Source organism: Chryseobacterium sp. LJ668 (genome assembly GCF_019613955.1).
Taxonomy (GTDB): domain Bacteria; phylum Bacteroidota; class Bacteroidia; order Flavobacteriales; family Weeksellaceae; genus Chryseobacterium.
Map to the genome: position 1 here is coordinate 2,155,001 of NZ_CP080443.1, position 461,373 is coordinate 2,616,373.

The window sequence follows — 461,373 nt, forward strand, 5'->3', positions numbered from 1 at the left end:
GTACACTAATCTGTAGTAGATCCAAATCAGAAAAATACACAATAATGTACTGATTAAAATACCTATAATAAAACCTGTTTTGGCAGAAGCTGTGATTTGAATGTTCTGGTCGTTTAATACATAAAACACAAATACTGTAAAGGTTGCTGTAAAAAGTACAAACAAAACAATATTGGTAACGATAAAAGCATTGACGGTCTTTTTGAAATTGATAATCCTGGTAATAAATATCTTTAGATCTTCTTCTACTTTTATTTTTCGATAATTCTGGTAAAATTGAATAACAAAATATCCTGTAACCAATAAACTTACTATTTTTATAATGAGATAGATGCTGTCAAGATTGGTTTCCAGTTCATGGTTCTTTTCAACTCCCAACTTTTGTAATGAGGTCAGGAAAGTATTAGATTCTTTATTCTGTAAAATATAAAACAATCCGAATATAGTAAAAAAAGAAAATTCTGCGACACTGATCCAAAATATATATTTCATATAGTTTCGCGATTTCCTGTTGAGCATATTCAGGATTTCGTTATTATCATATTTCTGTTGAACAGGTTGTTCCTGCCAAGCTTTTTTAAAGCTGTCTAAATCAAATTCAGGCATATTTTTGCATCTGTTCTTTTAAGGTTTTCTTTAATCTATTCATTTTCACGCGTGCATTTACTTCTGTAATCCCAAGGTTAGCTGCAATATCTTTATAAGGAAGATCGTCGAGGTACATCATTACAATTGCTCTTTCGACATTAGGTAAAGTCTTAATAACAGTGTAAAGCAAAGATATTTGCTGTTGTTTGTCATCCTCCTCTTCAATAAAATCTTTGTGATTGATATCCAGTTCGTTGGTAGGTAAGCTTTTGCTTTTTTTTCTGAAAAGGGTAATTGCTGTGTTAAGAGCCACCCGGTACATCCAAGTAGATATTTTTGAATTTCCCTTAAATGAATCGTAGCTTCTCCACAACTGCAATACAATTTCCTGGAAGAGATCTTCTTCATCTTCAAGAGAATTAGTATACAGCCGCGACACTTTTATAATCAAACCTTGATTATTTTTTATTAGCTGGGCAAATTCTTTCTCTTTAGAAATCAAAATTTTGTATAATTGGCACGAAGATATGATATAATTTGAAAATTTGAAAATTTAATAATTTGAAAATGAATGATTAAATTTTTCCAGCATGCAAGCGTTCTTATTATCACGCTAATCAATAATTTTCAAATGAACTCATTACTACATTTTCAAATTATCATGTATCTTTGCAGCCACGAGAAAATCGGCTTGTTGATTCTTACTTCGGTAAGGGTAGGAAAGTCCGGACACCACAGAGCAGCAAAGCGGATAACATCCGTCATCCGTGAGGATAGGACAAGTGCAACAGAAAGCAGGTACAGTTCGGCTGTAGTGAAACCAGGTAAACTCTTTGCGGTGCAATGATAAGTATATCGGTTCTTTTCAGCAATGAAAATAGGGGCGGCTCGTCCTGAAAGCCGAGGGGTAATCAGCTCAAGTTTTGCAGCAATGTAAAGCGTAGATAAATAACAGGCATCCCGATTTTTCGGGATACAAAATCCGGCTTATAGATTTTCTCGTTTTTTTATTTTTATATTGAAACTTCGTATCGTTTTATTCACTTTTCAACTGGCTTTTAGCATCTTCGAGAACAGCTTTATCTTCTTTTGAAAGTTTCGGAAATTCTAAGTTCATTTTCTCTACCGTATCAATGATAATCTGAATAGCAGCTAATCTTGCGAACCACTTGTTATCTGCCGGAATAACGTACCATGGTGCTTCATCTTTTGATGTTTCATTAATCGCAGTCTCATAGCAATTCATATATTCATCAAACAATGCTCTTTCCGGCAGATCAGCTGCAGAGAATTTCCAGTTTTTTTCCTTTTCTTCGATACGGTCTAGCAATCTTTTCTTTTGTTCTTCTTTTGAAACATGAAGAAATATTTTCACAACCGTTGTTCCGTTCTGGGTAAGATGCTTTTCGAAATTTCTAATGCTTTCATAACGGTTTTTCCAAAATGTATCATCAAAATCTTTCACAGATTTCCATGTTTTTTCATTTAAATTGTACTCCGGATGTACCTTACATACCAAAACACTTTCATAATGAGATCGGTTGAAAATCCCGATTGTACCTTTCTGAGGAAGGGCCAGGTAATGTCTCCACAAGAAATCGTGGGCATAATCCTGAGAACTTGGTGTTTTAAAGCTTGTAACACTACAACCTTGAGGATTTACACCTCCAAATACATGTTCTATTAAGCTGTCTTTTCCGGCAGCATCCATCGCCTGAAGCACGACCAGGAGAGATTGGCTGCCATCCGCATATAGTTTTTCCTGTAATTCACGAAGTTTTTCTTTCTCCAAGGCAAGCATTTGTATACCTTCTTCTTTGGTGAGCTTTCCTGTGTATTCTGTAGCAGCTTTTTTAATTGAAAATTTATTTGTTATTCTGAAATTATCAGAGAAATCATTATTCATATATTTAAATAATTAAAGAAGTTAATTTGGTTATTATAGAACAGTTTAATAAATGTAATAAAAAAAACCGTCCTTTCGAGACGGTTGAGTATTATTATTTTAAAATAATATTATTTTCTTGCAGCTACTTTTTTAGCAGTCTTAGCCGCTTTTTTTTCAGCTTTTACAGCAGCTTTCTGTTCAGCAGGTGTCAAAACTTTAGGCTCAGGAGCATTTGCGTTTACATCACCTTTGATATAAATAACACTTCTGCTGTTTACCGGGTCATTAGAAAATACCTCGATCATTTTGTTGAATGCTCCAGGAGTAGCTGTGTTATATCCAACTTTGATTTTGGCAGATTTTCCCGGTAAAATAGGATCTTGGCTAAATTCTGGAGTCGTACATCCGCAAGATGGCTTTACATTAGAAATAATCAAAGGCTTATCACCAGTGTTTGTTACATTAAAGAATCTAGTACCATCAGCATTTGGCTTGATAGCACCATAATCGAAAGTAGTTTTGTCAAAAGTAATAGTCTGTGCAGATGCTAATGCAAATGTTCCGAATAACGCAATTCCTGCAAATAATGTTTTCATAAGTAGATATTTATTAAATTTTGAGGTCGTATGTTACCGCCTATCTTACTTGGTCTTTTGTTTCACAAGTCGGTCTTGGCGATTTCATATTCTTGAATGTTAATATGTTTGTTAGATAAATTTTGAGAAACAAAGTTAAAAATTATTTTAATTATTACTTAAAATTTTTTTACTTTAAACTATTTTTGCAAATTATAAGCCAAAGAATTAGAATTTATGCAGATTTCAGAGAAATATAATCCACAAGAAACAGAACAGAAATGGTATAATTACTGGCTGGAAAATAAATTTTTCCACTCAGAACCCAACGAAAAGCCTCCCTATACCGTTGTAATTCCGCCGCCAAATGTCACAGGGATTCTTCACATGGGCCATATGTTGAATAATACGATTCAGGATGTTTTGGTACGCCGTGCAAGAATGCAGGGCTTCAATGCTTGTTGGGTTCCGGGAACAGACCACGCTTCTATTGCTACTGAAGCGAAAGTTGTTGCTAAATTAAAATCTGAAGGAATTAATAAATCTGATATCACGCGTGAAGAATTTTTGAAACACGCATGGGACTGGACGGATAAATACGGGGGAACCATTCTTGAACAGTTAAAAAAACTAGGTTGTTCTTGCGATTGGGACAGAACCCGTTTTACTTTAGAAGATAAAATGTCTCAGCAGGTCATCAAAAGTTTTGTCGATCTTTATAATAAGGGCCTTATTTATAGAGGATACAGAATGGTAAACTGGGATCCGGAGGCTAAAACCAATATTTCTGATGAAGAAGTAATTTTCAAAGAACAAAATGGAAAATTATACTTTCTTAAATATAAAATTGAGGGGACAGAAGAATTTCTTTCTGTCGCTACAACACGTCCTGAAACTATTTTTGGTGACACTGCCGTTTGTATCAATCCGAATGACGAAAGATATGCTAATCTAAAAGGTAAAAATGTTATTGTACCAATTGTAAACCGAGTTATTCCGATTATTGAAGATGAATATGTTGATATTGAATTCGGAACGGGAGCATTGAAAATCACTCCGGCTCATGATATTAATGATTACGAAATCGGGCAAAAACATCAGTTACCAATGATTGATGCGTTAGATGATGACGGAAATCTGAACGATCATGGTTTACACTATGCCGGAAAAAACAGATTTGATGTAAGAAAACAAATCGCTAAAGAATTGGAAGAAAAAGATCTGTTGTTGAAAGCAGAAGATTACGTCAATAAAGTAGGAACTTCTGAAAGAACGGGTGCAGTTATCGAGCCTAAAGTTTCTGTTCAGTGGTTTTTAAAGATGTCTGAAATCGCGAAACCTGCATTGGATGTTGTGATGAATGACGAAGTAAAATTCTATCCAGAAAAATTTAAAAATACCTACAAACATTGGATGGACAACATCCGTGATTGGAATATTTCTCGTCAGCTATGGTGGGGACAGCAAATTCCTGCTTTTTATTATGGAGATGGAGAAAATGATTTTGTTGTTGCAGAAAAAATTGAAGAAGCTTTAATTTTAGCTCAAGAAAAAACAAATAACTCACAACTAACTACCAACGACCTAAAACAAGACGAAGATGCTCTTGATACTTGGTTCTCATCTTGGTTGTGGCCGATGTCGGTTTTTGATGGCCTGCTTGATCCGGATAATAAAGACATCAATTATTATTACCCTACAGTAGATTTGGTTACAGGTCCGGATATCATCTTTTTCTGGGTTGCCAGGATGATCATGGCCGGATTAGAATTTAAAGGTGAAGTACCTTTCAAAAACGTTTATTTTACAGGAATTGTAAGAGATAAGCAGAGAAGAAAAATGTCTAAGCAATTAGGCAACTCGCCGGATCCTTTAGATTTAATTTCTCAATACGGTGCAGATGGTGTGCGTGTAGGGAGTTTACTAAGTGCACCTGCCGGAAATGATTTGTTGTTTGACGAGGATTTGATGGTTCAGGGAAGAAATTTCATGACCAAAATCTGGAATGCCTTCCGTCTGACTCAAAATTGGAACAAAGAAGACAAGCCACTTATTCAATCAGATAATGAAGCTATAGAATGGTTTGAAAATCAATTAAATAAATCCATTGCTGAAATTAATGACCAATTTGATAAATTCAGGATTTCTGATGCATTGCATTTGATTCAAAAATTAGTGAAGGATGATTTCTGCGGATGGTATCTCGAGGCAATTAAACCAAATTACGGAGAAGGAATTTCTAAAGCAGTTTATGATCAGACGATTGTTTTCTTCGAAGAATTAATGAAGCTTCTACATCCATTTATGCCATTCTTGTCAGAAGAATTGTGGCAGTTGATCTCAGAAAGAAAACCTGAAGAAGCTTTGGTGATTGCTCAGCAGAAGAAAGCGGAAGAATTTAACCAAAGTATTATAGAAAAATTTGAAACTGCGGAAGAAATCATATCAGGAGTAAGAAATTACCGCCAGACAAAAGGAATTTCACCAAGAGAAGAGGTTGAAGTTTACACCAATGCATCAGTATTTGAAAATGAAGCGGTGGTTAAAAAGTTAGCCAGTATTTCTGAAATTCATTATGGTGAAAAAACAGACAGGCCAAGCTTTACTTTTCTTGTGGGATCTACGGAAGTTTCAATTCCTCTAAGCGAAAAATTAGATTTAGAAGAAGAAAAAAAGAAAACAGAAGAAGAAGTAAAATACCTGAAAGGATTTTTGATCTCTGTTGACAAAAAACTTTCTAATGAGAAGTTCGTTGCCAACGCAAAACCTGAAGTGGTAGAAGTTGAGCGCAAGAAACAAAAAGATGCGCAGGATAAGATTGCGATTTTAGAAGAGAAATTAAAGACATTGTAGATGCAGGAAGCTGGATGTAGAACGTATGTAAGTCTGCATCACGCATCCAGCGTCTATCATCAAACACCCATCAAAATAATGACACACCTAGAAAATATAAAAAAACTATTCTCAAAAAACTTTGTAGAAAGTCCGCTGCTTGAAAGTTTTGATGTGGGAAAAATATATCTGCCAACCGGAAAACTCGTTGCGTGCGACCCATTGATTACAAATGATATGCAGCCCTTTTCAGTTGTTTTACCTAAAGGTGATTTTTCTGTGCTGCTTCACAAAGAAAGAGAAAGCAACTGTGTTGCGTATGCCGAAATTGTTTTTACTGATGCTGAAATTACATCTTGGAAATTAGCTACAACTGAAAGTCAGAACATTAAAGATTTAGCAGACGGTGAAATTTTCGGGTATCCCGTAGAAAGCGGAATGGGCTGTTTTATGGATGTTGAAACACAGACAAGCCTTAATGATTTAGAACAGAAACTTTTTCAAAGAAAAGGAGATGATTTTATGGGAATTTACGAAGAATTTTTCCATGAGCATTTTTTTGACGAAAATGGTGCGATTGATCAATATGCTTTTTTAAAACCTTCAGAAGAATCTGCAGGAACAATTTTTGGCTTTGAAACAGGTTATGGTGAAGGTTTCTATGCGAGTTACATCGGTTATAATAAAGCAAATGCACCGGTAAAAATTATTACTGAATTTATTGAGATTTTAGTGAGCTAAAAAGAGTATCTTCACATATAGTTTTTTAATTTTATCACGATGAATTTTTCTTCAACACAGCCGAAAATAATAGTTGTAGGGAGTTGCTCACTAGACTTGGTTTTATACACCGACAGGGTGCCTTGTTCTAACGGGACTATTTTGGCGACCCACTCTGAAAGTTATTTTGGAGGAAAAGGCGCTAATCAGGCCGTTGGAACAGCAAGATTGGGAGCCAGCGTTTATTTTATAGGATGCGTTGGTATGGATCCTCTTGGCCAGCAGATTATGAGAAATCTGGTCAACGAGAATGTAAATGTAGGATTCGTATCCGAAACTGAAAAAGATGCCACAGGTACTGCCTATGTTACAAGTTCGTCCGGCAATGCCTCAATTGTAGTGGTTCCTGCCGCAAACAATTATCTTACCCCTCAAAATGTGGAAGAAGCAGACAAATACTTTCACTCTGCAAATCTTGTCCTTATACAGCTTGAAATTCCAGCGGATGTTGTTGAATCTACGGTGAAAAAAGCAAAGGAAAATGGTAAAATTGTTGGAATATATGCCTCGCCTGGTAGACCGCTGAGTAATGAAATAATTGACGGCGCAGATTTTATTATTGTTAAAAGCACAGAGTTGGCCGTCGTTTTTGGTGAAGATCAGAAGGAGATTGTTTTAGAAAAATATTTCAATAAAGTATTCATAAGAGATGAAACCAATTCTACCATTTATTATGACGGAACTGAAATGAAATACTTCAGGAATGAAAGTGAAAATATGGTTTACAGAATGGGGATGGGCGATGCTTTTACCTCAGGTTTTGCCATCGCATTATGCCATGGGAATGCCATCGAAGACTGTGTGAGATTCGGTAACGAGGTCTCTTCAAGAGTATCTTTGGGTAAAGGTGCACAAACCGGCCTTCCTATGCTTTCAGATTTCTTGACGTAAATTATTTGCTGCATATAGAAAATGTAAAAATCGAGACTGATTGATCATAAAAATATCCACTTTTGAAGGTGGATATTTATTTTAATTCCATGGAAAAACTGCTTCTTCAAACTTTTGACGAAAATCAGATCGTTGCTCATCTTTTTAAACCGGAAAAAAGCAATCATAAACTTCTTTTGATCAATTCTGCAACAGGTGTAAAGCAGCAGATTTATTTCTCATTTGCGCAGTTTCTAGCTTCAAAAGGTTTTACCGTTCTCACATATGATTACAGAGGAATCGGGCTTTCAAAACCTCAGAAAATGAGGAACTATAAAGCGTCTATGAGAATCTGGGGAACCAGAGATTATAAAGCTCTCACACTATATATTATTCAGAATTTTCCTGCTCATCAGAAATTCTGTCTCGGGCATTCGGTTGGAGCATTAATTTTGGGAATGAATAAAGACTCGTTCATTTTTAATGAATTTTTATTCGTTGGAACTCAAAATGCATTCATTGGAAACCTAAAATGGCGCACAAAAATAGAAGCTCTTTTAGGTTTCGGAATTGTTCAGCCATTATTCACCGAGCTGTTTGGTTATTTTCCGGCAAATTGGTTTAGTTTGGGAGAAAGTCTTCCAAAAAATTGTGCTTATGACTGGAGAACCTTAATTTTGAATCGAAAATCTACCAATAAATTATTGTTAAAAACAGATGATTTTTCTAAAGATCTGAATCAGAAAGTTTTTGTAATTCAGGCCGAAGACGATGTTTGGCTAACTGAAAAAGGAATAAAATCATTGTTAAATGAAACTTATCCGAATTTAAAACCCACTTACAGATTGATCAAAACTTCAGAATCTGCAAAAGGAGAAATAGGACATGTCAACTTTTTCAGAAGCTATAATAAAAATCTTTGGGAAATTATTGTAAACGAAATTGAATAACAAAGCAAAGCAAAAATTCCACTTTTTGGAGGGGTGGATCAATTTTCGAAGAAAATTGAGACTGGGTGGTTAAATAAGCAATATTAAAATCGAAAATCAACAATGAATAAAATTATACAAAATGCAGTGCAATTCGTTAAAGAAAAACTGGATGGCGCAGAAGCCGGTCACGACTGGTTTCACATCGAAAGGGTATGGAAGCTATCAAAAAAAATCGCTAAAACTGAAAACTGCAATATTGAAATTGTAGAACTTTCTGCATTACTTCATGATATTGCGGATCCTAAATTCCATAATGGTGATGAAACACTAGCTTTAAAAATTTCAAGAGCATTTTTAGAAAGTCAAAATATAGATGAAAAAATTATTCAGCAGGTTTTATTTGTTATTCAGAATATTTCATTTAAAAACAGGGGAGAGGCACCTGAAACTTTGCCTATAGAATTGAAAATTGTACAGGATGCCGATAGAATTGATGCCATTGGCGCTATCGGAATTGCAAGGACGTTCAATTTCGGAGGATATAAAAATAATCTGATGTATCATCCTGATCTTAAACCTCAGCTGAATATGTCAAAAGATGAATATAAAAAATCAAACGGAACGACCATCAATCATTTTTATGAAAAGCTCTTGTTGCTGAAAGATCTGATGAATACCGAAGAGGGAAAAAAAATAGCCGAAGAAAGACATGATTTTATGCTGAATTTCCTCAACCAGTTTTATAAAGAATGGAATGTAGATTAACATTCCCTCAAAAACATCTCTAATTATTATCTTTGCGGTATGGGATTTATCATTTCTATTATTTTTTTTTCACTGATTGTTTCGCTTTTTCTTTATAAAGTGAAATCCGGGAAGCTTGCAAAATGGGCAAAAATATTCAGGATTTTCACTTTGGTGTTTTCTATTTCGCTGTTTACGTTTTGGTTTATCAAAAAGAGTTCGGTTGGGATTGTGAAAGATTCTGTTTCACTGCAGGTTATTAATAAGCTTCCGCAGCCACTAGACTTCTATTTGATTAATGTCAATAATCTGGATAAGAGCGGAACTTTCGAAACCAAACACATCGGAAAAGTGCGTCCCGAATATTACCGAATAGAACATCTTAAACTCACAAAATCAAATCAATACTGGATTGTAGGTTATTTGGGAAAAAAAAATATGGTGTACTTTTCTCAACATGCCGTTCCTAATAAAAATATGGATCAGATCATTGAGGCTCAAAACTATATTATTCAAAGTGAAAAGCTTTCTGAGCAGGCTAAGAAGCATGTTGAAACGTACAATTTCGAAAATATTCAGACCGGTATTTGGGTTTCGCTATGCTTTCTTCTTATATTTTTGAATGTTTCATTAATGGTGAGAAAGAAATGATTTTGATTACTTATTGATAATTGATAGGTGCATCGGATTTTTATCGTTCTTATTATCATAAATAATGATTTCGTTTTCTTCTCTATCAATAAATTGCAAATTTGGGATCGAACGAGTTTCTTGTTGTTTTGGTGAAGTAAACGGTATCTTTAATTATTTTATATTCACCTTTTGATTTCTCAAATCCAAAACAGACACTTTCGAAAGTAAATTTTCCGCAGTCCTTCAATTTTAATCTTGAAGTACAGTTTGCGACTCCTTCTGCGTGTGCAATTATTCTGTCTTCCCCTTCAAGTTGATCAAAATTTATGAGTCCATTGGGTTTGATGATAATTAATATTAGGCAAAGAGACATATAAAGTAAGAGTATGTTTCTTGGTTTGTCGACAAATTTGTCTCTAAAAGAAATGTAAACCTGCCTGATAAATTCGATCGATAAAATAAAATAAATAATAAAAAGAATAAAAAAAGCAGGAAACGCCAATATACCCAAATCCCCTTCCCAGTAGAAAGAAGTATTAATTAAAAGTAATAATAAAAACGTAAGCGTTAACTGAAGTGAATATTTTTTCAAAATTAGATTTTGTTTAAAACAAACTCGGCATATTTTCCTGTCCCATTTTAGGCACAGTGAGATCAGTTTTCCATTCTTTATTCATTTCTTCAATCAAATGAGCTGAAAGCAAAGGCGATGCTTTTTCAAGATTTTGATGAACAAAAAAGTACAGATTTTGCAGACCTTCTTTCTTCCATTTCGTCAAATGTTTTAACCAATCTTCTAATCTGTCATAATCACTTTCATGATTAGCTCCTACATATCTAATGAAAGCAGTTGGAGTTGTGAGTCGCATGTGAAGCATATCGCGTCTTCCTGCTGTATCTACGATTATATTCGTGATATGATTGTCTTCAAAAAGCTGACAAGTTTTATCAAAAATATCTTCATCAGTAAACCATTCTGTATTTCTGAGTTCGATGGCTAAAGGAACTTCTTTGGGCCATTTATTGACAAATTGTTCTAATCTTTCGTAATCTTTAGGTTTAAAATTATCGTGAAGTTGCAAAAAAACCATTCCTAATTTTTCATCAAAATTCAAAACTGCTGTTGCAAATTGAGTCACGACATCGTCTATATTTAAAAGTCTTCTGAAATGCGAAACTGTATTGGTGATTTTCGGGAAAAACTTAAAATCTGAGGGAGTTTTTTCTTTCCATGTCAAAACCTGTTCGGAAGTCGGCATTCCGTAAAACGTTGCATTCAGCTCGATTGAATTGAATTGTGTCGCATAATACGTCAATTCGTCTTTTGTTCCTTTTGGATAAAATCCTTTTAAATCGGTCTTATTCCACTTTGCACAGCCGATGGATATATTCTCAAGCCCTTTTTTATTTTGCTTTAGAATTTCTTTGGTTCTGGAGTGGTCCTTTGGTAATGTGAAATCTATTGTTGAAGGATCTTCTACTTTTCCGAATTGCATATGATTTCAGGTTTAAGAAATTAAATTATAAGCTTTGGTTTTAACAAATATAAAATAAAAACCACAGAAAAAATTCTGTGGTTTCAAATAATTTTTAATAATTCTTAAGCCTCACAAGCCGAACAGCTTACAAAATTCACCATCATTTCCTTAGAAACAGACGAACTTCTTTGGTAGTATAAAGTTTTTACGCCTTTCTTCCAAGCTTCAATGTAAAGGTAATTTACATCTTTCACAGGCATTGTAGAAGGAATCTGTAAGTTCAGAGACTGCGCCTGATCAATATATTGCTGTCTTTGTGCAGCCTGAGAAATAATCTCCATAGGAGAAATTTCCTTGAAGGTTTTGAATACTGCTTTTTCTTCATCAGTCAGTTCATTTAGGTGCTGAACAGAACCGTGATTCAACATTATTGTTCTCCATGTTTCTTCATTATCAAGACCTTTATCTTCCAATAATTTAGCGAGATATTTATTCTTACGCATGAAGTTTCCTTTTGCCAAGCCAGCTTTGTAATAATTTGAAGCAAAAGGCTCAATTCCAGGAGAAGTCTGTCCCAAAATCGCAGAACTTGAAGTGGTAGGAGCAATCGCCATTACGGTTGTATTTCTCATTCCGTAACCTTTTAATAATTCAGGCTCGCCGTAGATGTTGGCTAATTCTTTTGACGCGATATCAGCTTGAGTTCTGATGTGTTTGAAAGCTCTTGCATTAAACTGCGTCGCTTCAAAACTCTCAAAAGGAATCATGTTCTTCTGAAGGTAAGAATGGTAGCCTAAAACGCCTAAACCAAGTGCCCTGTGACGCATTGCGAAGTCTCTTGCTCCCTGAAGGTAATAATTTCCTTCAGTTTTTTCAATAAATTCAGATAAAACAGCGTCAAGGAAATAAATCGCCAATTGCACAGCGTTAGTATCTTTCCACTCGTCATATAATTCTAAGTTCATAGAAGAAAGACAGCAGATGAAAGATTCCTGTCTTGTAGACGGAAGCATGATTTCCGAGCAAAGATTACTCGCATTGATCGTTAATCCAAGATCTTTATAAACTTGAGGTTTGTTTCTGTTTACGTTATCCGTAAAGAAAATATACGGAAGACCTTTTTGCTGACGGCTTTCCAAAACTCTTGCCCAGATTCTTCTTTTGTCTGCATCACCGTCGATCATATCCTGCATCCAGTAGTCAGGAACGCAAATTCCGGTAAACAGATTCTGGATCGGACTTCCGATATCTTTAATCGATAAAAATTCTTCAATATCGCCATGGTCAATATCCAAGTATGCTGCAAAAGCACCTCTTCTTACACCGCCCTGTGAAACGACATCCATAGAAGTATCGAATAATTTCATAAACGAAACAGCTCCTGAAGATTTTCCGTTGTCGGTTACGGCAGTTCCTCTGTTACGAAGTTCACCGAAATAGCCCGAAGTTCCGCCACCGATTTTCGTCTGCATGATCACTTCACCCATTTTGTGGGTAATTCCTTCAATGCTGTCCGGAATATGAACGTTGAAACAAGAGATTGGAAGACCCCTCTGTGTTCCCATATTCGCCCAGACCGGAGAAGAAAAGCTGATCCATCCTTTCATGATCATCTCCTTGAAAGCAGGCTGAAGTTCAGGTTTGTATAATTTTTTTGCTGCTGCAGTCGTGATTCTGTCGATTGCACCGTCTACGGTTTCTCCTTTCAAAAGGTAACCTCTATTCAGCATTTGCTCAGATTCTTCGTTGAGCCACCAGATATCGCTTTTTTGTTCTTCCATTTTTTATATTGTAAACTGTACCAAGTACATTGTTATGTTATTAATTTTTTAGGAGCAGAAAGTTTTGTATTTCTTCTCACTTGTGTGCCTGCTTTCCGCTATATCTTTTTTGTGATTGCGAACAATATTATTTCATCAATTTTACTTTTCTGTCATCGCAATCACAAAAAAGGATGCCGCTGCAATCAGGGCTAAGATGACGGTAGTTTTCTTCACAACTGGTTGTCTTAATTATCTTAATGTTTCTCAATTCAATCTTAATGTTTCAAATCTTAACCATTAAGGTTGATTTAAGTGTTAAAAATTAAGTTTTGAGAGTGGCGATTCGGAATGATATCTCTACTACTAACTGTTTTGCCGCTCGCTTCGCTCGCGCCCCGACGTGAGTGGAGCTCTTTTTATTATTGTGATTCATCAATAGTTCTACAGATTGCTTTACTTTGTTCGCAATGACAAAAAAGCGGGAACGGGAGGCGGAAAAGGCGCCCAAATAATATTTTTCAGTTAAAGTTTAGAAAAGATCATTCGCCGTAATACTCTTATCGTGCTTCGTATAATCCACCGGTCTTTTTGCAAAGAAATCATCCATAGAATTGGCGAAAACTTCTTCTTCAAACCATTTCATCGGGCTGTATTGCTCGGCAGTGGTATTGTATCGTTTTTCCATGTTGATTTTGATTAAACTTTCGTCAACACGGTATTTCATAAAGTTGATGAGGTCTTCTTTAGAGAACTTATCCAGTTCGCCCATTTCAAAGATCCAATCCAGAATTTCACCTTCCAGTTCGATAGATTGGTCGACTAAAGTGTAAATATCTTCAATATCAGAATCAGTCAAAAGATCCGGCTGCTCTTCACGGATTTTATTGATCAGATAAATTCCGCCATTGGCGTGAATCTGCTCATCAATAGACGTCCATGCAATAATATTAGAAACATTTTTCAGGAAACCTTTGAATCTAGTGAACGATAATATAATGGCAAACTGTGAAAACAAAGACACATTTTCGATCAGAATACTGAATAACAGCAGAGAGGAAACATACTCTTTCGGTGTTGCAGAATTGGCGTGTTTCAATACATTTGATAAAAACTGAATTCTTTTTTTCAGGGCAGGAACTTCCACTACATGCAGGAATTCTTCATTGTATCCCAAAACTTCAAGCAAACGCGAATATGCCTCCGAATGACGGAATTCACATTCGGCAAAGGTTGCACCCAATCCGTTAAGCTCAGGCTTTGGTAAATGGTTGTAGAGATTTCCCCAAAAAGACTTTACAGAAACTTCGATCTGGGCAATCGCCAAAAGTGCATTTTTTACCGCATTTTTTTCGTGCGGTTCCAACTGTGACTGAAAATCCTGAACATCTGCGGTAAAATCAACTTCTGAGTGTACCCAGAATGATTTATTGATGGCTTCTGTAAACTGAAGAACTTCAGGATACTCAAATGGTTTGTAGCTTACTCTTTTATCAAAAATTCCCATGTTTAGTTGTAATGTCTTAAAAAAATTAAAAAATAGATCACTGTAAATGTTCTTGAAGCTTTGTAACTTTCTGATTCGTCGTAAGTTGTTTGAAAAACTGATCAACGGAAATTGTTATTCTTCTCTTCTGTCGTACAAGCACAAAGTTAGACAACGCAGACCTATTTTAAAAGGGGTAATGGTTAAATGATTGACTTTTAGCCTTAAAAGTTTTCCACATTTACATGAAACTCGCTCTGATAATGCTTTACAGATAGTAAAATGATAAAAATAACAGCTCAGTAAGGATTATAGTTAAACACTTTTTTTTAATTATTTGATTTTTAATTATTTAAACATTAAACAGTTGATTTTTTAAAGATTTTTTTAATCCTGTAACAAAACGGAGAGATCTGCTACTTATTGAGAACAAAAACAGCAACCACTTAATGTTAGTAATTCAGGATCTACATAAATCATACGACACAGGTAAAAGTAAACTGCACGTTCTTAAGGGTATTAATCTCAATATTTCCGAGGGTGAATTTGTCTCTATTATGGGAAGTTCAGGCTCCGGAAAATCTACCTTGCTGAATATAATCGGGATATTGGATGAAAAAGACAGTGGTGTTTATGATCTCGACGGAATTCCTATTGAACATCTTAATGAGGTAAAAGCCGCAGAATACCGTTCAAAATTCCTGGGATTCGTCTTCCAATCGTTTAATCTGATAGGATACAAAACAGCTTTGGATAATGTTGCGCTTCCTTTATATTATCAAAACATTCCGAGAAAAGAGCGTAATCAAAAAGCAATGGAGTATTTGGAGAAAGTAGGTTTGGCACAATGGGCAACCCATCTTCCGAATGAGCTTTCAGGTGGACAAAAACAAAGAGTTGCTATTGCGAGAGCCCTCATTACCAATCCTAAAGTTGTTTTAGCAGATGAGCCTACCGGTGCACTGGATTCTAAAACCACTCACGATATTATGAAACTGCTTCAGGATATCAACAACGAAGGAAAAACCATTATCGTTGTAACCCACGAGCCGGACGTTGCAGCGCAAACTAAAAGAAATGTAATTCTCCGCGATGGAATTATTGAGAGCGATGAGTTTATCAACCAGATTGTCTTATAGCTGTAAGATAGATGCTAGAAGCTGGAAGTTTTAAGAGTGCTTAATAAAGTTTTGCTTTTATTAAGATATATTTAATTAAAAAAAATCAGCGGTAAGATTGGAAACTTCCATCATCCAGCTTCCCGCTTCAAACCAAAAAAACTATGTTTGACCTCGATCGTTGGCAGGAAATATTCAGCTCTATTCGCAGTAATGTATTGCGGACGGTACTTTCGGGCTTTACGGTAGCTTTGGGTCTGTTTATTTTTATTGTTCTTTTCGGAATCGGGACCGGATTGAAAAATGCTTTTACCCAGGGTTTTGCAAGAGACGCCCAAAATCTTATTTCGGTTTTCACTGGAAATACAACAGTAGCTTATAAAGGTTTGCAGTCAAACAGAACTGTTACGATGAATAATGACGATTATGACTTCCTGATTGACAGCGATAAAGAAAAAGTAGGTTATTCTACACCGAGATACACTGCCAATTTAATGGTGAAATACGGTAAAGAAAGCGGGAATTACCAGATCAACGGTGCTGATCCCGAAGAAAAATTTATCGAAAACAGAAAAATGCTCGAAGGACGTTACCTCACACCCGGAGATTTGCAGAGAAAGCAAAATGTTGCGGTTGTAGGAAGAATGGTGCAGCGAGATTTAATAAAAAATGGAAGTCCCGTCGGAAAAGATCTGGATATCAACGGAACGATGTTTAAAGTTGTCGGAGTTTTTTCAGATGACGGTGGCGATTGGGACGAAAGACATATCACGGTTCCGATTACAACTCTGCAGCAAATGAAAAAGGGTTCTGATACGGTGAGTGGTATTTACATTGCTTATAACGAAAATATGACGCCCGAACAAGCCATCAAATATGGAGATGAGCTGAAAAGCAGATTAAAATCCAGAAAAAATGTATCTCCAGATGATGAAAATGCGGTCCGTGTCTGGAATAACGCTCAAAATATGAATGAAACATTTATGTTTATGGCCGTTTTGACAGGAATTGTAACTTTTATCGGTTTAGGAACTTTACTCGCAGGAATTATTGGTATCAGCAATATTATGGTGTATATCGTAAAAGAGCGAACCAAAGAGATCGGTGTACGAAAAGCGATTGGTGCAAAACCCCGAAGCATTGTCGCACTGATTGTTCAGGAAAGTGTGGTAATTACCGTAGTTTCGGGATTTGTGGGTGTCGGTCTGGGAGTTTTAACACTTCATTTAATAGGAGACAGTCTTGAAGATTATTTTATTATGAGCCCGAGCGTAGGATGGGGAACTGTTTTTGCGGCATTCGTGGCGCTCGTTTTTTCCGGGCTGATTGCCGGATTTGTTCCTGCCTACAGAGCCTCAAGAATAAAACCGATCGAAGCTTTAAGAACAGAATAATTTAATTTAAAAATTTGTTAATAAGATCATTTGAAAATGAAATTCAACTTACACCCCTTAATTAATATCTTATAATTCATAAAAGTGAACATTATATTTAAAAAAGATACCTGGCAGGAAATTTATTATTCATTACGGAATAATAAGCTCCGCACATTTCTTACCATGATCGGTGTTGGCTGGGGTATGTTTCTGTATGTCGTTTTGCTGGGTTCTGCAAAAGGAATGGAAAACGGCTTTGATAAATTATTTTCAGGTTTTGCAACCAATTCGATTTTCCTTTGGGCACAAAATACCTCAATTCCTTATGAAGGTTTTCCCAAAGGAAGAGATGTCAATCTAAAACTCTCTGATGTAGACCTTTTAAAAAGAAAAATATCAGACATCGATTATATCTCACCGCAAAATTCACGAGGAAGCTTTACGGGAACGCCCGGAGAATCAATGTCAAGAAATGGAAAAAATGCTATCTATTCTTTAACGGGAGATTATCCGATAGGAAATAAAATTTCAGAAAAAAAACTGATCTTCGGACGATATATCAATGATGCAGATGTTTCCGGCAATAAAAATGTGGTGGTGATTGGTGAAGAGGTGTACAACAACTTTTTCAATTCAAAAAAGAAAGAAAATCCACTAGGAAAATCTATTAATGTGAAAGGGCTTTTCTTTAATGTAATAGGAGTTTTCAGGGTAAGAAAAGGCGGCGGTTTTGAAAATGACCGTACTGTTTTTATCCCGCTTTCTACTTACACAAAAATGTACAATGCAGGCGACCAGATCGATATGTTTGCTATCGTAAGCAAGCCTAATGTTGACGTAAATAGTGTTGAAAAAAGAGTAAAAACCGAGTTAAAAGCAAAAAACCAGGTCTCTCCTGAAGACACTAATGCTTTCGGAAGTTTTAATTTAGGAAAAGAGTTTAAAAAGCTCACAGGATTTTTGACCGGAATGCAGCTTCTTACGATTATTGTTGGTACTTTGACGATTTTGGCAGGAGTCATTGCGATTTCAAATATTCTACTGATTACCGTAAAAGAAAGAACCAAAGAAATAGGTATTCGCAGGGCTTTAGGTGCAAAACCTTCTGAAGTTAGAAATCAGATTTTGCTTGAAAGTGTGGTCATCACTCTCAGCTCGGGATTGCTCGGCTTTATTCTCGGTATTTTGGTGCTAATGATATTCAATATGCTGACTCAAAATCAGGATGAGTTCCCTTTCTATAATCCGACCGTCAACTACGGAAATGTTTTTGCCGCCATGTCGGTGATGGTGATTTTAGGTTTAATTATCGGGATGATTCCTGCGCAAAGAGCGGTGAAAATACGACCGATTGAAGCATTAAGAAGTGAATAACATTTGGAATACAGATTTAGAGATTAGTTTTTAATCTTAAACTAAATTAAATATTAAATAAAAAAAATAAACTATTATATGAAAAAGAAGTTCACCTGGAAAAAAGCCATTTATATCGTATTGGGACTCTTATTTGCGCTTGCATTATTTTCGGGAATCAGTTATTTGGTTACATCAAATTCTAAAGAAAGTGAAGCTTTTCTTACCAGAAAACCAACCGTTCAGAATATGGACGATAAAGTGATGGCTACGGGGAAAATTATTCCTAAAGAGGAAATTGAAATAAAACCAAATATCGCAGGAATTATCGATAAAATTTTAGTTGATGAAGGAGACAGGGTAGAAGCCGGACAGCTGATTGCGACAGTGAAAATTATTCCCAATATCGCTGAAGTAAACAATGCTCAGCAGGAAGTTCTTAATTCCCAGCTTCAGATCAGCAATGCCAGAATGAATGTTGATAACATGCAAAAGCAATTTGCGATGCAGCAGAAATTATATACTCAAGGTGTAATTTCAAAGCAGGAATATCTGAATTCTCAACAACAGTTATTTTCTACACAGCAAGGCCTGAAAAATGCCAATCAGCAGCTTCAGACCGCTCAGAAGAGATTACAGATTGTTAAAACCGGTGCTACTCCGGAACTACAGGGCTTGGCAACAACTCAGATTCGATCAAAAGCTGCAGGAACAGTACTTGAGGTTCCCGTGAAAGTAGGAAGTCAGGTAATTGAAGCCAATTCTTTTAATGCCGGAACGACCATCTGTTCTATTGCCAATTTAAATTCCTTAATTTTTCAAGGTGAAATTGATGAAGCGCAGGCTGGAAAGTTAAAACAAGGAATGGATATGAATATCGTAATTGGTGCTTTGCAAAATAAAACTTTCCCGGGAAGACTTACGATGATTGCACCAAAAGGGAAAGATACCAACGGAACCATTAAATTTCCTGTAGAAGCAGATGTCAATAATCCGAATAATGAATATATAAGAGCAGGATTTTCGGCAAACGGTGAAATTGTTTTAAGTTCACAGAAAAATGCCCTTCTGATCGACGAATCTTTGGTACAGTACGAAAAAAGCAACGGGAAAGACAAATCTTTTGTTGAAGTGAAGCAACCTGACGGAAAATTTAAAAAAGTATTTGTAAAACTAGGTGCAAGTGATGGAATAAAGGTGCAGATATTGTCCGGGATAAACAAAAATGCTGAGATCAAAGTCTGGAATCCATCAGACAAAGACAAAGAAGAGCTGAAAGAAAAATCTAAAAAATAATTTTCTTTTCACATAAAACAAAAAAGTCCCGAATTGCCGGGACTTTTTATATTTAAAACGAAGCTTTAATTAACTCAAAAACTTAATTTCCTTATCTTTAAATTTATTTTTTACTACCAGCTTGTTCATGGTTGACAGCATTTCCCTACGAAGTCTGGCCAGTCTTCTAACATTTTTATCTTCACTGTAATCAAAAATATTATCTTTGAAACTGAAGGTATCACCATCTTTAAAATCAATATTGTTTCTCTGTAATTCTCCCTGCAGCATAAGATTGGTCATGCTTGTAAGGATTAAATATTCAGATTCACCAAGAGATTTCAAAGATTTGAGCAGTTGTTTCTTGTATTTTTTCTTTCCCATAATTTCAAACGATTTTTTTTCTTTTAAAAGATAATGCAAATATATCTTTTTCACTAAAATTTCACCAATCTAAAGTTATAATCTTAAATTAAAATTTCTTTATTAGAATTTATTATCGTAATATTGCGATGTTAAAATACAATATGGGACTTACAAAAACCGAAATTTTTACCGACAAGCAAAACAGATTGGCAATAGTTTTCAAAGTTTTGGGACATCCTGCAAGAATCGCAATTCTGCAGCATATCATTAATCAAAAAGCATGCATCTGTAATGATCTTGTGGAAGAACTGGGTTTGGCACAGGCAACAATTTCCCAGCATTTAAAAGAACTGAAAAATATTGGAATCATCAAAGGTTCAATCGAAGGAAAATCAGTTTGCTACTGTATTGATGATAAAGTTTGGGGTACAATTCAGGATGAATTGATTTTGTTTTTTACTCATAATGCACCATCAAACTCCTGTTGCTAGAAGTTTTTTTTAATCACATCATCGTTATATAGCAATATTACAATTAATTAAAGACAATAAAATTCATACAATATGAAATTATCAGCCATCAAAGACATTCTGCCGACATTAGAAAATGTAGAATTTCAATTAGAAAATGGAATAATGGTTCCGGAGCATTTTCACGTGACAGAAGTAGGACAGATCACAAAAAACTTCATCGATTGTGGCGGTGTGATTCGCTTAGAAAAAGTGGTCAGCTTCCAATTATGGAATGCAGACGATTTTCAGCATCGTCTTAAACCGCAGAAGTTATTAAACATTATCCAACTTTCAGAAGAAAAATTAGAGATCGAAGATTCTGAAATTGAAGTAGAATATCAAAGCAGTACAATCGGAAAATACGATTTAGAGTTTAACGGAAAAAACTTTGTTTTAATTAACAAAACTACGGCTTGTCTGGCTCAAGATGCCTGCGGAATTCCACAGGAGAAACAAAAATTAAATCTCAGCAATATCAGGAGTCAGAATGCTGAATGTACCCCAAATTCAGGATGTTGCTCATGAAATCAGAAAAATTTCTTAAATATAAAAAACAGATCATCATCATATCTTCGGTAATTGTTCTTCAGCTTATTTTTGGTTTTGATCCTAAATTCTGCATCATTAATGTCATTTGGTTATTTGTTTAAGATGAAAAAGAAAATATTGGTACTTTGTACAGGAAACAGCTGTCGTAGCCAGATTGCTCATGGTTTTCTTAAAACTTTCGCAGAAAGCAAAGCAGAAGTCTACAGTGCCGGAATCGAGACTCACGGGGTCAATCCCAAAGCAATTGCAACAATGAAGGAAGCGGGAATTGATATTTCTGATCATACTTCAAATGCGATTGATGAATATAAAAATATAGATTTCGATTTTGTAATCACAGTATGTGATAATGCTAAAGAAAGCTGTCCGTATTTTCCTACCACTGCAAAAATGTTTCATTATAATTTTTCTGATCCTGCTAAAGCTTCAGGAACAACAGATGAAATAAAGGAACAATTCAGCATAGTAAGGGAAGAAATCAAAAAGTATTGTAAAGAATTTATTGATCAGAATTTATGATCAAAAGATTTAAACTAAAATACTTTCGAAATAAAAATCCTCAGAATGAATACGGTAATCTGTATGAAATTCCGTATTTTTGGGATTCAAAATTTAAAAATTTAAAAATAAATGGACATTATTTTTGACCTTATCGAAAAAGAGAGAGAAAGACAATCCCACGGATTAGAGCTTATTGCTTCAGAAAACTTTGTTTCTGAAAATGTAATGAAAGCGATGGGAAGTGTGCTGACCAACAAATATGCAGAAGGGTATCCGGGAAAGAGATATTATGGAGGTTGTGAAGTTGTAGATGAGGTTGAAACGTTGGCGATTGACAGAGCAAAGCAGCTTTTCGGAGTTGATTATGTAAATGTTCAGCCGCATTCCGGTTCTCAGGCAAATGCTGCAATTTATCTAGCAGTTTTGAAGCCGGGAGATAAAATCATGGGGATGGATCTTTCTATGGGAGGCCACCTTACCCACGGTTCTGCGGTGAATTTTTCAGGAATTCAGTACGATGTAGTTTCTTATGGCGTTCAGCAGGAAACAGGTCTGATCGATTATGACCAAATGAGGGAAGTGGCATTACGAGAAAAACCAAAAATGTTAATTGCAGGTTTCTCAGCGTATTCAAGAGATTTGGATTATGCAAAATTCAGAGAGGTTGCAGACGAAATAGGAGCAACACTTTGGGCAGATATTGCACACCCTGCAGGATTGGTTGCAAAAGGTTTATTACATAATCCATTCGAGCATTGCCATGTTGTAACAACAACTACTCATAAGACGCTAAGAGGTCCAAGAGGCGGAATGATCATGATGGGTAAAGATTTTGAAAACACATACGGTCACAAAACTCCGAAAGGAGAAATCAAACAGATGAGCCAGGTTCTAGACAGTGCTGTTTTCCCGGGAATCCAGGGTGGCCCTTTGGAGCATGTGATTGCTGGTAAAGCGGTTGCATTTGCTGAAGCGATTGATGACCAGTTCCTGACATATGCAAAACAGGTACAGGCCAATGCTCAAGCGTTATCAAAAGCAATGGTAGGGCTAGGTTTTGATATTGTAAGTGGCGGAACAGATAATCATCTGATGTTGGTAGACCTTAGAAATAAAGGCGTAAACGGAAAAGAAACCGAGAAAGCTTTGGTAAAAGCAGATATCACTTGCAATAAAAATATGGTTCCGTTTGATGATAAGTCTCCGTTCACCACTTCCGGGATCAGACTGGGAACTGCGGCGATTACAACAAGAGGTCTGAAAGAAAACGATATGAATACGATTGCGGAATTAATTTCCGAAGTGGTAGACAATATTAAAAACGAAGAAACAATCTCTGAAGTCAGAAAAAAGGTAAACGAATTAATGGAAGGAAAAGCCTTGTTCAATTATTAATATTTACCATACATATTAAAAGGCGCAAATTTTTTGCGCCTTTTTTGATTTAAGATTTTAAGAAACTGAAATGGAAAACGAAAAGAAACTTTTCACTTTTACCGAAATTAAACAAAAATTGGTCAATTACTGCGTATATCAGGATCGCTGTCATGCCGAGGTGGAGCAGAAGATGCGGGAATTTGTATTGATTCCTGAAGCGAAAGAGGAAATTCTTTTATATTTAATGAAAGAAAATTATCTGAATGAAGAAAGATTCACCAGAAGCTATATTCGCGGAAAATTTAATATTAAACATTGGGGAAAAACAAAAATTAAGATTCATTTAAAGCAAAAAGGCATCACGGAAAAGTTAATAACTAAGTGTTTTGACGAAATTGATGATGAGGATTACCTAAACATAATTAAAAAAATATACGAAAATTACTCCTCAAAATTAAATGGATTATCATTATATCAGAAAAAATCAAAGACCATTAAATATCTCCTAAGCCGTGGTTTTGAGTACGATATGATCCTGCAAGTAACTGATAATTAACATATATGTAATTTTAAGTTTGTTATTTTCTTTTCTAAATGACTAGTTTTGTCTGACGAAAAAAAAATAATTATATGAATTTAAAACTACAAAAATTATCGAAGATGTCTGCGGCATTTTTGATGACTTTATTCTCAGTCTGGAGTTGGGGACAAACTGCTTATTTAATGTCTTCAGGGGATAAAACGTGGGACTTGTCTGGAACTTGGACAGTAAGTGGAAATACTTATACCGGAACAGACGCAAATAACTGGCAAAGTGTTGGAATTAGTGGTACTGGTAACGAGGTGACATCAGGAACAAGAACTACAAAATCGTCTGCGACAATCACTACGACAACATCTGGAGGTCTTCAGAAACCTTCAGGTACAATACAGTTCCTCTCTACTGGGTCAAGTGCCACTCCAGAAGCTGTGGCAATAGATTTATTATTAAATTTTACAGGTAGAAAAGCAGAGACTTTAAGTTTCGATTGGGCAGCAATAGATAATAGTAATGGAACACGTCCTACTTCCCTTAGAGTTTTTTGGAGTACTAATGGTACTACATTTACTGAATTATCTGCGGCTCAGTTATTAGATAAGGTAAGTAACAACACAGGTTCTATAACATCTATTGCACTTCCACCGGAATTTAATAATACTTCTACGGCTAGAATACGTTTTTATAACCATGCAGGTACTACTGCTACGGGTTCAGGAAATAGAGATAAATTTCAAATTGATAATATTTCTGTTACAAGTTCCATTTTACCTCCAACATGGGATGGATCTCAATGGGTAGGCGGAACACCAACGGCAAGCACAGATGCTGTAATTGCCGGTAACTACAATGGAGCAGGATTTACAGCTCAATCTGTTACGGTAAATTCTACTTTCACTTTAACCATTAATTCCGGGCAAACCGTTACTACCGGTAATCTTACCAACAACGGTGCGGTTATCGTAAATGACGGTGGAAATTTAATCCAGACTGCAACAGGAACTTATTCGGGTGCAGGAACTTTCACAGTGAACAAAAGCGGAGCAAGTGCGCCAAGTAAATATGCATTCTGGTCTTCTCCTGTGGCATCTCAGAATTTAACATCGATTTATGGTGTAGGAAATACGCCTTCATTTATAACAGAATACGACACAACCACAGATTATTTTGTGAATGCTGCTTCTACAACATCAGTTGTTGGTAAAGGATACTCTATCAAAACTCCTGCGGTTGCTAATGTATCATTTGCAGGAACACCAAACAATGGTACACAGACTTATACTTTAGCTACAACAGGGAGCGGACATAATTTGGTTGGGAATCCTTATCCTTCTAATTTAAATCTGGATGCTTTCTATACTGCAAATACAGGAAGAATTACAAATACATTCTATTTCTGGGATAATACAAGCAATTCTGTTACTACTCAGGGCGGAACTACTTCTGTAAATATCGGCTATGCAACCTATAATGCTTTAACTCAGGCATGGGCTCCTGCACCAAATGTTGTCCCTGTTCCTACAGGAAACGTTGCGAACATAGGACAAGGATTCTTTGTTCAGACAGTGACTACACCTACAGACACTTCTTTAGGCTTTAACAATGATATGAGAGTGGCAACTACAGGAACATTCTTTAATAAAAACAATTCATCTACAGAGGGTAAGTTTTGGTTGAGAATCAATTCTTCATACAATACAAACAATACATTTGTTGTTGCTTACTTATCTCCGGCTTCTGATGCCTATGATAATTATGACTCCAAAGCAATTGCAACAGGATCTGATGCGTTCTATACCATGGCAGATGCGCAGAAATTACTGATCCAGGGTAAATCAGCTTTTGATACGGATGATGTAGTACCTGTGGGAGCTAAGCATTTTCAGACTGGTAATTTTGTAATTTCTTTAGTTCAGAAAGAAGGGGTTTTTAATAATGGACAGGCTGTTTATCTTCACGATAAGGTTGCCGGAACTTATACCAATCTTCAAAATGGAACGTATAGCTTTAGTGCAAATTCCGGTGAGATTACCAACAGATTCGAGATCGTTTATAAATTAGATGTTCTAGCAACATCAGAGGTTGAAAAAAATGCTTTTGAGGTATACAAAGATGGTGAAGATTTTGTGGTAAGAAATGATAAGAATATAGAAACAGTAATGGTATTTGATGCTGCAGGGAGAAAAATTACACAGATCAATGCCGCCAATTCAAAACTGGTACGTGTAAAACTGGATGCTAAAGGAATGTATATTTTGAAGGCAGTTTCTCAAGGTAAAGAATATTCTAAAAAATTAATTAAATAATCAAATGATGAAAAGAATAATAATAATTTGTACCATTATCATTTCAGGTTTTGCTAGTGCGCAGCAGCAAACCTCTGATAATAATTCATATGTATATGAGACAGAAGAGTTGCCTGAAGGAGATGTTTTTCCTGGTAATCCTGCAGATCCGGCTCCGGTTGATCAGTATATCCCAGTTCTCTTTCTTGTAGCTGCAGCAATGATATTTACTTATGCACAAAAGAAAAAGATTGCCAAATAATAAATCTTATATCTCTATAATCCCTCTGAATAATTAATTTCGAGGGATTTTTATTAATTATTCACCAGCATTTATATAATAACAGTGAAATAAATAAGAATGTATTGTTAATGTTTTATTGGTAAGAATATTCTATAAATTACAAATTATGATTATAAATTTATACCTTTGTATTTAATTTTGATTTATGATAGTTAATTTTTCATCTCATACATTACAAGAATGTTAAAATTGATGAAGAAACTCTTTCAGAGCCATTATATGTAATAAGTCATTTTTTAATCAGAATAATATGATTATATTTGCCAAAATAATAAAACACCAAAATGTTGAAAAAGCTTAACGACGCTTTTACTGCTTTGTACAATGGGGATAATATTGTGAAACTCACAGAGCTAAGGTATATGCCTAGGTGGACGGTCATACTTATTGATCTCTTTATTGTTTTAGTATCTATATTCCTCTCATACTTTTTTTTAGATAGGCTTCACGTTAAAATCAACTTTCCAAATTATATATTTGAGCAAAGACTTTTGCTGATTTTTGTAAATATAACATTTATGTTTGTCTTTAAAACCTATGCAGGTATTATCAGACATTCCACTTTTTTTGATTTTTTCAAAATAATATTATCTTCCGGTAGTACATTAATAACTATTTTATTTCTAAATTATTGTACAGAATTCTGGATGGGCGAATCTTTGTATCTGTATCCTAATCTTTTTTTATATTTTTTGATCTCTGTATCGATGATGTTCTTTTTCAGAATGATCACCAAACAGTTTTTTAATATTTTAATTGATTTTAAAGGCTCATCATCTAAAATTAGAATTGCAGTAGTTGGGGTAGGAGATGCATCAGTATCTTTAGCAAGAGCTATTTTACATAATCCTAATTATCCTTACCGTTTGGAGGGTTTTCTTACTAAAAGATCAGATTCTCATAAGGCTGTATTATTGGGACAAAAAATATATAACAGCGACCGTTTTTTCAGGAATAGAGATTTAATAAAACAATTTGATGCCGTTTTAATTATCAAAGAGATCATGACCAAACATGAGCTTGAAGAATGGATGACCTTGGCGCTAGATCATGGCTTAAAAGTCTTGAAGGCACCTACAGTAAGCAAAATGAGAGATTCAGATTTAGTAGGCGGTATCCGTCAGCTTCAGATTGAAGATTTACTAAACCGAAGACCCATTAAAATTGAAAATGGAGATGTCATCAAAAGACATGCTGAAAAGAATGTGTTGGTGACAGGTGGAGCGGGATCTATTGGCAGCGAAATTGTAAGACAGGTTGCGCAGTTCAGACCTTCTTTAATTGTAGTTCTGGATCAGGCAGAATCTCCGTTATACGAATTAGAATTAGAATTATTAGAAAAATTCCCGAGTCAGAATTTTAAATTTGTCCTGGCAGATATTTCCAATAGTTACCGTCTGGAAACATTGTTTGAAACCTACCAGTTTTCAATGGTTTACCATGCAGCAGCATATAAACATGTTCCTCTGATTGAAGAAAACCCGCACGAAGCGATCTTCGTTAATGTATTAGGAACAAAAAATGTGGCTTTGCTTTCAAAAAAATACAAAGTCAACCGTTTTGTAATGGTTTCTACCGATAAGGCAGTTAATCCCACCAATGTAATGGGGGCATCCAAAAGAACGGCAGAATTATTTGTGCAGTCTTTACAAAACTCAGAAGGTAATTCTACAAAATTCATCACTACCCGTTTTGGTAATGTATTGGGTTCAAATGGTTCTGTGATCCCACACTTTAAAAAGCAGATCGAAAAAGGGGGTCCTGTGACAATCACCCATCCCGATATTATCAGATATTTCATGACTATTCCTGAAGCTTGCGAATTGGTTTTACAAGCAGGAACTATGGGAAATGGAGGAGAAATTTACGTATTCGATATGGGTGAGCCGGTTAAGATACTAGATTTAGCCAAAAGAATGATAAAGCTATCGGGTTTCACCCCGGATGAAGAGATAAAAATTAAATTCATCGGGCTCAGACCGGGTGAGAAATTGTTTGAAGAGCTGTTAAGCAATGATGCTACCACAATTCCTACTCATCACGAAAAAATCATGATTTCTAAAGATCCAACTGTCAGATTTGATGATATTGAAATTTTATTCAAACAAATTATTAAATCTGCTGTAAAAAGAGATAAAGTACAGGTAGTGACTTTATTGAAAAAAATTGTCCCGGAGTTTATCAGTAACAATTCTGAATACGAAATTCTCGATCAAAAAAAATTAGAGAATACAGAAGATCTTGCTTTTGAGAACATAGAATAATGTGGATTCTTCTGATGAACGGATCTAAACAAAACCAACATAAAAAAACATATTTTGTTTAAAGAATAATAACCCTACTTTTGTGAAAAATATATTTAGAATGAATATTAAAAAATATTGCATATACGGAGCTTTAAGTTTAACAGTATTTTCTTGTACACCAAGGCAGGAAATTAATTATATGAAAGATATCGAGAGTATTGCTCTTGATAATTCGATTAAAAACAGCAGAAGTAATTTACAGCCGGGTGACCAACTGATCATCATGGTTTCAGCTAAAGATCTTGATGTAGTAAAGCCATTTAATCAAAATTATTCGTCAACATCTACAGTAACACAGTACTCCACACCAAATGGTAATTCCCAGCTTCAGCCAGCTCCTGATTCCGGACCTATGTATACAATAGATACGGATGGGAATATTGATTTTCCACAGATTGGCCAGGTAAATACCAAAGATGAAAATATTGAAACATTAAAAGAAAAGCTGGCAGGTTTAATTTCTACATATGTGAAAAGCCCCGTAGTTAATATCAAGTTGATTAACTTTAAAGTTTCAGTTCTGGGAGAGGTTGCAAAACCTGGAACCTATGTAATACCTGACGGAAATATTACTCTTTTACAGACTCTGGGTTTGGCGGGAGATTTAACACCTTATGGTGTTAGAAACAATATTTTGATTGTAAGAAATGTAGACGGGAAATTTACACAGCAGAGGATTGATATCACCAGTGCACAATTTATCAATTCTCCTTATTACTATATGAAGCAGAACGATATGATATATGTACAGCCCAATACAGTGAGAGAAAAGTCAGCAAGAGTTGACCCAAATACCGGCTTATATATTTCTGTAGCTTCAGTAATAGCTTCTCTAGTTATTGGAGTTTTAGCGCTTACAAAAAATTAATAATACGAATAATCATTCTTTATAGTGGATTATAATCAAACACAAGAAGAAACTCAGGAAGAGTCACTCAATATTAGAGAAATAATTAAACCATATATTTTTAAATGGTATTGGTTTATTCTAGGAGCAATGATGGCTATACTGGCTGCATGGTTTTTTTTAAGATATACCATCCCGGTATATAATATAGAATCTACTTTGCTTATTAAAGAAGTAAAAAAATCATCATCCGGACAGCCCGACATGTCTGTGATCTCTGAGATTGGCGGTGTAGGAGGAATGGGAACAAACTCTGTAGATAACGAAATTGAGATTTTTAAATCTAAAAAACTCATGGTCTCTGTTGTGAAAGAGTTGGGTCTAGAGACAGGTATCTTTTCAAAAGGTAAGCTGAAAGATACGGAATTGTATAAGGATACCGCACCATTTATTGTAAGGGTTATTAGTGAAAAGCATAAAGGCATTTATCCTACACAGCAAGTTTTTGCTACGGTACAGGGAGATAAAATCATTCTAGAATCAGAAAGCTTTAAAGCGCCTATAGAAGCTTTTTTCAATAAAGCGTGCTCAATGCCCTTTGGTGTTGTAATGTTTCAGAAAGATTCTAAGTCTATCGCCAATTCAGGGAAAGCGCTGCATTACCGACTTGAGTTTATGTCCTCTATGAACAGAGCTAGATTGTTACTATCTGACTTAAAAGTAAGTTTAGTAGAAAAAAATGCTACTGTAATAAAACTAAGCCTCAATCATCCTTCTTCTGAAAAAGCAGAAGATATTTTAGACAGGCTGGCTACCAATTATAATCGTGAAGCTATTTTAGATAAAAATTCGGAGGCACAAAAAACAGCCGCATTTATCGACGAAAGAATAACTTTGATTAGTAAGGAGCTAGGTCAGGTAGAGTCTCAGAAAGAAAATTTTAAAGTTCAGAATAATATCGCAGATATTCAATCTGAAGCCGAATTATCATTAGAGACAGCTGCCACCACTCGTCAGCAGCAAATAGCTAATGAATCTCAGCTTGAATTGGTTAACAGTTTGATAGGAAATTTAAACAGACATAGCAATTATGAAGTTTTACCATTAAATGTAGGTCTTACAGATGCAGATTCTAACACAAATATTGGAATGTACAACCAATTGGTAACAGAAAGAGCAAGACTGTTAGAAAATTCTACAAGCGCCAATATGATGGTACAGGATGTTACAAAGCAGATTAACAGTATCAGAAGTTCTGTGTTACAAAGTTTGCAAAAAAGCAGATCAGCACTTCAGATTGCAAAAAATAATATTCAGTCTGAACAAAATAGATTAGCAGGAAGGATTTCTAAGATTCCCGTTCAGGAAAAACTTTTCAGAAGTATAGAAAGACAACAGAATATCAAAGAACAATTATATCTTTTACTATTACAAAAGAGAGAAGAAGCTGCAATTTCTTTGGCAATTGCTGCACCAAAAGCTAGAGTAGTTGATGATGCATTAACTACAAGTGTTGTTTCACCGAAGACACAGATTACTTACTTAGGAGCAATAGTCGCCGGTTTACTTTTACCTTTTATTATTATATATCTGCTGGAATTATTTAATAATAAAATTAAATCTAAACAAGATTTAGAAAAACTGGCAGTAGGAGCAACTGTAATTGGAGAGTTACCATCATTAGAAAAAGGCGATCCGGAAATCGTTCAGCTAAATGATTTATCACCTTTGGCAGAAGCATTCAGAATCTTAATCACAAATATCAATTTTATGTTGCCTAAAAACAAAAAAGGGAATGTGATATTTGTGACCTCAACTGTAAAAGGTGAAGGAAAAACTTTTACCTCTGTTAATTTAGCACTTACTTTGGCTACCCCTCGTAAAAGAGTGGTAATCATAGGTTCAGATATTCGTAATCCTCAATTACAAAGATACAACGAGAGCAGAAGAGGCTTGGTAGGCTTATCAGAATTTATGTATGATGACCAAATGACAATAACTGAGATTATTCATCAGACTACCTTCAACCCATATTGTGATGTTATTTATTCTGGTGCAATTACTCCTAACCCGACAGAATTATTATCAAATGGGAGATACCAAGAACTGATTGATGGATTAAAACAGACCTACGATTATATAATCTTAGATACGGCACCGTTGATGCTGGTAACAGATTCATTCTTAATTTCGGACGTTGCAGATGCTACAGTATACGTTACAAGATCAGGATATACCGAAAAAGAATTGATTGGTTTTATCAATAAGCAGATTAAAGACAAGAAAATCAAAAATGTAGGTTTGGTCCTTAATGATGTTAGCAAAATGAATAGTGGTTATGGTTACGGATACAAATATGGCTATGGCTATGGTACTGATCAGAAGAAATCTTTCCTGGAAAAGATTTTTAAAAAATAATTACGAATTTCAGCATTGAAATAGTTGTAAATATAGATGAATAAAAAACATAGAATTGCAGTTATTGGGTTAGGATATGTAGGGTTGCCCCTGGCTCGTCTTTTTGCAACAAAATATCCGGTTGTAGGTTTTGATATCAATGCAGAGCGTATCAAGCAGCTCAATCAGGGTTTTGATTCTACTCAGGAAATCTCTGAAGAGGTATTGCAGTCAGCTTTAATAAAAAGTAATCCTTTGATTGCTGATTTGGGTGTTGATGTAAGTGATTCAGATTCACATGTTCAAGTACAAGAAACTACAGGATTATATTGTTCATCAGATATCAATGATATTGCAGGTGCAAATATTTATATTGTTACAGTTCCTACACCTATAGATAAACATAACAGACCAGATTTAACTCCTTTGTATAAATCTAGCGAGACGATCGGTAATGTATTGAAGAAAAATGACATTGTTATTTACGAATCAACCGTTTATCCGGGAGTAACAGAAGAAGAATGTGTGCCCGTATTAGAGAAGGTCTCAGGTTTGAAATTTAATCAGGATTTTTTTGTTGGATATTCACCCGAAAGAATTAATCCAGGAGATAAGGAGCACACAGTTGATAAAATTTTAAAAGTTACATCGGGTTCTACTATAGAAATCGGAAAAGTTGTAGATAATTTATATAAATCTGTTATTACTGCAGGCACACATTTAGCGCCAACAATTAAAGTGGCAGAGGCATCGAAAGTAATTGAAAACTCACAACGTGATCTCAATATTGCTTTTATGAATGAGCTGGCAAAGATTTTTTCTTTAATGGATATTGACACCCACGATGTTTTGGAAGCTGCAGGTACTAAATGGAACTTTCTGAAGTTTAAACCTGGGTTGGTTGGCGGACATTGCATAGGTGTAGATCCGTTCTACTTAGCACAAAAAGCGCAGGAAATTGGATATTATTCAGAATTGATTTTAGCTGCCAGAAGACTCAATGACTCTATGGGAGCATTTGTAGCTTCTCAGGTTGTAAAATTAATGATCAAAAGCGATATAAAAATAAAGGGAGCAAAAGTTTTGAATTTAGGAATCACCTTCAAAGAAAACTGCCCCGATATTAGAAATTCTAAAGCTGTTGATGTAATTACTAGTTTACAGGATTATGGTGTTGATGTGGTTACTTGTGACCCTTGGGCTGATCCTAAAGAAGTTCTTGATGAATATAAAATTATTTCTCATCAAAATCTGGATGATCTTCAGATAAATAAAGGGCTTACAGAAAAATTTGATGCAATAGTCCTTACAGTGGCACATGAGGAATTTCTTGACCTTGATTTTAGTGCTTCTCTGAAAGAAAACTCTATCATTTATGATGTAAAAGGAGTGCTAAACAAAAATAAAGTAAATAAAAGACTATAATTAACTACTAGTGATAACAAAACACCTTATTATATTTGGTACCAGACCAGAAGCTATAAAAATGGCTCCTTTGGTAAAAGAATTTAAAAAATATCCCCAATTTGATGTAAAGGTTTGTGTAACTGCACAACATAGAGAAATGTTGGATCAAGTTTTAGATTTTTTTGAAATCATACCTGATTACGATCTGAATTTGATGAAACCAAATCAAAACTTATTTACACTCACTGCAAATATCATTACAGAACTGAAGACGGTTTTGGATGATTTTAGTCCAGATTTTGTCTATGTTCATGGTGATACCACTACAACAATGGCTGGTGGACTAGCTGCCTTTTACTCAGGAACTAAATTATGTCATGTTGAAGCGGGGCTGAGAACTCATGATAAAAGGTCTCCTTTTCCAGAGGAAATAAACCGTCAGGTTACAGGTCGATTGGCAGATTATCATTTTGCTCCAACTTTAGAATCAAAAAATAACTTGTTAAAAGAAAATATTGATGTAAGTACTATTTTAGTTACTGGAAACACTGTTATTGACGCATTGTTAGAAAGTACTGACAAAGTAGATAAATTGGATAATTCAGAGATTAAGCTACTCAACAATATAGTTGATCCAAATAAAAGATTAATTCTTGTTACAGGTCATCGAAGAGAAAATCACGGTCAGGGTTTTATTGATATTTGTAAAGGTCTGAAGGAGATTGCAACTACTAATCCTGACGTTCAGATTATTTATCCTGTACATCTAAATCCAAATGTGAAAGGACCTGTTTATGAAATTTTATCAAATATTGAAAATATAAAATTAATTGATCCATTAGCTTATCCGGCTTTTGTTTGGCTAATGAATAAAGCATATATTATTATTACAGATTCAGGTGGTGTACAAGAGGAGGCTCCAAGTTTAGGAAAACCGGTCCTGGTGATGCGTGATACTACAGAACGTCCAGAAGCTGTTGATGCCGGAACAGTCATTTTAGTGGGTACAGATAAAAATAAAATTGTTTCTGAAACTCAAAGTTTATTAGATAATTTACAACGCTATGAAAGTATGAGTGCTTTACATAATCCTTATGGTGATGGCAAAGCTTCTCAGAGAATAGTAGACTTTATTAAAACAAAAATATGAAGAAAATCCAAGTGGTAACTATAGGATTAGGTTATATAGGTTTACCAACATCCGCTCTAATTGCCGATAATAATATTTCCGTTCATGGCGTTGATATTTCGCAAAGTGTCGTTGATACAATTAACGCCGGAAAAATACACATTGTAGAACCGGATTTAGAAACAATTGTGACAAAGGTTGTACAAACAGGGTATTTGGTTGCAAATACTACTCCAGTTGCTGCAGATACGTATTTGATTGTAGTGCCTACTCCTTTTAAAGGAAATCATGAACCGGATATTTCATATGTTCAGGCTGCTACAGAAGGTATTATACCATTACTTAAAGAAGGAGATTTATATATTATCGAATCGACCTCCCCAATTGGAACTACAGAAAAAATGATGGATCTGATCTTTACGAAAAGACCAGAACTTGTAGATAAAATTTTCTTAGCATATTGTCCTGAAAGAGTGTTGCCTGGAAATGTAATGTACGAGCTCGTGAATAATGACAGAGTAATTGGAGGTGTAAATACAGCATCTACTCAAAAAGCGATAGAGTTTTACAGTCAATTTGTAAAAGGTAATTTGCATGCAACGAATGCTCGTACCGCAGAGATGTGCAAACTTGTTGAGAACTCATCACGTGATGTACAAATTGCATTTGCCAATGAATTGTCGCTGATATGTGATAAAGCAGAAATTGATGTTTGGGAATTAATTGATCTTGCCAATAAGCATCCGCGAGTAAACATTTTACAGCCAGGATGTGGAGTAGGTGGTCATTGTATTGCTGTAGATCCATACTTCATAGTGTCAGATTATCCTTTAGAATCCAGAATTATTGGTAAAGCTAGAGAGGTAAACAATCATAAATCATTTTGGTGTGCCGAAAAGATAAAAGAAGCTAAAAAAGATTTTCAGCTAAAAAATAATAGAGAACCAAAAATTGCTTTGATGGGAATGGCATTTAAGCCAAATATTGATGATTTAAGAGAATCACCCGCAAAATATATCGTTCAGAGAGTTTTGCAGGATGCTAATGATGACGAGTATTTTATTGTAGAGCCCAACATTCATACTCACAATATTTTTAAGATTACAGATTATCGGGAAGCAGTAGAAAAAGCAGACATAGTTGCTCTGTTGGTAGCTCATAATGAGTTTAAAAATATTACTTTCAGAGAAGATCAGGTTATTTTGAATTTTTGCGGAATCTAATTCTATAGTTATGGAAAAACAGAAAATTAATCTTCCTAAAATTCTGGATAAACGAGGGAATTTATCTTTTTTCGAATACCCTAATCAGTTGCCCTTTGAAATCGCAAGAACGTATTGGATTTATGATGTACCCGGCGGTGAAGTAAGAGGTAGCCATGCATTCAGAGAACAGCAAGAATTTATTGTTGCTCTTTCAGGCAGTTTTGATGTAGTTTTAAATGATGGCGAAAATGAAGAAAGGTTTTCTCTGAACCGATCATATGACGGCTTGTATATTCCTAAAATGTATTGGCGGAAATTAGAAAATTTTTCAACCAATTCAGTTGCACTACTTGTCTCAGACAGATCTTATGACGAAGCAGATTATATCAGAGATTTTGAAGAATTTAAAATTTTAAAAAATGGATAAATTATCGGTATTTGATTGTTCGATAATTGATTTAGGTAAAATCAATTTTGAGGAAGGAAACCTGACGGTTGTAGAAAACAATTCGGGCTTTCCTTTCAGCGTTAAAAGAGTATTTTATCTATATGATATAGCCGGTGGCGAAAGTCGTGGGGCACATGCACACAAAGAATGTCATCAATTTCTTATTGCTGCAAGTGGTAGTTATGAAGTTAGTTTAGATGATGGTCAGTACAAAAGACAGGTATTTCTTAACAGACCCAATATAGGCCTGCATATACCTCCTGGAGTCTGGGCTTCAGAAATAAATTTTTCTTCCGGAGCGATCTGCCTGGTTTTGGCATCGCACACTTATAATGAAAATGATTATATCAGAGATTACAGTAATTTTTTAGAATTTGTAAAATAAATGAAGCAGCTAGTAAGAAACGTTAAGATTATAGGAACAGGTTCTTTTGTTCCGGAAACAATATATACCAACGAGTATTTAGAAACTATCCTGCCAACAAGTGCAGAGTGGATTTTTGAAAATTTAGGAATTAAAGAAAGAAGAATCGCTAGCGATGCCGAAGCTACAAGTGATCTGGCCTGGAAAGCTGGTGAAAGAGCAATCAGCAACGCTGGGCTTACAAAAGATGATATAGATTTAATTATTGTTGCAACAGCAACTCCCGATCGCTTAGCACCTTCTACCGCATGTATCGTTCAAGACAAGCTGCAGGCTTATAATGCTGCAGCATTTGATATATCTGCTGTTTGCAGCGGATTTTTATTTGGTATGTCTGTAGCATCGCAATATGTTGCAAGTGGAGTGTATGACAATGTACTTATTATCGGTGCCGATACATTCTCAAAAATTACAGATTGGTCAAGAAGAGATGCAGTGTTTTTTGGTGATGGAGCTGGTGCTGCAGTAATTTCACATTGTGAGGATGATGGCGGTTTTCTTGCTTACCGTCTTTACTCTGACGGTAGAGGAAAAGAAAATTTCACAATTCCGGGTGGCGGGTCTGAGTTTCCTGCAAATTCAAAGACCATAGAAGAAAAAAAGCACTTCTTTCAAATGAATGGTAGTGCAGTCTACGAAACAGCAACAAAAGTACTTCCAAAAGCAATAATGCAGGTTCTGGAAGATACCGGCTTGTCAATTGACGATGTAGATTTAATGGTCCCTCATCAACCTAGCATTAAAATATTACAAAAGACCGCTGAAATTATCGGACTGCCTTTTGAAAAAGTGATGACCAATATGGATAAGTATGCCAACACTTCAGGAGGTACATTGCCTATCTTACTGGATGAATTGCATAGAGCAGGAAAAATAAAAAAAGGAAATATTATTCTTTTTGTTGCAGTAGGAAGTGGATGGACATATGGAGCATCTATCATTAGATGGATGTAGATTAAGTAATAAATAAAAAGATTATGATTTTAGTAATTGGAGCTTCAAAAGGAATAGGTAATTTTCTATATGAGAAATACAAATCTCTGGATTATAAAGTTTTAGGTACTTATAACAGTACCGCTTCCTCAACTAACGAACTTTCAAAGATTGACGTTACAGATTATACACAAGTTTCAGAGTGGGTTGAAAAAAATATAGAATCTCTTGAAAATGTGACGCTTATAAATTGCGCAGGCATAACTTACAATTCTTTTGCCCACAAATCAGATCCTGAAGCCTGGAAAAAAGTTATTGATGTTAATCTTGTAGGTACTTTTAATTGTATCAGAGCTGTACTGCCCATTATGCGCGCTCAAAAATTTGGAAGAATCATCAATTTTTCTTCTGTAGTTGCAACTAAAGGCACACCGGGAATCAGCGCATATGCTGCATCTAAATCTGCATTATGGGGAATGTCAAAATCTTTAGCACAAGAAAATGCAGGGCTCAATATCACGATCAATAATATAAATTTGGGCTACAGTGAGTTGGGCATGATCAATCAAGTGCCACAAGAATTTCTTGAAGCCCTTGTAAAACAGATACCTGCGAAAAAATTATGCGAGCCTATCGATATATTCAGAACCGTTGATTATCTTATTAACTGTGAATATATAAACGGCTCATCAGTTGATTTAAACGGAGCATTGATATGAATACAGCATCAGTTGAAAACCAAATAGAATTCAGAAAAAACGAATTGATGCATTATGCACCGACAAGTTTTTTCAGAAATAGTGCTGAGAAATCATTTGAATATTTTGTTAAAAATGATATCCTTTCTCAGATTGGAGCGAATGATAAAATTTACAGTAAAAAAATCGGTGATTCTATTTATAATTTCTTTTACGAATTTTTAAAATGGGATAGTGATTTTTTTAAAATGCCTACTTATAAACTGAATTATATTCTGTTTGAAGAAAGTAATTATTCCAACTTACTTGAGGCAATATCAGCTTTTAAAGAAGATGTTGTCAAAGACAATTATATCTTTATTGAAATTCCTTCTGAAGATATTTTTGTTATTCAGGCATTAAATGAGAGCATGTTTCGGATGGTAGAAACAAGGATGACCTATTATCTTGATCTGAACTCTTTTGAAAATGAAAGATATCCTGTAAGACAAGCAGTCGAATCAGATATTCCTAATCTTAAAAAAGTGTCTTCAGAAATGGTAAATCCATTTGATAGATTTCATGCGGATATATCATACGATTCTGTGATTGCAGACAGTTTTCTTGGAGTATTTGCAGAAGAATCCGTTAAGGGATTTGCAGATTTTGTAATGGTTCCTGATGAAAACGGAGTTGCCGCAGATTCATTTTTAACAGTAAAATACAATAAAAGCTGGTGGGATGAGATTGAGACTAAAGTTTCAAAAATGGTTCTAAGTGCTGTATCGTCTAAAACAAACAAAGGATGGTACGTAAAATTGATCTCTGAGATGGCATATCATTTAAGAGAACAGGGAGCAGAATTTGCATTGATGCACCCTGCTTCCACCAATAAAGCAGTGATTCATTCTTACGAGAAATTAGGATGCAAATTGGGTAAAGTTTCACATATTTTAACTTATATCAAGAGATGATTAAATTTTTAGATCTACAGAAAATAAACCTTGCTTATCAGCAGGAAATTGAAGAAAGAATTCTTACAACTTTTCGTTCAGGATGGTATTTGTTGGGCAATGAAGTGAAAAATTTTGAAGAAAATCTAGTGAAATATATTGGAGCAAAACATGCAATTGGTGTAGCCAATGGTTTGGATGCCCTGAGATTGATTCTTCGTGCGTATATTGAATTGGGAATTATGCAGAAAGGGGATGAGGTGATCGTACCTGCTAATACTTATATCGCATCGGTTTTGGCCATATCAGACAATGGGTTGGTACCGGTTTTAGTAGAACCAGATCAGAAAAATTTCAATATTGATATTTCGAAAATCGAAGAGAAAATCACTTCCCGGACAAAAGCCATCATGATTGTGCATTTATATGGTCAGGTTGTTTATTCAGAAGAGCTTAAAAACTTAGCAGAAAAGCATAAGCTTAAAATTATAGAAGACAACGCACAGGCAATCGGCGGAGAATGGGAAGGCATAAAGGCCGGAAATTTGGGAGATGCTGCAGGTTTCAGTTTTTATCCCGGGAAAAACTTGGGAGCTTTAGGTGATGCAGGAGCCATTACTACAAATGACGATGATTTAGCAAAAGCAATGCGTGCATTGGCCAATTATGGTTCAAATCAAAAATATATCAACATTTATCAGGGGTTAAATTCTAGACTTGATGAGATACAGGCGGCAGTTTTAGATGTTAAGCTTAAATATATTGATACAGAAAATACCAGAAGACGCGAAATTGCAGAAAAATATATTTCAAAGATAAAAAATCCGAACATTATTCTTCCTCAATTACCGATAAACGGAAATGAGCACGTTTGGCATTTATTTGTGATCAGAATTCAAGACAGAGAAAAGCTTCAAAATTACCTTGCCGAAAATGGTGTTCAGACATTGATTCATTATCCGATTCCTCCGCATAAGCAAGAGGCGTATCAAGAAATGAATGATCTGATATTCCCGATTACAGAGAAGATTCACAATGAGGTGCTGAGTTTACCCATAAGCCCGGTGATGACTGATGAGGATGTGGAGATGGTAATTGGTTTTATTAATAATTATAATGAGTAAATCAACCGGTTATAGAACTGCTTTAAAATCAACAAGCATATTTGGTGGCGTACAGGTTATCAGGATAGTTATCAATTTGGTTAGATTTAAGCTTGTTGCAATTCTTTTGGGGCCATTTGGTTTTGGAATTATAAGCATGTATAATACGATAATAACTTTTGTACAGTCACTTTCAAGCTTAGGATTGGCTAATAGTGCTGTACGCGACATTTCCGTAATCGGTTCAGAAAAGCCAGATAAAAGAAATTTAGTCGTTAGTGCGATATACAAATGGTTTGTAGCGACAGGCGTAATTGGAATGGTAGTTATGATAGGGCTATCTTCAATTATATGTAAAATATCTTTTGATAATTATGAGTATACAGTTCCTATTATGTTACTTTCTGTTTGTGTTTTATTTCAAACGATAAATAATGGCGATCTTGCCGTTATACAGGGGTTCAGAGATTTGAAATCCTTGGCAAAAGTAAATATTGCAGGTTCTTTGATAGGGCTCATTGTATCAATTCCTTTTTTTTATTTTTTTGCTGAAAAAGGGATCATCCCATCATTAATATTATCATCATTAGTGATGGTAATCTTTTCAAATTTTTTTCTAAGAAAATTAGATTTTACTTTTGAAAAACAATCTCTGAGAGAGATTTATAAGTTAGGTAAAAGTACAGCGCGTCTGGGTATCATGTTGTCAATAAGTGCAATTGCTGTTTCTCTAGTAGAATTTATTGTAAAAGCTTTTATCACAAGATACAGTAGTACGGAGATTGTAGGTTTATATCAAGCCGGCTGGACGATTAATGCAAGTTATGTTGGTGTTGTTCTTACCGCAATGGGAACTGATTATTTTCCTCGTTTATCAGAAGCGTCGGGAAATGGTGATGAAACAAGATCAATTGTTACCGAGCAGACCGAAATAGCGTTGATTATTCTAGCACCGATTATTTGTATAATGATAACGTTTTTGCCATTCATTATTCAAATTTTATATACCAAAGATTTTTTAAGCATTGTTCCAATGACAAGAATTATGTTGTTGGGCTCATTCTTTAAGGCATCATCCTGGGCAATAAGCTACATGTTTTTAGCAAAAGGTGATGGAAAACGATTTTTAATGAATGAGTTAGTAATAAATTTAATATCATTATTATCAATGATTATTTTATTCTACTACTTTTCATTGGAAGGTATTGGCTTGGCTTTTACTTTAAATTATTTGATATATTTCATTATGGTTTATTTGGTAGCTAAAAAGAAATATAATTTTACTTATACTGTTAGTTTTTGGAAATTGTTGGGAAAGTACAGCGCTATTGCTATGATTATCTTCACTATTTTTGAGATATTTGATTATAATTTGTACACGTATATAGCAGGATGTTTTGTGTCAGTTTTTATGATGATTGTAGTATATCATGATCTGAATAGTAGAATGAATATATCATCGATCATACAAAAAATTCTAAAGAAATAGGGATGTTTAGAAAAGACATAAAATCTTATTGTATAATGACACAAAGTATTGGAGATCTAGGCGGATCTCAGCTTTATACGGTAAGAAGAATTAAACATCTATTAAAAAGGAATATAAAAGTTTGTGTTGTCGCAGGTTCTAACGATAATTTTACATTACAAAAAGAGTTTGAAGGAATTGATATACTTATTGTACCGGAAATAAATTTTCTGCCATCGATGTTTACAAAAGCAAGATGGAAGTCAGTTGTTCAAAAAATTGTTAGTTTTTTGCAAGTAAACAGATATGATGTCATAGAATCGCATTCTATATCTACAGGTGTTTATGCTGAATTGGTTTCTAAACAGACAAAGAGTAAAAATATTATCTACTTACTAAATGAGGATAAAGTTAAAAATGAAGATGGAATAAATTTTAATAATTTTTTTAATTTTAAACTAAAGAGAAATGAATTGTTTGGCGTTTCAAGCAAATCATTAGAAATTATCTTAAACAGAAGCTTATCAGAAAAAGAAAATAATTTTATCAATATACCTTTTGATCTTGAGGAAATTTCCGGCAATGAGAGTTTATCTATTATTGATGAAGTAACAGGTAATGATGCAGATTTAAAAATACTTTCCATAGCAAGATTAGACAAAACATATTTGGTCAATCTCATAGAAGAAATTATTGAGTTGGCAAAAGAACGCTACGATTTAGAATTTTTGCTTGTAATAATCGGAAACAGTAGTGATGCGAGAATACTGGAAAGTTTAAAATCCAGAGATCCTAATCTGAAAAATTTAGCAATTTTTTTCCCGGGTTATGTTCATCCGATACCGTCAATATTGTTTAAGAAAGTAGATATCTTTATAGGGCAGGGCACTGCAAGTGTTAATAGTATTTCACAAAGATGTGCTACAGCGATTATTGATCCGCGGGATAATAAATCACCGGGGTTTTTAGGGGTAGATACAAATAATTTTGGGTACCCTGAGAAAGATGTGCCCAATAGAAGTATTAAGGAGATATTACAACAAGTAATACTTGACAGAAATATCATTTCTATAGCCCAGGAATTTGGCGAAAAATTATTTTACAGTTCTTATCTTTCATCCAGCGTCATGAAAGATTTTGATGATAAAATTATAAAGTCTGATATGGAAATAAAATATTGGGATTTCATATTTATCAAAAGCAAAAGAAGAATAATCGAATTTTTATTAATATATATATTCGGGATAAAATCATTTGAAATTATTTTTAATAAAATCGTAAAATGGAAAAGTATTAAATAATGAAGTTCTCAAAATTTATATCTTTTTGTTCCAGTCTCAATCTTATTCTTACGATTGCGGGTTATTCGTTTATTACTACTTTTTTTCTACCGCTGAAAATTGTTTCGGCAAGTATGACGCAGATGGTAACGATTCCTTACAGAATTTTTGTGCTGGTACTTTCGTTAATCATTATTTTTTCATTAATAAATAGAAAATTGAATCTTAATAATTGGGTCAAGGTTTTAATTTTCTTTTGGATTCTTTATATTGCTAGAATTGTTTTTGATTTAAGTTTCAGATTTGATGATTATTTTACCAGAGAATCCAAATTTCTTTATTACTCTTATGTTTTCTTTATTTCATTTATGCCTTTTCTTTCTATAGTACTGAGCTATAAGTACATAGATTTCAACAAAGTTTTGAAATTCAGTGTGATATTTTTAGTGATAAGTATGATTGCATCACTTTTTGATACTTCCATGTTAGATGAAAATAGTCGTTTGACGGGGAATGTTGGTTTAAATCCTATCTCATATGGAGAAGTAGGTGCGAAATCAATTATTCTTGGAGGTTTTTTATTTGTAAGAAGTCGGAAACTATTTATGAAAATAATAGTTATTGCAGTTATTTTGTTAGGCTTTGCTACATTAGGAAGAGCGGCTAGTAGAGGTCCTCTCTTAAGTTTATTTATCGTTACCTTTTTTTACTTTATCGCAGCCCGGAAAAATCCTGTTGTAGCGATTTTAACATTCCTGTTCTCTTGTGTTTTTATTATAGTTTTTCAGCAATACATTATAGATCTTCTCGGTTTTCTCTCTCCAACTTTAAAATTGAGGGTAGAAGCTTCTCTGTATGAAAATGATTCCTCCGATAGAGGCGAACTTTTTATTGGTGGTATCAATCAGTTTTTAGATCATCCACTCTTTGGAAATTATTTTGTCTTATATCCCGAAAGTGGAAAAGGAATTAATACTCACAATATGATTATTGATGTATTTATGTCTTTAGGAATGATAGGCGGACTGCTGCTCATTGTATTAATGATTAAAGGAATTGCTAGTTCTTATAAAATAATTAAGATGCGCAGCTCAATCAATTGGATAGCATGCCTTTTTGTGTTCAGTGTTATCTCTTCAATGGTTTCAACATCTTTTTATATGGATCCATTTTTTTCTGTTATGTTGTTTTTAACAATTGCTGCAACGAGTAAATTAAATTTGAATTAATTATTATGTGTGGAATATTTGGCGTTTATAATTTTGACCGACAAAAAGTATCAAGAGATAGATCTCTGGCTGCTGTAAAAAAAATTAATCATCGAGGTCCCGATTTTCAAAAAGTTGTCTTCTATAACGACGAAGCTATTGCTCTGGGACATGCAAGACTTTCCATAATAGATTTGTCAGACGTGGCAAATCAGCCTATGGAAACAGATAAATACAGTGTTGTATTTAATGGTGAAATCTACAATTATATTGAAATTCGTGAAGAATTAAAAACTGCGGGTTACAGCTTCACTACAAACAGTGATACAGAGGTTCTCATACATGCTTATGATTATTGGAAAGATAAATGTGTTGAAAAATTTAATGGTATGTGGGCTTTTACCATTCTTTGTAAAAAAACAGGAAATTTATTTTGTTCCAGAGACCGTTTTGGAGTAAAACCATTTAATTATTATTACGACAAAAAGAAACTGATTTTTTGCTCCGAAATTAAATCTATTCTAGAATACGATCCTGCTCTCAAAGTACCAAATTATAATTCTATCGGCTTATTCTGCAGAGAAGGAATTTGCGGTGAGATTGAAGAGACTTGGTTCGAAGGTATTAAAAGATTGATGCCGGGACACAATATGTATATCGTTGATGGTGATGTTAAAATAAAAAAATACTATGATTTTCCTACAGATACCATAGACATTTCTTTTAATGATGCAAAGATTAAATTCAAAGAAATATTTGACGACGCCGTGAAGCTTAGAATGCGAAGTGATGTTCCTGTGGGAACAACTTTATCCGGTGGTTTAGATTCGTCAAGTATTGTCTCAAGCGTACGTACTTTTTTCAAAGGAGAACATGATACTTTTACTGCACATTTTCCAGATTTTAAAGATGATGAATATGCAAATGCAAAAAAAACGAATGAAGCATTAGATTTAACTGGAAATCCAATAATAATTAAATATGGCGAAAATTACCTCGAGGTTTTAGAAGAGATCATTTATCATCTAGAATCTGGTCACCTTTCACCATCTATTTTTCCACTGTGGAGAGTATACGAGCAATCCACAAAAAAAGTTACGGTATTACTGGAAGGGCAGGGAGCTGATGAATTGCTGGGAGGATATATTGCTAGTTTCGGAGGATCATTTTTAAAAGAGCAATTAGGAAAAGGAAATATTAAAAATTTCTTAAAGCAATTTTCACTTCTAAATAAAAATTACAATATAAAAAGTATTGCAACACTTTACTTAAGAGCCAATCTGCCAATTGCGGTTCGAACATTCATAAGGAGAAATGTTCTAAAGTATGAAAACATTTTTGATGGTCATATTAAGACGGTTTCTTATCCCGAAAAAACAAAAAACTCATCAAATTCACCTTTAAAAAATCAATTGCAAGAATCACATCAGACAACTTTGGTGAATCTTCTACATTATGGTGATGCTTTATCTATGGCATTCGGATTAGAATCCAGATTACCATTTATGGATTACAGACTTGTTAATTTCTGTTATACATTACCTGCAGAGTATTTAATTAATGATGGCAAAGGAAAATATATTCTTCGTGAAGCAATGAAGGATGATCTGCCTAAACATATTTATGAAGATGCAAAAAAACTGGGCTTTCCATCACCAGTTGATAAATTTTTTAGAGAAAATAAAGAATTATTAAAAAGCATCTTGCTAAGTGAAAAATCGAAGGCACGTAATATTTTTAATAGTACTGAATTAGAGTATTTTATTAATAATAGGATGGATAAGAATAGCGGTGAAAGGGTTATTTTCAGAGCTGTTTGTGTTGAATTGTGGTTTAAAACTTTTATTGATAAATAATTGGCGATGAAGGATAGAATAAAGCTACTCATGTTAGTGAATTACATACCGCATTATAGACTTCCGGTTATAGAAAAAATTGGTGAAATTTATGATTTAACGGTAGCACATTATGCTGAAGCCCCTTTAAAAGAGAATACTCTTTTTAAGCAGATAAAATTAACTCCCAAAAATCTATATAAATTTAAATTTTATAAAGAAGATATTTTTAAGCTATCATCAAACTATGATGTCGTATTAACTTTATCCGAGCTTTGGACCGTTCCTAATATGTTACTGGGTTTTAAAAAGAGAAGTTTCGGGTTGGTATATTGGGGAATTGGCGTTACAGCATCCTATGATAAGAGTTTTGATTCAGGTGGTTTTATTGATAAAATTAGAATGTATATATCAAATAAGGCCGATTCTCTGCTTTTTTACAGCGATTATCCGATAAAAAAGCATTTAGATTTTGGGATTAAACGCGAAAAACTATTTGTTGCGAATAACACGGTTCTTGTTGAGAAGAAAATCGAGATTAAAAAAGAAAAAAAGCATTTTATTTTTGTAGGATCATTATATAAGCAGAAAAAAATCTATGATCTGCTACATGCCTACAAAGAATACATTACTTTTGCGGAAAATATTCACCCGCTAATTATCATAGGTGATGGCGATGAAAAATCAAATATTCAAAAATGGATAAAAGATGAAAAATTTGAAGAGTATATATCTTTAAAAGGACATATTAGTGATCAGAATATTCTTGAGAAGTATTATGAAGATTCTCTAGCATGTATTTCACCGGGACAGGCTGGTCTCACTGTTCTAAATTGTATGGCATATGGGGTTCCCTTTGTTACAACTGAAAATGCCATAACGGGTGGTGAAATTCTTAATATTGATCATAATATTAATGGCATAAAATATAAAGGTGCTGAAGGTGAGTTAAGCCAAATACTCAGTAAATTGTCGAAGGATAATGCTTTTGTAAATTTTTTAAGCGTAAATGCGCAAAATCACTACTTTGAAAATAGAACAGTAGATAAAATGGTTAAAGGTTTTAAAGAGGCAATTGATTATGCTTACCTCACGATAAATCAAAATTAAAATAAAAATCTTATTAATTTATATAAATGAAAAATATCCCTTTCAATAAACCTTTTTTAACAGGTAATGAACTAAATTATATAAAAGATGCTGTAGAATCTGGTAAGATTTCCGGGAACGGTAAGTTTACAAAATTATGCCATGAATTATTTGAGAATACATTCAATGTCAACAAAACTTTGCTTACCTCTTCTTGTACCGATGCTTTAGAGATGTCTGCAATGTTAGCGAATATTGAAGAAAATGATGAAGTAATTATTCCATCATTCACTTTTGTTTCTACGGCACTTGCTTTTATAAGAGAAAAAGCAACCATAGTTTTTGCAGACAGTAATAAAAATAATCCGAATATTGATGCTGATCTTATTGAGGGATTGATTACCCCTAGAACAAAAGCAATTGTACCGGTACATTATGCAGGGATCGCATGCGATATGGATAAAATCATGAATTTAGCCGAAAAGCATAACTTGGTAGTAATCGAAGATGCTGCGCAGGCTATAGATTCATATTATAAAGGTAAAGCTTTAGGAACGATAGGTGATTTAGGATGCTTTTCTTTTCACGAAACAAAAAATATTATTTCAGGAGAAGGCGGCTTATTAGCGATAAATAATCAAAATTATACTAAAAGATCAGAAGTTCTTTGGGAAAAAGGAACAAACAGATCAGAGTTTTTCCGTGGCGAGGTAAATAAATATGGTTGGATTGATACCGGATCATCATTCTTACCTTCAGAAATTATTGCTGCCTTTTTATATGCTCAATTTGAGAATTTGCAGAGTATTCAAAATAAGCGAAAAAAATTATGGGACCAATATCATAACAATTTGAAAGAATTGCAAAATGAAGGTCATTTAGAATTGCCTTTTATTCCGGATTATGCTACTAATAATGCGCATATGTTCTACATAATTTGTAAAAATTTAGATGAACGTAGCGCTCTAATTTCTTATTTAAAAGAGAAAAATATTTTAAGTGTATTTCATTATTTAAGTTTACACAAAAGTGATTATTATGCGGATAAATACAAAGGGAATGAGTTAAATAATTCTGATCATTACACGGATTGTTTATTAAGACTGCCCTTATTTTATGAATTAACAGAAAGCGAAGTCGATTATATTACAGAAAGCATTTCGAAATTCTATAAAAAGTAATGTTAAAGAAAAAAGTTCTACATATAAACCATACAACTTTTGGAGGAACCGGCAGAGTCGTTAATACAATTATTGAGTCCTTGGAACTGTTGGATTACGACAATGTTTTTGTAACCGTAAGAGGAGATACAGATAAAAAAGCGATCTATCTGAATAAATTTTCATATTATTTTTCAAAAATCCTCTCAAAAATTTTTACAAAAACGTCAACGTCAAATAATAAGATAGAACCGGAAGTCTTTTGCAGTTCAAAATTTAATGTTATCAGAAATGGCATTAAAGATAGTAATGTAGAGATCATAATTTTATATTGGATTAACAATACCATCACTACAGATGACGTTAGAAAGCTTGCAAAAAGTACCAATGCCAAGATTTACATTTATCTTATGGATGAGGCATTTTTGACAGGGGGTTGTTTCTATTTTGATTCCTGTGAAAATTATATTAAAGGTTGTGGCAATTGCCCTGCGATACTGTGGGGAAAAATCCATAAGGATATTACTTACAATAATGCAAGAAAAGATAGAACCAATTTTAATGAAATTAATCCTACCATTCTATGCCCCTCTACTCAATCATTAATTGATTCAGAAAAAAGTTACATTTTGCAGGGCTTTAAAAAAGAAAAATTACTTATTCCATTAGGTGACGATTACGGTATAAGAAAAAATAAAATCGAAGTACGAGCTAATTTTAATATCGATCATAAGGGTACTCTACTTTTTTTTGGAGCAAGCAGTCTTTCCAATGAAAGAAAAGGGACCAAATATTTGTTGGAAGCTCTGGCTATTGTTTTTGAAGCTCTTGACGAAAGGGAAAGGGATAATGTGAAACTTGTGATAGCTGGTAATGCAGGTGAGATGAATTTAGATACGATTAAATTTGAATCATATGTATTGGGATATCTTTCTCATAATCAACTCGTAGATGCTTATAAAATGTCAGATATATTTGTTTCGTCATCAATTATTGATATGGGTCCAATGATGGTGAACGAATCAATAAAAAGCGGCTTACCAGTAGTTTGTTTTGATATCGGGATTAGTAAAGATTTAGTAATCAATGGTCAAACAGGTTTTCGTGTGGAAACAAAGAATGTACAATTGATGGCAGAATCAATTATTAAGATTCTCAGACAGACAGAGGTTGAAAAACAAAATATGATCCAAAATTGTTTGAAAGTCGGGGAAAACTTGCTAAGTTATAGAGTATTTAACGATAGCATAAAAGAAATATTTAACGCGTAATCACAAATTAATATGTTAAAAATTAACGACTTAAAATGGGATTCTTCTTTTTTCAATAAAAAGATTGGTAAAGTAGAAATTACCGATGAAGTTTTTAATATTGAAGAGCACTTATTAAAATCTTACGATCTTATTTATATATTCTCTTCACAAAAATTAAAAAATAATGAGACTTCAACTTTAGTGGATGAAAAAGTTACCTATTTTAAAAAAATAGAGAAGTCTGAAGATCATTCTGAAATTTTGTTTTACGATAACAATTGTCATGAACAGTTAATAAAATTAGGTCTACAAAGTGGAAAATATTCCAGATTCAATCTCGATCCCAATTTTGTTAATAATGAATATGAAAATTTATATACTCAATGGGTTAATAATTCTATTTCTAATGCAGATACAGAAATCATAATAGAAGAATTTGAAAATTTAGTTGTGGGTTTTGTAACAGTTGTAAAAAATAATGCGGCACAGGGGGAGATTGGTTTAGTTGCTGTTGATGAGGCACATCGCGGAAAAGGAATCGCAAAAAAATTAATGAAGCAAGCTTTAGCTTACTTTTATAAAAATAATATTAAAGAAGTTAGAGTTGTAACCCAGTTGTTTAATAAACCGGCATGTAAGCTTTATGAATCAGTAGGTTTTGAAATTGAAGATGTAAAGTATATATATCATCATTGGACAAATACAAATATTCTTAATAAATAGATCTATAAGAGAATCACAATGAAAATACAAGATAAAATTTTACTGATCACAGGCGGTACAGGCTCCTTCGGAACAGCTGTCCTAAACAGATTTTTACAGACAGATCACTTCAAGGAAATCCGTATTTTTTCTCGTGATGAGAAAAAGCAGGATGATATGCGAAACCTTTATAAAAATGATAAAATTAAATATTATATCGGTGATGTGAGAGATTTTTCAAGTGTTGAACCTGCTACAAGAGGGGTAGATTATATCTTCCATGCAGCCGCATTAAAGCAGGTGCCTTCATGCGAATTTTTTCCGATGCAGGCAGTGAAAACCAATGTTGAAGGTACCCAGAATGTAATTCGTGCTGCAACTGCCAATAAAGTGCAGAAAGTAATTTGCCTTTCAACCGACAAAGCGGCATATCCTATTAACGCAATGGGGATTTCCAAAGCTATGATGGAGAAAGTGGCTGTTGCCGAATCAAGAAACACTACCGAAACCGTCGTCTGTCTTACCCGATATGGCAATGTAATGGCATCAAGAGGCTCTGTTATTCCTTTATTTTTAAATCAGATTCAGAAAGGTGAACCTATCACCATCACAGATCCCAATATGTCACGGTTTTTTATGTCATTGGAAGATGCAGTAGATTTGGTATTATTTGCATTTGAACACGCCAATCCGGGAGATTTATTTGTCAATAAAGCTCCGGCGGGAAGTATTGGTGATCTGGCAAAAGCTTTAATTGAACTGACCGGTAAAGAAGTTCCTGTAAAAGTGATTGGAACTCGTCACGGTGAGAAATTATATGAAACACTGTGTACACGTGAAGAAATGGCAAAAGCTGAAGATATGGGAGATTTTTACCGCGTACCGGCAGATAACAGGGATCTGAATTATGCACAGTATTTTTCTGAAGGCGAAGAAGAAGTTGCTTTGATAGAAGATTATCATTCACATAATACAGAACAGCAGGGCGTTGAAGGTTTAAAAAAACTGATTTCTACATTGCCTTTGATCCGGAAAGAAGTTTTTGGGGAAGATGTTTTGCAGTATCCTTATTAAAAATAAAAGTAAATTGATGCTGCTAAAAGGGGAAAAAAATCAGGATGAAAGAGGAATCATTACCTACAATAATGATTTTGATGCTTCACAGATCAAAAGAATCTATACCATAGAAAATCATTCAACAGAATTTATTCGCGGTTGGCAGGGTCATAAAGTAGAACAAAGATGGTTTGCATGTATCAGAGGAAGTTTTAAAGTATCAGTAATTGTTATTGATCATTTCGAAAATCCGTCAAAAGAATTAACAATTCAGACATATGTTTTAAAAGATGATGTGCTAACTTACCTCCATATTCCTTCGGGCTGCATCACGGCGATTCAGTCGAAACAAAAGGGAAGTAAATTATTGGTTTTAGCTGATTATAAGTTGGGAGAAATCAGTGATGAATACAGATACAGTTTAGATTATTTTAATAATATATAAGCAGAATATTTTAACCGATTGGTGTTTTCCAATAGTTTAAGTTCGCTAAAAGCATTTTAAAAATGAAAAAAATCGGAATTACCGGTCAGAATGGTTTTGTCGGAAGACATTTATACAATACTTTAGGCTTGTTTCCTGAAGAGTTTGAAAGAGTTGATTTTAATAAAGACTTTTTTGAAGATCAGAATCAGCTTGATCAGTTTGTTGCAGAATGCGATGTGATAATACATCTTGCGGCACTGAACCGTCATGAAAGTGAGCAATTTATCTACGAAACCAATGTAGGTTTAGCTCAAAAGCTTGTAGATTCTTTAAAAAGAACCGGTTCAAAAGCCCATGTAATGATTTCTTCCTCTACTCAGGAAGAGCGTGACAATCTTTACGGAAGATCAAAGAAAGAAGGAAGAGAAGCTTTGGTAAATTGGGCTGAAGAAAACGATGGGAAAATTACAGGATTAATCATTCCAAATGTATTCGGTGCTTTCGGAAAACCTTTCTACAATTCTTTCGTGGCTACTTTCTGTCATCAGTTAACACACGGAGAAACTCCGACGATTGCTACGGACGGCGACGTGAAATTAATTTACGTTCAGGAACTGGTGGATACCATCATTTCTGAAATCAGAGAAGGTAATAGTAAACCAGAATTCTTTATTGATGCTACCTCAACTAAAAAAGTTTCAGAGGTTTTAGCGTTATTAAATGATTATAAAACAAAATATTTTGACGGCGGAGAAATTCCTGTGATCAATAATTCTTTTGAGCACAATTTATTCAACACATACCGCTCTTATATTGACCATAAAACCCATTACCCGGTAAAATTCACTCAGCATACAGATCCCCGAGGAGCTTTTGTTGAGGTAATCAGATTGGGAATTGGCGGACAGTGCTCTTTTTCAACTACAGTTCCCGATATCACCAGAGGAAATCACTATCACACCAGAAAAATTGAGCGTTTTGCAGTGATAAAAGGTAAGGCACTGATTCAATTAAGAAAAATAGATACTGATGAGGTTTTAGATTTTTATCTTGACGGAAACGAGCCTGCTTATGTAGATATGCCGATTTGGTACACTCACAACATCAAAAATATAGGAGAAGAAGAATTATACACGATTTTCTGGATCAATGAAGCATTCAACCCGGAAAATTCAGATACTTATTTTCTTGAGGTATAAATTGTAATTAAATTAACTAAATATGCTGAAAAGCGACGCTAAAAGCAAAGCCTGAAGCAAAAGCTATATCATGAAAAAACTAAAAGTAATGACGGTCGTTGGAACACGACCTGAAATCATTAGACTATCAAGAGTATTGGATGCTCTGGATGCTTCTGAAGCAGTAGAGCACATCATTGTACATACCGGACAAAACTATGATTACGAACTCAACCAGATTTTTTTTGAAGATTTAGGACTTCGTAAGCCGGATTATTTCTTAGAAGCTGCCGGAAAAACAGCCACAGAAACCGTTGGAAATATTTTAATAAAAATCGATCCTTTACTGGAAGAATTAAAGCCTGATGCATTCTTGGTCTTAGGAGATACCAATTCATGTCTGTGTGCAATTCCTGCAAAGAAAAGACATATTCCTATTTTCCATATGGAAGCGGGAAACAGATGTTTTGACCAAAGAGTTCCGGAAGAAACCAATCGTAAAATTGTAGACCATACTTCAGATATTAATCTCACTTATTCTGATATTGCAAGAGAATATCTTTTAAGAGAAGGTCTTCCTGCAGACAGAATCATCAAAACAGGTTCTCCAATGTTTGAGGTTCTCAATCATTATTTGCCTCAAATTGATGCTTCAAATGTTCTTGAAAAACTAAATTTAGAAGAAGGTAAATTCTTCGTAGTTTCTTCTCACCGTGAAGAAAATATCAATTCTGAGAGAAATTTTAAAGGTTTGATGGATTCTTTAAATGCGATTGCTGAAAAATATCAGTATCCGATCATTGTTTCTACACATCCGCGTACACAAAACATGATTGACAAAATGCAGATGGAAATGCGCCCCGAAATTCAGTTTTTAAAACCATTGGGTTTTCACGATTACAATGCTTTGCAGAAAAGAGCATATGCAGTATTATCAGATTCAGGAACAATTTCTGAAGAGTCATCGATCTTAAATTTTAGAGCATTAAATATTCGTCAGGCGCACGAAAGACCGGAAGCGATGGAAGAAGCGAGTGTGATGATGGTAGGTTTGTCTCCTGAACGTATTTTGCAGGGATTAACGCAGGTTTTACAGCAAAAAGTAGGTACAGAAAGAAATTTCAGACCTGTTTCAGATTACTCAATGCCTAATGTTTCTCAAAAAGTAGTAAGAATTATTATTTCTTATACAGATTATATTAAAAGAACGGTTTGGTCGGAAGAAATTTAAAGAATGAAATCACAAATGTGATTATAGGTGACTTTTAAAAACAATATAAATCTGCATATGAATATACTTTTCTTGACTTTAGTTGAAATCAACTCTGTAGAAGATCGGGGGATCTATCATGATTTGTTACGAAAATTCCGTAATGAAGGCCATGATGTTACCATTGTATCCCCGGTTGAAAGAAGAAAAGGGATTTCTACTAATTTCAGTAAAAAAGAAGGAGTTTCGATTCTGCAGGTAAAGACATTTAATATTCAGAAAACCAACATTATTGAGAAAGGAATTGGAACTCTTGCCATAGAATATCAATATCTTTCAGCAATCAAAAAACATCTTACAAATACAAAATTTGATCTGGTTTTATACTCTACACCGCCGATTACTTTTGCAAAGGTGATTGAATTTATAAAAAAAAGAGATCATGCAAAATCTTATTTACTTCTGAAAGATATTTTTCCACAGAACGCTGTAGATATGAGCATGCTTAAAAAAGGTGGTTTTGTACACAAACAGTTTTTAAAAAAGGAAAAGAAATTATATCAGATTTCAGATACCATTGGATGTATGTCGCGTGCCAATGTAGATTTTGTTTTAAGGCATAATCCGGAAATCGAAAAAACAAAAGTTGAGGTCAATCCAAATTCTATTGAAATAGTTAATTTTAAAGAATTCTCTGCCGAAGAAAAATTTTTAATAAAAAATAAATACGGTATTCCTGCAAATAAAAAAGTTTTTATATACGGGGGTAATTTAGGTAAACCTCAAGGAGTAGATTTTCTGATAGAAACATTGAATGCGAAAAAGAATGATGACAGAATGTTTTTCATTATTGCAGGATCGGGAACAGAATATGACAAAATAAAAAATTGGATCGATACAAACTCTCCGAATAATATTTTGTTTCTTTCAGCTTTACCTAAAAAAGAATATGACTTGCTTGTTCAAACATGTGATATAGGATTAATTTTTTTACATAGAGACTTCACAATACCCAATTATCCTTCGAGGCTTTTATCTTATTTAGAATTTAAAATGCCGGTATTGGCAGCTACGGATCCCAATACAGATATTGGTTTGGATTTATTGGAAAATAAGTGTGGATTGACTGTGATTTCTGACGATTTGCAGAATATGATAACAGCACTTGACCAATTCGTAGAGATGGATACAAAAGTATTTGAAGAAATGAGACAGAACAGTTTTAAATTTCTTCAAAATAATTTTCAGGTCAAAGATTCTTACAGTAAGATAATTAAGGCAATGCAGATTAATTGATTTGAAAGACAAATGCAAATAAACGAACTGGAATCAGTTTAAATAATAATCAATATAGTAATGTATAGAATACTTATAAAAAGATTTTTGGATATAATAATAGCTCTTTCTATCATTATATTCTTTTTTCCATTGTTTTTGCTTATTTTTATTTTCGTCAAAATAGATAGCCCCGGAAATTTTTTCTTCTTTCAGGAAAGACTTGGTTATCAAGGAAAAGTCTTTAAGATCTATAAAATTAGAACGATGTTCGATAAAGAAAGAGTTCCAGACCGTGAAATTTTAAAAAATGATATCGAGGTTACCAAGGTTGGATATTATTTAAGGCGCTTTAAGATTGATGAACTTCCACAAATTATCAATGTTTTTAAAGGAGATATGTCTTTGGTTGGGCCTCGTCCTTGTCTTCCAAAGCAGTTGGCAGAGTTCAACGAAGATGGAAAAAAACGTATAGAAGTTCTCCCAGGATTAACCGGATTATCTCAGGTAAATGGAAATATTCATTTGTCTTGGCAAGAAAGATGGAAGTATGACAGAGAATATGTAGAAAATATAAGTTTCTTATTAGATATGAAAATAGTATTTAAAACATTTCTTATACTTATTAACGGAGAAGACAAATATTTAAAAAGCCCGGATGTATAAAATATTAGTAATAGGAGCTGTAAACTCTACTGCACAGATTATCAGAAAGCTTGCTGAATATAATTTTGAAATTGTAGGAGTTATGGGTAATGAGCCAAAAGATATAAACAAGGTATCAGGTTGGGTAGATTTATCTGCATTATCTTTATCTCTTGCTATTGATTATAAAGGTTTTACCAAAATTAATGATCAGGAAAATCTTTTATGGGCCACAGATCGAAAACCGGATATTATTTTTGCCGTTGGGTTTTCACAGCTTTTACAAGAAGAATGGTTCTCTATTTCAAAATTAGGTTGCATAGGCTTTCATCCTACAAAACTTCCGCTTGGTAGAGGGAGAGCACCTTTAGCTTGGATTACTTTGGAACAGTCTTATGGCTCGGCAACTTTTTTTTTAATGGGAAAAGGTGCTGATGACGGACCCGTCTTTTCACAGTCGATCTTTAAAGTTGAAGAAAATGATGATGCAAGAGCTGTTGAAGAGAAAATTCTTACAAATATTGATTTAGCATTAGATCATTGGCTCCCAGAGTTGAAAAAAGGATTTTGGAACCCTATTCCTCAATGCGAACATTTAGCATCTTACTACGGAATAAGAAAACCAGAAGACGGACTGATTAATTGGAATGATGATGCTCATTATATTAACCGTTTAGTAAAAGCTGCATCAAGACCACATCCGGGAGCATACACTTATTTTAAAGACGAAAAACTATTTATCTGGTCTTGTCATTTAGAAAAAGATATCCAATTTAAAGGAGTTATTGGTAGGGTTTTGCTTAAAGCAGAAAATGGTGAACTTTTGATTCAGAGCGGAGAAGGGCTTCTGTGGATTGAAGAGTATATATTAGAAGACGACTCTAGTGCTAATATCAAGGTTGGAGATAAGTTGGGTTATAATATAGAGGATGAAATTTACAATATAAAAACAATCTTAAAACAATTACAAAGTGAATAAAGTAATAGTAGTTGCCCCTCATGCGGATGATGAGATTATTGGGTGTGGTGCAACAATTGCAAAGCATATTAGTGAAGGTGATGATGTATATGTGATTGTCGCAACAAATGCCGCAATTGGGGCACCAGAATTATTTTCGCAAGATATCATAGATTTGGTTAGAACTGAAGCGATTAATGCTCATCAATTTCTAGGAGTTAAAGAAACATTTTTTTTAGAATTTCCGGCTCCGGCACTAAATGCTTTTCCCGAATATAAAATTTCCCTTGAGATTTCAAAGATTTTTGAAAGAATAAAACCTACACACCTATATCTACCACATGCGGGTGATATTCATCAGGATCATAAAGCGATTTATAGAGCTAGTCTGGTTGCTGCACGACCCCAAGGTGAACATAAAATTTACAATATTTACTGTTATGAAACGCTATCTGAAACAGAATGGACACCAATGCAGGAGAAAGCTTTTGTACCTAATCATTTTGTAAATGTTTCTAATGTCTTTTCAAAAAAAATAGAGGCAATGAAATTTTTTGGTTCACAGATCAAAGAATTTCCTCATTCTAGGTCTATAGATGCATTTGAAGCGTTGGCGATGTATAGGGGTTCTACGATTGGTGTTGAAAGAGCAGAGGCATTTGTTGTTGAGCGTCAGATAGTTTTGTAATATTTAGAACTTTCAGTTCTTTATTTTGTGAGCATTTTATTTAACAATTTAACGTTAAATTATTTTCAACATTAATATTTATTTAAAAAAAATGGAAAGTAAAAACATATTCGTTACCGGAGCAGGGGCCTTGTTGGGGCAAGGAATTTTAAGAATGTTGCAATTGTGCGATTTTGAAAAAAAAATTTATACTGGAGATCCAGACGCGAGATCAACTGGACATTGGCTGGGAGATCACGCTTTATATGTTCCTAAAGCCTCTGATGATAACTATATATCAGCAGTAAAGAAAATTGTAGAAAAATATAACATCGATGCAATTCTGGTAGGAACAGATACAGAGTTAGTGAAACTAGCTGAAGTTCATGACGAATTTCTGGAAAATTACAATTGTAAAATTGTCGTAAGTAATTCTAATGTAATCAAAATATCAAATGACAAATTTTTGACAGCAGAGTTTCTTAAAGAAAACAACTTTCCTTACCCTGTTTCCAAAATGGCAAATTCGATGGAAGATTTGTTAGCACTTGAGAGAGAATTAGGACTTCCGTTATTTGCAAAACCTATTGATGGAGCAAGATCTTTAGGTTTGGTAAAAATAAATACTCATCAAGATTTGGTAGATATTTATGATGAAAAAAGTAATCTTGTTGTGCAGCAGTTTTTACCTGATACGGAAGGAGAATACACTTCAGGTTGTATCGTGCTGAACGGTAAATGCGTTTCAATCGTAAGCCTAAAACGAGATTTAAGAGATGGAAATACATACAGAACATATAGGGATGAAAGTACTTCTCAGTATGATCATATAATTTCTAAAATCGCAGAAGTTTTAAAACCTGATGGTCCTGTAAACTTCCAATTCAGAATTTTGAACGGTGAACCTGTTATTTTTGAAATCAATGGCAGATTCAGCGGGACAACACCGTTAAGATATTTCTACGGGATAAATGAAGTCGAAATTATATTAAATTATTATTTATATGGAAAAATTCCTGTCAACACGCAATTGAAATCAGGAGTTGTTATGAGAGCATGGTCAGATCTTTTTATTGAAAATGAAGAAATGGAAAAATTCAATCATGATAAAGAATTGGAATCTCCGAAAGCACACTTTTACAACTTTAATTTAAAATCTTAAATCGTATGGCTTCAAAATGTGCTGTTGTAGGAGCAAATGGTTTTTTAGGTGCAGTTTTGACCAAAAAACTTATTGAGAAAAATTACTCTGTAACCGCGGTTTATAATAACGGGTACTCCAATATAAATGCTGAAACAGAAAAACTCAATATTGTTGATTTTATAAAGAGTAAAGATCAATTTGATTTTATTTTTTTGTCACTGGGAAATTATAAATGCAATCATCAGGAATTAATAGAAATAAATAATATCATTCAGACCATTTTAGAAAACAATAATTCTGCTAAAATTATATTCATCTCGAGTACTAATGTTTATGGCATTCATAAAGAAGTCATTGATGCAAATTCTGCTTTTAATAATCCCACCCTTTATCCGTTATCAAAATTAGCGGGTGAATTTATTGTTTCAGCACATGAAAAATATGCCATATTGAGACTGACCTATCTTTATGGTAAAAATCTTAACAATGGTTCTTTTTTGCCGAATGTCATTAAAAAATCTATAGAAACAGGAGAAATTGTTTTATTTGGAGATGGCAGCCGCAAACAAGACTATCTGCACGTTGATGATGCAGGAGAATTATGTGTAAAAGCTATGGAAAGTAAAGAAAACGGAATATATATTGGCGCTTCAGGAATTTCGACATCCAATAGTAAAATTGCGGAAATTGTTTCAGCAAAACATACTTCAACAATAAAATATGTGGGCGAAGAATTAGGAAGTTCTTTTTATTTTGATATAAAAGAAACTCAGGAAAGACTTCAATGGAATCCTGAAATTGATATTGTTAAAGGAATTAACGAAATGATTTCATAATGAAAATTCTTGTTTTTGGTGATGTACACGGAAATTTAATTGCTTTAGAAGAGCTTTTTAGGCTTGAAAAAGGTAATTATGACAGGTTTGTGTGTCATGGTGATATCGTCAATTATGGTCCGTGGACGAACGAGTGTATAGAATTTTTATCATACCAAGAAAATGGAATTTTTTTAAAAGGTAATCATGAAGAATATTATCTTGAAAAATACTATCCTGGTTCCAATGAAGTGGCAAAATCTTTTTTTGAATTCTGCTATCCTCAGTTTAATAATAAACTTTTACCAGTTATTTCTAAATTTGAAGATAGTCTTTCGATTGGGGATTTTAATATAAAACATTCTATTGATGGTTTGTATATTTTTGAAGACACCAATATAGAATACTTAGATTTTGAGAATAATTCCATCGTTGGTCATTCTCATCAGCAATTTCACAGAATAATAGATGATAAAAACTTATATAATACGGGCAGTTTAGGACAAAACAGAGCACTTCTTGATGTGGCAAACTATCTTATTATTGATACTGACACAAATAATGTAGAATTGAAATCTTTCATTTTTGATATTCAAAAAGTTATTTCTAAAATGGAAGAATTGAAATACCCTTTTATTTGTTTAAATTATTATAAATCAAAAAATACAGTTAATAAATAACTATGCAAGATAAAATATGGCTCTCCTCACCTCACATGGGAGGAACCGAACTAAAATACGTACACGAAGCATTTGATGCCAATTGGGTAGCACCATTAGGTCCGAACGTAGACGGCTTCGAAAAAGATTTAGAAAACTTTTTAAAGAATACCGACGTAAAAGTTGCAGTACTCTCAGCAGGAACAGCAGCTTTACATTTAGCGTTAATTCAGTGTGGAGTACAATATGGTGATGAGGTAATCTGTCAGTCAATGACGTTTTCTGCTTCGGCAAATCCTATCGCGTATTGTGGTGCAACCCCTGTTTTTATAGATTCGGAAAAAGATACCTGGAATATGTGTCCGGTTGCGTTGGAAGAGGCAATACAGGACAGGATTTCGAAAGGTAAAAAACCTAAAGCAATCATTGTCGTTCATTTGTATGGAATGCCTGCTAAAATGGATGAAATACTGGCAGTTGCTGAAAAATTTGAGATTCCGGTGATTGAAGATGCGGCTGAAGCATTAGGTTCTACTTATAAAGGGAAAGCGTGCGGAACTTTCGGTCGTTTTGGTATTTTATCATTTAACGGGAATAAAATCATCACCACTTCAGGAGGCGGCGCGCTGGTTTGTCACAATCAGGAAGATAAAGATAAAGCGGTTTTCCTTTCTACTCAGGCTAGAGATAATGCTCCTCATTATCAGCATTCTCACATTGGGTACAACTACAGAATGAGCAATATCGTTGCAGGAATAGGGCGCGGACAAATGGAAGTTTTGAATGACAGAGTAGCAGCCCGCAGGAAAATGCACGACTTTTACGCAGATATTTTTAAAAATATTGATGGAGTTGAAGTGTTTTCAGAGCCTACAGATGATTATTTTTCTAACCATTGGCTTTCTGCAATTCTCGTAGACGTTGCTAAAACAGGCATTACCCGTGAAGATCTTCGTCTTGCATTTTTAGAAGATAATATAGAATCTCGACCTTTGTGGAAGCCGATGCACATGCAGCCGGTATTTGCCGATGCACCCTATTATGGTGTAAACATAGCAGAAAACTTATTTGAAAACGGCTTGTGTCTTCCGTCAGGTTCTAATCTTTCGGATAATGATAGAGAAAGAATTAATAAAATAATACAACAAATATTCTCTTAATAATATTTGGAAGTCAAATTTAAAAGATCTGTTTATCTCTGAGATAGGCAGATTTTTTATTATAATTTAAAGTGATCTAATTTTTCATTACAGAAATTTAAAATTGAAATCATCATAAGAATTATTAAAACCGACATCTTTCCTTATCTTTGCCGCTCAATTTAGCACAAGTGAAAAAATATCCTTGGTGGAAAGCTTTGATGGACTATGGAATAAGCTTCTTGGTAATAATTATTTTATTGCCGGTTTTCTTGATCATTACCATTTTGTCTTCATGGGACACCGGTTTTCCCGGTATTTTTAGTCAGAAAAGAATCGGCCTCCACGGAAAGATTTTTGTAATCTATAAGTTAAGAACACATCATCCTAAAACGTCTCAAAAATCAAGCATTGGAAAGTGGCTCAGAAAGACTAAACTGGATGAGCTTCCTCAATTTTTCAATATCTTAAAAGGCGATATGTCTCTGGTAGGCCCGAGACCGGATGTACCGGGATATTATGATGAATTAAAGGGAGAAGATCGTAAGGTGCTGTGTCTGAAGCCAGGTATTACCAGTGAAGCAGGAATTAAATTCCGAAATGAAGAAATCATTCTTAACCAACAAAAAAATCCGCTGAAATATAATGATGAAATACTTTTCCCAGAAAAAGTAAAGATGAATCTAAATTATTATCATCAGATGTCTTTTAAAAAAGATGCACAGATTTTGCTTAAGACTTTTTTTGTTTTAAGTAAATAAACGATCATACAATATAAAATATACAATGCAGTCCTTATCTAAAATTATTATTACCGTCTTCATTTTCTTTTTTCTGAATATCAGTGCCCAGACAGAAATAAAAGTAAATGCTCTTTTTGTACCTGTTGGAATGATCAACATTGCAGTGGAGAAATCTTTGAGTAAAAAAATTTCCCTGCAGGCAGAAGCTTTTGTTTCACCATGGAAATCATTTGGCGGAAAAAATCTGCAGATATATATGGGAACATTAGAAGGAAGGTATTATTTTAAAGAAATGATGAAAGGCTGGTATATTGGAGCGTACGGATCGGTCGCAGCTTACAATATTCAAAAGTGGAATTATTTTAAAGCAACTTCAGTTCCCAATGAAGACGGAAGCCCGCAGCTCCTTCCCGATGGAAGTGTACGTGTCACAGAGAGATATCAAAAAGGTTTAGCTTTGATAATAGGTGTAAGTGGTGGCTATCACTTCACTGTCAATGAGAATTTAGGAATTGACGTATACGCCGGAGTCGGAACAACCCAATCGATATATAGAGGTTATTTGAAGGACAATAATGAGCGATATGACGGTGCCGAAAATTGGAACAAAAGTGGAGAACTTATTCCTACAAGAGGAGGTGTGATGTTGACGTATAAATTTGATTAATAATTAATAACATGAGCTTTTTATAAAATATAGATATATTTGCAAAGTTTAGTGTAAAACAAAATATTTCCTCCGATAATAGTGATATGTTTAATGATCAATTGCTATGAAGGAATATTTCGTAACCAGTTACACTTTCTATACAATAATTATTGTATTCAGAAAATTTTTATTCAAGAAATCATATGAAAATTTTATTATTTGGAGAATATAGCAACGTTCACTGGACATTAGCTGAGGCTTACAGAAAACTAGGCCATGAAGTCTTGGTCGTTTCAGATGGAGATTGGTGGAAAAATTATCAAAGAGATATCAATATACCTTATCATAACAAATTTAAATTCGCTGTATTTTTGTTGAGGATTATTTTTGATAAAAGATTTAAAAATAATGATATTGTTCAATTAATTAGTTACAGATTCTTGTTTAAAAATAAGCTGGGCTCATTAAACAAGTTTTTCTTTAATTTTCTCAAAAAAAACAATAAAAAAATTATTATGTCTGCTTTTGGAGATGATTATTACTATGTACAGGCTTGCCTCCAAAAGAAATTAGAATATAATCCCATAAAAGAAATTGACAACAATCTTGACTATGTAAAAGATGTTTTTTCTGTGCATTATTCTGAAGTAGCAAAAAATCTAAATAAATATGTTGCGAGTCAGTCTGACGGAATTGTTGCCTGTATGTATGATTATTTTGTCAGTTACCAAGATGATTATAAAAACAAATTAGTTGCGATTCCCCTGCCTGTTGATATCGAAAAGATTCAATACAGAGATAACCTGTATGCAGAAAAATTAAAAATTTTTTTAGGTGTTCAAAAATTCAGGATAGAGTGGAAGGGGACCGATTATATTTTAAAATGTTTAGAAATTGTAAAAGAGAAGCATAAAGATTCTATAGATGTTCATATTGTTGAAAATGTTCCATACGATGAATATGTGAGTCTTTTTTCAGAGTCAAACTTATTTTTTGATCAAACGCATTCTTATGCTCAGGGAATGAATGGTCTTATTGCGATGGCCCAAGGGAAAATTCTCTTTGGTGGAGGCGAATATAAACATTACGAATTATTAGGGGAAAAAACTAATTTCCCTATTGTAAATATAACTTCTGACATTCAGGATATGTATAACAAAATAGAATATTTCATAGATAAAAAAAATCATGTTTTAGAATTGGGTAAACAATCTCGGCAATATATAGAAGATCATCATGACAGTTTGAAAATAGGGCAAGATTACATCAACTATTACGAGAGAATACTTAAGTCAAAATAGACTTTACATACCCAATACTATGTTTTTTTAAATAAAAATATCTATATTCGTCAACCAAAAAGAACTTTATAATAAGCAATGAAGAAAGATCAAGATTTTCTTAAAGAAGATTCACTAAAAGAAATTATACAACCTTATCTTAAGAAATGGTTTTGGTTTTTAATCAGTGTTTTTATCGCTGTAGCAATAGGTGTTTTGGTAATAAAAAAAACAGTTCCTGTCTATGAAATACTGACAAAAATATTAATTAAAGACGCGAAAAAATCTGGCAATGGTGCTGCAGATATAGCTGCTATGCAAGGTTTATCTGGCTTGTCTGGGATGTCTTCCAATACCGTTGAAAATGAGATGGAAGTTTTATCCTCCAAAAAAATTCTTGCGGAAGTAGTCGGTGATTTGCCTTTGCAATGTGCAATTTACAGTCCGGATAGATTTCATGATACAGAATTATATAGAGCTCAATCTCCGATTATCATTCAGGTAATTAATGAGAAACCGTATACTTCGTTGCCTAAAAAAAAGATCAATATTTTAATAAAAGGTCAGGAACTGGAAATCAGTTCTGATGAAATCAAAAAGCCAATTAAAACCCAATTTAATAAGACAATTAGCCTTCCGTATGCTAATTTGATGATTATCAAAAATCCTTTTTTTAATCCTAAACAGCTACAAAATATTGAAAACTATAATTCTTTATACTTCACATATAAAAGTAAAGAAGATCTTATTGATGATTTGCAAGAGTCTATCAGTGTAGATCTAAGTAACAAAGATGCAACTGTTATAAATTTGACGCTGAGGTATGAAAACAAAGAAAAGGCAAAAGATATTTTAAACACTTTGGTGAGAAAATATAATAATGAAGCAATAACAGAAAAAAATACCGAATCAGAAAAAACCAAAAAATTTATCGATGATAGGATAGTATTAATCTCGAGGGAACTTGGTGATGTAGAAATTAGCAAAGAAAACTTTAAAACAAGTAATGATATTGTTGATATTGCGTCACAAGCCGGAATCAATTTAGAATTAGGTACCGAAGCTGAAAAAAGAAAGCTAGAGCTACAAACCCAATTAGAGATTAATAATATGTATTTAAATTATTTGAGTACAAAATCTGGCGATGAAATTCTTCCCGGTAATATAGGCCTGGATAACGGAGCTGCAGTAAATACTATTGCTGCTTATAATAAAATTATTTCGGAGAGGAATAAATTACTAGAAAACGCCACCTCTGAGAATCCAATTGTTAAAGGTCTGAACGACGAGCTGAGAGTATTGAGGTCTGCAATTAAAGAAAGTTTAAATAAAAGCCGCTCTAATATCCTTTTGACAATTAATAAGATATCTTCTCAAGGACAAAAAAGCAGCAGCCAGCTACAGAAAATACCTACTCAGGAACGTTTATTCAGAAATATTGAAAGACAACAGCAAATCAAGGAGCAACTCTATTTATTGTTACTGCAAAAAAGAGAAGAAACTGCTATTACTTTGGCGATGTCGTCAGATAAAGCAAGGATCTTAGATTTTGCATATAGTAAAAGAAAACCTGTAGCTCCGCAAAAATTAGTGATATTGGGAGTTGCAATTTTGCTGGGTATGGGTATACCATTTTTAATTATTTTTCTAAAGCGATTTTTTAATACAAAAATATCAGACGCCAAAAGTATTAATAAACGCACTGACATACCGGTCATTGCAGAAATTCCACACCTGCAATCAAAAGAAAGCAATCTTATCCAGCATAATGACGTAACTAATCTTGCGGAAGCATTCAGAATTTTAGGAACCAATGTCAATCTAGTTCTGCCAATCTCTAAACAAAAAAATAAGGTTGTGCTGGTGACTTCTAGCGTCAAAGGTGAAGGCAAAACTTTTATATCGGTAAACTTTGCGTTAAGTATTGCAAAGCCAGGTAAAAAAGTGCTTGTCATAGGTTCAGACATAAGAAACCCTCAACTACAGAGGTATAGGCCAGAAATGAAAAATATTTCCGGGCTCACAGAGTTTTTACATGGAAGTATTACTGATGTAAACGAAATCATTCATCCTAGTGGTTTTAATATAGACTGTGATTTTATTTTTTCAGGAGCTATTCCTCCAAATCCTGTAGAGCTGTTCGAAAACGGAAACTACAAATCTTTACTTGATCAGCTTGAAGATAAGTATAATTATATTATCATAGATTCTGCGCCATTAATGCCTGTGACGGATACCCATATTATTGCAAAATACGCTGATGCAATTTTATATGTAGTACGGTCTGGAAAAACTGAAGAAACCTTTATTGATTATGCAGACTCTGTTTCACCGGAAAAATTAAAGAATGTAAGTTTTGTACTTAATGATTTGAAAGTGGAGAATTTCGGGTATGGAAATAAGCAGGGTTACGGTTACGGAAATAATACAGAAAGTAGTTTTTGGAAAAGAATAACATCTATCTTCGGGTAGACAGCTGAGAATATCTAAAAATATATATGAATCCGCTTGATATTTTTAATCTGAAATACTTTGTCATCTATTCTGTATTTGCCTTTGCAGCAGTTATTTTTGCGATGTATATAGATATTAAAAAAAAGCAATATAATAATATATCCATATTCCTCACATCACTATTCTTTTTATTAGTGATCTTCCATTTTGGTTTTAGAGATTTAGAAATAGGTTCAGATACGGAGATGTATAAATGGATGTTTTTAACTTATTCTAATACAGATTTCGGCATACAGCTCATTTTCAAATACTTGATTATCATAGTACATGTTTTTACAAACAATCACCAGTATTTTTTATTAATTATTAGTTTCTTATATATTTCTGTTATTTTTTGGAGTATCACTATTTATCTGCAAAGTTTTAAAAGTAATTTTCTGCTGATTGGTTTTGCTTTTATAAGTTTATTCTTTTTTAGACAGTTGGGAATAAATATTATAAGACAGGGTGTTTCTTTAGCATTTGTACTGTTAGCGGTCAACTATTATATTAAAAATAATAAAAATATAAAAAGCTGGGCTCTTCCGTTTATTATTGCAGTAGGCTTCCATTCTGCTACTGTTATTATTTTTCTAATATTTATTTTTATTGTTTTAGTAAAAAAAGCAACACTCAAATTCTATTATTGCTGGTATATTATTTTGTTAATCATCTCAGCTTTTGGAGGCAGCATCTTATCGCTGGGTCAGTTTTTAAATTATTTTCTAGTAGTTGACAGCAATAGGACAAATTATTATATCAAAGGTGAAGGAGCTGGAGAATATGTGGTAGGATTCAAAGCACAATTTGCTGCATTCAATACTATATTTCTGTTAATTTTCTCTTTTATTAATTACAGGGTTTTAAAAAATGAAGATGAGAATTATAAGATGCTTTTAAAGTACTACATGGCAATAAGCGGTTTGTTTTTTATGATGTTTCAGATTCCGTTTTCAGATAGATGGGGGGTAATGACTTGGGCTATAATACCATTTTTGGTAGCACCGCTTTTTACAGTGAGAAAGAATGATCGTTATGCACTATCAACGGTTTTATTTTTTATATTTATATTTGTCTTTTTTAATATTTACAACAATAGCTGATGCCGGAAGTTACTGTAGCGATACCTTTCTATAATGCTGAAGAATATTTGGAAATGGCAATAAAGTCTGTTTTGTGTCAAACATTCGACGATTTTGTGTTATTGCTAATAGATGATGGCTCTACTGATCAGTCTTTGAAAATAGCTCAGAGTTTTTTATCTGATAAAAGAGTAAAAGTTTTATCAGATGGTAAAAATATCAACTTAGGTAATCGCCTTAATCAGATACCGGGTCTTACAGAAACAAAGTTTTTGGCTAGAATGGATGCAGATGATATTATGCACCCGAAAAGAATTGAAAAACAACTGCAAATTTTAAAAGACAATCCAGATATAGATGTTCTAGGAACAAATGTTTATTCTATTGATGAAAATAATAATGTTGTGGGACAAAGAATGAATGTCTCAAATGATCCGCTTATTTCAGTAACTACATTTACACACCCTACAATTATTGCTAAAACTGAATGGTTTACACAAAATCCGTATGATGTTTTGGCGTTGAGAACTGAAGATTCGGAATTATGGATGAGAACAAAACACCGTTTCAATTTTAAAGCTACATCAGAACCACTCTTATTTTATAGAGAAATTGGAAACAACTATTACAAAAAATATTTTAAAGGTCTGCCAGGAGTTTATTATATGTTGAAAAAACATAAATTTTCTAAAATCTATTTGCTGTTTTTTTTGAAGTATATTATAGTAAGCCTTCTATATTTAATATTTAATTTTTTGGGACTAGAGCATATACTTGTCCAAAAAAGAAATAAGTTGAGATTGATGAAGAAAAATTATATCTCTTATATTCAATAGCAATGTCTTTCAACAATATTACAAATAGGCTTATCTTAGTATTCATAATAATATGGAGCAGTAATTTCAGCACGCAAATATTCTCACAGAAAAACGTTCCTCAGAAACTACTTTCACAATATTATCAACCAAATTTTACCAGCAATTATTACAATCTGAAAGATATCTTTCACATAAAGAAAAATATTTTAAATGGCCGTGATGAGACCGTCATTATACAAAAAATCATAGATAATAACAATATCGTTTTATTGCCGAATACAACTATATATATTAATAAAAATGGACTGAAGATAGGTTCAAATAAAAAGATATTATTCCAAAAAAATACTAAAATAAAATTTTTAGGTGGCACTCATGGAAAATTATCAGACGTTTTAAAAATTTATAATGCAAAGAACGTAGAAATTATAAATGCCGTAATCGTAGGAAGCAGAAACAATAATATTAATCAAAGCGGACAATGGAACGGAGCTATTTCTGTTCTCAATTCATCCAACGTCACGATAATTAATCCTAAAATTACAGAATCATATGGTGATGGAATTACAATTGGATCGGAAGATGGAGGTTTTTCAGAGAATGTTTTAGTATCTGGCGGATGGATTGATACATCGAGACGAAATGGAATTTCAATTACCTCAGGAAAAAAAATAACTGTACAAAATATTTTCGTTTCAAACACCTACGGACAAGAACCTGAATCAGGAATAGATATTGAAGCAAGCTGGAATAAAGATGTGCTCTTAGATATCAATTTAAAAAATGTTTGTACTTTTAACAACAGTTCTACAGGAATTTCAATTAACCTTAATGGTTTGGCAACTGACAAATCAAAAGATGTAAAATTTACAAGCATTATTATTGATGGTCATACTGATATAGAATCAAGACATGGCCTTTTAACTTCTCTCAATACAATCCCACATACTTTTGATACAAAAGGATCGATCCTCATCAAAAATGCAAACTGGAAATCAAGCAGAGAGATCTCATATTGGAAATCTTCAAAAGATCACAGCATCAACATCACCTTCTCAAATATAAAAATTGATGATATTCAAAAGAAAAATTATTTTGAAAACAGCATCAAAAATTTAAAAAATATAAAATTACAAGACTGATGAAGATCCTACATGTAATTACTCGTTCTGATTTGGGTGGTGCGCAATCAGTAGTTATTAATCTGGCAAACTCTATGTGCTCAGATCATCAGGTAACAGTGGTTGCCGGGGAAGACGGGCCAATGTGGGATGAATTAGACAAAAGGATAACAAAAATAAAAATAAAAGAAATTGTAAGAGAAATTTCTGTTTCTAAAGATACTGTTGCGTTCTTTAAGCTCAAAAAATTACATGCCGCCATCAAACCGGATGTTATTCATCTTCATTCATCAAAAATTGGTGTTCTGGGAAGATTGGCATTTCCTCCAAAGAAGATAGTGTACTCCGTGCATGGTTTTGATTCTATCAGACTTGCTCACAGAAAATTTCTGCCATTAGAAAAATTGCTTAAAAGCAGATGTAAAGCAATTGTTTTGGCCAGTGATTATGATAAACAGAATATCATAAATGAAGGAATTATAAAGAATTTACATGTAGTTTACAATGGTGTACAGCATCCTGAAGTCTCTTCAGATTTATATATTCAAGGGTTGGAGAATTATAAAAAAGTTGTCATGTGTATTGCCCGGATTTCTCCTCAGAAACGTTTCACTAGTTATTTAGAAATTGCAAAGCTGCTTCCGGAATATGCTTTCGTCTGGATCGGAGCAGATAAAACATATGATGATCTTCCCGGAAACGTAATTTGCTTAAAAGGAATTCCAAACGCAAAAAAGTATATTCAGTTGGCAGATATTTTTGTACTTCCAACCAATTATGAAGGTGTTCCGATCGTTGTTATTGATGCATTAAGTTATGGTAAACCTGTCATCTCTTCAGACGTTGGTGGAATATCTGAAATTGTATTGAATGATAAAAATGGGTACGTTTTAGAAAACAAAAATGAAATATTTGCAGAAAAGATTACTCACATTTTAGAGAATGATGATGTTCTCAAGGGATTTTCTGAAAAATCAATGCAAATATTCGAGAAAAATTTGACGATAAATGAAATGGTAAAGCAATATTTATATATATATAAAAAATGAAATGTCTTTTATTTACTAACACAATCTTATGTTTGAGGTTTTTCATTTTTTCATTTCTAGTATGATTTATTTTAGCTATCTTCATTTGTAATATAAAAGTGTAAATATTTAGCATAAAAAAGAATAAATTTACGACCGTTAAAAAAAGAATCGAAATCTTCAACAATGCTGGAATTCGAAATGCGGAAATGTTAATAAGGATTATAAAACTTTAGATTACTGCTTATAAAGGTCTAAGTAATAATGGTTAAGATTCAGTCGCTTAAAATTATGAGTGATGTATTAACAAAAGGAAATGAAAGTATAAAGACAAATTGATTATAAAGTGGAAAAAAGTTTGACAAAAGCCTTTACAACAATGAAAGAAAATAAACAGGTCTTTAGTATAGCCGGGCCTGTTAAGGTATGTCTCTTTATTAATGTAAGTGATATTTCGTTAAAACTTTTTAGTGATAAAAAATTTAGAAAAAAATATAAGGCTATTGTTTATGATTCGAGCCAATCAAGAATTACGGTAACAGAGTATCTTGAGAAATTTAACATAAAATGCATTGTATTAGAGACTTCAAATATCACTCATTTACATCAGGATATTGCCAATGAGATTGTGGCGGCAAGAAACAAAGGCGTTGCTGTATATGATGCTCATGAGTTTTATGAACACGTAAATAAAAGAATACCACTGATCAGATTAAAAAATAATGAATATCTGGTTGATGATATTTTTACAATCGGGCAAAAACAGGAAAAATTCAATATTAAGAGGTTTGTTGATATTTTTGTCAGTTTTCTACTGCTTCCATTTGTTATTCCACTTATTATTTTTGGGTTTATTTTGGTGAAGCTTACCTCCCACGGCAGTGTTCTGTTTTCTCAGGAGCGGGTAGGTAAAAACTCAAAAAACTTTACAATTTATAAAATCAGGACAATGGTTTCGAAGCATAGCGGAGATTTCACTACAAAAAATGATCTGCGTGTAAATGGAGTAGGGAAATTTCTTCGAATGACAAAAATTGATGAACTCCCCCAACTCTGGAATATTCTAAAAGGTGATATGAGTCTCATTGGGCCCCGACCTGAAAGACCTCATTATGTTGAAATTTCCAACGAAGAAAATGCAATGTTTGATTTGAGACATCTTGTAAAGCCGGGTGTTACAGGATGGGCTCAGGTAAATCTTCCAACTGCTACTCCTAAAGATAACCTTGAAAAATTAGAATATGATTTGTTCTATATAAAAAACTATTCTATGCTATTCGATATCATTATAGTTTTTAAAACCTTGAAAATCGTTTTTACACTCAACAGCAACTAAACAATCTAGAGCATCATCGGTTTAAAAAAAATATAAGTTGCATACATATATATGAAAATAATAGTAACTCCACTACAAGACTGCTACATCATAGAGCCCACAATTTTTGAAGACGAAAGAGGCTATTTTTTTGAAAAGTATAATGAAAAAAAATTTGAAGAACTTACAGGTATAAACTGTCATTTCGTGCAAGATAATATCTCAAAATCTTCCTTTGGCGTTGTAAGGGGTCTTCATTTACAGAAAGGAGAACATGCACAGGCAAAATTGGTTTCATGTTTAGAGGGTAACGTCTGGGATGTGGCGGTAGATTTACGTGAAGATTCACCTACATTCGGAAAATGGTTCGGAATAGAACTTACTGGTGAGAATAAACTACAATTATATATTCCTCGTGGTTTTGGGCACGGGTTTTCTGTAATTAGTGAAAATGCTGTTTTCGCTTATAAATGTGACAATTATTATAATAAAGAGTCTGAAGGTAGTATAAAATTCAACGATGAAGACCTGAATATAGATTGGAAATTGAAAGAAGGAGAGATGATTCTTTCAGAGAAAGATAAGCATTCACCCTCTTTTAAAGATAAAAATTATTAAAATTTACCTGATAACCACTTATTAATGAGTGGTTTTTTAATGCTTAAGATACAGATTTATATTTTGTATCTTTGCACACTCAAAATAGAAAGATGCGTACAAAATCTGTAGGAAAGAAGAAAATTAATATTGTAACGCTTGGTTGTTCCAAGAATGTTTACGATTCAGAAGTTCTGATGAGCCAGCTTAAAGCCAATGGCAAAGAAGTGGTGCATGAGGACAAAGGAGATATTATAGTCATTAATACCTGCGGATTTATTGATAACGCGAAAGAAGAATCTATCAATACTATTTTAGAGTACGTTGAAGCTAAAAATAGAGGTGAAGTAGAAAAGGTTTTTGTTACGGGTTGTCTTTCAGAAAGATATAAGCCAGATTTGATCAGAGAAATTCCTGATGTAGACCAGTATTTCGGAACGAGAGATTTGCCGATTTTGCTGAAACATTTAGGGGCAGATTACAAACATGAGTTGGTAGGAGAACGATTAACAACAACACCAAAACATTACGCTTACCTCAAAATTTCCGAGGGCTGCGACAGACCTTGTTCGTTTTGTGCAATTCCTTTGATGAGAGGAGGGCACACTTCAACACCGATTGAAAAACTCGTTAAAGAATCTCAGAAATTGGCAAAAGTAGGAGTGAAAGAATTGATCTTAATCGCTCAGGATTTGACGTATTACGGTTTAGACATATATAAAAAGAGAGCATTGGGCGAATTGCTAAAAGAATTGGTAAAAGTCGAAGGAATCGAATGGATTCGTCTGCATTATGCTTTTCCAAGCGGTTTCCCGGAAGATGTTTTAGATATCATCAGAGAAGAGCCGAAAGTGTGTAACTATATTGATATACCGCTTCAGCATATCAATTCAGATCTGTTAAAGTCGATGAAACGTGGGACAACGCACGAAAAAACAAATGCTCTATTAGATAAATTCAGAGAAAAAGTTCCAGATATGGCGATCAGAACGACTTTGATTGTTGGTTATCCGGGTGAAACACAAGAGAGATTTCAGGAACTGAAAGAATGGGTGCGAACGCAAAAATTCGACAGATTGGGATGCTTTACATATTCTCACGAAGAAAATACGGGAGCTTATGTTTTAGAAGATGATATCCCGCAAGAAGTAAAGGAAGCCAGGGTAGAAGAGATTATGGAATTGCAGTCACAGATTTCTTGGGAGAAAAATCAAACGAAAATAGGGGAAGTTTTCAAATGTGTTTTTGACAGGAAAGAAGGAAACTACTTTGTAGGCAGAACAGAATATGATTCGCCTGATGTTGACAATACGGTTTTAGTATCTGCAGAAAATACCTACATTTCTATTGGCGAGTTTGCCCAGGTCAGAATTACTTCCGCCGAGGAGTTTGACTTATATGGCGAATTAATTTAAATAAAATAAAAACCAGTGATTCATTCATTGGTTTTTTGTTTGTAATGAAGGGGTGAGTAATTTTTGAAGCCTCTTTATCAACAATTTTATTTTGCGAAATCTGCAGCTTCTTGATTTTTAATATTTCAGATCTAATTTTTATAGAATTTCAGCATAGTAGTATTTTTATTACAAATTTTTCTTTCCGTAGTATTTAACGAGAAGTTTTACTACGCGATTCAACATCTGCTGTTTTAAATTTGGCAAAAGATTTTTCAGATTATTTCTTGAAATTTGATTTATTACAGGTATAATTTAGCAAAATCACAATTTTTTAAATATTTGATATTTAGATAGTTAAGAAATAAATCAGTCTCTAAAGGGGCTTAAAGCAGTTAAATCTATTAACTTTTAAGTGTTTTTTTTAACGTATTTTAACATAGTCACTTAAAACCCCTGATAATAGGAAGTTACGATATCGTTTAAGAAATTTTTAACTTTTAATTAAGATTTGTTAACGTTTAAAATAGGTGAGTAAAAAGTTTCAGTTTACTTTTGCCCTGTCAAACAAATAAAAGTTCAAAATGATGAAAAGATTCATTCTCGTAATCATAATGATGATTTCAACACTAGGTATTTATTCTTTCAAGAACAATGCCGAAGATGCGAAGAAAACAAGTTATGCGTCGTATTACCACGACAAGTTTAATGGTAAAAAAACTGCAAGCGGAGAAGTTTTTAGTAATTCAAAATTAACCGCAGCGCACAGAACGCTTCCTTTTGGGACCGAGATTAAGGTAACCAATCTGAACAATGGAGAAGAGGTAATTGTAACGATTAATGATAGAGGCCCTTTCCATTCATCAAGAGCATTAGATATGTCTAAAGCTGCGTTCGATGAAATTGGGGGTACACGCAAAGGTATCATCCCCGTAGAGTACGAAATTGTCGATTAAATTTAATACGATTCTTAAAACTAAATAAAGCCAGCTGATTCAGCTGGCTTTATTTAGTTTTAGAGATCTACTTCTAGCATCGCAGGACAGTGGTCAGAATGCACTGCTTCTTTTAATATAACAGCTCGTGAAAGTTTGTCTTTTAGAGAATACGAAGCGAAGTTGTAATCTAGTCTCCATCCCTTATTATTGGCTCTCGAATTTTGTCGGTAACTCCACCAGGTATAGTTTCCGGGTTGATTATTAAAAAATCTGAAACTGTCTATTAGTTCACATTCTTCGATGAAATTGGTCATCCATTCTCTTTCCATTGGTAAAAAGCCTGAAGTATTTTTTAAACCAACCGGATTATGAATATCAATCGCTTCGTGACATATATTGAAATCTCCGGATATAATGAGATTCGGAATCTCTCTCTTCAGATTTTTAATGTATGCTAAAAAGTCATGACAGAACTGCATTTTAAATTCCAACCTGTCAATATTCGATGCAGACGGAACATACACTGAGATCACAGAATATCCTTCGAAGTCAGCTCGGATGATTCTTCCTTCGTTATCATAGCTCTCAATTCCGCAGCCGTATTCCACATGATGAGGTTTTATTTTGGAGGCAATTCCGACACCGCTATAGCCTTTTCGTATTGCCGAATGCCAATAACTGTAATATCCTATTTTTTCAAGACTTTCGATGTCGATCTGGTCGTTTCCGGCTTTGCTTTCCTGAATGCAGATCATGTCCGGATCAGCAGTTTTCAACCATCCGAGAAAATCTTTTGTAAAAGCAGCTCTTATCCCGTTGACGTTGTAGGTGATTAATTTCATGATTCAAAAATATAAAAAATCGGGCGGAAAAAATCGAAGATTTTTTCCGCCCGAGCCCAAAATAATAAACTATGAAAAAAACTATTTAGGTTCTAAAATACTGATTGGGATAATGCATTCCTCTAAAGAAATTCCACCGTGTTGATAGGTTTCTTTATAATAATTAACGAAATGATTATAATTTTTCGGATACGCTAAAAATATATTGTTTTTTGCAAAAATATATTTCGAACTTAAATTTCCTTTAGGTAAAAATATTTTCTCGGGATTGGTTACTGCCCAAACATCTTTATCATCGTACGTCAAACTTTTCCCTGTTTTGTAACGGATGTTTGTTGAGGTTTCTCTGTCTCCTACAACACGGCTTGGTTTTTTTACATAAACGGTTCCGTGGTCGGTCGTGATAACCAGTTTGTAACCGCTTTCAGCAGCAAGTTTGATAATTTTAAGTAAAGATGAATTTTCAAACCAGTTAGATGTCAGAGAACGGAACGTTTTGTCATCTCTGATCAGCTGGTCAACAATATGATTATCCGTTTTTGCATGCGAAAGAATATCAATAAAATTGTAAACAATCACCAGAAGATCATTGTTTTTATGCTGATTAAAATCTTCGTAAATCTTCTTCTCAAAATCGGCATTGAGAACTTTCAGATATTTCATCGATTTAGAATTTAAACCGATCCTTTTCATCTGATCTTCTAAAAAGTCACGCTCATATTCATTTTTATTTCCGTCTTCATTATCATTAAACCATTTGTCAGGAAAACGCTTTTCTATCTCTGATGGAAGCATACCTGCAAAAAACGAGTTTCTCGCATATTGCGTAGCGGTCGGAAGAATACTGTAATAATAATCTTCTGAGACTTTGTTGTAATATTTGGTAAATAAAGGTTCGATTACTTTCCACTGATCATATCTTAAATTGTCTACCATCAGCAAAAGAACTTTATCTTTTTCCACTTCAGGTTTCACTTTGTCTCGGAATAAAGTATGGCTCATCAACGGTTTGTCATTGCCATTCAGCCATTCCTCGTAATTGTTTTCAATAAATTTTGCAAACTGTATATTGGCTTCTTCTTTTTGAGACTGCAGCAAATCGGCAAATTCGTTATCTGCAACTTTATCAAATTTCAGCTCCCAGTTGACTATCTTTTTATAATATTCAGCCCAGTCCTGATACGTTTTCAAATAAGAAAGCTCCATAGAAAGATTTCTGAATTCCTGCTGATATTGAAGAATAGTCTTTTGCTCGACAAGGTTATCCTGCTGAAGATTCTTTTTTAATGATAATAAAATTTGATTCGGATTTACCGGTTTCAAAATATAATCTGCAATCTGAGAACCAATTGCCTCTTCCATGATATGTTCTTCTTCACTTTTTGTCACCATTACAATTTTCAGAGAGATGTCTTTCTCTTTAATCATAGGGATGGCCTCAAGACCGGAAATTCCTGGCATATTTTCATCGATAAGCGTCAATGCAAATTTTTCTGAATCGATCAGTTCTAAAGCCTCATTCACGTTATTTACGGGAGTTACATGGTATCCCTTTTTTTCTAAAAATACGATATGAGGTTTAAGCAAATCTATTTCATCATCGATCCATAATATTTTTTCTGACATAAAAGTATAATTTTTCTAGTATTATTGTATCAAAACTGTAACCAAAATACCTTTATAAAACCCAAATTGTAGCCTTCAAAAGTTAAATCTTAGTTAAAGGATTTTTTCTATTATATTTATAAAATGTGGTATGAAGATAGGCTAAAAACTTCAGTTCTGGAAGCGTTATTAATAAAAATTCATTCTATTAAATTTTGCAATTTTCGTCGGATTCACTTTAATACCTTAATTTTGCAATTTCACAGTGTATTTCTATGCAAAACAAGCTTAAAATTATCAACGATCCCGTTCACGGTTTTATAAAAATCCCTCACGAGATTTTATTTGATATTATAGAACATCCTTATTTTCAGAGATTAAGAAGGATTTCGCAAACCGGACTATTAAATTTAATTTTTCCAGGGGCCACGCATACAAGATTTCATCATGCTTTGGGTGCAATGCATCTGATGTTTACTGCCTTGGAAACTTTAAAGCAAAAAGGAATTCAGATTTCAGAAGAGGAGGAGAAAGGGGCGATGCTCGCAATTTTGATGCATGATATCGGTCACGGTCCATTTTCTCATGCATTGGAAAATATGTTGATGGACGATTGGCATCACGAAAATCTTTCATTATTATTAATGAACAGATTGAATGATGAGTTTAATGGCCAATTATCAACAGCGATAGAAATGTTTCAGGGAAAATACCAGAGGAAATTTTTCAATCAGTTGATCAGTTCACAATTAGATGTCGACCGGTTGGATTATCTAAAAAGGGACAGCTTTTTCACAGGGGTTTCGGAAGGAAATGTGAATACCGAAAGAATTATATCGATGATGAATGTCTGTGAAAATGAATTGGTTATTGATGCCAAAGGTGTTTATTCTATTGAAAATTTTCTCACAGCAAGAATGTTTATGTACTGGCAGGTATATTATCACAAAACATCAGCATTGGCAGAATTTATTTTGGTTAAAATTTTACAGAGAGCAAAATATCTGGCTTTACAGGGTGTAGATCTACCAGCAACCGACAATTTAAAATACTTTCTGAATCGTGAAAAAAGTAAAGAAACTCACGAAGATGTAGAGAGGTTTACTCAAATGGATGATAATGATATTATCCATGCTATGAAATTGTGGCAGACTTCAGATGATTTTATTCTGTCATACTGGTGTAAGTGTGTGATTCAGAGAAATCTTCCAAAAACCATTATTTCTTCCCAGCCATTCACCCGGGAATTTGTTGAGGAAAAAATCAAAAGCACCAATGAATTTTTAGGAATAAGCAATGCCCACGAGCTTGTATATGAAATCGAAAGAAGCCTGCTGCCTTATAATTCCGAAAAACAGCCTATTTATTTATTACAGAAAAGTGGTAAAGTTTTAAGACTTGAAGAATCTGAAGATCAGCTTTTATCGGGTCTTATAAGTAGCAAAACGACACGGTATATCCTTACTTTTCCAAGATTTTAATGACAGATAATCTTAAAGAATACTAAAATCTCTATTCCTCAAACTAAAAAATGTTGGTGAATAATAGAATTTGTTATCTTTGCAGAATATGGAATTCACAGCTTCGCAAATTGCGAGTTTTATTGACGGAAAAATTATAGGTGACGAAAATGCACTTATTACAGGAGTTTCACCTATAGAAAGTGGAGAAACAGGGCATCTTTCTTTTATTGCCCAAGAACGTTTTTCACACTATTTAGATACTTCAAACTGTTCTGTTCTTATAGTTTCAGAAGATATTTTAGCCAAAGACATTTACAACCAGACAATTATTGCCGTAAAAGATGCTTATCTTTCTTTTCAGGTTCTGATGAATTTGTATCAGGAAATGCAGGGAAGAAAAGAAGGTGTTGAAGATGGCGCTTCTATTCATGAAACTGCTGTTATAGGGGAAAAAGCTTATGTCGGAGCATTTACTTATATTTCTGAAAAAGCTAAAATTGGGGAGGGATCACAGATTTATCCTCAGGTTTACATAGGAAAAGGAGTTAAAATCGGTAAAAACTGTAAAATTGACAGTGGTGCAAGAATTTACGATTATTGTATCATTGGTGATAATTGTGTGATTCATTCCAACACTGTGATTGGTGGAGACGGTTTTGGTTTTCAGCCGACTGCCGAAGGTTTCAAAAAAATTCCTCAATTGGGGAACGTAATTATTGAAGATGACGTGGAAATTGGCTCAAACTGCAGTATAGACAGGGCCACCATCGGGTCAACCACCATCGGAAAAGGAACTAAAATTGATAATTTGATTCAGATTGCACATAATGTAAAAATCGGTCAGAATAATGTAATTGCCTCGCAGACAGGGATTGCAGGTTCTACAATCGTTGGTGACTGGAACCAGATTGGCGGTCAGGTCGGCATCGTAGGACATATCAAAATAGGAAGCCAAGTGAAGATTCAGGCCCAAAGTGGTGTCAATACTCATGTGAATGATAAAGAAACAATGTATGGTTCGCCGGCAATCAGCTATAATGACTACCTAAGAAGCTACGTACATTTCAGGAATCTTCCTGGAATTGTAAAAAGAATAAATAATCTTGAGAATAACTCAAAAGATCATACTAATGAGTGATATGCAAAAAACACTTCAGGAAGAGGTTACTCTATCCGGAATTGGCCTTCATACTGGTAAAGAAGTAAAATTGACCATCAAACCTGCCAAAGAAAATACAGGCTTTGTTTTTGTAAGAACAGATTTGGAGGGTCATCCTCAGGTCGAAGCTGATGTAAACTATGTTGTAGCAACTGAAAGAGGAACTACTTTAGAAAAATTAGGCGTAAAGATCAATACTTGTGAACACCTTTTAGCAGCTTTGGTAGGCTGCGATATTGATAACGCAATTTTGGAAATGGATGCTTCTGAAGCTCCAATTTTAGATGGTTCTTCTAAATTTTTCGTAGAAGCAATCGAAAGTGTAGGAATTGTAGAACAGAAAATTGCCAGAGAATATCTGGTGGTAAAAGAAGTTTTAAGCTACAGCGATCCTGCAACCGGTTCAGAAATCACGATTATCCCATCAGATAATTATGAAATTACTACGATGGTAGATTTCGGGACTAAAGTTTTAGGAACTCAAAATGCTACCTTAAGAAATATTTCAGAGTTTAAAGAAGAAATATCTTCTGCCAGAACTTTCAGCTTTTTGCATGAATTAGAAATGCTTCTGGATCACGGTTTGATTAAAGGAGGTGATATTTCTAATGCGATTGTGTATGTTGATAAAGATCTTACACCTGAAATTACCGAAAAATTAAAGAAAGCTTTTGGCAAAGATCATGTTTCTATAAGACCAAATGGTATTCTTGATAATTTGACTCTAAATTATCCAAACGAGGCTGCAAGACATAAATTATTAGATGTAATTGGTGATTTAGCATTGTGCGGAGTTAAAATAAAAGGTAAAATAATCGCCAATAAGCCGGGACATTTCGTAAATACACAGTTCGCTAAAAAGCTGAACCGTCAGTGGAAATTACAGAAAAAGAAAAACGTTCCCGATTTTGATTTAACAAAAGAACCTGTATTTGATATTAACGGAATTATGAGACTGATGCCTCACCGACCGCCGTTTTTATTAATAGATAAAATTCTTGAATTGTCTGATTCTCATGTGGTCGGTTTAAAGAATGTCACCATGAATGAGCCTTACTTTGTAGGTCACTTTCCAAAAGAACCGGTAATGCCTGGAGTTCTACAGGTTGAAGCCTTGGCACAGACAGGAGGTATTTTGGTTTTAGCCAGTGTTCCAGACCCTGAAAACTATTCCACTTATTTCATTAAAATGGATAAAGTGAAATTCAAGAGAAAAGTAGTTCCCGGTGATACTATGATTTTCAAAATTGAATTGATTGAGCCTATCAGAAGAGGTATCGTACATATGCAGGGTTACGGATATGTGGGTGATACAATCGCTGTTGAAGCTGAGCTAATGGCACAGGTTGCAAAAAATAAAGTTGAGTAAATGATTCATCAATTAGCTGCCGTTGATAAACGTGCAAAAATCAGTAAAAATGTAATTGTAGAACCCTTTACTACCATTGCAGGTGATGTGGAAATAGGTGAAGGTACCTGGATCGGCTCTAATGTAACCATTATGGATGGTGCAAGAATTGGAAAAAACTGCAGAATCTTCCCCGGAACCGTTATTTCTGCTATTCCTCAGGATCTGAAATTTGACGGAGAAGATACCCAGACGATCATCGGTGACGAAACCACAATCAGAGAATGTGTTACCGTCAACAGAGGAACAAAAGCTTTAGGTTATACTAAAATTGGTGACAACTGTCTGATTATGGCAACTTCGCACATTGCACATGACTGTATTATTGGTGATCATGTAATCATTGTAAATGGTTGCGGAATTGCCGGTCACGTAGAAATAGGTGACTTTACCGTTATGGGTGGCTTAAGTGCCGTTCACCAGTTTGGGAAAATCGGTAAGCATGTAATGATCTCCGGTGGTACTTTGGTAAGAAAAGACATTCCACCCTATGTAAAAGTTGCCCGTGAGCCAATGTCATATGCAGGAATCAATTCTGTGGGTTTAAGAAGAAGAGGGTTTACCAACGATAAGATTTTTGAAATTCAGAAAATTTACAGAGCGATCTTTCAAATGAAAATGAATGTCTCACAGGCAGTTTCTCACATCGAAAAAGAAATGCTACCTACCGCAGAAAGAGACGAAATTCTGCAGTTTATCCAAAATTCTCCGAGAGGTATCGTAAAAGGATACGGAACTGGAAAAGAATAACTTAATTTGAAATAATGAAAACTCTACTATTGATTTTCACGGCATTTTCAGTATTTGCTTTCGGGCAGAAAAGAAATTTAGATATTGAAACTAAAGATTCTGTAGCAGTAAAAAATGTAAATTCAATATTAGATTATTCCAAAAAGACATATTTCGCTTCTGATAAAGCTTTAAGCTTAAAATCAGAAATTGAGAATAATGTCAATCAATTATTAATCAATAAAAATAACTTTGACAACATAAATGGTGTTCGATATGGTGGTTATACCACACCTTGGTCTTTAGCAGACCTAAGATTAAACACTGCCGGTTCACAACACATCAGAACAATAACGACGATCCCGGTTTATAACTCAAATAAAAAATAACAAATTATAAATAATGGCAACAAGTAACGATATAAGAAAAGGTCTTTGCATAGAATTTAGCAATGATATCTTTAAAGTAATCGAATTTATGCACGTGAAACCAGGTAAAGGTCCTGCTTTCGTAAGAACAAAAATGAAGTCTGTAACCAACGGAAAAGTGCTTGATAATACTTTTTCTGCAGGACACAAAATTGACGAAGTAAAGGTAATCACCAGAAAATTCCAATATCTTTATGATGATGAGAATGGTTTCCACTTTATGAATAACGAGGATTTTTCTCAATTATATTTGGGTAAAGAAATGATTGAAAACTCTAATCTCATGAAAGCAGGTGAAGAAGTTACAATTATTTTAAAGGAAGCTGATGAGACTCCTTTATCTGCAGAACTTCCTCAGTCTGTGTACCTAGAAGTAATAGAAGCTGATCCGGGTGTAAAAGGTAATACTGCAACCAACGCTTTAAAAAACGCTATCGTTGAAACAGGAGCAAGAGTAATGGTTCCTTTATTTATTGAAGCGGGCGACAAAATCAAGGTAAGCACAGAAGACGGTTCTTACTTAGAAAGAGTAAAAGAATAAGTATTCAAAAATAATATGAAGCTGAAAGTATAATAACTTTCAGCTTTCATTTTTTTATGGCAGCTATTGTAGTTTATCCTGAGCTTGTCGAAGGATTCCCAAATCGGGCTGCGATTTAGACCGTAAACAAATCTTGTCTAAGCTCAAAACCTTAACAAGATTGATTAAACTAAAAACATCATTAGAAAATATGACGTTTCATCAGCCACAAAAACTGAAAACCATAGCAGATCTTATCGGGGCAAAATTTGTAGGTTCCGAAGACTTTCCTATTTTAGGAACAAACGAAATTCACAGAGTGAAATCCGGCGAAATTGTTTTCGTCAATCATCCGAAATATTACGACAAAGCTTTAAACTCTGCTGCTACTATTATCCTAATCGATAAAGAAGTAGAGTGTCCGGAAGGAAAAGCACTTTTAGTTTCGCAAGATCCGTTTAGGGATTTCAATAAAATTAATACTCACTTCACCAGAATCTATAATTTCACCGAAGAAAGGCACGATATCGAAATCGGTGAGGGTACAAAAATCCATCCTTCCGCAGTTCTTGGAAACAATATTACCATTGGAAAAAACACATTGATTTTTCCAAATGTTGTCATCGGAGACCGCACCGTAATCGGAGATAATGTAATTATACAATCTAACACTGTTTTAGGAGGCGATGCATTTTATTACAGAAAATTAGATGGAAATTTTGACCGTTTAATTTCGGTAGGAAACGTCATCATTGAAAACCATGTAGAAATCGGCAACAGCTGTACTATTGACAGAGGAGTTACAGATTCTACGGTCATTGGCGAAGGTTCGGTTTTAGATAATCAGATTCAAATCGGTCACGATACGGTGATTGGCAAAAAGTGCCTTATTGCTTCTCAAGTAGGTATTGCAGGCTGTTGTATAATAGGTGACGAAGTTACTTTATGGGGACAGGTCGGTATTGCTTCAGGTAACAGTATTGAAAGCGGTTCTGTAATTTTAGGAAAAACAGGAGTCAACAGAGATCTTAAAAAAGGTACCTATATCGGGATGTTTGCAGAAGATTTTAAAACATATCTCAAAAAAGAGGTGAAACTCAGAAATCTCGAATAACAATTGCTTGTTTTATCCAAAATCAAAGAAAAATAAGTAAATTTGTGAGCATTAATAAAAAGTCAAAAAATAAATTAAAACAACAATAAAATGTCAATTTTAGTAAACAAAGATTCTAAAGTAATTGTACAAGGTTTTACAGGTAACGAAGGTACTTTCCATGCAGGTCAGATGATTGAATACGGAACTAACGTAGTAGGCGGTGTTACTCCAGGAAAAGGGGGAAGCGAGCACTTAGGAAAGCCGGTATTTAATACGGTTGCCGATGCTGTTTCAAAAGCCGGGGCTAATGTAAGTATCATTTTTGTGCCGCCTGCATTTGCTGCAGATGCTATCATGGAAGCTGCTGAAGCAGGTATCAAAGTAATCGTTTGTATTACAGAAGGTATTCCGGTTGCAGATATGGTAAAAGTAAAATCTTATATCGCTGACAGAGAATGCAGATTGATCGGGCCAAACTGCCCGGGAATCATCACTTCTGATGAAGCTAAAATTGGTATTATGCCAGGTTTCGTTTTCAAAAAAGGAAAAGTGGGGATCGTTTCAAAATCAGGAACTCTTACTTACGAAGCTGCTGATCAGGTTGTAAAAGCTGGTTACGGTGTTTCTACAGCAATCGGAATTGGCGGTGACCCGATCATCGGGACTACGACAAGAGAAGCTTTAGAATTATTCATCAACGATCCGGAGACTGAAGCGGTTGTAATGATCGGTGAGATCGGTGGTGGTCTTGAAGCTGAGGCTGCAAGATGGTATAAAGCAAGTGGTTCTACAAAGCCGGTAGTTGGTTTTATCGCCGGACAAACTGCTCCTAAAGGCAGAACAATGGGTCACGCTGGTGCTATTGTTGGAGGTGATGAAGATACAGCTCAGGCTAAAATGGAAATCATGAGAGAAAACGGTATCAATGTAGTAGATTCCCCTGCTGACATTGGTGTTACTGTAGCTAAAGTTTTAGGATAATAACAAATTATATGAAATCGCCTTTACTGTTTGGTAATAAAATACTGATGGAGATAGGCGATAACATACTTTGTCCCGGTTATTCGGGATGACTTTAAAAATAATACAAATTACAATGAAAAAATTTTTATTACTATCAGCTTTAGCACTTTCTGCCACATCTTTCGCGCAGATCGATTTCAGCAGCACAAGATTTGGTGTTACTGCTGGTGGAAACTATTCCAGAGTTAAAAACGCACACAATCCTTCCGGAGCAAGATTTGCTTTTCAGGGTGGTGTTTTGGCATTAATCCCGATGGGTGGTGCTAATCAGTTTTATCTTCAACCTGAGGTTACCTACTACGGAGCGGGAGAATCCGGTAAAGATAAAAATGCTAAAAATGCCGATGGTTATGATGCAATGTATGCGAATAATTATCTGAGTGTGCCGATTTACTTCAAAGGATATTTTTCTGAAGCAGAATCAGAATTTTTTGGAATGATCGGTCCGAGATTTAATTTTTTATTAAGTCAGAATGTTAAGAACGTACCTGCAGGAAGACCTTATTATGACCCTGATGTGAGTGTTCCTGAGAATCCACAAATCAGCGGAAAAGCAAGCAGCTTTAATTTTGCAGTTGGTATAGGAGTAGGATATAGCTACAAAAGACAGCTCGAATTGGCTTTGAAATATGACTTGGGGGTTTCCAATACTTACCCGAATCTGATTGAAGATTTTACCAAAGACCCGAATACGGCAAAAAAGAAATCTGAGCAGGTTCTTAGCTTAAGTTTAAGTTATATTTTTGAATAAGAATTTTTAATTCAAGACATAAAGAATCCCGGGATGTTTATCTCGGGATTTTTGTTTTATATCAGAATTTTATGTAGTCTAACTTCTGATCCACTTCCAAATCTCCTTTAACGTAGCCTTATTTCCGTACATTAAAATTCCCACTCTATATATTTTACCGGCTAAGAAAATCATAAAAATTGTCGTTGCCAGTAATAAGAAAATTGATAAAGCAATTTCCCAGGCAGGAACACCATAAGGTATTCTGGCAATCATTGCAACAGGTGAAGTAAAAGGGATAATAGATAACCAAAACCCTAAAGGTCCGTCAGGATTATTCATCAAAGAAAAACTTCCGTACATCCCCAACGTTAAAGGTAAAATAGCAAATAAAGTAAACTGCTGTGTTTCTGTCTCATTATCAACTGCAGAGCCGATTGCTGCGTAGATTGAGCTGTAAAAGATATATCCTAAAAGAAAAAATACAATAAATACAAATATGATCAAAGGAAAATTTAAATCCAGTAAACTGTGGGAAACCTGTGTCGCAATCTGTGCAATGTCAAGTTTGTCGGATATTTCTGCATCGCCACCGGGTATATTCTTCTGAATTGATGAAAAACCGGTATTCAAAATTAAGGCTCCGACTACAGACATGCTAATCCAGATAATAAACTGAGTAAGAGCAACCATCGTTACGCCCAGTATTTTTCCCATCATTAGTTCAAAAGGCTTTACGGAAGAGATGATAATTTCTACTACTCTGTTGTTCTTTTCTTCCAAAACACTTCTCATAACCCGTACTCCGTAAATGATAATGAACATAAATGTAACATACATCAATCCTAGGCTCAACCCGGTCTTTACTCCGAAAGCAAGATCAGAATCTTCTTTATTATCTTCAGAAACATTAATGGTTTTCAGTTCAAAACTTTTGTCAAGATTATCAAGCTGCGATTCTGCTATTCCTAACTGTTTGATCTTCTCTTTCTTAATTACGTTACTGATATCGGAGATGATTCTTTGTTTGGTATCAAGACCGATTTTTGTGTTGACAATCAATCTTATATTTTTTTCTAAATCATCAAAATTCTGACTCATTATCTGGGGCAATATCAAAATTCCATCTAAAGACTCATTGCCTTTGAGGTTTTGGATTTTTGATTTTTCATCAGCGATAGGAATAAAAATATACTCCAATTTATCATTAGATTTAAGCTGATTTTTGAAAAGTCCACTGTTGTCAACTACTTCAATCACATTATGCGACTCGTTGGCTTTAAACATCAATCCGATTACAGCCCCGAAACCGATAATCATTAAAGGAGCCAGTAGAGTAAGTAAAATGAAAGATTTTTTCTTTACCTGTGTAAGAAATTCTCTTTTTGTAATTAAATATATATTGTTCATAAAATTTAAGAATGATTACCAACGGCATTTATAAACACTTCATTCATGCTCGGGATTTTCTCGTCAAATGATCTTACTTTCCCGGCTTGTACAAGATCAAGCAAGATATCATTCTGACTGACAGTATTTTTCAGATCAAAAGAAATAAGATTGTTTTTCTCTGAAAGATTGAAAACCTCATATTTATTCTGGAAATGCTGAAGCTTTTCATTATTCACATCAGAAAGTGTAATTCCAAAAATATTTTTTTTGAATTTTTCTCTTACGTCAAACACTCTTCCGTCAATTATTTTTTTTGAATTGTCAATCAAGGCAACATAATCACACATTTCTTCTACGCTTTCCATTCTGTGGGTAGAAAGAATAATGGTGGTTCCGTTATTTTTAAGTTCAATGATTTGATCTTTAATCAAATTTGCATTTACGGGGTCAAAACCTGAAAAGGGTTCGTCAAGAATCAATAAATGCGGTCTGTGAAGAACAGTGACCACAAACTGTATTTTCTGCGCCATTCCTTTTGAAAGTTCAGACAGTTTCTTCTTCCACCACTGGTCGATATGTAGTTTCTCAAACCATTTTTTGGCCTCGTTCAAAGCATCACTCTTTTTCATCCCTTTCAGTTCTCCAAAGTAGAGAATCTGATCTCCGACACTCATGTTTTTATATAAACCTCTTTCTTCAGGCATATATCCGATGTCTTTGATATGATTGGGATTCAGCTTTTCTCCATTGATGAAAACATCTCCGGAATCTGCCTGTGTAATTTGATTGATAATGCGGATGAAAGATGTTTTTCCCGCTCCGTTTGGTCCCAGAAGACCATAGATACTTCCTTTCGGCACATGAATGCTAAAATCTTCCAAAGCTGTTTTCTTTCCGGCGTTGTAAGTTTTAGTAATGTGATCAGCTTTTAGCATTAAATTTTTTTTTACAATGAGTATAAAAATAATCCGAAAGTTACGGAATTAAAAGAATTTTGCTAAAAGAAAAAATCCTGATGTTGATCAGGATTTAATATTATTGTTTTACTATTTGAGTAACCTTCTGCGTATTATCGCTGAGCATATAGCGGATCAGATACTTTCCGGGTTTTAATTTTTCAATATTGATCTCAGATCTGTTTGCATTTACATTGTAATTGGCAACCTGCGTTCCTAATATAGAATAGAATATTACTGATTTTATTTTTAGCGAAGAATCTTTAGCTTTAACCACCAAAAAGTCTTTTGCAGGATTCGGGTATGCAGTAAGAACTCCATCATCAGACTTTTGTGATGTAGAAGAAGGTTCTTTTATTTGTGCTTTTACATTGTCGGAAAAGCCAACAAATGCGCCCATAAATATAATTAAAAGTAAAAATTTTTTCATCAACGACTATTTTGCATAATTATTATCAACAAAACTAATAAATTCTACAATCATCTGCAATAGTTTTTCGCAGAACTTATATTAAATTTGCAATAAATTATTCAAAAAGTATTCCAAAATGATCTATTCAAGAAACCGAAGATTAAGAGTAAATGAATCTATGAGAGCGTTGGTGCAAGAATGCAGTCTTTCAACAAACGATTTTGTGATGCCGATCTTCGTAATGGAGGGTGAAAATAAAGAAGAAGCAATCTCATCAATGCCAGGAATTTTCAGACGAAGCGTAGATCTGACTGTTAAAGAATGTAAGGAGTTATTTTCTTTAGGCGTAAAGGCTGTCAATCTTTACATGAAAGTTTCCGAAAATCTGAAAGATAACACAGGAAAAGAAGCCTGGAATAAAGACGGATTGATGCAAAATACTATTAAAGCAATCAAAGATGCAGTTCCCGAAATGGTGATTATGACTGATGTTGCACTAGATCCTTATTCAATTTACGGTCACGACGGAATCATAGAAAACGGAAAAATTCTTAACGATGCAACAAACGAAGCTCTGGCAAGAATGTCAGTATCTCATGCAGAAGCGGGCGCAGACATTGTCGCACCAAGTGATATGATGGACGGCAGAGTTCTCGCGATTCGAGAAGCATTGGAACAAAGCGGTTTTCATGATGTCGGAATTTTAAGTTATGCTGCAAAATATGCTAGTTCATTCTATGGCCCGTTTCGAAGTGCTCTTGACAGCGCACCAAAAGATAATATGGAAATTCCGAAAGATAAAAAGACCTATCAGATGGATTTTCACAATTCTCGTGAAGCATTAAATGAAGTTTTTAAAGATGTTGAAGAAGGTGCAGATATCATCATGATCAAACCCGGTCTTCCTTATTTAGATATCGTTGCCAAAGTGCGTGAAGCGATTGATTTACCAATTGCAGTTTACAATGTAAGCGGTGAATATGCAATGCTGAAAGCCGCTGCACAAAACGGCTGGTTAGATAATGATAAAGCAATCATTGAAAGTTTAACTTGCTTTAAAAGAGCAGGCGCCGATATGATTTTCACTTACGCAGCAAAAGAAGCAGCAATTCTTTTAAACAGGTAAATAGTTTTTAAGTTAAAAGTTATGAATTTTGAGTTGAAATATTTTCTCGCAACTTATAATTCATAACTTTTAACTTATAATTATTTAAAGTCAAAGTCTTTTCCTTTGGTAAACTTTGCGGCGAAAGGAGCCTGATTCCCGGAATACTTTAAAACAAAATGTTTTTTAGTATCCGTATCGACTTTAGCTTCAACTTCTACATCCTCTGTCTGAAAACTGACATCCAAAGCAACACCGGATTCTTTTTCTAAAACGATTTCCACACTCTCGGCATAGAATAATGAAGTACTTAAATAATTAAATTTAATATTTTTACGATACGTTTTTGATTCGGAATCTGTAAATTCTGAATATTTCCTAAGAATTTCAATTCCCGGCGAATCTATATTGGTGATTCTTGATTTTGTAACTCCGTTGACGCGTACAGAAAGACTTTTGGCACTGTTGATATTCCCGTTAATTCCGATATTGAATAATGAAGGCAACGAAAGACCATATTCCACTATACTTTCTTTTGTAAATTCAAAATCAGGAATCAAAGCTGAATGTTTAGGAATATTAAAAAGCTGATCTTTAACTGTTTTCAACTGTTGTTCAGAAAATAAAAAACCAATTAGATTATTATTGGTTGTTCGCCAGTTTCTGCCATTCCATTCGTAGATTTCACAAAGCAAGGTGTCTGTAGAAGAGTGGGGCAAAAGATCAATATCCTGCCATTTAAAAACTTCTTTTGCATAAGGTCTTCGGTTGATCAGGTTAATGCCGAGATCCAATGCTAATAAATCAGTTAATTGCTGGTTATTTTCCATAAAATTTAAATTGAGATTGGTGATTTAAATGTAAGAAAAATATCAATTAATCAGATTCGTAAAAGGAAAATTTGTGTTAAAATTACAACCAGCCTTTTTTGTTGTGAACATATGTATTGTCAAATTGTTCATCGCTCATAAACAGATAAATGATTCCTTCGATAAATGGGATAATTGATGCTACCCCACAAGTAACAACATTTAGTACTAATTGAATAACTCCTTCTTTTGTATATCCCAAATAGAATTTATTTAAAGCTAACCAACCGACAAGAAGACCTAAAAGTGCAGCCGGAATTTTCTTTTCTGACTTATAAGGCATATTATTTTGTTGTTGAGTATTGCCGTCTTTTGTGTAACCGTAATTTTCCATGATAAATCTTGTTTGTTGTTTTTGATAAGTAGCATTAAAACCTTCATCGTTACAGAAGATTTTATAGATTACTGAAAAATTAATATTGATTTATACGATTGTCCGCAATTTATTGTCATCAATAATATATTGTATTTCATTGTTAAGTTTACGCCTTTGTATAACTTAACAACGGTCAAGATTTAAAATTCTTTGTTTGGCTTTGCGTCAAATTAAATGTTATGACACATTGCGGATGTTCAATTTGATTTATTAAAATATCATAAAACTGAAACAACCACTTTTAATCTCAAATTTAAATTCGAAAAAACTTTATCTTTGCCTTTATGATTTTACGAGGAGAAAATTTAATCAAAGAATACGGTCCCAAAAAAGTTGTAAAAGGTGTTTCTGTAGAAGTTCAGCAGGGAGAAATTGTAGGTTTGCTTGGTCCGAACGGAGCCGGTAAAACCACTTCATTTTACATGATCGTAGGTTTGGTAAAGCCCACATCAGGTAAAATTTTCCTCGACAAGCAGGAAATCACCACCGATGCGATGTACCGAAGAGCTCAGAAAGGAATTGGTTATCTCGCCCAGGAAGCTTCCGTTTTCAGAAAGCTTTCGGTAGAAGATAATATTATGGGCGTTCTGCAATTGACCAAGCTTTCTAAACGTGAGCAGCAGATCAAATGTGATGAGCTGATCGAAGAATTCTCATTACAACACGTCAGAAAAAACCGTGGAGATTTACTTTCCGGTGGAGAAAGACGTAGAACAGAGATCGCACGATGTTTGGCAACAAGTCCGAATTTTATACTTTTAGATGAGCCATTTGCTGGCGTAGACCCGATCGCCGTGGAAGACATTCAGAAAATTGTACGAAGCCTTACCGATAAAAATATTGGAATTCTGATTACCGATCACAATGTACAGCAGACTTTGGCTATTACCAACAAAACATACATCATGTTTGAAGGTAAGATTTTAAAGGAAGGTTTACCGGAAGAACTGGCCAATGATCCGCAGGTAAGAGAAGCGTATTTGGGCGAAAATTTTGTGTATCAGAGCATTTTTGATAAGCCGAGCATGAAAAAACACGCATACAACATCTGGGCAGGAAATTTTGATTCTAAATCTCAGTTTCAAAGTTTTGTGGATGAAAATTTTTCTCAGTTTGATGATTTGAGATTGATGCACGGATTTGAAGATATTAGTTTTGCCTCATTGGGTAATTCAGAAATTCAGCATATTTTCAATGATGTTGTTGATAAAAATGCTAATAATGCTTTCGTTTTTCAGAGAAAAGAAATCAATTCTCAATATCCTTTTGAACAGGCAGAAGCAGAATCGAAAGCAGCGAGTAAACCTGAACTGCATTATTTGACGACTTATCTATACGAAGGATAAAATTTAAAATTAAAGCAAATTATTTGCTGAAAAATATAATAAAACGTACCTTTTCTCTCAGAAACGGTACGTTTATTCTTAACACCCATTCATGGCAAAACCTTTTAATCGCACAGTGACTTTATTCGGAATTTACAAACAGTTGATTCCCTTTATCAAGCCATATCGCCTGATGATTTACGGAACTTTATTTTTAACTTTCCTGGGTGCCTTAGCTGCACAGGTCAATCCATTAGTTTTGAAATATACAGTAGATGAAGTGACAAAACTCACGCATCTGCCGAACCCGATGAATGAAGGAATACATATTCTAATCGTTATTTCTGTTATTTTATTAGGAAAAGAGCTCCTGAATATTTTTATCAATTTCGGACAGAAATTTTATGGCGAAAAAATCAGGATTAATGTGAGTTCGGTTTTGGCACAGTCGGCGATTGATAAAATTTTAACATACCGCGTTGCTTATTTTAATGATGAAAATCATGACTCCGGAAAGCTACAAATCAGAATAGACAGAGGCATTGAAAGCTTGACGAAATTGGTTCAAAACTTTTTTATCGATATTCTTCCGTTATTTTCAAATGCATTTATTGCCTTGATTATCATGTACATGCAGAATGTTTACGTAGGAATTGTTTCTACCATCATCGTCCCTATTTATTTTTATATCAGTTCGTTACAGGCGAAAAAACTGGGCGGAGTGAGAAGGACTTTAAGAAATCAGCGTGAGAAGAAAACGTCGGGGCTTTTAAATTTAATCAACTCAATTATGGTGATTAAAAGTTTTGTCCGCGAAAAATTTGAAGGAAAAAAACAGTATGATCTCCAAATGCAGTTGATGGATAGCCAGATGTTTACCAGGAAAACCAATTTTATTTATGACGGATTAAAAACCTTTATAGAGCAGTTCGGTGTAGTTCTCATTATTCTTTTAACGGTTTATCTGGTTTTGGACCAGCAAATGACCATCGGTGCGATCATGCTCCACATCATGCTTTTTAATAATGTTTCTTCACCTATTAGACAATTGCACAGAATTTATGATGATATGAATGATGCGATGATCTATGCAGAAGGATATTTTGATATTTTGGACGCCGAAAATGAAGAAGAACCCAATGGAACTTTTACAGAGAATAAAATCATAGGAAATTTTGAATTAAAAAATGTAAACTTTACCTATCCAAATGGTACAAAAGCGTTAAACGATGTTTCTATGTTAATAGAGAACGGTAAAACTACCGCTTTAGTCGGGTTGAGCGGCGCCGGAAAATCTACAGTGATCAATCTTTTATGTAAATTCTATCTTCCGGATTCGGGCGAAATTACGCTTGATAAAATCGATTTAAATGCATATGAAAATACCTTTCTGCGTAGCGATTTAGGATTGGTTTTGCAGAAAAACCATATTTTTCAGGGAAGTATTGAAGACAATATCCGTTACGGAAATATGAACGCAAGTTTTGAAGAGATTCAGGAGGCTGCCAAAAAAGCCTACCTGCATGAACAGATTATTGAGCTTCCCGAACAGTATAATCACGATGCAACCCAGCTTTCTGGCGGACAGCAGCAACGTATTGCAATCGCAAGATTATTTCTGAAAAATCCACCGATTATTTTCCTGGATGAACCCACTGCAAGTCTCGACGCTATCGCCACAGAACAGATTAAAAACTCACTGGATGCAATAAAATCGGGAAGAACAGTTGTCATTATCTCACATTCGCTTTCGCAGATTTTAGATTCAGATAAAATTTATGTAATGAAAAAAGGGCATGTCGTCGAGAGCGGAACGCATGACGAACTCTTCAAAAAAAACGGAACGTATAGAGAAATTTTTGATGCTTCAGCAAGAAGCTTAAATTTGGATCGTTTAATGAAAACGTATAAAGATGAAAACTAAACTTTTAATGATAATATTTTCATTTTTAAACTGTTGGGTTTTCTCTCAATATCGTTGTCCAATGAATAGTGGGACAATTATTTTATTTCAGCCAAAACCAGATTTTCATCCCTATGATCATCCAGATGAAACTAGAGACAGAATACAATCAAAAAATAATCAGGTTATAAGTGTTTCTAGTGGAAAAGTTATAAAAATTATTCAGTCAGATTCAGATTATTCAATAATTATAAAAAGCAGTAGCGATAACTTTTTTGTTTACTCAAATTTATCTAACACTTTATTTAAAGAGAATGATTCAGTAGAAAAAGATCAATTACTTGGATTGGCTATTTACGATAAATATTATGCTTCATATGTAATGGATTTTCAATTTTGGAAAAAAGATGAATCAGTTAAAGTTGATCTAAAATGTTCAAATCCTGATTAGATGAACGATCATTATCTGAAAAAACTAGACCGCGTTACAGCAATTCTCACCCAGCTGCAGTCGAAACCGATTGTCAGAGCACAGGATTTGGCTGAAAAATTTGAAGTAAGTGTCAGAACAATCTATCGTGATGTAAAGACATTGGAAAACGCAGGAATTCCCATTGTTGGTGAAGCGGGAAGTGGTTATTCTCTGATGGATGGCTACAAACTCCCCCCCGTGATGTTTACCAAAGAAGAGGTTTTAAGTTTTATTACAGCTGAAAAACTGATGCAGAAATTTTCACATCAAAGTCTGGGAAACCATTACCAGACCGCCATGGAAAAAGTACGTTCTGTGCTGAAATATTCTGACAGAAATTTAATTCAAAACATCGAAAAACAGATTGATATTTACAATTACTATCCTAAAACAGAGGATAAAATTAAAAATATCATTCCCACTATTTTAGAAAGTATTGCCGAAAAGCGTCAGTTGACTTTAGAATATGGAACTGCAGATTCTAAAATTTCAGAGCGAACCGTTGAAGTAGTCGGGGTCTTTTTTGAGTTCAATTTTTGGTACATTATGGCTTTTTGTACCTTGAGGAATGATTTCAGGCAATTCAGAGTCGACAGGATTTTAAAAATCATTAAAACTCAAAATCCTTTTTTACAGGAATACGGACAGATCAACGATTACCGCAGACATGGGAATGGTAATAAAACTAAAGTAAGGCTTTTAGTGGATAAGAAAATTATCTCACATCTCACCAATTCTAAAAAATATTACGGTTTAATCGAAGAAATTGATACAGAAAACGGCGTTGAAATGATTTTTGAAACCGATTGGATCATTGAAGGGTTTCCTAGATGGCTAATTACTTTTGCAGATTATGCCGAGATTCTCGAGCCAGAATCTTTAAAAATTACAATGAGAGATCTGCTCAATGATATATCAATCAATATCAATAAAGCCTGACAATTATCGTCAGGCTTTTATTTTATTCAAAAATTATCCGTTAGAATCTTTCCCAGAAAAATGGTGGATCAATTCCCAAAGCTCTCAGGTAAACAAATCCTTGTCCACGATGATGAATTTCATTATCAACGAAATAAAGAATATTTTGATATACAGGGAATTCATATTGCCCAAATAAATTAAAAGTCTCCTGAAATCTTTCCTCAGAAATTTTATTGAAATAATGGTTGATCACTTCCGTTTCTTCATCCCATTTTGCCAGAATATCTTCTTTTGTTTTCGGTTGGAAAGCTTCTTCAGAAAATGCTTCGACCTGCGCTTCTACAATCCCCTTCAAAGCCGGACCGCCGATGCTGATGAGCTCAACGGCTAATTTCGCAAAAGGTCTCATCTTGCCTATCGAAAACTCAAATAAATCTTTTTCCGGGAACATTTCAATCACTCTTCTGGTCAGATTTCTGTGTCCTTGCCAATGTTCTAACAATTGTGCTGCACTGATAAACTGTGTCGTTGCTGTCGTCGTTGTAGTTGTCATAATTTTGTTTTAAATTGTTAATCTTACAACAAAGATAATTTGGGCTTGTGACAACAGTTTGTCAGTAGGATTTAAGTATTTGAAAATTTATTTTAATCAATAAAATAATTATACATTCTTCACGTTAGATGGATATCTTGTATGCAATGTTTTAAATGCAACTATGTAGAGGTAGATAAATAATTTTGAAATTGGACCAATCCTAAAGGGTTGGTCTTTTTATTAGCCAGTTTTTTCAGAAGCTTTATCCGGCTATCCACTATATCTTTTTTGCAACGATCACATCCTTAAGTATCGGGATTCGGTGATTGCAAAAAAGGATGTCGCTTCTATCCGGGCTAGAAAGTCGGGTTTTTTCAGAATATTTAGGGTTTTCATTCTTTATTTTTGTAAAATAAACTAATTTAGTCATATCAAATCGCCATGATTGCATATGGCTTTAAGACAATGAAATTTACATATGAAAATTTATACCAAAACAGGAGATAAAGGGCAGACCGCTTTGTACGGTGGAACGCGTGTTTCAAAGGCCAGTGCAAGAGTAGAAAGTTACGGAAATATCGATGAGCTAAACTCGTTTATCGGAATCGCAAAAAGTCAAATTACAGATAATGAGGTTTTAAGGCAACTTAAAAAAATTCAGTTTGATTTGTTTACAGTCGGTTCAGAAGCCGCGACTCCCGTTGATAAACTGATGCTTGCCAACGGAAAATCACGACTTACACTGATCATTTCTGATCTTGAAATTGAAGAACTTGAAAACTGGATGGATGCTTTTGAAGAAACATTAGAGCCGTTACAATATTTCATCCTTCCCGGCGGCGGAAAGTCTGCAACATTTTTGCATGCAGCCAGAACGATTTGCAGAAGAGCAGAACGGTCGTTGGTTTTTTTAAACGAATCTGAAGAAGTACGCCCAGAATTGATAAAATATTTAAACAGACTTTCAGACTATCTTTTTGTTTTAGCAAGATATATTTCAAAAATTAACAACGAGCCGGAAGAATACTGGAATCCCAATGAGAGATAAAATGAAAAACATATTTCTACTCTTCCTACTTTTGTTGTCCCACTCAGCATTTTGTCAGGATATTACGGTTTATCTTGATGAGGGAAACGAATTGATATCAAAAAATAAATTTTCAAATGCTGAAAATACTTTCAGAAAAGGTCTGAAGGAAGATCCCGAAAATCCGATCTTGAAATCACAACTCGCTTTGACGTTGATCAATCAGAATAAAAATGATGAAGCAGAAAAAGTACTGGGTGAGATTTTAGTTAATCAGCCAGAATTCATAGCTGCACTTTGGTATGGCGGAATCAATAATTTCACCAAAAGCAAACCCGATTTAAGAAAAGCCATATACTATTTTGAGAAAGCTTATCATTTACTTGATCCGAATTCACCACAATATTTTGCAGTAAATTATTATATCGGGAGATCTTACAGAAAGCTTTTATATTTGGAAGGTCTTACGTATCAGGAAGTTGACCGTATGCTAGAAACGTATAAAAAATATGTAGAATTACAATCTAATGCGGAAGATAGTATAGACGCAAAAAGTTTTATAAAAAAAGTTGAAGAGAAAAGACCCGGCAAAAATGTTGGAAAATGGATCATTACTACGCAGCAGAATATTGAAGAGATAATTAATAAAACTACAAAATGAGCACAAAAGTTTTGTTATTTATCAACGGTGACGCTCCAAAATCTTTTCCTGATCCGGAAAATTATGATTTAATCGCCTGTACAGATGGTGCTTTCCATTATTTGAAACAGCTGAATTTTCCTTTAGAAAATCTTGATTTCATTTCAGGTGATTTCGATTCGCATTCAGGTTCGGATGAGAATGTTTACAAAGATAAATTTATTTATACACCTGATCAGGATAAGACAGATTTTCATAAAGCTCTGGAAATCATTTCAGAAAAAGGCTTTACTCATATTGACGTTCTGGGCGGAAGCGGAGGTGAGCAGGATCATTTTTTAGGGAATCTGACTGTTGCCTTTTCGTTCAAAGAAAAATTAAGCATAAAATTTTATGATGAATTTTCAGAATATTTTTTTATACCGAAAACTTTTGTTTTAAAAAACGTAAAAAATAAACTCGCTTCATTATATCCTTTTCCAACCGCTGTAAATGTAACTACACAAGGACTAAATTGGCCCTTAACCAATGAAAATCTGAGTATTACCTCAAGAATTGGAACGCGAAATTTTGCCATTGAAGATGATGTTTTTATAGAATATGAAGAAGGTGACCTGCTGATATTTATCGGATCAAAATATCTCTGAAAATTCCATAGATGACACCGATTGTAGTAATTTCTAATCTGTCGAAACTTTAAGGAAATTTAAAACTAAAAAATCAAAGTTTTTTAGCAATTTTGCATTCTTAATTCACTTGTCAGAAAATGAAAATAAAATACTCGGAACTTATTGATCAGACATTGTATTTCCCTACGGAAGAATTCAATGTTTCTGAGAACAATTTGTCTTTTCACGACATTCCTTTGATGGAAGTTATTGAAAAGTTTGGAACGCCTCTTAAGGTAAGTTACCTCCCGAAGATCTCTCAGAATATTCAGAAAGCAAAAAGCTGGTTCAAAGAAGCTTTTGAGAAAATCGATTACAAAAAAAACTACACATACTGTTACTGCACAAAATCAAGCCATTTTAAATTTGTTATTGAAGAGGCTTTGAGGAACGATATATCGATCGAAACGTCTTCAGCATATGATATGGATATCGTAAAATCACTTTACAATGAGGGTAAAGTAGATAAGAATATCGAAGTGATCTGCAATGGTTTCAAAACGGATGATTATCTGGCGAAAATTTCAGATATGATCAACAGCGGTTTTGAAAACATCACCCCAATTCTTGATAATTACCGCGAACTGGATAAATTAACGGAAAGCATCGACACCACTTTCGATATCGGAATCAGAATCGCTTCTGAGGAAGAGCCTAAATTTGAATTTTATACCTCAAGATTAGGAATCGGATATAAAGATATCATCCCATATTACAGTCAGAAAATCGCTGAGCATCCCAATGCAAGGTTAAAAATGCTTCACTTTTTCATCAATACCGGGATCAAAGACACTGCGTATTATTGGAATGAATTGTATAAATGTCTTCGCGTGTATGCACGTTTGAAGAAAATCGCCCCGGAAGTGAATTCACTGAATATCGGTGGTGGTTTCCCGATTAAAACTTCTTTGAATTTTGATTACGATTACCAATATATGGTTGAAGAAATCGTTTCTCAGATCAAAAAATTCTGTGAAGAAGAAGGAGTAGAAGAACCGAATATTTATACAGAATTCGGAAGCTTTACCGTAGGGGAAAGCGGTGCCAATTTATATAAAATCATTTCTCAGAAACGCCAGAATGACAGAGAAAAATGGAATATGATCGATTCATCTTTCATGACAACGCTTCCAGATACTTGGGCGATTTCAAGACACTTCATCATGCTTCCTTTAAACCGTTGGGAAGATTCTTACGAAAGAGTTTTCTTGGGCGGATTAACCTGTGATTCAGATGATTATTACAATTCTGAACAACATACCAACGCAATTTATTTACCTGTTTTCAGCGATACAAAACCTTTATACATTGGGTTTTTCCACACCGGAGCATATCAGGAAACAATTGGCGGTTATGGTGGAGTTCATCACTGTTTAATGCCGCAACCAAGGCATATTCTGATTCAGAAAGATGAAAATGGAGAGTTCCAATATGAAATTTTCAGAGAACGTCAAGGCCCGGATGATATTTTGAAAATTTTGGGTTATTAATCTATTGTTAACATCAAAAAAATTAAACTATTTACTGATTTTGATGAAATAAAAATATCTGTATGACATTTAAAAAAGTCCGTTTCATTATCGTTGAAACGGACTTTTTTTTAAAAATTTTTTATTAATGCATTAAAATTTATAATGATGTACATTTTGCCTTTTCAATAACATCATCAATTTCATTATTACCCAATTTTTTAACTTTTAAAAAACAATCACAGGCTTTTTCTCTTTTACCTGATGTTAATAAAACTTCACCTTTTTGGTACAATACAAGCACATCATCAGGATTATAAGTTAAAGCTCTGTCAAAATCATTTATTGCTAAATCATATTTTTTTGATAGTGCATATGCGGTTCCTCTGTTACCAAAACCTTTGTGGCTTGGTTTTATTTTTAGAGAGGCAGAAAGATCATTAATGGCTTTTTCATAATTTCCCATCCTAAGGTAGACATATCCTCTGTTCAGATACGCAGAATAATCATTAGGAAGATGTTTTAGGGAGAAATCAGCATCAGCAATGGCTTCATTGTACATTTCCATCACTGCTTTTATACCTGCCCTTTCATTGTACAATTGATAATCATCAGGTTTTTTTTCGATTGAACTGTTGTAAAATTCTAACGCTTTGGGAAATTGCCCTGTTGAGGCATAAAAACGTGCAAAACTAATGTGTATTTTATTATCAGAAGGATTTAAATTAAATGAAGATTCTAAATCTGCTTTTGCTTCCTGTATTTTTTCCAGATACAGATAAGAAAGACCTCGATAATTATATGCCGTTGATAATTCTTCTTTTTTATTAATAGACTCTGTATAATAAAAAATGGCTTTTTCATAATTGCCTTTATCAAATTCTTTATCCGCAAGTTTAAAACTTTGCTGAGCTTTTAAAAAAATTAGATTGCAAATCAAAATAATCATTGAAAACAATATCTTCTTCGTCATTTTTAATTAATTATACTATTTAAATTTACAATTAATAAACGAATTAAAATATCCCTAAACATATATTAAATCTAAAAATATTTCGAAATTTTATCAACTTCCAATTCAGTGTAATCTGAAACCACCATATTAGCCAAGCTGTAATCCTGATTGTGCGTATGAAAACTTTTATATGCGGCACAGAAAATATTCGCATGATGCGCTGCTAAAATTCCGTTGGTAGAATCTTCAATAACCATGCAGTTTTCAATCGGTTCGTTTGCCATTTTTGCTGCCAGCTGAAAAATTTCGGGATGAGGTTTTGATTCTTTTAAATCTGCACCGCTTATTTTTCCGCTAAAATATTTTTCCAGCCCGAATTTTTCAAAAACCATATTGATGGTCGTCATACTTGCGGAAGAAGCGACGATTAATTTTATCCCGTTTTCATAATAATGCTCGATTAATTTTCTCACGCCGGGGATTAGATCAAAATCTTCATCATTGTAAAAATAATCTTTGAAATGGGTTCTTTTAATATCCGTAATATCCTCGTGAGTGTGAGAAAGATTAAATTCACTGATTAAAGTTTCACAAACTCTCTTGGTAGAAGCTCCCGTAAAAGAAGTATAAAGTTCTTCAGAAACCTCGATTTCAAGTTGATTAAATGTTTTAAAATAAGCTTTCCTGTGCAGCGGTTCTGTATCAACAATGACCCCATCCATATCGAAAAGCACAGCTTGTAAAGACATACGTTTAATTTTGGTGCAAAGGTAATGATTTACCCCGGAAGCCTCAAAAAGTAAATATGGTCCTAAAAATTAGAATATTTAATTTTATTGTTATAAAACTTCCCGCTTCCGTCATACGACTTCCAGCTATCTCCTAACTTCTTCTTATCTTTGCCAAGGATATTTTATTCTTTAAATCATTTAATTTTTTAATCATAAACTATGAAAACATACGCAGGAATTCCTGAAGAAAATGCTTCGTTAGAAAATTCAAAAGTTGTTTTGGTAACGGTACCTTATGACGGAACATCAACCTGGGGAAAAGGAGCAGATAAAGGTCCGGAATTGTTCCTTGACGCTTCTGAAAACATGGAATTGTACGATATTGAAACAGGAACAGAACCTTATTTGGAAGGTGTTTATTTAGCAGGAGAAATTTCAGAGAATTCTACACCTGAAGCAATGACAGAATCGGTTTATCAGAAAACGAAAGAGCTTTTGGCAACAGATAAATTGTTCACGCTTTTTGGTGGAGAGCATTCAGTTTCTATAGGTTCAATCCGTGCAGTGGGAGAAAAGTTTGAAAATTTGACCGTTCTTCAGTTGGATGCACATACAGACCTTCGCCCGGAGTTTCATGGTTCCACTTCTAATCATGCGTGTGCGGTTTTTGAAGCTAATCAGAAGCATAATTTAGTGCAGGTGGGAATTCGTTCTATGGATGTTGAAGAGGTAGAATATTTACCGGAAGGAAGAGTGTTTTTTGCACATGAAATTGCCAATAATGAAAACTGGGTGAATGATGTCTTAGAAAAAGTTTCCGGGAATGTGTATATCACAATTGATTTGGATGCATTTGATCCATCAATTGCTCCATCAACCGGAACTCCGGAACCGGGTGGTTTGCAATGGTACCCGACTTTGGAATTGCTTAGAAAAGTTTTCGAAAAATGTAATGTTGTTGCTTTTGACATTGTGGAATTGATGGATTCTGCGAATTCAAAACCAAGCGCATTCTTAGCTGCCAAATTGTATTATAAAATGCTAGCTTATTATCACATCAACAGAAACTAAAATTCCGCAGGAAACGGATTTTTTCTTTCGGTTTTTCTTTGGAAATTTGTGATACAAAATAAATGAGAATGTCTACACAAGACGAAATAGATTATCACAGAATTGCCAAAGCGATTGATTTTATTCAAAGCAATTTTAAGCTTCAGCCCAATTTGGATGAGGTGGCAGAGAACGTCAGTCTGAGCCCGGCACATTTTCAGAAAATATTCACCGATTGGGCAGGAACAAGTCCGAAGAAATTTTTGCAGTTCATTAGTCTTGAGCATGCGAAAAGTTTATTAAAAGAAGAAAAAGCCACGCTGTTTGATGCAGCTTTAGAAACTGGACTTTCAAGTACAAGCAGATTGCACGATTTGTTCGTGAAAATTGAAGGAATGTCGCCTGCAGAATATAAAAACGGCGGTAAAAATTTACAGATCAATTACAGTTTTTCCGAAAGTCCGTTTGGGAATATTATTACCGCTTCCACAGAAAAGGGGATCTGTTACATGGCTTTCGAAGAGGCTAAAGAATATGCATTGAGAGATTTAATGAATAAATTTCCCAATGCATCTTTCTTTGAAAAACTGGATGAGTTTCAGCAAAATGCATTGTCGATTTTCACCAAAGACTGGTCAAAACTTAACACGATAAAACTGCATCTTAAAGGAACAGATTTTCAGCTCAAAGTATGGGAAAGCTTATTAACTATCCCTATGGGAAAATTATCCACATATGGTAATTTAGCCGGTAAAATAGGAAATTCGAAAGCTTCAAGAGCAGTAGGAACAGCAATTGGCAGTAATCCGGTTGCATTCCTGATTCCGTGTCATCGGGTGATACAGTCTTCAGGAAAAATTGGCGGCTATATGTGGGGAAGTGACAGGAAACAGATGATTATTGGCTGGGAAAGTTCTAGAGTTTATGGTGATTCTTTAAACACGAAGTAATGATGAGTTTATTCGAAGATATATCAGAATATCCTTTTAATATTCTTCCTAAAGATGGAATCGTTCATTATTACGGAAAGGTTTTTTCTAAGGAAAAATCAGATTTTTATTATGATTATTTATTCAATCAAATTCCCTGGGAAAATGATGAGGCTGTGATTTTTGGTAAATTAATTTTAACGAAAAGAAAAGTGGCATGGTTTGGAGAAAAGCCTTTTGAATATACCTACTCAAAACGAACAAAATATGCCAAACTTTGGACTCCGGAATTATTAGCATTAAAACAGAAATGCGAAGAAGTTACCGGAGAAATTTACAATTCCTGCCTGCTTAATTTATACCACGACGGAAGCGAAGGAATGGCGTATCACAGCGATGGTGAAAAAGATCTGAAAAAACATGGCGCAATCGCTTCATTAACTTTCGGGGCAGAAAGAAAATTCTTATTTAAACATAAAGCGACCAAAGAAAAAGTAGAATTACTTCTTGAAAACGGAAGTTTACTGGTCATGAAAGGCGAAACCCAAGATCATTGGATGCACCGGCTTCCGCCGACCACAAAAGTGAAAGCTCCACGAGTAAATTTGACGTTCCGAACGATTGAAGAATAAAAAAAACAGTGTAAATCACACTGCTATTCTTTTTCTTAATTTCGTTCTATCATCTACTTATTTCAAAACTTCAGCTTCGATAGAAGAATCTTCAAAAACTTTTATAAAAGCTTTCGTGTAATCTTCTTTCGTTGCAACATTCGGATTGTCTAAAAATTTCTGCGGATTTACCGAGAAAAGGGGAAACCAGGTCGAACTTATCTGAATTTGAATCCTATGTCCTTTTTTAAAGGTATGTACCACATCTTGCAATCTGAAATTCACTGCTGTTTTTTGATTCGGAACCAAGGCTTCTGCTCTCTCTCTTGAATTTCTGAATCTGGCAGGCATTATTTCACTTCTTACCATCTGATGGTAATTTCCGTAGACTACACCTTCTTTTTTCTCTGCAGGTTTAAAATCTTCAGGATATACATCGATTAATTTCAACGCAAAATCTGCATCTGTAGAAGTAGAGGCAATATTTAATTTTGCCATAATTTCTCCTGCGAAAGTCATGTCTTCCGTCAAAACATCTGTAGTAAAAGTAAGAACATCAGGTCGTCCTACTGCAAACCGCTGGTCTTCCGACATATAATTTCTTGGGGTGAAACCGTTAAAGTCTTTCAGGTTATCTGAACTTAGAACAGGATTGTCAGGATCACTATAATATTCTGTAGCGCTTTGTCCTGAATTATTTTTTAAGGTTCCGTTTACCAGGTAGAAATTAACTTTTTGTGTGTTTTTTGGGGGATATTGTGCAAATTCTTTCCATTTTTTTGCGCCGGTGTCGTACATCAAAGCTTCCGGTAAGCCTGCGTCTTGTTTTGTATCTCCTTTTAAATAATGATTGAAAAATTTAGTCTCAATACTTTTCTGATAATACGTTGCAATGCTATCTCCGAAATAAATCTGATTGTGAAAATGTTTCCCTTCCTCGCGTCCCCACCCTCCATGCGAAAAAGGTCCCATTACGATTGTGTTTTTAGCTTTTGGGCTTGTCTTTTCAATGGTTTTGTAGATATTAAGAGGTCCTGAAAGATCTTCAGCATCAAACCAGCCACCGACAGTAATTACCGCATGATTTATATTTTTCAGATGCGGGAGAAGACTCCTTTTCTGCCAATATTCATCGTAATTCGGATGATTCATAATTTCTGTCATGAAGAAGTTGTCCTTATAATATTTGTTATAGGCTTCTTTCAAAGTTCCCATGTCTCTGTAAAATTTCAAGCCGTCTTCTGAAGTGGTTTTAATCATAGAATCTGAGTACCACGCTTTGTTTTCGGCTTTTGTTTTCTGAACTCCAAAAACGGGAAACGTTTTGAAATAGCCTAGCATAAATTTTCCATTATGAAGAAAGTCATCATTCCAGAAATCTGAAATTGGAGCCTGCGGAGAAGAAGCGACTAAAGAAGGATGCTGCGCCAAAGTTCCTACCGCAGTATAAAATCCGGGATAAGAAGTTCCGTATTGACCGACTTTTCCGTTATTGTATTTGATGTTTTTGACCAGCCAATCAATGGTATCGTAGGTATCGGTACTTTCGTCAACATCTTTTTTTGTTTTACGTTCTACCTGCGGCGTCATGTTGGTAAAAGTTCCTTGGCTCATATATCTTCCACGCACATCCTGATATACAAAAATGTATTTGTCTTTCATCAAATATGGGTTTGGGCCAAGTTTGGTTTTAAATTCATTTTCACCATATGGAGCAATGCTGTAGCATGTTCTCTGCATTAAAAATGGATATTTCTGCTTTTTTGAGATATCTTTTGGGATGTAAATCGCTGTAAAAAGTTTAACCCCATCGCGCATGGTGATGTACATTTCCTTTTTGGTGAAATTATCTTTAACAAAGTTGTCTGTCGGAGTTGTACTTTGAGATTTTCCTAAGATAAAAAATAAAAGCAGCACTAAAGAAAACGGAATCTTCATAATTGAAATTTTGGCTAATTTATTAATAAAAATGCTATATACTGAATCCTTTTAAAAATAAAAAATCCCTGAGAAAATTCAGGGATAAAATTTTAATATGTGTTGACTTTAATTAAGCTTTCAAGTATCTTGAATATGCGTAACCTTCTTGTCCGTCAGAAGTTTTAACCTTCCACCAGTCGTCAGAAGTCTGCTCAATTAATGTAACAGAAGAACCTTTTGCAGCTTTTCCTACAACGGCAGCATCCGTTGAAGGTTCTTGTCTGATATTGAGGTTAGAATCTTCTGTAGCAATGGTAAGATTAGCACCTGCAGCCAAACCGGCAACCTGTACATCAACATTGATGTCTGAAGCAGAATATGTAGAATCAATAGCTCCTAAGGCATTCCATACAGCATCTTTTGCAGCAGTATTGGATGCATTTCCGGAAATATATAAAATTCCGTCCTGCTCCTGAACCTGTAGATTTGAAACTCCCGCAGACTGAGCTGCAGAAACCACACTTGAATATTTATCTTGTAATGTGCTCATCTGTTAGTTTTTTACTGTGTAGTTATAATTTACTTTTCCAACTTTCAAGGCATCAACAGATTCTTTGATTTTTCTTGCCTGTAATGAAGATACATTTCCTGTCAGCGTCAATTCACCGTTTACTACCTCAACTTTTACAGTTGGGAAATCTTTCACGGCATCCTGTACTTTTTGCTGAACCATAGGATCAACAGCCGTTGTAGTTTCTACCGGCATTGGATCAGGAGTTGCTTCAGCAATTGTCGCCATATCATGAACATCTTTTACCCCTTTGATTTCTTTCAGAGATTTGATAGCAGCATCTTTTTCTGCCTGTGAAGCGAATGTTCCGCCTAGATGGGCAACACCTTCTTTTACTTCTACAGTTGCAGACGGATTTGAGGTTACAATGGTAGTTGCCTGAGTCTGAAGATCAGCATCAGAAACTTTCTTTTTGCACGAAATAGATCCAAATGATACTGCCAAAGCTAAGGCAGACATTGTGATTGTTTTTTTCATAATTGTTTAATTTAATGTTTTAATTACACTCAAATGTAATAATAAAATGTATACCATTTCTCTAAAAAATAAATAAATATGTAAATTTTTTCTTTTAATGTTGTCATAATCTGCACGTTAATTTTCATAATAATAGTTTTGATGTAGTTTAACAAAATTTTAAGCTTCAAGAATAAAAACCTTTATATTTGCGATTATTGAACTATAGATATGAAAGGACAGAATAAATTATTTATTGCGATCATCATTGCTTTGATCGTGGGTGTTGCAATTGGAGGATTTGTACATATTCAGTATCCTGAAAGTGCAAAACCATTCTCACAAAACATCAAACTTTTAGGAACCGTTTTTATCAGATTGGTACAGATGATCATCGCACCGCTGGTTTTCACAACCTTGGTGGTAGGAATTGCAAAAATGAGCGACATCAAGATGATCGGAAGGGTAGGATCAAAAGCTATGCTGTGGTTTATTTCGGCATCTCTTATTTCTCTTTTTATCGGTCTGGTTTTGGTAAATTGGCTTGAGCCGGGTCACGTTACGAAGCTTCCGATTCAGGATGCGGCGTCTGCTGAAGAGCTCCTAAAATCAAGCAAAGGCTTCTCGATGGAAGATTTTGTCAAACATATTATCCCTAAAAGTATTTTTGAAGCTTTTGCAACCAATGAAGTTCTTCAGATTGTTGTTTTTTCAATCATGTTTGGGGTTGCTTTGGCAAATCTCGGTGATGAATACGCACAACCTGTCATCAAATTATTCGATGTTGTAGCGCATGCGATTCTGAAAATGGTAGGCTACATCATGTGGTTTGCACCGCTTGGAGTACTTGGAGCGATTGCAGCGGTGGTTGCCACCAACGGCTTTGAAATCTTTAAAGTATACGCCATTTACCTTCGAGACTTTTTCTTTGCTTTAGGAATTCTGTGGCTTGTATTGCTGTTAGTAGGATATTTAATTTTGGGTAACCGTCTTTTTGAACTGTTAAGAAGAATAAAATCTCCCTTATTAATTGCTTTTTCAACTACAAGTTCGGAAGCTGTTTTTCCTAAATTGGTAGAAGAATTAGAAAGATTCGGGTGTAATAACAGAGTAGTATCGTTTATATTACCGCTAGGATACTCATTCAATTTGGATGGAAGCATGATGTACATGACCTTTGCATCGATTTTTATCGCTCAAATTTATGGAATTGAAATGTCTGTCGGACAGCAAGTTACAATGCTTCTTGTTCTGATGCTGACTTCAAAAGGAATTGCAGGCGTTCCAAGAGCTTCTCTGGTGATTATTGTCGCCACATGTTCTATGTTTGGAATTCCACCGGAAGGGATCGCATTAATTTTGCCAATCGATCATTTCTGCGACATGGGAAGAAGCATGACCAACGTTCTGGGGAATGCTTTAGCAACATCCGCCGTTTCAAAATGGGAAGGACAGCTCGATAATCATGGAGGAGATATGTAAAATATTAATTTAACTTAAATAAACGGTCAATAGAGAATTTCTTCTCTGTTGGCCATTTTTTATGAAATTTGTATTACTTTGCTGAGTGAAACGCCTTTGCGAACGAAAAATATTTTCAATCATTTAAATAGAAACTTTGCGAACTTTGCGTTAAAAATAGATTGAAAACCTATCATTAAATGAATTTACAACAACATAAAAATAAAATTGCTGATAAAGGTTTTTCCGTTATCAGCAATGTTTTTTCTGAGGAAGAAATTGAAAAAATAAGTACAGTCATTCAGAATATAGATACTTCAAAGGAAACTTTCAGGAAATCGGAAGACCTTTTTGCAATCCGACAGTTTTTAAAGGAAGTCTCAGAGGTGAAAGATTTGATTTTTAATGAAAATTTAAAAACAATTATCAAAGAGATTTTTGGCGAAAATTATTTTGTTGTCAAAAGTATTTACTTCGATAAACCCGAAAAATCAAACTGGTATGTCGCCTATCATCAGGATTTAACGATTTCGGTTGATAAGAAAATTAACTTGGAAAACTTCGGGCCGTGGACCACAAAACAGAATCAATTCGCCGTTCAGCCGCCGATTCATATTCTGGAAAATATTTTTACAGTAAGAATTCATTTGGATGATACTGATGAAAATAACGGTGCCCTGAAAGTAGTTCCAAAATCTCATTCAAAAGGAATTTACAGACCCGAAACCATCGACTGGAACGTGGAAACAGAAAACATCTGCAATGTAGAAAAGGGTGGAATTATGATTATGAAACCGTTGTTACTGCATGGCTCAAACCGAACGACCAACGGAAAGAGAAGAAGGGTAATTCATATCGAGTTTTCTGATGTAGAATTACAAAAAGAATTACATTGGTCAGAAAGATTAAAATGATTTCTTTATACAATAATTGCACCTTAAACCTTTCTTAAATCTTTTTCTTTTTCATTTTAATTCTGATATGTAAAATAAAAATTCCTGCTGATTTACAGAAAAAATTACATATATATGTCTATTGTAATATATGTGAAATGATTTTTAGAAAACAAGTTATTTTAGTATCAATAGGCATCGTTTTTTTGTCATGCAATAAAGACAAGAAGTTACAGCCAGAAAGTGTAAAGAAACCTGAAGTTTCCACAATAACTTTCCCCGTGTGGGAGAAATCAATTCCCGATTCTGAACTTGTGACAGGTACAGAAACTTATAATGACGGGATGATTTCTAATGTGTCAAATCCTGCAATAACAATCTTCTCCCCTGCAAAAAACAATACCGGCGTTGCCATAATCGTATTTCCCGGCGGAGGATACAATAAACTGGCTATAGAACTTGAAGGTTCTGAAATTTGCAAGTGGCTTTCATCAATCGGAATTACAGGAGTGCTGCTGAAATATCGTGTACCAGCTTCCGGACCTCATTATGATAAGGATTGTAATTGCGAAAAAGATCCTATCAAACCATTGGCATTGCAGGATGCGCAACGAGCATTGGGCTTAATCCGTTATCAGGCAAAGGAATTAAAGATTAATCCGAATAAAATCGGAGTGATGGGATTTTCTGCCGGCGGACATCTGGTTGCTGATATCAGTAATCATTACAAAAAAAGAGCTTATACAATAGCGGATAATGCTGATAAAATAAGCTGCAGACCAGACTTTGCATTGGCCTTCTACCCCGGACACATGAGGTTTCATACAGATAAGCCGTACGAGTTAAACCGTACCATCTCTGTAGATAGCAAGACCCCGCCAACATTTATTTTGCATGCAGGCAACGACTCCATTAATTCTGTGGAAAATTCACTGGTCTATTATATGGCACTGCAGAAGGCTGGAGTTCCAGCTGAATTTCACATTTATGAAGAAGGAGGACATGCCTTTGGATTAAATCAATCAGCCCAAAAGATTCCTAATTGGTCTGAACTGCCGATTGCTGATTGGGAAAAATTGGTTGAAAGATGGCTGCGAACGATTAAAATGACATCTCACTAATAAAACTACCTTGAATATAAAACAAAACCTCTTACAAATCGAAAGAGGTTTATCATTTTTAATTTTCAAATTTCTATTTCAAAGAAATCTCATCCACAAAAATATAAGCATCACCACCCGCACCTTGATGCCATTCCGGAAGTTTTCCAAAATGATACGCTTTCACTTTTAGGTAACGTGCTTCGGTTGGAAGAATATCAGTGGCAAAATCTTTCACCTGAACTGTTTCATCTTTGGCATCAATGTTATTTTCCAAAGTTTTTAGAAGAATGAAAGTTTTACCATCCATTGAAGCGTAATATTCTACTTTATTAGGCATTAAAATCCATGCACGGCTGTCCTGCAGATAGGTTGATGAAATATATTTGATCTGTTGAGGCGATTTAAAATCAATAACAGCTTCAACGGTTTGTCCTTGATAACCCTGCCATTCTCCTTTTCTCCAATTGATGTCACCGTTGATTCCGTCAATCAAAGCAAACTTTCCGCCTGCCGTATATTGTGGATTAACATTAGCATTGATGGTTATATCCCAATGATTGGGTCTTCTGTTGAAATTGGCAGTTGTGATTCCGCTTTTTTCTCCATTTCTTTCAGCGTATGTAGAAACCTGAGTCGTTTTATTGATCATAAAAGGCTCTTTATAAACTTTAAAGGTTTTTCTAACGTTGGCGTCATCTTCGTCCAAAGTCATGTAATAAACTTTATCTTTCTCATTTAGCGGAGTGATTTTCACCTGAGTGGTAAAATCAAAAAGTCTGTCGGCCGCAATTACTGGTGAAGCTGTTTGTTCAGGATATTTTAAATCTTTAGCAACTTTTACATTTTCAAAACCTAGTTTTTTTAGCTCACTTTTTGGAGTGCTTTTCGTAATGATTCTCGTTGTTCCGTCTTCCAGATGTAGTTTAATTTCATCAAAATAAGGTGTCACGGTTTCCCATTCAGGTTTCCCAGGAGTTACGGCATAAATTCCCATTGAGCTTAAAATAAACCATGCACTCATTTGTCCGCAATCTTCATTTCCGATCAATCCATCCGGCGAATTTTTGTAGAAATTATCAAGAATATATTTAATTTTTGCTTCCGTTTTCTGTGGCTTATCAACGAAATTATAGAGATAAGCAATGTGATGACTCGGTTCGTTTCCTTGAGCGTATTGTCCCATCAATCCGGTAATATCCACCTGTTCTCTTCCTGTTGTTTTATCAGAAGCTGAGAAAATCGCATCAATAAATTGTTCGAATTTTTCTTTTCCACCATGTGCTTCAATCAATCCCGGAATATCCTGCGGAACCGAATATGAGTAATGCCACGAATTTCCTTCCGTATAATTGTTGTTGACTTCACTCGGATCAAACGGTTCGTACCAGTTTCCGTTTTTTCTAGCCTGCATAAAACCATTATTCGGATTGTAAAGGTTTTTCCAGTTTTGAGAACGTTTCATGAAGTATTCGTAGTCTTCTTTTTTGTTTAAAATTTTTGCCATCTGAGCGATGCACCAGTCGTCGTAAGCATATTCAAGGGTTTTTGAAACGCTTTCGTGCTCATCATCAATGCTGATATAGTTGTTTTGTTTGTAAGCATTTAAACCAAAAATATCCAGCATCGCCGAATTTTTTGAAGCTTCAAACGCTTTTTCATAATCAAAACCTGTTACTCCTTTCGTCATCGCATCTGCAATTACAGAAACTGAATGATAACCGATCATACATTCCGTTTCATTGGAAGCCAGTTCCCAAACGGGAAGTTTTCCGCCCTGTTCGTATTGTTTGATAAAAGTATTGACAAAATCTGCCGTTCTTTTTCGGTCAATCAATGACATCAAAGGGTGTGCTCCTCTGAATGTATCCCAAAGCGAGAAAACGGAATAGTATCCGAAATCTTTCGCCATGTAAAATTTGTTGTCCCTGCCACGGTATTTTCCGTCAACATCCATGTTGATATTGGGTTGCGTGAAAACGTGGTATAAAGCCGTGTAGAAAACGGTAAGTTTATCTTTGTCGGAAGATTTGACTTGAATTTTTGAAAGTTCTTTGTTCCAATCTGCTTCGGCTTGTTTTTTAATGATTTCAAAATCATTTGAATTTCCTTCAGCCAGCATGTTTTTTCCTGCACCTTCGTAATCTGTAGGAGAAATTGAAACTTTTACAAGGATTTTTTCTCCTTTTTTAACTTTGCTTGAAAATGCAATTTGAATTTTTGTTCCGTTATAATTTGTATCAGCAACACTAGGTCGTGATGGACTCTCAACCAGTGATTTTGTTTCAATCATCGGTTTTGAAAACTCAATTCTCGCATAAATGTATTGATTGGTTGCCCAAGCTTCACTTCTTCTGAAAACTTCGATGGTTTTGCTGTCAATAATTTTTACTTCACCTTCCAGCAATTTATCTCTGTGATTTAAGTCTAAAATAATATTGGCGTTTCCAGCTTTGTTGAAGGTGTATTCGTGATAACCGACTCTTTTTGTTGTTGTTAAACGAACATCAATGTTATGCTTATCCAATTTTACCGAATAAAATCCTGCCGTTGCTTTCTCATTTTTATGAGAAAATTTTGATGAATATTCTTTCGGTGTCAGTCCCGGATTTCCCATGGTCGGCATGAGCATAATATCGCCATAATCAGACACTCCGGTTCCGTTCAGATGCGTATGAGAGAAGCCATAAATCACTGAATCTGAGTAATGATAGCCACTGCAGCCATCCCAGCTTCCGTCAATTCGGGTGTCGGGAGAAAGCTGAACCATCCCAAAAGGTACAATTGCACCAGGAAATGTATGACCGTGGCCGCCCGTTCCGATGAAAGGATTGATGTATTGCGAATAATTTTGTGAAAATAAATTATGGGTAATAATTCCCAAAAGAATAATCAATATTTTTTTCATGAAGATTAAAATTAAAATCCCCCTAAAATACTATAATATTTCGTTCTGCAAAAGAATTTATCTATCACCCAGTTTGTTGATTTTAAATAGCTAAAATTTCCGTAAATTTGTAGACAATTTATATTTTTATGTTGACTAAAGAAAAGGTTCAGGATTTCCTTAAAGAAATAGAAGTAGATGATTTGGTGAGTAACTTTCAGGTAATGGGAAGCGATGTTTACATCGATATGACTGCACATTCACCGGCAATGCACGAAAAAAAGAAGCTTGAGGCAGCAATGAAGCAGGCATTTGCAAGCGAGTTTGGGGAAGAAATTAATTTAAAACTGAAAATAGTTTCTCCCGAGCCAAGCGAAGTACAGCTAAGTCAGATTAAAGGAAAACAAATCCCCGGAATTCAAAATATTATTGCCATCGCATCCGGAAAAGGTGGGGTAGGTAAGTCTACTGTTGCTGCGAATCTAGCAGTAACGTTAGCAAAAATGGGTTTTAAAGTTGGAATATTAGATGCCGATATTTACGGACCGTCTGTTCCTACGATGTTTGATACAGAAGGTCAGAAGCCAATTTCTGTTGATGTAAACGGGAAAAGCTTAATGAAACCGATCGAAAATTATGGTGTGAAAATGCTTTCTATAGGATATTTTTCTGGAGCCAATCAGGCTGTTGTCTGGAGAGGACCGATGGCATCAAAGGCATTGAACCAAATGATCAGAGATGCAGCTTGGGGAGAATTGGATTTCTTGTTGATCGACCTTCCTCCGGGAACGGGTGATATTCATTTGTCGATCATTCAGGAAGTTCCTGTAACGGGAGCGGTGATCGTAAGTACACCTCAACATGTTGCTTTGGCGGATGTTAGAAAGGGGATTGCGATGTTCCAGATGGAAAGCATCAATATTCCGGTACTAGGATTGATAGAAAATATGGCGTATTTTACACCGGAAGAATTACCTGACAATAAATATTATATCTTTGGAAACCAGGGAGCACAATATTTAGCAGATGATTTAAATATTCCTGTCTTGGGTGAAATACCATTGATTCAAAGCATCAGAGAAGCAGGAGATGTAGGAAGACCTGCAGTGCTTCAGGAAAATTCTAAAATTGCAGAAATCTATGTAGAAACTGCAAGAAAAATGGTAGAGAGTTTAATAGAACGAAATAAGTTTCTACCGCCTACAGAAGCTGTGAAAATCACCACGATGGCGGGTTGCTCACCAAAAAAATAATAATGATTTCAAATTAATTTTTGAAAAACCAAATTCAAATATGGAAACAAATATAGCACACGAACAAACCGTAACCAAGGTAATGGAAGCTCTAGAGAGCATTCGTCCGTTTCTGAACAAAGACGGTGGAGATATCGAGTTAATCGATGTGAAAGAAGATACGGTGTATGTAAAGCTTTTAGGAAACTGTTCTGGATGTTCTTTAAATTTTTCAACTCTGAAATTAGGGGTTGAAACGACCATTAAACAGCATGCTCCTGAGATTTCAAAAGTGGTGAATTTAGAATAAAAAATACGACGATATATTTTTTGAAGACAGGCTTTTGGGTCTGTCTTTTTTTGTTATTTACATTATGTCATTTGCTGCTTTTCTTTGCATACCTTGATAAATAATTCGCCAGATTTAGCTGATAAATATTTAGTTTCAGAACATACATCAACTTCAAGATTGAAACTTGAGTGACTTTCATAATCGTCTTGATCAATAGGGATATTTCTAATAGCTGGAAGTAATATTTAATTTATTATTACTCATTTGTGTCATTTATTTCGTATACTTTCAAAAATACAAAATTCTTTGTTTTTTTTTAAAACTAATTAAGGTATATGAAATTTAATTTAAACTAAAAAAGCCCCGGAAAAACCGAGGCTACATTAAAATCAAATATATAAAAGTTACTTTACAATGACTCTTTTCACTTCACCTTCAGAAGTTTTAATTAAATAAACTCCCGCAGACAATTTTGAAGTATCAATAGTTAAAGCATTTTTCTCTTTTCCAAGAAGTTTACCACTCATATCGTACAATTCGTAGCCTTGAGGTCTGTTGAAATACAATGTATTCCCTTTGTTTACAGGATTCGGGAAGATATTGAACGTAGCTTTTTCAGTTTTTACTTCTCCAGTAGATAAAGTTGGAGAAGGAGCTACTTCAAACATAGATAAAGTTCCGCTGATTTCATTAGCAACAATAACATAACCCTTCCCATTATTCATATTTGCAGGAGGAATGTAAGTAATTCCTTCCGGTCCGTTGTCACCACCAAATGCAGACGTTGATCTTGAATGTTTATAATCAACAAATGTAACATTGTTCGGATCAGTTACGTTATACACCATAACACCTCCTGTTCTTTCCAAAGTAATAAATGCGAAAGTCTGTCCGTTGATCGTTCCTAAAGTTACTCCTTCAGGTTCAGGGCCTTTTGCACGGCTTCTGTTTTTAGCGCCGTTTGCTTCGTTATCCGCATTGAAAATCAAAGGATGATTGGCTGCAGTATATCTTTCAAACTGATCACCGCTGTCATAAACAATTTGTTTGGTATCAGCATTAAAAATGGAGAACGAGCGGGCTCCCAAAGCGTGAATCTCTTCGTATTCTGCATCTGCATCGGTACTTCCGTTTACACTTGTCGTTCTGAATCTTCCTAAATTATGGGATGCTTTCAGCACAGAAGCATTCGGGAAAACGGTTGAGTCTAAACCATACGTTGCTGCCCCCACAGTAGTTCTCTCACTGAATCCTCCTAAATCTTTTTCGTCTCCTTCGTTGGCTGTCACAATGTAATTAGTGTTTCCAATTTTGTAAGAAGCCATTGCATCAGGATTGTAGTACGCTTTTACCGGCCAGTTTGCAATTAATACTTCTCCGTTGTTGTCAGAAGCATCAAAACCATTTCCCGGAAGACTCATGTCTTTTTTACCTAAGCCCCAAATGCTACCTAAAGTTTTTGTAGCTAAATCTATCTCAATGACTGCATTATTTTCCTGACAAGAAACCCATGCTTTCTGACTGTCTGGACTGATTGCAATATATTCAGGTTCAAGATCCTGCGCCAAAGTGCTTGTTGATTTTACTTTTCTTCCTCCGGTTGCAGATAGAGTAGCCTCCATTCCGTTGAATTGGGTAAAACCAAGCGTTGTCACACTCGCTTGTGTTAAGGCCTGAATTCCTGCTACCGTCAAAATAGGCACATCAATAATACTGACAGAACCTTCCGGATCTGTTGTGTAAGCATCATTGGGTTCGCCTTCATTAGCAGTCATTACTTTCGTTCCGTCCGGCGTGAAGGTAATCATGTCTGGTAAAACACCTACAGAAACCTGCTTTAGGAATGTTCCATTGATATCAAAGAAAACAACTGATCCGTTTCCTTGTGGATTTGTCGCGTTGGGAGAAGCTACTGCAATAATTCCGTTTTTTACGGCAATACTTGTGATTCCACCATATGGAAGCATGTTTACGGTGCTGATAACGGTGGGTGCAAGCGGGTTTGCGAAATTAATGATATCGAAAACGTCTGTCAAAGAGCTTATCGTGAAGAGTCTTTGTGTTGCAGCATCATGCACTACAATTTCTGTTGAGCTCGTGCTGTTTCCTGAAGGATCAAAACTTCCGATATAATTGAGCTGAACCTGGTTCGAAGGTACCGGTGCCGCTTTATCATTATCAACAATATAAACTGTGGATGAAGTCTCACCTGAAAGAGTAGCTCCGACAGGATTTTCAAGACTTAAAACAAAATATTCAGCCATCTGTTCCTCCAGAATATCATCAGTAATTGGAATATTTACGGTAACACTTGTTGTAGTTGGAGTTAGATTGATGGTTTGATTGGTTAAAATAAAATCACTGCTGTCTGCCGTACTGAACGGTGCAGGTTTTACAGCCAGATTTACCGTTGCATTTGAAGGATTGTTCACATTGATTTTAAATGCCAATGTTCCTGTATTTTCGTTAACCTTAATAAATGTTTTATCTAAAGAAATCGTTGTTCCTGCTGTGGTAAATATTGTAGAAGTCGAAGTTGCGACAGCGTTATCACTTGTATCTTCCACAAGATTTGGCTTTAAAGCCAAATAATATGCCTGATTCGGAACCAGACCTCCTGTAGGAATTACCGTAATTTTATTGTTGCTGAATGTCGTTGTAAAAGGAACAGCTGCTCCAGTTGCATTGTTTAGCCTTAATTCTACCAGATTCTGAGCATTTGTCGCCGTAATCGCAGAATTATCTAGTAATCTTACATTTTCGTTAAATGTAATGGTAGGATTTACAGTAGTGGAAGCATTATTTACGTTGTTTGCCGGTAAATAAGTTACTGTAGGTGGTGTAGTATCTAAACCTCCTGCCGGAGTTGCATCAACTGTAAAATTGTCAAAACGATTGTTTCCTACAACGCCTCCTGCGCCGGCTGCGAATTCTACTTTCAGTTTGAAATTCGGGTTATTAGAAACTCCTGAAATTGTAGAAAAATCGAATGTAATCAACTGCGGATTGGCATCCTGTGATGTTACCGTCTGATATTGCGTGTATGTGGTTCCGTCTAAAGAATAAGACCAGATCTGTATTCCTGCTCCAGATCCTGATCTTCTGGTTGTGAATTTTACTACCACGTTGTTATAACCTGTGGTAGGTAAAGAAAACTGTACATTTCCGTTGATTGGATAATTGTATCTCAAATGCGTACCTGAAGCGTCTCCGTTTCTGGCGTTCAAGTTATCAATATTAAAGTTTTGGTTCGTACCACCTGCAAAGTCAATAAAGGTGTCGGTACTTCCGGTTCCCGTGGAAACAGCAGTGATAGATCCGTTCAAAAGTGTTGAAGTAGGAGTCGTAATTGTTGCAACGGATGCATTGTTGTTAAAATTCCAGTAGTGTACCAAAGTCTGTCCCGAAACTGCACCATGAAATAAGGCTGCGATAGGCAATAAGCCTCGTAAAAGGTATTTGTTCTTCATTTTTACAATATTTAGATTGTTGCAAAAATGAACGTTATAGGTTGTGAGGGTTTTACGGGAAGATTATAAAATGGTTAAATATTTCTATTAAAATCGATTTAGTTTTAATTTATTGTTAAATTTTTTTATCAAATTAACAGCTTGAATTTTCTTTCGGGCGGGATTTTAGCACCACATTTATACGAAGTATTGAACTCCAACTGACTCAAAAACCGCGGTTAGGTACTGGCATTCTGTCTGTCGATGCTGTTTTGTCGATATTAATTATCTCTTCGTTTATGGATATAGAAAAGCTGATAGAAAGATTAATGATAACACTTCTATCAGCTATTTTACAAAAATGCGGGAAACTGTGTATTATCCTATGGAATGGAATCCTACCCTGTTTCCTTCGGTATCGATAAAAAGTGCAATAAAGCCCCTGTTTTCACCAATAGCGGTTTTTGGTAGAATAACTGTTCCTCCAGCACTTTCTACTCTGCCTAATGGAACTGAAAGGTCATTTCCGCCATCTAAGTAAACAGTTGTGCCGCTCATTGCAGGAACAAAGTTTTCACCGCTAGCAATTGCTCCTCCAAATCCGCCTTTTTGTGGATCAGACGGTAAATATGCATATTGCATATCAGGATTAGGGTCTTCATGAATTTGAACATCTAACACTGTAGTATAAAATGCTTTTGCTCTAATGAAATCTGTAGCTGGGATTTCAAACCAGTTTAGGGTATTTACCATATTTATTAAAGTTTATTTGTTTTTACTAATAAGTTATTAAGGGATTAACACAATTTTACCTGTTTTAACCTGTTTTCCATTTGTCTCTGTGTTTCGGCAGCGTTATTTAAGGGAGGTTACCCGCAAATGATAGGATTTCTTGGAGGGAGATACATTTTAGAATTTTAAACCATTAAGAAATCAAGCAAATACAGGTAAAAGCAACTGATCGATCTGAATCTTGGCATTGCGTGTTTTCTCCTCAGCGTTAAACAAAAGCCCAGAAGCATCAATTATCTCTACGTGTTGAATACCCAACGTCTGCCACAAATACGTTGCATACGGAGTCGCAAAATCCTTCTCGCTGCCTATGCCGGTGCCTCCGCTGGTAAAGAGGATATAAACACTGCGTGCGCGGAGTAAGCCTTGCGAAACGCCGTCGACATAAGCAAAGGTTTCGCCAAGACGACTTACATGGTCAACGTATGCCTTAAAAGTAGAGGGAACGGTCCAGTTGTAGATCGGCATGCCGAGTACCACTATGTCAGCGGTTAACAGTTCGCTCACCATTTCGTTGGAAAGTTGCACAGCTGCTTGCATGGTCGGGTTTGGATTTTGCAGGGAATACAAACTTCCATCAACGAACGCTTCTGTTGGGAGCGGTAGGTCTGCTGCTAAATCTCTTGTCGTGAAGTTAGCATCGGGATATTCTCGCAACATGCGAGCCACCAAGTGGTCAGTGAGGTGTCGGGACACTGAGTCGGCATAACGCGAGCTGCTGTCTATACGTAGAATTTCAAGGGAGCGGGTGTAAGAGTTTTTTGTCATAATAGAAAGATTAAAATGAAATGATTGATTTCTCTTATAGATTAATTTTATTTAATTTTGCAGTGCAAATATTCAGAGTTAAAATGAATAAAACAAGTAGGACATTTAAAATGTGTAAGTATGAAAAACAGTACTAATGATGATAATCAACACGTTATAGAAGAAAAAAAGATTGTTTTTGATGAAAAATCTTGCCCGGTAACTGCAACAATGCAAGTTTTAGGTGGAAAATGGAAAGCAATTTTAATTAATGCTATCTATCATACTTCTCCTGCAAGATTTGGAGAATTGAAGCGAAGTGTAAAGGGAATTACTCAATCAATGCTTACTCAGCAGTTGAGAGAATTAGAAGATGATGGGATCATAAACAGAAAAATTTATGCTGAGATCCCACCAAAAGTTGAATATACATTAACCGAGTTTGGGCTTACACTGTCACCAATAATGCAATCTATGGCTGATTGGGGGAAAGAATACAGAATAAAAAAACAAAAGCTGTAATTAAGATAAAATTTTGTTTCAATGCTGTTTAGAAAAAATTGGATTATGAAGTCCTTATTAAAAGTTTTCAGTGCGATTGGACAAGATTAAATGTGATGTTTATAGATCGGAGTTTGTGTTGGCAAAACACCTCTTTTGTTGGTATTTTTTTTTACTGTTTTTCTTTAGTCATGATGTCGGTTGTGTAATCCGCTGAGAATGCGCCTAACGATTTGGCTATTGCCGAAAGCGGGGATTTAGCACAAAGTTTAATCTAAGAACGAAAGTTGAACCTGCACAGATGTCCAATAGAAGCTGTTCAATCCTGCTTTGGCAATAACTTGGTAGTTGTAATTTGTATCATTGTTTTTTGTCCTAAAATGTATGTTTTAAAAGTTAAGTATAAACAAGTTCCAACTAAATATAATCTAATTGCGTTACCGATGAGCCAAATCACTGATAAATTGTAAATTTGTTCTTTGTATTTTTCAATATCTCCAAAAAAAAGCTTTAAGTTTAGCTGAGTTACAATTAAGGCTGTAATTAAAATTGAAAGCAATCCAAATATACTTGCTTTTTTTAGTAAACATTTTTCCTTTTTATTGCTTGATTTCACATAAAGAAAGCATACTACAAAAACTGCTATTTGTGTAAGCGGAACGTAATAATAAATCTGATTTGTAACTGTAAAGTATCCTTGCCAACTTTTGAGTGCTTCATAAGAGTTAGCTAGTTGATTTGGCGCTAAAACTATTTCTTCATAAAGGTTTCCAAAAAACCAGTGAGCTAAGAAAAATAACGAAAAGCCTAAAAGATGATTGAATGTTTTTGCTTGCATTAGTGTCCTTGTTTAAATTTAATGCAAAGGTCCATATTATTTAAGCTTTCAAAATTGCCAATTGGCAATTAATGACCTATTTGATGTTTTTTCTAAGTCTGCTTAGTGAGGTTTGAGTAATGCCTAGATACGATGCAAGTTGTTTTAGTGGTACTTTTTGTAGAAGGTCAGATTGTCTCATCATCTTCAAATATCGTTCTTCAGCTGTCATTGTTTGATAGCTTAATATACCATTGATGACTTTAAGAAATGCGTCTTCCCAAATTTGTCTACCAAATTGTTGCCAAAAAGGAAATTGCTTATACAGCATTTCCATTTTAGATTTATCAATCGTAAGTAATGTGCAGTTTTCAATTGCTTGAATATTGAATTGTGTTGGTTGTCCCGATTTTAAGCTATTCAGTTCAGTGAAAAATCATTTTGGAACGCCAACCAACCGGTTATCTCTCTGTCGTCTTTGTCAAAGTAAATGCGGAGTCCGCCAGATTTAATAAAATAATAAGATGTTACAATCTGCCCCTTTTTAATAACAAACTTATCTTTGTCGAAAGCCCGTTCTTGAAAATTTGAGAGGATTGTAAACAAATCGCTTTCCGAAATATTGATTTGTGATTTTATGAAATTGCTTAATTCTGTCATAAATTTACTATCTAAGCATGCATCTATACAATTACACTAACATCCAAATTAAGCACTGCGCAATCATATGTTATTGCCGTAAATCCAAATTGAAGATAGTGTTAATTATTTGATTTTGAATTGATCAATTTTAATTCGTTTTGATAATGTGCAACGAATATTAAATTAAGTAAAGTTATTTCTCCTCCGAAACCCTCTCATATATATTGTGAATCAAACCATCCGCAACAGAAATTTTCGGAACAAATATCTTGTTGATTTCTGCCCAGTGCATCACGAAATTGTAGATCTTCAAAGCGTGAACTAAAACATCAGCTCGATCTTCCCTGAATCCGTATTTTGTCATTCTTTCCTCTACAGTAAGGTCGTTGAATTCTTTGTAAGCTTTTTTGAGATAAGCAATTGACATGGGTTTGCCGTCTTTGGTTTTGCTCATGGAGAATACTTTATTGATATTTCCTCCCGAACCGATTGCAACGATTTGTTTTTTACTGCTGATATTGTCTTTGATCTCATCTTTCATTTCTTTCCAGTTGTCTTCTGTCACGAGATTGTTGAGGAGACGGATCGTCCCTATATTGAAAGATTTTTCGTAGATCATGGTGTCATTTTCATAGAACGTCAACTCAGTAGAACCTCCACCTACATCTACATAAAGGTATGCGAAATCTTTGTCTAGGCCTTCTGCGACGTGGTTTTCGTAAACTAAAGTCGCTTCTTCATCTCCTGAAATAATTTCAATATTGAGATCTGAAGAATTTCTTACCTTCTCAATAATATCCTTTCCGTTTTCGGCATCGCGCATCGCACTTGTGGCGCAGGCTCTGTAATGCTCGACTTTATAAACTTTCATCAGATCACTAAAAATTTTCATCGAATCTAAGACCATTTTTTCCCTTTCAGTACCGATTTTTCCAAGGGTAAAAACATCCATCCCCAATCGTAAAGGAATTCGCAAAAGGTTTAATTTAATAAATTCTGGTTTTCCGTTTTGAATCTTTACCTCGTTGATTAAAAGTCGGGCCGCATTACTTCCTATGTCTATCGCTGCAATGATCATCTGTTGACTGTTTATTTTGTTGGTTTCAATTATTAATTGAGAATAGTTGATGTTTAAAAATCGAATGTACAAAAATAATTTGTTTTTTTTGATCTAAACACATTTAAAAACGCTTTACAGAAGCTATCTTACGGTGGTTTTTGCTTTAAGATATCTGTAAGTTTCTATTTGGGAACGACATTCTTTTTCATCATTGCTGATGTATTCATTGCTCAGTTTTTTGTCTAAAATTCTCGCCTTTACATTATCTCTTAACTGAATAACAATAATGTCTTTGAGCTCTTTTTTTAGGGTTTTATCAGTGATTTTTGCTGCGGCTTCTATTCTGTAATCAAGGTTTCTGTTCATCCAGTCGGCAGATGAAATGTAGATATCCTCTGCACCTTTATTGTAAAAATACATTACTCTTGCATGTTCCAGGTATTCATCTACGATGCTGATGGCCTTTATTTTTTCTTTAAAATCTTTCTGATTAATAGCACAGTAGATTCCTCTCACAATGACTTTGATCACAACACCGGCTTCGGCTGCCTGATACATTTTTGTAATCAAACCGCGGTCGCTGACAGAGTTTGCTTTAATGATCATTTCTGCTTTTCGTCCTGCTTTTGCTTCTTCAATTTCTTTATCAATGTGGTGCACTATTTTTTCACGCATAAACTGTGGGCAAACAAGCAGGTTTTTACAGGTTTTTAAAACAGTAAGATAATCTTCTTTTGGCTTTTTGAGGACAGTGAAGACTTTGTTGATATCTGCCATAACTCCTCTGTCAGAAGTCATTATTAAATGGTCACCGTATATTTTTGCCGTTTTTTCGTTAAAGTTTCCGGTGCTGATGAATCCATATTGCAATGTTTTGTTATGTACCCTTTTTTTAATGACACATAATTTTGCGTGCACTTTTTTATCGGGAATTCCGATTAAGACGGTTATTCCTTCGGGTTCCAGCATTTCTTTCCACATCAGGTTAGATTCTTCGTCAAATCTTGCCTGAAGCTCAAGCATCACAGTCACGTCTTTTCCGTTTCTTGCAGCATAAATCAGGGCGTTAATGATTTTTGAGCTGCTCGCCAGACGGTATGCAGTGATTTGAATTGATTTTACATCAGGGTCCATCGCAGCTTCACGCAACAAATCAATCACCGGCGTATAAGTGTGGTATGGAAAGCTTAATAAAACATCCTGTTTCATAATAACATCGGTCACCCTTTCACCATGTTCAAAAGCGGGATGGGTAAATGAAGTTCTTTCAACAGGTTTTTTATAGTATTCAAATACATCCGGAAAATCCATAAAATGTTTAAAATTGTGAATTTTTCCACCTGGGATAATGCTGTCTTTTTTACTTAAATTTAATTTCCGGATAAGCAGTTCGAGCATCGCTTTGTCCATATCCTTATCAAAAACAAATCTTGTAGGTTTTCCTTTTCGTCTGTTTTTAAGCCCTTTTTCTATTTTTTCTGCAAAATTGGTTTTGATGTCGTTATCGATATCCATTTCTGCATCTTTGGTTACTTTGAATGCATTGGCAGAAAACTCATCATATCCGAAATAAGAAAATATATGCGGAAGATTAAAAGTAATAACGTCTTCCAGAAGCATCACATTCTTTTCTTCCGGATCTTCCGTCGGTAAAAGAACAAATCTTCCCACAAAACGCGACGGAATTTCAATAATCGCATAATTGCTGTGATATAGCCAGTCTTTTTTTCTCATTGCCACACCCAGATACAAGCTTTTGTCTCTGTAGTAGGGCATTGGCGTATTTTCGTGCAGAAGAATGGGGATGACATTCGATTCTACCACTTCATCAAAATATTTTCTTACAAATTCTTTTTGCTTAGCGGTCAGATTTTTTGAAGTTTTGATGAATACTTTCTGCTCTGCCATTTCAACCTGAATTTTTTTCCAGGTTTTATCAAAATCTGCCTGTTGTGTAATTACGATTTCGTTGATTCTTTGAAGAATTTTTGAGGGTGGCTGATAAAAAGATTCGGCAATTACTTTTTCCTTAAAATCCATTGCGCGCTTTAAGCCGGCAACACGCACTCTGAAAAATTCGTCTAAATTATTGGAAAAAATCCCAAGAAATCTGATTCTAAGATGGAGCGGCACATTTTCGTCCATTGCTTCTTGCAAAACCCTTTCATTGAAGGCTAACCAGGTAATATCTCTTGGATTAAAATGTAATGACATACGGATGAGTAAAATTTATCAAAAATAGTAATAATTAACATTCTTTTATTTAAGCTTACATTAATCTTTAATTAATTTTTTAGTCTGTTAACAAGTGTTTGTGACAGTTTTTAATACAGTATAAAAGAATTCAAATCACATGGGTGTGTCAATTTGTCATAAAAATTCTAATGGTACAGATATTGAGAATGTGAGAGTGTAATTAAATTTAAAATTAAAAAATATAAATATTATGAGTAAAATAATTGGAATTGACTTAGGTACTACCAACTCTTGCGTTGCAGTAATGGAAGGTAAAGATGCTGTAGTAATCCCTAATGCAGAAGGAAAAAGAACAACACCTTCTATTGTAGCATTTACAGAAGATGGTGAAAGAAAAGTGGGAGATCCTGCAAAAAGACAGGCAGTAACCAATCCTACAAAAACGGTATATTCTATCAAAAGATTTATCGGAACACACTTTAAAGATGATGCTTCTGAAGTTTCCAGAGTACCTTACGCGGTTGTGAGCGGACCAAACGATACCGTAAAAGTAAAAATAGACGACAGAGAATATACACCACAGGAAATTTCTGCAATGATTCTTCAGAAGATGAAGAAAACTGCTGAAGATTATCTTGGACAAGAAGTAACAAGAGCAGTAATCACTGTTCCTGCTTACTTTAATGATGCTCAGAGACAGGCAACAAAAGAAGCTGGTGAAATCGCAGGCCTTACAGTGGAAAGAATCATCAATGAACCTACAGCAGCAGCTTTGGCTTATGGAATGGATAAATCTCACAAAGATCAGAAAATTGCAGTTTACGATTTAGGTGGTGGTACTTTTGACGTTTCTATCCTTGATTTAGGAGACGGCGTTTTTGAAGTATTGTCTACAAATGGTGATACACACTTAGGAGGTGACGATTTTGATGATGTGATTATCAACTGGATGGCGGATGAATTTAAAGCTGAAGAAGGTGTTGACTTGAAATCTGATGCAATTGCATTACAAAGATTAAAGGAAGCTGCTGAAAAAGCAAAAATCGAATTATCTTCTTCTCCTCAGACTGAAATCAATCTTCCTTATATCACAGCTACAGCTACAGGTCCTAAACACATGGTGAAGACTTTGACTAAAGCTAAATTCGAGCAGTTATCTGCAGACTTAGTAAGACGTTCTATGGAGCCTTGTAAAAAAGCGCTTTCTGATGCAGGTCTTTCGATCTCTGATATTGACGAAGTGATTTTGGTGGGTGGATCTACAAGAATCCCGATCATTCAGGAAGAAGTTGAGAAATTCTTCGGTAAAAAACCATCAAAAGGTGTTAACCCGGATGAGGTTGTAGCCATTGGTGCAGCGATCCAGGGTGGAGTTCTTACAGGAGATGTAAAAGATGTTCTTTTGTTAGACGTTACACCACTTTCTTTAGGTATCGAAACAATGGGTTCTGTTTTCACGAAATTAATTGAAGCAAACACAACCATCCCGACTAAAAAATCTGAAGTTTTCTCTACAGCTTCTGACAACCAGCCGGCTGTAAGTATTAGAGTAGGGCAGGGTGAAAGACCGATGTTTAACGACAACAAAGAGATCGGTAGATTTGACTTGACAGATATTCCACCTGCACAAAGAGGAGTTCCTCAGATCGAAGTAACTTTCGACATTGATGCAAATGGTATATTGAGTGTTTCTGCTAAAGATAAAGGAACAGGAAAAGAGCAGTCAATCAAAATTCAGGCATCTTCAGGTCTTTCTGACGAAGAAATCGAAAGAATGAAAAGAGAAGCTCAGGAAAACTCTGCAGATGATGCGAAGAGAAAAGAAGAAGTTGAAGTTTTCAACAAAGCTGACGGATTGATCTTCCAGACTGAAAAGCAATTGAAAGAATTCGGTGATAAATTGTCTGCTGACAAAAAAGCAGCCATCGAAACAGCTCACACAGAATTGAAAACAGCTTTCGAAGCTAAAAACGGCGACGAAGTAAAAGCTAAAACCGAAGCTCTTGACGCAGCTTGGATGGCAGCTTCAGAGGAAATGTATGCAGCAGGACAGCAAGGTCAGGACGCAAATGCAGGAGCTCAGAATCAAGGAAATGCAAACGGAGCGGAAGATGTTCAGGATGCAGACTTTGAAGAAGTAAAATAAGCAGTTATAAACAACTGATTAAATATGAAATCCCCGAGCGAAAGCGAGGGGATTTTTTTTGTTTACTTTTGTTAATAAATATTCACGCAGATGAAAGTAATTTTGATGGTTTTTCTACTTTCTTTTTTTCAAAAAGACTGTGAGATAAAAATATTGGATAAAATACTCGTAAATGATGTAGTAACCTTTGAATTCACGAATACAGGAACACGAACATTATATCTTTTTTATGGAATAATATATTCTCATTATGAAATTGTAGATGATAATGGAACGGAAGTTCATACTGAGAATTACTCAACATGGGATACAGAAATTCCACAATATAATTTTTCTTATAATTTAATTAAAGAAACTGCTGATCTATACAATCTTGAATTAGAAGATGCGAAAAACTGGCTGACTATTAAAAATAATTATTATCTCTTAAAGCCTGGTGAAAAGAAATATTTGAAATTAAGTTTAGACGAATATAAATATGATAGCTATCGATATATTTTAAAAAACGGAAAAGATTATTATGCCAAAGGTGTCACATCATTTTCATCGTCAATCATTCCTGAAAAAGTTAAGGATTCTTTGAAGCAGCGTGATATAAATATCTATAACAATTTTAAAATAGATTTTAAGATTAAAGTCAATAAGCACAAGTTTTTTAAAAAAGAATGTCAAAAAAGTAAATGTTATTATATTGATTAACTTGTCAATATAAAACGACGGCGCCAAGCTAAAAGCTTGGGCGCTGTCTATTGCAAAATTTAATTCTTCTTAAACATGATCTCATCCAGTCTCGTCTGGTTGAGATAGATCTGCTGAAATTCTATCGGCATATATTCATACAGCGTATTCCATTGTTGAATGTCGGTGTGCTTTTTAAGGCTTCCGAATGATCTGATAAATAAGTTTTCGATAATGTGTTTTACATTGAAAGTTCCGTTTTTGTACAACCATTCCATCATTTTGATGTTTCTGTTAACGATGTTTATTTTAGATTCCTGTAAAAGAACTTTAAGATAATCTACGGTTGACTGAATAATGCCCGGAAAATTGTTTTGTGCAGAAAGCTGCGAAATTTCGTTCTGAATTGATGGATAAAATATTTTTAAATGCTCAATTGCCTGAGTTTCATTAATAGTATCCGCCTCAAAATTCTTCATTGTCAAAATATTTTTTTTAAAACATTCTAAAGTCTATTAAAAGTGTACCAAAATCATCTGAAAATTTTAAAATGATAGAGGTGTTTAATTTTAAAAATAATTTTATAAATTTCAAAAAATCCTTTGTTTATCGGTGGAATAAAGCTTTCGTTATAAAAAGGATTTTTGTAAGTGTTTGATTATTAAATCTATTTGTTTGCGTTAAATTTTAGAAATATGTAGTCAAACCTTTATAATCTGTAATGAAAAAAATGACGCAGCTTTTCAAATAAATAAGTCTTAGTGACGATACTTTTAGAAAATTATTTTTTATGGTTTTTAATCATCAGATTGAATATCTTTGCAGCCACAAAAAATCAAAGATGTTTTCAAAAATTGTAGTGCACAGAGTCGGAAATAAAATTAACGGAGAATCTCTTCTCCTTTCTCAGGAAGAGCTTGAACTGGATGAAGGAACGGTAGAAATGTTGGAGAATTATTTTCTAGGCTCTTTTAAAACCGAAGAAACCTATCAGTTTTATAGTGATTCTTATTTGGTCAACAATCCCGTATTTAGTTCTGTTTCTGAAATTTTTGAAGACAAAGGCAAATTTTTGTGGGAATCTGAAAATTTGGCGAAACATCTTTTTGAAGCAGCAGAAAATCCTCGTGTTCAAGGCGGCGAATTGTTTATTGTTTACTTTGAAGACGATAGGGAAGGTGATGAAAAAGTAGATAAAATAGGAATTTTTAAAACCGAAAAAAGAGAATCTTTCCTGAAGATTTTTCCTAAAAATGAATCATTTGAAATCGATAAGGATCAGGGGATCAGTCTTTCAAAAATAGACAAAGCTGCGCTGATCTACAATAGCAGCAAAGAAAGCGGATACGTACTTTCAGTCGTTGACAACAACAAAAATGGCGACATGTATTATTGGTTCGAAGATTTCCTAAAAGTAAAACAGCGCGATGACGAGTATTTTCATACGCAAGAAGCTTTGATGGTCTACAAAGACTATATTACAAAGCAGCTGCCTCAGGAATTTGAAGTTTCAAAGGCAGATCAGGCAGACTTTTTAAATCAGTCAATCAATTTTTTTAAAGAAAAAGAAGAATTTAAGCTGGATGAGTTTGCTGCCGAAGTTTTGAAAGACGAGCATGTTATCGAAAGTTTTAATAATTTTAAAACTGATTATGAGCAGGAAATGCAGATCAATATATCAGAAGAATTTCCTATTAGTGAAGCAGCGGTAAAGAAAACTCAGAGACATTTTAAGAGTATCATTAAGCTTGATAAGAATTTCCACATTTATATCCATGGAGATCGAAAAATGCTGGAACAGGGCCAGGATGAGAAAGGTAAATATTATATGCTGTATTTTGATAAAGAGGTTTAAAATTATATCTTTAATAATATATGATAATCTGAGAGATCATATCTAAATTATATTAATGTTTATTTTTTTATGAAACATTAATGATTATTATGACAGTTTCCGCATTACCTTGTTAAAATATTATTAACAAAATGTAATTTTTATTAATTATCATTACAAATAACTTATCAGATACCACAAAGTTACTTTTCGATACCAAAAATAGCTAACTTTGATTTCTTTAAGTGTTATTTATGAATTTTGTTGAATGTCATGATGAGCCCATCCACGTACCGGGCTATATACAAAGTTTTGGTTATCTGATTGGCATCAACGCAGTATCTCATTCCATCACTTTCTTCAGTGAGAATATCAAAGAGCTTTTTCAAATTGGAAATTCCGATATTTTATTCGGAAAGAAAATCAGTGATTTTCCGGAGCTTTTTCAAAATGTAATGACTTCAGATATTTTCGAATCTCTGGAAAATCTTACCCGTAGAGATAACGAGACGTATTTCGACAAGATTTCGATCAACGGAAAAATATATCACTTTTCTGTTTTCCGGAGTCAGGATCAGATTTTTCTTGAGTTTGAGGCACTTTTAGAAAATCCATATAAAAGAATCACCAACAAATACGATAACTTCTACATCAACGATAATGATCAGGAAATCTGGGATCAGCTTCTGGGTACACTCTTTAATATTATCAACTATGACCGTGTCATGGTGTACAAATTTATGGAGGACGGTTCCGGAAAGGTGATTGCAGAAAAAACAAATGACAGTTTAGAAAGTTATCTTGGGCTTCACTATCCCGAATCTGATATTCCGAGACAGGCACGCGAACTGTATAAAAAGAAAAGAAAAAGAATCTTCAGCAATGTTTTCTCAGAACCGGTTAAGCTTCTCAGCAAAACTTTTGATACCATTGATCTCACCTATTCATCGGTACGAGCAATGTCGCCAATTCACGGTCAGTATCTCAAAAATTCCGGAGCAGCTTCAAGTTTTAGTGTCTCTATTATTATAGATGACCAACTTTGGGGTCTGGTTACTTGTCAGAATTCTGTCCCCAAACATATTGATCTGGAAGATCGTGTACAGGCAGGTATTTTTACTGTTTTAGCATCTAATGCATATTCATCCTTCAAATCAAAAAGAGAGCTTGAATATCGTTTAGATTTAAATTCTAAAGCCTCACAGCTGAAATCAGAGTTTTTAAAACACAATACCTTATTTGAATCTCTGGTTGAAAACAAATCTGCAATCAAAAATCTGCCCGAAGCGGATGGTTTAGCCGTAATTTCAGAAAATTATGTGGTAACAGACGGTATTACTCCTCAACGTGATATTATTCATAGAATTGTAGATTGGGCTTATGAAAATACGGAAGAGACCCTTTTTATAAGCCGTAGCTTTCTTAAAGATTTCGGTGATGAATTGGGTCTTGACGAAACCGCTGGCGGAGTGGTTATTTACTTTGTTGAAAAAAGTAAAAACGAATTGCTGATCTGGTTCAGAAGAGAATTTGATGACCATATCAACTGGGCAGGAAAACCGGAAAAGAAGATTGGTATCTTTTCAAAAAATGGCGAAGAAAAAAATATCTTCTCACCACGAACTTCTTTTGAGGTATTTAAAGAAAATATTAAAGGGAATTCCAGAAGATGGAGCAGCAGAAACGAAATCGCCATACAGTCTATCCGCGATGTGATTTTGGAAACTTCTCACAGGCAATATGTGACTATTAAGAAACTGAATGAGCAACTAAAAAAAGTAAATGAAGAGCTAGACAGTTTTTCATATACCATTTCGCATGATTTGGGAACTCCATTAACGGTGATGAAACTGAATGCTCAGATGTTGCTGAAAAGCCTTTCTGATACTTCTGATAAAAACAAACATAAAATCAGCTCTATCATTAATGAGATCGACAATATGGCTGAAATGATGAATGATGTCCTACAGCTAAGCCGTGCAAAACACAGTGAAATTGAGCTTGAAAATTTAGAAACGCAACAAACGATTCAGAAAATTTCAGAAAATGCCAAACTGACTTTTGACAGTCCGAATAGTGAAGTGATAATTAAAAACTGCCCAACTGTATTGGCAGATAAGACCATGCTGCATCAGGTTTTTTTAAATATCATCAATAACGCTATAAAATATTCTTCTAAACAGGATCACCCAAAAGTTGAAATTGAAGGCAGAGAAGAAGAAGACCAGATTATCTATAGAATCACCGACAATGGTATCGGAATCCCGGAGGAGGAGAAGCATAGAATGTTTAAAATCTTTAACAGGATGAACAACGCAAGAAAATTTAAAGGAAACGGAATCGGTCTTTCCATCGTACACAGGATTATGAACAGAATTGGCGGAAATGTAGACTATGAAAGCACTGATGCAGGCACATGTTTTATTTTAACATTTCAAAAGCCTAAATTTGTGAAACCTTAAATCTAAAAATGGTATCCGATTATCTAAAACAAAATACAGCCGAATTTCATGATGCAGCTGAAAAGCTGTTGAGCGCTGACAAAATTTTTAATAAAACTTTTACTTTAGAAGATTACAAAAAAATCATCAATACCAATTATCTGATGCTGCTTCACAGTGAAGAAAAAATATTCAGGATGCTTTCTGAAAATTTTTCTGAGAAACTTTATTTAAACAAAAGAATAAAACTTCCGTTGATAGAAAAAGATCTCGTAAGCTTAGCATTAGAAAGTCAAATGGCAACTCGTAATCTTGAATTTGCAAATGAGTATGAAGCATTGGGGGCAATGTATGTAATCGAAGGTTCTACTTTAGGTGGAAATGTGATTGCCAAACAGCTTTCTAAAACCAAAGGTTTTGATGAGGTGACGTTCAACTTCTTCGGATGTTATCAGGAAAGTACAGGACCGATGTGGAAGAATTTTAAAGAAGTTTTAGATGCTGAAGTGGCTGAAGAAAACTACGAGGAAGCATTGTCCGGAGCTAAAAAATTATATATGTTTTTATTAAACGTTAATTAATTTCCTTAAATAATAATTAAAATTCCTGAAAGATTGCCCAATTTTTCGGGAATTTGTACATTTGGGAAGCAAAAATTTAAACTAAGAATAAAGAGTAAAATTATGAAACTATAAAGTTCCATAATACCAATAAAAAACAATAAATAAAAATATTATGAAAGTAACTGTAGTAGGTGCAGGCGCAGTAGGAGCAAGTTGTGCAGAATACATCGCCATGAAAGACTTCTGTTCAGAAGTAGTTTTAGTAGATATCAAAGAAGGTTTTGCTGAAGGAAAAGCGATGGATTTGATGCAGACTGCATCTTTGAACGGATTTGATACAAAAATTACCGGAACAACAGGAGATTATGGCAAAACAGCAGGTTCTCACGTAGCGGTTATCACTTCAGGTATCCCTAGAAAACCGGGAATGACAAGAGAAGAGCTAATCGGTATCAACGCAGGAATCGTAAAAGAAGTTACTGAAAACTTAGTAAAAAATTCTCCTGAAGTAATCATCATCGTGGTTGCTAACCCAATGGATACGATGACTTATCTTGTACACAAAACTTCAGGTCTTCCTAAGCACAAAATCATCGGTATGGGAGGTGCTTTAGACTCTGCAAGATTCAAATACAGATTGGCAGAAGCTTTAGAAGCTCCGATCTCAGACGTAGACGGAATGGTAATCGCAGCTCACAGTGATACCGGGATGCTTCCATTATTGAGCAAAGCAACAAGAAACGGAGTTCCTGTAACTGAGTTCCTTGATGATGCAAAACAAAAATATGTAATCGAAGAAACGAAAGTAGGTGGTGCTACTTTAACTAAATTGTTGGGTACTTCAGCTTGGTACGCGCCGGGTGCAGCTGTTTCTGTAATGGTTCAGGCAATTGCTTGCGACCAGAAGAAAATGATCCCTTGTTCATTAATGCTTGACGGAGAATATGGCGAAAGCGATATCTGCTTAGGTGTTCCTGCTATCATCGGTAAAAATGGTGTTGAAAGCATCGTCAATATTTCTTTAACTGAAGAAGAGAAAGCTAAATTTGCTGAAGCTGCACAGGCAGTAAGAGATGTGAATGGTGATTTAAAGTTTTAATTATTGAAATTATATAAATGAAAACCGCATCGTGAGATGCGGTTTTTTATGTTTAAAATCTTTATAAAATTACTTTACCACCGTTGCTTCCATTTCTACTTTTAATGTTTCAAACAATGTCTTCACTTCGATTACATTACTCGCCTGCTGAACACCCAGCTTCGTAAGCCAGTCTTTCCAAATGTCAAAATTTTCGAAAAATGCCGGATGGTCTGTTGTATAAACATTCAGACGAACAATATTTTTTACTTCAAAACCAGCCTGCAGAATAACCTTCTCCAGGTTTTCAAAAGTCTTGATGATCTGCGTTCTCATATCATCGTTGCTAGTAATTCCGTTATCGTCGATCGCGGTTTGTCCGGAAACATAAAGCGTGCTCTGCACATTTTTTACTTCGACAGCCTGCGCATAATTTCTGTCGTCCTGCCAAGTCCAGGGATTGATGATTCTTTTTTCCATGTTGAATATATTTTAAATTAATTAACGGAACAAAGTTCGGCAGACGAAAAGATTATAGCGTGTGATGTGTGTCACAACTTTATTTTGATTCAAGACGGCTTAGAGTTTCCCGGGAAACACCTAAATACAATGCTAAAACTGTTTTGGGAATCCGTTGAATTAAGGATGGATAGAATTTAATGAATTGTTCGTACCGTTCTTTTGCATTCATGGTCATCAGTGAAAGTATTCTTCTTTGGCTGGAAATATGTCCGCCCACTGCTTTTTTCAGGAAGAAATCAGTCATTTTCGGGACATCATTCAGAAGATGGTAATATCCCTCCAGTGAAAGTTTTAGAACTATTGTATCTTCAAGACATTGTAATGACTGAGTGGCTTTTGTCTGTGTATAAAATGCAGCATAATCACTTTCCCACCAATCTTCCATTGAGAATGAAATGATATGTTCTTTAGCTTCATTATCTGTATAAAAAAGCTTTAATAGCCCGGAAACGATAAAATAAACATGGTTGACCTGATCATTTTCATTGATGATCATTTCACGCTTTTTGAAATGTTCTTCTGAGAAAAAAGAATAGGCTTTCTCCATCTCGATTTCAGAAAGATCAATAGTTTTCTGAATATGGTTTTTAAGAATCTGATTCATATTTTAACCTTCAAAATCACCACAATCGTGCTCTTCAAATTTATTGATCAAATTTTCCGGAGTATAGAATTGTGAAATCCTTTTATTTTTAAAGTCAGGTTGCTTGCCTTCAATTTTTAACTGATAAACAGGCTCTTTTTCAACTTTTGTGAAGATAAATGTAGTTTCGGCGGTGGCTATTTTCAGAATATTTCCGGAATTTTCGTAATTAAACTTTTTAAATCTTTCAAAATCATTTTCATCACAGACATTGACAATATCAAAATTTTTCTCATTGATTTTAATAACCGCGAGGTCACAAGAGTAACAGTTTCCGCTGAATTCTATACCGTACTTTTTTAAAACATCCGTGCTCTTAGAATCTTTCAGTTCAACAGGTACAAGTCTACTGTATTGAGATAAATCAATATCCTGAGCTCGTTTTTCGGCCTTACCAGCTTTAGAAGAAGATGTTATTTCTGCAGCAGTTTGCTGTTTTCCGTTTTCTTTATTTTCAGGTTTGCATGATGAGATCCACAATGATAAAATAATCATATAAAAAAGTCGTGTAGTTTTCATATATATTTTAATTTAAATTAATCTCCACCACAACCTCCGCAGCTGCTGCAAGAGCTGCCTCCGCAAGATGAATCAGATGATGATGAGGTTCCGCAATTTCCACCGGAGCTGTCAGGTGTAGGTCTGTTCGTCAGTGAAACAAAAGAAGTTGTAAAAATTGCCGTGCCCAACAAAAAATAGTTCCATTGCCAATCATTTTCGGTATTTCTTTTTGATAAAATTTCTTTTGTGTAAGCACCAGGTAAAACTTTTGAGCTGAATACATTGGTAAGCCGAAACAGGTAGCCAATCATCAGAAATAGTAAGACGATCACTGCTAAAGTGATCTGCACAACAGGTTTTTCACGTAAAACTCCGGTTACAATTCTTAGCAATCCGAACATTATTAATATAAGAAAAAGTGTAAAATTTAAAACAAACAGATGAGAGAAAATCTTTGATCTGTTAAAATATTTTTTAACTTCATCCATCGATCTCACGATATTTGAAAATACGGGTTTTGGGATGAGTTGATTTAAAAAATTAGAATACGAACTTTTCCCAAGATCTTCTAAGGAAGCTATAATTTGTCTGTCTTCACGAGATTTAATAAAGGTTAGATCATTTACACTGATTGTTTTATCGGCATTTATTTTTATCGAACCATTGTCAATCAATTCATTTACGCTTCCGTTGATGACGGAAGAAATATTCATGTTTTTAAGATAAATCAATTCAAAAGGCTGAAGATCAAAAATGATACAATTTTTATCAAATAAATGTATGGTTTGTTCAAATTTTCTCCGGTTATACCATTCCAATCCTGCAAAAAGAATGACGATTAATCCTAAATAAAAGATCATAAAGTCCGGGTTTTTAGTATTCAAATATAAAGGTTTCAATAAAAAATAGAGCGGGATTGTGAGAACAATAAATGTTACCATCCCGATGATCAGTGTGGTTTGCAATTCAAAGTTTGATTTATCTAAATGAAGACTTTCGTAGGGATTTGAATAATTCCAGATAATATCATGCTGTTTTCCAAAGTGAGTTTCATACAATTTGACTGTACGTTCTTTGGCATCTTTAAATTTTGTAAAATCTTTTTTATTGTGTGTAGAAGGGATATGCTGAATTTGTTTTCCTAAGATCTGGCAAAATTCGTGATAAGATTTGGTGAAAATAAGATGCTGATGCCAAACCGTATCTACAATTTCTGACGGCGAAACCATCATATCTGAAACTGCAGCCAGATACATAAATTTTTTGTATTCTAAAACTGCCTGTTTTGTGAAATTTTGCGTCCAGTAGTTTTCGTGGGCCAACCTGAGGCTGAAATCATAATCGCTTGGAGGTTGATCGAGATCATACTCTTCAATTTTTTTCCATAGATTTTTATTCATCTTGAATTCGAATATTGAACTTAAAGATAACAAAATTTAGCCCTGTAATGTAAACAAATTAAAAACAATCTGTTACCAATTCCATATTCACCATTGCTCCCGCCACATTTCCTGTCATTACCGCATTCGAAATAGAGCGCATCATCGAAGAATTATCGCCGCACACGAAAAGTCCCGCAACATTAGTTTTCTGAAACTGATCAGTTTTAATATGACCAAAATCTGTCAATTCACAACCCAGCTTTTCCGGAATGTCGGAATGCTGATGAAAAGGAAACGCACCGTACACTGCTTCAAAATTGATTTCTTTTCCATTATCAAACATCAGACTATTTACAAAACCATTTGTGTGTTTTAATTCTGTAATCTCAGTTTCTATAATTTCGATGTGATTATTTTTAAGTTTTTCTAGCTGTTCGTCAGTGAATTTTGATTTCTCCTGAGTCAGAATCGTCACATCTTGCGTTAAATTTTTAACGAGAGAAGAAATATGTATCGCTTTATCTCCGGTAGCAATAATTCCCGTTTTCTTACCCTTGTATTCGTAACCGTGACAATACGGACAGTGAACCAATGATATTCCCCAAGATTCTTTAAATCCTTTTATATCCGGGATTTCATCTATAATTCCTGTGGCAATAATCAGTTTTTTTGAGTTAAATTTTTCTCCGTTTTCGGTTGTGATCTCGAATCCAAAATCTGTATTTTGAGCTGAAACAGCTTTTCCGTTGTAAAACTTAATCGTTTCATATTCTCTAACCTGATTTTTCGCCAAAGTTGAAATTTTAGAAGGCGAACTACCGTCCTGTGTCAGAAAATTATGAGAATGCGGAGTTTGAATATTACAAGGCTTTCCGCTGTCGATGACCAAAGTTTTTCTCAAAGATCTTCCTAAAGACATTGCCGCAGAAAGTCCGGCATAACTCCCGCCAATAATGATGACGTCAAATTGCTTAGTTTCACTCATATTTTAATTTTTGAGGTTAGAAATTTAATTAAAATGAATTGTATCAAATCAAATTTTCATTGAATTACTTGCCAAAGTTAATACAATTTTCTATTATTGCAACATGATCGCATTAATAAAAATGAAAAGAAGAAATACACCCGCAAAAGACGCCATACTATCATTGCTTACCGATACTGGAAAAGCAATGAGTCAGGACGCAATCGAAAAAAAGATGGATATGAATATGGATCGGGCAACAATTTATCGTGTGCTTAACCGCTTTTGCGAGGACGGAATTCTCCACCGTATTGTTGCCGAAGACGGGAAGCAGTATTTCGCAGTCTGTGTGAAATGTGATGAAAAGATACTGGCAGATCATCATTTCCACTTCAGATGTACTCTTTGTAAGACAATAGAATGTCTGCAGGTTCCTGTGCAGTTTTCTTTACCGAAAGGTTATCAGGTAGAAAGAGTAAACTGTGTTTTGACGGGAGTTTGTAAAGATTGTGCGTAGTACTTTATTTGGTTTATTTAATTTGATCTGAAATAAAAACATTTTTCTTATCAATTTGAATCGAATTTTCATCCCTTGTATACCATTCAACAAACTGATTATATTCTGTTTCATGTTTTTCTAGCCAACTTTCAAAAGCTTTGCTGTCTCCCATTTGAAAAATATAATGATTGTAAGCATTCAAAACATTATTGTCCTGCATTTTTTTGAAATAACTTAGCAAAACATTCGGATAGTTTTGATAATCACCATTAAAATATTCTTTAACAAATAGATTACGTATGGAAGAAAGATTATCTAAGCTAAATTCATTCTGATCCATCATAGCAATAATAAAATTTTTCCCAAAGATGACGCAGAAAGGGAGTTTGTTTGTCTTGTCAAATTTTTCTATGTCAATAACCGCCTTGCAGAATTCTATTTTTTTAGTCTCCTTTGATTCGAAAATTATTGATTTTTTGTAGATTTCATATAGTAGTTCGCTGATCTCTTTCGTTCTTGCAGTTGTCCTTTCAAGATTGACAAAAATTTCACCATAAATAAGTCCTGATAATCTGTCATTAGAGTTCATATACATTTTTGCAACTCTGAAATAATTTGACGGATAATCTGGCTGTACAGAAATTCCTTTTTCATAAGTTTTTACAGCCTCAGCATATTTTTTTTCAAATTCAAACACAACGCCTTTTTCCAAGTACAGCTTCCCGGAATTCGGAAATTTTTTTAATCCGTCATCATAAGTTTTGATGGCCTGTTCAGGATTATTTAAGTAGTCAAAATTATTTCCAAGTAAAGCAAAATAACTGTCATGAATATTTTCGTAATTTTTAATTTTTTCTAATTGTGAGACCGCATTTTTATAATCCCCTTTATAAGTGTAAGCGAGAGCAATTTCATATGGATATGTAATGTCTTTAGAATCTATTTTCTCGCACTCTTTGAGTATAGCAATTCCTTCGTCATATTTTTTTGCATCAACAAGTTTTATGGCGTCATAAATTTTCTCACATTTAAAAGTTTTTTTCTGTGCAAAAATCATTATAGACAAGTACAGAAATGCTGTGATATATAATTTAAGTTTCATAAATAAAATCAGATTATTTGTTTTTAGTAAATATCTGAAATTTTAAATAAAGCAGCACTAAAACAAATAATATTAAACTTTTAGTTTACCAACTTCTGAAGGCGCAATTCCAAATTCTTTCTTAAAAACAAAAGAAAAATGAGAAAGATCTTCAAAGCCAAGATCCATATAAATGTCAGTCGGTTTTTGATGCTCTTTATCCAAAAGAAAATACGCTTCCTGAAGACGTTTATTCAAAAGCCATTTTCCGGGAGTGGTATTGAAAATTGATTTGAATTCCCTTTTAAAAGTCGATAAACTTCGTCCCGTCATGTAAGCAAAACGTTCCAAACTGATGTTGAATTTAAAATGATGATTCATAAACAGTTCCAGATCAATTTTATGCGGCACATTAAAATTGAAAAAAATATCTTTCAGATCAGGATTGTTTTTCAGTAAAATCATGAGAAGTTCTTCGCGCTTAATGTCAACAAACTGACCATCCAATTGTTCAGTCCCATTGTAATACGGTTCTAAAGATTGGATGTAATTCTTGATCAGTTTATTTTCATTGATGAACAGAAAAGAATCATCATTGTCCGTCGGTTTGGCCTGATAAGAATGTCGCTCCAGAAATTTCTTTAAAAAAGGTTCATCAAAAGCGATAATGATTTTTTCAAAATCTCCATCTTCCTTATATTTTGTATATCGTACAAGATGATTTTTCCTTGCAATACAATAATCACCGGGTTTCAAAGTGTAGTGTCTGTAGCCATCGTACGCAACCATGGAGCCTTTCAGCAGAAACAAAAAGAAATGCTCCGGGATAAACTGTTCCGGTGAAATTTCGGGTCCTAAATGACAGGATTGTATATTATTAAATTTCATTTTTTTTCTAATTAATTTCTTTTGTCTTGAAATCGAAGATTTGACGAAGTCAAACTTCCGCTAAAAATGATTTTTTTTCTCTAAAAATTCTAAAACTTGTGCGGATTAATCTTTTTTCTTCGTTTATTAATTTGCCCCGTGCTTCAAACAGTAGGATTTCTTAACGTTCACAGAATTCGTTTTCTTAACGCTCAATTTTCCTATATACTTTTATATTTGTTTAAGTTTAGCTGTTGGTTTTATAATGATTTGTTTAACAAATTTATTGATTTCCCATCAAACTGTCTGCACTTGCCAACAAAGCTTCTTCACGGCTTCTGGGATTCCAGCTGAGGACGGTTTCTGCTTTTTCGTTGGACATCTCTTTGTAGAATTCTTTGCCGATGGGTTGCAACTCTTTTACATCTGAAATATACTACGGTCTTTCTTTTTTGAATAATTCGGCAACATCATAAAAACTCATCACACCATCCGAAGTAGCAATAAAACGTTCTCCTGGAGCTGCGGGATGAAGCATCGCCTTTATATGAATATCCGCAACATCTCTTACGTCAACAACACCCATTGTAAAAGGTGGGGTTTTATCCATTGATCCGTTGAGAATCCCTGAAATAGCAATATCTAAGGAAGCGGAAGTAATTCCACCGATAACAGGACCGAAAATTCCGACCGGATTGATGACGGAAAGTTCAAGTCCGTTTCCTTCTTTTTCCATAAATTCCCAGGCAGATTTTTCAGCGACAGTTTTTGATTTGATATATGCCGGAAGCGGAGCATTAAGGTCTGTCCAGTCTTTTTCTGTGAAAATATGATCTTTTGCATCAATACTATAACCGACTGCCGCAAAAGAGGAGGTTAGAACCACTCTTTTTACACCTTCATCACGCGACGCTTTCAAGACCCGCAAAGCTCCGTCTCTTGCGGGAACAATAAGTTCATTTTCATCCTTCGGATCGTCCGCAGGAAAGGGCGATGCAACATGGAGAACATAATCGCAACCTTTTACGGCTTCGTCCCAATTTTTGTCGGTTGTAAGATCTGCTTCAATCAAGGCGAGGTGAGAAAAATCTGTAATTCCGCCTTCCTTCAATGCTTTTAGAATACTGTTTTTTTCGCTAATGAACGAAGTGTTGTTTTCACATGATACCCTTGCTGCAGTAATTGCAGAATAGTGTGAATTCCCAAAAATCCTGTACCTCCCGTTACTAAAACTGTTTTCTTTGTCTGGATATTTTTCATTTTGTTTAAATTTTATTGGACAAAGTTGGGGTTTATTTTAAGTTTATTTTTTGTTGTGGAGTTCAAATTTTGTTTGTTGTAGGGTTCAAAAAGTATTTTTATTAATAATTAAATTTAATCTGGAAATATATAATCTCTCACAGAAACCGTAAGAGATTATAACAAATGATCAGGCAAGATTTATTTTAGCTATTAAAGGCACCAAATGCTCCTTCCGTTCCCGCAAAGAAATTCTGATACAGCGATTCTGTAAATCCGACCCGAACTTCATATTTATTTTCCTGAAGTGCTTTTACCAGATCAGCGGCAACGTCAGATGGCGGAATTCCATTTTCTTTTCCTCCAATTTCTGCAGAAAAATCGGTATCAACTAATGGTGGCATCAACTCAAAAACTTTTATCTGCGAATCTTTGGCCAGTTGATGTCTCAAAACCTGTGTATAAGAATGCAATGCCGCTTTTGAATCAGAATAGGTGGGAAGACTTGCGCCGGGAACAAATCCTACAATTGAGGATACATTCACAATTGCAGCTTCATTTTGTTCTTTCAGCAAAGGAAGAAATTTTTCTGTTAATCTTATGGGTGCAAAATAATTGGTTGTGAACTCTTCCAATGCTTTGTCATGCGTATGAGAGTTTTCGGAAATGCTATAATAATGAGCAAAACCTGCATTATTGATCAGGATATTCAATCCACCGAAAGTCGTTTTCACTTCTTCATATAATCTTTTGACATCGCTTTCATTCGTGACATCGGCCTGAATGGTAAATACGTTTTCAAGATCTTTTGCGGCTGCATCTAGCTTTTCTTTGTTTCTTCCAACGATGATAATTTTGTTCTTCGGGCTTAATGCTTTTGCGATTTCTAAACCGATTCCTGAACCTCCACCTGTAATCAGAATGGTGTTGTCTGTAATGTTCATAATGTTTTGTTTTTGTAAGTTTATGTAAATTTAATATTGTACCATTTGGTACATAATATGGTAAAAAATTTTAATTCAATAATCTTAAATTAAGTTCAATCATATTTTTAAGGATTTCCGCAGAACTTTCCATGCGTCTTGTTACGTGTATCCCGTTCCATAGATTGGTTAAATGCCATGCAAGAATCTCAGGATTTTCTCTTGTTTCAATTTGATTATTTTCCTGTGCTTTTTCAATAACTTCTACGAAAAGATGGTGCAGTTTTTTTAAAATTTTTACAGAAGTCTTCTTTATTTGAGCATCTTTTTCAGATAACTGAACCAGAGAGTTTCCTAAAAAACAACCTCTTTCTTTTTCACAGTCAGGAGAATAGGCCTGACTTAAAAAAAACTGTTTGATGTATTCAATTCCGTTTTCAGAATTTTTAATTCCATCCGAAAGTTTTTTATAAAAACTTTCAGAAAACTGCTCAATTGATTTTACATATAGTTCCTGTTTTCCTCCTTTAAAAGCCAGATAAAAACTTCCTTTTCCAATTCCCATAGCATTCAACAATTCATCTGCAGAGGCGGTGTCGTAGCCTTTGTTTCTGAAAACTTCAGTCGCTTTTTCAATTGCCTGATTTTCGTCAAATATTTTGGGTCTTCCTGCCATTTCTTTATTTTGATGAGACAAAGGTATACAATTGTACCAATCAGTACAAAATTAAATATCAAATATCTTTTATAGTTTTTGTCGATAACGTTTAAAGAAGCACATCAAAGCTTGTAACAAAGCCGTTTTGGAGGAATCATTATATAAATTTATATTGATTCCTGTAAATTGAAAACCTGCTTTCTGATTTCCGAAATCGCAGATGATCCAACCGATCAATTCAACATTTTCAAAGGCTCGAAAGAATATCCTTGTTCAATAATTGTATTAAGTTCTTCAATATCCTCGGAATTTGTTTCCAAGATTTTCCTGTAATGTTGATATTTTTACTTTTAAACTAAATTCAAAAGTATTCCCGATTTCAATGCTTGAAACGGAGAAGATTTTGTCTATTTCGTAACTGTTAAATTCCCAATTAAGTGTTGGGTTGGAGGTGAGTTTTTCTAGTTTTTTGATTTTCATACAATCAGCGAAATAAAATGATTCTATTCAATTTTAATTGGCGGTAATTCTTTTTGATTTTCAAAATTTTCCCAAATATATTCCATGCTTGGATAAAAGCAGCCGTCTTTTTCTAGATTAATATATTCAGGTGAAATGTTTTTTATGTCAAAAGATTCTAAACCATTTTCTTTTAAAATATCTAAAGCCTTATAAATCTCTTTATCAATTTTATGGCTTGTTGTCCATGGATAATAATTGATGAAAACCTTCAATCTGTCAAAGGTAAATACATGTCTTTTTGTTTTTGATGAGAAAAATCCATCATACTTCTTATTTAATATTTTTAATTTTTCTTTATCGATATCGTTCTCAAAAAGCTGAGGTTTATAAAAAACATCAATTTCAATATCTCCAAAACTTAAAGGTCCTTCAGCAAGTTTATTCCAATTATAGAAAACACGAACCGTTCTTCCATCAATTGTTTTAATTAAGCCTTCATATTTATCAATATATTCTTTTTGAAATCCTCTTTGTCTTAGTTCAGTGAAAACCTTTCTCTCAAATATTTTGGAATGAATTTTTTTACCTACAGAAGTACTTATCCAAACCATTATTGACACAAAAACTGTGAATATTGAAGAGAAAATAAAGCTAATCCAAAAATTCTTGCTAGAAATAAAAATAGGGATAAAAGCTATAATAAATATAATTATAGTTATTATAAAAGTTGGATTTCCACCAATAAAGTAACTTCCGTTTTCGCGTTTTTTTACAGTTAAAAGTTTCATCTAAATTAGATTGAATTTAAATAGTTTAGAATTTTATAAAGCTTCAAAATTAATCAAAATTTCACATACCAAAACTCCGAAAACTATTAAATTTGCACCATTAAAAAGTTATTCATGTTTAAAAAAATAACGATTGCTGCGGCCTCTTTTTTGTCTGTAATCACAATCAATGCGCAGAAAAATAAAAATTCTCAGGTTGAAAGACCGAAATTAGTCGTTGGTTTAGTGGTAGATCAAATGCGTTGGGACTATTTGTACCGTTTTTACAGTAAATATAGTAATGATGGTTTCAAAAGATTGATCAGTAAAGGATTTGCACTCAATAACGTCCATATCAATTATGTTCCTACCGTTACTGCTTTAGGACATACTTCTATTTATACAGGTTCTGTTCCGGCGATCCACGGAATTGCGGGTAATGACTGGAATGATAAAGAAACCGGTAAAAATGTCTATTGTACAACCGATGAAAATATGCAACCTGTAGGAACAAGCAATACAAAAGTAGGAAGCCATTCTCCGAAAAACCTTTGGTCTACAACCATTACCGATGAGCTGAGATTGGCAACGAATTTTCAGGGAAAAGTAATCGGAGTTTCCTTAAAAGACAGAGCTTCTATTCTTCCGGCAGGTCATACGCCAAACGGAGCGTATTGGTTTGATGATTCTTCTGGGGATTTTGTGACAAGCACTTGGTATATGAAAGATCTTCCGGAATGGATGAAAGATTTCAATGCGCAGAATTTACCGGATAAATTGGTTGCCAACGGCTGGAATACATTGCTTCCGATTAATCAGTATACGGAAAGTTCACCCGACAATTCCTCTTGGGAAGGTCTTTTGGGAAGTGCAAAAACACCCACTTTTCCGTACAGTAATTTAGCGGCCGATTATTTGACTAAAAAAGATAACATCCGTTATACACCGTTCGGAAATACGTTGACCTTAAAATTAGCGGAAGCTTCTGTGGAAGGGGAAAAATTGGGAGAAGACAGCGTTACGGATATTTTAGCGATCAATTTAGCCTCAACAGATTACGCAGGACATAAATTTGGCCCGAATTCGATTGAGGTAGAAGATGTTTATTTAAGATTAGATCAGGATTTAGCCCAGTTTTTCAGTTATCTGGATTCAAAAGTTGGGAAAGATAAATATACCGTTTTTATTTCTGCAGACCATGGAGGAGCGCATTCTGTAGGATTTTTGCAGGAACATAAAATCACTACCGGATTTTTCGGTGAGGGAATGGAAAAAAATATGAATGATGAATTGAAAGCGAAATTCGGTGTTGATAAATTAATTAATGCTGTTGACAATTATCAAGTATATTTTGACAGGAAATTACTGAAAGACAACAAGCTTGAATTAAATGATGTGAGAGATTTCACCATAAAAGAACTGGAAAAGGACCCGACGGTTTTATACGCTGTTTCTGTAGAAAAAGTACAGGAATCAACCATTCCTGAACCGATTAAACAAAGAATTATTAACGGAATCAACAGACAGAGAAGCGGTGATATTCAGCTGATTTCCCATGATTCCATGCTTCCGCCCTATTCAAAAACAGGAACGACGCACAGTGTGTGGAATTCTTATGATTCTCACATCCCTCTGATTTTTATGGGATGGGGAATTCAGCATGGTGAGAGCAATAAACCTTATAATATGACTGATATTGCACCTACAGTTTCTGCATTATTAAAAATACAGTTTCCAAGCGGAAACATCGGAAATCCAATCACTGAAGTTTTAGGAAAATAAAACCGTGATCGATTGTTAAAATATAAAGCCCCGCAAAAATTTATTTTTGCGGGGCTTATTTTGTGTAAAATCTGAATTATTCTTCTATTTCCTCTTCATCATTATCTTCAAACTGTTCAAGAAAATACGTAAATGTAAAATCTTCAACCTGATCTTCTGCGTCTTCCAAAGTGGTCAGTAAATCTTCGAAGATTTCTAATTGATCTACGCTCATATTAACAAACTCAAGATGAAGTGGCATTTCCAATTCACCGGAAATAACATCTGAAAGTGCATCCAGATTATCCCCGAAATGCGCCGGAAGTTTTACTTTTTCTTTAAGCTGAGTGTAAAAATCTTCGTAATCTCCAAGATCAGCGAAGTCGATGTATGTTGTCTTCATAGTTTATTTAAATTTACTGTGCTAAGTTAACAGTTTATGTCATTGAAAAGGTGGAATTGTTATTGTCATTGCAAGAAGCTAAAAGACGAAGCAATAATATACTACTCAAACTTCCAGTTTTTAGTTTTTAAAAAGTTCTTACAATCGTTACAAAAGTCAATTTCTTCGTCAGTATGATTTTTACCTTCCGCATCTCTCATAAAGCAAGATTTTTCCGGACAATGTTCAAGACCTTGTGTATGCCCGATTTCGTGTATTGCCACTTTGAAAAACTGTTCATTTCTGTTGCTTCTATTTAACCTGAAATTAGATGCAACGCATGACTTTCCGGGTCGATACCCTAATCCCATAATTCCGAAGTCTTTTATTGTGCCTTTTGTAGCGCTGATATCTTTGGTAGTTAAACCAATTTTTACGAACCCTTTTTCTGTATTTTCACTTAAAATTTTAATAATAGAATCTGCTCTGTATCGGTTTCTGTCTTTGTAATAAGCTTCTTTTGGTAATTCAATTTCATCAAGAATTTTTACATGCGGATAAATGTTTTTGATCTCATCGGCAACAAATTTCGTAGTTGTAGAATTCATATCCTTGAAAGGCTGAATCAAAATAACGACCTCTTTATTATTTTTAAAGAGATTGGTCTTTTTATCGCTGCATGAGAAAATTAATAAAAAGACAAATGTGAAAAGTAAACAATTACTGCTTCTCAAAACTCTTATAATGATTTTTAGTTAAGTAAACCTCACCATTTTTAGTAAAAACAATCCGGTCGCCATTTCTGTTTCCACAGTTGTAGTTGACATCGGCTTCATAGTATTTCACCTTTTTCGGTAGCTTTCCTTCTCGGTTTCCAAAGTAATCTCCGCCGATTGCTTTTCCGGGAAGGACTTCACAAAGATTTCCTTCAGAAGGATTCCATCCTGATTTCTTTGCTTCATTTTTAGTGATGTAATAATCAGGAAGCTGATGGTTTTGCTTAACGTAATTAATTACCGTTTTCTCTTTTGTAAGTTCATCAATTGCTTGCTTGTCAGATTGGCTTTTCGAAGCATTCGAGACATTCTCGGTTTTAGTTGGGGCTTTCTTCTCAGCAATGAAATTATTATAAATAGACATCACCGACATTCCGAAAAGAAGTCCTATGCATGCAAAAAGTACCGAGCGGCTTTTAGGATTCATAAATATAAACTTTAATGTAATAATATAACAATCTAGCAATGTAACAATCCACAAGCATTGGTAAACTAAATTGTTATATTAATTAACTTCTCCATTCTTCAGGAATATCACACACCGGAATCGGATTAATCTTATGCTGTGCAGCCTTATTCATTCTGCTGAAAATCTTAAACACTTCCAAATCTCTTCCGCTGTAGTCTGCTTCTGTTTTAGTTCCCCATTCTTTCTGAATTTTCTCCAATTCAGGATAAGTGGCTCCGATCTGCATTTCATCAGTTCTTTCAGCATCCCAAAGTCCGTCCGTAGGTATTGCTTCCTGAATGTTTTTAACCAAATTTAAAGCTTTCGCTAATGCATAGACTTCTGTTTTATAAAGATCTGCGATAGGAGACACGTCGACTCCGCCGTCCCCGTATTTGGTATAAAAGCCAATCCCGAAATCTTCCACTTTATTTCCGGTTCCACACACCAAAAGCCCGTTGATTTGTCCGTAATAATACAAAGTAAGCATTCTCAAACGTGATCTTGTATTGGCAAATGCCAGTTTTTCATTAGGGAATTCATCATCATGAACATCAAAAGTTTTGTACAGTTCCTCAAAAGCAGGGGTAAGATTCACAGACATCGCTTCAACATTCGGGAATTTAGATTTTAAATCATTCATATGTTCCCAGGCTCTGTTCACTTGATCTTCTTTTTGACGAATCGGCATTTCGATAAGCAAAGTTTTCAATCCGGTCATCGCTGCCAAAGTAGAAACTACACCAGAATCTACACCACCAGAAACTCCCGATACGTATCCTTTAACTCCTGATTTTTCGGCATAATCTTTTAGCCATAGCACAATATGATCGATTACTTTTTGTGTCTGCATTGTATATTTTTATTATTTAAAATTTTCTTTTTTAAGTTCATACCAAAAGCAATGGTCTCCTTCATCAATAAAGGTTTCTTTTTTTTCAAAACCCAATTTTCTCAAGACATGATTTGAGGCGTCATTTTCTATATCAGCGTAGGCAAAAACTTGGTCTAGCTTCATTTCATTAAAAGCATAGTTCAAAACAGCAATCGAGGTTTCTGTAGCATAGCCTTTTCCCCAATACTCCGGTGTGAAACGATAGCCAAGATCGTGAATGTTTTGATGATTGTTGATTTCTTTAATCAGTTTTAAACCGCTCCAGCCGACTAGTTTTCCGTCTTCTTTTCTGATGACCGCCCATCTTCCGATTCTGTTTTCTGTATATTGATTTCGGATGCTTTTAATCATTTCTGCACTTTGACTGATCTCAGTTAAAGGTTGTATTCCAACATATTTTACGACTTCCGGATTGCTATCCATTGCGAAAAAAGTTTCAACGTCTTCGGGAACGATTTCCCTTAAGATCAACCTTTCTGTTTCAAGATAAATTTTCATCGTTTTATAGTCTTATTTTAAAGATTTGAATATAATTTTTATAGCCACAAAAAAATCCTTTTTCGGCATAAGTTTATATTTATATCCTTATTTTTGTAAACTTAAATTTCATGTAAAAATAATGAAGATTTTTAGAATTGCCGCACTTTCATGCCTTTTAGTTTTAAGTTTAAACTCTTGTAAAAAAGAACAGGAAACTACATGGAAAGTCGAAATAAAAAATCCCGCCGAAAGGGTGGAGATGATTGATATTTCAAAAGAATTTTACGATCAGAATATTCCTTTAGAGCAGTTTACAGCAAAGTTTCCTTGGTTTCAGGGAACTGTTTCTGACGAAGATTTTATAAAAAGAAGAGCTGATGTAGAAGAAATAAAAATCTACAAGGAAGCGGTAGCAAAAATTGATCAGAAAAGATTGCACAACGAGCTTCACGATTTATTTTCGCATATAAAATTTTATTTTCCACAGTTTAAAAGTCCAAAAGTTTTTCTTTTTTCATCAGCTTTACAGATGATTCAGGATCCTTTGTTATATGATGATAAAATGAATTTCCTTTTTATTGACATTTCAGGATTTATGGGAGAAAAAAATGCCAATTACAAAGGTTTGGAACTGTACTTTCAGAAATCTATGAATCCGAGCAATATTGTCCCTAAAGTATCAAGAATGTTTGCTGAAAATATTGTTCCATATACAGGAGATAGTCAGAAATTTATCGATTTGATCGTGTATAATGGTAAAATAATGACTTTACAGGATGCATTTCTCCCCAATACTCCGGATTACTTGAAAATGGATTATACCAAAGAACAATATGATTGGGCAGAAGCTAACGAAGCCAATATTTATAATTATTTTGTAGAGAGTAATTTGATTTTTGGTGATGACCACCGATTGGCAGAACGTTTCATTGCTCCCGGTCCTTTTTCGAAATTTTATACAGAAATAGACAACAATTCGTCTCCAATGGTAGGAATTTACACCGGATGGCAAATATGCAGAGAATATTTTAAAAAGAAACCCGAAACAAAGCTAGTAGATTTCCTAAAAATGGATGCTACAGAAATATTCAATCAGTCGGGTTACAAACCAAAATTAGAAGAATAACAAAGTTTATAAAAAGAGAAAAATGAGAAAGACTCAGATAACAATAGATGTAGAACTGGATGAAAATCACATTCCCGAATTGATGACCTGGAATGCTGCAGATGGCGGAGTAGAAAAAGAGGAAACAAAAGCAGTGATGATTTCCGTTTGGGATGAAAAAACATCAGAAGCTTTAAGAATTGATCTTTGGACAAAAGATATGCCGGTAGATCAAATGAAAATGTTTATGCATCAGATTTTCGTCTCGTTGGGAAGTACTTATCAGAGAGCAACAGGAGAAGAAGATGTTGCTGCCTGGATCGAGCAGATTGCAGAAGAATTTGCAGTAAAATCAGCGATAAAAATGTAAATAAGCCATAGGTTGTAAGCAGTAAGCGGTAAGCTTTTTGCACGCGGCTTATCTTTTTAATAATATTTAAGTTTTAAAGCAATAAAATAAAAGCCTATTGCCTAAAGCTTAAAGCCTAAAGCAAAAATATTATGAATTTCAATACAAAAGTAATACACGGTGGGCAACATCACGAATCTGCAACAGGTTCTGTGAATGTACCTGTTTTTTTAACATCTACTTTCGCACAAAAAAGTCCGGGAGTTCATTCCGGATACGAATATTCAAGAGCGGCCAACCCTACAAGACAGGCTTTGGAAGACTCTTTGGCAAGCATAGAAAACGGAGCAAGAGGTTTGGCTTTCGGTTCTGGTCTGGCTGCTATAGACTGTGTTTTAAAATTATTAAATCCGGGCGACGAGGTTGTTGCTGTGGATGATTTATATGGTGGAACTTACAGAATGTTTACCAGACTTTTCGAAAAATATCAGCTGAAATTTATCTTTGTAAATTTTGATGATGCTTCAAAAATCAACGACGTAATTACCGATAAAACCAAATTAATCTGGATTGAAACACCCACCAATCCTTTGATGAAATTGGTCGACATCAAAGCAGTTGTAGAAATCGCAAAAGGAAAAGATATTTTGGTTGCGGTTGATAATACATTTGCAACACCTTATCTTCAGAGACCAATCGATTTGGGAGCTGATATCGTTATGCACTCTGCAACAAAATATTTGGGTGGTCACTCAGACGTTATCGCCGGAGCTTTGATCGCTAAAGATGCAGAATTGGGAGAAAAACTCCATTTCATTCAGTTTGCGAGTGGTGGAATTTTAGGCCCTCACGATTCTTATTTGGTTTTAAGAGGAATTAAAACATTGGCATTAAGAGTTCAGAGACATTCAGAAAATGGAATGGCTGTGGCAAAATATCTGGAATCTCACCCTGCAGTTGCACAGGTAATTTACCCAGGATTGGAATCTCATCCACAATATGAATTGGCAAAATCTCAGATGAAAGATTTCGGAGGAATGGTTTCTTTCACTTTTAAATCTGGTAAAAAAGAAGATGCAATTAAATTCTTAGAGAAAGTAAGAGTGTTTACTTTAGCTGAATCTTTGGGTGGAGTAGAATCTTTGGCCAATCATCCTGCATTGATGACTCACGCTTCAATCCCTGCAGAAAAACGTGCAGAATTGGAAATTACAGATGATTTGGTTCGTCTCAGTGTCGGAATCGAAGATGCAGAGGATCTGATTGCAGATTTGGAAAAAGCATTCTCTTAAAATACATAAATCATCAACATCCGTTTTTACAGCGGATGTTTGTTTTTAATTGAATTTAAAAATGAAAAATACAAGAAAAGCTGCGATTCAGGATTTACCTCAATTAGCCGAATTGTTCGATCAATACAGAGTTTTTTATCATAAAGAATCTGATATTCCTGCAGCGGAAAGTTTTTTGAAAGAAAGAATAGAAAAAGCTGATTCTGAAATTTTTGTTGCTGAAAATGAAGGAAGTCTGAATGGATTTGTACAATTATATCCACTGTTTTCGTCAACAAGAATGAAACGGTATTGGTTACTAAATGATTTGTTTGTCAACGAAAATTATCGTGGAAGAGGTTTTTCAAAAGAATTAATTGAAGAGGCAAAAGAACTGGCAAAATCTACCGATGCAGCAGGAATTCTCCTGGAAACCGGAAAATCAAACGACGTCGGAAACAAACTTTATCCAAGTTGCGGGTTTGAATTGTACGATGAAGTGAATTTCTATGAATGGACGAATAGATAGTGTAACAATTTACCAATTTAACAGTTTACACATTACCAATTAATTATTACTCATATTAACATGACAGATTTTCAAAAATACATTCAAAGATATTTAGATTTAATTCCATCTGAAAATTGGTTGGAAGAATTGAAATTGGTTGGTGAGAAAACCGTTTCTTTATTTTCATTTTTAACTGAAGAGCAATCAAAATTTGCCTATGCGGAAGGAAAATGGACGTTGAAAGAAGTGCTTCTGCATTTATCAGACACCGAAAGAGTTTTTCAATATCGAATTTTAGCTTTTGCAAGAGGTGAAAAATCTGAATTACCCGGTTTTGATGAAGAAAATTATGCTGCTAATTCTTTTGCCAACGTTAGAAGTTTACAATCTTTACTTGATGAGTATCAATTAGTAAGAAATTCTTCTCTGATTTTGCTGGAAACATTGAGTCTTTCTGTTTTAAGTAACATCGGAACAGCTAACGGAAACCAGATTTCAGTTGAAACCATTTGTAAATTGATTGTGGGACATAATATTCACCATTTGAATGTGGTGGAGGAGAGATATTTGCCGGAATTATGATGGATATAAACAAAAAAATAATAGCTTTTAATTTAGCTGTTTTCATTTCTTCTCTCTTTTTTACTGCTTTTACAGTTGTTGATTTAGGGAAGATTGAAAATTATAAATCTATTTTGATTTTTCTTTTTGGTGCAATTAGCTTTCTGGGTGGTGGAATTTTAGAATTTTTTGTTTGGTCCGCAAACATTTGGTTTTTTGTCTCAATTTTGTCCTTCTTTAAGAAGAAATATTCTTTATCAATAATATGCTCAACAATAGCTATAATTATTGCTTCGTCATTTATTTTTTGGAATTACATTTTAATTTCTGAAAATGGAAGAGAGGGTATTATAAATACTTTAGAGACCGGCTATTTTTTGTGGATAGCTGCTTTTTTGTCGGTCTTAATTTCTGCAGTTTACTCAAAAATTAAAATAAATAAAACAAGAATTTAGAAGTTTGTTTTATTTAAATCTATAACAAAGCTTATTAAAAATGGAAAACATCATCAACATATTAAAATCCGGCGGCACAATCCTTTATCCAACAGACACCATCTGGGGAATCGGTTGCGATGCAACAAACATAGACGCCATCAATAAAATTTTTGACATTAAGAAGCGTGAGAAAAACAAATCGATGATTATTTTAGTGGAAAATGAAAAGCGATTACAAGATTTGGTTGACGTTCCGGAAATGGCTTGGGAAATAATGGATTTAAGCGAAAAACCGGTCACTTTAGTGTACCAGAACCCAAAAGGTTTACCAAAAGAATTGCTCGCCGAAGACGGAAGCGTCGGAATCCGCTTGGTGAAGAATGATTTCTGCAAAAAGCTAATTACAAAACTCAACAAACCTTTAGTTTCTACTTCTGCCAATTTTAGTGGAGATAAAAGTCCGTTGAAATTTTCTGACATTTCGAAAGAAATCATTGATCTGGTAGATTTTGCGGTGGAAGAAGACCGGGAAAAAGTGTCACAATATTCAGGTTCTTCGGTAATTAAAATCTGGAGCGACAACAGAATAAAAGTGCTGCGGGAATAGAATTCTTCATTTTTCATAGATGTACTTTTTTGCGTATTATGGCAATTTCTTTTTTATCCTATCTTTGCAGAACTCAACTGTAATATATCGATATGGACCATCAAAAATTTGCTGCAGATTGGATTTCGATCTGGAACTCACATCATCTGGAGGATATTCTTTCTCACTATTCTGATGATATTATGATCACAACGCCCATGATCGTTATGGCTACAGGAGGTAAAGAAAGTTCATTAAGCGGTAAAAATGCTGTCCGTGAATATTGGAGAAAAGCTTTGGATAAATTTCCGGATCTGAAGTTTGAGCTCATACAATCTACAGCAGGAGTAGATTCTGTAGCTTTATTTTACAAATCTATTATGGATAAACATGCCGTTGAAGTGATGTTTTTTAATGAAGAAGGAAAAATAAATAAAATGTATGCTCATTATGACTAATATGAGCTGTTGATGCTATTGTAAACGATGAAAATTAATCTTACTCAAAATAAAAATCTAAAACTTTTTAAACTCATTTCTGAGGTTGCTTCTCAAAATAATCAGTCCGTATATGTTGTCGGAGGTTACGTTCGTGATCTGTTGATGAAAAGGAAAGCGTCTACAGATATTGATTTTGTGACCGAACAGAGCGGAATTGAGCTGGCCCAAAACGTAGGAAAAGAAATTGATCCTAAAATGAAGGTTTCCATCTTTAAAACCTACGGAACGGCAATGATCAGATACAAAGATCTTGAGCTTGAATTTGTAGGTGCTAGAAAAGAAAGCTACACCGAAGACAGCCGAAAACCCGAAGTCGAGGGCGGAACGATTGAAGATGACCAAAAAAGAAGAGATTTTACCATCAATGCGATGGCAATTTCTTTAAATAAAAATAATTTCGGCGAACTCATAGATCCTTTTGACGGAATCGGAGATTTGCAAAAAGAAATTCTGAGAACACCGCTAGAACCTGCACAAACATATTCTGATGACCCATTGAGGATGATGAGAGCAGTTCGTTTTGCTTCTACTTTAAATTTCACAATTGAAGAAAATTCTCTGCAAGCGATCGCACAGGAAGCAGAAAGAATCAAGATTGTTTCTATGGAAAGAATCATGGTTGAATTTAATAAAATCATGCTTTCTAAAAAACCTTCTGTGGGTTTAAGATTAATGGAAGAAACAGGTTTGATGAAATTGATTATTCCTGAACTGATCGAACTGAAAGGCGTAGAAGAAATTGAAGGACAAACGCATAAAGATAATTTCTACCATACGCTTGAAGTGGTCGATAACATTTCTGAAAATACAGATAATCTTTGGCTCCGTTGGGCTGCTTTGCTTCACGATATCGGAAAAGCCCCGACTAAAAAATTCGTTGATGGAACCGGCTGGACTTTTCATGGACACGAGTTTTTAGGTTCAAAAATGGTAAAATCGCTTTTTCAAAAACTGAAGTTACCCCTGAGTTCTGATATGAAGTATGTTCAGAAAATGGTGAAACTTTCTTCTCGTCCGATTGCTTTGATTACAGATGACGCATCAGATTCTGCGTTAAGAAGACTTTTATTTGATGCGGGAGAAGATATGGAAGATCTGTTTACGCTTTGCAAAGCCGATATTACGACCAAAAATTCTAAAAAGCAGGACAAGTTTAAAAAGAATTTCCAGTATGTTGCCAATAAAATCAGGGAAGTTGAGGAAAAAGATCAGGTAAGAAATTTCCAGCCACCTATTTCCGGAGAAGAAATTATGGCAATGTTTAACCTAAAACCGGGCAGAGAAATCGGAATTTTAAAAGAAAAAGTAAAAGAAGCGATTCTCGAGGGTGAAATTGCGAATGAAAAAGAAGAAGCAAGAAAATTTGTGATTGCAGAAGCTAAGAAATTAGGTGTAATACTTGCTTAAAATGTTTTTCGGGACATTTGATTATATTGTTTTGGTAATTATTCTCATTTTCAGTTTTGGAGTTTGGAAATATAAAATAATTAAGAAATTGAATTGGATATTATATCTGATTATGCTCTTGTTTTTCGGCTTTATTATTCCATTTTTTTCTATCGATTTTGAAATTAGTAGGGCGATCAAAGATCAAGCTAATGTTGATAATTTTACGCTACTTTATACCTATTTTAGATTCCCCATTTGGTGGTTTATCGGGATTTTAGAAGCTGTATTTCTTAGATTTCAATTAAAGAATAAAATATAAAATTATCGGGGCGGTTTCGTAGAAACCGCCCCGATAATTTTTACCAAAACTTAATCAATTTTAGTTCTTATAAAAACCACTGGTCGCAATTCCTGTCGTTAGCGTTTTTAGTAAAGTTCCACTTGTACTGTAGATATTTACTTTGCTATCTCCCGTGAAGCTGGCATCAGAAACATAAATTCTACCGTCAATTACATTAAATCCGTACAAGTTTCCTGTCGTAGTAACAATGGGTGTTGTAGGAGTTGTCGTAGAATTTAGATTCATTGTATAAATCTTGTTGCTGCTGTCATTAAAGTAAAATTTATTAGCGTCGATTCTCAATTTCTGAGCCTGTCCGAGAGTGAGTGTAGTTGTCGTGAATGATCCGGATGTTGTGTTTACTTTGTAGATGTAAGAAGCTGTATTACTCGAAGCAAGTACATATGCATCACCATTGTACGCAATCAAATCTCTGATAATTCCATTGCTTGGAAGTGTTATGGTGTTTGCAACGGTATTGGTAGTAGGATTGATGATAGTCAATGAGTAGCCTGTTGGCAATTCACTGTATGGCGGAGCAGTCTCATAAGTAACACCGTCGGTTTGTACCACAATTCTGCCGTTTGCTTCCACTACTTTTTCAGCAGATCTCGGAAAGCTGATGCTGGTAACAAAGCCGTTATTAGCGGTATTATATACGTTTAATTTCATCACGTTGAAGAAATTGTTATTGGTTACATAATATTGAGATCCAGAAAATGCAATGTATCTCGGGTTATCAAGATTTGATGTTACAGTACTCTGCTTTTTAAAAGTATAACGGTTTACGATATCGATTTTATTAGGAACGTTAGAAACCAGATAAGCATTTTCACCACTGAATCCTATCGTTTGTAGAACGTTTCCTAAAATCTCATTATTGTTGTTGTTTCCGTAGACTTTATTTTCAAATGTTCCCAGATCATTGCTTACGAAAGAAATCTCAGAAGTTGGAGTGGTAAAAGCACCTTCATTGGTGATAAAAATACCATTTTCATAAGCCTGGTTTTTTGTTTCTTCTACAAAGTCATCATTGCTACACGCCACGTTAAAAACTAGCGCAGAAGCGAATAAAAAAGGTAAGATTTTCTTGAAGTTCATATTTTTTATGGTTTAAAAATTAATATTAAAATTGATACTGTAATTTCTTTTTGGTAAAGGATAATAGGCTGTTGTTTCGTAGATTTCGTCGAAGATGTTGTTGATTTTAAATCCTACGGTATATTTTTTCATAATGGTAGCAGAAATTCCTGCATTCATCACAAAGTAAGGCTGCAAGGCGTCAGATTTTTTTTCATTACTTTCTGTGTAGGTAAGTCCGTTGAACATTCCTTGTGCATAAATTCTGATAAAGCGATAATTGTAATCTACATTTCCAAAAATCTTGTGAAGTGGAACATACATCAGTTGTTTATTGATTTCCAGATCCTTAGATTTTGTGAAAATGTATCCTGCGTTTATTTTGAGATGGTGTTGATTGATTTGCTTTTGATAGGTCAATTGAGATTCAAGACCAAATGATTCCACCTGATCGGTATTAAAAGGCGACCAATAACCCAGTGGAGTATTCATCCAGCGCAGCATGTCTTTTATCCGGATGTAATAAGGACTTAAAACCAATTTAAAATCTCCCGCTTTAAATTCATGATTCATATCTGCTTGAATCGAAGTCTCAGGTACTAAGTTAGGATTTCCTCCCGGAGCCCAATACAAATCATTAAACGACGGGAATCTGAAGTTTTTAGATAAATTTAAATTAAATTGATACCAGTTAGCCGCTTTCCATTTTCCTGAAAATGAGTATAATACCGGTGAGTCGAACCCCTCTACAAAATCTTTCTTGATTCCGGCTTCCAGAATAATTTTTGATGACGGCATGTAGCGTAGCAAACCTGCTGCTGAAGCTATATTTCGACTGATATCACCAATTCCTGATGTCCCGATTCCTTCAGCTTGATTGTGCTGAAATTCCCCAATCAAATTGATATTCCATTTTGGATTGATAAAATAATTAAAATCATTTTTTACAATATAATTTTTCCCAGCGCCACCGCTTGTTCTCGGTTGATTGAGAGTAGCAAAATATTGAAAATTTTCTTCTGTATAAGCTGCTCTCAGAATATTATTAAACTTAGATTTTTTCCAGTCCCAGGAAAGAAGACTTCTGAGATTCTGAGTTTCATACTTCGTCTGCGTCTGGCTTTCAAAGAAAACAGGATAATGCTGATTGCCGTCAAAAATTTCCGAGATCCAGGAAATCTGATGAAATGGAGCTATTTTATAGGCTGCTGCAAAATTAAAATTGGTATTGTAGTACTTTCCGTTTCTATTGATATAATTTCTTGATTCTGGAACTTCATATTCATTTTGACTGATCGCATGACTTGCTGTTGCTTTAAAACTAAATTTCTCGTTACTGAAAGAAGCTTTCAAAAAATTATTATACGTTCTGAATGAAGCAATCTCAGAATTGAATGCTCCGTTTAAACCTTCATTAAAGCCTAAATTGTTATTTAAATGGATGCTTCCGCCAATAGCACCGCTCCCATAGATCACACTTCCGCCGCCGGATTTTATTTCCATCTGATCATACCCGAAAAGTGCAATATTATTGACATCTCCCTGACCCAAAAATTGTGAGTTGATATTGATCCCGTTCCAGACAAAAGCAGTTTGTTGCGCCGTTGTTCCGCGGAATGAAGGAGAGGAAACTGCACCACGGCCGTTTTCTTTAATATAAACAGGAGATTGGAAACGTAAAACTTCAGAAAGATTGGATGAGTTTTTTTGAATATCAGCAGGTATCAAACTGTTAACCTTATGAAAAAGTTTTACCTTATTCATTTGATTGTCAAAAATATATACAGTATCTATGCTTTTCTCCTGACCACAGTAAAGAGAGAGATTGCATACGGCAAAGACGAAGACTAAAGAACTTTTTATATCCATATCATTTTTTGCTTTTCCTCCGAAAGCAATCAAATTATAATGTTAAAAGTTTGGCAGGTCTCCTGACTTTCGCTTTTCTACGCCTTCCCGCGTTAGCAGTGGCTATTTGTAGAAAAAAATTATACGATTTACAGTTGCGGGGACAGCTTGGGATTTTCGCCCAATTCCCTATTAATTCCAATACCTTGGAAACCAAATTTTTGCAAATATAGGTTTTTAAAAAGAAATATAAGTTTAAAATAATATTTCTATTCGCAGATGTCTGATTTAAAACAATTACAAAAACGATGAATCAAAATAGAAAGGTAGCAGATCTTTAATAGATTTCACTTTAAATACTTCCTCATTTAGATTTGAAAAGTAAACTTCTATATTTTTATTTTGCTTTGTTTCATATTCCATGAGGCTTTGACGGCAAGCTCCACAGGGTGGAATCGGTGGCGTTTTTTCCGAAAATTCTCGAGGTCCACCAATGATAAATATTTTCACTATTTTTTCATTGGGGAAATTGGCACCAATCCAGAATAGGGCCGTTCTTTCAGCGCAAAGCCCGGAAGGGAAAGCTGCATTTTCCTGATTGTTTCCAGTGTATATCTCATCATTCTCCAGCAAAACAGAGCAGCCTACCAAAAAGTTGGAGTAGGGCGCATACGCATTTTCACGTGCTGTTTTTGCTTTTTCAAAAAGCTGTTTTTCTACCTCGTTCAGTTCGCTGCTGCTTTTGAAATGCTCGTAATCAATGTGTATATCTTTTTTCATTTTGTGACCGTAAAAAGGGCGATAAAAGTAATCCTTTTTATGGAAGCTGGCAATATCTTTGTTACGATACTAAATTTGTAATTTTAAACATTTAAAAATAAAATTCAATGTTATACTCTCCAATAAAATTTAGAAACGTAGAATTAAAAAACCGTTGGGTGATGTCACCGATGTGCATGTATTCTTGCGAAAACGGATTAGCCAATGATTTCCATTATGTACATTACGGAAGCCGTGCACAGGGCGGAACAGGATTAATCATGATCGAGGCAACCGGTGTAGAGCCTCGTGGAAGGATTACCAATCATTGTATGGGAATCTGGAATGACGAGCAGGCTATAAAACTTCAGAAAATCGTTGAATTTGTACATCAAAATTCAGATTCGAAAATAGGGATTCAGATTGCGCATGCAGGAAGAAAAGGATCTACTTGGGAAAATAAACAGATTCCTGTTGATGAAGGCTGGGAGACCATTGCTCCAAGCCCGATACCCTATCATCCGACAGAAAGAATTCCGCATGTATTATCGGTTGAAGAGATTAAAAATTTGGTTCAAAAGTTCAAAGAAGCTGCAAAAAGAGCGGTAAATGCGGGTTTTGATGTAATTGAAATTCATGGCGCACACGGGTATTTGGTTCATCAGTTTCTATCACCGCTATCAAATATACGAACCGATGAATACGGAGGAAGTTTCGAAAACAGAATCCGTTTTTTATTGGAGATTGTAGATACAGTAAATGAAGAATTAAATGAAAATGTAGCGCTCTTTGTAAGGATTTCCGGAACCGAATATGCAGAAAATGGCTGGGATATCAATGACAGTGTACAATTAGCAAAAATACTCAAAAACCATTCTGTTGATCTGATAGATGTTTCAAGCGGCGGGAATATTCACGGAGCAAAAATTCCTGTTTATGATGGATATCAGGTTCCTTTTTCTTCTCAGGTTAAAAACGAAACAGGTGTAAAAACAGGAGCAGTTGGATTGATCACATCAACGGAACAGGCAGAAAAAATCTTACAGAACGAAGAAGCAGATCTGATTTTTGTAGCGAGAGAGATCTTGAGAAACCCTTATCTTGCCGTTCAGGGCTCGTTTGAAATGAAAGAAGATAATTTTTTTCCGCATCAGTATCTGAGAGCGAAAATTTCTTCTTAATTTTAACACAAACAAAAATCAGAAATCATACTATGAAAATTGAAGACTTTATGTTGCCATGCCCAAGCAAAAAATTCTTAGGGATAGATTGTTTCGGATGCGGTACACAAAGAGCAATCGCATTGGTTCTTGAAGGCAAATTTTCAGAAGCTTTTCATATGTTTCCGGCGGTGTATACTTTACTTTTGTTTTTCGTTTTTGTAGCGGTCAATTTTATTGATAAAAAAAGAAACTACGGACAAATTTTAATTTTTTTAGCGATTGTTAACTCACTAATCATGGTATTTTCATATTTTTATAAACATTATTTTTAAATCAAAATATTAAACATTAAAAAAATCAAATTATGAATCAAAAACTGCCAAATGCACAGACTGTGCTTATCTTGGGAATTGTATCAATCATCGGAACTTGTTGTTGTACGGGTTTAATAGGTGTTATTTGCGGTCTTATCGGGTTAAACAAATACAAAAGTGATAAAGTGCTGTATGATGCAAACCCGACCGAATATTCAGATTTTAACAATTTGAATACAGGAAGAATTTTATGTATTATCGGTCTGGTTTTAGGATCGCTTCAGCTTCTTTACACAATTTTCATCCTTGCAACTGTAGGTGTTGACGGTTATATGGAGCAGATTGAGCAATTGAAGAACATGGGAAGATAATATTATCAATACGATAAAAAGAAACCGCAGCAATGCGGTTTTTTTATTTTAGAAATATAATTTATGAAGATAAAATTTATATACTTATCAAATTAAGAATTTTTAAATCCAAAAATTTAAAATTTAGGTTGCTGCAAAATCCATATTGGTAAATATAACGTGATAACGTTTTAAATAAACGATTTTTAATTTTAGTGATTAATAAAAAAGACTTATTTTAGTTACACCAAAATAAATGTCACCAAAATATTAATATAAAATAAATGGGAGTACTAGTCACCAACGAAACCGTTAAACAGCTTTTTCACATTGCGCAGTCAATTGCAAGAGAAAATTACAACGCGACTTACAGCGGACCACATATTCTTCAGGCATTGATGCACAAAGATATCGGGCTCAATGAATTCTTAAAAAACATCGACAAAGATCCCGGATATTTCTACGAATGGGCAGATGTAAGAATAGAAGATTATCCCAAAACATCTCATCTTCCAAGTGAAGTTGGTGAGGGAGAATTTGTAGATCAGATTCTTGAAGAAGCCGATGATATCAGATTAAAATTAGGTTTAGACGAAATTACTCCTATCTGCATTTTAACGGCAATCGTAAAACCGCAGGTTGCTTTTACTTTACAACAACTAAAATCTCTGCCGCTCCGAGAACACGAAATTTTCAATTTATACAGAAAAGATACTCCTTATGCTTCATCAGAAAATAGTGAAATTTCTTCATTGTTTTCAAATGGCTCAGACTATTCAGACAATTCTTTTCCTTCCATCAAAAGTTACTGTGTAGACAGAACAGCTCAGGCGAAGCAAGGAACTTTAGAAAATATTATCGGACGAGACAAAGAACTGAGAATGCTTGTTGAAATTCTTTGCCGGAGAACCAAACCAAATGTGATCATCATTGGTGAGCCAGGTGTCGGTAAAACCGCTTTGGTAGAAGGTTTCGCTACCGAAATTATCAAAGGAAATGTTCCTGAAATGCTGAAAAATGCCACACTTTTAGAACTGGACACGGGAGCATTATTAGCCGGAACTTCCTACAAAGGTGAAATTGAAGACCGCTTGAAAAAAGTCATCAATGAATGCAAAAAAATTGAAAAAGCCATTCTTTTTATTGATGAAATTCATGCGCTTTTAGATCCTAAAGGGAGCATAGGAAATATCGGAAATATCCTGAAACCTGAATTGGCAAGAGGCGAAATTACCGTCATCGGAGCCACCACACAGGAAGAATACCGGAAAATAATCGAGCCCGAACAGGCCTTTAACCGGCGTTTTGAAGTTCTTACCGTTAATGAACCCGATGAACAGACCTGTGTGAAAATGATTGATGTTCTTTTAGACGGTTATAAAAAGCATCACGCAATAGAAGTTGACAAAGCCGCTTTACCAGAATGTGTACGCTTGGCAAAAAGATATGCAAAAGGTAAAAAATTGCCCGATGCTGCGATCGATTTGCTTGATCGGACGATGGCGGCCATCAAAATGCTTGATGAACTTTCTGAAAAAGAACTCCAAGACTGGAAAGAAAACTACGAAAACATTCTGAAGGAAGAGTTTTTTGACGAAAAAGACAAAGCTGATGAACTGATCTGGAATTATAATTTATTAAGAGACAAAATCAGCCCGATCTTGTGGGGTTCGCTGAATGAGCAGCCACAAATCGACAATTCGATGCCTGTAGAGCATCTACAGAAAGTTATTGAAGATACTTTTGCAGAATTGATACAACATGCCTCAGTAAAAAGAGAAAAAGTAGGAAAGCTTGAACTGGCAGCAGTAATGGCCGCAAAAACCAGTATTCCCATCGGTAAAATTCAGGCGCAGGAAAAAGAGAAGCTCCTCAACATGGAATCTCTCTTACTGAATAGAGTAGTGGGTCAGGATCATGCGTTAAAAGTGCTTTCTGATGCTATCGTTGAAAATCGAAGCGGATTAAACAAACCCGGACAACCTATCGGATCATTTTTCCTTTTGGGACCGACGGGAACCGGGAAAACAGAGCTGGCAAAATCAATGGCGGAGTTGCTTTTCAATGACGAAAAAGCGATGGTGCGTTTTGATATGTCTGAATTTAAAGAAGAACATTCTGCAGCATTATTATATGGCGCTCCTCCAGGATATGTAGGGTACGAAGAGGGTGGAATGCTGGTTAATAAAATCCGTCAGCAGCCTTATACCGTAGTTCTATTTGATGAAATTGAGAAAGCCCATCACTCAGTTTTTGATGTGTTTTTACAGATCATGGACGAAGGAAAAGTACATGATAAATTAGGAAAGGAAGGTGATTTCAGTAATGCTTTGATTTTATTTACCTCAAATATCGGAAGCGAAGAAATTGTAAAACAGTTTGAGGAAGGAAAAGTCCCGGAGTCGTCTTCTCTGATGCAGATCATGTCGGGTTCAGGAAGATTCAGGCCGGAATTTTTAGCAAGAATTACAGAAATTATTCCTTTTGCTCCGATTACAGAATCTATTGCAGAAAGAATTTTTAATATTCAGCTAAAATCACTCCATAAATCACTTCACCGATTGGGAATGACGCTTTCTATCACTGATGAAGCTGTAAAAAACTTAGCTTTGGGTGGTTTCAGCAGTAAATACGGTGCAAGACAGATTTCCGGAGTCATCCGATCTCAGCTGGCAAGACCGATTTCAAAAATGATCGTAAGAGAAGAAGTAAAATCCGGACAGACACTTACTGTAGACTGGAATCAGGCTGAAGAAAAAATTGACTGGAAAGTCAATTAACTATGTATTTAAATTAAAAATAATCAGAATGCTTTCGTAGCAAGGCATTCTGATTTAAATGTAAGACGCTTAAAATGAAAACTTATTTCGGTAAAATAATTTTTACAACCGTTTTTTTTATTTCCGTTCATCTGTCTTATGCTCAATATCTTTCGGCATCTGATACTTCAGAGAGCAGTGTAAGAAAATACAAAAATATCATCAATTCAAATAAAGAAATTGTTGAATTCATAGAATTTACTCTCGCTAAAAAAGGACTTCCTAAACATCTGAGAAATTTAGCGCTGATTGAATCTCATTTTGACAGAAAAATTACATCCAATGCCGGTGCAGTAGGGGTTTGGCAATTTATGACGGCGCATGCCAATCAATATGGTCTTACCGAAGACAGGCGTTCAGATTTGTACAGGAGTACGCAAGTAGCTGCTGTTTCGTTAGCTAATCTTTATAAAAAGTATAATAACTGGGTAACCGTCGTTGCGGCTTATAATTGTGGAGAAGGAAATATCGCCAAAGCAATGCAGACTGCCAATTCATCGCAGTATCATGTCTTTTCTAAATATTTGCCGGCAGAGACTATCAATCATGTTAAAAAATATCTGAATGCATGTTATGCAACAGGAGAACTCGTAAGTGTTTTGACAAATTACAATTCTTCAAGAATGAATAAGGTTTTTGATGCAAGATCAGGAACTAAAGAAGGATCTTCACTTTCTGAAACTGAAATTAATGCAGGGTTTAGCCTGAGAATTATTGCTGAAGAACTGAAAATTGATGTTAATGAAATTCTTGCCTGGAACCCCGGGATTGAGGAAGAACTTCAAAACAAAGGAGAAAGTATGATGTATCTTCCCACAGACTTAATGCCTGATTTTTTACTGAGAAAAAATAAAATTCTATCCAGATCTGTTAAAGAAGGTGTGAAGCCTGTTTCAAATTAAAATATCTAGTTATCAAATTTCAGTTTCAATTAAGATATATACGCCTTCAAGGAATGTTGTAATTATAAAATTGGAACTGTATTAAATTATATTTGATTTATAAATTTTTCAGCCTCAAATAAATGGGTTCTGCAGGAAATGTCTTTTATATTTTTATGTTTTTAGGTCTGATATTTGTAGGTCTACAAAAAGCTTAATGACCACTTTTATATTTATGAAAAAATTATTTTTGAAACAATCACTTTTTTACACCTTATTATTTTTTTTACTGCTTTCTTCATGTAAAAAAGACAACGAAAAGATAAACGATCAACAAGGCACATCTTCAGGAACATTATCCAATGACAAGAAGTCAGATTCTGTAGCAACAAAGACTGAAATCAAAGAATCTGTGCCTCCGGCAATGCAGGAAAACGGTTTTTACAATGCTTTTGCCATTCCCAAAGATAAAAAGATGAGAGATTCTCTTTATGCGGTTTTCAGTAAAAAATATACCGAAAGGGAACGTTATGCCATCTTGGCTCTCAACCGACTAGATTCAAAAAATAAATGGAATTCTGATACACTAGTGGTTCCTGCAAAGATAGATACAACTTTGATGGCTTATTCACCTTTCCCTCTGCAGCTTGATGTATTAAGCGATGTGAAAAAGTTTATCGTATTTTCATATCCAATCCAGGCATACGCGGTTTATTCTAATGGTGCTCTGGTAAAATGGGGCCCTACAAGTATGGGAAAAAAAGCTGCTCAGACAACAAGAGGCTTGATGTTTGCCAACTGGAAAAAGAAACTGGCCATCTCCACTGTCAAAAGCGAATGGAAGTTACCATACAATTTTAATATTCATAATACACACGGTATTGGATGGCATCAGTATGATCTTCCGGGTTATCCCGCATCACATTCATGTTTAAGATTGTTAATGAGTGATGCTATCTGGCTGTATAATTACGCAGATACCTGGATTTTAAATCCGGGAGGAGCAACTAAAAAAGCAAATGGTACACCCGTACTTGTTTTTGGAGATTACCCGTGGGGAAAAAGAAAACCATGGAGAAATCTTCTCAATGATCCTAATTCTAATAATATTTCTGTAGAAGAAATGACGAATATGATCAAACCTCACATTGAGAAAATGATAAACGAGCAAACCAACAGAGAAAAAGTAGCTGATTCTATTAAAGCGGCCAAAGCACTCGAAATTACCGCTGTTCCTACAGAACCTGAAGTTTCTAACTAGATTTTTCCTCAAACTGAAGAGTAGACTCTTCGGCAAATTTTCTAAGTTTTTTCATTTCACCTTTAGCTTTATTTTGCCCAAATCTTGCTGCAGCATAGGTTACAGCAATGCAAAACAACATTACGAATGAGGCAGTGAGTGCCCATGGATATTCATAACTTTTGATTTGTTTCTCAACGTAGTACATTGTAAAAAATGTCATCCAGAGAATTGAAAAAAGAAAATAAAGAAACATAAAAAAAGTCCAGACTGCTGAACTTGGTCCAAAAACACCTCTTATAGCGATTTTGTCATCTTCAGCTTCTGTACGGAGGGATAATCTGGGTTTCCAGAAATGATCGTAATTGGTTTCTACGCAGATGGTTGCGACCTCGGTATTAACGTTTCCTGAAAATTCTCCTTTATGCTCGGCAAGATATTTTTTAAGGTTTTCGGCGTAGATTTCCTTGCTCAGATGAGTGTACATCTTAAATCTCGGACGGTTTCTTATTTTATCTAAGGTGGTTTCTTCTGTCTGCATATTATTCCTGATAGGGTATGGGGTCTTCTAATGTAAAACTCATGCGAAGTTCTTGTTTTTTTCTGAGAATTACCATATTAATTATTCTGCCTTCATCAGACTTCATCATTTCCATGATTTTTTGTAAAGTCATGTCTGATGTTTTTCTTCCGTTGATTGTTATGAGTTCATCGCCTTTTTTTAAACCTGCCTTATATGCAGGTGAATCTTTTCTGACTCCGGCAATCGAAAATAATGGTTTTAAAACAAATTTATATTGTAGAGTATTACTGATTATGTTAACACCTTCTGAAGATTTTTCTTTGTTTTTACTTTCAAGGCTTATCACATCTTTTTCCCATTGCATTCCATCTTGTTGGAAATCTAAACCGCTCATATTAAAATGAAAAGGATCGTTGTAACTTCCGTTTTTCTTGAGATATAATTTTTGGTTCGGATAATCAAAAGCTGTCGTAAACCTTCTTAAAATTTCACCTCCTACGGAGCCCTTTCGTTCCCCCACTAAACTTACATGCTGAATAGAATATTCATCCGGCATTGCTGTCAGTGGTTTTTCAAATTTAAAATCACCCAGATAAAAATTGTGAATTCTACTTCTCTTACCATAAATATCACCATTAAATCCTCTGCCTAAATAATCCTCAATATTCGGACGGTTGTATACAAAGTTTTTTATCAGAGCGGGAAAAAGCCAGATCGCATCACTATTTCCAAGATCAATCAGTAATTTTGAACTGTTTTTCTCATTGGTCATTTCAACATCTGCAAAAATATAGGGCTTATTCCGTTCGACAGAAATGGGCAGTTCGATGAACTTTTTTATTTTATTTTTAAATAATTCAGCATCATTGTATACTGTAATTTTTTTAGAACGATAATCGATGACAACGGGATGATTTTTAAAGAAATGATATCCGATAATTCCGTTAACAGGGATGCCGACATGAGAGGAAATATTAAAATCCTGGTCGAGGATCATGAAAAGAGTAAAAGAAGTATTGATAAAATGGTTACCGATTTTTCCTATGTTATGATCAGATTTGAAACCTTCGATGCTTGCGCTGCCACCAAGTCCGGAAAATTTCATTTTTTCGAGTGGTGCAAGTTTCATTTCTTTATTTTCAAGACTGAAAATGGTTGTTTCAGCCACTCCCGTATCCAGCATAAATGTAAGTTCGGCACCATTTATATTGATGGGGATGAAAATTAAATTATTGATAAACTTAAACGGAATAACTATTTTTTTAGCATCTTTTATTTCAAAACTATTCTGAGCATGTACAAAAATGCCTAAAAGGAATGTCAACAAAAATAAATTAAATTTCATCTACTGAAATTAGTAAAATATTTCTTACAGAAATAAAAAACATTCTCAAATTGTTGAGAATGTTTGAAATAGATGCATGGGATATCTTTTATTTCGAAAAGAATTCCATTAAATCTATATAGTTCTTCTGATTCACACCGTGACCACTCATATATTCTCTAAACGTAAAATAACAATTTAAATCGTACAAAAGTTCTGCCGCTTTTCTTCCCCATTCCATAGGGATAATTGCATCATCGGTGCCGTGAGATACGAAGAAGCGAAGTTTTTCAAGTTTCTTTTTATCTTTCACAATATCTGTCAACAGCTTTTCCTCAGGATAACTGCTGAGACAGGCTACATAATTAAATAAATCAGGATATTTTAAGGCTAAACTGTAACATAAAATTCCACCCTGGCTAAAGCCGCAGAGATGCGTTTTGTTTTCTGTAAGACCATATTTGTTTGTGATGGCCATGATGTTTTTAAGAATACTTTCCAAAACCTCTTTTGCCTGACTGACATTGATAAACTGCTCAGGATTATTAAAATCTATATCAAACCACGAATATCCCTCATATTGTGTTTCTCTTGGTGCGCGAAAACTTACCAAAATCCAGTCAGCAGGAAAGCTTTCTCTGAAACTGAAAAGATCCTGCTCGTTACTTCCATACCCATGAAGCATAAAAAGAATAGGAGTTTTTGGGTTGATATTTTCCGGTTCGCGAACGATATAATCTAAATTCATAGAGCAAATATAATTAATAAAACAGCTATAGAGAAAATTTTAGATACTAAACAATGATGAAATAAACGAACAAATTTCAAAGATCAAAGCTTCTATCCAAAAGATTAAAATATGCGCTTTTTTACGATAGCTAGTATTCTTTTATGTATTGTTGATTTGATATTGATTGCAAATCTTTATTGGAAAATTTTCATAAAAGTTATTTTTATATTGATAAAAATCCTATATTTGAAACATTAAAAATCTATTTGGAGAAATGAAGCAAATTTACAAATCAAAAAGTTTACTTAAACTTTCATTTTTATTCGCAGTATTATTTTCAGTTGTATCTGTAATGAATTCTTGTAAGGATGACGATGACGAAGACGAGTTTATAGATCACCTGGTGCAGTTCGAAGTAAAAGCAGTGAAGGGTACAGGACCGGGAACCCCTGCTATAAAAACTATTGTAACACAGGTAGGAACAAGCCAGAACACAATTTTTGATCCTGCGGGAGTCACTTGGTCAAGTGGTGAGTTTTTTGTGAATTCTAGCCAGTCTCAGCTAAATTTAGACGCCAATGCAGTTTTACCAAATGCAGATTCTCAATTAATTGTTACACTTTACATTGACGGAGAAGTTGCTAAATCTGATACCGCTACAGGATCAGGAACTCAGGATGCATCAATTGACCACAGCTTTTTAGAGTTATAATCAACTACATAAATAAGAAAAACCGCCTATTGGCGGTTTTTTTGTTTTGTATATGGTTGAAGGTTAAATTACTTTCATGATAAAATAATTTCGTTTACCTTTTTGAAGAACTAAGAATTTACCATTAATTAAATCGCTTTCATTAGCGGTATAGACATCATTTACTTTTTCTTTGTTTACAGAGATTGCGTTTCCTTTCAATTCTCTTGTTGCTTCACTTTTGGATTTTAGAAATCCCGATTTTTCAGAAAGTAAATCAACAATATTTACTCCTAAAATATCAGATTTAGCAATTTCTTTTTGGGGAACACCGTCAAAAACATCGAGAAATGTTTGTTCATCTAAATTAACCAAATCTTCAGAAGTTGATTTTCCAAAAAGTATTTCAGATGCTTTTACTGCTCTTTCGTATTCTTCTCTTCCATGAACCCAAACCGTAATCTCTTCAGCTAATTTTTTCTGAAGTTTCCATTCATGTTCAGCTGTTTTATGTTCAGCAATTAAATTTTCAATTTCTTCTTTGCTTAAAAAGGTATAGAATTTAATAAATCTTTCCGCATCAACATCCTTTGCATTTCGCCAAAATTGGTAGAATTTATAAGGCGAGGTTTTCTTTTTATCCAGCCAATAATTTTCACCGCTTTCAGATTTGCCAAACTTTGAACCGTCTGCTTTTGTAATCAAAGGAACCGTCAAAGCAAAAGCTTCTCCCTGTGCTTTTCTACGGATCAATTCGGTTCCTGTAGTAATATTTCCCCACTGATCAGAACCTCCCATCTGAAGTTTTACACCATTGTTTTGGTATAGATGTAAAAAATCATACCCTTGAATTAATTGGTAAGTAAACTCGGTAAAACTCATTCCGTCAATGCCCGCTTCTCCGGAAAGTCTTTTCTTTACAGAATCTTTCGCCATCATATAGTTGACCGTGATGTTTTTCCCTACATTTTTGGCAAAATCAAGGAATGAAATTTTCTTCATCCAATCGTAATTATTTACCAATTCTGCTTTGTTGGCTTCATTTCCTTCAAAATTTAAAAATCTTGAAAGTTGATTTTGCAGACAATCAACATAATGTAAAAGCGTTTCTTCGTCAAGAAGATTTCTCTCGGCAGACTTTCCTGAAGGATCACCAATCATTCCTGTTGCTCCTCCCACCAAAGCAATCGGCTTATGACCGTGCTGCTGAAAGTGAGCCAGAATTTTGATCTGAATAAGACTTCCTATATGTAAAGAATCTGCGGTAGGATCGAACCCGATATAGGCAGTGGTCATCTCCTTATTCAGTTGCTCATCAGTTCCTGGCATCATGTCAGAAAAAAGACCCCGCCATTTCAGTTCTTCAATAAAAGAATTCATTATTTTTTGTTTAAAATTTAATGTGCAAAGATAAGTAAAATATGGAATGCGAAATAAACACTCTGTCCTGGAGCTGCATTCAAATCTTTATAACCAATTTCTTTAAAATTTTTCATTCTTTAATCTTTAAATTTTAATAAATTTGTTAGTAATGAAAGACGAACAATTATTTTCCCTCATTCAAAATGCAAAGGAAAAAGACCAGAAAGCACAGACAAAACTCATCAATATTTTTTGGGTAGATGTTTTTTCTTTTGTGATGAAAAAAGTGCAGGACGAAAATGATGCAGATGAAATTACCGTTAATGTTTTTTCAAAAGTTTTGTCGAAGCTGGATATGTACGATCCTCATTTTCAGTTCAAAACGTGGGTTTTGACGATTGCCCAAAATACAATGATCGATTTTTGGCGAAGAAAAAGCCGTGAAAATCAGGATCCTACAGAAAATTTGGAAGAAGTTAAAAATCATTATGCCAAATCGCCTGAAGAACTGATGATTTCTGCCGAAGAGCAAAAGAAGATCATCAAAACAATCGAATCTTTGGATGCCAATTACCAGGATATTATTAAACTTAGATTTTTTGAAGAAAAAAGCATCAAAGAAATTGCTGAAGAATTGGGAATTTCGGTTGCCAATACCAAAGTAAGGGTGATGCGTGCTAAAAAGGTTCTGGCAGAACTCCTGAAAAATAATGATTTTAACGATCAATAATCACTAATACAAATCTTATAGATAAACTTTTTCTTTCGTTTTTGGCAATATAATTTCTCTCTGTTTTTCCCGGTTTCTGTTTTGAAGATTGATTTTCATTCCTTTTTTAATAAATATTTCTTTCACAGACTTTCCGTTATCAGGATTATCTGTGCTTTCAACCTCTTTTTCATAGATAATCTGCCCTGTCGAAAGATTAAAATCAACATCAACCCAATAATCTCCGGGTCTTCCGTAAGTGGATGAACAGCCAATCAGCTCAAAATGGCCATTCTGAAATCGGTATTTATCGGTAATGCCCCATTTCCAGCTGCTTCCGCCCGATTGTGAAATAATTAAAATACCTTTTTCGACTGTAGTTTCACCATAAGGATCACCCATCATTCCGCCGTCCTGACTTTTTAAAATTGCATTTCTTGATTTTTCTAAGACGGTCCATTTTCCGTTTACATTTTTCAGAATCTGAATTTCACGGATGTTTCCGAAATCAGTTGTATCTTTTGTATTGTAAACAATTACTTTCTCCAGGATTTTATCACCGTCCAAATCTCCATCTACCGATTCAATAATTTCTGAACCTGCCGGTTGAAACTCTTTCTGAGCAAAATAAATACTGCTAAAAATAACCGCTAAAAAACAAAGTGTATTTTTCATACATAGATTTTAAGATTTAAATATAAAGAATATCTGTTTCATCAATGCACCTGTTCGATTGTTTCGATAAAAAATTCCTTAACTTTGGAGTCAATTTTAGAAATAAATGGAGAATTTAGTTCAGGAAACTACCGTTCAAAAACCAAAATGGATTCGTGTAAAACTTCCTACAGGAAAAAATTACAGAGAACTCCGTACTTTGGTGGATAAATATAAATTAAATACAATCTGTCAAAGCGGAAGCTGCCCAAATATGGGAGAATGTTGGGGGGAAGGCACAGCAACATTCATGATTCTAGGAAACATTTGTACCAGAAGCTGCGGTTTTTGTGGCGTAAAGACAGGTAAGCCAATGGATGTAAACTGGGACGAGCCCGAAAAAGTAGCCCGATCAATTAAATTAATGAAAATCAAACATGCAGTTTTAACTTCAGTTGACCGTGATGATTTGAAAGATATGGGTTCAATTCTTTGGGGAGAAACCGTGAATGCAGTAAGAAGAATTTCTCCCGGAACAACAATGGAAACATTAATTCCTGATTTTCAGGGATTGACAAAACATCTGGATAGAATGATTGATGTTGCTCCGGAAGTAATTTCTCACAACATGGAAACCGTAAAACGACTGACCAGAGAAGTAAGAATTCAGGCAAAATATGAGAGAAGCCTTGAAGTTTTAAGATATTTAAAAGAAGCCGGGCAAAGAAGAACGAAAACTGGTTTGATGTTGGGCTTAGGTGAAAATAAGGACGAAGTTTTTCAAACCATTGAAGATATCCGTAATGCGAATGTAGATATTATTACAATGGGACAATATCTGCAGCCAACTAAAAAACATTTGCCTGTGAAAAAATTCATTACCCCGGAAGAATTTGATGAATTTGGAGATTTTGCAAGAAATCTGGGATTCAGACACGTTGAAAGTTCGCCTCTGGTAAGAAGTTCTTATCACGCGGAAAAACATATTCATTAAAAAAATATATACATCGCTCCAGTTTTGGAGCGATTTTTTATAGCCATTGCGAGGAGCGGAGCAACCAAGCAATCTTATAACGGTAAATCTGTTTTTTTAAAAGTAAAATTAGAATCCAAAACCGCCGTGGCAAAAATTTCAAAGAAGTTTGCCACACCTCCAAAAGAGGGCAATTTTTAATGCCCAAATTACTCTTTAACTTTATTCAAATGCTTTTTCTTAAAAGCTGTGGGTGTTTCACCAATGTAATTTTTAAATAATTTATTGAAGTAAGAGAGACTTTCAAAACCGACCAGAAAAGAAACTTCAGTGATACACAAATTCTGTAGAAGCAACATTTTTGCCTGATTGAGCCTGTAATTGTTTACAAAATCGGTAAATGTCATGTTCGTCTGCTTTTTAAAATATCTGCAAAAAGCAGGTGTACTAAGGCTCACCATCTCTGCAATGGTATTAACATTTGGGTTTTTATCGTAATTTTCGTTAATATAATCATATATGGTTCCCATTCTGATTTTATCATTTAAAAACCATTTTACCCGCGTATCTTCTTTGTTTAATTCTATGACTTCGGTTGATTGGGAAAGGATTTGCAGAACTTCCATTAAGGCCATAAGCGACTCAAAAGAATTCATTTCTTTGATTAAATGCAGCTTTTCGGCAACGATTTTTTTTGTCTCTCCATAAAATGATAAACCAAGGTAAGAGCGCTCTAATAGTTTTTTAATATCATCAAACTCTGGAACAGGCAGAATAATTTGCTCCGGAAAATTTTCTTTAAATTGTAGAACCAGCTGTTTATACTCAGTTTTAATTCCGTAATCAAAATTAAGATGCGGAACATTGGAGCCTACTAAAAGAAGATCACTTTCCATAAAACCGGAAATATTTTTACCAACATGACGGATTCCGTTTAATGCTTCTACGTAAACCAATTCGATCTCGGGATGATAATGCCAGAAAAAGCGGTGCTTCATTGAGGGTTCAAATATTTTAAAAGATTTGCCTTTTTCGAAGTTAATAATCTCTTTCTGGATTTTCATTAGGTTCTGTTTTGATTAATTATTAATACAAATTTATTTAAAATAGTCAATATAGAGCAATAATCAATCATCTCAGAACAAATAAAAACAATAATTTCTCTCCAATTTTGCACTGAAATAGAGAAAAAATGTTTGATAAACGAATTTTGCCTTTGGCAATAGGTGGTTTGGCTATCGGAACTACAGAATTTACGATTATGGGATTACTTCCCGACATGGCAAAAACTTTACAGATTACCATTCCACAAGCTGGTCATCTGATTGCGGCTTATGCTTTGGGAGTTGTCATCGGAGCACCGATTTTAATTGGATATTCTGTAAAGTTTCCGCCTAAAAAAGTATTGACGGTGCTCATGATAATTTTTACAGTTTTTAATGCACTTTCTGCGATTGCACCAGATTATAATTCAATGCTGATCATTAGATTCATGTCGGGTTTACCACATGGAGCATTTTTCGGGGTTGGAACTGTAGTCGCATCAAGAATAGCAGGAAAAGGGAAGGAGGCGTTATATATTTCTTTGATGTTTACCGGATTGACGGTCGCAAATCTTGCAATGGTTCCTCTAGTTACCTATATCGGGCATGCATTTCATTGGCGTTGGTATTTTGCCATTGTCGGTGTGATAGGAATTGCAACTTTATTGGCTTTAAAGCTATGGCTTCCTGCAATGGAAAAAAAGGAAGACACCCATTTTTTGGAAGAACTAAAATTTCTGAAAGGCAGACAGGCCTGGCTTGTTTTAATGATTACGGCGATAGGATTTGGGGGATTGTTTACATGGTTTAGTTATATTACACCACTGATGACTATTGTTTCAGGGATTGAAAGCAGCTTTATGGCATACGTTATGATTCTTGCGGGTGGCGGAATGGTTTTAGGAAACTTAGCCGGAGGTTTTTTGTCGGATAAATTGGGTCCGGAAAAAACGTGCAGTGTATTACTGTTCTTAATGATGTTATCTTTGACGGGAGTGTTTTTTCTTTCAGAATATCAGAGTATCTCTTTGGTTCTGACATTTATATGTGGAGCATTATCAATGTCGGTAGCCTCGCCGATCAATATTATGATGATGAAAGCTGCCCCAAAAAGTGAGATGATGGCTGCAGCTTTTATGCAGGCTGCGTTTAACATTGCCAATGCAATGGGAGCTTTCCTGGGAGGAATTCCTTTAGAACGTGGCTTGCCCTTTAATTATCCTTCGCTCGTAGGTGTCGGAATGACCATTATAGGATTGTCTATCAGCATTGTTTATTTTTATATGTACCGGTCACCACGTGTAGAAAAAGAAAAAATTGCGGGAGAATGCATTACCTGTGACTAATAAAAAAGAGAAGCAATTGCTTCTCTTTTTTCTAATCTTCGACTTCGTTACCGTTTTGACACCAATATAAAGCGTTGTAAAGATTTTCTTTCGGAAAAGATTTAAATTCTCCCGGCATTACCACACTGAAAATATCTGTGAACTTCTGCACACCTTCTTTATCAGTTACGATGGCTGCGCGGTTCCATTTTGTAATATTCTTTATTCCTAAAAATGCATCCTGAAGCCAAGCGCCCATGCTGAAGTTACTAAGATCTGTATCCAGATAAAGCAAATAATTTAATTCATTATACTGCTCTACTTTCTTTTTTACATGTGGAATCACAAGATTTTCAAAATCTTCTTGGGTAACATCGCCTGTAGCATTAAAAGCTGCTACGTTTTCCGGAGCATCATTGATAATTGATATCATAATTTATATATTAATGGTTTGGTGGTTTTACTTTATCAATAATTAAACCATAAATGTAGAAATAGAGGGTGCAAAGGCGCAATTCTTGATTATGTTTTTGAAAAATAATCTATGGACCTGAAATCTAACGAACCTTTCTGGCTTTTGAAAAATGGTCTTATTTATTCCTATCCTTCCCTGAAATCTGATAAAGAATGTGACGTTCTTATTATCGGAGGCGGAATTACAGGAAGTCTCATAGCCCATCAAATGATAAAAGACGGATACCAAACAATTTTGGTTGATAAACGCGAAATCTGCAACGGAAGCACATCTGCAACAACTTCAATGCTGCAATATGAAATTGATACACCGCTTTACAAATTGAAAGAAATGATTGGTGAAGAAGGCGCATTAGAAAGTTATAAAGCATGTTCAAAAGCAATTGACGATATTGAAAAATTAGTAAAAGAAATAAAATCCAGATCAGGTTTCAAAAGAAAACAATCTTTGTATTTTGCTACGAAAAAGAAAGATTCACTTTGGCTGGAGAAAGAATATGAAGCAAGGAAAAAAGCAGGGTTCGAAGTGTCATGGCTAGGTACGGAAGATATTGAAGAAAGATTCGGGTTTCAAAACACATATGGAGCGATCTTATCCAAACAGGGCGCAAGTATTGATGCCTTCAAATTTGCACACGAAATATTAAAATTTAACGAAAAAAAAGGATTGCTGATTTATGATAAAACAGAAGTGAAATCTGTAAAATATCTGAGAGATCATAATCTTGCATTAACTACCGACGGCTTCAGTATCAAAGCAAAAAAAATTATATACTGCATCGGTTACGAAAGCAAAAATATGATTAAAGATGATTTTGTACATCTTAAATGCACTTTTGCTATAATTTCTGAGGTGGATAGAAGTAGATTTAAAAACCTGGAGCATACTTTATTCTGGAATACCGATCAGCCATACACCTATATGCGTTCCACCGATGACGAGAGACTTTTAATTGGAGGTGGTGACGAAGATTTTTCTAATGCTCAAAAACGTGACCTGCTTTTGGATAAAAAAGAAAAAAGCATTCTCAAATTCATGAAAAGAATAAACCCGGATTATCAATTTTATCCTGATTTTGTCTGGGCGGGAACATTTGGCGAAACAAAAGACGGGCTCCCGTATATCGGTACGCACGATCATTTTAAAAACTCCTATTTCGTTTTAGGTTTTGGAGGAAACGGAATCACCTTTTCTGTGACCGGAATGGAAATGGCTTCCGCTTTTATGAAAAATATAAAACATCCACTTGCTGAATATTTTAAATTTGGCAGATAATTACTTTTACATTCATGAAATTTTAAGTGTTCTGGAAAAAGTTTCGGGGTTCGGCGAAGCCGAACCCCGAAACTGGAAACAACACTAATACTAATTTTTCTAAGCTAAAAATATCATTTTCAAATTTTGTCAATTCCGGCTTTAAAAACTATATCCATTTTTTTTCGCCAGTTCAATAATAGATTTCTCAATTGCCTTTCCTAAATCATCACTATCAGAACTTCCTCGTTTTTTCATTTCAGAATCAATAAAAGTCTGTCTCTGCTTTGCAAGAATTTCAATTTCTCTCTGAATTTTATCCCGGTCTGCAGACTTTTGGGCAACAATTTTATTGATTTCATCTTTGCTTTTTCCTTTTAGTTCAGAAGGCAATTCCTCTTCTTTTATGGTAGAAATATAGGCCTTGTCTTTTTCTACTTTATCTACCAGATCCCAATGGTCGTTCTTGTAGGCATTTTTCTTAGATTTGCTTACTGCACGCTCTACAGCGTTTGATGCGGACTGCATTTCGGCATTAGAATCTTGGGTGATTTGCTTGCTTTTGTATTCTGCACCCTTATATCCGAAAGTGATGTACGTGTCATTGAGTTTAGAATTGTATTGCGAAATTTTTATATCATAAGGCGTTTCAATATAAATCACTTTCTGATCACTATCGATATTGAAAAATTTTCCGTCTCCAAGACTGGCTCCATTTTGCCAAAAGGTTTGAATTCCTTCATTACGGTTTCCACAGAAAATGGTATTGGTATAAATGTTTTTACTCTTCGCTTTAGCAATTGCCTCTTTATAATTGATCTTTCCTTGGTCAAAAGGTTCGTTTCCTGCAATATAAATCAGCTTCATGCTTTTTTCATTTCCGTCCCAGTTCAGATTCATAGAAGCATCACGAATTACGGCGCCGCAGTATTCACTTCCACCATTTGTTCTGAGAGCAAATAGCTTTTCTGAAACCATATCCAAATCTTGGGTAAGAGGAGTCACTTGCCGGATATAGTTTTCATCTTTCAGACCGTCATTTCCGTATTCATATAAAGCAATTTCAACTTGCGGAGCTTGTCCGTTATATTTCAATGTGGTCAATGTATTGACGATATTCCATAATCTTGATTTTGCCTGATCAATAAGGCCATCCATACTGTTTGACGTATCCAAAAGCAATGCAACCTGAATTTTATTTTCTTTGGAAACGATCATGGGTGATTGCGGAGAAATATGACTTTCAACACTTTTTCTATCAGCAGCTTTAGTGCTGCAACGGATGTCGGAAATTTTTCCTGCGCTTAAAAAAGCAGTTACGCTTGTTGCTAAAGCTAAAATTTTTAATGTGTTCATAGCGTATGTTTTTAATTAATTTAAATTATATTTAATTTCTCTAAAACTCTAAAACTCTAAAACCTATCTGCTGTAATACTGAATCTGCATTTCCTTAGGATATTTCACTTCATAAGAGAAATTGATTTTATCTGAAGCTCCGCTGTTGATTTTTCTGTTCCAAAGAATGCTTCCGGTTTTTTCGTCATAGATTCCATTTCCGATTTCTAAAGATTTCACCGTAATCTTTGAATTTTCACTTAAAGGAAGCTGATCAAGAATTTCCAGTTCGATGTTTTCCTTCGTATTGTTTCTCACCGTAATTTCATAAGACTCTGTTTCCCATTTATTAGAGTTGAGTGTTTTATGTGAAGTTTTGTCTTCAATCTTGATTCTTTTCACCACAATTCTTTCATCAACACCAAGAGAAATTGGGAATTCATCTTTTACATAAGTGCTTTTTATATTTGTTTTTCCGATGTAGTTATCTTCAAAATAAATATTGGCTTCTCCTGAAATGAGGTTTAGGTTTTGCCAGTTTTTCACAAAAGCCATCAGGAAAACCTGATTATTCAGCTTAGGCACGGTGTGATATTTATACGTTGCATCCACTTCTTTTTTATCCAAAATCACATATTGCTCTTTTTCCTGACTGACGATGGTTTGATTAAATTTCAGCTCATACAAAACATTCATCTGATTATCCGAAACCGTCGCTACAGGAATTTGGCTTGTAGCTGCAACTTCTTCAGCGCGCATTTGGTAAGAGTTTGTCAAATCAGCTTTTGCTTTTTTTTCATATCCAATTTTCACATCATCGTAATTGTGAGCCGTGTATTCTGCAACGTAGAGTGGTAACAAAATAGGTCTGTCCTGATTGTAAGATGGGCGGTAAGTAGAAACGAAAAGCTTAACATTGTTCCAGTCCTGTCCGGTTTTCTGATAAATTTTTCCTTTGTAGACAATCTCAAGAGGTCTTTTGGTTGATAAAGCACGCAAATCGTAAGATGGAATCCAACCCGCATTGGAAACAATGTAACTTACTCCAAGATTCAAATTCATTTCGTTTTCGGCGAGAATTTCCAAAATAAGCTCTTTTTTATTTTGATTTTTATGGGTCTGCTCTTCCGCAAACTGCTTGTCGATTTTAGCAATGCTTTCATCCAATACAGTTTTTTGTTCGCTGAGTAAAAACACCTGGTTATCAATTTCAAGCATTCTTTTTCTGTAAAATTCTGTCAGTTTTATCAGCTGTTCCTGCGGGGTTGATTTGTCGTTGGTAGAAACTTTGAGATTATCGTTGATGATATTTTGTTCGCCAGTAAGATTTTTAATCTGAATATTCAACAAATTAACCTGTCTTAGAAATTTCTTCTTTTCATCATTCAGTTTTTTTTCTCCGTCAGAAAGCTCATCATCTTTAAGATAATTGCTTTGTGGGGTAATTGAGAGAAGTGTTGTGTTCTTTTCAAGATTGATTTTGTAGGTGTTTTCATCAAGATCATTAGGCAGATTGATTATTTTCACTGTATTTTTTCCTTTTTGCAGAGTCACATTTGTACTTCCAAAAACTTTAGCGCCCTGTAGAAAAACGGTTGCCTGTTTTATATCTATTTCCTTTTTTATTTCCTGAGATTTTAGAAATGAAACTGAAAGAATTAATATTAAAAAATAGTGTCGCATTGTTTATTATTTTTTTGATTTCTACAGTAAAATTACTTTGTATCTCAAACGTAATTTTGCAGACTTGGTAAATAGTAGACTTGACTTGGTGAATGAAATATGTATTAAGATTAACTAGTAATCTGTCAAAATATGGAATCTGTCTTGTGACACATTCATTTTTTTGAAATCGACCGCTTTAGCGTTGATTTTCTGGTTTTTAAAATAAAATGTAATCGTGCTGTCTTTCTGATTTTTCAATAGTTTATGTTTGGACATATTGTGGTTATCATCTTTGAGAATTATTTGATTATCAACAGAAATATCATAATGAAATGCACTCATTTTCTCAGAAGATTTATCCATAAAAATCAGGTATTGGTCTTTATGAAAAAATAAATATTGATATGGACTTTCGGGAGAAGATACATGATAAGCTCCGACTAAATTCAATGGATTTTTTTCATCTTCTTTATTGAAATAGGATATTCCTAATTTGATAAATAAAATTCCTACAATTAAGATTTTTAAAAATGCTTTATAAGGAAGAAATGTAGCTTGGTCAAAATAAGTTTTTCCAGGAACACGGATAATTATCAAAATAAGCTTCCATCCAGTTTCTCTCACCAAAAAAATGCTCATCAAAAGTAAGATCAAAGAGAAAAATTTCACAGAAATATCAAACCCGATATTGATAATGAAAATTTGACTAAAACTGATGATTGATAATAACAATACTAGGAATAGAGAACGTTTGAATAGCAATAGAATGCCCGTAAAAAATTCGATAGATCCGATAATCAAATTATATATTTTTGAAGTTCCAATGATACTCCAGAATAAGATATCTTGATCTAAATTTCCGAATCGGGTAAATAAAATATTTGATTCAGGCGTCGGAAACTGAGTTTGAAAAATTTTGTCGACTCCATATTTTATTAAAATAACTGAGATATAATTTATACATACATATTCTATCATTAATAAAAACTTCTCTGCTCGTTTTTTCTTTATAATGAAACTCAAAACTGCAGAATTGAACAGCAGAATAATTATCAAAATCAACATTGAAATACTATCGGAACTATAATCTATTCTGATATTTTTCTTATTGAAAAAATTTTCTGAAAGAAGTTGAGTGAAATCTCCAAAAATGAAATGAGTAATTTTCAATTGATAATCATTCAAAAAAGTCAATGGAAAAAAAACTATAAATTGTAGAAAAAACACACCAAAAAATAGGCTGGATTTTTCTAAAAGAATTGATGTGTTACACACTCTTTTAAGTTTTAGGGGTGTTTCTTATAGATAAAGAGAAAAGCAAAAACAGCAATACTTAAAACCAATAAAGACATCATTTCCTCAGTAGGCCTGCCGTTTTTTATTTCTGCATTTTTTATCGCTTTTTTAATCGGTAATGGTTTGTATTTTTTAGTTTTAGCATCATATTTTAGAAATACGGTACTGTCGATATCATTTTGAAAATTATAATCTTTCTTAAGTATATCTTTTACACTATCTATATTCCTGCTCGAAAAAATAGCATGATTATACACGGTATCTCTTCCGGCTTTCCATTTTTCTGTATTTCCGTTTCTTCTGTTTTTGCAGAATAATGAAGTGATCATTACGCTTTTTTTGTTATCGATGATAATGACGCTGTCTAATCTCGAATTGGTTACAAATCGTTCCGGTGCAACTCCAAGATTAGAATAATTGGTGTTGTAGTGATCTTCTAAAATACTTTTTTCAAAATATTTCATATCACCGCTGTGACTTTTGTAGGAGATTAATTTGGTTTGGGAGAAAGCATTGCAACTCCATAGTAATAATACAGATTGAATTAAAAAGGATAGATTTTTCATGATAAATAAGTTTAAAATTAGGATACAAACTTAGCTTCATAACCAAAGGCTGAAAGGGTAAACTTGGTGAAATCCATTTTCCACTTGGTGAAAAGTTGTTGGCGAATTATATATATGTATATCTTTGTTTTATGAAAACACTCCGGGTTTTTACGCTTCTTTTTATTCTGGTTTTTGGGAATATTCTCTATTCTCAGACTACGAATGTTGTAAAAGAAGTTCAGGCAGAGACTAAAAAACTGAGTAAAGCAGTTGACAGCAAAAACGAATCTGCAGAAGCCGACTCTTATTACAATATCGGTGAAACTTTTTACAACAACGGCAACTTTCCGAAAAGTGAAGAATATTTTATAAAATCAAAAAATATTTACGAAAAGCTCAATGATAAACAGAATCTCGAAAAGGTAACGAGAAAACTGGCACAATCTCAGGAAAACCAAAATAAACTGAGATCTGCACTCAATAATTACGAAGTGGCATCGAATATTGGATATTCAAAATCAAAAAAAGTTTTAAACGCCAATGATGTATCTAGGCTTTCATCGCCGTCAGTTGCTCAAAAAGCAGAAGCCATTCAGAATAATATCAACATCAGCGAAAAAGAAAATAACAAAGAAGATCTCGCAGCAAGCTATAGCCAAATGGCGGATGTAAATATGGAGCAGAAAAATATTCCGAAAGCCGAGGAAAACCTGAACAGTGCATATCAAATTTCTAAAAAAGATGCTCCTCAGCAGGCATTGGAAATCAATCAGAAACTGACTGATTTTTATGTCGGAAACAAAAATTTCGACAAAGCCATTGAGGCTAAAAAAGAAGTTCTAAAGGAAGATTTTGTAAAAGACAATTCTCAGAAAAAAGTAGAGCAGATCCAGGAGCTTGCAGAGATTTACATCAAAAAAAATGATCCTGAAGAAGCCATAGTTTTATTAAAAAACGCCTACGATATTGCTTTAAATAAAGGTCATACATTAGAAGCCCAGAAAAGTGTAAAAAAACTCGACAGTTTATATGCAATTTCTGAAAATACAACAGCTTCGGTGAATCTTTACCGTGATTTTTTAAAAAGACTGCCCGATTTGGTTTCTAAAGACCGGAGTTTGGTAGACAATAAGATCCTTGAAGATACCGAACAGCGGATTTCACAGCTAGAACAGGAAAAAAAGCTGAAAGATGAGCTGATTCGGAAGAAAAATATTTTCAATTACAGCCTGATCGCAGTTTTAGTATTATTGTCTTGTTTGGTTTTTTTTATTTTCAGAATGCTAAAAAAAGTTCAGATCAAAAATAAAAAAATAGCCTTACAATCGCTGCGTCGTGAGATGAATCCGCATTTTATTTTTAATAGCTTAAATTCTGTCAATCAGTTTATCGCAACTAATAATGAGCTGGAAGCGAATCAATATTTAACCAAATTCTCAAAATTGATGCGTGGTGTTATGGAAAATTCTGCCGAAGATTTTATTCCGTTTCATCAGGAATTAGATTTGCTTCAGAATTATCTGGCTTTAGAAAAAACACGTTTTGCTGAAAAATTTGATTATGAAATTATCGTTGATGAAAATTTAAACCGGCAAAATCTCCAGATTCCGGGAATGATGGTTCAGCCGTTCTTAGAAAACGCAATTTGGCACGGACTGCGTTACAGAACTGAAAAAGGATTTTTGAAGCTTAGTTTTAAAAAAGAAAATCAACATTTGAAAATCTGCATCGAAGACAACGGAATCGGAATTGAAGAAAGCAAAAAGCAGAAAACCATCCACCAAAAAAACCGGGAGGGGCGCGGAATGAAAAATACTTTAGAACGAATCAGGCTCCTCAATGACTTGTATCAGAAAGGTATTACCTGCTCAGTTAAAGATTCTGAAAAAGGAGTGATGGTCGAGATTTTGATGATGATTTAAGAAAGATACTGATGAAATTATTTAGAAATATAACGACTTATTTAATGTCTTCAATAGTAATCTCAAACTAAAAAGATGAAAATAAAATCCATCATCGTAGACGATGAAAAAATTGCAAGAGATGTTCTCAGAAATTATCTTTCAAAATACTGTCCGCAAATCGAGATTTTGGGTGAGGCTGAGAATATAAAAGAAGCTGTTCCTTTGATTGCTGAAATGCAGCCACAATTGGTTTTTCTCGATGTCGAAATGCCTTTCGGAAATGCTTTTGATGTGTTGGAAGCTACCAGTGAATATACCTATGAAACAATTTTTATTACCGCATTTTCTCAATATTCTCTTCAGGCTTTGAATAAATCTGCAAGTTATTATATTTTAAAACCTATTGATATTCAGGAGCTTATTTTATCAGTAAATAAGGTGGCAGAAAGCATTGAGAAGAATGAAGAACTCAACCGGAATAAAATTCTTCTTGAAAATTTAAAATTAAAACCCGAAAAACAACAGCTGATTCTCCCGACTTTGCAGGGTTTTGATGTAGTGAAAACAGAAGATATCATGAGACTTCAGGCGGATGGAAATTTTACACAGGTTTATCTCACAGACCATTCAAAAAAGATGGTTTGTCGGTTTTTAAAGCATTTTGATGACCTGCTTGAAAATCCTTTTGTAAGAGTCCACCGTTCACATATCATCAACACAAATTTTGTAAAATCTTACCATAAAAGCGGTACTGCAACGCTGTCTGATGACACCGAAATTGAAGTTTCTTCAAGCTTTAAAGATCAGTTTTTGAAAGTTTTTTCTTAATCTGAAGATAGAAAATTGCCAAGCAGGGCATCATTTTTGAATCTAATTTTCACACAAAACCTTATTCTATGAAAACTTTTCAGAAAATAGCTATTCCGGTTTCTTTGGGCATTATCGGATTGTTGTTATTCAGTTCCTGTTCGGTGGGAATTACAGAAGGTGCAACGGCCGTCAAAAATTTTAATTCGGAAAAATATCTTGGTAAATGGTACGAAATTGCTCGTTTCGACTATAAATTTGAGAAGAATCTGGATAATGTTACCGCCGATTATTCTCTCAATCCTGATGGTACAATCAAAGTTCAGAACAGAGGCTACAATTACATTAAAAAAGAATGGAAAGAGTCAGTAGGAGAGGCAAGATTCGTCAATGATAAATCTGAAGCAAGATTGAAAGTTTCATTTTTTAAACCTATTTGGGCTGGTTACAATGTAATCGATATTGATGACGACTATCAGCACGCTTTGATTGTCGGCCATAGCACAAAATATATTTGGATTTTATCAAGAAATAAAGAAATTCCAAACAGCATCAGAGAAAGATTTTTAGCAAAAGCTAAGAAATTGGGTTTTAATACGGATGATTTAATTTGGGTAAAACATAATTAATCATTGCGAGGAGCGAAGCAATGAAGCAATCTCAAATAATTTAATATTAAGTTTGTCATTCTGACGAAGGAAGAATCTCTACAATTAAAAATAGATTCTTCACTCCATTTCTTTTCGTTCAGAATGACAAACTTTATGTTTTATTTAAATTCCTATACTTTTTCCACTCCAAAAAACGGAGATCAATAATCTGTTTCATCACATCATAATTTTCATAAGTGTCTTCAATATGATAAAAGGTCTCATATTCAAAATCACTTTCTTCAGCCATAGAATCAAAAATATTGATATAATCCGTAGCAAATGAACTGAATTGATCTGCAAAATCTGTTTCATCAACATAATAATCCTTCGCAAAAGCATTTCCCATATCATTCAGATTATATTCGGAAAACTTTCCTTCTAAGGCCTCGATGACAAAATCTGCACCGGTTATTTCGCGTTTTTTTAGACTTTTAATTTTATTTTCGTGGGCTTCATTAAGCTCATTGGAATATAAACTATTGTTGATACACCAATTCAGGAACATTCCGGTATGTGTTGCGCTGTTCTTTTCGGGGAGCCCTTCGGGAAAATCTTCGCTATGGTGCCATGAAGCATCATCATAAGTAGTCATAATCATTATTATAGTTGCAGACAGTTCAAATCAAAGATATAAAAAATCATTTTCTTTTGCTTACCACAAAGATTTTAGCGTCATTTGTAATGAATTTTTTCTCTCAAAAATCAAAAGTATGCAAAACGCAGTTCTTATCACCATTGGTGACGAAATTCTTTCTGGAAATACCGTTGATACCAATTCAAATTTCATTGCTACGGAGCTCAAAAATATAGGAATAAAAGTTGTACAGATTTTCACCATTTCAGACGAGATTGAAATTATCAAAAATACATTGAAATCTGCCTTTGAATTGGGCAATTTGGTTATTACTACAGGCGGTTTAGGACCAACAAGAGATGATAAAACCAAGAAAGCTTTAGCCGAGTTTTTTGATGACGAAATTGCTTTGGATGATGTCACTTTTAAACATCTTAGATCATACATGGAAAAACGAGGCCGCATCGAAATCTTAGAAAGAAACCGCGAGCAGGCTTTCGTGCCTACAAAATCCAAAGTTTTTCAAAATCATTACGGCACTGCACCTTGTATGATGATGGAACAGGACGGGAAATTATCTTTTAGTTTACCCGGTGTGCCTTATGAAGTAAAGCCTTTGATTAAAGATCAGATTGTTCCTTTTTTAAAAGATAAATTTAACCTGAATTTTATTACAACGAGAATTGTTTCTGTAGTGGGTATTCCAGAGAGCATTTTAGCAGACCAAATTGAAAACTGGGAGTTGTCTTTGCCTGAAAACCTTGCCCTTTCATATCTTCCAGTCGGAACAAGAGTGAAATTGAGGTTGACTGCAACGGGAACAGATGATAATGTATTGCAAAGCCAGTTAGAAGAAGAAATTCAAAAATTGATTCCGATCATCGGAGATAATATCATAGCTACCTCAGAAGATAAAATTGAAAAGATTTTAGGCGAAATTCTAAGCCGAAAAAAGCTTACGATTTCAATGGCAGAAAGCTGTACCGGCGGACAGTTATCGCTTCTGTTAACTGCAATTCCCGGGAGTTCAAAATATTTTTTCGGAGGCGTCGTTGCGTACGAAACTCAGAAAAAAATCGACCTTTTGAACGTTTCCGAAAGTTCAGTAGAACGCTTTACAGTTGTGAGCGAAGAGGTCTCAAGTGAAATGGCTAAAGGCTGTCAGAATTTATTTAAAACGGATATTGCACTTTCCACTACAGGAGTTGCCGGCCCCGGAAAAGGAGAAGATGGTAAAGAAGTTGGTCTGGTTTATTATACGATCAGAGTCAAAAATGAATCTGAAACTTTCAAACTATTTCTCCCGCATCTGGAAAGACAGGATTTTATTTATTTTGTCTCTCAGAAAATCATTCAGGATTTGGTAGGAATTTTAATTCGAAAATAAAAAAAATAAATTATTATTTTTTTGAAAAATCCGATTCATAAAATAAATTAACTTTCTCGTAACAAAATTTAAATTAAATATACATATTATATAAAATTATTATTAGAATGAAAAAATTAACTCTTTCTTTGGCTTTATTAGCTGGGATAGGTTCACAAACAGTGAACGCACAAGCTACAGATAAAGGTCTGGATCTTAGCTTGATGGATAAATCAGTTCGTCCACAAGATGATTTTTACAATTATGTGAGCGGAACTTGGATGAAAACTGCTAAAATTCCTTCTGATAAACCAACTTGGGGAAGCTTCAACAAACTGGCTGATGATACAGACAACAGTTCGATGACGATTTTAAATTCTCTTCTGAAAGACAAATTTGCAGACGGAAGTGAAGGTAAAAAAATCCAGGATCTGTACGCAACGTACATGAATATGGAGAAAAGAAATGCAGACGGAATCAAACCTATTCAGGCAAACATCAACAAAATTGATGCAATTAAGACTCTTGCAGATCTTCAGAATTATTTTATTTCTGTAACGAAAGACGGAGAAAATACATTGTACGGATGGGGAATTGATGCAGATCTTAAAGATTCTAAGATGAATGCTGTCTACTTAGGCAATGCATCTTTAGGTTTAGGAAGAGATTATTACCAAAAGGTAAACGAAAAAAATACAGAAGCTCTTGCTGAATATCAAAAATATGTAGCTTCAATGTTGACAGAATTGGGCTATAAAAATGCTGATGCAGCTGCAAAAGGTATCGTAGATTACGAGAAAAGTATTGCGAAAACTTATCTTACCAACGAGCAGAGCCGTGATAATACGCTTCAGTACAACCCAAGAACAATGGCTGAGCTTAAGACATTGGTAAAAGGTGTTGATATTCCTGCTTATCTTAAAAAAGTAGGAGTAAATACTGATAAAGTGATCATCGGAGAAATTGGATACTACAAAGATTTCGACAAATTGGTGAGCGCTCAGAATCTTCCTGTAATTAAGGATTATTTGAAATTCCACATGATTCACGGAAGTGCTTCTTACTTAAGTGAAAAACTGGGAGACATGAGATTCGCTTTCTACGGAAAATATCTTAGAGGTCAGCAAGAGCAGAGAGCTTTAAACAAGAGAGGATATGAATTGATCAACGGATCTTTGGGTGAAGCTTTCGGTAAATTGTACGTTGAAAAATATTTCCCTGCTGAAGCTAAAGCTCAGATGGTTGAGTTGATCGATTATTTAAAGAAAAGTTTTGCAGTTCATATCAATAATTTAGCTTGGATGTCTTCTACAACGAAGGTAAAAGCAACAGAAAAGCTGAATAAATTTACTGTGAAAGTTGCTTATCCGGATAAATGGAAAGATTATTCAAAATTAAATGTGGTTTCTGAAGCAAAAGGAGGGAATTTATATTCAAACCTTCAGAACCTTTCAGAATGGCAATACAATAAAGATTTAGCTAAAATCGGACAACCGGTTGATAAATCTGAATGGGGAATGACTCCACAGACTGTAAACGCTTATTATAATCCGGTAAATAACGAGATTGTTTTCCCTGCTGCTATTCTTCAGCCGCCTTTCTTTAATCCTAAAGCTGATGCTGCAGTGAATTTTGGAGGAATTGGCGCAGTAATCGGTCACGAAATGAGCCATGGGTTTGATGATTCTGGAGCACAGTTTGATGCGGAGGGTAATTTGGTTGACTGGTGGACGCCGGAAGATAAAGCCAACTTCGAAAAGGCAACAAAGGCTTTGGCAGGTCAATATGACAAATATGAGCCGGTTAAAGGAACTTTCGTCAACGGAACTTTTACAAACGGAGAAAATATTGCTGACCTTGGTGGTGTAAATATCGCTTATGATGCTTTGCAGATGTATTTAAAAGATAAAGGAAATCCAGGTGTAATCAGTGGTTATACTCAGGATCAGAGATTCTTCTTAAGCTGGGCAACCGTTTGGAGAACTTTATCAAGCGAAAAATATATGGTAAACCAAGTAAAAACAGATCCGCACTCTCCTGGTTACTTCAGAAGTTTCGGACCGTTAACCAACGTTGATGCTTTCTACAAAGCATTTGATGTAAAACCTGGTGACAAATTATACAAAAAACCGGAAGACAGAATTAAAATCTGGTAATCAATATCACAACCGTTCAGAAATGAGCGGTTTTTTTATGAATACAAATAATTTAAAATCAACAACTAACAACTAATAACCAACAACTAACAACTAAAGCAATCATTCTTATTTAACATAAATTCATATATTTGATCAAACTGAATTACAATTTAAACTTATTAGAATGAAAAAGATAAATATTGCGGTACTTGCATTTTCAGGTATTGTATTTTTAAATTCTTGCGGAACAACAAAAACTATGGAAGCTCCTAAAACCGAAACAGCAGTGGTAGCAGAAGAACCTGTGAAACAGGAAGTAAAAGAAGAAGGAATCAATCTTTCTTATATAGACAAAACGGTTCGTCTACAGGATGATTTCTTTAATTACGTCAACGGAAATTGGGTGAAAACCACCCAGATCCCGTCTGATAAAGCAAGTTGGGGGTCTTTCAATGCACTGAGAGAGAATGTAGATGACGCTTCTTTAAGTATTTTAAATAAAATTATAACGGAGAAGTATGGGGAAGGTTCCGAAGGTCAGAAAATACAAAATCTGTATGCCTCATTTATGGATGTCAGCAAAAGAAATGCGGACGGTTTAAATCCTATTAAAGGAGATCTTGCAAAAATTGATGCCATCAAAAATGTGAACGATCTGCAGAAATATCTTTTAGAAGCAACAAGATTGGGTGACAATTCCCTTTATGGCTGGAGAGTAAGTGCAGACCTGAAAAATTCTAAGATGAATGCGGTATATTTGGGTGGTCCTGATCTTGGTTTAGGGAGAGATTATTACCAGAAAGTAAATGATGCCAACACCAAAACTTTAGCGGAATATCAGAAATACGTAGCACAGCTATTCGGCGTTTTAGGATACAAAAATTCTGATGCTGCAGCAAAAAATATTGTTGATTTTGAAAAACAGCTCGCCAGCTATTTATTGACACTAGAGCAAAACAGAGATGCGAATTTAAGATACAATCCTAAAAACGTGTCTGAATTGCCTGGATTGGTAAAAAATGTAAATCTTGCAAAATATCTGAATGAGGCAGGTGTAAATACTGATAAAGTGATTGTTGGTGAGATGAAATATTACCAGAATATGGATCAGATCATCAATCAGAAAAATATTCCATTATTGAAAGATTATCTTAAATATCATGTCATCAATGGAAACGCAAGCAACCTGGGTGAAAGTTTAGACAATATCCGCTTCGATTTTTATTCTAAATATCTTCAGGGTCAAAAAGAACAGCGAGCGATGGATAAGAGAGGTTTAGCTTTGGTAAACGGAGTTCTTGGCGAAGCTTTCGGTAAATTGTATGTGGATGAATATTTCACTCCGGAATCTAAACAGCAAATGGAAATCTACATCGATTACATTTTAAAATCATTTAAAAACCACATCGCTGAAATGGATTGGATGTCTCCGGAAACCAAGGTAAAGGCTCAGGAAAAACTCTCCAAATTCACAGTCAAAATCGCCTATCCCGATCAGTGGAAAGATTATTCTAAATTAAAAGTAGAAGCTCCGGCTCAAGGTGCGACTTTATATTCAAACTTACAGAATGTTTCTGCATGGCAGTATGAAAAAAGTCTTGAAAAAGTAGGAAAACCAGTCGATAAAACAGAGTGGGGAATGTCTCCTCAAACAGTTAATGCCTATTACAGCGGTTCAAACAACGAAATCGTTTTTCCTGCCGCGATTCTTCAGCCACCTTTTTACAATCCTAAAGCGGATGCGGCTGTTAATTTTGGCGGCATAGGTGCTGTAATCGGTCACGAGATTTCCCATGGTTTTGATGACAGCGGCTCAAGATTCGATGGTGACGGAAATCTGAATAACTGGTGGACCGAGCAGGATCGTAAGAATTTTGACGCAAAAGTGGCGCAGCTTGCAGCTCAGTACAATGCTTACGAACCGGTAAAGGGAAGTTTCGTTAACGGCAAATTCACAAGCGGAGAAAATATCGGTGATTTAGGTGGAGTAGCCGTGGCTTATGACGCACTTCAAATGTATTTAAAAGATAAAGGAAATCCGGGATTGATCAGCGGATTCAATCAGGATCAGAGATTTTTCTTAAGCTGGGCTACAGTCTGGAGAACGAAATCTACCGATCAGTACATGATGAATCAGGTGAAAACTGATCCGCATTCACCGGGATATTTCAGAGCATTCGGTCCTTTGGTTAATCAGGACAGCTTTATAAAAGCCTTTGATATCAAACCCGGAGATAAGCTGTATAAAGCTCCGGAAGAGAGAATTAAAATCTGGTAAAAAATTATTAAATCCTTAATATCTAAAACGCATCTTTTGGTGCGTTTTTTTATTTAATTTTCATAGCTTAGTGATTGCAAAATAGGATTTCATATTTCATTATCAATGATAAATTGATTTATTTAAAGAAAAATCTTTACAAAATTTTGTATGTTACAGTTTTTTTATAAATTTAAACAATGGATTGGTCAATATTTTGCTAATCCAAACCAAATCAACAATCTCAAAAAATAATAATATGGCAATGTTTAATTATGGTGTTGGCGGAAACGAAGTTAAGGTAGACGCTAATGAAGCTATTCAGGAAATTCAGGAAAACAAATCACTCATCGTAAGCCAGCTTACAACTGATGAAACGTATGTTCCTGAAATCGTAACAGGACTGAAAACTGTTGACGATGTTTTCAGGCATTTTCAACCCTCTGTCGCCGTACAGCATGAGACAGAAGATGGGAATGTAGTAGAAGAAGAATTTCGTTTTCAGAATCTTGCAGACTTCACGCCCAAAAATCTTGTTCAGAAATCAGACTATCTTCAGAAGCTCAGCATGGAGCAGGAGCAGTACAATAAAATTGTACGCCAGTTGAAAACCAATAAAATTCTGCGTAATATGCTTGAAAATGAGCACTCCAGAGCTGCTTTTATAGAAGCATTAAAGGACGTGGCACAAGAACTTGAAAAATAATTAAATACCTACACAAAATATCATGGATAGCAAATTACAGGCAGCAGAAAGCCAACAGCATAATCAACAGCAGCAGACAGGCAAACCAAAAGGAAATCCTGTAGAAGAATTAAATAAAATCGGAGGCTTTGGCTTTATTGAATCTGTCGTAGACGGAATCGCCAATATGAATCCCACCAGAAAAGCAAGAAAAGAAATTTTCCTGAACGACGCCAATAAATCTGAGGAGAGAAAAGAACTGCTTCAGAAAATCAATCTCTGGGTTGAGCTTTTAAGCACCAATGAGCCTGCAGAAAAAATGGCTGAAACGTGTAAAAATAAAGCACAACAAGCAGAGCAAAATCTTAAATTAAACCTGAAAAACAGTTTGGATGCCATTCGTCAGTTAGAAACTTCTTACAGAACGGTGGCTCAGTTTTATAAAAATACCGAATTAGATAAGGTAGACAACGTTAGTATTGTTAATGCAACATTAGAGCAAGTTTCAGATTTAGATAATCCTTTATTTATTGACGCAGTTGCAGAAGAATTTAAGCAGTATTATGACCGTTTAGATTTGAGAGATAACTATTCCATCCTTGCGATTCCCGGATATTTAGGCTCAAACAAAGTGATTGAAAAGTGGGCGAAAATCTGTAACGAAAACAAAGTAATGATGGTTACCGATTTTGCCAATCTTGATAAACCGGATGACGTAGTAGACTTATTCCATTCAGCAAATCTTACAGGCGGTGAACTTCACAGAAGTAATGTTATCATGACGTGTAACTGGTTAATTGGAAGAGGAAAAGCTGAAGAAGTAGGTGAAGAAGAAAACGTAGAGCTTCCGCCGTCCACTTCATTGGCAGGAAAAATCCATAAAACTTTAATGTCTCAGGTTGCTGCCGGTAAAAAGCACGGTAATATCAACGAAGTAGATGCCGTAAAATTTGAACTGAAAAAAAGCGAGATCTCTCAATTAGAAAAAATGGGTCTTGTTCCGATGGTCAACGAATATGGTAAAATAATGGCATTTTCTGCCAAAACGTTGTTTACTGGTGATAATATTGGTCTTCAAACGTACTCAGTAGTCCGTGTCTTTGATTATGTAACCAAAGTTTTATTAGACTTCCTGAACCGAAGAGCTTTTGAAAACTGGAATGCCAAAAATGAAGATGACTTGAGAAAGCAGATTGTTACGTTCTTAGATGGCATCAAAGGAGCTGATAAATTAATTGAAAAATTCAAAATTGTTCGATTTGAGCAGGATAAAGTAAATAAAGACAGAGTCTGGCTGGATATTCGTCTGACACCTTATTTCCCAACTAAAAGTTTTGTTATTAAGCTTGACGGTCACAAAGGAGACGATGGTAACGAGTGGGATGCTGAATATATTCAGGATTAATTCTCTCCGACAAAAATATAAACCGATGCGTCAAAACATCGGTTTTTTTCTGTACATTAATTATAAAAAGAATGTGATGAAAAAAGGTATATTGATTTTATCATTTACAGGATTACTATTTTCAGGCTGCGAAAAAAAATATGAGCGTCCCGACCAATATAATGTTGATCTTTTCCAAAACGAGCGTGGAGCAAACAAAGCATATGTAATGAATAAAGAAGAGTCTTTTGAGGCCAGTACATTGGTTTTGGGTACGTCAGATCTTGCTCTTACAGACAGTTCAAAAGGTCGCGGTAAAAGTTTTTTTATTTATAAAATTAAATCAGGTGAGGTTTTGAAAACCACTCGAGATTCTGTGGTGAATTTTCCGCTCAGGTTTATATCAAATCAGAAATTACAGTTTAAAAAAGAAAATAATGATTCAGTGTATGTTTACTTAGAAACTTTGAAAGGGTATAAAATGATCGGCGAAGAATTAAACATCAAATATCAATGGCTGAAGGCGGCGCCGATATATAAATTTGAGAACCAGCAGAAATAATTACCTTTGTATTCATAAAATCAGCCACTTTTTTGGATAATAACAATAGAAAATCAGACTTTCTTCATATCGGAACCCAACTTTTGAAGTGGTATGATAAGAATGCACGAGATTTACCTTTCAGAAGTACAAAAGATCCCTATAAAATCTGGATTTGCGAGATCGTTTTCCAGCAGACACGCATCGCTCAGGGACTCAACCATTACAATAATTTTATCAAAAGATTTCCCGATGTACAAACTTTAGCAGATGCTAAAGAAGATGAAGTTTTGCTCTATTGGAAAGGTTTAGGTTATTATTCCAGAGCCATTAATATTCATAAAGCTGCGCAACAGATCATCAATGATTATGATGGAATTTTTCCTTCTGAATATGACGAAATTTTAAAATTAAAAGGAGTCGGCAAATATACGGCAGCTGCAGTTTCAAGTATTTGTTTTGATGGTAAAATTCCCGCTGTTGACGGAAATTTCTACCGGGTTCTGAGCCGGGTTTTTGCGGATGATTTTGATGTTTCCAATTCGAAAGCTTTTAATTATTTTTCAGAATTGGCACATTTGATCATGCCGGAAAATGTGGGAGATTTTAATCAGGCGATGATGGATCTTGGTTCTGAAATCTGCAAACCCAGAAATCCGCTTTGTGGAGAATGTCCTTTAAATAAGGATTGTTTGGCATTTTCATTAAACAAAATTTCAAAATTTCCTGTAAAAACAAAGAAAGTAAAAGCGACAGATTTAGAATTAAAATACTATTTCGTTCACAGAAACGGAGAATTTTTAATTCAACAAAGAAAAGATGACTTCATCTGGAAAAAACTATTTGAATTTCCGCTTGAAATTTCAGATGAATTAATTCCTTTCATTAAGAGTGCCAAAACTATCAATCACAAACTGACCCACAAAAATTTATTTATAAAAATATTTAATGTTGAAGTAGATTCAGAACAGGCCTGGAAAAATTTTACTTTTCAAAATGATTACATGATCACCAATGTTGAAAATTCGCATGAAAGGTCGTTTCCGAAACCTTTGGAAAATTATATTCAAAATTATGAGGTGGCATATAAGTTTTTATAATAATACAAAACAGGGAATTATAATTCAAAACTCGTTGAAATGCTGAAATTTGTGTCCTAAAATATAAAACGCAAGTTCTACCAAGTCAAATGTAATTTGTATTTTTGCAAAATGATTAGAAAAGTCATTTTTATTTTTACTTCATTGCTTCTGATATCTTGTGAGAAAGAGACTCAACCGAAACCTTATGGCGAGCTGAGATTAGAATATCCCATACCAAAATATCAGAAATTTGAGAAAAACTGTTCATATACTTTTGAATATTCAGATTTTGCCACTATCGCAGATGCAAAAAAGCCATGCTGGTATTATATGAACTATCCGAAGATGAAAGCGAAAATCTTTTTAACCTATTACCCGGTACAGGGTGATTTTGCAGATCATGTGAAAGAAGCGGAGAAGATGGTATATGAGCATACTATCAAAGCAAGTTCAATTGATGCAAAATCTTTTCAATACCCGGAAAGAAAAGTTTATGGAAATTTTTATGAACTGAAAGGGCAGAGTGCTTCTAATCTTCAGTTTTACGCTACAGACAGTACAAAACATTTTGTAACTGCTTATTTATATTTTGACACCAGACCAAAGCCCGATTCTCTGGCACCGGCAGTTGATTATATCAAAAAAGATATCATGCACATGCTGGATACTTTTGAATGGAAAAATTAGAACTTTAACAAAATACATATGGCATCGTAAGATTCCATATGACCATTAAAAAAAATATAAAAATACATATGAAACTTTTAGTTGTAGGAAGTGTTGCATTCGACGCAATAGAAACACCATTTGGTAAAACAGACAAAATTTTAGGAGGAGCTGCCACATATATTGGAATCACTGCATCAGTGATGGGAGTAAAATCCGGGATTGTTTCTGTTGTAGGAGGTGATTTTCCGCAGGAGCATTTAGATATGTTTTCGAAAAGAGATATCAACATTGAAGGACTGGAGATCGTGAAAGAAGGAAAAACTTTTTTCTGGTCCGGGAAATACCATAATGACTTAAATACAAGAGATACACTGGCAACTGAGGTGAATGTTCTCGAGAATTTCGACCCTAAAATTCCTCAATCTATGCAAGATGCAGAGATTTTGTTACTAGGGAATCTTCATCCCGGTGTTCAATTATCAGTTCTTGAAAAAATGAATCAGCGTCCTCAACTGGTAATTTTGGACACTATGAATTTCTGGATGGATTCTGCAATGGATATTTTGATAGATATGATTGCTAAAACTGACGTGATCAGCATCAATGATGAAGAGGCAAGACAACTTTCCGGTGAGTATTCTTTGGTGAAAGCAGCGAAAAAGATTCATACCATGGGTCCCAAGTTTGTCATCATCAAAAAAGGAGAGCACGGTGCCATTCTTTTCCACGATGATAAAATATTTGCGATACCGGCACTTCCGTTAGAAGAGGTATTCGATCCGACGGGTGCAGGAGATACTTTTGCAGGAGGTTTTGCAGCTTATCTGGCTAAAAAAGGAACGTTCGATTTTGAAACAATGAAGTCTGCATTGATTGTAGGTTCTGCGATGGCTTCTTTCACCGTAGAAAAATTCGGGACAGAAAGAATTGAAGAAGTTACCGAAGCTGATATGCATGCAAGACTAAAGCAATTCAAAGAATTAACAACTTTTGATGTGAAGCTATAATAATTAGAGCTTTTTTAAGAAATATTTATAATAAAAAATTGAGTGTAATTCGTTAAGAATTCTAAATTTGCAACTCGTTTAAAATAGTAAAATGATAAATAAATTAAAAATCGCTTTTCTTTTTGGGATTTTTGCTGTGTTGTTTTCAACAAAAGTAAATGCTCAGCTAAAGCAAGGTCAGTTGATAGACGGTATTGCGGCTGTGATCGGCGATGAAATTGTTCTGGAATCTGACGTGGATGAGCAGATGAATTATGCAAAACAGCAGGGTGCAGGAGCCGCAGATAAATGTGATTTCCTGGAAAATCTGATCAATAACAAATTTCTAGTTTTTGAAGCTAAAAAAGATACGCTGATTGAAAACCGTTCTGCCGCGATCAAAGAACAGGCAAATGCAAAATACAGCCAGCTGCTTTCTCAGTTTCCTGACGAAAAATCAATGTTAACGGCTTATAAATTCAGAACCGGGTATGAAATGAAAAATGCTATCGAAAAAATAGATACAGATACCTATTACGGACAAGCAAAATACCAACGAATTACAGAAAAAGCTGACGTTACACCAAATGAAGTGACAGATTTTTATAATTTATACAAATCTCAGTTACCTGAAATAAAAGATGAGGTTTCTCTTTCACAAATTGTAATGAATCCGAAATTGACTGAAGCTCACAAGGATGAATTGATCAATAAACTGAAAAAAATCAAGCAGGATATTGCGGGAGGAGAAAGTTTTGAAAGCCAGGCAAGAATATATTCTGAAGATCCGGGTTCTGCACCCAACGGTGGTCTGATGAAAAATGTTTATAAGGGTCAGATGGTAAAACCTTTTGAAGCAGCTGCTTTAAATTTACAGGAAGGTGAAATTTCAGATCCTGTGGAGTCAGAGTTTGGATACCACATTATTCAGCTGGTGAAAAAATCAGGAAAAGTGTATGATGCAAGACACATTCTTTTGATGGCAACGCCTACGGTTGAAGAAATTACCACAGCCAAAAAAAAATTAGACAGTATCAGAGGATTGATCTTAGCGGAGAAAATAACTTTTAAAGATGCTTCATTTAAATTTTCTGATGATAAAAGAACAAAATTCAACGCCGGAGTTATTCCCGGAGCAGATGGTTCAAATAAAATTGAAAGAGAAAGTATTCCGGGAACGATCAGTTATGAATTGGCTGGTTTAAACAAAGGTGATATCACTACAGCTTTCGATGACGAAGACGAAAGAAAAAGAAAAGTCGTAAAGATTGTGAAAATTGAAGACGTGATACCTTCCCATCAAATTACATTAGAAACTGATTACGACAGAATTAAACAGATGGCGCTCAATAAGAAGAGAAACGAGATGATTGAAAAATATGTCAGTTCAAAAATTTCAACCACCTTTATTTCCATCGACGGTCGATATGACACTTGTAAATTCAAAGGAAACTGGAAAAAAGAATCCATCAAAAAATAAAATCAAAACCTTCAGAAATCTGGAGGTTTTTTTTTATGCAAAAATCTTTCGCAGTATCTTTTAGATTCTATGTTTTTAGTATTTTTACAGTATGAGCAATTTTATAGATTTCAATTCGGCAAAAAAACTTCACGAGATGCAGGAAAGCAAAAATAGAATTTCAGAACTTTTTGATATCAAGTACCCCATTATTCAGGCGGGTATGATCTGGCATTCTGGTTGGAGATTGGCTTCTGCCGTTTCCAATTGTGGCGGTTTAGGATTAATTGGTGCAGGAAGTATGTATCCGGATGTTTTGCGAGAGAATATTCAGAAATGCAGAAAAGCGACAGACAAGCCTTTTGGGGTGAATGTACCCATGCTGTATCCGAATTTGGATGAGGTGATTAAGATTATTCTGGAAGAACGCGTAAAAATCGTTTTTACATCTGCCGGAAATCCCAAAACTTACACAGAAGCATTACAGAAAGAAGGATTAAAAGTAGCTCATGTAGTCTCGTCTACTAAGTTTGCCATAAAATGTGAAGATGCCGGAGTAGATGCTGTCGTAGCTGAAGGGTTTGAAGCCGGAGGTCACAACGGAAGAGATGAAACTACCACATTCTGTCTTATTCCGAATGTTAAAAAACATATCTCGAAGCCGCTTATCGCAGCTGGCGGAATTGCTTTAGGTTCTCAGATGAAAGCTGCGATGATATTAGGTGCTGACGGCGTTCAAATCGGAAGTCGTTTTGCTGCCACCATTGAAGCAAGCGCCCATGAAAACTGGAAAAGAAAAATTACCGAACTGAATGAAGGTGACACCCATTTAACTTTAAAAGAATTAGCTCCTGTAAGATTGGTTAAAAATAAATTCTTCAATGAATTGGAAGATATCTATAACGTTGGCCGAAATTCTGAATCATTGATTGCCGCTCTGGGAAGAGCAAGAGCAAAAAAAGGAATGTTTGAAGGTGATATGGAAGAGGGTGAACTTGAAATCGGACAGGTCTCAGCTTTGATTGATGAGGTGCTGTCTGTGGAAGCGGTTTTTGCCAATCTTTTGAAAGAGTTTGAAGAAACAAAAATGCCCAAATTCTGAAATTTGGAAAGCCAAAAAATCTCCTTCTCTGGAGTGTGGCAAAAATTCAAAGAATTTTTGCTGTATGATTAAACATATCTATTGTTAAGGAAAAACTTTTAAGATTTACAAACTTTTTAACTCAAGCTCAATATTTCTCCTCGCCTGAGTTTCATACTTCTCCCTAAAATATTCAGTTTTAAAAATACCTTCCAGCTCCAGAAAATGCTGTAAAACTTTCTTTCTCTCTGGTTTATAAAGAAAATCAGGATAAATGGAATATTCTTTCCTGATCTCCTTTGTGTAATTTAGATAGGATTGAGAATTTTTTCCAAGTATGGATAAATCGGCATCCAGTAAATAATTAATGTCAACATTTTCAGATTTTTGATGAGATTTCGTTGCTAAAATCTGTTTTGTAACTTCTGCAGTTACAGTCTCGTTTACATCTATTTGTTGAAGTCTGCATTCTGCAAAATCTGCGCTTTTTTCTTCATTCAGTTTTGATGTTGCATCATAAATTATATCATGATAAAAAACTGAAAATGAGATTGTATCAAAATTCAAAATTTTATCTTTTACCAATTCCAGTTCAGAAAACATATTTTCCAAATGAATTAGAGTATGATAATGTCTTCCTTTTCCAGAATATTTTTTTTCAATTTCTGTCCAAAGATGATCAGTTAAAGTATCGTTATCAAAAAATAGGAGACAAAGGCTTGTGAAATTTTCTTTCAGACCCATGATATTAAAATAAAAAGGAACTTAAAAAGTTCCTTGATTTGCTTCTAAATGTGCCTTTAATTCAGACCATCCGCCACCGTTATAACCTTCCTTCAAACCCTCAGATTGAAGAAGGTCTAGAGCTTTGCCGCTTCTGTTTCCGCTTCTGCAAAATAAAACTACAGGCTTCGTAATAGACAAAATTTCTTCTTTTCTATCTTCTACTTCACCTAGAGGTATATTTTGGGCACCATCTATATGTCCGTCCATTTCAAGCTCCATAGGCTCGCGAACATCGATTAAATGGTAATTTCCTGATTTTAAAACTTCTGCTAATGACATAATATTTGATTTATTTTAAAGTTAATGATTAAATGGAGCATGAAAAATTTCAAGACTCCCAAATCCTAACAAATTTATAAAATAATCTTAGTTTTGCAATGTAAAATTATGAATTCAACTGCCGAAAAATATTCTCAATTGATAAAAGCTAAAGCTAAAAGTTTTGGTTTTCAGGATTGTGGAATTTCCAAAGCAGATTTTTTGGAAGAAGATGCTCATCATCTGGAAAGCTGGCTGAATAATAATTACCATGGCGAAATGAAATATATGGAAAATCATTTTGACAAACGCCTGGATCCCAGATTATTGGTAGAAGGCTCGAAATCGGTGATTTCTCTTTCTTATAATTATTTCCCTGAAGAGAAAATTTCAGCTTTAGACAATTTTAAAATTTCAAAGTATGCCTATGCAGAAGATTATCATGAGGTTATAAAAGATATTCTTCGTGAGCTTGTTTTGGAGCTACACCAGGAAATCGGCGATTTTGCATTTAGAGTTTTTGTAGATTCTGCACCGGTTATGGAACGGAGCTGGGCTAAAAAATCAGGCATCGGCTGGGTTGGGAAAAATTCTAATTTAATTACCAAGCAAAGCGGCTCGTTTTACTTTTTGGCCGAGATAATCTGTGATTTAGATTTAATTCCGGATCATGCAGCGAGAGATCACTGCGGAAGCTGCACAAAATGTATTGACGCTTGCCCTACAGATGCCATTGTTTCTGATAAAATAGTTGATGGGAGTAAATGTATTTCTTATGCCACGATAGAGCTTAAAGATCAGATTCCTGATTATTTTAAAGACAAAATGGAAGACTGGATGTTCGGCTGTGATATTTGCCAGGATGTCTGCCCTTGGAATCGTTTTTCTTCGCCAAATCTTCAGACAAAGTTTAAACCTAATGAATTATTAAAAAATTTCAAAAAAGGTGAATGGAAAGAATTGACTCAAGAACTGTTTGTGGAAATATTCAGAAAGTCACCAGTAAAGCGAACTAAATTTGCGGGTTTGAAGAGAAATATTGAATTTTTAGACCGGTCTTCAGAAAAATTGAAGTAAAATGTAACGGTGGAAATATCTATTCGGAAATTTTAGTTTCCAAAAAATAGAGAGGATAATTTACCATCTTTAAAATTGTATTTTAAAGAAATTAAAGATTTAACCGGTAAAAATGTAAAAAGCCTTTCCTACAAAGAAAACCGACTTTTAAAAAAACGTCATCTTAAAAAAATCAACGTTTTTTCTGAGTTCTTTTAGGCGCTGTTTTTACTCTTAATTTAAATCTCTTTTGGGATTTCTGGTTTTTGTGCATATTTGTGAGAGTTTGTTGACTAAATTTACTGATATTTCAGAATAAAACAAATACTTTTACGAAAAATTCATTATTAAATTTTATTCATTGACAATCAAAAATATGAGTTTCAAAATTATATTGATCTACGTTTTAAAATCGCTGGGAATAATTATCGGAATAATTGTACTGTATGCAGTTTTGGGATTTTTACTTCCTTTCATCGAAGTTTCTGCAAAAGATGATAATGAGAAAAAAGAAATTCCAATTTATATTTATACCAATGGAGTTCACACAGATATTGTAATGCCTGTAAAGAACGAGCTTCAGGATTGGAGTGCTAAAATTCCATTTTCAAATACAACTTCTAAAAATACTGACTACAATTATGTAGGAATAGGATGGGGTGACAAAGGTTTTTATCTTGATACACCGACATGGGCAGACCTGAAATTTTCTACTGCCGTGAAAGCCGCATTTTGGCTGAGCGAATCTGCGATGCACACCTCGTTTTATAAAACAATGACAGAAGCCTCAGATTGCAAAAAAATAATGATCAGCAAAACGCAGTATCAGAATTTGGTAAAATTTGTTGATGCTAAATTTGATAAAGATCAGAATGGAAACTATATTTTAGTTCCTACCAATGCTGTCTACAGTGATAATGATGCTTTTTACGACGCAAAAGGACGTTACAGCTTTCTTGATACCTGTAATACCTGGGCGAATAATGCTTTAAAATCAGCCGGGCAAAAAGCAGCACTCTGGACACCTACTGACTACGGTATCTTCATCCATTACAAGTAATCTTTTGAGAATTCTTTGATTAACATTTTAGAAAAGCCCAAATATGAATATAGTTAGACGAAAGAGAAAGCAAATGAGGCTCTTAAATTGTAAAATAAATTTGAATACTATTTATCATCATCAGGAGCAATAATTCAAATAATCTAAAACATGATTGTTGTCATTTTATAAAAAATATCTATATCGTCTTATTTATGCGAATAGTTTATTAAGTTTCACAAAGCGAGCTTTTTACATCAGTAAAAAGCTTTTATTTTTTAATTGAATTTAACATTTCAACTATTTAAATGTTCATTGTTCATATTTTGGTATGCATGTTGCAAGTACGATTGCACGTATGATAATTTCTCATAGCAGAATATCACGAATGTCTGATATTTTCAGAGGAATAGAGTAGCAATACTTAATATTTAAATCTTAACTATTAAACAATTAAAAAAATAATATATGAAACTAAGTTTAGCAATTTTTTCATTAGCTCTTGCTATGCCTGCTTCAATCATGGCACAAGACAGTTTGCAGGTATCATCTACCGGTGAATATCCAAACACATTTAGTTCTGGTTCTGCCAATGTAAGCCCTTTCACTCAACAATCTAAAAGATTTAATGATTGGTCTGTATCTTTTGGTGCAGGTGTACCTTTGGTGCAGTCTGCAGATCTTACATCAATCAAAAATGGTAACGGTAAAAATCTTATCGGTTATTCTGCTTATGTAAGTATTGATAAGGCAATTACGCATGCATTTGGTATTAATCTACAGTATGACCGTGGAGAAACTAGACAGGGATGGTTTAACACAAAAGATGCCGCTCCCGCTAATGCATCAATAAACAGACAAGAAGGTGCAAGAACACAGTATGATGCGATCTCAATTTTAGGAGATATTAACTTTTCTAATTTAATGAGACGTGTAGATAATAAATCTCCTTACAGATGGGCATTACATGGTTATGCTGGTATAGGTGCAATGGCGTACAAAGCTTATTTGAAAGATGAGTTCGGACAAAGATTAATGACAGAAATCAAACCTTTCAAAACGCAGTCGTTCTTCGGACAGGCTGGTGCAGGTTTGAAATACAAAATCAATAACAGATTAGACCTTGAAGGTAGAGTAATGTATGTGGTGACCACAGATGATCATTTTGATGGAGGTGGACAGCAGTACAGTGATATCAATAGAAGAGAAGATCAGGTATCAGATAATTTCTTCAATGCAACTTTAGGATTATCTGTAAAGTTAGGAAAGCATGAGTCGCACTTGATGTGGCATGACCCTTTGCAGGAAATCTATTATAAATTGGATGTTCTGGCAGAGAAAAATCAGGATATTGATGTTTGTAAAGCTGGTGATGCAGATAACGATGGAGTTTGTGACGATTGGGACAGACAACTGGATACTCCTGCTGGTGCAAGAGTTGACGGAGCAGGTGTTGCATTGGATGTTGATCTAGACGGAGTAATCGATTTATACGATAAGTGTGTAACTGTTCCAGGACCGGTAGAAAACAATGGTTGTCCTACCACTACAACATCTAGTAATTCAGGGACTGTAACAGAAGCTGAAACAAAATTAGACGGAATCGAATTTGATTTAAATTCAGACAGAATTTTACCTTCAAATACACCAATTCTTAATAATGCCGTTAACTATATCAATACATCAAACGGTGCTTTTACAGTTATCGGAACTACAGATACCAGAGGTTCTGAGGCTTACAATCAGAATTTATCTGAAAAAAGAGCAAACAGCGTAAAGGATTATCTTGTCAAAAATGGAGTAGAGTCTACAAAGCTAGATGCATTGGGAAGAGGAAAAAAAGATTTGAAATATCCTGAATGTGATCCTGCTACTAAGTGTCCTGAATGGAAAAACAGAGCTAACAGAAGGGTTTATTTTGAAGCTAAATAATAAGGCTTTTAATTATATAAACAAATACAGTCACGCAATTGCGTGACTGTATTTGTTTATAACAGTTGCGTTTTAATCATTTCAGTTCGATCCATGTTGGAGCATGATCACTGCTTTTATCCCAGCCCCGTACGTATTTATCAACTCCGGCATTCAATAAATCAGCAGACAGGTAAGGACTCAGCAAAATATGATCAAGCCTTATCCCGGCATTCCGGTCGTAAGCATGGTAAAGGTAATCCCAAAACGTAAAGATCTGCTCGTTGGGGAAAATCTTTCTCAAAGAGTCCGTCCATCCTTTTTTCTGCATATCCTGAAAGGCTTTTCTTACTTCTTGTCTATATAACGCATCGTTCTCCCATTTTTCAGGTTTATAAACATCTATTTCGGAAGGTATAATATTAAAATCACCAATAAGAATTGCAGGAAGTTCCATTTTAATGAGCTGGTTGGTTCTTTTTTTAAACCGCTTGATCCATGAAAGTTTATAATCGAACTTAGGTCCCGGGTAAGGATTGCCGTTGGGAAGGTAAAGACAGCAAATCACTTTTTGATCAATAATTGCTTCAATATATCGGCTTTGAAAATCTTCTGCATCACCCGGGAGAGTATTCTGCACCTCCTGTATTTCATGATTTTTTGAAAGAATAGCTACTCCGTTCCAACTTTTTTGCCCCTTCCATATTGCATGGTAACCTGCCGCATTGATTTCATCTACAGGAAATTTTTCCTGTGGACATTTTAGTTCCTGCAGACACACGATATCTGGTTTTGATTCTTTAAGCCATCGTAGCAAAACAGGAAGTCTACCGTTGACTCCATTAACGTTATAAGTTGCTATTTTCATATTTGATTTTCCAATTGTTGAATATAATACATCCGACAAAGATTATTCCACAGCAATAAAAAATTGAAAGGATAATTACAAGTGATTTATAAAATGAAATTTATTTATCATCCGCCAAACTTTATGATTGTTTATGGTTTTTACATTTATTTGATTTGATTAAAAAAATCAAAATAATGGGATTTGAAATAGTTTGTAAAAATTCATATTTTTTCCTTTCGAAATAAACCTTGTGGCATAAATTCTGTAATACAAGCACAAAATCAAAAATAAAACTATGGATACGATCAATGTAAAGGTAGCTTTTTGCACGCAATGTAAAGGATATTATGCAGCAACTTCAGTTAGAAAAGAAGATAATAACCACCCTGAAATAATTGATCATTATTTTTATCATGGTGAACCGCACTTTACATTAAACAGTCGCTTATTTGATAAAAATACCCAATATTTAAATACTGACATCCGTATTATTAAATTATCTGAACATCAAGTATCAGATCATCAACATTGCTGTTGCCTAAAGGAAATAAAAACATTAAAAACTGTTACAAAAAAAACCCCACAGAAAGATAGCAAAACTGAAATAAACCCTGAGAAATCTGAAATAGAATCTGATGTGTACTTCAAAGATTTATATTATACGTATGATAACTTTCATGGCTTTACAAGACCAGTAAGCCGTTCTATTTCAGCTTAAGATTAAATACTGTTTTCACAAAAAAATTAAATAAAAAAACCTCTGAGATCTATTGATATCAGAGGTTTTCAGTACCCGGTACCAGAATCGAACTGGTACATCTTGCGATACTAGAGTTTGAGTCTAGCGCGTCTACCAATTCCGCCAACCGGGCTTACTTTAAATTGGTGTGCAAATATAGAAACTTTTTTTAATCTTCAAAAACTTTTTATACACTTTTCTCTAAAATTCTATTTCCAAACCATCGTATGCAAGGTGCATTCCTTGGGGAAGTAACTTATCTTCAACTTCATGCAGCCCAAAGTGGTGGCTGATATGGGTTAAAAATAATTTCTTAGGTTTTAGTTCTTCAAATAATTTAATCACGTCTGGTAAAACAAAATGAGCAGGATGCGGATCAAACTTTCGGATACAGTTTAGAACCAACACATCTAAATTTTGTAATTTCTCCTTTTCAGTTTCAGAAATAAAACCGGCATCTGTAATATAAGCTACGTTTTTAAATTTATATCCAAAAACTGTTATTTTGTAATGTAAGACCTCAACAGGAGTGATTTCTAGACCTAAAACTTCAAATGGTTTATTGTCAATTGTATGTAAATCAAAAGCAGGAGCTCCCGGATATCTTTCATCTGCAAATGCATAGGGAAAACGCCCTTTGACTTCATTTCCAACTCTTTCGCTGCAATATAGCGGCATGTTTTTTCCACTTTTGAAAATCAGGGGGCGCATATCGTCAAGACCTATCACATGATCGTTATGTTCATGCGTAAGAAGAGCGATGTCAATATGATTTTCATTGTTGATCAGCATCTGCTGTCTGAAATCGGGACCGCAGTCGATGAGAATTTTTTTATTTTCATCGGTTGTTACCATTACAGATGCTCTGAAACGATTGTCTTTCGGATTTTGGGACAGACAGACCTCGCAGGTGCAGCCAATTACTGGGACGCCTTGAGAAGTTCCGGTTCCTAAAAATTTCAACTTCATTTTGTTTTGAGGTTGGTTTAATTTTGGTAAATTTACGAAAAATTTAATGTCCTAATGTATCAGAAACTAACTCCTAAACAAAAAGCATTAACAATAAATCTTGATCCTACTATTTATGGTACTTTCGCAGAAATCGGAGCAGGACAGGAAACTGTGCGACACTTTTTTAGAGCAGGAGGAGCTTCCGGTACAATTGCTAAGGCCATGTCTGCATATGATAAAGACTTTAGTGATGCAATCTACGGAAAGGAGGTAAGAAACCGATATGTGACCCAAAACAGACTTCGAAAAATGCTTCGGTACGAAGTTGCACTGATTGAAGAAAGGATTTCCAGAGAAAACAGCCCGAACAGAAAATTTTTTTCCTATGCCAATACCGTTACTACTATTAATTTTGATAAAACCGTAAAAGGCCACGGCTGGGTAGGAATTCGTTTTCAGATCAAGGAAAATGAAGATTACAATGAGGTGGTGATTCATGTAAAATTCAAAGAAAATGATGCTACTTTGCAGCAGGAAACCCTTGGTAATTTAGGTGTTAATCTTATTTTTGGTGCATTTACTTATTTTGATAACCCGAGAAGGCTGATTGAATCTTTGTATGATGATGTAGCTACAGACAATCTGGAGATTGATATGATCGATTTTAGCGGTCCTGCTTTTGCTTATGTCGACAACAGATTGATGTCTTTGCAGTTGGTTAAGAATAATATGACCGATGCAGTGATTTTTAATTCTGAAGGTAATAATATGCTTCCGGCAGATGTTTTATACAAAAAAAATATTTTTGCCGTTAGAGGAAGTTTCAGGCCGGTAACAAAAGTAAATATTGATATGCTCCGCAATGGAATGGATATGTTTCTGAAAGATGCTATCTGTACACAGGAAGAAACGGAAGTTCTCATTGAAATTACCATCTCAAACCTTCGTGCAGACGGAGATATTGATGAGAGGGATTTCCTCGACAGAGTAGATGTACTTGGTAAATTAGGGTATACGGTAATCATTTCTAATTTCTCAGAATATTACAGGCTGATCGACTATTTCTCTCACTATACGAATGGCGACATTGGTGTCGCGATGGGTGTAAACAATATGTTGATGGTATTTGATGAAAAATATTATAAAGACTTGTCTGGTGGAATTTTGGAAGCATTCGGTAAGTTTTTCCGTAATGGAATGAGAGTCTATCTGTATCCTTACAAAGATCCCGAAACCCACGAATTATTAGATTCTGATAACCTTAAAGTGGAAGAAAGTCTGAAAGAATTGTATAAATATTTCAAGCTCAACAACCGTATTGTAGACATAAAAAATTATAATCCGGAGTTTTTGGAGATTTATTCAAGAGAAATACTGAGAAAAATAGCCTGCAATATAAGCGGCTGGGAAAATCAGGTACCGGATGGTGTGGCTGAGATGATAAAAGAAAGAGGAATGTTCGGTTACAAACAGGAGCTTTCTCTAAAACAATTTTCTTAAAACAAATTATAAAATGTCTGAATTAAAAAAAAGACTTTCGTCTATTCTTGAAAGTCCAAAACATAATACCGAAGAGAAACTTGAAAAAGTTTGTCATTTGCTGGATCAGGAAATTTCGTATTTCAACTGGACTGGTTTTTATTTCAAAAACGGAGATAAAGATGAGTTAAAGTTAGGTCCTTACGTTGGTGCAGAAACCGATCACATTATTATTCCTTACGGAAAAGGGATTTGCGGACAGGTTGCAGTTTCAAACGAAACATTCATCGTACCTGATGTGCATTTGCAGGATAATTATTTGAGCTGTTCAATTGATACGAAAGCTGAAATTGTAGTTCCTATTTTCAAAAACGGTGAAAATATCGGTCAGATCGACATAGATTCTCACACCATCGATCCTTTCACAAAAGAAGATTTAGAATTGCTGGAATGGCTTTGTAATGAAGTTTCCAAGATTTTATAATTTTAAAATTTAAAATACATCAACTCTGACGAAAATCAGAGTTTTTTTATGCTTAAATATTCAATAAAACTTAATGATTAAATTCAGAAATCAATTGCTTAAAATAATCCTCGCATTTCGCAATATGCGTTCCGTACCAGGAAAACGCTTCTCCATCAACGATGATTATTTTTTTTTCAGGATAAAACTCTTTAAGTTCTTCGATATGTTTCTCTTTAAAAGGAAAAGGTTCTGACGAAAGCATGATGACATCCGCTTCTGCTAGATCTTCAACCTGAATTTCAGGATAACGGGTTTGATTCTTAAATATATTTTCAAAACCTATTTCCGAAAGAATATGATGAATAAAAGTATCTGAACCAACCGTCATATAAGGATTTTTCCAGATCAGATAAGCTGCTTTTATTTTAGAATTTATTTTTGCCTTATTGAGAACTTCATATATTTTTAGATTGAAAATCTGTGCTCTTTCTTCTTTATTAAAAAGTAAGCCTAAATTTTTAACCAAATAATAATTATCTTCAATCGTTTCGGTATTGTAAACAATCACTTTAAAATGCTGCATCAATTCGTCAACCTGTTCTTTGACGTTTTCTTCTTTATTTGCTAAAATCAAATCGGGTTTTAAAGCTTTTATTTTCTCAATATTCAGGTTTTTTGTTCCACCGATAATTTCTGCATTTTTTACTTTTTCTTCCGGATGAATGCAGAATTTGGTTCTTCCGATAACCTCTTTTTCGGTTAATCCCAAGTCAAATAAGGCTTCAGTGATCGAAGGTACAAGAGAAATGACTTTCATTATTTTAGACTTTGCTTAAAATTACAAAAGTTTTCCGGTTAAGAAAAGCCCGGCAATCGTAAAGTAAATAATAAGTCCCGTTACATCTACCAATGTTGCAACAAATGGGGCAGAAGAAGTAGCAGGGTCAAGATTGAATTTTTTAAGGATAAAAGGAACCATAGAACCGGATAAAGTTCCCCAAAGTACAATCATAGACAGCGACATCCCGGCGCTCAGCGCAATAAAAAACCAGTAATCTCCATAATCAAACCAGCCCATTCTGTGCCATATCATAATTCTGAAAAATCCGATAACTCCAAGAAATGTTCCTAAAATCAAGCCTGTTACCAATTCTTTTTTCATTACAACCCACCAGTCTTTAATAGTAATTTCCTGAAGTGCCATTGCACGGATGATTAGCGTTGCTGCCTGTGAACCAGAATTTCCGCCGCTTGATATAATTAGAGGAATGAAAAGAGCCAAAACAACTGCTTTTTCAATTTCGTTTTCATAATATCCCATTACTGAGGCGGTAATTAGTTGAAGAAAGAATAAAACAATCAACCAGAGACCTCTTTTTTTGATCATCTCAAACCAATGCGTCTGAATATAGGGATCATCTAAAGCTTCTACCCCTCCGAACTTTTGAATATCTTCGGTATTTTGAGATTCAATCTGATCTAAAATATCATCAATGGTTACAATTCCCACCAAAACTCCCGCTTCCGTGATGATTGGAAGCGCTGTACGATCATATTTTTCAAAATAGGTAACGGCATCTTCTTTGGAAGTTGTGGTTTTGATAGCAACAAACTGATTGTCGGTAAGATCAGAAACCAAAGTATCTTCTTCAACAAGAAGTAAACTGCCCAATGCCAAATCGTCAATCAGGCGGTTTCTTTCATCTACAACATATAAATGATTGATGGTTTCTACTCTTTTACCTACTTTTTTGATCTGCTGCAGACACCTTTTTACCGTCCATTCTTTTCTTATCTGAATGTAATAAGGTGTCATCAGACGCGCAATAGAATCAGAATCGTAGCCCAAAAGTTTTAAAGCAATTCTTCTTTCTTGTGGATTAAGGTGATTGATAGAATACTTGATCAATTCGTCCGGAAAATCCTCAAAAAGTGCAGTCCTGTCATCAGGAGTCATCGCATTCAGAATTTCTGAAACATCGTCACTACCGATGCTTCGGATGGTTTCTTCTTGAAAATCGGGGTCTAAATGCGAAAAGACGTCTGCTTTGTATTCTTTCGGAACTTTCAGGAAAGCCAACAGCCTTTCATCAGCAGGAAGTTCGCTAAGTCTTTCGGCAATATCGGCTGGGTTAAAAGTAAGTTCGTCTGTGTAATTCAAAACTGAATTTTTTGATATGCAAAAATAATTCAAATTTTCAAGAAAAAGAGAACGATAACATTAAATTAAGAATTTATTAAAGCTTAAAAACCGGCTTCAGATGAGGGTTTCTGTTTTCTCAGTTCTTTCAGAATGATTTTCATAGCGCCGTTCGCTCCGATCTTAATTGAATTTTCTGCAGAACCGAGAAGACGCATATTTTTGCGATAGGTATCATAGTCAGAGGATGCGATGAAGTTTCCCTCTGCGTCAAAAAGCTTCATACTCACCACAACCTGATTAGAGAAAACATATTTCCCTAATCCTACTTTGAAATACTTCACTTTTGGAACAACTACGAAGTCAGCGTCATTGTTTTTACTATATTCTGAAATGGTTTTAGAATCGATGCTGTCATAAGAAACCTGCACTTCAGATCTCAGCATTTTGTTTTTCCTGAACCCACTTACTTTATTAGAAACAGCACTGAAAAATGCATTATTGGTAGGTTCTTTTATTTCTTCAAGATCAGGCTCTACTTCAGGATTGAAGTAAAGGATTTTCTTTATTTTATCAGCATTATGAAGTTTCTGTGCTTTTACAGAAGAAATACTGATGATAAATACAGTAGAGATAAGTGTAAAAAATAAGATTTTTTTCATGTCTTTGTCAACTGCAAAAATACTGTCTTTTAATGGGATGGCATAATTTTATTAAGAAATTTTTAACATATTTTTCTATCATTTTTAATCTATGCAATCGATAATGTTTTGCGGTATAAGAAAATAGTTGTACTTTTGCACCCGTTACATAATAATCATTAAACAATATTGGAATGTACTTAACAACAGAAAAAAAAGCAGAAATTTTCGCAAAACATGGAAAATCTGCACAAGACACAGGAAGTGCTGAAGGACAAGTTGCACTTTTTACTTTCAGAATCAATCATTTATCTCAGCATTTGAAGGCTAACCGTCATGACTTTGCTACTGAGAGATCTTTGGTAAAATTAGTAGGTAAAAGAAAAAGTTTGTTAGATTACCTTAAAAACAAGGATATCACAAGATATAGAGCAATTATTGCTGAACTTGGATTAAGAAAATAATCTATAAGATTTCCAAAAATAAAAAAGCAGCTTCGCAAGAAGTTGCTTTTTTTTGTATGATAGTCAATAATTTTTAATTGATATCACTCTATTAGGTTGTTTTAAAATGAGAATATTTACATTTGCTTTTTTTTAATTTAATTGAAAGATTTGAGATATTTTTACTTCTATTTACTTTTGTGTATATCAACATTCTCTTTTTCTCAAGAATTAGATACGATTCCAAAATCTAATCTGCAGGGTACGATAAGTATGCAATTCGGGAAGTTTTTAGGAACCAATGACTATCTAAAAACACTTAAACATCGAGAATTTATTGGTGCTTCTGCAGAACTCACTGTACAAACTGATGGTAGCCAAGAATGGCACAAGAGATTTGGGAGACCTTACTATGGCGGAGGTATTGTAGCTTTTGATTACCTTAAAAATAGTGATATGGGAAAACCTTTTGCCGTTTACGGAACCTTTGGCGGAGTTATTAAAGAAACACCAACTCATGCCTGGAATTATGAAACAAGTGCTGGTTTTGCTTTCAATTGGACTCCATATGATTTGAAAAAAGAATATATTAATCAAACTTTTGGTTCATCTGTAAGTATCTATATTAATTTCGGGGCTAATTATAAATACTATTTAGGAAAGCATTTTGACTTAGGTTTAGGCTTAAACTTTAATCATTTTTCCAACGGAGCTTTAAAACTTCCGAACAAGGGAATGAATACTTTTTCTCCGAAACTTTCCCTGACTTATCATTTTGATGAAAGACAATTTGCTCCACACGATTCATTGTCAGTATTTGATAAATATTCTACGCTGGATGTGAATTTTTTTGGAGGTGTGAGACATTCTATTTTTTACGGAAAAGATCCCGGATTTGAAAATTTTGATGTGGATATGATTAGGAAATTTGAAGGCAAATACTATCAGAACTGGGGAGTAGAAACGGTGTATCACAGACAAGTTACCTATAAATCATCTCTTGGATTGGGAATTGGTGTGATGTACGATGAAGATTACAATCATAGGTTTTATCAGGATAAGAATGGAGTAATCCAAAGCACAAGAAGATTTACAAAAGACAATCTTTTGCTGAATATCTTCCCTTCTTACCGCCTATCAATTTCAAAATTTGCGATTCAGGTTCAACCGGGATTTTATTTATTTAAAAAAGAATTCGACCGACGTTATGATAAAACTATTTTTTATCAGAGAATTGGTTTTCAGTATACCGTTGGGAAAAACTTGTTAGTAGGAATCGCATTGAGATCTTTCAAATTTCACAAAGCTGATTATATTGAATGGAGGCTCGGATATAGAATTTTCACTAAGAAAAACGGCTAAAAATTTTAAATTTAATAAAGATTTTTACCTGCAAAACTTTAAATATTATATTTAAAACAAAAACAGTAAATTTGCACCACATTTTTAGACGAAATATCAATAATTAAAGCGCTCAATACGGAGTGCAACACAAAACAATTTATGAGTATACCTCAAGCAATTACAGAAACGATCATTCTTGCAGACGGCAGAGAGATCACAATCGAAACAGGAAAACTGGCGAAACAAGCTGACGGTTCTGTTGTCGTAAAAATTGGCGGAACAATGCTTTTAGCAACTGTTGTAGCCAGCAAAGAAGCAAAAGATGGTGTAGATTTCTTACCATTGACAGTAGATTACAGAGAAAAATTCTACGCAGGCGGAAAAATCCCCGGAAACTTTTTCAGAAGAGAAGCGAGGCCATCTGATCAGGAAATCCTGACGATGCGTTTGGTAGACAGAGTTCTAAGACCATTATTTCCTGAGGATTTCCATGCGGAGGTTCAGGTGATGATTTCATTGATTTCTTATGACGGACAGTCAATTCCTGACGATTTAGCAGGTCTTGCAGCTTCGGCAGCGATCGCAATCACTGATATTCCTTTTAACGGACCAATGTCTGAAGTAAGAGTAGTAAGAATTGACGGAAAATTAGCTGTGAATCCTAATTATGAAGATCTTAAATTAGCTGACCTTGACATTATGGTGGGTGCAACGAAAGATTCTATCGTAATGGTGGAAGGTGAGATGAAAGAGATCTCTGAAGCAGAAATGCTTGAAGCGATTCAGTTTGCTCATGTTGAAATCAAAAAACAAGTAGAAGCTCAGGAAAGATTAGCTGAAAAAGTAGGCAAATCTTTACCAAAAAGAGAATACAGCCACGAAAATCACGATGAAGCTATCCGTGAGAAAGTATGGAAAGAAACCTACGATAAAGTATACGAAGTAGCAAAAATTCCTTCAGGAAAAGAGGAGAGAGGTGAAAAATTCAAAGCTGTTTTGGCTGAATTTTTATCTCAATATGTAGAACACGCTGAAGAATTAGAAAGAGTAACTCCTTTCGCTAAAGTATATTTCCATGATGTGGAAAAAGAAGCGATGCGTCAGATGATTTTGAATGATAAAATCCGTCTTGATGGTCGTGATCCTCAGACAATTCGTCCGATCTGGAGCGAAATCGATTATTTACCGGGAGCTCACGGTTCTGCAATTTTCACAAGAGGTGAAACTCAGTCTTTAACTGCTGTAACTTTAGGTTCAGTAAAGGATGCGAACATGGTAGACAGCGTAATGGTAAACTACGATGAAAGATTCTTCTTACATTATAACTTCCCTCCGTTCTCAACTGGTGAAGCAAGACCTTTGAGAGGAACTTCAAGAAGAGAAGTGGGTCACGGAAACCTGGCTCAGAGAGCTTTAGCAAACATGATCCCGGAAGAAAATCCTTACACCATCCGTATTGTTTCTGATATTTTGGAATCCAACGGTTCATCTTCAATGGCGACTGTTTGCGCAGGAACTTTAGCATTGATGGATGCGGGTGTTCAAATCAAGAAACCGGTTTCAGGGATTGCAATGGGATTGGTAACTGATGTAAAATCAGGGAAATTCACTGTACTTTCTGATATCTTGGGTGATGAAGATCACTTAGGAGATATGGACTTTAAAGTAACCGGAACCGCAGACGGAATCACCGCTTGCCAAATGGATATCAAAGTTCAGGGATTGTCTATGGAAATTATGGAAAAAGCGCTTCTACAGGCTAGAGACGGAAGATTACATATTCTTGATAAATTGAATGAAACGATTTCTGCACCAAGAGAAGACGTGAAACCTCACGCTCCGAAAATGGTAATGCTAGAAATTTCTAAAGATTTCATCGGTGCGGTTATCGGACCTGGTGGAAAAATCATTCAGCAAATGCAGAAAGATACGGATACCGTTATCGCCATTGAAGAAGTTGGTGAAATCGGTAGAATCGAAATTTCAGGTGTTAGCAGAGAGAAAATCAACGAAGCGATTGCAAGAATCAACGAGATTACTTTTGTACCGACTGTAGGTGAAGTTTACCAAGGTAAAGTAGTGAAAGTAATGGATTTTGGAGCATTCGTGGCGATTGCTAAAGGTACTGAAGGTTTACTTCATATCTCTGAAATCGAATGGGCTCGTCTTGATAAAGTTCCTTACAAAGAAGGTGACGAAGTTGAGGTGAAATTTATGGGTTATGATGACCGTAAAAAAATGAAGCTTTCAAGAAAAGTTTTATTACCGAGACCAGAAAGACCGGCTCCAAAACCGAGAAATGAAGCTAATGTAAATCCTGAAGGTAAAGACCAACCAGGTGAGCACAAGCCTTTGAACGAACCACAACAGGACTAATCGTCCAGTATATAGAATCCCTCTTTTGAGGGATTTTTTTTGCTTTAAATTTAATTATCTTTAAAAACCTAAAAATTTTATAAATGAAAAAACTTTTTATTCTTTTACTCATTGCGTTATCAGCTTTAAGTTTTGCTCAGACCGTCAATGATGTTCCGTTGAAAGATATAGACGTAGATTACGTTCAGATCATCGGTACAGGTCGTTCTTTAAGTACCAAGGTTAATGTTGAAATCGATTTCGGGCAGGAAACCAAATCTATCTCATTTAAAAAGGGAACCAACATCAAAGACGAAAGAGGCCGCAACGTAAAATTCAACTCAATGATGGATGCGCTGAACTTTATGTCTGCCAACGGATATGCCTTTCAGTTTGCTTATACCACAAATGACGAGAAAGATCAGTCTGTTTATTACATTTTAAAAAAGAAATAAAAAAACCACTGAAATTTCAGTGGTTGATAGTTAATTGTTAAATATGGTTTATCCATTCCCGATTCTCTGCTTAAGATCATCTGCGCCACCTGTTTTTCTCGGCTGCCCGTTTTTAGACGAGCCAAAATTGTAGGTGTAAGAGAGTGTTGCAACACGGGTTTCTCTTCTCACTACAAAATTTTCTATGTAATTTGAATACACATTTTTGGCTTCCGGATTACTTGTATAGAAAACATCATTGAAGGAGAATTTAAGTGTACTGTTGTTTTTAAATTTCTTCTGCGCACCTATGTTCAGATACCAGTTGGGTTTCAGATTCATATAAGCATATACTTCTCTCGCTCTGTAGTTTCCTGTAAGCTCTGCGGTAAAGCCGTTTCCTAGCTTAAATGAATTGATGCTGTTTACATTAAAGGTAAAGTTTCCCTGATTTTTAATGGATGTATCAGCAATATTTCCGGTGTAACTTCCGTAGTAGAAATTGGCACTGTTGTTCATATCCCACCATTTTGTAACTTTTACAGGCGCAATCAGGTATAATCCTAAATATGATGCGGAGCTTAAATTATCATTGGTCTGCACGACAACTATATTGCCATTTTCAACTGTAGGTTTTAAAACATCAGTAATATTATCTGAAGTTTTGCTGTAGCTTAACGTCGCAAAATATTTATTGTTAAAACTATAGGTAAATTCATAATTCATTGTGGTTTGCGGATTGAGATCCGGGTTTCCCGCCTTATATGTTGTAGGATCAAGGTAAAATTTGAATGGGTTGAGCTGATTATAGCTTGGTCTTGTAATTCTCCGGCTGAAATTGATTTCCAGATTGTTTTTTTCATTTAAATCATAAGAAAATACAGCACTTGGGAATAGCTGAGTGTAATTTTTTCTGTTAATCTGATTGGTTGTTAATTGAGTTCCCGTCACATTGGTGTTCTCCATTCTTAAACCAAAATTAGCGCTGAATTTCTCCCATTTTTTAGAAACATTGCCATACACAGCATTGATGTTTTCTTCATAGATAAAATGATTGGTTTTATTGGTGTCGATGACGGATGATCCGGTGCTTGCATCAAAGAATTGCATATCGTTATCGGCTTTTACAAAACTCGTTTTCACGCCGCTTTCTAATTTCCATTTATTTTTAAATGCTTTGGTAAGATCAGATTTTAAAGAGAAAATATTCAGTTTACCGTTGATATCGCCTTTCAAAATGTCCAAATTTCTGAGGCTTCCGTCGATATCATATATTCTTGTGTCAAAGTTTTGCAGTGAGGTATTCGAATAATTGATATAATCAAAATCAGTCGTTATTTCTGAACCCAGAGAATCGATGGTATATTTATGATTAAGGTTGAGTGAAACATTTTTCCAGTGATCTTTTGAACGGTTCTGGCTTGTAAATGTGCTTTCCGGCAGACTGTTGCTTCCTAAAACAGTGCTTGAGTTGTCACCTTTAGGATCAAATTTGTTGCTCACAAAACCTATGGAAAAGCCAAGTACATTCTTATCGTTCAGATAATAATCCATACCCGTTTTGGCGATATGATTCCGGAAATTATACTTTAGAAAATTGTCCTGAAGATATGTTTTTTGAAGGGTTTGGTTGTCATCATAGAAATTTCGATCAAGCATCAGGTGATTAAAAAATTCTCTATAGGCGAAACTGTAGTTGGCAAAAAAATTCACTTTTTTGTTTCTGTGATTGATGCTGAAATTATTATTATTCTTGATATATCTTCCGGTTCCCAAAGCCACGGAAGCGCTTCCGTTGGTGCCTTTTCGCTGGTCTTTTTTTAATTTGATATTGATAATCGAAGTTCCTGCCGCATCATATTTTGAGGAAGGATTGGTGATGAATTCTACTTTTTCGACACTTGATGAAGGGATCCCGCGGAGATAATTAGCAAGATCACTTCCTGTCATTGGTGTATTTTTTCCGTCGATCTGTACCAACAGGTTTCCTTTCCCTCGGAGGCTGATATTGTCATTCCCATCAATATTCACTCCCGGAGCTTTTTCTAAAACTTCAAAGGCTGAATTTCCTGTCGCTGCAATGCTGTTCTCTACATTCAGGATCATTTTTCCGTCCTGTCTTTCGATGTAGGGCTTTGCTTTGGTCATCGTAACGCCTTCAATCAGCTTTTCTTTAAGTTCAATTTTCGGAAGTACCTTGTTTTCAGCTAAAGAAATACTTTCAGACCGGTAAACTTCGGCACCGTTTTCATTAATTTTCAGATAATAATTTCCATTTCTCAGATCGCTGAAATCGAATTTCCCGTTCTTATCAGGAATTTCCGTTTTAACTAATTTGTCTTCAGAATTAAACAAATTGATTTCTACAAGATGAGTCTTCCCGGAATTGATGTTTCCCGAAAGTGAAAAGTTCTCTACATTCTGTGCAGAAAGCTTTGTGCTGAACATCGAGATCAGCCAAACAAAAATGAATAAAAATATTCTGGCCATTGTGTTTATTTTTTTGAATTAATACAATTTTGTGTAATTTTTATGAGTGTAGAATTCATCACTTCCAGTTCAGCTGCAGAAATATTTTCTAATGCTGTTTTTCTGTTATTTTCTACGAGATTCTGTACTTCTTTGATGATCTTTTTCCCTGTATCTGTGACTTCAAGATTGGTTTTTCTACGGTCTTTAGCATGAGCAGTTCTGGATATAAATTCTGATTTTACCAGCAGATCAATAATTCTGGTTACCGATGCATTGTCTTTAAATACCAGATCTCCGATTTCGTTTTGCGTAATGCCAGGATTTTCAAGAATTGATTTTATGGTTAACCATTGATCGATTGTAATCTTAAAACCATTGGCTTTTAGTTGTTGTTGCGCATAATTTCTATAGGTCCTTATTGCTTTATCGATATTGTAAAAGATGATTGAATCTAATTTTTCCATTGCCATATATTTGTAGTGTATGATTAATCAATTATTGATATGTCAATGAATAAGTTGTCTGTTTTTTATTTTTGTTACAATTGCAGAATAAATTTTTTTAAATATTTTAAAGCTGCCATAAACTACAGTTGTAACAGATTGCTTAAAAAGAAAATAATCTGAAATTCAAATAATTAATGAAATTTATCGTATATTTGTATTATAATTAAGAAGAAGGTTTCTGCTTTTCTTACACTGTAACAGTTGAGAATACTCTTTATCCCTCAGTTTTCTTTATTCTGACTGCCGTCTTTTCACTTTTATTTCTCTAAGTTAATATCTGTGCCGGCAAATGAATCACCACAACTGAACCAAACAGATATCTTTTACTTTTTTTCAGAAAGTAGAATGGTTCCACAATCAGACAAACTTTCTGGTAACGATCATTAATTGTTTTGAATTGATGATCTGAATGCAACGGATCATCAGAAGAATTCAATAAGAATCTTTTTATGAAAATCAACAATACTCTTTGATGAATACTGGAAAATCATCAGAATTTAAAATCAAGAATAACAATTAATATACAATAATATATGGCGGATTCTTTCTCAAAAAAAGAAAACTTTAAGAAAAAATTACAGAAGCAAAAGGAAAAAGCGATACGTCGCGAAGACCGAAAAAACACCAATGACAAAGGAAAAAGTCTTGATGATATGATCATGTATGTAGATGCAAACGGTCAGTTAACAAGTACGCCTCCTGATAACTCTAATGCAGAGGCTATCAATTTGGATAATATTCAGTTGGGTGCAGCTCCTATTCAGGAGGAAGATCCAATCAAATCTGGTATCGTTACATTCTTCAGCGACAAGGGTTACGGTTTCATCACAGAAGACAATTCTAAAGAAAACGTATTCTTCCACAGCAATAACTGTGTAGATATCATCAAGAAAGGAAACAAAGTGTCTTTCGAAAAAGAAAGATCACCAAAAGGTTTCTCTGCGATCAATATTAAAATCATCAGATAGTTTTTTAAAACTATATATAAAAACAAACCGCTTCAGTGATGAGGCGGTTTTTTTTGTTATGTATAAAGATTTTCTCTTATTTCTACTAAAATTTTTGTTGTTTTTTCTAAACCCGGATATTCTGGAAGTGTAGATGTTGCATGATAATATTCGATCGACTGAATCAACCCTTCGGCTTTTTGCATAACAGCTTCATATGGCCAATTTCCGGCTTTGATATCTAATAATTCATCACGATTTTCTACACGGATGTTTAATGAATTGGTTTTAAAAATCTGTTCGCAAGACTGCAAAAGACGAATCGTATGCATCATATTTTTGCTGTCGTAGTTTTGTCCGTGATGTTGATTGACGTTGTATCGATCTTCATTTCGCTCGGAAACCCACTTCCAATATTCACGATAATCTTTGCAGTACGTGGAGTAGGCATCGAGGTTGCAAAACAAATAGGCAGCAGGTTTTTCCTCTTTCGGGACAGATGATACAGAAACCTGATTGGCTTCTTCATTTTGGATAATTCCTTTATAGTTTAAATCTCCCGATTCGTTGTAGAAAAGCGCAAACATGCCTTTGGTATTATCAATGCTGACCAAACCGCATTTTTCCTGAACTTTTCCGTTTTCTGAAAGCCATTTTTTCAACGAAACCGAACCTTGATTATACAAAACATAACAAAAATCGAGAATGGATTTTCTTTCTTTATCGATAGGATTCAGGATTTTTTTGTTGAGTCCTTTTGCTTTTTTGATCTGCGAAATTGCGTAACCTGCAAAGGTATCTTTACATAATTTGGAAAGAAAATCTTCAGGTTTCAGTACATCCATCAACGGATTTTTATGCTGAATGCAGTCTTCCGGACTTGCCAGAATTTCCAGAATATTCGGATTGTTTTTCTGTAGCAATTCTACGAATCTCCCAATCTCATAATACGAAATATCATTGGTCTCATTTGAAATCTGCGGAATATAGTTTAAGCCAAAAAAATCTTCTTTTGGTAAATAATACACTCCCCGAATATCTGTATCCGAGTTTTCCGTTGCGAGTCCGAAAGAGCGGCTGCCGGAGATGGTTTCGAGGAGGGTGAGGTTGTGGGATTTTATATATAAGATATCCATTCTATGTATAAATTACTTCGCCAACTTTAGCATTTTTTAGTCTTTCAATTATTTCTAATCCATGTTCATGATTATTACATGGAATTATTAATTTATTGGGTGGATTTTTAATTCCATTTATAACAGCATAATTTCCTGCCATCATCACTTGAATTTTCAAAGTTCCAAGTATTTTAGGTTTAATGATTCTCATTAATGATTCTTTTTGTTTACTAATTTTTTCCGTTTCTTCAAAGCTAAATTTTCAAGAAAAATTAACAGTTTTTTGAATTGTAGTTTCCATTCCTCTGTTTCTTTTTCAGTGAAGTACAATTCTGAAGTTCCTTCCACAGAAATAAAGTATGATTTTCCATTCCAATTTAAGAAAATTTGTTGTGCAGAAATATCACTAATGTAAAGTCCTGTATCAAATGAATATTCGGAGAAAGAAAATTCATTTTTATCAATATATTCTAAAAAGTTCCAAATTGTTTTTGGAATTTCTTCTAAAATTTCCTGTTGTTCTTCTAGTTGAAAACCAGAGTAATACAAATTTACTTTTTTGAAGTCTTTTATAAGCAATTCAAACCCATAAAGATGCTCAGTAAAACCATCCCCAAAAGAATAGGCGAAAATATATTCTTTCTGAAGTCTTAGTTCTTCATTTTCGTATACTCTGAATTGCATCATAAGTAATTTTAGGATTAAATTAGAATTTTTCTTTTTGCAAAAATGCTCTTATTAGTTTTCAATATCTTTGAGTATGTCATCAAGATCTTTATCATCTTCATATTTATTAGAATAGTCAATTTCTATACAGCTAACTATTTCTGATGCTTCCTGAAGAGTTATTTCTGGAAATATTTTTCTTAATAATCCAATAGCCACAATTAATCTTTTTCCTTTGGACAAAGCATAATAAATGATGTCGATAGGATTTTTTTTGTGATATTGTAAATTGCGTATTTTGTCATAAAGAGCATAATTATCATTTTTAAAAGCTATTTCAAATTCTTCTTCCGGAAAATTAAACAAATCATCTTGAAAATCATGAAGGCTTTTGTATTTTGTAGTTCCGATAATCATTATTTCTTTTGCTTCTACTAATGATAATTTTGGAAACAGTTTTCTAATGCTAAGAATTATTTTTAAAGGTGTTTCACCTTTTTTTTCAAAATCCTTTACTAAATCAAAAATATTTTTGTCTTGAAGCTTTAATAACTTATATTTAAAGGAGTTGTCCATTCTATTCTTTCTTAATAATTTAATTTTTAATACAACTCTCCACAATTACCTCCAAAGCCTTTTCCGCATCACAAGCATACAAACCCGAACACCAAGCAGGATTCGCTTCAATCAAAGCCCAACCTTTTCCTTTGATAATTCCAAAGTCAATAACGATAGCGTTGGGAAGTGTAGATGAATATTTTTGAATAAAATCTTTAAAAAATCCAAACAATTCTTTTTGCTCGGTTTCAGAAAGCGGATTCGTGTCAAACGCATTGTTTCGCCAATAAGAAGAATAAGTTTTTATTTCATTATTTAAAACGAAACATCTCACTTCAAGCTCCCATTCCACAACTTGTGAGATGAAAACCATACTTTCGAGATCTAAAGAATCAAAACCTTTGATATCCGTTACTTTATCGAAAACTCCGGCTTTAAAGCTTTTAAAATCAGAACATTTAATGAATATATTTTCTTCGTTCACAAAATCTTTCAATTGACCATAAGAAATTTTACGTTTGGTAAATTGCTCTAAAATTTCTGCGAGCCAATTATCTTTTGGTTTTGTTAATGTCAGATTGCATTGTTCAGCAACAATTTCCGCATAAATATCTTCACCATAAACCGCAATTACATCATCCCGAAATTCTTCAGGAACATTCCATTTTGCATTGAAACGATTCAATTCATAAGGAGAAATGATGGATGCTTTTTTAAGGTTGTTGCTGTCTTCCGTGTATATGGGAGAGAGGGCGATTATATTTTTCATGTGTTGTTTTTTTATTCTAATGTATCAATATTTCTCTAAAAACTTTCTCCATTTCATTTTTATCCGAATTTCCTCCTTTCATGTTCTTTGCTCTTTCCTCATTATCCTTCACCATCTCCTCCAAAACTCCAAAAAGGTCCCAATCATTTGAATGGTAATAAGCTTCTCCTTTTGTAGCTTTTAAGGCAACAAGATTTTCTATTTTGGTTCTCGTGAAATCATCAACTAAAACCAACAATTCACTGAATAAAACTGGCGGAACTGTTCCTTTTTCTAATATCCATTTTCCTGTCAAAGCTGTTCGAAGGCAGTAGAAATAAGATTTCAATTTTACTTCATCGGTTCTGCAGGCTTCGAGATATTTTTTGCTCATGCTCAGATAATGGTAAGAAACCGCTATCGGAGAAAAACAAGAATCTGCTAAAGGCTTAAAAAGTTCATAAAACTTTTCATTTTTTACATAAACGATAGGCGAGTAGAACCAACTCAATAAAGCCGCATTGGATTTTAACAAGAGGTGAAAAGTCTTTCTTAGATCCCATCCCGAACCGACAAGATCATCTTCGGTCATAAATTCTATCGTTTCATCTTTATCCCAAGGTGACAGATACCAGTCTTTTTCGTGTCGATATATGAAACGTATGTCATAATCGCTGTCGGGTGATGCAAAACCCCAAGCTCGACTTCCTGATTCTACGGCAAGAAGTATTTCTATGTTTCTTTTTGCCTCTATTTCTTTTAATTTTTCTAGTATTTTTGGTATCATTTTTTTCTTTTAATTAGTTATGAGATGCTATTTTTTATTTACTTTTAAAACTTAAACTTAAACATAAACTTTATCTAATCTGCGACTTCTGGAAAGAATCTAAACGATATTTAGATTCCTACGGAATGACAAAGTGGATGGATATTTAAATACATAATTTGAAATAACGTCTTACAATTAAAAACAAACTATGCTTTTCTAAATTTTTTCTTATTTTTCCACGGCGCATTTTTCTGAACATCACCCGCCATAATACATCCGTAAGGCATCACTTCATCCAACACTTCACAAAGTCCGTATTCTTCAATCTGAGCTCTGACGTTTTTAGCACTTTTATATGCGGTTGGAAGCTCAGAAATATCAATATCATTGGTGAAAAAACGGATATCCAGACCTTTTGTTTCCTCTTCAAACACTTCTTCAATGGTTTTATGAGCCAACGATTTTTTATGCTGCGTTCTGCTGAAATTTCTTCCTGCGCCGTGGGGTGCAAAACCCAAGTTTCTCTCGTTGGTTTTTCCCTGAACAATCAAAACCGGTTCAGCCATATTCAACGGAATCAATCTCGGGCCCGTAATGTCCGGCATAAATTTGTCATCCAACGGCGTTGCGCCTTTTGCATGGTAGAATAGATCTCCGTCTCTGAAAACGAAGTTATGCTCGTTCCAATATCTGTCTTGCTTTTCTAGATTTAATTTTTCCAATACTGCATTATGAATCGCTTCATGGTTTTCTTTCGTCCATGCTCTGATCAGCTGCAATGCATCCCAATACGATTGTCCTTCTTCGGTTTCAAACGGAATCCACGCGTTTTCTTTTAGAGTTTCCGGAGAAATTTCCTGTCTGAAACGATTGGCTACTTTCATTCCTTTATCGTACAGCATCGCTCCGGGAGCTCTCGAACCGTGATGAGTGACCATCATCGTATTTCCGGTGTTTTTGGATGTTCCGACAAACAGGAAATGGTTTCCGTCGCCCTGCGTTCCCATGTGAGAACGGGCAATGCTGATCAGTTTTTCGTCTTTTAGGAAAAAGTTATCCCTGAAAGCACCCATCAATTCCTGGGACATTGGCATCTGTTCACCTCTCGGTCTTCCTCCATACCCGAAATGCGTGATGGAATGAGCTGCGTTTAAAATTTCTTTAGGATCTACTTTTCCAAAATCAGTCAGCATGACAGAACAGCAGATATCTGCACTGTGAAATCCCGGATGGATTGCATTTTTTGCCACTACAACTCCGCCCACCGGAATATGACCTTCAGGACCTGTCGGACAAGCATCGGGCATAATTGCTCCACCAATTAATGTTGGCGTTTTCATTAGAACTTTCATCGTATTGATTACTTTTTCTACATTGTCGATTTCGTTGTCGTGCTCCGGACGGATGTTAATGATAAAATCTTTCGGCTGATCATACAACGGAATCGGATCCGGATCCGGACTTCTGAACTGTTCCAGATAAATTGCCATTTCATTTTCATCAAGCTGATTTTCATTGATATATTGTAATGCTTCGTTAAACCATTTTTTGGGAGTAAATCCTAATTCGATTAAATCGTTTCCGTTGATTGCTTTCAATGTTTTCATTTTGTTGTTATTTAATAATGCAAAGTAACAAGGTAGTTGCGCAATGTTTTTGCGTAGATAAAATTATTTTGATTATTTTTGAAATTAATTATTAACAACGTCATTGCGAGGACCAAAGCAATCTATCGTTGGGATTGTTTTCCCGCAGTACCGCGAGAGGCTGTTCCTCGCAATGACAAAAAACATAAAATATGGTATTTGAACAATTAGGGAAATTACATGAAGAAATTCAGTTTAAAGAGGTCATTACATTGATTGACGAAAATTATGATTTCACACCGACAAAATTCACCAACGGAAATGCAGTCAATGAAGCAGATCAGAATAATGGATCATGCAAAATTTTCGGTTTTGCGAAATTGAATGATTTGTCGAAAGAAGATACTTTAAACCTTTTCGGGGAATTTTACAGGGATGATGTCCTGAAAAATCCTGATGGAAAAGACCATCAGAATATCAGAAACTTTATAGAATTCGGTTGGGATGGGGTTTCTTTTGAAGGTGAGGCTTTGAAGAAAAGAGAGTAAGAGCGATAAATTATTTTTTAACCATGCCGTCTAAATTTTTCTTGAAAATTTATCCACCCTTCCGTAGGAGGGAATTTTTATAAAACTTCATTTCAACTTCAAACTACTATTATGTCATCCAATAAAAACGCGCTCATTCGCTACAAAACACTAGATAAATGCCTGAAAAATAAGTATAAGCAGTATACTCTGGAAGATTTGATGGATGAATGTTCTGAAGCACTGTTCGAGTTTGAAGGAAAAGAATCTTTTGTGAGCAAACGGACCGTACAGCTTGATCTTCAGAATATGCGGAGTGAAAAATTCGGGTATGAAGCACCGATTGAGGTTTACGAAAGGAAATATTACCGCTACAGCGATCCTGATTACAGTATTCATCAAATTTCTGTCAATGAAAATGATCTGAAAGCGATGAATAATGCGGTGCAGATTTTAAAGCAGTTTAAGGATTTTTCGATGTTTAAGGAGATGAATGGTGTGATTCAAAAACTGGAAGATTCAATCCATGCGACAAACCAAAAATCAATTATTCATTTAGATAAAAATGAGCAGCTTAGAGGTTTAGAACATATTGATATTTTGTATGAAAGTGTTTTAAATAAGAAAGCTCTAAGAATTACCTATAAAAGTTTTAAAGCGAAAAAGGAAAATATTCTGACTGTTCATCCTCAGTTATTGAAAGAATATAATAACCGTTGGTTTTTGATTTGCTGGCATAAAAATGCAATTTATAATCTCGCTTTAGACCGAATTGAGAACATTCAAGCAGACGAAAAAATAGAGTATATTGATAAAGATTTTGATGCAGACCGATATTTTGGCGAAGTAATAGGAGCAACGGTATCAGAAACACAGCGTCCCCAAAATGTTATATTCATTGTAGATTCTAAACATGCTCCCTATGTGAAAACCAAACCTTTTCATCATTCTCAGGAGATTATGAGTGAAGATGAAAACGGAACGGTTTTTAAAATTTGTGTACAGCTGAATTTTGAGTTAGAAAGAATGATTTTGGGCATGGGTGAATTTCTTACAGTTTTAGCCCCCAGAAAACTTAAACGGAGGATCGCTAAAAGTTTGAGAATTGCCAATGCAAACTATCAGGATGAAAAGAACTCTATTGATTCCCTATAATTTTCTAGATCCAAAAATAATATGGCGCAGAAATTGTAATGATCTTGAAAAATAAATAGTATGAAGTCAAGAATATTAAAAGCAGTATTGGCAATGGTTGTTCCCCTTGTCATTGAATATGTCATCAAGAAAGTTACAGCAAAAAAAGATGACGTGAAGGATCCGAATAGACAGATTCCATCACCACACTAATAATTAGTTATTTTCAGCCTTACAGTTTTGTAAGGCTTTTTTATATAAAATCATACACGCCGTTTTTCCAGCCCAGAACTTTTGAGGAATCGGCATTCAACCAGTTTTTAAGAACGGTTGCGTAGACTTTCCTGAAATCTTCAGTATATATCAAATCACCCTCGTTCAGATTTTGAAGATCGGGAAGGGTATTCAGAATTCCCTTCTTTTTTAATCCGCCGCTGATAAAAAACATCTGATTGGCCGTTCCGTGGTCAGTTCCTTTGCTTGCATTTTGGGCAACACGTCTTCCGAATTCCGAAAAAGTCATTAATAAAATATCATTAAACAATCCGTTAGCTTTCATATCGGCAACAAAAGACTTTACTGCGTCGTTGATTTCTCCGAATAACTTTTGCTGTCTTTCATTTTGATTGACATGAGTGTCGAAACTTCCAATTGAAAGATAATAAACCTGTGTATTGATGTCTGATTTTATCAACGAGGAAACAGTTTTAAAATCTTTCCCCAATTTAGAATTCGGGTACTCCTGGGTCGACTTTTTTGCTTTGCTTTTTTCAAAAATATAGTCTGCATTATTGATGGTCGCTCCGAGCGTTTTGTACAAATACGAAACGGTTTCATCATCGTGATGATGGTCATTTTGTGATAATGATTTAAAATATTTTTCCTGACTCGTCTGATACAGTTTTTTTGGATCTTTAAAGGCAAATGCTTTGTTATTTTCCCCTTTTAAAGCCAGACTCAGCATATCATCAACTTCCAGAGCCTGCGTTGGATGCTCACATCTGTAACATTCTTCATCCAAAAATCTTCCCAGCCATCCTGTTTCAAGAAATTCGTCACTTTTACTTGCAGAATGCCAAATATCCATACTTCTAAAATGTGATTTGTCAGGATTTGGGTAACCAACATTATTCATCAGAGAAAGCTCGCCACTATCGAACAATTCTTTGAAATAAGACAAAGCTGGATTGATTCCTGTTTCGTCATTCAGTGGCAAAGAGTCATTAATCGCAATAGTGCTTCTTTCTTTAAAATAGAAATCATTTTTGGTCGGAATAATGGTGTTTAACCCATCATTTCCGCCTGTAAACTGCAGGATAATCAGTATTTTTTGGCTTGGGTTCAGCGCATTGTCCAAAGTCATTGATTGTAGGAAATTCGGAACAAACAATGAAGCTGTTGCCAATGAACTGATCTTTAAAAAGTCTCTTCTTTTGATAATCATAATTTCTTTGCTTAGATTAATTAAAACTAATTTTCTCTAACTTCTCACATCAACTGATATTCCGGTGTTGACATCAGATTGATGACATTCATTTTGATGCTTTGATCAGAAAATTGTTTAACAGTGTTCATATCCAAAGATTCGGAGTTCACAATGAGATAATCTTCCGCTTTTTTCTGCGTTAAAGCTTTATCAACCTGATCCCAGTTTATAATAATGTTTGGGTTTTTAAAACTTTTATTCAAAGCTTCTCTCGACTTCATTCCCATATCCATATCATCATCTTCTTTTGCAGAGTATTCCATTGGTCGCAATCCGGACCAAATTTGCGGGATCTGAAGCCGCAGCATTAAGGTCGAACTGTCGATCCAGGATTTTCCGTTTGGCCAGCCTGCGACATTAGGTGGGTAAAGCAACATCTGACCCAAAAGTTTTTGATAAACAGTGATGTTTTCAGGATTTTGAATTTCCATCGGCAGCATTCTCATCATTCCGGCAAATAGTTCTGTGGGAGATTTTATTCTGTTTCCAATATTTTTTTTATCATAAAACCAGGAACTGGAAAAAATTTCGGTCATCAGTTTTTTGATGTCATATCCTGACTGATAAAAATTTTCGCTGAGGTTTTTTATAATTTTTAAATCAGGTTTTTCATTCACGAAGAAAGTATAAATCTTTGCTGTAATGAATTCCGCTGTTGCTTTTTGCTCTAAAATAATATTCAGAATATCATCACCAGTAAAATTTCCTGTTTTTCCAAGGAAAGTTTTTGTTCCTTCGTCATGAAGTTTTTTTCTCTCAACAAAATATCCTTCTTTGTCATAACCCCAACCAGTAAAAGCTCTTGCGGCTTCCCGAATGTCTTTTTCTGTATAATTTCCTCTTCCTATTGTAAACAGTTCCATCACTTCGCGGGCGAAATTCTCATTCGGATGGTCTTTTTTATTTTGCTGATTGTTCAGAAAGCTGAGCATTGCAGGAGACCGGCTCACTTCAAACAATAACTCTTTAAAATTTCCCAGAGATTTTTCACGGATCACATTAAGAAGCTGCTTATTAAATTTCGGATTGTTGATTCTTGTAGCAAAATGGCCGTGCCAGAAAAAAGCCATTTTTTCTCTGAGTTGCTCATTGCTTGTGGTTAATTTTTTAAGAAAATTGAGGTTGAGCTCATTATTCTGCTTCTGGTTGACTTTCTGAATTTCTCTTCTCCGTTCAGCATTGGCTTTAGGATCATTATATTCTAACTGTTCAATATCGGGAGTTGTATAGGTGACAGGAGAGAAGCTTTCTTCATTGAAAATTTCCTTCAAAATCATCTTGATGTTTTTATTTTTAAGGTCCTCAACTTGTTCAATTCCCGGCCCGAAGCCTGCCCGCCAAAGAAGATGTTTGTTATTGATCAATGAAGCAATCATAGTCCTGATTTTGTTTTTTGATGATTATATGGAGAAGAGGTTAAAGTATATAAACAAATATTAATAATTATTTATTTTCCGCTTGCGTAAAGTTAAACAACTATTTAATAAATATAAAATATAATAGATTGATTTTCATTATTTTGTGAAATTGGTTAAGCTCGAAGCTCCTTTATCTGAGGTGTTTTGGCATGATTTTTACATCTCACACTTCAGTAAAATTAAAAAATCAGAGTTATGAAAATGTTTAAGAAAGCTATTTTAGGAGCAGGAATTTTAACGGCAGGTTTGGTGAGTGCACAGAGTGCAATGATGAATAATATGATTAAAGTAGGTGCAACGGCAGGTATCGCTGTACCTTCTGATAACCTTTCAGCGGCAGTAGGAGTAGATGTAGCATATCAGAATCTTATCACTCCGGGATTTGGTTTGGGTATTGCTACAGGTTATACTCATTATTTTGGTAAAGATAACAACGGATATGACAATAATGATGTAGGCGTAGTTCCGGTAGCGGCACTATTCAGAATTTATCCTAAACAGACAGGTTTTTACTTCGGGGCAGACCTTGGGTACGGGTTTTTGGTAGGCGATGACAGAGTGGCTACCAATTCTACAGCAAGCAGACCAGATGGTGGTTTTTATTTGAAACCGGAGATCGGATATCACAACAGAGATTGGAATTTCTTCTTGCAGTATCAGAAAGTATTTTCTGGAAGCAACGGTGATGTAGCGGGTCAGGATTATAATGTGGGAAGCATCGGAGCAGGATTTTCTTACAACATTCCTTTAGGGAAATAATTTAAATGGATATAATTAGTTATTAGCCAAACCTTTTCGAGATTTTGAAAAGGTTTTCTTCTACCTAGCGAAAATTACCAAAACAATTATTATATTTGATAAAATTAGCGATTATGAACTTAAATCCAAAATTTCCACTTTTTTTACCAGGAGTAAAAAACAGCAGTAACGATAATGTTTCGATCATTGGTGCCAACCTTCGTGAAGATGTTACTACGATCGCTTATTATGTCTCAGGTAACGGTGGAATCGAAACTAAAATACAAAAAAATTATCCTACCAAAGAATATACCTCTTTTTCTGACATTCTTTCAAAATTTATTCAGGATGAGCAGCTGGAAAATATACAGCGTCTAGGCGTTTCTGTTCCCGGACCGGTTTTGGATGGTAAAAGTAATCCCGCAAGATTAGGTTGGAGCTTAGATTCTGAAGAATATAAAAATACTTTCGGTTTCGAAATTGTAGATATGCTGAATGATCAGGAAGCTTCTGCCTATGGTATTGCACTTCTGGAAGATAGCGATCTTGATGTAATTTACAGCAGCGGTCATCCGGAAAAAGGAAATGTAGCCATTTTAGCTCCTGGAAACGGATTGGGCGAAGCGGGATATTTCTTTGACGGAAAATATTTAAGACCTTTCGCAACAGAAGGCGGTCATTCGGAATTCTCTCCGAGAACAACGGTTGAAGTGGAGTTTTACCAGTTTTTAAATAATATATACGGAATTGTAAGTTGGGAAAATGTTCTTTCGAAAACAGGACTGTTTAATATTTACCGCTTTTTAAGAGACGTTAAAAGACATCCTGAACCGGAGTGGCTTGCAGAAAAAATAAGCAACGGAAATGGTGATTTCACAGAAGAAATCTTTAAAGCTGCTGTAGAAGAGGATGTGATGATTTGTAAAATTGCTTTGGATACCTTTATAGAATTTTTGGCAAGAGAGGCGAATAACCTGACTTTAAAGTTGAAAGCTACCGGTGGATTATGGATTACCGGTGATATTCCGCAGATTATCCGACAATATATTGATAAAGGTAAATTCTACGAAAAATTTAAAATTAGTGATAAAATGGAAGATATGCTAAAAAATATTCCGATTTATCTCATCAATACAGACAGTACAAGTATCAATGGTGCTGCACTGTATACCGCTTATTATAAAGACTAAAATTACAGCTCCGAAGAAATTCGGAGTTTTTTATGCTTCATTTTAATTTTAAAATTATTTGTGATAATTGATGTAGATCAATGAAAACTACTGATTAAGATAATTACATTTGCAGCATTAAATAATTAAATAAATTTTTATTCATGAAAAAAATGTTCTTATTAGCAGTTGTAGCCAGCGGCTTGGCTTTCGGTCAATCAAAAAAAGTAGTAACATCAGATGTTCACTGGTGGGGTTATAAAGTTGCTAAAACCGAATCTAGCTCTCACAACGGTACGGTGAAAGTAAAATCTGGAAACATGATCATGAAAGGAAATGAGCTTGTAGGAGGTGATTTCGTTTTGGATATGACTTCTATCAACGCGACAGATCTTTCAGGAGAATACCAAGGTAAATTAAACGGACACCTTAAAAACGGAGATTTCTTCGAAGTTGAAAAATTTCCATCAGCAAGTTTTAAAATTACTTCTGTAAAGAAAAACAGTGATAAAGTGTACAACAAATTGGTAACAGGAAATCTTACCGTAAAAGGAAAAACAAGCCCGGTTTCTTTCCCTGCGAAAGTGAGCTATGCAAATGGAGTAGTAAGCTTAGAATCAAATAAATTCTCTTTCGACAGACAAAAATTTGACGTAGCTTACAAATCTACAATGAAAGATGTTTTTGTGAAAGATGATATCGATATGCTTGTAAAAGTGACTGCGAAATAAATTATTCAAAAAAATATTGTTAAAAGTGTAGAAGTTCTACACTTTTTTTTATTTTTGTTGAATTGTAAATAAAAAAGAATGAAAAGATTATTATTGTTTGTGATGATGTGTTTGAGCATATCATTTGTATTTGCTCAAAAAAAAGGAGATAAAATTTCAAAAGTGGTTTCTTCTGAAATTAAATGGTGGGGACATAAGGTTGTAAAAACCAAAGCTTCTTCTCACTATGGAAGCTTAAAACTGAAAAGCGGAAAATTCAATTTTGATAAAACAGTTTTTGTAGACGGCGAGTTTGTGATCGATATGAGAAGTTTGGTTGTTGCTGATCTTTCCGGTGCTGACCAGGTGAAACTGACCAATGAATTGAAAGGAACTAATTTCTTCGAGGTAAAAAAATTCCCTACGGCTAAATTTCACTTGAAAAAGATTATTCCGTTGGCAAACAGCGAGTACAATTCTACCATCGTTGGTGATATTACGATCAAAGGGATCAGAAAAACAATTTCTTTCCCTGCAAATGCTCATATTACACAGTTTACGGTAGAGATTGAATCTTCAGTATTCTCGTTAAACAGAAAGGATTTCAGAATTTTCTATCAGAATTCTTTGAAAGATTATTTCATCAAAGACGAGATGGATATTCAGTTTAAAGTTTCAACTCAGAAAGTTGACAACGAAAGACCTTTATAGGTTAAAATTTTCATAAATCATCATGCACAGCTTTTCTTAAGTTGTGCATTTTTTTATTTTAGTACGAGGAAATTGATTTGTAAAAATATAATAGCAAATAACAGTAATTCTAAAACGTTGTTGACTCTGCTGAGTGAAATCGAAGATTCGATGAAGTCAAAACGCTTTTGCAAATTTAAAAACAGGTAGTATTAAAAAAATCTTAGCGAATGTTGCGTTTAAACGATAAACTGATAAAATAGAAAATGAAAATATATGTAGTAAGCGGTTTGGGAGCAGATTTTAAAGTTTTAGAAAAGCTGAAATTTCCCGAGCAGCATGAAGTTGTTTTTATAAACTGGATGATCCCCGAGATCAATGAAAGTTTTGCTGATTATGTAGGAAGAATGGCTGAAAAGATAGATGATACCGAACCTTTTTATTTATTGGGGTATTCTTTTGGCGGAATTATAGTGCAGGAGCTGAATGCCCTAAAGCCTGCCGAAAAAGTAGTTATCATGGGAAGTATCAAATCGGATAAGGAAAAGTCACGGTTGATTAAAATGGGGGAAGTGACAAAAATTCCAAAATACTTACCAATCGGTTTTTTCAATGATCAGACTTCAGTTTTTTATGCAAGACTGAGAAAGTTCTTTGATCCGAAAAACCCTAAGGTTATTGAATATTTTCAGGTACGGGATCCATACTATTTGAAATGGTCAGTAGAAAGAATTTCAGAATGGAAATTTGAAGAAAATCCAAACGTAATACAAATTTTAGGAGATCGCGATATCGTTTTCCCGATAAAAAATTCCAGGCCCAACTATATTATTAAAGGTGGCACCCATCTTTTTCCGGCAACAAAGTATAAAGAAGTTTCCGCCTTATTGCATAAAATTTTTGTTTAATTATAAATTGACCCCTATTTTATGACGGGTTAATTTTATTTAATTACTAATTTATTAATTTTTATACTTAATTTTGTTGGGGATAAAATAAAAAATAATGAAATTAGGTTTAAAATGGAAAGTCTCTTTTGCAATAATTTCTTTAGTAGCCATTGGCGGTCTTTTCTGGAAGCCTAGTGTCGATTTCCCAAACAGCGGAGATTTTTTAGGTGAAGAAAGTATCGTTGGTTCAGATGTAGCCTGGATCTTGGCTGCAGCCGGACTCGTGCTTCTCATGACTCCCGGACTATCATTTTTCTACGGCGGAATGGTTGGCAAAAAAAACATGATTTCTACCATGCTGCAAAGCTTTATCGCATTAGGTGTTATTTCAATTTTGTGGATTGTTGTCGGTTTCTCATTATCATTCGGAGATTCTCTCGGTTTTGAAATTGATGGTGAACATTATGGAATAATTGGCAACCCATTGACCTATCCGTTTTTTAATCATGTGAGCGTATATCCGCACAAAACAATGGCTTCCACAATTCCTTTCATATTATTTGCATTGTTCCAAATGAAATTTGCGGTGATTACACCGGCTTTAATTACGGGTTCGTTTGCAGAAAGAGTGAGATTTATATCTTATCTTTTATTCATGGTACTTTTCAGTCTTTTCATTTATACACCTTTGTGTCACATGGTTTGGCATCCGGAAGGTCTTTTAAATAAATTTTTCGGGATTAAAGATTTTGCGGGTGGAACTGTAGTCCATATGAGTGCAGGTTTTGCGGCTTTGGCAGGTGCAATTGTTTTAGGAAGAAGAAAAAATCCGCATCATGAACCTTCGAATATTCCCTATGTGATTTTAGGAACCGGAATGCTTTGGTTTGGCTGGTTCGGCTTTAATGCCGGTTCGGCTTTAAGTGCCAATGCAACAGCAGCAATTGCTTTTGGGACCACAACGATAGCTTCGGCATCTGCAATGATGACGTGGATTTTCTTTGACAGAATCAACGGCAGAAAAGTATCCGCTTTAGGAGCGTGTATTGGAGCAGTTGTCGGTTTAGTAGCAATTACTCCGGGCTGTGGTTTCGTATCAATTCAGGAGAGTCTGTTCATCGGTTTTATTTCTGCGATCGTCTCTAATGTAATGCTGAACTGGAAAGCTTTAAAGAAAATAGACGATACTTTAGACGTTTTTGCCTGTCATGGAGTGGGAGGTATCATGGGAATGATTCTTACCGCAATATTTGCGCACGGCGAAAATGCAAGCCTTCTTCACGGCGGAATCGGAGTTTTTACTCATCACATGATAGCACTAATTTTAGTTTCGGTATTCACATTTTTCGGATCCCTGCTTTTATATAAACTCACTAATTGCATTATAACGCTCAGGGTTTCTGGAGAATCAGAAAATATAGGATTAGATATGTCTCAACATGAGGAGAGTTTGAGATGGTAATATCTTTAATTAATGGCAGTTTTATTTGGGCAGCTTTACCGCCTTCCACTCCCGCTTTTTTACCTCCGCTTCGCTCCGGCAAAAAGAGCTCCGTTCAAGTCGGGCTGCGAAATTTGTCAAGAGCTCAAAACCGTTTAAAAAAATAAAATTTGGAGCTACGAAAAGGTGGGAAACCTTGTTTTACATTACATTCTTTAAAATTTAACCTGTATATTTGCTTTTCATGAAAATGGAAATAAAGTATGGAGTCAATATCGGTTTTTGAGATTATTAAGGTGGGAATTGGCCCTTCCAGTTCGCATACCATGGGACCCTGGAATGCTGCTTCAGCATTTATAAGAATTATAAAAAGAGAGAGATCTATCGATGAGGTAACAGAAGTTTTTCTGGAATTCTTCGGCTCACTTGCCAAAACAGGGATCGGTCACGGTACAGATATCGCCGGAATGTTAGGTCTGAACGGAGAAGATTTCAAAACCATCAATACTTCAAAGATCGATGAAAAAATAGAATTCATCAAGCAAAGTCAGATTTTGAATTTAGGAGGTGAAAGAGAGATTCCATTTATTTACGGGCATCATTTGATTCTAAATAAATCTAAGACCTTAGATTTTCATCCGAACGGAATGATCTTTAAAGCAATTTTTGAAGACGGAACCGAGCTAGTGCAAGATTTTTATTCTGTAGGAGGAGGTTTTATTGCGAGCCAGGAAAAAAACTCAATTGAAAAACAGTGTGTTCGTACTTTATATCCTTGCCATCACGGCTCAGATATTGCAAAATATTGTGAGAAATTGGGTTTTGATAAAGTATCAGATCTTATTTTGATCAACGAAGAAAGCTGGAGAAGTCAGGAAGAAACGAGAAAAGAAGCCTTATACATCTGGGAAAATATCAAAGAATGCATTTATAAAGGTGTCAATAAAGAGGGCATTTTACCCGGCGGTCTCAATGTAACGCGAAGAGCTGCCGGAATCAACAGAAAACTCTTGGGCGATAAAATTTATAAGAATAAAGAAGAATGGTTTCAGCAGGTTGTTGATGCCGAAGAAAACTTTACGAATATCAACAAATGGATTTCGTGTTTCGCACTTGCAGTCAATGAGGAAAATGCAAGTTTCGGGCGTATCATCACTGCGCCAACAAACGGTGCAAGTGGAGTAATCCCGGCTGTTTTAATGTATGCGCAGGCATTCACTCCACATACAAGTGAAGATGACATTGTGAGATTTTTACTGGTTGCAGGAGAAATAGGAACTTTATTTAAGAAAAATGCAACCATCTCGGCGGCAATGGGCGGTTGTCAGGCAGAAGTTGGGGTATCGTCAGCAATGGCTGCGGCAGGCTTGACAGAAATCTTGGGCGGAAGCGTCGGACAGGTGTTGATGGCTGCAGAAATTGCCATGGAACATCATTTAGGGTTAACGTGCGACCCGATCAAAGGATTGGTGCAGATTCCTTGTATCGAAAGAAATACAATGGGCGCCATGAAAGCAATTACAGCAGCAAATATCGCGTTAGAAAGTGATCCTGCTAAAGCAAAAGTGAGTCTGGATCAGGTCATTCAAACCATGTGGGAAACCGCTTTATCGATGAGTGACAGATTTAAAGAAACTTCTGAAGGCGGTTTGGCAATTGCTGTAAATGTTCCGGAATGTTAAAATAAATAAAAGTCATGGTTGCAAACCTCAGGATTTTCATAATATTCTAGGATTGTCTAAGATTTGCCTTATTTTGTTTGCATTTTCAATCAGTTCTCCTAAATATTCATAGTCTTCTTTTTCTAAAGCGGATTTAAATTTTCTGAGCTGAAAGATATGCTCATTCAAAACATCCAGTACATTTTCTTTATTTTGCTTAAAAATAGGAACCCACATTTCGGGATGAGATTTGGCCAGACGTACGGTACTTGAAAAACCCGAACTCGCCAATTGAAAAATTGTTTCTTCTTCTTTTTCTTTCTCCAAAACGGTATTGGCAAGCGCGTAAGAGGTGATGTGTGAAATATGGGAAATGTAAGCGGTATGTATATCGTGGGCTTCGGCGTCCATATACATTAAATGCATATCCAGATTTTCAGCGAGATTTCGAACTATATTTAATGCATCTTCAGCAGAAACTTCAGAGTTACAAATTACTCCCGCTCTTCCTGAAAAACTATTGGCAGTTGCGGATTTGGGACCATTATTTTCTGTTCCCCACATAGGGTGAAAGGCGACAAATCTTGATCTTTTCGGATGGTTTTTCACTGATTCTACAATTCCCGATTTTGTAGAACCTACATCCATAACGGTTTGTGAATCTGAAATTAAATCTAAAACTTTCGGTAAAATCTTTCTTGCCGCATCTACAGGAATAGCAATAATAATTAAATCTGAATTGTTTATTCCGTATTTCAAATCTGCCTTCGCATCAATAATGTCTAAAGCCAATGCATCTTGTAAATTATCTATACTATGATCAATTCCGTAGATGAAATCGGCCCATTTTTTCTCTTTTAATTTTAAGGCGATGGAACCTCCAATTAATCCTACACCAATTATACTAATCTTCATTTTTTTTAATTTATAAATAAAAAACCCCGTCCGCGGACGAGGTTTGGTGTTATGTAACAAGAATCTCTATCCCAAATCTGAGTTGAAAATTCTATAATAATATGTTTTGTTTTTGCTAATCACAAAGCGAAGATAGTAATTTTTAATTTCATTATTAAAATTGAATATTTACCTTCTAAGAAAATTGATCATTGACCCGTTGTTAAGGATTGCTGATAATCAATGTTGAAGGAATATCCGAAAGCCAAAGACTTTTCGAATCTATCAAGCCACGCCAGCTTTTTTTGCTGATCAGCATGAGGTCCTGACCGTTCAGAAATTCTTTTTCGATTTTCTTTTCATTGTATAATGTAATGTGATTAGGTGCCACTTGCTCAATACTTCTAATAAGTTCTTTTACTTCGATGTTGCTTCTGATTTGGCCGGCAACGTCCAAAATAATAATCTGAGAATTGTTATTATTGATCAATCTTTTAGCATATTCAAGCAAATAAAAATCGCTTAGATTAAAGATCGGTACAAACACTTTTTCTGCTGAGGTAAATTGTTTTTCAACCAAAACCCCAACCGGAATATTTGTTTTATCTAAAATCTGAAGGGTAAAATCGTCAAATGGAGAATTGTTAAATATATAACTTTTCCCTTTTACTGTATTCAACAACTTTTCAGGGTTTATTATTTTTGTGGTAAACCCTAAAAGACGTCCTAATAAACTGCCTTCATACATTGATTTTCCGAGCATTATAAGCAGCAAATCGTAATTTCCTTTATTTGAAATGCTGGTAAGATCACTTTCAATATCGGTTGACGCTTTGAAAAATGTAGTGACTTCAACGTGTAGGTCATTTGATGTTTCTATCACGCTTTTAAACTGCTCATTTTCATACTCATCTATTTCGTAGGTATGCATCTCGTCAACAGGAGCAATATTCATCGCGGTAATACTTTTGTTACCATTCATTTTGTGCGTGAAATTATTGGCTAATCTCAGAAGCGTACTTCCGGATTCAGGATTATCAAAAGATAGTAGAACGCGGTATTTAGAATCATTTTCATCGTTGATCTCGTCCGGATCTTTTTTAGATTTAAACATGTAATTGATAAAATCTAACGCAGGTCCCGTCATGAATGTGGTAAATAATGCCATAATTACCATCATTGCAAAGATTTCGGGGCTTAAAACACCCAGATCATATCCGATATTTAATACAATTAGTTCCATCAAACCTCTGGTATTCATCAATGCACCGATTGTCAGACTTTCCTTCCAGTTGATTCCGAGGAATTTGGCAGTTAAAGCACTTCCTGCAAATTTCCCAACGACAGCCACCAATATAATTGCTCCTGCGGTCACCCACAAGTGTCCCTCATTTAATAATCCGATTTGTGTTCTAAGTCCGGTAAATACAAAGAAAAGTGGTAGTAATAGAACTAAAGCAACATCTTCTATTTTATCAATAAATAATGATCTGAACTTTGCATTTTCAGGCATAATTGCACCGGCCATAAATGCCCCGAATAAGGCATGAATCCCAATTACTTCTGTTGCGTAGGCTGATAAAATCAAAGTCAGAAAGAAAATAGCAACCATCGGTTTATTGATGGTATTTTTTTCTGCCTGCAGGTCTCCGATTCTTTTTAAAAAGGGTCTGACGATTTTTATCATTAGAAAAACATACCCTATTGCCATCAAAATGACGTAGATCGAGCTGGCAAAAGATCCTGCTTTTACGATGGCAATCACTGCTGCCAAAATACACCAGGCCGTAATATCATCGGCCGCTGCACAAGTGATCACGATGGTCCCTAATTTTGTTTTCTGTAGATTTCTTTCCTGAACAATTCTTGCTAAAACAGGAAATGCAGTAATACTCATTGCAATGGCAATAAATAACGCGAATGAAGTAAACTGAACGCCGTCCGGAGCAAATTCCTGATAAATAAAATAGGAAAGTCCGATACCTAGAGCAAAGGGAATAATAATACTTGCATGGCTGATGACAACTGCATCGTGTGCTTTCTTTCTTAAAACACTCAGATCAAGCTCCATTCCTACGATATACATGAAAAGGATTAATCCGATCTGGCTTAAAAACTGGAGATTTCCCAATGATTCTTTAGGAAAAAGAAATGCAGAAAATTCTGGAAAATACATCCCTAAAAGTGAAGGCCCGAGAATAATCCCGGCAATCATCTCACCGATAACGCTTGGTTGTTTTATTTTGATACATATCCAGCCTAAGAGTCTTGCTGCAAGAATAATGGTGACAATCTGGGCTAATAATAATGCTAGAGGATGATGAAGGTTAGTCTGAAATGAATCTGCAAAATTATCCCACGTAGAGCCGCTATTTGTTTTCACAATGATATCTTCACCAGCTTCAAGTGTCTGTCCCTGTATCATAAACCAATACATCAGGCATGAGAAAACTGCGATGGTGACAATATAAAAGATAATATTTCTGTACTTTGCCAAATTCATGATTCCGTTATTTGAGTGCAAATTTGAAAAGAATAAAACTATATACTGTATTGATTTCTTTTAAATGTAATGAATCTTCTGAAAAATGTAATGAAACACTGTCACTTATTGGCAAACGCTTCCATTAAAGTATTTTTATATGTTTCACCGATCTGCATTTTTAAAAAATGCTGTTGATCTAAAGCAATATTTGTAATAATCTCTTGTGTTGATAAAACTTTTATTGCAGAAATCGCAATGATTTCCTTTTTATTAACCTGGGCAAAATCTTTAGAAGGCAGCATCTCTAGAAGTGACTTGAAATTAAGATTTTTCAGTACAATGGCAGAATGATCCTTAAGGGTGACTTCTTTATCGCGGCTGTCTATTTCAGAAGTTTTGATGTAAGCAATCTGCTCTGTGAAAATCAAGGTCTTGCCGATATTGGTATTCCATTCTATAAAATCTCTCTTCACAGAATTGGCGTTGATCTGCTTCACTTTTTCAAATGCCTGAATCAATCTTTCCTTTTTAATAGGCTTCCGTACGTAATCGACTACATTCAGGTCAAAAGCCTCTGCAGCATATTCTTTATAAGCTGTTGTAAAGATGATTTTCTTTGAATCTGAAATCAATTCTGCTACCTGAAGACCGTTTATTCCCGGCATTTCAATATCTAAAATGCAGACGTTGCAGTCGAGATGATCAATTTCGCTCAGGAAAATTTTAGGATCATTAAAAGCCTTTATCACTTCTACGTTTTCTATTTGCTCGCACAGAAGTTTCAGATAGCTGATGGCTAAAATTTCATCATCTAATATAACGCACTTTATCGTAGAACTCACCTAAATTTATTTTTAATTCTGCTGTGAAGATACCGTTTTTTGAACTTCTGTTGAGATCGTAAAAATTGTTATAGATCATTTTTAAGCGTTGATCCAGAGACTGGCTACCAAAACCGCTTTTTTCTTTTTCCAGAACATTTTTTAATGATGCTTTATTGGTGACCTTCATTGTAAAAATTCTGTTTTCTAACTCGAGATGAATAGCAATAAAAGAATCTTGGGCCAGAAAATCTGTGTGTTTGAAGGCATTTTCTATCAAATCAACAGAAATCAACGGAGCAAAAACTTTTTCTTCGTAAATGGGATCTGTCTTGTCTATTTTAGATTTAATTCTGAAATCAAAAAGCGGGTTGATTTTAATTTTATTGATTTCAATAAGGCTTAATGCAAAGCTGAATTCTTCTTTTGGGCTTACAAATTTGTTGTTGCTTTCGTAAAGAATATAATCAAGCACATTAGCCAGCTTATCCAGCGACATGTAGGTTTGATAGGCGTGTGATTGTACAGAATTCAGAATATTTTTAAAAAGATGAGGATTCAGTTTGGTGCCGATATGTTCCAGCTGAACTTCGTTTAATCGCTGTTCGATCAGTTTGTTGGTTTCTGAAAGTTTAGCATTTTTTTTTCTGAAGCTTTGATTTCGGCTGAATAAATAAATACTTACAGTGACTAAAATAAAGATAGCAAAAACTCCAACGAAAATCAGATAATCGTGAATCATGTAGTAATTGCCGTCCATCGCAGTGAGATTATTTTATTTTTTTTAAGCCTAATAATCGGGTTTCCTCAGCACATTTTTCGAAAGTAACTTCGTAGCGCGGTTTATTGTCAGGATATGAAATCAGATAGTCGGGGCAAGGTTGTTTCTGAGCATGGCTTCTGTCAAAATCTACTTTTCCTTTTGTGATGATGCTGTCTTTTACAAATTTTTCATCGACTTGTAAGGCATTCATGTCAGCTTTAAAGCTTTCAGAAAATTTAAAATCTTTAGAAAGAGTTTCGGCGATTACACGGCTGTTGGGTAAATATCCGCTGCAACTCACGCCTTTTTTATTAAGAACAAAAAATACAATAATTAGCCCCGGAACGAGCCCAATTAGAAAGAATTTGATTTTTTTCATACCTGGATCGGCAATTTCATTAGAAAATTAAAAGATTAATGTCATGATAAGTTAATCCGAAACGGTCACAGATCACCTTTTTGGTATGTCTGCCTTTGTACATGTACAGACTTTGCTTCATTTCGTTTTTACGGATCAGCATATTTTCGAAACCGCCTTCAACATCGTAGTTTAAAATATAAGATAAGAAAAAGTTTGAAATTGCTTTCGTGGTTGTTCTTGGCATTTTTGAGGTCAGATTCGGAAGTCCGCAGTGAATAACACCATGTTTAATAATATAAGGATCATCCATTGTCGTTAACTCTGAAGTCTCGATCACTTTACCATTATCTATGGCGATATCGATGATCACGCTGCCTTTTTTCATTTTGCAGACCATTTCTTCGGTAACGATTGGCTGCATATTTGATCTCGGAAGCGCGCCAATCACAACATCGGCACGTCTCAGGCTTTTGCTTAATTCTTTGGGATCGATAATTGAAGTAGGAACTCTGCTGTCAACCAACGTGTGCAGTCTTCTCAGTTTTGAAAGTGAATTATCAAAAACTTTTACGCTCGCTCCTAAACCGATGGCAGCTTTTGTAGCAAATTCGCCAACAATTCCAGCTCCTAAAATCACAACTTCTGTCGGCCGTACTCCGGTGATTCCGCCAAGCATTAAACCATTGGATAAGGCTAGTAATTCTGATGCATATAAAATGGAAACCGTACCGGCAATTTCACCGATCAAGCGTACTAACGCCAATTGTTTGTACTCATCTACAATAAATTCAAAGGCAATGGCATTGATTTTTTTCTCTGCGAGTTTGATAAAATATTCTTTATCTCTTAGATTAATCTGCAGTGCCGAAACTAAATACGTATTCGGTTTAAAATAATCCAGTTCTTCTTCTGTTGGCGGATTGACTTTTAAAATTAAATCCTGACTGAATGCTTCTTTGGGATCTTTGGTGATGATCGCTCCCGATTCTGAATATTGGAGATCAGTAAAAAAAGAACCTTGACCAGCTCCTGATTCTACAATAATTTCATGACCATGTTGTACGAGAACCTGCACTGCGTCTGGTGTTATACAAGTACGTCTTTCGTTGAGACAGGTCTCCTTTGGGATTCCTATGCTGAATTGCTTTCCTTTTTTAACAATTTCTAACTTTTCCTCCTTTGGCATCAATTCTTCCTCGGAAAAAGGAGTAAAAATATTTGTACTACTCATTTAAATTTAATTATGACTTACAGAAAATTAAAAATACAATCGATTTCTTAGAACAAAGATACATAAATATTTAGTCGAAACTGATTTCACGGTTTTCGCCGTTATTGTGAATGCTCATGGTGTGATATTTTAGTCCGTACAGCTCTTCTTCATAAACTTCCGGCCATTCGATGATACACAGGTAAGCATTGTCGAGGTATTCTTCGATGCCAATATCAAAGACTTCTTCTATATTTTTCAAACGGTAAAGGTCAAAATGATAGACTTTTCCTTTCGGTGTATTATATTCATTTACAATAGAGTAGGTAGGTGAATTGACTTCATCTGCACTTCCCAAATTTTTAAGTAAAAACTGCGTAAAGGTAGTTTTCCCGGCACCTAAATTTCCTTTTAATAATAAAATCGGATTTTGAAGTTGCGGAATGATTTCTTCTACAACGTTTTGCCAGTCGTCTATATTCTTTATATTAAATTGCATAGAATAATTTGACACAAAAATAATTATAAACTATTAGATTTATGTCATGAAACTTCTATTTTCCGTATTTTTACATCATGATTTCCAAGCAGACGATCGATAAAATATTTTCCACAATCCGGGTAGAAGAGATTGTGGGCGAATATGTGCAGTTGAAAAGAGCGGGATCCAACTTTAAGGGGCTTAGCCCGTTTCATGATGAAAAGTCGCCGAGTTTTGTGGTGTCTCCAAGCAAGCAGATCTGGAAAGATTTTTCGACAGGAAAAGGGGGAACTGCCATTTCTTTTTTAATGGAAATCGAAAATTTCACATATCCTGAAGCACTTCGCCACGCCGCAAAAAAATACGGAATTGAAATTGAAGAAGATCAACGCGAGTTTTCTGAAGAAGCAAAAAATGCACAGTCTGAAAGAGATATTCTTTATAAAATCCATGAAATTGCGAACGAATACTTTCAAAATATTTTATGGGAAAATGAAGAAGGCAGATCGATTGGTTTGTCGTACTTCCGGGAGCGTGAGCTGAAGGATGAGATCATTAAAAAGTTTCAGCTGGGATATTCTCCTGAAAAGAAAAATGCTTTTACGGAATTTGCTTTAGATAAAGGATATTCTAAAGAGATTTTAGAGAAATCAGGACTTTCGATTTTTCCTGAAAATTCGCCGGCCGGAATTGACCGTTTTCGCGAAAGAGTAATGTTCCCGATCCACAGTTTTTCAGGAAGAGTATTAGGTTTTGGGGCCAGAATTCTTAAAAATAATATCAAAACTGCCAAATATCTCAACTCCCCCGAAACGGAAATTTATCACAAATCAAATGTTCTCTATGGTTTAAACCAGGGAAAGCAGGCGATTTCGAGAAAAAATATCTGTCTTTTGGTGGAAGGGTATATGGATGTGATATCGCTTCATCTTTCAGGAATTGAAAACGTAGTGGCAAGTTCCGGAACTTCTCTTACGACCGAACAGATTAAGTTAATTAAAAGACTTACCGAAAATGTAACCATTCTTTTTGACGGGGATAATGCCGGAATCAAAGCGAGTTTCCGAAGCATTGATATGCTGCTGACAGAAGGTATGAATATCCGTGTTCTGCTTTTCCCTGAAGGTGATGACCCCGATTCTTTTGCAAGAAAACATCAGGAGGAATACGTTGAAAAATTCATCGAAGATGAAGCAATGGATTTCATCGATTTTAAAGCTGAAATTCTTCTAAAGGAAGCTGGAAACGACCCCATCAAAAAAGCAGAAGCAATTCGAAATATCGTAAAATCTGTGGGTTTTGTGCAGAATGCGCTGAAAAGAGAAGTTTATTTAAAGGAAGTTTCCAATAAATTCGGGCTTTCTGAACAGAGTTTGTTTAATGAATTGGATATTCAGAAGCAACTCATTCAAAATCAGACGCCAAGAAGTCAGCCTAAAGAAAATATTCAGCCAAAGCTTGAAATTGTTCCTAATACTGTCGAACAGATTGATCCTATTTTATTTGATCTTTTAAAACAGGAAAATAGTTTAATAAATTTAATGCTGAATTTTGGCGATGTTGTATTGCATAGAGAAAACGATACCAATGAAAAGTACGACATTACCGTCATTGAAGAAATCCTTGATCATTTTGAAGCAGAAAATTATGAATTTCAGCTTGAATTGAATAAGATCATCACCGACAGCATCAAAGAAGGTATTCAAAATGAAGAACTGAGAAAAGGCAACTTTTTTGTGACATTTATGGATGAAAATATAACTTCAAAAGTCGTTGACGCCATTATGCCTTTAAATGATCTTGAAAACTGGGCCTCCAGGAATATTTTTCCACCAAATTACGGTGATAAAATCAGCAGTCAGGTAGAAGGTGATATTTTGATACATAAATTCAGATATATCGACTATTTGATTAAAAAAGTAAGCGAAGATTTACAAAATCACAGCAGTGATGAAACCAGATATTTTGATTCACTCAAAAAAATAACATTGCTAAAACAGGCATCGATGCAGTTGTCAGAGATTTTAGGATATTCTCCGATAAAAGGAATTTATGTGAAAAGGTAGAAGAATTTATAGTGATAGGATTGCAGTTACTGTATTTTTTATTTAAACTACATCTATAGGCTATCAACCAACAACTAGCCAATTTCTGCCAAAAAGTCCTGTAAAATTTTAGGAATAAAAATTGTAAATTACATCTTAGTTAAATTAAAAATATACCAATAGAAATATGGACATTAAAAAAGAATTCAGAGATTTCTCTGTAAAGCACTTAGGAAACAGCGGTTTGGCAACCGATCAGTATATGGGAATGTATGGGCCAACAAACCTTACACCTTATATCATGGAAGAAAGAAGATTAAACGTTGCGCAAATGGACGTTTTCTCTCGTCTGATGATGGATAGAATCATCTTCCTGGGAACAGGAATTGATGATCAGGTAGCGAATATTGTAACTGCTCAGTTATTATTTTTAGAAAGTTCTGATTCTGCCAAAGATATTCAGATCTATATCAATTCTCCCGGTGGAAGCGTTTATGCAGGATTGGGAATTTATGACACCATGCAGATCATTAAGCCGGATGTTGCAACAATCTGTACAGGTATTGCCGCTTCAATGGGAGCAGTTTTATTGGTTGCAGGTGAAAAAGGTAAGCGCTCTGCGCTAAAGCACTCTCGAGTTATGATTCATCAGCCTTCAGGCGGTGCACAAGGTGTGGCTTCTGATATGGAAATCAACTTAAGAGAGATGCTGAAACTGAAAAAAGAGCTGTATGACATTATTTCTGAACATTCCGGACAAACTTACGAGTGGGTAGAAAAAGCGTCTGACAGAGATTACTGGATGACTTCAACCGAAGCGAAAGATTTTGGAATGGTTGATGAGGTTCTCCAGAGAGCTAAAAAAGAGAAATAATTTTTTCATATTAAAATAAAACCCGGCGCGCCTCGAAGAGGCGCGCCGGGTTTTTAGTTTTGCTTTTATATTAATTAAAACCTTCAATAATCTTAGAAAAATCTTCAAGCTTCAAAGCAGCTCCGCCAATCAATCCACCGTCAATGTCTGGCTGAGAGAAAATTTCTTTTGCATTGTCAGGTTTTACAGAACCGCCGTAAAGGATAGAAACTTCGTCAGCAACTTCCTGTCCGTATTTTTCAGCAATAAGTCCTCTGATATGGGCGTGAATTTCCTGCGCCTGTTCCGGACTTGCCGTTTCACCGGTTCCGATTGCCCAAACCGGTTCGTAAGCAATCACTACTTTTTTGATTTCTTCAGCTGAAAGTGTAAAAAGGGCAGTTTCAGTCTGAGTTTTAACTACATCTAAATGTTGTCCGGCTTTTCTTTGTTCAAGTGTTTCACCATTACAATATATAGGAATTAGGCCTTTATCTAAAGCCAGTTTTACCTTTTTGTTGCAGCTTTCATCGTTTTCACCGTGGTATTGTCTTCTTTCGGAATGACCAATCAAAGAGCCGTTCACATCAATAGATTCCAGCATATCTGCAGAAAGCTCGCCTGTGTAAGCGCCACTTTCGAATTCACTCATATCCTGAGAAAAAACTCCGATTTCTTCTTTTTCAAAGATGTCTTTTGCCATCATTAAGTACAAAGATGGTGGAGCGATCCAAACTTCACAGTTGGTATTGTTATCATTTTTATAACTTAGTAACTGAATCATCAATTGTTGAGCATCAATGACGTTTTTGTTCATTTTCCAGTTTCCTGCAACTATTTTTCTTCTCATAGTTTTTTATTTTAGAAGTTAGAGATGAGATACTAAAAGTTAGAATCACAGTAGGTTTTAAGCTAACATCTAGTTTCTAAGTTCTCAATTAATTAATATTCCAAAGATTTTTCAAAAGGGTGTAAAAAGTATGCTCTTCATCACTCACTACATCGTCGGCTTTGATCAAAGTCTTTGCAAACTGTATGAAATTTAAGCGTTCTTCTTCTGTAGAATCATCGAAAAAACAACGTCCATGAAATTCAAAATGGCTCTTCCAGTCATTTGGCTGAAGCAAAGCAATGGTTTCCAGCTCGTTATCTAAATCGATTGTAAAAGGAAATTCGTCAGCAAGATATTGCTGGACCAGCATTCCCTCTTCGGGAGCAAATTCTCCGTCAACAGATGAAAGAATCATTAACAGGTGATAACCGGCGATGGATTTATTTGATTTTTGCATTTAAATATTGATGTTTAAAATTCTTATTTAAGTTCTGGTTTAAAAGAAAACTGACTATTCACAATTAACCTCTAATCCACATAATTTTTAGCAGGTTGTTTATCTATAATTTTTCCGTGTTGTAAAGTCAGCACAAAAGGATTGCTTCTTGCAATAGTTTTGATGGCAGTGCCATCCATCATTGCGTTTTTAATAGTCTTAAAAGTAGTGGGAATAGTTGAAATTCCGTAAACAACTGCAGTTTTGTCTGAATTTGCTTTTGCTTCAACTTTCTGAAGTAAAACGGCAGAAATTTCTTTTGGATGATAAGAAAAAACTAATATTGCTTTTGGCGCATTGATGATTTCGTCTGTCAAATCAATTCCGGTAGGATCTTCAATTTTGAATTTTACAATTTCAGATTTATACCCTTCTTTGATGAGTTTTGACTCGTTTTTACCCTCTTCAATCTTCCATGGTGAGCCTTCTTCCCAATATTTGGTCTGATTGATGTAATCATCCTGATTTACTTTTAAAACTTCTCCAGTTTTTGAATTTTTAAGCGAATAAAAAGTTTTGTATTCTGAAGGACTTTTTGTGATTTTTTCTTTTTCAGTTTTCAAATCCGTTCCTATTTTATAGTCGCGGAAATCAATGATCGGTTCATTCATAATTCCTTGAACCATAATATAAATCATCATTACAGAGAAAATTCCGAATGCGATTGATAAAAATTTATTGTTTTTCGGCTGGATTGAAGTTGTAACTTTTTTGCCTAATTCTTTTCGATATAATATGAATAATATTAAAAGTCCGACGAGTAGAATAATATCTTTCACAAAACTCTCCCAAGGCGTAAATTTAATTGCATCCCCAAAACAGCCACAGTCTGTCACTACATTAAAATAGGCTGAATAAAATGTCAGAAATCCAAAGAAAACACACAATGCCGCCAGTGCTGAAAGTGCTAATTTAAGCTTGAATTTCACCAACAGCATGAAACCTAACCAAAGTTCCAGGACTACGACAATAATCGAAAAAAGTAAAGCGAATTTCACAAAAAAAGGCATGTCGAAAACGGAAGGTTCAAAATATTCTTCCATTTTAAATGAAAACCCGACCAGATCAACCGCTTTCACAAATCCTGAAAGGATGAAGATAATAGCGATGATACAACGTAATAAACCTTTAATCATATTTAAATAATTTCATGTTCAAAATGGTTTTCTTTCTCAGAAAATTTAATCAGGCAAAACACTGCGTAATTTAGCATGTCAAAATAATTGGCATCCAAACCTTCAGATACGATAGTAATTCCCTGATTGTCTTCTATTTGTTTTGTTCTTAAAACTTTTTGGTAAATCAGATCGGTTATGGATGATATTCTCATGTCTCTCCATGCTTCGCCATAGTCGTGATTTTTTCTTTCCATTAAAGATTTGGCTTCGTGCGCATATTTATCGTAAAGATGTAAAATTTCATCCTTATTTTCATTAAAATCATTAGAAAATCCTTTCTCTAATTGGATTAATCCGATGATCGAGTAATTGACAACAGCGATGAATTCACTTTCTTCGCTTTCATCAATCATTTTCACATCTGTCATCTGCAAAGTGCGGATTCTGTTGACTTTAATGTAAATCTGATCAGTAATTGAGCTCGGTCGCAAAACCCTCCAAGCCGCACCATAATCCTGTAATTTTTTACTGAAAAGATCACGACACTCGCTGATGATTTTTTCGAACTGCATTGAAGTTTTTAACATACATTCTCTTAATAGTCCAAATATACGAATTAGGTTTTAGGTAGCAGGAATTAGGTTTAGTTTTTTAAATTTGTGACATGAATCATCCGTCTAAAACAATATCTCATTCGCTGAACTGCAACGGAAAGTTAATCTGTCTAGAAATTCCTAAAATTATGGGAATTCTGAATCTGACCCCTGATTCTTTTTCTGACGGAGGACAATTTAATGATGAAAAATCTGCGTTGCAGCAAGCTGAAAAATTATTGAGAGATGGTGCTTCAATTATTGATATTGGTGCACAATCTACACGCCCGAAAGCGGAATTTTTAAGCAGTGATGAAGAGATTGGAAGAATAGGGAAGGTGATTTCTAAAATTAAAGGAGAATTTCCGGAAGTTTTGGTTTCTTTAGATACTTTTTATGCGGAAACGGTAAAGTTTGGTTTTGATGAAGGAATTGATATTGTGAATGATATTTCAGGTGGACAGTTTGATGAAGAAATGCTTGATGCAGTTGCCGAAACAAAACTTCCTTACATCTTGATGCATGTGAATTCGTCTTATCAAACCATGCACGAAAAAACTTTTTTTGCAGATATTATTGTAACAGTCAACCAATATTTTTCAAAGAAAACCGATGAATTATTGAAAAAAGGAATTAAAGACATTATACTTGATCCCGGTTTTGGTTTCGGGAAAGCAGTGGAAGATCAGATGAAAATGATGGATGAAGTTGAGTTTTTAGGCTTTGGTAATTTCCCTTTGCTGGTTGGAATTTCAAGAAAATCTTTTATTTATAAACCTTTAGGAAAATCACCTTTGGATATCAACGAAGAGACGCAAAAATTTCATAGGACGATATTACAACAAGGCACAAAAATTCTAAGGGTTCATGATGTAGCCGAAGCGAAAAAAACGATTGATCATTTTCTAAATAATTAATTTTTTCTAAAAAAACCTCCCAAAATCTAGTTTGTCGGAGGTTTTTATAAAATTATTTGTCAGACGTTTAATTATAATTACTCCTTACTATATTAAAATCCGAGCAATTTTAGTTTAAACTGAATGGCAAAATTATCTTTAAATTTTGGGGTGTTGTAATGTCCGACTCTGTAGAAAAACCCGAGGTTGAACTGTGAGGATAGGAAATTATTCCATTCCAATCCTAATTCATTATATAAATGATCAAGCTTTTCAAACTCAAACTGATGAAATTCTTTGTCTTTCATATCACCAATCGTTCCTCTGTAGATAAAATCAAAGCTTGAAACATTTTTCCCAAAGCTTTTAAAATACCAAGGCAATCGATGGGTAAGATAGGCACCTACGAATTTATCATTATAATATTTTCCACCTTCCATGGTTGCAAAACCAAGGTATGAGGTTAGATTAAAGTTTAAACCGCCATGTCCGTTACCCAAACCGTTCATTGTAAAATTTTTCCAGATCGGTGCTTCGCCGGTAATAATTCCACCATACGCTCTGATGCCGGTAACGCCCAGTTTTGTTTTGAAACTATGTACGAAAAGCGCATCAAATCTGCTGAAATTAAAATCTCCATCAAAAGTTTTAAAACTTTGTTCATAATTCAGATACAATTCAGGAAGATTTTGCTCGTAAGTATATTTCCCGGTGGGAGTCATGATGTTTTTTGAGTTGGGAGAATATTTTAGTGTGATCGTAGAAGATGTAATGTCAAACTGATTTCCTAAACCTCTGTAGTTGTAAGCAAACTTAGATTCTTCCTCTGTTTTTTTTGCTGAAATATTTATAGTCAGCGAATTGGTAATGTCATTTTCATAGCTTACTTTAAAACCTTCATAACCATAGAAGACTCCGTTATTTAGCGCAACTCCGGAATTCATAATTTTCATTCTAAAATTCCATAAATTTTCTGAAAACCGTCCTGCAGCCATAACATCATTAAAATATTCGACACGGAAAAAAGAGTTTTTTTCTAACGTCGTGCGAACATCAATACCTGCTCCATATTTGAAATCTTTGTCATAAATTCCGTAAGCAAAATACGCATCTGGAGAAATATATTTGTTGAATTTTTCGTTCAGTTTCGCTCCTGCTCCAAAACGGAAATGCTCATATTTATTATAACCTATAATCCGGGCCAAATCAAAATCTACCATACCTACTCTTATTTTTCCTTTCAGTAAACCGGTGAGTGCTTTTGCTTTCTGGTCGAGTTTGTATTTACTGCTTAAGCTGTCTATTTTTGTATACGTTGTTACTTCACGATCAGTCAGATTTTCAGTTCTATACTGATCGATAAGTTTTCCGTCTGAGTTTTTCACTCCGATAGTATAGCCTTTAAAGTCTTGAGGTTTTTCTTCGATTGGAGTTTTAAAATCGAAATAGTCGGCTGTTGCAAAAGCATAGCTTCCAAATTTCTTTCTGTTGTTTTTATCAGCTTCTTTTTCTTCTTTGGATTTATTTTTATCAGATTTATCCTCGGTATCAAAAGCTGTTGTACCCATTTTGAGTTTGTAGTTCTCTTTTACCAGAAACCATTTATTTTCAATGGGTTTCCAAATGCTTGTAATGCTTCCTTCGCTCTTAATTTTGCTGTTGCTTTCAATCTTTTTCAGAGCATAAGTTTCTTTGTCTACATAAAGATATCCGTTAAACTTTCTTTTGTTGACGGCTTCTTTGTAGTCTACCTGACGAAAACGGATCACATAATTTTGTTTGCCGTCAATTTCTATAGAATCGGTAAGAAAAAAGCGATATAAATTTCTGTTTTCTTCACGAATTTCTTTTGGAACTACATTTCTGTTGGAACGAAAAGCCATTAATTCATAAATAGGCTCTTTTAAACCGGCAATTTTATTATCTAGTATATTGGTTTTTTCGCCATATTTTTTTGAATACAAGCTTTGTGAAGCTCTTTCCCAAAGAAACATTTTGCTTTTTCCAACGAGTTTCATAAGATTTACAGATTCCAACGAATCTTTTCTTTCCTGAGCTTTCATCGGCTGCTGCGGAAGATTTTTTAAAGAATCAATTCGGTTGGCAATGTATGCGTTGTATGCTTTAATACTGTCTTCGTCAAAATCAAGAGAGATTTTCTCATAAGATTTAAATGAATAAGAATCTAAGCTCAGCGGTGAATTCTGATGGTAATTTTCGTTTATTTTTCGGAGAATTTCTAATGCTCTAGGATCACTTTTATCCTCTAAAAATACTGTTTTGATATTTTGAGTTTTGGGATCGGCTTTACTTAAAAAAACTTCCATGACTTTATCTACAACCACATCATCTTCAAAAAAACCTTTTGCCGAAACTTCAACTTTTTTGCACTTTGTTCTAAAATTGAGCACACCGGAAGCATCCGTTTTCCCTACAAGTTTATCATTACAGGAAACGGAAGCATTCGGAATTACCGATTGATCTGCAGAGTTTTTAACAATCAGTTTTGATTGCGAAAAAAAGCTGATGTAAATAAATGACAACAGCAGGATATATAGTTTTTTCATAGAGAGTGACTAACTTAGAGCGGTTTAATGGTTTCTATTAATTATTTTTCTTTTAAATAATATAATGTAAACCAAACCAGCAATGGCAAAAAAAGTGCCGCAGATGCTATAATCCTTAAGATATTTAATTTATCAATTTAGATGAGCCTGTTTTTCGGCAAATTCTTTAGAAAATTGTATTCTGTCTTCCTCAAGCTTTTCTTTATCGCCAGGTAAAATATAGTTGAACAAAACCTTATCTTCATTGTCTAAAAATATCATTTCTTTCTCTTCACCGTCAATCATCTGAGAGAAAATGGCCCACATTGAAGTGTCTTTTAACCTTAATAATTCAAAAAATTGCTCTGCTTTTATTTCTATTTTTTTCATGCTAAAATTCTAATAATTTAAGTTTAAACTGAAAGGCAAAATTCTGTTTAAAACTATATGTTGTATAATATCCGACCCTGTAAAAAACGCCCAAATTAAAATAAGACGAAAGAAAGTTATTCCATTCCAAACCTACTTCCTGATACAAATGATCTAATTTCCTGAATCTGAAATCGTGGTATTCAGGATGTTTCATATCACCAATAGTTCCCCGCAATACAAAATCTAAGCTCGAAACATTCTGCCCGATGCTTTTGAAATACCAGGGAAGCTTATGCGTAAGATAATATGCCGCAAACCTGTCATTATAGAATTTTCTGCCTTCTAATGTGGCAAATCCCAGATAGGAGGTGAGGTTAAAATTAATATCCCGGCTTGGAGAAGCCAGACCATTCATCGTAAAATGCTTCCAAATAGGAGCTTCGCCTAAAACCACTCCGCCGTATAATCGTAATCCGGTAGTTCCCAGACGGGTTTTGAAATTCTGTACAAAAAGTGCATCGAATCGAGTGTAATTAAAATCTCCACCCAAAGCTTTAAAGCTTTGTTCAAAATTAAAATACAATTCAGGGTATTTCTGATCAATCAGAGATTTCCCCTGCGGTGTCATGATGTTGGTAGAATTTGGAGAATACTTCAAAGTTACCAGTGTGTTGAAATTTTCAAAAGCGGCACCGCTATTTCTGAAACTGTAATCAAATTTTGCTTCTTCGGTATTTCTTTTTGCTGCAAAAGCCAGTGTAAGACCATTGGAGACATCGTTCAGATAAGAAACCGTAACACCTTGGTAACGGTAATATTTGTCATTATTGATGTTGTTCCCATAATTCATCATGCGCATTCTGAAAGTCCATAGTCTGCGGTAAAACTCACCGGATGAGTTGACGTCATCATCATATTCAATCCTGAAAAAAGAATTTTTATCGAGCGTGGTTTTGATATCGATACCAATTCCGTATTTATATTTTTCATCGTTGAGGCCATACGCAAAATAGTAATCCGGCGAAAAATAGGGATTGAAATTCTCATTTAGCTTTGCTTTTAAGCCAAATCTGAAGCCCTCGTATAAATTGTAATTAATGACTTCCCCAATATCAAAATCAAAACTCCTGACCCTAACCTGTCCGTTAATCAAGCCGGTTAAAATTCTTGCCTTACGGTCGATATTATATTTCTTTCCTAAACTGTCGATAACGAAATAAGTGTTTTTTTCTCTTTCTGACAAAGGTTCTGTACGATACTTCTGAAGGGTTTTTCCGTCGGCATTTTTTACCGTGAAAGTATAGCCTTTAAAATGTTTAGGATCTTCTACGATCGGCGATTGGTAGTCAAAATACTTTGAACTCAGGTATGCATACGTTCCAAAGCTTTTTTTGTGTCTTTTTGAATTGTTTTCTACGGCATCAGATGAGGGTTCTGTATTATCCATCATCATTCGGCTCATTCTCAGTTTTACACTTTCTTCGGATAAAAACCATTTGTTGTTAAAAAAAATCCAAGTGCTTGCAATATTTCCTACATTTTTATCTTTGCTGATGCTCTCTATTTTTTTTATACCGTAAGTATCGATATCAATGTAAAGATATCCGCTGAATTTCCTTTTTTTTACTGTTTTTTTATAGCTCACTTCACGAAAACGGATCACGAAATTTTTCCTGCCGTCGATTTCGATCGTGTCAGTAAGATAAAATCTGTACAAACCCCGGTTTTCCGGTTTGATCTGGTTCGGGACTTTGTCTCTGTTACCCTGTAGCGCAATCATTTCATAAATAGGCTGCTTGAGGCCTGAAATACGGTTGTCAAGAATATTCACTTTCTCTCCTAATTTTTTAGAGAATAGGTATTCCTGAGCTCTTTCCCATAGAAATAGTTTGCTTTTTGAAAATATTCTCCTTGCTGAAACATCACTGATGGAATCATTTGTTTTCTGCTTTTTGAAAAGATTAAAGTTGTTATTAAAAGCTTCATTAAATGCCGAAATACTGTCCTGATCAATATCTAAAGAAATTTTCTCATAAGATTTATAGGCATAAGAATCTAAACTCTTTGGCGAATTGCTTTTGAAAAGCTGATCTGTTTTTCTTAGAATTTCAAGCGCTTGAGGATCACTTTTGTCTTCAAGGATGACCGTTTCTATAGACTTGGTTTTTGAGGAGGCGTTGATAAGCGTGACCGTCATTACATCTTCAACCAATGCGCTCTCTCTAAAATGATTTTCTGCTGTAATCTGGATGTTTTTGCATTTTGTTTTAAACTCAAGATAGCCGCTGTCATCTGTTTTTCCTAAAATTTTATCGTTACAGGAAATTGTTGCATTGGCAATGGGTGTTCCTTTGATTTCATTGATTACTGTAATTTTTGATTGTGAAAAACCAAAAACAAACAACGACAGAAACATTAAAACAAGCCCTTTTTTCATGAAAAAAATCTGCAACAAAATTACTGATATTTCTTCTTTCAAAAAAGCTTTTTCGATGTCCATTTTATCGGTCATTACCAGTCAAAAAAACTCCGGAATACTAAATTCCGGAGTGTAGATTCAAATAAAATTGCCACAGATATGTTTTATTTTATATCATTTTTAGAAATCACAATTTCTTTAATCATGTTGCCTTCAGAGTCTGTGTATAGGTATTTAAGATTATTAACACCCAATCTGGATGTTTGAGTGAAAATTTGTCGGATTTGAGGAGTTTTTACCATCTCATCTTTCATCAGCTTGTCAGCACCTACAACTTTCAACATGGGAATATAGCTGTCCGGAACCTCATTGGTATAAATGATGTTTTTGTGTTCGTCTGCTTTAATACTGACAATTTTTGTACCTGTAGTTTGATCTACAATAGGCAGGTTTTTATTAAATGCTTCCAGAATTTGGTTCAATTCATCTGAGTTTGGTTTCTCACCTGCTGCGATAGCTTTGAAATCTACAGACTCCTTTACATTTTTGTTATCGATCATTTTGTCAATAATCACCTTCGAATCTGCACTGTATACTTTCAGATTAAATTTAACGCCGCTCTCAAAAAGTTCTTTTCCTAATTTTTCACTTTTAATTGCCTGAGCAATGAGATCAGGAAGAGATTTGCTGACCAACTCACTCTCTATATCGTTGCTTTGATAAGTCGTATTGACATCAATATTGATTTGATCGGGTGATGTAGAGCTTGCGCTGGTAGACCTGATCATCTGATTGATCATCATTGAAGAGCTGCCGTTATACATTTTGACAAAATCCTGTACTTTGTCTTCTTTCGTTTTGCATGCAACGAGCATTAACGAAGTTAAAAAGATAATGAGTATGTTTTTCATAAATAATATTTTGAGAAAGATAATAAAAAAACAGAAACATAAGTTTCTGTTTTGTATTAAATATTTAAAATGAATTAGATCTCTAAAGCCTTTTGATACGCATTTTCCAGGCCATTAAGATTTTTGCCTCCTGCTGTTGCAAAGCCGGGATTTCCTCCTCCTCCGCCTTGTATTTCTTTTGCTAAATCTTTCACGATTGTTCCTGCTTGATAGCTTGAAGCCAGGTCATCAGAAATTCCTACAGTAATCATTGGTTTTCCGTCGTAATCTGATAAAACAATTGTTACAGAAGTCGGAATTTCCTTCTTAAGCTGGAATACAATGTCTTTCACAGAACCTGCATCCAGAGAGGTTTTCTTCACTAAAAGCTGTTTATCTCCTTTGTGTTCATAAGCCGTTTTCCAGTCGCCGATTTCGCCTTTTGCTTTTTCTTTTTTCAGAGATTCAACTTCAGATTTTAGAGTTGAATTTTCTTCCATTAATTTCTCAATCGATTTTACAATATCTTTTGATTTAAGCAAATGAGAAAGTTCAATAATCTGCTTTTCTAAACTCGTGAAATACTCTTCAGATTTGTCTCCGGAGATTGCTTCAATCCTTCTGATACCTGCCGCAACAGAACTTTCAGAATTGATTTTAAAATGACCGATTTCGCTTGTATGTTTAACGTGAGTTCCCCCGCACAATTCTTTTGAACTTCCAAACTGGATCATTCTCACACTATCACCGTATTTTTCACCAAACAATGCCATTGCACCTTTATCAATCGCCTCCTGAATAGGAATGTTTCTGAACTCCTGAAGAGCAATATTTTCTTTGATTTTTGCATTGACTTTTTCTTCGATTAAAGCCAATTCTTCCTCCGTCATTTTACTGAAATGCGAGAAGTCAAAACGCAGATAATCCGGACCAACAAATGAACCTTTCTGTTCAACATGAGTTCCTAAAACTTCTCTCAAAGCCTCGTGCAGCAAATGTGTTACAGAGTGATTTGCCTGAGAATTTTTTCTTTCGGTTGCGTTGACTTTAGCGTAAAAAATAGCTCCTGCATCTTTCGGAAGTCCGTTGATTAAAGAAATAATCAACCCGTTTTCCTTTTTGGTTTCTAAAACTTCAAAACTTTCAACTGCATTTTCCAACACACCTTTATCACCGATTTGTCCACCACCTTCAGGATAGAAAGGGGAGTTGCTCAATACGACCTGATAAAATTCGCCGTCTTTATTTTCTACTTTTCTGTATCTAGTAATGTAAGTTTCGGCTTCAATCTGGTCATAACCTACAAAATTTTCAGGTTTTTCTTCTAAAACTACCCAGTCATAAACTTTAGAAGCTGAGTCTTTTTTAGAACGTTGCTTTTGCTTTGCCATTTCAGCTTCAAAACCAGCTTCATCGATGGTCAAACCTTTTTCTTCCGCAATAATTCTCGTCAAGTCATCAGGGAAACCATAAGTGTCATATAGTTCAAAAACTTCTACGCTTGGTAAAACTTTAGAACCTTCAGCAATTGTCTGCTGAATTAATTTTTCTACTCTTAATAAACCGTTTTCAATGGTTTTTAAGAAAGATTCTTCTTCACTTTTAATGACTTCAGTAACTAATTTTCCTTGTTTTTCCAGTTCAGGGAAGAATTCTCCCATTTGATTTTGAAGTACAGCGACCAATTCAAAAAGGAAAGGTTCTTTTCTGTCTAAAAATCGATATGCGTAAGAAATTCCTCTTCTTAAAATTCTTCTGATCACATAACCGGCACCACCGTTGGAAGGCAACTGTCCGTCTGCAATTGCAAAAGAAACCGCTCTGATGTGATCTACCACCACACGGATCGCAATATCTTTTTCGTCCGTTAAAATTCCTGTATATTTTTTACCTGAAAGTTCTTCCACTTTAGCAATCAAAGGGGTAAAAACATCAGTATCATAATTGGATTCTTTTTGCTGTAAAGCCATACAAAGACGCTCGAAGCCCATTCCCGTATCAATGTGTCTTGCAGGAAGATTTTCAAGAGAACCGTCTGCTTTTCTGTTGAACTGCATGAATACGAGATTCCAGATTTCAACCACTTGAGGATGGTCATTATTCACTAATTCCAAACCGGAAATTTTAGCTTTTTCCTCCGGAGTTCTCAAGTCTACATGAATTTCAGAACAAGGTCCGCAAGGTCCACTCGCTCCCATTTCCCAGAAATTATCTTTTTTGTTCCCGTTGATTATTCGGTCTTCAGAAACAAATTGTTTCCACAAATCATAAGCTTCAGTATCTCTTTCCAGATTCTCTTTTTCGTCACCTTCAAAAATGGTTACATATAGATTTTCCTTTGGAATTCCGTACACTTCTGTCAACAATTCCCAAGCCCAGGAAATGGCTTCTTTTTTAAAGTAGTCACCGAAAGACCAGTTGCCCAACATTTCAAACATCGTGTGATGATACGTATCACGGCCTACATCATCCAAATCGTTATGCTTTCCCGAAACTCTCAGGCACTTTTGGGTATCGGCAATTCTTGGTGCAGTAGGGGTTTTATATCCTAAGAAAAAATCTTTGAACTGTGTCATTCCGGAGTTGGAAAACATCAGCGTAGGATCATCTTTCAGCACGATGGGTGCAGATGGAACGATAAGGTGGTTTTTACTTTTAAAATAGTCTAAAAACTGTTGGCGTATTTCCTGTGAGGTCATTTTTTATAGCTTTAAATATCAAAAAAATTGATAAGGATGCAAATTTAATATTTTTAAGTGATTGCGAAATAGAGTTGTAATGAATTAATGAAAATTATCTCGTAAACCTTTTAAAACAAACCATTTTTTACTTTTTTTCGTATATGATATCAAAGAAATTATTAAATGAAGATTCACAAAGATTCAATTTAATTTTAGCGTGAAATTTGCATCTAATAAAAGTGTTCTAAAAATTACATCAACAAATGATTAAGCATAACAAACAAAAAATGAAAAATATACTGATATTGTTCGGATTATTTCTGGGAATAGCTGTCTTTGCAGCAAGTTGTGGAGATGCCGGCAAAATTAAGCCAAGAGAAACTGAAAATAAAAATGAAAAAATTATGGAAGCAGGAAATGTAAAAGAAATTTATTTTGCAGGCGGATGTTTCTGGGGAACAGAACATCTTTTTCAACAAGTAAGAGGCGTTGTAGGAACTGAAGTAGGCTATGCCAATGGGAAAACCAAAAATCCAACTTACGAAGAAGTGACAAGTCATACAACAGGTTTTACGGAGGCGGTGAAAGTGAAGTATGATGCAGATGAGGTAGATCTGAAACTGCTGATTGAACTTTATTTTAAATCAATAGACCCTACTACTTTAAACAGACAGGGAAATGATGTCGGAGATAATTATCGCAGCGGAATTTATTTTACGGATAAAAGTACTGAAGCAATTGTGAAAAATGAAGTTGAAGAATTGTCAAAAAACTATTCTAAACCTGTTGTTGTAGAAGTTGAAACACTGAAGAATTTCTACCGAGCTGAAGATTATCACCAAGATTATCTGAACGCAAATCCGGGTGGATACTGTCACATTGAACCTGGACTTTTTGAAGAAGCCAGAAAAGCAAACCCGCCAAAAGCGAAGAAATAAAATTGAAAAGTTGTCGAAAGGCAACTTTTTTAGTTTAAAAACCTTTCTTTAATGCTGAACATGGAAATGTTCATGAAGATTAAGAAGCTGAAGATTAAATAGAAAGTTTCTTTGGGAAGTTGTTTTAGGAAAAATTGGAAATCTTCGAATACTGTTGGCTTATATTCATTACGAATCACATCGTAACAAAGTAAGCAATCATATGCAAATTCTTCCGTATTTGAGTCTTTATAATAATGAACAACAAAAAAATGACCGGTCTTTTCTAAGTCAATACCATAATGTTCTTGTTTGGAAATATGCATATCATTAATTAAAGAAATAAAATCATCGTAAGAATTTTCTTTATTTAAAATGAATTCAATTCCTGATTCTTTTTTGTTATCTCGCTGTAGTTTTTTAATTTCTGAAATGTACAATTTAGAATTTTGACGAGCTTCATTGGGTTTTACTTCTATTTTTTGATAGTTCCAATTTCTTATTTGTTCAAGAGTATTTTGTCTGTCAATCGGGATTTTAGGATCATATTTTGCCGGAATTCCAAAATCCATAATGTTGTAAATAGGCTCATTTAGTTTTCGATTCCCCAAATACCAAAACAAAACAGGAATCAATAATGCACTTATCAACCCGGGAACATAGTATATTTTCTTTCCTGAAATCATTGGTTTAAATTTAAATAAAAAAAGTGACTCAATAATGAATCACTTTCGTATCTGAATAATTTATATCTGATAATTATAAAATTACCAATCTCTTTTCTTTAAAATCCAGTATGAACCGATAATGAAGATTGCACACCAACCAAGGCAAGCAATTAAGCTTTCTGTAGGGTAGGTAAATTCATATTTCAGACCAATGAATTTTGCTGTATTTAGCCTAACTAAAGGATTAGGGATTAGATTAGACATACTTTCCAGTGGGAATAATTTAGAAAAGAAAAAATCATTTTGAAGTACATTCTCCATTTGTTCTTTTGTTGTAAGTCCGGATAATTTTAAACGAACTTCAGTAATCCCAATAATAAATTCGGCAAACCAAAGTACAAATAAGGCAAGAAATACAAATATTGATTTTCTTAACAAAATTGAAAGGAACATTAAAAAGCAGAAAAAACTAAAAAGTTTTAAAAAATAATTTCCTATAAAAAATATTTCAGCATAAATTTTCGCAGATTCTGTTGTCGTTGAATATTTATATCCTAAAAACATTGTTATACCAAAAACTACAATTGTAGAAATAATAGTAAACAAAGTAATTGTTATCAGTTTTGAACCAATGAAATTTTCTCTACTTAAACCATCAATTGTATTTTGTTTAAACATTCGGTTGGTAAATTCCTGACAAATTGAAAACACAATAATCAATCCCAAGAAAATTTTTAGAGCCCCAACGATATATGTTGTAAAATTCCAGATTTCAGGAAAGTTGTAGATACCTTCTTCTTTTAAATTGATTGTCTTTCCAAATAAATCAAAGCTAACCAAACCAATGAAAAGGAATAGTGTTATTATACCAAAATATAAGATGGTGAAAACTTTAAACGGTCTGTAATTCAGGTTTTTGTAATATTCGAGTTTTAATAATTTCAACATGATTAATGAGTGTTTTTTACAAGTTCAAGGAATTGAGTTTCAAGCGATTGTTTTTTCTTGGCCAGATGAGACAGGAAGATTCCTTTCTCTGCCAGTTTCTGGTTTAAACTCGATGCAGAAATCGATGCGTCATCACGGATCTGGGCTTTAACGATCTCGCCATCAATTTTTACCGAAGTAAACCACTGCAGCTCTTCCAAAGCAGTTAAAAGCACTGTATTATTATCCGCTTTTAATTCAAAAAATCCTGTGTTGGTCGTCATTCCGTCTACACTTCCAGAATAAATTGAGTTTCCTTCCTTTAAAACGATGACATGGCTGCAGATTTTTTCTATTTCATCTAATAAGTGGCTTGCGATGATGATGGTAATACCCTGTTTTGCAATCGACCCGATAATTTCTCTGATCTGGATAATTCCTTCAGGATCCAAACCGTTCGTTGGTTCATCTAAAATTAAAACTTCAGGATTATTCAGTAATGATGAGGCAATCGCCAGACGCTGCTTCATCCCTAAAGAAAAAGTTTTAAAAGGATCTTTTTTTCGTTCTAAAAGACCGACAATACCCAAGACTTCATCAATTCTTGTATAAGGAGTTCCTTTGATTTCTGCAACAATTTTTAGATTGGTTTCTGCACTTAAATAAGGATAAAAGTTAGGCTGCTCAATGATTGCCCCGATTTTTTTAAGCGTTTCAGAATCGGTTCCCTTTTTCCCAAACCAGAACCAGTCACCATTTGTAGGATTGATAGTTGAGAGAAGCATTCCGAAAGTAGTAGATTTTCCGCTTCCGTTGGGACCAAGAAGTCCATATACATTGCCTCTTTCCACATCAAAGGAAATATTATTGACAACGACTCTTTTAAATTTTTTAGTCAGGTTTTTGACAGATAACACTTTTTCCATGTAATTTGATTGTATATGCAATAGGTTTCTCTTTTTCGTGAAATGTTACAAGGTTGGATGAATTTTGCTTAAAATTTACTGCATTATGGATGATGGAGGTTTGTTTGGGTTCATGAACGATAAATTATTTCAAAAAAAATTTTTAGTACAAAGCTTTATATAATTAAATACCCTCATCAACAGCCAACACCCCTCTTCTGAAAATTTTCATTAAATTTGAATCAAAGATGATTTATGAAGCTAACAGAATTGGCTAAAGAGCTCGCTATATCGGCAGAAAGTATTAAGTATTTTATTCAGGATTTTGATCTTGATTTAAGTGACTGTATTTCAACAAATTTTGAGGTGAAGAAAGATTTTGAGAAATTTGCCCGCGAAAACGCAGATTTTCTGAGAGATTATGAAAAAGATTTAGAAAAAAATAAAACGGTCGATCAAATAGCAAAAACCATCAACCAGCCCAAAGAAAAAATAGAAAAAGCAATTAAAGAGAAAGACCAGAATATTTTTGATAACGGTTTTTTCCGCTCATCAATTTCCAGCTTTGGGATTGACCAGAAACTCGGGGGCAATTATCAGTTTGTCTATGATTACTTTGGATATAAAACAAGCCTCCAAAAGCGAGATTTTATTGGGTACAGAGATTTATTTTTCTATATATCTACAGCTTTGGAGCCTTTTTTAAATGAAAGCCAGCTAAAAGACTGGGGAATTCATAAGCCTGCAGGAATTATTTTGTATGGTCCTCCCGGCAGCGGAAAGATATTCTGGGCAAACAAAATTGCCGAAATCATCAATTACCATTTTAAAGAAGTAAAAAAACATTATCTGGGTACCTCATTCGTTGATGGCAACAAAACTGATTTTAACGATTTTCTTGTTACTATGATGAACGAAGATAAAGTTTTGCTTTTTCTGGATGATTTTGATGAAATTATGACCGAAAGAAATGCAGAGAAGGATGTAGCCTCATGCAATCTCGAAACGCAGGAAATTATTCTTCATTATATCAGCAAATTTGAGAAAGAAGATCTTGTGATGATAGGTTCTGCAAAATCTGTTTCTGAGATTGACAAAGAAATTCTCGCTCCGGGAAGATTTGATGTTTTGGTTCCCGTTTTTCCTCCAAATGCAGCTGAAAGGTCTGAAATCATTTTATATATGATGACCAAAGGCCTTGAAGAAGATTCTCTTCTATATAAAATTCTTAAAAATAATAAGGCTGATAAAATTCCGTTCTGGAATGCAATTGCTTCAAAAATGAAAGTCTTCAGCAATACGATGCTGATCGATTTCACCCAAAGTTTAAAGAAAAGGCTAAAAAATCTGTATCGTAAAAACAGAAACGAAAAACTGTTAATTGATCAGAAAGTATTAGATGCTGCTTTGAGGGATGCTGCAAGTAAACTTACCGAAGAATATCTTGAGCAGATTGCCCGGTTTTTGGCTGACGCTATTACCAATAATATAGACGATTTTCAAGTAAGAATCAAAAATTTAAAAACTGAACTGGAAACTTACCGGGTAGTCGAGACACCGAGACAATTAATTGGTTTTCAGCATAATGAAGACGATAATAGTGAGGCTTGATATTTTTAAATTTCTATATATAAACAAATGAAATTAAGATACTTATTATTTATTTATGTATTCAATTTTTCCTGTTCGTCTCATAAAAACAATCCCGAGAAATTAAATTCAAATTTTCAAAATATGAGCTTGCCTACAAAACTTTAGCAGGAAAAGAAAATAAACTACAACCTTTTTTAAAAGATTATAATTCTGACGCTTCCGGTATTAAAATAATTCCAAAGGTTTTTATTTTGAAAAAATACTCTATTTATGGAAGTGAATACTTTACCATCGAAAATTCCTATCACCAAACTGAAATTGTAAAACTTTCTAAAAAATACTCAAAATCGAACTGGAGAAAAGACAGTGATCAAAGAGTTTTAAAACCTGAAGATGTTAAACATTTTCATGGACCCTTAAAATATATTTATTTTTCGGAAGTTAAAAAGGATTCTTTACGCGCTGATATTTTAGAAAATCCATTTGCAAAATATTCGATGACGAAAGGTGAACATTATTTGATTGTTTTTGAAAATAATGCCATTAAATCAGTTCAGAAAACGACAGGATATTACGATTAAGCAGTTGATAATTTTAATCAACAATTCCTGATCCATGATTAGTGATTTTATCCGTAAATTTACACCTCAAATTTTACAATTTTGATCAACAACGACCAGATAAAAGAAATTCAATCCAGGATTACAGACCTTCACAAATATCTTCAAATCGATAAAAAGAAGATAGAAATTGCCAATGATGATGAAAAAACTGCCGCGCCTGAATTTTGGGATAACCCTAAAGCTGCTGAGGTTTTTTTGAAGCAGCTCCGTTCAAAAAAAAGGTGGGTAGAAGATTATGAAGAAATAAATACTCAGTTTGAAGACCTTCAGGTTTTATTGGAATTTGCTAAAGAAGATCCTGATTCTGAAAAAGAACTCGATGAAAGCTTTCCTATTCTGATGGAGAAAATAGAAAATATCGAGTTCAAAAATATGCTCTCCAATGAAGGTGATGAGCTTTCTGCAGTCATTCAGATTACAGCAGGAGCGGGCGGAACTGAAAGTTGTGACTGGGCAGCAATGCTGATGAGAATGTATACGATGTGGGCAGAAAAGCAGAATTATAAAATAAAAGAACTCAATTATCAGGAAGGGGAAGTTGCCGGTGTGAAAACTGTGACGCTTGAAATCGACGGGGAATATGCGTTCGGCTACTTGAAGGGTGAAAATGGTGTTCACAGATTGGTGAGGATATCACCGTTTGATTCTAATGCAAAGCGCCATACGAGTTTCGTTTCGGTGTATGTGTATCCTTTGGTTGACGATACGATTGAAATTAATATTAATCCTGCCGATATTTCATTTGAAACCATGCGAAGTTCTGGTGCGGGCGGGCAAAACGTAAATAAGGTAGAAACTGCGGTTCGTCTGCGACACGCTCCTACCGGAATCATCATTGAAAACTCCGAATCACGCTCGCAGCTTCAGAATAAAGAAAAAGCAATGCAGCTATTAAAATCCAGATTGTACGAAATGGAACTGGAAGAAAGACTGAAAGCCCGTACCGAAATCGAAGCCGGTAAAATGAAAATCGAGTGGGGAAGCCAGATCAGAAACTATGTAATGCATCCGTATAAATTGGTAAAAGATGTACGTTCCGGCCATGAGACTTCAGACGTTGATGCCGTAATGAATGGTAATCTTACTCCTTTTCTCAAAGCATTTTTGATGGCTGACGGAACGGCGGTTTCAGATGATGATTTAGATCTATAAAATATCATGTTTACATTTCTGTTAAAAAATCATAATATACTTTCGTCTGAGTTTTATTAAGCTTATTTTTGTTACTTATCATTATTTATGGAAGATTTCAATAGTTGGAGAGACTTATTAAACCCAGAATTTTATATAAAAATGGGTGGTTTTTGGCTGATATTATTTATCATTTTTGCCGAAACAGGTTTATTTGTAGGCTTCTTCCTTCCGGGAGATTCTCTGCTTTTTGTTTCGGGAATTTATGCAGTAGAAATCATTAAAGAAACTTTTGGATCTACAGGAAGCGAGCTTCTGGATACCACTATTTTGGCTTCGGCTGTTGCAGTGGCAGCAATTATAGGAAATCAGGTAGGGTATTGGTTTGGATATAAAACAGGACCTGCATTATACAAACGAAAAGATACTTTTTTGTTTAAAAAGAAATATCTTTATCAGGCACATGATTTTTTTGAAAAAAACGGAGCTTTAGCTATTATTATGGCGAGATTTTTACCTGTAGTAAGAACTTTTACCCCTATCATTGCAGGAATTGTAAAGATGGACAAAAAAGACTTTTTAAGAGACAATATCATCGGTGGTATATTATGGTCTTTTCTCCTGATTTTTGCAGGTCATTATCTGAATGAGCTGTTTGCAGTACAATTCGGGATAGATCTGAAGCAAAAATTAGAGTATATTATCATCGTAATTGTTTTGATCACCACTTTACCTGTTGTACTTAAATTTATGCTAGGAGCACCAAAAGAAAATCCAAAATTGGAAGATGAAACTCTAGATGATTTAATTGATAAAGAAAAATAAGATAACAATTTATAAAATATAATAGCCCGCTCTCTGAGCGGGTTATTTTTTTATCCAATCCAGAATATTGGGATAAATAATATTTTCTCTTTTCACCTTGCTGAAAAATCTGGGGGCATGACCGGTATTATCCATAAAAATAAATTTATGCGGAATATTCTTTGCTGTGAGTGCAGAATCTAAAGCCAACCCCTGTTTCTGATTCACTAAGAAATCCTGATTTCCCTGAAACAGGAGAGTAGGAACATTCGTAATATTGGCAATCGGACTGGCTTTTTGAAATTCTTCGGATAAATTTTTCCTGTCAAAACGAGTTCCTACCATTTTCTGAACCGTTCCTGAGGTGTATTTTGAGTAAAATGAATTGAGATATTCCGGGGAATAAAAATCTGTTGGGCCGCTTAAAGAAATGATTTTTTTGATTTTATCTGAATTTCTGTAGCCGTAAAGCAAAGCCAGATGTCCGCCTGCACTTTCGCCCAACAGAATATAATTGTTAGGGAGAAGTTCAGATTTTTCAGACAGAGAATTGAATTTTTCAATCACAGTATTGATATCGTCCAGCTGATCTTTGTAAGTAAAATGTTTGGAAACCAAACGGTAATTCATATTAATGCTCGGAATATTATTTGCATAAAGCATTTTTTGAATCTTAATCATGTGTTCCTTCCGTCCGTATTTCCAGGCGCCGCCGTGAATGATAAGGACAACAGGTGAATCCTGAGCATACTCTGCAGGCAGAAAAATATCCATTTTCTGTCGCTTGTGTTCGCCGTAATTTAAATTATAAATTTTCTGACTGTCTTTTCCCACCCAAACTCTGAATTTTGTATTACAAGAATTTAATACCAATCCTATCAATCCTAAAACAAAGAAATGGTAATTGAGAATCAGCTTTTTCATAGAGTAAAGGTATGAAGAATTTGATTTTGATTTGAAATGGATGATATGATTTTTATAGTCTGTTTAATTTATTTCTGTGTTAAATAATAAAATCAAGCAGACGAAGACATGACGAAGCGATGACGGACAAACCTTGGAAGAAGATTGAAATTTAAATTTTCTAAAATCGTCTGTTGTTTAATTTTTTGGATGTTAGCTACTAAAAATGGCTTAAACATTGCGTCATCTTTAAAGATGTAATTTGAAAATCAAATTAAAACATTATTTTTGTCGTGATTAACGACTATAAAAATATTAAAATACTATGGCTTCTGGTTTTTTTGCGATTTTAGATGATATCGCTGCTTTAATGGATGATGTTGCAGTTACAAGTAAAATTGCAACCCAAAAAACTGCAGGTATTTTGGGGGATGATCTGGCGGTGAACGCAGAAAAAGCCACAGGTTTTCTTTCCTCAAGGGAAATCCCTGTGCTGATGAAAATCATGAAAGGTTCTTTTATCAATAAGTTGATTATCGTTCCTTTTGTTTTCCTTCTTGAGTGGCTGTATTCACCGGCAATTAAGATTATTTTAGTTTTCGGTGGATTCTATTTAGCCTACGAAGGCATTGAAAAAATTGTTGAATTTTTATTTCACAGAGAAAAAGAAGGACACGAAGTAATCGAAGAATCTGATGATGTAATAAAAGAAGGTGAGGATACTGAGAAAGACAAAGTGAAATCTGCTGTTACTACTGATTTTATTTTATCTCTGGAAATTGTTATTATAGCATTGGCTGCTGCAAAAGATGGTTACCATGCTTTGAAATCAGAATTTAATCCGTTGCTTGTGGAAATTGTCACTGTTTCAGTGGTTTCGATTATCGCTACTGTTGGTGTTTATGGAATTGTAGCGTTAATTGTAAGGATGGATGACGCAGGCTTCAAATTGATAAAAAAAAGTAACGATAAAGGTTTTATTGGAAAATTAGGGCACTTACTTGTTAAAGCTCTTCCTTTTGTGATCAAATCTCTGGGAGTAATCGGTACAATCGCGTTGATTTTGGTTGCAGGCGGAATTTTTGATCATAACATTGATTATCTTCACCATATACTTTCGACGTGGCCCGAGACTCTAAAACAAGCTCTTTTTGGTATATTGGGAGGACTGATTGCTTTGGTTTTAATTACCGGAGGTAAGAAAATCTATACTTTAGCTACTAAAAAATAATTTCGTTTAAATATAAAAAAAACCTACTGCTTGATTTGATCGAAGCAGGATTTTTATTAAAAGTTAAAATTTTCATTTACTTTTGCAAAAATTGAAGCATCATTGTGCCTCGTTTTCGCAAAGTTATGGGTAGAAATTTAACCATTGATTTATTAAAAATTGTTTTGGCATTTTTTGTCGTATTTCTGCACATGAATTTTCTCAGAGATTCTCAGCCTTTTTTAAGTTATTTGCTGGTAAATGGATTGTTTAGAATTGCAGTGCCTGTTTTTTTAGTTATTACCGGGTTTTATTTCTTACATATCAATAGCCTGCAAAAGCTGAAGAAATGGCTTTTCAGAACGTTTTTGCTATATGCGATATGGATGGCCATTTATATTACGCATTGGAAAGATAACGGACAGATTTTACTGACTGTCATTTTTGGATACCATCATTTATGGTACCTGATCGGAACTTTTTTTTCGGGAATAATTCTTTATTTATTGAGAAGGAAAAGCTCTAAACTGCTGATTACTTTGGCTGTGTTTTTATTTTTCCTGGGATATGTAGTGCAGGTTTTGGGAAATCTCCATTATTTTGAAAGAGAACAGGATTTTGTACTTAATATGTATTTGATGTATCGCAATTTTCTTTTCGTATGTTTCCCTTTTTTGACGATTGGTTTTTTGATTAACAGACACGATTTTGATTTATCAAGATATAAAAATTCGTATTTATTAGTTATTTTATCTGTCTCTTGTGTAGTTGCAGAAGCGTTTTTCAATTATAGTAATATAAGCTCAGAAAGTGCAGATGTATTGTTTTCTTTACTTTTTGCCTGTCCTTTGGTGTTTTTATACTTCCAAAAAATATACATTAAAACAACTTCAAAGATTCTGGCTAACCTATCCACAGCAATTTATGTCGTACATCCGTTGATTATGAAATCTGATTTTTATGCAGATATCAAAACCTTTAAATTACTCATGTTTTTATCGGTTTTGATTCCGTTAAGTTTTGCGTTGGTGTATGTTAATAAGAAATTAAAATATTTGCTTTAGATATGATTATGCACTTAACGCATGATAACTCATGTTGAAATCCGTTTATCTGAAAGTTCTATGTGACTTTTATTTACGTAAACGATTGCACTAAATGATATAGAAATTAGAAATTTCCGATGCTATAAGGGAAATCGAGAGAATCTTAATTTAAATTATAGTTCAGAATTACCAGTCTTAAGATAAAATGTACAAAGTCTTGTTGTGCATCATTTCTGCTGATGAGTTTATTTTTATATTCGTAAGTACTGAAAACTTTCAGCAATCTCTTATAAGTTTCATAATCTTCGTCTTTGATCCGAATCTTTACATGCCCGTCTTTTCTTTTGATCAATTGATCATCTAAAGTTCTGACTTTGAATAGAACATCGCATGATTTTGGAACAAGACCATAATATCTCTCTACAATATTTACTTTGAATGCATCAAAAATAATTGTATTGAAAACAAGATTCCCATGAGAATCTGGTGTACGTAGTTGAAGTTGATAGTTCATTTTGAGTTGCTACCTTTAATAAGATATAAAATTAAATATAAAATTGGATTAAAGTGAAAAAAGAGACTTAAAAAAAGTCTCTATTACGTCACTAGTATGTTAGTTAAATAAATCTTTCACTTTATCGAAAAAAGTTTTTTCTTTTCCGGATGGCTCTGCAACCATTTCGCCGCTTGCCATTTGCTTTTCAAAGAAATCTTTCTGTTCCTTATTCAGAGTCTGAGGAGTCCAAACATTGATATGAATAAACATATCTCCCTTACCATAGCTGTCAATACTCGGCAAACCTTTCCCGGCAAGTCTCAGAATTTTTCCTGATTGCGTTCCCGGATCAACGGTGATCTTCACTTTTCCACCAACGGTAGGGATTTCTTTTTTAGTTCCTAAAGCAGCTTCTGCATAGGAAATATAAAGTTCCTGATGCAGATTATCACCTTCTCTCTTGATGGTTTTATCTACTTCTTCTTCTACAATAACCAACAAATCTCCCGGAATTCCTCCAAACGGAGCATCATTTCCTTTACCTCGAACATTCAGCTGAATACCGTCTCTGGCTCCTGCAGGAATATTTATAGAAATTTCTTCTTCATCTTTTATTAAACCCTGTGCATTTGCTCCGGCAGGAATTTTATCGGCAACTTTCCCGATTCCCTGACATGTTCCGCATGTAGTCTGCGTCTGCATCTGTCCGAACATGGTATTCATTACTTTCATCTGAACACCGGCACCGTTGCAGGTAGGGCACGTTTTTGAAGTGGCACCTTCTGCCATCTTCATTTTTTTTACTTTAAGAGTTTTTTGTGTTCCGTTGACCATCTCTTCAAGATTCAGCTTAATTCTGATTCTTAAATTAGAACCTTTTACCTGCTGACGGCCGCTGCCGCCGCCAAACCCTCCGAAACCGCCACCTCCGAAAATATCTCCGAACTGGCTGAAGATGTCTTCCATATTCATTCCGCCACCGAAACCGCCACCGCCATAACCGGCTGCACCGCCCATACCGGCGTGTCCGTACTGATCGTAACGAGCTTTCTTATTGTCGTCACTTAAGACTTCATATGCTTCTGCAGCTTCTTTAAATTTATCTTCAGCTTCTTTATCACCAGGATTTTTGTCCGGGTGATATTTGATTGCCATTTTTCGGTATGCTTTCTTTATTTCGTCGGCACTCGCAGATTTGCTGACCTCAAGAACCTCGTAATAATCTCTTTTTGACATATTTTTATAAGTAATAAGAATGGGTAATAAGCAATCATAGATTACTTATTACCCACTACTGATAATTAATTTCCTGTTACAACTTTTGCAAAACGAATCACTTTGTCACCCAAGGTATATCCTGTTTCGATAACATCTACTATCTTACCTTTCAGATCTTCGGAAGGAGAAGGAATTTGAGTGATAGCTTCGTGAAGATCTACATTGAAAGTGTCTCCAGCTCTTACCTCCATTATCTTTAAGCCTTTCTCTGTCAACTTACTTTTGAATTTCTGATATATTAATTCAACACCCTGAAGATCAGATGGATTTCCATTTTTAGCAATTTCTTTTAATGCTCTTTCAAAATCATCCAAAACGCCAAGCATAGAAACCATCATCTCCTGATTAGCGTAAGTAAAGAAGTCCATTTTCTCTTTTGAAGTTCTTTTTTTATAGTTTTCAAACTCTGCATACAGTCTTATGTAGCGGTCTTTCTCCTCTGCCAAAAGTTCTTCTGCAGTGGGTACTTCTGTCACATTTTCCTGTGTTGTTGTTTCCGTTTGAGGATTACTTTCGTCCTGATTATTGATATTTTCTTCGTTGATATCCTGATTTTCCATGTTTCAATAACTTTTATAAAACTTGTTAGTCAAAGATTTTGCCAAAGAAAAAATCAGGACATTTAGGCAGAAGAATTAAATGAAATTAAATTATAAAATTAAATAATGAAATTTCAGAACTCTTAATTTCCTTTAGTCTGCAATGGTTTTTTACAAACGTTTCGCTCCTACGGAGCTCACAATATCTGAATGGTGATCTGTGAATGCTAATTTCTTATAAAGACATTTTTTAATCAATTCTATTCTGAAAAAAATGTTTGAAACAGAAGATAAAGATTCAGAATAATAATAACAAGAGAAATAAGCCATACACATATTTTCAGAAAAGGCTTATTGGCAAATTCACCCATTTTCGCTTTGTCGTTGGTGAACATTACGAGAGGGACCACAGCAAAACTCAGCTGCATTGACAAGATGACCTGGCTCAAAACCAGCAAATCTGTTGTGCCTTGTTCACCATAGATGATTGTAACGATCAATGCCGGGATTACGGCAATCAATCGCGTAATTAGCCTTCTCAACCAAGGTTTTAATCTGATATTCAAAAACCCTTCCATTACGATCTGTCCGGCAAGCGTACCAGTCAGTGTGGAATTTTGCCCGGATGCTAAAAGGGCTATTGCAAAAGCAATACTTGCCATAGAAGCACCTAAAATTGGGGTCAACATTTTGTATGCATCATGAATATCTGCAACATGATCATTTCCTGTGGTATGAAAAGTTGCAGCAGCGAGAATTAAGATGGCGGCATTGATGAAAAATGCTAATAATAAAGAGACAGTACTGTCTATAGTGGCAAATTTTATCGCTTCTTTTTTTCCTTCCCGATCCCGTGTATAATCTCTTGTTTGTACAATACTGCTGTGCAGATATAGATTATGCGGCATTACGGTTGCTCCCAAAATTCCGATCCCGATATAAAGCATTGCAGGGTTGGTAATGATTTCTTTTTGAGGAACTAAACCTCCCAAAATAGCATTGATTTCAGGTTTTGAGATGATAATTTCGTATCCGAAACAGGCGAGAATGATAAATATTAACCCGCCAACAATACTTTCTATCCATCTGAAGCCTTTTGCCTGTAGTAACAAAATGATAAGGACATCAATTGTGGTTATGACAATTCCCCATGTCAGCGGAATTCCAAATAACAGATTTAAAGCGATTGCAGAGCCGATAACTTCAGCAAGATCACAGGCTGCAATGGCAATTTCACAGAAAATCCAGAGGATGAAATTGGTAGTAGGTTTAAAATGATCTCTACAAGCCTGCGCGAGATCTCTCTCTGCTACTACACCCAATTTTACTGATAGATGCTGCAGAATCATAGCAAAAATATTAGATATCAAAACTACCGATAGCAATGTATACCCGAATTGTGCTCCTCCTGCAATATCTGTTGCCCAGTTTCCGGGATCCATATAGCCTACGGCAACCATTAAGCCTGGTCCCGCAAATGCTAAATATTTTCGCCAAAAGCCTGAACCTTTGGGTACGGAAATCGAAGAAAATACTTCTGGTAATGAGTGGGTGGTTTTATCTTTTCGCCATGCGTTTTTCATACTGAGTTTCATTTGTTAGAAATGACTAACAAATTTAATTAAATAAATGAAATGAATGCCATATTGATAAAAAAATCCCGAAAAATATCTTTCGGGATTTAATTTTAATATAAGAAAAAAATTATTTTGCGAATCTAACTGACATTTTTCTGTCAATAGCTCTTTCTGAATCTGACGCACTTGCATCAACAGTCGCATACTTACTTCCGTAACCTTCAGACCCTAAAACCTGAGATTGTAAACCTTGTTTTGACAACCAGTCTTTAATATATGCTGCTCTTTCGGTTGAAAGTTTTACATTGGCAGCCTCATCTCCGGTTTTATCAGTGTATCCACCGATTTTGATTTTAGCATCTGGATACGCTTTTAAAATTGCAACTAAATTATCCAGCTGTCCCTGAGAACCGGCTTCCAATTCATTTGCGCTTCCCATTTTGAAATTTACATGGTCAAAATCATACCAGCCATCTTTTAAAGAAGCATCATCCGCTGCATTTTTGTAACCGTCAGATTTTAAGAAGGTAATCATCCTATCTTCCATTCCTCCTCTGTAACCTTTCAGCATTGTACCGTTAAGATCAATATCTTCATCAGTTCTTGCTGTTGTCATTGCTGTAGTGTCATTCTGCACCGCTGCAGTATCATTTATAGTACTTAAAGAATCGCCTGCAACACTGGTTGTAGTTGTTGTTTCCTTCTTTTCGCATTGTTTCCATAAGAAATATGATATAGCAATGAGTAATAACAATGGCAAAAGCCATTTCCAAATGGAACCACCGTCTGAAGTCGTTGTTGCTCTGTCTGGGAAAGTTCCGCCTTCTGCAGTACTCCTTGTCACTTCTATTTTAGGTTCTTCGTGAGTGGTCTGCTTGATGGTGTCGTTATCGTTATCAAACTTATACCCTTTATCCCAGTCTCCGATATTTAAAGATGCTAAAGAAAGACCAGTAGGTAATAATGTTGACACAACCCCTTTCTGATCATTCAATAAATTTGAAATTTCAGATTTGTCCAGATTATTGTCCGTAGCATATTTCCCTACAGAACCTATTGTTGCTCCTGTTACTAAGTTAAGCAATGTTGCTGAAGAATTATTGCTGATTCCGGCATAGGTTGCAATAGAATTAATCAAACCACCTAGTTTATCACCAAAAATAGATGTCAATAGATTAGATACCCAACTGTCATTGGCAGAAAATCCTAAGAGATTTCCCAAAACTCCCTGAGATGGAGCACTTGAGATAGCGTCTAAGATTGCCGGATTATCCGAATTGTTAGCCAATCCTCCTACTACTGCAGGTAACAGTCCTCCGATAGCTTTAGAAATACCGGATTCACTTTCGCCTAGTTGCATTGCGGCTTGAGTTACAAGTGCCGAACCAAGCTGTCCTTTAATTAAATCAATGATGTTTAATGACATAATAATTATTTTGAGATTAATGTTACATAAATTTAAACAAAAATCTATCCAAATACACATTTCAAAAAAAAATCTTCAAAAATCATATGAATTTTTGAAGATTTAGTAATATTATTATGTAAAATTTTAATATGCCTTAGCGTATAGAACTCTTCTTTTAGATGGTTTTCCGGATATCATCGAGACACCTTCTTCGATATCTTCATCCATAGGTATACATCTTATGGTAGCTTTGGTTTCTTCTTTGATCTGTGCCTCTTCCTCGTCACTACCATCCCAATGTGCATAGATAAAGCCCCCTTTTTCTTCTAAAACCTTTTTAAATTCTTCATAGGAGTCAACTTTTGTAATATTGTCTTTTCTAAAGTTTAAAGCTTTGGTATACATATCCTGCTGAATAGTTTTCAATAGATCTTCAATGTAAGAATCTAATCCTTCCAAAGGGCGTGTTTCTTTAGTAAGAGTATCTCTTCTTGCAATTTCAACAGATTTATTTTCTAAATCTCTTTGACCCATTGCGATTCTTAGAGGCACACCTTTTAATTCGTACTCAGCAAATTTCCATCCTGGTTTGTTTTGTGTATCATCATCAAACTTTACGGAAATTCCTTTTAATTTTAATTTATTCTGAATTTTCAAAGCAACCTCGCTGATCTGGTTTAATTGCTCTTCTCCTTTAAAGATAGGAACAATAACCACCTGGATTGGCGCTAGCGTAGGAGGTAATACCAATCCGAAATCATCAGAATGCGTCATAATTAAAGCGCCCATCAGACGGGTTGAGGTTCCCCACGAAGTTGCCCAAGCGTGTTCTATTTTTCCTTCTTTGTTGGTGAATTTTACATCAAAAGCCTTAGCGAAATTTTGTCCTAAAAAGTGAGAGGTTCCTGCTTGAAGAGCCTTACCATCCTGCATCAATGCTTCGATACAATATGTGTCATCTGCTCCAGCGAATCTTTCTGATGGAGTTTTTACACCCATTATTACCGGCATTGCCATGAATTTTTCGGCAAAATCTGCGTAAACATTATTCATTTTTTCTGCTTCTTCCAAAGCTTCATCTTTAGTAGCATGAGCAGTATGACCTTCTTGCCACAAAAATTCGGATGTTCTTAAAAATAAACGAGTTCTCATCTCCCATCGAACAACATTTGCCCATTGGTTAATTAAAATGGGTAAATCCCTGTAAGACTGAATCCAGCCTTTGTAGGTATTCCAGATAATCGCTTCGGAAGTAGGACGCACAATTAGCTCTTCCTCTAATTTTGCATCAGGATCTACCATCAGTTTGCCAGGATTGTCCGGATCATTTTTCAAACGGTAATGGGTAACAATAGCACATTCTTTGGCAAAACCTTCAGCATTTTTTTCTTCGGCCTCAAATAAACTTTTGGGAACAAACAGCGGGAAATAAGCATTTACGTGACCGGTTTCTTTGAATCTTTTGTCCATTTCATCACGCATTTTCTCCCAGATCGCATATCCATAAGGTTTTATAACCATAGATCCTCGTACTCCGGAGTTTTCAGCTAAATCTGCTTTTACGACCAATTCGTTATACCACTTGCTGTAATCTTCGCTTCTTGAGGTTAATTTTGCCATTATTTTTTTTATTTTTTTTAACTTTTCTATAGTATTGTAATCTAAAAATAAAAATCTATTTTTGATAGATCTCAAACCAATGTAAATTGGTATATTTTTGGTACAGATTGCAAATATAATTTAAATTAAAAATTTTTACATTATCATGAAAAGAAATATATATAAAAATTTACTTGGGATACTAAAATCTAAAGGGGTTTTAGCGGTTTCAAGTGGTTTATTGTTAATGTCTTGCGGTGCTCAGGTTGGCGGTTACAGTGAGACAGACGGAGTATATTATGATCCGAATAAAGATACACTTCCGGAAGGAGTAATCATCAATGGTGATCAGGGAAACAGAGTAGGTGAAAATTATGAATATTACCCTGAATCTAGCATTGTTGAAAATGCTCAAATCAATTCGTCGGAATATGATAATAGATACAACTCTTGGAGCGAGGCAGACTATAATGGTAATGCTACAGATTCTGATTGGGGTAGTTTTGCAGGAAGTCAAACCAATATCTATGACAATTCATGGGGATGGGGTTCACCTTGGGGATGGTATGGAGGTTATAGCCCTTATTGGGGAATAGGATCCGGCTGGGGCATAGGAATGTCATTCGGCTGGGGAAGTTCTTGGGGATGGGGCGGATATAACCCCTATTGGAACATGGGATGGAACTCACCTTATTGGGGATTGTATAATCCTTACTGGGGCGGATATTACGGATATGGAAACTGGGGTTATGGTGGTGCCGGATATTGGGGAGGAAACTATTATGTGCCGACTTACAGAAGAAGCGGGGCGAATGGAGGAGGATTCAGAAATACGCCGACAATTTCAGGTAAATATAATGGAAACAGTTCTGGATTCAGAAATGGAAATAGTACTTCCGGGATGAGAAATAGCCAAGGATTCAGAAATAACAATGGCGGTTTCAGACAAGGATCTTCTAACGGAGGATTTAGACAGGGAACTACAAATGGAGGTTTCAGAAATCAGTCCGGTATGAGAAATTCTAATGGTCAGCAGAGACCAAATTACAATTACAGACCACAGCAAACAAGACCAAATTATAACCAACAACAATCTCAACCAAGATCTAACGATAACGGAGGTTTCAGATCAGGTGGTTTTAATTCCGGAAGCAGCGGAGGCGGATTCAGATCAGGCGGTTCTTCTGGCGGTGGCGGAATGAGATCAGGCGGCGGAGGCGGCGGTTTCCGATCAGGTGGTAGATAATTTAAAAACTCAATAACGATCAATAAACAATGTTAAAAAAATCTTTAGTCATAATGAGTATTTCTGCAGCATTTTTTGTGCAGGCTCAAGATATTTCGGTGATCAGAAATTCAGTTGATGTGTATTCAAATGCACCGATGATAGGTTCTTCCAAATTTAATGCAATGGCAGGTTCAAATGGTGCGTTAGGTGGTGACGGAACCTCTCTGATGACCAACCCAGCCGGTATCGGCGTTGCCATTGCGGGTGATATCTCAGGAACTTTATCTGTTATAAATAATAAAAATACGGCTTCATTAGCCGGTTCTTCAATTGACTATAATATTAATAAAGCTAATATTGGCAATGTAAATGGTGTTGCTACCTTTCAATTGATGACAGAAAGCCCGTGGAAGTTCATCAATGTGGCTGCCAACATTTCTACGACATCCATCGAAAATTATATAGAATCACCTGGAAACTCAGATATTTCTATTGCAAAAAATCTTGTAGATCAAGACGGTAACAATGTAGTAGGAAACCTTTCTTATTTGGGTCATGCTTACAATAGATATGGTACACAAACTCAATTCAATATTGGTGTGGGGGCAAACTATAACAATGCTGTATATTTCGGAGCGAGCATCAATATGCATGGCGTAGATATGGAACAGTATGACAGTGCAATTTTGGGATTGGATTTAGACAACTCTGTCACTACCTTTGATAAGCAATACACACCTTATTCTGAAAAATCAAGCGGTTTTTCCGGAAGTTTAGGGGTAATTGGTAAAGTGAGCAATCAATTAAGATTAGGTGCATCAATCGAAACTCCGACATGGTGGACCATTGATAGAGCATACAGAGATTATTATGATGGTGGAGACGGAATTTATTACGACAATTTTGTAGAAGACCGTACATTCAGATCTCCTATGAAAGCTACTTTAAGTGGAGCTTTTGTTCCCAATAAGAATTTTGCAATCAACGTAGATTACACTTTAGGTTTAACGAAGCCAAGATATAAAGTGCAAGGTCCAGCTGAATCAGAACTCAATGCGGTCTTCAATGATAATTATAAAAACTTATCTGAAATTAAAGTTGGTGCAGAATATAGAATCAAAGCCTTACGTTTAAGAGGAGGGTATTCGTATGCATCAAGTCCGTTTGATAGCACTACGATTAGTTCATTTTCTAATACAGGAACTGTTTCTGATAACAACTACAGCAATTTTATCTTAGGTGATAGAAATACAATCGGTGCAGGTATCGGATATGACTTTGGTAAATTTTATATCGATGCAGCATATCAAAACATCACTTCAGAATACAAAAATCCGTTTTTGGCAGGATATGAATTTGATAATTACAATACGGGATATTACTCAGGAGATTTTGATGTAACAACTCCATCTTCAGTAGTTTCAGATGTGAAAAATGTAAGAAACAATTTCTTCCTTACATTAGGTTGGAAATTCTAATCAGAAATTTTTTATTTAAACATACAGAAAGGCTTCGAAGTAATTCGAAGCCTTTCTTTTTATGATTTAATCAGTAAACTTTAAATTTATATTAAATGGTACTACCAAAAGTAATAATTAATTAATGATGATGACCTTCCGAATGTACGTGAAATAAGTGTATAACTAAAGCTAGGGAAACTCCCAAAATTACCATACCGATTTTTGACCAGTTGATATTGTGATTTTTGTTGCTTTCAAAGATGATGACTGATGAAATATGAAGAAAAATACCACCAACAATCGCCAGAAAATACGGCTGCCATTCAGGATTGAAATAATTTCCGAGGAGCATGCCCATAGGTGAAGCTAAAGCAAATAAAGCAACGATTAATAACGAAGGATAAGAAGCTTTTGCACCTGACCTATTAAACAAAAACGCCCCTAATATAAACGAAATTGGAAGATTGTGAAATAAAATTCCTAATAAGTAAGGTGAAAGCGGATCGGTCGCATTTGCCAAAGGAATTCCCTCGATAAATGCATGGATAAATAGCCCGACCATCAAAGCGGCAGGTAAGATATTGCTGCTGTCGTTATGATGATGAAAATGCCCGTGTTCAAAACCTTTTGTAAGAGCCTCTAGAATCATCTGAAGCAACACGCCGCCAATGACAAAAATTCCCAGATTTTCACTTACATCAGAAGTATAGACCTGTGGGAAAACTTCATTTAAGCAGATAGTTATCAAAAAACCGGCGCTTAAAATCAATAGATTTTTTGCAAACTGTTCTTTTTTGCCAAAAAGTTTTCCGAGAAAAACACCAGCAACTACACTTAATATTAATAGGATGAAAATCATTTTAAATAAAAGTTAATAGTAAACAAATTATAACAACTAAGAAATTTATAATTGTTAGTCCTAAATGAATTTTATAGCTGTATTTATCTTTGAAAAGTTTTTTCAAAAAAATTAAAATTACTCCAATAATTGACAATATTGTAGAAACGACAAACGGAAGTGGAGGTGTATGACTGCTACCAAATCCAAATTTCCATCCAAAATAAATTGAAAACAATGTTAAAACTAAATAAATACTGTTGAAAACCATTATAAAAAAGTCTTAATTTTCAATTATTCTTCTTAAATAAATTGATGCAACGAGGCGAAATTTCTTTCTCAAAATCATTCAGCTGATAATCTCCCCAGATTTTTATCCTTTCAAAGCCGCATTCTGAAGCGTAGTTTTCAATCACTTCTAAAGTGTGGAGCTTTACTTTTTCAAAAAAGTGTTTTGCCTCACCGTTGATCTCAAAGCGGATATCTTTAATAATATGTCTGCCTTCTATTTTTTTTGAAATGTGAAAATTGATTCCTTCTCTCTGAACAGTGCTTTCGGGAACTAAATTTTTTCTTACATATTCTTCATTCAGATAGTCCAGAACAAAATAACCATTTGGTTTTAAAGCATCATAAACTGATTTAAAAACATTTCTGTCATCCGTTTCATTATCAAAATAACCAAAACTGGTAAAAAGATTGAAAACAGCATCTACTGGTTCAGAGTCAATAGCATTTCTTATATCATGTACTTTAAAAGTAAGGCTTTCATTTTCAAACTGCTTATCAAATTCAATACTTTGCTGAGAAAGATCCAAACCAAGCACATCATAGCCCAATTTATTTAAAAAAACCGAGTGTCTTCCTTTTCCGCACGCAAGGTCAATTATTTTTGAAGATTGAGGCAGTTGAAGCTCCTGAGTGAGCTTTGTAATGAAGTTTTCTGCTTCCGTATAATCTCTGTTATTATAAAGCAAATGATAATAAGGTGTATCAAACCAAGATTCAAACCATTCCATGCTGCAAAAATAAGATTTTTGAATGATGTTTGATGCTGGACGATAGATGTTTTTTTAGGATACGATCAAAGCTTCCTCCATCAATCATCTACCATCCAGTCAAAAATGTTTATTTTTGCAAAATGGATACAGAAAATATTAAAATTCAGATAAAAACATTTTTCGGGTTAGAAACCGTTTTAGGTGAAGAAATAAAAAAGCTGGGCGGAAGAAACGTTGAGCTAAAAAATCGAGCAGTCAATTGTGAAGGCGATCTGGGTTTTCTTTATAAAATTAACTATTCTGCAAGAACAGCTTTGAAAATTTTAGTTCCGATTGATGAGTTTAAAGCATACAACGAAACAAAATATTACGACAGGTTATTCAAATTTGAATGGGATGAATTTATGGATGTTGACCAGACTTTTGCCATCGATTCTACGGTAAATTCCGAAAGATTCAGTCATTCTCAATTCATGACTTTCAAAATGAAAGACGCTATTGTAGATTATTTCCAGAATAAATATGGGAAAAGACCAAATATTGAAACGAAATCTCCGGATATTAAATTCCACCTTCACATCGACAGAGAACTGGTGACAATTTCTTTGGATTCTTCGGGTGATGCTTTATTTAAAAGAGGTTACAGAAGAGAGCAGGGTGAAGCGCCTATCAATGAAGTTTTGGCAAGTGGAATGCTTCAACTAGCCGGTTGGGATGGAAAAGGAAATTTCCTTGATCCGATGTGCGGTTCCGGAACACTTTTGATTGAAGCAGCGATGATTGCCATGGATTTGCCGGCACAGCTCTACAGAAAAAGATTTGCCTTCCAAAACTGGAAAAATTACGATGCAGATCTGTTTGCGACGATAAAGCAACATCGTGTAGACAGAATCAGAGAATTTCACGGAAAAATCGTTGGATATGATATCGATGGCAGAATGCTTGATGCTGCACGAACCAATGTAGAATCTGCCGAAATGGAAGAAGTAATCGAAGTAAGAAGAGAAGATTTTTTTAACACCAAGAAAGATATGTTTCCTTTGTTAATGGTTTTCAACCCGCCTTATGATGAGCGAATTTCTATCAATGATGACGATTTTTACAAGAAAATAGGGGATACATTTAAAACAAATTATCCAAATACTTTAGCTTGGCTTATTTCATCAGACCTTGATGCTCCAAAGAAAATCGGATTGCGGCCTTCAAGAAAAATCAAGCTCTTCAACGGAAAACTGGAAACCCGATTTTTGCAGTATGAAATGTATGAAGGAACGAAAAAGCTGCATAAACTGGATAATAAAGAAGATTAAATATGCCTTTTGATTTTTTTGATGGTTTAGGAATAATTGGTGATCTTGTAGACTTTTTAGGAAGTTCTTCAGATTCAACATCATTTTATGAAAAAGATAAGCCAAAGAAGAAGGTAAAATATTATGTAGAATGGTGGAGTGGAAGTTTACTTTTAATATCTTCCATTCTATTTTTTTTAGTTTTTAAAGATCCGCTACCGATAGAAAATTTTTTACAAACTTTGCTTGTTTGTATTTTAATTGGTTGTGTTATTTCTTTTGTTATATTTTTTGCACTGTATCATTTAGGATTATATTACTTTAAAAGTCTATTTAAATTGCTATTACTTAGCTGTTCAGTAATTGTATTTTCTGTTGCGGTAATCTTATGTGTTTATTATAGGTCTAATTTATTTTTTACTTAAATCTTTCAATTTGAATCCAACAATTTCCATCGTCGTTGCCATTTTTAACCGAAAAGACGAGCTTTTTGAGCTTTTGAATTCGCTGACTTTTCAGACAGATAAAGCGTTTGAAATCATTATTGTTGATGACGGTTCTCTTATCGATCTGAAGCCAACAATTCAAAATTTTGACGGGATTTTAGATATTAAATATTTTAGAAAAGACAACTCAGGGCCAGGTTTGTCAAGAAATTACGCTTCAAAAAGAGCCTCTAACGAATGGCTTGTTTTCGTAGACAGCGACGTGATTGTAGAGAAAGATTATATTCAAAATATTAAAAAAGACCTACTTACAATTCCGTGTGATGCTTTTGGTGGCGCCGATAAAGCGCACAGAGGTTTTAATCTGATGCAGAAAGCAATTTCATATTCGATGACTTCCGTTTTTACAACCGGCGGAATAAGAGGGAATAAGAAAGCAGTTTCAAAATTTCAGCCCAGAAGTTTCAACATGGGGGTGAAGAAAGGCGTCTTTGAAAAAGTTGGCGGTTTTTCTGAAATGAGAATTGGTGAAGATCCGGATTTATCGATGACACTATGGGAAAACGGTTTTACGACTGCATTTTTCGATGATATTGCGGTTTATCACAAACGACGTGTAGATTTCGGAAAGTTTTCAAAGCAGGTATATCAGTTCGGTTGTGCAAGACCTATTTTGAATCAGAGACATCCGAAATATGTGAAAATCTCTTTTGCATTTCCTACTTTGTTTCTTTTAGGATATATTTTGGGATTTATAGAATATTTCATTCTAGGAAGAGGGATTATTCTTGCATTTTATGGTCTGTATACATTTATGGTTTTAATTCATGCGATGATCGTTACCAGGAATGTTGCAATCGCAGGAATGGCAGTTATTTCTACTTATATTCAGATGTTTTCTTACGGCTATGGTTTTCTCAAATCCTGGATGTTACTGAATGTTTTCAGGATGAAACCGGAAGATGCTTTTCCGAAACATTTTCATAAAAATTAATATTTTAAACCATTAAGAAATCATTTAAGAAGTTTAAAATATTAAGTTAGCTTCGCTTTAAGCTGACAATCATAATGATTCAACTTAACTAAATCTTTAAATTTAAACATAAAAAATGCTGTCGAAATTTCAACAGCATTTTTTTATATTATTTAATTAAACTAAAACTCCATTTTTAGAGGCAATCGGTTCCGGAAGATCATCATGCTCACCAATCATTTGAAGAAGGTCAATTTCAATTGTTCTGCAAATTGACAGCATTGGGATGTCAAACATCAGTCCGCCAAAAGGATTTTCAGAATAATCGCCGACGAGTTCCATGATGATATAAATCCAGCCAACAATCACACAAAATGGAATACAGGTCCATATTCCCCAATCGCCTAATTTGCTGAATTCACTTACCAAACCTAAAGGTAAAAGAATAATGAAAATGACGATAAAGATAAATCCTGAGTTGGCAAACTGTCTTGGCGAAGGGAATTTTTTGATCCTTTCTGCCTGTCCCTGATAATCGTAAAAATCATTCAGACAATTCTGGAGCTGCATCTGATCAAAGTCGGTAATGACTTTTTTATTCTTTAAGTAATTCAAATCTTTCGCCTGTTTTGAATTGAGGTAAGTTGCAAAGTTTTTATAATCTTCCTGAAGTTGCAACTCTTCTTCAGTGAGATACTTTTGCTGAAAAAGATGGGTCCTTACGTAATCAGGAAAACCCGCCTTTATCTGACGGTTTCTTTTGGTGTTGATCTCTCCGAAATGTCTCTCAAGACTTATATGTTCCCATTCGGTCGGGATCAAAAGCTGCTCTCTCAAAGTATACAACCACGCGATATGACGGTAAATGAGCTGTTTTTTAAAGTCTTTTATATAATGCATTTCCCCTTTTTCTGTATCGAAAGCATAGAGCATAGAAGTAAATGATCTGCTGGAGTTTACGATGGCTCCCCAGATTTTTCTTGCTTCCCAAAGCCGGTCATAGGCCTGATTGCTTTTGAAACCTACAAAAAATGCAACAGCTGTACCTACCAACGTCAACGGAACTAACGGAATCGTCATCCACTGCCATTGAAAAAAATAATAAATGGCGGCTACGAATGTGCTCCATGCGGTAAGCCACACCAGATGCAGTCCTGCGAGATTAGCAATTTGTTTGTAATTAAAATATTTTGTTGTAATCATTTTAATGAATTGATAAATCCAAGTTAACAAAAACTGTACAAAAAAACCTCTAAAATATTTTAGAGGTTTTTAAATTTTAATATTTCAACATTTCGTCGATTTTCTTCGAGAGCTTTTCGGCGTTAGGAAGCATTTCTTTTTCTAAAATTAAATTGATTGGAACTGCGGGTGTATCAAGCGATCCCATTGTTTCTACCGGAGCATCCAGATATTTGAAGCAGTTGTTAGAAATACGGTGTGCAAAAGCTTCTGCAAATGAATTATTTAATTGTTCTTCAGTCAGAACGATACATTTTCCATGTGCTTTTACTCTTTCAAAAACCAATTCTTCATCCAAAGGGATGATGGTTCTCAAATCAATCACTTCTACTTTACCACCGAAGTTTTTTACAGCTTCTTTTGCCCAGTAAACACCCATTCCATAAGTTATTACTACAACTGTATTTCCTTTTTTAATTTCATTCTCATCAGCTTCGATAATAATTTTTCCTTTTCCGAAAGGTAAAATATAATCTTCTGCAGGTTCTATGGTTTTTGCATCTTCAGTTCCCGGAACTTTACTCCAGTACAAACCTTTATGTTCCAACATAACAACAGGATTCGGGTCGTAATATGCTGCTTTTAACAAACCTTTAAAATCGGCTGCGTTGCTCGGATAAGCAATTTTAATTCCTTTAATATTAGCTAAAATACTTTCAACACTTCCACTATGGTACGGTCCTCCGCCGCCATAAGCTCCGATCGGAACTCTGATGATATTGCTTACAGGAAATTTCCCGTTGCTTAAATAATTTGATTTGGAAATCTCTGTGATCAATTGGTTGATTCCCGGATAAATATAATCGGCAAACTGAACTTCTACTATCGGTTTTAGACCAACTGCGCTCATTCCGGTCGTAGAACCAATGATATAAGCTTCCTGAATTGCGGTATTAAAAACTCTCTTACTTCCGAATTTTTTACCTAAAGTCACCGTCTCACGGAAAACTCCGCCAATTCTTTCGCCAACATCTTGTCCGTACAATAAAGCTTCCGGATGTTTCCACATAATCTCTTGGATGGCATGAATAGCTGCATCAACCATTACTATTTTTTCTCCGCCTTCAGGTTCACGCGTTCCCAATTCTTCTGTAATCGGAGTTGGAGCAAAAATATGCTGCATTACAGTTTCAGGCTTTGGATCTTCCGCTTTTTGAGCTCTGTCGAAAGCTTCTTCAGCTTCTAATCTTGCCTTTTTAGTAATTTGCTTTAATAATTCTTCATCAGTTCCAGATTCCAGCAATTGATTTCTCAAGATTTCTCCCGGATCTTTTGCTCTGTGTTTGCTTAAATCTTCCTCATCTCTGTAAAATTCTCTTCTCACTCCTGAAGTATGATGGCCGATCAAAACTGTTTTTGCGCAGACAACCAAAGGTTTTCTCTCGGTTCTCACAAAATCAACAGCTTTTTTCATTACCTCAAAACTTTCGACGAAATCGGTTCCGTTTACTCTCATTCTTCCCAGACCTACAAAACCTGCAACAAAATCATAAGCATCACAAGTTCTCGCTTCATCTTTAGTTACTGAAATTCCCCATTCATTATCCTGAACCAGGAAAATAATCGGAAGCTGATGCAGAGCTGCAAATTGCAATGCTTCACTTACTTCACCTTCAGTTACTGAATTGTCTCCCAAACTGCATATGACAACAGGATTGTTTTCAAAATGCTCCAGATTAAAATCCTGAATATATTTAATTCCCTGAGCAACACCCGTTGTAGGGATTGTCTGCATTCCGGTTGCTGAACTTTGGTGAATAATCTTCGGCATATTTTCATTTCTGCTCGAAGGGTGAGAATAATACGATCTTCCACCAGAAAAAGGATCATCAGCTTTTGCCAGCAGCTGAAGCATCAGTTGATAGGGCTCAAAACCAATTCCCAGCAAAATACTTTCATCCCTGTAGTACGGTGATACCCAGTCTTCTTTTTTCAGCTGATAAGCCGTTGCCAACTGAATCGCCTCATGCCCTCGCGAAGTACTGTGTACATATTTGCAAACATTTCTGTTCTCTTCATAAATGTCTGCCATTGCTTTGGCAAGCATCATGTGATTATAAGCCTTAAGTAAAATATCCTGAGAAACTTTTTCGTGAAGTGTATTTTCCATAGAAAGCAAAGATAATCATATTTTAGATTTTTAAAAACAAATGCCTAACAATTGATAGGGTATAATGTCTTTTAATTTTAATGAAGCCTTACCATTAAAATGTTTACTGTTTCAATTGATTTTGGGAGCGTAAAAATTGCTAAAAACAGCAAAAATTACACTAACTTTACATTATTTTTTTAAATAAAAGTCAGACAATATTTATGTATTTAGTTTTTGACACAGAAACCACAGGTTTACCAAAAAATTTCAACGCTCCGCTTTCAGATTCAGACAACTGGCCAAGAATGGTTCAGATAGCTTGGCAATTGCATGATGATGATGGTAATTTGCTTGAAAACCAGGATTATATAATTAAACCGGAAGGTTATGATATACCATTTAACGCAGCAAGAATTCATGGAATTACAACCAAAATTGCGAATGATGAAGGTAGAGATCTTGAAGAGATTTTAAAAGAATTTGCTGAAGTTTTAGAAAGAGTAAGAGTTGTTTCCGGGCACAATGTTGAGTTTGATTACAACATTGTGGGAGCCGAATTTTTCAGAAAAAATATTAAAGATAATCTTCAGGAAAAACCAAAAGCCGATACGATGATTCTGGGAACAGATTATTGTCAGCTCGGAGGCGGAAGAGGCGGGAAATACAAATCGCCAAAACTCGAAGAATTGTACGAAAAATTATACGGTCATAAGTTTGATGAAGCGCACAATGCTGCAGCTGATGTAAATGCAACGGCTCAGGTTTTCTTTGAAATGATGCGTATTGGGATCATTCCTGCTGAGATTTTGAAAACTTCTGAAGATCAGCTGGCCTATTTCAAGACACTGCATCCGAATCCTATAAAACCTTTTGGGATCATTATCAGAAGGCAGGTTGCAGATTTTAACAATAAGAAAAAACAATCTGATGTTGGGAGCATTGATGATATTGATTTAGGAAAATATTTCAATTTCGATAATAAAAGTGTTTTTTCAACGCTGACAGCGACTTCGAGCATTTCAGATTTAATTAAAAAAGCTACAGAAGACAATTTTCCTGCAGTCGGAATGGTTGATTTGGGAAATATGATGGGAGCTTTTAAATTCGTTTCAGCTGTAGAATCTACCAACTCGGATCGCTCTAAAAAGCATAAAGAATTTTTAACCAAAAAACAGGAAGCAGAAGAAAACGGAACTGAATTTAATGAAGCTGAACCAATTTCCGAACCGTTGATTCCCGTTGTAGGATGTGAATTTTTCATTTCAGACCGTTATGAGCAGAAACAGTTTACCAAAGACGATCCCGACAGAAGAGCACAGGTTGTTTTGTTGGCGAAAGATTTTAACGGCTATAAAAATTTAGCCAAACTTTCAAGTATTGGATTTTTAAAAGGTTTCTATTTCGGAGTTCCGAGGATTAGCCGGGAATTAATTTCTGAATATAAAGAAGGATTGATTGCTCTGACTTCGGGAATCAACGGAGATATTCCGGATGCGATTTTAAATACAGGTGAGCAAAAAGGAGAGGAGCTTTTCAAATGGTGGAAAGATACTTTTGAAGATGATTTTTATGTTCAGATTCAAAACCATAAACTGCCTGAAGAGGAACACCTGAATGATGTTCTCTTACATTTTGCAGACAAATATAACGTTAAAATTTTAGCGCAAAATCAAACCTATTATACCAATAAAGACGATTCTAATATTCAGGATATTGTAAGTTGTATCAAAGATGGCGAAAAGCTGACAACGCCTGTTGGAAAAGGTTTTGGGAAGCGAAGAGGTTTGGCAACAGGAGAATATTACATTAAAAATGCTCATGAAATTAAGGAAACCTTTTTAGCATATCCCGATGCGTTTGATGCATATGATGAACTTTTTGCAAAATTCAGTCCCTATACTTTAAAAAGGGATGTATTGCTCCCCAAATTTGATATTCCGGAAGAGTTTCTTCATTTAGAAGATGAAGTTGATGGAGGAAAACGTGGCGAAATGGCGTATTTGACACATTTGACCTACGAAGGAGCGAAAAAAAGATATGCTGAGACAGGAATTACTACTGAAATTAAAGAACGTCTGGATTTTGAGCTAGAAGTTGTTGCCAACACAGGATATCCGGGATATTTCCTGATCGTACAGGATTTTTGTAACGAAGCCCGGAATATGGGAGTTTGGGTTGGTCCCGGTCGAGGATCTGCTGCAGGATCTGCAGTTGCTTATTGCACAGGAATTACCAATGTTGACCCTATTAAATATGATTTACTATTTGAAAGATTCTTGAATCCTGAAAGAGTTTCGATGCCCGATATAGATATCGATTTTGATGACGAAGGACGGGATAAAATCATCAAATGGGTCGTTGAAAAGTACGGTAAAAACCAGGTAGCACAGATTATAACCTATTCGGTTTTGGGAGGGAAGTCAGCGATTAAAGATGCCGGAAGAGTTTTGGATTTACCGATTCCTGATACAAATAATATTGCCAAACTCATTCCGCCAAGTCCGGGAATGAACATTGCTAAAGCACTGGCAAAATATGATAAGCTGAGACCTGAAGACCAGATGCTGGTTGATGAAATGAGGTTTATTTTAGATAATTCTGATGATCCTCGATTTGATGTGCTTGTGAGTGCAAAAAAAATGGAAGGTTGCATCAGAAATACCGGGATTCATGCATGTGGAGTCATCATTACACCTGAAGATGTAAGTAATCTTGTTCCGGTAACGATTGCTGCAAAAGATGCTGATATTTTGGTTTCTCAGTTCGACAACTCTGTGGCGGAAAGTGCAGGTCTTTTGAAGATGGACTTTTTGGGTCTACGTACACTGACCATTATTAAAGATGCTTTAAAATTAATTAAGCAAAGGCACAATATAGATATTGATCCGGATACAATTCCTCTGGATGACACCAAAACTTATCAGTTATTTAAAGAAGGAAGAACGATTGGGATTTTCCAGTACGAAAGCCCGGGAATGCAGAAGTACATGCGAGAGTTGAAGCCAACGGTATTTGCAGATTTAATTGCCATGAATGCCTTGTACAGACCGGGACCTATTAAATATATTCCAAATTTTATCAACAGAAAACACGGAATTGAGGAAATCGTTTATGATTTACCTGAAACGGAAGAATATCTAAAAGAGACTTACGGAATTACCGTTTACCAGGAACAGGTAATGCTTCTGTCTCAAAAATTAGCCAATTTTACGAAAGGTGAAGCCGATACTTTGAGAAAAGCGATGGGTAAAAAAGACCGGCCGACATTGGATAAGATGTTTCCGAAATTCTTGAATGGCGGAAAAGAAAATAATCTAGATGAAGTTAAACTAAACAAAATATGGAAGGATTGGGAAGCGTTTGCAGAATATGCCTTTAACAAATCTCACTCTACCTGTTATGCATTAATAGCTTATCAGACAGCCTATTTAAAAGCAAATTATCCTGCAGAATATATGGCAAGTGTGATGAGCAATAACATCAATAACACCGATTCAATCACCATGTTTATGGAAGATTGTAAAAGTATCGGCGTTGATGTTCTGGGACCCGACGTCAATGAATCTCATTATAAATTTTCAGTAAACGAAAAGGGACAGATCCGTTTTGGTTTGGGTGCCATTAAAGGAATTGGCGAGGGCCCGAGTGAAGGAATTACGAAAGAAAGAATAAACGGACGATTTAAAAACATTTATGATTTTTTTGAAAGAATTCCGCCTTCGCAAATGAATAAAAGGGTAGCTGAAAGTCTGGTACTTGCAGGTGCTTTTGATGAATTCAGCATGTATCACAGAGGCCAATATTTTGACATTGATATGGCAGGAAGAACCAATCTGGAACGCCTGATCAGGTACGGACAAAGCTTTCAGGAAAGTAAAAATGAGATGGAAAATTCTCTTTTTGCAGATTTTGCTGATGAAGTTCAGATTGAGCAGCCAAAGTTAGCTCCCTGCCCGGAATGGCCAAATATGCATAAACTGAACAAAGAAAAAGAAATCATTGGCTTTTATCTTTCTGCGCATCCTTTAGATGAATTCAAATATCATTACCAGTTTATGCAGGGTAAGCTTTCGAAAAAAGCAGTTCTTGAGAAAGAAGAAGAGGTAAAAGTGGTAATTGATGACGTTCCGATTCTAGAAGTTGATGATAAAGACGATACTGTAGATATTACGGAAATTATTTCTGATGATGTTATCATCGGAGAAGAAGAGATGATAGAAGAAATAGCGAAAAAAGCAGAACCAAGAGGCCATTTTGGATTTTTAAATCTTGATGAGGTAGATGCATACAAAGAACAGGCATTTGCCAATAAGCCACCGGAACTATTTGAAGAAAAAAAGAAAGACTGGAAGACGTTACAAAAAGAAAGAGAAAATGGTGGTAGTGGAAAAGAATATACCGTAGCAGGCTTAATCACTGAATATGTGGTGAAAGATGGGTTTAAAAGTGGTGAAAAAGTGGCATTTTTAACGCTTGAGGATTATTCGGGTTCCTATTCTTTCAGATTGGGTGACCGGGATTATATGCGGCTGAAGGAAAAACTTGAAGTTCAACGTTTTGTAATTTTAAAAATAAAATTTGCGCAGGTAAAAGACGGACGTGTTTTTGTAAACGTTGTAGATGTTATTGAACTTCAGGAAGCTTTTGAAAAATTTGCGAAAAGCATCTCTTTGGTTATGGATATTATGGATTTCCGAAAGGAGGACCTGGAATTTTTCAGAAATATTCTTGACCAGAATAAAGGCGATCAGAAATTTAAAATTTTCATTAAAAACCCGGAAGAAAATTCTTATATTGAATTACAATCAATGAAATATTCTGTTGATCTGAACGGAGATCTGATTAAGGAAATTCAGCTGCTGAATAAATATGAGTTTTATCTCAACTAGATTAAAAATAAACCAATTTAAAGTGACTTCAAGGTCACTTTTTGTTTATAATAATTATAAACTGCAATTTTAATTCTAGAATTCTAATATTGATCAAAATGTATTATTTTGTATTAATATATTGATAATCAATATATTATTTTTTTAAGTTCAGATAAGTTTGATACATATTCAAATGATTGTTTGATATATGTTTAATTATTTTGCGTTTTTATTATAATGTGTATAAAAAATTAAGACAATTTTTGAATTGTATTGCAAATATTTAGTAATTTTACCCCCTAATTTTAATTTAACTAAGTATGAGAAAAACTTATCTTTGGCTCTTATTGCTCTGCTGTTTTGCATCAATGAAAGCACAAACCACGTATTATTCTAAAGCCTCGGCCACGGATTTTACAGCTGTAAGCAGTTGGGGTACTGCTACAGATGGTACAGGCACTTTACCCACGAGCATTAGCAATGCAGACATTTTTGTTGTACAAAATGGTGCTGCAATGACGCTACCATCAAGTGCATCAGTAAGGCAACTCACAATTAACTCTGGAAGCTTAACTGTTGCGGCAAATATGCTTACAGTTAGTATACCGAGTGCAAATAATTCGAATCTTACTATTAATAATGGTGGAACATTAACTATCTCTGGGGGTACTCTGAATGTGAATGGGAGTATTCTTTTTGCTTCAGGAAGTAGTTTTAATCAATCAAGTGGGTCTATAGTTGTAGATGGAAATAGTGGAGCATCTGCTACTAGTGTACCTATTTCAACTGATTTATTTTCATTTGGTACAAGTGCTACAAACTATTCAACAGGAACAATTTCAGTTACAGGAGGTAGCATAACTATCGTTAATCCACATTTTGCGGGTACAGCTACGAGTTCTGGTGGTGCAGCATTTGCATTTAGAGGCAGCACTACTGGAAGAACTTTTGGGCCTGCTCACAATACAACATTCGGTCCTGCAACTCAGGCATCTACTGCTGCCTTCGGGTATTTCGTAGACTGTTATGTAAGTAGTGCACTTTTAATGCTTGGAAATGTAAATATTAATGGAGGTACTGGTTCTTTTGCTGTTCAGACAAATGCTGTTTCTGGTGGTGGTGGACTTAATTGCAGTGGTAATTTAAATATTGCTTCTGGAGCTGAATTACTAGATCTTACCAATGCAGGGCAAGGAGTTTCTGTAGCGGGTAATATTACAAATAATGGTATATTTACTCAGAGCAATACGTCAGGACTTCGATTAGGGTTGATGACAGGAACCACTGGAACCACTCTTGGTGCAACAACTAACGCTCAAACTCTATCAGGGAGTGGGGTTTTTAGAAATTTAGCAGCTTCGCCAACAGCAAATTTTACATCATTAGTGATCAATAATTCAAGTGCTGGAGGTGTTACTTTTGCAAATGCTAACTCATTACTAAGTGGTGCAAATACAGGTACAGTTTCGGGAACATTGACTTTTACAAATGGTATTGTAAATACAGGTTCTAATACTTTTTTACTGGGTATTAGCGGAACTACAGTTGGTACATTAAGTTATACAGCTGGAGGTTTTGGCTCAGGTTCAACATTTAGTAGATGGTTTGGTACAGCAGGTACAGGAACCTCAATTACCGCTGCTGCAAATCCTACACTTGGTGCAGGGTCATATCCTTTTGTTACCGGTGTAGCAGGAGCATACAATGCCAATCATTTTCATAGAGCCACAACAGCATTAACTGCTGCTGGTCAAATGGCTGTAACATTTACAGCGGGTACAGGAACTGTAGCTATTACACCTGTAACTGAAAATTCTTTGACTTTTGATAGACAAACTAATAGCAAATGGGCAGTATCTACATCTGCGGGTTACGCAGCTACAGCTGACCATACTTTTGCAGCTTCAGCACAAGGAGCTTATGCAGCAACTACTGCGAATGCTAGACTATTAATAGGATCAGCATTAGTTGGTACCCATCAAGCAGGTACAAATTTGCCTCTTGGGCAAAGAACTGCAGTTCCTGCAACATCAATAGTTGGAAATTATACACTAGGGGTGATAGGAACAGAACTTCCATTATCAACAATCGCTTCCGGTAAATGGGAAAATGGTGCGATATGGTCAACAGGAGTGGCGCCTACGTGTACTGATATTGTAGCAGTATCTGCTGGACATACAGTTACTTTAGACGCAACAACCGTTTCAGCAAATGCTTCTTCTATCATAAACAATGGTACATTGAATATCACTACGGGATCTACCTTAAATATAGGTTGTACAAATAAAAATAATTATTTGAATAACAACAGTATTCTAAGCGTTTCCGGAACATTAAATGTAAATGGAAATATTAACAATGCTACGAATTCTACATTCAATCAAACAGCAGGATCAATTGTTGTAGATGGGAATTCAGGAACAGTTGCGACATCAGTATTGACTGGGACACCATTGGTTTGGTTTCAGTCTAACAACGTAAATCTTACTGGTGGAAAACTAACCATAGTTGCGGGCCATATTGGTACGGCAACAGCTGATAGAGTAATTACTTATGTACCAACTACAACCCCTTATCCAAATATTACTAATGCACATACCGTACAGTTTGGAGATGGTGTTTCAACAGTTGCAAACAGTACTAAAGGTTTCGAAACTGCATTAGCCACCAGATTTTATTTTGGTAATGTTATTGTTAATTCTTTATCATCTGCAAATGCTTTTGTAGCTTCAAGTTCTACAGCGGTAGTTATAAATGGTAATTTAACAGTTACTGCAGGGGAATATAGAGGAGGAACTACTACCCAAGTTGTTGGTGGAAATATTGTTAACAGTGGTACTTTAACCAATACAGGAACTTTAGTGTTTGGACAAGTTGCCCAAGCTGATATGTCAACTCCTACAGTTACTGCACAAACGACAGCTCAGTCTGTAGGTGGTTCTGGAGTATTCAGGAATTTAACAGCTTCTCCGACAGCTAACTTTACAAGTGTAACGATCAATAATAGTTCTTCAACAGGAGTAACATTTGCAGACGCAAATTCTTTATTAAACGGGACGAATACTGGTACTGTATCAGGAACATTAACATTGACAACAGGATTTGTAAACACAGGAGCGAATGCATTTATATTAGGAATTTCTGCTGCTACTCCAGGTTCATTAAGCTATACTGCTGGTGGATTTAGTACAGGATCTACTTTAACCAGATGGTGGGGAACTGCAACAGGGGGAACTTCTATTGCAGCATCTACTACTACTGCTACAGCATCATCACCAGCAACAGGAGCTTATCCTTTTGCTACAGGAACATCAACAGCTTTTGTTGCAAGAAATCTTTACTTGAACCAAACAACAGCTGCAACTACAGGTGGAAAAATTGCTGTAAAATACAATGATGTAGCAGGAACAAATACTGTGAACATCGTAGACGGAACTTATACTGTAGATACTCAAGCAAAATCTAATTGGGTTGTTTCTCAATCAGGAATTACTGGAACGCCTACATATAATATGGCGATAAACGCACAGAATATCTATCCTTCAGCTACTGGTAACAGTAGAATAACTTTGGCATCAGCGCCCGCTTTGGGAACGCACCAGGCAGGAACAAGTTATGTAAATGCACAGAGAACAGTTGTTCCATTGGCTAATTTAGCTGACACTTATTATCTAGGTATTGCAGCTTCGGATATTCCTTTTGCATCTATAGTAAACGGAAACTGGAATAACGCTGCAACTTGGAATAAAGGTGCTGTACCGTCATGTACTGATTTGGTACAAATTACAGCCGGTACTACGGTTACGGTAAACTCAACAAGCAATGCTTCTAAAAACATCACTATCAATGCGGGTGGAACATTAGTAAATGCTTCGGGAGATTTAACAGTAGGTTGTACATTAAATAACAATTTCCTTACTAACAACGGAACACTGACTGTGTCTGGAGGAGTATTGAATATTAATGGAAATTTAATGAATAATTCAGGATCTACTTTTAACCAAAGTGGTGGTAATATTAATGTTGATGGTAGTGATGGTACAATAGCTAATAGTGTTATTACAGGAACGCCATTAGTGAGAGTTACAGCTACTACTGCATCTAATATTAACCTTACTGGAGGTATTTTAACAATAGTAGACCCTCATGCTGGTACTAGCACAAGTGATTATGCACTAAGTGTAAATGTGCCATCTGGTGGAGCTGTAGCTGGTACTAACCACACAGTTAAATTTGGAGATGGTACCTCTGTTACAGCAGGAGGTAATACAGGTGGCTTTGGTATATATTTATTTCCTGGCTCTGGATATTACAGCTTAGGAAATGTATTGGTAGATGCAGCCACTGCAACCAATCGTTTTGTAAGTACTACTAGCAGTATAGGTATTTTAGGTAATTTGGTGGTTAATCAAGGAGAATATAGATTGGCCTCAGCCACTTACTTAGCAGGTAATATTATTAATAATGGTACGCTATCAAGTACTAGTACATTAAACCTTGCTACTTGGACTAATGCTGCTGCTTCAGCAGCAACTACTGCTCAAACAATTTCAGGAACTGGAATATTTAGAAATTTAACAGCTTCTCCTACAGCTAGTTTAAGTAGTTTTACTGTAAATAATACAAGTTTAGCAGGGGTAACACTCAATGTACCGCTATCCGTAAGTGGAACTTTAACACTTACAGCAGGTAAAGTAAATACAACTACAACTAATTTGTTAACTTTAGGTACAGCAACAGCAGCAGGTACGTTATCAGGAGGTAGTGCTAATGCCTATGTAGTGGGGCCGTTTGCAAGAACGATTGCTTCTGCTAATACGAATACAAGTTATATCCTATATCCTGTAGGTAAAGCAGCTTATGCTCCAATTTCTTTAGCACCAGCAACTACTGCGGTAACTAATATGAAGGCAGAAGCATTCGATACTAACTCGGGAACTGCATCTACTGCTACGATTCAAAATTTATCTACAACAAGAAGATGGGAAGCACCTTTAGTATCTGGTACTTTCACTACAATTAATGTAAGATTAGGAGATAATGCAATTACAAATGTTAATTTCCCGGTAATCGCACCAACTGCAAGTGGAGTATATGATAGTTTATTTGGTACTTCAGGCACTTTTGCTGCCGGTACACCAAATACTACACAATCTACAACTGCATTAGCAACTGCTAGTTACACAGGTTATTTATCTTATGCAGAAATAGCTTCTGCGCTTGGTACAGGCGAAATTATTTCTAATGAAAAAGGAATAAAAGTTTATCCTAATCCATTTGCAGATGTCTTAAATATCTCAGATGTGAAAAATGTAAAATCAGTATCTGTTATTGATATTGCAGGAAGATTAGTGAAAACTATAGAAAAACCAGGTTCAGCTCTTCAATTAGGAGAATTGAAATCTGGGATGTATATAGTGGTCCTGAATATGAATGACGGTTCTAAACAAACAGTAAAAGCAATTAAAAAGTAGATTTTTTAATTTAAATTGAGATAGCGACCTTATGGTCGCTATTTTTTTGACTTTTAACTAGAATGTGTACGTTCCAATTTTTAGTGAATTTCAAAATAGATTAAAATTTAGTAAGAACTAACTTGTAATTTTATGTATACCTGATCAACATTGTGTTAAATTTTGATAATTTATTAAAAATCTATTGTTGTTATTGTAATATATAGTTAATTTAGACTTTTAATCATAAATTAATATAATGAAAAAAGTTTTACTAACAGGTTTTTTAGCCTTCGGGTTAATTACATCTGCTCAGACGTATTGTGTGCCGGAATTTTCTAGCGGTTGTAATGATGGAGATCAGATCGACAGTTTTGAAATTCCAAATGCAAACTTCAGCCACTTAGATACCGGTTGCTCTACCGGTGCTTACGGTGATTTTACCGCTCAGACCATAAGTATGAATGCTGGTGTAAATTATCCGTTTTCAATTACTCATGATTACGGTAGTCAGAATGTAGCGATATGGATTGATTTCAATAATGACGGTACGTTCGATGCATCCACGGAATTAGTGGCAACTGGAAGCAGTGTTTCGGGTTCAAACATAGCTACCAACAGTTCAATTGCAATTCCTGCTACCGCTCCTGTAGGTCTGCATAGAATGCGGGTTGCCGATCGGTATAACACTGCGCCAATTCCATGTAATATTGACGGATATGGGGAAGCACATGATTATACAGTAAATATTGGCGCAGCACCAAGTTGTTTAGCTCCCAATGGTTTGTCAGTAACGGCTGTGAGCTCTACTTCTGCCACACTATCTTGGGTTGCTCCCACTTCAACGGTGGGTGTAGGATATGAATATTATCTTTCTACTTCTAGTGCATCACCTTCTTCTACTACTGCAGCGACAGCATCGGTGGCTAGTCCTACCATTACTGCAACATTATCCGGATTATCATCTATCACTACATATTATGTCTGGGTAAGATCTGTCTGTACCACAACTACAAAAAGCGACTGGTCTTCAGCAGCATCTTTCACTACGTTATGTGGTGTAGTGGTACCAAATTTTACATTTGATTTTGCATCAGGAGTGAATGTATGCTGGTCAAATGCAGATACAGGAACACCAGCAACTGGTCCTTCAGGAACGTATTCAAATTGGTATGAGGATGGATTCTTAAATAACGGATATACAGGTGCAATGAAAGTTAATTTGTATACAAGCTCATTTTTTCCTACTACATTTGATTCCTGGCTAATTACACCGGTATTTGATCTTTCTGCAGGAGGGTATCGAGTAAAGTTTGATTACGGATTGACTCAATATGGAGATACAACAGCTGGCACAATGGGATCAGATGATGTGGTGCAGTTTGTTGTTTCCCAAGACGGCGGTACTACTTGGACGGTATTACAAACGTGGAACGAAGCTAGTGCAGTGTCAAATACATCCACACAATATTCACTCGATCTAACTTCTTACATGGGAGCTAACACCAAATTTGCATTTTATGCGACCAATGGAAGTGTGGCAGATACAAATGATGTCGATTTCTTTATCGATAACTTAATTGTTGAGCCAATATCTCTTGCAACTTCTGAGGTTTCTTATGTTAGAAATAACATCAAAGCTTATCCAAATCCATTCTCAGATGTCTTGAATATTTCAGATGTAACTAATGTGAAGTCAGTAACAGTAGTGGATATTGCCGGCAGATTAGTGAAATCAATAGATAAACCGGCTTCAGCTCTTCATTTGGAAGAATTGAAATCTGGACTCTATATGGTTATACTGAACATGAATGATGGTTCTAAACAAACAATTAAAGCAATTAAAAAATAATCAATTTAAATTTTAAACTTATAATGGCGGCTTTTTAAGTCGCCATTTTTAGTTGTAACATATTATTATTAAAAATGTAAAATTATAACTACTAAAATGTTATAAATTTGCATAAAATTTTTGTTAAAAATTTAGATATATGAAAAAACTTTTACTTGCGTGCCTTTTTTTACTAAATCTGGTTTTAAATGCCCAGATCACTTTAGGTGCAGGAAATACAACCGTTGGGACAGCGCCCGTAAGTACATATTACGGATATTCTTACGTACAGCAGATATTTACAAAGAATGAAATTAATGCAAATGCTGCGGGCAACATTACTGGACTTAAATTTTACTTAAATCCATCTTCTGTAATTGCAAATTCTTCAAATTGGGTTATCTATTTAGGTACAACTTCAAAAACGGGCTTTACTTCAAGTTCAGATTGGATCCCTGTTTCTCAGCTTACACAGGTCTTTTCAGGAACTGTTACCAATGTTAATGGTGTGGTTACGGTCGTTTTACCTGTACCATTTGCTTATAACAATTTAAATAACTTAATAGTTGCTGCAGAAGAAAATGCTCCGGGATATGATGAGAACGGTTTTGCCAACGCATTTTACAATTTTGGTTCTGCTGCAAATTCTCTCTTATATTACCAGAGCGATAACACAAACCCAAATCCGCTCTTTCCGCCAAACGGAGTTCGGGATGATCAAAAATCTGTTATTACATTTAATGGTCTGACTGCAAATGCTACGATTGCATGTCCCAATGTGATTTACCCCGTCAACAATACATCATTTGTTCCTTTATCTCCAACAATCGAGTGGAATGCCGTTTCAGGAGCTACAGGATATAAGGTCTCATTGGGTACAGTACCGGGTGGTACAGATATTATCAATCAGCAATTGGTAAGCACAAGCAGTCTTTTAGTTCCTCAAACTTTAACGGCAAATACCGTTTATTATTTAAAAGTTACTGCTCTAAATGCTGTGGGAGAATCACAAGGTTGCTCAAATATCATGTTTAGGACAGCCCCCGGACAGCCGGTAAATGATGAATGTGTAAATGCCATAACGCTTACTGTAAATCCAAACGCTGTCTGTGCATCTTCAGTTCAAGGGTATACTTTAGGCGCTACAGGTTCAGGATTGGTTGCGAGCCCTTGTTACGGAAATCCTGACGACGATGTCTGGTTTAAATTTGTAGCCACGGCTGCAACTCACAAGATTTCACTTACGGATATTGCATCGGTAGGAACCACTTTTAGCGAAGATTTATATTTTCAGGTTTTTAGTGGGTCTTGTGGTAATTTAACAAGTATTTTGTGTTCAGATCCTGCTTCTTCTTTGGTTTCAGGATTAACGGTAGGAGCAACCTATTATCTAAGAGTATACAGTTATAATGGTGCAGGAAGCAACCAGAGTTTTACAATTTGTGTTGGAAGTATCCCGCCGCCGCCTGCAAATGATGCATGTACAGGTGCTATATCGGCAACAAATTTTCCATACTCATATACCCAACTTGATGCATCTGGAGCAACTAACAATTCGGGGTTTTTAACCACCTGTACAGATGGTATGAATGACGGAACGTGGTTCAGCTTTGTTGGAAATGGTGGCAATTTTGATATTATTGTTACGATGCCTTCAGGAAGCAGTTTTGATCCGCAAGTCGGAGTTTTTACCGGAAGCTGTGGCTCATTGGCGTGTGTAGAAACAGAGGACGATGGTGGAGATGGTGAATCAGAAATACTCACAATACCCACAATTTCAGGAACTACTTACTACGTAAATGTGGGTCATTATGATAGTTCAGATAATGAGATGGAAGATATTTTCAGCATTAATATTTTAACGAATACTTTGGGGACAGAATCAACAGTCTCCACAATCAGAAGCAAAGTAAAAATATATCCAAATCCTTTTACGGATGTCTTGAATATTTCAAGTGTTGAAAATATTGAGTCGGCAACCATTACTGATATGTCCGGAAAATTGATTAAAACAATTGAAAATCCTACTTCGCTGATTCATTTGCAAGATCTTAGATCCGGTGTGTATATTTTATCTTTATGGATGAAAGACCATAAGCGACAAACTATTAAAATAATCAAAAAGTAAGCATAAAAAATGGGCAGCCTATTCAGGTTGTCCATTTTTAATATACATAAAATCTTATTTATTCGGTGAAATGGTCTGAATGTCTCCTGTAGTCATACCGGAAAATACACCAGGAAAAAATGTTACTAATATAAAATAAATGATTATCATTAACGGGATTAGACTAAAGAGAATAATGATCCAGATATTGGGTGTGTTTTTCTTTTGTGGTTCCATGATTTTTTGGGTATTTGATTAATAGATTATTGATAAAATATGCTATGCTAATTTCTTGCCACACTGTTTGCAATATCGTGCATCATCGTCAATATCTTCATTTCCGCACCGTTCACAGATTAATTCAAAGTTTTGTCTTTTGTTTCTCATCTCAGCTGTTACAATTCCTGTAGGAACAGCAATGATCGAATAACCCGCAAGCATTAAAATTACTGCGAAAAATTTTCCCATCGGCGTAATTGGTGATACATCTCCATAACCCACCGTAGTTACCGTAACCACCGCCCAATATATTGATTGCGGAATCGTTTCAAAACCAGGTCTTCCGCCTTCTACCATAAACATGAGCGAACCGACGATGACCGAAAATATAACTAAAAATAACAGGAAAATATAAATTTTTCGGGAACTTCCTTTCAAAGCTTTTACGATGACAGAACCGTCATTCATAAAATCAAGAAGATTAAAAACCCTGAAAACTCTAAGCATTCTCAGCATTCTGAAAATCAGGAAATACTTAGTCACAGGAAAAAGAAAACTCAGATAAAAAGGAACAAGGGAGAGGAAGTCGATAATTCCGAAAAAACTGAATATATAATGTTTTTTGTTTTTCAACACGGCAATCCGCATAAAATATTCTGCTGAAAAAAACAATGAGATGATCCATTCGGCAATGATAAAATAAACATGGTATTTTTTTTCCAGTTTAGGCACACTTTCCATCATGATGATAAAAGTGCTCACCAAAATCAGTGAGAGAAGCGCCACATCAAATAACTTTCCGAGCTTTGTATCAGAACGGTAAATGATACGGTACAAAAATCTTTTCCAGAATTTGTCTCCGGGAACAAGATTATGTTCTCTTTCCATGATCAGAGTTTTTTTTAAATTTAGCAAATTATCCCTATTTTCGTAACAAACTTACAGAATAAAATGACAATACGCGAAGTAATTTCAGAAATAGAAAAGCTCATCGATATGCCGCAGGCTGAAGACTTTGATAATGTCGGCCTTCTGTGCGGTCTGCCGGAACGAAATGTATCAGGAATGCTGATATGTCACGATGCTTTAGAAAATATTGTAGATGAGGCGATCCAAAGAAATTGTAATTTTATTGTATGTTTTCATCCGATTATTTTTTCGGGATTAAAATCCCTGACCGGGAAAAATTATGTGGAAAGAGCAGTTTTAAAAGCCATTGAAAACAAAGTAGCCATTTATGCCATACATACCGCTTTCGATAATGATTTTCAGGGAGTTAATGCGGGAATCTGTAACCTTTTAGGGTTGAAAGATTTAAAAATCCTACAGCCTAAAAAAAATAATCTTAAGCAATTAAATGTCTACGTTCCGAATGATCATTCTGAAAATGTGAAAGAAGCACTTTTCTCTGCCGGAGCAGGAAATATTGGATTTTATGACGAATGCAGTTATAAAGTAGAAGGAAATGGAACTTTCAGGCCTATTGAAGGTTCAAATCCGTTTTCAGGAGAGCAATATGTACGTGAAAACGCAAAAGAAGATATGCTTTCAGTGATTTTTGAAGCTTTTAAGCAAAATCAGATTGTTGCTGCAATGAAGTCGGCTCATCCTTACGAAGAAGTCGCTCATCAGATTTATAGTCTGGAAAATGAAAATCAATATTCCGGATTAGGAATGTATGGCGAATTTGAAATTGAAATGGATGAAAAAGAATTTCTAGGTTTTGTGAAAGAAAAATTTAATGTAAGTATCATCAAACATTCAGATCTTAATCAAAAGAAAATCAAAAGAGTAGGAGTTTTGGGAGGCTCCGGAGCAAGCGGAATAAAATCGGCATTATCGAAAAAATGTGATGCCTATCTTACAGGAGATCTCAAATACCACGATTATTTCCTGGCAGAATCTAAAATGCTGATTTGCGATATTGGGCATTACGAATCTGAGCAATTGGTGAGTCAACAATTATTTGAAATTTTATCACAAAAATTTAGTACATTTGCAATCTTAAAATCTAGTGAAAAAACAAACCCAGTAAATTATTTCCTATAGATATGGCAAAAATCACCGAAATTTCAGTCGAAGAAAAATTAAGAGCTTTATACGATTTGCAAATCATCGATTCAAGATTGGACGAGATCCGAAATACAAGAGGAGAATTGCCAATCGAAGTTGAAGATCTTGAAATCGAGATTGAAGGCCTAGAAAAAAGAGCGGAAAAATTTCATGCAGAGATTAAAGAGCAGAATGATCAGATCAGCAACAAAAACGAAGTGATCAATCATGCAAAAACTTTAATTGAAAAATATAAATCTCAACAGGACAACGTAAGAAACAATAAAGAATTCGAAGCTTTAGGAAAAGAAATTGAATATCAGGAACTTGAGATTCAGCTTTCTGAAAAGAGAATCAAAGAATTTGGAGCAAAAATCGGTCATAAAGAAGAAACTTTAAACGAGCTGAACTCTAAAATTGATGACCTTAAAAATCACCTTAAATTCAAAAAAGAAGAATTGGAAGGTTTGGTATCTGAAACTCAGAAAGAAGAAGATTATCTGATCAAAAAATCTGAAGAATTTGCTTCTAAAATTGACGAAAGGTTATTAGCATCATACCACAGAATACGAGCCAACTCTTCTACCGGCCTTGCAGTGGTAGGTTTGGAAAGAGGTGCCCCAAAAGGATCTTTCTTTACAATTCCGCCGCAAAAGCAAATGGAAATCGCTCAGAGAAAGAAAATCATCATCGACGAACATTCAGGAAAAATTCTTGTTGACGACGAATTGGTAAATGAAGAAACAGAAAAAATGAATGCTGTCATTAAATTTTAATACAGCCTCTCTATAATAAAAAAACGGCTCCAAATTTTGGAGCCGTTTTTTTATGCTTTAATTTCAGGAATACAACACTATTTCAATGAGGGGTAGCGAAAATTCAAAAGAATTTTTGACGGGGTGGTAAGAGCTTACAGTATTTAAATAAAAAACCGCTTCAAAATTGAAACGGTTCATTTTTTTTAATCGTGATGACCATACATCTTATCATACAAGTCTTTGAACTTCTCTTTTACTGCCTTTCTTTTTAATTTTAAAGTAGGAGTCAGAAGTCCAGCTTCGATGCTCCAGACTTCTGGCGTAAGCTCTATTTTTTTAATCTGTTCCCAGTTTCCTAGATGCTCGTTGATATCGTCGATTTCCTTTTCAATTCTCGCTTTCAGTTCGGGGCTTTTTGCGATTTCCTGCGGATTAGAACCGATGTTAAGGTTGTTTCTCAGGGCCCAGTTTTTAGCAAATTCAAAATCTGGCTGTACGAATGCGCAAGGCATTTTTTCACCATCACCAACTACCATTACCTGCTCAATAAACTTGGAAGCCTTAGCTAAATTTTCTATGGTTTGTGGAGCTATATATTTTCCGCCCGATGTTTTAAACATCTCCTTTTTACGGTCGGTGATCTGTAAAAATCCTTCACTGTCGATATGACCAATGTCTCCGGTTTTGAAAAATCCGTCTTCGGTGAATGTTTCTTTGGTTTGTTCTTCGTTCTTAAAATAGCTTTTAAATACAGAAGGCCCTTTTACTGTAATTTCACCGTCTTCCTGAATTTTTACAGTTAAATTATCCAAAGGGTGACCTACGGTTCCTACTTTCATTTTACCAAATGAATTTACAGAGATTACCGGCGAAGTTTCCGTCAAACCATATCCTTCCAGAATAGGAATTCCGGCATTTTGGAACATCAAATTCAATCTCTTGGATAAAGCAGCCGAACCGGAAACCAATGTGATGATTTCACCTCCCAAACCTTCTCTCCATTTTTTGAAAACCAGTTTATCGGCAATAATTTCTGAAAGACCCGAAGGTTTTGTAACTTCTTTCTTTTTTTGAATTAAATTCAATGCCCAGAAAAATATTTTTTGTTTAAACCCTCCTGCTGATGAACCTGTGTTATAGATTTTATCATACACTTTTTCTACCAGTCGCGGGACAACGCTCATGTAATGCGGTTTTACTTCTCTTACATTTTCACCCATTTTTTCAATGCTCTCTGCAAAATAGATTGAAAATCCGTTGTATTGGAAAAGATAAAAAAGCATTCTCTCAAAAATATGACAGATCGGTAAAAAGCTCAGCACTCTTGTATCTTTATAGTCTAAACTTTTTCTTTTCGGAATCCTAGGAAGAGAACCTAACACATTCGAAACGATGTTTTCGTGGGTCAGCATAACACCTTTTGGTTTTCCGGTAGTTCCCGAAGTATATATTAAAGTAGCCAAATCTTCTGCATTAATTGCTTTTGAAAGATCTTCCACCTCAATCTGCGTAGAATCATCTTCTCCTAAATCTAAAATTTCTTTCCAATTGGCAGCACCAGTGATATTGTCAAAGGTAAAAACACCTTGTAGAGAAGAAACATTGTGCTTGATCTTCATCACTTTTTCTAAAAGTTCTTTATCTGAAACAAAACAGTATTTTATCTCGGCATTATTAAAGATGAACTCATAATCTTCGGGAGAAATACTTGGATATACGGGTACGGAGACAACGCCAATCTGTGAAATTCCGAGATCCATGATAGCCCATTCTGTACGAGAGTTGGTGGTGATCAAGGCAATTTTATCGCCTGGTTTTATACCTAGTTTTAAAAGCCCTCTAGAAATTTTGTTTCCCTGGTTGACAAACTCCTGAGTAGACGTCTTTATCCACTCGCCCTGATGTTTTGTTGCAAACATTACATTATTAGGGAGTTTTTCTAAAGCGTAGTGGGGTATATCGAATAATCTTTTGATGGTCATAATTTGTTAAATATTTAATAAAGAATTCTAAATATAAGCATTTTTGTAAAAATAGCGCAAATCTATTTACAATTTTCAATTGACAAATATTTTTTCAGATTTGAGTAAAAAGTGTTAATTTACGGGCATCTAATTATAATTTTTATGGACTTTAATTTATCCGAAGAACAGCTGATGATTCAGCAGGCAGCAAGAGATTTTGCATTAAACGAACTATTACCGGAAGTAATCGAAAGAGACCGAGATCAGAAGTTTCCAACTGAGCAGGTAAAGAAAATGGGAGAAATGGGACTTTTAGGGATGATGGTTGATCCACAATACGGTGGGGCAGGTATGGATAGTGTTTCTTACGTTTTGGCAATGGAAGAGATCGCAAAAATTGATGCTTCTGCAGCTGTTGTGATGTCTGTAAATAATTCATTGGTTTGCGCCGGTCTAGAAAAATATGCTTCTGAAGAACAAAAAATAAAATATCTTACACCATTAGCAAGCGGTAAAGTAATTGGTGCATTTGCATTATCTGAACCAGAAGCTGGATCTGATGCAACTTCTCAGAAGACTACAGCTGAAGACAAAGGTGATTACTACCTTCTAAACGGTGTGAAAAACTGGATCACGAATGGTGGAACAGCTACTTATTATATCGTTATTGCCCAGACAGATCCTGAGAAAAAGCATAAAGGTATCAACGCTTTTATTGTAGAAAGAGGCTGGGAAGGATTTGAAATCGGGCCGAAAGAAGACAAATTGGGAATCAGAGGAAGTGATACACACTCTTTGCTTTTCAACAACGTAAAAGTACCTAAAGAAAACAGAATTGGTGAAGACGGTTTCGGATTCAACTTTGCAATGGCTGTGCTGAATGGAGGCAGAATCGGTATAGCTTCTCAGGCCTTAGGAATTGCTTCGGGAGCTTACGAAATGGCTTTGAAATATGCTAAAACCAGAAAAGCATTCAAAACGGAAATTATTAATCATCAGGCAATCGCTTTTAAACTGGCAGACATGGCTACTCAGATTACAGCTGCAAGAATGCTTTGCTTTAAAGCTGCTGTGGAAAAAGATGCAGGGAAAGATATTTCTGAAATCGGAGCAATGGCTAAATTGTATTCGTCTCAGGTTGCTATGGATACTACGATTGAAGCAGTTCAGATTCACGGCGGATACGGATACGTAAAAGAATATCACGTTGAAAGACTGATGAGAGATGCGAAAATCACACAAATCTATGAAGGAACTTCTGAAATTCAGAGAATTGTGATTTCCAGAAGTATCGCAAAGTAATTTCTTTAAATTAAAAAAAACACTAATATCAATACATGAAAAAAACTTGGTTAATCTCTTTGGGTGTAGTTTTACTGCTAATAGGAGTTTTTGTCTGGTACAAATTTTTCTTCGTTTTCGGAGAAGGTGTAAAATCCGGATATTTAAATTATGCTATCAAAAAAGGATATGTGTTCAAAACATATGAAGGTAAATTGATTCAAGAAGGCTTCGGAAGAGGCAAAAGCGGAACAATTACGAGTTATGAATTTGAATTTTCAGTATCAGATGCTGAAGTTTTCAAACAACTGGAATTAAACAGCGGAAAAAATTTCGACCTCCATTAGAAGGAATACAACGGAAGTTTGCCATGGAGAGGAAATACTAAGTTTGTAGTGGATAAAATAGTGAATATGAAATAATCGCAAAAGGCTCTCGCATTGATAGCCTTTTACTTTACACCAAATCACAAATATTAATATATGAAATACTAATTTCTTTATCGTTTGATTACAATTTTTTTCCGAAGTTAAATCATGCTTTGATTTTAAAAAAAAATTCTGATATAGTTCTCCGTGTATTTACTCGTTTCCGGGCAGATTTTTGTTCTTCTTTTTATAGAAATGATAAACGATACCTGCAATCAGGAATAACGGCCAAAGCGGGAGGATAAAAAGAAAGATTGAAGTGATGACACTCCATCCTGAAGAGACTGCGGCCAACGATTTTGACCCGAAACTTTGAGGCCTATTATTTATTATATAATTTTCATCAGTTCCGTACAGTGTAATTTCAACATCACATAAAGTATTGTTGATAAAATCCTGGCCAGAGACATCAATCCCTTTGTTTTCTACCTTTCCTATGTGTTGGCTCAAATCTTCCATTAAATAATCAAATTTCTGAATAGGAACCTTTACCTTGAGATAAGCAATTTTTTTATCGTTGTTATTTAAAGAAATATTTTCACTTTTTATAAAACCGTCATATTTTTGTACCTGGTCCTTCACGATTTCTTTTGCAGTTTCAGCATCGTCAACAATCAATTCTAAGAGTCCGGTTTTAGTCATCTTGTTTTTCGAAACTTTAGTTTCGAAGTTATCCTTTTTCGGGTAGTCTTTATAGATAACCTTAGTTTCTTTGATGATTTTGGGAGAAGGAATATTTACGACAATCTTTTCTGAATTTTTCTTTGAAGAATCCTTTTTCTCAATTTTAGACTCCAGTTTCATGTTGGTTATTTTATCTGATAAAGAATCGATAGTTTTTGAAGTAGACTCTATCTTTTCTGTGACTTCGGTTTTTGTTTTTTCGAAATCTTTAATTTTAATACTCGCAGAATCGAAAACAGCTTCTGCACTATTCTGAACGGCGTCTACTTTTTTACTTACATCTGCAACTGTATTGTCTGCCGAGTTAATCATGTTTTCCACCGGAGATTGGGTAGCTTCTCCTTTTTTACACATGATAAAAGTGCTTGATACAGCAACTAATAAAAAATACTTTTTCATAAGACTATTTTTTTGTTGAAGTAAAATTAGACAGTTGGAAGATTCTTAATTTGTAAAAGAAATGTATGATTCGAGTAAATTTTTATCAGTTTGATAATCAGTATTTTGTAAAATTGTTTTTTTAATTTTACAAAAATTTTAGTTAAATGTTAAAATAGTTAAAAAAAAATATTCTTTGGAAATATAATAATAATTACCTTTGCCTATTGAGACTTTAATAATGAAATGCACTTTATTGCTGGTATTATCATTTTTAATATCTGCTACTGGATTCAGTTGCAGAAATGTTCCCATGACAAAAGGTGAGCTTAAACCAGAATCATCCCGGAAAATGCAAGGTAATACAATCAGTTTTTCAGAAGTGAGGAGAGCCAACCGTAGTGTCAATCTAGGTGAATATTCAATCATTAAAGATTTCAGTGAGACCGTTAAGTTATACAGTCAGCTGGACGAAAAAAAGTTTTCAAGATCTGAACCCGTACCGACATTATCTGATGATGAGTATTTTCTTGTATTAAAGCCGAAATTGAAAAAAGAAAAATACGGAGATGTTGAAGTAATGAAAATGGAGCTTAAAAATAATATCCTGAATATATATTATAAAGAAGTAACTAACAGCGAATATATTTCAAACAAACAAAAGAACCCTATACTGATACTAAGAGTCAGCGGAAAAGTACCCTTGTCTGCAAAACTTGTGTTAAATAAAAATAATTAAAAAAAATATGAAGAAAAAACTACTCCTTCTGAGCACCCTGCTTGTATTTTCAGCTGCAGGATTTGCCCAGCAAAATAACTGGACGAAATTTACGTCACAAGTGGAGAGTGAAGTTCGTGAGAATAATGTTAGAATAACAGGAGTTTCTCTATTTTCACTCAATATCACTGATATCAAAAATCAGCTTAAAAATGCTCCGGATAGAAATGCATACCCGTCAACAAAAGGTGTCCTTCTGAGTTTTCCGAATGCTTCGGGAAATTTCGACACCTATGAGGTATATGAATCATCCACAATGCATCCTGATCTTCAGAACAGATATTCTGAAGTAAGATCTTACTTAGGATTTAAAAAAGGAGATCAATCATCAATGATCAGATTTACCATTGATCCTTACTTTGGATTTAACGGGATGATAAGAAATGATGATGGAATTTCTTATATAGATTCTCATACTACTGACAATCAGGTTTATAAAGTATACGACAGAAAAAATGCTATATCTTTAGACCGTTTTGACTGTCTGTTTAATGGAAATAGTGAGTTAAAAGATGCTGTCAATGCACAAAAAACGGTGGTTGACGGCCTTAAAAGAACCTATCGATTAGCAATTTCCACAACAACCGAATATACTGCTTATATTGCAGGACAAGCCGGTGTAGGAACAGGAACAGATGCTCAGAAAAAAGCAGCAGTTCTTGCAGCTGTCAATTTAGTTGTTACACGTCTGAACGAAGTTTTTGAAAAAGATGTTTCTGTAAAGCTGCAGCTTATTGCCAATACAGATACATTATTCTTTATAAGCACCGATACATTTGATACACTGAATGCAAGCCAGATGCTTAATGAAAATATAACAGTTACCAATAATGTTATAGGTGCTGCAAATTATGACATTGGCCACTTGTTTTTCCGTGCAACTGCAGGAAATGACAATGGGTTAGCGGCTACACCTTCAATATGCGGAAATAGTAAAGCTGGTGGAGTTACAGGTTCAGCAATTCCTGTAGGGGATCCTTTTGTTATAGATTTTGTTGCGCATGAGATGGGCCATCAGTTTGGAGCGATGCATACGCAGAATAATAACTGTAACAGAAATGTTCCTACCACGGTAGAACCTGGAAGCGCAAGTTCTATTATGGGTTATGCAGGTATCTGTCCTCCAAATGTTCAAAATAATAGTGATGCTTATTTCCATGCAGTAAGTATCAACGAAATGTACATAAGACTAACTACAGGTTCTACAGCGGTCTGTGGTGTAAAAACCCCAACAACGAATGTAGAGCCGATTGTAAATGCTGGTTTGGATAAAAGTATTCCTAAAAGCACACCATTTGTATTAACAGCTACTGCAACTGATGCTAATAATGATCCACTTACTTATACTTGGGAACAAATTGATGCAGGTGTTGCTACGATGCCTCCTGTTTCTACAAACACTGTGGGTCCGTTATTCAGATCATTGAGTCCTACGACTTCTCCGTTAAGATATTTCCCGAAATTGTCAACGATTGTAAATCCTGCTCAGGTAACTACGTGGGAGGTGCTTTCATCTATAGCAAGAACGCTTAATTTTTCAGTTTTGGTAAGAGATAATAATCCGGTAGGAGGACAAACTGGGCGTGACGATGTAAAACTTACAGTAGTAGATACTGCAGGACCTTTTATTGTTACCTCGCAAAATACTGCAGGTGTTGTCTGGAATGAAGGTCAGGTACAAACAATTACTTGGAACGTTGCTAATACAACCGCAGCTCCCGTAAGTACGCCAAATGTAACCATATTATTATCAAAAGATGGTGGTCTTACATTCCCTACTGTTTTAGTGGCAAGTACACCCAATAGTGGAAGCTATAGCTATACGGTTCCGGGTGGGCTTGGTACAGTCACTAATAATGCAAGAATTATGGTGAAAGCAGTGGACAATGTGTTTTTAAATGTTAATTCACAAAACTTCACAATCAATTCTTCGGCAGTTGTTATTCCTCCAGGCGGTGGTAATCCAGGCGGTGGTAATCCTGGTGGTGGTAATCCGGGCGGTCCTGGTAGTCCAGGAAGTCCAGGAAGTCCAGGTACACCTGGAAGCCCTCAATCTCCAATTTTCCAGGGTATGATGATTTATCCGGTTCCTTCAAATGACGGATACGTATACATTAAAACAGATTTCCCTCCGAAATTTGATGCAAACAGACTTCCTAGTCCTTACAAAGTGACGTATGAAATCTATGCAATGGACGGAAGATTGGTTGTGCCAATGAGAACAAGACACATTTTCTCAAGAACGGTTGATAACAGAGCTGATGAGAAAATTGATTTAAGAACTCTTCCAACAGAAGCTTACATGATTCATGTAACAGTAGATGACGAGAAGATTGTTAAAAAATTATTGATGCTGCATAAGAAGTAGTACATTAATATTCATAAAAAAACCGTTCAAGTGAACGGTTTTTTTTATGCTTAAAAATTGATATATTAATTCTGTTTAAACTCACTGATGAAATGCAACTTCACATTTGGGAATTTTTCCTGTGTCATATGAATCGTAAAAGAAGAATCAGCTAAAAACACCAACTGATTGTATTTGTCTCTTGCCATGAATCTCTGCTTTAATCTTGCAAACTCTTTAAATTCCTCAGATTTTTCATCAGCTTCTATCCAGCAAGCCTTATGCATAGAAAGTGGCTCATAAGTACATTTTGCTCCATATTCATGCTCCAAACGATATTGGATAACCTCATATTGAAGCGCACCTACTGTTCCGATAATTTTTCTGTTATTCATTTCAAGTGTAAATAACTGAGCAACACCTTCATCCATCAGCTGATCGATACCTTTCGCCAATTGTTTAGCCTTTAACGGATCATTATTATTAATATATCTGAAATGTTCAGGAGAGAAACTCGGAATTCCTTTGAAACTTATTTTTTCACCCCCCGTCAAAGTATCACCTATTCTGAAACTCCCCGTATCATGAAGTCCGACAATATCTCCGGGGAAACTTTCGTCTACCACTTCTTTTTTATCGGCAAAAAATGCATTCGGAGATGAAAATTTCATCTTTTTACCTTCTCTTACCAGAAGATAATTTTCATTTCTTTTAAACGTTCCTGAAACAATTTTTACGAAAGCCAGACGGTCTCTGTGTTTGGGATCCATATTGGCGTGAATTTTAAAAACAAATCCTGTAAAAGCATTTTCTTCAGGTTTTACCATACGTGTTTCGCTTTCTTTAGGCTGTGGCTTCGGAGCAATTTCAATGAAGGCATCCAATAATTCACGAACCCCAAAATTATTTAAAGCCGAACCAAAGAAAACAGGCTGAAGATCACCATTCAGATAATCTTCGCGGCTGAATTCCGGATAAACAGATTGTATTAATTCTAATTCTTCCCTTAAATTCTGTGCGGCTTTTGCACCGATGATTTCATCGATCGTAGGATCGTTGATGTCATCAAATTTGATTGCTTCACCAACTTTTTGTTTCTTTTCCTCTAAAAATAACTGAATATTGTTTTCCCAGATGTTATAAATTCCCTGAAAATCAGCTCCCATCCCAATCGGAAGTGAAAGAGGAATCACTCTTAAGCCTAATTTTTGCTCAACCTCATCCAAAAGATCAAAGGCATCTTTACCTTCACGGTCAAGCTTATTAATGAATACCAACATCGGGATATTCCTCATTCTGCAAACCTTTACCAGTTTTTCGGTTTGTTCCTCAACACCTTTAGCAACGTCAATCACAACGATTACAGAATCTACGGCAGTCAAAGTTCTATAAGTATCTTCGGCAAAATCTTTGTGGCCGGGTGTGTCGAGAATATTGATTTTATATCCCTTATATTCAAATGCCAATACGGAAGTCGCAACGGAGATTCCTCTCTGTCTTTCGATTTCCATAAAGTCGGAGGTAGCCCCTTTTTTAATTTTATTCGATTTTACAGCTCCTGCTTCCTGAATAGCTCCACCAAAAAGAAGCAACTTTTCTGTAAGTGTAGTTTTTCCTGCATCGGGGTGAGAAATAATTCCGAATGTTTTTCTTTTCTCTATTTCTTTGAGTAAATCTGACATAGTGTATTTTGAATTTGCAAAAATCGTTATTTTTATCGGATTCTGAAAATCAGATTTGAGACTTGTTAAAACCGGTGATGGTTTTAAGATAATAAGCAACACATAAACCGATCACAACCATCACTGTACTGAATGGAAAGATATAGCTCATACCCCAAATATCCGCAACACCACCAATTAGCGGACCAGCAACACCCAGCGAAAGATCAATAAAAAGGCCGTAACCTGCCAATGCAGAACCCTGACTGGATGGCGAAACGCTTTTAATAGCAACTACTCCCAGCGCAGGGAAAATTAAAGAAAACCCTAAACCCGTCACTCCGGCTCCTAAAAGTGCCATCTCAGAATTGGTGGCAAGTGAAATGATTAAAAGTCCGATTGTTTCTACTACGAGACAGGCAATAGCAACCTTGATTCCTCCGAAATTATTGATTACATTACTGAAAACTAACCTTCCTGCAACAAATAATCCTCCGAAAACGGTGAGACAAAGCGCTCCGTTATTCCAGTGAAAATAATTGTAATACAATGTAATGAACGTTGAGATGCTTGCAAAACCAATTCCACCTAAAGCCAGACAAATTCCGAAAGGAGAAACTTTACCTAGAACTTTCCAAAACGATTGAGAATCATGAGTATGAGAATTGGTGTAGTTTAATTTCATTTTGGCAAAAACATAACCAAGAATTCCGATCAGAATAGAAATGATTCCAATGCCATAAAGACCAAATTTTTGTTCGATAAAGACTCCTGATGAAGCTCCGATTGCCAAAGCACCATAACAGGCAACACCGTTGTACGAAATAATTTTTGCGGTATGCTTTTCGCCTAAGGCCATAATTGCCCAATTGATAGGACTTGCACCAATCATTCCTTCTCCGCAACCAGTCAGCAGTCGTGTTATAATTAGAAAACCTAAACTAATCAATGGTGAAAGTTTAAAATAATATGCTGAAATTAGGAAAATGCCGGTTACTGAAAAGCTAATCATGCTGAATAAGACAGCAGGTTTCGGACCTTTTCCATCGATGATTTTTCCGGAATAAGCTCTTAGAAAAAATGTTGCAATATATTGTAAGCTGATAACAAGTCCTGCAATAACCAGATTGAAACCTAGATTTTTACTAATGAAAATCGGTAAAACAGACAGCGATAAACCGATAATGAAATATCCTAAAAATGTGAAACCAACGTAAGAAAATAAAGATAAATTAACATTTGATGACTTGGCTGCATAACTCATATTCATAAAAATTAAGGTGCAAAGATACTGCGGAAAAATCATTTAAAACCGATTATAAGTTTTAATAGATAAGATTTATAACCAAAGATTTGAAGTAGCTTTACTATATCATATTCATAAAATCAATTATATTTGTTCCATAAATTTAAACATGGAAAGCAGCAAATATCCCAACTTCAAATTCACATGGCTTGGAGGTCTTATTTTATTCGCAGGTTTTGTGGTAGGTTCCGTGGCAGTAGGGTTTTTTAATGTTTTCTGGATGTTGGTTTTTAAAGAAAACCTGCAGTATAAAGACTGGTTTCTGATGGCTTCTAATGCAGTTGTATTTTTGTCTTCTATAGCTTTTTTTGATTTTTTTGTTGTCAGAATCACTACCAAAAAGAAACTGAATTTCAATTTTTCTCCTACTAATTTTTATACATATTTCCTTATATTTCCCATGATGCTTGGGATGATGTTCATTGGCGAATTTGTCACTTCTCAAATTCCAATTACAGGCCCGTTTTTCGGGAAATACTATGATTTTTTTACGGATTTGATGAGTCAACTGACTGATAATCCTGTTGTTATGATTCTTACAGCAGTAATTATGGCGCCAATATTTGAAGAAATTATTTTCAGAGGAATTATTCAGAAAGGAATGATCAATAAAGGTGTTAAACCTTGGAAAGCAATCGTCATAGCCTCGATAATCTTCGGTCTGGTGCACGGAAATCCTTGGCAGTTCGTCGGCGCAATTCTTTTAGGTTGTGTGCTGGGTTTGGTATACTATAAAACCAAATCTCTGCTGTTACCAATGCTGCTTCATGGTTTCAACAATCTTTGCTCTTCAATTTTAATATTGTATACAAAAAATGAAAGTTTTGGAGAAGCCTTTAAAGTTGCAGATTACATTATACTGATCATAGGAATCGTACTTTTTTCTCTGTTCTATTATTTATTTATGAAAAAATATAAAGTGCATTATTCTGAAATTTAATTTAATACAAACTTCACAAAGAATTGATGATGTAATTTGTATGAAATCATTTCAGTCTGTACTTGAAATAAAAAAAATTAAAATCTATCATGGAATTATTAGTTGCTACACACAACATACATAAAAAAGAAGAAATACAGCAGATTTTAAGCGATAGTTTTGTCGTTAAAAGCCTGACCGACTATAATATACACGATGAAATAGTAGAAGATGGTGATTCTTTCCACGCTAATGCATTAATTAAAGCTAAATTTTGCTTTGAAAAAACAGGAATTCCAAGTTTGGGCGATGATAGCGGTTTGGTTGTAGAATCTCTTGACGGAAGACCGGGAATTTTTTCTGCACGTTATGCCGGAGATCATGATTTTGCAAAAAATATTGAAAAAGTTTTAAGCGAAATGGAAAATGTTGAAAACAGAAAAGCTTATTTCATTACTGTTTTATGTTATTACGACGAAAATGGTGCACAGTATTTTGAAGGCCGAGCTCCCGGAAATTTACTTACAGAAAATAAAGGCCAAAAAGGGTTTGGCTATGATCCTATTTTTGTTCCGGAAGGATATGAACTGACTTTTGCAGAGATGAATCCTGAAGATAAAAATCAAATCAGTCATAGAAAACAGGCTTTGGATTTGTTTCTAAAGTTCCTAAAATTGAAAGAAGATCTTTAGTGCTAGATTAAAATTTAGATGATGCAAATCGCACAAAATAATGTCATTAATCTCAACATCAGCCTCAACCTTTTATCGTACATTTGCCGGTAATAAACTTTTAATTTGAGTACTTATTTAACCATTTTAGGCTTTAATTCAGCAATTCCTACCGTTAATACTTCACCCACATCTCAGCTTCTGGAAATGGAAGAAAGATGTTTTCTGATCGATTGCGGAGAAGGAACACAGGTGCAGCTGAGAAAAGCGAAAGCAAGATTTTCAAAAATCAATCATATATTTATTTCCCATCTTCACGGCGATCACTGCTTTGGTTTGCCGGGGCTAATTGCGTCTTTTCGTTTGTTGGGAAGAGATATTCCGCTTCATGTATACGGCCCGAAAGGAATAAAAAAAATGCTCGAAACCATTTTTACAATTACTGAAACCCATCGTGGTTTTGAGATCGTTTATCATGAGTTAGACAAAGATTATTCCGAAAAAATTTACGAAGACAACAGAGTAGAAGTATACACAATTCCATTAGACCATAGAATTTACTGCAACGGTTATCTTTTTAAAGAAAAGCAAAAAGACAGGCATTTGAATATGCAAGAGATTTCAAAATATAAAGAAATTGAAACCTGCGATTATCATCATTTGAAAGCAGGGAAAGATTTTGAATTAAGTGACGGATACATCCTTAAAAACGAAATTTTAACAACAGAACCTGCAGCGCCGGTCTCGTATGCATTTTGCAGTGATACCAGATATTTGGAGTCTGTAGTATCAATCATTAAAAATGTGACGGTTCTGTATCATGAGTCTACTTTCTTACATGATTTAAAAGAAATGGCAGATTACACAGGCCACACTACAGCACTGGAAGCTGCGAGAATTGCAAGAAAAGCACAGGTTGAAAAACTGATTCTGGGTCATTTCTCAAACAGATATAGTGATTTGACGGTCTTCACAGACGAAGCAAGAACGGTTTTTCCAAATACATTTTTACCAAAAGCCCTGGAAGTTGTAAAAATATAATTGAATATGAATTTTGAAGAATTAAAAGATTTTCTGGATGAAAAGACTGATGTCTATAATAGTTCGGAATTCATTCAAGATGATCCTGTACAGATACCGCATCGTTTTTCTTTAGAGCAGGATATAGAAATTGCAGGCTTTCTGGCGGCCACCATCTCATGGGGAAACAGAAAAGCCATTATTAAATCTGCTGACAAAATGCTCGATATGATGGGCAACTCTCCATATGATTTTGTGATGAATCATTCTGAAAACGATTTAAAATCAATTGAAGAAAAAAGTATTCACAGAACTTTCAACGGTGAAGATTTTGCATATTTTATCCGACAGTTTAATAGAATATATAAAGAAAATGAAAGTTTAGAAGACTTATTTATCATTAAAAATCCTGAGGCAAACTTCTATCATGCTATAGAAAGGTTCAGGGCAGATTTTTTGCAGGCTGAAAAACACAGAAGTCATAAGCATGTCAGTTCGCCGTATAAAAATTCATCTTCAAAAAGGATCATCATGTTTCTGCGTTGGATGGTACGGAATGATAATCGTGGTGTAGATTTTGGAATCTGGAAAAACATAGATCCCAAATATTTATCAATACCTTTAGACGTTCACACCGGAAATATTTCAAGAAAATTAGGATTGATTTCTCGGACGCAAAACGACTGGAAAACTGTTTTGGAATTAGATGAAATCCTTAGGAAATTTGACGATAAAGATCCTGCCAAATATGATTTTGCATTGTTTGGTCTTGGCGTAACAAAAGAATTATTTTAAATAAAGTATTCATGAAAACCTCACACGAAAAATTAGAGCTTTTAGAAAAAATAGCAAACGGAATCACATGGTGGATCGGATCTATACCGTCTCTGGTTGTTCATACTCTGTTTTTTATCACTTCATTCCTTCTTCCGGCACTTCATATTGTTGAGTTTGATAAGATGCTGCTGATTTTGACGACGGTTGTTTCATTGGAAGCCATTTATTTAGCTATTTTCATCCAGATGTCAGTGAATAAAAGCCATGAAAAAATTGAAGATATTCAGGAAGATATTGAGGAAATCAGCGAAGATATTGAAGATATCCAAGAGGATTTGGAAGAAATAAGTGAAGATATTGAGGAAATAACGGAAGATATTGAAGATATTCAGGAAGATATAGAAGAAATCAATGAGGATGAGGATGATGAAGATCATATTGAGAGGGCAAAAAATGTAATTTTGAAAAGCAATGTCAATTCAAACAAAAATGAAATTAAATTTTTAAAAGATAAAATTCAGGAGCTTCAGAATATGATTGATCAGATGAAAAAAGATTAAGTTTAAGAATTTAAATTGATTTTAATTATTTTGAATCATAGTACAGATTTATTATTAATTCAGAAATCTATTGATTAAACCTCAAGCAATTAGAATTATTTTTATTATTTTTGAACAAACAATTACAAAATGTTAAAATATCGATCGAAAAATTACTTTAGATTTAGTCTTGTATTATTATTCCTTCTGAGTACTTTTTCTTCCGCACAAACTTTAAAGCAGCGAAGATCAGAATCAGCAAAGAATAAAGTTCCATCTTCTTCAGCCAAAGCTGGTGATCTGATAGATGTAAATGTCACTCCTTACGTGGGGTCTACTTATACGCCCGCTCAATTAGTTACCAATGTTTTGGTGGGAGGATCTGTTTCTTGTGGAACTCCAAATATTTCAAATGTTGTGATTTCACCAGTACAACCTGTTACAGATAACGAGAGATTTTGGGGGTATTTTCATAAAGGTACTTCAAATTTTCCTTTTACAGAAGGTATTGTCTTAACTACGGGGACAGCACGTTTAGCGGGAAATAATCCGGAGGGACAATTGGGTGTTAATCTTACCACTGGTACTGATACCGATCTAGAAACAGCTTTAATAGGTAGCACGCTTAATCTGGAGGATGCGGTTATTTTAGAGTTTGATTTCGTTCCATCCAGTTCACAGATGACATTTAATTATATTTTTGCTTCGGAAGAATATGATGGCGGATTTCCTTGTTCAGGGTACGAAGATGCCTTTGCCCTTCTTTTGAAACCCAATACACCTGGAAGTACATATACCAACCTTGCAGTATTGCCGGGTGGTGCGGGGCTTGTAACTGCTACTAACATTGTACCTGCCAGTTTTACCTGCGGTCCGATCAACGCACAATATTATGAGACTTCATCACCTACTAATCAAACCAATCTGTTTGGAAGAACAGTTCCTTTAACAGCCCAGGCAACTGTAATACCGGGACAATCTTATCATATTAAAATGGTAATGGCCGATGATAATGACGGAACTCATGATTCAGCTGTTTTTTTAGAAGCCGGATCATTTGATATCGGAATCAGTATCGTTGACAGTGCAGGAAATCCGTTACCGGAAACCCTGAATGTTTGTGATAATACCCCACAGATTTTAAAAGCTCAGGTAGTTGCAACTCCTGGTATGACATTTCAGTGGTTTAAAAACGATATAGCTATTCCGGGAGCTACCAGTATTACATATACAGCGACGTCACCGGGTGTCTATACTGTAAAAGTTACAGTACCAGGCGGAGCTTGTCCGGGAGAGGCTAAAGTTACCATTATTGGAGGTACAAGTCCGGTTACTCAAAATGCTACGCTTAAACTTTGTACAACACCAAGTAATTTTACATTCAACCTTGATTCTGCAAAACCACTTATTAGTACAACAACCGGAGCCATTTTCAAATTTTATTTGGCACAGGCAGATGCAATAGCAGGAAATGCAAGTAATATAACCAATACAACTGCATTTAATGGAAACGACGGGCAGATTATCTATGTAAATGTTTCAAATGGAGCTTTCTGTTCAAAAGTGGCTACACTTACATTGAGAAAAGAAGCTACGCCGATAGCAGTTCTTGCAGCTTCAAAATTAAAAATATGTTCAGGAGAATCTGTAACCCTCACAGCATCAGGTGGAGCAACCTACCAATGGGATGGCTTTACAGGAACAGGAGCGGTTCGCACGGTTTCACCAACACAAAATACCACCTATACTGTATATGCCATCGGAGCTCAGGGATGTAAATCTTTACAGCCGGCAACAGTTGTTGTAGAAGTGGTGCCTGCAATTACTTCAAATCTTAAAGGCGGATTTATCTGTTTAGGTGACAGAATTACTTTAGATGCAGGAGCAGGACCGAATTATACATACCAGTGGAACAACGGCGAAACAGCACAAACAGTAGCTGCAGCAACACCGGGAACTTATTCTGTGACTATTAGTAATGGCGTTTGTTCTAAAGTCTTTACAACGCAGGTTATTTTAGCGATAATTCCAGAGATCATCAATGTAGATTACAGTGAGGGCGGAACCATGGTCATTACAGCAAGCAATCCTAGTAACGGACAATTAGAATATTCTATTGATAACGGGGTGACTTGGCAGTCTTCAAATGTCTTTACCAACGTTCCTAAAAATGTTATTGTTCCTATCAGAGTTAGGGTGAAAAACACGAGCTGTGTAGGTTTCGTAGAATATTTTACTTTCATCATGAAAAATGTAATTACTCCAAATGGTGATAATGTAAATGATATGATTGATTTCAGAGGAATCAGCGATCTTAAAGATTTCCAGGCAGTAATTTCAGACCGTTACGGAAAAGCAGTATTTAAAGCAGAAAAAATAAGACCTTTCTGGGACGGATATTTCCAGGGAAAAAAATTACCCACGTCTTCTTATTGGTATCAGGTAACATTTGAAGACCCTGCAAGCAAAAAACTGACTGTAAAAACAGGATGGATTTTGTTAAAGAATTTTGAATAGAAAATATAATTCAGTATACCTTAAAAGACCGATAGCTTATCGGTCTTTTTTTTCCTGTTTTAGAGAAATTGTTGCTGTTAAAATATACAATTTATGTTAATAGTAATATATGTATGGGTGAATTAAATTTAAATCAAAAAAAATAGTATTTTTGTTAGAAATAATACAAAATGTTTAATAAAAGTGCAGGAAGTTTATTTTTGGCTTTATTTTTAGCTCTTCTTGGAAATTTTACATTTTCTCAGAACAGGGAAAAAGGTAAGAGTATCATGAAAGCTTCTTCTCAGACAATGAAAGCAGGCGCTTTTATTGATGTAAATACAGCCGGCTATCCGGAGTCTTCATATAGTATAACCCAATTGGTAAAAGATGTTCTTATTGCCGGCGGTTCAGCATGTTCTACAGCGAATGTAAGCAATGTTGTTGTATCACCTAATTTAGCAGTGAGCAATCAGGCAAGAACCTGGGGTTTCTTTAATAAAGGAACTACCAATTTCCCGTTTGCAAAAGGAATCGTTCTCACAACAGGTCATGCCAGAAAAGCTGGAAATACTTTTCAGTCATCAGAACTTAGTGATGGTGTCCCGACCCAAGGTGATACAGATCTGGCAACAGCTCTTGGTATTTCTAATGTCAATTTAAAAGATGCAACTTACATAGAATTTGATTTTGTTCCGAGTTCCACAGAAGTTAAATTTAGGTATCTTTTTGCTTCAGAGGAGTATGAAAATAATTATCCTTGTACAATTGGTGATGGTTTTGCATTATTGCTGAAAAAAGTTGGAGACCCTAATTATATTAATTTGGCAGTATTGCCTGGTGGAGCAGGACCTGTAAGTGTTACCAATATTCACCCTGCTAATGAATTTGACGGCACACCTCTTGGCTGTGGAGCGGCGAATGCTTCATATTTCGGAGGCTATAATAATGCCGCGATCGAGACGAATTTCAGTGGCCGTACGGTTCCATTAACAGCACAAGCAACCGTAATTCCTGGCCAGACTTACCATTTTAAAATGGTTTTGGCAGATTTTCAAGATGCTGCTTTCGATTCGGGGGTATTTTTAGAAGCGGGTTCGTTTGACATAGGAGTGCAAATTTTAGGACCTACTGGCGTTCAGCTTCCGCCGTCTATTAATGTTTGTGATAATGCTCCGCAGACTTTCACGGCATCAGTTCAGATTCCAAATGCTACTTACCAGTGGTTTTTAGGAACAACGCCAATCCCTGGAGCAACCAGTGCATCTTATATTGCAACTCAGCCTGGAGTATACTCTGTTGAGGTTACCATTCCTGGAAATTCGTGTCCCGGAAAAGCTACAGTGACAATTGTTGGCGGAACTTCGCCGACTGTACAGAATGCTACATTGACGAGCTGTTATGCTGCAGGCAATGTGACTTTTAACTTAACTTCAGCACAAGCTTCTATAAGTACAACGCCGGGAGCTACATTTTCATATTATGTCAATCAGGCTGATGCCAACGCAGGAAATGCAAGTACAATTGCTGTACCGACTGCCTTTTCCAGTGCAGGAAATCAAACTATCTATGTTTTAGTTAAAAATGGTTTCTGCTCTAAAGTTGCACAGTTACAGCTGGTCAAAGCTGCTGAAATCACAGCTACGATAGCACCGCCGCAAGTATTGACGTGTACCAATTCTCAGATCATATTAAATGCTTCAGCATCTGTTTATCCTGCAGGATCTACATTTGCATGGACAACGACAGGAGGAAATATAGTATCGGGTGGAACCACTCTAAACCCAGTCATTAATGCGGCAGGAACATATACATTAACGATCTCAAATACGTTTGCAGGAAACGTAACCTGTACCGGTGTTGCCAATGTCACAGTGACAGGAAACAGCGCGCCGCCAACTACTGGGCTTACAGCAAGTAAAATAATAATTTGCTCCGGAGAAACAGTTACTTTAACCGCTACTGGCGGAGTAACGTACAATTGGGGAGGCGGACTTCCCGGAAATGGTGCAACCCAGATTGTAACACCAACAGCAAACACAACGTATACAGTAACCGCAGTTGGTGCTAACGGTTGTGTTTCGACTACACCGGCTACAGTAACCATTCAGGTTTCTCAACCGTTTACCGCTCAGAATGCAAGTCTTATCAAATGTTTTCAGCAGGGAAATATTACATATGATTTAACTTTCGCACAAAGCCAGATCAGTACAGCATCCGGATTAACATTTACGTATTATGTAAACCAGGCTGATGCAAATGCCGGAAACACAAATAATATAACGACCCCAACAACATTCTCAAGTGCAGGAAACCAAACAATTTATGTTCTTGTAACAAATGGAGGATGTAAATATGTTGTTACGTTACAATTATTGACAACTGCGCCGACAACATTGACCATCGCTGCACCACAAACAATAACATGTACAACCGCTCAGGTGACTTTAAATGCATCAGCATCTGTAATCCCTGCAGGATCTACAGTGGTGTGGACGACAACAGGAGGGAACATCGTATCTGGTGCGAATACGCTAAACCCTATCGTTAATGCTGCAGGAACGTATACTTTAACAGTAACTAATGTTACTCAACCCGCAAATTTAACATGTACATTTACGGCAACGGTAACAGTTATACAGGATAAGGTTTTACCTGTTGCAAATTTAACGTCTACTTTCCAGCAAATTTGTCCGGGAGAATCTGTTACCTTAACGGCTTCAGGAGGTGCAACATATAATTGGGGGAATGGTCTTACAGGAAATGGGCCTACACAAACTGTTTCACCAGCTACTACTACAATATACACTGTTTTTGCAGTTGGTGCCAATGGTTGTATTTCTACCAATCCTGCGTCTATAACCATTGTCGTGGGTCCGCCAACAGCAATCGTTGCTGCTTCTAAAAGTAAAATATGTGCCGGCGAATCAGTTACTTTAACAGCGAGTGGAGGTTTCACGTATAACTGGGTAGGATTACCGGGTAACGGAAATACACAAGTAGTTACACCAACAGTTACCACTACGTATTCAGTTTTTGCATTGGGAGGAAACGGATGCGTATCAACCACACCTGCAACGATAACTATTGAAGTTGTTCCGGCAATTGTTTCTACATTAAAAGATGTATATGCATGTGCTGGTGATGCAGGAATTCTAGATGCAGGCGCGGGACCGAACTATACTTATTTATGGAGCACTGGTGCTACTACACAAACAATCTCAACAAATATCCCGGGATCTTATAGTGTAACCATCAGTAACGGAACCTGCTCTAAACTATTTACTGCTCAGCTAATTAATCCAGACCTTCCGCAATTTACCAACGTTGTCTTTGAAAACAATGTATTAACAATCACGGCTACCAATCCATCGGGTGGAGTGTTAGAATATTCTATTGACGGCGGTATCACTTGGCAGACATCTAATATTTTTTATAATATTTTAAATAATACCAATTACAGTTTGATGGTTAAAGTGAAGGATGCAAAATGTGGTAACACGTTACAATTCTTTACATTTGTGATCAGCAATGCAATTACTCCGAACAGTGACGGTGTAAATGACTTTATAGATTTTACGGGGATCAGTAATTACAAAAATTTTGCAGCTTCTATTTTCGACAGATACGGGGCACTTTTGTTCAGAGCAGATAAATCGAGTGTTATATGGGATGGCTCATTAAAAGGGATCAACCTTCCTACTGCTACCTATTGGTATCAGGTACAATGGGAAAATCCTGCAAGCAAAAAGCTCGAATTAAAATCGGGTTGGATTTTACTTAAAAACAGAAACTAAATAAAAAAGTCTCCAATTTTGGAGACTTTTTTTATATTAAAAATTTGACATATTTATATTATTTATGTAAAAAAAAACTAAATTTGTTGAAACAAAATTATTATGAAGAGATATCTACTGTTGTTTTCATTATTTCTAGCTTCTACAAGTGTTTATTCACAAACACTACAAACCAGGACACCACAAAAAGAAAAAATTTCAGCCGAATCAAAAAAGGCAGGTGTCTTTATTGATGTTAATACACCCACATATCCCGAATCTGCTTTTTCACCATTACAATTGGTGAAAGATGTTTTGATTTCATCAGGAACTAATACTTGTGTAACACCCACTGTTTCTAATGTTGTCGTTACTCCCAATCAAGCGGTAACATTTGCAGATAGAGCGTGGGGATATTTTCACAGAGGGACTACAAATTTCCCTTTCAAAGATGGAATCGTTTTGTCTTCAGGATTTGCCAGAAAGGCAGGAAATAGCGCAGAAGCATTTACTTTAAGTGATAGTAATACGGGTGGAAGTGATCCCGATTTGGCTACTGCAATCGGTGCATCTGGAGTACTTACTAATGCTGCAATTTTAGAATTTGATTTTACACCTACTACTTCTCAGATAAAATTTAACTATTTATTGGCATCAGAAGAGTATACCGGTTCATTTCCCTGCAGTTATGCAGATGGTTTTGCATTGCTTTTACGTCCTTCATCGGGCGGGCCTTATGTAAATATGGCTGTTTTACCTGCAGGAGCTGGCCCTGTAAGTGTTACAAATATACATCCTGCGATCGCTGGAAGTTGTGGAGCCGTTAATCCAACATATTTTGCAGGTTATAACACAGGAAATATTGAAACAAATTTTTATGGGAGAACCATTCCTCTTGAGGCAACGGCAACAGTAGTTCCTGGTCAGTCTTATCATTTCAAGATGGTAGTAGCAGATTTTGGTCCTGGTGGAGCCGATTCTTCTTATGATACCGCTGTATTTTTAGAAGGTGGCTCATTCAACATTGGGGTAGAATTGTTAGATCCATCAGGTGGTACGCTTCCTGCTGAAATTAATGTATGTGATAACGTTCCACAAGTAATCACGTCTTCAGTAAGTGATCCTAATTTGCTTTATCAATGGTTTTTTAACGGAAACCCGATTCCTGGAGCAACTACAAATGTAATTACAGCTGTGCAGCCCGGAAATTATACCATTGAAGTAAGTGTGCCGGGAAATCCTTGTCCAGGGACAGCAACAATAAAAATTAATGGCGGTACGACACCTGTAGCACAAGATGCTACATTCCGTTTATGCAGTACACCGGATATTACTACGTTTGATTTGAATAACGCAAAGCCACTAATCAGTCCGACAACAACTGCAACTTTCAGATTTTATGTAAATCAGGCAGATGCGATAGCTCAAAACGGTAATTTTATTCAGAATGTTGCCAATTATAACGGAACGAACGGACAGATTTTGTATGTTGTAGTTTCTGACGGTGGTTTCTGTAGTAAAACTGTTAAATTGACTCTTACAAGAGAAGTAACTCCTATTGCGGGTATTACCTCTTCAAAAATAAGAGTTTGCCCGGGCGAATCTGTAACGCTTACTGCATCTGGAGGTGTAACTTATCTATGGGATAATTTTTCGGGATCTGGAAATACGCAAACAGTAACTGTAAATCAAACAACAACCTTCACAGTGTATGCTATTGGAGCATTAGGATGTAAATCTTTATTGCCGGCTAAAATCACAGTTGAGGTAGTTCCGGCTATAACTTCTCCATTGCTTGATGTAGAAATGTGTATCGGTGATAAAATTACGCTTGATGCAGGTGGTACAGGTACCAATTATACCTATCTGTGGAACACAGGAGCTACAACTCAGACAATTGTAGCAACCCAATTGGGTATTTACACAGTTGTGATTGATAATGGTTTTTGTCAGAAGCTTTTTACAGTGAAAGTTCTTGGCGCATCCTCACCATTCTTTACGAATCTTAGCTATGAAAACAATACGTTAACAGCTACTGCAACCAATCCTTCTATCAATAATATCTTCGGAACTCTGGAATATTCTATTGACGGAACAAACTGGCAGGAATCTAATATCTTCACCAATTTGCTGGATAATACAACATACAATGTTCAGGTGAGAATCAAAGGAACAACGTGTATCGGAGGTGTTGAATTCTTTACCCTTCAGATCAACAATATCATTACGCCGAATCAGGATGGTGTGAATGATGTATTGGATCTTTCGGGCTTAAGAGATTTTAATAATTTCACAGGATCAATCTATGACAGATATGGTGTAGAAATGTTTAAATTCTCAAAAGAAAAGCCAATCTGGGATGGAACTGTAGGAGGTAAGAGATTGCCCACTGCAACTTACTGGTACAAATTTAACTTCGAGTACAAGAAGTCTAAAGTACAAATGAACAGATCTGGTTGGATTATGTTGAAGAATAGAGAATAATCTTAGATTTATAAAATAAAAAGCCTTTCAAAATCTGAAAGGCTTTTTTATTTAAAGTAAATGGAAGAAGTACAAGTTACATATTTTCTTTCCAGAGTTGAGTGAATGCTATGAAATCTTGAACGCTAAGTTCTTCAGCTCTTTTATCTAAAAATTCGTGGGTTTTTAAAGCTTCTGGTATATTGAGAACTTTCCATGAGTTGGAGAGTTTTTTTCTCCTCTGACCAAACCCGGCTTTCACAATTTGTTTAAAAAGCACTTCATTTCCAGCCAAGCCTTCTTTTGGGTTTCTGGTCAATCTGATAACACCTGATTTTACTTTTGGCGGCGGATTAAACACATTTTCATGAACGGTAAAAAGATAAGTTACATCATAATATGCCTGTACCAATACGGAAAGAATTCCGTAATCTTTGGTTCTTGGTACTGCAGCAGTTCTTTCGGCAACTTCTTTCTGAAACATACCTACCATTTCCGGAACGAGCTGATAATAATCAATAATTTTAAACAAAATCTGTGACGATATATTGTAAGGAAAATTCCCGATAATCGCAATTTGCTCACCATTGATAAAATTAAAATCCTGTTTCAGAAAGTCTCCCACGAAGGTTTCTTCGGTAGCTTTTGTATAGTTTTTTTTAAGATAATCGATAGATTCAGTATCTATTTCTGCCAGATATACGGTCTGTTCTTTTTCCAGAAGATATTTGGTGAGTACACCCATCCCGGGACCAACTTCCATGATGTTGTTGTAGTTTTCGTAGCTTAAGCCTTCTACAATATTTTTTGCGATGTTTTCATCAGTCAAAAAGTGTTGACCCAGATGTTTTTTTGCTCTTACACTCAAAGTTTATTTATGATTTCGTTAACAATGATTTTCTCTTATTCGTTCCAAATTTCGGTAGAATTTTTCTATTTTAGCCAAAAATTTTAATATTAATGGCGAAATCTGTAGAAGAGTTTAATAAGAAAAGACTTCGGTCTAGCAATATTACTGTAGTAATAAGTATTGCCTTAGTGTTATTTTTGTTGGGTTTGATGGGTTTGATTTTGATCAATGCACAAAAATATTCTGATTATCTTAAAGAACAACTCGTTGTGAATGCGTACTTTGACGAGAATTACGACGAAAAAGATTCGGCAAAAATTGTAAAGCAGGAAACCGAAGCGGTTCAGCAGATTCAAAAATTAGAATCAGTAAAACGTACAACGTATATTTCAAAGAAAATGGCTTCGGCTGAGGCTAAAAAAAGTCTGGGCGTAAACAGCGAAGCGCTTTTTGAAGATGATATTTTCCCCGCTTCTGTAGAAATTGCTTTAAAACCGGAATATACTGACTCTACAAAAATTGGTGCAGTTCTAACGCAGATCAAATCGGTGCCAGGAATTGTAGATGTAAAAAATGATTCAGATTCTCAAAAAATTTATGATAAACTGAATAAAATTCTAAAATGGATTTTGGCATTTTGTGTACTGTTTTTAGTGCTTGCGATTGTTTTAATCAACAATTCTATAAGACTGAAAGTCTTCTCAAAAAGATTTATTATCAAAACCATGCAGCTGGTAGGAGCGAAGAGAAGATTTATTCTGACTCCTTTTATTAAAGAAGCTTTGGTTCTGGGTCTGTTGGGAGCAGTATTGGCTCTTCTGGCTTTATCAGGACTTTGGTACTATTTTACCACTACAATAAAAACTCCTTTTGTACAAGATACCAACCAATATTTCTGGTTAGTACTTTTGATTTTCGGAGTAGGTATTTTCATCACAATATTAAGCACAATTGTTGCGACATGGAGGTTCTTGAGATCTAATGTTGACGACCTATATTACTCTTAAAAATGGGCAAAAAAACACGTGAATTTTCCGCATCAGATTTTGGTACGGAAAGAGAAGTTTCAAAAGAACAGACTTTTTACTTCGGACAGCAGAATTATAAATGGATGTTAATAGGTTTGGCCTGCATCGTTGTAGGATTTCTATTAATGATGGGTTCGGATGCCAACACCATTGACGGAAAGCTGGATCCAAATTCCTGGAACGACGATATTTTTTCGATCAGAAGAATCAGAATCGCACCTTTACTCATCGTGATCGGTTTTATAATTGAAGTGTATGCAATTTTGAAAAGAAAGAAATAAGAAAACATAAATTAAAAAGAACCATATGAATGGTTCAGATAAAAGTCGATTGTTCATCAATTGACTTTTTATTTAAGTTAAAACGCTGAGAAGCATTATTAATCATACATAAATTATGGATTTAATTAAAGCAATCATTATTGCGATTGTAGAAGGACTTACAGAATATCTACCCATTTCGTCAACAGCGCACATGGGTTTTGCGGCTAGTCTGATGGGCTTAGAGGAAACAGAATTTCTCAAAATGTTTCAGGTTTCTATACAGTTTGGAGCCATTTTATCGGTTGTGGTAGCGTATTGGAAAATGTTTTTTGACATTAAGAATCTTCAGTTTTATTTTAAATTGGGTTTTGCAGTGATTCCGGCTTTGGTTTTAGGATATATTTTTGATGACAAAATTGAGGCAGTTTTAGGAAATCAGATTGCAATTTCGTCAGTTTTAGTCCTCGGCGGAGTTGTTCTTCTCTTTGCAGACAAGTGGTTCAAAAGTCCTGTCATTCACGACGAAAAAGAATTATCAATAAAAAAGGCGGTAATCATCGGTTTTTGGCAATGTCTTGCAATGATGCCCGGAACAAGCAGAAGTGCAGCTTCTATCATTGGTGGAATGACGCAGGGTTTAACAAGAAAAGCAGCCGCAGAATTTTCATTTTTCCTTGCTGTTCCTACGATGTTGGCTGTTACAGTTTATTCAGTTTTTGTGAAAACTTGGGGCAAAGAAACTCCTAATCCAATGAAAGGTTACCAGATGATTCTTGAATCTCAAGATCACATTATGATATTTATTGTTGGAAATATTGTAGCATTTATCACAGCTCTTATCGCAATCAAAGCGTTTATTGGTATTCTGAACAAATATGGTTTCAAACCGTGGGGTTGGTACAGAATTATCGTCGGAATTGCTTTATTGGTTTATTTTTACTTTTTCAAAATTTAAAGGTGAAAAAAATAATCTTTAAGAATAGAATCGTCTATTTGCTTTCTGTTGTTTTTTTTAGTCTTTCCAGTTTAGTCTTAATTACAAATTTAGCAATTCAAATTGGTGAAAATTTCTCTTTATTTAGTTTTTTATACTTATCAGTTTTGGCAATCTTGTCAATAATTGTCTGTATCAAATTATTTGAAAAAGAAAAAAATGCAATTACTTATATAAATGTATTGTTGCCTATATTAATTATTTCAGTAATATTTAATTCATTAAAAATTTATTCTACTCATTATATTTATGAACCTGAAGATATCATATTTGCTATTTTGATGATAATTTTCTTAGTTATAATTAATAAAAATAAACTAGTATCAAGTGAAATTGCTAAAGAAGATGAAATTGACGAAATAGGTAAATCATGACATCAGAAAAATTACAAACCGGACATATTTTTTTATTAGATAAACCTCTGGACTGGACTTCCTTTCAGGCGGTCAATAAAATGAAATACAAGCTCAAAAGTGAGTTTGGTCTTCCCAAAAAATTTAAAATCGGTCATGCAGGAACTTTGGATCCGAGAGCAACCGGTCTTTTGATTGTCTGCACAGGAAAATTCACAAAGAAAATTCCGGAAATACAGGATGCTCCAAAAGAATATTGGACAGAAATTAAAATCGGAGTACGAACAGAATCTTACGATACCGAAAAACCTGAAATTCTTCAGCAGGATATTTCTCACATTACACAAACAAACGTTAAAGAAGCTTTAGAAAAATTTTTAGGTGAAATCGAACAGACTCCACCAATCTTCTCTGCCATTAAAATCGACGGGAAAAGAGCTTATGATATGGCGAGAGCTGGACAGGAGGTTGAAATGAAATCCAGAAAAACGACAATTAATTACATTACAGAGATAGAAATTAATTTTCCGTTGGTTAGTTTTGTGGTTGGCTGTTCAAAAGGAACCTATATTCGCAGTCTTGCTCATGACATTGGTCAGGAATTAGGAGTTGGTGCTTATTTAACACAATTGAGAAGAACAAAAATCGGTGATTATAAAGTAGAAGATGCTACTACAGATTTTTTAGAAAACGAATACAGATTCGAAAATTTATGATGAGAAATTTATTACTATTGTCATTTTTATTGATTTCACTACAATCATTTTCACAGGTCGATCAATCGAAGAAGCCAAAAATGAATTTTTATTTTAATCCAAACATTAATGTTGGATATAATTTGGGAAACAGAATTAAAGAAAATCAAAACAAAGATTCTTACGATTATCAGCAGAATGTTGCTCCTTTTCTACCAAATGATTTTACTTACGGAATCTCAGCAGTAGGAGGTTATCAATTTCTTCCTAACTTTGCAATCGGAACGGGATTGAAATACAGTTATATTGATCCCAATTTTCATATCATGTATTGGATGATTCAGCCAAAAATTATTTTTAATCCGGGAGACGAGGCTTTTTTTATTGATTTTACTTACGGAAAACAATTTAATAAGTCTGTGGTTTCAAATGCTGATTTCTGGAGTTTAAAAGCGGGTCTTCAGGTTTCTTATTCGAAAAGACTAAGTCAGGAAGGCGGTTTGTTTTTAGAGGGAGCTCAACTTGGAAATACTGGTGCTGTATTTATAGGATTAAGCTACGGAATTACGATTTTCAGTAATAAAAATTATACGATAGAAGGAATAGAATAATGGAAAAAACACGTATCAATAAATATCTTTCGGAAGTTGGTTACTGCTCAAGACGTTCGGCCGACAAACTTTTGGAAGAAGGCAGAATAACGATCAACGGAAAAGTTCCCGAAATGGGAACGAAAGTTTCTGACGAAGATGTTGTGGAGGTTGACGGAAAACCGATCCGTGAATCCGAAGAAAAGCCAATTTATATTGCTTTCAACAAACCTGTAGGAATTGTTTGTACTACAGATACGAAACGTGAGATTGATAATATCATTGAATATATTAACCATCCTAAAAGAATTTTCCCAATCGGACGATTAGATAAACCAAGTGAAGGTTTGATTTTATTGACGAATGACGGCGACATTGTAAATAAAATTCTTAGAGGAAAAAATAATCACGAAAAAGAATATTTGGTAAGAGTTGATAAGCCACTCAATACAAAATTTCTTGAAAAAATGCGAAACGGTGTGCCTATTTTAGATACCGTTACCAAAAAATGTGAGGTTGAGAGAATTGATGATATGACTTTCCGAATTGTTTTGACGCAGGGTTTGAACAGACAGATCAGAAGAATGTGTGAATTTCTGGGCTATGAAGTGAAAAAACTGAAACGTATAAGAATTATGAATATTAAACTTGATCTTCCTTTAGGAAAATGGAGAGAGCTGACTTCTGAAGAATTATCAGAACTTAACAACATGCTTGATGGATCCTCAAAAACTTTTGACTAAGATAGTACAATGCAGTATGTTTAAATACTGTAAACATAATACCTCAATCTTTTAAATAAAAAAAGAAATTAACTTTATTCAGATTTAAAATTCTTGATATTGTTATTTGATGAAAATTTCGTACTTTTGCACTCACTTTTGTGAACGTACTTTCGGCGAAGTAAAACATTAACAATTAACAACTTCCATATTTTTCAGGATTCACAGCAAAGCCGAAGTCTGTAAGAATTGGAATACAAATTTTATTAGAAAATGTCAAAAGAGACAAATTCAGCAGAGGTTATTCTTAACCAAAACGTAGCACCAGAACAATTTGACTGGGATTCTTTCGAATCTGGTCTTGATGCAGATGCTAGAAAAGAAAAAAGCGATCTTGAAGAAATCTATAACGGATCTCTTAGCAGCTTAAATGATAACGACGTTATCACTGGTAAAGTTGTAAGATTGACTGACAAAGAAGCTATCGTAGACATCGATTTCAAATCTGAAGGTGTTATTTCTCTTAACGAATTCCGTTACAACCCAGGCCTTAAAGTAGGTGATGATGTTGAAGTAATGGTAGACAGAAGAGAAGACAAAACTGGTCAGTTACAATTATCTCACAGAAAAGCTAGAACGCTTAAAGCTTGGGATAGAGTAAACGAACTTCACGAAACTGGAGAAATCGTTAACGGTTTTGTAAAATCTAGAACTAAAGGAGGTATGATCGTTGACGTACACGGTATCGAAGCATTCTTACCAGGTTCTCAAATCGACGTTAAGCCAATTAAAGATTACGATCAGTTCGTAGGTAAAACTATGGAGTTCAAAGTTGTGAAAATCAACCCTGAGTTCAAAAACGTAGTAGTATCTCACAAAGCACTGATCGAAGCAGATATCGAAGGTCAGAAAAAAGAAATCATCGCACAGCTTGAAAAAGGTCAGGTTCTTGAAGGTACTGTTAAGAATATTACTTCTTACGGTGTATTCGTAGATCTTGGTGGTGTAGACGGATTGATCCACATTACAGACCTTTCTTGGTCTAGAGTGAACCATCCATCTGAAATCTTAGAAGACGGACAAACTGTGAAAGTGGTTATCCTTGACTTTGATGACGAGAAAACAAGAATCCAATTGGGTATGAAGCAATTAGAAGCTCATCCTTGGGATGCTCTTTCTGCTGATATGAAAGTTGGTGATAAAGTAAAAGGAAAAGTAGTAGTTCTTGCTGACTATGGTGCATTCGTTGAGATCGCTCCAGGTGTAGAAGGATTAATACACGTTTCTGAAATGTCTTGGTCTACTCATTTGAGAAGTGCAGGAGATTTCGTAAAAGTAGGTGATGAAGTAGAAGCTGAAGTACTTACTTTGGATAGAGAAGACAGAAAAATCTCTCTAGGTATGAAACAATTATCTAAAGATCCTTGGGAAAATATCGAAGCTAAATATCCGGTAGGTTCTGAGCACGTTGGAACTGTAAGAAACTTTACAAACTTCGGTGTATTCGTAGAATTGGAAGAAGGTATCGACGGATTGATCTATATCTCAGACCTTTCTTGGACTAAGAAAATCAAGCATCCATCAGAATTCTGTGCAGTTGGTGATAAATTGAATGTTATCGTTCTTGAACTAGACATCCAGGCTAGAAGATTATCTCTAGGTCACAAACAATTGACAGAAAACCCATGGGATAAATTTGAAACTAAATATGCTGAAGGAACTGTACACGCTGGTAAAGCTGTAGAAGTGCACGATAAAGGTGCTTCTGTACAATTCGAAGATGCTGAAGTAGAAGCTTTCTGCCCTTCAAGATTATTAGAGAAAGAAGATGGATCTAAAATCAAAAAAGGTGAAGATGCTCAGTTCAAAGTAATCGAATTCAACAAAGAATTCAAGAGAGTTGTAGTTTCTCACACAGGTATCTTCAGAGACGAAGAGAAAAAGAATGCAAGAGAAGCTTCTAATAATAGATCTAACAATAACAACAATAGTAACACATCTTCTTCATCAAATAATGAAGAAAGATCAACTCTTGGTGATATCGATGTATTAGCAGAATTGAAAAGAAAAATGGAAGGAGGTAAATAATCTCAAATCATTTTGATACATATGAAGCCACTCGTAAGAGTGGCTTTTTTGTTTTTAGGTTTATTAATATTTTTACTAAACAATCATATTTGATCAAAATTTAGACAAAATTTACAAAAATGTTCCTATTTTTATAAAGTATTAACAATTAAATCATGGATGATAATTTTACTCATAAAATAAAAACAAAAAGCATTCAAATTCTGTTAGTGCTTTTAATTCCTTTTTTTGTTTTTTCTCAACAGCATAAGCGATTGATTACAAATTATATTCTTACCAATCAAATTCAGGATTTTAAAAAATCAGATTTGATAGACTTCGAAATTGATAATGTAGATCAATCAGAATCTTTAAACGGTGAAATTGTAAAAATTCAGCAAAAATTTAAAGGCTTCCCAATATACAATGCAGTCGGAACAGCTTTAATTAAAAATGAAAAAATTGTTTATTTTTCAGATTCTTTTATTAAAAATTACAATATTTCAACATCAAATATTGCAATAGTAAGTAAGGAACAAGCACTTGAAAAAATTGCGTCAGCTTTAGATAAAAAAGATGTGGCTAAATTTCAAATCATCGAAAATTCTGAAGCCGAACCTACACATAAAAATTTTGCGAGGCAAAACTTGACTTTTGTAGAAATCAATAATAATTTAAAACTAGCTTACCAGTTTTCCCTAAAAGAACCAAATTCTAAGAATTTCTGGAATATTTTGGTTGATGCGCATTCAGGAGAAATTCTAAATACAGATAATCTTACCGTTTCATGTAGTTTTCATCCCGGAGCATATGGTCATGATCATTCAAATGAAAACTTGGCTGATCCTTCAGACAAAACATACACATCACCAACTTTTCTACCTGATAATGCTTCTTACAATATATTTCCTCTTCCTATAGAAGCTCCCACTTTCGGAAGCAGATCAGTTCTTATGAATCCATGGATATTAGCCTCTTCTCCTGAAGGATGGCATTCTGATGGAGCAAATCATTACACAAGCACCCGAGGGAATAATGTCTATGCATACGAAGATACTGCAAACTCAGATCAGCCCGGTTATTCTCCTGACGGAGGATTAAGCAGAAATTTCAACTTCCCTTTTTCTGTTAACGGCACTCCTCTGTTCAACCAAAATGCAGCCATTACCAATTTATTTTATGTCAATAACAGGGTACACGATATTTTTTATCAATTCGGGTTCACAGAGTCTGCAAGAAATTTTCAGCAAAACAATTTTGGTAAAGGTGGTGCAGGAAATGATTATGTAAAAGCTGAAGCACAGGACGGCGGTGGTTTAAACAATGCAAACTTTACAACACCTTCCGATGGAAATAGACCTTTGATGCAGATGTATCTTTGGTCAACAGCCAACAGATATTTTTTCTACAATGCTCCTTTATCAGCGGTTTTACGTGTTCCTCAGGCAAATCCCGCTCAGTTTGGTCCGCAACTTAATGGAACAGGAGTGACAGCAGATGTTGCTTTAGCGGGTAATATCAATGCTTGCTCTCCGTTACCAGCAGGATCTTTATCCGGAAAAATTGGCCTTATTGAAAGAGGTGGTCCTTCTACCTGCACATTTGTTGTTAAAGTAAAAAATGCTCAGAATGCGGGAGCTGTTGCGGCGATCATTTATAATAACCCTGCTGCTATCAATTTCCCTTCTTCAATGGGCGGAATAGATGCAACGATAACAATACCTTCTGTTCTGATTACGAATGATGAAGGAGAATATATTAAAAATCAATTAAACAATTCGGCAACAGTAAATGTAACATTAAAAAGTGATCCTGCAACTGCAGTTAAACCAGATGGAAGCTTTGATAACGGAATTATCACCCACGAATACGGTCACGGAATTTCAAACAGATTGACAGGAAACGGATCTACTTGTCTTCTAAAATCTCAAAGCAAAGAACAAATGGGGGAAGGCTGGTCAGATTTTTTTGCATTGATGTTGACCAACAGTCCTGGCGATAATGCCAATGTTCCGAGAAGTATCGGATCTTATACAAGCGGACAGCTGCCTGGTGGTATGGGATTTAGGCCAGCAAAGTACTCTCCGGATTTTTCAATCAATGATTACACTTACGGTGATACAAACGGAATGGAGATTGAAGAAGATTCTGAGATTGTGCCCGATGTTCACAGAATAGGATTTGTCTGGGCAAGTATGCTTTGGGATTTGCATTGGCAATATGCGGCGAAATATGGTTATTCGTCTGATGTAACTTCAAATATGACCAGCGGAAGCGCACGGGTCTTACAGTTGATAACCAATGCTCTCAAACTTCAGGCTTGTAATCCTACATTTATTGATGGTCGTAACGCGATATTATCCGCTGAAATGATTACCACGAAAGGTGAAGACCGATGTGTGATCTGGAAAACTTTTGCAAAAAGAGGTTTAGGCCTGAATGCATTAGCGGGAAACAAAATGAATATCAGTGATCAGGTGGAAGATTTTTCGATTCCTAAAGACTGTACTGATGGAAATTCAAATATACCTGTTGATAAAAATTTGATAGCAATCTATCCTAATCCTACAAAAGATGAATTTTTTATTTATCTAAAAGATTATACCATAGGGAATGTTCATGTTCAGGTATATGATATGTCAGGCAAATTGGTTTTGTCTGAAAACAGATCTTCTCCCGATTCTAGAATTCCTGTTTCTACAAAAGATTTTGAAAATGGAGTGTATGTTGTAAAATTAGAGGGAGTAGGAATTAATATTACTTCGAAAATAATTGTCAAAAAATAAGGCTTAAAAGATTCTGCGATTTTATCATTTCAGATTTCTAGGTTGATTTAATTTAATATTGAAACTGATTCCGATAAATTTTTATATTGTAACTTTGCCGGCTGAAAAATAGGGTATGGGGAAGAAGAATATTTTAAAAGGAGTTTTATTTGTCGGGGTCGGAGCAAGTATTTATGGTATGTTGGCAACCTTTGTGAAGATGTCTTACAAGGATGGTTTTACAACTTCTGAAGTTACAACCGCACAGTTTGTGATGGGATTTGTAGGTTTATTGATCTTAAATTTCATACAGACCATCACATCAAAAAAAACATTGATATCACCGAGCCGGAAAGAATTTAAGATGCTGATGTTAGCCGGAACCTCTTTGGGATGTACAAGTCTGTTCTACTACATTTCAGTGCAATATATCAATGTTTCTATTGCTATTGTTTTGCTGATGCAGTCCGTTTGGTTCAGTGTTGTTGCCGAAAGTTTTTTAACCAAAAAATTACCTAATCTTAGAAAAGTAATCTCAGTTTGTATAGTGCTGCTGGGAACGATTTTAGCAACCAATATAATCAATCTGGAAGTAAAGATTGACTGGCATGGTGTATTTTGGGGGCTTTTAGCTGCAGCTTCATTCACGATGACGATGTTTACATCCAATACTCTGGCAACGGGTTTGCCGGTACTTAGAAAAAGTATTATTATGCTTTCGGGAGGTTCGGTTATTATCTTTTTATTTTTATTTTTTGCGCAGATCGGCCCTCTTTATTCTGATGAATTAAAATCATTTTATTTAAATTTTACCGAAAATACAGAGCATATTCGGCCGTTTGAGTATTCGATTTTCTGGACGTATGGTTTTGTTCTGGCTTTATTCGGAACCATAATTCCGCCTATTTTATTTAATTTAGGCTTTCCGAGTACAGGTTTGGGATTGGGTAGTATTATTTCGTCTTTAGAGCTTCCTGTTTCGGTAACGATGGCTTACGTTCTTTTAGGAGAAGAGGTGCTTATGATCCAATGGTTCGGGATCGTATTGATATTATTTGCCATTGTTTTGATGAACTTACCTCCGAAAAGCCAAAACATTGCAACAGAACTTTCTTAAAAAGTATAATTAAATCATAAATAATAACAGAAACCGTTTCCTTTGAAGCGGTTTTTTTAAATTTATATCTAAAATAAATTTTCATGAAATATCTAAAGAGTACTGCAGTTATCATGTTTTTTTCATTTGCATCAATTTCCGTGTTTTCTCAGATAAAACCTTTAGATGCAATGCTTTTAAACTACCAATATCCTTTTGAGGTTTATTATAAAAATCTAAATTCTCAAAAGCAAAGTCTCAAAATGGCGTATATGGATGTTGCTCCAAAAAAATCCAACGGCAAAACAATCATGCTCCTTCATGGGAAAAATTTTAACGGAGCCTATTGGGAAAAAACGGCAAAAAATTTATCAGATAAAGGTTGTCGAGTGATTATTCCTGATCAGATTGGCTTCGGAAAATCTTCAAAACCGCAAAGTTATCAGTTTTCATTTGCGCAGTTGGCAGAAAATACCAAAACAATTTTAGATGATCTAAAAATTGATAAATTGATTGTTTTAGGCCATTCAATGGGTGGAATGCTCGCAACAAGATTTACCTTAATGTATCCTGAATCGGTAGAAAAATTAATTCTTGAAAACCCGATCGGATTAGAAGACTACAAAGTTTTAGCAAAATATCAAACTGTTGACGAAGCATATCAATCTGAATTAAAAAATACAGCAGAAAGCTATAAAAATTATCAGTTAAAATTTTATTATGACAACAAATGGAAAGCAGAATATCAGCCGTGGCTTGATCTCATTGCCGGCTGGACTTTACACAAAGACTATCCAAAAGTTGCATGGAATGCGGCACTAACGAGTGATATGATCATCAATCAGCCTGTAGTCTATGAATTCAAAAACATCAAAACTCCAACCTTACTGATTATCGGCACAGGAGATCGTACAGCGATCGGAAAAGACCGTGCTCCCAAAGAAATTCAGCCAACTATGGGACAGTATCAGGAATTAGGCAAAATGACACAACATCAAATCACTGGCTCAAAACTGGTTGAATTAGATAATGTCGGTCACCTTCCTCATATTGAAGTTTATGACAAATTTTGGAACGCGTTATATGACTTTATTAAATAGGATAGAAGATGGAAGCTGGGTGCTGGAAATCTATAATCTTGAAAATAATTCAAGTTTAAGATACATTACTCAAATATTATAAACCCAACAAAAATTCTCATCCTTTGTAGGGGTGGCAAAAATTCAAAGAATTTTTGCCGGGGTGGTTTTAAATCGTCTTCTTTTTCCTAGCCCCGATTGCAGAGAAAATCCTTTTTTGAAAAAAAAGATTGCAACGAAAAGCGGGAAAAAGCTCCTTAAAAACAAAAACACACTCCAAATAAAGAGAGACCACTAAAATTAGCGGTCTCTCTTCGTATGTGTTGTTGTCTGAATTATTTCTTCTTGTAAGCAGCGTCTTTAATTCTCGCTTTTTTACCTCTAAGGTCTCTGAAGTAGTAAATTCTAGATCTTCTAACTTTACCTCTTCTGTCAACTTCGATTTTTTGAAGAGCTGGCATGTTGATAGGGAAAACTCTCTCTACCCCTACATCACCACTCATTTTTCTGATTGTAAAAGTCTTAGTAGAACCTGTTCCTCTCAATTGGATTACAGTTCCTTTAAAGAACTGAGTTCTTGTTTTTTGACCTTCCTTAATCTCGTAATACACCGTGATGGTATCACCAGCTTTGAATTCTGGGAATTCTTTTTTTGTAATGTACTTGTCTTGTACGTACTTTAATAAATCCATTATTAATAAAATAAAATGTGTTACGCTAAGCAACTTACACGGACTTCGTCAGAGGTTGAATAACAGGTTGCAAATATATGAATACTTTTTGAATATCCCAAACAATTTTACATCGTTAAAATGTGTTTTTCAGACCCTTTCAACAAAAAGTTAATAGTTGTTTATCATTAAAGTCATTTTCAGTTTATAAGTGAAATTTATATTTGCCGCATTGTAAATGATCACTCTTAAAAAATTAACTCAAGAAAAATTACCATGAGGCATTATCTATTATTCTTTTTTTTCGTCGTCCAGATTACTTATGCTCAGGTTTTGTACCCTTATTTACAAAATCCTGCTCATAATTCTATGATTGTCAATTGGAAGACAGGTTCAAACAGCGAAACCACTGTTCTGTACGGAAATTCTCCGACAAACCTTAATGTAACAGTAACAGGAACTACCAATATTTTTTCTGATACAGGATATAACAACAATTATTATTATCACACAGCAAAGATTCCCAACCTACAGCCAAATACCAAGTATTATTATAAAATAAAAACGGGAACCAGCGAATCTGATGTATATAATTTTAGAACTCTTCCGCTTCCCGGTCAGCCGGTAACTTTGGATGGTAAAATCAGGTTTTTGATCATGGGAGACAACCAGATCAAAGCAGAACCAAGATACGATTCGTTAAATTACAAAGCGTATAAAAAACTAAAGGAAAAGTTTGGAGTCAATTCAGATCCTTCAGACAATATTGCTTTAACGTTTATGGTGGGAGATCAGGTAGATGTAGGAACGCTCGATCATTATGAAAATGTTCATTTCAAAAAAAATAGAAAATTGTCACCTTATCTTCCGATTTTGACCACAGTGGGAAATCACGAGACATATGGTACTTTAGGAATGAATTCTTATTACGCACATTTTAATATTGATGAAATCAGCTATAAAAATATCACGTCCGGTAACGAAAACTATTACGCACAGCAAGCCGGAAACGTTTTATTTATCAGCTTAAGTTCAGAGCACACCGGTGCAGCACAGCAAACATGGCTTCAGCAGATTTTAAATGCAGCCAATACCGATTCTACAGTCGACTGGATTATTTCTTTGAGTCACAGACCATATCAGGCAGAGCAATATGTAGGGGATATTTCTACATGGGTAAGGAATAATGCAGTGCCCCTTTTAGCAGGATCTGATAAATATTTGATGCACGTAGGAGCGCATCATCACCTTTATCATAGAGGACAGCTAAAAAACACTCCGAATTATCAGATCATTTCCGGTGGAACGGCTTGGGATCAATATTGGGGAATGTCAACTGAGCAGGATTTTGACGACGTGCAGAAAACCTTGACAGATTGGACATATCAGATCATCGAGGTCGATGTCACCAACGGAAAAGTAGATATCGAAAGTTATTCTATCGGAGGTATTTATACCCAAAAAGACAACGTTTTGATAGATTCATTCCACCGTTATAAAAACAAGCCAAAACCTCTGAAGCCCTCAATTACCAACATTTTTACAGCACCTGTTACTTTACCTTTAACGCTGAATGGAAGTACATTCTCTTCACCGGCGAACGAACTTTTAAATACTACTCAGTTTTTAGTGAGTAAAGTCGCTGACTTTTCAGTGATCGAAAAAGATTTTTATAGGGATTATGAAAACTGGTTCGGAAAAGATGGAAACGGGAATCCGGATCTTACTAAAAATCTTAACGCTGGTGTTGATATTACGAAAATTACATTTGCAGCAAATTCAATCACCAATGGTACATATTATGTGAAAACCCGCTACAGAGACAGAAATATGGAGTGGAGCGACTGGAGCGATGTGAAACAATTTCAGGTCATAGGAAGTGTAGTTTCAAACCCTAGTTTTTCTTTAGATAAAACAGAATATTTACAGAACGAAGCGATCACAGCTACTTTCAATGACGGACCAGGAAACCAGCAAGATTGGATAGGGATTTACAAAAAAGGTCAAAACCCGGCAACTGCTACTTCTCAAAGTTTTGTTTATACCAACGGACAAACTTCAGGAGTAAAAACTTTTGCAAACGGTTTACCTACTAAAGGCCAATATTTTGCAGGATTTTTTGCTAACAATGGTTATACAGAGATTGCACCTAAGAAAAACTTCTACGTAGGGCCAAAAGTTGTACTTCAGACAACCGCTGATGCTTATCCGGTAGGTGGGACAGTTGTAGTTAATTTTAATAACGGACCAAATTTAGTAAAAGACTGGATCGGTATTTACAAAATGGGGCAGGTTCCGGGGCCGACTCCTTCCGCTAAATGGAGTTATGTAACGACTGCAGCAGGAACATTGAGCTTTACGGGACTTCCGAAAGGATATTATTATGCGCAGTATTTTCTTGAAGACGGCTATTCAACCGTGGGAGAAAAGGTCTTTTTCAAGGTGGGCGATATTGTTACAGAGTTATGGATCAATAAGCCGGTGTATACTTTAGGTGAAAATATTACTGCCTCATGGACGGACTCTCCGGGAATTATAAAAGATTGGTTAGGTATTTATCCTCAAAGTGTTACAGTTCCGGATGATAATTTTGTTTCATATACCTATTTTGATGGGGTTACTCAAGGTACAAAAACTATTACAGGAAATGTAAATGGAGTACCAACCACTGCAGGTAATTATTACATGGTGATGTTTACCAACGATTCTTACACAGAAGTTTCAAACAGAGTACAGTTTCAGGTAACCTCAGGAACTTTAGGAACAGAAGAAACGAAAAATAAAACTGAGAAAAATGTAGTGTTATATCCCAACCCGACAAAACCGGGACAGCCAACTTTCATTAAGAGTGACTATCCTATTGAAAAGATTGAGCTGTTATCGGCAGCAGGTCAACTGCTATACAAATCTGAAAACGTACAAAACCAGCGTTTTTCTTTAGTAAATGAAAACCTTCCGAAAGGCGTTTATTTTGTAAAAGTATACACCAGAAAATTATTTACTCTAAAATTAATTGTCGAATAATACGATTCACAACTTACTGATAAAGAGCGGAACTTGTTTCCGCTTTTTTGTTTTTAATCCTATCGAAAATTAAATCAATACAGTGTAAATTTTTAATCTGTTTCAAAATTAAATTGAAATACCGCGGATGTAATAAAAATGTTTAAATTTAAAACTGAAAAAATTCAAATATTTCATGATAGATAAAAGAGTAAAAAATGCTGCTGCAGCTATTGAAGGAATCAAAGACGGGATGACCCTTATGCTTGGAGGATTTGGTCTTTGCGGAATACCCGAAAATTCAATTAATGCTTTGGTAGAAAGTGATGTAAAAGATCTGACCTGCATTTCAAATAATGCAGGTGTTGATGATTTCGGGTTAGGATTATTGCTTCACAAAAGGCAGATCAAAAAAATGATTTCTTCTTACGTAGGAGAAAATGCAGAATTCGAAAGACAAATGCTTTCGGGCGAATTAGATGTTGAATTGACACCACAAGGAACTTTAGCAGAAAAATGCCGTGCCGCACAAGCCGGAATTCCTGCTTTCTACACACCTGCCGGTTTCGGAACAGAAGTCGCACAGGGAAAAGAGGTAAAAGAGTTTAAAGGAAAACCTCATATTTTGGAGCATGCTTATGAAGCCGATTATTCTATTGTAAAGGCCTGGAAAGGAGATCATGCCGGAAATTTAATTTTCAAAGGATCAGCAAGAAACTTTAACCATCCGATGGCGGGTGCAGGGAAAATTACCATTGCTGAAGTAGAAGAATTAGTAGCTCCGGGAGAATTAGATCCCAACCAGATTCACATTCCCGGAATTATGATTCAGAGAATCTTTCAGGGAGAAAAATTCGAAAAAAGAATTGAGCAGCGCACTGTCAGAAAGAAAGATAATTAAGAATTATTATTTAAACAATTTGAATAATAAAATTTGTATGACTTGCTGAGTGGGAAGCCTTTGCGAACGTAAAAGCAGGATCAATCTAAAAAAGGCTTGTCCCGAAAATTCAGGATTATAAAAATCAAATTTAAAAAAATGTTAAGTAAAGAAGATATAGCAAAACGTATTTCAAAAGAAGTGAAAGACGGATATTACGTAAACTTAGGAATCGGGATCCCGACTTTAGTGGCAAACTATGTCCCGGATAATCTTTCGGTAGAGTTTCAAAGTGAAAACGGAGTTTTAGGAATGGGCCCTTTTCCGTACGAAGGTGAAGAAGATGCAGATGTCATTAACGCAGGAAAACAGACGATTACCATTTTAGAAGGCGGTTCCTTTTTCGATTCTGCATTCAGTTTCGGAATGATCAGAAGCCAGAAAGTTGATCTGACTATTCTCGGAGCCATGGAAGTTTCAGAAAACGGAGATATCGCCAACTGGAAAATCCCTGGCAAAATGGTAAAAGGCATGGGTGGCGCCATGGATTTGGTAGCTTCTGCCGAAAACATTATCGTAGCAATGATGCATGTCAACAAAGCCGGCGAGAGTAAAATCCTGAAAAAATGTACACTCCCTCTTACAGGAATCAACTGCGTGAAAAAAGTAGTTACAGAACTGGCTGTTTTAGATGTAACTCCAGCCGGATTCAAGCTTGTCGAGAGAGCTCCAGGTGTTTCGGTAGAGCATATCATCAAATCTACAGAAGCAGATTTAATTATTGAAGGCGATATTCCTGAAATGTCAATCTGATAAAATAAAAAGGCTGTCTAAGAAAGACAGCTTTTTTTTAAGAATAAATAGGTTTCGAAACAAATTTTTGTTTCAAAACCCCCGCACTGCACCACCTTTAAATATTTCATCGGCTTTTTTAGCAACTTCTTCAGACTGATAAGATTTTAAAAAATTTTTAACATTTTCATTATTCTTATTATCTTCCCTAGAAACCACCACATTCATGTATGGTGAATCTTTATCTTCTTTAAATAGTCCAAATTTATCAGCATCTAATCCTGCTTGCGCAGCAAAATTATTGTTGATAATAGCAATTACCACCTCTTTATCGTCCAAAACTCTCGGCAGTTGAGGTGCTTCAATTTCTAAAATCTTTAAGTGCTTTTGATTGCCAATAATGTCAGTCACTTTTGGTAATAAGCCAACTTCACTTTTAAGCTTTAATAAACCGTTTTTCTGAAGCAGAAGCAAGGATCTTCCCCCATTTGTCGGATCGTTTGGAATCACGATTGTGCTTCCATTCTGAAGCTCGGAAATATTTTTAATCTTTTTTGAATAAGCGATAATTGGATACACAAAAGTATTTCCAATCACAGCCAATTTATAACCACGCTGTTTTGATTGTTCGTTTAAATAAGGAACATGCTGAAAAGCATTTGCATCAATATCCCCGTTATTAAGTGCTTCGTTTGGAATTACATAATCATTGAAAGAGATGAGTTCTACTTCCAGATTATATTTTTCTTTGGCTACTTTTTTCGCAGTTTCGGCAATTTCCTGCTCAGGACCAGAAGTGATCCCGACTTTAATATAATTCGGATTATCTTTTTTTGGCGAATTACACGCATTCAATAAAAGCAAACCTGCTGCTACAAAACTTAGAATTTTTATTTTTTTCATTGTAAATTATTTTTTTAACTATATAACTATAAAACTGCAGTAAACTTATCGATGATCAAACCTCTTTGCCAAGCGATCCCCTGCAAACTGAATGATAAACACCAAAGCCACGAGAAGACCTAGAACCAGATTCATAATCACAGCATCATAACCGATATATCCGTACTGATAGCCGATCTGTCCCAATCCACCTGCACCGACTGCTCCTCCCATTGCAGAATAACCCACCAATGTAATCAGCGTAATACTCGCGTTGTTAATGAGCGATGGTAATGCTTCTGGCAATAAAACTTTTCTGATAATTTGAAATGGACTCGCTCCCAAAGCTCTTGCAGTTTCAATCAAGCCTTGCGGAATTTCGAGCAGACTGTTTTCAACCAATCTTGCAATAAAAGGAGCCGCACCGATACTTAAAGGAACCAATGCAGCATTGACGCCGATTGAAGTTCCCACTAAAGATCTGGTGAAAGGGATCATCCACACAATAAGAATAATAAAAGGAATAGACCTGAAAATATTCACTAAAACAGACAGAATTCTGTTGTAAATAATATTCTCTAAAAGCTGGCCTTTTTTAGTTAAAAATAAAAGAATTCCTACTGGTAATCCTAATGAAAAACCAAATAATCCCGAAGCAAAAGTCATGTATATCGTTTCCCAAAGTCCTTTAGATAAAAGGGAAATCACGTTTTCATTAAGCATATCCTCTTAGTGTATTTTGAATTTTATTTTGATTGAAATAATAGAATGCTTTTTGGTTTTCTTCGTATTTTCCTTTTAATTGAAGCAATAGCGTTCCAATGTTTGCATTCCCCAAATATTCCACATCTGCTTTCAAAAGCTGGTAAGGAATTTTATATTCGTTGTATATTTTCGAAAGCAAATTTTCTACACTTATGTCTTCGTTAAGTTCAACTTCAACCAATGGAAATAAGCCGTCCTGTGGTTCTTTCTGAAGTGTTTTTGTGAATTCCTGAGGTATTGTCATGTTTCCTGAGTTTATAAATTTTTTGATGATCGGATGATCTCTGTTTGAGATAATCTCTTTGAGTGTTCCCTTTACAACCAATTTTCCTTCATCAATGACAGAAACGTGGTTGCAAATGGCTTTGATAACATCCATTTCGTGTGTAATAAGCAAAATGGTGATTCCTAAACGATGATTGATGTCTTTTAAAAGTTCTAAAATAGATTTCGTTGTTGCAGGATCCAGTGCACTCGTCGCTTCGTCGCAAAGCAGCAAGTAAGGATCATTGGCTAAAGCTCTCGCAATCGCAACCCTCTGTTTTTGTCCACCCGACAGACTTTTAGGATAATCATTAGCTTTATCTTCCAACCCGACAATTTTTAAAAGTTCATTGACTTTCTCACGAATTTGATCTTTTTTAAGCTGATCCAATTCCAAAGGAAGCGCTACATTTTCAAAAACTGTTCTTGAAGAAAGCAGATTAAAATGCTGGAAAATCATCCCGATCTTTTTACGCTCTTTGGCCAGTTGTTTTGAATTTAATGTTGTGAAATCTGTTCCGTTGATGATGATTTGTCCCTGATCCGGTCTTTCCAAAAGATTGACGGTTCGGATCAATGTACTTTTTCCAGCTCCGGAAAAACCGATGATTCCTACAATATCTCCCTCCTCAATGTTGAGGCTTATGTCATCCAAAGCCTTGAAAGACTGTTTCTTCTGATGGAATGTTTTTGAAATGTTTATAATTTCTATCATTATTTATTTTAATTACATGGGTTGATAAGGTCTGCTGATTTTGTTAAACTGTCTTACAGCTCTTCTGATCTTTGTTTTTGATCTTTTAGAAAGTTTAAAATATTTGGTGACGTTCGTTAAAAGAACTCCAATTAGGATGATAAGTAATCCGTACAGCTGATTTCCGTTGATTGTCTGATTGGCAATGATAAATCCTGAAATAACGGTAACGATCGGATTGATATAAGTATGCGTACTAACAATGGCTGCAGGTTTTACTGATAAAAGCCAGATATAAGATATATACGCAATAATAGATCCGAAGAAAATCAAAAATAATAAACCTAACCAAGCCGAAAGGGGAACTGCTGTGATTGAAAAACCGGTCCATTCATTTCTAAAAAATGCAACAAGAAATGCAACAAGACCTGCAATGATCAACTGCTGCGAAATATTCATAAAGGTTGAATGATCGGCCGGGTTTTTCTTTGAATATAAAGATCCCAAAACCCATGCTACCGAACTTAATGCGAGAACAATAAAGGCGATTATTCTGAGAGAGGCATTTGCATTTGCAGTATGAGTATTTACACTTCCGTTTAAAAATAAAATCAGTCCTGCAAATCCTAACAGTAACCCAATCGGAATAAATTTGTCTGAAAAGTAATAGCTCCAGTTCTTTTTGTCGATGGCAATGAACCAAAACGGTCCGGTTGCAATAGCGATGGCAGCTTCGGAAGCAGTAACGTATTGTTCACCCCACGCAACAAGACCTGTTCCTCCGGTCAGAATCAGAATTCCTGTTACTGCATTTTTCCACCAGTTTTTCAGTGAATTTGCTTTTTCACCTTTTGCTGTAAGATAACCGATGAGTAAAATTCCGGCAGCAAAGAATCTGAATCCCGAAAGTATAAAGGGCGGAAATCCTGTCAATCCGAATGAGATGGCGAGGAAAGTAATTCCCCAGATGATATAAATGTTGGCAAAGGCTACGGGAACCAGCCACTTGTTTTTAAAATCAGTTGTTTTCATATTGTTTTATTCACTTGTTTTTTCAAATAAAAAAGGCTCTACAACGTGGTAAAGCCTTTAAAAAATATGTCATAATAAAAGTAAGGTCATCCACTAAAATATATATATAAAGGCATACAGCAATACATCATCATATGCATGATGTTGATCTTCTTCATAGAATTGTATCTGAATTTTGTTTTCATTTTCATTTCCAAACCTGATTACGGTTGCAAATATAAAACATAAATTTTTATTAGTCTACTTTTTTAGTAGACTTTTTAATGATTTCTTTTTAAGTATTTGATTTTTAGATGTTTATTTTAAGAAATTAATCAATATTTCTGTTGTATTTAATTTCTTAAAAATGAAAATTTAAAAAAGCTATTCGAAGAGAGTTTTCTATATGTAATGAAGTCATAAAACTTTTGTAATTAGAAATATTAACTGATAATCTTTCAAATCCCACACCATTAAGTCAAAAAAAATCCCGAATTTTGCACCCCTTTCTATAACCCGATTATTCATGAAGCTTTGTATTGCCGAAAAACCCAGTGTTGCCAGAGATATTGCCAAAGTTTTGGGCGCAACCATGCTGAAACAAGGCTATATGGAAGGGAATGGCTATTGTGTGACATGGACTTTCGGACATCTCTGTACCCTCAAAGAACCTCACGATTACGGTCCGCAATACAAATCATGGAATCTGTTTTTGCTGCCGATTATTCCAAATAATTTCGGGATTAAATTAATTCCAAACAAAGGCGTTGAAAATCAGTTTAAAGTTATTGAAAAACTGGTTGCAGAATGTGATGAAGTGATCAATTGCGGGGATGCGGGACAAGAAGGAGAGCTTATTCAGCGTTGGGTTTTGCAGAAAGCAAAATGTGATAAACCGGTGCAGCGTTTGTGGATTTCCTCCCTGACTGAAGAAGCGATTAAAGAAGGTTTTGAAAAATTAAGACCTGCCGAAGATTACAAAAATCTCTACCTCGCAGGAAATGCAAGAGCAATAGGAGATTGGTTGTTGGGAATCAATGCCACAAGACTTTTTACGAAGAAATTTGGCGGAAATAAAGCGGTTTTATCCATCGGAAGAGTGCAGACTCCGACTTTGGCGATGCTCGTTCAGCGTCAGAAAGAAATTGATACGTTTTCAACCGAAGAATATTGGGAATTGAAAACCAAGTACCGTGATGTTATTTTCAACGCAGCAATCGATCGTTTGAAAACATTAGATCGTGCAGAAAAAGGTTTGGAATATTTAAAAGTCAATCCTTTTGAAATTCTTTCATTTGAGATTAAAGAAGGGAAAGAAAAAAATCCAAGATTGTTTGATCTGACCGGACTTCAGGTGGAGGCCAATAAAAAATACGGCTACTCTGCAGACAGCACTTTAAAATATATTCAAAGTCTTTACGAGAAAAAACACGTCACTTATCCGCGTGTTGATACAACGTATTTATCAGAAAGTCTATATCCGAAAATTGGTGGAATTCTTCAAAGTATGGTCATTTATAAAGAATTGATTTCGCCTTTGCTTGAACAGCCGATTCCAAAATCTAAAGCGGTTTTTGATGATGCTAAAGTGACAGATCACCATGCGATTATTCCGACTGAAATTCCGCCGACTCAGAATTTAATCAGAGAAGAAAAACTGATTTATGATCTGATTGCGAAACGTTTTATCGCCGTTTTTTATCCTGAATGTAAAATTTCAAATACATTGGTAGAAGCGCAAGTTGGAACGATTGCGTTTAAAACAAGCGGTAGACAGATTCTTGAACCTGGTTGGAGAGCCGTTTATGCCAAAGACGCCAAAGAAGAACCGACCGATAAAGAAAAGGATAAGGAAGAGGAACAGACGATTCCTGAATTTAAAGTTGGAGAAACAGGTCCTCACGAACCGATGATTCATCAGGGAAAAACTTCACCACCAAAAGCGTATACGGAAGCAACTTTGCTTCGTGCCATGGAAACTGCAGGAAAACAGGTCGATGATGAAGAACTTCGTGAAATGTTGAAAAATAACGGTATCGGAAGACCTTCAACCCGTGCAAATATTATCGAAACGCTTTTCAAGAGAAAATATATCGAAAGAAAAAAGAAAAATCTTGTGGCGACTTCTACAGGAATTCAGCTGATCGACACCATTGAAGATGAGTTGCTGAAAAGCCCGGAACTGACAGGGGAGTGGGAATTAAAGCTTCGTAAAATCGAAAGTGGTGAATATGAAGCCAATCAATTCAAAGACGAATTGATTCAGATGATCAGAGAACTTACCAAAAAAGTGGTTGACGGAAAAGCAAAAGTTTTCACTCTACACGAAGAAAAAGATGAGGTCAAAGAAAAGAAAAAACGTGAACCGGCTGTAAAAAAAGAACTGCAGTCTTGGGAAGAAACAAAATGCCCGAAATGCAAAGAACACCATCTGATGAAGGGAAAAACCGCAGTCGGATGTTCAGATTTTAAAAATTGCGGCTTTAAAGTTTCATTTGATATTTTCGGAAAAAAACTTTCCGATAAACAGCTAATGGATTTGGTTTTAAAAGGAAAAACCTCAAAATTAAAAGGTTTTACCACGCACCCTGAAAGTTTAACTGAAGGAATTGTTTCGCTTTCTCCTGAATTTGTGACAGTCTTAATTTAATTGGCTGGAAGATGGATGTCTGAAGCTGGATGTTTATTTAGACATCAAATCAGAGATTGTTCAAATAGTGAAAGCTTTGGGCTACCTATGACAATAATCCTTATCAAACATCTATCATCCAGCTTCCAACATCCTACTTTATATAAAGCCTCATCCTCGCTTCATACTCAGGTTTTGTTTTGAGGAATTTCCAAATTTTCTTATCATCAGGATTGCTTAGCCGGTAAAAAATAATTTTATCTGCAGAATATTTAAAGTATGGATGATTTTTAAGCCATTCTTCAGGTGCATCCACCAAAGAATATCTTTCGACTTTAGAATTGTCAAGCGGAGCGATGGCTAACAATTTTTGAACTAATTCTTTGTCGATATTATAGGTTTCAAGAATCTGTTCTTTCGTCATAAAACCACCCAGTTTTTTTCTGAAACCAATCATAGAACCGGCACTTTTTTCATCCAGACCAAATTCAATAAGCTGCTTAAATGTAATTGAATTCATATCAACCTTGGAGAAATCTGTTTTTTCTTGTTTTGGCTCAGGTTTTTTATCAGCAGAATTTTTTGCCATGGTGGAAGAATTTAATCTGATAAATGGCTTCAGTTCTTCAAATTTTTCTGCTGAAATCACAAAACAGTTTTTAATGTCTTCTAAAGTTTTAAAGCTTCCTTTCAGATTTCTGTCACGGTAATTGACAATCACATTCGCTTGCTTTTCAGAAAATCCCAAAGCCATCCAGCCATTCACATCCAAAGTATTGGGGTCAAAAGAAGTTTGCGGAGCTTTAGATTTAAATGAATGAGATTTTCCTGCATAAGAATTAAAATTATCCGGAGTTTTAGCTGGAAGAAGCAGATAAGGTTGGAGTGTGGCATAATTTTTTTCACTGATGATGAAGCATTCTTTGAATTTCTCTTTACTGACAAAACTTCCGCCGAGATAACTTTTGTATTTTAAAATCGCTGCGGCCTGTTTCTCAGAAAATCCCATCTTTTCCCAATCATTTTGAGAAAGCTGATCGGGATTAAATTTCTTTGTGATGTTTAAAGATTTCTTTTCGTAATTTTTAAATGCTAAATTTTCCGGTTTTGCATCAGAATTCGTTTCGGGAAGCAAAAGAAATGTTTCAAGCTGCGAGAATTTTTCTTCAGAAATTGCATAGCATTTTTTAAACTGTTCTTTGGATAGAAATTTTCCGCCGACAATTTTCTTGTATTTTAAAATAGTTGTGGTTTGTTTCTCAGAGAATCCAAGCTTTTGCCATTGGTTTTCATCTAAATCGTTTGGATCAAATTCAGATAATGATTCTAACGGTAAACTCTCAGAAATAAAAGTGACAGTAGGAAATGAGTTATCAGATTTTTCGGTATATTTTTGAAATGCAAGCAATATGAGAAGCAGCATACCAAGTATTGCCAGCTTCTGGTAATAATTTTTTTTCATCATTTAGTAAAATTAAAGATAAAATTTAATAATAAAAAATGATTTATAAGAAAATTATTAAACTTATTTACTTCTGTTATTATATACAAATAACTGTATAAAAGAACCTGCTGATAATCCTATCAAAGCACTCATCGCAATTGTATTGGCATCATAAATATAACCAAGGATCAGCAAAATAAGCATAATCCCACTCATGATAAAAAGATATTTTCTTTCGATTTTTATCATTTATTGATTTTATTCTGAATCTTTTTCTACCAAAGAATCCTTCAGCTTTATCAATTCTGCTTTTACAAACTCCAGTCGGTCGATTAAAGTTACGGTTTCAGAAATCTTCGAATTGGTAGTGAGTGCAATTCTCGCTCCATCCAGGGTATAACCTTTTTCTTTCACCAAATGATAAATGATTTTCAGGTTTTTAATATCTTCCGGAGTGAAATATCGGTTTCCTTTTTTGTTTTTCTTAGGTTTGATAATTGGAAATTCCTGTTCCCAATATCGCAATAATGAAGCGTTTACGTCGAAGGCCTTGGCAACTTCTCCTATCGAATAATACAGTTTGTCGGGTAAATTTGTCTTCATTATAGATGATCCTGAAAATTCAAAGATAAATATTTTTTAAACCACTTCGCAAATCGTAAATTGTAAACTTTAAATTATAAGAATGAAAAATATTCTGAATGCAGGTATTCTTGGTTTGGTTTTGGCATTTCTCAGTTGCAAATCACAAAATTATAATGCTATGTTTGAAAATACAGAACCAAAATTAATTTCAGACCAATTTGCGTTTACGGAAGGTCCTTCGGCTGATAAAGAAGGAAATGTATACTTCACCGATCAGCCGAATGATAAAATTTATTTCTGGGATTGGAAAAACAACAAAATATCTTTATTTTTAGATAAAACAGGCCGTGCGAACGGAACATATTTCGATCAAAATGATAACTTAATTACTTGCTCAGACAACGACGGCGAAATCTGGAAAATCTCTAAAGATAAGTCTATTCAAGTTTTATCTAAAGGTTTTGAAGGTAAAAGATTAAACGGCCCCAACGACCTCTGGCTTGATGGAAATGGCGGAATTTACTTCACTGATCCTTTATATGAAAGAGATTACTGGAAAAATTTCAAGGTTGAAATTCCTGAGAAAAATCTGTATTACAGAAATAAAAACGGCAAAATTTCAAAGTTGGAAACGTTTACACAACCGAATGGAATTATCGGAAGTATTCAGTTGAAAAAATTGTACGTGTCAGATATTGATGCCGGAAAAACCTATGTTTACGATATTTTAGACGAAGGAAAACTTTCAGAAAAAAAGTTGTTTTGCGAAATGGGTTCAGACGGAATGACGCTCGACAAAGAAGGAAATGTCTACTTAACAGGAGACGGTGTGATAGTTTTTAATTCAAAAGGTGAAAAAGTTCATCACATCAAAATTCCTGAAGACTGGACAGGAAATGTGACGTTTGGCGGAGAAAAAAATAATGTTTTATTTATCACCGCTTCAAAATCAGTCTACATTTTACCAACAAAAACGGGTAGAATAAAATGATTTAAAGTTGAGGCTAAGGTTGAGTTTGAATTTTTCCAACTCAAACTTAGCTCCATCAGAATTTAGTATGCAACCTCCATTTTCACTTTCTTACCTTTCAGCTTTTCAGTGCTCAGTTTTTTCAATAATTCTCTTACTTTAGTTCTGGAAACAGCAACATAAGAAGTCGTATCTTTCACTTCAATCAAACCTAAATCTTCTTTCTGCAATTCGCCTTTTTTCAATAAATATCCTACAATATCCACTTTATTCACCTTATCTTTTTTTCCGGCACTAATGTAAATCGTCTGAAATGGCGGATTAGCGGGAACTTTAGAAAATTCTTTTACAGATTCTTCAGGAGTATCTTTTTTAATGAACGGAAATTTTTCATCTTCCGTCATCACCAAATAAGCAAAACCTTTGGCGTTCATTCTTGCTGTACGGCCGTTTCTGTGAATGAATGCATCTTCTGTTGTCGGCAGCTGATAATGTACAATCGACTCAACTTCCGGAACATCCAAACCTCGTGCAGCCAGATCCGTAGTGATCAAAACTCTCGCGGTATCATTTCTGAATTTCAAAAGAGCGCGCTCTCTTTCATCCTGTTCCATACCGCCGTGGAAGGTTTCTCTCGCAATACCTTTATCTAAAAGCAGATCAGCAATACGGTCAACGGTCTCTCTGTGATTGCAAAAAATCAAGGTTCTTTTGTTCCCGATTTTACAGATTAAATGAAATAAAGTGTCGAGTTTTTCCTCTGAAATCGTCATTACTTTTCTTAATTGAATATCAGGTTTATTTTCGCCTAATTTTAAGAAATCGACTATTTTTTCATCTTTCAGACCCGTAAACTTCGGAATTTCATCCATTGAAGTTGCTGAGGTCAGGATTCTCTGAAAAAGATTGTACATATTTTCAATAATATATTCCATATCATCATGAAAACCTAATTCTAAAGCCTTATCAAATTCGTCTAAAACTAAATTTTTGATTGTTTTCACATCAAGATTTTTATTTCTCATGTGATAGGCGATTCTTCCCGGAGTTCCGATCAATACAGCGGGAGCTTCCTTAAGATTGTTGATCTCAATTTTTTTATCGTGACCACCGTAGCAAACCGTAACTTTGAAATCACTTCCCATTGATTTGAAAACCTGCTCGATCTGCAAAGCCAGTTCTCTCGCCGGAACCACAATCAGAGCCTGAATTCCTGTAGATTCTTTTTGAAGATTTCTAAGAACCGGAAATAAAAATGCAAGTGTTTTTCCTGAACCTGTAGGAGAAAGTAAAACAACATCTGTGTTGTTTTCCGTAGTTTTGTATGTAGATTTCTGCATTTGATTCATATCCTGAATCTGCAGTTTTTTGTAAATAGATTCTAATTCCATTTTGCAAAGGTAGGGGATTTTTTAAATAGCCTTAAAAACACTTATTTTTGTTGATCGTTTATACATAAGCTAAGAGAACTAAACGTTTCAACTATTACCGAAGGCTGGGATTTTAGAGCAAAAGGTGAATCGAAAATGAAAAGTTGAAACGGCACCACAATATCCAATCGTCGCGGTTTAGTTTCACTTTTAGCAATACCTTGTTGTCAGCAGATTTTATTTAAAAAGATTAAAAAATTTTTCTAAAAGTGTTTGTTTTTTTTCAGGAATGTACTCTTTAACTTGTCTTTTGTTTTCTTCCGCAATATCTTTTTCTTCTCGTTTATTATTTTGCTTAGATTTACTATCACTCAAAATTTTAGTAAAAGCGCTTATATTTGGTATATAATAATCAAGAAAATATTGGTTAAGTTGATTAACGAGATTATTTTCAATTTTATCATCATCAATTTTTTGCTTTATTTCATTTAGTCCTTTTACCCAAGATATATATTTATTCTCGATATATTTTTCAGTATCTTTTATTTTACTTGATACAAAATGAAAAGATGATGTATGGTTTTGTAACGTTTGCCTAAAAAATTCGTTCATTAAATCAGTAAATGATTTTGTTCTAATAGATAAATTTTCTCCCTTACTTTCATCCCAATATTCACTCATAATCCAAACTGCAGGGTTTTCCTCTTTTGTAAAGATTATAGAAATATAATCATTTCTTCTTTCGGAAAGTACTAAAAATTCATTTTCTAATCTCAGAGAATTGTTTTCAAATACATCATTTGCAAATTCATTTATATAATCTAAATCTTCAAATGCCATATCTTCTGCATCCATAAATTCAAACAGGAATTTTTTTCCAATACTTCGCAAATATTCTTCATATGCAAGTGGGAAATTATCTTTTTTAGATTTTATACTATCTATTTCTTCCTCTGAACAACCAATCAATCCTTTATCTTTATCAATATTAAGGACTGTAAGATAATATTTTAGAGTTTTAAAATATTCTTTGTATAAATTTTTTTCCAAATTTTTAAATTTTGTTATTTATGTGAAAATTGCAGACTTTATCTTTACAGAATGTGTAAATCCAAACTATAAGTTGCTTAGCTTTCAAATATAAAAAAAATCCTATCACAACGACTTGAAAATATTAGATAAAATCTCTTTAGAAAAAAATCATTAGTTAAGAAGCAGTGCTACTGCTTTTGACTTTCCAAAATTTTGATAGTGAAGCATTGCTCTAAGATTTTGATTAAATTAGCCAAAAGAAATGGGATCTCTGACCCTATTTTCAAATCTCAAATTAAATTCCATGACTCCTGAAAAAAGAAAACTCATGACCGACAGTTTCAACCGTTCAGAAACTTTGAAATTTTACAGCGCCGAACTTTTAGAAGTGGAAACCGATTTCGTCTCCATTAAAATCCCAAAAATGGAAATGATGACAAGAACCGCAGGAATGTTCAATGGTGCAATGATTGCTTCATTGGTAGATGTTTCGTCTGGTTATGCAGCTGTCAGTCATTACGAACAGGATTGCTATGTGGTGACTGTTGAATTAAAAGTAAATTATTTGCGACCTGCAATTGGTGATGCATTAGTTTCAAAAGCGTATGTGGTAAAAGGCGGAAGTAAGATCAGCGTAATCAGAACAGAAATTTATACGGTGAGCAACGATCGTACTTCAGAAAGCCATGTGGCAACTTCTTTGGTGACGATGATGAAAATTAGATAAAATTCTTATTCACTAACAATTCAGTTGCATTGGAATAAGTTTTGTTTCTTTAGCAACATTAAAAAATTAACACTATGAATTTACTATTTCGTTTGCTGATCACTGCTATTGTAGCATTTTTACTGACCAAACTTTTACCGGGAGTACATTTCGATGGTTTTTCCACAGCCATCATTTTCGCAGTTGTTTTGGCACTTTTAAATTTAATTGTAAAACCCATTTTAAATCTTTTTGGTCTTCCTCTGACCATCATTACATTGGGCTTCTTTGCATTAGTAATTAATGCTCTGATTATTCTCATTGCAGATTATTTTATCAACAGCATGGTTGTTGATGGTTTCTGGTGGGCATTTTTATTCAGTATTTTACTCTCTGTAATCACATCATTGGCCAATTCAATGATATCCGATGGAGATAAATAACTCGATATTCTAGATACAATCGCCAGTTTTTAGCTGGCGATTTTTTATTTTTTCAGAAATTTCAGTAAAGTTTCATTTCCTTTTCCATCCTTCAGTTTTATAAAATAATTTCCTGAAATAATATGGGTGACAGATATTTCTTTTGAAGAAAATTTGTTTGAACTAATGATTTTTCCGCTTATATCCACAATTTCATATGCTCTAAAATCTATATTAGAATTGATCTTTAAAATATCTGTAACTGGATTTGGATAAATTTTAACCATCATAAAATTTCTGCTCTTGTTTTCTGAGGTACTTAAAAATAAGCATGAAGGCGGATTGCTGATTGCTCCATTAGTAAAGTCGTAATATATTATACTTCCTGCAGGAATTGTGTTGGTACTGATAGCTGCTGGAGGAATATTCATCATAAAACAATTGGTAAAAGTCAAATTAGCATTTTCATAATAACCTCCAAACTTATACCAACCGTCACATCCTGTATTCTGCATTTGGGGTCCGGGCCAGAAAATATCAACAACTCCTCCGTTTACAGAATTGGGATTCACCATATCAGTTATTACACAAGCTCCGTTAGTCCATGTAGAAGGAGGTTTAAAGTAAATGGTAGCGAGTGGGAGAGTTCCGGTATAATATTTTCTGGCGAACACAGGTGAAACATTTCCCTGTCCGTCCATCAAAAATGCTTTAATTTCTTTATTTTGATTAATAGTGATCTGCACATTGTTTGTTCCTGAGCTGGAACTGAATGTCGGTGTGCTTCCGTCTGTCGTGTAATAAATTGTTCCGTTTCCGGAAATAGTTACCGGATAAGCATTGTCATAATGCGTCCCAGCAGGAATCATATTGATTTGTGAAGAACAGAAAATAGAAATGAAAATGAATACAGAAAATAATTTTTTTTTCATAGAAATTTAATTGTAAGAAACGAAATTAATAAAAAATTATAAAGGTTTCATTAATTAATATAAACACATTTACATAACTTTGGCAATCTTTGAATTAAATTAAGACTTTAAGATATACAATTCTGAAGTCGTAAAAACGAATCATATATGAAACTTAAGCACAGTCTGCTCGCTTTGGCAGCTCCGTTTTTAATGAATGCACAACAATTAATGACCCCAGAGATTCTTTGGACTTTAAAAAAAGTCGGAGTACAGGCTGTTTCACCCGATCGGTCATCACTAATTTATAAAGTTGGACAAGTTGACTTAAAAACTGAAAAGACGAAAAACGAAAATTATTTTCTGAACGTACTCAATAATCAGTCTTCTAAAATTGATTTAGGCAAAAAAGCATTAATTCAATGGGATAAAAATGGATTGTATGCTCAGGAAGATGATAAAATCTATCTTTCGAAAGACAGCGGAAAAACCTGGATGGACTTTTACACAATCGGCGAGGTTGATAACGTCGTAATTTCTCCTGATGGAAAGAAAATAGCATTCAGCAAGCAGGTTTTGGTTGAAAAACTGATGGGCAAGGATAAATATTCAGATACTCCAAAAACCACGGCACAGGTTTATACCGATTTGAATCACAGACATTGGGACTATTTTAATGAAGGAAAATACAATCACGTTTTTCTAGTTGATACTTCTTCAAATATCGATTCTGCTAAAGATTTACTGGAAGGAAAAACATGGGATTCTCCTCAAAGGCCTTTCGGCGGAGCGGAAGATTTCGTTTTCAGCCCAGATTCTACACAACTTTTATATGTAACAAAACCAAAAAGTGGAAAGGAGTATTCAACAAGCACGAATACCGATATTTTTGCTTACGATTTGGCTTCAGGAACAACGAAAAATTTAACGGAAACCAATAAAGGATATGACGTAAATCCGAAATTCAGCCCCGATGGAAAATCTCTGCTTTGGCAAAGTATGGAAAGAGACGGTTACGAAGCGGATAAAAATGACATCAAACTGATGGACTGGAAATCTGGAAAATTATCAAACCTTACAAAAACATGGGACGAAAGCGTTTCTGGAGATGTTTTCTGGAGCGGGGATTCCAAAAATATTTATTTCACGGCAGCTTTCAAAGGGACAAAACAATTGTTTTCTGTAGATACTAGATCTTCAAAAGTTCAGCAGATTACAAAAGGGGATTTTGATGTTAATGAGATTTTTGCTGACCAAAAAAATTCACTTTTAGTTTCAAAAACAGATATCAATCATGCATCAGAAATATTCTCTGTAAATCTTAAAACCGGTGAGCTAATGCCGGTTACAGAAGCTAATAAAGATATGTATTCGAAATTGGCTCAGGGAAAATCTGAATTAAAGATGGTAAAAACTTCGGATGGAAAACAAATGGGAGTATGGTTTCATTATCCACCCAACTTTGACCCGAATAAAAAATATCCGACTTTGGTATATTGTCAAGGTGGTCCACAATCTGCTCTAACGCAGTTTTTCAGTACAAGATGGAACTTTGCTTTAATGGCTGCGAATGGATACATTGTCGTAGCACCCAACCGTCGCGGAATGCCGGGTTGGGGAACAAAATGGAATGAAGAAATTTCAAAAGACTGGGGCGGCCAGCCAATAAGAGATTATCTTGCTGCAACAGATTTTGCGAAAACCTTACCGTATGTGGATGGTGATAGAGTAGCGGCTGTCGGCGCAAGTTATGGGGGTTATAGTGTTTTTATGCTGGCTGGAGTTCATAACAACAGATTCAAAACATTCATTGCTCACGACGGGTTATTTGATATGAAATCTTGGTATCTTACAACAGAAGAGCTTTGGTTTGCCAATTGGGATTTGGGTTCGCCTTGGGAAAAGCCTCTTCCAAAAGCATACACAGATTTTAATCCGAGTAATTTTGTTGATAAATGGAATAAGCCGATCATGATTGTGCAAGGCGGAATTGATTTCCGTGTCCCTTACGAGCAAGGTCAGGAAGCTTTCCAAGCGGCAAAATTGAAAGGCTTAAAATCTAAATTGGTATATTTTCCAAATGAAAATCATTGGGTTCTTCACCCGCAAAACGGTCTTGTTTGGCAGAGAGAATTCTTTGATTGGCTGAAAGAAACTTTGTAAAGAAAAATTATGAACAGACTTTTTAATAATTCAATAACTAAAAATTCACCAATTGTTATAGATAATCAAGGTTATCCTAGGCTGTCACAACAACAAACAGATGAACTTTTAAGCAGTTTTTTCGAACAATTATTAATATTCGATGAGATAATAGTTAGTACTGATAAGGATAATTTTGCGTTATATTTTTTAATCAAAAATTTAGGAATTAAAACTATAGAAAGGTTAATAAAGAATGATTATTTGAAATTTGAAGTTAGTAAATCATTAATTTTTTCACTTGAAGGAAAAAAAGGGGTAAGGAAAGCAGATTTTGAAAAAGAACTATTGGGAAGGCCTCCTTTGGCGTCTGGAAGTTTAAGTGAATCTGACTTTGATCCTGAAAATAACGTCGCAAAAGCATTAGAAAATTTTAATTTTCAAAGAAACTATAAGAGAATATTAATTAGAGATATATCAAAAGCTTATGTAAATGTTAAAGAAAATCAACTTGCAGCAAATACTGTTCAAATAATTATCGACTCTTACAGAAATAATTTATTAGAAGATTTAGGCTTACCTTTTATTAAAGAAGAAAATATGTTGAATCTTGATGAAAGGAGAAGGTTATTTGACGTTAGTAGAAAAGTTTTAAATGCATCAAATATTCTTGAAAATAATTACAAAAGTATGAATAGTTTTGATGAGTTGGAAATTTTAAAGAAAGGATATGAAGGTATTGAAAAAGCATATAAAATTACTGAGAATACCACTGAAATATTGAATGTTGAGAATGTTCCTGATTTGAAACAACTTTATCTTTTAAAAAAATATGATATTGATGATGTATTCAGATTGAGACATTTAAAGAATGCGAAATTATTTAGAGAATGGATCAATAATTTTAATCAAGAAATTGATTCAAAAGAACTAACCGAAGAGTATATTAAAGAAGCAACTGGCTCAAAATCATTTTGGGAATCATATAAAGGAAAGCTCTTTAAAGAATTTAGTGTCTTTGGTTTAACCACTTCTGCGAGCTTTTTAATAGGAGGTCCAGCAGGATTAGTAGTAGGTTTGCCTTTAAGTATCATTGCAAATAAAGCATTTGATAGTGTTGTTAAAGGACAAAACCCTAGAATTTATATTGATAATTTGAAAAAAGATATAAGTTGAGAATCTCATCATTTCCGCCAATAATTGATACGAATTCTAAAATATTAATTCTAGGCTCTATTCCCGGAGTGAAATCTTTAGAAAAACAACAATATTACGGTCATCCTCAAAATAAATTCTGGAAAATTATTTTTGAACTATTTCATGAAGAATTTACTGAAGATTACATTGAAAGAATTGCTGTTTTAAAGAAATATCATCTTGCACTTTGGGACACCATCGATTCTTGTGAAAGAAAAGGAAGCCTGGATTCTGAAATTAAAAATGAAGAAGCCAATCAGATCGCTGAACTTTTAGAAGAATATCCAAATATACAAGCAATCTTTTGTAATGGTGGGAAGTCTTATAAAAATTTACAGAAGATTTTAGGCAAAAATTTTAAAATTCCAATGAATTTATTGCCCTCAACAAGTCCGCTTCACACGGTTTCCTTTGAAAAGAAACTAGAAGACTGGAAAAAGATTTTAGAATTTATTTAAATCAAAAAGCAAGGATCTAATTCCTTGCTTTTATTTTATAATTAAAGATGTCAAAGATTATTACTTTGCCACCACATAAATCTCCTCAAAAGGCTGTATCAACACCCATCCATTTCCGGAAAATTTCATCTGGAATTCTTCGCCGCTTCCTCTTCCCATCAAACTTTTAAAAGAAACGTTGGTTTTTAGTTCAGGACTTAAATTTCCAGACCAGGCAACTGTTGCATTGGGATCAGTAAAAACAGGAGCATCTGGAGTAACCATTAAAGTCAAAGGTTCGCCGTGGGTAGTGATTGCAATGTGTCCTGTTCCGGAAAGTTTTACCTGAAATAATCCACCAGACATCATTCCTGCAATGCTTTTTAACATGGTAATGTCACTTTTGATACTTTGCTCATGCGCTAAAACATCGTTCCCATTCACGAAAAGCGTTTCGTTATTTAAATAAAGAATTCTGACTTTTTTACCAGAATCTGCAACGTACAATTTGCCGGTGCCTTCAGCTTTCATCAGTTTTGAACCTTCCCCGCTGAGTGCTTTTTTTAAGAGATTTCCAAGTCCGCCGGCAAGCATTCCCTGTCTTTCAAAATTAATATTTCCAATATATCCAACCATGCTTCCTGTTTTTGTCCAGACTGCCTGATTGTTGAGGTTAATTTCTAATAGTGCAGGTTTTTCCAGTTCGAAATAGTCTCTTTCAAATGGATTTTCTTTCGTTTCTTTTACGAATTCTTCTAAAGAATATTTGCTCATCAATGTAATTTTTTATCAGACTAAAATACTGTTTTTTTTCCAAATAATTTTATGAATAAAAAAATGTCATGCTTTGGGGTCCCTTCCAGTAACGATTGTAAAATAAAGACTTGACAAAGGGGTATTGAATGTTGTATATTTGCAATCCGAAAATTACATCCGTAATTTTTTATAATTTTTAAACCGTAATTTAAAAAATGAAGACATCCGATTTTAATTTTGATCTCCCTGAAGAATTATTGGCAGAACATCCGTCTGAACACAGAGACGAGTCGAGGCTGATGGTTCTTGATAGAAAAACTCAAACGATAGAGCACAAAACATTCAAAGATGTTGTAGATTATTTTGATGAAAAAGATTTGTTCATTTTCAATAATACTAAAGTTTTCCCGGCACGTCTTTACGGAAATAAAGAAAAAACAGGAGCTAAAATCGAAGTTTTTCTTTTAAGAGAGCTTGATAAAGAAACCCGCGTTTGGGATGTTTTGGTAGATCCTGCAAGAAAAATAAGAATTGGTAATAAATTATTCTTTACTGAAGACGAATCTTTAGTGGCTGAGGTAATCGATAATACCACCTCAAGAGGTAGAACGCTAAGGTTTTTATTCGACGGTTCGTACGAAGAATTCAGAACTAAATTGAAAGAATTAGGAGAAACTCCGCTTCCAAAATATATCAAAAGAGATGTTGAGCCTGAAGATGCTGAAAGATATCAGACGATTTATGCAAAAGTAGAAGGAGCTGTTGCGGCGCCAACTGCAGGTCTGCATTTCTCAAGACATTTGATGAAAAGACTTGAAATTAAGGGAATTGATTTCGCTGAAGTAACGCTGCATGTAGGCTTGGGAACGTTCAACCCGATCGAAGTAGAAGATCTTTCAAAACACAAAATGGAATCTGAAGAAATCATTATCGATGAGGTAAATGCTGAAATCATTAACAAAGCTGTTCAGGAAAACAGAAGAGTATGTGCAGTAGGTACTACAACGATGAGAGCAATTGAAACTTCAGTTTCTTCTAACAGAAAAATATCTGCATTTAATGGCTGGACGAATAAATTTATTTATCCGCCTCACGATTTTGGAGTTGCCAATACTATGATCACCAATTTCCATACGCCAAAATCTACTCTGATGATGATGATTGCAGCGTTTGCAGGAAAAGATTTCTTAATGCAGGCATACGAAGAAGCAGTAAGAGAAAAGTACAAATTCTATTCTTACGGTGACGCAATGCTGATCCTTTAATAAGATATAAGGCGAAGGGTTGCAGGTTTAATTTGCCTGCAACCCTCAACCTAACATCTACAACCTTACAAATGAAAGACATCCGTACATTATCACTCGACCAACTCAAAGATTACTTTGGTACTATTGGTGAAAAACCTTTCCGTGCCAAACAGGTCTATGACTGGATCTGGAGTAAAAATCTTCATTCATTTGAAGAGATGACGAATCTTTCAAAAGATCTGAGAGAGCATCTTATCCGGGACTTTATCATGAATCCTGCAGCAGTAGATCAATTTCAGAAATCTACAGACGGAACGATAAAAAATGGAGTGAAGCTTCATGACGGTCTTATGGTGGAATCTGTTCTTATACCAACAGAAACCAGAACTACAGCTTGTGTTTCTTCGCAAGTGGGTTGCTCGTTAAACTGTGAATTTTGTGCTACAGCAAAACTCAAAAGAATGAGAAATCTTGAGGTTGCAGAAATCGTAGATCAGGTTGCTTTAATTGACAGACAAAGTAAAGAATATTATAACCGTCCGCTTACCAACATTGTTTTTATGGGAATGGGTGAGCCGATGATGAACTATAAAAATGTAGTTGAAGCCATCAGAAAAATAACTCAACCTGAAGGTTTAGGAATGTCACCAAGAAGAATTACCGTTTCTACATCAGGAATTCCCAAGATGATTAAAATGCTGGCTGATGACGAGTTAAAAGTAAAGCTCGCCTTATCATTACATTCTGCGGTTGAACAAACCCGTAATGAGATTATGCCGTTTTCAGATAAATTTCCTCTGACGGATATCATGGAAGCACTTCAATACTGGTACAAAAAAACAGGTTCTGTTGTTACTTTTGAATATTGCGTGTGGAAAGGAATCAATGACAAAGATGAAGATATCAAAGCTTTGATTAAATATTGCCGACAGATTCCTTCTAAAGTTAATTTAATCCAATATAATCCGATTGGGGAAGGAAAATTTGATCATCGAAGTATTGCTGCTGAAGAAAAGTATGTTCGTGAACTTGAAAAAGCAGGAATTACAGTAATGGTTAGAAAAAGTCGTGGCGGTGACATTGATGCAGCTTGTGGTCAGTTGGCCAACAAAAACGCTGAATAATTCCTTTAATTTATCTCTAAATATTAATAATCCATTCATACCCAAATTCCTAATTTTGCGATATGAAAAAGGTTTTTCAATTATTGATCATTTTTACTTTTCAAACTGCTTTTTCTCAACAGGCAGAAATTTTTAAGCTTAAAAAATTCAGAGTTTCAGTTTTAAATGATTCCATTCAGGAAACTTCCGGATTGAATTTCTTTGATGGAAAACTCTACACTTTCAACGACAGCGGAAATCCTGCAGAATTGTATGAAATCGAAAAAAATTCAGGAAAAATTCTCAAAGCTTTAAAAGTTAATACTGAAAATAAAGACTGGGAAGCTTTAACCAATGATGGAGAAAATTTCTACATCGGAGATTTTGGCAATAACGCAGGAACCCGAAAAGATTTAAAAATTTATAAGATTCCTTTTCAGAATAATCAATTGGAAAATGATTTGATGAAAACCATTTCATTTTATTATCCCGAACAAAAGGATTTCACATCAAAAAATATTTCAACAGATTATGATTTGGAATCGATGATTTATCTCGATGGTAAAATTCATATTTTCACTAAAGAATGGGCTTCAAAAGCGACAAGTCATTACATAGTTGATCCTGAAAAATTTGAAAATCAGGTTGCTCAAAAAGTAGAATCTTACAAGACAGGGTTTGTCGTTACTGATGCATGTTATTATAATAAAAAACTTTATATAGTCGGCTATACAAAAAAAACCGAAGTATTTTTAGATATTTTCAGCGAAACCGAACCGGGAATCTTTTTTACCAAAAACCCCACACATTATTATTTGGGAAGTGCGCTTTCAGTAGGGCAGATTGAAGGAATTGCGGTGGATGAAAACGGAGTGTATATTTCCGGGGAAAAATTTAATTCTCCAATCAAGAGGACACAGCCTTCTCTATATTTTATTCCTAAAGAAAAACTCAAATTTTAATTTTTGTTAAAATTGGTTTAAAAAAATTATCTTTGTGAGAATAATAAATACTCACCCATCATTCTCAGATAGTGGCCAACATTGTAGAAGAAATCAAACGACCGATCAATGAGGAAATGAAACTTTTCGAACAGAAGTTTTATGAATCTATGCAGAGCAAAGTCGCATTACTCGATAAAGTTACCCGTTTTATTGTTACGACAAAGGGAAAGCAAATGCGCCCGATGTTTGTCTTCTTGTGTGCAAAACTTACAGGAGAAGTCAATGAAAAAACATATCGTGGAGCTTCAATGATCGAGCTGATTCACACGGCAACTTTGGTGCATGATGATGTGGTTGATGAGAGTTTTAAGAGACGTGATTTTTTTTCTATCAATGCTTTATGGAAAAATAAAATTGCTGTTTTGGTAGGTGATTTTCTTTTATCTAAAGCAGTTTTGCTTTCTACAGACCATAAAGATTACGATCTACTTTCCGTCATTTCTAGAACCATCAGAGAAATGTCTGAAGGTGAACTTCTCCAGTTGGAAAAAGCCAGAAAACTCGATATCACCGAAGATGTATATTACGAAATCATCCGTCAGAAAACAGCTACGTTAATTGCTGCCTGCTGCGAGATTGGGGCCCTCTCAAACGATGCAGATGAAGCTTTAGCCAAGAAAATGATGCAGTTTGGGACCTACACAGGAATGGCTTTCCAGATCAAAGATGACTTATTCGATTACTTAAGTTCAAATGTTATCGGAAAACCGGTTGGAATTGATATCAAAGAGCAGAAAATGACTTTGCCTTTAATTCATACTTTAAAAATTGCCGGCGAAACAGATAGGAAATACTATTTCAATACCATAAAACGTTACAATAACAACCAAAAACGTGTAAAAGAGCTGATCGCTTTTGTGAAAAGTTCAGGAGGTTTAGATTACGCGATGACAAAAATGAAAGATTTTCAGCAGAAAGCTAAAGATATTCTTGATGAATTTCCTGATTCTGAAGTAAGAAAATCACTACACATGATGTTGGATTATGTAATTGAAAGAAAATTTTAGTCAATTATTGTCGTTGTTATAATAATTACAGACAGAACAATACAAAATAAAGCGATTAAAAATAAATAATCCGCAATACTCTCATATCTGTTTTCCAGATTTTCTTTCTTTGATCGTATGGCCATAAACGAAAAGAAACTGCTGCAGGCAAAAAACACACATGCAATCGCCGCAAATTCGTCTAAAAATGTATGATGGCTCGTTTTAGTGATTTTTAATGAGGTGATTATGATCATAGAAAATCCCAGAAGATTAGTCGATGCATTTAGAATATGAGTAGACTTTTTTGCCATAATACATAGTTTTATTCAAAGTAAATACATTTTTTCTCATTATCAAATTTATAAAAATCATTCTTGAAAATTAAAATTAATATAAAAAGTGTATATTAGCAAAATACTTCATTAATAAAAAATATTTAATATTTGGCTATGCAGACAACCTATATTGAAACTCAGCAGATATCCTTTCAAGACTTTAAAAATCAGATACTTGAAGATTATAAATTAGGAAGAATTTCTCGTGAAATGTCTTATCTGGGCAGAAGAGAAGTGCTTACCGGAAAAGCCAAATTCGGAATCTTTGGAGACGGAAAAGAGCTGCCTCAGTTAGCCATGGCGAAAGTATTTAAAAACGGAGATTTCCGTTCTGGATATTACAGAGATCAGACATTTGCGCTTGCTGTAGATGCTTTGTCGGTTGAAAGTTTTTTTGCTCAGTTATATGCAGATACAAGTGTCGAAAGAGAACCAGCATCTGCAGGAAGACAGATGAACGGCCACTTTGCCACAAGAAGTTTAAACGAAGACGGCAGCTGGAAAGATTTGATGGCTCAGAAAAATATTTCTTCAGACATTTCTCCGACTGCAGGGCAAATGCCGAGATTATTAGGTCTGGCTCAGGCTTCAAAAATATACAAATCAGTAAAATTTGACGGTTCCGATAAGTTTTCCAACGAAGGAAATGAAATTGCTTTTGGAACCATTGGTGATGCTTCAACAGCAGAAGGCCATTTTTGGGAAACTTTAAACGCCGCTTGTGCGCTTCAGGTTCCTATGATCGTTTCGATTTGGGATGACGGATACGGAATTTCGGTGCCGACGATGAAGCAGCGAGCAAAAGCTGACATTTCTGAAATGTTGAGCGGTTTCCAAAGAAAAGAAGGCGAAAATCAGGGTTGTGAAATCATTCAGGTGAAAGCCTGGGATTATCCGGCTTTATTGGATGCTTATGCTAGAGCTGAACATTTTGCAAGAACAGAATCTGTTCCTGTGGTTGTTCACGTTATTGAAGTTACGCAACCTCAAGGTCACTCAACATCAGGATCGCACGAAAGATATAAAAATGAAGACCGTTTATCTTGGGAAGCTGATTTTGACGGATTGGTAAAATTCAGAGAGTGGATTTTAAATTATTCCATCGAAATTGAAGGAAACGAGGAAATTATTGCAAGCATTGAAGAATTAGACGCTATTGATGAAGAAGCAAAGAAAAAAGTAAAAGCCGGACAGAAAACTGCGTGGGAAAATTATCAGAAATCACTGACTGAATTGGCTTTTTCAGTATTACCTCTGGTTGAAAATCTAAAAGGAAAACATTCTGAAATTGAAGAGTTTGTAAATCAATACAATAAATTAGTTTCTAAAGCGAAAAAAGATGTCTTTCATTTAATCAGAAAGTCGTTATTAGCAACAAGAGGGACTCAATCTGCGGAAAGAACTCAGTTGATGAACAAATACAACGAAGTTTTTGAAGTTGAAAAAGACAATTATTCTTCTCATTTATATTCGCAGTCTCAATGGAAGGCTGAAAACATTAAAGAAATCAAGCCCATCTATTCTGAAACTTCTGAAGATGTAGACGGAAGAGTGGTGGTAAGAAATAATTTTGACAAAATATTTGAAAAATATCCTCAGACTTTGGTTTTTGGTGAAGATGCCGGAAATATCGGTGACGTCAACCAGGGTCTTGAAGGAATGCAGGAAAAATACGGTGAAATTCGTGTTGCCGATACAGGAATCCGTGAAGCGACTATTCTTGGTCAGGGAATCGGGATGGCGATGAGAGGTTTAAGACCAATCGCTGAAATCCAATATTTAGACTATATCTTATACTGTTTACAGGGAATGAGCGATGATTTGGCAACTGTTCAGTACAGAACAAAAGGCGGTCAGAAAGCTCCTGTAATTATCAGAACGAGAGGCCACAGACTGGAAGGTGTTTGGCATTCAGGTTCGCCGATGGCGGGGATCTTAAACCTGTCAAAAGGTATTTTGGTTTTAGTTCCGAGAAACTTAACCAAAGCTGCCGGATTCTACAATACCATGCTTCAAAGTGACGATCCTGCTGTGATTGTTGAATGTTTGAACGGATACCGATTGAAAGAAAAACAACCGGATAATTTAGGCGAATTCACCGTTCCTGTCGGGAAAATTGAGGTTACAAAAGAAGGAAAAGATGTTACTTTGGTAACATACGGTTCGACTTGGAGAATTGTCATGGAAGCAGCGGAAGAACTTGAAAAACTAGGAATTTCTGCGGAAGTTATTGACGTTCAGTCATTAATTCCATTCGATTTAACGCATGAAATAGCTGAATCTGTGAAGAAAACCAACCGTTTGGTCGTGATCGACGAAGATGTGGAAGGTGGAACATCAGCGTTTATTCTTCAGCAGATTTTAGAAAAGCAAAAAGCGTTCAGATATTTAGATTCTGATCCGGTGACGATTGCGGCAAACGATCACAGACCTGCGTATGCAAGTGACGGAGATTATTTCAGCAAGCCATCTTCTGATGATATGGTTGAAAGAATTTATGCTTTATTTAATGAAACAAATCCTCAGAAATATCCTGCGATATTTTAATTGAGATTCAAATTATATGTTTTTTCTAAAATAAAAAATTTCAAAACATAAAAAATTGTTAGAAGTTTTAAAAAATCATACTATAAATAAATTAGGAAATGACCTTGACAATCTAGACGAGGTCATTTCTAATTTTACTTATATCAGAACCAAAAGAAACGAGCAGCTTTTACAACAAGGTGAGATTTGTAAATATGTTTATTTTGTTGCGAAAGGATGTTTGCAAGTTTACGTTCATGATAAAGATTTTAACGAGACTACCAGAGACCTTGTGATTGAAGACAATTGGTGTTCAGAATTGATTAGTTTCGGCAGCGGTAATCCAGCAAATGAAAATATAAGAACAGTAGAGCCGTGTGAACTTTTTGCCATTGACAGAAGATCTTTTCAGACCATGATGGAAACCATTCCTCAGTTTGATAAAGTGTATAAACAAATTCTTGAAGCGTCTTACGCGAATTCTGTTTATCGTATCAATACTTTTGTGTCACTTTCAGCATTAGACAGAATAAGATGGCTCATGCATAACAGACCCACTTTAATGACGAGACTTTCCAGCAAACTTATTGCATCTTACCTGGGTATTAACAAAGATGTTTTTAGCAGATTGAAAGCTAAATTGTAAAATATCGATTTTTGTCATCATTCAAAGAATTTTAATTGATGAATTTTGCTTCATTATTAACAATTAAAATTCTACAAAATGAAAGAGTACTTATTATTATTTCGCAATGAAAGCAACGAAAATGGTTACTTGGCAACTTCTCAAGACATGGCAGAAGATATGCCTAAATGGGAATCTTGGATTGGTAACATCGCTATGCAGGGCAAATTGGTTCATACAGCACCCATAGAATACGAAGCCTTAATTATAAAAAATGATGGAATAACTGCCGGTCCATATAAGGAAACAAATCGTGTTTTAGTTTCAGGTTTTTTAATCTGTAAATCAGACAGTTTGGAAGAAGTACAAGAATGGAGTACAACATGTCCAATTTTGAAATATCCAAGCAGTTCGGTAGAAATAAGACCGCTTATTCCTTTTCCAACAAATTAATTTTTTAAATTGATGAGATATTGAAAAGTTCATCTAAATTGGTATTCAAATTCAAAAAACCGCTTCAAAATTTCTTGAAGCGGTTTTTTTGATAATTCATATTAACCTTAAAAGAAAAGTTTACTTTACACATTTCATTTTTTTAAACTAAATTCAAATAAAGTTTACCATGTTTCCAACCTTTCTGAAATTTTCTGCATCTATAAGAGTATAAAGCCTGACTATGGAAAAAGAATTACTGTTAGAATGCCAACGGAACGACCGCAATGCTCAGCGGAAGGTTTACGAAAAAATGGCGGGAAAGCTCTACGCAGTCTGCAAACGCTATCTGAAAAATGATGAAGACATCGAAGAAGTATTGGCCGATACGTTCTACAAGATTTTCACAAAGCTGAATCAACTGCAAAATCACGACATTTTTGAAGCTTGGGCAAGAAAAATTGCAGTAAATGAGTGTTTGCAGAAACTGAGAAGTATGAAAGCTCTCGACATTTCTTTAGAAGAAGAGTTGGTAGAATCAACGGGTTTACCAACGGACAGTATTTCTTTTGAAAAGGATATTTTGAAGCTGCTCAATTTTCTTCCGGAAGGCTGCAGAGCGATTTTCAATCTTTTTGCAATTGAAGGTTATCCGCACAAAGAGATTGCGACAATGCTTTCAATTAGTGAAGGAACTTCAAAATCACAACTCAATTTTGCGAGAAAAAAATTGCAGGAACTTTTGGTCAATCATAACATTTAAACTTTACAAAAATGGAAAACAATCACGATATAGATAAAAAATTCAATGACGCTTCTCAGTCTGTAGAAGAACCTGCGACTTTTCCGGGTTTCGATAAAGTTTGGGCAAAAGTTGAAATAAAATTAGATAATAAAGAAAAGAAAAAAGTTATTCCTATTTGGTTTTCTTACGGAATTGCTGCGAGTTTAATTATTGGTTTGGGAGCGTTTTATTTTATTGATAAAAAAGATGTTGTTGATATTTCAAAACCTAATCTTGTGCAGAATACTGTTTCAGCAAAAGTGAATTCTAAGGTTGAAGTAACTAACAGTATTGTGAAATCTAATATTGAGAAGGAAATTGTTGTTGTACCTTCTCAAAAAGAAAATCAAGTTTTAGTTTATTCAAATGTAGTTCCTGAACCAGTAAAAGCTCCAATTATTTTAGTTCCACAACAAGGAGATTACAGAGTTGCAAGTAACCCATATTATATGGAACCAGATCATGACGGAGTTTTAGATAAAGATGATGAGCCGCAAGACATGAGAGAAGTTGTTGTAACGGGTGCTTTAGGAATTAGAAAAAGACAAGATGTGATATCATCCTCAACTCAGATTTCAAATTCTAATGTAATTCAGTCTTTACAAGGTAGTGTTGCAGGAATTAAAATTTCAAATAATAGTAATAATAATGGGTGGCTTTATAATCAATCATACAACAATAATCCAGTAAATTATCTTCAAGGACAAATACCAAGTAATACAATTTCGGGCATTCTATCACAAAATATTCTCATCAGAGGCGCTGCAAGTTTAGATTGGAATAATCAACCTCTGATTGTAATTGATGGTGTGGTTAAAGACCAAAACTTTCTGTCCAAGTTGAATTCTCAGCAGATTAAAAGTGTAGATATTTTAAAAGATGCTTCTGCATCTGCTTTATACGGAAGTCGTGCTTCAAATGGAGTCATTGTTATAACTACCAAAAAACTTTCGAGAAAAGAAAGAAAAGCGCTCAAGCAAATTCAAAAAGTTCACGACAGCATTAATCTTTCAAAGCAAATTAAGCAAAGCAATTCCGAAGAATACGATGCTTTTGTAGAAAATCCTTTTGAACTGACAAAAAATCAGTCTGTGTCTACTTTCTCGATTGATGTTGATAAAGCGGCTTATTCAAATGTTCGTAGAATGATCAATAATGGTGAAATTGTCAATAAAAATGCCATACGAATTGAGGAAATGATCAATTATTTTAAATATGATTATCCACAACCGAAAAATGAACAACCATTTTCCATCAACACAGAATACAATGATGCACCTTGGAATTCTAAACATAAATTACTGAAAATAGGTCTTCAGGGAAAAAATATCCCGATGGATAGATTACCAAGTTCAAATTTTGTTTTTCTGATTGATGTTTCGGGTTCAATGGATGCTGTAAATAAATTACCATTATTAAAATCATCTTTTAAAGTTCTTTTAGACCAATTAAGACCACAAGACAAAGTCGGGATCGTAGTCTACGCAGGAAGCGCAGGAATGGTTTTACCACCGACTTCAGCTAAAGAGAAAAATAAAATAATTGAAGCTTTAGACAAACTTCAGGCAGGTGGAAGTACAGCAGGAGGACAAGGAATAGAACTGGCGTACAAACTCGCTCAGGAAAATTTTATTAATGGTGGAAATAACCGAGTTATCATTGCAACCGACGGTGATTTTAATGTGGGAGCATCTTCGACAGGCGATCTTCAGACATTGATCGAAGAGAAAAGAAAATCAGGAGTTTTTCTTACATGTCTTGGTTTTGGAATGGGAAATTTTAAAGACAACCATATGGAAACTTTGGCCAATAAAGGCAACGGAAATTATGCCTACATCGACAATATGCAGGAAGCTAATAAGTTTCTCGGAAAAGAGTTTGCCGGAAGTATGTATGCAATTGCAAAAGATGTCAAAATTCAGATTGAGTTTAATCCGAAATTTGTAAAATCATATCGACTGATCGGTTATGAGAATAGAAAATTGAAAAATGAAGATTTTACCAATGATAAAATTGATGCAGGAGAATTGGGAAACGGACACACTGTAACTGCTTTGTACGAGGTTATTCCGAGTGATGTGAAATCTGAGTTTTTACCAAAAGAAAATGATTTAAAATACACTAAAAACACAAGTGATGAAAATTTTAATGATGAGTTAGCAACCGTAAAATTCAGATATAAAAAACCAGATGGCAATACAAGTTCGGAAATCGTTCAGATAGTTAATAATACGAATGAAAGCATCTCATCGGCAAGTGAAGATTTTAAATTTGCCTCTTCGGTTGCTTGGTTTGGATTGGTTTTAAGAAATTCAGATTTAATTAAAAATAAAGATTTGATCGAGGTTGAAAAGCTTTCCAAAAAAGGAAAAGGCAATGATGAAGAAGGCTACAGATCAGAGTTTATGAATTTGGTTGAAACTTATCGATCAATTCAGAAATAACAAGCAAGAAAAAGAAATTTCTTCGGAGATTTCTTTTTTTTAATTTTTTAGAAATAAATTCTGTTTATCGAATATAATAGTAATGCATTGTAGGTTACTGATAATAAAATATTTATAGTCATAATTTATCTGTAATTGAAAAAAGATTGTCATCAACATAACTTCTGTTTTAAAAAACAATAATCCAAAAAAAAAATTATTACTGAAACTTTTTCAAACTTTTGCATCTGTAATAGAACAGAGATGCTATTTTAAAAAATAAATGAATATGAAAAAAATATGTACAGTAATACTAGCTTTGGCGTTGTTAGGGAGTTGCAAAACCAAAAATGTTCCGGACTCTACAACAGAATCTAAAAAATTAAGTGTAAAAAAAGATCGAGATCAGGATGGTATTAAGAACAGTCGGGATAAATGCCCTGAAACTTCCGGACCAATCGAAAATAGAGGTTGTCCTTGGCCGGATTCAGACAATGACGGTGTTCCCGATAAAGATGATTCCTGCAAAGATGTTGCAGGACCTGTAGAAAACAATGGCTGTCCTTGGCCGGAAAATGACGGAGATGGCGTGATTGATAAAGATGATGCGTGTCCTACGGTTGCAGGACCAGCTGAAAATAATGGCTGTCCGTGGCTGGATACAGATGGAGACGGAATTTTGGATAAAGACGATGCATGTCCCACAGTTCCGGGAATGCCAGAATATAATGGTTGTCCGAAGCCTAAAACTGTTACCGCAATGGAAATTTCTAGTTCTTACATTGAAAGCTCTTATTCAACAGGGAAAGTCTATAATAATCATATAAGAGCTAAAAAGGTTAATAAAAAAACAATCATTAAGCAGAGAGATTATACTAATGAAGAATACGATGCTTTAGTTGAAAATCCATTTGAATTAACGAAAAATCAGCCGTTATCAACCTTTTCAATTGATGTTGACAATGCTTCTTATTCCAACATCAGAAGTATGATTAACGAAGACGATGAAGTATATAAAAATGCTGTAAGAGTAGAAGAGATGATCAACTATTTCAACTACACTTATCCTCAGCCAAAAAATAGCGATCCGTTTTCTATTAATACAGAATACAGTGTCGCACCTTGGAATCCTAACCATAAATTATTGAAAATAGGATTAAAGGGTAAAAATCTTCCGATGAAAAATCTTCCCATTTCGAATATTGTTTTTCTTATTGATGTATCTGGATCGATGGCTCGGGAGAATAAATTACCATTGCTAAAATCATCTTTTAAAATTTTATTAAATCAATTAAGACCTCAGGACAAGGTAGCAATTGTAGTATATGCAGGAAGCGCAGGAATGGTATTAGCACCGACTTCTGCGAGCGAAAAAGGCAAAATCATCGAAGCTCTAGACAGACTGCATGCAGGTGGAAGTACTGCCGGAGGAGCCGGAATAGAGCTGGCTTACAAACTTGCTCAGGAAAATTTTGTAAAGGGTGGAAATAATCGTGTGATTTTGGCAACAGACGGAGATTTTAATGTTGGAGATTCCTCAAAAGGAGATTTAGAAACTCTTATCGAGGAAAAAAGAAAAACAGGAATTTTCCTTACCTGTCTTGGTTACGGAATGGGGAATTATAAAGATAATAAGATGGAAACTTTAGCCGATAAAGGCAATGGAAACTATGCTTACATTGATAATCTTCAGGAAGCAAATAAATTCTTGGGGAAAGAGTTTGCCGGAAATATTTATACGATAGCAAAAGATGTCAAAATTCAGATCGAATTCAATCCTAAATATGTGAAATCTTATCGGTTGATTGGATATGAAAACAGAAAACTGAGAAACGAAGATTTTATTGATGATAAAATTGATGCAGGTGAGTTGGGTAGTGGTCACACCGTAACAGCTTTATACGAAGTCATCCCGAGTGATTCAGGCTCTGAATTTTTACCAAAAGCTAATAAATTAAAGTATTCAAAAACTTCATCAGCAAAAAATTTCGGAGAAGAATTAGCCACCATAAAATTCCGGTACAAAAAGCCTGCGGGATCAAAGAGCGCAGAAATTTCTCAAATCGTTAAAAATTCTGATAGTTCCAATGCGAAAGTAAGTTCAGATTTCAAATTTGCATCTTCAGTAGCATGGTTCGGCTTGGTTTTAAGAGATTCGAAACTGATTAAAAAGAAAAATCTCGATGAGATACAAAATCTAGCAAAGCAAAATAAAGGTAAAGATGAAGAAGGTTATCGCGCGGAATTCATTAACCTTATTGAAAAATATAAGGCTTTTAAAAAATAAAAAAAAATAAAGAAATTTCCTTGGAGATTTCTTTATTAAAATAAAGTTTCAAATATTATTGAAAATTCAAAAACTATGATTATATTTGTAATAGAAAATCAGTAAACTAAATAGCTGATTAACTATTAAACTTACTTATTAAAAGAAATGAAACTTTCAGAAGCTAAAGAAAAATACATTCAGACCTGGGGAACATTTGCGACCAGTTGGGGAATCAACCGTACTATGGCACAGGTTCACGCTTTACTTCTGGCAAACGGAAAACCGCTGTCAACCGATGAAGTAATGGAGTTGCTTGAAATTTCCAGAGGAAATGCCAATATGAACCTCCGCGCTTTGATGGATTGGGGAATTGTAAAAAAAGAGTTCGTTAAAGGTGACCGAAAAGAATATTTCATAGCAGAAAAAGATGTTTGGTTTTTATTTAAACAAATAACAAAAGAGCGCAGAAAAAGAGAGATCGAACCGGTTGTTTCTTTTTTGGAAGAACTTAAAAACATCGAAGACAACGATTCTGCAGAAGCTAAAGAATTTATCAAACTGATGGACGACTTTAGCAATGTAACCAACAAAATAAATAATATTATGGATCTCGCCATAAAAAGTGACGATCATTGGCTGGTCGGGAAGATTACCAATTTATTAAAATAATTGGTTGTCATTCTGAACATAAACTGAAGGTTTACGAACGAAGTTCAAAAGCGAAATAAAGAATCTCAGACAAATAAATAAAGCATAAAAAAGGATAATTTTCCTTTTTTTATTTCAAATAAACTTTCAAAAATTATTGAAAGTATAATAACAATAAAAACTCAAAACATGGAACGTAAAATTTTAAAAGGAGAAGTAATATTTCAAACGGTTGTAAGTCTTTTATTCTTTTTGCCCGTTGCCATTAATTACTATCAGAAAGCACAGGGATCAGATTTTTTTATAGCTCTGTTCTATGTTGGTGTTTCAAATCTGGTAGGCTTCTTATTGAGAGTTTCATTAAGTAAAAGCAGGTTTCACAGGTATTATTTTTACGGCGTTATTCTGTTCTTCATTGCCCTATATTTTAGCGCAGTACTGATGAGTGATTCCAGAATAGATTTTGTAGTAAATTTCATGGGTATCGGAGGCGTACTTTTTAATATTTACTATCTAATGTATGGCTTTTATAATGTTAGAACTATGCAACAAAGTAAAGCTGGGAAATAATTTTTTTAAAACAAAATTTCAAAAATTATTGAAAATATAATAATTATAAAATGTTTAATATTATTTCATATATCATTTTCCTGGCCATCACTTCGTATATCACGGTCGATGTGGGCAGAAGGTGCTTCAATTCAGGGAAATTATATCTGGAATATTTAATAAAAGACAAAGATTTTTGTCTTACTGTCAACAGAATTCTTCTAGGAAGTTACTATCTCGTTAATCTGGGTTATATCTCCATAAGTTTGAGTTTCTGGGGCAAAATTTCAACTATTGAAGAACTGCTTTACACTGTTTGCAACCGCATAGGAATAATTATTTTAATTCTTTGTGCTTTACATTTTATCAATATGCTCACGCTTTATGTTTTAAGAAAAAAATTAATATTAAAATAAATTATCATGACAACAACCATCCTTACCCAAACGTATAACCTTTCAGCGTACATGATCTATCTACCAATTGTCATTACGCTCACTGTACTGGTTTCACAATTTCTGTTTAAAAATTCAAAAACATTTATGATTGATATTTTTCATCAGAAAGAAGATATCGCAATGGCAACCAATTCGTTATTCAAAATAGGTTTTTATCTTTTAAATTTTGGTTTTGCCCTTTGTATTATTGAGTTTTTTCAAATCGAGACTGTTGAGAGACTGGTTGTAGCCTTAAGTAAAAAGATCGGCGGATTTTCTATTTATTTAGGAATAATGATGCTTTTAAATTTACTGCTTTTCCTGAAAGGTCGTAAACACGCAATTGCTAAAGATAAGTTACAAACTGAAGAAACTACCCAATTGTAATTTTCCAAAATAAACATTATGAAAAATTTAATCATTCATTTAATTCTGATATTTTACTTCGGAATTCATTCAAAAAGTTAATCTTAAAAAAAATAATCATGAAAAAATTTATAATCCTGGATTTTAATATCCAGACTGTACTTGTTACGTTATTTTTTATTGCTCTACTTCTTGACTTACTAGCATTTGAGAAAGGTATTTGTATCATATTCTACTTTTTATTGGCTTTAAATCATCTGATTAGTTCAAACATGAAATTTTTTTCAAAAAGCTATTCAAAAAATATTTTATTTAAAATTTATTATTTTGTTAGCATGGCTTTCATGTTAAGTTTTACATTACTTTTATTGGCCAGAAATTTCGAATTTTCAAATGAGTTTTTAGGTGAATTATGGTCAATTGTATTGTGTTTTGGTCTATTTGGAACCCCTTTTCTTGCAATTATTTATTATTTGATTTGTGATAAAGATTGTGAAAAATTGAAATTAGAAAATCATATAAATGCTTAATAGAAAAAGCTGTAGGATAACTATTACCTGGTTTTAGTATTATTAAAATCTAATTTTGTTTATATGTCTAAAATATATATTGAAACTATCATCAAAGCAGACATTCACAAAGTTTTCGATTTAGCCAGAGACATCGATCTGCATCAACAATCAGCATTTAAAACTCGTGAAAAAGCGATTGCAGGAAGAACTTCTGGATTAATGGAAAATGGAGAGACGGTTACTTGGCGGGCAAAGCATTTAGGTATTTATCAAACACACACTTCAAAAATTAGTGAGATGGAAGCACCCTATAAATTTACAGACTTTATGCTGAAAGGAACTTTTAAGTCATTAAAACATCAACATCTTTTTTCTCAAGAAGGAGAAAATACAATAATGACTGATATTTTTGAATTTGAATCACCACTCGGAATTATTGGAAAACTTTTTAATCGTCTTTTTCTTAAAAACTACCTGACCAAATTTCTCCTGACAAGAAATAAATTGATTAAAAAGACCGCTGAATTTTCTATTTAAAAATTAATATTTACCGAAGTACAAATTAATTTCATCTTAAACAATTCAAAAAAGAAAAATTATGAATTTTCTGAAAGCCGAATGGCGAAAATTAGCTATCATCAATTACAAGGTCAATCCTGAAATATTGTTAGAGTACCTTCCAACAGGCACAGAGTTAGATTTTTATAAAGATAAATGTTATGTAAGCTTGGTTGGTTTCATGTTTTTAAAAACAAAGTTGCTTGGGATACCTATTCCGTTTCACAGAAATTTTGAAGAAGTAAATCTTAGATTTTATGTAAAGAAAAAAGAAGGAAATGAGTGGAAGCGGGGTGTTGTTTTTATTAAAGAAATAGTCCCAAAACCGGCTTTAAGTTGGGTGGCAAATTTAGTTTACAATGAAAATTATAAAACAATGCGCATGAAAAATCATATTCAGCATACTGAAAACAATTGTATGGTTAAATATTCATGGAAAGATAAAAGTTGGCATTCTATAGAAATTACTTCTGATAATACAGCATTTCCAATGGGGAAAGATTCAGAATTTGAATTCATAACGGAGCATTATTATGGTTTTACAAAAAGACTCAATAAAACCTCAGAATATGAAGTCTGTCATCCGAAATGGGATTGCTACAAAGTTAAAAATTATCAGCTCGAAATCTGTTTCAACAAGATCTACGGTAAAGATTTTGAATTCTTAAATCATGAAAAACCTATTTCTGTAATGCTTGCAGAAGGTTCCGAAATCGAAGTTAAAACAAAAAAATATCTTATCTGAAATTGTAAGTAAATCTAGATCAGTAAATAATGTGGTATGATATATGCAACATCTATTCTAAACCTGAATGAATTTAATCTCATTCATAAAGTAAAATATCATGAAAAAGTTTTTAATATCAGCAATTGTACTCATAGGATTTTCAGTAAGTCTTAATGCTCAGAAAAGACCACCAGCTCCGCCACATCCGTCAAAAACTGAACTTTCCAACAGCAAATTACGTGAGTTGAATAAAAGATATAATTCTGAAAAGAAAATGATTCTCAATCATCCGGTGGCAACCAAAAAAATGAAGAATGATCAGTTGAAAGCATTAAATATCAGGTATCAGAACGAAAAAAAGTTGCTTAGAGCTACAAGATAAAAATAATTAAATTTAAGAATTGTTTAATTCTATCTTTTTATTATTACAAAATATTTAAGTTTATAATAATATAAATTACTAAGGAGAATGCTTTTGCGTTCTCTTTTTTATTTTTTAGGATACTTTTATTTTAAAAGTATCCTTTATATAATGACTACTAAGCAGGATGCATCATCCGATATTTTTCCTTAAATTCGCATAAAAATTTTAAGCTAATGAATTACGATATTATTGTCATCGGAAGTGGTCCTGGTGGATATGTTACAGCAATCAGAGCAGCACAGTTGGGGTTTAAAACCGCAATTATTGAGAAAGAAAATTTAGGAGGAATTTGCCTGAACTGGGGATGTATTCCAACGAAAGCTTTGTTGAAGTCGGCTCAGGTTTTTCATTATATCAATCATGCTGAAGATTATGGTCTAAACAAAGTGGAAGCAAGTTTTGAGTTTCCGAATGTAATCCAGAGAAGCCGTGGTGTAGCATCCAAAATGAGCAAAGGAATTGAGTTCTTAATGAAAAAGAATAAGATTGATGTTATTTTAGGGACTGCAAAAGTGCAGAAAGGTAAAAAAGTTTCTGTAACAGATAAGGACGGTAAAGTTACTGAATATTCAGGAACAAATATTATTCTCGCTACAGGAGCACGTTCGAGAGAATTGCCAAACTTGCCGCAAGATGGCAAAAAAGTAATCGGATACAGACAGGCATTGTCTCTTCCTGAGCAGCCAAAATCTATGATTGTTGTAGGTTCTGGTGCTATCGGAGTTGAATTTGCTGATTTTTATAACACAATGGGCACGAAAGTGACTGTTGTTGAATTCTTACCAAATATTGTTCCTGTGGAGGATGAAGAAATCTCAAAACACTTGGAGAAATCTCTGAAAAAAACAGGTATCGAAATCATGACCAATGCATCTGTTGAAAGCGTTGATACAAGCGGAAACGGTGTTGTAGCTACTGTAAAGACTGCAAAAGGAAATATCACTCTTGAAGCTGATATTTTACTGTCTGCTGTCGGAATCGCTGCAAACATTGAAAACATCGGACTTGAAGAAGTGGGAATCCAGACTGATAAAGGAAGAGTTTTGGTTAATGAATGGTACGAAACTTCGGTTCCGGGTTATTTTGCAATCGGAGATATTATCCCTACTCAGGCTTTGGCGCACGTTGCTTCTGCGGAAGGAATTACCTGCGTAGAAAAAATCAAAGGCATGCATGTTGAGAAAATCGACTATGGCAATATTCCGGGATGTACTTACTGCCATCCTGAAGTAGCTTCTGTAGGTCTTACCGAAAAGCAGGCAAAAGAAAAAGGTTATGAAATCAAAGTAGGTAAATTCCCTCTTTCTGCAAGTGGAAAAGCTACAGCCAACGGAAATACAGATGGTTTTATCAAAGTTATTTTCGATGCAAAATATGGAGAATGGTTAGGCTGTCACATGATTGGCGAAGGCGTTACAGATATGGTTGCTGAAGCTGTGGTTGCCAGAAAACTGGAGACTACAGGTCACGAAATCATCAAATCTATACACCCGCATCCAACAGTTTCCGAAGCAATTATGGAAGCTGCTGCAGCTGCTTATGGCGAAGTGATCCATATTTAATTTGATCATTCAATTTTAAATACTTTATAAACCACAGATTTTTTCTGTGGTTTTTTTAATTCGTTTTGTTTATAAATAAAAATTCCTAATCTCGAGATTAGGAATTTTAGTGTTATAAATAAATTAATTTTTGACAATCTGAGCATCTTGTCTTACTAAGGTTTCACCATTTTCGCCGATGACAACTAATGTATAAGGGGCTTTTTTTGAAGAATTGGTCAGATAGTTTCTCCAAACCTGATAAAATGTACCATTATTATTAAATTCGAAGTAGTAATTTCCGCCAGAACCATCGGGAACAACTTCTCCATCAGAAACAATCATGCTGGGTTTTGAAGTGATTTTTGTATTGGCGCCCCAAGATTGGTACAGATAATTTCCGTTTGGTTGTCTGTCTATTTTTATTTTAAACTTTTTAGTTTTGATAATCACCGTTTTCGGAATTTTTTCCTGAGAGTTTTGATCTCTTTTTTTGGTAATTTTCTCTACTGAATATGAAACTTTATTATCAATGACATGTGCAAGTGATAAAATAGGCAGTAATAATGCACACAATATAATTTTCTTAATCATTTTATAGGTCGTTTAGATTATTCACCGGAATGTCAACAAATTTAAAGCCAACTAAGAAAACATTTCAGTCTGTGTATAGCTCGCAAAAGCCTCTTCCAAACTGCCAAATTTCCCTCTAAACTCATCAATAGGGCAGTCTTGCAAAATATTACCTTTGTGGATCAGAATGACACGCGCACACAATGCTTCGACTTCCTGCATGATGTGGGTAGAAAGCAAAACCGTTTTCTGGTTACCGATTTCTTTGATTACATTTCTTATTTCAATAATCTGATTAGGGTCTAGACCATTTGTAGGCTCATCCAAAATCAATAAATCCGGCTGATGGATAATTGCCTGAGCCAAACCGACTCTCTGTTTGTAACCTTTAGAAAGCTGACCGATTTTTTTAGATTTTTCGGGCGTTATTCCTACCAGTTCAATTACTTCATCTACTCTTGTTTCAGAAATTTTGTGAATATTGGCGACGAACTGCAGATATTCTTTGACGTACATTTCCAAATAAAGCGGATTGTTTTCAGGAAGAAAGCCAATGTTTTTTTTGCTTTCAATCTCATTTTCCGCGATGTTTTTACCGTTAAAAATTATTTCACCTTCATCAATTTTAAGCGCGCCTACGATAGATTTCATCAGCGTAGATTTTCCTGCTCCGTTGGGACCCAGAAGACCGATAATTTCGTTTTTTTCTATTGAAATATTAATGGAGTTGAGTGCAGTCTGCCCGGCAAATTTTTTTGTGAGATTGATTACTTGTAGAGACATAATTTTAAATTAACCTTTGTGCAAAAATAAAATAAAAAAACTCATTCACAGAGAATGAGTTTATTATTATTGAGAAAATATCGGTTATTTTCTTGATTTCTTTTTTGGTACAGCAGGTTTAGCAGTTGCCGGTGTTTCGTTGACATAGGTTTGGGTATTTCCCATATTTGAAACAGGATTTACTCTTTGCGGAGCCTTATTGTATAAAGCCGCCTTGGTAGTACCGATTCCAAAAATTTTGTCAATCTGTTTTTTATTAAGAAACTGTGATTTCCCTACATATTTTCTGTTCTTATTAATGAACTGAATAAACTGTACGGTTGGCTGACCATAGTTTTTTTCATAATGAAGTTCGATAATATCATTGGGAAGCTCCAGCATTACATTCCCGGTAGGCTCGTCGATAAAACCATCTGTAACCAATTTATAAAGTCCGGATACATCTCCATTGACATCCAGAAAAGAAAAAGATCTGAAAGTATTAAGATTACTGGTATTGATATCCTGATAATTGAATGTGAACTTATTTTCTTTTTTATACAGGCCTACTGAGTTTTCTTTACCGATTTCCACTAAAGTTTCATTTTTCAAAACTTTAATTTGTGAAAACGCTGATATGCTAAACATGCAGGCAAATAGTAAAATTATTTTTCTCATGTGATTTATTTTGATATTTAATGATATTGGTAGAGCTAATTTAAAGATAATACGATAAAGGACAATTTTTTCTCGCACAAAATTAGTGATTTTTTTTTGACATGTATTTTTTCTTCATTACAATTCAATTAATTTACTTTTCACATTCACAAAGAAATGATGGTTGTCACACGCTTGAAACTTATTATTTCAGCATAATTTTCCTATGTAATCCTGTTGAAATATAAAGTTCAAATAGTTTATATGTTTTTATATCAATAGGTTTTAAAATGATTGATTTTTATTCGGTCGATCCTTCAGATATTTCAATAAGAAATCTCTGTAAATTAAACTGTGCAACATTACAATTTAAATATCAATCTATGATAATAGTTGAATCATAATTATGGAATTGCAATGGTTAAATTTTGTTAATTTTTAAGATAATTAAAATGATTTTATTTCAATTATTGAACTAAAGCACAATCATTATTGTTTTTAAAATATAGAAGTCTGATATCGAAAGATTTATATTTTGTTTTAAAATTATGTTTAGCATATAATTTGCTTTACGCTTGTGGAGAGGTGTGACATGTAAGTTACAAGATCACATCATCTTCATATTCTACATCTAAATATTTTAATAAAATGCAACGGTTAGAATAGTGGTAATGACAGTAAAAATGCTTAATGAAAACAAACGTTGCAAAAACATATTCACATCAGGAATTGTGCTTGTTGATACAACAAAACGCCAAGGACGGGTTTGACTGTCTATATGATCAGTACTGTTCTATATTTTATGGTCTGGCTTTAAAAGCTGTGCGTTCTGAAGAATATGCAAGGGATATTACTGAAATAACTTTTGTCAATATCTGGATTGCCATTCCTAGATTTAATCATAAACATTTGACGCTCAACTGCTGGTTAATGAATATACTGATAGCCGCCGCAAAAAATTATTTAGACTCTAAAAACATTAAATATGTTATCATAGCCGAAAACTTTCCGGGTTTTGGTTTTGAAATTAAGGAAGAAAAAGTATGCTGATTTAAATAATTCTTTATTTTATTAATTTTAAAAAAAATAAGCTCCCATTTCTGAGAGCTTATTCTGTTATTTAGAAGTATTTAATTATTCTTTAATAAATTTCTTCTGTACAGTACCATTAACATCTTCTATGTCGATCACATATAATCCGTTAATTAGTCTGCTGACATCAATCTTATTGTTTACGATCAATCCGCTTGATATCATTTGTCCTGCTGCACTGTAAATTTTATAATTAGCCTTTTTGCTGATATTTTTTACATTTAAAACTGTGCTAACCGGATTCGGATAAATCAATATTTCCGTTTGATTAATTGCTCCGGCAACAGGTTGCTTAGAGATTCTTACGGTATAATCTTCTACCTCACCGTCTGCAAAGCTTAGACAGTTTACCGGAATTCCATCTTTCTGCATTGCAACTCTCATCGTTACATACTTGTAATCTGTCATGCTTACAAATGCATCAACAGGTACACTGAATGTTGCGCTGGCCGTCGGGTTGGTATTTGGTCCGTCTGCAAGAACTCTTTCATTGATGTCGAAATACCCGTTTCTGTTAAAATCGATCCATACTGCAACTCCTGCACTTGTACCTGAGCCTAAGTTTTTGTCAATTGTAATCTGATTTCCTGAAGAACCCTGAATCATTTCAATATACTTCACCGGAACTCCTGTAAAGCCAGTATAATCAGTATAAGTAGAACCAAGAGATTCATTAATCATTTCAGGCTTACCAGTAGGTTTGGCCGTCACTTTTTCAATAAATCCTGCTGCAAAGCTGGCAGATGACATCTGACAATATAATACTGTAGGTGTGATAAAGTAATAAGGAAGCGTGTAGTTACCCGGCGTTCCGTTACAAACGTTAGCTACCTCCATTTCATATTTCGTTAATTCTAATAATCCTGTAATCGTGTATGTATTTACATTCACCGGAATGTTTGTCCAGCTAGGAATACCTACTTTTCTGTATCTCAAAACATAGGTTGCTCCGGGGAATGCGTCCCAAACTATTTCTGCACTTGTTGGCGTTAATGTAGTAATAGTCAATCCTGGAGGTGGTATTTCACAAATTCTTACAGTTGTGAACACCTGAGGATTTGACCATGGGTTTGGAGTGGCCGCTCCGATACATTTGCTTCTTACTTGAACTTCGTAAGTCTTGAAAGAAGTCAATCCTGTGATTGTGTATGAGTTTGCAGGCGGCTGAGGAATTGCAGGAGTATTCCAAGGAATTGTTCCTACTTCTCTCCATTGTAATTCATAAGATGCACTTGCAACAAGAGGGTTCCAGGTAACAACTGCCGATGTTGAAGTAACATTGGTAATAGTCACATTCGGAGGTGTAGGATCACATTTAGTTGTAAACTCGTTGTGTGAATACGTTCCAATGTTTGTAACATTACATACGGCAGCAACTTCTACCTCATATAAAGTCACAGGAGATAATCCCCCAAGTAAATAAGTTTGAGTAGTTCCTGGTACTGATGCAACATCTATTGGTCCCGAAACTGGTAACCATTGGGTAGTTCCTACAGGTCTGTATCTTATTTTATAATCAGCTCCTCCGTTATCTTGAGCCCAGGTTAAAGTAGCAGAATTATGTGTTATAGAAGCAGGTGCAATTGTAACTACCGGAGTAGTTGTTTTACAGATTCTAATCACCACATTGTCCACTGCAGCAGGTTGTTGAGTTCCTACAGAGGCATTGTTTCTCCATTCAAATACAAGTCTCATCGTAGTACCTGCAAAAGTACTTACGTTTAAGTTGGTATTGCTGTATGTCTGCCATGCTGACTGTTGATTAAAGTTCGCTCCTACCTGAATTCTTCCTGCACCCGCAGTAATTTGTGTTCCTGCTACTGGTACAAAACTGGCAGGTACGAGCCATACTCTTAAATAGTCTAACGTTGTTTCACCCTGAGCTTTCCAGTTGAATGAAAGGGTAGCAATCGTAGTTCCTGCAGGTACCGCAACATCTCTGTACGCATGTACTGTAGATAACGAAGTGATGGTATAAGCATTTGTAACCCCGTTATCATTTGAAACATAAATAGAATTGGCAGGGTTACCCGCGGCGTTACCAAAAACCCATTTATTAACCTGAGTTCCGTTTACAAAACCAAAATCATTGGTTGTAAATGGCTGAACGTAAGGAATTGTTGCCGGAATTTGTGTTGTAGTAAAACTTGGTCCGCCAACCCAAATACTTCTGTCTGTAGCACTACAAGCTGCTCTCACCCACCAATAATAGGTTGTATTAGGAACCAATGTATTTAAAATTACACTAGTTGCTGTAGTCGTTCCTGTAGGAACAGTAGTTCCAACGGGAGGAGTAGGACTAGTTGAAACATAATACTGATATCCGATTCCCGGAGGAGGTGTAGTGGCCGTCCAGCTTATGGTAGCTCCAACAGATGTTACTGTTCCTACTGCCATAGCTGTAGGAATTTTACAGGTTGGTATAAGTAAATTAATGTTATCAATCGCTCCTGCAGGTGCCGTTCCGAGACTTCCGTCATTTCTCCACTCAAAAACCAGACGTACAGTCGTCCCTGCAAAAGTAGCCAAGTTGACGTTGGTATTTAGATAAGATTGCCAAGCAGATTGTAAATTTAAATTACCTCCAACTTGTATTCTTCCTGCTCCCGCTGTAATCTGTGTACCAGCAGTAGGAGTGAAAGATGATGGAACCAGCCATACTCTTAAATAATCACAACATGATTCTCCCTGTGCAAGCCAATCGAATGTCAAAAGTGCTGGTGAAGCAGCGGTTGTTCCCGCAGGAACTGCTATATCTCTGTATGCCTGAACTACACTTAGTGATGTAATGGTATAGTCATTGGTCACACCATTATCATTCGAAATATAAATTGAATTTGGCGCATTTCCCGCAGCATTTCCATAAAACCATTTGTTTACCTGAGATCCGTTTACAAAACCAAAGTCATTAACCGTTGTGAAATTCTGGCTGTAAGGCATAATTGCCGGAATCTGAGTTGTCGAAAACTGCGGACCTGCAGACCATATGCTTGAATCCGTAGAACTACAAACTGCACGAACCCAAAAATAATAGGTTGTACTAGGTAAAAGAGTAGTTAAAGAAACGGATGTTCCTGTAGTTGTCCCCGTAGGGATCGTACCAGTCGTTGGAGAAGCAGAGCTCGTAGATATGTAATACTGATACCCATTGGCAGGTACAGGTGTAATGCCTGTCCACGAAATTGTAGCATTTGTTGTCGTAATTGCATTCACAGCCAATGCAGTCGGTGCGGCGCATGTAGGAATCAACATATTAATGTTATCAATAGCTCCGGCAGGTGGTGTACCCAGACTTCCGTCATTTCTCCATTCAAAAACAAGACGCATATTAGTTCCTGCAAAACTTGCAAGGTTAATATTCGTATTAAGATAAGTTTGCCACGTACCCTGCGCGTTCAGGTTTCCACCAAGCTGAATTCTACCTGCACCTGCAGCAATTTGCGTCCCTGGTGTAGGAGTAAAAGTAGAGGGAACAAGCCATACTCTTAAATAATCACAGCATCCTTCACCTTCTGCTCTCCAGTTAAATGACAATGTAGCTGGTGAGGCGGCCGTAGTACCGGCGGGTATTGCAATGTCTCTGTAAGCCTGCGATACATTAATGATATTATTGGTGTAGCCATTAGTGACACCATTGTCATTTGAAATGTAAATACTGCTTCCTAAATTACCTACTGCTGCACCGTAAACCCATTTATTGGCTTGGGTTCCGCTTAGCAAAGTAAAGTCGTTGCTCGTGTTAAAATCTTGAGTGTAAGGTAATGTTGCCGGAGCCTGAGCCCGTAGCAGTGGCATAAAACCAACATTCATCAAACACAAAAGAAAAATAAAAGAAGTAAATTTTTTTACCATATTTTTTTTATTTGAATTGTTAGATAACAAATTTAATCATTTTTACAATGTAAAAGGTAATCAGTAAGTTAAAATGAAGGATAATAAAAGAAATATTGGATATCATTCAAATTTCAGCATGGTTTAAGAACGAAATAAACAGTTTAAATGTAATAATAATCTTATTTTAAATGTATAAGAGAATGGTTATAAATAGAAAAACCTACACAAAAACTAAAATAACTTTGATGTCGGTATTGTGATCAGGAGGAGTCTATCCTAAGCACTTCTATTGGTAATTTGGTTTTTGAGCCAAATTAAGCAAAAACTACAAGCGCATTCTGTCAGGTAATTTTCTTGTTGGTTAAACTTTTGCAATTTAATTTTAAGCATTTGAGACAATCGAAGTTGAAATAGTGGATCTTTATTTGTTTTGATTACCTTTTACTTTCACAAAAAGATTTTACGAAGAATATAATAATAGAATATTTAGAGTTGCTATTGCTTTTTTTCTTTTAAGGTTGAAAGAAAAACGATTTACATATATTTGCCCCGCAAAGCAAATTCAAATGTTCAAAAAAGTAATCATTGTATTGATCCTTAGCTTTTATACGGTTTTTTGTTCGGCCCAACAGGTTCGGCCCTCAAAATCATCTGAAATTTACCGTGAACTCAAAACCCTTAAACACTTACCAAAAGTTTTATATGTTGCGGCTCATCCAGATGATGAAAATACAGGACTACTCTCCTGGTTAATTAACGACCACAATGTAGAAACAGGCTATCTGTCCTTAACCAGAGGTGATGGTGGTCAGAATTTATTAGGTACAGAACAAGGTGCTGCATTAGGTTTAATCAGAACCCATGAGCTTTTAGAGGCAAGAAAATTAGACGGTGCTCAACAGTTTTTTACGCGTGCGATTGATTTCGGGTTTTCTAAAAATACGACTGATACTTTTAAACAGTGGGATGCAGATAGCATTACTGCTGATGTAGTCTGGGTAATCCGTCAATTCCGTCCTGATGTGATTATTTGTCGTTTTCCTCCTACTGCTGCGGCAGGTCACGGACAACATGCAGCTTCGGCTGTGGTTGCGGAAAAAGCTTTTAAGTTGGCAGGTGATAAAACTGCTTTCCCGGATCAACTAAAATATGTCAATGTGTGGCAGCCAAAACGCGTATTGTGGAATACTTTCCGGTTTGGTGCAGTTAATACGACAGCCGAAAATCAACTGAAAGTTACCGTTGGACAATATGATGCACAATTGGGAATGGGCTATGGTGAATTGGCAGGATTAAGCAGAAGTTTACATAAAAGCCAGGGTGCGGGAACACAGTCTGTAGCCGGAATAAAAACTGAATATTTTTCCCATGTTGCTGGTGAGGCTGCAAAATCCACACTTTTTGACGGAATAACTAAAACGTGGACTTCAGAAGGAAACGCTGATATTGACCAATCATTAGATAAAATTATTTCCGCTTTCAATTTCAATGAGCCAGACCGTAGTTTACCTGCTTTGCTTGTTTTGCGAAAAAAAGTTTTAGCGTTAAAAGATTCAGACTTTAAAAAGGATAAAATAAAATCTCTCGACAATATCATTTTAAGCTGTGCCGGGTTTATGGGCGAGGTGGTTACCAATCAAGCGGAAGCTGTTGCCGGAGACCATTATAATTTCAAATTAAATCTGATTTCAAGAGCTACAAATCCTATTGTTTTAGAAAATGTAAAATGGTTGAGTCAATCAGAAAATTTCAACAGAAAACTGTCAAAAGATTCTTTAATTACCATTCAGCACGATATTCACATTCCTGCAGATGCAGAGCTCACAGAACCTTACTGGTTGGCAAAATCTCCCACGAACGCAGCAACTTTCTCTGTTCCGAATGATACTTTAGTCGGCTTGCCTGAGGCAGAATCACCATTGAATGTTTTGCTTGGTTTAAAAATAGGCTCGGAGAATTTTCAGGTTAAACTTCCTTTATCTTTCAAGAAATTAGATCCGGTGCGTGGCGATGTGGTCGAAGCCTTGCGCATTGTTCCAGCATTGGAACTGAAATTTGCACAACCGCTTTATTTAGTTAAAGAAAATGAAGATTTACTTTTGAGTTTAAATTTTAAGGTTAATTCCAATAAACAGTTTAGTAATGGTAAAGTTATTCTGATGTATAATGGAGAACGTTTAGGCGGAGGAGATTTAAAATCAATCAATGGAAAAGATCTTTCTGTCGATTATGTCATTCCAAAAACTAAACTTGCTTCAATAAAATCAAATCAATTACAATTGGATGCCAATTTTGTTGCAGATGGAGTCACTTATAACAAAAAACAGGTATTAATTCAGTATCCGCATTTACCTTCATTACAGTATTTTGCACCTGCAACAGTCGCAGTGATGAAAGGCGATATTCAGGCGAAGGTTAAAAAAGTAGGCTATATACAAGGAGCTGGTGATTTCATTCCTGAGTTCCTACGTATTGCAGGTATTCAGGTAGATGTCTTGAAAGACGAAGATTTTTATGGCAACTTACATGAATCCGGGGGAAACGGTAATCAAAACAAGCTCTCGCAATATGACGCCATCGTATTGGGTGTTCGTGCAAATAACACAGAGAAAAAGTTGGGACGCTGGATGCCTTTTTTGTGGTCTTACGTAAAAGCCGGCGGTAATTTGGTGATGCAGTACAACACGAATCAGGATACAACCGTTAACCAATTGGGAATGTATAATTTCAGTATTGCCAATAAACGCGTTACCGAAGAAAATGCTGAGGTTAAATTTTTAAATCCAAATCATAAATTACTAAACTTCCCAAACAAAATTACTGCAGATGATTTTAAAGGTTGGGTACAGGAGCGTGGCGCTTATTTCCCTGATCAATGGGATGCAGCGTATGAACCGCTTTTTGAAATGCATGATACCGCTGAAGAGCCTTTGCAGGGATCAACTTTATATGCCAAATACGGGAAGGGTAATTTTATTTATACACCGTTGGCGTTTTTCAGACAGTTACCTGCAGGAAATGTTGGTGCGGCTCGTTTATTTTTAAACTTTTTATCTGCACAGAAAAACTAATGAACAATCAGTTTAAAAATTGGAATATTTGGTACATACTATTAGCAATCGCATTAGTAGTTCAGATCGCATTTTATTATTTCTTTACTAAATTCTGGGCATGAGTACGATAGATTGGGCAGTTCTTATTGTTACACTGGTTGCAGTGGTGATCTACGGCGTATTCATCGGTCGTGGACAAAAAAGCAACGAATCTTACCTGAAAGCCGATAATAAAATGCCCTGGTACATTGTGCTTATAGGGATTATGGCGACACAGGCAAGTGCCATTACATTTCTTTCAGCGCCGGGTCAGGCTTATACAGATGGGATGCGTTTCGTGCAGTATTACTTTGGTTTGCCTTTGGCGATGATTGTGATCTGTATCACCTTCATCCCGATTTTTCAGCGTTTAAATGTGTACACCGCCTATGAATATTTAGAAAACCGTTTTGATAAAAAAACAAGGGTGCTCACTTCACTGCTTTTTCTTTTTTCCAGAGGTTTGTCAACAGGAATCAGCATTTATGCTCCGAGTATCATCTTATCAAGCGTTTTAAACTGGAATATTTATTTAACGAATGTTTTGACAGGCGGTATTCTGTTGATTTATACCTATGTTGGAGGAGCAAAAGCGATTGCCCACACCCAAAAATTACAGTTTCTCATTATTCTGGGAACAATGGCTTTTGCAGGGTATCTGCTTGTTCAAAATATGCCAAATGGAATTGGTTTTAACGACGCGCTTTATCTGGCGGGGAAATCCGGAAAGCTCAATGTAATCACCACAGAATTCGACTGGAAGGATAAATACAATATCTGGAGCGGATTAATTGGTGGTTTTTTTCTGGCGCTTTCTTATTTCGGAACTGACCAGAGCCAAGTCGGGCGCTACATTACTGCTAAAGACAATACCAATGCAAAAATGGGCTTGCTGTTGAACGGATTGGTTAAAATTCCGATGCAGTTTGCGATTCTACTGATCGGTGCTTTGCTTTTCGCATTCTTTTCTTTAAAACCGGCTCCGATTTATTTTAACGAAAGATCTTATCAACATTTAAAGGAAACAAAACCTCAACAGGCTGCGGTTTTCGAACAGGAGCATCAAAATTTACAAATAAAATTCAATGCAGAATCAAAGGAAATTCTGAAGCTGAAAGAAACTCAATCTTCCCAACTTGAAACAAAAATTCGGGATTTTAAAAATACACAAACTCAGGTAAAAGATTTACACCGAAGGGTAGAAGAAGCTATCAATCAATCAAATTTTAATGCAGAGAAAACCGACACGAATTATATTTTCCTGTATTTTGTAAAAAATACCTTGCCTGTAGGAATGATCGGTTTACTGTTTGCTGTTATTTTTGTGGCCAGCTGGGGTTCAATTTCCGCAGCGCTGAATTCCCTTGCGGCCTGCTCATTAAAAGATGTTCATCTGATATTTAAAAAAGAAATTCCTGATGACGCAACCGAACTCAAGTACAGTCGACTTCACACCTTGGCGTGGGGAATATTCTCCATCGGCGTAGCTATGTTTGCCACTCAGATGGGTTCTCTTATTGAAGCGGTGAATGTATTAGGATCTCTTTTCTATGGCCCGATATTGGGGATTTTTCTTGTCGCATTTTATTATAAAAAAATTGATGGTCCGAATGTATTTATGTCTGCCATTTTATCTGAAATTACGGTGATTGCCGTGTATAAATTCGATATCGTTTCTTTCCTTTGGCTGAATGTCATTGGTGCAGCGGCAGTTATTATATTTTCGGCAATCGGATTATTGTTTTATAAGCCGAAAGCAGTAAATTCGTAAATGAACAAACAAACAAAAATTTTATGAAAACAATGATCAAAACTGCTACCGTACTTGTAGCTGCAATGACAATTTCAGTAAATGCCTTTGCACAGGAAGCTAAAAAACCAGCAAGTCCTCCAGCTACTGCAACAGGAAAAATTAAAGATGCAACCATTACCATTGCCTACAGCAGTCCGTCTGTTAAAGGGCGTACAATATGGGGTAGTCTAGAAGCATATGATAAAGTTTGGCGTGCGGGTGCGAATGAAGCAACTACATTCACAACGGATAAAGACATTACCGTTCAGGGTAAAAAACTTCCTGCAGGTAAGTATAGCTTTTTCTTAATCCCTAAAGAGAGCGGAACCTGGACTGCGATTTTTAACAAAGAGCCCAAACAATGGGGTGCTTATAAATATGAAGAAGCTAAAGATGCTTTACGGGTGGATGTAAAAACCAAAGCTTTACCAGCAACACAGGAAACTTTAGTATATAAAGTAAACAAAAATGGATTCACAATGGATTGGGATAAAATCTCAGTTCCTGTAGAGATCAAATAATTGTCAATATGAGAAATTTAAAGTCCCGTTTATTCGGGATTTTTTTGTTTAAATTAAAATTTTCATTTTTATATAATGTGTTGTAAAAATTTTTTATTTATTTCTTCTTTTATAAAATTTTCATCATCTTTAGTTAAAAAGCCTAGTGGTGCGTAACCAGTATATTTTCTTTTAAAATCTTCGACTATTTTATGATACACTTTATCTTTTTGAATGTATGGGGAATTATATCGATTGATTTTTTCAAATTCTCTTGCAATATCATTAAAAAATATTTTAAGGTAGGTTTTATCAGTGATTTCCCTTTTCCACATCAAGAGCCAATTAATTTGACTTGCGATGGTGTTCGTATTTTCCGGATATCTTAGCTCCTGTTTTAAGAAAAAACGAGGATTCTCTTTGGTAAATCTACAGACAAGATCATAATTTTTACCCATTCTTTCGTTAAAATCTGAAAGGTTAAGCTGAGCGATTCTTAAATTTTCTACATTTTTGTCTATTGTTTCCTGAGATACATCTTTTTCAATTGAAATTATATTCACAGATAAATATTTGAAATTTTGACAAATATACTTAAGAAATTGCTGCCATGGTTTATATTTTAGGGTAGATGAACGTAGAACAAAACAATAAACTGATTACCTAGTTATATAATTTCGGTTAATAGACAATGTAAAGCAGATTTTCAAATTACACAGAATGATAACTCCTTGTTTGTAGCATGTGAAAATGATTAGTTTTGTGACATTTTTAATAAAGAAAATGGCGCCAACAGTCTTCAGTTGGCGCCATTTGGCAAATTAGTGACCAAGACGAGCGTATCTTCAAACACTTTTATAGATGATTTGGTTAGATTGAGTCAAATTAAACACGAATTACAAAACTCATTTTTATCAAACAGATTCTTTTAGTTTTTGTTCAAATGCAATTTAATTTCCAAAACTGTTAGCAATAAGCATTGGAACAGTAAGTCTTTAATTGGCATTTCCGGTCTTGTGTCCATAACCCAAGAAATATCGAAACATTTGGTTGAAGATAGCGAGTTTCATATATTTTTAAGTAGATGACATCAAAGGATTTTTAATGAAAAACCTAAAACTATATACCGACTTTATCCCGATACTGCACAGGCGTCACGCCCACAACCTTCTTAAACAATCTCGTAAAATAAGAAGGACTTTCAAAACCAAGATCATAAGCAATTCCGGCAACGTTGTTTTCTGAACTTAACAATAGATTTTTCGCTTCTTTAATCAAATAGATATGAATATGCTCTAAAGCGGTTTTACCTGTTTCCTGTCTTAAAACATCACTTAGATATCGGGTTGATACAGAAAGTTTTCCGGCCAGATAATTTACAGTGGGTAAGCCTTCTTTTAAGTGCAAGTCTTTTTCAAAATAAGCATCCACTACTTTTTGGAACTTTTTTACCATTGTTCCGGAAACATTCAAACTTCTGTCGATGAATTGTCTTTTGTAGAACCGGTCTGAATATTTAAGGATAGAATCGATGTGCGAAAGAATAATTTCACGACTGAATTCATCCGAGTTTTCATCATATTCTTTTCTGATTTTATCGTACAGTTCCCACATTATGAGTTCTTCAGCCGGAGAAAGATGTAAAGCTTCATTAATCTCATATTCGAAATATCCATATTTTTTGATTTGCTCAAAAAGTGGATGACCGGAAAGATAATCTTCGTGGAAAAACATCACAAAACCTTTTTCTGCAAACTGAACATTACTCACTTCAATAATTTGTCTCGGCTTCATAAAAACCGTAGAACCATTGCTGTGATCATATTTTGTTTTACCGTAAAGAACGTAACCAGACTTGATCTTTTTTAAAGCCACCATATAAAAATCCCCGGTAAACTTGTCTTCTCCTACCGAGTAAGTCATCAGTTCTTTGCAGGTCATCAAACTTAATAAAGGATGTTTGGGTGCTTCAAAACCGCTTTTCTCGTGGAGCTCGGTTATGCTTTTGTAATGGTTGATCTTTTCCATAGTTCAGTTTTAAATCAAAGGATAATAGTTTTTGTTCCTAATTATTTTCAGGCAGCATAGAAAATGGTTTCGTATTTCTGTGCTATTCTTCCGCTGATTTGGGTTAGACCATCAGCAGTAGGTTGAGATAACTTTGTCCTATCAAAATTAAACAATTAACAATTAAAATTTTAACAAAATGCAAAAAACAATTTTTATCACAGGAGCATCAAGAGGATTCGGAAAACTATGGACAGAAGCTTTTCTTAAAAGAGGAGACAAAGTAGCTGCAACTTCCAGAAACGCAGATGCTTTTAAAGATCTGGCTGAACAATATGGCGACCAATTTTTACCTCTTTCTTTGGATATTACAGACAGAAAATCAGTTTTTGAAACCGTACAAAAAGCAAAAGAGCATTTCGGAAGTTTAGATGTGGTCATTAATAATGCAGGTTACGGCGTTTTCGGAGCGGTTGAAGAAGTTGGGGAAAAGGTTACTAAAGACGTTTTCGAAGCGAATGTTTTCGGAACACTTTGGGTAACCCAGGCAGCTTTGCCAATTTTCAGAGAACAGGGTAGTGGTCACGTTATTCAGCTTTCAAGTGTTCTTGGAGTTTGGAGTTTACCGACGCTAGGGATTTACAACGCAACTAAATTTGCTGTAGAAGGTTTCAGCGAAGCTTTGGCAAGCGAAGTAAAAGATTTTGGAATCAATGTTACGATGATTGAGCCAAACGGTTATACAACAGATTTCGGTGGAACATCAGCCATTCACGGCGATGCGATTCCTGCTTATGATGCTTTAAAATCAACTTTAGGAGAAATGGAAGGTCTTTTACCAGAAGATTACGGAAAACCGGAAGCGACCGTTCCAGCAATTCTTAAATTAATCGACAGCGAAAATCCACCATTACGTTTATTCTTAGGAAAATTAGGATTGCCAAAAACAGAGCGTGTTTATGCAGAAAAAATCCAGACCTGGACAGATTGGAAAGAAGTTTCTGAGGCAGCACACGGATAAATATATCAAACAATGATATAAGAAACTGAGAATTTCATCAGAATCAATTTCAATGTAAAGAAGTGATTTTGATGAAATTTTGCTTTTTATATTCAATCGGATAATTACAAAAGTAACCACTGAAACCAAAACATTAATCGAAAATTATTATGAAACCACAAAACTTAAAATATCTTCAAAGCAGCACTTTGCTGGCATTTATACTGATTCCTTTAGGAGGTTTGACTACAGACATTTATATTCCATCATTGCCGGCAATGTCTAAAGATTTGAATGTATCGATGCAGCAAGTGCAACTTTCTTTACTGCTTTTTATGGTCAGTTCCGGTTTCAGTCAGCTTTTTATAGGAAGCATTCTGGACAGTTTTGGAAGATATAGAATCAATATCATTGCTCTCATTATTTTTTCAATGGCGAGTTTTACGATTGCTGCCGTTCCCGATATCTACGTTATTTACGCAATGAGAATTATTCAGGGGATCACGGTCTCGTTGATAATTGTCGGGAAAAGAGCCTTTTTTGTAGATATGTACAAAGGCGAAAAACTGAAACATTACACCAGTTTATTTTCCATCGTTTGGGCTACAGCTCCTATTGTCGCTCCGTTTATTGGCGGTTATCTGCAGGTACATTTGGGCTGGCAATCTAATTTCTACCTTTTAGGTATTCTCACGGTAACGGTTTTGCTTTTTGAGCTGAGATTCACAGGAGAATCTTTAAAAAACTTTCAGAAATTCAAACGAAAAGAAATCTCTACTGTTTATAAAAAGATGTTGGGAACACCGGATTTTATATTGGCTTTACTGATTATTGGGCTCAGTTATTCGCTTTTAGTGATTTATGGAATTGCAAGTCCTTTTATTATCGAAAAAGTGTATGGCTATACGCCGGTAGTTACAGGCTACAGTTCTTTAGCCTCTGGAATTGCGTTGATGAGTGGTGGTATTATTTCAAAACTATTAATTAAAAAAGGATTATTCCTAAAAATTAATACCGCTGTTTCTATTCAAATCATAATAGCGGTTTTGATGCTCATCATTACCTCAAAATGTGACAGTCTAATTTTCCTTCTGGCATTTACTTTATCAATTCATTTACTTTCCGGATTTATTTTCAACAATGCTTATGCTTACAGTTTACAGAGATTTACTACCAATGCGGGAATTGCCAGCGGACTGACTGGTGGAGGTGTTTATGTGGTAAGTTCAGTAGTTGGATATGGTTTGATTAATATATTTGACATCAAAAACATCCAGACTTTATCCGTGGTTAATGTACTAATTATCTCGCTACTGCTAATCAGTATTTTGTTGTTCAAAAGAGCTACATCTGAAGGCAAAGAAATTCCAGAACATTTGGTTAAAAATTAATATTCAAAATGACCTTTTTTACAAACCAAATTTGAACTTTTCTACAAAGTTAAAGACAAATCATCGTCCTAAATTTGTTTCATTAAAATCATCAAAATGAAAACAGTAAATAAAGTTTACATCAACGGCGAATTTGTAACGCCTCACGGAACAGAAATTTTTGACCTTATCAATCCTTCCAATAATCAAAAGATTGGCGAAGTGACATTGGCTGACGAAACCGACACGAAAAATGCAATCGCTGCCGCCAAAGAAGCTTTTAAAACATTTTCTAAATCAACAGTGACTGAACGAATCGATTATTTAACAAAACTAAAAGTAGCAGTTGAAAAAAGACAGCAGGATTTCATCGATATAATGATTGAAGAATACGGCGGCACTCATCAATTCGTCACAATGAGCAACAAATATACGGGCGCTTGGTTCGACAGTATGATTGAAGTTCTTAACACCTATAAATTCGAAAAAACAATCAATTCTTCATTGGTAAAATTACAACCCGTCGGTGTAGTCGGAATCATCACACCTTGGAATGCCAGCAACAGTTCGGTTTGCAGCAAAGTAGCAACAGCCATTGCCGCTGGATGTACCGTTGTCATCAAACCGAGCGAAATGAGCGCTTTGCAGACACAGGTTTTGATGGAAGCTTTCCACGATGCAGGTTTGCCGAAAGGCATTATCAATTTTGTAACAGGTTTGGGAAATATTGTTGGAACAGAATTAACCGGCAATCCAGATGTTTCCAAAATCTCCTTCACAGGTTCCACGGCAGTCGGAAAACTGATTGCAAAAACGGCAGTTGATACAATGAAACGGGTCACTTTGGAATTGGGAGGAAAATCTCCAAACATTATTCTCGACGATGCAGATTTGGAAAAAGCAATTCCGATGGCAGTTTACGGTGCTTATATGAACAGTGCTCAGGCGTGCATTGCTCCGACAAGACTTTTAGTTCCGGAAAATAAACTCAATGAAGTCAATGCAATTGCCAAAACAGTTGCTGAAAAGATGGTAGTTGGCTTACCTCAGAATGAAAACACCAATATTGGTCCGATGGTCAGCGTAAAGCAATTCGACAGAGTTCAAAATTATATTAAAATAGGTTTGGAAGAAGGCGCAACTTTACTTGCAGGTGGCGAAGGAAAACCCGAAGGTTTGGAAAAAGGAAACTTTGTAAAAGCAACCATTTTTACCAATGTCAACAACAAAATGAGAATCGCACAGGAAGAGATTTTCGGTCCCGTTTTATCCATTATTCCTTACAAAACCGAAGAAGAAGCGATAAAAATTGCAAACGATTCGCCTTATGGTTTGGCGGCTTACATCAGTTCAGCGGACGAAGATAGAGCAATGCGTGTTGCTTCTCAGATTGATGCGGGAAGAATCTGTGTAAATGGTTTCAGTCACGACCCGTTGGTGCCGTTCGGTGGTTTCAAACAATCGGGAATCGGAAGAGAATATGGTGCTTACGGTTTGGAAGCTTATCTTGAACCAAAAGCCATTCTGAAATAATAATTTGTAAATTTGATAAAGCGTTATCGCCACAGATAACGCTTTTCTTTTAATAATCATTACAAGATGGAAACACCAGATATAGTTTATTCCTGCTACCACGAAGTGAGCAGAAAGGGCGAAAATTTTGTTCCGAAACACACGCTTTCGTATCAGATTTCGGGTAGTTTTGTGTTGGCAGATGACAAAGAAAATTTTACGGCGAATCCTGGGGATTTCAATTTAATCAGAAAAAACCAATTGGTTAAATTTGTCAAGATTCCACCTGAAAACGGTGTTTTTGAAAGTATGAACATTTATTTGAGTGATGAAAATTTAATCAATTTTTCAAAAGAATATCATTTAGAAGCAGAACATTCTGTTGCTACTAAACCTCTTATTCCAATAGAGGTCAATGCAGTCCTTCAGAATTTTATGACTTCATTAAAAACAATTCTTGAAAGCGATTTCAAAAACCAATCTTTAATAGATTTAAAAATAAAAGAACTTCTTCTAATTTTACTGCAAACGAAACCCGAACTGAAAAATATCCTTTTCGATTTCTCAGAGCCATTTAAAATTGATTTGGAAGCGTTTATGAACCAAAACTACCGCTACAATGTTAATCTCGAGCGTTTCGCTTATTTGACGGGAAGAAGTCTTGCCACTTTCAAGCGTGATTTTGAAAAAGTATTTCAAACTTCGCCCCACAAATGGATTCTTCAAAAACGGTTGAATGAAGCACATTTCCTTATGAAAGAAGGTAAATCTGCATCGGATATTTTTGTCGATTTGGGTTTTGAAGACCTTTCGCATTTTTCTTATGTTTTCAAAAAGCAGTTTGGGTACAGTCCGACGAAAATTGAGAAGGTTTAAGACTATTTGATAAAATTAATAATTTCTAATTTTTCCTGAAATGAAGTGGCGATAATCCTGTCTTCGTTTTGAATATTTTCGAGAAATGAGAAGGATGTTCAAATCCGAGCTCATACGCAATTTCACTGATGGATTTTGAAGTTCCAAGCAACAAGTTTTTTGCTTTCTCAACCAACTTGAGATGAATATGTTCAATCGTTGTTTTCCCGGAATATTTGGTGAGAAGGTCAGATAAATAATTAGATGAAAGATGAAGGTTTTCTGCGAAATATTTCACTTCGGGAATCCCTTTGTCAATCAGATTAGCATCATCAAAATACTGATTAAGCAATTGTTCAAAATTCTGAAGAATATCGCTGCTCACCTTTGACCTTGTAAAAAACTGCCTTTCGTAGAAACGATCACAATAGTTGAGGAGTAGCTCAATATTATTTAAAATCAAACCTTGTGTATGGCGGTCGATGTTTTTAGAATATTCTGCTTCGATGGTAGAAATTATCGTCACAAGCGTCTTCTTTTCCTCATCAGAAACGTGCAGTGCTTCATTGCTTCCGTAGTCAAAAAAAGTATAGTTCCGAATCTTTTTACCCAATTCGGAACCATAAATAAAATCCGGATGAAACGCCAGAAACCAACCTTCATCAATTTCAGTATCAGAACTTGGTTGCATTACCTGGTCTGGTGCAGTGAACATCAAAGCGCCTTCCTGAAAATCATAATCTGAACGACCATATTTCAAGCTGCCGTGGAATTTTTTGTAAACAACCGTATACAAACTCAGATGATAAAAATGATGCGCAAAATCCACATCTTTTCTCTTTATTTTTGTAAGGTCGATTACAGTAACCATAGGATGTTTCGGACTTTCAAGACTGTAATATTGATGAAGGTCTGCAATCGAATAAATGTTGATGAATGATTCCGGCATTTTCTTGGAATTTGTAATGATAAAGTTAAATATTATTAAGGCATTACTCGTGCATCAGTCTTAAAAAATCCTCTTCTGAATTCTTGTTTTTCAAATCGATATAGAACTTTGCATCGTCTCCAATAGGGTATCTCAATTTGGATTGATTGTCGGTCGCAGCTTCAAAAATTGTTTCCGCCACTTCTTCTGTAGTCGCTTTGGCTAAATGTTCCGTCCGTTTTGTAAACTTTGGGATGAAAGCTGCCAATTCGGTATTGTAATCTTCAATCGTATTCTGAATCATCTCCATTCCGTTTCTGAAATTGGTTGCAACGCTTCCCGGTTCCACAATTTTAACGGAAATTCCAAAAGATGACAATTCAAAATGCAACGCTTCAGAAAAACCTTCAACGGCAAATTTTGAACTGTTGTATAAACTTGCAAACGGTCCCGCTGTAACACCTCCGAAAGATGAAATGTTGATGATAACGCCGCTTTTTTGTTTTCTCATCGCCGGTAAGACGACCTTGATCATATTCATCAAACCAAAAACATTGACCTCAAATTGCTTTTGAATCTGAGATTCATCCGAAGATTCAAAAACGCCCATCAAACCGTAACCCGCGCTGTTGATGAGAACATCAATTGTTTTAAACTTTTCAATTCCCTGTTCAACTGCATTTTTAATGCTGGAAGAATCTGTAACATCCAGTTTTACCAAAAGCAGATTTTCGATATTCTTTAATTCTTCTTCTTTTTCCGGAGAACGCATTGCGGCAATGACATTCCAGCCTTGGTTTTGAAACAATTTCACAGATGCTTTTCCGAATCCTGATGATGCCCCTGTTATTAATACTGTCTTTTTCATAATAAATGATTTAATATTTCTGAGTACAAATTTCTTTCAAACCGCTGTAGATGATTTGATGATTATAGGGAAACACTTATACATTTCTCTGATTTGATGTATTCAAGTCTTCTTTATAATTAATCCTAAAAATTTTAAAAAGATATTTCCGTCATTTTGTGCTACAAATCCGCTGAAACGGACAATCCATTACATACAGTTGGATACTAACTTTGACCTATCAAATAACAGTAAAAAAAAATTAAACTGATTATTAGAAGAGAATTTTATTACAGAATAAAAATTAAAAAAAATAGATTATGGGAACTTTAGAAAATTTAGCAGTAAACGCACCAACACAGTACATCAATGTAAACGGAACCAACTATGCTTACCGTAGATTTGGAAAAAATACAGGTATTCCAATCATAGGTTTTCAGCACTTTACCGGAACTTTGGATAATTGGGATCCTATCATTGCCAATGGTTTGGCACAGGACAGAGAAGTGATTATTTTCGACAATAAAGGTGTAGGAAACAGCGATGGCAAAACTCCTGACAATGTTCTGGAGATGACAAAAGATGCCATTAAATTTATAAAAGCTTTAGGAATTGAAAAATTTGATGTTCTGGGTTTTTCTCTTGGAGGATTTATAGCGCAATATCTGGGCGTTCAGTACAGTGAGATGGTTAGAAAAATCGTTATGGTCGGAACAGCACCGCAAGGCGCAAAAGTATTGGAGGAATTTTATGATTTGATTGGGCGGGGGTCACAATTGAGTCCGTCTGAATTGTTCTTGTACATCTTTTTTACAAAATCTGAAAAAAGCCTTTCCAAAGGAAAAGAAACCCTGCAGCGTTTGTTTGAAAGATCAAAAGACAGAGATAAAGACACCGCTGAAAAATCAGTAATGGCACAGGCAAAAGCAATTACGGATTGGGGAAAAACGTCAGACATTAATATTTCTGAAATTAAACATCCTGTTCTTATTATTCAGGGAAGTAATGACGAGATGATGGATTCTGATACTTCATACGAAATATTCAAAAGTATTCCGAACGCAGTACTTTCTTACTATCCAGATTCGGCACACGGCTCATTCTTCCAATATCCCGAAATGTTTGTCAGCCAAGCCAATCAATTTTTAAACAACTTTGAATAATCATTAAAGTAAAAAACTTTAAAATTCTAATATTAAAATCAATACTATGAAAACATCATCCAACGCAGAGACTCAATTTGCAGAAATCAATGGAAACAAAATCGCTTACCGTACGTTCGGAAACGGAACGCCATTATTTTTCATCAACAGATTCAGAGGAATTATCGACACCTGGGATCCATTATTTGTGGATGCTTTGGCAGAAAAAAATACAGTGATTCTTTTTGATTATCCTGGAATTGGAAGCTCGGAAGGTGAGTTGCCATTAGACGTTTTGGAAGTGGCTAAAACTGTTCCTGCGTTGGCAGATTATTTGGAAATTGATAAATTCAACGTTTTGGGTTGGTCTTACGGCGGGTTGGTAACGCAATCTGTAACATTCCAAAATCCACACCGTGTTTTGAAAACTGTTTTAATTGGAACCAATCCTCCGGGAGTGAATGAAATTCCTATAGAACCTGTATTTTTTGAACACGCTTTGAAGTCAGAAAATGATTTGGAGGACGAATATTATCTGTTCTTCGAGCCCTCTTCAGAAAAAAGCAGACAGGCAGCCAGAGAATCACACGATAGAATAGCTGAACGGTTGGATAAGTCATTAATTCCTTCAACACCGGAGCTTTTCCAAAGATATTTCGCGGGTTCTACTCCATTTAAAGAAGATAAATTAAACTTCCGTAATGGCTATAGAACCTTGAAAACGGCAGTTCTGATTATTTCAGGTGACCACGATATCAGCTTTGCCACCGAAAACTGGTTTCCATTATTGAAAAATGCACCAGCAATGCAACATATTATTATGAATGACGCTGGGCACGGACCGCATCATCAATATCCAGAATTGGCAAGCGGATACATTAATCATTTCTTAAAACAATCTATTGTGTTAATGCATTAGTGCTGTTCCTATAAATCTTTTAAATATGTTACTGTCCAAAAGATTATAAAAATTATTTTGACTACCAGATCTTGAAGGATTTTATAATGGATTGATTAAATTAATTTTAACCATCAAGTAAAGCATTTTAATTGCATTTAGTGGTTCTACCCATAAAACACAAACGCTACTTATAATTAAGTGGCGTTTTCTGTTATTTGGACTATGAAATCAACTTCAATTTGAGAGGTTTTATTTGTCCAGCAGTTCGTTGTGTCTGTTTTATTTTAAATAAAAATATATTTCGTGATTCTGTGCTATTCTTCCGCTCAAATGGGCAAGGAAGTCGGGGAGTGGTTGACCGAACTTTGTCTCAACAAAATGAAACAATTGACAATCATTATTAACAATAAAAAATTAAGACAATGAATACTTCAACACAGGAATTAATAAACAAAATAATGAAAGCACACGGTGGAGAAAGTGCTTCAAAATTTCAAAATGTAAAAATTAGCACCAATATTGGTGGTGTGGTTTGGGGAATGAAAGGTTATGAAAATCCATTGCAGAATGTCATCTTCGAAGGTTCTCTGACTGAACAGAAAAGCAGCTGGAAAAACATTTTCAAAGAAGGTTACAAATCTACTTTTGAACCCAATAAAGTTCAGCTTTTTGATGACAACGGAACTTTGATTGAAGATTTAAATAATCCGAGAGAATCTTTCGAAGGTCATACAGTAGAAACACCTTGGACGAGAGCTCAACTGATTTATTTTTCCAGCTATGCAACGTGGAATTACACCACAACACCATTCAATTTTCTGATTCCTAGCGTTGAAATTAACCAACTTGATTCCTGGAATGAAAACGGCGAAATTTTGGACAGATTAGAAGTGATTTATCCCGAAGGTTTTGCGACACACAGCAAACATCAAATATTCTATTTCAATGAAAATGGATTATTGAAACGCCACGATTACTGGCCGGAAGTTTTGGGAGGTTCGTCTGCCACACAAATTATTGAGGATTATAAAAATTTCAATGGCGTGAATACCGGAACCAAAAGAAATATCTACGTTCTGAACGATTCAGACAACTCTTACAATACAGATTTCAGTTTGGTAACCATCGATATTTTGGATGTAGCTTTCGAATAAAAAATTAATTGAATAAATAATAATTAACATTAAATCAAAAAAAATGAAAACAATTACAGTTCCAGGCAAAGAACAACTTTCAGCAGAATCCCAAACTATTCTTGAATCCGTTGAGAAAAAAATGGGTAAAATCCCGAATCTTTATGCCACAATCGGCTATTCTTCGTCAGCATTAAAAGCAATGCTGGAAACCGAAGTAACACTTTCTCACAATTCATCGTTTACGGCAAAAGAAAGAGAAGCCATCAATCTGATTGTTTCGCAGGTCAACGATTGTGATTACTGTCTGGCAGCCCACACAACGATTGCTAAAATGAGAGGATTTACAGAAGAGGAAACCATTGCCATCAGAAAAGCACAATATTCAGATGATAAATTAAATTCAGTCATAAAATTAGCGAAGTCAATTGCCGAAAGTAAAGGTTCAGCCGACGATTCTGAATTACAAAATTTCTTCGAAGCTGGTTATGATGAAAAAGCGTTGATTGATTTGACAGCCTTGATTGCTTTGAGAAGTTTTACCAATTATGTTTTTGCCAATACGCAGATTCCGATTGATTTTCCTTTGGCGCAGGCGATTTAATACAGTTTTTAGTTTAGTTTAGTTTAGTTTAAGTTGGAAGTCTTTTGATGAAAATCAAAGGGCTTTTTTTATTTAAAATTTAAAAAAATATTGCCAACGTCATTTTGTGCTATTATTCAGCTGAAACGGACTACCCAAATTTTTACGCTGAGACTAACTTTGTCTTATAAAATAACACTAAAAAATAAAACAATGAGCAAAGTAATTTTTATAACAGGCGCATCAAAAGGATTTGGAAAACTATGGGCAGAAGCACTGTTGAAAAGAGGCGATAAAGTAGCAGGAACTGCAAGAAATATTTCTGCTTTGGATGACTTGAAGTCAGAATATGGCGACCAGATTTTGCCTTTACAATTGGATGTCAACAACCGTTCAGAAGTTTTTGAAACAGTAGAAAAAATCGAAAAACATTTCGGAAAAATTGATGTTTTGATTAATAATGCAGGATTCGGATTATTCGGAACGACGGAAGAGACTACTGAACAACAAGCGAGAGACCAAATGGAAACTAACTTCTTCGGTTCACTTTGGGTGGCACAGGCAGTTTTACCGATAATGAGAAAGCAAAAAAGCGGTCATATCATTCAGGTTTCAAGCTTTTTGGGATTAACGACTTTACCGCTTTTAGGATTGTACAACGCTTCAAAATTTGCTGTGGAAGGTTTGATCGAAACTTTGGGAAGTGAAACTGCTCATTTCGGAATTAAAACCACTTTGATTGAACCGAACGGTTTTGCAACAGATTGGGCCGGAGCATCAGCAGTTCAAACTTCTTCAGATATTGCGGACTACAATCCGGTGCGTGCAGCGTTTGCAAAAAGCGGAGATAATCCCGATACTTGGGGAAAACCAGAAGCTACGGTAGAACCTATTTTGGATCTTATTGATAATCAAAATCCTCCACAGAGATTATTGTTCGGTAAAATTGCTTATCACGTTGTCAATGAAGTCTATAAAAAGCGTTTGGAAGATATTGAAAACTGGAAAGAAGTGAGTACCTCGGCGCACGGACATTAAGTTTAGAATATCTTGAAAAATAAGACTTAGATTTTTAAAGATAAAATTCAGATATTATTTAAATTAGATTAAAATTAAAATCCAATGCAACATTATAAAACTTTGACCGAACTGCATTTGGGCAATACCTGGAGCGCTCCTGAACATCCGCTTTTCAGTATGATTGGCTGTCAGTCAGAATGCACTTTGGGAAATCGGGAATTCACGACAGATTGTTACGTGATTGCTTTCAAGAAAATAAAATCCGGCGTTTTTATGTATGGCAGAACGCCCTACGACCACAACAACGGCAGTATGTTTTTCGCAAAACCTCGCCAAATCATCGAAATGAATGATTTGGAATTTGAAGAGACGGGCTATATGCTAATGATTCACGAGGATTATCTCAATGGTCACGAGCTTTTCAAAGAAATAGAGAAGTACAGCTTTTTTGATTATGAAGTGACCGAAGCGTTGCATCTTTCGCCAAAAGAAGAGCAGATTATTTTGGAACTTCACGAAAAAATCAAAGGCGAATATTTCAATAATCCTGATGAATACAGTCGTGAGATTATTCTCAGTCACATTTCATCTATTCTGAAATATGCGCAACGTTTTTATAAAAGACAATTTATAGATCGTGCACAAGTGACGGGGAAAACTGCTTCTAAGTTCAATGATGCTTTGAAAAAATACATCAGTGAAGGGCAGTTGGAAAAAAACGGACTTCCGAATGTAGCACACTTGGCCGACCAGCTTTTTGTTTCGCCACGGTATTTGAGTGATTTATTGAAACAGGAAACAGGAAAAACTGCGATGGAACTGATTCATATTTTTCTAATTTCCGAAGCCAAAAATCTTTTAAGACTGAAGGAAAAAGGCATTACAGAAATTGCCTATGAATTAGGTTTTGAAAATGCTTCGTATTTTACCAGATTGTTCAAAAAACAGACGGGAATGAAACCTCTGGAATTCAGAAATATGAATTTGAATTAGTCATATATATTTAATAAATAATCAAATCCTCCTTTCATTGATTGGAGGATTTTCTATGTTTTAACTTTTAATTTCCAATAACTTTTTTACGATGCTCCACGCCCCAGTCTTTGAGTTCCATAATTACTTTTTCCAGCGATAGGCCGTGTTCTGTAATTTCGTATTCCACGGTTGGTGGGAAAGTATCGTGGACAGTTCTTGTCAGTAAATAATTGATTTCTAATTCTTTGAGTTCCTTGGATAGAACACGGTCAGTAATTCCGGAAATTTCACGGGATATTTCTTTAAATCTTTTACTCCCAAAAGACAACGAAACAATGATTGGTAATTTCCATTTTCCTTTCAAAATTTCCAAAGCATCTTTAATCGGAAGCATAATTTCCTGACAGTCTTTTTTCTCAATATTATCTGAAGCTTTAGCCATACTATTTTATTTAATATCCTAAATAATAGTGCTATCAAAAAAGATAGTAATATGTTTTGGATAGTTACTTACTTTAATTTTGTATCAACAAATTTATAAAAAAATGAATACAATGCACGACATTAAAAATTCAGGATATTTTACATTTCCATTGGGCAAGTTACAGGTCTTTATTTTCACAGATGGAGAATCTGTGATAGAAAATATCCAGCCGACTTTTGCTCCAAATATAGAACAAGCCGAAGTTGAAAGTTTCCTGAAACAACGTTTTTTATCTACCGAAAAACTTACTTTGGCAGGAAATGTTCTTTTAGTAATGAAAGAAGATAAAATTATTTTAATTGATACCGGATGCGGACAGAAATTAGGTCCAAGCAGTGGAGAATTAATAGAAAATCTGATTTTAGCCGGAATTGAGCCCGAAGATATTACGGATATCGTTCTCACTCACGCTCATCCCGACCACATTGGCGGAATTGTAAAAGCAGACGATTCTTTGGCTTTCCCTAATGCGAAAATTTATCTTTCAAAAAAAGAATACGATTTTTGGACTGCCGAACACCCTGATTTTTCAAAAGGAACACAGGACGCTATTGCAGATTTTGAAATTCAGTTCGCCAAACATCATCTTGCAATGATTGATTCTGAGATTCAGTTTTACGACGATGAGGCAGAATTATTCGGATTTTTAAAACTTGAAAATGCACCGGGACACACTCCGGGACATACTTTAATTACAATTTCATCCGACGGAGAAGAGTTGATTCATATCGCAGATACTTTTCAGCATATTTTATTGGTGGAGCATCCGGAATGGGGAAATCAGATTGATTCTGACTTTGAATTAGGTATTAAAACCCGTCAACAGATATTGGAAAAATTATCATCAAACAAACAATTATTCTTTGGCGACCATTTGCCTTTTCCGGGTTTAGGTTTTATTCAAAAAACGGAGGAAGGTTATTCTTATGTGCCCAAATCGTTTTATACCATTTAATGTAAATCTTTACAAACATCAACTAATCCTCCTGACTCAAGGGAGGATTTTTCATTTCAGGAAATCTGTGCTATTCTTTCGCTGAAATGAGCTATTTATTGGTGGTGATTCATTCTAAATTTGTCCGATCAAAATGATTGAAACAGATAAATTAAATTATTATGAAAACAAAAATACTTGCAGTGAGCCTATTTTTATCACTTTTAAATCCGGTAAATGCGCAACTACAAAAAGTGGCAGTTTCCAATGCCGTTTGGAATGGCGTTACCACCAGCAAAGATGGAAGAATATTTGTCAATTTTCCAAGAATCGAAGGCGATAACGGAATGAGAATCGGAGAAGTGTTGAAAAACGGAAAAGTAATTCCTTATCCCAATGAAAACTGGAACAACTGGAAAGCGGGAGCCGACGTGAATGAAAAGTTTGTAAGAACCAATTCTCTCAGAATAGGACCAGACGGATTGCTTTGGGTTGTAGATACCGGAACGCCGGCGATGGGACAAAATCCTTTGGCTGGAAATGCTTCAAAATTAGTTTCAATCAATCTTAAAACCAATAAAATTGTTCAAATTATTCCTTTAGCTCAAGTTTCAAAAGCTTCCACATTTATCGATGATTTGAGAATTTCGGGTAATACAATTTATCTCACGGATGCAGGAGAACCGGCGTTAATTATTTTGGATAAAACGACAGGAAAGGGAAGAAGGGTTCTGGAAAAATATCACTCCACGGTTGACAATATTCCGATAAAAGCTGAGGGAGAGATTATGAAAGACAATGGTGGAAATGAAGTCAGAATTCACGCAGACCAATTAGAAATTTCGCCCGATGGAAAATGGCTTTATTTTCAGCCTGCAAGCGGACCGCTTTGGAAAGTGGAAACACAATATCTGAATAATCCCAAAATCAGTGAAACGGAACTGGAATCAAAGGTTTCATTATTCTACAACACCCCATCAACAGGCGGAACTGCCATCGATGCAGACGGAAACATCTACGTTAGCGATGTCAATCTCAAACAAATCATAAAAATTAGTCCTGACGGAAAGGAAAGTCTGGTCATCAAAGATGAAAGATTGCTTTGGGCAGACGCTTTATGGATTGATGATAACGGCTATTTATGGATTCCAACTGGTCAATTGAATCGTCTTTCGGCATTTCAAAAAGGGGTAAATAAAGTAAAATTTCCGGTCACGATTTATAAACTGAAAATAGGAGCAAAACCAACAAGAAATTAGATTAAAAATTAATATTAAATAAGATAGTATGAAAGCAATTGTTTTAAAAACAGCAGGAAACGTAGAAAATTTAGAATACGTTGAATTGGAAAAACCAAGCATCAAAGACGGAGAAGTTTTGGTAAAAGTAAAAGCCATCAGCATCAATCCGGTGGATGTAAAAAGCCGTCAGGGAAAAGGAGTTTACGGAAGAATCAAAGAAGAAAATCCATTGATTTTGGGTTGGGATATTTCCGGAATTGTGGAAGAAAGTAAAAGTGAAACTTTCAAAGTTGGCGATGAAGTTTTCGGAATAGTCAATTTTCCGGGACACGGAAAAGCGTATGCAGAATTTGTAACAGCTCCGGCAAATCAATTGGCTTTAAAACCAAAAAATATTTCCTTTGAAGAGGCTTCAGCAAGTACTTTGGTGGCGCTTACGGCTTATCAGGCTTTGGTTCATAATGCCAATATTCAGAAGGGTCAAAATGTTTTGGTGCACGCAGCTTCCGGAGGCGTTGGACATATCGCGGTGCAGTTGGCGAAGCATTTGGGTGCCAATGTTACCGGAACTTCTTCCGCAAAAAACAAAGATTTTGTCTTGAGTTTAGGTGCCGATTCGCACATCGATTATCAAGGTTTTGATTGGAAATCGGCAGGAAGAACTTTCGATTTCGTCTTAGATACCATTGGCGGAGAAAATATCGACCATTCTCTGGAAGTGACGAAGGAAGGCGGTTCCATTATCAGTATTCCGACCGGATTGAATGAAGAAGTAACGGCAAAAGCAGAAGCAAAAGGCGTGAAAGGTTATTTTATTTTGGTACAGTCCAATGGCGAGGATATGAAACAAATCGCTCATCTTTTGGAAATCGGAGCCATCAAACCACACGTTTCAAAAACTTTTCCTTTTGAACAAATGAGAGAAGCTCATCTTGAACAGGAAACGGGAAGAACGGTTGGTAAAATCGTAGTGACATTATAATTCTATTAATGATAAAAATTAAAGAAATGAGCTTTAAAAATTTAACAATGATAGGTATTACGATGCTTTCGCTGATTGCCTGTAATAAATCGCCCAATCAAAATTCCGGTAAACCTGGAGACGGAATTTTAACTGATAAAAATGCGAAGTTGGAAGAAGTTTTTGCTGATAGCACGTATCAATTAACGGGTGTCGCAGTTGCAAAAGACAACAGGGTTTTCGTGAATTATCCGTATTGGTTAGACAATCACAGCTATTCTGTTGTGGAAATCAAAGATGGAAAACCTGTTCCGTATCCCAATGCAGAATGGAACAGCTTTAAAAAAGGTGAGGACGGACAAAATAAATTTGTAACGGTACAGTCTGTAGTGACCGATGATAAAGGGTTTCTTTGGGTAGTAGATGCGGCGGGAATCGGTCTTGGAAAAATGTATCAGCACAGTGCGAAGGTCTTAAAAATCAACTTAGCCACAAATAAAATTGAGAAAATCTACAGATTTCTTGAAAATGTGGTGGGTGAAGATGTTTACATCAATGATATTCGTGTTGATAATCAAAATGGTTTTGCGTATTTGACCAATTCAAATACGGGCGGAATTGTTGTTTTAAATATCAACAGCGGAGAATCTAGACTGGTTTTAGTGAATTCTCTATCGGTAAAATCTGACCCGAATTATCATTTTTCACCGTTGGGAACCGAGCTTAAAAAAGGCGATGGTTCTCTCTTAAAAGTAAATTCTGACGGGATTGCGTTAACGCCTGATAATCAATATATTTATTATAAACCTTTAAGTGATAACCGTTTGTACAGAATTAAAACCGATTTGCTGAGAGATTTCAAAACGCCTGAAACTGTTTTAGAGAAAAATGTAGAAGATTTGGGCAAATTCATCACAACAGACGGTATGATTTTCGACAAAAAAGGAAACCTTTATTTTGGAGATTTGGAGAAAAGTTCAATCGTTAAAATCACACCGGATTTAAAAATGCAAACCATTGTTCAGGATAAAGATAAACTGATTTGGCCAGACAGTTACAGCATTTCTGATGATGGTTATTTATACATTTCCAATTCGCAGATTCAGCTGATGCCTTGGTTTCATAATGGAAAAGAAGAATTCAAAAAGCCTTTTAAAGTTTTCAGGATTAAGATTTAAATCAAAAAATTAATAAAATGAAAAAAATAGTTTTAAGCTTAGCAAGTCTTACAGCAACAATGTTATCGGCACAAAATGTACAGACATTTACATTAAAAAAATTGCCTTCAAAACCCGTGAATGAACTTTTGACCCGTGGAATGATTTCCGGAGAACAGGGAACCATCGGTTATTTTACCTACAAAAAAGGCGCAGTCGTTCCAACGCATCAACATATCAATGAGCAGTACTCTCTAATCACAAAAGGTAGTGTAAAAGTGAAAATTCTGGACAAAGAATATATCGTAAAAGCGGGTGACGGAATTATCATTCCACCCAATGTACCCCACAGTTTCACCGCTTTGGAAGACGATACGATTGATATTGATTTCTTCACTCCTTCCAGAACAGACTGGATTGAAGGGAAAGACAATTATTACGAGAAAAAATAATTTTGAATCTAAATTAATTCTAACAAACATTACAAAATTATTATGAAAAAAATATTTTTAAAACTCGCTTTGCTGGTTGCATTAGTGCCTTTGGTTTCGTGTACTGTAAAACAAATCAAAACCGCTAACAAAAAAAGCGCTCCAAACGAAAGAATGTGGCATTATTCTACGATTGATGCGATGCGACGAGGTATTTACGAAGGAACGCATACCGTAAAAGAATTAAAAGGCCACGGAGATTTTGGACTGGGAACATTCAATCATCTCAATGGAGAACTGATTGCATTAGACGGAATTATCTATCGTATTCCGCCATCAGGAAAAGTGGAAGTAGCTTCGGAAAATTTGAAATCGCCTTTTACCTCGCTCACATTTTTCAAAGCAGATTTGGTTAAAACAATCAATTTTACAGGAACTTTTGAGGAATTGCAGGAAAAAATTCTACCAATGCTGTCCACTCAAAATTTACCGTACGCCATAAAGATAGAAGCTAAGTGGTCTGACATTACAGTGGGTGGAGCAGACCCTATTTCTCCTACCGACACTACCGAACTTGCAACATTGATGAAAGCAAGACCTCAGTATAAATCAGAAAATATAAATGGAACAATGGTGGGCTATTTCACACCTTCTTTGTTAAGTAATGTGGATTTGTCTCCGTTTCATTTTCATTTTATTTCTGACGACAGAACATTTGCAGGACATCTGATGTCCGGTCAACTCAAGAATGCTGAAATCAAAATTTATCTGAATGAGAAAAGCGGATATGATGTTGAATTATTGCGGGATAATGGTAGGTTCCGTCACTTGAAGTTTGAGAGTAAAGGTGATTCTTCGGCATATTAATATTTAAATTTTAAATATGGATTTGGGAAAGGCTCATATTAAAATTTGTAAATCTTAATTTGGATTATTCTGGATTTAAAAATAAAAAAAAATGGCGCCACTTGTCTTAAAGTGGCGCCATTTGGCTGTTGGTGACCAAGACGAGCGTATCTTCAAACACTTTTATCGATGATTTGGTTCGATTGAGCCAAATTAAGCAAGAATTGCAAAACGCCTGTTTATCAAATAATTTTTTTTAGTTTTTGTCCATTGCAATTTAATTTTAAAAATTAAGAACAATCAGCAATGGAGTAGTAAGTCGTTCTTTGGCTGTGCTTGTCTTGTACCTGTAACCGAAGAGATATTGAAATATTTGCTCAATGATTTTCAAAGAATGTTAGATTTTTTTTGAGTAATTACAATATTAGTGAAACCAAAAGTAATAAGATCTAACAACTACATATTGACTTTATTCCGATATTGAGTAGGCGCTTTTATTTTCGCTATGAGCAATAAAATAGAAACTCCTGATATTGTCTATTCCTGTCATCACGATGTGAGCAGAAAGGGCGAAAATTTTGTTCCGAAACATACGCTTTCGTATGACATTTCGGGTAGTTTTGTATTAGCAGATGATAAAGAAAATTACAAGGCAAATTCAGGAGATTTTAATTTGATCAGAAAAAACCAATTGGTGAAGTTTGTCAAAATTCCACCTGAAAATGGTGTTTTTGAAAGTATGAATGTCTATTTGAGTGATGAGAATTTAACTAATTTTTCAAAAGAATATCAATTGAAAGCTGAACATTCAATTACCACAAAACCTCTCATTCCAATCAAAGTAAATGGAGTTCTTCAGAATTTTATGACTTCTTTAAAAATGATTCTTGAAAGTGATTTGAAAAATCAATCCTTAATAGATTTAAAAATAAAGGAACTTCTTTTGATTTTATTACAGTCGCAACCAGAACTGAAAAATATTCTTTTTGATTTTTCCGAACCTTTCAAAATTGATTTGGAAGCGTTTATGAATCAAAATTACCGCTACAATGTCAATCTCGACCGTTTCGCATATCTGACGGGAAGAAGTCTCGCGACATTCAAACGTGATTTTGAAAAAGTTTTTCAAACTTCGCCACACAAATGGATTTTACAGAAACGTTTGAAAGAAGCTCATTTTCTTCTTAAAGAAGGCAAATCTGCATCAGACATTTTTGTTGATCTGGGTTTTGAAGACCTTTCTCATTTTTCTTATGTTTTCAAAAAACAGTTTGGTTACAGTCCCACGAAAATTCAGGTAATGAGATGATTATAATTTCTAATGCAGCAGTTATTTTAGATTTAAGTTTAAATAAATTTATCCTTTTAAATTTCTAAATTTGCACTATAAGCATGAAATAGATGTTCGAAATTTTCCAAAAATACCTTACCGATAAAATTGAACTTTCCAACACCGAATTAGAATTGATACAATCGGTCTGCAAAGAGAAAAAGCTTCGCAAAAAACAATTTCTCTCGCAGGAAGGCGAGGTCTGGCATTACAATGCGTTTATCTGTAGAGGATTGGTGAAAACTTTCTCCATTGCTGAGAATGGTACAGAACACATCATCAATTTTGCGCCCGATAATTACTGGACCGGCGACCGTGAAAGTCTGACAAACGGAACACCCTCTCGTTTGAATATTGATGCAATAGAACCTACTGAATTAATCTTAATCGAAAAACCTGATTTTGAAAAATTATGTTTAGAAATTCCACAGCTTAATCAGTTGGTCAATCAGCTTATTCAGAAAAGTTTTATTGTTTCGCAAGGCAGAATCTTAGCCAATATCAGCTTTACCGCAGAGGAAAAATATGATAATTTTCTTTTGAAATATCCTAATATCGTCAACCGAATCCCTCAGCATATGATTGCTTCCTATATTGGCATCACGCCGGAAACCCTTACCAGACTACGTAGAAATAAGGTTAAGAAATAATAAATTTATTTCATTGACATTTGTTTGGAATTTTTTCAAGCTTTTATCAATGGAATATAACGTCCTGTTGTTCCAATTTTGTCTTATTAAATAACAATCAAAATTTAAAAAGATGAACAAGACAATTTTTATCACAGGAACAAGTACAGGATTTGGGAAATTAACCGCAACAACACTTGCTAAAGCAGGCTATACCGTCATTGCAGGAATGCGTGGCGTGACCGGTAAAAATGAAGCAGCGGCAAAAGAACTGGAAGCAATACACAATATTCACGTCATTGAAATCGATGTCACAGACGACCAATCGGTAACCAATGCTTTTGCCGAAACATTAGAGAAATTTGGAAAAATAGATGTGCTGATCAACAACGCCGCAGTTTCCGGTTTTGGATTACTGGAAGCATATAGTCTTGACAAAATACGTCAGATGTTTGAGGTTAATTTTTACGGCGTTATCCGAACTTATCAAGCGGTATTGCCATCGATGCGTGAGCAGAAAAGTGGTTTGATTATCAATATTAGTTCAGGGGCAAGCGCCCATACATCGCCTTTTATGATTCCCTATTTTGCATCGAAGTTTGGTGTGGAAAGTATAACGGAAGGTCTGCAGGATGAACTCAAACAATTTAATATTGAAAACGTTTCTATCCAACCCGGCGTTTATCCGACCGAAATAAACACGGGTCAAAAAACCGGAGTAAATGCAGATAAACCTGAAATTGCAAGTCTTTATGATCCTGTGGCGACAGAGCAGTTCAATGCCATTGGTTCCGCCTTATTCGGTAAGATGAAAGAGTTCAATATGGATCCTCAAACGATTGCAGACGGAATTCTGGAATTGATACAGATGAAACAAGGTTCCCGTCCTCTACGCTTTCCGCTGGACGCTGTTGCGCAAGGAACAGATCTCGAATTTATCAATGCCAGAGCTGAACTTAAAGCTAAATGGCTGGCAAAATATAACGATTAATTACTTTCTAAAGAATTAAAAAGGGTTGAAGAATTTTTACTTCAACCCTTTTTTGTTTTTGGTTTTTGTTGAATTTAAAATGATCGTTTTTTTTCAATAAGATTTAATTTCATTGACATTTGTTTGTTTTTTTTTCAAGCTTTTGTCAATGGAAGAAGGCCGTCAAATGGTAGAAATTTGCTTTATCAAATAACAACAAAAAAATCAAATAAGATGAGCAATTTAAAAAAACAAATCAAAGCAACTGCAATGGCAAGCGCATTATTGGTATCAGCTTCAGTTTCTAGTCTTGGCGCACAACAGAAAGCAGGAATTCTTGGAGTGGATCATGTTGGAATCAATGTTCCGGATATGGATCAGGCAGTTAACTTCTTTACAGATGTTTTAGGCTTTTCTGCGGTTACGACATTAGGACCGATTCCTTTAGATGATGTTTGGAAAAAGAACAATCATATGCAGTCCGGAACTGGTGCGGTAACCATCAAAATGGTAAAAGCCGGAACGGGTGCCAATATCGAATTATTCCAATATCAGGATAATAAAGGCAGCAAACAATTCCCTGGCGGTGATGATCTTGGTGCAAGCCACATCGCTTTTTACACTGATGACATCAAGCAAAGTGTAACATTTTTAAAAAGTAAAGACGTACAGTTTTTGGGTGACCCATTTCTAATGCCGTCCGGCGATACAGAAGGCGAAACCTGGGTTTATTTCTTAACACCTTGGGGCGCAAAAATGGAACTGGTTTCCTATCCCAACGGAAAAGGTTACGAAAAAAATAAACCTACTACAGTTCTTTGGTCACCAAAAGATGTTCATTCATCAAAATCAGAAATTAGTTCAAAAACTCTGTCAGAATCAGAAATCCTTTCATTAGTTGAAACACACCTTGCCATTTGGAATGAAAGTGATCTGAAGAAACGTGAAGCTTTGATGAAAAAAGTTTATGCAGATAACATCGAAATGGTAGACAGTCATTTCATTGCAAAAGGGTTTAAAGAGATCAACGGTTTTGTGGAAGATCTGCAGAGAAAAGCGCCCGGATCCAAATTCACTCACATTAAAGCGATTGATGTCAATCACAATATTGCACGACTATTCTGGCAAAACGGAACACCGGAAAAAGCTGATGCAGTAACCGGAATGGATCTTTTCGTCTTCGAGAACGGAAAAGCGGTTAAACTCTATGTTTTTGTGGACAGCAAAAAATAATCTTCAAATTAAAATCAATCAAAATCTACTCAATAATAACATTTAAAATTATCAATTATGAAATCTTCAATCATCAACGCAAATTCAAAAAACGAAACATTGATCCGTGAATTGTACAGAATCGCAGAAATTCAGGATACAAAAGGATTTGTTGACCTGTTCGCAGAAGACGGCTACTTCTGGGATGTCTCTGCCGGAACCAAATATTATGGGGAAGACATCGGTAAAACGGTCGATGTTTATGCAACAGCTTTTCCTGATATGCACAGAGAATTATATGACTTATATGTCCTTGAAGATGAAAATACGGTCGTTGTGGAATTATCTCTGAACGGAACACACAAGGGTTCGCTACAATTGCCTTCCGGAACGATTGAAGCTACAGGAAAAACAATGCAGACGCCTTGTTGTGACGTTTTTAAAATCGAAAATGGAAAAATAAAATCATTTCATTGTTACACAGCAGCAACAATTATGTTGGGACAATTAGGACTTTTTTAAACTCAAATCAGGATGAATTATTTTATTCATTCATCCTGATTTTAAAAATATTATAAATAATGGAAAATATTATTGACATTTTGAACTGGCGGTATGAGGCGAAAAGAATGACGAGCGAAAAGGTGGCAGATGAAAAAATCAATACCATTTTGGAAGCTGCTCATTTGGCGCCTTCAGGCATTGGTTTACAGCCTTATGAGATAATCGTTATCAACAACCCTGAAATCAAAGAACAGATCTTACCGATTGCTATGAATCAATCCGTAGTCACCGAATCATCACATCTGTTGGTTTTCGCCGTTTGGGATGAATATACAAAGGAAAGGATCGACCACGTTTTTGATCATCTCGTTTTAAAACGACATTCTGAATCTGCATCTTATGAAAGACAACGGCATTTTGCCAAACAGTTCTTCGGAAATATGAGCATTGAAGAGAATTTCCATCACGCTGCAAAACAGGCCAATATCGCATTGGGTCTGGCAATTACGGCAGCAGCTTCATTAGAAATCGATACTACACCGATGGAAGGTTTTGATCCTTTGGCTCTTGACGAACTTTTAGATTTGCACTCAAAAGGACTAAGAAGTTCGATGCTTTTGGTAGTTGGCTATCGGGACAAAGAAAATGACTGGAATCTGAAGAATAAAAAAGTACGCAAACCGATGGAAGAGTTTGTGACTTTTTATAAATAAGAAATCACTACAATTTTTAAAAAATTAAAATGGAAAATAATATAAAACCAGGAACATCAAACAGCCACAACAAAACACAAACAACAGGAATCACGGTCAGCGCTTACTACAAAGTTCATTCGGAAGACAGACAAATATTTATTGATGCCGTCATCCCCGAAATGATTGCTGCAAATAAACTGGAAGGCTGTATTTACTATGCATTTTCACAGGATCTGACCGATGAAAATACCTTTCACCTTTTGGAAGGTTGGGCAGATGAAGCCGCTTATGAAAATCACGAAAATTCGGAAACGTTTTTAACCGCTTTAAGTACCGTTGTAAAAAATCTGAGAATACTGGATAGAGAGGGAGTTCGTTATGATATTTCGAAAATGCATATCGACGACCCGAGAGGAAAAGTATGATACTGGTGCCTATAGCAACATATTAGTGGTAATTTTTTGCTAGAGATGTTGATACTTAAGTATATTGTAATAATAGGCTATCTGTAAAATTGACTTCAGACAATGGTAAATCTTTAGGCAGTACTTGATATGAAAAAAAATAGTAGATCGACAAAAAGTTAGTCAGAAAATATATTATTGGTTTCTTTATTGCTAAATCAAAAATATGAGAAAAATATTTTTAGTAGAAGACGACCCTGGAATTCGCGATACATTAGAGATATTATTAACAACTGAAGGATTTTTGGTTCAATCTTTTGGAGCAGTTGCAGAATTTAACAATAGGGATAAAAGCATCTTACCGGATCTATTTCTTTTTGATGTAATGTTACCTGACGGTTCGGGCATCGAACTATGCAGGGAAATTAAAAATGATAAAAAAAGTGAAAATCTACCTGTCATTATTATGAGTGCACACGCTGATCTGGAGGATGTTTTTTATGAGTGTATCCCAAACGATTTTATACCAAAGCCCTTTGATATAGATGACCTAATTTTACGAATTAGTAAGATTTTAAGTTGATTTTAATTGTACATACCGGCATTCAAGTTATGTTATTCTTGTTTAATTCAGAGATATGCATTGCACGCTGATTTGCATTTGGGTTTAAGAAAACGAGTTTTCAGGCAGTTGAAAAATGCATAGGAAAATGGCAGAAAAAACGGACCGAGACCGATTGATGAAGACCTTCTAAATTTTCAAAACTTTTTCATAGATGTCGATGCCATTAAAAATGAAAAAGAAAAACTGACCGTTTGTGCCGGAAGACAGGAGTTAAATTACGGAAGCGAAGGTTGATTTCGGTTCGTGAAGGTCCGAATTTAGGACCCCTATTTTAACGGACTGAAACTGATGTATAAAAAGGGAATTTTAAATCGGATGCTTTTATGATGATGGCGAATGAAATTAATACCGGAGTTTTTAAATCAAAAAAAACCACCAATCATCTGCTGCTAGGTGGTTTTCAAATATTTATTAAAAATGTTAACTGACAAGTCCACCATCAACATTGATGCTGGTGCCGGTGATGAATTTTGCCTGTGGACTGGCTAAAAAAGCAGCCAACTCGGCAACGTCAGATTTGGTTCCGTAACTTCCCAAAGCAATGAAGGAACGTAAAAAATCTGCAAATTGAGAATCTGCAGGGTTCATCTCCGTATCTATAGGGCCCGGCTGAACTGTATTTACGGTGATTTTGCGGGCAGCGAGGTCACGTGCAACTCCTCTGGTAAAACCTGCAACAGCAGCCTTAGTCATTCCATAAACCGCTGTTCCTGGGAACATCGCTCTTTCAGCGGCGGTGCTTCCGATAGTGATGATTCTTCCCTCATCATTCATCAACGCTGCAACTGCCTGAGTCACCACAAAAACACCACGGATATTTACCGCAACCAATCTGTCGAAATCGTCAAGGCTGACTTCGTATAAGGTCGCACCACCTCCCAATCCTGCATTGTTCACCAGAATATCAAAGTTTCCCAATTCTCTATGAGCCTGCTCAACAGCATTAAGGATAGACTCGGCATTTGAACTGTCTGCTTTTATTGGCAGCACTTTGATTTCTTCGTTGCTCAGTTCAGAGGCCAAAAGATTGGCTGTCTCTTCAGAGCTGGCATAGGTAAATGCGACGTTTACCCCTTCAGATACAAACTTGCGGACAATTTCCTGTCCGATTCCTCGACTTCCGCCGGTTACAAAAGCAACCTTATTTTTTAGGTTTTGCATATTATTTTTTTTTAATTGAATTTTTAAAATTTCATTTTTTTAACATCACAAAATTAATTCAATAGTTTACTTTTGGCAAGTAGCTACTATTTTGTACCTTAGCTACCAAATAGTAACTAATATTGATAATGAACCTTTTATATTTTTGATAATGCAAGAAAAAATTCAAAAAAAAATATTGCCCAATTCAAAATGTGGCGTTGAGTATGCCTTTAAAAGAATTGGTGGTAAATACAAGGCTAGAATTTTATGGCATCTTGGTGAAAGTGAAATCCTGCGCTTCGGTACTTTAGGCCGGGTTTTACCTGATGTAAGCAGCAAAATGCTGACCCAGGCACTGCGTGAACTTGAAACGGATGGCTTGATTATAAGAAAAATGTATTACGAAGTGCCACCTAAAGTAGAATATTCTTTATCAGCAACAGGCAAATCACTCATTCCTTTTCTGGTGCATCTTAATGATTGGTCGCAGTCTCAAATGGCGAAAGAGGAAAAGATTTAAGCGCGTAGAAGATTGGGTTTTATTGAATAAAAGACCGCCAAATCAATTAGAAATGGCGGCAGCAATCTTTATATTTAAACTGATAATTTTACTTTATCTTCTTAAAAATAGTCTGCATCGAAGCTTCATCCAGCGCTTTCATATCGACTAGTTTCAGGCTTTTCACCATTGGTAAAGTCGTAGTTTTATAATGCTGAAAATGGGAAGTCTTAAGATGCTTATGGTACGCTTCCTTATCGGCATAAATCTCCACAATCCTGAACTGCGTTGGGTTTTCCATTTGCCACATCGGGAAAATGGCTAATACACCAGGTTCTACTTTTACCGATGCTGCAGCTTCTTCTTTCAGAATTTCTTGATAAGCTTCCAAATGTTCAGGCACAATTGCTATTTCGGAAATTCGAACCATTATATCAGGATTTATAAACTTAATATTTGGTTCACTGATGTTGGTCAATAAAATATTGGCTTGTGTTGCACCGATTAATTGATTAATTATGCTACTCAAATCTTTCAATTCTGCATCAGTAATTCCAGTGTTTCTACCCATCGCCAAATGCGATTTCAACTGACTTTCCACGCCTTCCACTGAGGCAAGGGCAGCGATGGTTATCAATTCTCTTTGGCGATAACTCAATACATCACTCGCAAAGATATCGGCAAATAGATGTTCTTTCAAAAAAGCATCAATGCGTGGCGCAAATTCTCCAAAACCAGGGGCGGGCTTGGCTTGCGGTGTTTTTGTTAATTCCTCCAGCGTTTTTCGACCTTGCTCGTATTTGTTGGGATTGCTGTTTTGAGCGATGGCTTTACCTTCTTTATCTTTTAATCCTTTCTCCATTCGATCTTTCAAAACTTCTGAAAAAGCATTAATTGCATTCAAACTGCGCGGAAACCCGCAGTAAGCATACAATTGTGTGAGGGTTTCTTTAATTTCGTTGATGGTGAGGCCATTATTCAACCCTTCGTTCAACTGAATTTTCAATACATTTATTTTGCCTGTTGCGGTAGTGGCCGAAATGCCCGCAAGACTTTTTTCCTGCGCATTCAGCGCTGATTTTTCCTGTGCATTCATTGTCATACTTATTAGAGAAAATGCGATTAACAGCATTATCCGTTTAAATGTTATACAGTTCATTATTTCTGAATTTGTTGATGCGCCAAATCGTAATCTTCATCGGTCACCGTTTCCAGCCAGATATTTTCATTTTTAGACGGGCTGCCATTGGTGGCTAGATGTGAAAACCAACTGGTTGCCGTAGCACCGTGCCAATGTTCCACGTGGGGTGCTATTTCTATCACCTCGCCGACTTTCAAAAGTTTTGCGGGTTTTCCTCTTTCCTGATACAACCCTGCGCCGCCTACAACAATCAACAATTGTCCGCCTGTGTGGCTATGCCAGTTGTTTCTACAGCCTGGTTCAAAAATTACGTTTGCCAATGGCACGTTCAAATCTTTGTTGTTTGTTAACGGTGCTAACCATGATTTTCCGGTAAAATATTGCGCAAAACCTGTATTTTCTTCCCCTGTTGGGAAGGCGCTTATTTGAGGGATTTCTGTTTTCATTTTTATATGTTTAAAGTTAAACAAAATGCACTTAAAGCTCCTGTGCCGTTGGGCGGAAAATTACTTCGTTGATATCAACATCTTCAGGCTGACTGATAGCAAAAGCAACCACACGTGCAAAACTATCCGGACTTATGCCTACTTCGCCCACATAGTCCTGATTGGCTTTTTGAATATCAGCTTCCGAAATTTGTTCCAGCAATTCTGTTTTCACAGCGCCCGGACAAACAATTGTTGTGCGGATGTTGTAAGGCTTTACTTCCATTCGTAAGCCTTCGGATAAAGCACGAACCGCAAATTTCGTAGCCGAATACACCGCAGAACCACCAAATATTTTATGACCCGCCACCGAAGCGGTATTGATGATTTGTCCAAATTTTTGTTCTTTCATATAAGGCAAAACCGCTGCAATACCATTGAGTACACCTTTAATATTCACATCAATCATCGTGTCCCATTCCTCCATATTTAACCTGTCAATTGGTGAAAGCGGCATGACGCCGGCATTGTTTAAAATCACATCTATTCTTCCAAGCTGTTTCACTGTTTCGGCTGCTAAATTTTTCATTTGCTCACGGTTGGTCACATCAGCAGCTATGCCAAGGGCTTTTCCACCATCATCAGTAATTTGTTTCGCCAGTTTTTCAATACGGTCTTTTCGTCGTGCCCCTAATACTACGATTGCACCCAATTTTGCCAGATGTTTTGCCGCTGCTTCACCCATTCCACTGCTGGCTCCTGTAATAATGATTACTTTATTTTTGATATTTTCTTCCATTGTTTTTATTTTTTTAATTTAATTCAAAAGTTACGTTCACATTTCCACCACCTAAAGCTGTTTCCAAACCATTAGCATTATCTAATTTTCCTAATTTTGTGTAGCTGTAAGACGTGGAAAAGTTTTTGTAAAACAGTACCAAAGTTTTCGAGCCGTACAACATCAAATTGCCATTGCTTATGTTGCCGGGATTGATTGCATTGCTAGGTAGTGCATCTTTAAAATCGTAATACTTTTCGTTGCCGTTGAGCTCTGTCATATTGATGGTTAAAGGTAACATTGCCTTAAAAGCCTTTGCAGAAGCATTATCTGAAAGTGTAGCTGTAAATGTGTGCGAACCTATTTTTATCTTGATTTTTCCGTTCTCCATTGTTGAAGTATTTTCTGTTGGATTTGCATTATTAATGTCATCATCATCCTTGCCGCAGCTTGCCAAGCAACCGGAAAATGATACCGCTAAAAATATCATGATAAATAAATTTTTCATTGCCTGATATTTAAAAAGTGGATGCATCAATCACATAGCGGTATCTTGCTTCTTTGTTCACCACCTTGTCCCAAACTTCATTAATATCATTGGCCTTCACGATTTCTATTTGCGGGTAAATTTTATTAGCAGCGCAATAATCCATTACTTCCTGTGTTTCGGGAATACCGCCAATCAACGAACCGTTGAAATTCACTCTGTTGAAGATCATATTGAAATTATTGATGGTCAATTCACCATTAATTGGCTGACCAACCTGGGTAAAAGAACCATAAGGTTTTACACAATCAATGTAGGCTGACATTTCATAAGCATAAGGAATGGTAGAGATCATATAATCCATTTTGCCTTTCATAGGTTTTAGATCTTCTGCAGAATTAACAACAATGACTTCTTTTGCACCAAAGCCTTTAATATCATTTATTTTAGAAGCAGAGGTGGTAAATGCATAAACTTCTGCACCTTTTGAGACTGCCAGTTTTACGGCTAAGTGTCCTAAACCACCAATACCAACAACACCAATTTTATCTCCTTTTTTGAAATTAGCTTTCATTAGTGGAGAATAGGTTGTAATGCCTGCACAAAGCAATGGTGCTGCGTGCTTCAGCTCGATGTTTTCAGGAATTTTGATGGCAAAATGTTCCGTTACGACTAGGTTGTTAGCGTAACCTCCTTGCGTGATGCCAGTCGGGGAGGATTTCTCGGGTGTGCCATAAGTACCCACCATTCCTGTGGTTTCACAATGGTGTTCTTCACCGTTTTTACAGCTGTCGCACTGCATACAGCTGTTTACCATACAGCCTACGCCAGCTTTGTCGCCTACTTTAAATTTGCTAACATTTTTACCGACTGCGGTGACAATTCCGGCAATTTCGTGTCCGGGAACCTGCGGATAAATTTGCTTGCCCCAATGCCCCTTGATGGTGTGGATATCAGAATGGCAAATGCCCGAAAATTTAATGTCGATTAAAATATCGTTATCACCAACTGCTCTTCGTTCAAAATTCCAAGGCGTCATTTTTCCCTGTTCATCTCTTCCTGCGTATCCTTTTGATTTTATATTTGCGTTCATATTTTTGATTTTTTGGGTTTGTGAAAAAAGTTGCAGCGGTCCTGCGAGCATCAGTCCTGCACCTGCTAGCGAGGTCTGCAGAATAAATTTTCTGCGTGATGGTTGATTGTTATTTTTCATCTGAATATTTCTTTGTTATTTCTTTAAATTATTAGCCGAATATTGCTCATCGGTCACTGGTTCTTGCCAGTTGACTATACCTTTTTCTGTGTTCGGTACCACATAGAGTTGTTGAAGACCTACATCAGCACTTGCGCCGTGCCAATGCCTTACGTTGGGAGGACACTTTACCACATCACCTTTTTTAATTGTTTCAATTGGTTTTCCTTCTATCTGATGATAGCCGACGCCATCGGTGATGATTAAAATTTGTCCGGCAGGGTGCGTGTGCCAGTTGCTTCTTGCGCCAGGCTCGAAATATACATTCCCCACAACTGTATTGTAAACACTGTCTGTTTCAACCAAAGGTGTGTTAAAGGCATTTCCGGTGAAGTTTTCTACTGGCCCTTTTTTGCCCTTCGGGAAAATGGATCGTGTTTCCTGTTTTATATCTGATGATTTTTCTTTTGTCTGATTACACGTTAGCAAAGTTGCCGATGCCATTATTGCGAGGATAATTTGTGCTGTTTTCATACTTGAATTTTAAATATTTGATTTGATGATTTTTGCAGGAATGCCGCCCACCACAACATTATCGGGTACATCTTTTGAAACCACTGCACCTGCTGCCACTACTGCATTTTCACCGATGGTAATGCCGGGAAGAATGGTGGCATTAGCGCCAATCCACGCATTCTTCTTGATGCGGATCATACCTGGCACGAGACTATGCCTCTGATTTGGGTCGAGTGGATGACCTTCAGAAAGCAAACAGACTTTCGGACCAATGAGTACATAATCTTCGATAATGATACCGCCCAAAGCCAGAAAAGTACAGTCGAAATTGATGAATACATTTTTTCCGATTTGAAGATTCGTTCCATTATTAATATACAAAGGCGGAAAGACAGCCACAGTTTCATCGATGATTTTGCCTGTAATTTTACTTAAAATCTGCATGATTTCTAAGGGGTTATGGCTGCTGTTCATTTTCTGCAACAAACCGATAGTATCATACGACGATGTTCGCAGTTCTGAATTTTTTGGATGATTTGGCGTAACGGTTTCGCCATTTGCCAAATCATTGAATACGTTGTTTACAGTTTTATTCATATATAATTTGTGGTACAAAATTCCGTCCAAAACAGTTCTTATTTATGCTATTAAATACGCTAATAATGTCAAATATTTCTTATTTTAGTATTTTAATAAGTTTAGATGACAAAAATATTCTTTCACAAAATCGTTTTTTTAGAAATAAAAGATAGTTTTGCTTTTACCGAAAGTATTTTAAAACAGTATCATACACACTTGTTTTGTCATCGCGGCAGCATCAAATTTTTGTTCAATGATGAGCCGATGACTTGTAAAGCCGGACAGTTTTTGTTCTGGTTTGCCGAAAGCCGATTGATACAGATACAGACCAGCAAGGGGTTCAAAGCCACTGTCCTTTTAGTTGAAAAAGACTTTTTAACAGATAATATTCCCGACCAGGGCTGGAGTATTAATGCCCAATTGCATTCACGAGTTTTTCCCGTAAAAAACCTTGCTACGATTGAAGAAAAAGAAAGAATTTTGAACAATTTTAAATGGATAAACCAGCGTTTTGAAGAAACACAGCACCGCTTTTACCACGAAGCCTTAAACCTTCAAATGCGAATTTTCATTTTGGAAATGTGGCACACTTTTGCCAACGAATACGAACAACGCCGTCACAGCCTGCAAAGCGGAACGCTATATCAGCAATTCATCAATCTTTTGCGGCAACACAGCCTTACACAGAGGCAAGTGCAGTATTATAGCAATTCACTGAACATTACACCAAAATACCTCAACCATCTTTGTAAAATCCATTCAGGTGTTACCGCGTCAGCGTGGATACAGCGCCACGCCAAAGAACGTATCATTTTGTTACTGGAAAACCGCAACCTCAACATCTCCGAAATTGCAGATGAAATGCATTTCAGCAGCCGGTCGTTTTTTACGAGATATGTGAAGAAGTTGCTGGGTGCAACTCCGGGAGCATTTAGGGAAAGGTTGGTTTGATGATGATTGTTACGTTGCTTTACTTTGAGGTATAGAATCGCCTTTATTATAAAGCGGAAGAACAAGAAATGACAATGGATAGAAGGTAAGTTTTGATTTTCAATTGTATTTGTATTTATACTCCAGCGAAATATTAATTATCCTTATTAAAAAATAATTACGCTTGTTAAATTTTTTAGCAGGTGATTTATTTGTCAGTGACATTCTTCATTAACTTTCTGGTAGCAGAATTGATAGTTTTTGGGCTAGATATCATATGTAATCTTTGCACCTACAAAGCATTATTCGAAGAATACTTCTTCGGTTTCATTCCAATATGTTCCTCAAAAACTCTGGAAAAGTGGCTTAGATTGGTGAATCCTAATTGATAACCGACTTCGGAAACTGTCAGATGTTGCTCCCTCAACAGTCTTGCAGCTTCGTTCATTCTGTTGGATTGGAAATATTCAAAAACCCCTTTGCCGAAAGTCTGCTTAAAAATTTTTCTCATTTTAGGCTCACTCATTCCGGCTTCTTTAGCCAGAAGAGAAATGTTTGGTGCACCATCCAAATTATTTTGTAGTTGAAGCTTGATTGCATAAATAGATTTAATATCGGCAATATGTAAAGTGCTTGTAGGAAAAGAATCTCTTTGAACAAGTAAACCGAAAATGTAACAGAGCAGTTCCTCGCATTTTAATTTACTAAAACGACTTTCTATACTTTCAGGAATGAAGGTATTAAGCAATTCGCCCGCTGTTTTGATCATTTCAGCAGTCAGTATAGTGTCAAATGCAAAATTATCATTGGCATTTAATATACTCTCTACCAATGGATGATCTACATTTCCAAAAAGTTGATGCAGGTGTTTTTTAGAAACGGCAATCACAATGCTTCTGAAAAATGTATTAGATGGCATTTCTACAACTGACGTTACGGATTGTCTGCAGATGGTAACACCTGGCTTTTCAGCGAACAATATTTTCTCATTTGAAAGCGGTTTAGGAAAAATCCCATTGAGGATAAAAATAATGTCATCCTGATCTTCGGCGAATTCATTGGTGCGCTCCAATACGATTTCTTCATTCAGATGATAGTTCCTCAGCATCATCCGCAATTGATTGTCATTCCAGGAAAATCCTGTGATAAAGCCTTCTCCTTTGTTTTTTGGGATATACAAATAGTGTCCTGTCATTTTTGTGCCCAATGCTGCTGCAAATTCTTTGATAATTCCCGAACCATGTTTATCTGTAACTGATATTTTCATTTAGGACTATTATTGTATTATATGAGGCTATTTTAATCTTAAATGTATAAATAATTTTGTAACCAAATCAAGATTAATATTTATTTATGAATAACTTATTGTTAAATAAAAAAGTAGCCATAATCGGTGGCGGTCCGGGAGGATTGATGCTCGGAAGATTATTACAGAACAGTGGAGTAGAGGTAAAAATCTATGAACGTGACTTTGACCAATATGTCCGGCAACAAGGATCAACGCTTGATATGCATTATCATACCGGCTTAAAAGCCATTACCGAAGGAGGTCTGCTTGAGGAATTCAAGAAAAAATACCGTCCGGGAGCAAATAAGTCAGTGATCCTGAACAGTAAAATGGAAATTCTGCTGGATGAACATGATAATGAAAATAAATCCAAAGAAGATTTCGGAGAGGAAAATTTCCGTCCCGAGATAGACCGTCAGGATCTACGAGATATGTTGGTAGATTCCATTAAAACCGAAAACATAATATGGAACGCCAGATTTTCTGAATTAAAAACTTTCGGCGCAGGCTGGGAGATCTATTTTGAAAATGGAGATGTAGCGTACGCAGATCTTGTGATCGCAGCAGATGGTGCGAATTCAAAACTTAGAAGATATATTACAGATATTCCGCCGCAATATTCCGGAGTCACTTCCATTGAAGGAAATATATTGAATGCAGATGTTAATGCCCCAAAACTTTGGCAGCTGGTAAAAGGTGGAAGTATGTTTGCACTGGAAGATGGAAAAACCATTATGTTTATTACAAAAGGAAATGGCACACTTACGTTTTTGATAGGTTTAAAAGTTTCGGAAAACTGGTTGGCTGAATCAGGAATTGATCTTGGAAATAAAGGTTCTGTTGCAGAATGGTTTAAAAGAGAATTTGCGGACTGGAGTAATAACTGGCAGGAATTATTTCAAAGTGATGCTGTAACGATGGCTCCAAGATTGTGGTATCATTTTCCTGCAGATCAACATTGGGAAGCTTTGCCTAACCTGACAATCATTGGTGACGCAGCGCATCGAATTCCGGCTTATGCCGGAGAAGGCGCCAATCAGGCTTTGGCAGATGCATTTGATCTTTACAAAGCTTTATGTTGTCAGGAATCTGAGACGATGCAACATGCAATTGCTTCTTATGAAGAAAAAATGTTCAGACGTTCCGCAGCAGCTACTATCGAAAGTGTACGAAATACAGAAAATTTTCATTCCGAAAATAATCTTCGGCATCTGATGGATTTATTTGGAAATAGTATTTCAGCTGAAAATAGAGATCAATAAATATTAATTTTAATCAATAAAAATGAAAAAACCAATAAGAATAGGCTTCATAGGCCTTAATCCTAATGCGCAATGGGCTTCGAAAGCGCACATACCAGCATTGAAATTATTAAAAGATGATTTTGCAGTTACAGGTGTTGCTAATACTTCATACGAAAGCGCGCAAACATCAGCACAAACATTCGGGATTCCTTTTGCATTTGAAAATGCTGAAGCACTCATTGCTTCAGAACATATTGATCTTGTTGTGATTACCGTGAAAGTTCCGTATCACTTTAAATTAGTAAAAGCTGCTCTGCAAGCAGGAAAGCACGTCTATTGCGAACATCCTCTGGGTAATGGTCTTGCAGAAACTGTTGAGCTTGCAGAATTGGCAGCCAGCAAAAATGTGGTTGCAGTGACCGGTTTGCAGATGACGGTTTCGCCTGAAGTCCGATATATGAAGCAATTAATTAATGATGGGTATCTGGGCGATGTTTTATCAACAACTTTGATCGGATCCGGTGGAAACTGGCGTGATGAAACGGTGTCGGCAAATTATTATCTATATGACAAAGAAAATGGTGCAACAATGCTTACGATTCCGCTGGGACATACTTTGGCAGGACTCACAAAAGTGTTAGGAGACGTCGATGATTTTTCATCTTATTTTATCAATCATTTTAAAACAGTGATTCTGAAAGATAACGGAGAAATAAAGCCAAAAACTGCAGACGATCAGATCATGATGGCTGGAACTCTGAAAAGTGGTGCGGCAATTTCAGTACATTACCGAGCCGGAATGTCGAGAGGAACCAATTTGCTATGGGAGATTAATGGGACAAAGGGTGATTTGCAGATCACTGGTGGAATAGGTCACGGACAACTAACACTATTAACACTTAAAGGGGCAAATGGTTTGGAAAAAGAACTTCGGATATTGACTCCGCCGGAAGAATTATACGCTGGTTTGCCGGCAGATTCTGTGGTTGGAAATGTTGCCAGAATATATGCCCAAATTGCTTCTGATATTCAAAATAATACCAGAAATGCTCCTTCATTTGATGATGGCGTAAAGCTTTATAAACTGATCGATGCTATTGAAAAGTCAGCTGAGAGGTAATTGGTTAGCAGTAAGAAATTTATATCAGTTAATACCTCTGATGATGCTGTCATAGATAACAATTTTATTACAGATTAGAATAATATTATTTCACAGATATTTAAAAGAGAGTAACCATCATAGTTACCCTCTTTTAATTTTTAAAGCATATTTATTCTGCAAAAATATGATTCAATCTGTGGCTCCATTTTTCCAAAATCATTTTTCGTTCCTCATCTGTAATGCGTTCAATGGAAAAGTTTATTTCGGGAGACAATACAGTAAGACCTGCAAATTCAAGAATGCCAGTTTCAATAGGATGTAAAACTTGGTCAGCGCTTCCATATTTTGTGGTTACGTAATTCTTTTCAGGACCACCTGTCGTTAAAGATAACAAGGCTTTTTTACCTTTGAGCATTCCTGTATCATAAATCCGTCCGTTGTCATAAAATCTTCCCATCGTAAAAACCTTGTCCACCCAACCTTTCAATATGGCTGGCACAGAAAACCACCAGAGTGGAAACTGCCAGATCATTAAGTCGCACCACTCTACCTTATCTTGTTCTGCAAGTATGTCATCTGCAAAACCATTGTTTTCGTTAGCGAAATGTTCTTCAGCTTGCTGGTTGAAATAGGCATCGTTTTTCATAGTTGTGAAATTATTTCTGTCAGAAACGGGATTAAAATTCATGCGGTACAGGTCCGATGTTTTTACTTCATGACCATTTTCTTCCAATGTTTTTATGGCTGAATGATACATTGCGGCGTTAAAACTTTTGGGTTCCGGATGTGCCAATATGATTAGAATTTTCATTGTCTTTATTTTTATTGAATTATACTTAATTTATACTATCATAATTAGAGTTGCAAAACTAATTTTAGTAATTTATATTTGCAATAACTATCCAAACCGATAGGTCAAAAAAAAGAGATATGAAAACAGAATGCAATGGCGATTATGTGAAACTGAAAGGCAAAACTTATCCTTGTACGGTAAGTCTTACAATGGATTTGATAGGCGGAAAATGGAAAGCAGTCATTCTTTATCACCTGAAAGATGAACCGAAAAGATACAGCGAACTGCGCAAAGAAATACCGTCCGTTACAGAAATGACATTAAGTCTGCAGTTAAAGCAATTGGAGAAAGACGGACTGATATCACGAAAATTATACGGTAAAAAACCACCTATTAAAGTAGTGTACAGTTTAACTGATTTAGGAAACAGTTTTGTTCCCCTTTTGGAAGCAATTACCGAATGGGGAAATCAGGTCATACTTGAAAAGGGAGAGTTTTTGATCAGCGAGGGTGAATAAATTTGTTTTCACTAAGATGTACTGACAGGTAAAGATATCTAATAAAAATTTCTACTTTATCCCAATCGAATCATAGCTTGTATTTTTTCAATTTGTTTTAAATGTCTTATAGTACGATTGATATGAACATAAAAATATTTCTTAATTTTAATTTATTTTTAACTTGAAAGTGGAGTATGAATTTTGACTTTATTTAGAATCACAGTTATTACTGCTTATTTCAGATTGACAAACATACAAATGGTGTTTTAACTCAATATCTCAGAAGCATCTCTGATCATTGATTCCATTAATATTGATGCTTTCTTATGTTTTAAAATTGGTGCGATCTGTCCTGACCAGAAGAAAACCAATTCGTGTTTCTTTTGTTCCAGCGCTGCTTTTCTCATGGATGAAATGAAGGTTGTCTGCAAAGGAAACGGCAAAGTTTGATCTGTTGCGGTTAAGAGTTTTCTTGTGATTTCTGTCGTAATTCCACGTCCTAATCTTCCGGTGTACGCTTTGGAAAGAGTAGTGGATTTTGCTGCGTCTGAAAACAAAAATTCTTTATGAATCGGTAATGCTCCGGATTCTTCTGTAGCTAAAAATGCAGTTCCGATTTGTGCGGCTTCTGCTCCTAAAGTCATTGCTGCAGCGATTCCGCGACCGTTGGCAATTCCTCCTGCGGCTACGATTGGAGTTTTCACTTTATCTTTAACCAATTGAATCAAAGCAAAAGTTCCCGTCGTTGAAAGCTCGGCTTTATCCAAAAATGAAGGTCTGTGACCGCCACTTTCAAACCCTGATGCGACAATCACGTCAACATCGATGTTTTCCAAAGCGATGGCTTCGTCTACCGTTGTGGCATTTCCGGCAACGATGGTTCCCTGATTTTTAAGTCTTTCAATGATATCCTGATCCAAAAGCCCGAACATAAAGCTGAAAACTTTAGGTTTAATATCAAAAACAACCTGCAGCTGATTCTGAAATCTCGACTCAAAAGAAGGTGGAAGCGCAGGAACCTCAATATTTAAGCTGTCATAATAAGGTTTGAAAATTTCAACCGCCTTTTTATATTGATTTTCAGTGTGTTCCTGATCAATAATATCATGGTCGTTTACCCAAAGATTGAGATTGTAAGGCTTGTCTGTCTTTAATTTTATCTGTTTATCAATTTCATAAATTTCATCGGGAGACGATGTATAAGCTCCGAAACCGCCCAATCCACCGAGATTACTGACTGTAGAAGTCAATTCAACCGTTGATAATCCGCCACCAAAAGGTCCCTGAAAAATTGGATATTCTATTCCCAATAAATCTGTTATTCTGTTTTTATTCCACATGATTTTGATGATTTTGATTTAAAATTTAAAATTAAAGTTCTACATCAGTTAATGTTTTATTGACGATGAGCCATTTACCATCAATTTTATGGAAAGTTATAAAATTATAGTAATTAAAATCATACATTTTTACATTTAATTTTGCTGTGGCAATCGTGTTTATCACGTCGATAGAGATGATTGTCGGCTTAAAATCTTTACCCGATTTTTGAGGACTTACTCTGCTTCCGACACCTTCAATATATTGTGTGGCGGTTTTGTAGTAAGGAACTCCTTTTATATCTCCGAAAAGAAGAGCATCTTTATGAAAAACCTGTGTCAAAAGCTCGGTATTTCCTTCATAGATTCCTTTAAAATAATAGTGCTCGATGGCATTTCTTATTTCTGTTTCTTGTACTGTGTCTGTTTTCATGACTTTGATTTTTTGAGCAAAGCTGCTTACCGGAAAGATAAACAGCCATGCAAATAATAGTAGAACTTTCATTTTTACAATTGATGACCAGCACCCATTCCTCCATCTACATTAATGATGGCGCCTGAGATGAATGTATTTTTAGCAATCGCATGAACCATTTGAGCGATCTCTTCCGGTTCTCCGATGCGGTTGATCAAATGAATTCCCGCATTGTTGTCGATAGTTTCATCGTGCATCGGCGTTCTGATGAGTCCTGGTGCAACGACATTTACCCTGATATTATCTTTTCCAAACTCTGCTGCCAGTTGCAATGTCAAAGCGTGAATTGCTCCTTTGCTCGAAATTGGTGCGGTTGACGGAGATTGTGCAATCGCATGATAAACCAATGGTGTACCGATATTGATAATAGCTCCATCTTTTTGTTTCTGCATTTGAGGCATTACGGATTGTGTTGTGAAGAATGTTCCTTTTAAATTGGTATTTAAAAATTTGTCTAAATGATCTTCCGTAACTTCTAAAAACGGTTTGTTCTCATAAATTCCTGCATTATTGACCAATACATCAATCGAGCCGAATTTTTCAATCGCCGTTTTTGCCAGTTTTTCTCCAATGGTTTTATCGGCAACGCTTCCTGCAACCATTGCAAGGTTTTCGCCTGCTCCCAATTCGTTGTAAACTGTTGTAATTTTGATTCTGTTTGTGAATTAATGACCACATTATCACCTCTGTCAAGAAAGTAACGGGCAATTTCCAAACCGATTCCTGATGATGCGCCTGTGACGATTATTGTTTGTTTTTTCATGTCTGATTTACTTTTTTTCAGTTGAAAATCCTTGTTCTTTCAGGACGGTAACCTGTTCTCCGGCGTATCCCCAGTTGTCGTCTTCTATTTCATTGATCACGATGTGTGTCAAGTGTGGATCTTTATTCAAAACTGTTGTTACAGCTTTACTTATTTCTCTGATTAATTGTTGTTTTTTTTCGCGATTAAGATCTTCGCGCAAAACATCTACTTTTATGAATGGCATGATGTTAAATTTTAAGGTTAATTTTAATTTAGGTTAATTGCGTCTGCAACTAAGTGAACATTCAAATCAAAATTGTTGAAGATCAAAGTATCTCCAAGATTGCTGAAGAAATTGGATGATCTGAATTTGATATTGAATTTTGTTCTGTCGATCACAATTTTAGTGTCTAAAACTGCAGCGTTGTTTGTCTTCACGATCTGTAAAGTCGTTTCCAGTGAGTGTGTAATTCCTTTGATGGTAAGATTTCCTGTTACGTGGTAAAAATTGTTTTCACCCGGTTCTGCGTGTCTGATCTCGAAAACTGCATCAGGAAACTGATCTGAGTTAAAGAAATCATCAGAAGCCAAATGATTGGCGAATTGTGCATTTGTTTCAGAATCATCGATGTCAAGAATTTTAATTGATCTTGTGTTGATGACAAATTTTCCTGAAGATAGAATGTTGTTTTCAAAAGTGAAGTTGCCTTCTTTTACTTCGATGGTTCCGTTGTGAGCTCCGGTTACTTTTCTTCCGGTCCATTCAACTAAACTGTTTTCGCTGTTTACTTTAAAATTTTTTGTATCCATTGATTTGTTTTAAATGATGGTACAAATGTCAGCCGATTGAAAGAAAAAGTTATGTGATGTAGATCACGAAATAGGGGAAATTTAAAAGTATGGTTGAAGTTGCAGAACTAATCACGAAGTCTGCTTAAAGTCTCTCGCGTAACTCCCAAATACGCTGCAATCAGATGTTTAGGAACTAGATTGTACAATTGAGGGTATAATGCTAAAAGTTCTTCATACCTGAATTTTGCATCATTATTCATAAAGGAAAGAAGGCGTTTTTGAGCAGCAACATAGCCTTTATTCGTTCGCCACCTGAAAAAATGCTCGACTTCATGAATTTCTTTGCAGATTTTTTCTCTATCCTCATTTGAAATTGATAAAATACTTGCATTAGCAACACAGTCAACGTTAATGGTTGCTCTGTTTTTGCTGTAAAGCGCGTCAAAATCTGTTACCCACCAATTCGGCATTGCAAACTGCAGGATAAACATTTTCATATTGTCATTAAGGTAAAATGCTTTCAGACAACCATCAACAACGAAATACTCTTGATCAACAAAATCTCCTTCTGATATCAGGCTTCGTCCCTTCTTTAATTTGATTATATTAAAATGAGAAAAGACATATTCAAACTGCTCATTAGTAAGAGAAGCATATTTTAAGATGTGTTCTTTTAATATTTCTTTGGCATCAACCATAATGATAATTAATAGTCAAAATTAGGTTTTTTGTAAAAGTTATTTTCATAATATTTTTGAAATTTCGCCAAATTAAATTAAGATTTTAAGAACTTACAATCACGATCAGAAAGAACCTTTTCGCAACTGTATTATTACCGTACATTTTATTCCCAAACCCTTGACATCGATGACCTTCTCTTTCGAATTGATGAAACTTTAATGTAGTATTAATTTTCATTATTTTATAAAACGGTACAAAAGTTCTGTTATCCTTCTCTCAAAAATCGTGTCTATATAATTTTATGGAGTTTATCGTAATGTGAAAATGAAAATTTTTCTTGAACTTCAGTAGGATGATTCCACATTTAAATTATAAATAAATGAAATATAGTAGGATATGTCACTTATTTAGCATACATTTGCAGAATAATAAGGCAACTGGATAATCTGAATTAGAATTAAATTAATTCTCAGAGATCAAAAACAGCCGCTCAATTTTGTCATTAATATTTTAGGTGTTCTACCTTTTAAGAAGTTCGATTTTCACTCTTAAATTCTATTCATCCATTTTTTTTCTCTCAAAAATTTATTATCGTCTTGGTTTAGATCAAGGACTGGGATAATTGATCCTATAAAATAGAATACAATAATTTTTAATACATAATACAATGCAACAAGGAACAGTAAAATTCTTTAACGAAACTAAAGGATTTGGTTTTATCACTCCATCAACTGGTGGACAAGACGTTTTCGTACACACTTCAGGTTTAGTAGATAATATTCGTGAAAATGATGTCGTAACATTCGATACACAAAATGGAAACAAAGGTGTTAATGCAGTTAACGTTAAAATAGCGTAACTTCATTTAGTCAACACATATGATATAGGAAGAGCAGGTAATTTATTATCTGCTCTTTTTTTATTTATATCTCAACAAGTTCTAGGGCTGATTAATATTTGGATCTTATTTCTGCTTATTCAGTGGCAAATTTTCCTTTTTGAACATATCTTAGATGTGTTTTCTTCAGCATCTTCAATTATTCCTGAGTTATTAGAGAAATCACTAGATAAAATTTCTTTGAAACTCTAGAATTTTTCCAGTAAAAACCTAATCAAACGCTCCGCTTTTGGCAAATGGAAACTCTTTATTATCAAAAGTATCCACTAGAAGTTGTTTAGTCTACAATAATCTGCCCTCAATTTTTTCAAATGTTTCAGATAATTTTAGCTCTGCTAAAATTTATATACGATTGCATTAATGTTCATTCCTGCACCAACGGACGCAAATAATATGATATCATCTTTCTTAATATGATGCTTTGGCAGCTCATTATTTAAAATCATTGACAGTAACGTTGGCACTGTTGCGACGCTGCTGTTTCCTAATTTACTAATGATCATCGGCATAATGTTTTCCGGTACTTCCGTATTATATAATTTGTAAAATCGTTTTACAATTTCTTCATCCATTTTTTCATTAGCCTGATGAATTAATATTTTACTCAATTCATTAATTTTGTAACCGCTGTTATCAAGACATTTTTTCATCGCTTGAGGAACATTTGAGAGTGCAAATTCATAGATCTTTCTTCCTCTCATTTTAATGTACTTTGTTCCTGATTGATCTTCGATATTGTATGATCTTCCGAAACCGAGGTAATCCATTTCATTTAATGTGAAAGAAGCTGACAAATGTGCCTTGATGCCGTAATCATCATGAGTTTCCTGAATTATTACAGCCCCTGCACCATCTGAAAAAATCATACTATCCCGGTCATGTGCATCACAAACTCTTGATAATGTTTCTGTACCTATGACAAGGCACTTTTTTGCTATCCCCGCTTTGATAAAAGTATGGGCTTGGATCATCCCTTCGATCCAGCCGGGACATCCGAATAAAACATCATAGGCAACGCAGTAATTATTTTTAATTTTTAGGTGATGCTTAATTCTTGAGGCTAAACTCGGAACTGCATCAGATTGATTTTTTCCATAAGGAACATCTCCAAAATTTTGAGCACAAATAATGTAATCTATTGTTTCTGGGTCGACTTGCGCATTTTTTATAGCTTTCTGAGCTGCGAAAAAACCCAAGTCGGATGCAACTAATGCATTTGATGCATATCTTCTTTCTGTAATCCCAGTGATTTCTGTAAGTTTTTTTGCAGTTGTAGCATTATCCTGCATTAATTTATTTCCTTTCTCATCAAAGAACCTGTGATCCTGGAAAAATGGATTGGGTATAATTTCTGAAGGTAAGTAACTTCCCACACCAATAATTTTACTTGTCATGTAACTTAATTTTTATGAAATAGTATTAACTTTTATTTTAACTCAAACGGCGCAAATTTATAAAAATGTCCGAATTTAAACGAAAATAAAAACTCATTTATGATCATAATCACGTGAATTGATTAATGGTTTTAATGTGCTGGCTAATAACTGGTATGGATGATGAAACTACTATATGTTGAAATATTTCAGGATTTTGCCTCTTAGATATTTTTGAAAGAGCTTGCGTACTATAAATATTGATCGTGGTAAACTAATATATCATTCACCGTCAATACTTTAGCAACTACTAAGAATTTTTTTTAACCACTTCTATCATATTGTTGATATCAAATGGTTTTTCTATAAAGTCATCAGCTTTGCATTCTTTTGCCTTTTTGGGTAAATCGGGAGATGTGGAGGTCAAGACTGCTGATAGATCTTCTGTTTCAGGATCAGATTTTAATTCTTCGATTACTTCTGATCCTTTCTTTTTTCCTTTGATATAATCATCTACAATGACAACGTCAGGATCAATCTTGTCAATTTCTTTAATTGACACTGCAGTTAAAGATGGAGTAACATCGTAACCTTCCTCCGTCAAAACCTCATCCATTATATTCAGAATTGTTTCATTATCCTGAATAAGAACAATTTTCTTCTTCATAGTTTTTAATTTCTTGTATAAATGTATGGACAAAAAAACAATAAGTACTTAAAAATCATCATTATATATTTATTATTGTTTCATTTCTTCGAATTGGGATTATAATATCTTAATCATAACTCCATTTTGTGCCTTGGTAAATTAATCTCTTGTTCCTGTGGATAAGGTTGTCTCTGCGTCATACTGACATCCTCCTTCAATGTTCTTGCTGTCTCTAATGATTTTGATTGATCCATTGAGTATCTGGGGTCTGGTATGAAGGGCATCTTGGCCATTTTATGAATGGTTATTGTTGGGAAGTGAAAATCAACTTCGACTGTTCCCAACAAAAGATAACAGCCGCCGCCTTGAAAAGGATATTGTTCTAAACAATTGGGAAAATGAGCGGTATCAAAATATTCGCCCTCCGCATCGATCCACGTACCAAAAAACATAGCTCCTCTTTTAGTGGGCACGTGTTTTCTGGAAATCAAATAAGCTAACATTTTCACTTGTTGTTTATGATGTATAATGAGATCTCTAGACATTACCGTTCCACGATATTTGGTCTGTAACAGATCGAAAGGACTGAAAGACACAGGAAATCCCAAGATCTCAATCTCGTCAAAAGCGTCTTCAAAAGGATTTCTTTCTATTTTAGGAAGCTGATATTCTTTCTGTGGCTCCTCAATAAGAGTAAGCTGTCTATTGTCGGGTTTATTTCCTGACATCAGAAATCTCGCCTCGATCAACAATTCGTGCTTTTGTTTACCGGTAAACCTTAATGCGCCAATAAAAATCAATATCTGTAAGGTTTCTATACCGATTGGAATCCTTTTAACAAAGTTTTCCAAAGAAGTGTAAACACCATTATTTCTTCTTTCTTCTGGGATCAACTGTGCTAATCTTCCTTCTAAATTCTCAATCAACATCAAACCTAAATAAACATCTGTTCCATAAACTGTAGCCTGAAACTCGCTTAGATTGACACATGGATTATTGATTTTTGCGCCTGACATTTTAGCTTCGTGAACATAGACCTCGGTCCTGTAAAATCCACCACCATTATTGATTGCACAGACCATAAATTCAATGGGGTGGTAGACCTTGAGATAAAGGCTTTGATAGCTTTCCACTGCATAGGAAGCCGAGTGTGCTTTACAGAATGAGTAACCGGCAAACGATTCGATTTGCCTGTAAACTTCTTTTGAAAGCTGTTCAGGATGACCCAATTCCCTGCAAGATTCAAAGAAATGATCCTTTACTTTTTGTAGTGCTGATAAAGAGCGTCCTTTTCCGCTCATTGCTCTTCTAAGGACGTCCCCATCGGGGGCAGACAGACCGCCGAAATGCAAGGCAATTTTGATCACGTCCTCCTGATAGACCATTATTCCATAAGTTTCACCAAGTTCTTTTTTAAAGACATCGTGAAAATATTCGAATTTTGTCGGATTATTATGCCTGAAAATATATTCCCGCATCATACCGCTCTGGGCGACACCAGGCCGGATAATAGACGAGGCAGCAACCAATACCTTGTAATTCTCACATTTCAGTCTACGCAAAAGTCCGCGCATTGCAGGACTCTCAATATAAAAGCATCCTATTGTTTTACCAATGCTAAGGAATTCATTGCATTTAGCTTCATTTTTTGATATGGTAGTATCCTTTATATCGACGGTGATCCCTTTCTTTTCTTTTATCAGATCAACGGTATCCTTGATCGTTCCCAAGCCTCTTTGTGAAAGAATGTCGAATTTTTCCAAGCCGATTGTTTCCGCAGTGTACATGTCAAACTGCACAATTGGAAATCCTTTGGGTGGCATTTCCAATGCAGAATAATTGGTGATCGGTTCTTCAGAGATCAGGATACCGCAGGAATGCATACTTCTTTGATTGGGATATTTTTCCAGCATTTTTCCATACTGATGTACTGACCTGAACACCGAATTATTATCATGCTGATCCATCGGTTTGCCAGCCAGAATATCCAACTCCTCTTTGGGAAGCCCAAATGCTTTACCGACCTCCCGAAAAATGGATTTGTATTTAAACTCCACATTGGTCCCACAAAAAGCGACGTGATCCCTACCGTATTTTTTGAAAATATATTCCAAGATCGTGTCTCTGGTCTGCCAGCTCCAGTCGATGTCAAAGTCCGGAGGTGTTTTCCGGTTAAGATTCAGAAACCGTTCAAAATAAAGATCCAGTTCCAAAGGGCATATATCTGTAATCCCTATACAGTAGCTGACAATAGAGTTGGCACCACTCCCACGCCCCACATGCATAAATCCCATCCGGTTGCTGTACTGAATAATATCCCAGGTAATTAAAAAATATCCACAGAAGTTAAGCTGCTCAATAACGCCTAACTCTTTATCAACTCTCGTTTTAGCATCTGTATTACCCTCAGGATATCTTTTGATAAGACCTTCATAAGCTAACTGTTTTAACAACTTAAAATCATTTTCCCGGCTATCGGTAAAATGCTTTTTATTTTTAGGAGTCGAAAAATCAAATTCAAAACTGCATTCGTTGACGATATTTTTTGTATTCTCAATGATCTCCGGATAATATTGATATTTACCTAAAAGAAACTTCTTGTCAACAAAAGTTTCTGTTTCTTTACAATAATCATTTTCGGAAAGTTTGCTGATCAAAGTATTTCCGTCAATGGCTCTTAAAATTCTATGCAGCTCATATTCTTCAGTAGTATTGAATGTAACTGGATGCAAAATAACCATTTTGTCGATCATCTTTTTCAGTTCAGATCTTACCAGAAGATTCAATTCCTCTTGCCTTATCCCAATAAACTCATGCTCAGATAATCTATCAGGAATATTATGTAAAGGATAAATAACAAAATTGTTTTCAAAAGATGGATTTGCTTTAGGTATTTCTACATGATCGCAATTGTGATCCGTCAAAAGCCGGTTAACTTCCGCAATACCTGCAGCATTTTTAGCCAGACAGATGTAATACAATTCATTTTCAACCCGTATGTCAACACCCACAATCGGCTTGATGTTATTCTCTTGACAAAGCTTGTAAAAATCATAAATTCCTGTAACGGTATTAATGTCTGTCAGCGCTAATGTTTTAATATTAATATCAAGAGCCTGCTGAACCAGATCATCAATGGAAATAGTTCCATACCGAAGGCTGTGATAGGAATGACAATTGAGAAACATACTATTATATTTTATTTATTTTAAAAAACCGGATGCCCTTCCTACACTGGAAGCTCCGAATCTGTTTTTTATCCTGTCCATCGTCTGATAAAGAGAGATCAATTCTTCCGTGTCTTCAAAAAGATCCATCTGATGGCATCCGTGAACCAGACCGGTGAATCGTATCCCGATCAAACGTATCCTCATTCTTCTCGTGTAGATCTTTGTAAATAATTCCAGAACATATCTGAGCAATGTATGGTCAGCGGAGGTATATGGGATCCGGCATTGTTTGGTTTCCGTATCAAAATTGGAATATCTGATCTTGACCGTGACCGTTGAGGTTAACCATTTCTCCTGTCTCAACTGAAAAGCAAGTTTTTCCACCATTCCCGATAGGATACTTCTGATATTTTGAATATCAATGGTATCCTGGGAAAATGTGTTTTCAGTCGATATTGATTTTCTTTCGGAATAGGGAACCACAGGTGTCTCATCAATACCGTGTGCTTTCTTCGATAAGACAGTGCCATTCTTTCCGACCAGTTGGTGCAGTACATCAATGGGCATTTCGGAAAGGGTCTGTATCGTTTTAACGCCTAATCTTGAGAACAAGTTGAATGTTTCAGGTCCTACCATCGGGATCTTTTTTATTGACAGAGGATTTAAAAAGTTTTGAATATTGGACTCTTTAACCTCAAATCTCCCTGTAGGTTTTGATTCACCGGTTCCGATCTTGGAAACCGTCTTATTGGTTGATAAAGCAAAGCTGATCGGCAAGCCCGTATTTTTTGTAACGGCATCGACAATTTCATTGGTCCATTGAAAGCAGCCAAAGAACTTATCCATTCCTGAGAGGTCAAGATAAAACTCATCAATACTCGCTTTTTCCAACACCGGTACCTTTTCTTGGATCACTTCAGTAACCAAATGCGACATATTGGAATAATATTCCATATCGCCTTTGATCACTCTGGCTTCTGGACATAATCTCAGGGCCATCTTAATAGGCATTGCAGAACGGACACCAAATTTTCTTACCTCATAGGAGCAAGAGGCTACCACACCGCGGTCTCCACCTCCGATGATCACAGGCTTTTTATCCATTTCGGAGTTTTTCAGCCTTTCACAGGATACAAAGAAGGTGTCCAGATCCATATGTGCAATTGCTCTTTCCATTTGACAAAATTAGATACATTATGTATCTTTTTTATTATATTTGCAGATACAAATTGTATCAATGTCAATATTTTCAGAAAACATCAGGCTTTTAAGGCATAAGAAAAATTTATCCCAACAGAGTTTTGCAGAAAGCCTAGGGATGAGTAGGGTAAGATATTCAAAATACGAAGATGGGCGCTCTGAGGCACCTTACGAAATTTTAATCAGAATTTCTAAATTCTTTAATGTCAGCATCGATTTGCTTCTCACTTTGGATATCAGTAAATACCCAGTGGATAATATGATGAAACTTCCGGAGAATAGGGTTGTGTTACCAATTATTGTTGATTCTGATGGAGAGAATTATATAGAGATCGTTCCCCAGAAAGCTTCAATGGGCTATCTGAAAGGTTACAGTGATAATGAATATATTGAAAAACTTGCACGAATGAAGCTTCCATTTTTAAAGAATGCTAAATACAGAGCCTTTTTGGCAGACGGCGATTCAATGCCGCCATTTGCTGATGGCTCTTATATTATCGGAGAATACGTGGAACAGCTGGAGGATCTGAAATCTGGTAAAGAATATATTTTTATTACCTCAGACGGTATCACCTTTAAAACATTTGTCGAACAAAATAATGAGTCAGTTACTGTATCGGCTGATAATACATTTTACGAACCTTATCAGGTTCCACTTGATAATGTTCTTGAAATCTGGAAATACGTGCGTGGTATTTTGCCTGAAAATTATAAGCTGGACAACACAAATGATACCCACATTGGAACTATTCTGCAAGAACTTAAAACCAGCATCAAAGAATTGGATGACAAGGTGTCTCTAATTAAATAATTTAGTAGAAAGTCAGGTTTGCAATTAACCTGATATTTATACTGATTCGCAAACTATGTTAATCTGAAATATCATAAGGTTACTTACGATTTGTTTTCTTAAAATTAATCAGTTATACAAATCCTTCTACAAAACAAATAATTTAAAACTAATCATTATGTCTATATCGTATTACGATTTTAAAAATCTACCAAGTCAATCTCAGTATGAACTGGTGATTGAAGAAGGTCAGGTAATCAATGAAACCTACAAAAATGAATTGAAATTTATTTTATATGGAATGTCGAGTTTTTCCGTAGAGATCGTCATTAATATTAGCAATAATAAGATCGCAAGTCTAAGAGTTTTTCACAAAAAAGGAAATTTGTAAAAAATGAAAGAAAGTAATTGGTGAATTCATTTTTACTAGTTGTAATACTCTGTTCTGTTTTTCCGCATATTTATCTACCCATATTCTTCTTTCCAATTGATTTTTAGTTGTGAATATTTCTGATTGTCCTCTGCATCTTTCCATTTTTTATAAAATATATCCGCAGCCTTGGCCTTTTCAGGATCTCCTGTCCCGCGTTCAAGTTGCTGATAATCTTTATTTTCGTCATATTTTTTGCCACCCTTGTAATTAAAATAGCGGCGTGCTCTGGTAAATCCCATTTGGAGATATTTTCTAGCCATATCTGCACCGACAAAGTCGTCATTTTTTAAATAATTTAAAAAAAGCTCATAAATTTTTTCTGAACTCTCTTCAGCAATCTCAGCATTTTTAAATCGCCAGTACTGTCCGATTTCTGATTTGTATGGCTCACAGATTAAAACGCCTTGCTCACCCTTACCTACTTTATACTTTTCAGGATGCTTTTGATAGTTTATATCAGGCTTCCAGGCATAGGTGTCAGATTTGAAATTAATATAACTGGGTTTTCTATCGCTCATCCGAATCTATTATCAAACTAAGTGCCTTTGGTTTAGCACCACTTATTAGTTGTATAGCAAAAAATCTAAATTTCATAACTAAATAATTAGTTTTAGCTTTACTAAAAGTACCAATGAACAGCAAGATGTTTTTGTTTATAACAACTCCATAAGTTAATTATTCACAGAGGATCTTTTCTTTTTGCAAAAGAGGGAATAACCACAGATATGGCATTAATTATTATCTATTTCTTAAGAACTAATTAGCAAAATTTCAGAAAGGTGACCCGGATTGGATTATCATATTCTTTACATCTAAATTGATAGTTATTATATGGGCTCTGTATGCAGCAGGAATTAAGGATAAGTCATAACCTATCTGAAATTAATTTTATTTTATGATTTAGATCATAAGATTCTAATTATCAATATTTTAGATGTATAATTTTAGCTGTATGGCATAAAGTTAGATGATTTAATATTAACACTAAAAAATAAAAGTTATGTTTTACCATTCACAAAATCTTATCAATCCGATTGTAGCTGACGAACCGGATCCATCAGCAGCTAATGCCTTACAAGAAGGGCTTGGTGGTCAGTTCGGAGAAATGCGCACCATGATGCAGTATTTATTTCAAAGTTTTAATTTTCGTGGCAAAGCAACACCTTACATGGACTTGATACAAGGTGTAGGTGTAGAAGAAATTTCCCACGTGGAGCTTATTACTAAAACCATTTCTCAATTATTAGATGGGTCTCCGAGATATCAGGGAGACAAATATGAGGCGCCAAGTAAAGGTGGAGGTGTTGCACTTGAGATGGCGAAGGAACAACAAAATCCACAGCATTACATTGTAGGTGCTCAGGCAGCCTTACCGGTTGATGCTTCGGGAAATCCGTGGAGTGGTAGCTATGTTCATAGTCACGGAAATCTTGTTCTTGATTTGATGGATAATTTGGTAGTGGAAGCTACGGGAAGAATCCAAAAATGCAGAATCTACCAAATGAGCAGCAACAAGACTTTGCGCGCAACGGTTGCATTTCTTATCGTGAGAGATGAAGCCCACCAGGCTGCCTTTGCAAAAGCTTTAGAGACATTAGGCGTAGATTGGGGCAAAGTTTTGCCGGTACCAAAATTTGATTCTTCTCAGTTTCCGGAAGTTAAAAGATTGCTGGATATGGGATTGCACAGGGAGCAATACACATTTCGTATGGACGGATCCTTGATGGAACAGATTTTCAGCGGGCCATCACCTTTTAATGATGGTACGGAACTTACGACACTTAAAGAACCTCGGGAATCTTTCCCAATCCCTGAAGCTCCAGAGCGTCCGGAAGAATTTTCACCAGGTCTGGATGAAGAAATGCAGGCATTAGCCGATGCTTTTACTGAATTTAAGGAATCTGGCGGGAAAGTTAAAAAGAATGTAGCTGTAAAGGGAAGTAAAAAGAAATAAAAACTTCCATATTTCCGTAAATGTGCATCTCTGTAGAGATCTAATATAAATGCCTATAAAAATTATAATATTTTTATGGGCATTGTTTTTAAGCTTTAAACGATTTCAAAATTATCTAAGATTTAAGCGTTTAAAGCTATAATAGGTCTAGTACTAACTACTATTGGAAATATTTTATATTTGATTTTTATTTAATGAATTTTAGAAATAAAATCACCACACTTTTCAACTGGTATAACTCATATATCAAGAGATCAATCTTTGAGCTTTAGCTATTCTAAAAAAAGCAGGTTGCAATATAGACGAGGAACAGTCAGAAGAAGTGATGGAGTTTTTATACATTATTATTAAATTAACCCTAAAAGAAATTTTTACATCTGACTGATTATTTGTATTTTAGTACCATATTAGAATGATGAATTTCTGCTGCAACCAATTTTCTCAAAGTTGCTCCTAAAATAATTTTTAACGAAATCATCAAGATAATGATAATTGCAGATCTATACATAAGAGTTTCCACTGATGAACAGGCTGAAAAAGGCTATTCCCAAAGAGATCAGAACGAAAGACTACGCAAATATTGTGAAAACAACAACATCATAGTCAACAAGGTTATTTACGAAGATCATTCAGCCAAGAGCTTTGAACGCCCTGAATGGAAAAAATATCTGATTGAAATCAAAAAAAGAAATCATAAAAGCAGTCTAGTTCTCTTTACAAAATGGGACCGTTTCAGCCGTAATACAGGAGACGCTTATCAGATGATCAGTCTTCTTCATAAAAACCATATTATTCCTCAAGCCATTGAGCAGCCTTTGGATATGTCTGTCCCCGAAAATAAGCTAATGTTGGCTATTTATCTTTCAACTCCAGAAGTTGAAAATGACAGACGGGCACTGAATACCTTTCATGGAATGCGAAGAGCAAAAAAAGAAGGGAGGCTAATGGGTATTGCACCTTATGGCTATATTAACAGAGCTCATGAAGACGGTAAAAAGTACATCGCTATTAGAGAACCAGAGGCTTCGAATATTAGATGGGCTTTCAATGAATTGGCTAAAGGCCATATTCCAGCTGACCACGTAAGAATTCAGATGAATAAGAGAGATGGGATATCGATGGGAAGAAGTGCATTTGCTAAAGCTATGAGGAATCCGGTCTATTGTGGTAAGATCTATATTGAAGACTATAAACAGGAGGAAGCTTACTATACTGATGGTAAGCACGAGGCGCTAATAACTGAAAGACTTTTCAACCAAGTTCAGAAGATCATGGACAAAAAAAGAAAAGTCGAAGGTCCCGGTGGAAGAGTTTTTGGTAATGAACGATTTCCCCTAAGAGGTCTTCTGACCTGCCCAAGATGTGGCAAGAATCTAACTGCTAGTGGCGCAAAGGGTAAGTCTAAAACCTATTACTATTATCATTGTCATTATAAATGCGGATTCAGATTTGACTCTGACAAGTTAAATGAACTTTTTGAGTTGGAAATTTCAAAGTTAGAATATAATCCAATTATAAAAGATCTTATGAAGGAAATACTCCTGGATAATTATAAACAGTTCACTTACGACATAGAAGCGAAAAGAAAGTCTATAGCAAAAGATATCACTTTACTCAACGAAAAAGTGGCCAGTGCGAGAGATAAATATCTTGCGGACAAATTAGATGAAGATGATTATAAAGACATCAAAATGCTCACGAGATCACAAATTGAACAACTGGAGCAGGAGCTTCAACACATTGTTTCAGAAAGCAAAGAACTTGACATCAGAAGGAAAATAGAGAACGCACTTGATTCAATGGAAAATCTTGCAAACCTTTACCAACAGGGCGATCTGCTGACAAAAAGAACAATAGGGTGTTTGATATTTCCCGAAAAAGTCGAATTTGACGGAAAAAGTTTTCAAACACCAAAAATGAACATTGTCGCCCAGTGTATCTATCAGTATAACAATGGATTAGGAGATAAAAAAAACCGACATAAGAGAGTGAAAACTTCAAATGTCGGTCTTGTGACCTCGACAGGATTCAAACCTGTAACCTCCTGAGCCGTAATCAGGTGCGCTATTCAGTTGCGCCACGAGGCCTTATTTAAAGGTTTGCAAATATAAGACTTTTTTGCTTTCTTTGAAAGATGAAACTTAATTTTTTACTAGTAATCGCATTTTTAACGTTAATCTCCTGTAAACAAGAACAAAAAATAACACTTGCAGATGTAGTTTCTCTTTCCTCTAACCTTAGCTACAAAGAAAACAAGGGGAATCTTTACATAAAGTCTGGTAAATTCACCTATGAGTTTAAAAAAGATCAGATTCCGTTTAAAAAAGTTATTTTATTGAATTCCAGTTTATTGGGATATATTTCCGAAATTGGTGCTGAAAACACGGTTATTGGAGTTTCAAGCCCTGAATATATTTATTCAGAAAAAGTAAGTACCTTAATAAAAACGGGTATGATTCAAAATGTAGGAAACGAACAAAAATATGACGTAGAAAAAATTATTTCTCTGAAACCGGATGCTATTTTCACGAATTACATTGCCAGTTTCGATAATACCTATCAGCTTTTGAAAAATAATGGGATTCATATTGTATTTCTTGATGAATACATGGAGCAGGAGCCTTTAAAAAAGACAGCTTATATCAAACTTTTTGGTAAACTTTTTGGTAAAGAAGAGCTTGCAGAACAGAAATTTGCAGAAATTAAAAAAAATTATAACGATTTAAAGCAATTAGCTTCAACATCTAAATCACAGCCCGAAGTTTTAGCCAATGAAATGTATGGCGATATCTGGTATTTACCGGGAGGGAAAACTTTTACAGCCAATTATATTTTAGATGCCCATGCAGATTATATTCTGAAAGATAATGTCGATGAAAAAGCGGTTACAATGAGTTTTGAAGAAGTGTACGCAAAATCCCAAAAAACCCAATACTGGGTTAATGTAGGAAACCATCTTTCAAAACAGGAACTTTTAAACATAAACCCATATTACAGTAAACTTGAAGTGTTTAATACGGGAAAAATCTACGGAGTCACAGCAAGAGAAAAGCAGAAATCAAATGACTTTTTTGAAAGCGGAGTAGTGCGTGCCGATATTATTCTAAAAGATTATATAAAGATCTTTCACCCGGAACTTTTGCCAGATTATAAGCTGACTTATTTGAAAGAATTACAATAGATCAATAGATTTTTTTATTTTTGCGGTAGTTTTTTAGCTTATGTGGAAGAAAATAAAGCAGCTTATTTTTATCGTTCTTGTGCTGAACGTAGTATTTATCATTTGGGGAAGATTCTTTAATCCGCCTATTACCATCACGCAGATTGGCGGGCTCTTCAAATATGGAAAGCTGAATCGTGACTATGTTTCCTACGACGATATGGGAAATAATGTAAAGAAAGCGGTGATAGCCTCCGAAGATCAGAAATTTTTTATTCATAACGGTTTTGATTATAAAGCCATCGAAAAGGCCATGAAAAACAACGAAAAAGGCAAGAAACTGAGAGGCGGAAGTACCATTTCGCAGCAGACTGCAAAAAATGTTTTTCTTTGGCAGGGCAGAAGCTGGATCAGAAAAGGCCTGGAAGCGATGTACACTTTTATCATCGAAAAAGTCTGGACTAAAGATATTATTCTTGAGCGATATCTGAATTCTATTGAAATGGGACAGGGTGTTTTCGGAGTAGAAGCCGCTTCACAGTATTATTTTGGGAAATCTTCAAAAGATCTTTCTGCCTCAGATGCAGCATGGATTGCCGCAGTCTTGCCCAACCCTAAGAAATATGATCCCAAAAACCCATCTTCTTATTTGAGAAAGAAACACAACTGGATTTTAAGACAAATGAAAAATGTGAGTTTGAAATAGTATCTTTGTACCAATGAAATTTCTCAGTTCAAGTACAAAAAATTTTGAATCTGTTCTTAAAAAATATTTTTCTTTTAAGAATGAAACCCTTTCTCTGGAGCCTTTTACAGAGTTTCTGGAAAGCATAAAGAAAGCCGATTTTACCGACGTTCTGAATTGCTTTAAGGCAAATTTAAATTTAGCTGAAAATTTCAAATACTATATTCACAACATTTTTGAAGTCAGACCTTTCAATTTATCTCTTACTGAAGCCAATATTCTGTCGGAAAATGCTTTCTTTCCGGAATTAAAAAAAAGGATTCTTAACAAAGTTTTGCCACCTGTTGAGAATGAAAAAACCGTCTGGTTTCTGGTTGACAACGTCAGTTTCAGACCAAAAAAAGATTTAGAATATCTCCAGAATCTTCCTGAGAATGAGATGGATGAGTTTTTTCATATTTTAGGACTTACAGATTTTATTCAGAAACCAAAAGTCAAAAGTGAACTCATTTTTTCAATGAATATTCTCTCATGGCGCGTTACAGGGATGGCGTTAGACGTTGAAGTGGTAAGAATGGCCCCAGAATATCGGAATTTTGACAATCCTTTTTTGGCATTACAAAACGAATTGGAAAGATTAGCCGAAGAATTTAAATTGAATCCGGAGATCAAATTAAATTCTAAAGACAGTCGTTACAAACAGATTAAAATTTATACAGAGCAATGTCTTGATTTTGTAAATATTGCCTTTAAAAACTCGTCGAAATATGGTATTTCCGGTAAAATCAATCAGTCCCTTCTGAAAATTCGCCAACAGACACAAAGAATTTTTGAAATTGCACAATTGCTGGTAATTGATGACGACCACGACATTGTCATAAAGTCTAAGCAATTGATGTTTAATGTTCTTAGTTATAAATCTCATAAAAACAATATTTCAGAGCTTTTCAACGATAGTACAAGGATGATTTCTCATCTGATCACCAATCATACAGCAGAAACAGGAAGTCATTACATTACATCCAACCGCAAACAATACATGAGCATGTTTTACAAGGCGAGTGGAGGCGGTATTATTGTTGGTGCATTGTGCGTATTAAAAATGCTTTACGGTTTCATGCCGGGAAGTGATTTTTTCCATGCATTTTTATATTCATTAAATTATGCAATGGGATTTGTGATGATTTATCTGATGGGTTTTACTTTAGCCACAAAACAGCCCGCAATGACAGCTGCGACGATGACTAAGGTACTTTCTGAGCAGGGAAATACCCAAAGAAATAACACTGAATTTGCAGATTTGGTTTCAAAACTATTCAGAAGCCAGTTTATTGCTTTTGTAGGAAATGTTTTGCTTGCTTTTCCGGTTGCGATGGCAATAATTTATGGTTTAGATGTATTTTTCTCCCAGAATCTGGCAGTTGAAAAATCTGAAAAATTGTTGAAAGATCTCGATCCTTTTAATTCTAAAGCAATTTTGCATGCATGTATTGCTGGGTTTTATCTTTTTATATCGGGGATTATTTCAGGAAATATCGGGAACAATTCTGTGTTTTTCCAGATTCCGGACCGAATTGCAAAAAACCAGTCCATTAAACGGTTTTTCGGGGCTAAATTTGCCAACAGCCTTTCAAAATATTATGCTAAAAACTGGGCAGGTATAATTTCTAATTTCTGGTTTGGTGTTTTTCTGGGAGCAACTGCGCCGATTGGGTTGTTTTTCGGATTAGATCTTGATATCCGCCATATCACTTTCGCTGCAGGAAACTTTGCATTGGGATTGTACGGAAAAGATTTCAGTGTAGATTCTTACACATTCTGGGTTGCGCTTCTCACTGTTTTTGTTATTGGTTTTTTCAACTTTTTTGTTAGCTTCAGTTTATCAATGTTTTTGGCATTCAGATCGAGAAAAATGAATCTTGGAGAAGTGAGTGAAATTTACAGAGAGATCTTCAGGTATTTTTTGAAAAACCCTTTAAAGTTTTTTATTCCGCTGCGTTCGAGTTTTGATCATAAAACTTCTGCAATGGTACAGAACACAATGCCTACAAAATCAAAAGATCAGTAATTTTTTCTTCACCGAATTTATCCTGAAATTTCTTTAAGTAAAAGCTTTTGCGCATTTGAAAATCATTCTTCAGAAGTGGTGAACCTATCTGAATAGTAATTATTTTAGTTTCGATATTTACACTTTCAATTTCGTTGAAAAGGCTTTCATCAAGATATTCTTCAAGAAAATCTTTAATTTCAAAAGCCAAGAGCTTGTCTTCAAAACCATAAATTCTGGCAAATGATTTTACAAGTTCTGAGGATTGGAATTCACGCTTTTTATTTCGTTTCATGATCTCACACTTCAAAGATTATACTTTCTTCATTGATTTTCTTGACCACACTCTCTGTACGTTCTCTATGCGTATCGGTAATAAAAATCTGCCCGAAATTCTCCTGATTAACCAATTTTATGAGTTGGGCAACACGAATGTCATCCAGCTTATCAAAAATATCATCCAACAGAAGAATCGGAGTTTTTCCGGTAAGTTCTTTTATCAGACTCATCTGAGCCAATTTTAGCGAAATTAAAAATGATTTTTGCTGTCCCTGTGAACCAATTTTTTTAATAAGGACATGATCCATTTCAAAATGTAAATCATCTTTATGAATTCCTTTTGAAGTATAAGTCAGCATTCGGTCCTTATCAATATTCTGATCTAAAAGCTCCTGAAAGGCCTTGTCAGGTTGAGCAGAGTCGAAGCCTTCCAGTAGATGAGATTCGTAGATTACAGAAACTGTTTCTTTTCCACCCGAAATAATCTGATGAAAATTCTGAACAATCGGATTGAGCTTTTCGACAAACTCTTTTCTTTTTTCAAAAATTTTAGTTCCTGATTTTGTGATCGGATCGTCATAAATTTCCAAAGAATCTTTATCCCATACTCTGTTTTTGGCAAAATATTTTAGTAAAGCATTTCTCTGCTGAATAGTTTTCTGGTATTGAATGAGATCAAAAAGATACCCGGAATTGGTCTGGGAAATCATTGAATCTAAAAATTTTCTCCTGCTTTCTCCGGAATCTGAAATCAGATTTGAATCATAGGGTGAAATCATCACACTGGGAAGATAACCAATGTGATCGGCCATTCTATCGTAACTTTTATCATTCTTTTTAATGATTTTTTTAGAATCTTTGGGCTGTGAAATTTTGATCATATCTTCACTGTCATCATTTTGAATCTCAGCATCTATGGTGAAAAAATCCTCATCTTTTTTAATATTGTTGGTGTCGGTATTTCCTAAGAAGCTTTTGCCTACAGAAAGGTAATGCAGAGCATCCAAAATATTGGTTTTTCCGGCACCGTTATTTCCCACGAAACAATTGATCTGCGGCGAAAACTCAAACCTTTTTTCAGAATGGTTTTTAAAATTGTACAGAGTGAGTTTGTTGATGATCATTCGTCAAAAATACTTCATTATTATTAAAAATAAAAAAGGAAGTATCGAACAGCTTTCTACTCCGAAAGAAAAATAGATGTCATCTTTTTTACTTTCAGAGAAATAAATGAGAATAAATGTAAAGATTGAGGTTAACAAAAAACAGACTGCATAATGATTTTGTAGATAAAAAGTAGATAAAATACTTGAGATAAAAACCAATAGGTAAGCAAGATATTTCGTATTCTGAACTCCAATGATTTTTGGAAAAGTCTGTATCGTATCATTATTCATATCACGAATGTCGAAAGGTAAAACAAGTGCCGTTACAAAAAAGAAACTGATAAAAAATATAGGCGCATTCAGTTCCGGTAAAGTCAGCCACGAATTGATCATCGCCCAAACCAAACCAACATAAAACACTTTTAAAAGAGGGATTTTCCTGATATATGATTCTAAAAAGAAACTGTTATAAAGCAATCCCAAAATCACAATGATTGCCCATTTTAGCAGGCGTATTTCATTATGATTAAAAATAATCAAAGCCGCCGAAACAACTCCGGTAATCACATTCAGTAGAAAAATTTTATAGAAATACTTTGTTTTCTGATATTTCGTGTATAAATATCCGCTAAAATACGTTATGAATATCAAAAGCACTGAAGGGAAACGGAATGTATTTTGCTCAAGCATGAAAAATATTGCGAAGAAAGTTCCCATCAACGAGACGTACAACTGGCTGTCTATGATAGATTTTTTCAGTACTTTTAAGCAATTCATTTAGTAAAAATAATATTTATGCAAAGATATTCCAAGATTTTGGTCCTATTCCTACTGTTGCTGAATTTTTCAATGGCTTATTCGCAAAACTACTATGATCAGCAGTGGAAAAAAATAGGTGAGAATGCAAAAAAAGGAACTTATAAATCTAATCTTCCAATAGTTTTAGACATTCAAAACCAGGCTATGAAAGAAAATAATGCGCTTCAGCTTATTCGTGCCTTAAAAGCAGAATTCAGTATTGTTAATCAGATAACCGACGATGATAAGAATGATTCGGCTTCGAAGTTTTTTGTTAAACTTCAAAATTCTGAAAAGAACCTGAAAGGCGATGATCTTTTGGTATACAAAGTTTTGCTGTCAGGTTTTATGTTTGATTATTATAATGAGCATTCTTGGGAAATTAATGGCAGAACCTATATGAATTCTCAGGATGTTTCTCAAATTGAAACATGGAGTAAGCTCGATTTTAAAAATTATTTAAGCAAAACCTTCACAGATCTTGATCAGCAAAAATCTGAGATGAAAAAAGTTTTGTTTACCAAATATAAAGACGCTTTTTCAAATACAAAAGATGTTGCCTATTTCCCGACTTTGCTGGATTGGTTTTCTCTGAGGAAAGTAAATTTTTTATCTGACAACAATCTGTTTACCAAAAATGAACTGACTGAAAACAGAACTCTTATTAATACAGTTTTTGACGAATTGATTGCTCAGAACACAGGAAATTCAAAACTGTATTTTATGCATCAGAAATTATCTGAAAATTGTCAGTTTTCTGAATGTAAAGATAAGCTCGAGCAGCTTCAGAATTTAATTAAATCTGATACAGAAGGTGATTACAAGGTTTTGGTGATGGAAGAAATCATGAATGAACTGATTGTGAAAAATAAGCAAAAAGAAGCTTTGGGAATCGGAAGTCAGGCAAAAGCGCAATATCCTAAATCTGCTTTTTTAGAAAATATAAAAAATAAAGAAAATCAGATCATAAATCCCAATTTGAGTATAAAATATGAAGAGCAGACGCAGCCCGATCTGCCGATTCATCTGGTCGCTGAATTTAAAAATGTTTCAGAATTTACAATCCATATTTATGAAGTAAAAGATGATCTTTTGTCATTTGTGCAATATGCTAAAAACCCGTACAACAATGCTTTTGCAAAGGTTAAAAAGACACTTTTAAAGAAAGAAAGCTACAATCTGTCTGATCCGAAAGACTATCAGCTGCACAAAACCTCATTAGAAATAATGCCTCTTCCTTCGGGAATTTATGTTGCGGAATATTCTGTTGCTGGCTCAGATTTAAAAGATGATGATTCCAGACAGAATTTTTATTTTTTCGTTTCTGGTCATAAAATTATTTATCACTCTAAAGACGATAGAAATGATCTTTCGAACAAATTGAAATTGGTAAATGCTGAAAATGGAAAACCGATCAATAGTGAAAATATTACTTTTTATGAATTTGTTCAGAATAAAACTTTAACCAAGGCTTCCGGGAAAACCGATGAAAAAGGAATCTTTAAATTTCCGGTTACGGCAAATAAAGAGTATTACAGAACTTTTTTAATTCACCAGCCTAAAACGAATGACTTTCAAATGATGGAAGTTTATGGTCGGCAAGATTATGTACAAAGAGAAGATCAGAATAAACAAACCCAGGCCAAAGCACAGATTTTCACCGATCGGGCAATTTACAGACCGGGACAAACTGTTTATTTCAAAGTCATCAATACCACAATTGATCACGAAATAGAATCTGTTGTTTCAGGTTTAAAACAAAAAGTAATATTAAAAGATGTCAATAATAAAGAGGTGGCATCTCAAGATTTTTCAACAAATGATTTTGGATCTTACCATGGAAGTTTTATTCTTCCGAAA

At 35.1% G+C, this 461,373-nt stretch carries 425 protein-coding genes, 2 tRNA genes, 1 other RNA gene, 4 pseudogenes and 1 riboswitch (2 of these 433 only partly in view); of the genes and pseudogenes, 266 read left to right on the forward strand and 166 right to left on the reverse strand.

The genetic code is table 11. The features are described 5' to 3' along the window. Together K0U91_RS10090 and K0U91_RS10095 are read right to left on the reverse strand one after the other, a co-directional pair. A protein-coding gene (locus tag K0U91_RS10090) for a beta-carotene 15,15'-monooxygenase (protein ID WP_220179543.1) crosses the window boundary here: on the reverse strand, positions 1-606 show its 5' portion. The gene continues 69 nt to the left of window position 1, outside the view; the window shows 606 of its 675 coding nt (coding positions 1-606); its start codon is at positions 604-606; its stop codon lies off the left edge, out of view. Then, positions 599-1,090 carry an RNA polymerase sigma factor gene (locus K0U91_RS10095; RefSeq protein WP_219971238.1) on the reverse strand — a complete coding sequence of 164 codons (492 nt, stop codon included), beginning with the start codon at positions 1,088-1,090 and terminating at the stop codon, positions 599-601. The genes K0U91_RS10090 and K0U91_RS10095 overlap by 8 nt, the downstream gene beginning before the upstream one ends. 176 nt (positions 1,091-1,266) lie before the next feature. On the opposite strand from K0U91_RS10095, the gene rnpB reads away from it, so the two are divergent. Then, positions 1,267-1,594, forward strand: an RNA gene (rnpB, locus tag K0U91_RS10100) — RNase P RNA component class A. 30 nt (positions 1,595-1,624) lie between these two features. Here rnpB and K0U91_RS10105 read toward each other — a convergent pair. Both K0U91_RS10105 and K0U91_RS10110 read right to left on the reverse strand, forming a co-directional pair. Beyond that, a complete protein-coding gene (locus K0U91_RS10105) occupies positions 1,625-2,494 on the reverse strand; it encodes a polyphosphate kinase 2 family protein (protein ID WP_220179544.1) in 870 nt (289 codons plus the stop codon). 110 nt (positions 2,495-2,604) lie between these two features. Next, positions 2,605-3,072 (reverse strand): DUF1573 domain-containing protein, encoded by a 468-nt coding sequence (locus tag K0U91_RS10110; RefSeq protein WP_219971242.1) that lies wholly within the window; start codon positions 3,070-3,072, stop codon positions 2,605-2,607. Between the two features lie 216 nt (positions 3,073-3,288). On the opposite strand from K0U91_RS10110, the gene K0U91_RS10115 reads away from it, so the two are divergent. The 6 genes from K0U91_RS10115 (at position 3,289) to K0U91_RS10140 (ending at position 9,860) form a co-directional block, all read left to right on the forward strand. Further along, positions 3,289-5,904, forward strand: a complete 2,616-nt coding sequence (locus tag K0U91_RS10115; RefSeq protein ID WP_220179545.1) for a valine--tRNA ligase — start codon at positions 3,289-3,291, stop codon at positions 5,902-5,904. 78 nt (positions 5,905-5,982) lie between these two features. Then, positions 5,983-6,624 carry a DUF4241 domain-containing protein gene (locus tag K0U91_RS10120; RefSeq protein ID WP_220179967.1) on the forward strand — a complete coding sequence of 214 codons (642 nt, stop codon included), beginning with the start codon at positions 5,983-5,985 and terminating at the stop codon, positions 6,622-6,624. A gap of 39 nt (positions 6,625-6,663) precedes the next feature. Next, complete coding sequence (locus K0U91_RS10125; RefSeq protein WP_219971248.1) at positions 6,664-7,554, forward strand: ribokinase; 891 nt, start codon at positions 6,664-6,666, stop codon at positions 7,552-7,554. A gap of 89 nt (positions 7,555-7,643) precedes the next feature. Further along, positions 7,644-8,483: an alpha/beta hydrolase family protein gene (locus K0U91_RS10130; protein ID WP_219971249.1), complete on the forward strand. Its 840-nt coding sequence runs from the start codon at positions 7,644-7,646 to the stop codon at positions 8,481-8,483. 102 nt (positions 8,484-8,585) lie between these two features. Beyond that, positions 8,586-9,230, forward strand: a complete 645-nt coding sequence (locus K0U91_RS10135; RefSeq protein WP_220179546.1) for an HD domain-containing protein — start codon at positions 8,586-8,588, stop codon at positions 9,228-9,230. A 39-nt stretch (positions 9,231-9,269) separates the two neighbouring features. Next, a complete protein-coding gene (locus K0U91_RS10140) occupies positions 9,270-9,860 on the forward strand; it encodes a hypothetical protein (protein WP_219971251.1) in 591 nt (196 codons plus the stop codon). Between the two features lie 85 nt (positions 9,861-9,945). On the opposite strand, the gene K0U91_RS10145 is transcribed toward K0U91_RS10140, so the two are convergent. The 4 genes from K0U91_RS10145 to K0U91_RS10160 form a co-directional block, all read right to left on the reverse strand. Further along, positions 9,946-10,434: a hypothetical protein gene (locus K0U91_RS10145; RefSeq protein WP_220179547.1), complete on the reverse strand. Its 489-nt coding sequence runs from the start codon at positions 10,432-10,434 to the stop codon at positions 9,946-9,948. Positions 10,435-10,447: 13 nt separating this feature from the next. Then, entirely contained in the window at positions 10,448-11,338 is an 891-nt protein-coding gene (locus K0U91_RS10150) for a DUF72 domain-containing protein (RefSeq protein WP_220179548.1), read from the reverse strand. Between the two features lie 104 nt (positions 11,339-11,442). Beyond that, positions 11,443-13,101 (reverse strand): ribonucleoside-diphosphate reductase subunit alpha, encoded by a 1,659-nt coding sequence (locus K0U91_RS10155; RefSeq protein WP_219971254.1) that lies wholly within the window; start codon positions 13,099-13,101, stop codon positions 11,443-11,445. Between the two features lie 511 nt (positions 13,102-13,612). Further along, on the reverse strand, positions 13,613-14,587 hold the full coding sequence (locus K0U91_RS10160; RefSeq protein ID WP_219971255.1) for a ribonucleotide-diphosphate reductase subunit beta: 975 nt from the start codon (positions 14,585-14,587) through the stop codon (positions 13,613-13,615). Between the two features lie 428 nt (positions 14,588-15,015). On the opposite strand from K0U91_RS10160, the gene K0U91_RS10165 reads away from it, so the two are divergent. From K0U91_RS10165 to K0U91_RS10180, 4 genes are all read left to right on the forward strand, one after another. After that, positions 15,016-15,705, forward strand: coding sequence for an ABC transporter ATP-binding protein (locus K0U91_RS10165; protein ID WP_220179549.1), 690 nt, complete (start codon positions 15,016-15,018; stop codon positions 15,703-15,705). Between the two features lie 143 nt (positions 15,706-15,848). Then, on the forward strand, positions 15,849-17,078 hold the full coding sequence (locus K0U91_RS10170) for an ABC transporter permease (protein ID WP_219971257.1): 1,230 nt from the start codon (positions 15,849-15,851) through the stop codon (positions 17,076-17,078). An 84-nt stretch (positions 17,079-17,162) separates the two neighbouring features. Further along, complete coding sequence (locus K0U91_RS10175; RefSeq protein WP_219971258.1) at positions 17,163-18,434, forward strand: ABC transporter permease; 1,272 nt, start codon at positions 17,163-17,165, stop codon at positions 18,432-18,434. Between the two features lie 78 nt (positions 18,435-18,512). Continuing rightward, positions 18,513-19,709, forward strand: a complete 1,197-nt coding sequence (locus K0U91_RS10180; protein WP_220179550.1) for an efflux RND transporter periplasmic adaptor subunit — start codon at positions 18,513-18,515, stop codon at positions 19,707-19,709. A gap of 69 nt (positions 19,710-19,778) precedes the next feature. Here the strand turns inward: K0U91_RS10180 and K0U91_RS10185 are convergent, their stop codons facing one another. Then, on the reverse strand, positions 19,779-20,072 hold the full coding sequence (locus tag K0U91_RS10185) for a hypothetical protein (protein ID WP_219971260.1): 294 nt from the start codon (positions 20,070-20,072) through the stop codon (positions 19,779-19,781). A gap of 143 nt (positions 20,073-20,215) precedes the next feature. Here K0U91_RS10185 and K0U91_RS10190 point away from each other — a divergent pair, with 143 nt between their 5' ends. From K0U91_RS10190 to K0U91_RS10440, 51 genes are all read left to right on the forward strand, one after another. Next, positions 20,216-20,545, forward strand: coding sequence for an ArsR/SmtB family transcription factor (locus K0U91_RS10190; RefSeq protein WP_220179551.1), 330 nt, complete (start codon positions 20,216-20,218; stop codon positions 20,543-20,545). A gap of 72 nt (positions 20,546-20,617) precedes the next feature. After that, on the forward strand, positions 20,618-21,091 hold the full coding sequence (locus tag K0U91_RS10195) for a DUF6428 family protein (protein WP_220179552.1): 474 nt from the start codon (positions 20,618-20,620) through the stop codon (positions 21,089-21,091). Positions 21,092-21,217: 126 nt separating this feature from the next. Continuing rightward, complete coding sequence (locus K0U91_RS10200; protein WP_220179553.1) at positions 21,218-21,634, forward strand: arsenate reductase ArsC; 417 nt, start codon at positions 21,218-21,220, stop codon at positions 21,632-21,634. A gap of 111 nt (positions 21,635-21,745) precedes the next feature. Continuing rightward, complete coding sequence (gene glyA / locus K0U91_RS10205) at positions 21,746-23,011, forward strand: serine hydroxymethyltransferase (RefSeq protein WP_220179554.1); 1,266 nt, start codon at positions 21,746-21,748, stop codon at positions 23,009-23,011. A 70-nt stretch (positions 23,012-23,081) separates the two neighbouring features. Next, a complete protein-coding gene (locus tag K0U91_RS10210) occupies positions 23,082-23,549 on the forward strand; it encodes a regulatory protein RecX (RefSeq protein ID WP_219971265.1) in 468 nt (155 codons plus the stop codon). 74 nt (positions 23,550-23,623) lie between these two features. Continuing rightward, positions 23,624-25,837, forward strand: coding sequence for a T9SS type A sorting domain-containing protein (locus K0U91_RS10215; protein WP_220179555.1), 2,214 nt, complete (start codon positions 23,624-23,626; stop codon positions 25,835-25,837). 7 nt (positions 25,838-25,844) lie between these two features. Beyond that, the gene (locus tag K0U91_RS10220; protein WP_219971267.1) at positions 25,845-26,078 is read left to right on the forward strand and encodes a hypothetical protein; all 234 of its coding nucleotides are present in this window, start codon (positions 25,845-25,847) and stop codon (positions 26,076-26,078) included. A gap of 326 nt (positions 26,079-26,404) precedes the next feature. Continuing rightward, positions 26,405-28,384 carry a polysaccharide biosynthesis protein gene (locus K0U91_RS10225; RefSeq protein WP_219971268.1) on the forward strand — a complete coding sequence of 660 codons (1,980 nt, stop codon included), beginning with the start codon at positions 26,405-26,407 and terminating at the stop codon, positions 28,382-28,384. Positions 28,385-28,484: 100 nt separating this feature from the next. Continuing rightward, positions 28,485-29,294: a polysaccharide biosynthesis/export family protein gene (locus K0U91_RS10230; protein WP_219971269.1), complete on the forward strand. Its 810-nt coding sequence runs from the start codon at positions 28,485-28,487 to the stop codon at positions 29,292-29,294. A gap of 24 nt (positions 29,295-29,318) precedes the next feature. Beyond that, the gene (locus tag K0U91_RS10235; protein WP_259429335.1) at positions 29,319-31,691 is read left to right on the forward strand and encodes a GumC family protein; all 2,373 of its coding nucleotides are present in this window, start codon (positions 29,319-29,321) and stop codon (positions 31,689-31,691) included. 36 nt (positions 31,692-31,727) lie between these two features. Then, positions 31,728-33,095 (forward strand): nucleotide sugar dehydrogenase, encoded by a 1,368-nt coding sequence (locus K0U91_RS10240; protein ID WP_220179556.1) that lies wholly within the window; start codon positions 31,728-31,730, stop codon positions 33,093-33,095. A 13-nt stretch (positions 33,096-33,108) separates the two neighbouring features. Further along, positions 33,109-34,227 (forward strand): non-hydrolyzing UDP-N-acetylglucosamine 2-epimerase, encoded by a 1,119-nt coding sequence (gene wecB, locus K0U91_RS10245; RefSeq protein ID WP_220179969.1) that lies wholly within the window; start codon positions 33,109-33,111, stop codon positions 34,225-34,227. Next, positions 34,224-35,429 (forward strand): UDP-N-acetyl-D-mannosamine dehydrogenase, encoded by a 1,206-nt coding sequence (wecC, locus tag K0U91_RS10250; protein ID WP_220179557.1) that lies wholly within the window; start codon positions 34,224-34,226, stop codon positions 35,427-35,429. The genes wecB (K0U91_RS10245) and wecC overlap by 4 nt, the downstream gene beginning before the upstream one ends. A gap of 10 nt (positions 35,430-35,439) precedes the next feature. After that, positions 35,440-35,838: a sugar 3,4-ketoisomerase gene (locus K0U91_RS10255; RefSeq protein WP_219971272.1), complete on the forward strand. Its 399-nt coding sequence runs from the start codon at positions 35,440-35,442 to the stop codon at positions 35,836-35,838. After that, positions 35,831-36,244, forward strand: a complete 414-nt coding sequence (locus K0U91_RS10260) for a sugar 3,4-ketoisomerase (RefSeq protein WP_219971273.1) — start codon at positions 35,831-35,833, stop codon at positions 36,242-36,244. The genes K0U91_RS10255 and K0U91_RS10260 overlap by 8 nt, the downstream gene beginning before the upstream one ends. Beyond that, positions 36,245-37,237: a 3-oxoacyl-ACP synthase III family protein gene (locus K0U91_RS10265; RefSeq protein WP_220179558.1), complete on the forward strand. Its 993-nt coding sequence runs from the start codon at positions 36,245-36,247 to the stop codon at positions 37,235-37,237. A 23-nt stretch (positions 37,238-37,260) separates the two neighbouring features. Beyond that, positions 37,261-37,935, forward strand: a complete 675-nt coding sequence (locus K0U91_RS10270) for an SDR family NAD(P)-dependent oxidoreductase (protein ID WP_219971277.1) — start codon at positions 37,261-37,263, stop codon at positions 37,933-37,935. Beyond that, the gene (locus tag K0U91_RS10275) at positions 37,932-38,867 is read left to right on the forward strand and encodes a GNAT family protein (RefSeq protein ID WP_219971279.1); all 936 of its coding nucleotides are present in this window, start codon (positions 37,932-37,934) and stop codon (positions 38,865-38,867) included. The genes K0U91_RS10270 and K0U91_RS10275 overlap by 4 nt, the downstream gene beginning before the upstream one ends. Then, entirely contained in the window at positions 38,864-39,970 is a 1,107-nt protein-coding gene (locus tag K0U91_RS10280) for a DegT/DnrJ/EryC1/StrS family aminotransferase (protein WP_220179559.1), read from the forward strand. Before K0U91_RS10275 ends, K0U91_RS10280 begins: the two co-directional genes overlap by 4 nt. Next, complete coding sequence (locus K0U91_RS10285) at positions 39,963-41,438, forward strand: O-antigen translocase (protein WP_220179560.1); 1,476 nt, start codon at positions 39,963-39,965, stop codon at positions 41,436-41,438. The genes K0U91_RS10280 and K0U91_RS10285 overlap by 8 nt, the downstream gene beginning before the upstream one ends. A gap of 2 nt (positions 41,439-41,440) precedes the next feature. Further along, a complete protein-coding gene (locus K0U91_RS10290; protein WP_220179561.1) occupies positions 41,441-42,718 on the forward strand; it encodes a glycosyltransferase family protein in 1,278 nt (425 codons plus the stop codon). Between the two features lie 434 nt (positions 42,719-43,152). After that, positions 43,153-43,926, forward strand: a complete 774-nt coding sequence (locus K0U91_RS10295; protein ID WP_220179562.1) for an O-antigen ligase family protein — start codon at positions 43,153-43,155, stop codon at positions 43,924-43,926. A gap of 5 nt (positions 43,927-43,931) precedes the next feature. Then, complete coding sequence (gene asnB / locus K0U91_RS10300; RefSeq protein ID WP_220179563.1) at positions 43,932-45,761, forward strand: asparagine synthase (glutamine-hydrolyzing); 1,830 nt, start codon at positions 43,932-43,934, stop codon at positions 45,759-45,761. Between the two features lie 6 nt (positions 45,762-45,767). Further along, a complete protein-coding gene (locus tag K0U91_RS10305) occupies positions 45,768-46,850 on the forward strand; it encodes a glycosyltransferase (protein ID WP_220179564.1) in 1,083 nt (360 codons plus the stop codon). A 26-nt stretch (positions 46,851-46,876) separates the two neighbouring features. Continuing rightward, the gene (gene rffA / locus K0U91_RS10310; RefSeq protein ID WP_220179565.1) at positions 46,877-48,010 is read left to right on the forward strand and encodes a dTDP-4-amino-4,6-dideoxygalactose transaminase; all 1,134 of its coding nucleotides are present in this window, start codon (positions 46,877-46,879) and stop codon (positions 48,008-48,010) included. Next, the gene (locus tag K0U91_RS10315; RefSeq protein WP_220179566.1) at positions 48,010-49,260 is read left to right on the forward strand and encodes a glycosyltransferase; all 1,251 of its coding nucleotides are present in this window, start codon (positions 48,010-48,012) and stop codon (positions 49,258-49,260) included. Before rffA ends, K0U91_RS10315 begins: the two co-directional genes overlap by 1 nt. Positions 49,261-49,272: 12 nt before the next feature. Continuing rightward, entirely contained in the window at positions 49,273-49,965 is a 693-nt protein-coding gene (locus K0U91_RS10320) for a GNAT family N-acetyltransferase (RefSeq protein WP_220179567.1), read from the forward strand. Positions 49,966-49,983: 18 nt separating this feature from the next. After that, positions 49,984-51,018 (forward strand): polysaccharide biosynthesis protein, encoded by a 1,035-nt coding sequence (locus K0U91_RS10325; RefSeq protein WP_219971289.1) that lies wholly within the window; start codon positions 49,984-49,986, stop codon positions 51,016-51,018. A gap of 16 nt (positions 51,019-51,034) precedes the next feature. Beyond that, positions 51,035-51,445: a WxcM-like domain-containing protein gene (locus K0U91_RS10330; protein ID WP_258319652.1), complete on the forward strand. Its 411-nt coding sequence runs from the start codon at positions 51,035-51,037 to the stop codon at positions 51,443-51,445. Positions 51,446-51,507: 62 nt separating this feature from the next. Then, positions 51,508-52,626, forward strand: coding sequence for a polysaccharide biosynthesis C-terminal domain-containing protein (locus tag K0U91_RS10335; RefSeq protein WP_220179568.1), 1,119 nt, complete (start codon positions 51,508-51,510; stop codon positions 52,624-52,626). Between the two features lie 70 nt (positions 52,627-52,696). After that, on the forward strand, positions 52,697-53,836 hold the full coding sequence (gene wecB / locus K0U91_RS10340) for a non-hydrolyzing UDP-N-acetylglucosamine 2-epimerase (protein WP_220179569.1): 1,140 nt from the start codon (positions 52,697-52,699) through the stop codon (positions 53,834-53,836). A 57-nt stretch (positions 53,837-53,893) separates the two neighbouring features. Further along, entirely contained in the window at positions 53,894-55,111 is a 1,218-nt protein-coding gene (locus K0U91_RS10345; protein WP_220179570.1) for a glycosyltransferase family 4 protein, read from the forward strand. Between the two features lie 87 nt (positions 55,112-55,198). Then, positions 55,199-55,756: a sugar transferase gene (locus K0U91_RS10350; protein WP_258561861.1), complete on the forward strand. Its 558-nt coding sequence runs from the start codon at positions 55,199-55,201 to the stop codon at positions 55,754-55,756. Continuing rightward, a complete protein-coding gene (locus tag K0U91_RS10355; RefSeq protein WP_220179572.1) occupies positions 55,749-56,714 on the forward strand; it encodes a formyltransferase family protein in 966 nt (321 codons plus the stop codon). Before K0U91_RS10350 ends, K0U91_RS10355 begins: the two co-directional genes overlap by 8 nt. Next, entirely contained in the window at positions 56,707-57,381 is a 675-nt protein-coding gene (locus K0U91_RS10360) for a PIG-L deacetylase family protein (protein WP_220179573.1), read from the forward strand. Before K0U91_RS10355 ends, K0U91_RS10360 begins: the two co-directional genes overlap by 8 nt. Positions 57,382-57,472: 91 nt before the next feature. Further along, positions 57,473-58,522, forward strand: coding sequence for an ATP-grasp domain-containing protein (locus K0U91_RS10365; protein ID WP_220179574.1), 1,050 nt, complete (start codon positions 57,473-57,475; stop codon positions 58,520-58,522). 5 nt (positions 58,523-58,527) lie between these two features. Then, complete coding sequence (locus tag K0U91_RS10370) at positions 58,528-59,340, forward strand: NAD-dependent epimerase/dehydratase family protein (protein WP_220179575.1); 813 nt, start codon at positions 58,528-58,530, stop codon at positions 59,338-59,340. Beyond that, entirely contained in the window at positions 59,340-59,999 is a 660-nt protein-coding gene (locus K0U91_RS10375) for a metallophosphoesterase family protein (protein WP_220179576.1), read from the forward strand. Before K0U91_RS10370 ends, K0U91_RS10375 begins: the two co-directional genes overlap by 1 nt. A gap of 2 nt (positions 60,000-60,001) precedes the next feature. After that, the gene (locus K0U91_RS10380) at positions 60,002-61,138 is read left to right on the forward strand and encodes an aminotransferase class I/II-fold pyridoxal phosphate-dependent enzyme (RefSeq protein WP_220179577.1); all 1,137 of its coding nucleotides are present in this window, start codon (positions 60,002-60,004) and stop codon (positions 61,136-61,138) included. Positions 61,139-61,338: 200 nt separating this feature from the next. Continuing rightward, positions 61,339-61,878: a sugar transferase gene (locus K0U91_RS10385; protein ID WP_219971483.1), complete on the forward strand. Its 540-nt coding sequence runs from the start codon at positions 61,339-61,341 to the stop codon at positions 61,876-61,878. 25 nt (positions 61,879-61,903) lie between these two features. Further along, complete coding sequence (locus tag K0U91_RS10390; RefSeq protein ID WP_220179578.1) at positions 61,904-62,527, forward strand: DUF3575 domain-containing protein; 624 nt, start codon at positions 61,904-61,906, stop codon at positions 62,525-62,527. A 185-nt stretch (positions 62,528-62,712) separates the two neighbouring features. Further along, on the forward strand, positions 62,713-63,810 hold the full coding sequence (locus tag K0U91_RS10395; protein ID WP_220179579.1) for a glycosyltransferase family protein: 1,098 nt from the start codon (positions 62,713-62,715) through the stop codon (positions 63,808-63,810). A gap of 78 nt (positions 63,811-63,888) precedes the next feature. Next, entirely contained in the window at positions 63,889-66,261 is a 2,373-nt protein-coding gene (locus tag K0U91_RS10400) for a GumC family protein (protein ID WP_220179580.1), read from the forward strand. 26 nt (positions 66,262-66,287) lie between these two features. After that, positions 66,288-67,385, forward strand: coding sequence for an EpsG family protein (locus K0U91_RS10405; RefSeq protein WP_220179581.1), 1,098 nt, complete (start codon positions 66,288-66,290; stop codon positions 67,383-67,385). Next, entirely contained in the window at positions 67,385-68,200 is an 816-nt protein-coding gene (locus tag K0U91_RS10410) for a glycosyltransferase family 2 protein (RefSeq protein ID WP_220179582.1), read from the forward strand. The genes K0U91_RS10405 and K0U91_RS10410 overlap by 1 nt, the downstream gene beginning before the upstream one ends. A gap of 2 nt (positions 68,201-68,202) precedes the next feature. Then, positions 68,203-69,324, forward strand: coding sequence for a glycoside hydrolase family protein (locus K0U91_RS10415; RefSeq protein WP_220179583.1), 1,122 nt, complete (start codon positions 68,203-68,205; stop codon positions 69,322-69,324). After that, on the forward strand, positions 69,324-70,352 hold the full coding sequence (locus K0U91_RS10420) for a glycosyltransferase (protein ID WP_220179584.1): 1,029 nt from the start codon (positions 69,324-69,326) through the stop codon (positions 70,350-70,352). The genes K0U91_RS10415 and K0U91_RS10420 overlap by 1 nt, the downstream gene beginning before the upstream one ends. A 358-nt stretch (positions 70,353-70,710) precedes the next feature. Beyond that, positions 70,711-71,667: a sugar transferase gene (locus K0U91_RS10425; protein WP_258319653.1), complete on the forward strand. Its 957-nt coding sequence runs from the start codon at positions 70,711-70,713 to the stop codon at positions 71,665-71,667. Positions 71,668-71,718: 51 nt separating this feature from the next. Next, positions 71,719-72,264: a dTDP-4-dehydrorhamnose 3,5-epimerase gene (gene rfbC, locus K0U91_RS10430; protein ID WP_220179585.1), complete on the forward strand. Its 546-nt coding sequence runs from the start codon at positions 71,719-71,721 to the stop codon at positions 72,262-72,264. Positions 72,265-72,356: 92 nt separating this feature from the next. Next, a complete protein-coding gene (gene rimO / locus K0U91_RS10435; protein WP_220179586.1) occupies positions 72,357-73,658 on the forward strand; it encodes a 30S ribosomal protein S12 methylthiotransferase RimO in 1,302 nt (433 codons plus the stop codon). A gap of 563 nt (positions 73,659-74,221) precedes the next feature. Further along, positions 74,222-74,593: a septal ring lytic transglycosylase RlpA family protein gene (locus K0U91_RS10440; protein ID WP_219971316.1), complete on the forward strand. Its 372-nt coding sequence runs from the start codon at positions 74,222-74,224 to the stop codon at positions 74,591-74,593. A 59-nt stretch (positions 74,594-74,652) separates the two neighbouring features. On the opposite strand, the gene K0U91_RS10445 is transcribed toward K0U91_RS10440, so the two are convergent. Together K0U91_RS10445 and porX are read right to left on the reverse strand one after the other, a co-directional pair. Next, positions 74,653-75,417, reverse strand: coding sequence for an exodeoxyribonuclease III (locus K0U91_RS10445; protein WP_219971317.1), 765 nt, complete (start codon positions 75,415-75,417; stop codon positions 74,653-74,655). Between the two features lie 81 nt (positions 75,418-75,498). Next, entirely contained in the window at positions 75,499-77,043 is a 1,545-nt protein-coding gene (porX, locus tag K0U91_RS10450) for a T9SS response regulator signal transducer PorX (RefSeq protein ID WP_220179587.1), read from the reverse strand. Positions 77,044-77,297: 254 nt separating this feature from the next. Between porX and K0U91_RS10455 the strand changes: the two genes are divergently transcribed. From K0U91_RS10455 to K0U91_RS10495, 9 genes are all read left to right on the forward strand, one after another. Continuing rightward, positions 77,298-78,503, forward strand: a complete 1,206-nt coding sequence (locus K0U91_RS10455; protein ID WP_220179588.1) for an HD domain-containing protein — start codon at positions 77,298-77,300, stop codon at positions 78,501-78,503. 88 nt (positions 78,504-78,591) lie between these two features. Next, positions 78,592-79,623, forward strand: a complete 1,032-nt coding sequence (lpxD, locus tag K0U91_RS10460; protein WP_220179589.1) for a UDP-3-O-(3-hydroxymyristoyl)glucosamine N-acyltransferase — start codon at positions 78,592-78,594, stop codon at positions 79,621-79,623. After that, positions 79,616-81,013 carry a bifunctional UDP-3-O-[3-hydroxymyristoyl] N-acetylglucosamine deacetylase/3-hydroxyacyl-ACP dehydratase gene (locus tag K0U91_RS10465; protein ID WP_219971321.1) on the forward strand — a complete coding sequence of 466 codons (1,398 nt, stop codon included), beginning with the start codon at positions 79,616-79,618 and terminating at the stop codon, positions 81,011-81,013. Before lpxD ends, K0U91_RS10465 begins: the two co-directional genes overlap by 8 nt. Beyond that, positions 81,014-81,802 (forward strand): acyl-ACP--UDP-N-acetylglucosamine O-acyltransferase, encoded by a 789-nt coding sequence (lpxA, locus tag K0U91_RS10470; protein WP_219971322.1) that lies wholly within the window; start codon positions 81,014-81,016, stop codon positions 81,800-81,802. Positions 81,803-81,816: 14 nt separating this feature from the next. Beyond that, positions 81,817-82,170, forward strand: coding sequence for a hypothetical protein (locus tag K0U91_RS10475; RefSeq protein WP_219971323.1), 354 nt, complete (start codon positions 81,817-81,819; stop codon positions 82,168-82,170). 13 nt (positions 82,171-82,183) lie between these two features. After that, on the forward strand, positions 82,184-82,750 hold the full coding sequence (efp, locus tag K0U91_RS10480; RefSeq protein WP_219971324.1) for an elongation factor P: 567 nt from the start codon (positions 82,184-82,186) through the stop codon (positions 82,748-82,750). Positions 82,751-82,940: 190 nt separating this feature from the next. Next, positions 82,941-83,843, forward strand: coding sequence for a UDP-3-O-(3-hydroxymyristoyl)glucosamine N-acyltransferase (locus K0U91_RS10485; RefSeq protein ID WP_220179970.1), 903 nt, complete (start codon positions 82,941-82,943; stop codon positions 83,841-83,843). Positions 83,844-83,933: 90 nt separating this feature from the next. Then, positions 83,934-84,806, forward strand: a complete 873-nt coding sequence (gene sucD / locus K0U91_RS10490; protein WP_219971325.1) for a succinate--CoA ligase subunit alpha — start codon at positions 83,934-83,936, stop codon at positions 84,804-84,806. 115 nt (positions 84,807-84,921) lie between these two features. After that, the gene (locus tag K0U91_RS10495; RefSeq protein ID WP_219971326.1) at positions 84,922-85,599 is read left to right on the forward strand and encodes a porin family protein; all 678 of its coding nucleotides are present in this window, start codon (positions 84,922-84,924) and stop codon (positions 85,597-85,599) included. 78 nt (positions 85,600-85,677) lie between these two features. Here the strand turns inward: K0U91_RS10495 and K0U91_RS10500 are convergent, their stop codons facing one another. From K0U91_RS10500 to K0U91_RS10510, 3 genes are all read right to left on the reverse strand, one after another. Beyond that, on the reverse strand, positions 85,678-86,988 hold the full coding sequence (locus K0U91_RS10500; RefSeq protein ID WP_220179590.1) for an ABC transporter permease: 1,311 nt from the start codon (positions 86,986-86,988) through the stop codon (positions 85,678-85,680). 5 nt (positions 86,989-86,993) lie between these two features. Further along, positions 86,994-87,905, reverse strand: a complete 912-nt coding sequence (locus tag K0U91_RS10505; protein ID WP_219971328.1) for an ABC transporter ATP-binding protein — start codon at positions 87,903-87,905, stop codon at positions 86,994-86,996. 100 nt (positions 87,906-88,005) lie between these two features. Beyond that, positions 88,006-88,356, reverse strand: coding sequence for a T9SS type A sorting domain-containing protein (locus K0U91_RS10510; RefSeq protein ID WP_219971329.1), 351 nt, complete (start codon positions 88,354-88,356; stop codon positions 88,006-88,008). Positions 88,357-88,474: 118 nt separating this feature from the next. Here K0U91_RS10510 and hemB point away from each other — a divergent pair, with 118 nt between their 5' ends. Next, complete coding sequence (gene hemB, locus K0U91_RS10515) at positions 88,475-89,464, forward strand: porphobilinogen synthase (RefSeq protein WP_220179591.1); 990 nt, start codon at positions 88,475-88,477, stop codon at positions 89,462-89,464. Between the two features lie 80 nt (positions 89,465-89,544). Here hemB and K0U91_RS10520 read toward each other — a convergent pair whose 3' ends face one another. Continuing rightward, complete coding sequence (locus tag K0U91_RS10520) at positions 89,545-90,273, reverse strand: hypothetical protein (protein WP_219971331.1); 729 nt, start codon at positions 90,271-90,273, stop codon at positions 89,545-89,547. 82 nt (positions 90,274-90,355) lie between these two features. Beyond that, a complete protein-coding gene (locus tag K0U91_RS10525; RefSeq protein WP_220179592.1) occupies positions 90,356-90,646 on the reverse strand; it encodes a TM2 domain-containing protein in 291 nt (96 codons plus the stop codon). 326 nt (positions 90,647-90,972) lie between these two features. Here K0U91_RS10525 and lptB point away from each other — a divergent pair. The 4 genes and pseudogenes from lptB to K0U91_RS10545 form a co-directional block, all read left to right on the forward strand. Then, positions 90,973-91,698: pseudogene (gene lptB, locus K0U91_RS10530) on the forward strand (LPS export ABC transporter ATP-binding protein); the annotation flags it as partial. Between the two features lie 508 nt (positions 91,699-92,206). Continuing rightward, the gene (locus K0U91_RS10535; protein WP_220179971.1) at positions 92,207-93,937 is read left to right on the forward strand and encodes an ABC transporter ATP-binding protein; all 1,731 of its coding nucleotides are present in this window, start codon (positions 92,207-92,209) and stop codon (positions 93,935-93,937) included. Beyond that, on the forward strand, positions 93,927-94,367 hold the full coding sequence (locus tag K0U91_RS10540) for a peptidoglycan DD-metalloendopeptidase family protein (protein ID WP_220179593.1): 441 nt from the start codon (positions 93,927-93,929) through the stop codon (positions 94,365-94,367). The genes K0U91_RS10535 and K0U91_RS10540 overlap by 11 nt, the downstream gene beginning before the upstream one ends. Then, positions 94,368-95,327, forward strand: coding sequence for a helix-turn-helix transcriptional regulator (locus tag K0U91_RS10545; RefSeq protein WP_220179594.1), 960 nt, complete (start codon positions 94,368-94,370; stop codon positions 95,325-95,327). Between the two features lie 40 nt (positions 95,328-95,367). Here K0U91_RS10545 and K0U91_RS10550 read toward each other — a convergent pair whose 3' ends face one another. Continuing rightward, positions 95,368-95,862 (reverse strand): DinB family protein, encoded by a 495-nt coding sequence (locus K0U91_RS10550; RefSeq protein WP_220179595.1) that lies wholly within the window; start codon positions 95,860-95,862, stop codon positions 95,368-95,370. Between the two features lie 460 nt (positions 95,863-96,322). Here K0U91_RS10550 and K0U91_RS10555 point away from each other — a divergent pair, with 460 nt between their 5' ends. The 4 genes from K0U91_RS10555 (at position 96,323) to K0U91_RS10570 (ending at position 99,669) form a co-directional block, all read left to right on the forward strand. Further along, positions 96,323-96,892 (forward strand): cob(I)yrinic acid a,c-diamide adenosyltransferase, encoded by a 570-nt coding sequence (locus tag K0U91_RS10555; RefSeq protein WP_220179596.1) that lies wholly within the window; start codon positions 96,323-96,325, stop codon positions 96,890-96,892. 1 nt (position 96,893) lies between these two features. Next, positions 96,894-97,532: a tetratricopeptide repeat protein gene (locus tag K0U91_RS10560; RefSeq protein ID WP_220179597.1), complete on the forward strand. Its 639-nt coding sequence runs from the start codon at positions 96,894-96,896 to the stop codon at positions 97,530-97,532. After that, positions 97,529-98,158 carry a thiamine diphosphokinase gene (locus tag K0U91_RS10565; RefSeq protein WP_220179598.1) on the forward strand — a complete coding sequence of 210 codons (630 nt, stop codon included), beginning with the start codon at positions 97,529-97,531 and terminating at the stop codon, positions 98,156-98,158. The genes K0U91_RS10560 and K0U91_RS10565 overlap by 4 nt, the downstream gene beginning before the upstream one ends. Positions 98,159-98,277: 119 nt before the next feature. Continuing rightward, positions 98,278-99,669 (forward strand): type III PLP-dependent enzyme domain-containing protein, encoded by a 1,392-nt coding sequence (locus tag K0U91_RS10570; RefSeq protein ID WP_220179599.1) that lies wholly within the window; start codon positions 98,278-98,280, stop codon positions 99,667-99,669. 139 nt (positions 99,670-99,808) lie between these two features. Here K0U91_RS10570 and K0U91_RS10575 read toward each other — a convergent pair whose 3' ends face one another. After that, positions 99,809-100,621 (reverse strand): tetratricopeptide repeat protein, encoded by an 813-nt coding sequence (locus tag K0U91_RS10575; RefSeq protein ID WP_220179600.1) that lies wholly within the window; start codon positions 100,619-100,621, stop codon positions 99,809-99,811. 71 nt (positions 100,622-100,692) lie between these two features. Then, entirely contained in the window at positions 100,693-101,352 is a 660-nt protein-coding gene (locus K0U91_RS10580) for an HAD family hydrolase (RefSeq protein ID WP_220179601.1), read from the reverse strand. A gap of 201 nt (positions 101,353-101,553) precedes the next feature. On the opposite strand from K0U91_RS10580, the gene speB reads away from it, so the two are divergent. From speB to K0U91_RS10595, 3 genes are all read left to right on the forward strand, one after another. Beyond that, positions 101,554-102,405: an agmatinase gene (speB, locus tag K0U91_RS10585; protein WP_219971344.1), complete on the forward strand. Its 852-nt coding sequence runs from the start codon at positions 101,554-101,556 to the stop codon at positions 102,403-102,405. A gap of 68 nt (positions 102,406-102,473) precedes the next feature. Continuing rightward, on the forward strand, positions 102,474-103,334 hold the full coding sequence (locus K0U91_RS10590) for a bifunctional helix-turn-helix domain-containing protein/methylated-DNA--[protein]-cysteine S-methyltransferase (protein WP_220179602.1): 861 nt from the start codon (positions 102,474-102,476) through the stop codon (positions 103,332-103,334). A 2-nt stretch (positions 103,335-103,336) separates the two neighbouring features. Next, positions 103,337-103,945 carry an alpha-ketoglutarate-dependent dioxygenase AlkB family protein gene (locus K0U91_RS10595; RefSeq protein ID WP_220179972.1) on the forward strand — a complete coding sequence of 203 codons (609 nt, stop codon included), beginning with the start codon at positions 103,337-103,339 and terminating at the stop codon, positions 103,943-103,945. A 57-nt stretch (positions 103,946-104,002) separates the two neighbouring features. Here the strand turns inward: K0U91_RS10595 and K0U91_RS10600 are convergent, their stop codons facing one another. From K0U91_RS10600 to K0U91_RS10610, 3 genes are all read right to left on the reverse strand, one after another. Beyond that, positions 104,003-105,862, reverse strand: coding sequence for a CocE/NonD family hydrolase (locus K0U91_RS10600; RefSeq protein ID WP_220179603.1), 1,860 nt, complete (start codon positions 105,860-105,862; stop codon positions 104,003-104,005). Positions 105,863-105,974: 112 nt separating this feature from the next. Next, entirely contained in the window at positions 105,975-106,394 is a 420-nt protein-coding gene (locus K0U91_RS10605; RefSeq protein ID WP_219971348.1) for an SH3 domain-containing protein, read from the reverse strand. A gap of 3 nt (positions 106,395-106,397) precedes the next feature. Then, positions 106,398-106,892, reverse strand: a complete 495-nt coding sequence (locus K0U91_RS10610) for a BON domain-containing protein (protein WP_219971349.1) — start codon at positions 106,890-106,892, stop codon at positions 106,398-106,400. Positions 106,893-107,102: 210 nt separating this feature from the next. On the opposite strand from K0U91_RS10610, the gene K0U91_RS10615 reads away from it, so the two are divergent. The 3 genes from K0U91_RS10615 (at position 107,103) to K0U91_RS10625 (ending at position 110,346) form a co-directional block, all read left to right on the forward strand. Continuing rightward, positions 107,103-108,353 (forward strand): dicarboxylate/amino acid:cation symporter, encoded by a 1,251-nt coding sequence (locus tag K0U91_RS10615; protein WP_219971350.1) that lies wholly within the window; start codon positions 107,103-107,105, stop codon positions 108,351-108,353. Positions 108,354-108,532: 179 nt separating this feature from the next. Further along, positions 108,533-109,246, forward strand: coding sequence for a phytanoyl-CoA dioxygenase family protein (locus tag K0U91_RS10620; RefSeq protein WP_220179604.1), 714 nt, complete (start codon positions 108,533-108,535; stop codon positions 109,244-109,246). 137 nt (positions 109,247-109,383) lie between these two features. Continuing rightward, positions 109,384-110,346, forward strand: a complete 963-nt coding sequence (locus tag K0U91_RS10625) for an alpha/beta hydrolase (RefSeq protein ID WP_219971352.1) — start codon at positions 109,384-109,386, stop codon at positions 110,344-110,346. Positions 110,347-110,419: 73 nt separating this feature from the next. Here K0U91_RS10625 and K0U91_RS10630 read toward each other — a convergent pair whose 3' ends face one another. After that, complete coding sequence (locus tag K0U91_RS10630) at positions 110,420-113,233, reverse strand: GH92 family glycosyl hydrolase (protein ID WP_220179605.1); 2,814 nt, start codon at positions 113,231-113,233, stop codon at positions 110,420-110,422. Positions 113,234-113,361: 128 nt separating this feature from the next. Here K0U91_RS10630 and K0U91_RS10635 point away from each other — a divergent pair, with 128 nt between their 5' ends. Both K0U91_RS10635 and K0U91_RS10640 read left to right on the forward strand, forming a co-directional pair. Next, entirely contained in the window at positions 113,362-114,465 is a 1,104-nt protein-coding gene (locus K0U91_RS10635) for an Mrp/NBP35 family ATP-binding protein (protein ID WP_220179606.1), read from the forward strand. 40 nt (positions 114,466-114,505) lie between these two features. Beyond that, positions 114,506-114,754 (forward strand): NifU family protein, encoded by a 249-nt coding sequence (locus tag K0U91_RS10640; protein WP_219971355.1) that lies wholly within the window; start codon positions 114,506-114,508, stop codon positions 114,752-114,754. Between the two features lie 386 nt (positions 114,755-115,140). On the opposite strand, the gene K0U91_RS10645 is transcribed toward K0U91_RS10640, so the two are convergent. The 3 genes from K0U91_RS10645 to K0U91_RS10655 all read right to left on the reverse strand — a co-directional run bounded on the left by K0U91_RS10645 (position 115,141) and on the right by K0U91_RS10655 (position 119,745). Continuing rightward, the gene (locus K0U91_RS10645; protein ID WP_220179607.1) at positions 115,141-118,206 is read right to left on the reverse strand and encodes a choice-of-anchor I family protein; all 3,066 of its coding nucleotides are present in this window, start codon (positions 118,204-118,206) and stop codon (positions 115,141-115,143) included. Positions 118,207-118,563: 357 nt separating this feature from the next. Continuing rightward, the gene (locus K0U91_RS10650; protein ID WP_220179608.1) at positions 118,564-118,938 is read right to left on the reverse strand and encodes a VOC family protein; all 375 of its coding nucleotides are present in this window, start codon (positions 118,936-118,938) and stop codon (positions 118,564-118,566) included. Positions 118,939-119,118: 180 nt separating this feature from the next. Next, complete coding sequence (locus K0U91_RS10655; RefSeq protein WP_220179609.1) at positions 119,119-119,745, reverse strand: FMN-dependent NADH-azoreductase; 627 nt, start codon at positions 119,743-119,745, stop codon at positions 119,119-119,121. Positions 119,746-119,865: 120 nt separating this feature from the next. Between K0U91_RS10655 and K0U91_RS10660 the strand changes: the two genes are divergently transcribed. Next, entirely contained in the window at positions 119,866-120,246 is a 381-nt protein-coding gene (locus K0U91_RS10660) for a winged helix-turn-helix transcriptional regulator (RefSeq protein ID WP_220179610.1), read from the forward strand. A gap of 298 nt (positions 120,247-120,544) precedes the next feature. Here the strand turns inward: K0U91_RS10660 and K0U91_RS10665 are convergent, their stop codons facing one another. The 3 genes from K0U91_RS10665 to ppk1 all read right to left on the reverse strand — a co-directional run bounded on the left by K0U91_RS10665 (position 120,545) and on the right by ppk1 (position 124,958). Further along, positions 120,545-121,063 (reverse strand): hypothetical protein, encoded by a 519-nt coding sequence (locus K0U91_RS10665; protein WP_220179611.1) that lies wholly within the window; start codon positions 121,061-121,063, stop codon positions 120,545-120,547. An 814-nt stretch (positions 121,064-121,877) separates the two neighbouring features. Further along, the gene (locus K0U91_RS10670) at positions 121,878-122,762 is read right to left on the reverse strand and encodes a Ppx/GppA phosphatase family protein (RefSeq protein WP_220179612.1); all 885 of its coding nucleotides are present in this window, start codon (positions 122,760-122,762) and stop codon (positions 121,878-121,880) included. 123 nt (positions 122,763-122,885) lie between these two features. Continuing rightward, positions 122,886-124,958: a polyphosphate kinase 1 gene (gene ppk1, locus K0U91_RS10675; RefSeq protein WP_220179613.1), complete on the reverse strand. Its 2,073-nt coding sequence runs from the start codon at positions 124,956-124,958 to the stop codon at positions 122,886-122,888. Positions 124,959-125,190: 232 nt separating this feature from the next. Here ppk1 and dnaK point away from each other — a divergent pair, with 232 nt between their 5' ends. Further along, a complete protein-coding gene (dnaK, locus tag K0U91_RS10680; protein WP_219971369.1) occupies positions 125,191-127,086 on the forward strand; it encodes a molecular chaperone DnaK in 1,896 nt (631 codons plus the stop codon). Between the two features lie 90 nt (positions 127,087-127,176). Further along, the gene (locus K0U91_RS10685) at positions 127,177-127,785 is read left to right on the forward strand and encodes a hypothetical protein (protein ID WP_220179614.1); all 609 of its coding nucleotides are present in this window, start codon (positions 127,177-127,179) and stop codon (positions 127,783-127,785) included. A gap of 59 nt (positions 127,786-127,844) precedes the next feature. On the opposite strand, the gene K0U91_RS10690 is transcribed toward K0U91_RS10685, so the two are convergent. Next, a complete protein-coding gene (locus K0U91_RS10690; protein WP_219971371.1) occupies positions 127,845-128,243 on the reverse strand; it encodes a DUF7674 family protein in 399 nt (132 codons plus the stop codon). Positions 128,244-128,605: 362 nt separating this feature from the next. Between K0U91_RS10690 and K0U91_RS10695 the strand changes: the two genes are divergently transcribed. From K0U91_RS10695 to K0U91_RS10710, 4 genes are all read left to right on the forward strand, one after another. Then, on the forward strand, positions 128,606-129,619 hold the full coding sequence (locus K0U91_RS10695) for a nucleoid-associated protein (RefSeq protein ID WP_219971372.1): 1,014 nt from the start codon (positions 128,606-128,608) through the stop codon (positions 129,617-129,619). Between the two features lie 233 nt (positions 129,620-129,852). After that, positions 129,853-132,060, forward strand: a complete 2,208-nt coding sequence (locus K0U91_RS10700; RefSeq protein ID WP_220179615.1) for an ATP-binding protein — start codon at positions 129,853-129,855, stop codon at positions 132,058-132,060. 8 nt (positions 132,061-132,068) lie between these two features. Next, complete coding sequence (locus K0U91_RS10705; RefSeq protein ID WP_220179616.1) at positions 132,069-132,620, forward strand: biliverdin-producing heme oxygenase; 552 nt, start codon at positions 132,069-132,071, stop codon at positions 132,618-132,620. 154 nt (positions 132,621-132,774) lie between these two features. Beyond that, positions 132,775-133,701 carry a malate dehydrogenase gene (locus K0U91_RS10710; RefSeq protein WP_219971376.1) on the forward strand — a complete coding sequence of 309 codons (927 nt, stop codon included), beginning with the start codon at positions 132,775-132,777 and terminating at the stop codon, positions 133,699-133,701. 69 nt (positions 133,702-133,770) lie between these two features. Here K0U91_RS10710 and K0U91_RS10715 read toward each other — a convergent pair whose 3' ends face one another. The 5 genes from K0U91_RS10715 to K0U91_RS10735 form a co-directional block, all read right to left on the reverse strand. Continuing rightward, entirely contained in the window at positions 133,771-134,160 is a 390-nt protein-coding gene (locus tag K0U91_RS10715; RefSeq protein ID WP_220179617.1) for a RidA family protein, read from the reverse strand. A gap of 79 nt (positions 134,161-134,239) precedes the next feature. Further along, positions 134,240-134,806: a Crp/Fnr family transcriptional regulator gene (locus K0U91_RS10720; protein ID WP_220179618.1), complete on the reverse strand. Its 567-nt coding sequence runs from the start codon at positions 134,804-134,806 to the stop codon at positions 134,240-134,242. A 3-nt stretch (positions 134,807-134,809) separates the two neighbouring features. Next, positions 134,810-135,364 (reverse strand): hypothetical protein, encoded by a 555-nt coding sequence (locus tag K0U91_RS10725; protein ID WP_220179619.1) that lies wholly within the window; start codon positions 135,362-135,364, stop codon positions 134,810-134,812. Positions 135,365-135,381: 17 nt separating this feature from the next. Next, a complete protein-coding gene (locus tag K0U91_RS10730; RefSeq protein WP_220179620.1) occupies positions 135,382-136,746 on the reverse strand; it encodes a glycine-rich domain-containing protein in 1,365 nt (454 codons plus the stop codon). Positions 136,747-136,804: 58 nt separating this feature from the next. Further along, positions 136,805-137,713: an NAD(P)/FAD-dependent oxidoreductase gene (locus tag K0U91_RS10735; RefSeq protein ID WP_220179621.1), complete on the reverse strand. Its 909-nt coding sequence runs from the start codon at positions 137,711-137,713 to the stop codon at positions 136,805-136,807. Between the two features lie 121 nt (positions 137,714-137,834). Here K0U91_RS10735 and K0U91_RS10740 point away from each other — a divergent pair, with 121 nt between their 5' ends. After that, the gene (locus tag K0U91_RS10740) at positions 137,835-138,209 is read left to right on the forward strand and encodes a Fur family transcriptional regulator (RefSeq protein WP_220179622.1); all 375 of its coding nucleotides are present in this window, start codon (positions 137,835-137,837) and stop codon (positions 138,207-138,209) included. 13 nt (positions 138,210-138,222) lie between these two features. Here the strand turns inward: K0U91_RS10740 and K0U91_RS10745 are convergent, their stop codons facing one another. The 8 genes from K0U91_RS10745 to K0U91_RS10775 form a co-directional block, all read right to left on the reverse strand. Beyond that, entirely contained in the window at positions 138,223-139,293 is a 1,071-nt protein-coding gene (locus K0U91_RS10745; protein ID WP_220179623.1) for a hypothetical protein, read from the reverse strand. Positions 139,294-139,365: 72 nt separating this feature from the next. Beyond that, positions 139,366-140,160 carry a helix-turn-helix transcriptional regulator gene (locus K0U91_RS10750; protein ID WP_220179624.1) on the reverse strand — a complete coding sequence of 265 codons (795 nt, stop codon included), beginning with the start codon at positions 140,158-140,160 and terminating at the stop codon, positions 139,366-139,368. 415 nt (positions 140,161-140,575) lie between these two features. After that, positions 140,576-141,250 (reverse strand): NAD-dependent epimerase/dehydratase family protein, encoded by a 675-nt coding sequence (locus tag K0U91_RS10755; RefSeq protein ID WP_258561862.1) that lies wholly within the window; start codon positions 141,248-141,250, stop codon positions 140,576-140,578. 5 nt (positions 141,251-141,255) lie between these two features. Then, positions 141,256-141,399 carry an NAD-dependent epimerase/dehydratase family protein gene (locus tag K0U91_RS16270; protein WP_258561863.1) on the reverse strand — a complete coding sequence of 48 codons (144 nt, stop codon included), beginning with the start codon at positions 141,397-141,399 and terminating at the stop codon, positions 141,256-141,258. A 185-nt stretch (positions 141,400-141,584) separates the two neighbouring features. After that, complete coding sequence (locus K0U91_RS10760) at positions 141,585-142,322, reverse strand: SDR family oxidoreductase (RefSeq protein ID WP_220179625.1); 738 nt, start codon at positions 142,320-142,322, stop codon at positions 141,585-141,587. Between the two features lie 70 nt (positions 142,323-142,392). Further along, positions 142,393-142,977: a TetR/AcrR family transcriptional regulator gene (locus K0U91_RS10765; RefSeq protein ID WP_220179626.1), complete on the reverse strand. Its 585-nt coding sequence runs from the start codon at positions 142,975-142,977 to the stop codon at positions 142,393-142,395. Positions 142,978-143,253: 276 nt separating this feature from the next. Next, on the reverse strand, positions 143,254-143,439 hold the full coding sequence (locus K0U91_RS10770; protein ID WP_220179627.1) for a hypothetical protein: 186 nt from the start codon (positions 143,437-143,439) through the stop codon (positions 143,254-143,256). A gap of 23 nt (positions 143,440-143,462) precedes the next feature. Then, on the reverse strand, positions 143,463-144,209 hold the full coding sequence (locus K0U91_RS10775; RefSeq protein WP_220179628.1) for a hypothetical protein: 747 nt from the start codon (positions 144,207-144,209) through the stop codon (positions 143,463-143,465). Between the two features lie 114 nt (positions 144,210-144,323). Between K0U91_RS10775 and pafA the strand changes: the two genes are divergently transcribed. Next, the gene (pafA, locus tag K0U91_RS10780; RefSeq protein WP_220179629.1) at positions 144,324-145,970 is read left to right on the forward strand and encodes an alkaline phosphatase PafA; all 1,647 of its coding nucleotides are present in this window, start codon (positions 144,324-144,326) and stop codon (positions 145,968-145,970) included. Between the two features lie 76 nt (positions 145,971-146,046). Here pafA and K0U91_RS10785 read toward each other — a convergent pair whose 3' ends face one another. The 5 genes from K0U91_RS10785 to K0U91_RS10805 all read right to left on the reverse strand — a co-directional run bounded on the left by K0U91_RS10785 (position 146,047) and on the right by K0U91_RS10805 (position 148,948). Next, entirely contained in the window at positions 146,047-146,352 is a 306-nt protein-coding gene (locus K0U91_RS10785) for a barstar family protein (RefSeq protein ID WP_220179630.1), read from the reverse strand. A 101-nt stretch (positions 146,353-146,453) separates the two neighbouring features. Next, entirely contained in the window at positions 146,454-146,939 is a 486-nt protein-coding gene (locus K0U91_RS10790; RefSeq protein WP_258561864.1) for a matrixin family metalloprotease, read from the reverse strand. Between the two features lie 112 nt (positions 146,940-147,051). Next, positions 147,052-147,534 (reverse strand): ribonuclease domain-containing protein, encoded by a 483-nt coding sequence (locus K0U91_RS10795; protein WP_220179632.1) that lies wholly within the window; start codon positions 147,532-147,534, stop codon positions 147,052-147,054. A gap of 82 nt (positions 147,535-147,616) precedes the next feature. Further along, on the reverse strand, positions 147,617-148,408 hold the full coding sequence (gene nadE / locus K0U91_RS10800) for an NAD(+) synthase (RefSeq protein ID WP_220179633.1): 792 nt from the start codon (positions 148,406-148,408) through the stop codon (positions 147,617-147,619). A gap of 12 nt (positions 148,409-148,420) precedes the next feature. After that, entirely contained in the window at positions 148,421-148,948 is a 528-nt protein-coding gene (locus tag K0U91_RS10805; RefSeq protein WP_220179634.1) for a GNAT family N-acetyltransferase, read from the reverse strand. Between the two features lie 121 nt (positions 148,949-149,069). Here K0U91_RS10805 and gldB point away from each other — a divergent pair, with 121 nt between their 5' ends. The 9 genes from gldB to K0U91_RS10850 all read left to right on the forward strand — a co-directional run bounded on the left by gldB (position 149,070) and on the right by K0U91_RS10850 (position 155,657). Further along, complete coding sequence (gene gldB, locus K0U91_RS10810) at positions 149,070-150,056, forward strand: gliding motility lipoprotein GldB (protein ID WP_220179635.1); 987 nt, start codon at positions 149,070-149,072, stop codon at positions 150,054-150,056. Between the two features lie 22 nt (positions 150,057-150,078). Continuing rightward, positions 150,079-150,405, forward strand: coding sequence for a gliding motility protein GldC (gldC, locus tag K0U91_RS10815; RefSeq protein ID WP_220179636.1), 327 nt, complete (start codon positions 150,079-150,081; stop codon positions 150,403-150,405). Between the two features lie 131 nt (positions 150,406-150,536). Further along, positions 150,537-151,676 carry a cystathionine gamma-synthase gene (locus K0U91_RS10820; protein ID WP_220179637.1) on the forward strand — a complete coding sequence of 380 codons (1,140 nt, stop codon included), beginning with the start codon at positions 150,537-150,539 and terminating at the stop codon, positions 151,674-151,676. 61 nt (positions 151,677-151,737) lie between these two features. Next, positions 151,738-152,184, forward strand: coding sequence for a GNAT family N-acetyltransferase (locus tag K0U91_RS10825; RefSeq protein ID WP_220179638.1), 447 nt, complete (start codon positions 151,738-151,740; stop codon positions 152,182-152,184). A gap of 60 nt (positions 152,185-152,244) precedes the next feature. Continuing rightward, positions 152,245-152,748: a DinB family protein gene (locus K0U91_RS10830; RefSeq protein ID WP_220179639.1), complete on the forward strand. Its 504-nt coding sequence runs from the start codon at positions 152,245-152,247 to the stop codon at positions 152,746-152,748. Then, positions 152,745-153,182, forward strand: coding sequence for a hypothetical protein (locus tag K0U91_RS10835; RefSeq protein ID WP_220179640.1), 438 nt, complete (start codon positions 152,745-152,747; stop codon positions 153,180-153,182). Before K0U91_RS10830 ends, K0U91_RS10835 begins: the two co-directional genes overlap by 4 nt. Positions 153,183-153,222: 40 nt before the next feature. Beyond that, positions 153,223-153,771, forward strand: a complete 549-nt coding sequence (locus tag K0U91_RS10840) for an L-threonylcarbamoyladenylate synthase (RefSeq protein ID WP_220179641.1) — start codon at positions 153,223-153,225, stop codon at positions 153,769-153,771. 92 nt (positions 153,772-153,863) lie between these two features. Beyond that, positions 153,864-154,208, forward strand: coding sequence for a nuclear transport factor 2 family protein (locus K0U91_RS10845; RefSeq protein ID WP_220179642.1), 345 nt, complete (start codon positions 153,864-153,866; stop codon positions 154,206-154,208). A 27-nt stretch (positions 154,209-154,235) separates the two neighbouring features. Beyond that, a complete protein-coding gene (locus tag K0U91_RS10850; protein ID WP_220179643.1) occupies positions 154,236-155,657 on the forward strand; it encodes a CCA tRNA nucleotidyltransferase in 1,422 nt (473 codons plus the stop codon). Positions 155,658-156,018: 361 nt separating this feature from the next. Here K0U91_RS10850 and K0U91_RS10855 read toward each other — a convergent pair whose 3' ends face one another. The 3 genes from K0U91_RS10855 to cdd all read right to left on the reverse strand — a co-directional run bounded on the left by K0U91_RS10855 (position 156,019) and on the right by cdd (position 159,687). Next, positions 156,019-157,080, reverse strand: coding sequence for a DUF5074 domain-containing protein (locus K0U91_RS10855; protein ID WP_220179644.1), 1,062 nt, complete (start codon positions 157,078-157,080; stop codon positions 156,019-156,021). Positions 157,081-157,092: 12 nt separating this feature from the next. After that, positions 157,093-158,928 carry a TonB-dependent receptor plug domain-containing protein gene (locus K0U91_RS10860; RefSeq protein ID WP_220179645.1) on the reverse strand — a complete coding sequence of 612 codons (1,836 nt, stop codon included), beginning with the start codon at positions 158,926-158,928 and terminating at the stop codon, positions 157,093-157,095. 35 nt (positions 158,929-158,963) lie between these two features. Further along, positions 158,964-159,140: riboswitch (cobalamin riboswitch) on the reverse strand. 64 nt (positions 159,141-159,204) lie between these two features. Further along, entirely contained in the window at positions 159,205-159,687 is a 483-nt protein-coding gene (gene cdd, locus K0U91_RS10865) for a cytidine deaminase (protein WP_219971416.1), read from the reverse strand. A gap of 107 nt (positions 159,688-159,794) precedes the next feature. Between cdd and namA the strand changes: the two genes are divergently transcribed. The 6 genes from namA to K0U91_RS10895 all read left to right on the forward strand — a co-directional run bounded on the left by namA (position 159,795) and on the right by K0U91_RS10895 (position 166,454). After that, positions 159,795-160,847, forward strand: a complete 1,053-nt coding sequence (namA, locus tag K0U91_RS10870) for an NADPH dehydrogenase NamA (RefSeq protein WP_220179646.1) — start codon at positions 159,795-159,797, stop codon at positions 160,845-160,847. Between the two features lie 32 nt (positions 160,848-160,879). Beyond that, positions 160,880-161,161, forward strand: coding sequence for a DUF2752 domain-containing protein (locus K0U91_RS10875; protein WP_219971418.1), 282 nt, complete (start codon positions 160,880-160,882; stop codon positions 161,159-161,161). 32 nt (positions 161,162-161,193) lie between these two features. Next, complete coding sequence (locus tag K0U91_RS10880; RefSeq protein WP_219971419.1) at positions 161,194-161,514, forward strand: CCC motif membrane protein; 321 nt, start codon at positions 161,194-161,196, stop codon at positions 161,512-161,514. Between the two features lie 263 nt (positions 161,515-161,777). Then, positions 161,778-164,273, forward strand: coding sequence for an ATP-dependent Clp protease ATP-binding subunit (locus K0U91_RS10885; protein ID WP_220179647.1), 2,496 nt, complete (start codon positions 161,778-161,780; stop codon positions 164,271-164,273). 74 nt (positions 164,274-164,347) lie between these two features. Then, a complete protein-coding gene (locus K0U91_RS10890; protein ID WP_219971421.1) occupies positions 164,348-165,214 on the forward strand; it encodes a lytic transglycosylase domain-containing protein in 867 nt (288 codons plus the stop codon). A 229-nt stretch (positions 165,215-165,443) separates the two neighbouring features. Further along, positions 165,444-166,454 carry a L,D-transpeptidase gene (locus K0U91_RS10895; protein WP_258561865.1) on the forward strand — a complete coding sequence of 337 codons (1,011 nt, stop codon included), beginning with the start codon at positions 165,444-165,446 and terminating at the stop codon, positions 166,452-166,454. On the opposite strand, the gene K0U91_RS10900 is transcribed toward K0U91_RS10895, so the two are convergent. The 3 genes from K0U91_RS10900 to K0U91_RS10910 all read right to left on the reverse strand — a co-directional run bounded on the left by K0U91_RS10900 (position 166,447) and on the right by K0U91_RS10910 (position 169,028). Then, positions 166,447-166,974: a hypothetical protein gene (locus tag K0U91_RS10900; RefSeq protein WP_220179649.1), complete on the reverse strand. Its 528-nt coding sequence runs from the start codon at positions 166,972-166,974 to the stop codon at positions 166,447-166,449. The genes K0U91_RS10895 and K0U91_RS10900 overlap by 8 nt on opposite strands. 1 nt (position 166,975) lies before the next feature. Next, complete coding sequence (locus K0U91_RS10905) at positions 166,976-168,301, reverse strand: PDZ domain-containing protein (protein WP_220179650.1); 1,326 nt, start codon at positions 168,299-168,301, stop codon at positions 166,976-166,978. Positions 168,302-168,389: 88 nt separating this feature from the next. Then, positions 168,390-169,028: an alpha/beta hydrolase gene (locus K0U91_RS10910; protein ID WP_220179651.1), complete on the reverse strand. Its 639-nt coding sequence runs from the start codon at positions 169,026-169,028 to the stop codon at positions 168,390-168,392. Positions 169,029-169,284: 256 nt separating this feature from the next. On the opposite strand from K0U91_RS10910, the gene K0U91_RS10915 reads away from it, so the two are divergent. Then, positions 169,285-169,722 (forward strand): hypothetical protein, encoded by a 438-nt coding sequence (locus K0U91_RS10915; protein WP_219971430.1) that lies wholly within the window; start codon positions 169,285-169,287, stop codon positions 169,720-169,722. Between the two features lie 63 nt (positions 169,723-169,785). On the opposite strand, the gene tyrS is transcribed toward K0U91_RS10915, so the two are convergent. Beyond that, positions 169,786-171,081 carry a tyrosine--tRNA ligase gene (gene tyrS, locus K0U91_RS10920; protein WP_220179652.1) on the reverse strand — a complete coding sequence of 432 codons (1,296 nt, stop codon included), beginning with the start codon at positions 171,079-171,081 and terminating at the stop codon, positions 169,786-169,788. 151 nt (positions 171,082-171,232) lie between these two features. Here tyrS and K0U91_RS10925 point away from each other — a divergent pair, with 151 nt between their 5' ends. Continuing rightward, entirely contained in the window at positions 171,233-171,793 is a 561-nt protein-coding gene (locus K0U91_RS10925; RefSeq protein WP_219971432.1) for an RNA polymerase sigma factor, read from the forward strand. Between the two features lie 15 nt (positions 171,794-171,808). On the opposite strand, the gene K0U91_RS10930 is transcribed toward K0U91_RS10925, so the two are convergent. Continuing rightward, on the reverse strand, positions 171,809-172,447 hold the full coding sequence (locus K0U91_RS10930) for a hypothetical protein (protein WP_220179653.1): 639 nt from the start codon (positions 172,445-172,447) through the stop codon (positions 171,809-171,811). Between the two features lie 106 nt (positions 172,448-172,553). Between K0U91_RS10930 and lipA the strand changes: the two genes are divergently transcribed. Continuing rightward, positions 172,554-173,420, forward strand: coding sequence for a lipoyl synthase (lipA, locus tag K0U91_RS10935; RefSeq protein ID WP_219971434.1), 867 nt, complete (start codon positions 172,554-172,556; stop codon positions 173,418-173,420). A gap of 188 nt (positions 173,421-173,608) precedes the next feature. On the opposite strand, the gene K0U91_RS10940 is transcribed toward lipA, so the two are convergent. Continuing rightward, on the reverse strand, positions 173,609-174,463 hold the full coding sequence (locus tag K0U91_RS10940) for an AraC family transcriptional regulator (protein WP_220179654.1): 855 nt from the start codon (positions 174,461-174,463) through the stop codon (positions 173,609-173,611). A 128-nt stretch (positions 174,464-174,591) separates the two neighbouring features. On the opposite strand from K0U91_RS10940, the gene K0U91_RS10945 reads away from it, so the two are divergent. Beyond that, complete coding sequence (locus tag K0U91_RS10945; RefSeq protein WP_220179655.1) at positions 174,592-175,788, forward strand: MFS transporter; 1,197 nt, start codon at positions 174,592-174,594, stop codon at positions 175,786-175,788. 31 nt (positions 175,789-175,819) lie between these two features. Here K0U91_RS10945 and K0U91_RS10950 read toward each other — a convergent pair whose 3' ends face one another. Beyond that, positions 175,820-176,200, reverse strand: a complete 381-nt coding sequence (locus tag K0U91_RS10950; protein ID WP_219971437.1) for a SpoIIAA family protein — start codon at positions 176,198-176,200, stop codon at positions 175,820-175,822. Positions 176,201-176,311: 111 nt separating this feature from the next. Between K0U91_RS10950 and K0U91_RS10955 the strand changes: the two genes are divergently transcribed. Next, positions 176,312-177,517, forward strand: a complete 1,206-nt coding sequence (locus K0U91_RS10955) for an NAD(P)/FAD-dependent oxidoreductase (protein ID WP_219971439.1) — start codon at positions 176,312-176,314, stop codon at positions 177,515-177,517. Positions 177,518-177,658: 141 nt separating this feature from the next. Here K0U91_RS10955 and K0U91_RS10960 read toward each other — a convergent pair whose 3' ends face one another. From K0U91_RS10960 to K0U91_RS10975, 4 genes are all read right to left on the reverse strand, one after another. Next, complete coding sequence (locus K0U91_RS10960) at positions 177,659-178,852, reverse strand: vWA domain-containing protein (RefSeq protein WP_220179656.1); 1,194 nt, start codon at positions 178,850-178,852, stop codon at positions 177,659-177,661. Positions 178,853-178,915: 63 nt separating this feature from the next. Beyond that, positions 178,916-180,514 carry a DUF4139 domain-containing protein gene (locus K0U91_RS10965; protein WP_220179657.1) on the reverse strand — a complete coding sequence of 533 codons (1,599 nt, stop codon included), beginning with the start codon at positions 180,512-180,514 and terminating at the stop codon, positions 178,916-178,918. A gap of 114 nt (positions 180,515-180,628) precedes the next feature. Next, positions 180,629-181,474, reverse strand: coding sequence for a hypothetical protein (locus tag K0U91_RS10970; protein ID WP_220179658.1), 846 nt, complete (start codon positions 181,472-181,474; stop codon positions 180,629-180,631). Positions 181,475-181,782: 308 nt separating this feature from the next. After that, a complete protein-coding gene (locus tag K0U91_RS10975) occupies positions 181,783-182,358 on the reverse strand; it encodes a hypothetical protein (protein WP_220179659.1) in 576 nt (191 codons plus the stop codon). Positions 182,359-182,489: 131 nt separating this feature from the next. Between K0U91_RS10975 and K0U91_RS10980 the strand changes: the two genes are divergently transcribed. From K0U91_RS10980 to K0U91_RS10990, 3 genes are all read left to right on the forward strand, one after another. Further along, positions 182,490-184,262: a histidine kinase gene (locus tag K0U91_RS10980; RefSeq protein ID WP_220179660.1), complete on the forward strand. Its 1,773-nt coding sequence runs from the start codon at positions 182,490-182,492 to the stop codon at positions 184,260-184,262. 75 nt (positions 184,263-184,337) lie between these two features. Further along, a complete protein-coding gene (locus K0U91_RS10985) occupies positions 184,338-185,072 on the forward strand; it encodes a LytR/AlgR family response regulator transcription factor (RefSeq protein WP_220179661.1) in 735 nt (244 codons plus the stop codon). 68 nt (positions 185,073-185,140) lie between these two features. Further along, on the forward strand, positions 185,141-185,680 hold the full coding sequence (locus K0U91_RS10990; protein WP_220179662.1) for a lipocalin family protein: 540 nt from the start codon (positions 185,141-185,143) through the stop codon (positions 185,678-185,680). 133 nt (positions 185,681-185,813) lie between these two features. Here K0U91_RS10990 and K0U91_RS10995 read toward each other — a convergent pair whose 3' ends face one another. Further along, on the reverse strand, positions 185,814-186,296 hold the full coding sequence (locus K0U91_RS10995; RefSeq protein ID WP_220179663.1) for a DUF7832 domain-containing protein: 483 nt from the start codon (positions 186,294-186,296) through the stop codon (positions 185,814-185,816). A 118-nt stretch (positions 186,297-186,414) separates the two neighbouring features. On the opposite strand from K0U91_RS10995, the gene K0U91_RS11000 reads away from it, so the two are divergent. From K0U91_RS11000 to K0U91_RS11050, 11 genes are all read left to right on the forward strand, one after another. Beyond that, on the forward strand, positions 186,415-187,665 hold the full coding sequence (locus tag K0U91_RS11000; RefSeq protein WP_220179664.1) for a CinA family nicotinamide mononucleotide deamidase-related protein: 1,251 nt from the start codon (positions 186,415-186,417) through the stop codon (positions 187,663-187,665). 107 nt (positions 187,666-187,772) lie between these two features. Continuing rightward, positions 187,773-189,800, forward strand: a complete 2,028-nt coding sequence (locus K0U91_RS11005) for a M13 family metallopeptidase (protein ID WP_220179665.1) — start codon at positions 187,773-187,775, stop codon at positions 189,798-189,800. A gap of 166 nt (positions 189,801-189,966) precedes the next feature. After that, positions 189,967-192,060, forward strand: coding sequence for a M13 family metallopeptidase (locus K0U91_RS11010; protein WP_220179666.1), 2,094 nt, complete (start codon positions 189,967-189,969; stop codon positions 192,058-192,060). A gap of 238 nt (positions 192,061-192,298) precedes the next feature. After that, positions 192,299-192,745 carry a type VI secretion system contractile sheath small subunit gene (locus K0U91_RS11015; protein WP_219971451.1) on the forward strand — a complete coding sequence of 149 codons (447 nt, stop codon included), beginning with the start codon at positions 192,299-192,301 and terminating at the stop codon, positions 192,743-192,745. A gap of 22 nt (positions 192,746-192,767) precedes the next feature. Then, complete coding sequence (locus K0U91_RS11020) at positions 192,768-194,129, forward strand: DUF5458 family protein (protein ID WP_219971453.1); 1,362 nt, start codon at positions 192,768-192,770, stop codon at positions 194,127-194,129. A 76-nt stretch (positions 194,130-194,205) separates the two neighbouring features. Then, complete coding sequence (locus K0U91_RS11025) at positions 194,206-194,670, forward strand: hypothetical protein (RefSeq protein WP_220179667.1); 465 nt, start codon at positions 194,206-194,208, stop codon at positions 194,668-194,670. A 32-nt stretch (positions 194,671-194,702) separates the two neighbouring features. Continuing rightward, entirely contained in the window at positions 194,703-195,749 is a 1,047-nt protein-coding gene (gene mutY, locus K0U91_RS11030; protein ID WP_220179668.1) for an A/G-specific adenine glycosylase, read from the forward strand. A 111-nt stretch (positions 195,750-195,860) separates the two neighbouring features. Beyond that, positions 195,861-196,418: a gliding motility lipoprotein GldD gene (gldD, locus tag K0U91_RS11035; RefSeq protein ID WP_220179669.1), complete on the forward strand. Its 558-nt coding sequence runs from the start codon at positions 195,861-195,863 to the stop codon at positions 196,416-196,418. 68 nt (positions 196,419-196,486) lie between these two features. Then, the gene (locus K0U91_RS11040; RefSeq protein ID WP_219971458.1) at positions 196,487-197,407 is read left to right on the forward strand and encodes a PfkB family carbohydrate kinase; all 921 of its coding nucleotides are present in this window, start codon (positions 196,487-196,489) and stop codon (positions 197,405-197,407) included. A gap of 91 nt (positions 197,408-197,498) precedes the next feature. Beyond that, the gene (locus tag K0U91_RS11045) at positions 197,499-198,866 is read left to right on the forward strand and encodes a peptidylprolyl isomerase (protein WP_219971459.1); all 1,368 of its coding nucleotides are present in this window, start codon (positions 197,499-197,501) and stop codon (positions 198,864-198,866) included. Positions 198,867-198,957: 91 nt separating this feature from the next. Next, entirely contained in the window at positions 198,958-199,947 is a 990-nt protein-coding gene (locus K0U91_RS11050; RefSeq protein ID WP_258561866.1) for an NAD(P)H-dependent flavin oxidoreductase, read from the forward strand. 105 nt (positions 199,948-200,052) lie between these two features. Here K0U91_RS11050 and K0U91_RS11055 read toward each other — a convergent pair whose 3' ends face one another. Both K0U91_RS11055 and K0U91_RS11060 read right to left on the reverse strand, forming a co-directional pair. Beyond that, on the reverse strand, positions 200,053-200,670 hold the full coding sequence (locus K0U91_RS11055; protein WP_220179670.1) for an HD domain-containing protein: 618 nt from the start codon (positions 200,668-200,670) through the stop codon (positions 200,053-200,055). 21 nt (positions 200,671-200,691) lie between these two features. Continuing rightward, positions 200,692-200,991, reverse strand: coding sequence for a rhodanese-like domain-containing protein (locus K0U91_RS11060; RefSeq protein ID WP_220179671.1), 300 nt, complete (start codon positions 200,989-200,991; stop codon positions 200,692-200,694). A gap of 108 nt (positions 200,992-201,099) precedes the next feature. On the opposite strand from K0U91_RS11060, the gene queG reads away from it, so the two are divergent. The 3 genes from queG to K0U91_RS11075 all read left to right on the forward strand — a co-directional run bounded on the left by queG (position 201,100) and on the right by K0U91_RS11075 (position 204,997). Further along, on the forward strand, positions 201,100-202,047 hold the full coding sequence (gene queG / locus K0U91_RS11065) for a tRNA epoxyqueuosine(34) reductase QueG (RefSeq protein ID WP_219971462.1): 948 nt from the start codon (positions 201,100-201,102) through the stop codon (positions 202,045-202,047). Positions 202,048-202,402: 355 nt separating this feature from the next. Continuing rightward, the gene (locus tag K0U91_RS11070) at positions 202,403-203,086 is read left to right on the forward strand and encodes a TIGR02117 family protein (RefSeq protein WP_220179672.1); all 684 of its coding nucleotides are present in this window, start codon (positions 202,403-202,405) and stop codon (positions 203,084-203,086) included. Positions 203,087-203,533: 447 nt separating this feature from the next. Next, entirely contained in the window at positions 203,534-204,997 is a 1,464-nt protein-coding gene (locus K0U91_RS11075; protein WP_219971466.1) for an OmpA family protein, read from the forward strand. 76 nt (positions 204,998-205,073) lie between these two features. On the opposite strand, the gene xth is transcribed toward K0U91_RS11075, so the two are convergent. Then, on the reverse strand, positions 205,074-205,844 hold the full coding sequence (gene xth, locus K0U91_RS11080; protein WP_220179673.1) for an exodeoxyribonuclease III: 771 nt from the start codon (positions 205,842-205,844) through the stop codon (positions 205,074-205,076). Between the two features lie 277 nt (positions 205,845-206,121). Between xth and K0U91_RS11085 the strand changes: the two genes are divergently transcribed. After that, positions 206,122-206,544 (forward strand): hypothetical protein, encoded by a 423-nt coding sequence (locus K0U91_RS11085; protein WP_220179674.1) that lies wholly within the window; start codon positions 206,122-206,124, stop codon positions 206,542-206,544. A 72-nt stretch (positions 206,545-206,616) separates the two neighbouring features. Here K0U91_RS11085 and K0U91_RS11090 read toward each other — a convergent pair. Continuing rightward, positions 206,617-206,698, reverse strand: a tRNA-Leu gene (locus K0U91_RS11090). 68 nt (positions 206,699-206,766) lie between these two features. Beyond that, entirely contained in the window at positions 206,767-207,534 is a 768-nt protein-coding gene (locus K0U91_RS11095) for an MBL fold metallo-hydrolase (RefSeq protein ID WP_220179675.1), read from the reverse strand. Positions 207,535-207,588: 54 nt separating this feature from the next. On the opposite strand from K0U91_RS11095, the gene K0U91_RS11100 reads away from it, so the two are divergent. Next, complete coding sequence (locus tag K0U91_RS11100; RefSeq protein WP_219971471.1) at positions 207,589-209,016, forward strand: TonB-dependent receptor; 1,428 nt, start codon at positions 207,589-207,591, stop codon at positions 209,014-209,016. A gap of 13 nt (positions 209,017-209,029) precedes the next feature. Next, complete coding sequence (locus K0U91_RS11105) at positions 209,030-209,479, forward strand: GAF domain-containing protein (RefSeq protein ID WP_115950968.1); 450 nt, start codon at positions 209,030-209,032, stop codon at positions 209,477-209,479. Between the two features lie 70 nt (positions 209,480-209,549). Here K0U91_RS11105 and K0U91_RS11110 read toward each other — a convergent pair whose 3' ends face one another. The 3 genes from K0U91_RS11110 to K0U91_RS11120 form a co-directional block, all read right to left on the reverse strand. Further along, the gene (locus K0U91_RS11110; RefSeq protein ID WP_220179676.1) at positions 209,550-210,278 is read right to left on the reverse strand and encodes an ABC transporter substrate-binding protein; all 729 of its coding nucleotides are present in this window, start codon (positions 210,276-210,278) and stop codon (positions 209,550-209,552) included. A gap of 21 nt (positions 210,279-210,299) precedes the next feature. Then, the gene (mgtE, locus tag K0U91_RS11115) at positions 210,300-211,622 is read right to left on the reverse strand and encodes a magnesium transporter (protein WP_219971474.1); all 1,323 of its coding nucleotides are present in this window, start codon (positions 211,620-211,622) and stop codon (positions 210,300-210,302) included. Positions 211,623-211,705: 83 nt separating this feature from the next. Then, positions 211,706-212,263, reverse strand: a complete 558-nt coding sequence (locus tag K0U91_RS11120) for a pyruvate decarboxylase (RefSeq protein ID WP_219971475.1) — start codon at positions 212,261-212,263, stop codon at positions 211,706-211,708. A 173-nt stretch (positions 212,264-212,436) separates the two neighbouring features. Here K0U91_RS11120 and rpsO point away from each other — a divergent pair, with 173 nt between their 5' ends. The 4 genes from rpsO (at position 212,437) to K0U91_RS11140 (ending at position 216,839) form a co-directional block, all read left to right on the forward strand. After that, on the forward strand, positions 212,437-212,706 hold the full coding sequence (gene rpsO, locus K0U91_RS11125) for a 30S ribosomal protein S15 (protein ID WP_219971477.1): 270 nt from the start codon (positions 212,437-212,439) through the stop codon (positions 212,704-212,706). Between the two features lie 150 nt (positions 212,707-212,856). Next, entirely contained in the window at positions 212,857-214,047 is a 1,191-nt protein-coding gene (locus tag K0U91_RS11130) for an acyloxyacyl hydrolase (RefSeq protein WP_220179677.1), read from the forward strand. Between the two features lie 141 nt (positions 214,048-214,188). Then, positions 214,189-216,405: a polyribonucleotide nucleotidyltransferase gene (locus tag K0U91_RS11135; RefSeq protein WP_220179678.1), complete on the forward strand. Its 2,217-nt coding sequence runs from the start codon at positions 214,189-214,191 to the stop codon at positions 216,403-216,405. An 83-nt stretch (positions 216,406-216,488) separates the two neighbouring features. Continuing rightward, positions 216,489-216,839, forward strand: coding sequence for a hypothetical protein (locus K0U91_RS11140; protein WP_220179679.1), 351 nt, complete (start codon positions 216,489-216,491; stop codon positions 216,837-216,839). A 48-nt stretch (positions 216,840-216,887) separates the two neighbouring features. On the opposite strand, the gene K0U91_RS11145 is transcribed toward K0U91_RS11140, so the two are convergent. Both K0U91_RS11145 and K0U91_RS11150 read right to left on the reverse strand, forming a co-directional pair. Next, positions 216,888-219,308, reverse strand: a complete 2,421-nt coding sequence (locus K0U91_RS11145) for an outer membrane beta-barrel family protein (RefSeq protein ID WP_220179680.1) — start codon at positions 219,306-219,308, stop codon at positions 216,888-216,890. Between the two features lie 5 nt (positions 219,309-219,313). Next, positions 219,314-219,754, reverse strand: coding sequence for a MarR family winged helix-turn-helix transcriptional regulator (locus K0U91_RS11150; protein WP_219969580.1), 441 nt, complete (start codon positions 219,752-219,754; stop codon positions 219,314-219,316). Positions 219,755-220,329: 575 nt separating this feature from the next. Between K0U91_RS11150 and K0U91_RS11155 the strand changes: the two genes are divergently transcribed. Further along, positions 220,330-220,764, forward strand: coding sequence for a cold-shock protein (locus K0U91_RS11155; protein ID WP_219969579.1), 435 nt, complete (start codon positions 220,330-220,332; stop codon positions 220,762-220,764). 56 nt (positions 220,765-220,820) lie between these two features. Here K0U91_RS11155 and K0U91_RS11160 read toward each other — a convergent pair whose 3' ends face one another. The 7 genes from K0U91_RS11160 to K0U91_RS11190 all read right to left on the reverse strand — a co-directional run bounded on the left by K0U91_RS11160 (position 220,821) and on the right by K0U91_RS11190 (position 226,209). Beyond that, complete coding sequence (locus K0U91_RS11160; protein WP_220179681.1) at positions 220,821-221,879, reverse strand: nucleotidyltransferase domain-containing protein; 1,059 nt, start codon at positions 221,877-221,879, stop codon at positions 220,821-220,823. Between the two features lies 1 nt (position 221,880). Continuing rightward, positions 221,881-222,072 carry a hypothetical protein gene (locus K0U91_RS11165; RefSeq protein ID WP_220179682.1) on the reverse strand — a complete coding sequence of 64 codons (192 nt, stop codon included), beginning with the start codon at positions 222,070-222,072 and terminating at the stop codon, positions 221,881-221,883. After that, positions 222,072-222,545, reverse strand: coding sequence for a hypothetical protein (locus tag K0U91_RS11170; RefSeq protein WP_220179683.1), 474 nt, complete (start codon positions 222,543-222,545; stop codon positions 222,072-222,074). The genes K0U91_RS11165 and K0U91_RS11170 overlap by 1 nt, the downstream gene beginning before the upstream one ends. Positions 222,546-222,599: 54 nt before the next feature. Next, positions 222,600-223,103 (reverse strand): hypothetical protein, encoded by a 504-nt coding sequence (locus K0U91_RS11175; RefSeq protein ID WP_220179684.1) that lies wholly within the window; start codon positions 223,101-223,103, stop codon positions 222,600-222,602. A gap of 19 nt (positions 223,104-223,122) precedes the next feature. Beyond that, positions 223,123-223,854 (reverse strand): ATP-grasp domain-containing protein, encoded by a 732-nt coding sequence (locus tag K0U91_RS11180; RefSeq protein WP_220179685.1) that lies wholly within the window; start codon positions 223,852-223,854, stop codon positions 223,123-223,125. A 16-nt stretch (positions 223,855-223,870) separates the two neighbouring features. Next, complete coding sequence (locus tag K0U91_RS11185) at positions 223,871-224,620, reverse strand: nucleotidyltransferase domain-containing protein (RefSeq protein ID WP_220179686.1); 750 nt, start codon at positions 224,618-224,620, stop codon at positions 223,871-223,873. Between the two features lie 188 nt (positions 224,621-224,808). After that, entirely contained in the window at positions 224,809-226,209 is a 1,401-nt protein-coding gene (locus K0U91_RS11190) for an RtcB family protein (RefSeq protein WP_220179687.1), read from the reverse strand. Positions 226,210-226,400: 191 nt separating this feature from the next. Here K0U91_RS11190 and K0U91_RS11195 point away from each other — a divergent pair, with 191 nt between their 5' ends. From K0U91_RS11195 to K0U91_RS16275, 3 genes are all read left to right on the forward strand, one after another. Next, positions 226,401-226,736 carry a HopJ type III effector protein gene (locus K0U91_RS11195; RefSeq protein ID WP_220179688.1) on the forward strand — a complete coding sequence of 112 codons (336 nt, stop codon included), beginning with the start codon at positions 226,401-226,403 and terminating at the stop codon, positions 226,734-226,736. Positions 226,737-226,847: 111 nt separating this feature from the next. After that, positions 226,848-227,870, forward strand: a complete 1,023-nt coding sequence (locus K0U91_RS11200) for a helix-turn-helix transcriptional regulator (RefSeq protein WP_220179689.1) — start codon at positions 226,848-226,850, stop codon at positions 227,868-227,870. A gap of 60 nt (positions 227,871-227,930) precedes the next feature. Beyond that, on the forward strand, positions 227,931-228,062 hold the full coding sequence (locus K0U91_RS16275; RefSeq protein ID WP_258319568.1) for a hypothetical protein: 132 nt from the start codon (positions 227,931-227,933) through the stop codon (positions 228,060-228,062). A gap of 40 nt (positions 228,063-228,102) precedes the next feature. Here K0U91_RS16275 and K0U91_RS11205 read toward each other — a convergent pair whose 3' ends face one another. Continuing rightward, complete coding sequence (locus K0U91_RS11205; protein WP_220179690.1) at positions 228,103-229,293, reverse strand: DUF1501 domain-containing protein; 1,191 nt, start codon at positions 229,291-229,293, stop codon at positions 228,103-228,105. 44 nt (positions 229,294-229,337) lie between these two features. Further along, the gene (locus K0U91_RS11210; RefSeq protein ID WP_220179691.1) at positions 229,338-230,711 is read right to left on the reverse strand and encodes a DUF1800 domain-containing protein; all 1,374 of its coding nucleotides are present in this window, start codon (positions 230,709-230,711) and stop codon (positions 229,338-229,340) included. Positions 230,712-230,948: 237 nt separating this feature from the next. Between K0U91_RS11210 and K0U91_RS11215 the strand changes: the two genes are divergently transcribed. The 7 genes from K0U91_RS11215 to K0U91_RS11245 all read left to right on the forward strand — a co-directional run bounded on the left by K0U91_RS11215 (position 230,949) and on the right by K0U91_RS11245 (position 238,073). After that, positions 230,949-231,512 carry a hypothetical protein gene (locus K0U91_RS11215; protein ID WP_219969572.1) on the forward strand — a complete coding sequence of 188 codons (564 nt, stop codon included), beginning with the start codon at positions 230,949-230,951 and terminating at the stop codon, positions 231,510-231,512. Between the two features lie 113 nt (positions 231,513-231,625). Further along, the gene (locus tag K0U91_RS11220) at positions 231,626-232,681 is read left to right on the forward strand and encodes a glucokinase (RefSeq protein WP_220179692.1); all 1,056 of its coding nucleotides are present in this window, start codon (positions 231,626-231,628) and stop codon (positions 232,679-232,681) included. 143 nt (positions 232,682-232,824) lie between these two features. After that, complete coding sequence (locus K0U91_RS11225) at positions 232,825-233,391, forward strand: YceI family protein (protein ID WP_220179693.1); 567 nt, start codon at positions 232,825-232,827, stop codon at positions 233,389-233,391. 78 nt (positions 233,392-233,469) lie between these two features. After that, entirely contained in the window at positions 233,470-234,081 is a 612-nt protein-coding gene (locus tag K0U91_RS11230) for a YceI family protein (RefSeq protein ID WP_219969569.1), read from the forward strand. 245 nt (positions 234,082-234,326) lie between these two features. Then, entirely contained in the window at positions 234,327-234,968 is a 642-nt protein-coding gene (locus K0U91_RS11235; RefSeq protein WP_219969568.1) for an alpha/beta fold hydrolase, read from the forward strand. Between the two features lie 97 nt (positions 234,969-235,065). Beyond that, positions 235,066-236,412, forward strand: a complete 1,347-nt coding sequence (locus K0U91_RS11240; RefSeq protein ID WP_220179694.1) for an ammonium transporter — start codon at positions 235,066-235,068, stop codon at positions 236,410-236,412. Between the two features lie 242 nt (positions 236,413-236,654). Beyond that, entirely contained in the window at positions 236,655-238,073 is a 1,419-nt protein-coding gene (locus K0U91_RS11245; RefSeq protein ID WP_220179695.1) for an L-serine ammonia-lyase, read from the forward strand. A gap of 36 nt (positions 238,074-238,109) precedes the next feature. Here K0U91_RS11245 and K0U91_RS11250 read toward each other — a convergent pair whose 3' ends face one another. The 7 genes from K0U91_RS11250 to tsaE form a co-directional block, all read right to left on the reverse strand. Continuing rightward, positions 238,110-238,967, reverse strand: a complete 858-nt coding sequence (locus tag K0U91_RS11250) for a prephenate dehydrogenase (RefSeq protein ID WP_220179696.1) — start codon at positions 238,965-238,967, stop codon at positions 238,110-238,112. 202 nt (positions 238,968-239,169) lie between these two features. Then, complete coding sequence (locus K0U91_RS11255) at positions 239,170-241,443, reverse strand: cation:proton antiporter (RefSeq protein WP_219969612.1); 2,274 nt, start codon at positions 241,441-241,443, stop codon at positions 239,170-239,172. A 107-nt stretch (positions 241,444-241,550) separates the two neighbouring features. Continuing rightward, positions 241,551-242,273 carry a LytR/AlgR family response regulator transcription factor gene (locus K0U91_RS11260; protein ID WP_219969564.1) on the reverse strand — a complete coding sequence of 241 codons (723 nt, stop codon included), beginning with the start codon at positions 242,271-242,273 and terminating at the stop codon, positions 241,551-241,553. Beyond that, a complete protein-coding gene (locus K0U91_RS11265) occupies positions 242,239-243,012 on the reverse strand; it encodes a histidine kinase (RefSeq protein WP_220179697.1) in 774 nt (257 codons plus the stop codon). The genes K0U91_RS11260 and K0U91_RS11265 overlap by 35 nt, the downstream gene beginning before the upstream one ends. 10 nt (positions 243,013-243,022) lie before the next feature. Next, on the reverse strand, positions 243,023-243,394 hold the full coding sequence (locus K0U91_RS11270; protein WP_220179698.1) for a hypothetical protein: 372 nt from the start codon (positions 243,392-243,394) through the stop codon (positions 243,023-243,025). A gap of 19 nt (positions 243,395-243,413) precedes the next feature. Further along, positions 243,414-244,607 carry an alanine dehydrogenase gene (locus K0U91_RS11275; protein WP_220179699.1) on the reverse strand — a complete coding sequence of 398 codons (1,194 nt, stop codon included), beginning with the start codon at positions 244,605-244,607 and terminating at the stop codon, positions 243,414-243,416. A gap of 70 nt (positions 244,608-244,677) precedes the next feature. Beyond that, entirely contained in the window at positions 244,678-245,085 is a 408-nt protein-coding gene (gene tsaE, locus K0U91_RS11280) for a tRNA (adenosine(37)-N6)-threonylcarbamoyltransferase complex ATPase subunit type 1 TsaE (RefSeq protein ID WP_220179700.1), read from the reverse strand. Between the two features lie 77 nt (positions 245,086-245,162). Here tsaE and dnaG point away from each other — a divergent pair, with 77 nt between their 5' ends. Together dnaG and clpP are read left to right on the forward strand one after the other, a co-directional pair. Then, the gene (dnaG, locus tag K0U91_RS11285; protein WP_220179701.1) at positions 245,163-247,133 is read left to right on the forward strand and encodes a DNA primase; all 1,971 of its coding nucleotides are present in this window, start codon (positions 245,163-245,165) and stop codon (positions 247,131-247,133) included. A 166-nt stretch (positions 247,134-247,299) separates the two neighbouring features. Beyond that, positions 247,300-247,986 carry an ATP-dependent Clp endopeptidase proteolytic subunit ClpP gene (clpP, locus tag K0U91_RS11290; RefSeq protein ID WP_219969558.1) on the forward strand — a complete coding sequence of 229 codons (687 nt, stop codon included), beginning with the start codon at positions 247,300-247,302 and terminating at the stop codon, positions 247,984-247,986. 70 nt (positions 247,987-248,056) lie between these two features. Here the strand turns inward: clpP and tpiA are convergent, their stop codons facing one another. The 4 genes from tpiA to K0U91_RS11310 form a co-directional block, all read right to left on the reverse strand. After that, positions 248,057-248,815, reverse strand: a complete 759-nt coding sequence (tpiA, locus tag K0U91_RS11295; protein WP_220179702.1) for a triose-phosphate isomerase — start codon at positions 248,813-248,815, stop codon at positions 248,057-248,059. A gap of 88 nt (positions 248,816-248,903) precedes the next feature. Then, a complete protein-coding gene (locus tag K0U91_RS11300) occupies positions 248,904-249,254 on the reverse strand; it encodes a tellurite resistance TerB family protein (protein ID WP_219969556.1) in 351 nt (116 codons plus the stop codon). 71 nt (positions 249,255-249,325) lie between these two features. After that, entirely contained in the window at positions 249,326-250,429 is a 1,104-nt protein-coding gene (locus tag K0U91_RS11305; protein ID WP_220179703.1) for a BT_3928 family protein, read from the reverse strand. Between the two features lie 2 nt (positions 250,430-250,431). Next, on the reverse strand, positions 250,432-250,998 hold the full coding sequence (locus K0U91_RS11310) for a DUF1599 domain-containing protein (RefSeq protein ID WP_220179704.1): 567 nt from the start codon (positions 250,996-250,998) through the stop codon (positions 250,432-250,434). 77 nt (positions 250,999-251,075) lie between these two features. Between K0U91_RS11310 and folP the strand changes: the two genes are divergently transcribed. Next, positions 251,076-251,921 (forward strand): dihydropteroate synthase, encoded by an 846-nt coding sequence (folP, locus tag K0U91_RS11315; RefSeq protein WP_258561867.1) that lies wholly within the window; start codon positions 251,076-251,078, stop codon positions 251,919-251,921. A 92-nt stretch (positions 251,922-252,013) separates the two neighbouring features. Here the strand turns inward: folP and K0U91_RS11320 are convergent, their stop codons facing one another. The 5 genes from K0U91_RS11320 to alaS form a co-directional block, all read right to left on the reverse strand. After that, the gene (locus K0U91_RS11320; RefSeq protein ID WP_220179705.1) at positions 252,014-254,467 is read right to left on the reverse strand and encodes a DUF5686 family protein; all 2,454 of its coding nucleotides are present in this window, start codon (positions 254,465-254,467) and stop codon (positions 252,014-252,016) included. A 132-nt stretch (positions 254,468-254,599) separates the two neighbouring features. Further along, a complete protein-coding gene (locus K0U91_RS11325; protein ID WP_219969552.1) occupies positions 254,600-254,836 on the reverse strand; it encodes a hypothetical protein in 237 nt (78 codons plus the stop codon). Position 254,837: 1 nt separating this feature from the next. Beyond that, positions 254,838-257,318 (reverse strand): hypothetical protein, encoded by a 2,481-nt coding sequence (locus tag K0U91_RS11330; protein ID WP_259429336.1) that lies wholly within the window; start codon positions 257,316-257,318, stop codon positions 254,838-254,840. Between the two features lie 83 nt (positions 257,319-257,401). Beyond that, positions 257,402-258,148, reverse strand: a complete 747-nt coding sequence (locus K0U91_RS11335) for a hypothetical protein (RefSeq protein ID WP_220179707.1) — start codon at positions 258,146-258,148, stop codon at positions 257,402-257,404. 74 nt (positions 258,149-258,222) lie between these two features. Continuing rightward, complete coding sequence (gene alaS / locus K0U91_RS11340) at positions 258,223-260,826, reverse strand: alanine--tRNA ligase (RefSeq protein WP_220179708.1); 2,604 nt, start codon at positions 260,824-260,826, stop codon at positions 258,223-258,225. Between the two features lie 269 nt (positions 260,827-261,095). Here alaS and msrA point away from each other — a divergent pair. After that, positions 261,096-261,734: pseudogene (gene msrA, locus K0U91_RS11345) on the forward strand (peptide-methionine (S)-S-oxide reductase MsrA); the annotation flags it as partial. A 41-nt stretch (positions 261,735-261,775) separates the two neighbouring features. Here msrA and K0U91_RS11350 read toward each other — a convergent pair. The 3 genes from K0U91_RS11350 to K0U91_RS11360 form a co-directional block, all read right to left on the reverse strand. After that, positions 261,776-262,411 carry a hypothetical protein gene (locus K0U91_RS11350; RefSeq protein WP_219969548.1) on the reverse strand — a complete coding sequence of 212 codons (636 nt, stop codon included), beginning with the start codon at positions 262,409-262,411 and terminating at the stop codon, positions 261,776-261,778. 81 nt (positions 262,412-262,492) lie between these two features. Next, positions 262,493-263,341, reverse strand: coding sequence for an ABC transporter permease (locus K0U91_RS11355; protein WP_219969547.1), 849 nt, complete (start codon positions 263,339-263,341; stop codon positions 262,493-262,495). 2 nt (positions 263,342-263,343) lie between these two features. Then, positions 263,344-264,246, reverse strand: a complete 903-nt coding sequence (locus K0U91_RS11360) for an ABC transporter ATP-binding protein (protein ID WP_219969546.1) — start codon at positions 264,244-264,246, stop codon at positions 263,344-263,346. A 234-nt stretch (positions 264,247-264,480) separates the two neighbouring features. Between K0U91_RS11360 and K0U91_RS11365 the strand changes: the two genes are divergently transcribed. From K0U91_RS11365 to K0U91_RS11380, 4 genes are all read left to right on the forward strand, one after another. Then, a complete protein-coding gene (locus K0U91_RS11365) occupies positions 264,481-265,836 on the forward strand; it encodes an AAA family ATPase (RefSeq protein ID WP_220179710.1) in 1,356 nt (451 codons plus the stop codon). Positions 265,837-266,069: 233 nt separating this feature from the next. Continuing rightward, positions 266,070-266,399: a hypothetical protein gene (locus K0U91_RS11370; protein ID WP_220179711.1), complete on the forward strand. Its 330-nt coding sequence runs from the start codon at positions 266,070-266,072 to the stop codon at positions 266,397-266,399. Between the two features lie 81 nt (positions 266,400-266,480). Then, positions 266,481-267,593: a peptide chain release factor 2 gene (prfB, locus tag K0U91_RS11375; protein ID WP_220179712.1), complete on the forward strand. Its 1,113-nt coding sequence runs from the start codon at positions 266,481-266,483 to the stop codon at positions 267,591-267,593. 87 nt (positions 267,594-267,680) lie between these two features. Then, entirely contained in the window at positions 267,681-268,397 is a 717-nt protein-coding gene (locus tag K0U91_RS11380; RefSeq protein ID WP_219969542.1) for a DedA family protein, read from the forward strand. Positions 268,398-268,439: 42 nt separating this feature from the next. Here K0U91_RS11380 and K0U91_RS11385 read toward each other — a convergent pair whose 3' ends face one another. After that, positions 268,440-269,300, reverse strand: coding sequence for an alpha/beta hydrolase (locus tag K0U91_RS11385; protein WP_220179713.1), 861 nt, complete (start codon positions 269,298-269,300; stop codon positions 268,440-268,442). Positions 269,301-269,604: 304 nt separating this feature from the next. Between K0U91_RS11385 and K0U91_RS11390 the strand changes: the two genes are divergently transcribed. After that, positions 269,605-270,510 carry a DUF808 family protein gene (locus tag K0U91_RS11390; RefSeq protein WP_219969540.1) on the forward strand — a complete coding sequence of 302 codons (906 nt, stop codon included), beginning with the start codon at positions 269,605-269,607 and terminating at the stop codon, positions 270,508-270,510. Positions 270,511-270,635: 125 nt separating this feature from the next. Further along, positions 270,636-271,553, forward strand: a complete 918-nt coding sequence (locus tag K0U91_RS11395) for an acyltransferase family protein (protein ID WP_220179714.1) — start codon at positions 270,636-270,638, stop codon at positions 271,551-271,553. A gap of 145 nt (positions 271,554-271,698) precedes the next feature. Here the strand turns inward: K0U91_RS11395 and K0U91_RS11400 are convergent, their stop codons facing one another. The 6 genes from K0U91_RS11400 to proS all read right to left on the reverse strand — a co-directional run bounded on the left by K0U91_RS11400 (position 271,699) and on the right by proS (position 278,453). Continuing rightward, on the reverse strand, positions 271,699-272,049 hold the full coding sequence (locus tag K0U91_RS11400; RefSeq protein ID WP_219969538.1) for a prevent-host-death protein: 351 nt from the start codon (positions 272,047-272,049) through the stop codon (positions 271,699-271,701). A gap of 99 nt (positions 272,050-272,148) precedes the next feature. Continuing rightward, positions 272,149-273,267 carry a molecular chaperone DnaJ gene (dnaJ, locus tag K0U91_RS11405; protein WP_220179715.1) on the reverse strand — a complete coding sequence of 373 codons (1,119 nt, stop codon included), beginning with the start codon at positions 273,265-273,267 and terminating at the stop codon, positions 272,149-272,151. A gap of 65 nt (positions 273,268-273,332) precedes the next feature. Next, positions 273,333-273,869: a nucleotide exchange factor GrpE gene (locus K0U91_RS11410; protein WP_219969536.1), complete on the reverse strand. Its 537-nt coding sequence runs from the start codon at positions 273,867-273,869 to the stop codon at positions 273,333-273,335. 239 nt (positions 273,870-274,108) lie between these two features. Beyond that, a complete protein-coding gene (locus tag K0U91_RS11415) occupies positions 274,109-275,443 on the reverse strand; it encodes an Nramp family divalent metal transporter (protein ID WP_220179716.1) in 1,335 nt (444 codons plus the stop codon). Between the two features lie 109 nt (positions 275,444-275,552). Further along, the gene (locus K0U91_RS16280) at positions 275,553-276,851 is read right to left on the reverse strand and encodes an OmpA family protein (protein WP_258561868.1); all 1,299 of its coding nucleotides are present in this window, start codon (positions 276,849-276,851) and stop codon (positions 275,553-275,555) included. Between the two features lie 126 nt (positions 276,852-276,977). Next, the gene (gene proS / locus K0U91_RS11430) at positions 276,978-278,453 is read right to left on the reverse strand and encodes a proline--tRNA ligase (protein ID WP_220179717.1); all 1,476 of its coding nucleotides are present in this window, start codon (positions 278,451-278,453) and stop codon (positions 276,978-276,980) included. A 145-nt stretch (positions 278,454-278,598) separates the two neighbouring features. On the opposite strand from proS, the gene K0U91_RS11435 reads away from it, so the two are divergent. Both K0U91_RS11435 and K0U91_RS11440 read left to right on the forward strand, forming a co-directional pair. After that, positions 278,599-279,678, forward strand: coding sequence for a prolyl-tRNA synthetase (locus tag K0U91_RS11435; RefSeq protein ID WP_220179718.1), 1,080 nt, complete (start codon positions 278,599-278,601; stop codon positions 279,676-279,678). Positions 279,679-279,731: 53 nt separating this feature from the next. Continuing rightward, positions 279,732-281,138, forward strand: a complete 1,407-nt coding sequence (locus K0U91_RS11440; RefSeq protein WP_258561869.1) for an OmpP1/FadL family transporter — start codon at positions 279,732-279,734, stop codon at positions 281,136-281,138. A 121-nt stretch (positions 281,139-281,259) separates the two neighbouring features. Here the strand turns inward: K0U91_RS11440 and K0U91_RS11445 are convergent, their stop codons facing one another. Beyond that, complete coding sequence (locus tag K0U91_RS11445; RefSeq protein ID WP_220179720.1) at positions 281,260-281,979, reverse strand: ZIP family metal transporter; 720 nt, start codon at positions 281,977-281,979, stop codon at positions 281,260-281,262. Between the two features lie 269 nt (positions 281,980-282,248). Further along, a complete protein-coding gene (locus tag K0U91_RS11450; RefSeq protein ID WP_220179721.1) occupies positions 282,249-282,977 on the reverse strand; it encodes a class I SAM-dependent methyltransferase in 729 nt (242 codons plus the stop codon). 122 nt (positions 282,978-283,099) lie between these two features. Between K0U91_RS11450 and K0U91_RS11455 the strand changes: the two genes are divergently transcribed. The 3 genes from K0U91_RS11455 to K0U91_RS11465 are packed head-to-tail and all read left to right on the forward strand — an operon-like array spanning position 283,100 to position 285,688. Then, positions 283,100-284,269: a THUMP domain-containing class I SAM-dependent RNA methyltransferase gene (locus K0U91_RS11455; RefSeq protein WP_220179722.1), complete on the forward strand. Its 1,170-nt coding sequence runs from the start codon at positions 283,100-283,102 to the stop codon at positions 284,267-284,269. Between the two features lie 2 nt (positions 284,270-284,271). After that, positions 284,272-284,673 (forward strand): branched-chain amino acid ABC transporter substrate-binding protein, encoded by a 402-nt coding sequence (locus K0U91_RS11460; RefSeq protein WP_220179723.1) that lies wholly within the window; start codon positions 284,272-284,274, stop codon positions 284,671-284,673. 10 nt (positions 284,674-284,683) lie between these two features. Then, positions 284,684-285,688 carry a glycosyltransferase gene (locus tag K0U91_RS11465; protein WP_220179724.1) on the forward strand — a complete coding sequence of 335 codons (1,005 nt, stop codon included), beginning with the start codon at positions 284,684-284,686 and terminating at the stop codon, positions 285,686-285,688. Positions 285,689-285,844: 156 nt separating this feature from the next. Here the strand turns inward: K0U91_RS11465 and K0U91_RS11470 are convergent, their stop codons facing one another. Both K0U91_RS11470 and K0U91_RS11475 read right to left on the reverse strand, forming a co-directional pair. Further along, on the reverse strand, positions 285,845-286,870 hold the full coding sequence (locus K0U91_RS11470; RefSeq protein ID WP_219969525.1) for a bestrophin family protein: 1,026 nt from the start codon (positions 286,868-286,870) through the stop codon (positions 285,845-285,847). A gap of 76 nt (positions 286,871-286,946) precedes the next feature. Then, positions 286,947-289,019 carry an alpha-ketoacid dehydrogenase subunit alpha/beta gene (locus K0U91_RS11475; RefSeq protein ID WP_220179725.1) on the reverse strand — a complete coding sequence of 691 codons (2,073 nt, stop codon included), beginning with the start codon at positions 289,017-289,019 and terminating at the stop codon, positions 286,947-286,949. 203 nt (positions 289,020-289,222) lie between these two features. Here K0U91_RS11475 and dnaE point away from each other — a divergent pair, with 203 nt between their 5' ends. The 4 genes from dnaE (at position 289,223) to K0U91_RS11495 (ending at position 303,284) form a co-directional block, all read left to right on the forward strand. Beyond that, a complete protein-coding gene (gene dnaE / locus K0U91_RS11480) occupies positions 289,223-293,890 on the forward strand; it encodes a DNA polymerase III subunit alpha (RefSeq protein WP_220179726.1) in 4,668 nt (1,555 codons plus the stop codon). 302 nt (positions 293,891-294,192) lie between these two features. Continuing rightward, positions 294,193-299,346: a T9SS type A sorting domain-containing protein gene (locus K0U91_RS11485; protein ID WP_220179727.1), complete on the forward strand. Its 5,154-nt coding sequence runs from the start codon at positions 294,193-294,195 to the stop codon at positions 299,344-299,346. A 238-nt stretch (positions 299,347-299,584) separates the two neighbouring features. Then, positions 299,585-301,177: a GEVED domain-containing protein gene (locus K0U91_RS11490; RefSeq protein WP_220179728.1), complete on the forward strand. Its 1,593-nt coding sequence runs from the start codon at positions 299,585-299,587 to the stop codon at positions 301,175-301,177. A 139-nt stretch (positions 301,178-301,316) separates the two neighbouring features. Then, complete coding sequence (locus K0U91_RS11495) at positions 301,317-303,284, forward strand: T9SS type A sorting domain-containing protein (protein WP_220179729.1); 1,968 nt, start codon at positions 301,317-301,319, stop codon at positions 303,282-303,284. A gap of 258 nt (positions 303,285-303,542) precedes the next feature. On the opposite strand, the gene K0U91_RS11500 is transcribed toward K0U91_RS11495, so the two are convergent. Further along, positions 303,543-304,370, reverse strand: coding sequence for an ion transporter (locus tag K0U91_RS11500; RefSeq protein ID WP_219969519.1), 828 nt, complete (start codon positions 304,368-304,370; stop codon positions 303,543-303,545). A gap of 63 nt (positions 304,371-304,433) precedes the next feature. Here K0U91_RS11500 and K0U91_RS11505 point away from each other — a divergent pair, with 63 nt between their 5' ends. Both K0U91_RS11505 and K0U91_RS11510 read left to right on the forward strand, forming a co-directional pair. Continuing rightward, a complete protein-coding gene (locus K0U91_RS11505; RefSeq protein WP_219969518.1) occupies positions 304,434-305,531 on the forward strand; it encodes a Nif3-like dinuclear metal center hexameric protein in 1,098 nt (365 codons plus the stop codon). 2 nt (positions 305,532-305,533) lie between these two features. Beyond that, positions 305,534-306,310 carry a zinc ribbon domain-containing protein gene (locus K0U91_RS11510; RefSeq protein WP_219969517.1) on the forward strand — a complete coding sequence of 259 codons (777 nt, stop codon included), beginning with the start codon at positions 305,534-305,536 and terminating at the stop codon, positions 306,308-306,310. A gap of 185 nt (positions 306,311-306,495) precedes the next feature. Here K0U91_RS11510 and K0U91_RS11515 read toward each other — a convergent pair whose 3' ends face one another. After that, positions 306,496-308,274 carry an AMP-dependent synthetase/ligase gene (locus K0U91_RS11515; protein WP_220179730.1) on the reverse strand — a complete coding sequence of 593 codons (1,779 nt, stop codon included), beginning with the start codon at positions 308,272-308,274 and terminating at the stop codon, positions 306,496-306,498. A gap of 144 nt (positions 308,275-308,418) precedes the next feature. On the opposite strand from K0U91_RS11515, the gene K0U91_RS11520 reads away from it, so the two are divergent. Both K0U91_RS11520 and K0U91_RS11525 read left to right on the forward strand, forming a co-directional pair. Next, on the forward strand, positions 308,419-309,558 hold the full coding sequence (locus K0U91_RS11520; protein WP_220179731.1) for an acyl-CoA dehydrogenase: 1,140 nt from the start codon (positions 308,419-308,421) through the stop codon (positions 309,556-309,558). A 35-nt stretch (positions 309,559-309,593) separates the two neighbouring features. Beyond that, positions 309,594-309,959, forward strand: a pseudogene (locus K0U91_RS11525) (hypothetical protein). A gap of 159 nt (positions 309,960-310,118) precedes the next feature. On the opposite strand, the gene K0U91_RS11530 reads toward K0U91_RS11525, so the two are convergent. After that, entirely contained in the window at positions 310,119-311,048 is a 930-nt protein-coding gene (locus K0U91_RS11530; protein WP_220179732.1) for a DUF4349 domain-containing protein, read from the reverse strand. A 331-nt stretch (positions 311,049-311,379) separates the two neighbouring features. Between K0U91_RS11530 and K0U91_RS11535 the strand changes: the two genes are divergently transcribed. Both K0U91_RS11535 and K0U91_RS11540 read left to right on the forward strand, forming a co-directional pair. Then, positions 311,380-311,766 (forward strand): hypothetical protein, encoded by a 387-nt coding sequence (locus tag K0U91_RS11535; protein ID WP_220571803.1) that lies wholly within the window; start codon positions 311,380-311,382, stop codon positions 311,764-311,766. 7 nt (positions 311,767-311,773) lie between these two features. Continuing rightward, on the forward strand, positions 311,774-314,173 hold the full coding sequence (locus K0U91_RS11540; RefSeq protein WP_220179734.1) for a reprolysin-like metallopeptidase: 2,400 nt from the start codon (positions 311,774-311,776) through the stop codon (positions 314,171-314,173). Positions 314,174-314,238: 65 nt separating this feature from the next. Here K0U91_RS11540 and K0U91_RS11545 read toward each other — a convergent pair whose 3' ends face one another. Then, positions 314,239-315,834, reverse strand: a complete 1,596-nt coding sequence (locus K0U91_RS11545) for a peptide chain release factor 3 (RefSeq protein WP_219969510.1) — start codon at positions 315,832-315,834, stop codon at positions 314,239-314,241. Between the two features lie 49 nt (positions 315,835-315,883). After that, positions 315,884-317,077, reverse strand: coding sequence for an MFS transporter (locus K0U91_RS11550; RefSeq protein ID WP_220179735.1), 1,194 nt, complete (start codon positions 317,075-317,077; stop codon positions 315,884-315,886). Positions 317,078-317,228: 151 nt separating this feature from the next. On the opposite strand from K0U91_RS11550, the gene K0U91_RS11555 reads away from it, so the two are divergent. The 8 genes from K0U91_RS11555 (at position 317,229) to K0U91_RS11590 (ending at position 329,801) form a co-directional block, all read left to right on the forward strand. Continuing rightward, positions 317,229-318,059, forward strand: coding sequence for a CPBP family intramembrane glutamic endopeptidase (locus K0U91_RS11555; RefSeq protein ID WP_220179736.1), 831 nt, complete (start codon positions 317,229-317,231; stop codon positions 318,057-318,059). A gap of 89 nt (positions 318,060-318,148) precedes the next feature. Further along, the gene (gene rdgB, locus K0U91_RS11560) at positions 318,149-318,730 is read left to right on the forward strand and encodes an RdgB/HAM1 family non-canonical purine NTP pyrophosphatase (protein ID WP_220179737.1); all 582 of its coding nucleotides are present in this window, start codon (positions 318,149-318,151) and stop codon (positions 318,728-318,730) included. Between the two features lie 105 nt (positions 318,731-318,835). Next, positions 318,836-319,750, forward strand: coding sequence for a ribonuclease Z (locus K0U91_RS11565; protein ID WP_220179738.1), 915 nt, complete (start codon positions 318,836-318,838; stop codon positions 319,748-319,750). A gap of 6 nt (positions 319,751-319,756) precedes the next feature. Further along, the gene (locus K0U91_RS11570) at positions 319,757-320,524 is read left to right on the forward strand and encodes a TIGR02757 family protein (RefSeq protein ID WP_220179739.1); all 768 of its coding nucleotides are present in this window, start codon (positions 319,757-319,759) and stop codon (positions 320,522-320,524) included. 11 nt (positions 320,525-320,535) lie between these two features. Then, positions 320,536-321,066 (forward strand): DUF1003 domain-containing protein, encoded by a 531-nt coding sequence (locus tag K0U91_RS11575; RefSeq protein ID WP_220179740.1) that lies wholly within the window; start codon positions 320,536-320,538, stop codon positions 321,064-321,066. A 129-nt stretch (positions 321,067-321,195) separates the two neighbouring features. Continuing rightward, entirely contained in the window at positions 321,196-323,562 is a 2,367-nt protein-coding gene (locus K0U91_RS11580; protein ID WP_220179741.1) for a choice-of-anchor L domain-containing protein, read from the forward strand. A 170-nt stretch (positions 323,563-323,732) separates the two neighbouring features. Beyond that, positions 323,733-327,338 carry a choice-of-anchor L domain-containing protein gene (locus K0U91_RS11585; protein ID WP_220179742.1) on the forward strand — a complete coding sequence of 1,202 codons (3,606 nt, stop codon included), beginning with the start codon at positions 323,733-323,735 and terminating at the stop codon, positions 327,336-327,338. A 102-nt stretch (positions 327,339-327,440) separates the two neighbouring features. Further along, a complete protein-coding gene (locus K0U91_RS11590; RefSeq protein ID WP_220179743.1) occupies positions 327,441-329,801 on the forward strand; it encodes a choice-of-anchor L domain-containing protein in 2,361 nt (786 codons plus the stop codon). Between the two features lie 76 nt (positions 329,802-329,877). Here K0U91_RS11590 and rsmA read toward each other — a convergent pair whose 3' ends face one another. After that, positions 329,878-330,648, reverse strand: a complete 771-nt coding sequence (rsmA, locus tag K0U91_RS11595; RefSeq protein WP_220179744.1) for a 16S rRNA (adenine(1518)-N(6)/adenine(1519)-N(6))-dimethyltransferase RsmA — start codon at positions 330,646-330,648, stop codon at positions 329,878-329,880. Positions 330,649-330,740: 92 nt separating this feature from the next. Between rsmA and K0U91_RS11600 the strand changes: the two genes are divergently transcribed. The 11 genes from K0U91_RS11600 (at position 330,741) to K0U91_RS11650 (ending at position 342,303) form a co-directional block, all read left to right on the forward strand. Beyond that, on the forward strand, positions 330,741-331,637 hold the full coding sequence (locus K0U91_RS11600; protein WP_219969499.1) for a cell division protein FtsX: 897 nt from the start codon (positions 330,741-330,743) through the stop codon (positions 331,635-331,637). 2 nt (positions 331,638-331,639) lie between these two features. Next, the gene (locus K0U91_RS11605; protein WP_219969498.1) at positions 331,640-331,939 is read left to right on the forward strand and encodes a DUF3098 domain-containing protein; all 300 of its coding nucleotides are present in this window, start codon (positions 331,640-331,642) and stop codon (positions 331,937-331,939) included. Positions 331,940-332,054: 115 nt separating this feature from the next. Further along, complete coding sequence (locus tag K0U91_RS11610; protein WP_220179745.1) at positions 332,055-332,876, forward strand: undecaprenyl-diphosphate phosphatase; 822 nt, start codon at positions 332,055-332,057, stop codon at positions 332,874-332,876. Between the two features lie 2 nt (positions 332,877-332,878). After that, positions 332,879-333,289, forward strand: a complete 411-nt coding sequence (locus K0U91_RS11615; RefSeq protein ID WP_220179746.1) for a hypothetical protein — start codon at positions 332,879-332,881, stop codon at positions 333,287-333,289. Next, positions 333,286-333,984, forward strand: a complete 699-nt coding sequence (gene truB / locus K0U91_RS11620) for a tRNA pseudouridine(55) synthase TruB (protein WP_220179747.1) — start codon at positions 333,286-333,288, stop codon at positions 333,982-333,984. The genes K0U91_RS11615 and truB overlap by 4 nt, the downstream gene beginning before the upstream one ends. Before the next feature lie 80 nt (positions 333,985-334,064). After that, positions 334,065-334,574, forward strand: a complete 510-nt coding sequence (locus K0U91_RS11625) for a hypothetical protein (RefSeq protein WP_219969494.1) — start codon at positions 334,065-334,067, stop codon at positions 334,572-334,574. Next, complete coding sequence (gene rluF / locus K0U91_RS11630) at positions 334,574-335,296, forward strand: 23S rRNA pseudouridine(2604) synthase RluF (protein ID WP_220179748.1); 723 nt, start codon at positions 334,574-334,576, stop codon at positions 335,294-335,296. The genes K0U91_RS11625 and rluF overlap by 1 nt, the downstream gene beginning before the upstream one ends. A gap of 252 nt (positions 335,297-335,548) precedes the next feature. After that, positions 335,549-337,363, forward strand: coding sequence for a 30S ribosomal protein S1 (gene rpsA / locus K0U91_RS11635; RefSeq protein WP_219969492.1), 1,815 nt, complete (start codon positions 335,549-335,551; stop codon positions 337,361-337,363). A 155-nt stretch (positions 337,364-337,518) separates the two neighbouring features. Next, positions 337,519-340,128, forward strand: coding sequence for a T9SS-dependent M36 family metallopeptidase (locus K0U91_RS11640; RefSeq protein ID WP_220179749.1), 2,610 nt, complete (start codon positions 337,519-337,521; stop codon positions 340,126-340,128). Positions 340,129-340,243: 115 nt separating this feature from the next. Next, positions 340,244-341,224 (forward strand): EamA family transporter, encoded by a 981-nt coding sequence (locus K0U91_RS11645; RefSeq protein ID WP_219969490.1) that lies wholly within the window; start codon positions 340,244-340,246, stop codon positions 341,222-341,224. An 83-nt stretch (positions 341,225-341,307) separates the two neighbouring features. Beyond that, entirely contained in the window at positions 341,308-342,303 is a 996-nt protein-coding gene (locus K0U91_RS11650) for an alpha/beta fold hydrolase (protein WP_220179750.1), read from the forward strand. A gap of 314 nt (positions 342,304-342,617) precedes the next feature. Here K0U91_RS11650 and rplS read toward each other — a convergent pair whose 3' ends face one another. After that, complete coding sequence (gene rplS / locus K0U91_RS11655) at positions 342,618-342,974, reverse strand: 50S ribosomal protein L19 (RefSeq protein ID WP_007846341.1); 357 nt, start codon at positions 342,972-342,974, stop codon at positions 342,618-342,620. Positions 342,975-343,229: 255 nt separating this feature from the next. On the opposite strand from rplS, the gene K0U91_RS11660 reads away from it, so the two are divergent. The 3 genes from K0U91_RS11660 (at position 343,230) to K0U91_RS11670 (ending at position 347,649) form a co-directional block, all read left to right on the forward strand. Next, entirely contained in the window at positions 343,230-345,977 is a 2,748-nt protein-coding gene (locus tag K0U91_RS11660; RefSeq protein ID WP_220179751.1) for a fibronectin type III domain-containing protein, read from the forward strand. A gap of 175 nt (positions 345,978-346,152) precedes the next feature. Then, positions 346,153-346,857 carry a CoA transferase subunit A gene (locus K0U91_RS11665; protein WP_219969487.1) on the forward strand — a complete coding sequence of 235 codons (705 nt, stop codon included), beginning with the start codon at positions 346,153-346,155 and terminating at the stop codon, positions 346,855-346,857. A 138-nt stretch (positions 346,858-346,995) separates the two neighbouring features. After that, positions 346,996-347,649 carry a CoA transferase subunit B gene (locus K0U91_RS11670; RefSeq protein ID WP_220179752.1) on the forward strand — a complete coding sequence of 218 codons (654 nt, stop codon included), beginning with the start codon at positions 346,996-346,998 and terminating at the stop codon, positions 347,647-347,649. Positions 347,650-347,721: 72 nt separating this feature from the next. On the opposite strand, the gene metQ is transcribed toward K0U91_RS11670, so the two are convergent. From metQ to K0U91_RS11690, 4 genes are read right to left on the reverse strand one after another with little or no spacing between them, the layout of a single operon-like run. Then, positions 347,722-348,531 (reverse strand): methionine ABC transporter substrate-binding lipoprotein MetQ, encoded by an 810-nt coding sequence (metQ, locus tag K0U91_RS11675; RefSeq protein WP_219969485.1) that lies wholly within the window; start codon positions 348,529-348,531, stop codon positions 347,722-347,724. Between the two features lie 45 nt (positions 348,532-348,576). Continuing rightward, entirely contained in the window at positions 348,577-349,233 is a 657-nt protein-coding gene (gene metI, locus K0U91_RS11680) for a methionine ABC transporter permease MetI (protein WP_220179753.1), read from the reverse strand. Then, positions 349,226-350,254 carry a methionine ABC transporter ATP-binding protein gene (locus tag K0U91_RS11685; protein ID WP_220179754.1) on the reverse strand — a complete coding sequence of 343 codons (1,029 nt, stop codon included), beginning with the start codon at positions 350,252-350,254 and terminating at the stop codon, positions 349,226-349,228. The genes metI and K0U91_RS11685 overlap by 8 nt, the downstream gene beginning before the upstream one ends. A 12-nt stretch (positions 350,255-350,266) precedes the next feature. Then, positions 350,267-351,265: an EamA family transporter gene (locus K0U91_RS11690; protein WP_220179755.1), complete on the reverse strand. Its 999-nt coding sequence runs from the start codon at positions 351,263-351,265 to the stop codon at positions 350,267-350,269. A gap of 505 nt (positions 351,266-351,770) precedes the next feature. On the opposite strand from K0U91_RS11690, the gene K0U91_RS11695 reads away from it, so the two are divergent. Further along, positions 351,771-353,894, forward strand: coding sequence for a type IA DNA topoisomerase (locus K0U91_RS11695; protein ID WP_220179756.1), 2,124 nt, complete (start codon positions 351,771-351,773; stop codon positions 353,892-353,894). A gap of 133 nt (positions 353,895-354,027) precedes the next feature. Here K0U91_RS11695 and K0U91_RS11700 read toward each other — a convergent pair whose 3' ends face one another. The 3 genes from K0U91_RS11700 to K0U91_RS11710 are packed head-to-tail and all read right to left on the reverse strand — an operon-like array spanning position 354,028 to position 355,920. After that, a complete protein-coding gene (locus tag K0U91_RS11700; protein WP_259429337.1) occupies positions 354,028-355,338 on the reverse strand; it encodes a helix-hairpin-helix domain-containing protein in 1,311 nt (436 codons plus the stop codon). A gap of 60 nt (positions 355,339-355,398) precedes the next feature. Next, positions 355,399-355,566: a hypothetical protein gene (locus K0U91_RS11705; protein ID WP_220179758.1), complete on the reverse strand. Its 168-nt coding sequence runs from the start codon at positions 355,564-355,566 to the stop codon at positions 355,399-355,401. A 9-nt stretch (positions 355,567-355,575) separates the two neighbouring features. Next, positions 355,576-355,920 carry a MerR family transcriptional regulator gene (locus tag K0U91_RS11710; RefSeq protein WP_219969478.1) on the reverse strand — a complete coding sequence of 115 codons (345 nt, stop codon included), beginning with the start codon at positions 355,918-355,920 and terminating at the stop codon, positions 355,576-355,578. A gap of 82 nt (positions 355,921-356,002) precedes the next feature. Here K0U91_RS11710 and K0U91_RS11715 point away from each other — a divergent pair, with 82 nt between their 5' ends. Beyond that, on the forward strand, positions 356,003-356,893 hold the full coding sequence (locus K0U91_RS11715) for an SMP-30/gluconolactonase/LRE family protein (protein WP_220179759.1): 891 nt from the start codon (positions 356,003-356,005) through the stop codon (positions 356,891-356,893). 62 nt (positions 356,894-356,955) lie between these two features. Here K0U91_RS11715 and K0U91_RS11720 read toward each other — a convergent pair whose 3' ends face one another. Together K0U91_RS11720 and K0U91_RS11725 are read right to left on the reverse strand one after the other, a co-directional pair. Further along, positions 356,956-358,263: a DEAD/DEAH box helicase gene (locus tag K0U91_RS11720; protein ID WP_220179760.1), complete on the reverse strand. Its 1,308-nt coding sequence runs from the start codon at positions 358,261-358,263 to the stop codon at positions 356,956-356,958. Positions 358,264-358,479: 216 nt separating this feature from the next. Next, the gene (locus tag K0U91_RS11725) at positions 358,480-359,292 is read right to left on the reverse strand and encodes a hypothetical protein (RefSeq protein WP_219969475.1); all 813 of its coding nucleotides are present in this window, start codon (positions 359,290-359,292) and stop codon (positions 358,480-358,482) included. A 286-nt stretch (positions 359,293-359,578) separates the two neighbouring features. Here K0U91_RS11725 and K0U91_RS11730 point away from each other — a divergent pair, with 286 nt between their 5' ends. Both K0U91_RS11730 and K0U91_RS11735 read left to right on the forward strand, forming a co-directional pair. Further along, a complete protein-coding gene (locus tag K0U91_RS11730) occupies positions 359,579-360,001 on the forward strand; it encodes a PaaI family thioesterase (protein ID WP_220179761.1) in 423 nt (140 codons plus the stop codon). A 74-nt stretch (positions 360,002-360,075) separates the two neighbouring features. Next, positions 360,076-360,423 (forward strand): phage holin family protein, encoded by a 348-nt coding sequence (locus tag K0U91_RS11735; protein ID WP_220179762.1) that lies wholly within the window; start codon positions 360,076-360,078, stop codon positions 360,421-360,423. Between the two features lie 44 nt (positions 360,424-360,467). On the opposite strand, the gene K0U91_RS11740 is transcribed toward K0U91_RS11735, so the two are convergent. Beyond that, the gene (locus K0U91_RS11740) at positions 360,468-361,334 is read right to left on the reverse strand and encodes a chitobiase/beta-hexosaminidase C-terminal domain-containing protein (RefSeq protein WP_220179763.1); all 867 of its coding nucleotides are present in this window, start codon (positions 361,332-361,334) and stop codon (positions 360,468-360,470) included. A gap of 147 nt (positions 361,335-361,481) precedes the next feature. Here K0U91_RS11740 and K0U91_RS11745 point away from each other — a divergent pair, with 147 nt between their 5' ends. From K0U91_RS11745 to K0U91_RS11755, 3 genes are read left to right on the forward strand one after another with little or no spacing between them, the layout of a single operon-like run. Further along, on the forward strand, positions 361,482-363,476 hold the full coding sequence (locus K0U91_RS11745) for a S9 family peptidase (RefSeq protein WP_220179764.1): 1,995 nt from the start codon (positions 361,482-361,484) through the stop codon (positions 363,474-363,476). 9 nt (positions 363,477-363,485) lie between these two features. After that, positions 363,486-364,631: a hypothetical protein gene (locus tag K0U91_RS11750; protein ID WP_220179765.1), complete on the forward strand. Its 1,146-nt coding sequence runs from the start codon at positions 363,486-363,488 to the stop codon at positions 364,629-364,631. After that, positions 364,628-365,110 carry a DNA-deoxyinosine glycosylase gene (locus K0U91_RS11755; RefSeq protein ID WP_258561870.1) on the forward strand — a complete coding sequence of 161 codons (483 nt, stop codon included), beginning with the start codon at positions 364,628-364,630 and terminating at the stop codon, positions 365,108-365,110. The genes K0U91_RS11750 and K0U91_RS11755 overlap by 4 nt, the downstream gene beginning before the upstream one ends. Positions 365,111-365,170: 60 nt before the next feature. Here K0U91_RS11755 and K0U91_RS11760 read toward each other — a convergent pair whose 3' ends face one another. Continuing rightward, a complete protein-coding gene (locus K0U91_RS11760; protein WP_219969470.1) occupies positions 365,171-365,863 on the reverse strand; it encodes an AIM24 family protein in 693 nt (230 codons plus the stop codon). A gap of 197 nt (positions 365,864-366,060) precedes the next feature. Here K0U91_RS11760 and queA point away from each other — a divergent pair, with 197 nt between their 5' ends. The 4 genes from queA (at position 366,061) to K0U91_RS11780 (ending at position 370,206) form a co-directional block, all read left to right on the forward strand. Continuing rightward, positions 366,061-367,110, forward strand: coding sequence for a tRNA preQ1(34) S-adenosylmethionine ribosyltransferase-isomerase QueA (gene queA, locus K0U91_RS11765; RefSeq protein WP_219969469.1), 1,050 nt, complete (start codon positions 366,061-366,063; stop codon positions 367,108-367,110). 71 nt (positions 367,111-367,181) lie between these two features. Continuing rightward, entirely contained in the window at positions 367,182-368,216 is a 1,035-nt protein-coding gene (gene rlmN, locus K0U91_RS11770) for a 23S rRNA (adenine(2503)-C(2))-methyltransferase RlmN (RefSeq protein ID WP_220179766.1), read from the forward strand. A 62-nt stretch (positions 368,217-368,278) separates the two neighbouring features. Next, positions 368,279-369,157: a hypothetical protein gene (locus tag K0U91_RS11775; RefSeq protein ID WP_220179767.1), complete on the forward strand. Its 879-nt coding sequence runs from the start codon at positions 368,279-368,281 to the stop codon at positions 369,155-369,157. 71 nt (positions 369,158-369,228) lie between these two features. Continuing rightward, entirely contained in the window at positions 369,229-370,206 is a 978-nt protein-coding gene (locus tag K0U91_RS11780) for a polyprenyl synthetase family protein (RefSeq protein ID WP_220179768.1), read from the forward strand. On the opposite strand, the gene K0U91_RS11785 is transcribed toward K0U91_RS11780, so the two are convergent. Next, a complete protein-coding gene (locus K0U91_RS11785) occupies positions 370,203-370,499 on the reverse strand; it encodes a hypothetical protein (RefSeq protein ID WP_220179769.1) in 297 nt (98 codons plus the stop codon). The genes K0U91_RS11780 and K0U91_RS11785 overlap by 4 nt on opposite strands. A 138-nt stretch (positions 370,500-370,637) precedes the next feature. Between K0U91_RS11785 and K0U91_RS11790 the strand changes: the two genes are divergently transcribed. The 14 genes from K0U91_RS11790 to lpdA all read left to right on the forward strand — a co-directional run bounded on the left by K0U91_RS11790 (position 370,638) and on the right by lpdA (position 385,365). Further along, positions 370,638-373,070 (forward strand): alpha-ketoacid dehydrogenase subunit alpha/beta, encoded by a 2,433-nt coding sequence (locus K0U91_RS11790; protein WP_220179770.1) that lies wholly within the window; start codon positions 370,638-370,640, stop codon positions 373,068-373,070. Positions 373,071-373,125: 55 nt separating this feature from the next. Next, positions 373,126-373,695: a Crp/Fnr family transcriptional regulator gene (locus tag K0U91_RS11795; protein WP_220179771.1), complete on the forward strand. Its 570-nt coding sequence runs from the start codon at positions 373,126-373,128 to the stop codon at positions 373,693-373,695. A 78-nt stretch (positions 373,696-373,773) separates the two neighbouring features. Beyond that, positions 373,774-374,127: a YciI family protein gene (locus K0U91_RS11800; RefSeq protein WP_220179772.1), complete on the forward strand. Its 354-nt coding sequence runs from the start codon at positions 373,774-373,776 to the stop codon at positions 374,125-374,127. Between the two features lie 223 nt (positions 374,128-374,350). Further along, complete coding sequence (locus tag K0U91_RS11805) at positions 374,351-374,869, forward strand: RNA polymerase sigma factor (protein ID WP_220179773.1); 519 nt, start codon at positions 374,351-374,353, stop codon at positions 374,867-374,869. Between the two features lie 11 nt (positions 374,870-374,880). Further along, positions 374,881-377,334, forward strand: a complete 2,454-nt coding sequence (locus K0U91_RS11810) for a vWA domain-containing protein (protein ID WP_220179774.1) — start codon at positions 374,881-374,883, stop codon at positions 377,332-377,334. Positions 377,335-377,602: 268 nt separating this feature from the next. Next, a complete protein-coding gene (locus K0U91_RS11815) occupies positions 377,603-379,600 on the forward strand; it encodes a vWA domain-containing protein (protein WP_220179775.1) in 1,998 nt (665 codons plus the stop codon). Between the two features lie 147 nt (positions 379,601-379,747). Then, the gene (locus tag K0U91_RS11820; RefSeq protein ID WP_219969457.1) at positions 379,748-380,251 is read left to right on the forward strand and encodes a GbsR/MarR family transcriptional regulator; all 504 of its coding nucleotides are present in this window, start codon (positions 379,748-379,750) and stop codon (positions 380,249-380,251) included. Between the two features lie 168 nt (positions 380,252-380,419). Next, positions 380,420-380,800: a hypothetical protein gene (locus K0U91_RS11825; RefSeq protein WP_220179776.1), complete on the forward strand. Its 381-nt coding sequence runs from the start codon at positions 380,420-380,422 to the stop codon at positions 380,798-380,800. A gap of 401 nt (positions 380,801-381,201) precedes the next feature. After that, positions 381,202-381,603, forward strand: a complete 402-nt coding sequence (locus K0U91_RS11830) for a hypothetical protein (RefSeq protein WP_220179777.1) — start codon at positions 381,202-381,204, stop codon at positions 381,601-381,603. A gap of 98 nt (positions 381,604-381,701) precedes the next feature. Then, the gene (locus K0U91_RS11835) at positions 381,702-382,112 is read left to right on the forward strand and encodes a hypothetical protein (protein WP_220179778.1); all 411 of its coding nucleotides are present in this window, start codon (positions 381,702-381,704) and stop codon (positions 382,110-382,112) included. Between the two features lie 63 nt (positions 382,113-382,175). Continuing rightward, positions 382,176-382,631: an SRPBCC family protein gene (locus K0U91_RS11840; RefSeq protein WP_220179779.1), complete on the forward strand. Its 456-nt coding sequence runs from the start codon at positions 382,176-382,178 to the stop codon at positions 382,629-382,631. A 61-nt stretch (positions 382,632-382,692) separates the two neighbouring features. Continuing rightward, a complete protein-coding gene (locus tag K0U91_RS11845; RefSeq protein ID WP_220179780.1) occupies positions 382,693-383,397 on the forward strand; it encodes a YqjF family protein in 705 nt (234 codons plus the stop codon). A gap of 100 nt (positions 383,398-383,497) precedes the next feature. Then, positions 383,498-383,761, forward strand: coding sequence for a hypothetical protein (locus K0U91_RS11850; protein WP_219969451.1), 264 nt, complete (start codon positions 383,498-383,500; stop codon positions 383,759-383,761). A 215-nt stretch (positions 383,762-383,976) separates the two neighbouring features. Continuing rightward, complete coding sequence (gene lpdA / locus K0U91_RS11855; RefSeq protein WP_219969450.1) at positions 383,977-385,365, forward strand: dihydrolipoyl dehydrogenase; 1,389 nt, start codon at positions 383,977-383,979, stop codon at positions 385,363-385,365. A 123-nt stretch (positions 385,366-385,488) separates the two neighbouring features. On the opposite strand, the gene K0U91_RS11860 is transcribed toward lpdA, so the two are convergent. The 3 genes from K0U91_RS11860 to K0U91_RS11870 form a co-directional block, all read right to left on the reverse strand. Further along, the gene (locus K0U91_RS11860; protein WP_220179781.1) at positions 385,489-385,938 is read right to left on the reverse strand and encodes a DOMON domain-containing protein; all 450 of its coding nucleotides are present in this window, start codon (positions 385,936-385,938) and stop codon (positions 385,489-385,491) included. 51 nt (positions 385,939-385,989) lie between these two features. Continuing rightward, positions 385,990-386,700 carry an ABC transporter ATP-binding protein gene (locus K0U91_RS11865; protein ID WP_220179782.1) on the reverse strand — a complete coding sequence of 237 codons (711 nt, stop codon included), beginning with the start codon at positions 386,698-386,700 and terminating at the stop codon, positions 385,990-385,992. An 84-nt stretch (positions 386,701-386,784) separates the two neighbouring features. Next, positions 386,785-387,357 carry a hypothetical protein gene (locus K0U91_RS11870; RefSeq protein WP_258561872.1) on the reverse strand — a complete coding sequence of 191 codons (573 nt, stop codon included), beginning with the start codon at positions 387,355-387,357 and terminating at the stop codon, positions 386,785-386,787. A gap of 669 nt (positions 387,358-388,026) precedes the next feature. Between K0U91_RS11870 and K0U91_RS11875 the strand changes: the two genes are divergently transcribed. Continuing rightward, the gene (locus K0U91_RS11875) at positions 388,027-388,386 is read left to right on the forward strand and encodes an RNA polymerase sigma factor (protein WP_220179783.1); all 360 of its coding nucleotides are present in this window, start codon (positions 388,027-388,029) and stop codon (positions 388,384-388,386) included. Positions 388,387-388,470: 84 nt separating this feature from the next. Here K0U91_RS11875 and K0U91_RS11880 read toward each other — a convergent pair whose 3' ends face one another. Next, positions 388,471-392,280 carry a fibronectin type III domain-containing protein gene (locus K0U91_RS11880; RefSeq protein WP_219969446.1) on the reverse strand — a complete coding sequence of 1,270 codons (3,810 nt, stop codon included), beginning with the start codon at positions 392,278-392,280 and terminating at the stop codon, positions 388,471-388,473. A gap of 548 nt (positions 392,281-392,828) precedes the next feature. On the opposite strand from K0U91_RS11880, the gene K0U91_RS11885 reads away from it, so the two are divergent. The 3 genes from K0U91_RS11885 to K0U91_RS11895 all read left to right on the forward strand — a co-directional run bounded on the left by K0U91_RS11885 (position 392,829) and on the right by K0U91_RS11895 (position 397,667). Further along, complete coding sequence (locus tag K0U91_RS11885; RefSeq protein WP_220179784.1) at positions 392,829-395,333, forward strand: PIG-L family deacetylase; 2,505 nt, start codon at positions 392,829-392,831, stop codon at positions 395,331-395,333. A 100-nt stretch (positions 395,334-395,433) separates the two neighbouring features. Beyond that, positions 395,434-397,125, forward strand: coding sequence for a sodium:solute symporter (locus tag K0U91_RS11890; protein ID WP_220179785.1), 1,692 nt, complete (start codon positions 395,434-395,436; stop codon positions 397,123-397,125). Between the two features lie 23 nt (positions 397,126-397,148). Continuing rightward, positions 397,149-397,667: a DUF2911 domain-containing protein gene (locus K0U91_RS11895; RefSeq protein WP_219969443.1), complete on the forward strand. Its 519-nt coding sequence runs from the start codon at positions 397,149-397,151 to the stop codon at positions 397,665-397,667. Positions 397,668-397,735: 68 nt separating this feature from the next. Here K0U91_RS11895 and K0U91_RS11900 read toward each other — a convergent pair whose 3' ends face one another. Together K0U91_RS11900 and K0U91_RS11905 are read right to left on the reverse strand one after the other, a co-directional pair. Next, complete coding sequence (locus K0U91_RS11900) at positions 397,736-398,209, reverse strand: hypothetical protein (protein WP_219969442.1); 474 nt, start codon at positions 398,207-398,209, stop codon at positions 397,736-397,738. Between the two features lie 556 nt (positions 398,210-398,765). Beyond that, the gene (locus K0U91_RS11905) at positions 398,766-399,674 is read right to left on the reverse strand and encodes a helix-turn-helix domain-containing protein (protein WP_258561873.1); all 909 of its coding nucleotides are present in this window, start codon (positions 399,672-399,674) and stop codon (positions 398,766-398,768) included. Between the two features lie 178 nt (positions 399,675-399,852). Here K0U91_RS11905 and K0U91_RS11910 point away from each other — a divergent pair, with 178 nt between their 5' ends. From K0U91_RS11910 to K0U91_RS11925, 4 genes are all read left to right on the forward strand, one after another. Beyond that, positions 399,853-400,674, forward strand: coding sequence for an SDR family NAD(P)-dependent oxidoreductase (locus K0U91_RS11910; protein WP_220179786.1), 822 nt, complete (start codon positions 399,853-399,855; stop codon positions 400,672-400,674). A gap of 149 nt (positions 400,675-400,823) precedes the next feature. Next, complete coding sequence (locus K0U91_RS11915) at positions 400,824-402,044, forward strand: MFS transporter (protein ID WP_220179787.1); 1,221 nt, start codon at positions 400,824-400,826, stop codon at positions 402,042-402,044. Positions 402,045-402,140: 96 nt separating this feature from the next. After that, positions 402,141-403,556 (forward strand): aldehyde dehydrogenase family protein, encoded by a 1,416-nt coding sequence (locus K0U91_RS11920; protein ID WP_220179788.1) that lies wholly within the window; start codon positions 402,141-402,143, stop codon positions 403,554-403,556. 66 nt (positions 403,557-403,622) lie between these two features. Beyond that, a complete protein-coding gene (locus K0U91_RS11925) occupies positions 403,623-404,411 on the forward strand; it encodes a helix-turn-helix domain-containing protein (RefSeq protein ID WP_220179789.1) in 789 nt (262 codons plus the stop codon). 25 nt (positions 404,412-404,436) lie between these two features. Here K0U91_RS11925 and K0U91_RS11930 read toward each other — a convergent pair whose 3' ends face one another. Both K0U91_RS11930 and K0U91_RS11935 read right to left on the reverse strand, forming a co-directional pair. Further along, complete coding sequence (locus tag K0U91_RS11930) at positions 404,437-405,339, reverse strand: helix-turn-helix domain-containing protein (RefSeq protein ID WP_220179790.1); 903 nt, start codon at positions 405,337-405,339, stop codon at positions 404,437-404,439. A gap of 43 nt (positions 405,340-405,382) precedes the next feature. Beyond that, positions 405,383-406,186, reverse strand: a complete 804-nt coding sequence (locus K0U91_RS11935; RefSeq protein ID WP_220179791.1) for an SDR family oxidoreductase — start codon at positions 406,184-406,186, stop codon at positions 405,383-405,385. Between the two features lie 299 nt (positions 406,187-406,485). Between K0U91_RS11935 and K0U91_RS11940 the strand changes: the two genes are divergently transcribed. The 6 genes from K0U91_RS11940 (at position 406,486) to K0U91_RS11965 (ending at position 411,937) form a co-directional block, all read left to right on the forward strand. Beyond that, positions 406,486-407,328: an alpha/beta fold hydrolase gene (locus K0U91_RS11940; RefSeq protein WP_220179792.1), complete on the forward strand. Its 843-nt coding sequence runs from the start codon at positions 406,486-406,488 to the stop codon at positions 407,326-407,328. 46 nt (positions 407,329-407,374) lie between these two features. Then, entirely contained in the window at positions 407,375-408,226 is an 852-nt protein-coding gene (locus tag K0U91_RS11945; protein ID WP_220179793.1) for an alpha/beta fold hydrolase, read from the forward strand. 404 nt (positions 408,227-408,630) lie between these two features. Further along, positions 408,631-409,362 carry a hypothetical protein gene (locus tag K0U91_RS11950; RefSeq protein WP_220179794.1) on the forward strand — a complete coding sequence of 244 codons (732 nt, stop codon included), beginning with the start codon at positions 408,631-408,633 and terminating at the stop codon, positions 409,360-409,362. Positions 409,363-409,405: 43 nt separating this feature from the next. Next, positions 409,406-409,945, forward strand: a complete 540-nt coding sequence (locus tag K0U91_RS11955) for a carboxymuconolactone decarboxylase family protein (protein ID WP_220179795.1) — start codon at positions 409,406-409,408, stop codon at positions 409,943-409,945. A 192-nt stretch (positions 409,946-410,137) separates the two neighbouring features. Then, a complete protein-coding gene (locus K0U91_RS11960; protein ID WP_220179796.1) occupies positions 410,138-410,962 on the forward strand; it encodes an SDR family NAD(P)-dependent oxidoreductase in 825 nt (274 codons plus the stop codon). 84 nt (positions 410,963-411,046) lie between these two features. Next, entirely contained in the window at positions 411,047-411,937 is an 891-nt protein-coding gene (locus K0U91_RS11965; RefSeq protein WP_220179797.1) for a helix-turn-helix domain-containing protein, read from the forward strand. Between the two features lie 67 nt (positions 411,938-412,004). On the opposite strand, the gene K0U91_RS11970 is transcribed toward K0U91_RS11965, so the two are convergent. Next, a complete protein-coding gene (locus K0U91_RS11970) occupies positions 412,005-412,361 on the reverse strand; it encodes a winged helix-turn-helix transcriptional regulator (RefSeq protein ID WP_220179798.1) in 357 nt (118 codons plus the stop codon). A gap of 112 nt (positions 412,362-412,473) precedes the next feature. Here K0U91_RS11970 and K0U91_RS11975 point away from each other — a divergent pair, with 112 nt between their 5' ends. From K0U91_RS11975 to K0U91_RS12040, 14 genes are all read left to right on the forward strand, one after another. Beyond that, complete coding sequence (locus tag K0U91_RS11975) at positions 412,474-413,358, forward strand: MBL fold metallo-hydrolase (protein ID WP_220571804.1); 885 nt, start codon at positions 412,474-412,476, stop codon at positions 413,356-413,358. Positions 413,359-413,519: 161 nt separating this feature from the next. Beyond that, a complete protein-coding gene (locus tag K0U91_RS11980; protein ID WP_220179800.1) occupies positions 413,520-414,596 on the forward strand; it encodes an L-dopachrome tautomerase-related protein in 1,077 nt (358 codons plus the stop codon). 28 nt (positions 414,597-414,624) lie between these two features. Next, a complete protein-coding gene (locus K0U91_RS11985; RefSeq protein WP_220179801.1) occupies positions 414,625-415,560 on the forward strand; it encodes an NADP-dependent oxidoreductase in 936 nt (311 codons plus the stop codon). A gap of 47 nt (positions 415,561-415,607) precedes the next feature. Then, complete coding sequence (locus K0U91_RS11990; protein ID WP_220571805.1) at positions 415,608-416,717, forward strand: L-dopachrome tautomerase-related protein; 1,110 nt, start codon at positions 415,608-415,610, stop codon at positions 416,715-416,717. A 17-nt stretch (positions 416,718-416,734) separates the two neighbouring features. Continuing rightward, a complete protein-coding gene (locus K0U91_RS11995; RefSeq protein ID WP_079466188.1) occupies positions 416,735-417,148 on the forward strand; it encodes a cupin domain-containing protein in 414 nt (137 codons plus the stop codon). A 42-nt stretch (positions 417,149-417,190) separates the two neighbouring features. Then, complete coding sequence (locus K0U91_RS12000; RefSeq protein ID WP_220179803.1) at positions 417,191-417,994, forward strand: acetolactate decarboxylase; 804 nt, start codon at positions 417,191-417,193, stop codon at positions 417,992-417,994. Positions 417,995-418,478: 484 nt separating this feature from the next. After that, positions 418,479-419,282 carry a helix-turn-helix domain-containing protein gene (locus K0U91_RS12005; protein ID WP_220179804.1) on the forward strand — a complete coding sequence of 268 codons (804 nt, stop codon included), beginning with the start codon at positions 418,479-418,481 and terminating at the stop codon, positions 419,280-419,282. 92 nt (positions 419,283-419,374) lie between these two features. After that, positions 419,375-419,953 carry a Crp/Fnr family transcriptional regulator gene (locus K0U91_RS12010; RefSeq protein WP_220179805.1) on the forward strand — a complete coding sequence of 193 codons (579 nt, stop codon included), beginning with the start codon at positions 419,375-419,377 and terminating at the stop codon, positions 419,951-419,953. A 112-nt stretch (positions 419,954-420,065) separates the two neighbouring features. Continuing rightward, entirely contained in the window at positions 420,066-420,923 is an 858-nt protein-coding gene (locus tag K0U91_RS12015; RefSeq protein WP_220179806.1) for an SDR family oxidoreductase, read from the forward strand. A gap of 213 nt (positions 420,924-421,136) precedes the next feature. After that, a complete protein-coding gene (locus K0U91_RS12020) occupies positions 421,137-422,135 on the forward strand; it encodes a VOC family protein (RefSeq protein ID WP_220179807.1) in 999 nt (332 codons plus the stop codon). Between the two features lie 57 nt (positions 422,136-422,192). Next, positions 422,193-422,636 (forward strand): nuclear transport factor 2 family protein, encoded by a 444-nt coding sequence (locus tag K0U91_RS12025; protein ID WP_220179808.1) that lies wholly within the window; start codon positions 422,193-422,195, stop codon positions 422,634-422,636. A gap of 59 nt (positions 422,637-422,695) precedes the next feature. Further along, a complete protein-coding gene (locus K0U91_RS12030; RefSeq protein WP_220179809.1) occupies positions 422,696-423,331 on the forward strand; it encodes a nitroreductase family protein in 636 nt (211 codons plus the stop codon). A 29-nt stretch (positions 423,332-423,360) separates the two neighbouring features. Beyond that, complete coding sequence (locus K0U91_RS12035; protein ID WP_220179810.1) at positions 423,361-423,738, forward strand: putative quinol monooxygenase; 378 nt, start codon at positions 423,361-423,363, stop codon at positions 423,736-423,738. A 205-nt stretch (positions 423,739-423,943) separates the two neighbouring features. Then, the gene (locus tag K0U91_RS12040; RefSeq protein ID WP_220179811.1) at positions 423,944-424,300 is read left to right on the forward strand and encodes a response regulator transcription factor; all 357 of its coding nucleotides are present in this window, start codon (positions 423,944-423,946) and stop codon (positions 424,298-424,300) included. A gap of 462 nt (positions 424,301-424,762) precedes the next feature. Here the strand turns inward: K0U91_RS12040 and K0U91_RS12045 are convergent, their stop codons facing one another. Beyond that, positions 424,763-425,503: a 3-oxoacyl-ACP reductase family protein gene (locus K0U91_RS12045; RefSeq protein ID WP_220179812.1), complete on the reverse strand. Its 741-nt coding sequence runs from the start codon at positions 425,501-425,503 to the stop codon at positions 424,763-424,765. 151 nt (positions 425,504-425,654) lie between these two features. Between K0U91_RS12045 and K0U91_RS12050 the strand changes: the two genes are divergently transcribed. Beyond that, entirely contained in the window at positions 425,655-426,005 is a 351-nt protein-coding gene (locus tag K0U91_RS12050; RefSeq protein ID WP_220179813.1) for a winged helix-turn-helix transcriptional regulator, read from the forward strand. Between the two features lie 88 nt (positions 426,006-426,093). Here the strand turns inward: K0U91_RS12050 and K0U91_RS16285 are convergent, their stop codons facing one another. The 7 genes from K0U91_RS16285 to K0U91_RS12090 all read right to left on the reverse strand — a co-directional run bounded on the left by K0U91_RS16285 (position 426,094) and on the right by K0U91_RS12090 (position 431,120). Continuing rightward, entirely contained in the window at positions 426,094-427,080 is a 987-nt protein-coding gene (locus tag K0U91_RS16285; protein WP_258561874.1) for a carboxymuconolactone decarboxylase family protein, read from the reverse strand. A 62-nt stretch (positions 427,081-427,142) separates the two neighbouring features. Beyond that, complete coding sequence (locus tag K0U91_RS12065) at positions 427,143-427,595, reverse strand: cupin domain-containing protein (RefSeq protein ID WP_258561875.1); 453 nt, start codon at positions 427,593-427,595, stop codon at positions 427,143-427,145. Between the two features lie 7 nt (positions 427,596-427,602). After that, positions 427,603-428,349: an SDR family oxidoreductase gene (locus tag K0U91_RS12070; RefSeq protein WP_220179814.1), complete on the reverse strand. Its 747-nt coding sequence runs from the start codon at positions 428,347-428,349 to the stop codon at positions 427,603-427,605. A gap of 13 nt (positions 428,350-428,362) precedes the next feature. After that, positions 428,363-428,836: a cyclophilin-like fold protein gene (locus K0U91_RS12075; RefSeq protein WP_220179815.1), complete on the reverse strand. Its 474-nt coding sequence runs from the start codon at positions 428,834-428,836 to the stop codon at positions 428,363-428,365. A 10-nt stretch (positions 428,837-428,846) separates the two neighbouring features. Next, positions 428,847-430,028, reverse strand: a complete 1,182-nt coding sequence (locus K0U91_RS12080) for an NAD(P)-dependent alcohol dehydrogenase (RefSeq protein WP_220179816.1) — start codon at positions 430,026-430,028, stop codon at positions 428,847-428,849. A gap of 15 nt (positions 430,029-430,043) precedes the next feature. Then, a complete protein-coding gene (locus K0U91_RS12085; protein WP_220179817.1) occupies positions 430,044-430,541 on the reverse strand; it encodes a cupin domain-containing protein in 498 nt (165 codons plus the stop codon). Between the two features lie 9 nt (positions 430,542-430,550). Beyond that, positions 430,551-431,120, reverse strand: a complete 570-nt coding sequence (locus tag K0U91_RS12090; protein ID WP_220179818.1) for a DapH/DapD/GlmU-related protein — start codon at positions 431,118-431,120, stop codon at positions 430,551-430,553. Between the two features lie 105 nt (positions 431,121-431,225). Here K0U91_RS12090 and K0U91_RS12095 point away from each other — a divergent pair, with 105 nt between their 5' ends. Beyond that, positions 431,226-432,053, forward strand: a complete 828-nt coding sequence (locus K0U91_RS12095) for an AraC family transcriptional regulator (protein WP_220179819.1) — start codon at positions 431,226-431,228, stop codon at positions 432,051-432,053. Positions 432,054-432,324: 271 nt separating this feature from the next. Here the strand turns inward: K0U91_RS12095 and K0U91_RS12100 are convergent, their stop codons facing one another. After that, on the reverse strand, positions 432,325-433,299 hold the full coding sequence (locus tag K0U91_RS12100) for a helix-turn-helix transcriptional regulator (RefSeq protein ID WP_220179820.1): 975 nt from the start codon (positions 433,297-433,299) through the stop codon (positions 432,325-432,327). A gap of 86 nt (positions 433,300-433,385) precedes the next feature. Here K0U91_RS12100 and K0U91_RS12105 point away from each other — a divergent pair, with 86 nt between their 5' ends. Together K0U91_RS12105 and K0U91_RS12110 are read left to right on the forward strand one after the other, a co-directional pair. Further along, the gene (locus K0U91_RS12105) at positions 433,386-434,582 is read left to right on the forward strand and encodes an FAD-dependent oxidoreductase (RefSeq protein ID WP_220179821.1); all 1,197 of its coding nucleotides are present in this window, start codon (positions 433,386-433,388) and stop codon (positions 434,580-434,582) included. A 22-nt stretch (positions 434,583-434,604) separates the two neighbouring features. Further along, a complete protein-coding gene (locus K0U91_RS12110) occupies positions 434,605-435,684 on the forward strand; it encodes a Gfo/Idh/MocA family protein (RefSeq protein ID WP_220179822.1) in 1,080 nt (359 codons plus the stop codon). Positions 435,685-435,835: 151 nt separating this feature from the next. Here the strand turns inward: K0U91_RS12110 and K0U91_RS12115 are convergent, their stop codons facing one another. After that, the gene (locus K0U91_RS12115) at positions 435,836-436,477 is read right to left on the reverse strand and encodes an NAD(P)H-dependent oxidoreductase (RefSeq protein ID WP_220179823.1); all 642 of its coding nucleotides are present in this window, start codon (positions 436,475-436,477) and stop codon (positions 435,836-435,838) included. Between the two features lie 119 nt (positions 436,478-436,596). On the opposite strand from K0U91_RS12115, the gene K0U91_RS12120 reads away from it, so the two are divergent. Continuing rightward, entirely contained in the window at positions 436,597-436,977 is a 381-nt protein-coding gene (locus tag K0U91_RS12120) for a winged helix-turn-helix transcriptional regulator (protein WP_220179824.1), read from the forward strand. A 248-nt stretch (positions 436,978-437,225) separates the two neighbouring features. On the opposite strand, the gene K0U91_RS12125 is transcribed toward K0U91_RS12120, so the two are convergent. The 7 genes and pseudogenes from K0U91_RS12125 to K0U91_RS16295 all read right to left on the reverse strand — a co-directional run bounded on the left by K0U91_RS12125 (position 437,226) and on the right by K0U91_RS16295 (position 441,208). Further along, positions 437,226-438,299 (reverse strand): NAD(P)H-dependent flavin oxidoreductase, encoded by a 1,074-nt coding sequence (locus K0U91_RS12125; RefSeq protein WP_220179825.1) that lies wholly within the window; start codon positions 438,297-438,299, stop codon positions 437,226-437,228. Between the two features lie 31 nt (positions 438,300-438,330). Further along, entirely contained in the window at positions 438,331-438,783 is a 453-nt protein-coding gene (locus K0U91_RS12130) for a nuclear transport factor 2 family protein (protein WP_220179826.1), read from the reverse strand. 2 nt (positions 438,784-438,785) lie between these two features. Continuing rightward, positions 438,786-439,516 (reverse strand): annotated as a pseudogene (locus tag K0U91_RS12135) (SDR family NAD(P)-dependent oxidoreductase). A 7-nt stretch (positions 439,517-439,523) separates the two neighbouring features. Beyond that, positions 439,524-439,742 carry a tautomerase family protein gene (locus K0U91_RS12140; protein WP_047446301.1) on the reverse strand — a complete coding sequence of 73 codons (219 nt, stop codon included), beginning with the start codon at positions 439,740-439,742 and terminating at the stop codon, positions 439,524-439,526. A gap of 23 nt (positions 439,743-439,765) precedes the next feature. Beyond that, the gene (locus K0U91_RS12145) at positions 439,766-440,308 is read right to left on the reverse strand and encodes a YceI family protein (RefSeq protein WP_220571806.1); all 543 of its coding nucleotides are present in this window, start codon (positions 440,306-440,308) and stop codon (positions 439,766-439,768) included. A 107-nt stretch (positions 440,309-440,415) separates the two neighbouring features. Beyond that, on the reverse strand, positions 440,416-440,988 hold the full coding sequence (locus tag K0U91_RS12150; protein WP_220179828.1) for a Crp/Fnr family transcriptional regulator: 573 nt from the start codon (positions 440,986-440,988) through the stop codon (positions 440,416-440,418). A gap of 85 nt (positions 440,989-441,073) precedes the next feature. Then, entirely contained in the window at positions 441,074-441,208 is a 135-nt protein-coding gene (locus K0U91_RS16295) for a hypothetical protein (RefSeq protein ID WP_258561877.1), read from the reverse strand. Positions 441,209-441,638: 430 nt separating this feature from the next. On the opposite strand from K0U91_RS16295, the gene K0U91_RS12155 reads away from it, so the two are divergent. Beyond that, positions 441,639-441,830, forward strand: coding sequence for a cold-shock protein (locus K0U91_RS12155; protein WP_050378332.1), 192 nt, complete (start codon positions 441,639-441,641; stop codon positions 441,828-441,830). Between the two features lie 374 nt (positions 441,831-442,204). On the opposite strand, the gene K0U91_RS12160 is transcribed toward K0U91_RS12155, so the two are convergent. The 4 genes from K0U91_RS12160 to dinB form a co-directional block, all read right to left on the reverse strand. Further along, positions 442,205-443,263 (reverse strand): 3-oxoacyl-ACP synthase III family protein, encoded by a 1,059-nt coding sequence (locus K0U91_RS12160; RefSeq protein ID WP_220179829.1) that lies wholly within the window; start codon positions 443,261-443,263, stop codon positions 442,205-442,207. A gap of 289 nt (positions 443,264-443,552) precedes the next feature. After that, positions 443,553-443,909 (reverse strand): response regulator, encoded by a 357-nt coding sequence (locus tag K0U91_RS12165; RefSeq protein ID WP_220179830.1) that lies wholly within the window; start codon positions 443,907-443,909, stop codon positions 443,553-443,555. A gap of 113 nt (positions 443,910-444,022) precedes the next feature. Further along, on the reverse strand, positions 444,023-447,079 hold the full coding sequence (locus tag K0U91_RS12170) for a DNA polymerase III subunit alpha (protein ID WP_220179831.1): 3,057 nt from the start codon (positions 447,077-447,079) through the stop codon (positions 444,023-444,025). Positions 447,080-447,094: 15 nt separating this feature from the next. Continuing rightward, positions 447,095-448,237 (reverse strand): DNA polymerase IV, encoded by a 1,143-nt coding sequence (dinB, locus tag K0U91_RS12175; RefSeq protein WP_220179832.1) that lies wholly within the window; start codon positions 448,235-448,237, stop codon positions 447,095-447,097. A gap of 61 nt (positions 448,238-448,298) precedes the next feature. On the opposite strand from dinB, the gene K0U91_RS12180 reads away from it, so the two are divergent. Together K0U91_RS12180 and K0U91_RS12185 are read left to right on the forward strand one after the other, a co-directional pair. Next, on the forward strand, positions 448,299-449,072 hold the full coding sequence (locus K0U91_RS12180; protein WP_220179833.1) for an XRE family transcriptional regulator: 774 nt from the start codon (positions 448,299-448,301) through the stop codon (positions 449,070-449,072). Between the two features lie 157 nt (positions 449,073-449,229). After that, entirely contained in the window at positions 449,230-449,442 is a 213-nt protein-coding gene (locus K0U91_RS12185; protein ID WP_220179834.1) for a hypothetical protein, read from the forward strand. A 74-nt stretch (positions 449,443-449,516) separates the two neighbouring features. Here the strand turns inward: K0U91_RS12185 and K0U91_RS12190 are convergent, their stop codons facing one another. Further along, positions 449,517-450,002: a DUF4385 domain-containing protein gene (locus K0U91_RS12190; RefSeq protein ID WP_220179835.1), complete on the reverse strand. Its 486-nt coding sequence runs from the start codon at positions 450,000-450,002 to the stop codon at positions 449,517-449,519. Between the two features lie 482 nt (positions 450,003-450,484). Between K0U91_RS12190 and K0U91_RS12195 the strand changes: the two genes are divergently transcribed. After that, the gene (locus K0U91_RS12195) at positions 450,485-451,438 is read left to right on the forward strand and encodes a manganese catalase family protein (protein ID WP_220179836.1); all 954 of its coding nucleotides are present in this window, start codon (positions 450,485-450,487) and stop codon (positions 451,436-451,438) included. Positions 451,439-451,923: 485 nt separating this feature from the next. Further along, a complete protein-coding gene (locus K0U91_RS12200) occupies positions 451,924-453,486 on the forward strand; it encodes a recombinase family protein (protein ID WP_220179837.1) in 1,563 nt (520 codons plus the stop codon). Here the strand turns inward: K0U91_RS12200 and K0U91_RS12205 are convergent. Beyond that, positions 453,452-453,525: transfer RNA gene (locus tag K0U91_RS12205), tRNA-Arg, on the reverse strand. The genes K0U91_RS12200 and K0U91_RS12205 overlap by 35 nt on opposite strands. Positions 453,526-453,572: 47 nt before the next feature. On the opposite strand from K0U91_RS12205, the gene K0U91_RS12210 reads away from it, so the two are divergent. From K0U91_RS12210 to K0U91_RS12220, 3 genes are read left to right on the forward strand one after another with little or no spacing between them, the layout of a single operon-like run. Then, positions 453,573-454,619, forward strand: coding sequence for an ABC transporter substrate-binding protein (locus K0U91_RS12210; RefSeq protein WP_220179838.1), 1,047 nt, complete (start codon positions 453,573-453,575; stop codon positions 454,617-454,619). A 40-nt stretch (positions 454,620-454,659) separates the two neighbouring features. Continuing rightward, positions 454,660-455,304, forward strand: coding sequence for a monofunctional biosynthetic peptidoglycan transglycosylase (gene mtgA / locus K0U91_RS12215; RefSeq protein WP_219969440.1), 645 nt, complete (start codon positions 454,660-454,662; stop codon positions 455,302-455,304). A 13-nt stretch (positions 455,305-455,317) separates the two neighbouring features. After that, positions 455,318-457,351, forward strand: coding sequence for a site-specific recombinase (locus tag K0U91_RS12220; RefSeq protein WP_220179839.1), 2,034 nt, complete (start codon positions 455,318-455,320; stop codon positions 457,349-457,351). Here K0U91_RS12220 and K0U91_RS12225 read toward each other — a convergent pair. Genes K0U91_RS12225 through K0U91_RS12235 form a run of 3 tightly spaced genes read right to left on the reverse strand, consistent with a single transcriptional unit; the run spans position 457,329 to position 459,492 of the window. Next, positions 457,329-457,625: a hypothetical protein gene (locus K0U91_RS12225; protein ID WP_219969438.1), complete on the reverse strand. Its 297-nt coding sequence runs from the start codon at positions 457,623-457,625 to the stop codon at positions 457,329-457,331. The genes K0U91_RS12220 and K0U91_RS12225 overlap by 23 nt on opposite strands. Positions 457,626-457,629: 4 nt before the next feature. Further along, complete coding sequence (gene recF, locus K0U91_RS12230; protein WP_220179840.1) at positions 457,630-458,733, reverse strand: DNA replication/repair protein RecF; 1,104 nt, start codon at positions 458,731-458,733, stop codon at positions 457,630-457,632. A 3-nt stretch (positions 458,734-458,736) separates the two neighbouring features. Next, complete coding sequence (locus K0U91_RS12235; RefSeq protein ID WP_220179841.1) at positions 458,737-459,492, reverse strand: UbiA prenyltransferase family protein; 756 nt, start codon at positions 459,490-459,492, stop codon at positions 458,737-458,739. Between the two features lie 18 nt (positions 459,493-459,510). Here K0U91_RS12235 and K0U91_RS12240 point away from each other — a divergent pair, with 18 nt between their 5' ends. Beyond that, positions 459,511-461,373, forward strand: partial view of an alpha-2-macroglobulin family protein gene (locus tag K0U91_RS12240; RefSeq protein WP_220179842.1) — the 5' portion only. The gene runs 4,029 nt beyond the window's last position; the window shows 1,863 of its 5,892 coding nt (coding positions 1-1,863); it begins with the start codon at positions 459,511-459,513; its stop codon lies off the right edge, out of view.

Bases quoted from the DNA above. Each gene is read 5' to 3' on its own strand.
- K0U91_RS10105 (WP_220179544.1), bottom strand. From the start codon at position 2,494: ATGAATAATGATTTCTCTGATAATTTCAGAATAACAAATAAATTTTCA.
- K0U91_RS10110 (WP_219971242.1), bottom strand. From the start codon at position 3,072: ATGAAAACATTATTTGCAGGAATTGCGTTATTCGGAACATTTGCATTA.
- K0U91_RS10115 (WP_220179545.1), top strand. From the start codon at position 3,289: ATGCAGATTTCAGAGAAATATAATCCACAAGAAACAGAACAGAAATGG.
- K0U91_RS10120 (WP_220179967.1), top strand. From the start codon at position 5,983: ATGACACACCTAGAAAATATAAAAAAACTATTCTCAAAAAACTTTGTA.
- K0U91_RS10125 (WP_219971248.1), top strand. From the start codon at position 6,664: ATGAATTTTTCTTCAACACAGCCGAAAATAATAGTTGTAGGGAGTTGC.
- K0U91_RS10130 (WP_219971249.1), top strand. From the start codon at position 7,644: ATGGAAAAACTGCTTCTTCAAACTTTTGACGAAAATCAGATCGTTGCT.
- K0U91_RS10135 (WP_220179546.1), top strand. From the start codon at position 8,586: ATGAATAAAATTATACAAAATGCAGTGCAATTCGTTAAAGAAAAACTG.
- K0U91_RS10140 (WP_219971251.1), top strand. From the start codon at position 9,270: ATGGGATTTATCATTTCTATTATTTTTTTTTCACTGATTGTTTCGCTT.
- K0U91_RS10150 (WP_220179548.1), bottom strand. From the start codon at position 11,338: ATGCAATTCGGAAAAGTAGAAGATCCTTCAACAATAGATTTCACATTA.
- K0U91_RS10155 (WP_219971254.1), bottom strand. From the start codon at position 13,101: ATGGAAGAACAAAAAAGCGATATCTGGTGGCTCAACGAAGAATCTGAG.
- K0U91_RS10160 (WP_219971255.1), bottom strand. From the start codon at position 14,587: ATGGGAATTTTTGATAAAAGAGTAAGCTACAAACCATTTGAGTATCCT.
- K0U91_RS10165 (WP_220179549.1), top strand. From the start codon at position 15,016: ATGTTAGTAATTCAGGATCTACATAAATCATACGACACAGGTAAAAGT.
- K0U91_RS10170 (WP_219971257.1), top strand. From the start codon at position 15,849: ATGTTTGACCTCGATCGTTGGCAGGAAATATTCAGCTCTATTCGCAGT.
- K0U91_RS10180 (WP_220179550.1), top strand. From the start codon at position 18,513: ATGAAAAAGAAGTTCACCTGGAAAAAAGCCATTTATATCGTATTGGGA.
- K0U91_RS10185 (WP_219971260.1), bottom strand. From the start codon at position 20,072: ATGGGAAAGAAAAAATACAAGAAACAACTGCTCAAATCTTTGAAATCT.
- K0U91_RS10190 (WP_220179551.1), top strand. From the start codon at position 20,216: ATGGGACTTACAAAAACCGAAATTTTTACCGACAAGCAAAACAGATTG.
- K0U91_RS10195 (WP_220179552.1), top strand. From the start codon at position 20,618: ATGAAATTATCAGCCATCAAAGACATTCTGCCGACATTAGAAAATGTA.
- K0U91_RS10200 (WP_220179553.1), top strand. From the start codon at position 21,218: ATGAAAAAGAAAATATTGGTACTTTGTACAGGAAACAGCTGTCGTAGC.
- glyA (WP_220179554.1), top strand. From the start codon at position 21,746: ATGGACATTATTTTTGACCTTATCGAAAAAGAGAGAGAAAGACAATCC.
- K0U91_RS10210 (WP_219971265.1), top strand. From the start codon at position 23,082: ATGGAAAACGAAAAGAAACTTTTCACTTTTACCGAAATTAAACAAAAA.
- K0U91_RS10215 (WP_220179555.1), top strand. From the start codon at position 23,624: ATGAATTTAAAACTACAAAAATTATCGAAGATGTCTGCGGCATTTTTG.
- K0U91_RS10220 (WP_219971267.1), top strand. From the start codon at position 25,845: ATGAAAAGAATAATAATAATTTGTACCATTATCATTTCAGGTTTTGCT.
- K0U91_RS10225 (WP_219971268.1), top strand. From the start codon at position 26,405: ATGTTGAAAAAGCTTAACGACGCTTTTACTGCTTTGTACAATGGGGAT.
- K0U91_RS10230 (WP_219971269.1), top strand. From the start codon at position 28,485: ATGAATATTAAAAAATATTGCATATACGGAGCTTTAAGTTTAACAGTA.
- K0U91_RS10240 (WP_220179556.1), top strand. From the start codon at position 31,728: ATGAATAAAAAACATAGAATTGCAGTTATTGGGTTAGGATATGTAGGG.
- wecC (WP_220179557.1), top strand. From the start codon at position 34,224: ATGAAGAAAATCCAAGTGGTAACTATAGGATTAGGTTATATAGGTTTA.
- K0U91_RS10255 (WP_219971272.1), top strand. From the start codon at position 35,440: ATGGAAAAACAGAAAATTAATCTTCCTAAAATTCTGGATAAACGAGGG.
- K0U91_RS10260 (WP_219971273.1), top strand. From the start codon at position 35,831: ATGGATAAATTATCGGTATTTGATTGTTCGATAATTGATTTAGGTAAA.
- K0U91_RS10265 (WP_220179558.1), top strand. From the start codon at position 36,245: ATGAAGCAGCTAGTAAGAAACGTTAAGATTATAGGAACAGGTTCTTTT.
- K0U91_RS10270 (WP_219971277.1), top strand. From the start codon at position 37,261: ATGATTTTAGTAATTGGAGCTTCAAAAGGAATAGGTAATTTTCTATAT.
- K0U91_RS10275 (WP_219971279.1), top strand. From the start codon at position 37,932: ATGAATACAGCATCAGTTGAAAACCAAATAGAATTCAGAAAAAACGAA.
- K0U91_RS10280 (WP_220179559.1), top strand. From the start codon at position 38,864: ATGATTAAATTTTTAGATCTACAGAAAATAAACCTTGCTTATCAGCAG.
- K0U91_RS10285 (WP_220179560.1), top strand. From the start codon at position 39,963: ATGAGTAAATCAACCGGTTATAGAACTGCTTTAAAATCAACAAGCATA.
- K0U91_RS10290 (WP_220179561.1), top strand. From the start codon at position 41,441: ATGTTTAGAAAAGACATAAAATCTTATTGTATAATGACACAAAGTATT.
- K0U91_RS10295 (WP_220179562.1), top strand. From the start codon at position 43,153: ATGATTGCATCACTTTTTGATACTTCCATGTTAGATGAAAATAGTCGT.
- asnB (WP_220179563.1), top strand. From the start codon at position 43,932: ATGTGTGGAATATTTGGCGTTTATAATTTTGACCGACAAAAAGTATCA.
- K0U91_RS10305 (WP_220179564.1), top strand. From the start codon at position 45,768: ATGAAGGATAGAATAAAGCTACTCATGTTAGTGAATTACATACCGCAT.
- rffA (WP_220179565.1), top strand. From the start codon at position 46,877: ATGAAAAATATCCCTTTCAATAAACCTTTTTTAACAGGTAATGAACTA.
- K0U91_RS10315 (WP_220179566.1), top strand. From the start codon at position 48,010: ATGTTAAAGAAAAAAGTTCTACATATAAACCATACAACTTTTGGAGGA.
- K0U91_RS10320 (WP_220179567.1), top strand. From the start codon at position 49,273: ATGTTAAAAATTAACGACTTAAAATGGGATTCTTCTTTTTTCAATAAA.
- K0U91_RS10325 (WP_219971289.1), top strand. From the start codon at position 49,984: ATGAAAATACAAGATAAAATTTTACTGATCACAGGCGGTACAGGCTCC.
- K0U91_RS10330 (WP_258319652.1), top strand. From the start codon at position 51,035: ATGCTGCTAAAAGGGGAAAAAAATCAGGATGAAAGAGGAATCATTACC.
- K0U91_RS10335 (WP_220179568.1), top strand. From the start codon at position 51,508: ATGAAAAAAATCGGAATTACCGGTCAGAATGGTTTTGTCGGAAGACAT.
- wecB (WP_220179569.1), top strand. From the start codon at position 52,697: ATGAAAAAACTAAAAGTAATGACGGTCGTTGGAACACGACCTGAAATC.
- K0U91_RS10345 (WP_220179570.1), top strand. From the start codon at position 53,894: ATGAATATACTTTTCTTGACTTTAGTTGAAATCAACTCTGTAGAAGAT.
- K0U91_RS10355 (WP_220179572.1), top strand. From the start codon at position 55,749: ATGTATAAAATATTAGTAATAGGAGCTGTAAACTCTACTGCACAGATT.
- K0U91_RS10365 (WP_220179574.1), top strand. From the start codon at position 57,473: ATGGAAAGTAAAAACATATTCGTTACCGGAGCAGGGGCCTTGTTGGGG.
- K0U91_RS10370 (WP_220179575.1), top strand. From the start codon at position 58,528: ATGGCTTCAAAATGTGCTGTTGTAGGAGCAAATGGTTTTTTAGGTGCA.
- K0U91_RS10375 (WP_220179576.1), top strand. From the start codon at position 59,340: ATGAAAATTCTTGTTTTTGGTGATGTACACGGAAATTTAATTGCTTTA.
- K0U91_RS10380 (WP_220179577.1), top strand. From the start codon at position 60,002: ATGCAAGATAAAATATGGCTCTCCTCACCTCACATGGGAGGAACCGAA.
- K0U91_RS10385 (WP_219971483.1), top strand. From the start codon at position 61,339: ATGGACTATGGAATAAGCTTCTTGGTAATAATTATTTTATTGCCGGTT.
- K0U91_RS10390 (WP_220179578.1), top strand. From the start codon at position 61,904: ATGCAGTCCTTATCTAAAATTATTATTACCGTCTTCATTTTCTTTTTT.
- K0U91_RS10395 (WP_220179579.1), top strand. From the start codon at position 62,713: ATGAAAATTTTATTATTTGGAGAATATAGCAACGTTCACTGGACATTA.
- K0U91_RS10400 (WP_220179580.1), top strand. From the start codon at position 63,889: ATGAAGAAAGATCAAGATTTTCTTAAAGAAGATTCACTAAAAGAAATT.
- K0U91_RS10405 (WP_220179581.1), top strand. From the start codon at position 66,288: ATGAATCCGCTTGATATTTTTAATCTGAAATACTTTGTCATCTATTCT.
- K0U91_RS10410 (WP_220179582.1), top strand. From the start codon at position 67,385: ATGCCGGAAGTTACTGTAGCGATACCTTTCTATAATGCTGAAGAATAT.
- K0U91_RS10415 (WP_220179583.1), top strand. From the start codon at position 68,203: ATGTCTTTCAACAATATTACAAATAGGCTTATCTTAGTATTCATAATA.
- K0U91_RS10420 (WP_220179584.1), top strand. From the start codon at position 69,324: ATGAAGATCCTACATGTAATTACTCGTTCTGATTTGGGTGGTGCGCAA.
- K0U91_RS10425 (WP_258319653.1), top strand. From the start codon at position 70,711: ATGAAAGAAAATAAACAGGTCTTTAGTATAGCCGGGCCTGTTAAGGTA.
- rfbC (WP_220179585.1), top strand. From the start codon at position 71,719: ATGAAAATAATAGTAACTCCACTACAAGACTGCTACATCATAGAGCCC.
- rimO (WP_220179586.1), top strand. From the start codon at position 72,357: ATGCGTACAAAATCTGTAGGAAAGAAGAAAATTAATATTGTAACGCTT.
- K0U91_RS10440 (WP_219971316.1), top strand. From the start codon at position 74,222: ATGATGAAAAGATTCATTCTCGTAATCATAATGATGATTTCAACACTA.
- K0U91_RS10445 (WP_219971317.1), bottom strand. From the start codon at position 75,417: ATGAAATTAATCACCTACAACGTCAACGGGATAAGAGCTGCTTTTACA.
- porX (WP_220179587.1), bottom strand. From the start codon at position 77,043: ATGTCAGAAAAAATATTATGGATCGATGATGAAATAGATTTGCTTAAA.
- K0U91_RS10455 (WP_220179588.1), top strand. From the start codon at position 77,298: ATGCAAAACAAGCTTAAAATTATCAACGATCCCGTTCACGGTTTTATA.
- lpxD (WP_220179589.1), top strand. From the start codon at position 78,592: ATGGAATTCACAGCTTCGCAAATTGCGAGTTTTATTGACGGAAAAATT.
- K0U91_RS10465 (WP_219971321.1), top strand. From the start codon at position 79,616: ATGAGTGATATGCAAAAAACACTTCAGGAAGAGGTTACTCTATCCGGA.
- lpxA (WP_219971322.1), top strand. From the start codon at position 81,014: ATGATTCATCAATTAGCTGCCGTTGATAAACGTGCAAAAATCAGTAAA.
- K0U91_RS10475 (WP_219971323.1), top strand. From the start codon at position 81,817: ATGAAAACTCTACTATTGATTTTCACGGCATTTTCAGTATTTGCTTTC.
- efp (WP_219971324.1), top strand. From the start codon at position 82,184: ATGGCAACAAGTAACGATATAAGAAAAGGTCTTTGCATAGAATTTAGC.
- K0U91_RS10485 (WP_220179970.1), top strand. From the start codon at position 82,941: ATGACGTTTCATCAGCCACAAAAACTGAAAACCATAGCAGATCTTATC.
- sucD (WP_219971325.1), top strand. From the start codon at position 83,934: ATGTCAATTTTAGTAAACAAAGATTCTAAAGTAATTGTACAAGGTTTT.
- K0U91_RS10495 (WP_219971326.1), top strand. From the start codon at position 84,922: ATGAAAAAATTTTTATTACTATCAGCTTTAGCACTTTCTGCCACATCT.
- K0U91_RS10500 (WP_220179590.1), bottom strand. From the start codon at position 86,988: ATGAACAATATATATTTAATTACAAAAAGAGAATTTCTTACACAGGTA.
- K0U91_RS10505 (WP_219971328.1), bottom strand. From the start codon at position 87,905: ATGCTAAAAGCTGATCACATTACTAAAACTTACAACGCCGGAAAGAAA.
- K0U91_RS10510 (WP_219971329.1), bottom strand. From the start codon at position 88,356: ATGAAAAAATTTTTACTTTTAATTATATTTATGGGCGCATTTGTTGGC.
- hemB (WP_220179591.1), top strand. From the start codon at position 88,475: ATGATCTATTCAAGAAACCGAAGATTAAGAGTAAATGAATCTATGAGA.
- K0U91_RS10520 (WP_219971331.1), bottom strand. From the start codon at position 90,273: ATGGAAAATAACCAGCAATTAACTGATTTATTAGCATTGGATCTCGGC.
- K0U91_RS10525 (WP_220179592.1), bottom strand. From the start codon at position 90,646: ATGGAAAATTACGGTTACACAAAAGACGGCAATACTCAACAACAAAAT.
- K0U91_RS10535 (WP_220179971.1), top strand. From the start codon at position 92,207: ATGATTTACGGAACTTTATTTTTAACTTTCCTGGGTGCCTTAGCTGCA.
- K0U91_RS10540 (WP_220179593.1), top strand. From the start codon at position 93,927: ATGAAAACTAAACTTTTAATGATAATATTTTCATTTTTAAACTGTTGG.
- K0U91_RS10545 (WP_220179594.1), top strand. From the start codon at position 94,368: ATGAACGATCATTATCTGAAAAAACTAGACCGCGTTACAGCAATTCTC.
- K0U91_RS10550 (WP_220179595.1), bottom strand. From the start codon at position 95,862: ATGACAACTACAACGACGACAGCAACGACACAGTTTATCAGTGCAGCA.
- K0U91_RS10555 (WP_220179596.1), top strand. From the start codon at position 96,323: ATGAAAATTTATACCAAAACAGGAGATAAAGGGCAGACCGCTTTGTAC.
- K0U91_RS10560 (WP_220179597.1), top strand. From the start codon at position 96,894: ATGAAAAACATATTTCTACTCTTCCTACTTTTGTTGTCCCACTCAGCA.
- K0U91_RS10565 (WP_220179598.1), top strand. From the start codon at position 97,529: ATGAGCACAAAAGTTTTGTTATTTATCAACGGTGACGCTCCAAAATCT.
- K0U91_RS10570 (WP_220179599.1), top strand. From the start codon at position 98,278: ATGAAAATAAAATACTCGGAACTTATTGATCAGACATTGTATTTCCCT.
- K0U91_RS10575 (WP_220179600.1), bottom strand. From the start codon at position 100,621: ATGACGAAGAAGATATTGTTTTCAATGATTATTTTGATTTGCAATCTA.
- K0U91_RS10580 (WP_220179601.1), bottom strand. From the start codon at position 101,352: ATGTCTTTACAAGCTGTGCTTTTCGATATGGATGGGGTCATTGTTGAT.
- speB (WP_219971344.1), top strand. From the start codon at position 101,554: ATGAAAACATACGCAGGAATTCCTGAAGAAAATGCTTCGTTAGAAAAT.
- K0U91_RS10590 (WP_220179602.1), top strand. From the start codon at position 102,474: ATGTCTACACAAGACGAAATAGATTATCACAGAATTGCCAAAGCGATT.
- K0U91_RS10595 (WP_220179972.1), top strand. From the start codon at position 103,337: ATGAGTTTATTCGAAGATATATCAGAATATCCTTTTAATATTCTTCCT.
- K0U91_RS10600 (WP_220179603.1), bottom strand. From the start codon at position 105,862: ATGAAGATTCCGTTTTCTTTAGTGCTGCTTTTATTTTTTATCTTAGGA.
- K0U91_RS10605 (WP_219971348.1), bottom strand. From the start codon at position 106,394: ATGAGCACATTACAAGATAAATATTCAAGTGTGGTTTCTGCAGCTCAG.
- K0U91_RS10610 (WP_219971349.1), bottom strand. From the start codon at position 106,892: ATGAAAAAAACAATCACAATGTCTGCCTTAGCTTTGGCAGTATCATTT.
- K0U91_RS10615 (WP_219971350.1), top strand. From the start codon at position 107,103: ATGAAAGGACAGAATAAATTATTTATTGCGATCATCATTGCTTTGATC.
- K0U91_RS10620 (WP_220179604.1), top strand. From the start codon at position 108,533: ATGAATTTACAACAACATAAAAATAAAATTGCTGATAAAGGTTTTTCC.
- K0U91_RS10625 (WP_219971352.1), top strand. From the start codon at position 109,384: ATGATTTTTAGAAAACAAGTTATTTTAGTATCAATAGGCATCGTTTTT.
- K0U91_RS10630 (WP_220179605.1), bottom strand. From the start codon at position 113,233: ATGAAAAAAATATTGATTATTCTTTTGGGAATTATTACCCATAATTTA.
- K0U91_RS10635 (WP_220179606.1), top strand. From the start codon at position 113,362: ATGTTGACTAAAGAAAAGGTTCAGGATTTCCTTAAAGAAATAGAAGTA.
- K0U91_RS10640 (WP_219971355.1), top strand. From the start codon at position 114,506: ATGGAAACAAATATAGCACACGAACAAACCGTAACCAAGGTAATGGAA.
- K0U91_RS10645 (WP_220179607.1), bottom strand. From the start codon at position 118,206: ATGAAGAACAAATACCTTTTACGAGGCTTATTGCCTATCGCAGCCTTA.
- K0U91_RS10650 (WP_220179608.1), bottom strand. From the start codon at position 118,938: ATGGTAAATACCCTAAACTGGTTTGAAATCCCAGCTACAGATTTCATT.
- K0U91_RS10655 (WP_220179609.1), bottom strand. From the start codon at position 119,745: ATGACAAAAAACTCTTACACCCGCTCCCTTGAAATTCTACGTATAGAC.
- K0U91_RS10660 (WP_220179610.1), top strand. From the start codon at position 119,866: ATGAAAAACAGTACTAATGATGATAATCAACACGTTATAGAAGAAAAA.
- K0U91_RS10665 (WP_220179611.1), bottom strand. From the start codon at position 121,063: ATGCAAGCAAAAACATTCAATCATCTTTTAGGCTTTTCGTTATTTTTC.
- K0U91_RS10670 (WP_220179612.1), bottom strand. From the start codon at position 122,762: ATGATCATTGCAGCGATAGACATAGGAAGTAATGCGGCCCGACTTTTA.
- ppk1 (WP_220179613.1), bottom strand. From the start codon at position 124,958: ATGTCATTACATTTTAATCCAAGAGATATTACCTGGTTAGCCTTCAAT.
- dnaK (WP_219971369.1), top strand. From the start codon at position 125,191: ATGAGTAAAATAATTGGAATTGACTTAGGTACTACCAACTCTTGCGTT.
- K0U91_RS10685 (WP_220179614.1), top strand. From the start codon at position 127,177: ATGAAAGTAATTTTGATGGTTTTTCTACTTTCTTTTTTTCAAAAAGAC.
- K0U91_RS10690 (WP_219971371.1), bottom strand. From the start codon at position 128,243: ATGAAGAATTTTGAGGCGGATACTATTAATGAAACTCAGGCAATTGAG.
- K0U91_RS10695 (WP_219971372.1), top strand. From the start codon at position 128,606: ATGTTTTCAAAAATTGTAGTGCACAGAGTCGGAAATAAAATTAACGGA.
- K0U91_RS10700 (WP_220179615.1), top strand. From the start codon at position 129,853: ATGAATTTTGTTGAATGTCATGATGAGCCCATCCACGTACCGGGCTAT.
- K0U91_RS10705 (WP_220179616.1), top strand. From the start codon at position 132,069: ATGGTATCCGATTATCTAAAACAAAATACAGCCGAATTTCATGATGCA.
- K0U91_RS10710 (WP_219971376.1), top strand. From the start codon at position 132,775: ATGAAAGTAACTGTAGTAGGTGCAGGCGCAGTAGGAGCAAGTTGTGCA.
- K0U91_RS10715 (WP_220179617.1), bottom strand. From the start codon at position 134,160: ATGGAAAAAAGAATCATCAATCCCTGGACTTGGCAGGACGACAGAAAT.
- K0U91_RS10720 (WP_220179618.1), bottom strand. From the start codon at position 134,806: ATGAATCAGATTCTTAAAAACCATATTCAGAAAACTATTGATCTTTCT.
- K0U91_RS10725 (WP_220179619.1), bottom strand. From the start codon at position 135,364: ATGAAAACTACACGACTTTTTTATATGATTATTTTATCATTGTGGATC.
- K0U91_RS10730 (WP_220179620.1), bottom strand. From the start codon at position 136,746: ATGAATAAAAATCTATGGAAAAAAATTGAAGAGTATGATCTCGATCAA.
- K0U91_RS10735 (WP_220179621.1), bottom strand. From the start codon at position 137,713: ATGAGTGAAACTAAGCAATTTGACGTCATCATTATTGGCGGGAGTTAT.
- K0U91_RS10740 (WP_220179622.1), top strand. From the start codon at position 137,835: ATGAAAAGAAGAAATACACCCGCAAAAGACGCCATACTATCATTGCTT.
- K0U91_RS10745 (WP_220179623.1), bottom strand. From the start codon at position 139,293: ATGAAACTTAAATTATATATCACAGCATTTCTGTACTTGTCTATAATG.
- K0U91_RS10750 (WP_220179624.1), bottom strand. From the start codon at position 140,160: ATGAAATTTAATAATATACAATCCTGTCATTTAGGACCCGAAATTTCA.
- K0U91_RS16270 (WP_258561863.1), bottom strand. From the start codon at position 141,399: ATGAAAAATATCCAGACAAAGAAAACAGTTTTAGTAACGGGAGGTACA.
- K0U91_RS10760 (WP_220179625.1), bottom strand. From the start codon at position 142,322: ATGAACATTACAGACAACACCATTCTGATTACAGGTGGAGGTTCAGGA.
- K0U91_RS10765 (WP_220179626.1), bottom strand. From the start codon at position 142,977: ATGGCAGGAAGACCCAAAATATTTGACGAAAATCAGGCAATTGAAAAA.
- K0U91_RS10770 (WP_220179627.1), bottom strand. From the start codon at position 143,439: ATGAAAATCAAAAAACTAGAAAAACTCACCTCCAACCCAACACTTAAT.
- K0U91_RS10775 (WP_220179628.1), bottom strand. From the start codon at position 144,209: ATGAAACTTTTAACTGTAAAAAAACGCGAAAACGGAAGTTACTTTATT.
- pafA (WP_220179629.1), top strand. From the start codon at position 144,324: ATGTTTAAAAAAATAACGATTGCTGCGGCCTCTTTTTTGTCTGTAATC.
- K0U91_RS10785 (WP_220179630.1), bottom strand. From the start codon at position 146,352: ATGAAGACAACATACATCGACTTCGCTGATCTTGGAGATTACGAAGAT.
- K0U91_RS10790 (WP_258561864.1), bottom strand. From the start codon at position 146,939: ATGAATTCTACAACTACGAAATTTGTTGCCGATGAGATCAAAAACATT.
- K0U91_RS10795 (WP_220179632.1), bottom strand. From the start codon at position 147,534: ATGAATCCTAAAAGCCGCTCGGTACTTTTTGCATGCATAGGACTTCTT.
- nadE (WP_220179633.1), bottom strand. From the start codon at position 148,408: ATGCAGACACAAAAAGTAATCGATCATATTGTGCTATGGCTAAAAGAT.
- K0U91_RS10805 (WP_220179634.1), bottom strand. From the start codon at position 148,948: ATGAAAATTTATCTTGAAACAGAAAGGTTGATCTTAAGGGAAATCGTT.
- gldB (WP_220179635.1), top strand. From the start codon at position 149,070: ATGAAGATTTTTAGAATTGCCGCACTTTCATGCCTTTTAGTTTTAAGT.
- gldC (WP_220179636.1), top strand. From the start codon at position 150,079: ATGAGAAAGACTCAGATAACAATAGATGTAGAACTGGATGAAAATCAC.
- K0U91_RS10820 (WP_220179637.1), top strand. From the start codon at position 150,537: ATGAATTTCAATACAAAAGTAATACACGGTGGGCAACATCACGAATCT.
- K0U91_RS10825 (WP_220179638.1), top strand. From the start codon at position 151,738: ATGAAAAATACAAGAAAAGCTGCGATTCAGGATTTACCTCAATTAGCC.
- K0U91_RS10830 (WP_220179639.1), top strand. From the start codon at position 152,245: ATGACAGATTTTCAAAAATACATTCAAAGATATTTAGATTTAATTCCA.
- K0U91_RS10835 (WP_220179640.1), top strand. From the start codon at position 152,745: ATGATGGATATAAACAAAAAAATAATAGCTTTTAATTTAGCTGTTTTC.
- K0U91_RS10840 (WP_220179641.1), top strand. From the start codon at position 153,223: ATGGAAAACATCATCAACATATTAAAATCCGGCGGCACAATCCTTTAT.
- K0U91_RS10845 (WP_220179642.1), top strand. From the start codon at position 153,864: ATGGACCATCAAAAATTTGCTGCAGATTGGATTTCGATCTGGAACTCA.
- K0U91_RS10850 (WP_220179643.1), top strand. From the start codon at position 154,236: ATGAAAATTAATCTTACTCAAAATAAAAATCTAAAACTTTTTAAACTC.
- K0U91_RS10855 (WP_220179644.1), bottom strand. From the start codon at position 157,080: ATGAACTTCAAGAAAATCTTACCTTTTTTATTCGCTTCTGCGCTAGTT.
- K0U91_RS10860 (WP_220179645.1), bottom strand. From the start codon at position 158,928: ATGGATATAAAAAGTTCTTTAGTCTTCGTCTTTGCCGTATGCAATCTC.
- cdd (WP_219971416.1), bottom strand. From the start codon at position 159,687: ATGAAAAAAGATATACACATTGATTACGAGCATTTCAAAAGCAGCAGC.
- namA (WP_220179646.1), top strand. From the start codon at position 159,795: ATGTTATACTCTCCAATAAAATTTAGAAACGTAGAATTAAAAAACCGT.
- K0U91_RS10875 (WP_219971418.1), top strand. From the start codon at position 160,880: ATGAAAATTGAAGACTTTATGTTGCCATGCCCAAGCAAAAAATTCTTA.
- K0U91_RS10880 (WP_219971419.1), top strand. From the start codon at position 161,194: ATGAATCAAAAACTGCCAAATGCACAGACTGTGCTTATCTTGGGAATT.
- K0U91_RS10885 (WP_220179647.1), top strand. From the start codon at position 161,778: ATGGGAGTACTAGTCACCAACGAAACCGTTAAACAGCTTTTTCACATT.
- K0U91_RS10890 (WP_219971421.1), top strand. From the start codon at position 164,348: ATGAAAACTTATTTCGGTAAAATAATTTTTACAACCGTTTTTTTTATT.
- K0U91_RS10900 (WP_220179649.1), bottom strand. From the start codon at position 166,974: ATGCAGACAGAAGAAACCACCTTAGATAAAATAAGAAACCGTCCGAGA.
- K0U91_RS10905 (WP_220179650.1), bottom strand. From the start codon at position 168,301: ATGAAATTTAATTTATTTTTGTTGACATTCCTTTTAGGCATTTTTGTA.
- K0U91_RS10910 (WP_220179651.1), bottom strand. From the start codon at position 169,028: ATGAATTTAGATTATATCGTTCGCGAACCGGAAAATATCAACCCAAAA.
- K0U91_RS10915 (WP_219971430.1), top strand. From the start codon at position 169,285: ATGAAGCAAATTTACAAATCAAAAAGTTTACTTAAACTTTCATTTTTA.
- tyrS (WP_220179652.1), bottom strand. From the start codon at position 171,081: ATGAATTCTTTTATTGAAGAACTGAAATGGCGGGGTCTTTTTTCTGAC.
- K0U91_RS10925 (WP_219971432.1), top strand. From the start codon at position 171,233: ATGAAAGACGAACAATTATTTTCCCTCATTCAAAATGCAAAGGAAAAA.
- K0U91_RS10930 (WP_220179653.1), bottom strand. From the start codon at position 172,447: ATGAAAAATACACTTTGTTTTTTAGCGGTTATTTTTAGCAGTATTTAT.
- lipA (WP_219971434.1), top strand. From the start codon at position 172,554: ATGGAGAATTTAGTTCAGGAAACTACCGTTCAAAAACCAAAATGGATT.
- K0U91_RS10940 (WP_220179654.1), bottom strand. From the start codon at position 174,463: ATGAAAATCCAGAAAGAGATTATTAACTTCGAAAAAGGCAAATCTTTT.
- K0U91_RS10945 (WP_220179655.1), top strand. From the start codon at position 174,592: ATGTTTGATAAACGAATTTTGCCTTTGGCAATAGGTGGTTTGGCTATC.
- K0U91_RS10950 (WP_219971437.1), bottom strand. From the start codon at position 176,200: ATGATATCAATTATCAATGATGCTCCGGAAAACGTAGCAGCTTTTAAT.
- K0U91_RS10955 (WP_219971439.1), top strand. From the start codon at position 176,312: ATGGACCTGAAATCTAACGAACCTTTCTGGCTTTTGAAAAATGGTCTT.
- K0U91_RS10960 (WP_220179656.1), bottom strand. From the start codon at position 178,852: ATGAACACATTAAAAATTTTAGCTTTAGCAACAAGCGTAACTGCTTTT.
- K0U91_RS10965 (WP_220179657.1), bottom strand. From the start codon at position 180,514: ATGCGACACTATTTTTTAATATTAATTCTTTCAGTTTCATTTCTAAAA.
- K0U91_RS10970 (WP_220179658.1), bottom strand. From the start codon at position 181,474: ATGATAGAATATGTATGTATAAATTATATCTCAGTTATTTTAATAAAA.
- K0U91_RS10975 (WP_220179659.1), bottom strand. From the start codon at position 182,358: ATGAAAAATCTATCCTTTTTAATTCAATCTGTATTATTACTATGGAGT.
- K0U91_RS10980 (WP_220179660.1), top strand. From the start codon at position 182,490: ATGAAAACACTCCGGGTTTTTACGCTTCTTTTTATTCTGGTTTTTGGG.
- K0U91_RS10985 (WP_220179661.1), top strand. From the start codon at position 184,338: ATGAAAATAAAATCCATCATCGTAGACGATGAAAAAATTGCAAGAGAT.
- K0U91_RS10990 (WP_220179662.1), top strand. From the start codon at position 185,141: ATGAAAACTTTTCAGAAAATAGCTATTCCGGTTTCTTTGGGCATTATC.
- K0U91_RS10995 (WP_220179663.1), bottom strand. From the start codon at position 186,296: ATGACTACTTATGATGATGCTTCATGGCACCATAGCGAAGATTTTCCC.
- K0U91_RS11000 (WP_220179664.1), top strand. From the start codon at position 186,415: ATGCAAAACGCAGTTCTTATCACCATTGGTGACGAAATTCTTTCTGGA.
- K0U91_RS11005 (WP_220179665.1), top strand. From the start codon at position 187,773: ATGAAAAAATTAACTCTTTCTTTGGCTTTATTAGCTGGGATAGGTTCA.
- K0U91_RS11010 (WP_220179666.1), top strand. From the start codon at position 189,967: ATGAAAAAGATAAATATTGCGGTACTTGCATTTTCAGGTATTGTATTT.
- K0U91_RS11015 (WP_219971451.1), top strand. From the start codon at position 192,299: ATGGCAATGTTTAATTATGGTGTTGGCGGAAACGAAGTTAAGGTAGAC.
- K0U91_RS11020 (WP_219971453.1), top strand. From the start codon at position 192,768: ATGGATAGCAAATTACAGGCAGCAGAAAGCCAACAGCATAATCAACAG.
- K0U91_RS11025 (WP_220179667.1), top strand. From the start codon at position 194,206: ATGAAAAAAGGTATATTGATTTTATCATTTACAGGATTACTATTTTCA.
- gldD (WP_220179669.1), top strand. From the start codon at position 195,861: ATGATTAGAAAAGTCATTTTTATTTTTACTTCATTGCTTCTGATATCT.
- K0U91_RS11040 (WP_219971458.1), top strand. From the start codon at position 196,487: ATGAAACTTTTAGTTGTAGGAAGTGTTGCATTCGACGCAATAGAAACA.
- K0U91_RS11045 (WP_219971459.1), top strand. From the start codon at position 197,499: ATGATAAATAAATTAAAAATCGCTTTTCTTTTTGGGATTTTTGCTGTG.
- K0U91_RS11050 (WP_258561866.1), top strand. From the start codon at position 198,958: ATGAGCAATTTTATAGATTTCAATTCGGCAAAAAAACTTCACGAGATG.
- K0U91_RS11055 (WP_220179670.1), bottom strand. From the start codon at position 200,670: ATGGGTCTGAAAGAAAATTTCACAAGCCTTTGTCTCCTATTTTTTGAT.
- K0U91_RS11060 (WP_220179671.1), bottom strand. From the start codon at position 200,991: ATGTCATTAGCAGAAGTTTTAAAATCAGGAAATTACCATTTAATCGAT.
- queG (WP_219971462.1), top strand. From the start codon at position 201,100: ATGAATTCAACTGCCGAAAAATATTCTCAATTGATAAAAGCTAAAGCT.
- K0U91_RS11070 (WP_220179672.1), top strand. From the start codon at position 202,403: ATGAGTTTCAAAATTATATTGATCTACGTTTTAAAATCGCTGGGAATA.
- K0U91_RS11075 (WP_219971466.1), top strand. From the start codon at position 203,534: ATGAAACTAAGTTTAGCAATTTTTTCATTAGCTCTTGCTATGCCTGCT.
- xth (WP_220179673.1), bottom strand. From the start codon at position 205,844: ATGAAAATAGCAACTTATAACGTTAATGGAGTCAACGGTAGACTTCCT.
- K0U91_RS11085 (WP_220179674.1), top strand. From the start codon at position 206,122: ATGGATACGATCAATGTAAAGGTAGCTTTTTGCACGCAATGTAAAGGA.
- K0U91_RS11095 (WP_220179675.1), bottom strand. From the start codon at position 207,534: ATGAAGTTGAAATTTTTAGGAACCGGAACTTCTCAAGGCGTCCCAGTA.
- K0U91_RS11100 (WP_219971471.1), top strand. From the start codon at position 207,589: ATGTATCAGAAACTAACTCCTAAACAAAAAGCATTAACAATAAATCTT.
- K0U91_RS11105 (WP_115950968.1), top strand. From the start codon at position 209,030: ATGTCTGAATTAAAAAAAAGACTTTCGTCTATTCTTGAAAGTCCAAAA.
- K0U91_RS11110 (WP_220179676.1), bottom strand. From the start codon at position 210,278: ATGAAAGTCATTTCTCTTGTACCTTCGATCACTGAAGCCTTATTTGAC.
- K0U91_RS11120 (WP_219971475.1), bottom strand. From the start codon at position 212,263: ATGAAAAAAATCTTATTTTTTACACTTATCTCTACTGTATTTATCATC.
- rpsO (WP_219971477.1), top strand. From the start codon at position 212,437: ATGTACTTAACAACAGAAAAAAAAGCAGAAATTTTCGCAAAACATGGA.
- K0U91_RS11135 (WP_220179678.1), top strand. From the start codon at position 214,189: ATGAGTATACCTCAAGCAATTACAGAAACGATCATTCTTGCAGACGGC.
- K0U91_RS11140 (WP_220179679.1), top strand. From the start codon at position 216,489: ATGAAAAAACTTTTTATTCTTTTACTCATTGCGTTATCAGCTTTAAGT.
- K0U91_RS11145 (WP_220179680.1), bottom strand. From the start codon at position 219,308: ATGGCCAGAATATTTTTATTCATTTTTGTTTGGCTGATCTCGATGTTC.
- K0U91_RS11150 (WP_219969580.1), bottom strand. From the start codon at position 219,754: ATGGAAAAATTAGATTCAATCATCTTTTACAATATCGATAAAGCAATA.
- K0U91_RS11155 (WP_219969579.1), top strand. From the start codon at position 220,330: ATGGCGGATTCTTTCTCAAAAAAAGAAAACTTTAAGAAAAAATTACAG.
- K0U91_RS11160 (WP_220179681.1), bottom strand. From the start codon at position 221,879: ATGGATATCTTATATATAAAATCCCACAACCTCACCCTCCTCGAAACC.
- K0U91_RS11165 (WP_220179682.1), bottom strand. From the start codon at position 222,072: ATGAGAATCATTAAACCTAAAATACTTGGAACTTTGAAAATTCAAGTG.
- K0U91_RS11170 (WP_220179683.1), bottom strand. From the start codon at position 222,545: ATGCAATTCAGAGTATACGAAAATGAAGAACTAAGACTTCAGAAAGAA.
- K0U91_RS11175 (WP_220179684.1), bottom strand. From the start codon at position 223,103: ATGGACAACTCCTTTAAATATAAGTTATTAAAGCTTCAAGACAAAAAT.
- K0U91_RS11180 (WP_220179685.1), bottom strand. From the start codon at position 223,854: ATGAAAAATATAATCGCCCTCTCTCCCATATACACGGAAGACAGCAAC.
- K0U91_RS11185 (WP_220179686.1), bottom strand. From the start codon at position 224,620: ATGATACCAAAAATACTAGAAAAATTAAAAGAAATAGAGGCAAAAAGA.
- K0U91_RS11190 (WP_220179687.1), bottom strand. From the start codon at position 226,209: ATGAAAACATTGAAAGCAATCAACGGAAACGATTTAATCGAATTAGGA.
- K0U91_RS11195 (WP_220179688.1), top strand. From the start codon at position 226,401: ATGGTATTTGAACAATTAGGGAAATTACATGAAGAAATTCAGTTTAAA.
- K0U91_RS11200 (WP_220179689.1), top strand. From the start codon at position 226,848: ATGTCATCCAATAAAAACGCGCTCATTCGCTACAAAACACTAGATAAA.
- K0U91_RS16275 (WP_258319568.1), top strand. From the start codon at position 227,931: ATGAAGTCAAGAATATTAAAAGCAGTATTGGCAATGGTTGTTCCCCTT.
- K0U91_RS11205 (WP_220179690.1), bottom strand. From the start codon at position 229,293: ATGATTATCAAAAGAAGAGACTTTTTAAAGATCAGTTCATTGGCAACA.
- K0U91_RS11210 (WP_220179691.1), bottom strand. From the start codon at position 230,711: ATGATTGCTTCATTGATCAATAACAAACATCTTCTTTGGCGGGCAGGC.
- K0U91_RS11215 (WP_219969572.1), top strand. From the start codon at position 230,949: ATGAAAATGTTTAAGAAAGCTATTTTAGGAGCAGGAATTTTAACGGCA.
- K0U91_RS11220 (WP_220179692.1), top strand. From the start codon at position 231,626: ATGAACTTAAATCCAAAATTTCCACTTTTTTTACCAGGAGTAAAAAAC.
- K0U91_RS11225 (WP_220179693.1), top strand. From the start codon at position 232,825: ATGAAAAAAATGTTCTTATTAGCAGTTGTAGCCAGCGGCTTGGCTTTC.
- K0U91_RS11230 (WP_219969569.1), top strand. From the start codon at position 233,470: ATGAAAAGATTATTATTGTTTGTGATGATGTGTTTGAGCATATCATTT.
- K0U91_RS11235 (WP_219969568.1), top strand. From the start codon at position 234,327: ATGAAAATATATGTAGTAAGCGGTTTGGGAGCAGATTTTAAAGTTTTA.
- K0U91_RS11240 (WP_220179694.1), top strand. From the start codon at position 235,066: ATGAAATTAGGTTTAAAATGGAAAGTCTCTTTTGCAATAATTTCTTTA.
- K0U91_RS11245 (WP_220179695.1), top strand. From the start codon at position 236,655: ATGGAGTCAATATCGGTTTTTGAGATTATTAAGGTGGGAATTGGCCCT.
- K0U91_RS11250 (WP_220179696.1), bottom strand. From the start codon at position 238,967: ATGAAGATTAGTATAATTGGTGTAGGATTAATTGGAGGTTCCATCGCC.
- K0U91_RS11265 (WP_220179697.1), bottom strand. From the start codon at position 243,012: ATGGACGGCAATTACTACATGATTCACGATTATCTGATTTTCGTTGGA.
- K0U91_RS11270 (WP_220179698.1), bottom strand. From the start codon at position 243,394: ATGAAAAAAATCAAATTCTTTCTAATTGGGCTCGTTCCGGGGCTAATT.
- K0U91_RS11275 (WP_220179699.1), bottom strand. From the start codon at position 244,607: ATGAGTAGTACAAATATTTTTACTCCTTTTTCCGAGGAAGAATTGATG.
- tsaE (WP_220179700.1), bottom strand. From the start codon at position 245,085: ATGCAATTTAATATAAAGAATATAGACGACTGGCAAAACGTTGTAGAA.
- dnaG (WP_220179701.1), top strand. From the start codon at position 245,163: ATGATTTCCAAGCAGACGATCGATAAAATATTTTCCACAATCCGGGTA.
- clpP (WP_219969558.1), top strand. From the start codon at position 247,300: ATGGACATTAAAAAAGAATTCAGAGATTTCTCTGTAAAGCACTTAGGA.
- tpiA (WP_220179702.1), bottom strand. From the start codon at position 248,815: ATGAGAAGAAAAATAGTTGCAGGAAACTGGAAAATGAACAAAAACGTC.
- K0U91_RS11300 (WP_219969556.1), bottom strand. From the start codon at position 249,254: ATGCAAAAATCAAATAAATCCATCGCCGGTTATCACCTGTTAATGATT.
- K0U91_RS11305 (WP_220179703.1), bottom strand. From the start codon at position 250,429: ATGATTAAAGGTTTATTACGTTGTATCATCGCTATTATCTTCATCCTT.
- K0U91_RS11310 (WP_220179704.1), bottom strand. From the start codon at position 250,998: ATGTTAAAAACTTCAATGCAGTTCGAAAAAATCATCAGCGAGTGTCGT.
- folP (WP_258561867.1), top strand. From the start codon at position 251,076: ATGAATCATCCGTCTAAAACAATATCTCATTCGCTGAACTGCAACGGA.
- K0U91_RS11320 (WP_220179705.1), bottom strand. From the start codon at position 254,467: ATGAAAAAACTATATATCCTGCTGTTGTCATTTATTTACATCAGCTTT.
- K0U91_RS11325 (WP_219969552.1), bottom strand. From the start codon at position 254,836: ATGAAAAAAATAGAAATAAAAGCAGAGCAATTTTTTGAATTATTAAGG.
- K0U91_RS11330 (WP_259429336.1), bottom strand. From the start codon at position 257,318: ATGGACATCGAAAAAGCTTTTTTGAAAGAAGAAATATCAGTAATTTTG.
- K0U91_RS11335 (WP_220179707.1), bottom strand. From the start codon at position 258,148: ATGAAAAACATACTCATTATCTTTTTAACTTCGTTAATGCTCGTTGCA.
- alaS (WP_220179708.1), bottom strand. From the start codon at position 260,826: ATGACCTCACAGGAAATACGCCAACAGTTTTTAGACTATTTTAAAAGT.
- K0U91_RS11350 (WP_219969548.1), bottom strand. From the start codon at position 262,411: ATGATTTCAGGAAAGAAAATATACTATGTTCCCGGGTTGATAAGTGCA.
- K0U91_RS11355 (WP_219969547.1), bottom strand. From the start codon at position 263,341: ATGTTGAAATTATTAAAACTCGAATATTACAAAAACCTGAATTACAGA.
- K0U91_RS11360 (WP_219969546.1), bottom strand. From the start codon at position 264,246: ATGGAAAAAGTGTTATCTGTCAAAAACCTGACTAAAAAATTTAAAAGA.
- K0U91_RS11365 (WP_220179710.1), top strand. From the start codon at position 264,481: ATGAAGCTAACAGAATTGGCTAAAGAGCTCGCTATATCGGCAGAAAGT.
- K0U91_RS11380 (WP_219969542.1), top strand. From the start codon at position 267,681: ATGGAAGATTTCAATAGTTGGAGAGACTTATTAAACCCAGAATTTTAT.
- K0U91_RS11385 (WP_220179713.1), bottom strand. From the start codon at position 269,300: ATGAAAAAGCTGATTCTCAATTACCATTTCTTTGTTTTAGGATTGATA.
- K0U91_RS11390 (WP_219969540.1), top strand. From the start codon at position 269,605: ATGGCTTCTGGTTTTTTTGCGATTTTAGATGATATCGCTGCTTTAATG.
- K0U91_RS11395 (WP_220179714.1), top strand. From the start codon at position 270,636: ATGGGTAGAAATTTAACCATTGATTTATTAAAAATTGTTTTGGCATTT.
- K0U91_RS11400 (WP_219969538.1), bottom strand. From the start codon at position 272,049: ATGAACTATCAACTTCAACTACGTACACCAGATTCTCATGGGAATCTT.
- dnaJ (WP_220179715.1), bottom strand. From the start codon at position 273,267: ATGTCAAAAAGAGATTATTACGAGGTTCTTGAGGTCAGCAAATCTGCG.
- K0U91_RS11410 (WP_219969536.1), bottom strand. From the start codon at position 273,869: ATGGAAAATCAGGATATCAACGAAGAAAATATCAATAATCAGGACGAA.
- K0U91_RS11415 (WP_220179716.1), bottom strand. From the start codon at position 275,443: ATGAAACTCAGTATGAAAAACGCATGGCGAAAAGATAAAACCACCCAC.
- K0U91_RS16280 (WP_258561868.1), bottom strand. From the start codon at position 276,851: ATGTCATTAAACATCATTGATTTAATTAAAGGACAGCTTGGTTCGGCA.
- proS (WP_220179717.1), bottom strand. From the start codon at position 278,453: ATGGCAAAATTAACCTCAAGAAGCGAAGATTACAGCAAGTGGTATAAC.
- K0U91_RS11435 (WP_220179718.1), top strand. From the start codon at position 278,599: ATGAAAAGAAATATATATAAAAATTTACTTGGGATACTAAAATCTAAA.
- K0U91_RS11440 (WP_258561869.1), top strand. From the start codon at position 279,732: ATGAGTATTTCTGCAGCATTTTTTGTGCAGGCTCAAGATATTTCGGTG.
- K0U91_RS11445 (WP_220179720.1), bottom strand. From the start codon at position 281,979: ATGATTTTCATCCTATTAATATTAAGTGTAGTTGCTGGTGTTTTTCTC.
- K0U91_RS11450 (WP_220179721.1), bottom strand. From the start codon at position 282,977: ATGGAATGGTTTGAATCTTGGTTTGATACACCTTATTATCATTTGCTT.
- K0U91_RS11455 (WP_220179722.1), top strand. From the start codon at position 283,100: ATGGATACAGAAAATATTAAAATTCAGATAAAAACATTTTTCGGGTTA.
- K0U91_RS11460 (WP_220179723.1), top strand. From the start codon at position 284,272: ATGCCTTTTGATTTTTTTGATGGTTTAGGAATAATTGGTGATCTTGTA.
- K0U91_RS11470 (WP_219969525.1), bottom strand. From the start codon at position 286,870: ATGATTACAACAAAATATTTTAATTACAAACAAATTGCTAATCTCGCA.
- K0U91_RS11475 (WP_220179725.1), bottom strand. From the start codon at position 289,019: ATGGAAAATACACTTCACGAAAAAGTTTCTCAGGATATTTTACTTAAG.
- dnaE (WP_220179726.1), top strand. From the start codon at position 289,223: ATGTATTTAGTTTTTGACACAGAAACCACAGGTTTACCAAAAAATTTC.
- K0U91_RS11485 (WP_220179727.1), top strand. From the start codon at position 294,193: ATGAGAAAAACTTATCTTTGGCTCTTATTGCTCTGCTGTTTTGCATCA.
- K0U91_RS11490 (WP_220179728.1), top strand. From the start codon at position 299,585: ATGAAAAAAGTTTTACTAACAGGTTTTTTAGCCTTCGGGTTAATTACA.
- K0U91_RS11495 (WP_220179729.1), top strand. From the start codon at position 301,317: ATGAAAAAACTTTTACTTGCGTGCCTTTTTTTACTAAATCTGGTTTTA.
- K0U91_RS11500 (WP_219969519.1), bottom strand. From the start codon at position 304,370: ATGGAAAGAGAACATAATCTTGTTCCCGGAGACAAATTCTGGAAAAGA.
- K0U91_RS11505 (WP_219969518.1), top strand. From the start codon at position 304,434: ATGACAATACGCGAAGTAATTTCAGAAATAGAAAAGCTCATCGATATG.
- K0U91_RS11510 (WP_219969517.1), top strand. From the start codon at position 305,534: ATGGCAAAAATCACCGAAATTTCAGTCGAAGAAAAATTAAGAGCTTTA.
- K0U91_RS11515 (WP_220179730.1), bottom strand. From the start codon at position 308,274: ATGACCATCAAAAGATTATTCGATATACCCCACTACGCTTTAGAAAAA.
- K0U91_RS11520 (WP_220179731.1), top strand. From the start codon at position 308,419: ATGGACTTTAATTTATCCGAAGAACAGCTGATGATTCAGCAGGCAGCA.
- K0U91_RS11530 (WP_220179732.1), bottom strand. From the start codon at position 311,048: ATGAAAAAGTATTTTTTATTAGTTGCTGTATCAAGCACTTTTATCATG.
- K0U91_RS11535 (WP_220571803.1), top strand. From the start codon at position 311,380: ATGCAAGGTAATACAATCAGTTTTTCAGAAGTGAGGAGAGCCAACCGT.
- K0U91_RS11540 (WP_220179734.1), top strand. From the start codon at position 311,774: ATGAAGAAAAAACTACTCCTTCTGAGCACCCTGCTTGTATTTTCAGCT.
- K0U91_RS11545 (WP_219969510.1), bottom strand. From the start codon at position 315,834: ATGTCAGATTTACTCAAAGAAATAGAGAAAAGAAAAACATTCGGAATT.
- K0U91_RS11550 (WP_220179735.1), bottom strand. From the start codon at position 317,077: ATGAGTTATGCAGCCAAGTCATCAAATGTTAATTTATCTTTATTTTCT.
- K0U91_RS11555 (WP_220179736.1), top strand. From the start codon at position 317,229: ATGGAAAGCAGCAAATATCCCAACTTCAAATTCACATGGCTTGGAGGT.
- rdgB (WP_220179737.1), top strand. From the start codon at position 318,149: ATGGAATTATTAGTTGCTACACACAACATACATAAAAAAGAAGAAATA.
- K0U91_RS11570 (WP_220179739.1), top strand. From the start codon at position 319,757: ATGAATTTTGAAGAATTAAAAGATTTTCTGGATGAAAAGACTGATGTC.
- K0U91_RS11575 (WP_220179740.1), top strand. From the start codon at position 320,536: ATGAAAACCTCACACGAAAAATTAGAGCTTTTAGAAAAAATAGCAAAC.
- K0U91_RS11580 (WP_220179741.1), top strand. From the start codon at position 321,196: ATGTTAAAATATCGATCGAAAAATTACTTTAGATTTAGTCTTGTATTA.
- K0U91_RS11585 (WP_220179742.1), top strand. From the start codon at position 323,733: ATGTTTAATAAAAGTGCAGGAAGTTTATTTTTGGCTTTATTTTTAGCT.
- K0U91_RS11590 (WP_220179743.1), top strand. From the start codon at position 327,441: ATGAAGAGATATCTACTGTTGTTTTCATTATTTCTAGCTTCTACAAGT.
- K0U91_RS11600 (WP_219969499.1), top strand. From the start codon at position 330,741: ATGGCGAAATCTGTAGAAGAGTTTAATAAGAAAAGACTTCGGTCTAGC.
- K0U91_RS11605 (WP_219969498.1), top strand. From the start codon at position 331,640: ATGGGCAAAAAAACACGTGAATTTTCCGCATCAGATTTTGGTACGGAA.
- K0U91_RS11610 (WP_220179745.1), top strand. From the start codon at position 332,055: ATGGATTTAATTAAAGCAATCATTATTGCGATTGTAGAAGGACTTACA.
- truB (WP_220179747.1), top strand. From the start codon at position 333,286: ATGACATCAGAAAAATTACAAACCGGACATATTTTTTTATTAGATAAA.
- K0U91_RS11625 (WP_219969494.1), top strand. From the start codon at position 334,065: ATGAATTTTTATTTTAATCCAAACATTAATGTTGGATATAATTTGGGA.
- rluF (WP_220179748.1), top strand. From the start codon at position 334,574: ATGGAAAAAACACGTATCAATAAATATCTTTCGGAAGTTGGTTACTGC.
- rpsA (WP_219969492.1), top strand. From the start codon at position 335,549: ATGTCAAAAGAGACAAATTCAGCAGAGGTTATTCTTAACCAAAACGTA.
- K0U91_RS11640 (WP_220179749.1), top strand. From the start codon at position 337,519: ATGGATGATAATTTTACTCATAAAATAAAAACAAAAAGCATTCAAATT.
- K0U91_RS11645 (WP_219969490.1), top strand. From the start codon at position 340,244: ATGGGGAAGAAGAATATTTTAAAAGGAGTTTTATTTGTCGGGGTCGGA.
- K0U91_RS11650 (WP_220179750.1), top strand. From the start codon at position 341,308: ATGAAATATCTAAAGAGTACTGCAGTTATCATGTTTTTTTCATTTGCA.
- rplS (WP_007846341.1), bottom strand. From the start codon at position 342,974: ATGGATTTATTAAAGTACGTACAAGACAAGTACATTACAAAAAAAGAA.
- K0U91_RS11660 (WP_220179751.1), top strand. From the start codon at position 343,230: ATGAGGCATTATCTATTATTCTTTTTTTTCGTCGTCCAGATTACTTAT.
- K0U91_RS11665 (WP_219969487.1), top strand. From the start codon at position 346,153: ATGATAGATAAAAGAGTAAAAAATGCTGCTGCAGCTATTGAAGGAATC.
- K0U91_RS11670 (WP_220179752.1), top strand. From the start codon at position 346,996: ATGTTAAGTAAAGAAGATATAGCAAAACGTATTTCAAAAGAAGTGAAA.
- metQ (WP_219969485.1), bottom strand. From the start codon at position 348,531: ATGAAAAAAATAAAAATTCTAAGTTTTGTAGCAGCAGGTTTGCTTTTA.
- metI (WP_220179753.1), bottom strand. From the start codon at position 349,233: ATGCTTAATGAAAACGTGATTTCCCTTTTATCTAAAGGACTTTGGGAA.
- K0U91_RS11685 (WP_220179754.1), bottom strand. From the start codon at position 350,254: ATGATAGAAATTATAAACATTTCAAAAACATTCCATCAGAAGAAACAG.
- K0U91_RS11690 (WP_220179755.1), bottom strand. From the start codon at position 351,265: ATGAAAACAACTGATTTTAAAAACAAGTGGCTGGTTCCCGTAGCCTTT.
- K0U91_RS11695 (WP_220179756.1), top strand. From the start codon at position 351,771: ATGAAGCTTTGTATTGCCGAAAAACCCAGTGTTGCCAGAGATATTGCC.
- K0U91_RS11700 (WP_259429337.1), bottom strand. From the start codon at position 355,338: ATGATGAAAAAAAATTATTACCAGAAGCTGGCAATACTTGGTATGCTG.
- K0U91_RS11705 (WP_220179758.1), bottom strand. From the start codon at position 355,566: ATGATAAAAATCGAAAGAAAATATCTTTTTATCATGAGTGGGATTATG.
- K0U91_RS11710 (WP_219969478.1), bottom strand. From the start codon at position 355,920: ATGAAGACAAATTTACCCGACAAACTGTATTATTCGATAGGAGAAGTT.
- K0U91_RS11715 (WP_220179759.1), top strand. From the start codon at position 356,003: ATGAAAAATATTCTGAATGCAGGTATTCTTGGTTTGGTTTTGGCATTT.
- K0U91_RS11720 (WP_220179760.1), bottom strand. From the start codon at position 358,263: ATGGAATTAGAATCTATTTACAAAAAACTGCAGATTCAGGATATGAAT.
- K0U91_RS11730 (WP_220179761.1), top strand. From the start codon at position 359,579: ATGACTCCTGAAAAAAGAAAACTCATGACCGACAGTTTCAACCGTTCA.
- K0U91_RS11735 (WP_220179762.1), top strand. From the start codon at position 360,076: ATGAATTTACTATTTCGTTTGCTGATCACTGCTATTGTAGCATTTTTA.
- K0U91_RS11740 (WP_220179763.1), bottom strand. From the start codon at position 361,334: ATGAAAAAAAAATTATTTTCTGTATTCATTTTCATTTCTATTTTCTGT.
- K0U91_RS11745 (WP_220179764.1), top strand. From the start codon at position 361,482: ATGAAACTTAAGCACAGTCTGCTCGCTTTGGCAGCTCCGTTTTTAATG.
- K0U91_RS11750 (WP_220179765.1), top strand. From the start codon at position 363,486: ATGAACAGACTTTTTAATAATTCAATAACTAAAAATTCACCAATTGTT.
- K0U91_RS11760 (WP_219969470.1), bottom strand. From the start codon at position 365,863: ATGAGCAAATATTCTTTAGAAGAATTCGTAAAAGAAACGAAAGAAAAT.
- queA (WP_219969469.1), top strand. From the start codon at position 366,061: ATGAAGACATCCGATTTTAATTTTGATCTCCCTGAAGAATTATTGGCA.
- rlmN (WP_220179766.1), top strand. From the start codon at position 367,182: ATGAAAGACATCCGTACATTATCACTCGACCAACTCAAAGATTACTTT.
- K0U91_RS11775 (WP_220179767.1), top strand. From the start codon at position 368,279: ATGAAAAAGGTTTTTCAATTATTGATCATTTTTACTTTTCAAACTGCT.
- K0U91_RS11785 (WP_220179769.1), bottom strand. From the start codon at position 370,499: ATGGCAAAAAAGTCTACTCATATTCTAAATGCATCGACTAATCTTCTG.
- K0U91_RS11790 (WP_220179770.1), top strand. From the start codon at position 370,638: ATGCAGACAACCTATATTGAAACTCAGCAGATATCCTTTCAAGACTTT.
- K0U91_RS11800 (WP_220179772.1), top strand. From the start codon at position 373,774: ATGAAAGAGTACTTATTATTATTTCGCAATGAAAGCAACGAAAATGGT.
- K0U91_RS11805 (WP_220179773.1), top strand. From the start codon at position 374,351: ATGGAAAAAGAATTACTGTTAGAATGCCAACGGAACGACCGCAATGCT.
- K0U91_RS11810 (WP_220179774.1), top strand. From the start codon at position 374,881: ATGGAAAACAATCACGATATAGATAAAAAATTCAATGACGCTTCTCAG.
- K0U91_RS11815 (WP_220179775.1), top strand. From the start codon at position 377,603: ATGAAAAAAATATGTACAGTAATACTAGCTTTGGCGTTGTTAGGGAGT.
- K0U91_RS11820 (WP_219969457.1), top strand. From the start codon at position 379,748: ATGAAACTTTCAGAAGCTAAAGAAAAATACATTCAGACCTGGGGAACA.
- K0U91_RS11825 (WP_220179776.1), top strand. From the start codon at position 380,420: ATGGAACGTAAAATTTTAAAAGGAGAAGTAATATTTCAAACGGTTGTA.
- K0U91_RS11830 (WP_220179777.1), top strand. From the start codon at position 381,202: ATGACAACAACCATCCTTACCCAAACGTATAACCTTTCAGCGTACATG.
- K0U91_RS11835 (WP_220179778.1), top strand. From the start codon at position 381,702: ATGAAAAAATTTATAATCCTGGATTTTAATATCCAGACTGTACTTGTT.
- K0U91_RS11840 (WP_220179779.1), top strand. From the start codon at position 382,176: ATGTCTAAAATATATATTGAAACTATCATCAAAGCAGACATTCACAAA.
- K0U91_RS11845 (WP_220179780.1), top strand. From the start codon at position 382,693: ATGAATTTTCTGAAAGCCGAATGGCGAAAATTAGCTATCATCAATTAC.
- K0U91_RS11850 (WP_219969451.1), top strand. From the start codon at position 383,498: ATGAAAAAGTTTTTAATATCAGCAATTGTACTCATAGGATTTTCAGTA.
- lpdA (WP_219969450.1), top strand. From the start codon at position 383,977: ATGAATTACGATATTATTGTCATCGGAAGTGGTCCTGGTGGATATGTT.
- K0U91_RS11860 (WP_220179781.1), bottom strand. From the start codon at position 385,938: ATGATTAAGAAAATTATATTGTGTGCATTATTACTGCCTATTTTATCA.
- K0U91_RS11865 (WP_220179782.1), bottom strand. From the start codon at position 386,700: ATGTCTCTACAAGTAATCAATCTCACAAAAAAATTTGCCGGGCAGACT.
- K0U91_RS11870 (WP_258561872.1), bottom strand. From the start codon at position 387,357: ATGAGAAAAATAATTTTACTATTTGCCTGCATGTTTAGCATATCAGCG.
- K0U91_RS11875 (WP_220179783.1), top strand. From the start codon at position 388,027: ATGAAAACAAACGTTGCAAAAACATATTCACATCAGGAATTGTGCTTG.
- K0U91_RS11880 (WP_219969446.1), bottom strand. From the start codon at position 392,280: ATGGTAAAAAAATTTACTTCTTTTATTTTTCTTTTGTGTTTGATGAAT.
- K0U91_RS11885 (WP_220179784.1), top strand. From the start codon at position 392,829: ATGTTCAAAAAAGTAATCATTGTATTGATCCTTAGCTTTTATACGGTT.
- K0U91_RS11890 (WP_220179785.1), top strand. From the start codon at position 395,434: ATGAGTACGATAGATTGGGCAGTTCTTATTGTTACACTGGTTGCAGTG.
- K0U91_RS11895 (WP_219969443.1), top strand. From the start codon at position 397,149: ATGAAAACAATGATCAAAACTGCTACCGTACTTGTAGCTGCAATGACA.
- K0U91_RS11905 (WP_258561873.1), bottom strand. From the start codon at position 399,674: ATGGAAAAGATCAACCATTACAAAAGCATAACCGAGCTCCACGAGAAA.
- K0U91_RS11910 (WP_220179786.1), top strand. From the start codon at position 399,853: ATGCAAAAAACAATTTTTATCACAGGAGCATCAAGAGGATTCGGAAAA.
- K0U91_RS11915 (WP_220179787.1), top strand. From the start codon at position 400,824: ATGAAACCACAAAACTTAAAATATCTTCAAAGCAGCACTTTGCTGGCA.
- K0U91_RS11920 (WP_220179788.1), top strand. From the start codon at position 402,141: ATGAAAACAGTAAATAAAGTTTACATCAACGGCGAATTTGTAACGCCT.
- K0U91_RS11925 (WP_220179789.1), top strand. From the start codon at position 403,623: ATGGAAACACCAGATATAGTTTATTCCTGCTACCACGAAGTGAGCAGA.
- K0U91_RS11930 (WP_220179790.1), bottom strand. From the start codon at position 405,339: ATGCCGGAATCATTCATCAACATTTATTCGATTGCAGACCTTCATCAA.
- K0U91_RS11935 (WP_220179791.1), bottom strand. From the start codon at position 406,186: ATGAAAAAGACAGTATTAATAACAGGGGCATCATCAGGATTCGGAAAA.
- K0U91_RS11940 (WP_220179792.1), top strand. From the start codon at position 406,486: ATGGGAACTTTAGAAAATTTAGCAGTAAACGCACCAACACAGTACATC.
- K0U91_RS11945 (WP_220179793.1), top strand. From the start codon at position 407,375: ATGAAAACATCATCCAACGCAGAGACTCAATTTGCAGAAATCAATGGA.
- K0U91_RS11950 (WP_220179794.1), top strand. From the start codon at position 408,631: ATGAATACTTCAACACAGGAATTAATAAACAAAATAATGAAAGCACAC.
- K0U91_RS11955 (WP_220179795.1), top strand. From the start codon at position 409,406: ATGAAAACAATTACAGTTCCAGGCAAAGAACAACTTTCAGCAGAATCC.
- K0U91_RS11960 (WP_220179796.1), top strand. From the start codon at position 410,138: ATGAGCAAAGTAATTTTTATAACAGGCGCATCAAAAGGATTTGGAAAA.
- K0U91_RS11965 (WP_220179797.1), top strand. From the start codon at position 411,047: ATGCAACATTATAAAACTTTGACCGAACTGCATTTGGGCAATACCTGG.
- K0U91_RS11970 (WP_220179798.1), bottom strand. From the start codon at position 412,361: ATGGCTAAAGCTTCAGATAATATTGAGAAAAAAGACTGTCAGGAAATT.
- K0U91_RS11975 (WP_220571804.1), top strand. From the start codon at position 412,474: ATGCACGACATTAAAAATTCAGGATATTTTACATTTCCATTGGGCAAG.
- K0U91_RS11980 (WP_220179800.1), top strand. From the start codon at position 413,520: ATGAAAACAAAAATACTTGCAGTGAGCCTATTTTTATCACTTTTAAAT.
- K0U91_RS11985 (WP_220179801.1), top strand. From the start codon at position 414,625: ATGAAAGCAATTGTTTTAAAAACAGCAGGAAACGTAGAAAATTTAGAA.
- K0U91_RS11990 (WP_220571805.1), top strand. From the start codon at position 415,608: ATGATAGGTATTACGATGCTTTCGCTGATTGCCTGTAATAAATCGCCC.
- K0U91_RS11995 (WP_079466188.1), top strand. From the start codon at position 416,735: ATGAAAAAAATAGTTTTAAGCTTAGCAAGTCTTACAGCAACAATGTTA.
- K0U91_RS12000 (WP_220179803.1), top strand. From the start codon at position 417,191: ATGAAAAAAATATTTTTAAAACTCGCTTTGCTGGTTGCATTAGTGCCT.
- K0U91_RS12005 (WP_220179804.1), top strand. From the start codon at position 418,479: ATGAGCAATAAAATAGAAACTCCTGATATTGTCTATTCCTGTCATCAC.
- K0U91_RS12010 (WP_220179805.1), top strand. From the start codon at position 419,375: ATGTTCGAAATTTTCCAAAAATACCTTACCGATAAAATTGAACTTTCC.
- K0U91_RS12015 (WP_220179806.1), top strand. From the start codon at position 420,066: ATGAACAAGACAATTTTTATCACAGGAACAAGTACAGGATTTGGGAAA.
- K0U91_RS12020 (WP_220179807.1), top strand. From the start codon at position 421,137: ATGAGCAATTTAAAAAAACAAATCAAAGCAACTGCAATGGCAAGCGCA.
- K0U91_RS12025 (WP_220179808.1), top strand. From the start codon at position 422,193: ATGAAATCTTCAATCATCAACGCAAATTCAAAAAACGAAACATTGATC.
- K0U91_RS12030 (WP_220179809.1), top strand. From the start codon at position 422,696: ATGGAAAATATTATTGACATTTTGAACTGGCGGTATGAGGCGAAAAGA.
- K0U91_RS12035 (WP_220179810.1), top strand. From the start codon at position 423,361: ATGGAAAATAATATAAAACCAGGAACATCAAACAGCCACAACAAAACA.
- K0U91_RS12040 (WP_220179811.1), top strand. From the start codon at position 423,944: ATGAGAAAAATATTTTTAGTAGAAGACGACCCTGGAATTCGCGATACA.
- K0U91_RS12045 (WP_220179812.1), bottom strand. From the start codon at position 425,503: ATGCAAAACCTAAAAAATAAGGTTGCTTTTGTAACCGGCGGAAGTCGA.
- K0U91_RS12050 (WP_220179813.1), top strand. From the start codon at position 425,655: ATGCAAGAAAAAATTCAAAAAAAAATATTGCCCAATTCAAAATGTGGC.
- K0U91_RS16285 (WP_258561874.1), bottom strand. From the start codon at position 427,080: ATGAATGCACAGGAAAAATCAGCGCTGAATGCGCAGGAAAAAAGTCTT.
- K0U91_RS12070 (WP_220179814.1), bottom strand. From the start codon at position 428,349: ATGGAAGAAAATATCAAAAATAAAGTAATCATTATTACAGGAGCCAGC.
- K0U91_RS12075 (WP_220179815.1), bottom strand. From the start codon at position 428,836: ATGAAAAATTTATTTATCATGATATTTTTAGCGGTATCATTTTCCGGT.
- K0U91_RS12080 (WP_220179816.1), bottom strand. From the start codon at position 430,028: ATGAAAAATAACAATCAACCATCACGCAGAAAATTTATTCTGCAGACC.
- K0U91_RS12085 (WP_220179817.1), bottom strand. From the start codon at position 430,541: ATGAAAACAGCACAAATTATCCTCGCAATAATGGCATCGGCAACTTTG.
- K0U91_RS12090 (WP_220179818.1), bottom strand. From the start codon at position 431,120: ATGAATAAAACTGTAAACAACGTATTCAATGATTTGGCAAATGGCGAA.
- K0U91_RS12095 (WP_220179819.1), top strand. From the start codon at position 431,226: ATGACAAAAATATTCTTTCACAAAATCGTTTTTTTAGAAATAAAAGAT.
- K0U91_RS12100 (WP_220179820.1), bottom strand. From the start codon at position 433,299: ATGAAAATATCAGTTACAGATAAACATGGTTCGGGAATTATCAAAGAA.
- K0U91_RS12105 (WP_220179821.1), top strand. From the start codon at position 433,386: ATGAATAACTTATTGTTAAATAAAAAAGTAGCCATAATCGGTGGCGGT.
- K0U91_RS12110 (WP_220179822.1), top strand. From the start codon at position 434,605: ATGAAAAAACCAATAAGAATAGGCTTCATAGGCCTTAATCCTAATGCG.
- K0U91_RS12115 (WP_220179823.1), bottom strand. From the start codon at position 436,477: ATGAAAATTCTAATCATATTGGCACATCCGGAACCCAAAAGTTTTAAC.
- K0U91_RS12120 (WP_220179824.1), top strand. From the start codon at position 436,597: ATGAAAACAGAATGCAATGGCGATTATGTGAAACTGAAAGGCAAAACT.
- K0U91_RS12125 (WP_220179825.1), bottom strand. From the start codon at position 438,299: ATGTGGAATAAAAACAGAATAACAGATTTATTGGGAATAGAATATCCA.
- K0U91_RS12130 (WP_220179826.1), bottom strand. From the start codon at position 438,783: ATGAAAGTTCTACTATTATTTGCATGGCTGTTTATCTTTCCGGTAAGC.
- K0U91_RS12140 (WP_047446301.1), bottom strand. From the start codon at position 439,742: ATGCCATTCATAAAAGTAGATGTTTTGCGCGAAGATCTTAATCGCGAA.
- K0U91_RS12145 (WP_220571806.1), bottom strand. From the start codon at position 440,308: ATGGATACAAAAAATTTTAAAGTAAACAGCGAAAACAGTTTAGTTGAA.
- K0U91_RS12150 (WP_220179828.1), bottom strand. From the start codon at position 440,988: ATGGTTGATGCCAAAGAAATATTAAAAGAACACATCTTAAAATATGCT.
- K0U91_RS16295 (WP_258561877.1), bottom strand. From the start codon at position 441,208: ATGAAAATTAATACTACATTAAAGTTTCATCAATTCGAAAGAGAAGGT.
- K0U91_RS12155 (WP_050378332.1), top strand. From the start codon at position 441,639: ATGCAACAAGGAACAGTAAAATTCTTTAACGAAACTAAAGGATTTGGT.
- K0U91_RS12160 (WP_220179829.1), bottom strand. From the start codon at position 443,263: ATGACAAGTAAAATTATTGGTGTGGGAAGTTACTTACCTTCAGAAATT.
- K0U91_RS12165 (WP_220179830.1), bottom strand. From the start codon at position 443,909: ATGAAGAAGAAAATTGTTCTTATTCAGGATAATGAAACAATTCTGAAT.
- K0U91_RS12170 (WP_220179831.1), bottom strand. From the start codon at position 447,079: ATGTTTCTCAATTGTCATTCCTATCACAGCCTTCGGTATGGAACTATT.
- dinB (WP_220179832.1), bottom strand. From the start codon at position 448,237: ATGGAAAGAGCAATTGCACATATGGATCTGGACACCTTCTTTGTATCC.
- K0U91_RS12180 (WP_220179833.1), top strand. From the start codon at position 448,299: ATGTCAATATTTTCAGAAAACATCAGGCTTTTAAGGCATAAGAAAAAT.
- K0U91_RS12185 (WP_220179834.1), top strand. From the start codon at position 449,230: ATGTCTATATCGTATTACGATTTTAAAAATCTACCAAGTCAATCTCAG.
- K0U91_RS12190 (WP_220179835.1), bottom strand. From the start codon at position 450,002: ATGAGCGATAGAAAACCCAGTTATATTAATTTCAAATCTGACACCTAT.
- K0U91_RS12195 (WP_220179836.1), top strand. From the start codon at position 450,485: ATGTTTTACCATTCACAAAATCTTATCAATCCGATTGTAGCTGACGAA.
- K0U91_RS12200 (WP_220179837.1), top strand. From the start codon at position 451,924: ATGATAATTGCAGATCTATACATAAGAGTTTCCACTGATGAACAGGCT.
- K0U91_RS12210 (WP_220179838.1), top strand. From the start codon at position 453,573: ATGAAACTTAATTTTTTACTAGTAATCGCATTTTTAACGTTAATCTCC.
- mtgA (WP_219969440.1), top strand. From the start codon at position 454,660: ATGTGGAAGAAAATAAAGCAGCTTATTTTTATCGTTCTTGTGCTGAAC.
- K0U91_RS12220 (WP_220179839.1), top strand. From the start codon at position 455,318: ATGAAATTTCTCAGTTCAAGTACAAAAAATTTTGAATCTGTTCTTAAA.
- K0U91_RS12225 (WP_219969438.1), bottom strand. From the start codon at position 457,625: ATGAAACGAAATAAAAAGCGTGAATTCCAATCCTCAGAACTTGTAAAA.
- recF (WP_220179840.1), bottom strand. From the start codon at position 458,733: ATGATCATCAACAAACTCACTCTGTACAATTTTAAAAACCATTCTGAA.
- K0U91_RS12235 (WP_220179841.1), bottom strand. From the start codon at position 459,492: ATGAATTGCTTAAAAGTACTGAAAAAATCTATCATAGACAGCCAGTTG.